General features: G+C 37.0%; 441 protein-coding genes, 16 tRNA genes, 3 rRNA genes, 20 pseudogenes and 5 riboswitches (2 of these 485 running past the window's edge). Of the genes and pseudogenes, 136 read left to right on the plus strand and 344 right to left on the minus strand.

Annotated features, from left to right (window positions below; translation table 11 throughout):
- Window positions 1–759, plus strand: the end of a protein-coding gene (locus tag JFV29_RS07225) for an ABC1 kinase family protein (RefSeq protein WP_201182076.1). 912 nt of this gene lie to the left of the window's left edge; only the last 759 of its 1671 coding nucleotides appear in the window; its start codon lies beyond the left edge, outside the window; its stop codon occupies window positions 757–759.
- Window positions 760–817: 58 nt separating this feature from the next.
- Here the strand turns inward: JFV29_RS07225 and JFV29_RS07230 are convergent, their stop codons facing one another.
- The 3 genes and pseudogenes from JFV29_RS07230 to JFV29_RS07240 all read right to left on the minus strand — a co-directional run bounded on the left by JFV29_RS07230 (window position 818) and on the right by JFV29_RS07240 (window position 2746).
- Window positions 818–1750: a catalase family peroxidase gene (locus JFV29_RS07230; protein ID WP_201182078.1), complete on the minus strand. Its 933-nt coding sequence runs from the start codon at window positions 1748–1750 to the stop codon at window positions 818–820.
- 306 nt (window positions 1751–2056) lie between these two features.
- Window positions 2057–2209 (minus strand): annotated as a pseudogene (locus JFV29_RS07235) (DUF4279 domain-containing protein); the annotation flags it as partial.
- Window positions 2210–2383: 174 nt separating this feature from the next.
- Window positions 2384–2746 carry a hypothetical protein gene (locus tag JFV29_RS07240; RefSeq protein ID WP_201182080.1) on the minus strand — a complete coding sequence of 121 codons (363 nt, stop codon included), beginning with the start codon at window positions 2744–2746 and terminating at the stop codon, window positions 2384–2386.
- Window positions 2747–3665: 919 nt separating this feature from the next.
- Between JFV29_RS07240 and JFV29_RS07245 the strand changes: the two are divergent.
- Window positions 3666–3782, plus strand: a pseudogene (locus JFV29_RS07245) (YjcZ family sporulation protein); the annotation flags it as partial.
- A 199-nt stretch (window positions 3783–3981) separates the two neighbouring features.
- Here the strand turns inward: JFV29_RS07245 and JFV29_RS07250 are convergent.
- From JFV29_RS07250 to JFV29_RS07310, 13 genes and pseudogenes are all read right to left on the minus strand, one after another.
- The gene (locus tag JFV29_RS07250) at window positions 3982–4398 is read right to left on the minus strand and encodes an NUDIX domain-containing protein (RefSeq protein WP_201182082.1); all 417 of its coding nucleotides are present in this window, start codon (window positions 4396–4398) and stop codon (window positions 3982–3984) included.
- A gap of 498 nt (window positions 4399–4896) precedes the next feature.
- Complete coding sequence (locus JFV29_RS07255) at window positions 4897–5532, minus strand: DUF3885 domain-containing protein (RefSeq protein ID WP_201182084.1); 636 nt, start codon at window positions 5530–5532, stop codon at window positions 4897–4899.
- 232 nt (window positions 5533–5764) lie between these two features.
- Window positions 5765–6334 (minus strand): annotated as a pseudogene (locus tag JFV29_RS07260) (dihydrofolate reductase family protein).
- 480 nt (window positions 6335–6814) lie between these two features.
- Window positions 6815–7198 (minus strand): VOC family protein, encoded by a 384-nt coding sequence (locus tag JFV29_RS07265; RefSeq protein ID WP_201182086.1) that lies wholly within the window; start codon window positions 7196–7198, stop codon window positions 6815–6817.
- A gap of 98 nt (window positions 7199–7296) precedes the next feature.
- Entirely contained in the window at window positions 7297–7575 is a 279-nt protein-coding gene (locus tag JFV29_RS07270; protein WP_201183430.1) for an ArsR/SmtB family transcription factor, read from the minus strand.
- Window positions 7576–7818: 243 nt separating this feature from the next.
- Window positions 7819–8511, minus strand: a complete 693-nt coding sequence (locus tag JFV29_RS07275) for an aspartate/glutamate racemase family protein (RefSeq protein WP_201182088.1) — start codon at window positions 8509–8511, stop codon at window positions 7819–7821.
- Window positions 8512–8710: 199 nt separating this feature from the next.
- Window positions 8711–9016, minus strand: a complete 306-nt coding sequence (locus JFV29_RS07280) for an NIPSNAP family protein (RefSeq protein WP_201182090.1) — start codon at window positions 9014–9016, stop codon at window positions 8711–8713.
- 138 nt (window positions 9017–9154) lie between these two features.
- Complete coding sequence (locus tag JFV29_RS07285) at window positions 9155–9712, minus strand: cysteine hydrolase family protein (RefSeq protein ID WP_201182092.1); 558 nt, start codon at window positions 9710–9712, stop codon at window positions 9155–9157.
- 222 nt (window positions 9713–9934) lie between these two features.
- Complete coding sequence (locus JFV29_RS07290) at window positions 9935–10726, minus strand: phosphotransferase (RefSeq protein WP_201182093.1); 792 nt, start codon at window positions 10724–10726, stop codon at window positions 9935–9937.
- 164 nt (window positions 10727–10890) lie between these two features.
- The gene (locus tag JFV29_RS07295) at window positions 10891–11472 is read right to left on the minus strand and encodes a hypothetical protein (protein WP_201182096.1); all 582 of its coding nucleotides are present in this window, start codon (window positions 11470–11472) and stop codon (window positions 10891–10893) included.
- A gap of 372 nt (window positions 11473–11844) precedes the next feature.
- On the minus strand, window positions 11845–12810 hold the full coding sequence (locus JFV29_RS07300; protein ID WP_201182099.1) for an alpha/beta hydrolase: 966 nt from the start codon (window positions 12808–12810) through the stop codon (window positions 11845–11847).
- 672 nt (window positions 12811–13482) lie between these two features.
- Window positions 13483–14241: a class I SAM-dependent methyltransferase gene (locus JFV29_RS07305; protein ID WP_201182101.1), complete on the minus strand. Its 759-nt coding sequence runs from the start codon at window positions 14239–14241 to the stop codon at window positions 13483–13485.
- 273 nt (window positions 14242–14514) lie between these two features.
- A complete protein-coding gene (locus JFV29_RS07310; RefSeq protein WP_201182103.1) occupies window positions 14515–14991 on the minus strand; it encodes a GNAT family N-acetyltransferase in 477 nt (158 codons plus the stop codon).
- 167 nt (window positions 14992–15158) lie between these two features.
- Here JFV29_RS07310 and JFV29_RS07315 point away from each other — a divergent pair.
- Window positions 15159–16507 (plus strand): IS3 family transposase gene (locus JFV29_RS07315; protein WP_201182105.1). Its coding sequence is split into 2 segments (ribosomal slippage): window positions 15159–15603 and window positions 15603–16507, totalling 1350 coding nucleotides; the frame shifts between segments, so codons are not numbered across the junction.
- Between the two features lie 136 nt (window positions 16508–16643).
- Here the strand turns inward: JFV29_RS07315 and JFV29_RS07320 are convergent.
- The 7 genes from JFV29_RS07320 to JFV29_RS07345 form a co-directional block, all read right to left on the minus strand.
- Window positions 16644–17168: a leucine-rich repeat domain-containing protein gene (locus tag JFV29_RS07320; RefSeq protein ID WP_342366541.1), complete on the minus strand. Its 525-nt coding sequence runs from the start codon at window positions 17166–17168 to the stop codon at window positions 16644–16646.
- A complete protein-coding gene (locus JFV29_RS30240; protein WP_242486109.1) occupies window positions 17147–17494 on the minus strand; it encodes a leucine-rich repeat domain-containing protein in 348 nt (115 codons plus the stop codon). Before JFV29_RS30240 ends, JFV29_RS07320 begins: the two co-directional genes overlap by 22 nt.
- Window positions 17495–18236: 742 nt before the next feature.
- Window positions 18237–18704 (minus strand): GNAT family N-acetyltransferase, encoded by a 468-nt coding sequence (locus JFV29_RS07325; protein ID WP_201182107.1) that lies wholly within the window; start codon window positions 18702–18704, stop codon window positions 18237–18239.
- Window positions 18705–19179: 475 nt separating this feature from the next.
- Window positions 19180–19671 (minus strand): DinB family protein, encoded by a 492-nt coding sequence (locus JFV29_RS07330; protein ID WP_098372726.1) that lies wholly within the window; start codon window positions 19669–19671, stop codon window positions 19180–19182.
- Between the two features lie 278 nt (window positions 19672–19949).
- On the minus strand, window positions 19950–20288 hold the full coding sequence (locus tag JFV29_RS30005) for a hypothetical protein (protein ID WP_207196277.1): 339 nt from the start codon (window positions 20286–20288) through the stop codon (window positions 19950–19952).
- Window positions 20289–20595: 307 nt separating this feature from the next.
- On the minus strand, window positions 20596–21093 hold the full coding sequence (locus tag JFV29_RS07340) for an LURP-one-related/scramblase family protein (protein WP_201182109.1): 498 nt from the start codon (window positions 21091–21093) through the stop codon (window positions 20596–20598).
- A 400-nt stretch (window positions 21094–21493) separates the two neighbouring features.
- Window positions 21494–21919: an Lrp/AsnC family transcriptional regulator gene (locus JFV29_RS07345; protein WP_201182111.1), complete on the minus strand. Its 426-nt coding sequence runs from the start codon at window positions 21917–21919 to the stop codon at window positions 21494–21496.
- Between the two features lie 118 nt (window positions 21920–22037).
- Between JFV29_RS07345 and JFV29_RS07350 the strand changes: the two genes are divergently transcribed.
- The gene (locus JFV29_RS07350; RefSeq protein WP_201182115.1) at window positions 22038–22436 is read left to right on the plus strand and encodes a carboxymuconolactone decarboxylase family protein; all 399 of its coding nucleotides are present in this window, start codon (window positions 22038–22040) and stop codon (window positions 22434–22436) included.
- Between the two features lie 186 nt (window positions 22437–22622).
- Here the strand turns inward: JFV29_RS07350 and JFV29_RS07355 are convergent, their stop codons facing one another.
- On the minus strand, window positions 22623–23090 hold the full coding sequence (locus tag JFV29_RS07355) for an Lrp/AsnC family transcriptional regulator (RefSeq protein ID WP_201182119.1): 468 nt from the start codon (window positions 23088–23090) through the stop codon (window positions 22623–22625).
- Window positions 23091–23262: 172 nt separating this feature from the next.
- Here JFV29_RS07355 and hisC point away from each other — a divergent pair, with 172 nt between their 5' ends.
- Window positions 23263–24375: a histidinol-phosphate transaminase gene (hisC, locus tag JFV29_RS07360; RefSeq protein WP_201182121.1), complete on the plus strand. Its 1113-nt coding sequence runs from the start codon at window positions 23263–23265 to the stop codon at window positions 24373–24375.
- A 95-nt stretch (window positions 24376–24470) separates the two neighbouring features.
- Here hisC and JFV29_RS07365 read toward each other — a convergent pair whose 3' ends face one another.
- The 6 genes from JFV29_RS07365 to iadA form a co-directional block, all read right to left on the minus strand.
- Window positions 24471–25850: an amino acid permease gene (locus JFV29_RS07365; protein WP_201182124.1), complete on the minus strand. Its 1380-nt coding sequence runs from the start codon at window positions 25848–25850 to the stop codon at window positions 24471–24473.
- A 417-nt stretch (window positions 25851–26267) separates the two neighbouring features.
- Window positions 26268–27692: a dihydrolipoyl dehydrogenase gene (gene lpdA / locus JFV29_RS07370; protein WP_201182128.1), complete on the minus strand. Its 1425-nt coding sequence runs from the start codon at window positions 27690–27692 to the stop codon at window positions 26268–26270.
- Complete coding sequence (locus JFV29_RS07375; protein ID WP_201182131.1) at window positions 27693–28973, minus strand: dihydrolipoamide acetyltransferase family protein; 1281 nt, start codon at window positions 28971–28973, stop codon at window positions 27693–27695. It lies immediately after the preceding gene.
- Between the two features lie 30 nt (window positions 28974–29003).
- A complete protein-coding gene (locus JFV29_RS07380; protein WP_056520441.1) occupies window positions 29004–29987 on the minus strand; it encodes an alpha-ketoacid dehydrogenase subunit beta in 984 nt (327 codons plus the stop codon).
- Window positions 29987–31099, minus strand: a complete 1113-nt coding sequence (gene pdhA / locus JFV29_RS07385) for a pyruvate dehydrogenase (acetyl-transferring) E1 component subunit alpha (RefSeq protein WP_201182133.1) — start codon at window positions 31097–31099, stop codon at window positions 29987–29989. The genes JFV29_RS07380 and pdhA overlap by 1 nt, the downstream gene beginning before the upstream one ends.
- A gap of 851 nt (window positions 31100–31950) precedes the next feature.
- Entirely contained in the window at window positions 31951–33126 is a 1176-nt protein-coding gene (iadA, locus tag JFV29_RS07390; protein WP_201182137.1) for a beta-aspartyl-peptidase, read from the minus strand.
- 195 nt (window positions 33127–33321) lie between these two features.
- Here iadA and JFV29_RS07395 point away from each other — a divergent pair, with 195 nt between their 5' ends.
- A complete protein-coding gene (locus tag JFV29_RS07395) occupies window positions 33322–33630 on the plus strand; it encodes a hypothetical protein (protein ID WP_056520436.1) in 309 nt (102 codons plus the stop codon).
- Window positions 33631–33826: 196 nt separating this feature from the next.
- Here the strand turns inward: JFV29_RS07395 and JFV29_RS07400 are convergent, their stop codons facing one another.
- Window positions 33827–35824: a transglycosylase domain-containing protein gene (locus JFV29_RS07400; RefSeq protein WP_242486795.1), complete on the minus strand. Its 1998-nt coding sequence runs from the start codon at window positions 35822–35824 to the stop codon at window positions 33827–33829.
- A gap of 351 nt (window positions 35825–36175) precedes the next feature.
- Here JFV29_RS07400 and JFV29_RS07405 point away from each other — a divergent pair, with 351 nt between their 5' ends.
- From JFV29_RS07405 to JFV29_RS07420, 4 genes are all read left to right on the plus strand, one after another.
- Window positions 36176–36700 (plus strand): universal stress protein, encoded by a 525-nt coding sequence (locus JFV29_RS07405; protein WP_201182141.1) that lies wholly within the window; start codon window positions 36176–36178, stop codon window positions 36698–36700.
- Window positions 36701–37220: 520 nt separating this feature from the next.
- On the plus strand, window positions 37221–38099 hold the full coding sequence (locus JFV29_RS07410) for a cation diffusion facilitator family transporter (RefSeq protein WP_201182143.1): 879 nt from the start codon (window positions 37221–37223) through the stop codon (window positions 38097–38099).
- A 245-nt stretch (window positions 38100–38344) separates the two neighbouring features.
- Window positions 38345–39454: a histidine kinase N-terminal domain-containing protein gene (locus JFV29_RS07415; protein WP_201182145.1), complete on the plus strand. Its 1110-nt coding sequence runs from the start codon at window positions 38345–38347 to the stop codon at window positions 39452–39454.
- 284 nt (window positions 39455–39738) lie between these two features.
- A complete protein-coding gene (locus JFV29_RS07420) occupies window positions 39739–41070 on the plus strand; it encodes a hemolysin family protein (RefSeq protein WP_201182147.1) in 1332 nt (443 codons plus the stop codon).
- Between the two features lie 55 nt (window positions 41071–41125).
- On the opposite strand, the gene JFV29_RS07425 is transcribed toward JFV29_RS07420, so the two are convergent.
- The 4 genes from JFV29_RS07425 to JFV29_RS07440 all read right to left on the minus strand — a co-directional run bounded on the left by JFV29_RS07425 (window position 41126) and on the right by JFV29_RS07440 (window position 43585).
- Entirely contained in the window at window positions 41126–41755 is a 630-nt protein-coding gene (locus JFV29_RS07425) for a DedA family protein (protein ID WP_201183434.1), read from the minus strand.
- A 173-nt stretch (window positions 41756–41928) separates the two neighbouring features.
- Window positions 41929–42093: an Lmo0850 family protein gene (locus JFV29_RS07430; RefSeq protein ID WP_157443799.1), complete on the minus strand. Its 165-nt coding sequence runs from the start codon at window positions 42091–42093 to the stop codon at window positions 41929–41931.
- Between the two features lie 113 nt (window positions 42094–42206).
- Window positions 42207–42920 carry a FixH family protein gene (locus JFV29_RS07435; RefSeq protein WP_201182149.1) on the minus strand — a complete coding sequence of 238 codons (714 nt, stop codon included), beginning with the start codon at window positions 42918–42920 and terminating at the stop codon, window positions 42207–42209.
- A gap of 92 nt (window positions 42921–43012) precedes the next feature.
- Window positions 43013–43585 carry a YitT family protein gene (locus tag JFV29_RS07440; protein ID WP_207196268.1) on the minus strand — a complete coding sequence of 191 codons (573 nt, stop codon included), beginning with the start codon at window positions 43583–43585 and terminating at the stop codon, window positions 43013–43015.
- 618 nt (window positions 43586–44203) lie between these two features.
- On the opposite strand from JFV29_RS07440, the gene JFV29_RS07445 reads away from it, so the two are divergent.
- A complete protein-coding gene (locus JFV29_RS07445; RefSeq protein WP_201182151.1) occupies window positions 44204–45556 on the plus strand; it encodes a hemolysin family protein in 1353 nt (450 codons plus the stop codon).
- A gap of 363 nt (window positions 45557–45919) precedes the next feature.
- Here JFV29_RS07445 and ytvI read toward each other — a convergent pair whose 3' ends face one another.
- Entirely contained in the window at window positions 45920–46963 is a 1044-nt protein-coding gene (gene ytvI / locus JFV29_RS07450) for a sporulation integral membrane protein YtvI (RefSeq protein WP_309558681.1), read from the minus strand.
- Between the two features lie 129 nt (window positions 46964–47092).
- Here ytvI and JFV29_RS07455 point away from each other — a divergent pair, with 129 nt between their 5' ends.
- On the plus strand, window positions 47093–47296 hold the full coding sequence (locus JFV29_RS07455) for a hypothetical protein (RefSeq protein WP_053344821.1): 204 nt from the start codon (window positions 47093–47095) through the stop codon (window positions 47294–47296).
- Between the two features lie 461 nt (window positions 47297–47757).
- Complete coding sequence (locus tag JFV29_RS07460) at window positions 47758–48177, plus strand: MarR family winged helix-turn-helix transcriptional regulator (protein WP_201182153.1); 420 nt, start codon at window positions 47758–47760, stop codon at window positions 48175–48177.
- 76 nt (window positions 48178–48253) lie between these two features.
- Here JFV29_RS07460 and pdxR read toward each other — a convergent pair whose 3' ends face one another.
- Window positions 48254–49645, minus strand: a complete 1392-nt coding sequence (gene pdxR, locus JFV29_RS07465; protein ID WP_201182155.1) for a MocR-like pyridoxine biosynthesis transcription factor PdxR — start codon at window positions 49643–49645, stop codon at window positions 48254–48256.
- 105 nt (window positions 49646–49750) lie between these two features.
- Between pdxR and JFV29_RS07470 the strand changes: the two genes are divergently transcribed.
- Window positions 49751–50329, plus strand: a complete 579-nt coding sequence (locus JFV29_RS07470; RefSeq protein WP_201182157.1) for a GNAT family N-acetyltransferase — start codon at window positions 49751–49753, stop codon at window positions 50327–50329.
- Window positions 50330–50380: 51 nt separating this feature from the next.
- Here JFV29_RS07470 and JFV29_RS07475 read toward each other — a convergent pair whose 3' ends face one another.
- From JFV29_RS07475 to JFV29_RS07485, 3 genes are all read right to left on the minus strand, one after another.
- Window positions 50381–50533, minus strand: coding sequence for a hypothetical protein (locus JFV29_RS07475; RefSeq protein WP_162258201.1), 153 nt, complete (start codon window positions 50531–50533; stop codon window positions 50381–50383).
- Between the two features lie 164 nt (window positions 50534–50697).
- Complete coding sequence (locus tag JFV29_RS07480; protein WP_201182159.1) at window positions 50698–51150, minus strand: GNAT family N-acetyltransferase; 453 nt, start codon at window positions 51148–51150, stop codon at window positions 50698–50700.
- Entirely contained in the window at window positions 51150–52175 is a 1026-nt protein-coding gene (locus JFV29_RS07485; RefSeq protein ID WP_201182161.1) for a nitronate monooxygenase, read from the minus strand. Before JFV29_RS07485 ends, JFV29_RS07480 begins: the two co-directional genes overlap by 1 nt.
- 141 nt (window positions 52176–52316) lie before the next feature.
- Between JFV29_RS07485 and trhO the strand changes: the two genes are divergently transcribed.
- Together trhO and JFV29_RS07495 are read left to right on the plus strand one after the other, a co-directional pair.
- Entirely contained in the window at window positions 52317–53282 is a 966-nt protein-coding gene (gene trhO / locus JFV29_RS07490; protein ID WP_201182163.1) for an oxygen-dependent tRNA uridine(34) hydroxylase TrhO, read from the plus strand.
- A 439-nt stretch (window positions 53283–53721) separates the two neighbouring features.
- Window positions 53722–53925 carry a hypothetical protein gene (locus JFV29_RS07495; RefSeq protein ID WP_201182165.1) on the plus strand — a complete coding sequence of 68 codons (204 nt, stop codon included), beginning with the start codon at window positions 53722–53724 and terminating at the stop codon, window positions 53923–53925.
- 458 nt (window positions 53926–54383) lie between these two features.
- Here JFV29_RS07495 and JFV29_RS07500 read toward each other — a convergent pair whose 3' ends face one another.
- Window positions 54384–55016 carry a superoxide dismutase family protein gene (locus JFV29_RS07500; RefSeq protein ID WP_201182166.1) on the minus strand — a complete coding sequence of 211 codons (633 nt, stop codon included), beginning with the start codon at window positions 55014–55016 and terminating at the stop codon, window positions 54384–54386.
- Between the two features lie 169 nt (window positions 55017–55185).
- Window positions 55186–56490 carry a CitMHS family transporter gene (locus tag JFV29_RS07505; protein WP_053344807.1) on the minus strand — a complete coding sequence of 435 codons (1305 nt, stop codon included), beginning with the start codon at window positions 56488–56490 and terminating at the stop codon, window positions 55186–55188.
- Between the two features lie 269 nt (window positions 56491–56759).
- On the opposite strand from JFV29_RS07505, the gene JFV29_RS07510 reads away from it, so the two are divergent.
- The 3 genes from JFV29_RS07510 to JFV29_RS07520 all read left to right on the plus strand — a co-directional run bounded on the left by JFV29_RS07510 (window position 56760) and on the right by JFV29_RS07520 (window position 59481).
- Window positions 56760–57971: an MFS transporter gene (locus JFV29_RS07510; protein ID WP_053344806.1), complete on the plus strand. Its 1212-nt coding sequence runs from the start codon at window positions 56760–56762 to the stop codon at window positions 57969–57971.
- 269 nt (window positions 57972–58240) lie between these two features.
- Window positions 58241–58786: a dihydrofolate reductase family protein gene (locus JFV29_RS07515; protein WP_201182168.1), complete on the plus strand. Its 546-nt coding sequence runs from the start codon at window positions 58241–58243 to the stop codon at window positions 58784–58786.
- A gap of 197 nt (window positions 58787–58983) precedes the next feature.
- Window positions 58984–59481, plus strand: a complete 498-nt coding sequence (locus JFV29_RS07520) for a DinB family protein (protein WP_201182170.1) — start codon at window positions 58984–58986, stop codon at window positions 59479–59481.
- Between the two features lie 397 nt (window positions 59482–59878).
- Here JFV29_RS07520 and JFV29_RS07525 read toward each other — a convergent pair whose 3' ends face one another.
- The 9 genes from JFV29_RS07525 to JFV29_RS07565 form a co-directional block, all read right to left on the minus strand.
- Window positions 59879–60742: a tetratricopeptide repeat protein gene (locus JFV29_RS07525; protein ID WP_201182172.1), complete on the minus strand. Its 864-nt coding sequence runs from the start codon at window positions 60740–60742 to the stop codon at window positions 59879–59881.
- Between the two features lie 417 nt (window positions 60743–61159).
- Complete coding sequence (locus JFV29_RS07530) at window positions 61160–62464, minus strand: MFS transporter (protein WP_201182174.1); 1305 nt, start codon at window positions 62462–62464, stop codon at window positions 61160–61162.
- 19 nt (window positions 62465–62483) lie between these two features.
- Window positions 62484–62921 (minus strand): acyl-CoA thioesterase, encoded by a 438-nt coding sequence (locus tag JFV29_RS07535; RefSeq protein ID WP_056531189.1) that lies wholly within the window; start codon window positions 62919–62921, stop codon window positions 62484–62486.
- Between the two features lie 19 nt (window positions 62922–62940).
- On the minus strand, window positions 62941–64530 hold the full coding sequence (locus tag JFV29_RS07540; RefSeq protein ID WP_207205092.1) for a class I adenylate-forming enzyme family protein: 1590 nt from the start codon (window positions 64528–64530) through the stop codon (window positions 62941–62943).
- Between the two features lie 34 nt (window positions 64531–64564).
- Entirely contained in the window at window positions 64565–65746 is a 1182-nt protein-coding gene (locus JFV29_RS07545; protein ID WP_201182176.1) for an acetyl-CoA C-acetyltransferase, read from the minus strand.
- A 47-nt stretch (window positions 65747–65793) separates the two neighbouring features.
- Window positions 65794–66567, minus strand: a complete 774-nt coding sequence (locus JFV29_RS07550) for an enoyl-CoA hydratase/isomerase family protein (RefSeq protein WP_446728237.1) — start codon at window positions 66565–66567, stop codon at window positions 65794–65796.
- A 13-nt stretch (window positions 66568–66580) separates the two neighbouring features.
- Window positions 66581–67441, minus strand: coding sequence for a 3-hydroxyacyl-CoA dehydrogenase family protein (locus JFV29_RS07555; RefSeq protein ID WP_201182180.1), 861 nt, complete (start codon window positions 67439–67441; stop codon window positions 66581–66583).
- A gap of 21 nt (window positions 67442–67462) precedes the next feature.
- Entirely contained in the window at window positions 67463–68599 is a 1137-nt protein-coding gene (locus tag JFV29_RS07560; RefSeq protein ID WP_201182182.1) for an acyl-CoA dehydrogenase family protein, read from the minus strand.
- Window positions 68600–69074: 475 nt separating this feature from the next.
- Window positions 69075–69165: riboswitch (cyclic di-GMP riboswitch) on the plus strand.
- Between the two features lie 603 nt (window positions 69166–69768).
- On the minus strand, window positions 69769–71982 hold the full coding sequence (locus tag JFV29_RS07565) for a helix-turn-helix domain-containing protein (protein ID WP_201182184.1): 2214 nt from the start codon (window positions 71980–71982) through the stop codon (window positions 69769–69771).
- 403 nt (window positions 71983–72385) lie between these two features.
- Here JFV29_RS07565 and JFV29_RS07570 point away from each other — a divergent pair, with 403 nt between their 5' ends.
- Both JFV29_RS07570 and JFV29_RS07575 read left to right on the plus strand, forming a co-directional pair.
- On the plus strand, window positions 72386–73843 hold the full coding sequence (locus JFV29_RS07570) for a SulP family inorganic anion transporter (protein WP_201182186.1): 1458 nt from the start codon (window positions 72386–72388) through the stop codon (window positions 73841–73843).
- A gap of 82 nt (window positions 73844–73925) precedes the next feature.
- Window positions 73926–74072, plus strand: a complete 147-nt coding sequence (locus tag JFV29_RS07575; protein WP_201182188.1) for a hypothetical protein — start codon at window positions 73926–73928, stop codon at window positions 74070–74072.
- A gap of 130 nt (window positions 74073–74202) precedes the next feature.
- Here JFV29_RS07575 and JFV29_RS07580 read toward each other — a convergent pair whose 3' ends face one another.
- Window positions 74203–75132, minus strand: a complete 930-nt coding sequence (locus JFV29_RS07580; RefSeq protein ID WP_201182190.1) for a manganese-dependent inorganic pyrophosphatase — start codon at window positions 75130–75132, stop codon at window positions 74203–74205.
- A gap of 294 nt (window positions 75133–75426) precedes the next feature.
- A riboswitch (cobalamin riboswitch) is annotated at window positions 75427–75607 on the plus strand.
- Between the two features lie 137 nt (window positions 75608–75744).
- Here JFV29_RS07580 and JFV29_RS07585 point away from each other — a divergent pair.
- The 4 genes from JFV29_RS07585 to JFV29_RS07600 all read left to right on the plus strand — a co-directional run bounded on the left by JFV29_RS07585 (window position 75745) and on the right by JFV29_RS07600 (window position 79851).
- The gene (locus JFV29_RS07585) at window positions 75745–78042 is read left to right on the plus strand and encodes a ribonucleoside-diphosphate reductase subunit alpha (RefSeq protein ID WP_201182192.1); all 2298 of its coding nucleotides are present in this window, start codon (window positions 75745–75747) and stop codon (window positions 78040–78042) included.
- A 39-nt stretch (window positions 78043–78081) separates the two neighbouring features.
- Window positions 78082–79134 carry a ribonucleotide-diphosphate reductase subunit beta gene (locus tag JFV29_RS07590; RefSeq protein ID WP_201182194.1) on the plus strand — a complete coding sequence of 351 codons (1053 nt, stop codon included), beginning with the start codon at window positions 78082–78084 and terminating at the stop codon, window positions 79132–79134.
- The gene (locus tag JFV29_RS07595) at window positions 79124–79543 is read left to right on the plus strand and encodes a flavodoxin domain-containing protein (protein WP_201183441.1); all 420 of its coding nucleotides are present in this window, start codon (window positions 79124–79126) and stop codon (window positions 79541–79543) included. Before JFV29_RS07590 ends, JFV29_RS07595 begins: the two co-directional genes overlap by 11 nt.
- A gap of 140 nt (window positions 79544–79683) precedes the next feature.
- Window positions 79684–79851 (plus strand): hypothetical protein, encoded by a 168-nt coding sequence (locus JFV29_RS07600; RefSeq protein WP_201182196.1) that lies wholly within the window; start codon window positions 79684–79686, stop codon window positions 79849–79851.
- 68 nt (window positions 79852–79919) lie between these two features.
- On the opposite strand, the gene JFV29_RS07605 is transcribed toward JFV29_RS07600, so the two are convergent.
- Together JFV29_RS07605 and JFV29_RS07610 are read right to left on the minus strand one after the other, a co-directional pair.
- Complete coding sequence (locus JFV29_RS07605; protein WP_028393295.1) at window positions 79920–80117, minus strand: cold-shock protein; 198 nt, start codon at window positions 80115–80117, stop codon at window positions 79920–79922.
- Between the two features lie 198 nt (window positions 80118–80315).
- Window positions 80316–80810, minus strand: a complete 495-nt coding sequence (locus JFV29_RS07610) for a hypothetical protein (protein WP_201182198.1) — start codon at window positions 80808–80810, stop codon at window positions 80316–80318.
- A gap of 114 nt (window positions 80811–80924) precedes the next feature.
- Between JFV29_RS07610 and JFV29_RS07615 the strand changes: the two genes are divergently transcribed.
- Complete coding sequence (locus JFV29_RS07615; protein ID WP_201182200.1) at window positions 80925–81065, plus strand: hypothetical protein; 141 nt, start codon at window positions 80925–80927, stop codon at window positions 81063–81065.
- A 101-nt stretch (window positions 81066–81166) separates the two neighbouring features.
- On the opposite strand, the gene modB is transcribed toward JFV29_RS07615, so the two are convergent.
- Together modB and JFV29_RS07625 are read right to left on the minus strand one after the other, a co-directional pair.
- Window positions 81167–81820: a molybdate ABC transporter permease subunit gene (modB, locus tag JFV29_RS07620; RefSeq protein ID WP_201182208.1), complete on the minus strand. Its 654-nt coding sequence runs from the start codon at window positions 81818–81820 to the stop codon at window positions 81167–81169.
- Window positions 81817–82191, minus strand: a complete 375-nt coding sequence (locus JFV29_RS07625; protein ID WP_201182210.1) for a hypothetical protein — start codon at window positions 82189–82191, stop codon at window positions 81817–81819. Before JFV29_RS07625 ends, modB begins: the two co-directional genes overlap by 4 nt.
- Before the next feature lie 150 nt (window positions 82192–82341).
- Between JFV29_RS07625 and spx (JFV29_RS07630) the strand changes: the two genes are divergently transcribed.
- Window positions 82342–82737 (plus strand): transcriptional regulator Spx, encoded by a 396-nt coding sequence (gene spx / locus JFV29_RS07630; RefSeq protein WP_201182212.1) that lies wholly within the window; start codon window positions 82342–82344, stop codon window positions 82735–82737.
- Window positions 82738–82807: 70 nt separating this feature from the next.
- Here spx (JFV29_RS07630) and JFV29_RS07635 read toward each other — a convergent pair whose 3' ends face one another.
- Window positions 82808–83080, minus strand: a complete 273-nt coding sequence (locus JFV29_RS07635) for an ATP-binding protein (protein WP_201182214.1) — start codon at window positions 83078–83080, stop codon at window positions 82808–82810.
- A gap of 48 nt (window positions 83081–83128) precedes the next feature.
- Here JFV29_RS07635 and spx (JFV29_RS07640) point away from each other — a divergent pair, with 48 nt between their 5' ends.
- A complete protein-coding gene (gene spx / locus JFV29_RS07640) occupies window positions 83129–83548 on the plus strand; it encodes a transcriptional regulator Spx (RefSeq protein ID WP_201182216.1) in 420 nt (139 codons plus the stop codon).
- 36 nt (window positions 83549–83584) lie between these two features.
- On the opposite strand, the gene JFV29_RS07645 is transcribed toward spx (JFV29_RS07640), so the two are convergent.
- From JFV29_RS07645 to JFV29_RS07660, 5 genes are all read right to left on the minus strand, one after another.
- On the minus strand, window positions 83585–85012 hold the full coding sequence (locus tag JFV29_RS07645; protein ID WP_207198776.1) for a HAMP domain-containing sensor histidine kinase: 1428 nt from the start codon (window positions 85010–85012) through the stop codon (window positions 83585–83587).
- Window positions 85002–85691, minus strand: a complete 690-nt coding sequence (locus JFV29_RS07650) for a response regulator transcription factor (RefSeq protein WP_201182220.1) — start codon at window positions 85689–85691, stop codon at window positions 85002–85004. The genes JFV29_RS07645 and JFV29_RS07650 overlap by 11 nt, the downstream gene beginning before the upstream one ends.
- Window positions 85692–85988: 297 nt before the next feature.
- Complete coding sequence (locus tag JFV29_RS07655; RefSeq protein ID WP_201182222.1) at window positions 85989–86912, minus strand: cation diffusion facilitator family transporter; 924 nt, start codon at window positions 86910–86912, stop codon at window positions 85989–85991.
- Window positions 86913–87128: 216 nt separating this feature from the next.
- A complete protein-coding gene (locus JFV29_RS30925) occupies window positions 87129–87263 on the minus strand; it encodes a hypothetical protein (RefSeq protein ID WP_274606912.1) in 135 nt (44 codons plus the stop codon).
- 100 nt (window positions 87264–87363) lie between these two features.
- Window positions 87364–88107, minus strand: coding sequence for a metallophosphoesterase family protein (locus tag JFV29_RS07660; protein ID WP_056531147.1), 744 nt, complete (start codon window positions 88105–88107; stop codon window positions 87364–87366).
- Window positions 88108–88324: 217 nt separating this feature from the next.
- Between JFV29_RS07660 and JFV29_RS07665 the strand changes: the two genes are divergently transcribed.
- Window positions 88325–88450 (plus strand): YjcZ family sporulation protein, encoded by a 126-nt coding sequence (locus tag JFV29_RS07665; protein WP_201182224.1) that lies wholly within the window; start codon window positions 88325–88327, stop codon window positions 88448–88450.
- Between the two features lie 230 nt (window positions 88451–88680).
- On the opposite strand, the gene JFV29_RS07670 is transcribed toward JFV29_RS07665, so the two are convergent.
- Window positions 88681–89649: an NAD(P)H-dependent flavin oxidoreductase gene (locus tag JFV29_RS07670; protein ID WP_201182226.1), complete on the minus strand. Its 969-nt coding sequence runs from the start codon at window positions 89647–89649 to the stop codon at window positions 88681–88683.
- Window positions 89650–89728: 79 nt separating this feature from the next.
- Here JFV29_RS07670 and JFV29_RS07675 point away from each other — a divergent pair, with 79 nt between their 5' ends.
- Complete coding sequence (locus JFV29_RS07675; RefSeq protein WP_201182228.1) at window positions 89729–90241, plus strand: gamma carbonic anhydrase family protein; 513 nt, start codon at window positions 89729–89731, stop codon at window positions 90239–90241.
- 146 nt (window positions 90242–90387) lie between these two features.
- Window positions 90388–91736: pseudogene (locus JFV29_RS07680) on the plus strand (IS3 family transposase).
- Between the two features lie 51 nt (window positions 91737–91787).
- On the opposite strand, the gene paaX reads toward JFV29_RS07680, so the two are convergent.
- The 15 genes from paaX to paaK form a co-directional block, all read right to left on the minus strand.
- Window positions 91788–92669, minus strand: a complete 882-nt coding sequence (gene paaX, locus JFV29_RS07685) for a phenylacetic acid degradation operon negative regulatory protein PaaX (protein ID WP_201183443.1) — start codon at window positions 92667–92669, stop codon at window positions 91788–91790.
- An 88-nt stretch (window positions 92670–92757) separates the two neighbouring features.
- The gene (locus JFV29_RS07690; RefSeq protein ID WP_201182230.1) at window positions 92758–93534 is read right to left on the minus strand and encodes an enoyl-CoA hydratase-related protein; all 777 of its coding nucleotides are present in this window, start codon (window positions 93532–93534) and stop codon (window positions 92758–92760) included.
- A 63-nt stretch (window positions 93535–93597) separates the two neighbouring features.
- Window positions 93598–94806, minus strand: a complete 1209-nt coding sequence (locus JFV29_RS07695; RefSeq protein WP_201182232.1) for an acetyl-CoA C-acyltransferase — start codon at window positions 94804–94806, stop codon at window positions 93598–93600.
- Window positions 94803–95675 (minus strand): 3-hydroxyacyl-CoA dehydrogenase, encoded by an 873-nt coding sequence (locus JFV29_RS07700; protein ID WP_201182234.1) that lies wholly within the window; start codon window positions 95673–95675, stop codon window positions 94803–94805. The genes JFV29_RS07695 and JFV29_RS07700 overlap by 4 nt, the downstream gene beginning before the upstream one ends.
- Window positions 95676–95790: 115 nt before the next feature.
- The gene (locus tag JFV29_RS07705; protein WP_201182236.1) at window positions 95791–97311 is read right to left on the minus strand and encodes an aldehyde dehydrogenase family protein; all 1521 of its coding nucleotides are present in this window, start codon (window positions 97309–97311) and stop codon (window positions 95791–95793) included.
- A 21-nt stretch (window positions 97312–97332) separates the two neighbouring features.
- Window positions 97333–98106: an enoyl-CoA hydratase-related protein gene (locus JFV29_RS07710; RefSeq protein WP_056531129.1), complete on the minus strand. Its 774-nt coding sequence runs from the start codon at window positions 98104–98106 to the stop codon at window positions 97333–97335.
- A gap of 10 nt (window positions 98107–98116) precedes the next feature.
- Entirely contained in the window at window positions 98117–98893 is a 777-nt protein-coding gene (locus tag JFV29_RS07715; RefSeq protein ID WP_098176530.1) for an enoyl-CoA hydratase/isomerase family protein, read from the minus strand.
- On the minus strand, window positions 98890–99195 hold the full coding sequence (locus tag JFV29_RS07720) for an EthD family reductase (RefSeq protein ID WP_053344772.1): 306 nt from the start codon (window positions 99193–99195) through the stop codon (window positions 98890–98892). Before JFV29_RS07720 ends, JFV29_RS07715 begins: the two co-directional genes overlap by 4 nt.
- A 16-nt stretch (window positions 99196–99211) precedes the next feature.
- Complete coding sequence (gene paaD, locus JFV29_RS07725; protein ID WP_201182238.1) at window positions 99212–99709, minus strand: 1,2-phenylacetyl-CoA epoxidase subunit PaaD; 498 nt, start codon at window positions 99707–99709, stop codon at window positions 99212–99214.
- A 26-nt stretch (window positions 99710–99735) separates the two neighbouring features.
- Window positions 99736–100539, minus strand: coding sequence for a 1,2-phenylacetyl-CoA epoxidase subunit PaaC (paaC, locus tag JFV29_RS07730; RefSeq protein ID WP_201182240.1), 804 nt, complete (start codon window positions 100537–100539; stop codon window positions 99736–99738).
- Window positions 100529–100888 (minus strand): 1,2-phenylacetyl-CoA epoxidase subunit PaaB, encoded by a 360-nt coding sequence (gene paaB / locus JFV29_RS07735; protein ID WP_201182242.1) that lies wholly within the window; start codon window positions 100886–100888, stop codon window positions 100529–100531. Before paaB ends, paaC begins: the two co-directional genes overlap by 11 nt.
- Window positions 100889–100906: 18 nt before the next feature.
- Window positions 100907–101863, minus strand: coding sequence for a 1,2-phenylacetyl-CoA epoxidase subunit PaaA (gene paaA, locus JFV29_RS07740; protein WP_053344768.1), 957 nt, complete (start codon window positions 101861–101863; stop codon window positions 100907–100909).
- Window positions 101864–101989: 126 nt separating this feature from the next.
- A complete protein-coding gene (locus JFV29_RS07745; protein WP_053344767.1) occupies window positions 101990–102229 on the minus strand; it encodes a ferredoxin in 240 nt (79 codons plus the stop codon).
- 19 nt (window positions 102230–102248) lie between these two features.
- Window positions 102249–103265, minus strand: coding sequence for an NAD(P)/FAD-dependent oxidoreductase (locus JFV29_RS07750; protein ID WP_201182244.1), 1017 nt, complete (start codon window positions 103263–103265; stop codon window positions 102249–102251).
- A gap of 23 nt (window positions 103266–103288) precedes the next feature.
- Complete coding sequence (gene paaK / locus JFV29_RS07755) at window positions 103289–104617, minus strand: phenylacetate--CoA ligase PaaK (protein WP_201182246.1); 1329 nt, start codon at window positions 104615–104617, stop codon at window positions 103289–103291.
- A 282-nt stretch (window positions 104618–104899) separates the two neighbouring features.
- Here paaK and JFV29_RS07760 point away from each other — a divergent pair, with 282 nt between their 5' ends.
- From JFV29_RS07760 to JFV29_RS07770, 3 genes are read left to right on the plus strand one after another with little or no spacing between them, the layout of a single operon-like run.
- A complete protein-coding gene (locus tag JFV29_RS07760) occupies window positions 104900–105253 on the plus strand; it encodes a DUF485 domain-containing protein (protein ID WP_056531113.1) in 354 nt (117 codons plus the stop codon).
- Window positions 105250–106800, plus strand: a complete 1551-nt coding sequence (locus JFV29_RS07765) for a solute symporter family protein (RefSeq protein ID WP_201182248.1) — start codon at window positions 105250–105252, stop codon at window positions 106798–106800. The genes JFV29_RS07760 and JFV29_RS07765 overlap by 4 nt, the downstream gene beginning before the upstream one ends.
- Window positions 106801–106817: 17 nt before the next feature.
- Window positions 106818–107267: a PaaI family thioesterase gene (locus tag JFV29_RS07770; RefSeq protein ID WP_201182250.1), complete on the plus strand. Its 450-nt coding sequence runs from the start codon at window positions 106818–106820 to the stop codon at window positions 107265–107267.
- Between the two features lie 316 nt (window positions 107268–107583).
- Here the strand turns inward: JFV29_RS07770 and JFV29_RS07775 are convergent, their stop codons facing one another.
- From JFV29_RS07775 to JFV29_RS07790, 4 genes and pseudogenes are all read right to left on the minus strand, one after another.
- Window positions 107584–107736: a hypothetical protein gene (locus JFV29_RS07775; RefSeq protein ID WP_201182252.1), complete on the minus strand. Its 153-nt coding sequence runs from the start codon at window positions 107734–107736 to the stop codon at window positions 107584–107586.
- Between the two features lie 27 nt (window positions 107737–107763).
- Complete coding sequence (locus JFV29_RS07780) at window positions 107764–109026, minus strand: pyridoxal-phosphate-dependent aminotransferase family protein (protein WP_201182254.1); 1263 nt, start codon at window positions 109024–109026, stop codon at window positions 107764–107766.
- Window positions 109027–109041: 15 nt separating this feature from the next.
- A pseudogene (locus JFV29_RS07785) lies at window positions 109042–109209 on the minus strand (M20/M25/M40 family metallo-hydrolase); the annotation flags it as partial.
- A gap of 177 nt (window positions 109210–109386) precedes the next feature.
- Entirely contained in the window at window positions 109387–109749 is a 363-nt protein-coding gene (locus tag JFV29_RS07790; protein WP_201182256.1) for a MerR family transcriptional regulator, read from the minus strand.
- 112 nt (window positions 109750–109861) lie between these two features.
- Between JFV29_RS07790 and JFV29_RS07795 the strand changes: the two genes are divergently transcribed.
- The 4 genes and pseudogenes from JFV29_RS07795 to JFV29_RS07805 all read left to right on the plus strand — a co-directional run bounded on the left by JFV29_RS07795 (window position 109862) and on the right by JFV29_RS07805 (window position 112138).
- A complete protein-coding gene (locus tag JFV29_RS07795) occupies window positions 109862–110623 on the plus strand; it encodes an SDR family NAD(P)-dependent oxidoreductase (RefSeq protein WP_201182258.1) in 762 nt (253 codons plus the stop codon).
- A gap of 36 nt (window positions 110624–110659) precedes the next feature.
- A pseudogene (locus JFV29_RS31600) lies at window positions 110660–110803 on the plus strand (Tn3 family transposase); the annotation flags it as partial.
- Window positions 110801–110968 (plus strand): hydroxyisourate hydrolase, encoded by a 168-nt coding sequence (locus JFV29_RS31605; RefSeq protein ID WP_446728238.1) that lies wholly within the window; start codon window positions 110801–110803, stop codon window positions 110966–110968. The pseudogene JFV29_RS31600 and the gene JFV29_RS31605, both read left to right, overlap by 3 nt.
- Window positions 110969–111076: 108 nt before the next feature.
- Window positions 111077–112138, plus strand: a complete 1062-nt coding sequence (locus tag JFV29_RS07805; protein ID WP_242486796.1) for a hypothetical protein — start codon at window positions 111077–111079, stop codon at window positions 112136–112138.
- Between the two features lie 177 nt (window positions 112139–112315).
- Here JFV29_RS07805 and JFV29_RS30245 read toward each other — a convergent pair.
- A pseudogene (locus JFV29_RS30245) lies at window positions 112316–112424 on the minus strand (hypothetical protein); the annotation flags it as partial.
- 279 nt (window positions 112425–112703) lie between these two features.
- Between JFV29_RS30245 and JFV29_RS07810 the strand changes: the two are divergent.
- Both JFV29_RS07810 and JFV29_RS07815 read left to right on the plus strand, forming a co-directional pair.
- Window positions 112704–113291 carry a chromate transporter gene (locus JFV29_RS07810; RefSeq protein WP_201182260.1) on the plus strand — a complete coding sequence of 196 codons (588 nt, stop codon included), beginning with the start codon at window positions 112704–112706 and terminating at the stop codon, window positions 113289–113291.
- On the plus strand, window positions 113291–113845 hold the full coding sequence (locus JFV29_RS07815; RefSeq protein ID WP_201182262.1) for a chromate transporter: 555 nt from the start codon (window positions 113291–113293) through the stop codon (window positions 113843–113845). The genes JFV29_RS07810 and JFV29_RS07815 overlap by 1 nt, the downstream gene beginning before the upstream one ends.
- 36 nt (window positions 113846–113881) lie before the next feature.
- Here JFV29_RS07815 and JFV29_RS07820 read toward each other — a convergent pair whose 3' ends face one another.
- Window positions 113882–114358 carry an Lrp/AsnC family transcriptional regulator gene (locus JFV29_RS07820; RefSeq protein WP_053344757.1) on the minus strand — a complete coding sequence of 159 codons (477 nt, stop codon included), beginning with the start codon at window positions 114356–114358 and terminating at the stop codon, window positions 113882–113884.
- Between the two features lie 899 nt (window positions 114359–115257).
- Here JFV29_RS07820 and JFV29_RS07825 point away from each other — a divergent pair.
- The 3 genes from JFV29_RS07825 to JFV29_RS07835 are packed head-to-tail and all read left to right on the plus strand — an operon-like array spanning window position 115258 to window position 117861.
- Window positions 115258–116649: a HAMP domain-containing sensor histidine kinase gene (locus tag JFV29_RS07825; protein WP_342366512.1), complete on the plus strand. Its 1392-nt coding sequence runs from the start codon at window positions 115258–115260 to the stop codon at window positions 116647–116649.
- A complete protein-coding gene (locus tag JFV29_RS07830; protein ID WP_201182264.1) occupies window positions 116627–117304 on the plus strand; it encodes a response regulator transcription factor in 678 nt (225 codons plus the stop codon). The genes JFV29_RS07825 and JFV29_RS07830 overlap by 23 nt, the downstream gene beginning before the upstream one ends.
- 5 nt (window positions 117305–117309) lie before the next feature.
- Window positions 117310–117861, plus strand: a complete 552-nt coding sequence (locus tag JFV29_RS07835) for a TVP38/TMEM64 family protein (RefSeq protein ID WP_242486837.1) — start codon at window positions 117310–117312, stop codon at window positions 117859–117861.
- A gap of 210 nt (window positions 117862–118071) precedes the next feature.
- Here JFV29_RS07835 and tnpB (JFV29_RS07840) read toward each other — a convergent pair.
- From tnpB (JFV29_RS07840) to JFV29_RS07855, 4 genes and pseudogenes are all read right to left on the minus strand, one after another.
- Window positions 118072–119213, minus strand: a pseudogene (gene tnpB / locus JFV29_RS07840) (IS200/IS605 family element RNA-guided endonuclease TnpB).
- Window positions 119214–119609: 396 nt separating this feature from the next.
- On the minus strand, window positions 119610–120815 hold the full coding sequence (locus JFV29_RS07845; RefSeq protein WP_201182268.1) for a metallophosphoesterase family protein: 1206 nt from the start codon (window positions 120813–120815) through the stop codon (window positions 119610–119612).
- Window positions 120816–121498: 683 nt separating this feature from the next.
- Window positions 121499–122509, minus strand: a complete 1011-nt coding sequence (locus JFV29_RS07850; RefSeq protein WP_201182270.1) for an HD domain-containing phosphohydrolase — start codon at window positions 122507–122509, stop codon at window positions 121499–121501.
- A gap of 19 nt (window positions 122510–122528) precedes the next feature.
- Complete coding sequence (locus JFV29_RS07855) at window positions 122529–123821, minus strand: globin-coupled sensor protein (protein ID WP_242486105.1); 1293 nt, start codon at window positions 123819–123821, stop codon at window positions 122529–122531.
- Window positions 123822–124355: 534 nt separating this feature from the next.
- Here JFV29_RS07855 and JFV29_RS07860 point away from each other — a divergent pair.
- Window positions 124356–125111, plus strand: a complete 756-nt coding sequence (locus JFV29_RS07860; protein WP_201182272.1) for a SurA N-terminal domain-containing protein — start codon at window positions 124356–124358, stop codon at window positions 125109–125111.
- A 56-nt stretch (window positions 125112–125167) separates the two neighbouring features.
- On the opposite strand, the gene JFV29_RS30930 is transcribed toward JFV29_RS07860, so the two are convergent.
- The 5 genes from JFV29_RS30930 to JFV29_RS07885 all read right to left on the minus strand — a co-directional run bounded on the left by JFV29_RS30930 (window position 125168) and on the right by JFV29_RS07885 (window position 129533).
- A complete protein-coding gene (locus JFV29_RS30930; RefSeq protein ID WP_207205127.1) occupies window positions 125168–125362 on the minus strand; it encodes an arsenic metallochaperone ArsD family protein in 195 nt (64 codons plus the stop codon).
- A gap of 91 nt (window positions 125363–125453) precedes the next feature.
- Window positions 125454–125873, minus strand: coding sequence for an arsenate reductase (thioredoxin) (gene arsC, locus JFV29_RS07870; RefSeq protein WP_201182277.1), 420 nt, complete (start codon window positions 125871–125873; stop codon window positions 125454–125456).
- A 33-nt stretch (window positions 125874–125906) separates the two neighbouring features.
- Window positions 125907–127205, minus strand: coding sequence for an arsenic transporter (locus JFV29_RS07875; RefSeq protein WP_201182279.1), 1299 nt, complete (start codon window positions 127203–127205; stop codon window positions 125907–125909).
- A gap of 18 nt (window positions 127206–127223) precedes the next feature.
- Window positions 127224–127571 carry an ArsR/SmtB family transcription factor gene (locus JFV29_RS07880; protein ID WP_201182281.1) on the minus strand — a complete coding sequence of 116 codons (348 nt, stop codon included), beginning with the start codon at window positions 127569–127571 and terminating at the stop codon, window positions 127224–127226.
- Between the two features lie 573 nt (window positions 127572–128144).
- Entirely contained in the window at window positions 128145–129533 is a 1389-nt protein-coding gene (locus JFV29_RS07885) for an aminotransferase-like domain-containing protein (protein ID WP_201182283.1), read from the minus strand.
- A 115-nt stretch (window positions 129534–129648) separates the two neighbouring features.
- Between JFV29_RS07885 and JFV29_RS07890 the strand changes: the two genes are divergently transcribed.
- Window positions 129649–130428 carry a PhzF family phenazine biosynthesis protein gene (locus JFV29_RS07890; RefSeq protein ID WP_201182284.1) on the plus strand — a complete coding sequence of 260 codons (780 nt, stop codon included), beginning with the start codon at window positions 129649–129651 and terminating at the stop codon, window positions 130426–130428.
- A 641-nt stretch (window positions 130429–131069) separates the two neighbouring features.
- Here JFV29_RS07890 and JFV29_RS07895 read toward each other — a convergent pair.
- Window positions 131070–131258 (minus strand): hypothetical protein, encoded by a 189-nt coding sequence (locus JFV29_RS07895; RefSeq protein ID WP_201182286.1) that lies wholly within the window; start codon window positions 131256–131258, stop codon window positions 131070–131072.
- 1192 nt (window positions 131259–132450) lie between these two features.
- Here JFV29_RS07895 and JFV29_RS07900 point away from each other — a divergent pair.
- A complete protein-coding gene (locus JFV29_RS07900) occupies window positions 132451–132777 on the plus strand; it encodes an antibiotic biosynthesis monooxygenase family protein (protein WP_057219446.1) in 327 nt (108 codons plus the stop codon).
- Between the two features lie 266 nt (window positions 132778–133043).
- Here JFV29_RS07900 and JFV29_RS07905 read toward each other — a convergent pair whose 3' ends face one another.
- The 9 genes from JFV29_RS07905 to JFV29_RS07945 all read right to left on the minus strand — a co-directional run bounded on the left by JFV29_RS07905 (window position 133044) and on the right by JFV29_RS07945 (window position 142764).
- Window positions 133044–134459 (minus strand): SpoVR family protein, encoded by a 1416-nt coding sequence (locus JFV29_RS07905; protein WP_201182288.1) that lies wholly within the window; start codon window positions 134457–134459, stop codon window positions 133044–133046.
- Between the two features lie 212 nt (window positions 134460–134671).
- Window positions 134672–135751 (minus strand): YkvI family membrane protein, encoded by a 1080-nt coding sequence (locus tag JFV29_RS07910; protein WP_201182290.1) that lies wholly within the window; start codon window positions 135749–135751, stop codon window positions 134672–134674.
- 169 nt (window positions 135752–135920) lie between these two features.
- Window positions 135921–137030, minus strand: coding sequence for an o-succinylbenzoate synthase (gene menC / locus JFV29_RS07915; RefSeq protein WP_201182291.1), 1110 nt, complete (start codon window positions 137028–137030; stop codon window positions 135921–135923).
- A gap of 13 nt (window positions 137031–137043) precedes the next feature.
- Window positions 137044–137838, minus strand: a complete 795-nt coding sequence (locus JFV29_RS07920; RefSeq protein WP_201182293.1) for a GNAT family N-acetyltransferase — start codon at window positions 137836–137838, stop codon at window positions 137044–137046.
- Window positions 137828–138985, minus strand: coding sequence for a M20 peptidase aminoacylase family protein (locus tag JFV29_RS07925; protein ID WP_180320452.1), 1158 nt, complete (start codon window positions 138983–138985; stop codon window positions 137828–137830). The genes JFV29_RS07920 and JFV29_RS07925 overlap by 11 nt, the downstream gene beginning before the upstream one ends.
- Before the next feature lie 21 nt (window positions 138986–139006).
- Window positions 139007–139849: a MurR/RpiR family transcriptional regulator gene (locus JFV29_RS07930; RefSeq protein ID WP_201182295.1), complete on the minus strand. Its 843-nt coding sequence runs from the start codon at window positions 139847–139849 to the stop codon at window positions 139007–139009.
- Window positions 139850–140059: 210 nt separating this feature from the next.
- Window positions 140060–140941: a radical SAM/SPASM domain-containing protein gene (locus tag JFV29_RS07935; RefSeq protein ID WP_053344729.1), complete on the minus strand. Its 882-nt coding sequence runs from the start codon at window positions 140939–140941 to the stop codon at window positions 140060–140062.
- 485 nt (window positions 140942–141426) lie between these two features.
- Complete coding sequence (locus tag JFV29_RS07940; protein ID WP_201182296.1) at window positions 141427–141747, minus strand: DUF3889 domain-containing protein; 321 nt, start codon at window positions 141745–141747, stop codon at window positions 141427–141429.
- A 48-nt stretch (window positions 141748–141795) separates the two neighbouring features.
- A complete protein-coding gene (locus JFV29_RS07945; RefSeq protein ID WP_201182298.1) occupies window positions 141796–142764 on the minus strand; it encodes a M14 family zinc carboxypeptidase in 969 nt (322 codons plus the stop codon).
- 128 nt (window positions 142765–142892) lie between these two features.
- Between JFV29_RS07945 and JFV29_RS07950 the strand changes: the two genes are divergently transcribed.
- Window positions 142893–143135, plus strand: coding sequence for a YhdB family protein (locus JFV29_RS07950; RefSeq protein ID WP_053344726.1), 243 nt, complete (start codon window positions 142893–142895; stop codon window positions 143133–143135).
- A 125-nt stretch (window positions 143136–143260) separates the two neighbouring features.
- Here JFV29_RS07950 and JFV29_RS07955 read toward each other — a convergent pair whose 3' ends face one another.
- The 3 genes from JFV29_RS07955 to JFV29_RS07965 form a co-directional block, all read right to left on the minus strand.
- On the minus strand, window positions 143261–143788 hold the full coding sequence (locus JFV29_RS07955; RefSeq protein ID WP_053344725.1) for an NADPH-dependent FMN reductase: 528 nt from the start codon (window positions 143786–143788) through the stop codon (window positions 143261–143263).
- Window positions 143789–143989: 201 nt separating this feature from the next.
- Window positions 143990–145720 (minus strand): phospho-sugar mutase, encoded by a 1731-nt coding sequence (locus JFV29_RS07960; RefSeq protein ID WP_201182300.1) that lies wholly within the window; start codon window positions 145718–145720, stop codon window positions 143990–143992.
- 156 nt (window positions 145721–145876) lie between these two features.
- A complete protein-coding gene (locus tag JFV29_RS07965) occupies window positions 145877–147424 on the minus strand; it encodes a bifunctional GNAT family N-acetyltransferase/carbon-nitrogen hydrolase family protein (protein ID WP_053344722.1) in 1548 nt (515 codons plus the stop codon).
- A gap of 391 nt (window positions 147425–147815) precedes the next feature.
- Between JFV29_RS07965 and JFV29_RS07970 the strand changes: the two genes are divergently transcribed.
- Window positions 147816–148253 carry a disulfide oxidoreductase gene (locus JFV29_RS07970; RefSeq protein ID WP_056530998.1) on the plus strand — a complete coding sequence of 146 codons (438 nt, stop codon included), beginning with the start codon at window positions 147816–147818 and terminating at the stop codon, window positions 148251–148253.
- On the plus strand, window positions 148253–148723 hold the full coding sequence (locus tag JFV29_RS07975) for a thioredoxin family protein (RefSeq protein ID WP_201182302.1): 471 nt from the start codon (window positions 148253–148255) through the stop codon (window positions 148721–148723). Before JFV29_RS07970 ends, JFV29_RS07975 begins: the two co-directional genes overlap by 1 nt.
- A 69-nt stretch (window positions 148724–148792) precedes the next feature.
- On the opposite strand, the gene JFV29_RS07980 is transcribed toward JFV29_RS07975, so the two are convergent.
- Entirely contained in the window at window positions 148793–149212 is a 420-nt protein-coding gene (locus JFV29_RS07980) for a DUF5365 family protein (protein WP_201182304.1), read from the minus strand.
- Window positions 149213–149443: 231 nt separating this feature from the next.
- Here JFV29_RS07980 and JFV29_RS07985 point away from each other — a divergent pair, with 231 nt between their 5' ends.
- Window positions 149444–150349, plus strand: coding sequence for an RluA family pseudouridine synthase (locus JFV29_RS07985; RefSeq protein WP_207205093.1), 906 nt, complete (start codon window positions 149444–149446; stop codon window positions 150347–150349).
- A 145-nt stretch (window positions 150350–150494) separates the two neighbouring features.
- Here the strand turns inward: JFV29_RS07985 and JFV29_RS07990 are convergent, their stop codons facing one another.
- Entirely contained in the window at window positions 150495–150749 is a 255-nt protein-coding gene (locus JFV29_RS07990; RefSeq protein WP_170946860.1) for a GlsB/YeaQ/YmgE family stress response membrane protein, read from the minus strand.
- A 515-nt stretch (window positions 150750–151264) separates the two neighbouring features.
- On the minus strand, window positions 151265–152095 hold the full coding sequence (locus tag JFV29_RS07995) for an aldo/keto reductase (RefSeq protein ID WP_201182306.1): 831 nt from the start codon (window positions 152093–152095) through the stop codon (window positions 151265–151267).
- A 400-nt stretch (window positions 152096–152495) separates the two neighbouring features.
- Here JFV29_RS07995 and JFV29_RS08000 point away from each other — a divergent pair, with 400 nt between their 5' ends.
- The 6 genes from JFV29_RS08000 to ald all read left to right on the plus strand — a co-directional run bounded on the left by JFV29_RS08000 (window position 152496) and on the right by ald (window position 158963).
- Window positions 152496–153494 (plus strand): inorganic phosphate transporter, encoded by a 999-nt coding sequence (locus tag JFV29_RS08000; RefSeq protein WP_056530991.1) that lies wholly within the window; start codon window positions 152496–152498, stop codon window positions 153492–153494.
- Between the two features lie 234 nt (window positions 153495–153728).
- Window positions 153729–154349, plus strand: coding sequence for a DUF47 domain-containing protein (locus tag JFV29_RS08005; RefSeq protein ID WP_053344716.1), 621 nt, complete (start codon window positions 153729–153731; stop codon window positions 154347–154349).
- Between the two features lie 15 nt (window positions 154350–154364).
- Window positions 154365–155363, plus strand: coding sequence for an inorganic phosphate transporter (locus tag JFV29_RS08010; RefSeq protein ID WP_201182308.1), 999 nt, complete (start codon window positions 154365–154367; stop codon window positions 155361–155363).
- A gap of 142 nt (window positions 155364–155505) precedes the next feature.
- Window positions 155506–156759, plus strand: coding sequence for a PucR family transcriptional regulator (locus JFV29_RS08015; RefSeq protein ID WP_201182310.1), 1254 nt, complete (start codon window positions 155506–155508; stop codon window positions 156757–156759).
- Window positions 156760–156809: 50 nt separating this feature from the next.
- A complete protein-coding gene (locus tag JFV29_RS08020) occupies window positions 156810–157631 on the plus strand; it encodes an EcsC family protein (RefSeq protein WP_201182312.1) in 822 nt (273 codons plus the stop codon).
- A 198-nt stretch (window positions 157632–157829) separates the two neighbouring features.
- Window positions 157830–158963 (plus strand): alanine dehydrogenase, encoded by a 1134-nt coding sequence (ald, locus tag JFV29_RS08025; RefSeq protein WP_201182314.1) that lies wholly within the window; start codon window positions 157830–157832, stop codon window positions 158961–158963.
- A gap of 83 nt (window positions 158964–159046) precedes the next feature.
- Here the strand turns inward: ald and JFV29_RS08030 are convergent, their stop codons facing one another.
- From JFV29_RS08030 to proC, 3 genes are all read right to left on the minus strand, one after another.
- Window positions 159047–159643: a dienelactone hydrolase family protein gene (locus tag JFV29_RS08030; protein WP_201182316.1), complete on the minus strand. Its 597-nt coding sequence runs from the start codon at window positions 159641–159643 to the stop codon at window positions 159047–159049.
- A gap of 100 nt (window positions 159644–159743) precedes the next feature.
- Window positions 159744–161114: an FAD-binding oxidoreductase gene (locus tag JFV29_RS08035; protein ID WP_201182318.1), complete on the minus strand. Its 1371-nt coding sequence runs from the start codon at window positions 161112–161114 to the stop codon at window positions 159744–159746.
- An 85-nt stretch (window positions 161115–161199) separates the two neighbouring features.
- Complete coding sequence (gene proC, locus JFV29_RS08040) at window positions 161200–162006, minus strand: pyrroline-5-carboxylate reductase (protein WP_053344709.1); 807 nt, start codon at window positions 162004–162006, stop codon at window positions 161200–161202.
- Window positions 162007–162272: 266 nt separating this feature from the next.
- Between proC and JFV29_RS08045 the strand changes: the two genes are divergently transcribed.
- Both JFV29_RS08045 and JFV29_RS08050 read left to right on the plus strand, forming a co-directional pair.
- Complete coding sequence (locus JFV29_RS08045) at window positions 162273–163838, plus strand: MDR family MFS transporter (RefSeq protein ID WP_201182319.1); 1566 nt, start codon at window positions 162273–162275, stop codon at window positions 163836–163838.
- Between the two features lie 120 nt (window positions 163839–163958).
- The gene (locus JFV29_RS08050; protein WP_201182320.1) at window positions 163959–164558 is read left to right on the plus strand and encodes a DNA-3-methyladenine glycosylase; all 600 of its coding nucleotides are present in this window, start codon (window positions 163959–163961) and stop codon (window positions 164556–164558) included.
- A gap of 174 nt (window positions 164559–164732) precedes the next feature.
- Here the strand turns inward: JFV29_RS08050 and JFV29_RS08055 are convergent, their stop codons facing one another.
- Complete coding sequence (locus JFV29_RS08055; protein WP_201182322.1) at window positions 164733–165353, minus strand: nucleotidyltransferase family protein; 621 nt, start codon at window positions 165351–165353, stop codon at window positions 164733–164735.
- A complete protein-coding gene (locus JFV29_RS08060) occupies window positions 165346–166395 on the minus strand; it encodes an XdhC family protein (protein WP_201182324.1) in 1050 nt (349 codons plus the stop codon). The genes JFV29_RS08055 and JFV29_RS08060 overlap by 8 nt, the downstream gene beginning before the upstream one ends.
- Window positions 166396–166947: 552 nt before the next feature.
- Between JFV29_RS08060 and JFV29_RS08065 the strand changes: the two genes are divergently transcribed.
- The 3 genes from JFV29_RS08065 to JFV29_RS08070 all read left to right on the plus strand — a co-directional run bounded on the left by JFV29_RS08065 (window position 166948) and on the right by JFV29_RS08070 (window position 169482).
- A complete protein-coding gene (locus JFV29_RS08065) occupies window positions 166948–168342 on the plus strand; it encodes a sigma-54 interaction domain-containing protein (protein ID WP_201182326.1) in 1395 nt (464 codons plus the stop codon).
- Between the two features lie 484 nt (window positions 168343–168826).
- A complete protein-coding gene (locus JFV29_RS30935) occupies window positions 168827–168958 on the plus strand; it encodes a hypothetical protein (protein WP_269083720.1) in 132 nt (43 codons plus the stop codon).
- A gap of 347 nt (window positions 168959–169305) precedes the next feature.
- A complete protein-coding gene (locus tag JFV29_RS08070) occupies window positions 169306–169482 on the plus strand; it encodes a zinc-binding dehydrogenase (RefSeq protein WP_446728239.1) in 177 nt (58 codons plus the stop codon).
- Here JFV29_RS08070 and JFV29_RS31610 read toward each other — a convergent pair.
- From JFV29_RS31610 to lepB, 3 genes are all read right to left on the minus strand, one after another.
- Window positions 169406–169627: a hypothetical protein gene (locus tag JFV29_RS31610; RefSeq protein ID WP_446728242.1), complete on the minus strand. Its 222-nt coding sequence runs from the start codon at window positions 169625–169627 to the stop codon at window positions 169406–169408. The genes JFV29_RS08070 and JFV29_RS31610 overlap by 77 nt on opposite strands.
- Window positions 169628–169655: 28 nt before the next feature.
- The gene (cobT, locus tag JFV29_RS08075; RefSeq protein ID WP_201182328.1) at window positions 169656–170702 is read right to left on the minus strand and encodes a nicotinate-nucleotide--dimethylbenzimidazole phosphoribosyltransferase; all 1047 of its coding nucleotides are present in this window, start codon (window positions 170700–170702) and stop codon (window positions 169656–169658) included.
- A gap of 164 nt (window positions 170703–170866) precedes the next feature.
- Window positions 170867–171415, minus strand: a complete 549-nt coding sequence (gene lepB / locus JFV29_RS08080; protein WP_201182329.1) for a signal peptidase I — start codon at window positions 171413–171415, stop codon at window positions 170867–170869.
- A gap of 201 nt (window positions 171416–171616) precedes the next feature.
- On the opposite strand from lepB, the gene JFV29_RS08085 reads away from it, so the two are divergent.
- Window positions 171617–172597 (plus strand): bile acid:sodium symporter family protein, encoded by a 981-nt coding sequence (locus JFV29_RS08085; RefSeq protein WP_201182331.1) that lies wholly within the window; start codon window positions 171617–171619, stop codon window positions 172595–172597.
- A 20-nt stretch (window positions 172598–172617) separates the two neighbouring features.
- Here JFV29_RS08085 and JFV29_RS08090 read toward each other — a convergent pair whose 3' ends face one another.
- Window positions 172618–173802, minus strand: a complete 1185-nt coding sequence (locus JFV29_RS08090) for an acyl-CoA dehydrogenase family protein (RefSeq protein WP_201182333.1) — start codon at window positions 173800–173802, stop codon at window positions 172618–172620.
- A 409-nt stretch (window positions 173803–174211) separates the two neighbouring features.
- Here JFV29_RS08090 and sfnG point away from each other — a divergent pair, with 409 nt between their 5' ends.
- Window positions 174212–175321, plus strand: coding sequence for a dimethylsulfone monooxygenase SfnG (gene sfnG / locus JFV29_RS08095; RefSeq protein WP_201182335.1), 1110 nt, complete (start codon window positions 174212–174214; stop codon window positions 175319–175321).
- Window positions 175322–175467: 146 nt separating this feature from the next.
- Window positions 175468–176013, plus strand: a complete 546-nt coding sequence (locus JFV29_RS08100; RefSeq protein ID WP_201182337.1) for an NADPH-dependent FMN reductase — start codon at window positions 175468–175470, stop codon at window positions 176011–176013.
- 315 nt (window positions 176014–176328) lie between these two features.
- Here the strand turns inward: JFV29_RS08100 and JFV29_RS08105 are convergent, their stop codons facing one another.
- From JFV29_RS08105 to JFV29_RS08115, 3 genes are all read right to left on the minus strand, one after another.
- Window positions 176329–177114: an SDR family oxidoreductase gene (locus tag JFV29_RS08105; protein ID WP_201182339.1), complete on the minus strand. Its 786-nt coding sequence runs from the start codon at window positions 177112–177114 to the stop codon at window positions 176329–176331.
- A gap of 15 nt (window positions 177115–177129) precedes the next feature.
- Window positions 177130–177984, minus strand: coding sequence for a RhaT/GlcU family sugar-proton symporter (locus JFV29_RS08110; protein WP_201182341.1), 855 nt, complete (start codon window positions 177982–177984; stop codon window positions 177130–177132).
- Between the two features lie 589 nt (window positions 177985–178573).
- Complete coding sequence (locus tag JFV29_RS08115; protein ID WP_201182343.1) at window positions 178574–180400, minus strand: APC family permease; 1827 nt, start codon at window positions 180398–180400, stop codon at window positions 178574–178576.
- 151 nt (window positions 180401–180551) lie between these two features.
- Window positions 180552–180695, minus strand: a riboswitch (cyclic di-AMP (ydaO/yuaA leader).
- Between the two features lie 156 nt (window positions 180696–180851).
- Here JFV29_RS08115 and JFV29_RS08120 point away from each other — a divergent pair.
- The 3 genes from JFV29_RS08120 to JFV29_RS08130 all read left to right on the plus strand — a co-directional run bounded on the left by JFV29_RS08120 (window position 180852) and on the right by JFV29_RS08130 (window position 183081).
- A complete protein-coding gene (locus JFV29_RS08120) occupies window positions 180852–180992 on the plus strand; it encodes a hypothetical protein (protein WP_201182345.1) in 141 nt (46 codons plus the stop codon).
- Window positions 180993–181419: 427 nt separating this feature from the next.
- Window positions 181420–182814, plus strand: a complete 1395-nt coding sequence (locus JFV29_RS08125; protein ID WP_242486797.1) for a cytochrome P450 — start codon at window positions 181420–181422, stop codon at window positions 182812–182814.
- 93 nt (window positions 182815–182907) lie between these two features.
- Window positions 182908–183081 (plus strand): hypothetical protein, encoded by a 174-nt coding sequence (locus tag JFV29_RS08130; protein WP_157444081.1) that lies wholly within the window; start codon window positions 182908–182910, stop codon window positions 183079–183081.
- A gap of 134 nt (window positions 183082–183215) precedes the next feature.
- Here the strand turns inward: JFV29_RS08130 and JFV29_RS31615 are convergent.
- The 6 genes and pseudogenes from JFV29_RS31615 to JFV29_RS08150 all read right to left on the minus strand — a co-directional run.
- Window positions 183216–183329: pseudogene (locus tag JFV29_RS31615) on the minus strand (YjcZ family sporulation protein); the annotation flags it as partial.
- Between the two features lie 481 nt (window positions 183330–183810).
- A complete protein-coding gene (locus JFV29_RS08140; RefSeq protein WP_342366516.1) occupies window positions 183811–184680 on the minus strand; it encodes a GerAB/ArcD/ProY family transporter in 870 nt (289 codons plus the stop codon).
- Window positions 184610–184915, minus strand: coding sequence for a GerAB/ArcD/ProY family transporter (locus JFV29_RS30265; RefSeq protein ID WP_242486798.1), 306 nt, complete (start codon window positions 184913–184915; stop codon window positions 184610–184612). The genes JFV29_RS08140 and JFV29_RS30265 overlap by 71 nt, the downstream gene beginning before the upstream one ends.
- A 24-nt stretch (window positions 184916–184939) precedes the next feature.
- Window positions 184940–185842 (minus strand): Ger(x)C family spore germination protein, encoded by a 903-nt coding sequence (locus tag JFV29_RS08145; RefSeq protein ID WP_242486799.1) that lies wholly within the window; start codon window positions 185840–185842, stop codon window positions 184940–184942.
- The gene (locus JFV29_RS30270; RefSeq protein WP_242486800.1) at window positions 185839–186129 is read right to left on the minus strand and encodes a Ger(x)C family spore germination protein; all 291 of its coding nucleotides are present in this window, start codon (window positions 186127–186129) and stop codon (window positions 185839–185841) included. The genes JFV29_RS08145 and JFV29_RS30270 overlap by 4 nt, the downstream gene beginning before the upstream one ends.
- A gap of 31 nt (window positions 186130–186160) precedes the next feature.
- Window positions 186161–187666: a spore germination protein gene (locus tag JFV29_RS08150; RefSeq protein ID WP_201182347.1), complete on the minus strand. Its 1506-nt coding sequence runs from the start codon at window positions 187664–187666 to the stop codon at window positions 186161–186163.
- 666 nt (window positions 187667–188332) lie between these two features.
- Here JFV29_RS08150 and JFV29_RS08155 point away from each other — a divergent pair.
- The 4 genes and pseudogenes from JFV29_RS08155 to JFV29_RS08170 form a co-directional block, all read left to right on the plus strand.
- A complete protein-coding gene (locus JFV29_RS08155) occupies window positions 188333–189676 on the plus strand; it encodes an amino acid permease (protein WP_201183454.1) in 1344 nt (447 codons plus the stop codon).
- A 468-nt stretch (window positions 189677–190144) separates the two neighbouring features.
- Window positions 190145–190822, plus strand: coding sequence for a FadR/GntR family transcriptional regulator (locus JFV29_RS08160; RefSeq protein ID WP_201182349.1), 678 nt, complete (start codon window positions 190145–190147; stop codon window positions 190820–190822).
- A gap of 16 nt (window positions 190823–190838) precedes the next feature.
- A complete protein-coding gene (locus tag JFV29_RS08165) occupies window positions 190839–192065 on the plus strand; it encodes a CynX/NimT family MFS transporter (protein ID WP_201182351.1) in 1227 nt (408 codons plus the stop codon).
- Between the two features lie 57 nt (window positions 192066–192122).
- Window positions 192123–192347, plus strand: a pseudogene (locus JFV29_RS08170) (NAD(P)H-dependent oxidoreductase); the annotation flags it as partial.
- Between the two features lie 413 nt (window positions 192348–192760).
- Here JFV29_RS08170 and yhbH read toward each other — a convergent pair.
- Both yhbH and JFV29_RS08180 read right to left on the minus strand, forming a co-directional pair.
- Window positions 192761–193930: a sporulation protein YhbH gene (yhbH, locus tag JFV29_RS08175; RefSeq protein ID WP_201182353.1), complete on the minus strand. Its 1170-nt coding sequence runs from the start codon at window positions 193928–193930 to the stop codon at window positions 192761–192763.
- Window positions 193931–194292: 362 nt separating this feature from the next.
- Entirely contained in the window at window positions 194293–194472 is a 180-nt protein-coding gene (locus JFV29_RS08180; RefSeq protein ID WP_056530917.1) for a hypothetical protein, read from the minus strand.
- 118 nt (window positions 194473–194590) lie between these two features.
- On the opposite strand from JFV29_RS08180, the gene JFV29_RS08185 reads away from it, so the two are divergent.
- Entirely contained in the window at window positions 194591–194800 is a 210-nt protein-coding gene (locus tag JFV29_RS08185) for a heavy-metal-associated domain-containing protein (RefSeq protein WP_053344681.1), read from the plus strand.
- A 172-nt stretch (window positions 194801–194972) separates the two neighbouring features.
- On the opposite strand, the gene JFV29_RS08190 is transcribed toward JFV29_RS08185, so the two are convergent.
- The 6 genes and pseudogenes from JFV29_RS08190 to JFV29_RS08210 form a co-directional block, all read right to left on the minus strand.
- A complete protein-coding gene (locus JFV29_RS08190; protein WP_207205094.1) occupies window positions 194973–195314 on the minus strand; it encodes an SCP2 sterol-binding domain-containing protein in 342 nt (113 codons plus the stop codon).
- Window positions 195315–195505: 191 nt separating this feature from the next.
- A complete protein-coding gene (locus tag JFV29_RS08195; protein ID WP_201182355.1) occupies window positions 195506–197401 on the minus strand; it encodes a PrkA family serine protein kinase in 1896 nt (631 codons plus the stop codon).
- 643 nt (window positions 197402–198044) lie between these two features.
- Window positions 198045–198141: pseudogene (locus JFV29_RS31620) on the minus strand (alanine:cation symporter family protein); the annotation flags it as partial.
- Window positions 198142–198217: 76 nt separating this feature from the next.
- A complete protein-coding gene (locus JFV29_RS08205; protein WP_201182359.1) occupies window positions 198218–199855 on the minus strand; it encodes an APC family permease in 1638 nt (545 codons plus the stop codon).
- A gap of 94 nt (window positions 199856–199949) precedes the next feature.
- Window positions 199950–200174 (minus strand): annotated as a pseudogene (locus JFV29_RS30280) (alanine:cation symporter family protein); the annotation flags it as partial.
- Window positions 200175–200316: 142 nt separating this feature from the next.
- Window positions 200317–201309, minus strand: a complete 993-nt coding sequence (locus JFV29_RS08210; protein ID WP_201182360.1) for a glutaminase — start codon at window positions 201307–201309, stop codon at window positions 200317–200319.
- Window positions 201310–201706: 397 nt separating this feature from the next.
- Here JFV29_RS08210 and JFV29_RS08215 point away from each other — a divergent pair, with 397 nt between their 5' ends.
- Both JFV29_RS08215 and JFV29_RS08220 read left to right on the plus strand, forming a co-directional pair.
- A complete protein-coding gene (locus JFV29_RS08215; RefSeq protein WP_313889313.1) occupies window positions 201707–203026 on the plus strand; it encodes an ATP-binding protein in 1320 nt (439 codons plus the stop codon).
- 4 nt (window positions 203027–203030) lie between these two features.
- Window positions 203031–203978: a response regulator gene (locus JFV29_RS08220; protein ID WP_201182362.1), complete on the plus strand. Its 948-nt coding sequence runs from the start codon at window positions 203031–203033 to the stop codon at window positions 203976–203978.
- Window positions 203979–204094: 116 nt separating this feature from the next.
- Here JFV29_RS08220 and JFV29_RS08225 read toward each other — a convergent pair whose 3' ends face one another.
- The 8 genes from JFV29_RS08225 to queG form a co-directional block, all read right to left on the minus strand.
- Window positions 204095–205102 carry a FecCD family ABC transporter permease gene (locus tag JFV29_RS08225; RefSeq protein WP_201182364.1) on the minus strand — a complete coding sequence of 336 codons (1008 nt, stop codon included), beginning with the start codon at window positions 205100–205102 and terminating at the stop codon, window positions 204095–204097.
- A complete protein-coding gene (locus JFV29_RS08230) occupies window positions 205099–206109 on the minus strand; it encodes a FecCD family ABC transporter permease (protein ID WP_201182366.1) in 1011 nt (336 codons plus the stop codon). Before JFV29_RS08230 ends, JFV29_RS08225 begins: the two co-directional genes overlap by 4 nt.
- 66 nt (window positions 206110–206175) lie before the next feature.
- Window positions 206176–207096 carry an iron-hydroxamate ABC transporter substrate-binding protein gene (locus tag JFV29_RS08235; protein WP_201182368.1) on the minus strand — a complete coding sequence of 307 codons (921 nt, stop codon included), beginning with the start codon at window positions 207094–207096 and terminating at the stop codon, window positions 206176–206178.
- A complete protein-coding gene (locus JFV29_RS08240; protein ID WP_201182370.1) occupies window positions 207047–207895 on the minus strand; it encodes an ABC transporter ATP-binding protein in 849 nt (282 codons plus the stop codon). Before JFV29_RS08240 ends, JFV29_RS08235 begins: the two co-directional genes overlap by 50 nt.
- A 337-nt stretch (window positions 207896–208232) precedes the next feature.
- Complete coding sequence (gene nfsA / locus JFV29_RS08245; protein ID WP_057217955.1) at window positions 208233–208982, minus strand: oxygen-insensitive NADPH nitroreductase; 750 nt, start codon at window positions 208980–208982, stop codon at window positions 208233–208235.
- A gap of 91 nt (window positions 208983–209073) precedes the next feature.
- On the minus strand, window positions 209074–209562 hold the full coding sequence (gene trmL / locus JFV29_RS08250) for a tRNA (uridine(34)/cytosine(34)/5-carboxymethylaminomethyluridine(34)-2'-O)-methyltransferase TrmL (protein ID WP_053344672.1): 489 nt from the start codon (window positions 209560–209562) through the stop codon (window positions 209074–209076).
- 65 nt (window positions 209563–209627) lie between these two features.
- Entirely contained in the window at window positions 209628–210485 is an 858-nt protein-coding gene (locus JFV29_RS08255) for an amidase domain-containing protein (RefSeq protein ID WP_057217886.1), read from the minus strand.
- Between the two features lie 452 nt (window positions 210486–210937).
- Window positions 210938–212077: a tRNA epoxyqueuosine(34) reductase QueG gene (queG, locus tag JFV29_RS08260; RefSeq protein ID WP_201182372.1), complete on the minus strand. Its 1140-nt coding sequence runs from the start codon at window positions 212075–212077 to the stop codon at window positions 210938–210940.
- A gap of 105 nt (window positions 212078–212182) precedes the next feature.
- Here queG and JFV29_RS08265 point away from each other — a divergent pair, with 105 nt between their 5' ends.
- Window positions 212183–212851, plus strand: coding sequence for a B3/B4 domain-containing protein (locus tag JFV29_RS08265; RefSeq protein ID WP_053344669.1), 669 nt, complete (start codon window positions 212183–212185; stop codon window positions 212849–212851).
- A gap of 330 nt (window positions 212852–213181) precedes the next feature.
- Here the strand turns inward: JFV29_RS08265 and JFV29_RS08270 are convergent.
- The 4 genes from JFV29_RS08270 to JFV29_RS08285 all read right to left on the minus strand — a co-directional run bounded on the left by JFV29_RS08270 (window position 213182) and on the right by JFV29_RS08285 (window position 217293).
- A tRNA-Gly gene (locus tag JFV29_RS08270) sits at window positions 213182–213255 on the minus strand.
- Window positions 213256–213444: 189 nt separating this feature from the next.
- Entirely contained in the window at window positions 213445–213858 is a 414-nt protein-coding gene (locus tag JFV29_RS08275) for a YbjN domain-containing protein (RefSeq protein WP_098176604.1), read from the minus strand.
- Between the two features lie 153 nt (window positions 213859–214011).
- Window positions 214012–215964, minus strand: a complete 1953-nt coding sequence (locus JFV29_RS08280) for an FUSC family protein (protein ID WP_201182374.1) — start codon at window positions 215962–215964, stop codon at window positions 214012–214014.
- 300 nt (window positions 215965–216264) lie between these two features.
- Window positions 216265–217293 carry an NADP-dependent oxidoreductase gene (locus JFV29_RS08285; protein WP_201182376.1) on the minus strand — a complete coding sequence of 343 codons (1029 nt, stop codon included), beginning with the start codon at window positions 217291–217293 and terminating at the stop codon, window positions 216265–216267.
- Between the two features lie 490 nt (window positions 217294–217783).
- Here JFV29_RS08285 and JFV29_RS08290 point away from each other — a divergent pair, with 490 nt between their 5' ends.
- The 7 genes from JFV29_RS08290 to JFV29_RS08320 all read left to right on the plus strand — a co-directional run bounded on the left by JFV29_RS08290 (window position 217784) and on the right by JFV29_RS08320 (window position 224953).
- On the plus strand, window positions 217784–219535 hold the full coding sequence (locus tag JFV29_RS08290) for an ABC transporter ATP-binding protein (protein ID WP_397443447.1): 1752 nt from the start codon (window positions 217784–217786) through the stop codon (window positions 219533–219535).
- Between the two features lie 23 nt (window positions 219536–219558).
- Window positions 219559–220233, plus strand: a complete 675-nt coding sequence (locus JFV29_RS08295; protein WP_201182380.1) for a response regulator transcription factor — start codon at window positions 219559–219561, stop codon at window positions 220231–220233.
- Window positions 220197–221267, plus strand: a complete 1071-nt coding sequence (locus JFV29_RS08300; RefSeq protein ID WP_242486801.1) for a HAMP domain-containing sensor histidine kinase — start codon at window positions 220197–220199, stop codon at window positions 221265–221267. Before JFV29_RS08295 ends, JFV29_RS08300 begins: the two co-directional genes overlap by 37 nt.
- Before the next feature lie 774 nt (window positions 221268–222041).
- On the plus strand, window positions 222042–222581 hold the full coding sequence (locus JFV29_RS08305) for a TetR/AcrR family transcriptional regulator (RefSeq protein ID WP_201182381.1): 540 nt from the start codon (window positions 222042–222044) through the stop codon (window positions 222579–222581).
- A 69-nt stretch (window positions 222582–222650) separates the two neighbouring features.
- On the plus strand, window positions 222651–222923 hold the full coding sequence (locus tag JFV29_RS08310; RefSeq protein WP_235569608.1) for a DMT family transporter: 273 nt from the start codon (window positions 222651–222653) through the stop codon (window positions 222921–222923).
- 25 nt (window positions 222924–222948) lie between these two features.
- Complete coding sequence (locus JFV29_RS08315) at window positions 222949–223296, plus strand: DMT family transporter (protein WP_053344663.1); 348 nt, start codon at window positions 222949–222951, stop codon at window positions 223294–223296.
- 298 nt (window positions 223297–223594) lie between these two features.
- Window positions 223595–224953, plus strand: coding sequence for an IS1182 family transposase (locus JFV29_RS08320; protein WP_201182383.1), 1359 nt, complete (start codon window positions 223595–223597; stop codon window positions 224951–224953).
- Between the two features lie 202 nt (window positions 224954–225155).
- Here JFV29_RS08320 and JFV29_RS08325 read toward each other — a convergent pair whose 3' ends face one another.
- Window positions 225156–225623, minus strand: a complete 468-nt coding sequence (locus tag JFV29_RS08325) for a UPF0158 family protein (protein ID WP_201182385.1) — start codon at window positions 225621–225623, stop codon at window positions 225156–225158.
- Between the two features lie 64 nt (window positions 225624–225687).
- Entirely contained in the window at window positions 225688–226128 is a 441-nt protein-coding gene (locus JFV29_RS08330) for an SRPBCC family protein (protein ID WP_201182387.1), read from the minus strand.
- Window positions 226129–226658: 530 nt separating this feature from the next.
- Between JFV29_RS08330 and JFV29_RS08335 the strand changes: the two genes are divergently transcribed.
- Window positions 226659–227882, plus strand: a complete 1224-nt coding sequence (locus tag JFV29_RS08335) for an alpha/beta hydrolase family protein (RefSeq protein ID WP_309558640.1) — start codon at window positions 226659–226661, stop codon at window positions 227880–227882.
- Window positions 227883–228289: 407 nt separating this feature from the next.
- Here JFV29_RS08335 and JFV29_RS08340 read toward each other — a convergent pair whose 3' ends face one another.
- From JFV29_RS08340 to JFV29_RS08350, 3 genes are all read right to left on the minus strand, one after another.
- The gene (locus JFV29_RS08340; RefSeq protein ID WP_201182391.1) at window positions 228290–229582 is read right to left on the minus strand and encodes an MFS transporter; all 1293 of its coding nucleotides are present in this window, start codon (window positions 229580–229582) and stop codon (window positions 228290–228292) included.
- A 689-nt stretch (window positions 229583–230271) separates the two neighbouring features.
- Window positions 230272–230979, minus strand: a complete 708-nt coding sequence (locus tag JFV29_RS08345) for a GntR family transcriptional regulator (RefSeq protein WP_201182393.1) — start codon at window positions 230977–230979, stop codon at window positions 230272–230274.
- An 88-nt stretch (window positions 230980–231067) separates the two neighbouring features.
- Window positions 231068–232477 carry a GH1 family beta-glucosidase gene (locus JFV29_RS08350; protein WP_201182395.1) on the minus strand — a complete coding sequence of 470 codons (1410 nt, stop codon included), beginning with the start codon at window positions 232475–232477 and terminating at the stop codon, window positions 231068–231070.
- A 534-nt stretch (window positions 232478–233011) separates the two neighbouring features.
- Between JFV29_RS08350 and JFV29_RS08355 the strand changes: the two genes are divergently transcribed.
- Together JFV29_RS08355 and JFV29_RS30950 are read left to right on the plus strand one after the other, a co-directional pair.
- Window positions 233012–234280: an ATP-binding protein gene (locus JFV29_RS08355; RefSeq protein WP_201182397.1), complete on the plus strand. Its 1269-nt coding sequence runs from the start codon at window positions 233012–233014 to the stop codon at window positions 234278–234280.
- Between the two features lie 637 nt (window positions 234281–234917).
- Window positions 234918–235034: pseudogene (locus JFV29_RS30950) on the plus strand (YjcZ family sporulation protein); the annotation flags it as partial.
- Between the two features lie 378 nt (window positions 235035–235412).
- Here JFV29_RS30950 and tatC read toward each other — a convergent pair.
- The 3 genes from tatC to JFV29_RS08375 form a co-directional block, all read right to left on the minus strand.
- A complete protein-coding gene (gene tatC, locus JFV29_RS08365; RefSeq protein WP_201182401.1) occupies window positions 235413–236159 on the minus strand; it encodes a twin-arginine translocase subunit TatC in 747 nt (248 codons plus the stop codon).
- 64 nt (window positions 236160–236223) lie between these two features.
- Complete coding sequence (locus JFV29_RS08370; protein WP_053344654.1) at window positions 236224–236406, minus strand: twin-arginine translocase TatA/TatE family subunit; 183 nt, start codon at window positions 236404–236406, stop codon at window positions 236224–236226.
- Between the two features lie 12 nt (window positions 236407–236418).
- Window positions 236419–238056, minus strand: coding sequence for a PhoX family protein (locus JFV29_RS08375; protein WP_201182403.1), 1638 nt, complete (start codon window positions 238054–238056; stop codon window positions 236419–236421).
- 349 nt (window positions 238057–238405) lie between these two features.
- Here JFV29_RS08375 and JFV29_RS30955 point away from each other — a divergent pair, with 349 nt between their 5' ends.
- Entirely contained in the window at window positions 238406–238534 is a 129-nt protein-coding gene (locus tag JFV29_RS30955) for a hypothetical protein (RefSeq protein WP_255264060.1), read from the plus strand.
- Window positions 238535–238873: 339 nt separating this feature from the next.
- On the opposite strand, the gene JFV29_RS08380 is transcribed toward JFV29_RS30955, so the two are convergent.
- The 4 genes from JFV29_RS08380 to JFV29_RS08395 form a co-directional block, all read right to left on the minus strand.
- Window positions 238874–240397, minus strand: coding sequence for a sodium:solute symporter family protein (locus JFV29_RS08380; protein WP_201182405.1), 1524 nt, complete (start codon window positions 240395–240397; stop codon window positions 238874–238876).
- Window positions 240394–240594 carry a DUF3311 domain-containing protein gene (locus JFV29_RS08385; RefSeq protein ID WP_053344651.1) on the minus strand — a complete coding sequence of 67 codons (201 nt, stop codon included), beginning with the start codon at window positions 240592–240594 and terminating at the stop codon, window positions 240394–240396. The genes JFV29_RS08380 and JFV29_RS08385 overlap by 4 nt, the downstream gene beginning before the upstream one ends.
- 12 nt (window positions 240595–240606) lie before the next feature.
- Window positions 240607–241794, minus strand: coding sequence for a M20 family metallopeptidase (locus tag JFV29_RS08390; RefSeq protein ID WP_201182407.1), 1188 nt, complete (start codon window positions 241792–241794; stop codon window positions 240607–240609).
- Between the two features lie 235 nt (window positions 241795–242029).
- The gene (locus JFV29_RS08395; RefSeq protein WP_201182409.1) at window positions 242030–243328 is read right to left on the minus strand and encodes a hypothetical protein; all 1299 of its coding nucleotides are present in this window, start codon (window positions 243326–243328) and stop codon (window positions 242030–242032) included.
- Window positions 243329–244156: 828 nt separating this feature from the next.
- Here JFV29_RS08395 and JFV29_RS08400 point away from each other — a divergent pair.
- From JFV29_RS08400 to JFV29_RS08410, 3 genes are all read left to right on the plus strand, one after another.
- Window positions 244157–245344, plus strand: coding sequence for a DUF2515 domain-containing protein (locus tag JFV29_RS08400; protein ID WP_201182411.1), 1188 nt, complete (start codon window positions 244157–244159; stop codon window positions 245342–245344).
- Entirely contained in the window at window positions 245337–245717 is a 381-nt protein-coding gene (locus JFV29_RS08405; RefSeq protein WP_201182413.1) for a CBO0543 family protein, read from the plus strand. The genes JFV29_RS08400 and JFV29_RS08405 overlap by 8 nt, the downstream gene beginning before the upstream one ends.
- A 407-nt stretch (window positions 245718–246124) precedes the next feature.
- Complete coding sequence (locus JFV29_RS08410) at window positions 246125–247915, plus strand: S9 family peptidase (protein ID WP_201182415.1); 1791 nt, start codon at window positions 246125–246127, stop codon at window positions 247913–247915.
- A gap of 260 nt (window positions 247916–248175) precedes the next feature.
- Here the strand turns inward: JFV29_RS08410 and JFV29_RS08415 are convergent, their stop codons facing one another.
- The 3 genes from JFV29_RS08415 to JFV29_RS08425 all read right to left on the minus strand — a co-directional run bounded on the left by JFV29_RS08415 (window position 248176) and on the right by JFV29_RS08425 (window position 251234).
- Window positions 248176–248790 carry a LysE family translocator gene (locus JFV29_RS08415; protein WP_201182417.1) on the minus strand — a complete coding sequence of 205 codons (615 nt, stop codon included), beginning with the start codon at window positions 248788–248790 and terminating at the stop codon, window positions 248176–248178.
- 174 nt (window positions 248791–248964) lie between these two features.
- Window positions 248965–249498 (minus strand): GNAT family N-acetyltransferase, encoded by a 534-nt coding sequence (locus JFV29_RS08420; RefSeq protein ID WP_201182419.1) that lies wholly within the window; start codon window positions 249496–249498, stop codon window positions 248965–248967.
- A gap of 431 nt (window positions 249499–249929) precedes the next feature.
- The gene (locus JFV29_RS08425; RefSeq protein WP_201182421.1) at window positions 249930–251234 is read right to left on the minus strand and encodes a hypothetical protein; all 1305 of its coding nucleotides are present in this window, start codon (window positions 251232–251234) and stop codon (window positions 249930–249932) included.
- Window positions 251235–251745: 511 nt separating this feature from the next.
- Here JFV29_RS08425 and JFV29_RS08430 point away from each other — a divergent pair.
- The 3 genes from JFV29_RS08430 to JFV29_RS08440 all read left to right on the plus strand — a co-directional run bounded on the left by JFV29_RS08430 (window position 251746) and on the right by JFV29_RS08440 (window position 256135).
- Window positions 251746–253275, plus strand: coding sequence for an AbgT family transporter (locus tag JFV29_RS08430; RefSeq protein ID WP_242486172.1), 1530 nt, complete (start codon window positions 251746–251748; stop codon window positions 253273–253275).
- A 126-nt stretch (window positions 253276–253401) separates the two neighbouring features.
- Window positions 253402–254661: an amidohydrolase gene (locus JFV29_RS08435; protein ID WP_201182425.1), complete on the plus strand. Its 1260-nt coding sequence runs from the start codon at window positions 253402–253404 to the stop codon at window positions 254659–254661.
- Window positions 254662–254728: 67 nt separating this feature from the next.
- A complete protein-coding gene (locus JFV29_RS08440) occupies window positions 254729–256135 on the plus strand; it encodes a M20 family metallopeptidase (RefSeq protein WP_201182426.1) in 1407 nt (468 codons plus the stop codon).
- 619 nt (window positions 256136–256754) lie between these two features.
- On the opposite strand, the gene dfr is transcribed toward JFV29_RS08440, so the two are convergent.
- The 8 genes and pseudogenes from dfr to JFV29_RS08480 all read right to left on the minus strand — a co-directional run bounded on the left by dfr (window position 256755) and on the right by JFV29_RS08480 (window position 263667).
- The gene (gene dfr, locus JFV29_RS08445) at window positions 256755–257252 is read right to left on the minus strand and encodes a DfrD/DfrG/DfrK family trimethoprim-resistant dihydrofolate reductase (protein ID WP_201182428.1); all 498 of its coding nucleotides are present in this window, start codon (window positions 257250–257252) and stop codon (window positions 256755–256757) included.
- 181 nt (window positions 257253–257433) lie between these two features.
- Window positions 257434–257592 (minus strand): GNAT family N-acetyltransferase, encoded by a 159-nt coding sequence (locus JFV29_RS30290; RefSeq protein WP_242486171.1) that lies wholly within the window; start codon window positions 257590–257592, stop codon window positions 257434–257436.
- 502 nt (window positions 257593–258094) lie between these two features.
- Window positions 258095–258703 (minus strand): DedA family protein, encoded by a 609-nt coding sequence (locus JFV29_RS08455; protein ID WP_201182430.1) that lies wholly within the window; start codon window positions 258701–258703, stop codon window positions 258095–258097.
- A 587-nt stretch (window positions 258704–259290) separates the two neighbouring features.
- Window positions 259291–259503, minus strand: coding sequence for a DUF3953 domain-containing protein (locus JFV29_RS08460; protein WP_242486838.1), 213 nt, complete (start codon window positions 259501–259503; stop codon window positions 259291–259293).
- A 338-nt stretch (window positions 259504–259841) separates the two neighbouring features.
- On the minus strand, window positions 259842–261029 hold the full coding sequence (locus JFV29_RS08465) for an amidohydrolase (protein WP_201182432.1): 1188 nt from the start codon (window positions 261027–261029) through the stop codon (window positions 259842–259844).
- An 87-nt stretch (window positions 261030–261116) separates the two neighbouring features.
- A pseudogene (locus tag JFV29_RS08470) lies at window positions 261117–261472 on the minus strand (MFS transporter); the annotation flags it as partial.
- A 261-nt stretch (window positions 261473–261733) separates the two neighbouring features.
- A pseudogene (locus JFV29_RS08475) lies at window positions 261734–262317 on the minus strand (NADPH-dependent FMN reductase); the annotation flags it as partial.
- A gap of 39 nt (window positions 262318–262356) precedes the next feature.
- Window positions 262357–263667 (minus strand): hypothetical protein, encoded by a 1311-nt coding sequence (locus JFV29_RS08480; protein ID WP_201182454.1) that lies wholly within the window; start codon window positions 263665–263667, stop codon window positions 262357–262359.
- A 199-nt stretch (window positions 263668–263866) separates the two neighbouring features.
- Here JFV29_RS08480 and JFV29_RS08485 point away from each other — a divergent pair, with 199 nt between their 5' ends.
- On the plus strand, window positions 263867–264049 hold the full coding sequence (locus tag JFV29_RS08485) for a hypothetical protein (RefSeq protein WP_201182457.1): 183 nt from the start codon (window positions 263867–263869) through the stop codon (window positions 264047–264049).
- A 457-nt stretch (window positions 264050–264506) separates the two neighbouring features.
- Here the strand turns inward: JFV29_RS08485 and JFV29_RS08490 are convergent.
- The 3 genes and pseudogenes from JFV29_RS08490 to JFV29_RS08500 all read right to left on the minus strand — a co-directional run.
- Window positions 264507–264671, minus strand: a pseudogene (locus JFV29_RS08490) (GNAT family N-acetyltransferase); the annotation flags it as partial.
- A gap of 229 nt (window positions 264672–264900) precedes the next feature.
- Window positions 264901–265512: an FMN-binding negative transcriptional regulator gene (locus JFV29_RS08495; protein ID WP_056527494.1), complete on the minus strand. Its 612-nt coding sequence runs from the start codon at window positions 265510–265512 to the stop codon at window positions 264901–264903.
- 170 nt (window positions 265513–265682) lie between these two features.
- On the minus strand, window positions 265683–266585 hold the full coding sequence (locus tag JFV29_RS08500; RefSeq protein ID WP_057218023.1) for a DMT family transporter: 903 nt from the start codon (window positions 266583–266585) through the stop codon (window positions 265683–265685).
- Between the two features lie 161 nt (window positions 266586–266746).
- Between JFV29_RS08500 and JFV29_RS08505 the strand changes: the two genes are divergently transcribed.
- Window positions 266747–268123, plus strand: coding sequence for an aminotransferase-like domain-containing protein (locus JFV29_RS08505; RefSeq protein ID WP_201182460.1), 1377 nt, complete (start codon window positions 266747–266749; stop codon window positions 268121–268123).
- Window positions 268124–268907: 784 nt separating this feature from the next.
- Here JFV29_RS08505 and JFV29_RS08510 read toward each other — a convergent pair.
- From JFV29_RS08510 to JFV29_RS08525, 4 genes and pseudogenes are all read right to left on the minus strand, one after another.
- The gene (locus JFV29_RS08510) at window positions 268908–269816 is read right to left on the minus strand and encodes a hypothetical protein (protein WP_201182463.1); all 909 of its coding nucleotides are present in this window, start codon (window positions 269814–269816) and stop codon (window positions 268908–268910) included.
- A gap of 153 nt (window positions 269817–269969) precedes the next feature.
- Window positions 269970–270218, minus strand: a complete 249-nt coding sequence (locus tag JFV29_RS08515) for a hypothetical protein (protein WP_201182465.1) — start codon at window positions 270216–270218, stop codon at window positions 269970–269972.
- A 470-nt stretch (window positions 270219–270688) separates the two neighbouring features.
- Window positions 270689–270868 (minus strand): hypothetical protein, encoded by a 180-nt coding sequence (locus JFV29_RS08520; RefSeq protein WP_201182467.1) that lies wholly within the window; start codon window positions 270866–270868, stop codon window positions 270689–270691.
- Window positions 270869–271060: 192 nt separating this feature from the next.
- A pseudogene (locus JFV29_RS08525) lies at window positions 271061–271306 on the minus strand (hypothetical protein); the annotation flags it as partial.
- A 500-nt stretch (window positions 271307–271806) separates the two neighbouring features.
- On the opposite strand from JFV29_RS08525, the gene JFV29_RS08530 reads away from it, so the two are divergent.
- Window positions 271807–272493 (plus strand): ArsR/SmtB family transcription factor, encoded by a 687-nt coding sequence (locus JFV29_RS08530; protein ID WP_201182469.1) that lies wholly within the window; start codon window positions 271807–271809, stop codon window positions 272491–272493.
- A 111-nt stretch (window positions 272494–272604) separates the two neighbouring features.
- Here the strand turns inward: JFV29_RS08530 and JFV29_RS08535 are convergent, their stop codons facing one another.
- From JFV29_RS08535 to speB, 16 genes are all read right to left on the minus strand, one after another.
- Window positions 272605–273489, minus strand: a complete 885-nt coding sequence (locus JFV29_RS08535) for a DMT family transporter (RefSeq protein ID WP_201182471.1) — start codon at window positions 273487–273489, stop codon at window positions 272605–272607.
- 432 nt (window positions 273490–273921) lie between these two features.
- On the minus strand, window positions 273922–275352 hold the full coding sequence (locus JFV29_RS08540; protein WP_116821497.1) for an MDR family MFS transporter: 1431 nt from the start codon (window positions 275350–275352) through the stop codon (window positions 273922–273924).
- 62 nt (window positions 275353–275414) lie between these two features.
- Complete coding sequence (locus tag JFV29_RS08545) at window positions 275415–275987, minus strand: TetR/AcrR family transcriptional regulator (protein ID WP_201182474.1); 573 nt, start codon at window positions 275985–275987, stop codon at window positions 275415–275417.
- 268 nt (window positions 275988–276255) lie between these two features.
- Window positions 276256–276348, minus strand: a complete 93-nt coding sequence (locus JFV29_RS31625; RefSeq protein ID WP_223305372.1) for a putative holin-like toxin — start codon at window positions 276346–276348, stop codon at window positions 276256–276258.
- Window positions 276349–276664: 316 nt separating this feature from the next.
- Window positions 276665–277642, minus strand: a complete 978-nt coding sequence (locus JFV29_RS08550; protein ID WP_201182476.1) for a 5-oxoprolinase subunit C family protein — start codon at window positions 277640–277642, stop codon at window positions 276665–276667.
- Entirely contained in the window at window positions 277643–278518 is an 876-nt protein-coding gene (locus JFV29_RS08555; protein ID WP_201182478.1) for a 5-oxoprolinase subunit B family protein, read from the minus strand.
- An 18-nt stretch (window positions 278519–278536) separates the two neighbouring features.
- Entirely contained in the window at window positions 278537–280591 is a 2055-nt protein-coding gene (locus JFV29_RS08560) for a sigma-54 interaction domain-containing protein (protein ID WP_342366519.1), read from the minus strand.
- 367 nt (window positions 280592–280958) lie between these two features.
- Window positions 280959–281723, minus strand: coding sequence for a LamB/YcsF family protein (locus tag JFV29_RS08565; protein ID WP_201182482.1), 765 nt, complete (start codon window positions 281721–281723; stop codon window positions 280959–280961).
- Between the two features lie 5 nt (window positions 281724–281728).
- Window positions 281729–283084, minus strand: coding sequence for an acetyl-CoA carboxylase biotin carboxylase subunit (locus tag JFV29_RS08570; RefSeq protein ID WP_201182484.1), 1356 nt, complete (start codon window positions 283082–283084; stop codon window positions 281729–281731).
- 31 nt (window positions 283085–283115) lie between these two features.
- A complete protein-coding gene (locus JFV29_RS08575) occupies window positions 283116–283364 on the minus strand; it encodes an acetyl-CoA carboxylase (protein ID WP_053344618.1) in 249 nt (82 codons plus the stop codon).
- Window positions 283357–284355, minus strand: a complete 999-nt coding sequence (locus tag JFV29_RS08580) for a 5-oxoprolinase subunit C family protein (protein WP_201182486.1) — start codon at window positions 284353–284355, stop codon at window positions 283357–283359. Before JFV29_RS08580 ends, JFV29_RS08575 begins: the two co-directional genes overlap by 8 nt.
- Window positions 284352–285221, minus strand: coding sequence for a 5-oxoprolinase subunit B family protein (locus tag JFV29_RS08585; RefSeq protein ID WP_201182488.1), 870 nt, complete (start codon window positions 285219–285221; stop codon window positions 284352–284354). Before JFV29_RS08585 ends, JFV29_RS08580 begins: the two co-directional genes overlap by 4 nt.
- A gap of 336 nt (window positions 285222–285557) precedes the next feature.
- Window positions 285558–286547 carry a D-2-hydroxyacid dehydrogenase gene (locus JFV29_RS08590; RefSeq protein ID WP_201182490.1) on the minus strand — a complete coding sequence of 330 codons (990 nt, stop codon included), beginning with the start codon at window positions 286545–286547 and terminating at the stop codon, window positions 285558–285560.
- 174 nt (window positions 286548–286721) lie between these two features.
- The gene (locus JFV29_RS08595; RefSeq protein WP_201182492.1) at window positions 286722–287483 is read right to left on the minus strand and encodes a class II aldolase/adducin family protein; all 762 of its coding nucleotides are present in this window, start codon (window positions 287481–287483) and stop codon (window positions 286722–286724) included.
- Between the two features lie 45 nt (window positions 287484–287528).
- Window positions 287529–288950, minus strand: coding sequence for a sodium:solute symporter (locus JFV29_RS08600; RefSeq protein ID WP_057218010.1), 1422 nt, complete (start codon window positions 288948–288950; stop codon window positions 287529–287531).
- A gap of 104 nt (window positions 288951–289054) precedes the next feature.
- A complete protein-coding gene (speB, locus tag JFV29_RS08605) occupies window positions 289055–290053 on the minus strand; it encodes an agmatinase (RefSeq protein WP_056527527.1) in 999 nt (332 codons plus the stop codon).
- Window positions 290054–290584: 531 nt separating this feature from the next.
- Between speB and JFV29_RS08610 the strand changes: the two genes are divergently transcribed.
- The 3 genes from JFV29_RS08610 to JFV29_RS08620 all read left to right on the plus strand — a co-directional run bounded on the left by JFV29_RS08610 (window position 290585) and on the right by JFV29_RS08620 (window position 293505).
- Window positions 290585–291976 (plus strand): sigma-54 interaction domain-containing protein, encoded by a 1392-nt coding sequence (locus tag JFV29_RS08610; protein WP_201183462.1) that lies wholly within the window; start codon window positions 290585–290587, stop codon window positions 291974–291976.
- Between the two features lie 491 nt (window positions 291977–292467).
- Complete coding sequence (locus JFV29_RS08615) at window positions 292468–292974, plus strand: hypothetical protein (protein WP_201182494.1); 507 nt, start codon at window positions 292468–292470, stop codon at window positions 292972–292974.
- Window positions 292975–293010: 36 nt separating this feature from the next.
- Window positions 293011–293505: a hypothetical protein gene (locus tag JFV29_RS08620; RefSeq protein WP_201183464.1), complete on the plus strand. Its 495-nt coding sequence runs from the start codon at window positions 293011–293013 to the stop codon at window positions 293503–293505.
- 180 nt (window positions 293506–293685) lie between these two features.
- On the opposite strand, the gene tnpB (JFV29_RS08625) is transcribed toward JFV29_RS08620, so the two are convergent.
- Together tnpB (JFV29_RS08625) and JFV29_RS08630 are read right to left on the minus strand one after the other, a co-directional pair.
- On the minus strand, window positions 293686–294891 hold the full coding sequence (gene tnpB, locus JFV29_RS08625; RefSeq protein WP_201182498.1) for an IS200/IS605 family element RNA-guided endonuclease TnpB: 1206 nt from the start codon (window positions 294889–294891) through the stop codon (window positions 293686–293688).
- A 305-nt stretch (window positions 294892–295196) separates the two neighbouring features.
- On the minus strand, window positions 295197–295901 hold the full coding sequence (locus tag JFV29_RS08630; RefSeq protein WP_201182509.1) for a YjjG family noncanonical pyrimidine nucleotidase: 705 nt from the start codon (window positions 295899–295901) through the stop codon (window positions 295197–295199).
- 629 nt (window positions 295902–296530) lie between these two features.
- Between JFV29_RS08630 and JFV29_RS31630 the strand changes: the two genes are divergently transcribed.
- Window positions 296531–296770, plus strand: coding sequence for a VanZ family protein (locus JFV29_RS31630; RefSeq protein ID WP_201183466.1), 240 nt, complete (start codon window positions 296531–296533; stop codon window positions 296768–296770).
- A gap of 258 nt (window positions 296771–297028) precedes the next feature.
- On the opposite strand, the gene JFV29_RS08640 is transcribed toward JFV29_RS31630, so the two are convergent.
- The 4 genes from JFV29_RS08640 to garR all read right to left on the minus strand — a co-directional run bounded on the left by JFV29_RS08640 (window position 297029) and on the right by garR (window position 301676).
- Window positions 297029–298348: a gluconate:H+ symporter gene (locus JFV29_RS08640; protein ID WP_201182512.1), complete on the minus strand. Its 1320-nt coding sequence runs from the start codon at window positions 298346–298348 to the stop codon at window positions 297029–297031.
- An 87-nt stretch (window positions 298349–298435) separates the two neighbouring features.
- Window positions 298436–299272 carry a class II fructose-bisphosphate aldolase gene (locus JFV29_RS08645; RefSeq protein WP_201182514.1) on the minus strand — a complete coding sequence of 279 codons (837 nt, stop codon included), beginning with the start codon at window positions 299270–299272 and terminating at the stop codon, window positions 298436–298438.
- 66 nt (window positions 299273–299338) lie between these two features.
- The gene (locus JFV29_RS08650; protein WP_201183468.1) at window positions 299339–300712 is read right to left on the minus strand and encodes a four-carbon acid sugar kinase family protein; all 1374 of its coding nucleotides are present in this window, start codon (window positions 300710–300712) and stop codon (window positions 299339–299341) included.
- 73 nt (window positions 300713–300785) lie between these two features.
- Entirely contained in the window at window positions 300786–301676 is an 891-nt protein-coding gene (garR, locus tag JFV29_RS08655) for a 2-hydroxy-3-oxopropionate reductase (protein WP_201182517.1), read from the minus strand.
- A 277-nt stretch (window positions 301677–301953) separates the two neighbouring features.
- Here garR and JFV29_RS08660 point away from each other — a divergent pair, with 277 nt between their 5' ends.
- Window positions 301954–302577, plus strand: coding sequence for a GntR family transcriptional regulator (locus tag JFV29_RS08660; RefSeq protein ID WP_242486802.1), 624 nt, complete (start codon window positions 301954–301956; stop codon window positions 302575–302577).
- A gap of 378 nt (window positions 302578–302955) precedes the next feature.
- Here JFV29_RS08660 and JFV29_RS08665 read toward each other — a convergent pair whose 3' ends face one another.
- The 20 genes from JFV29_RS08665 to uxaC all read right to left on the minus strand — a co-directional run bounded on the left by JFV29_RS08665 (window position 302956) and on the right by uxaC (window position 326632).
- Window positions 302956–304476: a CoA-acylating methylmalonate-semialdehyde dehydrogenase gene (locus JFV29_RS08665; protein WP_201182520.1), complete on the minus strand. Its 1521-nt coding sequence runs from the start codon at window positions 304474–304476 to the stop codon at window positions 302956–302958.
- 11 nt (window positions 304477–304487) lie between these two features.
- Window positions 304488–305408 carry an NAD(P)-dependent oxidoreductase gene (locus JFV29_RS08670; protein WP_201182523.1) on the minus strand — a complete coding sequence of 307 codons (921 nt, stop codon included), beginning with the start codon at window positions 305406–305408 and terminating at the stop codon, window positions 304488–304490.
- A 34-nt stretch (window positions 305409–305442) separates the two neighbouring features.
- Window positions 305443–306777 carry a GntP family permease gene (locus JFV29_RS08675; RefSeq protein ID WP_201182524.1) on the minus strand — a complete coding sequence of 445 codons (1335 nt, stop codon included), beginning with the start codon at window positions 306775–306777 and terminating at the stop codon, window positions 305443–305445.
- A gap of 168 nt (window positions 306778–306945) precedes the next feature.
- Window positions 306946–308787: a sigma-54-dependent Fis family transcriptional regulator gene (locus JFV29_RS08680; RefSeq protein WP_201182526.1), complete on the minus strand. Its 1842-nt coding sequence runs from the start codon at window positions 308785–308787 to the stop codon at window positions 306946–306948.
- A gap of 446 nt (window positions 308788–309233) precedes the next feature.
- Window positions 309234–309599 (minus strand): SRPBCC family protein, encoded by a 366-nt coding sequence (locus JFV29_RS08685; RefSeq protein WP_342366521.1) that lies wholly within the window; start codon window positions 309597–309599, stop codon window positions 309234–309236.
- Between the two features lie 82 nt (window positions 309600–309681).
- On the minus strand, window positions 309682–309834 hold the full coding sequence (locus JFV29_RS08690; RefSeq protein ID WP_242486803.1) for a hypothetical protein: 153 nt from the start codon (window positions 309832–309834) through the stop codon (window positions 309682–309684).
- A gap of 129 nt (window positions 309835–309963) precedes the next feature.
- Window positions 309964–311076 carry a GerAB/ArcD/ProY family transporter gene (locus JFV29_RS08695; protein WP_342366522.1) on the minus strand — a complete coding sequence of 371 codons (1113 nt, stop codon included), beginning with the start codon at window positions 311074–311076 and terminating at the stop codon, window positions 309964–309966.
- A 143-nt stretch (window positions 311077–311219) separates the two neighbouring features.
- Complete coding sequence (locus JFV29_RS08700) at window positions 311220–312317, minus strand: GerAB/ArcD/ProY family transporter (protein WP_201182528.1); 1098 nt, start codon at window positions 312315–312317, stop codon at window positions 311220–311222.
- Window positions 312318–312373: 56 nt separating this feature from the next.
- Entirely contained in the window at window positions 312374–312577 is a 204-nt protein-coding gene (locus tag JFV29_RS08705) for a hypothetical protein (protein ID WP_207205095.1), read from the minus strand.
- Between the two features lie 14 nt (window positions 312578–312591).
- Window positions 312592–313710, minus strand: coding sequence for a Ger(x)C family spore germination protein (locus tag JFV29_RS08710; protein ID WP_342366525.1), 1119 nt, complete (start codon window positions 313708–313710; stop codon window positions 312592–312594).
- Window positions 313697–313825 (minus strand): hypothetical protein, encoded by a 129-nt coding sequence (locus JFV29_RS30960; RefSeq protein ID WP_274606935.1) that lies wholly within the window; start codon window positions 313823–313825, stop codon window positions 313697–313699. Before JFV29_RS30960 ends, JFV29_RS08710 begins: the two co-directional genes overlap by 14 nt.
- A gap of 7 nt (window positions 313826–313832) precedes the next feature.
- Complete coding sequence (locus JFV29_RS08715; RefSeq protein ID WP_446728212.1) at window positions 313833–315410, minus strand: spore germination protein; 1578 nt, start codon at window positions 315408–315410, stop codon at window positions 313833–313835.
- Window positions 315411–316290: 880 nt separating this feature from the next.
- On the minus strand, window positions 316291–317061 hold the full coding sequence (locus JFV29_RS08720) for an SDR family oxidoreductase (protein WP_056523305.1): 771 nt from the start codon (window positions 317059–317061) through the stop codon (window positions 316291–316293).
- A 729-nt stretch (window positions 317062–317790) separates the two neighbouring features.
- Window positions 317791–318654 (minus strand): sugar phosphate isomerase/epimerase family protein, encoded by an 864-nt coding sequence (locus JFV29_RS08725; RefSeq protein ID WP_201182534.1) that lies wholly within the window; start codon window positions 318652–318654, stop codon window positions 317791–317793.
- Window positions 318655–318658: 4 nt separating this feature from the next.
- On the minus strand, window positions 318659–319663 hold the full coding sequence (locus JFV29_RS08730) for a Gfo/Idh/MocA family protein (RefSeq protein WP_201182536.1): 1005 nt from the start codon (window positions 319661–319663) through the stop codon (window positions 318659–318661).
- A gap of 74 nt (window positions 319664–319737) precedes the next feature.
- Entirely contained in the window at window positions 319738–320898 is a 1161-nt protein-coding gene (locus tag JFV29_RS08735; RefSeq protein WP_201182538.1) for a Gfo/Idh/MocA family protein, read from the minus strand.
- 2 nt (window positions 320899–320900) lie between these two features.
- Window positions 320901–321788, minus strand: a complete 888-nt coding sequence (locus JFV29_RS08740) for a sugar phosphate isomerase/epimerase family protein (protein ID WP_201182540.1) — start codon at window positions 321786–321788, stop codon at window positions 320901–320903.
- Window positions 321789–322724: an AraC family transcriptional regulator gene (locus JFV29_RS08745; RefSeq protein ID WP_201182542.1), complete on the minus strand. Its 936-nt coding sequence runs from the start codon at window positions 322722–322724 to the stop codon at window positions 321789–321791. It abuts the gene before it with no gap.
- A gap of 622 nt (window positions 322725–323346) precedes the next feature.
- Entirely contained in the window at window positions 323347–325137 is a 1791-nt protein-coding gene (gene uidA, locus JFV29_RS08750; RefSeq protein WP_201182544.1) for a beta-glucuronidase, read from the minus strand.
- 91 nt (window positions 325138–325228) lie between these two features.
- Window positions 325229–326632: a glucuronate isomerase gene (gene uxaC / locus JFV29_RS08755; RefSeq protein ID WP_201182547.1), complete on the minus strand. Its 1404-nt coding sequence runs from the start codon at window positions 326630–326632 to the stop codon at window positions 325229–325231.
- A gap of 250 nt (window positions 326633–326882) precedes the next feature.
- Here uxaC and JFV29_RS08760 point away from each other — a divergent pair, with 250 nt between their 5' ends.
- On the plus strand, window positions 326883–328061 hold the full coding sequence (locus tag JFV29_RS08760) for an ROK family transcriptional regulator (protein ID WP_201182550.1): 1179 nt from the start codon (window positions 326883–326885) through the stop codon (window positions 328059–328061).
- Between the two features lie 40 nt (window positions 328062–328101).
- On the opposite strand, the gene JFV29_RS08765 is transcribed toward JFV29_RS08760, so the two are convergent.
- The 4 genes from JFV29_RS08765 to JFV29_RS08780 all read right to left on the minus strand — a co-directional run bounded on the left by JFV29_RS08765 (window position 328102) and on the right by JFV29_RS08780 (window position 332974).
- Window positions 328102–329514, minus strand: a complete 1413-nt coding sequence (locus JFV29_RS08765) for an MFS transporter (RefSeq protein ID WP_201182554.1) — start codon at window positions 329512–329514, stop codon at window positions 328102–328104.
- Between the two features lie 191 nt (window positions 329515–329705).
- Window positions 329706–329936: a hypothetical protein gene (locus JFV29_RS08770; protein ID WP_201182556.1), complete on the minus strand. Its 231-nt coding sequence runs from the start codon at window positions 329934–329936 to the stop codon at window positions 329706–329708.
- A gap of 300 nt (window positions 329937–330236) precedes the next feature.
- Window positions 330237–331793, minus strand: a complete 1557-nt coding sequence (locus tag JFV29_RS08775; protein WP_201182559.1) for a BCCT family transporter — start codon at window positions 331791–331793, stop codon at window positions 330237–330239.
- A 146-nt stretch (window positions 331794–331939) separates the two neighbouring features.
- Entirely contained in the window at window positions 331940–332974 is a 1035-nt protein-coding gene (locus JFV29_RS08780) for an aromatic ring-hydroxylating oxygenase subunit alpha (RefSeq protein WP_201182568.1), read from the minus strand.
- Window positions 332975–333283: 309 nt separating this feature from the next.
- On the opposite strand from JFV29_RS08780, the gene JFV29_RS08785 reads away from it, so the two are divergent.
- Window positions 333284–334714: a sigma-54 interaction domain-containing protein gene (locus tag JFV29_RS08785; RefSeq protein ID WP_242486804.1), complete on the plus strand. Its 1431-nt coding sequence runs from the start codon at window positions 333284–333286 to the stop codon at window positions 334712–334714.
- Between the two features lie 346 nt (window positions 334715–335060).
- Here JFV29_RS08785 and JFV29_RS08790 read toward each other — a convergent pair.
- The 9 genes and pseudogenes from JFV29_RS08790 to JFV29_RS08830 all read right to left on the minus strand — a co-directional run.
- A pseudogene (locus JFV29_RS08790) lies at window positions 335061–335231 on the minus strand (lipid II flippase family protein); the annotation flags it as partial.
- 56 nt (window positions 335232–335287) lie between these two features.
- Window positions 335288–335815 carry a GNAT family N-acetyltransferase gene (locus tag JFV29_RS08795; protein WP_397444174.1) on the minus strand — a complete coding sequence of 176 codons (528 nt, stop codon included), beginning with the start codon at window positions 335813–335815 and terminating at the stop codon, window positions 335288–335290.
- Between the two features lie 154 nt (window positions 335816–335969).
- Window positions 335970–336254: a hypothetical protein gene (locus JFV29_RS08800; protein ID WP_201182570.1), complete on the minus strand. Its 285-nt coding sequence runs from the start codon at window positions 336252–336254 to the stop codon at window positions 335970–335972.
- A 168-nt stretch (window positions 336255–336422) separates the two neighbouring features.
- Complete coding sequence (locus JFV29_RS08805) at window positions 336423–337058, minus strand: Type 1 glutamine amidotransferase-like domain-containing protein (protein ID WP_201182578.1); 636 nt, start codon at window positions 337056–337058, stop codon at window positions 336423–336425.
- A gap of 182 nt (window positions 337059–337240) precedes the next feature.
- Window positions 337241–337738: a GrpB family protein gene (locus tag JFV29_RS08810; RefSeq protein ID WP_201182586.1), complete on the minus strand. Its 498-nt coding sequence runs from the start codon at window positions 337736–337738 to the stop codon at window positions 337241–337243.
- Between the two features lie 697 nt (window positions 337739–338435).
- Window positions 338436–338876 carry a CoxG family protein gene (locus tag JFV29_RS08815; protein ID WP_201182588.1) on the minus strand — a complete coding sequence of 147 codons (441 nt, stop codon included), beginning with the start codon at window positions 338874–338876 and terminating at the stop codon, window positions 338436–338438.
- Window positions 338877–339363: 487 nt separating this feature from the next.
- Window positions 339364–340266: a hypothetical protein gene (locus JFV29_RS08820; RefSeq protein WP_201182590.1), complete on the minus strand. Its 903-nt coding sequence runs from the start codon at window positions 340264–340266 to the stop codon at window positions 339364–339366.
- Window positions 340267–340536: 270 nt separating this feature from the next.
- The gene (locus JFV29_RS08825) at window positions 340537–341091 is read right to left on the minus strand and encodes a GNAT family N-acetyltransferase (protein WP_201182592.1); all 555 of its coding nucleotides are present in this window, start codon (window positions 341089–341091) and stop codon (window positions 340537–340539) included.
- A gap of 202 nt (window positions 341092–341293) precedes the next feature.
- Window positions 341294–342151, minus strand: coding sequence for a LysR family transcriptional regulator (locus tag JFV29_RS08830; RefSeq protein WP_201182594.1), 858 nt, complete (start codon window positions 342149–342151; stop codon window positions 341294–341296).
- A gap of 110 nt (window positions 342152–342261) precedes the next feature.
- On the opposite strand from JFV29_RS08830, the gene JFV29_RS08835 reads away from it, so the two are divergent.
- On the plus strand, window positions 342262–343134 hold the full coding sequence (locus JFV29_RS08835) for a DMT family transporter (protein ID WP_201182596.1): 873 nt from the start codon (window positions 342262–342264) through the stop codon (window positions 343132–343134).
- A gap of 854 nt (window positions 343135–343988) precedes the next feature.
- Here the strand turns inward: JFV29_RS08835 and JFV29_RS31635 are convergent.
- From JFV29_RS31635 to JFV29_RS08870, 6 genes are all read right to left on the minus strand, one after another.
- A complete protein-coding gene (locus JFV29_RS31635; protein WP_201183478.1) occupies window positions 343989–344345 on the minus strand; it encodes a hypothetical protein in 357 nt (118 codons plus the stop codon).
- The gene (locus tag JFV29_RS08850) at window positions 344346–344708 is read right to left on the minus strand and encodes an alanine--tRNA ligase-related protein (RefSeq protein ID WP_201182600.1); all 363 of its coding nucleotides are present in this window, start codon (window positions 344706–344708) and stop codon (window positions 344346–344348) included.
- 3 nt (window positions 344709–344711) lie between these two features.
- Entirely contained in the window at window positions 344712–345752 is a 1041-nt protein-coding gene (locus JFV29_RS08855; protein ID WP_201182602.1) for a threonine aldolase family protein, read from the minus strand.
- A 1-nt stretch (window position 345753) separates the two neighbouring features.
- On the minus strand, window positions 345754–346197 hold the full coding sequence (locus JFV29_RS08860) for a MarR family winged helix-turn-helix transcriptional regulator (RefSeq protein WP_201182604.1): 444 nt from the start codon (window positions 346195–346197) through the stop codon (window positions 345754–345756).
- A 476-nt stretch (window positions 346198–346673) separates the two neighbouring features.
- Window positions 346674–347057 carry a hypothetical protein gene (locus JFV29_RS08865; RefSeq protein ID WP_056523357.1) on the minus strand — a complete coding sequence of 128 codons (384 nt, stop codon included), beginning with the start codon at window positions 347055–347057 and terminating at the stop codon, window positions 346674–346676.
- Window positions 347058–347463: 406 nt separating this feature from the next.
- Window positions 347464–347904: a cell wall hydrolase gene (locus JFV29_RS08870; protein WP_056523359.1), complete on the minus strand. Its 441-nt coding sequence runs from the start codon at window positions 347902–347904 to the stop codon at window positions 347464–347466.
- A 306-nt stretch (window positions 347905–348210) separates the two neighbouring features.
- On the opposite strand from JFV29_RS08870, the pseudogene JFV29_RS08875 reads away from it, so the two are divergent.
- A pseudogene (locus tag JFV29_RS08875) lies at window positions 348211–348735 on the plus strand (IS110 family transposase).
- On the opposite strand, the gene hutH reads toward JFV29_RS08875, so the two are convergent.
- The 18 genes and pseudogenes from hutH to JFV29_RS08965 form a co-directional block, all read right to left on the minus strand.
- Window positions 348732–350267, minus strand: a complete 1536-nt coding sequence (gene hutH / locus JFV29_RS08880) for a histidine ammonia-lyase (RefSeq protein WP_201182606.1) — start codon at window positions 350265–350267, stop codon at window positions 348732–348734. The pseudogene JFV29_RS08875 and the gene hutH sit on opposite strands and share 4 nt — an antisense overlap.
- Window positions 350268–350396: 129 nt before the next feature.
- On the minus strand, window positions 350397–351767 hold the full coding sequence (locus tag JFV29_RS08885) for an MFS transporter (protein WP_201182608.1): 1371 nt from the start codon (window positions 351765–351767) through the stop codon (window positions 350397–350399).
- A gap of 173 nt (window positions 351768–351940) precedes the next feature.
- Complete coding sequence (locus tag JFV29_RS08890; RefSeq protein ID WP_201182611.1) at window positions 351941–353437, minus strand: helix-turn-helix domain-containing protein; 1497 nt, start codon at window positions 353435–353437, stop codon at window positions 351941–351943.
- Window positions 353438–353544: 107 nt separating this feature from the next.
- Window positions 353545–353768, minus strand: a pseudogene (locus JFV29_RS08895) (DDE-type integrase/transposase/recombinase); the annotation flags it as partial.
- A gap of 29 nt (window positions 353769–353797) precedes the next feature.
- Window positions 353798–354124, minus strand: coding sequence for an alpha/beta fold hydrolase (locus JFV29_RS30295; protein ID WP_242486098.1), 327 nt, complete (start codon window positions 354122–354124; stop codon window positions 353798–353800).
- A gap of 178 nt (window positions 354125–354302) precedes the next feature.
- Window positions 354303–354506, minus strand: a complete 204-nt coding sequence (locus JFV29_RS08905; RefSeq protein WP_201182613.1) for a zinc ribbon domain-containing protein — start codon at window positions 354504–354506, stop codon at window positions 354303–354305.
- 189 nt (window positions 354507–354695) lie between these two features.
- Window positions 354696–355091, minus strand: a complete 396-nt coding sequence (locus JFV29_RS08910) for a DUF2500 domain-containing protein (RefSeq protein ID WP_201182615.1) — start codon at window positions 355089–355091, stop codon at window positions 354696–354698.
- Window positions 355092–355667: 576 nt separating this feature from the next.
- The gene (locus JFV29_RS08915) at window positions 355668–356777 is read right to left on the minus strand and encodes a lactonase family protein (protein ID WP_201182617.1); all 1110 of its coding nucleotides are present in this window, start codon (window positions 356775–356777) and stop codon (window positions 355668–355670) included.
- A 259-nt stretch (window positions 356778–357036) separates the two neighbouring features.
- Window positions 357037–357267 (minus strand): hypothetical protein, encoded by a 231-nt coding sequence (locus tag JFV29_RS08920; protein ID WP_201182619.1) that lies wholly within the window; start codon window positions 357265–357267, stop codon window positions 357037–357039.
- Window positions 357268–357269: 2 nt separating this feature from the next.
- Window positions 357270–357593: a heavy metal-binding domain-containing protein gene (locus JFV29_RS08925; protein ID WP_201182621.1), complete on the minus strand. Its 324-nt coding sequence runs from the start codon at window positions 357591–357593 to the stop codon at window positions 357270–357272.
- A gap of 255 nt (window positions 357594–357848) precedes the next feature.
- Window positions 357849–358010 carry a GNAT family N-acetyltransferase gene (locus tag JFV29_RS30965; protein WP_242486097.1) on the minus strand — a complete coding sequence of 54 codons (162 nt, stop codon included), beginning with the start codon at window positions 358008–358010 and terminating at the stop codon, window positions 357849–357851.
- 434 nt (window positions 358011–358444) lie between these two features.
- The gene (locus tag JFV29_RS08935; RefSeq protein WP_201182623.1) at window positions 358445–358894 is read right to left on the minus strand and encodes a YrvL family regulatory protein; all 450 of its coding nucleotides are present in this window, start codon (window positions 358892–358894) and stop codon (window positions 358445–358447) included.
- 243 nt (window positions 358895–359137) lie between these two features.
- Window positions 359138–359353: a hypothetical protein gene (locus JFV29_RS08940; protein ID WP_201182625.1), complete on the minus strand. Its 216-nt coding sequence runs from the start codon at window positions 359351–359353 to the stop codon at window positions 359138–359140.
- Between the two features lie 178 nt (window positions 359354–359531).
- Entirely contained in the window at window positions 359532–360071 is a 540-nt protein-coding gene (locus JFV29_RS08945; RefSeq protein ID WP_201182627.1) for a GNAT family N-acetyltransferase, read from the minus strand.
- Window positions 360072–360305: 234 nt separating this feature from the next.
- Window positions 360306–360671 carry a hypothetical protein gene (locus tag JFV29_RS08950; RefSeq protein WP_201182629.1) on the minus strand — a complete coding sequence of 122 codons (366 nt, stop codon included), beginning with the start codon at window positions 360669–360671 and terminating at the stop codon, window positions 360306–360308.
- Window positions 360672–360688: 17 nt separating this feature from the next.
- Window positions 360689–360850 (minus strand): hypothetical protein, encoded by a 162-nt coding sequence (locus JFV29_RS08955; RefSeq protein WP_201182631.1) that lies wholly within the window; start codon window positions 360848–360850, stop codon window positions 360689–360691.
- A gap of 201 nt (window positions 360851–361051) precedes the next feature.
- Window positions 361052–361273, minus strand: coding sequence for a DUF3953 domain-containing protein (locus JFV29_RS08960; protein ID WP_201183480.1), 222 nt, complete (start codon window positions 361271–361273; stop codon window positions 361052–361054).
- Window positions 361274–361483: 210 nt separating this feature from the next.
- The gene (locus tag JFV29_RS08965; RefSeq protein ID WP_201182633.1) at window positions 361484–361966 is read right to left on the minus strand and encodes a hypothetical protein; all 483 of its coding nucleotides are present in this window, start codon (window positions 361964–361966) and stop codon (window positions 361484–361486) included.
- Window positions 361967–362269: 303 nt separating this feature from the next.
- Between JFV29_RS08965 and JFV29_RS08970 the strand changes: the two genes are divergently transcribed.
- From JFV29_RS08970 to JFV29_RS08980, 3 genes are read left to right on the plus strand one after another with little or no spacing between them, the layout of a single operon-like run.
- A complete protein-coding gene (locus JFV29_RS08970) occupies window positions 362270–362812 on the plus strand; it encodes a sigma-70 family RNA polymerase sigma factor (protein WP_274606916.1) in 543 nt (180 codons plus the stop codon).
- The gene (locus JFV29_RS08975) at window positions 362802–363221 is read left to right on the plus strand and encodes a PadR family transcriptional regulator (RefSeq protein WP_201182635.1); all 420 of its coding nucleotides are present in this window, start codon (window positions 362802–362804) and stop codon (window positions 363219–363221) included. The genes JFV29_RS08970 and JFV29_RS08975 overlap by 11 nt, the downstream gene beginning before the upstream one ends.
- Window positions 363218–364492, plus strand: a complete 1275-nt coding sequence (locus JFV29_RS08980) for an FtsW/RodA/SpoVE family cell cycle protein (RefSeq protein ID WP_201182637.1) — start codon at window positions 363218–363220, stop codon at window positions 364490–364492. Before JFV29_RS08975 ends, JFV29_RS08980 begins: the two co-directional genes overlap by 4 nt.
- 820 nt (window positions 364493–365312) lie before the next feature.
- On the opposite strand, the gene JFV29_RS08985 is transcribed toward JFV29_RS08980, so the two are convergent.
- The 4 genes from JFV29_RS08985 to JFV29_RS09000 all read right to left on the minus strand — a co-directional run bounded on the left by JFV29_RS08985 (window position 365313) and on the right by JFV29_RS09000 (window position 368583).
- Window positions 365313–365807: a GNAT family N-acetyltransferase gene (locus JFV29_RS08985; protein ID WP_201182639.1), complete on the minus strand. Its 495-nt coding sequence runs from the start codon at window positions 365805–365807 to the stop codon at window positions 365313–365315.
- A 280-nt stretch (window positions 365808–366087) separates the two neighbouring features.
- On the minus strand, window positions 366088–366756 hold the full coding sequence (locus JFV29_RS08990; RefSeq protein ID WP_242486805.1) for a hypothetical protein: 669 nt from the start codon (window positions 366754–366756) through the stop codon (window positions 366088–366090).
- A gap of 583 nt (window positions 366757–367339) precedes the next feature.
- Window positions 367340–367924 carry a hypothetical protein gene (locus JFV29_RS08995; protein ID WP_201182641.1) on the minus strand — a complete coding sequence of 195 codons (585 nt, stop codon included), beginning with the start codon at window positions 367922–367924 and terminating at the stop codon, window positions 367340–367342.
- 83 nt (window positions 367925–368007) lie between these two features.
- Entirely contained in the window at window positions 368008–368583 is a 576-nt protein-coding gene (locus JFV29_RS09000) for a recombinase family protein (RefSeq protein ID WP_201183484.1), read from the minus strand.
- 386 nt (window positions 368584–368969) lie between these two features.
- On the opposite strand from JFV29_RS09000, the gene JFV29_RS09005 reads away from it, so the two are divergent.
- The 5 genes from JFV29_RS09005 (at window position 368970) to JFV29_RS09025 (ending at window position 372570) form a co-directional block, all read left to right on the plus strand.
- The gene (locus JFV29_RS09005) at window positions 368970–369356 is read left to right on the plus strand and encodes a VOC family protein (protein ID WP_201182643.1); all 387 of its coding nucleotides are present in this window, start codon (window positions 368970–368972) and stop codon (window positions 369354–369356) included.
- 190 nt (window positions 369357–369546) lie between these two features.
- Window positions 369547–370377 (plus strand): Vgb family protein, encoded by an 831-nt coding sequence (locus JFV29_RS09010; protein ID WP_342366543.1) that lies wholly within the window; start codon window positions 369547–369549, stop codon window positions 370375–370377.
- A 25-nt stretch (window positions 370378–370402) separates the two neighbouring features.
- Window positions 370403–371056: a Vat family streptogramin A O-acetyltransferase gene (locus JFV29_RS09015; RefSeq protein ID WP_201182645.1), complete on the plus strand. Its 654-nt coding sequence runs from the start codon at window positions 370403–370405 to the stop codon at window positions 371054–371056.
- Window positions 371057–371207: 151 nt separating this feature from the next.
- A complete protein-coding gene (locus tag JFV29_RS09020; protein ID WP_201182647.1) occupies window positions 371208–371753 on the plus strand; it encodes a DUF1697 domain-containing protein in 546 nt (181 codons plus the stop codon).
- Window positions 371754–372318: 565 nt separating this feature from the next.
- Window positions 372319–372570 carry a hypothetical protein gene (locus JFV29_RS09025; RefSeq protein ID WP_201182649.1) on the plus strand — a complete coding sequence of 84 codons (252 nt, stop codon included), beginning with the start codon at window positions 372319–372321 and terminating at the stop codon, window positions 372568–372570.
- Between the two features lie 97 nt (window positions 372571–372667).
- On the opposite strand, the gene JFV29_RS09030 is transcribed toward JFV29_RS09025, so the two are convergent.
- Window positions 372668–373213 (minus strand): GrpB family protein, encoded by a 546-nt coding sequence (locus JFV29_RS09030; protein ID WP_201182651.1) that lies wholly within the window; start codon window positions 373211–373213, stop codon window positions 372668–372670.
- A 134-nt stretch (window positions 373214–373347) separates the two neighbouring features.
- Window positions 373348–374121, minus strand: a complete 774-nt coding sequence (locus JFV29_RS09035; RefSeq protein ID WP_201182653.1) for a GNAT family N-acetyltransferase — start codon at window positions 374119–374121, stop codon at window positions 373348–373350.
- Window positions 374122–374489: 368 nt separating this feature from the next.
- On the opposite strand from JFV29_RS09035, the gene JFV29_RS09040 reads away from it, so the two are divergent.
- Entirely contained in the window at window positions 374490–375410 is a 921-nt protein-coding gene (locus JFV29_RS09040; protein WP_242486806.1) for an IS110 family transposase, read from the plus strand.
- On the plus strand, window positions 375388–375720 hold the full coding sequence (locus tag JFV29_RS30300) for a hypothetical protein (RefSeq protein ID WP_231688430.1): 333 nt from the start codon (window positions 375388–375390) through the stop codon (window positions 375718–375720). Before JFV29_RS09040 ends, JFV29_RS30300 begins: the two co-directional genes overlap by 23 nt.
- A 528-nt stretch (window positions 375721–376248) precedes the next feature.
- Here the strand turns inward: JFV29_RS30300 and JFV29_RS09045 are convergent.
- Window positions 376249–376563 (minus strand): hypothetical protein, encoded by a 315-nt coding sequence (locus tag JFV29_RS09045; RefSeq protein WP_201182655.1) that lies wholly within the window; start codon window positions 376561–376563, stop codon window positions 376249–376251.
- A 181-nt stretch (window positions 376564–376744) separates the two neighbouring features.
- On the opposite strand from JFV29_RS09045, the gene JFV29_RS09050 reads away from it, so the two are divergent.
- The gene (locus tag JFV29_RS09050) at window positions 376745–377767 is read left to right on the plus strand and encodes an STAS domain-containing protein (protein WP_201182657.1); all 1023 of its coding nucleotides are present in this window, start codon (window positions 376745–376747) and stop codon (window positions 377765–377767) included.
- A 141-nt stretch (window positions 377768–377908) separates the two neighbouring features.
- Here the strand turns inward: JFV29_RS09050 and JFV29_RS09055 are convergent, their stop codons facing one another.
- The 7 genes from JFV29_RS09055 to JFV29_RS09085 form a co-directional block, all read right to left on the minus strand.
- Window positions 377909–378670, minus strand: coding sequence for a PAS domain S-box protein (locus JFV29_RS09055; protein WP_201182658.1), 762 nt, complete (start codon window positions 378668–378670; stop codon window positions 377909–377911).
- A 167-nt stretch (window positions 378671–378837) separates the two neighbouring features.
- Complete coding sequence (locus JFV29_RS09060; protein WP_157830938.1) at window positions 378838–378975, minus strand: hypothetical protein; 138 nt, start codon at window positions 378973–378975, stop codon at window positions 378838–378840.
- A gap of 240 nt (window positions 378976–379215) precedes the next feature.
- Window positions 379216–380355 carry an FtsW/RodA/SpoVE family cell cycle protein gene (locus JFV29_RS09065; protein ID WP_056523374.1) on the minus strand — a complete coding sequence of 380 codons (1140 nt, stop codon included), beginning with the start codon at window positions 380353–380355 and terminating at the stop codon, window positions 379216–379218.
- 780 nt (window positions 380356–381135) lie between these two features.
- Complete coding sequence (locus JFV29_RS09070) at window positions 381136–381738, minus strand: hypothetical protein (protein WP_201182660.1); 603 nt, start codon at window positions 381736–381738, stop codon at window positions 381136–381138.
- Between the two features lie 197 nt (window positions 381739–381935).
- Window positions 381936–382646: a VOC family protein gene (locus tag JFV29_RS09075; RefSeq protein ID WP_201182663.1), complete on the minus strand. Its 711-nt coding sequence runs from the start codon at window positions 382644–382646 to the stop codon at window positions 381936–381938.
- A gap of 249 nt (window positions 382647–382895) precedes the next feature.
- Entirely contained in the window at window positions 382896–383288 is a 393-nt protein-coding gene (locus JFV29_RS09080; protein ID WP_201250014.1) for a hypothetical protein, read from the minus strand.
- Between the two features lie 99 nt (window positions 383289–383387).
- Window positions 383388–383777 (minus strand): VOC family protein, encoded by a 390-nt coding sequence (locus JFV29_RS09085; RefSeq protein ID WP_201183486.1) that lies wholly within the window; start codon window positions 383775–383777, stop codon window positions 383388–383390.
- A 494-nt stretch (window positions 383778–384271) separates the two neighbouring features.
- On the opposite strand from JFV29_RS09085, the gene JFV29_RS09090 reads away from it, so the two are divergent.
- From JFV29_RS09090 to pcp, 3 genes are read left to right on the plus strand one after another with little or no spacing between them, the layout of a single operon-like run.
- A complete protein-coding gene (locus tag JFV29_RS09090; protein ID WP_098178254.1) occupies window positions 384272–384946 on the plus strand; it encodes a DUF969 domain-containing protein in 675 nt (224 codons plus the stop codon).
- Window positions 384947–384981: 35 nt separating this feature from the next.
- On the plus strand, window positions 384982–385944 hold the full coding sequence (locus tag JFV29_RS09095; RefSeq protein ID WP_201182668.1) for a DUF979 domain-containing protein: 963 nt from the start codon (window positions 384982–384984) through the stop codon (window positions 385942–385944).
- Window positions 385945–385955: 11 nt separating this feature from the next.
- Window positions 385956–386603 (plus strand): pyroglutamyl-peptidase I, encoded by a 648-nt coding sequence (pcp, locus tag JFV29_RS09100; protein ID WP_056523388.1) that lies wholly within the window; start codon window positions 385956–385958, stop codon window positions 386601–386603.
- A gap of 569 nt (window positions 386604–387172) precedes the next feature.
- Here the strand turns inward: pcp and JFV29_RS09105 are convergent.
- From JFV29_RS09105 to JFV29_RS09115, 3 genes are all read right to left on the minus strand, one after another.
- Window positions 387173–388429, minus strand: a complete 1257-nt coding sequence (locus JFV29_RS09105) for a glutathionylspermidine synthase family protein (RefSeq protein ID WP_201182679.1) — start codon at window positions 388427–388429, stop codon at window positions 387173–387175.
- Window positions 388430–388465: 36 nt separating this feature from the next.
- Window positions 388466–388789 (minus strand): hypothetical protein, encoded by a 324-nt coding sequence (locus JFV29_RS09110; protein ID WP_201182683.1) that lies wholly within the window; start codon window positions 388787–388789, stop codon window positions 388466–388468.
- A 962-nt stretch (window positions 388790–389751) separates the two neighbouring features.
- Window positions 389752–389961 carry a hypothetical protein gene (locus JFV29_RS09115; protein ID WP_201222070.1) on the minus strand — a complete coding sequence of 70 codons (210 nt, stop codon included), beginning with the start codon at window positions 389959–389961 and terminating at the stop codon, window positions 389752–389754.
- Window positions 389962–391028: 1067 nt separating this feature from the next.
- Between JFV29_RS09115 and JFV29_RS09120 the strand changes: the two genes are divergently transcribed.
- On the plus strand, window positions 391029–391292 hold the full coding sequence (locus JFV29_RS09120) for a hypothetical protein (RefSeq protein ID WP_201182686.1): 264 nt from the start codon (window positions 391029–391031) through the stop codon (window positions 391290–391292).
- A 33-nt stretch (window positions 391293–391325) separates the two neighbouring features.
- Here JFV29_RS09120 and JFV29_RS09125 read toward each other — a convergent pair whose 3' ends face one another.
- The 6 genes from JFV29_RS09125 to JFV29_RS09150 all read right to left on the minus strand — a co-directional run bounded on the left by JFV29_RS09125 (window position 391326) and on the right by JFV29_RS09150 (window position 397949).
- The gene (locus JFV29_RS09125) at window positions 391326–391475 is read right to left on the minus strand and encodes a hypothetical protein (protein ID WP_056529733.1); all 150 of its coding nucleotides are present in this window, start codon (window positions 391473–391475) and stop codon (window positions 391326–391328) included.
- A 239-nt stretch (window positions 391476–391714) separates the two neighbouring features.
- Entirely contained in the window at window positions 391715–391930 is a 216-nt protein-coding gene (locus JFV29_RS09130; RefSeq protein WP_201182688.1) for a hypothetical protein, read from the minus strand.
- Between the two features lie 433 nt (window positions 391931–392363).
- On the minus strand, window positions 392364–394097 hold the full coding sequence (locus JFV29_RS09135) for an amidohydrolase (RefSeq protein WP_201182698.1): 1734 nt from the start codon (window positions 394095–394097) through the stop codon (window positions 392364–392366).
- Window positions 394098–395433: 1336 nt separating this feature from the next.
- A complete protein-coding gene (locus JFV29_RS09140; protein WP_201182699.1) occupies window positions 395434–396891 on the minus strand; it encodes a S8 family serine peptidase in 1458 nt (485 codons plus the stop codon).
- Between the two features lie 194 nt (window positions 396892–397085).
- Window positions 397086–397283 (minus strand): hypothetical protein, encoded by a 198-nt coding sequence (locus JFV29_RS09145; RefSeq protein WP_056529886.1) that lies wholly within the window; start codon window positions 397281–397283, stop codon window positions 397086–397088.
- 120 nt (window positions 397284–397403) lie between these two features.
- Window positions 397404–397949, minus strand: coding sequence for a helix-turn-helix domain-containing protein (locus tag JFV29_RS09150; protein ID WP_201182701.1), 546 nt, complete (start codon window positions 397947–397949; stop codon window positions 397404–397406).
- A 151-nt stretch (window positions 397950–398100) separates the two neighbouring features.
- On the opposite strand from JFV29_RS09150, the gene JFV29_RS09155 reads away from it, so the two are divergent.
- A complete protein-coding gene (locus tag JFV29_RS09155; protein WP_201182703.1) occupies window positions 398101–399462 on the plus strand; it encodes a D-serine ammonia-lyase in 1362 nt (453 codons plus the stop codon).
- 819 nt (window positions 399463–400281) lie between these two features.
- Here JFV29_RS09155 and JFV29_RS09160 read toward each other — a convergent pair.
- The 3 genes from JFV29_RS09160 to JFV29_RS09170 all read right to left on the minus strand — a co-directional run bounded on the left by JFV29_RS09160 (window position 400282) and on the right by JFV29_RS09170 (window position 402361).
- On the minus strand, window positions 400282–400719 hold the full coding sequence (locus tag JFV29_RS09160; protein WP_201182705.1) for a bleomycin resistance protein: 438 nt from the start codon (window positions 400717–400719) through the stop codon (window positions 400282–400284).
- Window positions 400720–401375: 656 nt separating this feature from the next.
- A complete protein-coding gene (locus JFV29_RS09165; protein ID WP_201182707.1) occupies window positions 401376–401696 on the minus strand; it encodes a hypothetical protein in 321 nt (106 codons plus the stop codon).
- Window positions 401697–401920: 224 nt separating this feature from the next.
- Window positions 401921–402361 (minus strand): Lrp/AsnC family transcriptional regulator, encoded by a 441-nt coding sequence (locus JFV29_RS09170; protein WP_201182709.1) that lies wholly within the window; start codon window positions 402359–402361, stop codon window positions 401921–401923.
- Between the two features lie 126 nt (window positions 402362–402487).
- Between JFV29_RS09170 and JFV29_RS09175 the strand changes: the two genes are divergently transcribed.
- Window positions 402488–402940, plus strand: coding sequence for a VOC family protein (locus tag JFV29_RS09175; RefSeq protein ID WP_201182711.1), 453 nt, complete (start codon window positions 402488–402490; stop codon window positions 402938–402940).
- A gap of 229 nt (window positions 402941–403169) precedes the next feature.
- Here the strand turns inward: JFV29_RS09175 and JFV29_RS09180 are convergent, their stop codons facing one another.
- Both JFV29_RS09180 and JFV29_RS09185 read right to left on the minus strand, forming a co-directional pair.
- The gene (locus JFV29_RS09180; RefSeq protein ID WP_201182713.1) at window positions 403170–403697 is read right to left on the minus strand and encodes a dihydrofolate reductase family protein; all 528 of its coding nucleotides are present in this window, start codon (window positions 403695–403697) and stop codon (window positions 403170–403172) included.
- Window positions 403698–403963: 266 nt separating this feature from the next.
- Window positions 403964–404482: a GNAT family N-acetyltransferase gene (locus JFV29_RS09185; RefSeq protein WP_201182715.1), complete on the minus strand. Its 519-nt coding sequence runs from the start codon at window positions 404480–404482 to the stop codon at window positions 403964–403966.
- Between the two features lie 175 nt (window positions 404483–404657).
- Between JFV29_RS09185 and JFV29_RS31640 the strand changes: the two genes are divergently transcribed.
- On the plus strand, window positions 404658–405017 hold the full coding sequence (locus JFV29_RS31640; RefSeq protein ID WP_446728240.1) for a hypothetical protein: 360 nt from the start codon (window positions 404658–404660) through the stop codon (window positions 405015–405017).
- 263 nt (window positions 405018–405280) lie between these two features.
- Here the strand turns inward: JFV29_RS31640 and JFV29_RS09195 are convergent, their stop codons facing one another.
- The 8 genes from JFV29_RS09195 to JFV29_RS09230 form a co-directional block, all read right to left on the minus strand.
- A complete protein-coding gene (locus JFV29_RS09195) occupies window positions 405281–405826 on the minus strand; it encodes a GNAT family N-acetyltransferase (RefSeq protein WP_201182719.1) in 546 nt (181 codons plus the stop codon).
- 538 nt (window positions 405827–406364) lie between these two features.
- The gene (locus JFV29_RS09200) at window positions 406365–407162 is read right to left on the minus strand and encodes a fumarylacetoacetate hydrolase family protein (protein ID WP_053344548.1); all 798 of its coding nucleotides are present in this window, start codon (window positions 407160–407162) and stop codon (window positions 406365–406367) included.
- Between the two features lie 636 nt (window positions 407163–407798).
- The gene (locus JFV29_RS09205) at window positions 407799–408212 is read right to left on the minus strand and encodes a hypothetical protein (RefSeq protein ID WP_201182721.1); all 414 of its coding nucleotides are present in this window, start codon (window positions 408210–408212) and stop codon (window positions 407799–407801) included.
- 299 nt (window positions 408213–408511) lie between these two features.
- Complete coding sequence (locus JFV29_RS09210; protein WP_201182723.1) at window positions 408512–409036, minus strand: DUF2812 domain-containing protein; 525 nt, start codon at window positions 409034–409036, stop codon at window positions 408512–408514.
- Between the two features lies 1 nt (window position 409037).
- A complete protein-coding gene (locus JFV29_RS09215) occupies window positions 409038–409352 on the minus strand; it encodes a PadR family transcriptional regulator (RefSeq protein ID WP_201182725.1) in 315 nt (104 codons plus the stop codon).
- A 612-nt stretch (window positions 409353–409964) separates the two neighbouring features.
- Window positions 409965–410384: a DUF3021 domain-containing protein gene (locus tag JFV29_RS09220; protein WP_236694850.1), complete on the minus strand. Its 420-nt coding sequence runs from the start codon at window positions 410382–410384 to the stop codon at window positions 409965–409967.
- Complete coding sequence (locus JFV29_RS09225) at window positions 410381–410836, minus strand: LytTR family DNA-binding domain-containing protein (protein WP_098176513.1); 456 nt, start codon at window positions 410834–410836, stop codon at window positions 410381–410383. Before JFV29_RS09225 ends, JFV29_RS09220 begins: the two co-directional genes overlap by 4 nt.
- A gap of 393 nt (window positions 410837–411229) precedes the next feature.
- Complete coding sequence (locus tag JFV29_RS09230) at window positions 411230–411715, minus strand: PaaI family thioesterase (RefSeq protein WP_201182727.1); 486 nt, start codon at window positions 411713–411715, stop codon at window positions 411230–411232.
- A gap of 344 nt (window positions 411716–412059) precedes the next feature.
- Here JFV29_RS09230 and JFV29_RS09235 point away from each other — a divergent pair, with 344 nt between their 5' ends.
- Complete coding sequence (locus JFV29_RS09235) at window positions 412060–412671, plus strand: ABC transporter permease (RefSeq protein WP_242486807.1); 612 nt, start codon at window positions 412060–412062, stop codon at window positions 412669–412671.
- Between the two features lie 717 nt (window positions 412672–413388).
- Entirely contained in the window at window positions 413389–413811 is a 423-nt protein-coding gene (locus tag JFV29_RS09240) for a carboxymuconolactone decarboxylase family protein (protein WP_056529005.1), read from the plus strand.
- Window positions 413812–413988: 177 nt separating this feature from the next.
- Here the strand turns inward: JFV29_RS09240 and JFV29_RS31645 are convergent, their stop codons facing one another.
- The 10 genes from JFV29_RS31645 to JFV29_RS09290 form a co-directional block, all read right to left on the minus strand.
- Complete coding sequence (locus tag JFV29_RS31645; protein WP_446728213.1) at window positions 413989–414297, minus strand: transposase; 309 nt, start codon at window positions 414295–414297, stop codon at window positions 413989–413991.
- A 233-nt stretch (window positions 414298–414530) separates the two neighbouring features.
- Window positions 414531–416321, minus strand: coding sequence for a hypothetical protein (locus JFV29_RS09250; RefSeq protein WP_201182731.1), 1791 nt, complete (start codon window positions 416319–416321; stop codon window positions 414531–414533).
- Between the two features lie 37 nt (window positions 416322–416358).
- On the minus strand, window positions 416359–416682 hold the full coding sequence (locus JFV29_RS09255; protein WP_201182733.1) for a hypothetical protein: 324 nt from the start codon (window positions 416680–416682) through the stop codon (window positions 416359–416361).
- A gap of 20 nt (window positions 416683–416702) precedes the next feature.
- Window positions 416703–417887, minus strand: a complete 1185-nt coding sequence (locus tag JFV29_RS09260) for a glycosyltransferase family 4 protein (protein WP_057217183.1) — start codon at window positions 417885–417887, stop codon at window positions 416703–416705.
- A gap of 498 nt (window positions 417888–418385) precedes the next feature.
- Entirely contained in the window at window positions 418386–419414 is a 1029-nt protein-coding gene (locus JFV29_RS09265; RefSeq protein WP_056528993.1) for an FUSC family protein, read from the minus strand.
- Between the two features lie 406 nt (window positions 419415–419820).
- Window positions 419821–421026: an IS200/IS605 family element RNA-guided endonuclease TnpB gene (tnpB, locus tag JFV29_RS09270; protein WP_201182735.1), complete on the minus strand. Its 1206-nt coding sequence runs from the start codon at window positions 421024–421026 to the stop codon at window positions 419821–419823.
- Window positions 421027–421250: 224 nt separating this feature from the next.
- Entirely contained in the window at window positions 421251–421823 is a 573-nt protein-coding gene (locus JFV29_RS09275; protein ID WP_201182737.1) for a YdhK family protein, read from the minus strand.
- Between the two features lie 383 nt (window positions 421824–422206).
- Complete coding sequence (locus JFV29_RS09280; RefSeq protein WP_201182739.1) at window positions 422207–422833, minus strand: hypothetical protein; 627 nt, start codon at window positions 422831–422833, stop codon at window positions 422207–422209.
- Window positions 422834–422908: 75 nt separating this feature from the next.
- Complete coding sequence (locus JFV29_RS09285; protein WP_053344532.1) at window positions 422909–423145, minus strand: hypothetical protein; 237 nt, start codon at window positions 423143–423145, stop codon at window positions 422909–422911.
- Between the two features lie 220 nt (window positions 423146–423365).
- Complete coding sequence (locus JFV29_RS09290) at window positions 423366–424133, minus strand: arylamine N-acetyltransferase family protein (protein WP_201182741.1); 768 nt, start codon at window positions 424131–424133, stop codon at window positions 423366–423368.
- Between the two features lie 306 nt (window positions 424134–424439).
- Here JFV29_RS09290 and JFV29_RS09295 point away from each other — a divergent pair, with 306 nt between their 5' ends.
- Complete coding sequence (locus tag JFV29_RS09295; RefSeq protein ID WP_201182743.1) at window positions 424440–424805, plus strand: carboxymuconolactone decarboxylase family protein; 366 nt, start codon at window positions 424440–424442, stop codon at window positions 424803–424805.
- A 133-nt stretch (window positions 424806–424938) separates the two neighbouring features.
- Here JFV29_RS09295 and JFV29_RS09300 read toward each other — a convergent pair whose 3' ends face one another.
- The 5 genes from JFV29_RS09300 to JFV29_RS09320 form a co-directional block, all read right to left on the minus strand.
- A complete protein-coding gene (locus JFV29_RS09300; protein WP_201183492.1) occupies window positions 424939–425565 on the minus strand; it encodes a spore coat protein in 627 nt (208 codons plus the stop codon).
- Between the two features lie 409 nt (window positions 425566–425974).
- Window positions 425975–426145 carry a hypothetical protein gene (locus JFV29_RS09305; RefSeq protein ID WP_162878748.1) on the minus strand — a complete coding sequence of 57 codons (171 nt, stop codon included), beginning with the start codon at window positions 426143–426145 and terminating at the stop codon, window positions 425975–425977.
- Window positions 426146–426167: 22 nt separating this feature from the next.
- Window positions 426168–427949 (minus strand): phosphomethylpyrimidine synthase ThiC, encoded by a 1782-nt coding sequence (gene thiC / locus JFV29_RS09310; protein WP_342214743.1) that lies wholly within the window; start codon window positions 427947–427949, stop codon window positions 426168–426170.
- Window positions 427950–428082: 133 nt separating this feature from the next.
- Window positions 428083–428199, minus strand: a riboswitch (TPP riboswitch).
- A gap of 150 nt (window positions 428200–428349) precedes the next feature.
- Window positions 428350–429138 carry an HAD family hydrolase gene (locus JFV29_RS09315; protein WP_201182747.1) on the minus strand — a complete coding sequence of 263 codons (789 nt, stop codon included), beginning with the start codon at window positions 429136–429138 and terminating at the stop codon, window positions 428350–428352.
- Between the two features lie 180 nt (window positions 429139–429318).
- Window positions 429319–429855, minus strand: coding sequence for a histidine phosphatase family protein (locus JFV29_RS09320; protein ID WP_201182749.1), 537 nt, complete (start codon window positions 429853–429855; stop codon window positions 429319–429321).
- Between the two features lie 102 nt (window positions 429856–429957).
- Here JFV29_RS09320 and JFV29_RS09325 point away from each other — a divergent pair, with 102 nt between their 5' ends.
- A complete protein-coding gene (locus JFV29_RS09325; protein ID WP_201182751.1) occupies window positions 429958–430854 on the plus strand; it encodes a PdaC/SigV domain-containing protein in 897 nt (298 codons plus the stop codon).
- A gap of 366 nt (window positions 430855–431220) precedes the next feature.
- Here JFV29_RS09325 and JFV29_RS09330 read toward each other — a convergent pair whose 3' ends face one another.
- The gene (locus JFV29_RS09330) at window positions 431221–431679 is read right to left on the minus strand and encodes a hypothetical protein (RefSeq protein ID WP_201182754.1); all 459 of its coding nucleotides are present in this window, start codon (window positions 431677–431679) and stop codon (window positions 431221–431223) included.
- 331 nt (window positions 431680–432010) lie between these two features.
- Window positions 432011–432910, minus strand: a complete 900-nt coding sequence (locus JFV29_RS09335; RefSeq protein ID WP_201183494.1) for a glycerophosphodiester phosphodiesterase — start codon at window positions 432908–432910, stop codon at window positions 432011–432013.
- Between the two features lie 352 nt (window positions 432911–433262).
- Between JFV29_RS09335 and JFV29_RS09340 the strand changes: the two genes are divergently transcribed.
- On the plus strand, window positions 433263–434489 hold the full coding sequence (locus JFV29_RS09340; protein ID WP_201182756.1) for a sensor histidine kinase: 1227 nt from the start codon (window positions 433263–433265) through the stop codon (window positions 434487–434489).
- Between the two features lie 75 nt (window positions 434490–434564).
- On the opposite strand, the gene JFV29_RS09345 is transcribed toward JFV29_RS09340, so the two are convergent.
- Entirely contained in the window at window positions 434565–435398 is an 834-nt protein-coding gene (locus tag JFV29_RS09345) for an ABC transporter permease (protein ID WP_379161119.1), read from the minus strand.
- A 25-nt stretch (window positions 435399–435423) separates the two neighbouring features.
- Window positions 435424–436191, minus strand: coding sequence for an ABC transporter ATP-binding protein (locus tag JFV29_RS09350; RefSeq protein WP_201182759.1), 768 nt, complete (start codon window positions 436189–436191; stop codon window positions 435424–435426).
- A gap of 387 nt (window positions 436192–436578) precedes the next feature.
- Here JFV29_RS09350 and JFV29_RS09355 point away from each other — a divergent pair, with 387 nt between their 5' ends.
- Together JFV29_RS09355 and JFV29_RS09360 are read left to right on the plus strand one after the other, a co-directional pair.
- The gene (locus JFV29_RS09355; protein ID WP_201182761.1) at window positions 436579–437568 is read left to right on the plus strand and encodes an ABC transporter substrate-binding protein; all 990 of its coding nucleotides are present in this window, start codon (window positions 436579–436581) and stop codon (window positions 437566–437568) included.
- 30 nt (window positions 437569–437598) lie between these two features.
- Complete coding sequence (locus JFV29_RS09360; RefSeq protein ID WP_201182763.1) at window positions 437599–438492, plus strand: TauD/TfdA dioxygenase family protein; 894 nt, start codon at window positions 437599–437601, stop codon at window positions 438490–438492.
- 151 nt (window positions 438493–438643) lie between these two features.
- Here the strand turns inward: JFV29_RS09360 and JFV29_RS09365 are convergent, their stop codons facing one another.
- The 4 genes from JFV29_RS09365 to JFV29_RS09380 all read right to left on the minus strand — a co-directional run bounded on the left by JFV29_RS09365 (window position 438644) and on the right by JFV29_RS09380 (window position 441961).
- Entirely contained in the window at window positions 438644–440134 is a 1491-nt protein-coding gene (locus JFV29_RS09365; protein ID WP_201182765.1) for a DHA2 family efflux MFS transporter permease subunit, read from the minus strand.
- Window positions 440135–440350: 216 nt separating this feature from the next.
- Entirely contained in the window at window positions 440351–440560 is a 210-nt protein-coding gene (locus tag JFV29_RS09370; protein ID WP_201182767.1) for a hypothetical protein, read from the minus strand.
- A gap of 75 nt (window positions 440561–440635) precedes the next feature.
- A complete protein-coding gene (gene clpP, locus JFV29_RS09375; protein WP_053344522.1) occupies window positions 440636–441220 on the minus strand; it encodes an ATP-dependent Clp endopeptidase proteolytic subunit ClpP in 585 nt (194 codons plus the stop codon).
- A gap of 30 nt (window positions 441221–441250) precedes the next feature.
- Window positions 441251–441961: a sigma-70 family RNA polymerase sigma factor gene (locus tag JFV29_RS09380; protein ID WP_201182769.1), complete on the minus strand. Its 711-nt coding sequence runs from the start codon at window positions 441959–441961 to the stop codon at window positions 441251–441253.
- A 397-nt stretch (window positions 441962–442358) separates the two neighbouring features.
- Between JFV29_RS09380 and JFV29_RS09385 the strand changes: the two genes are divergently transcribed.
- Together JFV29_RS09385 and JFV29_RS09390 are read left to right on the plus strand one after the other, a co-directional pair.
- Window positions 442359–442913: a site-specific integrase gene (locus JFV29_RS09385; protein WP_242485334.1), complete on the plus strand. Its 555-nt coding sequence runs from the start codon at window positions 442359–442361 to the stop codon at window positions 442911–442913.
- A gap of 13 nt (window positions 442914–442926) precedes the next feature.
- On the plus strand, window positions 442927–443118 hold the full coding sequence (locus tag JFV29_RS09390) for a hypothetical protein (RefSeq protein WP_053344519.1): 192 nt from the start codon (window positions 442927–442929) through the stop codon (window positions 443116–443118).
- A gap of 217 nt (window positions 443119–443335) precedes the next feature.
- Here JFV29_RS09390 and glsA read toward each other — a convergent pair whose 3' ends face one another.
- Both glsA and JFV29_RS09400 read right to left on the minus strand, forming a co-directional pair.
- Window positions 443336–444277, minus strand: coding sequence for a glutaminase A (glsA, locus tag JFV29_RS09395; RefSeq protein ID WP_201183498.1), 942 nt, complete (start codon window positions 444275–444277; stop codon window positions 443336–443338).
- A 603-nt stretch (window positions 444278–444880) separates the two neighbouring features.
- The gene (locus JFV29_RS09400) at window positions 444881–445297 is read right to left on the minus strand and encodes a hypothetical protein (RefSeq protein ID WP_201182771.1); all 417 of its coding nucleotides are present in this window, start codon (window positions 445295–445297) and stop codon (window positions 444881–444883) included.
- 511 nt (window positions 445298–445808) lie between these two features.
- On the opposite strand from JFV29_RS09400, the gene JFV29_RS09405 reads away from it, so the two are divergent.
- The 3 genes from JFV29_RS09405 (at window position 445809) to JFV29_RS30010 (ending at window position 447222) form a co-directional block, all read left to right on the plus strand.
- Complete coding sequence (locus JFV29_RS09405; RefSeq protein ID WP_201182773.1) at window positions 445809–446099, plus strand: hypothetical protein; 291 nt, start codon at window positions 445809–445811, stop codon at window positions 446097–446099.
- Window positions 446100–446707: 608 nt separating this feature from the next.
- The gene (locus JFV29_RS09410; protein ID WP_201182775.1) at window positions 446708–446854 is read left to right on the plus strand and encodes a hypothetical protein; all 147 of its coding nucleotides are present in this window, start codon (window positions 446708–446710) and stop codon (window positions 446852–446854) included.
- A gap of 185 nt (window positions 446855–447039) precedes the next feature.
- Window positions 447040–447222 (plus strand): hypothetical protein, encoded by a 183-nt coding sequence (locus JFV29_RS30010; protein ID WP_141521376.1) that lies wholly within the window; start codon window positions 447040–447042, stop codon window positions 447220–447222.
- 39 nt (window positions 447223–447261) lie between these two features.
- Here JFV29_RS30010 and JFV29_RS09415 read toward each other — a convergent pair whose 3' ends face one another.
- From JFV29_RS09415 to JFV29_RS09510, 20 genes are all read right to left on the minus strand, one after another.
- The gene (locus JFV29_RS09415) at window positions 447262–447600 is read right to left on the minus strand and encodes a hypothetical protein (RefSeq protein ID WP_201182777.1); all 339 of its coding nucleotides are present in this window, start codon (window positions 447598–447600) and stop codon (window positions 447262–447264) included.
- 411 nt (window positions 447601–448011) lie between these two features.
- Window positions 448012–448092: transfer RNA gene (locus tag JFV29_RS09420), tRNA-Leu, on the minus strand.
- Between the two features lie 8 nt (window positions 448093–448100).
- Window positions 448101–448174, minus strand: a tRNA-Cys gene (locus tag JFV29_RS09425).
- A gap of 8 nt (window positions 448175–448182) precedes the next feature.
- Window positions 448183–448257, minus strand: a tRNA-Gly gene (locus JFV29_RS09430).
- 3 nt (window positions 448258–448260) lie between these two features.
- Window positions 448261–448335: transfer RNA gene (locus tag JFV29_RS09435), tRNA-Gln, on the minus strand.
- A gap of 38 nt (window positions 448336–448373) precedes the next feature.
- Window positions 448374–448449: transfer RNA gene (locus JFV29_RS09440), tRNA-His, on the minus strand.
- 17 nt (window positions 448450–448466) lie between these two features.
- Window positions 448467–448540: transfer RNA gene (locus JFV29_RS09445), tRNA-Trp, on the minus strand.
- Window positions 448541–448550: 10 nt separating this feature from the next.
- Window positions 448551–448634 (minus strand) — tRNA-Tyr (locus tag JFV29_RS09450).
- A 15-nt stretch (window positions 448635–448649) separates the two neighbouring features.
- A tRNA-Thr gene (locus tag JFV29_RS09455) sits at window positions 448650–448725 on the minus strand.
- A 7-nt stretch (window positions 448726–448732) separates the two neighbouring features.
- Window positions 448733–448808 (minus strand) — tRNA-Phe (locus JFV29_RS09460).
- A 12-nt stretch (window positions 448809–448820) separates the two neighbouring features.
- Window positions 448821–448896: transfer RNA gene (locus JFV29_RS09465), tRNA-Asp, on the minus strand.
- A gap of 5 nt (window positions 448897–448901) precedes the next feature.
- Window positions 448902–448975 (minus strand) — tRNA-Met (locus JFV29_RS09470).
- Window positions 448976–449065: 90 nt separating this feature from the next.
- Window positions 449066–449141, minus strand: a tRNA-Val gene (locus JFV29_RS09475).
- A 14-nt stretch (window positions 449142–449155) separates the two neighbouring features.
- Window positions 449156–449230, minus strand: a tRNA-Glu gene (locus JFV29_RS09480).
- A gap of 9 nt (window positions 449231–449239) precedes the next feature.
- Window positions 449240–449331, minus strand: a tRNA-Ser gene (locus JFV29_RS09485).
- Between the two features lie 5 nt (window positions 449332–449336).
- A tRNA-Asn gene (locus JFV29_RS09490) sits at window positions 449337–449411 on the minus strand.
- A gap of 9 nt (window positions 449412–449420) precedes the next feature.
- Window positions 449421–449536: ribosomal RNA gene (rrf, locus tag JFV29_RS09495) — 5S ribosomal RNA — on the minus strand.
- Window positions 449537–449652: 116 nt separating this feature from the next.
- Window positions 449653–452583: ribosomal RNA gene (locus JFV29_RS09500) — 23S ribosomal RNA — on the minus strand.
- A 175-nt stretch (window positions 452584–452758) separates the two neighbouring features.
- Window positions 452759–454310 (minus strand): 16S ribosomal RNA (locus tag JFV29_RS09505).
- The 16S, 23S and 5S rRNA genes sit together here with 15 tRNA genes alongside, the layout of an rRNA operon.
- A 282-nt stretch (window positions 454311–454592) precedes the next feature.
- Complete coding sequence (locus JFV29_RS09510; protein WP_201182779.1) at window positions 454593–455456, minus strand: nucleotidyltransferase-like protein; 864 nt, start codon at window positions 455454–455456, stop codon at window positions 454593–454595.
- A gap of 181 nt (window positions 455457–455637) precedes the next feature.
- Between JFV29_RS09510 and JFV29_RS09515 the strand changes: the two genes are divergently transcribed.
- Complete coding sequence (locus JFV29_RS09515) at window positions 455638–455991, plus strand: YgzB family protein (RefSeq protein WP_053344507.1); 354 nt, start codon at window positions 455638–455640, stop codon at window positions 455989–455991.
- Between the two features lie 105 nt (window positions 455992–456096).
- Here the strand turns inward: JFV29_RS09515 and perR are convergent, their stop codons facing one another.
- The 7 genes from perR to JFV29_RS09540 all read right to left on the minus strand — a co-directional run bounded on the left by perR (window position 456097) and on the right by JFV29_RS09540 (window position 459803).
- The gene (gene perR / locus JFV29_RS09520; protein ID WP_053344506.1) at window positions 456097–456540 is read right to left on the minus strand and encodes a peroxide-responsive transcriptional repressor PerR; all 444 of its coding nucleotides are present in this window, start codon (window positions 456538–456540) and stop codon (window positions 456097–456099) included.
- Window positions 456541–456851: 311 nt separating this feature from the next.
- The gene (locus JFV29_RS30970) at window positions 456852–456980 is read right to left on the minus strand and encodes an NAD(P)-dependent oxidoreductase (RefSeq protein ID WP_309558556.1); all 129 of its coding nucleotides are present in this window, start codon (window positions 456978–456980) and stop codon (window positions 456852–456854) included.
- Window positions 456981–457038: 58 nt separating this feature from the next.
- Window positions 457039–457224 carry an NAD(P)-dependent oxidoreductase gene (locus tag JFV29_RS31355; RefSeq protein ID WP_277950978.1) on the minus strand — a complete coding sequence of 62 codons (186 nt, stop codon included), beginning with the start codon at window positions 457222–457224 and terminating at the stop codon, window positions 457039–457041.
- Between the two features lie 138 nt (window positions 457225–457362).
- Complete coding sequence (locus JFV29_RS31360) at window positions 457363–457458, minus strand: hypothetical protein (RefSeq protein WP_342366544.1); 96 nt, start codon at window positions 457456–457458, stop codon at window positions 457363–457365.
- 271 nt (window positions 457459–457729) lie between these two features.
- On the minus strand, window positions 457730–458839 hold the full coding sequence (locus JFV29_RS09530; protein ID WP_201182781.1) for an aminopeptidase: 1110 nt from the start codon (window positions 458837–458839) through the stop codon (window positions 457730–457732).
- 11 nt (window positions 458840–458850) lie between these two features.
- Window positions 458851–459321, minus strand: a complete 471-nt coding sequence (gene bcp / locus JFV29_RS09535) for a thioredoxin-dependent thiol peroxidase (RefSeq protein WP_201182783.1) — start codon at window positions 459319–459321, stop codon at window positions 458851–458853.
- Window positions 459322–459383: 62 nt separating this feature from the next.
- A complete protein-coding gene (locus tag JFV29_RS09540) occupies window positions 459384–459803 on the minus strand; it encodes a potassium channel family protein (protein ID WP_053344503.1) in 420 nt (139 codons plus the stop codon).
- A gap of 291 nt (window positions 459804–460094) precedes the next feature.
- A riboswitch (cobalamin riboswitch) is annotated at window positions 460095–460285 on the plus strand.
- A gap of 155 nt (window positions 460286–460440) precedes the next feature.
- Here JFV29_RS09540 and metE point away from each other — a divergent pair.
- Window positions 460441–461373 carry the 5' portion of a 5-methyltetrahydropteroyltriglutamate--homocysteine S-methyltransferase gene (gene metE / locus JFV29_RS09545; protein ID WP_201182785.1) on the plus strand. Its footprint extends 1377 nt past the window's final position, so only the first 933 of its 2310 coding nucleotides appear in the window; its start codon is at window positions 460441–460443; its stop codon lies beyond the right edge, outside the window.

A 461373-nucleotide genomic window follows, 5' to 3' on the forward strand; every position in this document is an offset into this window, starting at 1 on the left:
TTCGGTATGGTAGGGCGTTTGGAGGATGAGATGAAATTTCAGTTCGCATCACTTGTCATCAATCTAAAACGGGGAAGTACCAATGGACTGATTAAGACACTCTCCGATATGGGCCTTCTTACAGACGAAACCGATATGATTGCGTTAAGATATGATATTGATGAATTGCGAATTAAATATTATGACATCCCATTGAGTCAGATTAGCTTAGGCGGAGCGGTCAATGACCTGTTTACAGTTGCTAATCAGCACCATGTCCAAATCCCTCCCGAATTCACGATGCTAGGTAAGGCTCTGCTTACCATGGAAGCCATTATCGAGGAATTAGATCCTCATTTCAGTATTATGAAGGCTGCTGAACCTTTTGGAGAGAGGTTGTTAAAAGAACGCTATAATCCAAAGAACATCGCCAAGAACACTTGGAATCAATTTGTCGAGACTGCAGAAGCCATGGCCGAACTTCCGAAGGATATTAGAGAAGTAACCGGTATTATTAAAAAAGGAAAATTGCGATTAGATATCAATATCCCCGAGCTTCAGGTATTTTTACATAAACTTGATCAAATCTCGAACCGGTTGTCTTTCAGTATTATCTTGCTCGCCTTTAGCATAATCATGGTCGGCCTCATTATCGGCTCAGCAATAGGAGGGGAAACTCTTCTTCTTTGGAAAATACCAGTTATTGAAATCGGGTTTGTCGTTGCAACCCTGATGTTCTTACTAATGCTCTATACTATTTTTAGATCAGGGAAAATGTAGACTCACGAAAAAAGAGAAAATCCCATTAGTAAGGATTTTCTCTTTTTCATGAATTCATTCATTGGTTATGTGTGCGACGATCATATGAAACGGCATATACTCTATGGCGAAAATGTAAGATCGGATCTTCCGAGCACTCAATTCCAGCGGTGATATTAGTTGGATCAAACAGTAAATTATCTGCAAGAGAATCCAATTTTTTTGTAATGGATAAATGCCCGACCGTGATTACCTGTTTATCTTCCGACCAAACTACGGTTGGATCATCAGTTGGATCATTTTCTCCTCCTAATTGGATGTTCAATTTAAAGCCTATTGGACCTTGTTGGAGCCTCTCTTCCATATCTCCATTCAAATAATCTGACGAAAGCATGGCTACTTCCTTTTTTGCCAGCATACTCAGACCGGCATCTGGTTCCCACTGATACTTGATGGCCTGACGTCTTCCATCCGCGTTAATGAAATAGAATGCATGAATAGAATAGTACTGACACGTTGAAAAACTGGCAGGTGACCGCATTTCTTTTAGCATTTGAAGACTCGCTTTGCATTCTGGGTATTTTATAAATATTGTTGCAAGCTCTTTTAGGTTTGGAAAACCATCTTTTGCAGATTTGAAAAAGTCGACAATATCAACAAACGCTTCCGGTGTTTTCGCAAAAAATAGCGGAATGGTCACAGTGATAAGATCTGTCACCTCTCCGTCCGGCAATTGAAACTTGACAGCCATTCCCTTTACAGGTGAAAGAGCATCAGGATGACTGGGGATTGGGGAGCTGTTTGAAAAACGAATAGTTACCGGCACTGCTTCATTCTGAAGGTGCGCTGCCACCGTTATTGGAGCCGCTTTTCCGTTAGGGGTAAAAACCCCCTCATAGCCATTCCCCTTTGCATGCGCGCGCCGATACCCAGGAAATGTTCCTGCTACATTTTCAATAACATCTACCGCCCTACTGCCTAGCTCGGATTTCAGTTTTTTATTTTCCTCCATAACGACACCCCATCTTTTGTAATACAAATAATTGTTCATTTGTATTACCTCTACCCATTATTCTATTTGCTTATACTATTTAAACTGGCTATAGGACATTCCGCTTAAATCCTTCTTTCACTACACAGCGATTTAATGAACAATAAAACGCCTGGAATAAAATCCAAGCGTTAAATATTATTTTCAATTTACAGTTATAGAAGTTTCTCAATATCATTGATAATAAGGTCCCTCACCTTTAAATTGCCCTAAAGAAACTTCCCAATCATTAATACGCTCTTGCTGAAAAATCATAAATGCTCACTTTTAACTAAATATATATAAATCAAAATGGATTTCTGCTTGAATTAAACTAGCAAAATCTATAATGTTTTTCTGTAAATACATTGCGGGTTTTTCGTTATTTTCCACTCGAATTACAATCATAAAAAGAAACGCTAAACCATATTTCTCTTTGAGTTGGTCTTCTTCTTGAACCAACGCCACTCGTTAGCTTAATAAGCTAGATAAAAAAATTAAAGCATAAACGCTACCCAAAAGTTTTCTTTTGGACAACATCATCTAGATATAATTCGTTAATTTAATGTTAACTGACTTTCTCAATACCCATACCCATGCCGGGTAACCAAATCCTCAAAATCCCATTCCAGGACCAAATCCCATGCCGGGGCCGAATCCCATTCCAGGGCCAAATCCCGTTCCAGGGCCGAATCCCATTCCAGGGCCGAATCCCATTCCAGGGCCCATTCCCATTCCAGGGCCCATTCCCATTCCAGGGCCGAATCCCATTCCAGGGCCCATTCCCATTCCAGGGCCCATTCCCATTCCAAGGCCCATTCCCATTCCAGGGCCCATCCCCATTCCAGGGCCCATTCCCATTCCAGGGCCCATTCCCATTCCCATTCCCATGCCGGGGCCAAATCCTCCAAATATAATTCTTTCATCATTTTCTATTTGTTGAGGTTGATTCCATTGGTATTGTAATTCTGTGTACAACATAATTCCTCCTCTATTTTATAAACACAATAATAAATAATATGTTAGGCTTCGTGTGAATTCTTGGGTATTTAACTAGATCCAGAAATAAACTCCGCAACGGCAATAAAACCACGCTGAAACAGCTTTGATAATGCCGGATCAACTTCTCTCCTGCCATGTTAGTGGAACAAGGGCGTTTTTGAGGATATTATTGAAAGTATGATTTTAGATATTATCGTACATTTAAACCCTTGATTTCATTGAATTTTTTCATTTTTTCTCATTATACGTAAAGTCGTCTCCTACATTGTACGTGGATTGAGTGCGATGGTATGTGATGGTCAATATCTTTGTGGAGATAGGTGCACTGATTGGAGTATGTGACCATATCATATCTTAACCCTTGTCCATACCTCCTATGATAAGTAGTCTTGCTGTATGCCGTATGCCGTTACGCGTAGTGCAGTTGTGCAGGCCCTAGGGTGGGTCATATGAAGGTGCGAGTATTAGGAGGTACGGAAAAGGGTATTTTATTTACGTCCTATATATGGTCCTTCTATCTTGTCCTATAGCCCATAAAGAAAAGAACTAAAAAAGACCCTATAAAAGGGTATTCTTCTTGTTTTCCCGTCTAATTAATAGGTATATCATTACTCCGTAAAAAGTTAGGATACCAATTACCTTTATTGACGTTACCACCATAGCACAAGCAATAGCTAAGCACATTTGCAATAAAACCACTTCGATAAAAAAAAACCTAAGTTTTGTCTTTCAAGAAAAAGTGACTCACAGTTTATATGCCGTGCGGCTTACATTCAATAAGAGGTACCCCCAACATTTTATCCAATAAACTTGTGTCATTTTCCTTATTAGAGCATAAGTTGATATAACCCATTTAATTAATTTCCTCCTTAAAAACAAATAAGGAGATGTCTGTATGTCAGGTTGTGAATCAAGGTGTGACGACGGTTTTGGATTTGGTGGAGGTTTCGCCTTTATAGTCGTTTTGTTTATACTTTTAATCATTGTTGGAGCTAGCTTTGTTGGTGGATACGGCGGCGGTGGCTATGGTTACGGGGGCGGTTACGGAGGTTGCTGCTAAAATAGTATGAAAAAAGCCGACCTTTATTGGTTGGTTTCTTCAATTAATCTGCCCTGATAGTTGCATAAAGAAAAGCTGCCTTAAAGACAGCTCTGATCTTCAGCTAACGCAACTGTTAGTTGATTAAGATTCTATGTTATAAATTTGTTTATTAACATTCACCCTGAAAAGTGTAAGGTGACGAGGATTTTAGTAATCTTTCTACTCCTTCTCTATGGTATGGCATTAAGTTATTAGCAGTATTTATGTCCACCCATTTAATCTCAGCAATTTCATTCTTGTCTTCAATTGTAATTTCTCCGTCAATAACTTTTGTTCCAAATGTAATCATTAAACCGTGATGTCCCTGCTTTGAAAAAAATACCTCATTAACCGCAATAATACTTCCTACTTCAATTACTAAACCTGTTTCTTCTCTTGTTTCCCGAATAACAGCTTGTTCTAAGGTTTCTCCTATTTCAACTGCCCCACCCGGTAGTGACCAAGTTGAATGCTGATTATTAACCATTAATACTTTTTCTGTTATTTCGTCATAAATTAACGCATATACAACATCTACTCTCTTCACACCATACCACCTCTTAATTTTCTAATATATATTTTAACACTTTGCTTCAATACACTGCTTTATTGAACAAACCTGCCCCGATAGTTGCATAAAGAAAAAGCTGCCTTTTAAAGACAGCTCCGATCCTAAGCTAAAGCACCCGTTAGCTGAATAAAAAACACTTTATTTAACTAAACTCAAGTTCATTATTTTTGATATTTTGTATTTTGCATTGCCCACAAAACCCAAAAAAACATAATTAAATTAATAAAAAATAAATTCAATGTAATTCTTTCATGAAAAACAATTGAAATAACATCATTAACAATTAAACTAACTAAAGTTAATAAAACACCTAGTAACAATGCATGTACAGATAGTTTTAATATCTTCACTTCTGAAAAGTTTGGTAAATTTAATATTTTATCTCACTCCTTAAACAGCATCGTAAGCATATATAATTACCAATAGCACCGATTTTCAGCTAAAGCACCCGTTAGTTCAACAAGAAGACATCCTTTATTTGAATATCTCGTCTATTTCATTTCTGTCGTAATCTAATATCCAATCGTTGTATTTGTCATAAACCTCTCTTATTGTTTCAGACGTGGTTGCCAATAAATCACAACCCCTGTCATCATAAACGTGAAATATAGTTTTCCTGTTGATGTTTATAAAATAGACGCTATTATAAATACTTGGTCTTATACCCATATCCTGATTGCAGATTGCTTTTAACATTGGAATGTATTTGAAGTCAGAAGTTTTACATTTTAAAGTAAATCTATGAGTTTTATATTTTCCTTCTTCATCATCGTCAGGAAAAATATAACGAATTGTTTTTTGGTTTAACCCATATAGGACCGATTTCTCTTTAATATAACGCGAAAAAGTTTTTGATTTATGTTTAAAACCATCTGCATAATCGTTTACGTCAACTACGATATAAATATCATCGTTATGAGAATGCAAGAACTTAAATAAAGTGATAGCCCTTTTATATACTCGTTGTAGATATGGGCTATTTTCATAAGCATATTCACTATCATAGTCCACACCTAACTCAAAACGGATACCGATTTTCCAACTATAAAACAAGGGTGGTCTAAGTTCTAAGTTTGGGAAATTCTCATTCACAAAGTCGTTTAAAAGCATTTTTGCACCTCGTTAATTTCCTTCATTATACCATTCCTTAATGAACTACCCTGCCCCGTTAGTGCCATAAGAAAAAGGCTGCCTCAGCAACCTTCCTTATTGAAATAAAGCACCTGTTAGTTCTATAAGAAAAGCGAACCTTATTCAAGAATCGCGCCCGTTTGTTGAATAAGTGACAATTACTATCGAGTATTACCTATATTGTATTTTATCTTTGGAATGAGCAATATTATTAATTCCCATTCAAATGATAGATTAGTTGCACAACGCCAGAGGAGAACGTTCTTGTATTAACCATTTTTAAATTCAACCTCTGTTTTATATCAATAAACAACGGTTTTCCTTCTCCCAAAATAACAGGGTGAACAGATAATCTAAATTCATCAACAAGCCCTAAATTGATAAAAGTTGTAATAAGACTTGCTCCACCATATAACCAGATGTCTTTACCAGGCTTATTCTTTAATTTATTTACTTCTTTAAGAATATTATCATTTATGAATATTGCTTTATTATCAGTCCCTTTTTGCGTTCTGGAAAACACATATTTTTCCTTACTATGAACTAATTACCAAATTTATTTTTCAGTATCAATATCTTCAATTTCTGGAGTAAATTGTCCCCATAAATCGTAGCTTTTTCTTCCATATAAAATAGTATCAATTTGATTTAAGAAATTAATAAACCCCATCTCAGAGTCCATGATGCACCAATCAACTTCCCCATTTTCCCCTTCAATAAAACCATCTAAAGTAATTGCTAAATCTAAAATTATTCTTCTTGGTCTTACGTTATTGGACATAATTTCTTCCTCCCTTTAATCATTTAGATATTGTTTCTCCCGCCAAGTTTTTTTATATTTTCATTATTTACAGCATTTATTTCTGAATAAAGTTACTGATGTTATTAAACTGCCTTAACTTAATAACAATCATCTCAAATTGCCATTATTTCCACAATTAGTTATTCAAGAATATGGACCAATTGTTGAACAAATCAATATGCACTCTTGAACTATCCTGCCCCGTTTGTTCAATAAGAAAAGCGATCCTTATTAAAGAATCGCTCTTCGTTAGTTTAATTGAACTTATTCACAATATTACATATCTATTGGAGAATTACAACAATGTCATTTATCTTTAAACCTTAAACATGTGTAACCCCGTCCTAAAATTAGGACAGGGTTAACATAAAGTTGTTTAATTATTGTTAAAAACACTTCACCCAACTTAAAACATAACAATAAAGCCGTTTAGAACTAGGTTACATCTACTACATAAAGTTACTTCTGCAATATCTGAATAAGGTTGCCGCATGTATCGTCGAAGACAGCTATTGTGACTTCGCCCATTTTTGTCGGCTCCATAGTAAACTTCACGCCGTTTTCCAATAATCGTTTGTACTCTTTATGAATATCTGCAACGCCAAACATTGTTGCTGGGATGCCTTCGGCAAATATCTTCTTTTGATACTCCTTTGCGGCAGGATGCTCATCCGGTTCGAGTAAAAGCTCGGTACCGTCATGATCATCGGGAGAAACAAGCGTAATCCACCTGAATTTTCCCATGGGAACGTCATGCTTTTTTACAAATCCCAGCTTTTCTGAATAAAATTCCAGTGCCCTGCCTTGGTCTTGTACGAATATACTGGTAACAATGATTTTCATAAAGTTTTGCCTCCTTTGATATTTACCACGTTAGTGCTCTGCAAATAATGGCTCCAAGCAGAAAAACCCCTACATTCGTCAGAAGTTTTTAAAATAACTTACTCTATCCATCCTTTTAGCAAATTTTTAAGTGGTTCGTTGTTAAATATAACTACTCGATATTTTCCCTCTCTTTTTGATTTTACGAGCCCTGCATCTTCCAGTACAGAAAGATGTTTAGCTATCGCCTGTCGCGTAATGGAAAGGTCGTGCTTCGTAATAAGACGTACCGTAAGTTCATACAACGTCTGCTCGTTACGTTCAGAAAGTTCGTCTAATATTAGCCGTCGAGTCGAGTCTCCAAGTGCTTTGAATATAGCGTCTTTGTCCCAATTCATATATCGAGTATAAGCAACTCTACGGTTGCTTGTCAAATATAAGCAACTGTATGGTTGCATGATAGTAGTTTGAACCATTATAGAAAAAGAAATTATTAGCACTTTTCTTCTTCAACTAACCTGACCCGTTTGTTCCATAAGAAAAGGAGCTGCTTTTCAGCTCCTGGTATTGAAGTAAAGCACCTGTTAGATGAATAAGGAAAAAGAGATTTACCTAGAATTGAAGTACAGTGTCTAATCAAATTATTTTTCTAATGCCATATTAACAGATTCAATAGCATGTATTTCTGTTGTATCAAATAATGGCACTTCTGAATCCTCAGGTTTTACTAATAATCCAATTTCTGTGCAACCTAATATTATTCCTTCAGCTCCATCATCAACTAAACTCTTGATAGCCTTTTTGTAATAATCCCTTGATGATTGTTGAATTTTCCCTAAACATAACTCTTCATAAATTACTTTATTTATAACTTTTCTATCCTCATCATTTGGTATCAAAACCTTAATACCATTAAACTCTATTCGTGTTTTATAAAAGTCTTGCTCCATCGTATATTTAGTACCAAGTAAACCAACCGTACTTATTTCGGACTTTTGAATTTGATTTGCTGTTGAATCAGCAATGTGTAAAATAGGTATGCTAACTTTTTCTTCAATATATCTAATCACTTTATGCATCGTATTTGTACAAATTACAATAATTTCTGCACCAGCCTTTTCCAAAGACTGAGCAACATCCCCTAATAGTTTACCAGAACTTTCCCAATCGCCTTCAGCTTGATAGCGTTCGATCTCTTCAAAATCTACGCTATATAAAATGCACTTGGCTGAATGCAATCCTCCCAATTTGGTTTTCACTTCTTCGTTAATAATACGATAATATTCTAACGATGACTCCCAACTCATTCCACCAATAAGACCAATAGTTTTCATAAATATTCCCCTTCCATTTGAAATATACTAAAAATTTTATATAAATTTAATAGACATAGTAAAATATCTTTCTTATTAATTAAACCTGCCCCGTTAGTTCCGTAAGAAAAAGGTTGCCGCAGCAACCTCCCTTATTGAAGTAAAGCACCTGTTAGCTTAACAAGGTATGTATAGATTATTTTTCAACTTTAATGTATGTTCATTCGAATATAGGACGCATAAAGCTTCTCTCATAACTTAAAATACATTTAGTCTCTTCTGCAAAATTATATGCTTCTTGACATTCTGCATCCAATGCCATTTTTACTCGGTACTCTTCATATGCTGCTAAACTTGGGAAAGTGAATAATGCATAAGCAATATTATTAGCACCCTCATGTGGAAGAAAATAACCCTGATGTGTACCGCCAAATTTATTAACTAATCGAATCCACATCTTACCGTATTCCTCGAACTCATTTAATTTATATGGGTCAATAACATATTTCAAATAGCATGTAACCATTTTACCCCCCCTAAAAAAAGCCATTTTTTCCATCATAACATATAATTCGACTAACCTGCCCCTATAGTTGCATAAGAAAAGGAGCTGCTGATCAGCTCCTGATAATGAAGTAAAGCACCCTTTAGTTGAAGATGATTATTATCGGTAATTATTGTGAACAGGTTTAAACAATTCTTCATTAGTATTTCTAACAAGTGAAAAATTGTCTACATTATAGTGACCGTGAAGGGTTTCATTGTGATGAAGGATTATTTGTTTTGCAGATAAGTTTTTGGAATCAGAAGTAGAATGTCCATCACCAACTAATGTTACATCAAAATGATTGATTGTTGCTGTTCTGACAGCTGTATCAATACAATGTTCCGTCTTACATCCCATTATTACAATATGGTCTACATTGTTTTTACTTAAATGTTCGTGTAATGGAGTGCCATAAAACGAATTTGTGGCAGCTTTATCAAATATAATAGCAGTTGATGGTACTCTAATATCCCTGTGTATCTGGAATCCAGGTCCTTCTCCATTTGAAACATCTAAATCTCTTATAAAAACAACGGAGATACTTTCATTTATCGCTTTTTCAATTACAGTATTAATGTTATTAACGATTTTTTCTTTCTCAAAGACTCCTTGTTCTTCTTTATTACCTTCTATTAATTCCTGTTGAGCATCGATTATCAGTAATGTTTGTTTCAATATTTTTCCCCCTAAAGTTATTAGCAGTTAGTTTTTTCCTGTTTTTTATTAAATATCAGATAGTATTTAAGCACTTCTTACTAAGCTCTTTATATTTTCGTCAAAAGATTTACTAATACCTTCTTGAACTATCCTGCCCTGTTAGTTGCATAAAGAAAAAGCTGCCTTAAGACAGCTCCGATCTTCAGCTAACGCACCCGTTAGTTCAACAAAAGCCTGCCCTTAAATCCACTCTTTTCCATGCTCTCGAATGAATTTAATATCGTTTTGATAATGTTCAAGATGCCCTTCATCTATCATCTTTTGAAAAGCAATGTCACCTTCACTGGCTTTTCTTGTAATTGTTTTACATAACCCTTCTAATCGTAGCAATACCATTTCCAAATAATCTTCTTCTATTCCCTCACCGTAAGATTCAAAAAACATTCTAACTCTTTGTTTTATACGGTTAGCATGCTGTAATAAATTATAATAAACTTTCTCACCTGTTTCAGAAAGATAAAATCTACTTAAGGGGACGCAATTATAAAGAGTATAAGCTATGTCCCAAAGTCTTGGACCAGGTCCAGCAACATCAAAATCAATAATACCTATTGGTCTTTTATGATTAAAAATAATGTTGTATATTGCAAAATCATTATGGCATAGTACCTCAAATTGTTGGGGGGTGTTATCTATCGATTGCCAGCTATCATCAAATGAAAAATCACTGACAGAATCATGATAAAGACGGAGCATTTTCGCTATTTCTATTAATACATCCTCAGACCACATGTATTCTTTTAAAGGATAATTACCAGCTTCTCCTTCAATATATGATAATATCTCTCTTCCTTTTTCATCAATACCTAACAACTTTGGTGCATAACTGAAACCTTTGTTCTCCAAATGCTTTAATAGCTTATGAATTTTGGGACTATCTGTCTTTAATTCTCGTCGCACAGTATTTCCCGAACGATAAACATTAGAAACATTCCCTCCTGTTAGCATTTCTTCGTTTTCATGGTTTGACATCTATATATTCCTCCCTGATATGACTTTCTATAACCCGTAAAACAATTCCTGTTTATTCAATTAACCTGCCCCTTTAGTTGCATAAAGAAAAAGCTGCCTTAAAGACAGCTCCCGATCTTCAGCTAACGCACCTGTTAGTTCAACAAATAAATTTAAAATGAAAGTTAGTTTTTAAGTTTATTCAAGTCAAATCTTGCTATTTCTTGATTTCCTATTGTTACAACTAAAAAAGCATTAAATGCACACTCTTTAAGTTCATCTAATTTTTCTTTTGAAGGTACAAGTAGTGGAACCTGGGAATTTTCTTCGCTTACACCTAAATCGTAGTTAAAAGTATACTTACCCTTTTCGTCAGACTTAAGAACTGATAGAAAAGATTGACCGAACCCTACACCACTCTCGTTATAATCTTCAGGATTATAAATATTGAAGCCTATTACATCTTCTGACACCGATTTTAATTTGTCTTTGGGCTCAATCTTAAGTTCAATTCCTTTATCAGCTTCTCCAATACTACCTACTGTTTTATTACCTGTATTTTTAATGGTAAATTCATAAAATAAAGCTGTCGGTATCAGCTCATCCCCCTTTCTTTCTCCTTCAGTTATCCCAATTGAACCAACTAAACTTTTATCTTTAACAATATCAACATTCGCATCTACTAGTTCCAGAGAAGGATTTGATGAACAAGCTGATAAAAAGAATAAAACAAAAAATAGGCTAATAAAAAGAAACCATTTCCTCAAGTAATCACCTCCAACCTCACACCACATTCAATGATTAAATTCTCATTTGATTTTTTAACTTTATTCCCCAACAAAATAATTCCCCCTTTTATTCTTACATCATCATACTTTTTTTGTAATTTTTAACTTTACCATCCTGTTTTTTTGCAACAAAAAGCCACCAAATTAGTGGCTTTCTTATAGAGTTGACCAAACTACGACATAAAAGGGAAAATATCAAAAAAACTGTCTGATAATAACAGCTAATTCATGGCCTCTGAAGATTAGTATTCAGCTCTAATTTTACAATTCTCCTAAGTTGTGAAAACACTTAGGCCTTCCCTGCAACAACCACTATTAGTCTGGTCTTGTCTCTAATAGGTGATCAGACTCCTAAAAGATTTTATTTGAATTATGTTTGTTATCGGCCCGAACCCAAGCGGTAAAGGCTTCAATGCCATGCACGACTGCTTCGTTACGTATGGAGTGATACAAATCAAAATTGTGCTCAGCACCAGGAAGTTCGACATAAACAACCGGATTAGATGAGGAATCACGCAGGTGCTCCGCGAAGCGTCGGGCATTTTCCACGGGCACTAACCTGTCCTGATCACCATGCGCCACGAAGAATGGCGGTGCTTCTTTTCCACTGTAAGCCATAGGAGATGAGAATAATCCAGGTTTTGTATCGATATAACCGTAATAGCCGTATAGACAAATGGCGGCAATTACCGACGTGTCCACACACTCAAAACCCGGCTGGAATGTAGGGGAATTTGGAGTTAGTGCAGCCATAGCAGTCAAATGAGCCCCAGCCGAATTACCAGCTAAAAATATCGTCGTAGGGTCAGCTCCGTACTCGGACCCGTGCTCGCGTACCCAAGCAATCACTTTCTTAATGTCAATCAAGTGGTCGGGAAATTTTACGTCAGGACTTAAGCGGTAGTTCGCACTGATGCACACCCACCCCTTGCTCGCGAGCTGGTAAATAAGAGGGAGAGATTGGCTGTTCTTTTTACCGCCTACAAATCCTCCACCGTGCAAATGCACCAACGTGGGGCAGTCCGTCGGATGAGAACGATGGCGATAAACATCTAGTTGATTTCTCATACCTGCATTACCGTAGTTGATGTTTGCAATCCTCTCTATATCGTATCGTCTTTTAAAGAATGGACCGAGTAAAGCTGTGGAACTAAATTTCTTGTGTAATCGGCGCTCAATCTTAGGATTAATAGTAGTACGCCACTTTTTCTCCAGACTATCATCCATGGCTTGACTGACTACAGGAGAAGTTTGTAATCCCCGATGGATAATCACTAAGAGTGCTCCCACTGCCAAAATTGTTATTCCAAAAGCCATCCACCCAACCGGAGAATGAACGTCGCCTTCAATAAAGGCTAACGAAGTTGAACCAGTCAACCAGAAAAGTGCAAAGAATGGTAGCTCATTTATTACGCCACAGTAAGAACCTAAAGAATTAAAAATTCGAGAAAAGTTGGGCGGTGCCACTACGAAATACGTGCACCAAGCGACAAAAAGCACAGAAATAAGGTAACCGAGTGGTATGCTCGATATGGTCATCACGCCCTTTAGGAGATATACAATAGCATTAATTTGTTTTCTCTAGGAATTTGATGTTAACTTTTAATGTCCTCTAAATTTCCAGTATCACCTGATGGTTCAATTCAACATCATAAATATTTTCTTAGGGATATCTTATAAACGTTGCACTTTATGCAATGCCACATTTTACTATATGTAAGATCCTTATATTAATTCTTCAGTATCACCTTTAAATGCTTTTTCTAATATTTGTTCGTGAGCAAGTGGAAATCCTTCTTCGAATAAAGAAAAAGCTGCCTTAAAGACAGCTCCGATCTTCAGCTAACGCACCCGTTAGTTTAAGTATAATTATTCACAAACTATTAGCGAGGTTTAGTTAAAAATGTTTTTTATATAAATAAAAGAACTGAGCGAAAAATAACGCTCAGTTCTTTTGCAAACATCCAGTTTCATAAATGTGCGATTATATTATTTTCGTACAGCTTCAAATGTAATGAGTTGGCTATCTTTTGATGGTTGCTTTTTGTAAGTATAATCAGCAGAACAAGTAATATCAGAAAAACCAACGCTTTCTAATATAAGTTTGAATTCTTCGATTCCGTACCATCTCATTGCAAACTTCTGTAATTCTGTGTCTACCAGCTTACCTTTTCTCCATTTCTCGTATTTTAAATAAGATAAAGTATATTGGTCAACCCAGTTGATTTCAATTGACTTGCTTTCTAATGAAATGCCTTCTTCGTTAGAAAGAGGAAAGGTTGCAGTAGTAATTTCTCCTGTACGCCAATTGCTTGGTAATTCCAAATCAACTATTACACGTCCTCCTGGCATTAGATGATTATAAAAGCATTTCAGAGCATCTTTTGCATCCATTAAATTTTCAATCAAGCAAAAGGAGCCTGTAGGTATAACGACAGCTTCATATTTTGATTCCAAAGAAAAACTACATAAGTTACCTTCATATAGCTTCGGATTTAAGTCTCTTTCTCTGCATCGTTTTCGACAAGAATCTAACATTTCAGTTGAATAGTCAATGCCATCAACAATAAATCCATTTTCAAGTAAGGGAATTAAGAATCGGCCTGATCCGACAGCAGCTTCAAGTACCTTCCCTTTAGTCCCTTTTAATCTTTCAAGATAATATTCAATATCACCGTCGATTGAATACCCCACTGGTTTGGTAAAATCATACACTTCCGTACTTAATGCACCATAATAACTAAACATTTCATTTCCTCCGATATTATATGCGGAAGAATTTTAATTGAAGTTTTAAAACTTCCGCACCTCAAGTTTATTAGATGTAGGTAAAGAGCTGACTATCATATTAAATCACTCACTTTCTATACAATATTGTTACATTATATACTTTCTTTAAACTTAATACAGTTATTTCAATTTGTTTTAAGTCCATAAATATCTTATTCAACTAACCTGCCCCGATAGTTCAATAATAAGAAAAGGAGCTGTTCATCAGCTCTTGGGTTAAGTAAAAACACGTTAACTTAATAATGCTACTATCCCTTTCATTCTAACTACTTTTCCATCTAATTCGGATTTCAGCACATTTAATCCATTTTTATGATAAAACGATACTGCTTGAAGATTATTTGGTGAAACACGAAGATGATACTCAGTTACTCCCTTGTTTTGAAAAAACTTTAAAGCATACTCATGTAAATTCCTACCTAAACTAGCCCCACGTTTTTCAGGAATTAGGTAATATAGATTTACATAACCAATCTCCTTCCCTTCGTACTGCCGTATTGTAAGCTCCAGTTGACCAATTGGTATGCCGTTTTCTACTACTATTACAAAACCTTCGGAATATTTTGCAATTTGATTTTCGAGCCAGGTAAGGTAATCCTCCTCGGTTCCGAAGTCTTTATCTGTTCCAAAACTAACAATAAAGGAATCTCTGCGAAAAGGAATGACATATTTACGATGCTTTTCTACTTCAATCGGTAAAAATTCCATGTAAAACTCTCCTTATCATTTAGATACTTAAATACATTATTATATATCGAAACAGTTAATACCTTCTTCAGCTAACCTGCCCTTTTAGCCCCATAAGAAAAAGAGCTGCCAAAGTGAACTGCACCCCAATTGTTAGACAACATCTAACAATTGGAGGTGCAGTTTTTTTGACTAAATATACGATAGACGAAAAATTACATGCAGTTTTAGAGTACTTGGAAGGGAAAAAATCCTATAAATCCATCGCACAAGAAAGAAATGTAGGTTTATCCCCTCTGAAGAGATGGGTCGCTCGCTATCTAGAACATGGGATGGAAGGAATTGCTTCATCCTATACAAATTACACTCTGCCCTTTAAACTAGAGGTACTTAATTATATGAACGAATATGGGGCATCGATCAGCGAGACCGCTGTACACTATAATCTTCCTTCCGATTCTACACTTTTGAAATGGTCAAATCAGTTGAAGGAAGGAGGTATAGACGCCCTTAAACCAAAGAAAAAGGGGCGTCTATCCATGAAAAAAGAAACCAAAAAAACATCACCAGCTAAAGGCTCTCAAGAAGCACTTCTTGCCGAATTAGAATACTTACGTGCAGAGAATGCCTATCTAAAAAAGTTGAATGCCTTAGTTCAAGAAAAGGAAGCCCTACAAAGAAAGACAAAGCGAAAGTAGTCCATGAACTAAGGAAACAATTTGATTTAAATCTGCTTCTATCCATTTCTAACATGGCACGGAGTACATACTATTATTGGGTAAACGCCTTCGGGCGTGAGGATAAATACACAGAAATGAAATCCCTTATCGAAGAGATTTTCCATACGCATAAAGGGCGCTATGGGTATCGGCGTATCACCCTAGAATTACGTAACAGAGGTGCTCGCATCAATCATAAAACAGTTCTCCGATTGATGAATGAACTAGGATTGAAGTCTTTAGTTCGCATGAAGAAATACCGTTCGTACAAAGGGAAAATCGGCAAGATTGCACCCAACATTCTAGCACGTGATTTCAAGGCAACAAACTCAAATGAAAAATGGGTGACAGACGTCACAGAATTCCATCTAGCTGGGGAGAAACTATACTTATCGGCCATTCTTGATCTGTTTAATGGAGAAATCATCGCCTATAATGTCGAATCTCGGCCTGTTTATCCCCTCGTTTCCAAAATGCTGGAGAAAGCCTTTGACCGCTTGGAATCGAAAGATTCACCCATTCTTCATTCAGATCAGGGCTGGCATTACCAGATGAAACAATATTCGCATGATTTGAAAAGACATAACATTACACAAAGCATGTCCCGTAAAGGAAATTGTCTCGATAATGCGGTCATAGAAAACTTCTTTGGCCTATTAAAATCAGAGTTACTTTATCTTCAAGAATTTGAAAGCATGGAGCATTTCAAACAAGAATTAGAAGAATATATCCATTACTACAATCATCAACGAATCAAGGTAAAATTAAAAGGCATGAGCCCGGTAGAATTCCGGGTTCATGCCCTCAAGGCTGCCTAATTAAATAAAGTGTCTAACTTTTTGGGTTCACTTCAAAGCAACTCCCTTATTGAAGTAAAGCACCCGTTAGTAACAACCACAATCCGACTCCTCATAATTTATTATCAATGAGTTGAATATGTTATTGAAAGCTAGCTTATAAATAAACTATACAACCTTTTTCTTCTACTTTTTCTAACCATTTCGGTATTTTCAAGTTAGGATTCCATCTTAAATCTAAACGTTCTAATCCCTCAATTCCCATTAAAGAATCCGGCAATTCAATCAATTGATTACCCCTTAAATCTAATTCTAATAAATTTACTAGCTTTCCGATTCCATAGGGTAACGTTGTCAATTGATTATTTCTCAAATTCAATCGTCTTAACTTTTCACATTGATTGAGTGAATTCGGGACTTGTTTTAATTGATTTTCTTCCAAATCCAAAACCCGTAATAACGTCAAATTTTCAAATATTTCTGGGAGAGTAGTGAGTTGATTATTTTTAAAATGCAGCTCTCTAATATTGTTTAACATGCTAAAGCTCTTAGGTATCTTATTAAGTTTGTTATTCATTAAGCGTAACTCTATCAGGTTGGTTAATTCACCAATTTCTCTTGGTAATTCACTCAATTTATTATCGCTTAGATTTAAATATTTTAATTTTTTAAGGCTTTTAATTTCGGGGGGACTGTTTGGAGTTTATTATTGTGAAGGTATAAATAATCCTCCAAATTCACAAGGTATTCTATATCTGATGGAATTATTTCAATCTGATTATGTCCTAAGTCCATCATTCTAAGTTCTTTCAAATTTTTTATATTAGCAGAGATTTTTTCAAGCTCATTAGCAGAAATATTTAACACTTTTAAATTGTTCATTATATATATTTCTTCTGGAATCCCTCTAAAATTATTATCGAAAAGGTTGATTTCCGTAATTTCATTCAGAGATAAGTTTATATTCGGCAAAGAATTTAATTTAGCATGGGGAAAGCTAATTTCCAATTAATCTCCTCCTATTAATTATTCATCAAGAAATTTACCATACGAATAAATGTATTCTATTTTTCATTTTCTGTTAAGCAAAAGTTATTCTTCTTTATCTTGTCCTTCTTGAGCTAACCTGCCCCGATAGTTCAATAAGAGAAAGTTGCCTTAAACCTACAAAGTAGAGTTCATAATGTCCATATGACTTGTATCAGAATGCTTATCGTTGTAAATACGCATTTTCCTGATGCTACCCCCTATTAGGGGTACCGCCAACATTTCGGAAATTTTGTACGCTAAGAAATTTTCAAAGTGGAAAATAGGTGATTTACGTACGTTAAGATAGTTTCATAAAGGGTGTAACTGATACTTTGATTTTGGAACACCTTTTGGTACTAATATTTACCCTGGATTGAGTTTAAATGCATCAGTACCATAAACGAACGTTAATGGAACACCCCTTTTATATCAACATTTATATCCTTAAAGTACAATTTTGCCAAAATGCTGTCTGGACCCCTATTATTGCTATCACTAGCCCTAAGTCAATCTTTTTCCAGTTCGGGTGGCGGTAGAATAAAAAATCCCCCTACGAAAGTGGGAGGATTACAATTTTGGTGGTGCAGGGAAATCCTTGCCCCACCTGCCTCGGCGAATGCCGAGAGGCTATTCTACTAAAGAGCGACCCTATTGGTGGTTTTCTACTTATACTGTCATTGGTGAGTGCAATTCTCGTTGCACCGTCGGCCCGGCACCGGATTCAGACCAGTTCCATCTTGACGATTTCCAACGAAACCGCCGCTCCCCCTTGCGAGAAAGTGCCTGTTCCCGTCTCAACAAAGCCCAATTTGCGATAGAAATCCCGCGCCGTGGTTGTGGCTTCTAAGTAGATCCGTGTCTTCCCATTTTTTCGAATGTGCCCGATGACCTTCACCATCAAGGCTTTACCGACTCCTGAACCCGCTGCCGCTCCGGAGACAAAGAGTTTGGTTACCTCGTTACCCTCCACTTCGACGAAACCAAGGATTGTCCTGTCCGACACTGCGACCCAAAGCTCCCCGCGTTCTATCGCAGGGAGGTACATGTCCGGGTCCCTCCCATCCAGCCACATGTTGATCTGCTCTTCCGTGTATTGCTCTGAGCAGAGGTTGCGGACTGAATGACGGTGAACATTGAAAATCTCTTTGCGGTTCTCGGGGGTGGCAAGGCGTATAGCGAAATCCGTCATGAAATCTCCTCCAACTTACGACTGTAATTTTTGAAAATAAACTTATATTCTTATTCCTAATTATAGGATTAAACCATTTATAAATAAAATGAAAGTTTCTTAAATTTAATTAAAAATAATTCATATGTAAGATGATATTACAGAAAGGATAGCGTTTTTTTCTCTTTTGGGGTAATGATTTGCCCTTAGCTTGATGGGCATGTGGCAGACCCCTTAGAGTAATAAAAAACGCCAAGCCGGTAATCGTTGGAGGCTTAGCGTATATTTTCGTTAAAATGTTGGCGGGACCCCTTATAGAACTAACGCACCTGTTAGTTTAAGTGAAAATCTTCACAAACTTTTTTTATCTTAGGCTTTGTTAAATAGTATTGTTGTTTTTCAGGTATAAAATATTGGAACGTCCGATTTGGACGTTCCCGTTCTTATTCCATTAAAGCCCCCATAATGGAATAACTGTAAAGCTAATGAGGCTTTTTTAAAAGCTGCGTTTCGCTGCCCAAGCACCTTGCATTTTACTAAGGAATACAATTTGCCCAATATGATATGCGTCGTGCATTGCTAAACTCTTCAGTTCAAGCACTAATGAATTATCTCCTGGAATCTGTCTATACAAATCTTCATGTTCTGATTTTGCTAGTATTTTTCCAAGTTCACGATGAACATAAAAGTATTCTTGTTTTGTTTCCTTCCAATTTTCTAACGTCTCAGTTGGTAATCGAAATGTAGAGTCATTATTTTCTGCCTGTGGTTCATTCGCTGTTTCACCAAGAAATCGCATCAGATATCTCTTTTCAAAGAAAAGTAAATGACAAACTAATTCCCAAATGGAATTCATTGCCCCATCAGCTGGTTTCCAAATTGCCTGTTCAAAAGTGATGTCCTCTAGCACTTTTTCAAGTGGTGGAAACCAGTCTTCTTCATCTAAGCAGCTTGCCCATTGTTGTAACAAAAGTGTCTTTACATCCATTTTCTATTCCCTCCAATTTAATCCTAGATTGAATTTATTATTGCTTACCTTACAATAGATTCGCATCAGTTAAAGAGTATTCCTCTAGACAGAATTTCTTTTATTACTTGTTCCATTATTTCACCTTCTAAAAGATTAGGTTATCGTATTAATTATTGTTCAACTATTCTGCCCCTTTAGTTCAATAAGAAAAAGGCTGCCGAAGCAACCTTCCTTATTGAAGTAAAGCACCCGTTACTTTAAGTACAACTCTTCACAAACTTCCAATTAAAAATCTGTTAAGATAATTCCCCTAACCACCTCTCAAACCATTCGATGGGAAGTTTTACTTTAGAAAAATCCATATGTTGTAGTTCTTTTAGTGAGTAAGTGTTTGTTAAATATAAATCCCACTGTGCAGAAATATCCTCTAATACGTCGTATAACTTTTCGTCATCTAGTTCAGTCTCATCTGTATAATGTTTATCACACCAATTACAAATTTGTTGATGAGTAAATTGACCTGTTCGATTTACGACACTCTTTAACAGTTTAACTAAGTTTTCCTTACTTAACATCCAATCAATTTCAATAAAATTTGATTCTATCCAACTGCCTTCATATTTGTTCCTGCCCACCAGTTACACCTCGGTATGTTAATATGATTGGTATTTAATTCAACGAAACTTAATTGGATTCCTTCTTAAACTATCCTGCCCCTATAGTTCCATAATAAAAAGCTGCCTTAAAGACAGCTCCGATCTTCAGCCTGTTAGTTCTATAAGAAAAGCAAACCTTATTCAAGAATCGCGCCCGATTACTGAAGAACGAATATAAAACCTTGGTACCAAATGGCCTTGTCATTTATTATGATACGGTTCATCGCACCTATTCAACGCAGTGATTTTTTAAAAACTGTCAGCCTTTTAATTTTACACTTCTACTTTAAATCGACGCTGCTGAGGATGCAGCTGCTTGATCAGCCTTCACACAATCAATTGCAACAACGAGTGCAATAATAATGGTTTCCATCTCTTCATCTATTATTTGAACCTTATAGCTATCGCCCCAAGTGAACCACTCCTTGCCCACTTTACCTACGATTTTACCATGCTGTAAAACTTGAAAATCCATATCCCACCAATTACCATGTACTTCAATGCCTGCCGCATCAATTGTATATCGTGCTTTTAAGAAGGAAAATTCCTTCTTTATTGTTAATACCTCTCGACCATTCACCTCAACCAAAAACTTTGGTAAAAAGCTGAACACCTTTTTCGTAATGAGTGCTACTTCATCTCTTGCTTTATTCATAATGGAGAAAGTCTTTGGAACTTGCATAAAACTTCCCTCCACGTAATATATATCCTTCTCCTGCTGATCCTTTACTGTAAATTTCCCGCTAAGACTGAATACCTTCTGCTTTATATAAAGCTGCCTCATACTTATGCCTCCCAACCTTAAGTCTTTTACATTACTTACGTTTGAAATGGGCATTTGTTCCAATATTATGCATTAAATTCCAAATAATAGCTCCACTCAAAAGCGCCTTCTTTTCGGTTCACCACTATTTATCCTTAACTAATTTACCTTTTGTAAAGTCAGCAATTCTTCCTTCGCAATCTGGCCCAATTGTTGAACAACTCCTTATGTACTCTTGAACTATCTTGCCCCGATAGTTGCATAAGAAAAACCGTATAATGCTTCAAATTAATTGGCTTGATTATTGTTATGTGTCTCTCACTTAAACTGTGGTACGGACTCACTCCACTCTCTTAGCCATAACATTTATACTTATATGTCGTTTAAGTGAATGAATTCGTTAACGATAAAAATATTCTTATTACTGAGTCCGCTCTACCTCGGAAAGAATCACATGTGTCACTGTTGTAGCATAAGGGATTATCTGATTGATGAACTCTTCCACTTTTGGGAGACTTTCACTATGTATTTTCAACATATAACAAGCCTGTCCGGCAATTCGAAAACAAAAATCAACATTCGGAAGCTTGGCAATATAGCTCTTGAATCGGTCATACTCCCCATTTTTCACTGTTGCTTCTACGATACATTCAATCGGAAAACCAATCTTTTTATGATCAATCTCGGCAACATACCCTTTTATTATTCCGTAAGACTCCATCTGCCGAACCCGTTCTGTAACAGTGGGGGCAGATAAATTCACTTTCTTTGCCAGTTCCCTCATAGAAACCCGACTATTTATCGTTAATTCATCAAGAATGCTACGGTCTTTTTTATCAATTTTCATATAATTAGTATTCCCTTTCTTTTTCTTTCATCTATATATTATTACTCTTAAATACTTTACAAATGCAATTAATTTACCTAGATGTTTATTATATGATTATCTCAAAGGGGAGATGCTCATGACAAGAATTAAACATTCAGCTATTGGGTCCAGTCCGTTTCAACGACTATTTCATTCGGAGGATATTTTACTTAAATGGTCGGACCTTTCAGAGTGTATATCTACAGACGGGAAACTTTCAAAGGAATTAAAGGAAAATGTCAGAAGGGTTCTTGCATATGGTAACGGATGTGCATACTGTCAAGCAAAAGGTCGTCCATTGAAACCAGACGATATTAAAGAAAGCTATGCAGTAGCTTTTGCAGAGGTATTTCTCCTAAAACGCGAAAATACGGAGCAAACATTCATTGATGTGTTAAAGGAAACATTTAGCGATGAAGAGATATCGGAACTATTAGCTTTCATTTGTTTTACAACTGCACAGCAATATTTCGGGGCTTTGCTGGATTTAAAATAATGTTAAAAAGGAACAGGCATTTGCCTTGTTCCTTTCTGTAAAAGATTCATACTAAACAGTTGAATTCCAAAACGTTATTGTTCTCAACCATCAGTATGTTCAACTGTTCAACTGGACCATTTAATATAAGTACTGTTTGACCTGAAATAGTTTTAGTATCTAATAGCTTTGAAGATTATATTCAATCTAGAATTTTGCACCTTGATCTTCTAACTGATTAATCTTTGGAAGAATGGAGCGAGAAGGTACTGGGGATGTTAAAACTATAGAAGTATTTAAATGTCCATAGGGTATTAATCGATCTATAAGAATTCTCATGCTGTCCATATCAGCTAAAGCGGCTTTTAAAAAATATCCTACTGTTCCTGTTACGCGATGACACTCAATAATGTCTAAATCACCTTTGACTAATTGCTCAAAATCAGGAACAGAAACTTTAAGTTCACTTACTTGAATAAACACAAGTACTCCTCTTCCTATTGCCGGTGGTGAAACTCTGGCACTAAACCCTTCTATAATCCCCTTTTCTTGTAAGCGATACATACGTTCAGAAATACTAGGTCGACTAAGAGCCAATTTCTTTGATAATTCACTAATCGTGATACGTCCATTTAATTGTAAAAGTTCTAGTAAACTGACATCTATTTCATCCATGAAGCAACCGCCTTTCATAATGAAGGAATATAAGCTTATATTTCTTTAAAATGGTGTATGGAAAGCAGAAAATACATTCTTTTTTGTATGTAAATTTAACAGTTATTATTCTATCATTAAAATCATTAATAGAAAAAGAAAATTCAGAATTTATCAAAGGGAGGAACTTGCATTGACTTTCACAAAAATTCTTGTTCGAAAAAACATTGAAAACCTAAGCGCATATGTTTCCGGTAAACCAATTGAAGAAGTACAACGCGAACTAGGACTTGAAAGTATCGTTAAATTGGCATCCAATGAGAATCCATATGGTTGCTCACCTCTAGCAAAAGAGTCCATGCTTATCGAAATGGAGCAAACCTCATTTTATCCTGAAGGAATGGCACCGTCATTAGCTGAAAAGTTAGCAAGGAAATTAAATATCAAACAAGATAATATTATCTTAGGTAATGGATCTGATGAAGTTATACGTTTGTTAACACGAACCTACATTCAACATAATGATGAAGTCATTATGGCTGACGTTACATTTCCACGATATGAAACGAATGTATTGATTGACGGTGGCACACCTGTAAAGATACCTCTTATTAATGGCGTACATGACCTACAGGGTATGTATGAGGCCATTACTGAAAAAACAAGAATGATTTTTGTTTGTAATCCCAATAATCCAACAGGAACGATCGTTCAAAAAGAAAAGTTAAGATCTTTTATCGAGAAGGTGCCGAAACATATTATACTAATCGTTGATGAAGCATACTATGAATATGTTGAGGATGAAGACTTTTTAGAAACCTTGCCACTTCTAAATACCCATTCAAATCTAGTCATTTTACGTACTTTTTCAAAGATATATGGATTGGCTGCATTAAGGATCGGATACGGTTTAATGGACGTTTCCATCGTACAAGAGCTAATTAAAGTGAAAGAACCATTTAATACCAATCGCTTAGCACAGGCAGCAGCCTTCGCTTCTCTGGACGACCCTGCATTTGTAGCACAATGTACTCGTAAGAATGAGGAAGGAAGAAGATATTTAGAAAACGAACTAAGCGAGATGGGATTAACATTCTTTCCTTCTCATGCCAACTTTATAATGGTCAAACTAAATCATCCTGGCAGGTACGTCTTTGAGGAGCTATTAAAACAAGGGGTCATCATCCGATCTGGTCATTTACTTGGCTATGAAAATACTATCCGCGTGACCATCGGTACTCCACTTGAAAATGAGAGGTTCATAAAATCCTTACAAAATGTAATCAATAAAACGCTTAGTACATGACAGATCGAAATATAGTTGCAAAATAATCAAGGATTGATAAGCATAAAAGATACGACATAGACGCCCTTTGCCCATGTCGTATCTTTTACGTGGATTTATTTAACCATTCTCTTTTCCTTTATAATTGTTTCCTGTTCATCCACACTTTTAAATTTAACGATTGAAATCGCGATTAATCCTACCAATACAATAAGACAAGCAATGATACTGACCCGATTCTGTTCACTAAACACAAACATGACACAAATGATGCTTAATGTAATTACTGTAAACAATGTTACGTACGGGAAGCCCCACAATTTAAAGCTCGGAGCTTTAGGATATGAATTGCGAAGTTTTAGCTGCGCTAAACAAATACTGATCCATACAAGTGATACCACAAAACCCGGAAACGCCATTAATAAGGTAAATGCTTTGTCCTGTGCAACGTAGGTAATCATGGAGCCCGCGATTAAAACAACGGCACTTAGTAGTAAACTATATAATGGAACACCATTTTTCGATACATAAGAGAAAGACTTTGGAGCTTCCCCCTCTGCAGCTAAAGAATGCAACATCCGTGTACAACCATATATTCCAGAGTTAGCTGCAGATAAGACAGCTGTAATTAAAATAAAGTTCATTATGTGGGCAGATCCCTGAAAGCCTGACATTGACAATACCTGTACAAACGGACTTGACTGGTCGCTAATTTCGTTCCAAGGAATTAAACCGCATATTACAAGTATCGGTAAGGTGAAAAATAATATAACTCTCCAAATATAGCTTTTTATAACCTTAGGTAAAATACGTTCTGCATCCTTTGCTTCTGTTACTGTTACTCCTATTAATTCTGAACCGCCGTAAGAAAACATAACAATTAGCAAAGCTGAAAATATTGACATCCAGCCATTAGGAAAAAAACCACCGTGCTCTGTAAAGTTTTGTAGATAATTAGTTCCGCCGCTTGGGATAATTCCAAATAAAATACTAGCTCCTAAGAGAATAAATACTATAATCATTGTAATTTTAATTCCAGCAAACCAAAATTCAAATTCTCCATAATTTTTAACATTCATCATGTTAATTCCAATGATTAGGGCAGCACAGCCTAAACTTAATATCCAAAGTGGAATAGCTGGAAGCCAGTATTGCAAGAAACTCCCTGCCACTACTACCTCAATAACACATACGGACAGCCACATGAAACAATACATCCAGCCTATAATGAAGGAACTACGTTTACCAAACGCTTTCTGAACAAAACCCTTCATATTTGTATTTGGATAGACGATTGCCATTTCTGCTATAGCTCCCATGACCACAAGAAGTAATAATCCTGCAAAAATATAAGTAAGGATAACTCCTGGTCCTGCTAACGATATGGTTTCAGAACTTCCTTTAAAAATCCCAGTACCTATTGCTCCGCCCATTGCCATCATGCTAATATGTCGCGGCAACAACTTCTTTTGTAGAGACCCATTATTTGATTCCATTACTTATTCCTCCTTTATTCTGTTAATTTTCTGAATAAAAAATTAATCACTCTGTTTCATCTATTGAATGGCGACTTGATAAGTTTAATACTTATCAACCGTTATGACAAAGGAGTGGAAACATGAAAAGACGGCAAGCTAAAGTTTACCGTAAATATTACAAGAAGGATAGCTTCAGACTGATAATTTTCACTTGGATAAATGCTGTATTTCAGTTTGATTATGGAAATAGGGTCATTGAACTAATAACTTAATACGGATCTAGATTTACTTTTAACGTTAAGATGGGCTCATTAAACCCACTCTATCTCTATCTCTATCTCTATCTCTATCTTTTATCTATTAACTAGAACACTATTAATTAGGGATTACATTGTTATAAGTAACCCCTAATAAATTAATTTCCTCCATTTATCCTTACTTATTTACAATGTGGATTGCATGCCCCAAAACCGCTTCTGCCGCTTCCATCCAACCTTCAGTCAAAGTTGGATGTGGATGCATGCTCAGAGCTATATCTTCTACACGAGCTGACAATTCAAGGGCCAGTACTCCTTCACCTATAAGGTTAGATGCATCAGCGCCAACCATATGCATTCCAAGTAAAATGTGGCTTTTAGCATCCACGATCACTTCTGCAAATCCCTCTGTTTCATTCGTTGCAAGCGCCCGTCCGTTGGCACTGAATGGGAATTTTCCAGCTTTAACGCTATATCCCTGTTGTTCCGCTTCTTCACGGCTGAAGCCCACCCCTGCAATTTGTGGATCTGAAAAGATTACATAGGGAACAAAAGTGGAATCAATGGCACTTGGCAAACCTCCTATTACTTCTGCTGCCACTATTCCCTGTTTAGACGCTCGGTGAGCAAGAGCTGGACCAGGTGTGATGTCACCAATAGCAAAGATATGTGGAACATTAGTACGACATTCCGTGTCTACTGCTATATAGTCTTTTTCGTCTACCGCAATGCCAGCCTGATTTAGACCAATCTCTTGAGTGTTAGGAATCCTGCCAATTGTTACTAGGGTCTTCTCGCTCACAATCACTTCTGTCCCATGCTTTTCCGAAAAAACATGAAGGTGAACTTGTCCATCTTCCACAATGGCTTTTTCTACCCTTGTAGATGTTTTAAGATTTATCCCAAGCTTCTTAGCATTACGGATTACTTCCTTGACCAAGTTGTCAGCAACCTGAGGGAGAATACGATTAGCCATCTCAATAATTGTTACTTGAGTACCTAACTTTGCAAAAGCCATACCCATTTCGATACCGATATAGCCTCCGCCGATAATCGACAAGCTAGGTGGAACTTCTTTTAGCTGTAACGATGTTGTCGAATCCAAAATATATCTTCCATCTACATTAAGGAACGAAGGAATAAACGGTCTAGACCCTGTCGCAATAATTGCATGTTCAAACTTATAGGTTTCAAAATCACCATCGGTTTCTACTCCGATGCGGTCATCAGATAAAAAGGTTGCTCGACCTTTCACCATCGTTACTCCATTTTCTTTACATAAATGGGATATACCTTGGTTCAACTGAGAAATGATGCCCTTTTTCCAATCCTGCCATACATTTAAGTCAACTGCTGTTTTCTCTTGAGGTAGTTGAATTCCCATTTTTTCAAAATCGTTAAGCCTATGAAATTGATCAGCTGTATGTATTAGAGCCTTCGAAGGTATGCATCCCCGATTGAGGCAAACACCACCCAGCTTATCCTTTTCAATTAGAACAACTGATTTCCCTAACTGTCCGAGACGAATAGCTGCAGCATATCCTCCCGGACCTCCTCCTATAATGATAACATCTGTTTCTATAGCAACTTCCCCTACTACCATTTATCTCATCTCCACAACTAAAAGAATTGGGTTTTCCAGTAGTTCCTTAATCCGATTTGTAAAACGTACCGCTGTTACGCCATCAATTAAACGATGATCGAAAGATAACGACATATTCATCATCAAGCGGATAACACCTTCCAAATCGCGAACAACCATGCGAGGTTCCATTTTATGCAACGCTAAAATTGCCGCTTCGGGATAGTTAATGATTGGAGTCGCATGCAACCCACCGATTGGTCCAACATTGCTAATGGTAAATGTACTACCAGTAATCTGCTCTAAGCTCAACTTCCCTTCTCGAGCTTGGATTGCCATTTGTCTAATTTCATCAGCTAGCTGGAAAATTGTTTTCTGATCTGCATTTTTAATAACAGGAACAATGAGACCATCGTTCGTATTCGTGGCAATCCCAATATGATAATAATTTTTCAATACCATTTCATTTGTCTTTTCATCAATTGAAGCATTTAATGTTTTAAACTCCTTTAGTGCGATAACAATAGCCTTAACGAAGAATGGTAAAAAAGTCAATTTAATATCCTTGTTGTCTGAATACGTCTTTAATTGATCTTTTAATTCCTTTAATCTATCCATTTCTAATTCATCTACATGGGTTACATGTGGAATAGTCGAAACTGACTTTACCATATGTTCAGCGATTTTTTTTCGAATACCCTTAAGGAGAATCCGCTCTTCTAACCCTTTTTCCATTACTTTTTCCTGAACAGTTTCAATAGGAGTTGCATCTTGAAGTATATTATTATCGTTGTTATTATTGTCATTGGCCTGTTTAAATTGATTATTTTCTATAAACTGTTGCAAATCACTTTCTATTATTCGTCCAGCAGGCCCAGAACCTTTAACCTGCTGGATATCAACCTTCATTTCCCTAGCCATTTGACGTACATATGGAGTAGCCAACACACGAGTTGCTTCAAGATGTGGTTTACTTGTTATATCCTCTGAATTTACTTTTACATCAGCAGGTTGCATAACCGGGGGCTCTTTTTCAATAACAAATGTTTCCGGAACAGAAATATCGTTCTCTTCTTGAATAGTAAATATAGTGGTTCCTACTTCTACAATATCCCCTTCAGTAAAGAGTATTTCCTTGACCACGCCCGTTGCTGGGGCAGTCAATTCCGCATTGACCTTATCCGTTTGTACTTCTACTATCGGTTGGTCCTGCGTTACTGATTCTCCTTCTTTAATGAGCCACTTGATAATTTCTCCTTCATGCATCCCTTCACCTACATCAGGAAGTTTAAATTCTACCATGCTTGTTCCTCCTTCTCCCTTATTCATAAATTAAAATGAAATCGTTTCCATTATTCCTTGTTTTACACGTTCAACAGTAGGTAGATAATGATCTTCTACTGAAAACTGCGGAACTGGAACATCAAATCCTGTCACACGCTTAATAGGGGCTTTAAGGTAAATAAGGGCTTCATCATTAATAATAGAGATAATCTCCGCACCTAATCCGGATGACTTATGAGCTTCATGAACGACTAATCCGCGACCTGTTTTTTTTATGGATTTTACGATCGTATCCCGATCTAACGGGTATAGTGTTCGAAGATCGACTACTTCACACTTCCAACCTTTTTCATTTTCAATCTTTTTAGCGGCATTCAATGCTTCTCTTAACATAGCTCCCCATGCAAAAATGGTTAAGTCGCTTCCCTCCTGAACCACTTTTGCTTGACCAATTGGTATTCGATACATCTCTTTAGGAACTTCTTCCTTAAAAGCTCGATACAATTTAGTCGGCTCCAAAAAGATTACCGGATCAGGATCTTCGATGGCAGAAATGAGTAGTCCTTTTGCGTCATAAGGATTACTAGGTGCAACCACCTTTAAACCCGGAGTGTGGGCAAAGAAGGTTTCGACACTTTCGGAGTGAAGCTCAGGACCTCTGATTCCAGCACCATATGGTGTACGGATAACAAGGGGCACCCCAAATTGTCCCCGAGTACGGTATCTCATACGGGCAGCATGGGAAACAATTTGCTCGAATCCTGGATAAATAAATGCAAGAAATTGAATTTCTACCACGGGAACCATTCCATTAAGAGCTAAACCAATTGCAGAGCCAATGATTCCAGCCTCAGCTAATGGTGTATCTACAACTCGATCCTTTCCGTACTTCTCAAATAGGCCTTCCGTTGAACGGAAAACTCCACCGTTTACTCCAATATCCTGACCTAAGATCATCACACGATCATCCTGACCAAGCTTTTGGTCCATTGCTTCTGTAATAGCCTGAATCATAGTTAAATGTTGGCTCATTACTTCTTCACATCCTTCTTTAAGATTTGTTTCAATTCTTGCTGCTGTTCATTTATGTGCCATGACTCTTCAGCATAAACATGGTTAAACATATCGAGCGGATCGGCTTTAGGGTACTCTTCTGCTTTTTGGAGGTGAGTGTCAATCTGTTCGCTAATTTGTTTTAACACCATTTCCTCCTGCTCCTCATTCCAGAATCCCTTTTTAATCAACAACTTTTTAAGACGTGTAATCGGATCGCGACTTTCCCTCCAGAATGTTGAAATATCCTCCTGATTACGATATATGTTTGGATTGTCTGCAGTAGTATGGGCACCATATCGAAAGGTAATAGCTTCAATCAAAGTAGGACCTTCACCTTTAAGCGCTCTTTCGACTGCTTCCTTTACAGTCAGCCAAACTGCAAAGATATCATTTCCATCTACACGAACACCATGGATATCATACGCATCAGCACGCTGAGATATAGTCTTAGAAGCAGATTGCTTTTCAAAAGGCACACTGATAGCGTAGCCATTATTTTGGCAGAAAAAGATTGTTGGGGTTTTATATACACCGGCAAAATTCAGTGCCTCATGAAAATCCCCTTCAGAAGTAGCACCATCACCAAAATAAGCAATGCTTACATTCTCTTCTCCTTTAAGCTTACTTGCCCAAGCCGTACCTACCGCGTGAACCATTTGAGTCGCAATAGGAACACAAGGAGGCATAGTTCGTTTTCCTTCCGGACAGATTGAACCCTCTACGTGCCCCATCCAGTATAGAAAAACACGATACATCTCCTGTCCATGAATAATTGCCGCTGCATGATCACGGTAAGTGGGAAACATCCAATCCCCTGCCGATAATGCTAAAGCGCTGCCAATTTGGGATGCCTCCTGCCCCTCGAAGGGTGCATAAGTCCCCATTCTTCCTTGGCGCTGAAGATTAACTGATTTACGGTCAAACATCCTAAGCAATAGCATACTTTCATACATCTTAAGCATGAGTGATTTATCAATTTTTCCATCAATTGATTCAATTATCTCTCCATTTGGAGCTAATACCTGATACATTTCCGGTAAATTCTCTTTTGAATACGCTTTCAAAATTGGGTTTTCCGTCTTTTCCATTTCATTTCTCCCCTTAAGATAGATTTGATTAGCAAACTTACCAAGGATTTGAACAGTCATAAAATAACAGCCCAAAAATTTTCTTTGGTCTTTTATGTTTTTAAATAAATGCTTCTTCATAAACTATATTTGCTTATATAAAAGGATAATACATCAAGGGTTTTAATAATATGTTAAATAGAATGAATTTTTTGTATATTACCTTTATTTAGAATGTGTTATCGTATACTTCACCTTCATTTTGAAAATTCGTAACATTAATGGAAAAATCCAAATCAAACTACTATAATTTCTTCAACTTGATGGAATTAATTTCGATTGTTTCGGGGGCGCGTACCTATAAATTGCATCCATACCGGGTGCACAAAAAAAAAGAATGGAACAAGTACAACTTGTTCCATTCTTTACTTAACCGCTTTCCTACCTTTTGCAGCATCTAATTTGAGAATCCGGCCAATCAATACTGTAAGTTTTAGGGAAGGAGAATCTGAACTCGAAGCAACAAATGATTTCAATAATGAAGAAATTTACCGTGTTAGAATTGCGGGACTTTGGAGGTATTTTTTATATCTTTAGTTGTATAAAACTATTTTCAACTTGATTGATCGAAGAGATTGATAAATCAGTTCAGCCACACCGCCAAAGGCAACTTTAAGATAAGGAGGGATAACAAAGTAAGAACTAACATCATTTAGTGAAGTATCGAGTGGCCCAGTTTGCTAAAGACCGTGGATGAACATATCAACCGTAAATCAAAGTTCATTATGTTAAGGAGCCCTACCTTAACATTTCTAACAGAACAGAAAGAAAGTTTTATTTCCTTTTCCGCTTCGAGGATACGGGAGTGATCCCTATTTTTCAAATGTACCTTTCACGACCGCTATTCCCTCTTTTACCATAATTTGTCCCCTTGCGATTACTGTATCAATTTCAAATGTTTCTTTTTTAACTATAACTAAGTCGGCGTCTCTAGCTACCTCGATCCGCCCTTTATTACCGAGCTTTAAAATATTTGCCGGATTTTCAGTCACAACACGGATTGCATCGGCTATTGTGACTCCGTCCTCGAGAATCGCATCGACTACTGCATCATATAAGGACATACACGTACCAATGTTCAAACCGCGCAGATTTCCGCTGCTATCAAAGTCAGGCAGGCTCGCTTGTCCATCTGAAGTGAGGGTGATCTGCCGAATATCAACGCCTTCATCGAGTGCTCGTTTTATTGCTGTACTTGCCTTTACTTCTCCTTCTTCTAGGAACTTCTTGATGGTACTTGTCGTAAAATCAATATAGCCGCCTTTTTTTGCAAATTCTATCCCCGCATTGAATAAATGCTGATTGCGGTTAATATGCGTCGGGTAAAACTGTGTGATCGGTATTTCAGTTGTCTCCACGACTTCTTCGATTACCCGTACATGATTCTTGCTGTCACCTACATGAATGTTGACGATACCGCTTTTCCCGGACAAAAGTCCTCCATTACGGGCCTGTGATGCTAGTTTCGCCAATTCCGCTGCAGTCGGCTGCGAGGAACGATGATCGGCAATAGCGATTTCGCCTACCCCGATAATTTTATCCACTAAAATTAAATCATCTTCAATTTTCCCTGTAAGAGTCTTGACTGGTACTTGATACGAACCAGTCTGAACATAACAGCTAATTCCTTCTTCTTCAAGAGCTCTCGCTTTAGCAAGCAACCCTGGCATCGTTCTTGTCGTTCCATCAGTTCCGATGACTCCAATTAATGTCGTTATACCAGCTAATGTTGCATCGGTTAACTGAATTTCAGGAGTCCTTGTTTTAAAGCCACCTTCTCCTCCTCCACCGATGATATGGACATGTGCATCAATAAAACCTGGAACAATAATTTTACCAGCCGCATCAATCACTTCCATTTCAACAAAATCAACAGGTACATCAATCTGATCCTCCATGTAACCAATTTGCTTTCCAACCAATAGGATATCTTTTTGACCCATAAAATCCGGTCCATAAATCTCTCCATTTTTGATAAGTTTAAGCATTGTTCCTTCTCCCTTTCATAAGTTGAAATTTTCTAATAGGTTTTAAATTCATTGACACGGGTAAATATACAGCATAACCCGCTAACAATTACATAAAAGGACAAAGATAGTTGTTCTTTTTTAAAAAAATTGTAGCTAAACTGACATTTTGATTATGCTTGCTAAAAGTATAAAAACACAAAAGGAGTAGACAACATGAATAAAGTAATTTCCTCGGACATTAAAACAAATAAACGATTATCCATGCGTCAAATTATGAACTTATATCAAGTTACAAAAGAATTTAAAGGTAATATCTATTTTATCTGCAACCATAAATTAGTCGAAGCCAAGAAACTCTCTACATTTGTCTCTTTTGTACTCATTCTTCAGGAGTGTGCAACTATGAAAGTCATACTTGAAGGCGAGAATGTACAAGCTATGCTCGAAAAAGTACAGACTATATGCAAAAAGAATGATTCAAATAAACTCGGTTTTCAATCGAACCAAACAGTTAACATTTAATAAATTCTAACTACGTATAGAAGAGGGTGTATATAATGAGAACCATTTTAATGGTAATCGGCGCAATTGTCGTTATAGGCTTTATAGCTAATCTTATTTTTTAAAGAATGATGAAAGGCTGTCAAACATCTGACAGTCTTTTATTGTGACTGAATGAACGAGAAAAGAGCATGTAATCCATGCTCCCTTTGGACTTTCACCATGGGACCTTCCAGTCTTTCCATTTATTCAATCCTTCCCGAATCTGATTACCTTTGTCAATCCAATATTGCTTTCTTTGCACCTCTTCTTTTTTTGCTTGTTGTTCCGCTATAAGTGCCTGTTGTTCCGCTATAAGCGGCCCAATGTCTTGTGTATTAAAAGATTGTGACGCCTGATTTCGTAAAGCCTGCGACATTATTTTTTGAAAAATAATCGCACTCCCCTCACTACTATGTGTCGTCAGATAATGTTTTTCATCAGTCTTATCATACCCGGCCCAGACAGCACCGACTAACGAAGGTGTATAACCGATAAACCATTGATCTTTAACCCCTGATATTCCTTCGATTGGAACTTGTGTGGATCCTGTTTTACCTGCAACTTCATAACCGGAAACAGCTGCATTTTTTGCTGTGCCATATTCTACTGTACCAAGCAGCATTGTATTCATTTTGTCGACGACGCCCTTAGAGGTTACATTGATGGCTTTTTCTTCCCAAGCCCCTACCTCTTTTCCCTCGATATTTTCTATTTTTATAATGGCATGCGACTCCAATCGTTTTCCATCGTTGGCGAAAGTGGAAAAGGCTCCTGCCATTTGCAGCGGGGAGACCCCTTTGTCCATGCCCCCTAAAGCAATTGTTAGATTTCGGTCACCTTTTTTATATGGAATCCCAAACCGCTTAAGTGAATCCAATCCCTTATCGATACCAATCTCATTTAATAGCCATACAGTAGGTACGTTTAATGAATTCATCATCGCTTCGTACATCGGTACTTCTCCTTTATAAATGCCACTTAGATTTGTTGGCTCATATTCCCCAAAACTCATTTTTTCATCCTTTAAAGGAGTGGTGATATCATAACCCTCCTCAACTGCTGGCGTGTAAACAACAAGCGGTTTAATGGCCGAGCCAGGAGATCTCGTCAATTGGGTTGCCCGGTTATATCCCATGAATTGATGTTTACCTCTGCCGCCGACTAAAGCCTTGATCCCTCCTGTTTTCGGATCAAGGAGGATTGCCCCGCTTTGAACCAATTCATCTGTACTAGTCCCAACTGGAAAATTGGCATCGTTGCCATAAACGGTTTCTGTGGCCTGCTGCATGGATTGATCTAGTGTTGTGTATATTTTGTAGCCCTTTGTAAGCAACTCCTCGAGCTCTATTCCATACCTACTGGATGCCTCCGACAGAACATGGTCGACAAAATAAGGATACTTTCCTTTTAATGGATCAGTCATTTGCTCACCCTGAAGAAGAGTCACTTCATCTTTTTTCGCCGCAGCCTCTTCATCATCCGTCAAATACCCATGTTCGGCCATTCTTGAAAGAACTAAATCACGTCGTTTCATTGCACCGTCTAAATTTTTGTATGGATCAAGTTTGGATGGAAGGTTAATGACACCCGCAAGCAATGCCCCCTCGGCAACGGTCAATTCAGAGACCTCCTTGGAAAAGTAAATATTCGCGGCCTTTTTGATTCCCCATGCCCCATGCCCGAAATAGACTTGATTCAAATACATTTCTAGAATTTCATCTTTTGTATACTTATCTTCGACTTCCTGAGCAAGAAAAAACTCTTCTACCTTCCGTTTCAGAGTTCGTTCCGATTCCAGCATCGTAATCTTCACAAGCTGCTGGGTAAGCGTACTCCCTCCTTCGACAATACTTCCTGCCTTCGCATTTTTAACTAAGGCACGCAAAATTCCTTGATAATCAATGCCATGATGTTCATAAAAACGATGATCCTCAATGGATACAACCGCTTGTTTCATATGATCTGGTATTTCCTCTATTGCAACACCTTCAGATTTATTGCCCGTAATAGTACTGGCAAGATTTCCGTCGAGATCATAGATCTCTGTCGGTTGCTGAAGATGATTTTGTAGAAGACTTATATCTGCACCCTGCTTGAAATAAAATAGTAAACCGGCACCAAAAACTACCATTGCCAATATAATAATCAGACCTATTTTCACTAACCCTCTCATTTGAACCCCCATTTTCCCATCTAAGACATGCTTCATTAAAAATATTTTACCCTTTTTATAAAAGAAAACTCGTCGTTTGACTAAAAGGCAGAGACATAATGGTCTCTTCTCTTTTTTCTTATAACGGGTTACTCCTGAAATTCACTTCCTTACTCCTTTTATTTATAAAGTGATAAAAAACAGACCACTCAACTGAAAGGGCCTGGAGATTCACCCTTGCCTGTACGCGTATGCTTACTAACTCTTCTTTACATGTGTTTGTGATCAATATACACAATCAATAGGCGTGAAGCCATTTAAAAGTGGGTATAACACTTTTAAATACATTAAAACTGGGGAGAGATGATATTAATGAAAGATTTGAAACATATTGTCGTCGCTTTTGATGGAAATGAAGACAGTAAACGGGCAGTAGAATATGGTGCAACATTGAAAAAGGCCTTTCCTGAAGCTAAGCTGACCGTTGTTCATGTCCTAAATGAAAAAGTTGAACAGCGTATCATAGGAAACGCATCCGCCCCGGGATTTGTGCCAGCTGCAGGATTTTATGTAGACCCTGTCCAAACACATCCCGTTGTGGAGGTTGAACAAACGGATCATCAAGAGACAAATGATACCCATTCTGTTGTCCAAAATAGTGTTCAAAACGCAGAAAGTAATACACTTAGATTGCTAAGTGAATGTCGAGTTGAGGGAAAATTCGAAATATTGGAAGGACATGCGCCTGATAGCGTATGTGACTATGCAGCAAGAACTGCGGCTGACCTCATCGTTGTCGGTAATAGCGCAAAAAGCGGGCTGGAAAAATTCTTTCTTGGCAGTACAAGTAGTTCCATCGCCAAAAACGCCCCCTGTTCGGTATTTATTGCAAAGTAAAAAGGAGCCGGCTCATTCTTGTGCCGGATTTGTTTGGATATTCGTCAAAAAAAACCGGATTCGATATAGAATCCGGCTTTTTTTCAATAATACCTTCGAAGCTGCCGAATAAAGCATCAGCGCGACAACTACCGATAAAATAAAACTAATTGCATATAAGTCCCAGTATAAATGGCACTGGCTGTCCTTTTGTCGCAGTGGAACCGAAAAACGTCCGAACTCTACAGGTTCACTCTCAGCCTTTTTGGCTCCCCTTCTGGAAGTATTTAATTTTTAATCCTCGGTTAAAATATACTACTAGTTTCTATCTAATGAGCAGACAAGAAAATGCAAATACTATTATAACTTTCCATCCCTAATAATGGCTATATTCTTTCTTTAAACCAACTTCTTTACATTTGTTCAATACATCTGCTATTAACCAAGTTAGATGGATTAATACGACAATTTTTCTATAGACTCACTAAGGTTTGTTTTGATATCTTTATTAAGGCTAATTTACACTGGGGAGAGAATAGACATGGATAAACATTCAATTTCAGCTGAAAAAGGCGCCTATATCAGTATTGCCGCTTACATATTCTTGTCTGCTCTTAAATTGTCATTTGGTTATTTTGGAGACTCTAAGGGACTATGGGCAGATGGTTTAAATAACACAACCGACATCATCGCTTCCATAGCCGTATTGATTGGATTAAAAATATCTAAGCGACCACCTGATGATAATCATTCATATGGTCATTTGCGAGCGGAAACTGTAGCCTCGTTAGTAGCTGCCTTCATTATGATTACAGTTGGCCTGCAGGTTATTTTTAGTGCTGTAAAATCTTTCTTCTATCAAGATTCAACGACGGTTCCCAATATGCTGACTGCTTATGTTGCTATATTCTCCGCAATTTTTATGTACGGGATTTATCGTTACAACTTAGCATTAAGCAAAAAAATTAACAGCGCCTCCATTTATGCAGTTGCACAGGATAATCGGTCTGATGCTCTGGTCAGTATTGGTGCTTCTATAGGAATTTTAGGTACTAAGATAGGGATTTTCTGGCTAGATGCAATAGCTGCATTAGTAGTTGGAATCATCATCTGTAAAACAGCTTGGGATATTTTCCGCGATGCTTCTATCTCTTTAACCGATGGTTTTGACGAGCAGCTACTACAACAAATCGGACAAACCATTTTATTAACAGAAGGTGTTAAAAACATGAGTGAAATTAAAGCTCGTATGCATGGTAGTGAAATTCTACTCGAAGCTACCGTTCATGTAAACCCACTTTTGACCGTCATCCAAAGCCACGATATTACGGTGAAAATCGAGGAAAACCTTTTAAAAGAATATAATATTCAACATGTGATTGTTCATATCGAACCATATACATTCCCCAAAAAAAGGTAACCGTCATTAATTTTACGGATGCCTTTTTTATCTTTATAATCCACTACTCACAGTAATAAAACTGTGTCAAAAAAAGGGATTTCCTACTTAATTGCCGAATATTTATCCAATTGATGCATGTTTAAAGAACGGTAATCTGTTATCATAAAAGCACAATGTAATTATTTTGATATTTTGTAATTTTATTCTAAACCATAAATCTTAAGCTCAAAGAAAATTCATTTTCCTACAGTATGGAGGGCAAAATGGTATCTAATCGAGAAATGACCATTCACTTTTTATCTTCTCAAAAAGGCAGTATCATTTCCAAATGGAATGATGAGCTGTTGCATTTACCGGATGGATATATAGGGTATTTTAAAGGAGAAGTAGAAAATATTTTTAACCTGCTAATTGATCAGATTGGAAAATCAGATACTGACATAGGAGATGTACTGAAGGTCGTAGGAGAAAAAATTGCATCTGATCGAGTTAAGAAGCAGCTAAATATGGAAATTTTCTGTGCCACTGCGGCTATCGGTAGATCCATCATCATTGATCACGTTCTAAATTCTGAGGCAACTAAAGAAGAAGTATCCGATCTAATTCATCAAATTAACGCTTACTTCGATAAACTCATTCAATATGCATTATCCTATTTTACCGAATTGAAAACGAAGGAGCTTGAAGCACGTTATCAGTTTATAAGCCCTAACCATAAGGACCGTTTGACACTCCTAGGCCAAATGACCTCAAGCTTTGTTCACGAATTCAGAAATCCACTTACTTCCATCATGGGATTTATTCAATTATTACAAGCAGAACAGCCTGAGATAAAATACCTAGATATTATTTCAAAAGAATTAGATCAGCTCAATTATCGGATTACTCAGTTTCTTAATATCTCTAAGAAAGAAACTTTTGAATCACAACCGGATCTATTTTCTATTGCCCAGCTAGTAAATGAAGTGATTGAATTTTTATATCCTAGCATTTTGGAAGTAAATGCTTCCATAACTTGTAATATCGCTGATGATGCCGTGATTTCTGGTTCTAAAGAGGAATTTCGTCAGGTTTTACTAAATATCATTTTAAATGCTCTTGATGTGGTTGCGGGAATGCCTTCACCATCCATATACATTTCCGGTTCAGAATCACCATCCGGTATTTTATCCTTAAATATTTCAAACAATGGCCCTAAGATACCTGAAGAGGTTCTACCAAATATTTTCGAACCGTTTATTACAACTAAAAAAAGGGGTACAGGATTAGGACTATTCGTTTGTAAAGAGATTGTTTTAAAACATCAAGGAACCTTAACATGCCATTCAACAGATTTCTTAACGACTTTCTCAATACAAATAAAAACAAAATAAAGTATAATATCCGTTATATCTATGGATCCATTAGTGTAAAAATTTTGACTGATTCGAGTATAGTTACTTATACTAATAGTTAGGTTCCACTACTAATCGAGGTGAATGACCCTATAGATTGAAAATAAAAAACATCATAAATTTTCATACTAGACAAAACGATATTTATTTTTCATCTAACATTTGATAAGATAACAACATTTCATTCATTATTGGTTTTGGGAGGTGACTGGGAAAATTAAATCGTTCGACATAACAAACGATTCAATTAAGTCCCACACTATTTGGACATTTTAGGTTTTATAATAGTAATTATCTTAATCGCTGTAACTGCTTTTTTTGTGGCTTCAGAATTTTCAATTATCAGGGTGCGAAGCTCAAGAATTGATCAATTGATAGAAGAAGGCAACAGAAAAGCCATTGCGGCCAAAAAGGTTACATCTGATCTTGATGAATACCTATCAGCCACACAGCTTGGAATTACCGTGACTGCTCTAGGGTTAGGGTGGCTTGGACAGGACACCATCCTTAAATTGATAGGACCTTTATTCGGGGCCTTGAATTTCCCAGGCGAAGTCACAAGCATTCTAGCTTTTGTCATTTCCTTTTCACTGATAACATTTTTGAATGTCGTTGTGGGTGAATTGGCTCCAAAGACCGTTGCCATCCAAAAGGCTGAGCAAGTGACTTTGGCTATCGCCAAACCATTGATTCTTTTCCATAAGATTGCCTTCCCTTTCATCTGGGTATTAAATCATTCTTCTCGTTTTGTTGTCGGATTGCTTGGCTTCAAGCCTGCTTCTGAAAGTGAAATTGCCCATACAGAGGAAGAATTGCGTTTCATCCTCTCTGATAGCTATAAAAGTGGAGAGATTAACCAATCAGAATTTAAATATGTAAGTAACATTTTTGATTTCGATGACCGTGTTGCCAAAGAAATCATGGTCCCAAGGACGGAGATTCTTACCATCTCAAAAGATGAAACGGTACAAGAATTCGTCGATGTGGCTAAACTAGAAAAATACACCAGGTACCCTGTTGTCGAAGGTGATAAAGACCATGTTATCGGCTTAGTCAACTTAAAGGAAGTTTTTTCAGATCTTATTAAGAATCGAGAAATCCATTCAAAAGCAATTGAAAATTATACTCGCCCAATTATTCGGGTCATGGAAAATATTCCGATTCATGATTTACTGCTGAAAATGCAAAAAGAACGCATTCATATGGCGATCTTGATGGATGAATACGGCGGTACTTCCGGTCTTGTCACGGTTGAAGATATCCTTGAGGAAATCGTTGGTGAAATTCGCGATGAATTCGACATTGATGAAGTCGCATCCATCCGAAAAATTAAGGATGGGCACTATATTTTAGACTCTAAACTTCTTGTAAAGGAAGTGAACGATTTACTCGGCATTCACTTAGAGGAAGATGATGTTGATACAATCGGTGGATGGGTTTTAACGGAGAATTATGATGTAAATGTTGGCGACATCATGGAAAAAGACGGATTTTGCTTTAAAGTGATTGAAATGGAAGATCACGCCATTCGTTATATTGAAGTGACAAAAAAGGTCGAACAGCTACCTCTTGAAGAAGACCTTCCTCAAGGATAACGAATAAAAAACAGCCTCGTAAAAGTAAATTTTACGAGGCTGTTTTTTATAGTGATCACTTTTCAGAAAACCGGCCCATTTTCTTGACCGTTACGATTGGAGGTGTACTCTTTTTTTTCCAAATAATATAAAGAATGATAAGAACAAAGGAAAAACCAGCTACAGGAATTAAATAGGGAGAAGTAATCTCACTAATCTGCTGCCAATTCTCCCCGAGAATCCTTCCTAAGGTTAGAAATAAAATGGTCCAAGGTATTAAGGCAGCAACCGTATAAAAGATGAACTTCCAAACAGACATTCTCGCAATTCCTGCAGGGATAGAAATAGCATGGCGGACGACCGGGATGAAACGAGCCGTAAAAACCACTCCAACCCCATAACGATGGAACCACTCTTCAGCCATTACAATATGTTTTTCTTTTATTAAAATATATTTCCCATACTTTAAAAGAAATGGCCGTCCTCCGAAATAACCCGCCCAATAGAGAAATAATTGCGCTATCGTCCCTCCTACTACACCTGCAAGGACAGCCCCCCAAAAGTTCATTTTACCCTGACCAACTAAATAGCCTCCGTATCCGAGAACGAGCTCACTCGGGATGATTTCGACCATCAAACCTAATAAAACACCTATATACCCCATTCCTGCAAACCAATTTAATATCGTCATAATAAGCTGTGACATCATGCAATCGGACTCCCCTTAAGGCTAATTTCAAAATGTTTGTCCTTCTATCCTATTGCAGCACATAACGTTCTATTCGATTTTTTGCATGGAGTATTCTCTTCTTCATTAAGGAATTCATTCCCGAAAGCACAAAAAAAAGACCAGTTGGAATTATCTCCGGTCTCATTGCATTAATATTCTTTTAGATCCCGTTTTTGTTGAAATTGAGAAAAAACAGCTGTGGTGAGTAAGGATGAGTCATTTTGATAAACATTAGTGAAAATCTCCTGACGAGATTTCGTTTTTTCAATATGAATCCCGAGATTTTTATACTTCTTGATTATTTCGTTAGTCATACTTACTCTCCCTTTCTGCTGTATCTTTATCCTTTAACTTCCCAAATAACGAATATATAAAACCTATTTAAAGAATTGAATTGAAAAACCATACAGTGTCATGTTAACACTTGTCAATTAACTTGAATTGTTTGCAATCGATGTTCGTGTACTTCGTCTTTTTCAACATGAACCTGAACTTTATAGGTGCCGGGTTCAACAAAAGATACCTTATTTTGGTAATTTCCTTTTTCCTCTTCTTTAGCTTTGGTGAAATGGCTTTCTTCGCTACCTTCTTTCCACACCTCAAAATTCACATCTGCATTTGTCAAAGGCTTTCCATTCAATTCTACAGTTGTTTCAAAGTTCGAACTGCTTCCTGCCTTCACAGGGTTACTTTGAAAATCAATTGAAACATCCGTACTTGGATGAGCAGATGCGCCTTCACTTTCATGATCCGTAACGACAACTTCTTTTTCCGGCATCACATGCAGCCCTTTGGCTGTTACATGGGCAACCACATAATATTTCCCTTGTTCATTAAACGTATGCATCACTTGATATGTACCACTTCCTGTATTCTTCGCCTCCAGCATTTCCCGTTTGTCCTGTCCCGACTTTCTTACTTCAAACAGAACCTCACCAGCTTCATTTACCAAATTACTTCCTTGTTTTACTGTTGTTTCAAGGATTACTTCTTTGCCAGGAACCAATTTCCCTTTAATGACGATTGATGCTTCCATTGATTCTGGAATAACAGTATTCACTTCTTTATCCTCTGGCATTTCAGACTCTTGACAGCCGGCTAACATAAATAACAACGCAGTACACACATAGAGTTTTTTCATTATAACGTTCCTTTACTATTTATTAGACCCAAAATCTGTCCTTTTCATATTGCCCATCCTTCCCTAATTTCAGATTTTTATACAATTTTTCATCATGCAGTCCGCATTACGGTCACTGAAGTCAGCAGAGCTACAGCAATAATCGTTAAAAATGAATAAATAAAGATAGAAATGTCGACCACACTTAGTCCGAAAAGAAGAACACATCCATCAATAAAGAAAATTAACAATCCAACATTTAGCCCGCTCTTTCTTGAAAGGATTTGAGCCAACATATCCGTTCCACCTGTTGATGTTCCATACCGAAGCATGAGTCCAATCCCAAGCCCAATCAATCCTCCTCCAATTATTGCACTAACATAAACAGGAAGATTCCATTCAATGACTGCCTCGGAAAAAATATCGATACATAAGGAGGAAAAAAGTAAGCCATGCAAGCTGTTAACAAATAGTTTTTTTTCAAAATACCATGCATATATATATAATGGAATACTACTCAAAATCACACCCAGCCCTGTTGGAAGCCCTATATAATAATGAAAAATCAGCCCAATTCCTATCATGCCACCATCTAATAAATGATAAGGTATCAGAAAAAAATTGATTCCCACCCCTACTAGCATGCTTCCAGCAATAATCGCTGTCATTTTTTCTATGATCTTCATGACCCCCACCTCCTTTTAAAATGCATAAACCTGTCCAGTTTCTATAGAATATGTTTATACAATCTAAAAAATAATGAAACTAACCAATTTTTGTGAGAACAGCCCTTTTGTTTTCTGAATATTCTATCATAAATGCGATAAAGCAGAGGAAATAGTCAAAAATCGCTAATTAGTAGATCAAAGTGATCCTTTACAAGGAATATACCGGATTTAAGGAGTCGTAAGCTGTTTGACTGAATGACTAACTCTTTCTATAATGAAAGTATTTAAATTTATTAAACTGAGGTGATTGGATGGGATATTAAAGAATGTTCGTTTTGACGGACGGACGCTGCTTTGCCTGACGAACAAGGGCATACTTTTGAAAAGCTTGTGCACTTCTTCAAGCAGAAATTCTTCTTTTTCCCGTCTGCGCATCGCTAATCACATACACTAGTATTCTCTTCATCATTTAAAAACGGGAATTCGAGCTGATACACATATAGCTTTTCTTAAAACTTGCAGCTCGTTAAGTGACTCCCGACAGTATTTAGCAAGCAAAAAAAATATACTTGTATATTTTAAAAATGTAGGAGGTGGACTCCTTATTCGTCTCAGAGGCGAGTTAAGGGAGACTATTTGGACATAATAAACTTGGTTCTTATTGCCATTTTAATTGCTTTAACAGCATTTTTTGTAGCTACGGAGTTTGCAATTGTTAAAGTGAGAAGCACGAGGATCGATCAACTAATTGAAGAAGGCAAGCCAAATGCTGTTTCTGCAAGGCAGGTCACATCCAACCTCGATGAATATTTATCAACATGCCAGCTCGGAATTACTATAACTGCTTTAGGGCTTGGGGTACTTGGAGAACCGACAGTTGAACACATTTTGCGGCCACTTTTAAATCAATTAAACCTTCCTGAATCAGCTTCACATGCACTCTCAGTTGCGATTGCCTTTTCTTTTATTACCTTCATACATGTAGTTATTGGAGAACTGGCACCGAAAACATTGGCGATTCAAAAAGCAGAGCAGGTAACTTTATTTGTTGCTAAACCTTTAATTGCATTCAATAAAGTCATGTATCCTTTCATCTGGGTACTAAATGGCTCTGCAAGGACGCTAACAAAAATGCTCGGATTAAAAGCAGTTTCTGAACATGATTTGGCTCATACAGAGGAAGAGCTTCGTATCATTGTTTCCGAAAGCTACAAAAGTGGCGAAATTAACCAATCAGAGTTTAAATATGTGAATAAAATTTTTGAATTCGATGATCGAATTGCAAAAGAAATCATGGTTCCACGTACAGAAATCGCTACGATATCTAAAGATGATACGATTCAACAATTTTTCACCATAATGACTGAAGAGAACTTTACTCGCTATCCTGTCATCGACGGCGATAAAGATCATGTTATTGGAATGGTGAATATCAAAGAACTATTCACTGAAATGATAGATAAAAGTAATCAGGCATCGACAACGATAAATAGATATGTTCGCCCTATTATCCGTGTCATTGACAGTATTCCGATTCATGATTTACTTTTAAAGATGCAAAAAGAACGTATTCACATGGCTATCCTCATGGATGAATACGGCGGCACATCAGGTTTGGTAACCGTTGAAGATATTCTTGAGGAAATTGTTGGTGATATTCGAGATGAATTCGATTTGGATGAAGTACCGGATGTTCGCAAATTAAAAGAAGATCATTATATTATCGATGCAAAGGTATTAGTAAGTGAAGTGAATGATTTACTGGGACTGGATATCAACGATGAAGATATTGATACCATGGGCGGATGGATTCTTACTGAGAATTACGAAGCCAAACAAGGTGATATCCTGACTTATGGTCCCTATCACTTTAAAATAAAAGAAATGGAAGACCACCATATCTGCTATATTGAAATATATAAACCAGCAAAAGTCGTGGGCGAAGTAAAAGAATTTCCGATAATATCGCAAACTGAAATTGTTTCATGATAAAATGCCCCCCCGCTCTAAATGAGCGGGGGGGTATTTTAATCCCTCAACACTTTATCCTCTAGATTTAGGTACATCAAACAAATATCTCACATATTATATAAGAAAACCCAGCTTATTATTTTGATTGACAACATTAAGTATAGTTCAACCTTTATTGTTTCATACTGTTAGATAAGCTATATTTTATGAAGGAGTGAGGACTTATGAAACTCATAACCATTTGCCAGCACTGCAAAGGGAAAGGGAAAACCCGCTATCTACAATTTTTTTCACGGAACTGCAATCAATGTAACGGACAAGGAAAAGCGGTTAAAGATATGTCTAATTTAAGAAATCATGCAAAAAACCTCTAACAATCTTTCAAATTTTAAAGTTAGGCTTGATAACACCTGATTTTTTTAAGGTGTTATAAACGATAAGGACTGCCGGCCCTAGGAAAAGCCCAATAAAACCAAGCATCTTAAACCCTAAATAAAGACTGATTAACGAGGCCAATGGAGTTAATCCCATATTCGCTGAATAGACCTTGGGTTCAATCGTTCTTCTTATGATAGTTATGACCAAGAATAAGATAATTAGGCCGATTCCAAGATGATGGTTTCCTTGTGCCCATACAATAATGGCCCAAGGAACAAGTACAGATCCTGTCCCCAGTATAGGAAGAATGTCCACTACAACTATTAGTAGTGCCAATAACATCGTATATTTCACATTTAACAACCATAGTCCCGTATAAGCCATGATAAACGTGAATAAACTTAACAAGATTTGAGCCTTAATGAAGCCTATTGCTGCCATACTTAAATCTTGATAAACTAGTGATATTTTTTGATATGTGGACGTCTTTAAATAAAGGAAAGCCTTTTTTCTTAGCTTTGGTAATTCTAGGCTGATCAAAAACAAAGCGATTAAATAAATCAAAAAATCAATGAAAAATCCAGGAACAAGTGTAACAAATTGGACCATATCCTGAACAAAATCCTTTGTAAACCCTTCAAGCGCTTTGACCCCTTTTTCCATCGTATTTTCAATCGACTGAATGAGGTTTGGCGGCAATGTTTGAGAATATTGCTCCCATTGCCTAATAACCGGCAGAATAGCCGTCAGGTACATCTCACGAATAAAACCAGGAAATTTCTCCGAATAGACAATGACTCTCTTGATTAAAACTGAAAGCAAAAAATATGTGATGCTCATGAGCCCGCCTACATACAAAATAAAAGAAATTAAAACGGCCCAAAGGCGATGTAGTTTTAATGTTTTACTAATTAGGCGAACTAATCCATCCAAAAGAATAGCTGTTAGTAACGCCAAAATTAATGCCCATGAGTAGGGAATTAAAAATAGTATAACTAATAAGAGAACACCCCTCCAAAACCAGCGAAAAAACAAAGCAACATTCACTAAATAAACCCTCCTAGCACTTTCTTGTTTCTCCTTATATTTATGAGACAATATCCCATATATTTCGCTTATACGTTTTATTTTCTCAATAAGGGGAAAAAGAGAAACAAAGAAAAGGAGGGATTGACATTGGATAACAAAGATAAAGAAAAGTTTCTTGAAGAGCGTAACAATAAATCTAAGGCATTCAAAGAGAATCAAGAAAAGCAGCTAGAGCGTGACCAAGTTGTCATGCCCATTGAAGATTTACCAATTGATGAAATTAAATATGAACGAGAAGAAGAACGAAATAAAAAGGAAACTAAACAACGTTCCACCAGCGAAAGATTTTAAAGAAAAAACCAGCCAATCTAAGGCTGGTTTTTTCTTTAAGAAATCATGTTGTAAGTCACCCCAATTGGCAGCTATCTTTTCTGGCGGCAAGATGTAGATATCATGTTTTTTCATTTCATTTCATTTCATTTCATTTCATTTCACAATTCTCATTTTTTATTACCCGAATTTTATTTTTGTCTTGATAATAAGTATATTGTCCATCAAAATTCAATCTAAAAATAACGGTATACATTTACATGGAAAAATAAAAAAAGCCATTCTTTATAAGGATTCGTCTGTCAGTTTTTATTTGCTTCTTGATTGATTTAAAATGATTTAGGGAGGCTTTACTATTATACTTCTCTTCCCTCCCCTCGCTTCCAAAAAAAAACATTGACTGAAATGAATGATTCTTTACAATAGACTTTTAAGAATTAAAGAATATAATGGATTGGTCAACCATTATAAAGGAGAATCATATGACGAACCCTACTCAATTATTTCATCAATATTTACAAGTATCCAGATCATTAGTTAGTAAAATGAATGAACAAATTACAACCCTTGAAATTTATCATAATCAGTGGACAATCTTGAATTATTTAAAGAACTGTGGATATTCCACCATCCCCGATATTTGCAATTACTTGGATGTAGATAGTGTTATCATCACACGTTCGGTCAACAGCATGGAACAGAATAATATGATTAAGCAGGTCCCTGGAAAAGATGAACAGGAAAAGCGAATCGAACTGACTCCCAAGGGCAAAGAAGTACATACAAAATGCCTTAAGATTGCAGAAAAGATTGAAGGAAAAGCCCTGGATGGCATTACTGAAGAAGAGCAGGACTTATTTTTCCAGACGGTCCTTAAAATCCTCAATAATATAAGGAACTGAATTGGTGCCTTATATTATTGTGAAAGAAGTGATAGTCATGGCCTTTTCCATTGACCTCTTTTGAGTAAGCAACGAGCTAAAGCCATGCCTTTTTTAAAAGTCGGATTCCTTCTTCGATTTCCCTTTCGGTTAAACCACCATACCCAATTAAAATAGTCGGCTCTTTTACCTTCTTTGAATGATAAACTGAAGTTGGATGGACTTTCACCCCGACACTAGCAGCCATTTGAATGAGCTCTGACTCAGTGCTGCTGTTTTTCACTTTTAACAGAACGTGTAACCCTGACTTTTCACCAATTACAGTTACACGATCATTAAAATTCTCTTCAATTGCATTCAGTAACACCTTATTTTTTTTACGATAAATCGTACGCATTTTATTCAGATGGCGTTCCCAATGTCCATTTTTCATAAAAAGACAGAGCGTTTCTTGAATCATTCTAGAAACGGTCTGTTTGTAACCTTTTAACTTTTCATGATAAATAATAGCTAACTCCTTTGGTAACACCATATAGCCCACTCTAATCGTTGGAATCAACGATTTTGAAAACGTACCTAAGTAGATAACCCTTCCATTTATGTCCAATCCTTGTAAGGAAGGAATTGGTTTGCCTGCATGACGGAATTCCCCGTCATAATCATCTTCAATAATATAGCCGTTGTTTTTCTCCGCCCAATTCAATAATTCCACCCTTCTAGTTATCGGCATGATCATGCCGGAAGGAAATTGATGGGAAGGTGTGACATAGGCAACATTCGCAGCACTCTCTTTCAAAGTGTCAACACTCATTCCACTTTCATCTAACGGAATGAATGTCATATGGGCTCCCTCCAACCTCAATACCTCCCTAACCCGATGAAAGCAAGGGTCTTCCACCCCAAAGATCCGCTCATTTCCAAGAAGTAACCGTAGTAGATGGATTAAATACTGTGTACCTGCACCGATTATGATTTGATCAGGAACACAGCGAACTCCTCTTGATTGAAAAAGATAGGCAGCAATCTCAGTTCGGAGACCAACTTCCCCTTGAGAATCACCACTGATAAACAATTCTCTTTCCTGATGATACAACGTATTATTTAAACATTTTTTCCACACGGAATGCGGGAAAGAGTCTATGTCCACCCGTCCATGGTTGAAATCTATCTTGCTCGTTTCACGTTGAGGGTATATCATTCCCTGTGAAACAGGCAACTGTTCCATTATAGGTAGTATCCGTTCTAAATCAGCTACGTAATAACCTTTCCTTAAACGACTTTCCACATATCCTTCTGCTATTAACTGCTGATAAGCTGCATCCACTGTATTCAAGCCTATTCCTAAATGAACGGCAAGCTTTCGTTTAGAAGGTAATTTAATTCCAGCATTTATTTGTCCATTCTGAATTTCCACTTTAATATATTCATACAACTGAAGATATAACGGCTCTTTTTTTGTTTTTTCTAGAGTTAGAGTGATTTCAAACATCTGGACCTCCCTTAAAACTGGTTCTATAAATTATATCAGTTTTGGTTCTTATTACAGGACCAGAATATTTTTATAATTGAGATATCAACCAATAGGAGGAAAAATATGGATTACATTGAGCTAATCGGGAAACATGTGACCCTCACCCCAATGATGGAAAATCATATCGAACCGCTTTATGCTGCATCCCTGCCATCTGAAATTTGGGAATGGAGCGCCACAAAGATTTTGTCATATGAAGAGGCTGTGTCCTATGTAAAGGAAGGGATTCGAACAAGGGAAAAAGGACTGCACTATCCATTTGTCGTTATCGATCACGCTAATGATTCGATTATCGGCAGCACTAGCCTAAGAAATATTCAATTTGACAATCAGACGCTAGAAATCGGTTCAACTTGGTATCACCCCACCAAATGGCGGACAGCCGTTAACACAGAATGTAAGTACCTCCTTTTACAGCATGCCTTTGAAAAGTTGCGAATGAATCGAGTTGAATTTAGGACTGACGAATTGAACATAAATTCACGAGCGGCCATAATTAGGCTTGGCGCAGTTGAAGAAGGCTTATTACGTATGGAGAAAAAACTGAAAGATGGACGGGTGAGAAATACCATGATTTACAGCATTCTCAAGCACGAATGGCCTATTGTGAAGCACAAGTTGGAAGCATTTTTGGAAAGATGAGAATAGATAAAAAGAGTGCCTTTTGTTATGGACACTCTTTTTATCCTGCTACTATTTTTCAGATGACTCTTTATGATTTCCCTCGATTTTCGTTAACGAATCCTTTTGCTTTTTCGTTGATCGAATGAATATGAACACGACAATCGCAAATAAAAGCGGCATTAATAAAGCAAAAAGAAGATAAATCATATCTCCAAAGAACACGTTCCTTCCCCCTAAGCAAGTGCAGTCTTTCACCCGATGAAATGGAGGCCAGCCAATCATTCCGACTAGTTTTCCAACCATCTGAATCCCTGCGTCAACCCGCACTGTTGTCTGTAAAGTTTTTCAGTCCAATTTGATGATCGTTAGAAAGTCTCCGGGTTCCTTCAAATACTTTGTGATAAACGAATCATATCCAGACATTGAATTCCATTTTCATAAATAGCCTCTGGATAGTTCATAATAAAAAAATCACGATCGACCCCAGTGATTCTAAAACCACATTTTTGATAAAGGGCAAGCTGCCCTATCCCTGAATTCCCAGTACCAATCTCAATAGTTTTGTAACCTTGTGACTTAGCATAGTGAACAGCATGCATGACTAGTTGTTTTCCAATCCCTCTTCCGTGAAGTTGTTCTACCACTGCGATGTTGACTATCTCTATTAGTTCAGGTCTTATTTCTAACAAAACATACACTCCAATTATCTGCTCATCTATTTCAGCTACAAAGCACATCCCTTTTTCCAAGTATGCATTGACCAAATCCCTTGAAGGGTCGGCTAATAGCAACAAGTGCATGGGAGGTAACTCATCTGGATATAATTTTCTTATCTCCATTAGTGCTCTCCTTTTAGTTCCTCAACAAGCAGTGATATCAATTCAGATGCTGGAAATTCCCTACTCAGTTTATATCCCTGTCCTGCCCATAAAGCCATCAATTCAGGATTGTTTTTTTGTCCTGCTGCTTTTCGCATTTGCTTGGTCATATGATGAACATAAGGATAGGCCGCCGGTGCATCATTATCATATTCAGTTAAAAAATGATTCACCAAACCGCGTGCCCGGCGTCCGCTGAAGGCTCGAGTAACCGCCGTTTGAGTAAAACGCGCATCATTAAGAGCTGCCTTATGAACGGGACTTGCACCACTCTCGGGACAGCGAAGAAAAGCAGTACCCAACTGTGCCGATGTTGCCCCTGCTGCAAGGACGGCAGCGATATCCATTCCGTGCATCAGCCCGCCTGCCGCAATAATCGGTAATTCCAGTTCATTTTTAATCATTCGTATTAACACTAAAAGACCATAATCTTCTTCTATCCGGTTTTCAAAACTAGCTCGATGCCCCCCTGCTTCAATACCTTGTACACATAGAACATCGGCACCTGCCCCAGCAGCCGTTTTTGCTTCATAAAGGTTGGTTACTGTTACGACAATAATGGAGCCTACGCTTTGGAGCTCCCTAATTACATCTGTCTTAGGGCATCCAAACGTAAAACTAACAACAGCAGCACGCAACTCTTTTAATACGGCTAATTTATTTACCCAATCATCATCATCGCTGATTCCTTCCCCAATCAAAACCCCTACACTCTCCGCCTCTTTTTCTATTTTTTCACGATAGGCAGATAGTATCTCTTCGTCAACAACCTCTTGATTTGGCACAAAGACATTCACCCCAAATGGGTGATCCGTCAATTGGCGGGTCTCCTCTAATTCTTTTTTCATGGCTTCCGCCGTCTTATAGCCAGCCGCGAGAAAGCCTAATCCCCCTGCATTAGATACCGCAGCCGCAAGCTTTGGAGTGGAAGCGCCTCCTGCCATCGGTGCTTGAATGATAGGATATCTCACTAAATCTTTGAACATTCGATACAACTCCTTTTCATTTTTCTTCATGCTCTTATCATTTTTACGTTTTCTTGGTATAATGATTGTCTGTAAGAGAAAAGTGTCTTAATGATCACCCTTTATATCTTGCAAATATAAAACATAGGTGGTAAATCAAAAATGGAAACAAAGCCCTATAGAGTTTTACTGTACTATTTATATGTACCAATCGAGAACCACGAGGAATTCGCAGCCGAGCATCTTGCGGCCTGTAAAGAGCTTGAATTAAAAGGCCGAATCCTAGTGGCATCAGAAGGAATCAACGGAACTGTTTCAGGTACGATTGAACAAACAAACCAATATATGGACATGATGAGAAGCGATTCCCGCTTTGCTGATATCGTGTTTAAAATAGATGAAGCAGATGGCCATGCCTTCAAAAAAATGCATGTTCGTCCTAAAAACGAACTTGTCACGCTTCGATTGGAAGATGACATCAATCCTAATCAGACAACAGGCAACTACTTGAGCCCGAAGGAATTTTTCGAGCAAATGCAAGATGAAAATACAGTCGTCCTTGATGCCAGAAATGACTACGAATATGAAATAGGTCATTTCAGAGGCGCAGTCAAGCCAGATATCACAAATTTCCGTGACCTTCCGGATTGGGTACGAGAAAACAAGCAGATGTTTGAAGGTAAAAAAATCCTTACGTATTGCACAGGTGGAATCCGCTGCGAGAAATTCTCCGGCTGGCTTGTCAAAGAAGGCTATGAGGATGTTAGTCAGCTTCACGGCGGCATCGCAACCTACGGGAAAGACCCGGAAGTTCAAGGCGACCTTTGGGATGGTCAAATGTATGTATTCGATGAAAGAATTGCTGTTCCGATCAATCAAAAAGAACATGTCATTGTCGGTCGCGATATTTTCTCTGGCGAACCATGTGAACGCTATGTCAATTGCGCTAACCCTGAGTGCAACAAAAAAATCCTTTGCAGTGAAGAAAACGAACACAAACATATGCGCAGCTGTACTCACGAATGCCGGGTGCATCCGCGTAACCGCTATGTAGTTGAGCATAACTTATCTAAAGAAGAAGTAGCAGAAAGACTACAGCAAATTGAAGAAGCCGTTACGGCTGAATAATCAAGCAGACCCGAATCAGTAGATGATTGTCCCTATTCGGGTTTTTTTTATCCTCCTATTTAATCTTCAGAAATTTTTTTCAAGATGTAAATCTACATCTTGAAATTCCCCCTACTGCTTTGGCATTCAATAAACTTCTAAACTAACTATCCGAAAATACAATCACTTCTTGTACTTCTATATCTAATCTTACTTCTATATCTAAATAGAAAAAACCTTTTTAAAAATCAAAAATAATAATTTAAATCAAGAAGAGCAAAAAAGACTTTTTTGTTATAGTACAATTTTCTTCTTTTCATAAACTTTTAATATTGTTTAGGACTTTTCAATCTAGAGGAATCAAGGACTATCCTAGAACTATAGAAAGAATTATCATAATTTTATAACCAATTAATGTTAACCCTGTAAATATAGTGAAAACCAAAAGAAGGAATTTTTCATGGTAGCAAGTCAACAGCAACCCGGATTACATACTAACTTGTCTGATACTCAACTTCAAAAATTCAACCAAATGCTCGTATTTGTTTCTCAAAATAATGAGTTTTATAGAGAAAAGCTAGATAATATATCTTTTCGAGCTATTTTACATTTTGAATATTCTAAAAATTTATTTCATATTGAATCACCTTGCAATAGAATTTGATAGAATTCATTCCCTTGATGACTCATATTTAGATTTAATGGATGATTCTTGTTTCAGGAAGACTTGTAGAATCCAGTGGGAAACGTAAACTACGTGTATGTTATATTTTAATAAAAGGATTAAAATGGAGGATAACCCAATGTACCAATTTCAACATGAATTTCAACGAAAAGAAAGGATATTTAAGGCCTACATCTTTTTATTTATCATAACAGCGTTAGTCAATGTCTTTCTATTTTTGGTGGATAATAATTCAAGTTACCCGATTCTTCGTGGAAGTATCAGTCTATTACTTTTCTGTACCACTCTATACTTTGGCTTGCGAAGGAACCTTTGGGCTGTGCTTATCATTAAATCTTTTGTCTGGGTGCATCTATTCTTACTAATTATCATCTCTCTTAGTTTTATCTTCATGTAAAAAGCGATTCCTCCTTAGAAGAATCGCTCATGCTAATTACTTATTTTTCCTCTTCACTTACAACAATTCCACATGCTTGTCTGTCACCTGCATCACCTGTTTTCAAGGTATCTTCATCTGGTCCCTTTTCTCCATTAGCTCCATATCGGTCAGGGATATTAGCAAAATTGTCCGGGTTTGCATGAACGATGACAGCCAACTCTTCTTTCTTGAGTTGGTCTACCGTTATGCTATCTAATGTTGCCGTATATTTTGCAGTCCCATCTGCTTTTACATAAAGAGGGGGCATATCCCCTGCATGACTGGAGTGTGTTTCTTCAGTTGGATTGAAGTGGCCTCCTGCTGTAGTAAAAGGACCTTCCTTTGCATCCGCGTCACATGCTGCGTTTTCGTGAACATGGAACCCATGATAGCCTGGCTCTAAGCCTTCCAAAGCAGTCTCAATCACTACAGAATTCTCATCAGCGGAAAAGTTGACAGTACCTAATGTTTTCCCCTCTACATCTTTGACTTCTGCCTTCACCTGCGAATCTACCTCCGTTGGCGAATCTTGACTCACTGTTTTTGCATCTTCAGCATTTTTGTCGGCACCATTTGAATTATCCTCTGAATTGCATCCATACAGCAAAAAGGCAGCACACATAGGCAGCATCAGTTTTTGTTTATAATTCATCCTACATTCCCTCTCTCTTTTATGTATATTCTTCTTACATACTTTCCACTATTATGGAAGAATAAACAGAGATTAGGATAAATAGGTAAATAGATTACACTAGTGAGAGGAAGCACCTTACTAATTTCACAGTCAAAGATTTTTTATTGTAGCTTAATAGACTCACATTTTACAATGAGATAACGCCGAAAGTAATGGCTGCTATCGTCATGACGATTGTTGTCCCAAACGCCCATTTAAAAAGAAATTTTTGATGGTCTCCAAAATCCACACCGACAAGGCCAATCAAAATGAATGTCGCAGGTACCAATGGGGATAAGGGAAATCCTGTTGTTGAATGACCTAACAAAGCTGCCCTGCCTATTTCTACAGGAGTAATTCCAAAGTTCGATGCTGTTTCACTTATAATAGGAAGAATTCCAAAGTAGTAGGCATCAGGTGAAAAAATGAAGCCCATCGGAATGCTCGTAAGTGCTACCACTAAAGGTAAATGTGCACCAAGCCAATCTGGAATAACCGTTACGATAGAAGCTGCCATCGAATCCATCATTTTTGTTTCCGTGAATACACCCGTAAAAATTCCGGCCGCGAAAATTAATGTACAAATCATGACAAAACTATTGGCATGACTTAGAATTCTTTCCTGCTGTTCTTGTGGATTTGGAAAGTTAACAAATAAAGCTATCGCAAAAGCAGCAGCAAATAAGATTTGGATTGGTAGCACTTCCATCACCAACAACACCATAAGTAAAATTGTTAAGAACCAATTAAACCAAAATAACTTGGATGTTCCATTAGAAGCTTCAACAGCCGCAGCTTGCTCGCTCATTCCAGGAGGCATAGCAGTCTCCATCGGACTAACACCTAATCTCTCTCTCTCCCTTTTGCCAAGTATATAAGCCGCAAACAGTGTCCATAACAGACCGCAAATCATAACAGGTATAAGTGGGATGAATAAATCTGATACTTCCACTTGAAGACTGGCGGCCGCTCTTACTAACGGACCTCCCCAAGGAATAATATTCATGACACCTGCAGCTAAACCAACGACACTGGCCAATACAAGCCTGTTCATCCCTAACTTCATATAAAGCGGTAGCATTGCTGAAACGGTGATCATAAATGTGGAAGAACCGTCTCCATCTAAACCTACTAACATCGTTATAATGGCAGTAGCCATGACAATTTTTAGCGGGTCGCCTTTTACAAAACTCAGTATTTTTGCGATCATAGGTTCAAATAAACCAACGTCAATCATCAAACCAAAATATAAAATAGCAAAAACAATCATGACTGCTGTTGGTGTTACCTTTAAAATACCTGCCACCATCATTTCTCCCATTTCGGAAGCAAACCCACCAATCAAGCCAAAAGCTATAGCAGTGAAGATGAAAGCGACAACTACGGATAGACGCTTTGTGATGACTAAGACAAGAAACGTTAAAATCATGCAAAACCCTAGAATTGATAACATGTGAAAATCTCCTTTAATTTGAAAAGTAAACGTACTTCTTTTTAATGCAATCTACAGACTCCTTTCATTTTTCTTATTTTTCTGAAAAATCAATATTTTCTCATTATATCATTGGTGCATTCATTAAAAAACAAGTTTTTCAAACTCGTACAACCATGTATCCCAAAAACTCATTCAAAATCAAATTCGTTTAATAAATTAGTATAATTCTGTATACTATTATTTAGGAACCCGAAGTTTATTTCGGAGGAAAGAAGTGTTGCTTGTAAATGAATGATCATAAATTAGCTAAACGGAATTTATTCATTATGTGGTTCGCCAACTTCTTCATTGGTGGAAGCATGACAATGGTTCTTCCATTCATATCTTTATACATTGGTACATTCGGCAATTATTCTACTCAATATATCCAGCATTGGTCCGGATGGACATTTGGAATTACTTTTGTGACTGCCTTTTTATTTTCACCTATTTGGGGGCGGATTGGAGACAGGTACGGGAGAAAGAAAATCTTGATTGCCTGTGCTTTTGGAATGGGGTTGTCTATTTTCTTAATGGGCTTTGTTCAAAATGTATGGCAGTTATTCCTCTTAAGAATGTTCATGGGAATATTCACTGGCTTCATTTCTATGTCGCAGGCCTTCATTTCTACCCAGACACCGAAGGAAATAGCCGGACGCGTTTTAGGAACATTGCAAACAGGGAATATAACTGGCTCACTCTTCGGGCCATTGATTGGCGGCATACTTGCTGACACTCTCGGCTATTCAACAGCCTTTAAATTCACCTCTATTACGATTTTCATATCTGGACTTCTCGTTTTTGCGACCAGAGAATACCAAGTGGAACGACAAAAAGGAACAAAGACGAGCTATACAAGCAGGGAGGTTCTCTCGCATATCTTACGGAATCCCATCCTAGTGAATGTCATGCTCATTTCGACACTTGTTCAAGTTGCCCACTTTAGCATCCAGCCTATTCTTTCTTTATACGTTGGCGAGTTGCATGGAACTTCCAATCTTGGATTTTATTCAGGTATCGCCTTTTCTGCAGCAGGCCTTGGGAATTTATTGATGGCACGGCACTGGGGCAAGATAGGTGATCGGCATGGACATGTGAAGATTCTTGTGCTGCTCCTTTTTCTGACTGCACTTGTCTACTTGCCTGGTGCCTTTATTAATCATTTTTGGCAGCTTGTTTTTGTACGTTTCATACTAGGCATGGCCATAGGTGGCATCATCCCTGTAAGAATTGCCTACATTCGCCAAGAAGCGCCCGTTGCAATGCAGGGGGAAGTACTTGGTTACAATACGAGTCTACGCTTTTTAGGCAATATCATCGGACCTGCTATGGGCGGAATGGTCGCTGGCTTCTATGGATTCTCAGCTGTTTTCATCACGACCAGCACCTTGCTTCTCATCGCCGGACTTGTCCTTTATGCCGCGATGCACCGCAATCCAGAGTTAGCCAGATCACATTAATCACATTTCCGCAAAACAGCCTGCTTCCAATTTGGAGCAGGCTGTTTTATTCTACTAGCAGAAAACACCTTTTAAATGATAGATAAATGATTAAAACGTGTCTTCATATAACATGAATAATTCAATTGAATATTTTAGAGCATATTTTGATAATGAAGGAATTGTTCTTATTAAACTAACGCTACCAGATTAGCATAATAACATTTAAAGGAAATTAAACTATTTTATAGAATTAATAAGGAAGTTTGTTTTCATGGAGGGATGTCTCAATGGCAAAATTGATTTATCATGTTGCAACTACACTTGACAACTATATTGCAGATTTAAATGGGGTAGCTGACGATACAATCTTTTTATCCGAAGGAGAGCACGTTACAGATTTCATATCCGATATACAGCAATATGATGCGGTCTTAATGGGCGGAAAAACGTACGAATACGGCTTTCAATTTGGTCTTAAGCCAGGCGAACCTAGTGCTTATAAGGGATTGAAGCATTATATTTTCTCAAACACCATACAGTTTGAATCCAACAATGAAGTGGAACTAATAAAAAGCAACGCAGTAGATTATATACATAATCTCAAAATTACTGAATCCGGTAAGTTGTGGCTATGCGGGGGTGGCCAACTAGGTGGTACGTTAATCAAGCATAAACTCATTGATCAATTAGTGTTAAAGGTCAATCCAGTAATGATTGGTGAAGGTATTCCTCTATTCGGCAGTGTTAAACCTCGTTTGACCTTGGAATTAGTTGATATGAAACAATATACGAACGGAGTAGTAAAACCAACTTATAATATTATTTATTCTTAGAAAATGTTGAATTTCTGAGAAATTTAGCTAACGGGTGCTTTACCTCAATAATGGAGGTTGCTTCGGCAGCTCTTTTTTGTATGGAACTATCCAGGTAAGCTTGTTGAAGTAACGGACCAGTATAACGAAATTAAGGAATTGTAGGGCTATTTATTAAAATAATTAATAATAACCATTTACTTCAAGGGGGCTTTAGAATGAATCTAAAAGCTGTATTATTAGAACAAATGGGTGCTTGTTATGAACAAAAGAACTGGTTTGTACCTCTTAACATCGCAATAGATGGACTCTCAGCAGAACTAGCTTCTTGGAAATCAGGGGACAGCAATTCCATCTGGCAGATAGTTAACCATTTAATTTTTTGGAATGAACGGTATCTGAACCGATTCAAAGGTCTTCCACTTTCCCAAGAAGAAGTCAACAATAACGCTACATTTGATAGTACGAATCCGAATGAAACAAATGAAGAATGGCAATCCGTAGTATTGCAGTTACTTAGAGTAATGTCTGATTGGGCTGATGCTATTAAAGACTGCGATGAAGAAAAATTTCATAGTGCTGCATATAAGGAATCTGATGCACCTTGGTCGTCAGTTATTGCTAATATAAATATTCATAATGCATATCATATCGGACAAATCGTGGAAATAAGAAAAGCACAAGGGGTATGGGATTCTAAAAATGGAGTTAATTAACTCCTTTCTTACTTAACTTATGGGTAGTATGTTAGTTCTATAAGAAGTATTGAAAATGAGCAAAGCTTTAACCGATTGGTCTCCTCAATACCTAAAAGTAAACCGAATTCATCATTTTAAATTCGGTTATAACTGCATCAAATATTTGATACGTTCATAGAAAAAAGCACTGGATTTTTGAAGAATCCAGTGCTTTTCTTTATTCAATCAGAATATTATTGCCAATCTCTATAAAAGATATAATTGCTTTATCTACACAATTTCAAATCGTCTGGTACGGTTATTGGATTAACAAACTAGGATATACTTCTCTATTAATTTTCAAGAAAAATATAACTCCCTATATAAATATCGTTCCAAATTGTGTAGTAGTTTTAACGTATTTAACATTTCTCCTCTAGACTGATCGTCCTGCTAATTCCTTAATGCGTTCGATGCGCTCCGGATCTTTTGTTGCAAGAAAGTTATCGAGTATTAAGCGGTCATAGCAAAAAGAAAAGTATTGTCGTGCTTCCTCGCTTCTTTTAAGCAAAAGAAGACACTCCGCGACCTCCTCATAAACATATCCATCGGGTTCGCTGTTTTGTTCGGTTTCAGCAAGTAATTCCATCTGTATTGCAAAAGACTCGTCAACTTGTCCCATTAACCGCAGTACCTTTGCTACGCTCCATTTTGCAATAAACACTGAATTTGGGGTGCCTTGCACCTTGCGGAATTCCAACGCTCGCTTGAACAGTTCAAGTGCTTCCTCAAGTTTTCCATTCTCAACTTGTGCCCAACCGATGTTATTATATAACGAACCTAACCAACAGCTGGCTTTAGGACTCTTTTCGGCATAGTCTAGCGCCTTCAAATTCCATTCCATACGTTTCTCCGGAGTCGATTCAGCAATTCCCAACATATGCGCTGCATCAACAGCGTAATAATCCTCACTGGACCGGATTCCTAATTCCCATGCATTGAGAAATAGCGGAATAGCGTCCATTGATCGAGATGAGGAATTAAAAACTCTGCCTCGTTCCAGAAAATATCTAATTCGCGCCACAACTAAATCCTCTTTCAATAATCTCTCTGCGCGATCCAGCGTCTCATGCGCTATTCTGCATTTTGCCTGCAATCCCTGAGAACGTGCAATTTGAGTCAAAAGTTCAGCTAAGTATCCAATGTTTCCGGAGCCCTCTGCTTGCATTAGCAAACTGATAAATTTCTGCTCGGTTTCTTCAGGTTGATTGTAATCCCACAGCGCATCGAAGTCTAACATAATTCACTCTCCAAATAGTATAATTTATTTCTGATTAGGATAATGTGATATGGTTATTATTACCACAATTACCATACCATCCGTTTTTGCTTTTGAAAACAAATTTATATTACATTTGATGCAATTTTTTATCATAAATATCATACTGTAAATCTGCTACATTATTTATGAATGCTTGATCATGGGATACAAATACAATCTTTCCTTCATATGAGGTTTTATTTAACACTTAAGAAGCTTTAAAATTGAAAGTTTTTAAATATCCTTTAAGAAGAAAAATCGAATTTTAATCAACGTTTTTATAAAAGTGAAAGTCCTATTTAAACAAAAAGAATCCATTTTGATCAAACTTTTTCAAAATGGATTCTTTATATTTTCTGTAAAATGTATATTTACACAATGTTCATACAAAACCCCTTATATAGCCGTATTGGCAGATACCTCAGAAACCGGACTCTTTTTTGGACGTATTCCGATACAGGCCGTGACTCCAAAAACGAATAAGAGCCCCGCACAGGTGAAAAAGGAATATTGAAATCCAGTCGTCGCTGACACAGAATTTTCCACAAAAAGTCCTGTAATATAAGGACCCACAATCCCACCTAATGAGGCAATCGCCATAAACCATCCTTGGATTTTACCCTGATGCCTTTTGGAGATAAGGTTTACTAACAACGTCGGTCCAAGAATAAGAGTTATACAACCAAAGGTTAATCCTAAAGAAAGCAACCCAACTGCCAGGATATCAGAAGAAACCATGGTCCCCAGGATATAGCATACAGATCCTAATATCATGACAGGACCGAGTACAAAAACTCTGGAACGGATGATACTATTCGTCTTACTGTATAACCGATCAGACAAGAAAGAGAAGAATAATTGTGAAAGAGTAATTAAGATCCATGGAACTGTAACGGCAAAGCTTAATTGGGTCTCACTGATTTGCCGGACATTAGCCAAATAATTAGGCAACCAATTAAGGCCAAATGTATAAGACCAGTATGTTGCAAATCCACAAAGTGCAATTAAAAGGAAGTTTTTCGAAAATAGGGAAGTTGTGAATTTTGTTTCCTTTTCTCTTTCCTCCATGTCCATTTCTATCGGTGTGGATATAGTTGAAGCCTTTTCTTCTGGTTGTTCTTTGCTGAATTTCAGCCAAATGAGAACCCAAATTACACCTACAACAGCTGTTGCTATAAAACCGCTTCGCCATCCAAAGCTCTGCATAATATACATCAAGATAGGAGCAGAAATGGCTACACCTAAAGGTCCTCCTATCGAAACAAGCGTCAATCCAAAACTAAGCTTTTGTTTAGGTAGCCATTTAGAAGCAGAAGTCATGGCTAACGAATAGGCAGGCCCTTCTCCAGCACCTAAAATAAGTCTTGTTGCCAATAATAATGGAAAACTATAAACAAAAAAAGTAGAAAACTGAACCACAGCCCATATGATGGCAATGATGGTAATGACCCGTTTGGTCCCAATTTTATCGGATAAAGCCCCCATTAAAATAGCTGATAAAGAATATAACCAAAAGAACACACTGCCCACTAATCCCCATTGCGTGGGTGTGATGTTTAGCTCATCCATAATTTGGACGGAAGCAAATCCAATGATGGCTTTGTCCACGTTACTAATGACAGTCAAGAAAAACAAAAGGATAATCATAATCCAACCTTGCTTTGAAATGACACCTTGCTTTTGAATAGAATTCATACCCATGATCGACCTCTTCCAACTTTTATCTACTCAACACTTCTTTCTTATTTACTACATCATCACACGTCATTAGTTCCCTTATTTCCTCTGGAATCGGCTGAGCCGCTATCCCATTTTCTCCTTTTAAAACCCATCCACGAAGTTCATACCCATAACTGACCCTCTCGCCATTCAAAAATATTTCATGTATGAATTGAATGGTTTTTGTACTCATTTTCCCAACTGTGGTCTTAATGACTATCCATTGATCCTCATGAAGCGGCTTTTCGAACGTACAGCGCACATCAATCAAAGGCAAAATAATATTCTTTTCTTTTAATTGCGCTAAGGGCAAATTCATGGACCGAAAAAAGTGATGTGTTGCATTATCAAACCACTTCAAATAATTAGGAAAATAAACAATACCCGCTCCATCTGTCTCCCCGAATTCAATCATAAACTTGTGCTCATTCTCCCTCATTTTTCCTCCCCCTTCCTTATTACCGCAATTCTCCTTTGAGCTCTGATTCTATTCGCTTTGTTAGTTCTCGTTTCAATATTTTCCCTGATGATGTCATAGGGAGTTCATCCATAAAGACAAATTTGTTTGGAACTTTATATGACACGAGTCTTTGTTCGGCAAATTTTTTAAGTTCCTGCTCGGAAGCTTGCTTACCTGGCCTCAAACGGATTACAGCACAAGTGATTTCTCCGAGTACCGTATCCGGTAAGCCAATGATAGCTGCTTCCATTACGCTCGGGTGTTGATAATAGACATCCTCTACCTCACGAGGATAGATATTGTACCCCCCGCGGATGATCAATTCCTTTTTACGGCCGACAATCCGGATATATCCTGCTCCATCCATCGTGGCCAGATCTCCAGAATAAAACCACCCATGTTCATCCGTAGCCTTTTTTGTTTCTTCTTCCATCTGGAAATACCCCTTCATCAGGCCTGCACTTTTGCAGGCAAGTTCTCCGACTACACCTGGCGGAACTGCTTCCCGGTTATCATCCACAATTTTCACTTCTGCGCCCGGCATCGCTCTGCCTACCGTTTCAGCCCTTAGATGGTCATCATCCTCGAAATTCGTCATCGATAAACTTGCAGATGTTTCCGTCATACCATAGGCCACTAGGATATTGCATTTCATCTCATTCTTAATCCGACGAAGAATTTCAATCGGACAAGGTGCTGCAGCCATTTCCCCGGTTCGTAAGCTCGATAGATCATATGTAGAAAAGTTAGGGTGATTCAATTCTAGGATAAACATGGTCGGCACTCCCGGATGAATGGTCACCTTTTCATGCTGAATTAATTCCAATGCCTTTTCCGCTTTGAATTTTTCCATTAAAACGAGTCTTCCCTGACAGGAAATGGAGCGCAACATGAACATCAAGCCCATGATATGAAATAAAGGAACAGGGATTAAAAATACATCGTTAGGACTACAATCCATTTTATAAGCTGCTGTTCTTGATATACTCACCACGTTCTCGTTGGCGAGCATGACTCCCTTTGGATTGCCTGTCGTCCCAGAAGTATAGAGGATCACACAGATATCATCATTTTCCACTTTAGGTGTCTTTAATATTTTGTGATTTCTTCCTAATTGAATTAAACGATCATAATTGTTAATGGAATCATGTTGAAAACGGACGGAGATGAGATGTATTAATGTGGAAATACTTTTTTGGGCTTCCATCAATTGTGGGAATTGATCGACTTTACCAAAAGTTTTTGAGAAAAAAACAGCTTTAGCACCCGAATTTTCTAAAATATAAATGATTTCATTTTTGCGGAAATCTATATTTAAAGGAATAAGTATCGCACCTACTTTAGATAGCGCCATAAAAATAACCATAAATTCATTCCAATTTGGTAAACAGACCGCGACCCGATCGCCTTTTTCAATACCTAGCTGAACTAATCCAGAGGCTAATAAATCAGCCTCTACATCAATTTCACCATAGGTAAGACGATTTTCCCCATCAAATATTGCTTCTTTTTCCGGTGTTGTTAAAACCGCATGTTTAAAGACCTGTGATACTGTATAAGAATTCGTCCCAGTATGATTGGCTATCAAATACCTTACCTCCTTTACTAACTAAAACGATTCATTAAATTGCTTCCCAAATTGCAGCAATCCCTTGACCTCCACCGATACAAAGCGAAGATACGCCATACTTTTTCCCGCGTCTTTGCAATTCATAAATTAAGGAAAGTGAAATACGTGCACCACTTGCGCCTAACGGATGGCCTAAAGCCACTGCGCCTCCGTTGACATTTCCAATTTCAGGATCAAAATCAAGCAGTTTTTGGCACCCAAGATATTGAGCAGCAAATGCTTCATTTATTTCAACAAGATCGAGATCCTTAATATCCATCCCTGCCCTTGAAAGCGCTTGCTGAATAGCCGTAACTGGACCTAATCCCATTAATTTTGGATCAACGCCGGAGATTCCATAGGAAACGAGACGGGCTAACGGTTTAATGTTATTTTTTTCAGCATAATCTGAAGATGTTAGAATGACCGCTGCCGCTCCATCATTGATACCACTTGCATTGGCTGCTGTAACGACCCCATTATCTTTAAACCGTGCTTTTAACTTGGAGATTTTCTCATACGTTGAAGCACGAGGATGTTCGTCCCGATCAATATTCACTTCGCCTTTTCTTGTTTTAATAGCTACCGGGGTAATTTCTTTGCCAAAGTAACCTTTTTCAATGGCGGCTAGTGCCCGCTCATTACTTCTTACTGCGAACTCATCGCAGCTTTCTCGGGTGATACCATACTCTGCGGCAATATTTTCTGCCGTGATGGACATCGTGCAATCTCCATATGGATCATATAGGGATTCCCATAGAAAATCGGCCATTGGTGCTTGCCCAAGAGGAATTCCAAAACGTGCTCCACGAATAACATGAGGGATTTGGCTCATATTTTCCGCTCCACCAGCAAGGGCAACTTGTGATTCACCAAGTCTGATGGATTGGGCTGCCGATACAATGGCCTGCAATCCAGAACCGCATAAACGATTGACGGTAAGCCCTGGTGCTGACTGCGGGATACCAGATTTCAATCCAATATGCCTACCTAGGAACACAGCGTCGCCGCTTGATTGAATAACATTCCCCATCACTACTTGATCTACTTCTTCTGGTTTTATCCCTGAACGGGTCATTGCTTCCTTAGAAGCTATTACACCGAGGTCAATAGCTGAAACATCTTTGAAAGATCCCCCGAATTCAGTAAATGCCGTTCTTGCTCCCTCTATTAAAACAATATCGTTTCCTGCCATGTTTTGTATCCTCCCTTTTATAAGGGGACGCTGGCGCCCCCATTTTGTTATTTAAAAATAGCTTTTCTTTTTTCTACGAAGGCCTGCATGCCTTCCTTACGGTCAGAAGAGGCAAACGTGTTACCAAAACAAGCCATTTCAATATCCAGTGCCGTATCTAAGTCTGTATTGGCGCCTACATTAACTGCCTTTTTCATCATCTTCATTGCCATCGAAGATTTACCTGCCAATTTTACTGCCCATTCTTTCGCTTCAGTCAACAGTTGATCTGCAGGAACGACTTTATTAACAACACCAAGTTCATAGGCTCTTTCACCTGAGAACATTTCTCCAAAATACAGAATTTCCTTAGCCGCTTTTTGGCCAACTAAACGCTGAAAACGCTGAGTTCCTCCGCCTCCTGGAATAATCCCCAGATTAATTTCCGGAAATCCGAATTTCGTGCGTTCAGAACAAATAATCAAATCACAAGCAAGGGCAAGCTCCGCACCGCCGCCTAAAGCAAGACCATTTACAGCTGCAATTATAGGTTTTGACAGCCGTTCCATTTTTTCAAAAGCTCCTCGGGAAATTTCATTATTCTGCAGAATCTCCATTTCCGTCAGGTTCATCATCTCTTTTATGTCTGCGCCGGCTGCAAATGATCGATCGCCACTGCCCGTAATGATCACTGCTCTTACCCTGCTGTCACGGTCCAATTGATCCATAAGCATAGAAAGTTCTTTAAAAGACTGCCAGTTTAATGGATTGTGAGGGGGTCTATTCAAATAAACAGTTGCTACCCCTTGCTTAATTTCATATTTCAACACTTCTAATTCCACTTTTATTGCCCCCTCATTTTTTGTCGTGGTCATAAAATCCTGCACCTGCCTTTTTACCTGTACGTCCTGCATTTACGATTTGGCGGATAAGTTGAGGAGCTGCAAAACGACCGTCTTTAAATTCATCATAAAAATAATCCATGACGTGCAAACCAATATCGACACCTGCAAAGTCCTGCAATTCAAAAGGACCCATTGGATAATTCAATCCCAATTTAACGGCTTTATCAATATCTTCATAAGAAGCTACCCCTTCTTCAGCCAATCTGATGGCTTCAATGAATTGCGGAATCATGATTCTGTTCACGATAAATCCAGGCGAGTCTTTTTTGACTTCGATTGGTTCTTTGCCAAATGCCCTTGAAAGCTCCATTAATTTTGATACGGTATCATCGCTTGTATTATAACCACGGACCACTTCCACTAATTTCATGATTTGCGCCGGGTTAAAGAAATGCATACCCGCTACCTTCTCAGGCCGCTTGGTCGCTCCTGCAATGACTGTGATCGACATCGATGAAGTATTGGTAGCAATTATCGCTTCTTCGCCAAGAACGTTATCTAACTGGGAAAATATCGCTTTCTTCGCTTCCAAGTTCTCGATGATTGCTTCGATAACAAAGTTGGCTTCCTTTAAATCTTCCAAATTAGTCGTTTTTGTGATTCTTCCCAGCACCTCAGGCTTTTGCTCTTCCTTCATCTTGCCTCTTGCTACGCTTTTATGCATGAACGTTTCCATTCTATTAATCGCATTATCTAAAAATCGATCTTCTACATCACATAAAATTACTTTGAAACCGGATAACGCTGCTTGATGAGCGATTCCTCCCCCCATTGTTCCTGATCCTACGACCCCGATAATTGTCTCTGCCATTTTCATTTCCTCCTTTTTTAGTTAACTCAATATCTCTTTTGCAATGACGACACGTTGTATTTGATTTGTACCTTCGTAAATTTGCATGATTTTAGCATCACGGAAATACTTCTCAACTGGATATTCCCGAATGAATCCGTAACCTCCGTGAATTTGCACCGCATCTTCGGCTACTTTCATTGCGGTATCAGCAGCGAAACATTTAGCGAAAGAAGCATGCTTCGCTGAAGGCGTACCCTGTTCCAAGAGAAAGACAGACTTATGAACCAATAACCTTGATGCTTCAATGGTCATCGCCATATCAGCCAGCATGAATTGGATGGATTGGAAATTAGCGATTGGCTTTTTAAATTGTTTTCTTTCCTTCGCATAATTTAAAGCGCTTTCATATGCTCCCTGTGCAATTCCTACCGCCTGTGCTCCAACCATCGGCCTCGCAAAAGAAAGTGCTTTCATAAAAATCTTAAAACCTTTTCCTTCTTCTCCAATTCGATTTTCAAGGGGTACAAAGACATCATCGAAGATAACCGAAGCTGTGTTAGAAGCTCTAAGCCCCATTTTCTTTTCCTTTTCACCAACCGTAATACCTTCAGAATCTCTTTCGACAACTAAAGCCGTAAAAGAATTTTTCCCATATTCAAGCGTCTGTTTGGCGAGTACTACATAGAAATGAGCATAACTTGCGTTGGTGATAAAACACTTTTCCCCATTTAATATGTAACCGCCATCTTTTCTTACAATAGTTGATGACATGCCAGATACATCACTGCCCGCGCCCGGTTCTGTTAAGGCAAAAGAAGCATATTGCCCTTCTTCGGTTAAACGTTTCAAATATTTTTGCTTAAGTGATTCATCCCCACCAACTAAAATTGGATAAGATGAAAGTGAATTAGCTTCCAATGAAGTTGCTATGCCAGCACAGCCTCTTGCTATTTCTTCCACGATTAAGGCATGTGATAATTTATCAATTCCAGGACCTCCGTATTCCTCAGGAATAGATAGATTGAATAGTCCACATTCCCTCAACTTGTCCATGATTTCTACAGGGAAAGCCTCTCTTTCGTCGAACTCTCTTGCTAGTGGAATGATTTCAGCATTCACTACATCCCTTGCCATCGAAACAATCGCTTGCTGATCATCTGTTAAGTTGAAATCCATAGGTGCCCTCCTAATTGACTGAATTTTTATTTTATTATCTAATAATTGTCATTATATCTCCATATATTAACCAGTTATAGGTACATAGCGTACTAAACGGATCCCTTTAATTCGTACATTTTGTACCAATCGAGATCCAGAGTGTAAACCAACTGTGTATCATATCCTCAGTTTGAATAACCCTCATTTTATATTTGAGCAGCCGCTTTCCCATTTATCCAATGATCATAATTCAGCCTGACTAATACCTTGTACTAGGAAATACTAACTCTTATTTAGAGAACCATTACCTGATAAAATTAATATATATCTATCTTTTCCTAATTAGCAGTTACATCTTGGAATAAAACCCCTTCGAGAAGAACCACACCAAAGGAAAGTTCGCTTATCACTTGTTCTTTCCCTCATTAGTTCTTCCCAATTAATAGATAAGTATTTTTTCTGCACTTCCAAAACGAGTTAATTTTTATGTTAAGATTATTTTAGGCAAATTTTATGAAAGTAAAAGACGCAAAGCCACGGGCCTAAACCAACAATTTAGTTGTCATGGCAGCCGGGTTGCCAAGATATATCTTGATTAGATTAATTAATTATTTATTTCTTGCCCCCTTTTTAATTTGCCTAAAATTAGATAAAAGAGGGTTTTATATGTTTTTTCCTACTATTTATTCAGCTAATACAGATGAGAGACACATAGTTAAAGACAAATATACTTGTGCATGCGGCGCAAGATATAATGTATTCACTATGTTAACCAGAAGGGATCTTAGAAAGATTAGCTTCAAGCATTATAAAGAAGTAACATGTCCCGAATGTAAATCAAGCATTATTTATAAAGAATAGTTTCTGGTCTTACTTTTGAGTAGACTTGCTTGCTCTTTCTTGGATCATAGACCTAAATTCTATTCACCCTATCATTTCGATACAGAAGCGCTCACACGTAGCTTTTTCCTCTGCACTGGCTTTCTTTCCTTCTTTCTTCTAAAGCTTGCTTGATCCCACCATATATCATGTAAGATGAAGAGAGAAAGCTTGTGCAAGTACACAAAAGGCTACTTGAATCTTATAAACTCTTCTATTACTAATGAATCTCAGATAAAATTTTTCACAAAAAAAAGCCCCCTTCAAGGCCTTTTATCATTGATTATGTTGAGGAGGATTTTGTCAGTCTATAACTGGCTGGATTGATATAAATCATGAAGTTTATAAGCAATCATTAGATTTAATCGCGTTTCTGCGTCTTCTAGATCCATGTCTAGAATGTCACGAATTCTTTCCAACCTGTAGCGCAGAGTACTGCGGTGTATGAAAAGTACATCCATGGTATTTTTCAGATTTCCGTTATTAAATAAATAGGCTCTTAGCGTATTCATAAGATCTGCTCCACTTCCCTTTGCATATTCCATCAACGGAGCTAAATACTTTTTCAGAAATAAATCGGCAAGTGCAGGGTCTTTCAGGTTATTTAAAAGAGAATACGAACCTAATTCATCAAATATAGCTAGACCATTTTTCGGGAAGCCATTTCGGCTAACATTATAAGCATGCATGGCCTGTTTGTAGGCATAATAATAATCCTCCAGCTTATCTGTCGCCCCTCCCACTCCCATATAAATCGTCAAGGAAAGCTTTTTGAAAATCGGTTGCTCTCTAAGATATTGATATAACTCTCCCCAATAAGAGGAAGCCAGGTCTTTTTCTCTTTCTACTGGAATCATGAGAATCATCATATCATCTCTTTTAGTCACGATGATTTCTTTGTATTTAAGATACAGCTGTTCTTTCATATGATCCCATTCCGAGGCTTTTTCTGCTTCTCTCTCGATCAGGTTCGAATGGGAAAGTAAAGATTCCTCTTCCAGTTTTAATGCAGCAATCCGGTGTGGCCGATATAAATCTATGTTCATTAGCGTCGCGTATTCCACTATTTTAGCCTTATCCTCTATCTTCTCTTCAAACAGTTTAGTTATATAACTGTCCTTCACCTGCTCTTTAGTTTCTATGATCAGTTTTTGTTTGATGAACTGAATGGCATATACATTTAGCGCATGTCCAATTGTTAAATTCGTAACCTCATCCACAGCATTCTTATTTGTGATGATCGCTAAATAGCCTAATAATTCCCCACTTCCTATTACAGGCCAAAAACCAATAGCAGTAGAATCCTTTTTAAAATCTCCGAGCCATATTCCCCGTTTTTCCTTACCAATTTTCGCTTTCTCTTTCTCAATAAGACTATATATATCGGGAAGTGAATATTCATCCTCGTTTTCTAGATGAATAGAGATGTACCTGAAGAATCTATCAAAAAGAATGATTGAACAGGACAACAACCCGCTGAGGGTATCCGTGATGACATCAAAATCTTCCCCGTACAATGTCTCTTTGACCAGTTCCTGTTGATAGCCCATAATCTTTTGTAACCGCTGCTTTAAATGAATTTCATTTAAATATAATCTAGCGTTTTCAAATAATGCGGCCACATGGTTTGATAAAAATTTTAGAAGCTCAAGGTCCCCCACTGTGAATGCGCCCATTGCCTTATTGGCTAAATGAATCATTCCCACAGTCTTAAGATTTACCACCAACGGAACCGACAACTGAAAGCCACCCGATTTTTCAAAAAATGGAAAGTATGTACTTAATTCATTCTCTCCTATAACCCTAATATTTTCTTCCAGTTTAGGAGAGCCTATCAAAGGGCTTTGCAAATAAAAACAGGTTTCCGATTCATCGAACAAATAGATGGAGGCGTCCTCTGCCATCGTACCTTGGCATGATAGCTCTAGCACCTTTTGCACTAACTCTTCCATCGATGAACCCGGGGTCACATTTTCATTGACCCATCTTATGCTGCTTAACTTTCGTTTCTCAAATTCCTTCTCCTTTGCAAGCTGCATAGCAACTGCGACATCTTTTCCAAATTCAACAAAAATTTGCTCAACTTCAGAAATTAAAGGAACGAAATTATGAAAACCAATAATACAGAACCCATAGCTGATTCCATCATCTTTTAAAGGTACAGTAAACCAGGTTGAAATTCTTTCATTTTTCATTAACTTATAAAATTTGCAATTGAGGCTGCTTTCTTCTTTCCTAATATCCCATCCTTCTTCGAGAATCTCCGGAGAGCATTCACTTAGATGAATTGGAAAGGAATCTGCAAAATGCGGCGAACCTCCTTTCCAGACTTTTGGATATAAGATATCATCTTCTCTTAAAACGATTGCCACGAAATCCCATGAAAACTCCAGTTGAAATGATTCTACCGTAAAATCTAATGTTTCTTGAATTGTATCGAATTTCACTAAATTTCTTGCAGTCAATCTTAAATGCGTTTCAATTTTTTCTACTAATTTCGTTCTCTTCTCACTTTTATTCATAGGAGCATCCCCTGTTCTTATCCATTGTTGAAGAATAACCCACAGTAAATACAGAAAAATCAGTATATTAATAGTAACATATCGCAAAAGGTAAACAGAAGTCTTTGGAAATTCAAACATTTAAACCCAATGATTCATACCTCACCAAAGTCGAAAAAATGCCCTAGATCCCCTATCAAGCATGTGACAGCTATACCCCTTATCAATACATTTCACTTAAAGTATTTCTTCCCCTTCTGTGAGACATCCAGACTTTTTGTCTCAAAAGTAAAAAGCTAATCAATGAATAGCCCATATTTAGTGGTTTCTATTATCCATAGATAGAATGAATAAGCCATGCTATAATTTATTGCGTTAATAAAGCAAATTAAAACACATATATAATGAAAAAAGGAGTGTTTCTTTGAATACATCTATATTAAAACAGGAGTGGTTCGGCAACGTTCGCGGAGATGTTCTTTCCGGTATTGTCGTGGCACTGGCACTGATTCCTGAAGCAATTGCCTTTTCCATTATTGCCGGGGTCGACCCAATGGTAGGGTTATATGCCTCTTTCTGTATCGCCATCGTCATCTCTTTTGTCGGCGGAAGACCAGGTATGATTTCAGCCGCTACTGGGGCAATGGCGCTAGTCATGGTTGATCTTGTAAAAGATCATGGCTTGAACTATTTACTTGCAGCAACAATTTTAACTGGTATACTGCAAGTTTTACTAGGGGTCTTCAAAATTGGAAAGTTAATGAAGTTTATCCCAAAGCCTGTTATGACTGGTTTTGTGAATTCTCTAGCCATTTTGATTTTCACTGCCCAACTTACTCATTTCGTGGGTGAAACGTGGATTATGTATGTCATGACGGCAGTTTCACTTGCAATCATCTATCTTTTTCCACGCATCACCAAAATCATTCCTTCACCACTGGTCGCTATCATATTCATGACTATTGTAGCAGTTACAACAGGGGCCACTGTGCGTACTGTTGGGGATATGGGGCAATTGACCGAGGCACTTCCAATGTTCATACTTCCAGATATTCCCTTTACATTTGAAACATTGGCTATCATTTTTCCTTATTCCATAGCACTTGCATTTGTCGGGTTGCTTGAATCATTATTGACGGCTCAAATTGTCGATGAGATGACCGATACAGATAGCAACAAAAATAGGGAAGCCAAAGGCCAGGGCATTGCGAATATTATCGCCGGGTGTTTCGGCGGTATGGCAGGATGCGCAATGATTGGTCAATCTGGAATTAACATTAAGTCTGGCGGCAGAGGTCGGCTTTCAACATTTGTTGCCGGGGCTTTTTTGATGGTTTTAATCGTGATACTGAATGACGTCCTTATTAAAATTCCAATGGCAGCCCTTGTTGCAGTCATGATTATGGTTTCAATAGGAACATTCGACTGGTCTTCCTTGAAGAGGCTCAGACTAGCTCCTAAGACGGATGCAGCTGTGATGATTGTAACTGTCATCATTGTTCTTTATACGCATGATTTATCAAAAGGCGTATTTGCCGGCGTTCTCTTGAGCATGATTTTCTTCTCGGCTAAAATTTCTAAAGTGTCGGTTGAAAAAGCAGAGGACATTCAGGCTAAGAAAATTATTTATCGTATAACCGGACAATTATTTTTCGCCTCGGTTCAGGACTTTGTTTCCAAGTTCGATGTAAATGAAAAGGCTGATTCTATCACCATTGATTTTTCCCATTCAAAAATATGGGATGCTTCTGCAGTCGGCGCAGTTGATAAGGTTGTCCTTAAATATCGGCTACATGGTAAATCTGTTCAGGTGCTTGGTCTCGATCATGAAAGTTCCCAATTGCTTGAAAAGCTCGCCACTTATGATAGTAAAATATCTTAAGTTTAAATTTTGCTGAATAGAAACTTTTTAAACCGACAAAATAGATAACATGAAATATATCTAGATGGAAGGAGCAAAAAGTATGATATCCGAGCAGGATTATACGGCAGCAAACCTGTCACAAGATTTACTGAATGAACTAAGAAGCTTTGAAAGCAAGCTAGGCCAAGACGCAAATAAAGAACTAATTATTATCGCCTATGAAAAAGAGAAGGAAGCTTTGAATTAAAAAAAAGACTCAAACGTCATTTAAATGGCTTGTTTGAGTCCTTTTTTATAGACATGATTGAAATTTGTTGATCCTCACAATATTACATAAAAAGGGTGCTCGAAGTATTCAGAGCACCCTTTTCACATCTTTATTTACTGAATATGTCCGTTAAAACCGGCACGATTTGTTTTTTACGTGATACAACGCCTTCTAAGACGGCAATGTTGTTGCTCAATGTAACGTTATACGCTTTTTCAACTGCTTCCGTTGATTTCCCAAGAGCCAAGGCAACAGAATCATTTGTTAAAATATCCGTTACAACGAATAAGAATAAATCTAATTCTTTCGTAGCAATAACAGCTTCAATAGCTGCTTCTAATTCAGCTTGTTTTGCAAGAACTTCGTTCGGATCCACAGCATTGACTTGAGCAATCTCCACTTTCGCAGTTCCCATAGAGAATTCTTTTGCATCAAGAGTAATTAGCTGGGCAATTGTTTTGTCGCTCAGGTCAGCGCCTGCTTTTAACATTTCTAAGCCATATGTTTCAGCATTTACTCCGGCAATCTCCGCTAATTCCATTGCTGCTGCAACATCTTGCTCTGTGCAGGTTGGAGATTTGAACAATAAAGAATCGGAAATGATGGCAGATAGCATTAGACCTGCGATTGCTTTAGGCACTTCAATACCGTTTTCTTTATAGATTTTATTTAAAATAGTTGCCGTGCAACCAACTGGTTCTGCGCGGTAATATAAAGGATCACTTGTTTCAAAGTTAGCGATACGGTGGTGGTCGATAACTTCTAAAACACGGACTTGGTCAATGTCTTCTGCACTTTGCTGGCGTTCGTTGTGATCGACTAAAATCACACCATCCGCTTCCCCTGCCACTTTTTCTACAAGACGAGGAGCTTCGAATTTGAATTGGTCTAATGCATATTGAGTTTCACCATTCACTTCACCAAGACGAACAGGTTCAGCATTGATACCTAGTTGTTTTTTCAGATCCGCATAAGCGATAGCTGAACAAATTGTGTCTGTATCTGGGTTTTTATGTCCAAAAACTAATACTTTTTCCAAGATTATTTCTCCTTTTTAATAAATATTTTTCCGGGAACCCCCATCATTACAATAAGGGAGAGCCACCTTTACTATACACTTTATTTTAACATAAAATCTCTTACATTCAGCGTTTGAATTTCCCATTTTCCTATTAATTCTTTCACTCTTTTTCCCTCTCCCCTCACTTTGTCAATAGATAAGGATTGGTTTTTATCAAATATATTAGTTGAATTATCGTCTCATATGGATTACGATAATATAAGCAGAAATACTAGATATTGATATTAAAAACAACACACATAACTATATATAGAATTATTTGTAATCCAAGGTGCCAGTGATGGCTGAAAAGGGAATCCGGTGTAAACCCGGAACTGTCCCCGCAACTGTAAATGTGACGAAATGAGAAAACCACTGTATAGCTCATTATACGGGAAGAACTCAAAGTAGGATGATCATGAGTCAGGAGACCTGCCTGGATTTTTCACGTTTCTTATTCTTCGGGGATTGAGATGATGAAACGATAGTATAACGGCTATTTTTTCATGGCTCTTTTATTCTATCGTTTGATCCGCTCAATTTATTGGGCGGATTTTTTTATTTAACGGAAGTTTACAAGGAGGATTATTCATGACTCAAACATATAACTCTACTATAGTGAAAAATGACACAGAAACAAGTTCTATCCAGCTTGAGATGTTATCCAAGGAATTCGAAGGCCGGCTAGATATGGAAAAGTTCAAAAAGCGTTTTACAAAATGGCTGGATCGTAAAAGTGACTCAACAGAAGAACAAACTTCAAAAAAACTGATCCAGCTTGCTCTCGAAAGTGTAGACATAGATGCTCCAGATTGGACGTTTGTTGCTGCGGCAGAACTTTTGAATACGATGTACAGGGATGCACAAGCGAATCGCGGTTATGAGAGCGTGAGCTACGGACCGTTCTATGAATTAATCGCAGGACTATCTCAACAGCAAGAGGGGGAACGCTACCCGATTTATAAACCCGAACTACTCGACTCTTACTCCAAAGAAGAAATTGAAGAATTAGGCTTAGTGATCGATCCGGAAAAAGATAAACTATTTTCTTATATCGGTATCTACTTATTAAACGACCGCTACCTAGCCCGTCCGAAAAAAGACAAGGTCTACGAACTGCCTCAGGAGCGCTTCATGATCATCGCTATGGAAATTATGCGAATGGAAAAAACAGAACACCGCCTGCAACTTGTCAAAGAGGCATACTGGGCGATGTCCAATCTGTATATGACCGTCGCGACACCTACCCTATCAAACGCAGGCAAAACTCACGGTCAGTTAAGTTCATGCTTTATTGACGCGATTGAAGATTCTATTGATGGCATTTATCTATCCAACTACGATGCCGCTAAAGTATCTAAATTCGGCGGTGGTGTAGGACTTTATGTCGGTAAAATCCGCTCACTTGGTTCTGATATCCGTGGTTTTTCTGGAAACAGTTCAGGCACGACCCCTTGGATCCGTTTGTTTAACCAGACTGCTGTCAGCGTCGATCAATTGGGCCAGCGTAAAGGAGCAATCGCGATTTATTTGGATGCCTGGCATAAAGATATCATGAGTTTCCTTGACTTAAAGACACAAAACGGTGATGACCGGTTGAAAGCTCATGATATTTTTACAGGTGTATGTATTCCTGATCTGTTCATGGAAGCCGTACGCGATCGGAAAGAATGGTATCTTTTCGACCCACATACCGTAAAGCAAACCCTTGGATTCTCACTCGAAGATTTTTATGACGAGAAAAAAGGCGAAGGAAGCTTCAGAAATCATTACGCTCACGCTGTGGAGGCTGCGGAAAATGGCACACTTCCTAGCTATAGCTTTGAAAAAATCAACGCGATGGACATTATGAAAAGCATTATGATTTCTCAGCTAGAAGAAGGCGTACCGTATATGTTCTACCGTGATGAAGTGAACCGTAAGAATCCTAATAAACATAAAGGAATGATTTATTGTTCCAACCTTTGCACAGAGATTGCTCAAAACTTAAGCCCTTCAACGATCACGGATGAATACGAAACTGAAGATGGCGATGTAGTTGTAGTTCGTAAAAGCGGCGATTTCGTTGTATGTAACCTCTCTTCCATTAACCTGCCTCGCGCGGTAAGTAGCGATGTATTAGAAAGATTGATTCCGATTCAGATCCGCATGCTCGATAACGTCATTGATGTGAACAGTCTTCCGGTCAAGCAAGCATCCATCTCAAACAAGCGTTACCGGGCAATTGGCTTAGGAACATTTGGATGGCATCATTTACTTGCCACCCAGAATATATATTGGGAATCAGATGAGGCCGTTCAATATGCTGATACTTTATACGAAAAAATTGCTTACTTAACAATCAAAGCGTCTAATGAATTGGCTAAGGAAAAAGGAACGTACCCATATTTTGAAGGATCTGATTGGCATACAGGCCAATATTTCGAACTTCGTGACTATACCGATGAAAAATGGATGGATTTAAAAGAAAATGTGCAGCTACACGGTACCCGTAATGGATATTTAATGGCCATTGCACCTAATTCATCAACTGCTAAAATCGGTAACTCCACTGATGGAATCGATCCCTTATATGAAATTGAATTTTATGAAGAAAAGAAAAACTTCAAATTCAAAGTGACAGCACCCGGATTGACGCCTAATACGTATGAGTATTATAAAAAAACACGATTTAACTTGGACCAACTGGAAAGCATCAGACAAAATGCAGCCCGTCAGCGTCATATTGACCAAGCTATCAGCTTTAACCTGTATGTCCACAACACAATCAAGGCTAAAGTTCTATTGGATATCCATTTAACAGCATGGGAAAGCGGATTGAAATCAACATATTATGTTCGTTCCACTTCATCTGAATATGATAATGCCTGCGAAAGTTGCTCAAGTTAACGATCAAATCAGTAATCTATTTTTAAAGGAGTTTTACGAATGACCAATCATATCAAAAAAATCCGGATGCTCGAACCTACGCATCCAACTAAAGCAACGGGCGTATTCAAAGGGGAAGCTTCAGGCTTTCTCCTTTGGAACGATATTCAGTATGAAAAATTCTATGATACGTATACACAACTCATAAATAACTTTTGGAAGCCTTCGAGCGTGAACATGATTCAGGATAAAAAGCAGTGGGGCGAATTAGATGAAGATATCCAGGATGCTTTCCTTGATATCCTTACAATGATTGCAGGAATGGACAGCCTTCAAACGCCGACTTTAGTGGAAATCCTTCGTTACATCAAAGACCCGGCAGCAAAAGCGATCCTGGCCAACATGGCCCAGCAGGAATCTATTCATAATGAATCTTATTCCTATATCCTTGCTTCCTTGATTCCGGTAGGCAAGCAAAAACAACTTTTCGACCGCATTAAAGAACACCCGGAAGTGATAAAGCGGAATCAACCGATTGTGGATGCCTATCAAACGTTTGTGGACGATCCTAGTCCTCAACACTTATTTGAAGCACTCATCCATTCCACGAACCTCGAAGGTATTTATTTCTACCTGGCATTCGCCTTCTATTACAACTTAGGGCGTCAAAACCTAATGACTGGTTCGGCTACAATGATTTCCTATATACATCGCGATGAAATGGTTCACTTCGATTTCATCGGAATGCTCGTACAAATCTTGATGTATGAATACCCGGAGTTAAATAATGAAAAAAACACGAAGTTCATCTATACAACGATTGAAAGAGCAGTTGAACTTGAAAAAGAATGGTCTGAGTATATGCTTGAGGATATCCAAACCAAAGCAGATCTCGACTTGGAAGAATTCAACGAGTACATCGAATACATCGCCAACAAACGACTGCGTATGCTAGGACTTGAAAACTTGTATCAAGAGTATAGTGAGAACCCGATGCCATGGATTAAAACATTCGACGACGAATCTATTGGCCTCACCAAAACTGATTTCTTTGAACAAAAATCAAGAACATACAGTCAAGTAAATGCTAGCAATGGGTTCGATGAGCTATAAAATTGCAATTGTCTATCATTCGGCCGGCGGCAATACAAAAGCACTAGCTGAAGCCCTTGCTTCCCTTTTGCCAGAAGCAGAACTTTTTCGAACTAGCGAATTTGATACCGGTATATTGCCAGAATATGATGCATTGATCATCGGTACCTATACATGGGGTAATGGAGAGCTTCCTGCCAAAACAGCTGCCTTTTATGCGGAACTAGAGCAATTACCGATTTCTCATCTAAAGACAGGCGTCTTCGGGACAGGAGAAACCAATTACAATCATTTTTGCGGAGCGGTCGATCATTTTCGGGACATGCTATTTGCAAAGAGCCAGTTATTGGTGACTTTAAAAATCGAACAAATGTATCAAGAATCAGACTTGCCAAGACTTCAAAAGTTCACCTCTTTATTTAGGAACTGAATGAAAGGGATATGCGATTATGCATATCCCTTTCATTCGTTAATTAGTAAAAAACAGAATCCTGATTATGAAAATCATTTAATCCCTGCATCATACTAAGGATAATAATGGTATATAATGAAGAAAAAAGGAGAAATCCTATGGCTGATACTATCGCTCAGTTACTCCCCATACTTTTTATGCTATTGTTTGCAGTAATCTTAATATTTTTAGTAATTAACCTGTCCCAGCATTTTAATCGTTCTAAACGGATCGAAGAAAAATTGGATAAATTACTTAAGGAAATAGCCAACAGAAAAGGGGATTAAAAATTTTTTCTTTTCAGAGGAAAAATAAAAAGACTCCAGAATCGGAGTCTTTTTTTATAAGCGTTCAATTATTTTTGAACGTTAGCTGCTTGTGGTCCACGAGCGCCTTGCTCGATTTCGAAAGAAACTTCTTGGCCTTCTTCAAGAGTTTTGAAGCCTTCGCCTTGGATAGCTGAGAAATGTACGAATACATCGTCTTGGCCTTCAACTTCGATGAAACCGAAACCTTTTTCTGCGTTAAACCATTTTACTTTACCTTGTACCATGATAGTTCCTCCTGTGTTTGGAAAAATCCATTTTATTACTATTTTTGGTTCTGGATAATGTTTCAAGAGGAATCCTATAACGGTAAATCCATCTATCAAACTTATTCCGAACAAAAATAATTACTTATATTATATCATGGAAAATCAAAAAAAAACAAGATTATCGCTGTAATTCCAACGACAAATTATCCTAAAATTCTACATTTTTCTCTTCTTGCTTTGGCGGAAACCTTCGTCCAGTAAATAGCGCTCTGCCTCAATCGGGCTCTCGAAACACTCCTCCAAATTCGATCCAGAGTATACGTTCCAGAGTTGATCTTCTCTTACAAGCGAAAGCTCCTGCTTTTCAAGTCCAATCCATGTTCCTTCCAACCTAGCGAACTCGTTTACTTCTTCTTCTTCGATTTCAATCGGAGGTTCGGATAGATAAGCTATGCTTTTTTGAATCAAATCTTTTAATTCCTCTTCAGTATAGTCACGTATATTGATAAATCCTTTACGGTCAGTTTCTTTCTTTCTCATATGCCCTGCGTATACGAATCCATTTCCATTTGGATGCAGGTGCTGAACGACGATCTTTTTCTCTTGGACACTTTCTAGATAGTGGAAATTCACACGGCCCAGTGAAACATCTTTCCTCTGTAATTCAGGAAAAGTTTCAATAATGCTCAATTTTTCTTCAAATGTTAACAAATTTCTTCCTCATTTCATTAGTTCATATTGTTTGTCGATTATAACATAGACTGATTAGAAACAATAATCTTCCTCGTCATCATCTATTATAATGTAACTAAAGGATGTGATTATTTGATAAAAAAAATTCAAGTCCTAGACTCTAATTATGGACAACAGCTTTTTATGCTTCAGAAAAAAGCCTATCAGATAGAAGCAGAAGAAACACTGCTGAATCATCTTGGGAAAAACTATCCGTTTCTACCGGTAAAATGAACCTGCCTGCAAGAAAACTGTACGAAAAAAACGGCTTCACGCATACAAAAGATGTAGAAGCCGCACCTCATTTTTTTATTAGCCTATATGAAAAAAATCATTCATTTAATGTACGTCACGACAAAGAGCATGATGAATGAAATAGCAATGATTACACCGACCCATAGCCAGGCTAATGTCATATTCCCGGAGTCCATGGCGATATAAATAGCGGTAGGAATTGTCTGTGTCTGTCCGGGAATATTTCCGGCAAACATAAGCGTCGCCCCGAATTCACCCAAAGCCCGTGCAGAACTCAATATGGCACCTGTGACGATTGATTTAACCGCCAATGGAAGGGATACTAGCAGAAACAACCTCCACTCGCCTGCCCCATCAACTCTTGCTGCATTCTCGATTTCTTCATCTATACCTTCAAAACCTGTTTTAGCGGATTGGTACATAAGTGGAAAAGCGACAACGGTAGATGCAATAACCGCTGCCCACCATGTGAACATTAAGGGCTGATTAAAAACCCTTTCAATGAATTCACCCAGCTTTCCGTTTTTCCCAAAAATCACAATCAATAAAAAGCCGACGACAGAAGGAGGCAAAACAAGTGGTAATAAAAATGCGGTTTCCAATAGGATTTTTCCTCTGAATTGCTTTTTAGCCATTATTCGTGCAAGGAAAATTCCTAAAATAAAAACAATGATACCTGCGAGTCCCGCTACCTGGATCGATAGTCTGACTGGTGACCAAAAATCTGCTGTCATGATACTATCCACACATCCTTAGAAAAAACGAGCGTATCTTGGACTGTGTTCGTTACTTGCATTGAATCGAACGATTCCATCACATATTGCCCGGCTTTAACAATTTTTGGTGTGTTGCTCGCAGCTGTCTTCGCTGCTTTCGACTTATTATCTTCATCCTTATGTAATGCCATTATGGTTTTATTGCCTATAAAATCAATGCAGTCGTTAATGATCCAATCATTCACTATGCAATTAAATGGAGATTCATCCGCTGAATTAAACAAATTAACCGGTGTAACATTGAAAATTTGCTGCTGTTGCCGCACTAAAGAATCAAAATTATACGGCAGCGTACTATCATTGTTTTCTTTATTAAAGGCAGATTGCATTTCATTTTCTCCCTTTCTTTTCAAAATAACTTTTAAGTTTATTTTTCTTGACATATTGCTGACACAAAGAAACGTTAAAGTAAGAGTATCACAAAAACAAAAATAATTTCATTCCATAAACTTTTAACACTTTGAAGGAGTCGATTTTAAATGGTAACAATTTATACTACTCCAAGCAGTTTAGCCTGTCGTAAAGCAAAAGCTTGGCTTAAGAAAAACGAAATTTCCTACAATGAACGTAATTTATATTCACAACCTCTTTCTATAGAAGAAATTAAAGAGATTTTACGTAAAACAGAAGGCGGTACAGATGAAATCATCTCAACCCGTTCTAAAAAATTCAATAGCTTAAATATCGATATAAATAATACACCACTTAATGATCTTTGTAAGCTTATTCAAGATAACCCGGATTTACTTCGCCGACCAATCATTTTCGACCATAAGAACTTGCATGCCGGTTATAACGAAGAAGAAATGGGGCGCTTCCTTCCTAGAAAAGTACGTCATATTCAATTATGGCGTGCAATCAGCCAATTGGCTTAATCAACCATCCTACATTCAGTTGCATAATAAGAGGGTTGTCCATTAAAGCGGACAACCCTTTTTTCTATATCTAATTTGATTTCTCTACAATAATTGTAAACGTCGTCCCTTGTTCATTACTTTCTTTCAGCACAAGATCTCCCTTTTGCGCTTTGGCAAGCATCTTGCTGAATGGCAGCCCTAAACCTAAACCACGTATCTTCAGCTTTTTGTTTTCACCTCGATAAAATGGTTCGAACACATACTGTTGTTCATGTACAGGAATTAAAATAACTTTTAAGTTTATTTTCTTGACATATTGCTGACACAAAGAAACGTTAAAGTAAGAGTATAACAAATACAAAAATAATTCATTCCATAAACTTTAACACTTTGAAGGAGTCGATTTTAAATGGTAACAATTTATACTACTCCAAGCAGTTTAGCCTGTCGTAAAGCAAAAGCTTGGCTTAAGAAAAACGAAATTCCCTACAATGAACGTAATTTATATTCACAACCGCTTTCTATAGAAGAAATTAAAGAGGTTTTACGTAAAACAGAAGGCGGTACAGATGAAATCATCTCAACCCGTTCTAAAAAATTCAGTAGCTTAAATATCGATATAAATAATACACCATTAAATGATCTTTGTAAGCTTATTCAAGATAACCCGGATTTACTTCGCCGACCAATTATTTTTGACCATAAGAATTTACATGCCGGTTATAACGAAGAAGAAATGGGACGCTTCCTTCCTAGAAATGTACGTCATGTTCAATTATGGCGCGCAATCAGCCAACTGGATTATCAACCATCCCACATCGGTGCTTAATTAGAGGGTTGTCCATTAAAGCGGACAACCCTTTTTTTATATCTGATTTGCTTTCTCTACAATAATTGTAAACGTCGTCCCTTGTTCATTACTTTCTTTCAGCACAAGATCTCCCTTTTGCGCTTTGGCAAGCATCTTGCTGAATGGCAGTCCTAATCCTAAACCACGTATCTTCAGCTTTTTGTCTTCACCTCGATAAAACGGTTCGAATACATACTGTTGTTCATGTACAGGAATTCCTCGGCCACTGTCCTGCACATCAATACATATCCTATTGTCTTCCTTCTCATAAAGATTAATCTCTAGTTTCCCTATGCCATCAAGTGAATGCCTGGCATTATTTAAAAGGTTAATGACAATTTGCTGCATCCGCAAGGAATCAATTTGGCCAAAAATAGGTTCTTCAGGAACCTTTATGTCCAGATTAAACTCTTGATCATCCTGGGTGACTTGCCAACGATAGGCGATTTCCTGGATGAATGTATTAATATTTTCTTTTTGCACTCGAATTTTAAAGGCACCTGCCGAAATAGCATTATAATTAAGCAAATCCTCTATCATTCCTTGCAAGCGTTGTGTTTCCTTTAAGGAAATATCCAAGAATTCCTTACTTTGCTCTCCGGTAACAACATCATCCTTAACTGCTTGGATTAGTCCGCTAATGGAAGTAACCGGCGTTTTCAAATCATGGGTGACACCGGCAAGCAATTCCGCCCTTAATTTTTCCATGACCTTTAAACGATTGGTCATTTCCTTAAATGACTCTATTAGTTCATAAATTTCTTCTTCCCTTATTTCCTCTTCCTCTTTGAAATGGATGTCATAGTTGCCCTCACGAACCTGAACAGCAGCGTTAGCGACGTCTTGGATTGGCCTCGAAATCTGTCTCGAAAGTAGATAAATGACTCCTGTGCCCAGCACGAGGAGGCCTCCAATCATGATTGCCAACAAGCCATGGTCCTGGTTGATTTCTTTTAATGCCCCTTCTTCCTGGGCAATGACTACCCACCCCTTAGTCTCATCATTAAAGGTAATAGGAGATTTGACGACATATACTTTGTTGTCCGAAATTTTGACCTTCTGAATTAATTCAGCATTTTTCATAATAACGTTAGGAAGCTTATTTTCATCTGCATCGATATATAATTGAGGCATCGTATAAATGATGCTGCCATCGGGATCGACGATATAGATAATCGGCTGCTGGTTCAAGTGAAGGATTTTTTCCCTTTCCTCAACGATTTCCGAAAGGATAGGCCCAACGACAATCTGGCCATTTGCCTTTATCGCACGGTCAGATGTTTCATCAGCTAAGTACTTAAGGAGGCTTAACCTATATTCTAATGCGGTTTTTTCCATCCACCACAATGAAAAAATAGATAATAATACCAATCCCGAAATCAGGGTCAATACGTATCTCTTCGTCCAATAGCGCTGCAAAGTGGTTCTTTTTCTAGTTTTCATAGACACTAAATTGATACCCCAATCCACGCAATGTTTTAATTTCCCCTTCACAAGAAGGCCATGAATCGATTGCCTTTCTTATTCGTTTGATCGCCAGGTCCACGGCGCGGTCACTTCCATCATAATCCATGCCCCATACTTGATCGAGTAGCTGCTCTCTAGTAAAAATCTGATTCGGATGCTTAGCGAAAAAAATGAGCAGCGACAAATCACGAGGCGTCAAGTTTATCTCTTCCCCTTTTAATTTCACCATATAGGATTGATCATCAATGGATAAACTACCAAACTGATGTATATGATTTTCTTCACCAACAATCGTCGAGGATCTTCTTAAAACGGCATGTACCCTGGCCACGACTTCATCGGCAACAAAAGGTTTAGAGATATAATCATCTGCGCCTGACTTAAATCCAGATAATCGGTAATCAACATCGTTCAGCGCAGTCAACATAATAACCGGGCACATATCGTTCTCCCGAATTTCCTTCAAGATGTCCCAACCTTCCTTACCAGGTAGCATTACATCAAGTAGCACAAGGTCTGGGTTCGTTTCTTCAAAAATAGGAACAGCCTTTAGCCCATCATATACTTGGACTACATCAAAACCCTCACGCTCTAAATATGCTTTCAATACCATAGAAATGGCAATTTCATCTTCAACGACAAGAATTTTCTTCATTAAGGGATTCCTCCTTCCTGAATTATAGTGGAATCATTTTGCATTCGCCAACCATTCAAGTCAGCAAGGCATTTTTTCTCCATCATACCCTTTTAATGTGTCAGGATTATGTTCGCAGTAAAATTCGCGGATGCTTTTTCTACATAGTATTTCTATTACCTCTGCTCCTCTTCCTTTTTTTTAAACGTTCTCTCTAGTCTAACACTGAGAAATAAAATTGTTGCTTGTGCTTTCTGAGGATTTCCCTTTTACTAACACCTTAAAGAGGTTGGCTCTGACACTTGAGCCAACCTCTTTTCAATTACATGTCTCGTGGGGATTTGGACAGCCCACTTCCTGTCTTTCCACTTGAATTGTACTGTGTTCAATACCAAATTGATCATGAAGAAGCTTTTGCGCTTCTGCTAAAACTGTATCGTGATTGCCGTTTTCATCAATAACAGCATGACAGCTCATCGTCAAAAACCCAGATGTAATCGTCCAGATATGGAGATCATGGACATCGGACACATGCGGCAATTCTTTCAATGAAGTTTTCACTTCTTCCATATCTACTTGATCGGGTGTCCCCTCCATCAAGATATGGAAAGAATCCCTCACTACTCTAAAGCCGCTGATAATAATTAAAATCGCTACAACAACACTTGCAATCGGGTCTGCGATTCCCCAATCGAAGAAATAAATCAAGAGTGCTGCCGCAATTGCACCCACTGAACCAAGCATATCGCCAATTACATGTAAAAAGGCACTCCGTACATTCAAGTTATCGTCTTTATCTCCGCTCATTAAAATCCATGCTGCAATGATATTCACCAGTAAGCCAATGATTGAAATCATTAACATTCCTAGACTTTGCACCTCAGGAGGATTCACAAACCTTCTAATCGCCTCGATGAAAATAAATACTGATATAACAATCAAGGTCAAACCATTCAAACATGCAGCAATGATTTCAAATCGCTTATATCCATAAGATTTAGTCTGTGTTGCTTTTTTTTCACCCAATCTTATCGCTGTATAGCTTAGGCCTAGTGCAGCCGCATCACTTAGCATATGACCTGCATCTGACAATAAAGCCAGACTATTTGTCATAAATCCTCCTATTACTTCGACGACCATAAATGTGGAAATCAGTAAAAAAGATGCCAACAAAGCTTTTTTATTTTCAGAATGATGATGGTGATGTCCATGATCATGAGAGTGACCATGCTGATGTCCCATGCTATCCCTCCTCTCGGATTTAAAGCTTATATATAGTATGGGATAAATTCAGAATGGTTTCAAATGATTCACTTTCTCATTTTCTGCTGTACAATTATGGAGATAGTGCATGAAAAAATCCGAGAGATTATTTGATTTCGAAATGCAGTTGGTCTTCGCCATTTTAAAGCTAAAATAAACGTTGCAAACTAAATTCCTTCAGCGTGTTCCGCCCCGTCATCCTTCCTCTTGCATTGTATCATCTACAATGGCTAGAAGGTCCTTATTAAACAGTTCATTATTACAGACAAGACTGTGTTGTTCTATCTCTTCTTGTCCCTGAAGATTTATATCTCGTACTTTTTCTTTCATAGCCTTACCTCCAAAAGAATCATGTTTTGCCTATTATCGTATCCCCATGCATGTACCTTTATGCTGAATATCCTCCCATTTTTTATAATTTATTAACGTCCTAAACTCTCTGATTCCCATGGAAAGCACGTATAATGAATTCATGTTCAGGAACTTGTAAGTTCTTATACGATAATAAAAACAATGAGTTATCATATGTGACTTTTTCAAGATTCACCTGAATACCGCTGTCTTCAATCGAAACAATGGCATAAGGTGCAACTGGTTCACTATTACATCCGAGTGAACCTGGGTTTAAGTATATAGTTTGGTCATTTCTAAAATGATGTATGGGATGATGATGTCCAAATCCAATTAAATGGTGAAACTGATTCTTAAATAGTCTTTCTAAGTTATTAAGATTCGGTTCAACGATTTTACTAAATGGATTTTGACTTATGTGTTCATCTAGTTTCTTCGGTTCCATATGATAATGAGTGAAGAAAAAGGAGTAATTGTTAATCATATGTTGTATGGTGCGAGGCAATTTTTCCAGTTTGGATATAAAAGTTTGATTCATTCTTTCCGCTATCCATTCATGATGCTCTTTGACATGAATGTGACCATCTGGATGCGGTTCCCCTTTAATGATGGCCAGGACTGCTTCATCATGATTTCCGGTTATCATTGATAAATCATTTCTTGAAAATAAAAGATCCAGGACTTCATTTGTATCAGGACCTATCCCAACCATATCTCCTAAACAATAGATATGATCAATCTCATCCCTTTCATCAATAACCCTAAGAACGGCTTTTAACGCTGAAGCATTACCATGTACATCCGTTATAATGGCAACTTTCATGACTAAGTTCAGCTCCCTTCTTTTAAAATCTACATGGTATATTATAACATTTTAAACGCCATCAAAAAAATATTCGGGCTTATTCCTTTCATACGCCAACGCCTATTTTCAATGAATAAGCAAACACTTCGGCCTAGAATACATAGTATGAAGTATTCCCAGTAAAGATGTTTTACTAGGTATGTAATTCATAATATGTATGAGGAGGAACAATTAAATGGGTGGACACAGAAATGAATGTTGTGACGATGGTGGCGGTTTCGATAACGGATTTGCATTACTGATTGTGTTATTTATCCTGTTAATCATCATTGGCTGCAGTTGGGGATTCGGTGGATTCTGATAATAAATAATAATAAAAAGGCGCCTGCTTACGGCGCCTTTTTTGTTATTGATTTACTTTTTGTTTCCATGTCTTCATAATGAACCAGTTGACAATCAGTGCAATTCCGCCTTGATTTTCCCCTGTGATATCAATACGTCGTTTATAGGAATCTTCTCCCCTTTACTTCTAGTTACTCGAGACATCAACCACTAGCAATGATGGTATCCATCCGCTAGATTTCTATGGCTTTACATTTGAGTAAAGGTCATGGAAAGACTATTCAACTTGTCCTCCATTTGTTTTTTCGCATCATTCATCATCCCATCAAGTAATTCCTTAACCGTGGGAATATCATCAATCAATCCTGCCACCTGTCCGCTGTTCATAAAACCATTTTTAACATCTCCGTGTATTGCACCATTAATATGATGTTCCTCTGATGTCATTTCACGATAATCCACAGGTGACAGACCTTTTTTCTCCAAATCTAAAACTTTCACTGTGTATGGGTCCTTCAATACTCTTCTAACCTGACCAACGGATCGTCCCAATATGCACGTGTCATTATCAATTGCTTTGAGTAGTTTCTGTTTATATGATGGATGAAACGGTGCTTCCTTTGTAGCAATCAATCTGGTTCCTAACTGGACGCCTGAAGCTCCAAGCATTAATGCAGCAGCTAACCCCTGTCCATTGCCAATTCCTCCTGCAGCAAAAACCGGTACCGTAACATTCTTGCTAATTTGCGGGATAAGTGTAAATGTTGTTAATTCTAGATTAGAGTTAATTCCGGCAGCTTCAAACCCCTCCGCAACTAATACATCTGCCCCTGCGGCTTGCGCTTTTTGAGCATGTTTGACCGACGCAACAATAGCAATCACTTTTATATTCTTTTTATGTAAAAGTGGTATGAAAGGAGCAGGATTTCCTGCCGATAAAGATACTATAGGTATATCATGCTTAAAAACAAGATTGATTAACTCATCTGTATATGGACTAACATTTATCGGGATGTTCAACGCAAAAGTGTTATTAGTTTTTTCTTTTGTTTCAAGAATAATAGTTTCTACCTGTTCAGGATTCATTGTACCGCACCCTATTGTGCCTAGACCCCCAGCATTAGACACAGCAGCCGCAAGACTTGCGTTGCTAATATTCCCCATACCGCCTTGTATTATTGGATATTTTATAGAAAAAAACTCACAAATATGTTTCACTTTTAACCCTCCCTATCTATTTAATGTTATACTATATTTAATAGAAAAACAATTCTGACTTTTCACAAGGAGCGATAATATGATTATTCCATACAACAATAAAAAGCCTTCATTTGACGAAACTGTTTTTGTAGCGCCTAGTGCTCATTTAATTGGTGATATTACGATTGGGAAAGAATCTACTATTTGGTTTAACTCTGTACTGCGTGGCGATGAAGATTCAATTACCATAGGAGAAAAGTGCAGTATTCAAGATAACTCCACCATTCATTTATTTGAAGGTTGTCCTGTTGTTATTGAAGACGAAGTAACAGTCGGTCATAACGTTATTTTACATGGCTGTAAAGTGGGTAGACGTTCTATTATCGGTATGGGATCTACAATTTTGGATAATGTCGAAATTGGCGAAGAATGTATTATTGGGGCAAATACATTGATTGCCGCTGGTAAAAGTATACCTCCACGTTCGCTTGTTATCGGTTCTCCAGGGAAAGTGGTTCGCAAATTGAATGATAAAGATCTAGAATTAATTCAACTTTCCATTGATACATATGTACAAAAAGGAAAGGATTTTAAAGAAATTCTTGATTAATTGTATGCGCTGCCACATTCTCTGAGATTTCTCCATTTACTTTAAAGACTATATTACAAAAAAGAGCTGCAGTAAGTTGTCATTAGTGACTTTTGAACTGCACCCCAATTGTTAGACAACATCTAACAATTGGAGGTGCAGTTTTTTTGACTAAATATACGATAGACGAAAAATTACATGCAGTTTTAGAGTACTTGGAAGGGAAAAAATCCTATAAATCCATCGCACAAGAAAGAAATGTAGGTTTATCCCCTCTGAAGTGATGGGTCGCTCGCTATCTAGAACATGGGATGGAAGGAATTGCTTCATCCTATACAAATTACACTCTGCCCTTTAAACTAGAGGTACTTAATTATATGAACGAATATGGGGCATCGATCAGCGAGACCGCTGTACACTATAATCTTCCTTCCGATTCTACACTTTTGAAATGGTCAAATCAGTTGAAGGAAGGAGGTATAGACGCCCTTAAACCAAAGAAAAAGGGGCGTCTATCCATGAAAAAAGAAACCAAAAAAACATCACCAGCTAAAGGCTCTCAAGAAGCACTTCTTGCCGAATTAGAATACTTACGTGCAGAGAATGCCTATCTAAAAAAGTTGAATGCCTTAGTTCAAGAAAAGGAAGCCCTACAAAGAAAGACAAAGCGAAAGTAGTCCATGAACTAAGGAAACAATTTGATTTAAATCTGCTTCTATCCATTTCTAACATGGCACGGAGTACATACTATTATTGGGTAAACGCCTTCGGGCGTGAGGATAAATACACAGAAATGAAATCCCTTATCGAAGAGATTTTCCATGCGCATAAAGGGCGCTATGGGTATCGGCGTATCACCCTAGAATTACGTAACAGAGGTGCTCGCATCAATCATAAAACAGTTCTCCGATTGATGAATGAACTAGGATTGAAGTCTTTAGTTCGCATGAAGAAATACCGTTCGTACAAAGGGAAAATCGGCAAGATTGCACCCAACATTCTAGCACGTGATTTCAAGGCAACAAACTCAAATGAAAAATGGGTGACAGACGTCACAGAATTCCATCTAGCTGGGGAGAAACTATACTTATCGGCCATTCTTGATCTGTTTAATGGAGAAATCATCGCCTATAATGTCGAATCTCGGCCTGTTTATCCCCTCGTTTCCAAAATGCTGGAGAAAGCCTTTGACCGCTTGGAATCGAAAGATTCACCCATTCTTCATTCAGATCAGGGCTGGCATTACCAGATGAAACAATATTCGCATGATTTGAAAAGACATAACATTACACAAAGCATGTCCCGTAAAGGAAATTTTCTCGATAATGCGGTCATAGAAAACTTCTTTGGCCTATTAAAATCAGAGTTACTTTATCTTCAAGAATTTGAAAGCATGGAGCATTTCAAACAAGAATTAGAAGAATATATCCATTACTACAATCATCAACGAATCAAGGTAAAATTAAAAGGCATGAGCCCGGTAGAATTCCGGGTTCATGCCCTCAAGGCTGCCTAATTAAATAAAGTGTCTAACTTTTTGGGTTCACTTCATTTCTGCAGCTCTTTTTCACTTAATAATAAGAGGATGATCCTTTGCATCATAGGTTTCATCTTTCCTACATAAATCATTGTTTTCCTGAAATACGCTTTCAAAGAAACGGCTTGCTGGTTCAGCCAAGACTTGATAGTACTGACTAAATAATAATGCTGCATGATTACCGTTCCACTTTGAAGGCAAAAGTTCTTTAGGAAGACCCGGATCGATAAATAAAAACTTACGATACTCATGAACTAAATTTGTTCGTTCTACAAAGCAATCCGCATCTGACATTTCTCCTCTGCTAATGATGCTTTGATGAACGATGAATTGTTTACTGTATTTCTCAATGAAATCTTCATATTTACTTTCAATCTCTGCTAATGGCCAGCTTTTCTCGACAAGCGACTGATTTTCCTGTGGACCCTTATATTCTGAAATGAAAAAATCCACATATTCACCGATGTCATATTTCTCGATTAAAAGATTTATTTCTTTCTCCAAATTATTAGGTGAAATCCAGCAACCGTTAGAAAAACTGCCAAATCCGCTCCATAATAATTCCTTACGAAGATCATCGCGTAATTGCCGTTTATCTTCAGGTATCGTATACATTAAAATACGCCATTTACCGTCCCATTCATTTGGTTTCATCTTATAAATACGATTTGCCGCTTCTTCCATTCGCTTCACGCCGCGATCAGTCAAAAAGTAATAACTTTTATTTCCTTGCTTTTCGGACTGAATCCAACCTTGCTTTACCATTCGCGAAACGGCTACACGTACACCCTGCTCATTATGACCGAATTCTTTTAATAAACGTATTAAACTACCTATCCAGATTTTACTTCCATAATTACGGATATAGTCTCCGTATATCGTAAAAATCATGGATTGTGTATTTGTACCTATATTTCTCACCTCATCCATTAAGCATTATTACCGATTTCACACGGAACACATAATTATTATTATATCTTTTTAAAATGAAACCGCAATATCATTTACCTGTAAATTGTGTTTTTCTCCGTTCGCTAAATGCTTGGAGAGCTTCCAATCTGTCTTCAGTTGGAATCGTTAATTCATATGCTTTTCCCTCGATGGCCATCCCTGTTTGTAAGTCTGTATTCATCCCTTGAGTGATAGCATACTTTGCTTGTTTGACTGCGACCGGCCCGTTCTTCATAATATCTGCTGCAAATTCTTCACAAACAGATATCAGGAGGTTACGCGGCACCACTTTCAAAAGAATCCCTAATTCATAAGCCTCTTCTGCTGTCAATTTTTTAGCAGTGAAAATTAATTCCTTCGCTTTCATTTCACCAATTAATCTCGGCAAACGCTGTGTACCACCTGCTCCAGGGATAATTGCCCAACTTGTTTCAGTAAGTCCCAACGATACACCTTCGGATGCAATGGCAAAGTCACACGACAGCAACCATTCAAACCCTCCCCCCAATGCATATCCATTTACGGCAGCTATAGTTGGCTGAGGAAGACCTGCGATACTATTAAATACATCGCGAATTGCTTTAACGTTTCTTCGTACTTCTGCTTCATTTAAAGTCTTTCTTTCTTTTAGATCCGCTCCTGCACTGAATGCTTTTTCTCCTGCACCTGTGAAAATAACGACGCGGATATCACCGTCTGCATATACCTTATTTATGACTTCCTGCAACTCAATAAGGGTCACATAGTCAAAACAATTCAATACGTCTGGACGATTCACTGTAATATAGCCGATATGATTTTCCACTTTATAAATAACATTAGACATACGTTCTCTCCCCCTTTATTTTAAAATTATCCCTTATGTAGACTAGCTAATAAGGGCTTTCTATTAATCATTCTCAATATTTTCTATAATAGCGGATATCCCCTGGCCTACACCGACACACATCGTAGCAAGCCCGAATCGGACCTTTCGCTTTTTCATCTCGTGTACCAGTGTTGTTAATATACGTGCGCCGCTCGCTCCAAGTGGATGACCAAACGCTATCGCTCCTCCGTTTACATTCACTTTTTCCTGATCCAATTTTAATTGGCGAATACATTCAACAGATTGAGAAGCGAAGGCTTCGTTTAATTCAACTAGCCCGATGTCTTCAATAGATAAATTTGCTCTATCCAACGCTTTTTTTGTTGCATAAATAGGACCAAGGCCCATAACCGACGGCTCTAAGCCCGCTACTGCACCTACAACATATTTCGCCAGAGGTTTTAACCCAAGTTCCCTAGCTTTTTCTGCACTCATTAATAGTAATGCTGAAGCTCCATCATTTACACCTGAAGCATTACCAGCCGTTACAGTACCATCTTTAAAAATTGGATTGAGTTTTTCTAGCTTTTCAATTGTCGTGTCTGGACGCGGATGTTCATCTTTATCGATGATGACCTCATTCCCTTTCCGATCCGTATATCGAACAGGTACAATTTCATTAACAAAACGCTCATTTTCCACTGCCTTTTTCGCTCTTTGCTGACTTTGAAACGCGAATTGATCTTGATCCTTCCTTGAAACCTTAAAGCGTTGGGCTACATTTTCTGCTGTTTGCGGCATGGAATCTGCGCCATACATTTCCTCAAGCTTTTTATTCGTAAAACGCCAGCCGATCGTTGTATCTTGAAGCTCCATCGACCCACGCGGGAAATCACTCTCAGGTTTGGCCATGACATACGGCGCCCTAGTCATGCTCTCAGTCCCACCTGCGACGTAAATATCCCCTTCCCCGACTGCTATCGAGCGTGCAGCATACATAACGGCATCAAGTCCGGAGCCACACAAACGATTAATGGTTGTTCCTGCTACGTTCACTGGAAGACCTGCTAAAAGTGCAGACATTCTCGCCACATCACGGTTGTCCTCTCCTGCCTGATTTGCATTTCCGAAAATGACATCTTCAATTTGTTCCGGCGGCAGACCAGGATTCCGCTCTGTTAGCGCCTTTATTACAATTGCACCAAGATCATCCGGACGTACGCTTTTTAAGGCCCCTTTATATCTACCAATAGGCGTTCTCACAGCATCTATAATCACAACTTCTCTCATTTTTCCACCGCCTCTTCATTTTTAGTATAGTCGTATACACCTTTACCAGACTTGCGACCGAGCCGGCCTGCTTTTACATACTGTTCAAGGAGCGGTGCCGGACGATATTTCTCACCAAGTTTACTATGTAAATATCTTAAATTATTTAAACGGGCATCCAGTCCCACTAAATCCCCAAGTTCAAATGGTCCCATTGGATAATTCAGTCCAAGTTTTATTGCCTTATCGATTTCTTCAGGTGTACCTAATCCTTCTTGAAGCATATAGAACGCTTCATTTCCAACCAGGCAGCTAATTCTGCTTGTTACAAAACCAGGGAATTCGTTAATGACTACTGTCTCTTTCCCCATTTTCTCAGCAACCTCTTTTATTACCGCTGCCGTTTCATCACTGGTTTCAAGTCCACGAACAATTTCTACTAATGGCATTTTTTGTACAGGATTGAAAAAATGCATCGCTATCGTTTTTTCAGGACGCTTTCCATAAGAACCAATTTCAGTCGGGCTCATAGTGGAAGTATTAGTAGCAAAATAGCAGTTTTCTTGTGCATGTTCTTCGATTGTTTCAAAAACGGATTTCTTAATTTCTGTCTGTTCTGGAACTGCCTCTATAATTAGATCAGCTTTTGCAGCCGCTTCTTCTAAATTGGAAGAATATAAAAATCTGTTTTTTGCTGCAGCCGCTTCTTCTTGGGTAATTTTCTTGTAGCGCACACCTTTTTCGAAAATCGTTTCAATCTCTTTCTTTGCACTTTCCAATGCATTTGGATTCACATCTACCAATATTACGTCAAAGCCTCCCGTTGCCCCTACATAGGCTATACCTCTGCCCATAACTCCAGAACCTACAACCACTATATTTCTAATCATTCGATCATTCTCCTTTAAAATAGATAAAGCTGGCTGCAATGAATCAGATCAGCATTCAACTATACCTGAATTACTTTTCTGACAGATTATTCAGCCAGCTTCCTATTCAATGTTTTTATTTAATACCAAAAGGATTTAATGGACGGCTTCCATGATAGGAAATGATACTTTTTGTTTCTGTATAAAGATCCAATGTCTCAATACAAAGTTCTCGGCCGAATCCTGATTGTTTATAGCCGCCGAAAGGTGTTCCTGGAAAAGCTGAGAATGGACAGTTGACCATGACAATCCCTGCTTCGATTTGATTTGCCACACGAGTTGCGCGGCCGCCATCCTTTGTCCAAAGGGCAGAGCCCAAACCAAATTCCGTATCATTCGCTAGTCTAATGGCTTCTTTTTCATCTTTGAACTTCATGATAACGACAACTGGACCAAATATTTCTTCTTTAACGACATCCATGTCATGATTAACATTCGCAATGACTGTCGGCTCATACCAATAACCACTTTCAAAGCCTTCAATAACAGCTTGTTTTCCACCCGCTAGGATTTCTGCTCCATCAGCAATAGCAGATTGAACATATTTTTCGATAACATCCAATTGTCCCTGATCAATGACTGCACCTACATGCGTTTCTTTATCTAATGGATTGCCTAATTTCAGTTTTTTCGTTTTTTCTACGAATCTAGTGACAAACTCATCGTAAATATCTTCATGTACGTATAAACGTGATCTCGCCTCACAAGATTGACCTGTATTGTAGAAAATACCATATAGGGATCCATCAATAGCTGCTTCAATGTCCGCGTCTTCAAAGACAATATTAGGAGATTTTCCGCCAAGCTCCAATGTTACCCTTTTTAATGTCTGCGAGGCTTTGCCCATAAGGTCTCTTCCGATTGGCGTAGATCCTGTGAAAGCTACTTTATTCACTTTCGGATGTTCAACAAGATAATTCCCTACATCAGATCCAGGACCAGGAATGATATTGACTACCCCAGAAGGAACGCCTGCTTCCATACAAATTTCACCTAATACAATGGCAGTAAGTGGAGTTAAAGATGCTGGCTTAACAATGACAGAACAGCCCACTGCAATGGCCGGTGCAATTTTCCAAGCTGCCATCATCATTGGATAGTTCCAAGGAATGATTTGCGCACATACTCCCACAGGTTCTTTTTCCGTATAGTTATGGAATTGACCTGGAACATTATTGACTGATCCACGATGTCCAACTAAAGCTCCCGCATAAAACTCGAAGTCTTCTATCGCCTGCATAACTTGACCTTGCGCTGCAGAAATGGATTTTCCACTGTTCAAAACCTCTAATTCTACTAATTCATTGAAGCGTGAACGCATAATAGCCGCAATTTTGTTTAATACACGAGACCGCTTATTGATCGGTGTTTTTTTCCATTTGCCATTATCAAATGCTTCACGTGCAGCTTGTACTGCCTTTTCTGCATCTTCCTTAGTAGCCTTTGCAACCTTGGCAATGATTTCACCAGTCGCAGGATTAATGGCATCAATAGTAGCTCCGTTAGAACTTTCCACTCTTTCGCCGTTAATAATTAGGTGGTAATAATCACGCTTCGTTTCTGCTTTTTCAAATACTGTTTCTTGAACTTTAACCATGTAATCCCACTCCCCTTTTTATTATTTCCCAATAAATTGAGCTTTTCTTTTCTCTGCAAAGGCTGTTACACCTTCAGAATAATCTATCGTTAAGCCAGCAATTCGCTGACCTTCTGCTTCTTCTTTTAAATACTCTTCTAATGAAAGGTGATAAGATGCCTCTAAGTATCTTTTGATTAATCCAATTGCTTTCGTAGGTTTGCTTGCGATGTTTTCTGCAAAGGCTTTCACTTGCTCGTTCCATTCTTCCACACTGATTACTTTTGTAGCTAGACCCATGTTTTTCGCCTCAGCTGCAGGTACCTTTTCTCCAAATACGGATAATTCCAATGCTTTTGCATGACCAACAATTCGCGAAAGGTAATATAGATTTCCTGAATCAGGAATCAAACCAATGTTGACAAAAGCATTTAAAAAACTGGCTTTCTCGGAAACAAGACGGAAATCACATGCCAGTGCCAGACTGAAGCCAGCCCCTGCAGCCACTCCATTTACGGCTGCAATAATTGGTTTTTCACAGCTTGCTAGTTGCTGCATCATCGGGCTGTAATCTTCCCGGAGCATTTGCCCTAAATTTACACCTTCATCCACTTCAGATAAATCTTGTCCTGAACAAAAGGCTCTGCCTTCACCAGTAATGATAATGGCACGTACTTCATCAGAGCTCGCCGATGTTTTGATCGCTTTTTGTATCTCCCTATTCATTTGGGACGTAAAGGCATTTAGTTTATCAGGACGGTTTAAAGTAAGCCATGCCACTCCGTTTTCAACCCTATATGTGATTGTTTCGTACATAGAGCACTCCTTATTCGCCTGTAAAATTAGGCTTTCTTTTTTCAACAAATGCTTTCATTCCTTCTTTTTGGTCCTCTGATGCAAAAAGAATATAGAAGTTCTTCCGTTCATATTGCATTCCCTCATATAAGGAATAATCAACGGCTTTATTTACGGATTCTTTAATCATCCTAACTGCTAGCGGGGGTTGTTTGGCTATCTTTCTAGCAAAATCAACCGTTTCCTCCATCAACAATTCTGGTGCAACAATTTTATTAATAAAGCCGTATTGTAATGCTGTTTTTGCATTGATCCTTTCGGCAGTCAATATCCATTCAAGTGCCTTCGTTTTGCCTACCAATTTCGTTAGTCTTTGTGTTCCGCCTGCACCAGGCATGACTCCAAGAGTAACTTCAGGAAAGGAAAACTGTGTGTCACTAGCGGCGATCAAAAAGTCACAGGATAAAGCAAGTTCAAAACCGCCGCCGAATACAAAACTTTTTACCGCACCAATCACGGGCTTTTTAACTAGACCCATTCGGTCCCAATCAGCAAATTGATTAGTTAACTCCATACTGATTGGATTGTCATTCACCATCTCATCAATGTCTGCTCCAGCAGAGAATGCTTTTCCATTGCCCGTCAGCAAAATCACCTTCACTTGGGAATCGCGGTCAAATGCTTCCATAGAAGAAACAATTTCGCTGACCATTTGTCGATTCAATGCATTCAATTGCTTCGGGCGATTTAAAAAGATATAGCCAATTCCGTCCTCAATTGACGTTTCAATAAATTGAAGCGCATTCATTTTACTTCTTCACCAATCATCATCGTTACAAGTTTCCCTGCAAAGCCCATTAAGTCTTTTCCTGATGCTTTTCCTTCAGGAGAACGCATTCCTTGTTGAAGTGCTTCATGGTCTTCATAATACATTTCACATAGAATGTGATATTCAGAGTCTTTGCCCATTGGAGTTCCGACTATTTTAGTGACTTCCATTTTTTGAAGACCAGGGATTTTTTCCGTGATTGGACCGTGTACATTGAAATAGTGCTCATCAAACGCTTCCTTATTTTCAGGCTGTTTGTATAGGGCTATTAACTTTACCATTTGAATACCTCCATATTTAGATAGTTTTTATCATAGGTTTCATCGCTTCGAACGGATTTTTACATGCTTTGCAATATAAAATGCTACGGCAAGCTGTTGGGCCGAATATGTTTTCCATCGTGACATAGGTAGATTCACAATACGGGCAATCTACATGCCATGATCCATCTTTTTTCATTTGTCGAGGAGGAGGGGAGATCCCAAAAACCTTTAATCCCGCTTTCCCCTTTTCCGTAATCCGGTCAGATGTCCAGGAAGGGGAACGTAGAAATTCCACACTTACATTTCCAACGGCAGTCAGCTGTTTAATGGCTGTCTCCACATTTTTCTGAATGATGGACAGTGCGGGACATCCTAGAAAAGTTGGAAGCATTTTCACTGAAACGTCCGGTCCCGAAACCGTCACATTCTCAACCATCCCTAAATCCAGAATACTGACTGTATCAATTTCGGGATCTTTAACGTCTTCCAGGAGTTTATATATTTCTTCTGTGTTTAACAATACGGTCGACATAGTACCCCTCCCCTTTTTCTAATATTTCACCAAGATGCTGTTTTATCGCTTGCGTATACTTCGCTTAACGTTTCTAGCGCTTTTTCTAAATCTTCTGTATGCTGACCAGTGCGTCCATCGCCTTTGACCATTCCGACTTCAATAGAGCACACCACCCCTACACTTTCAAAAACAGGTGTGACTTCCTGAATCCACTTATTCAATAAAACCGCTTCATCTTCTATCAAACCCTGCTTCACCATTTCAACTCGATAATGACCAAGTGAAAATACTCCTTGAAAATCCTGTAACGTTTTCTCAATAGCTGCTTTCATTCGTGAAACTGCTTCTTCGTGACCTGAACCCAGCAATTGGATGAACCATGTTTTCCAGTGCATCAAATGATAATAAAGTTCCATCTGTACCTTTTGGGCTACTTCAGCCAGCGGCTCATATGAACTTGAATGAAGGGATTGAATCTTAATCGCTTTAGCTTGGGTATATAAATAATTTCGTACTACCGCAAAAGCCCAATCATAATCCGGGTCTTCCATATAGTTTCCAGGACCATTGACCACTTCCAAAATTATCGCATTACGACGTTCTTTCGCGGGACGATCGTGGGCTAGCTGATCTGCATCCCCTTCACCAAGTTCTTCCAATAATTTGTAGAATATAGCTGCATGACCCATCGTATCTTGGGCTATCGAGGAAGATGCTACATCTTCCTCGATATGTGGAGCGAGTCCTAGCCACTCTGATCCACGATATGAATGGATAAAGTCATCGTCCGCCAATTGAAGCAACAATTCCTTAATTGCGGTGTTTTCCAATGATGAATTATTCTCCATTTTTCACGCCTCCTGCCCAAGACATTATCTCTTTTTCATCGAGCATTTCCTGCTCGTACTTCCGCCATTTTTTCTTTAGGTACCCATAACCTTTTGTTGTCCTGTAATCTTTATTATCTATACGTTGAAGTGTTTTCTTTTCTTCAACCGTCATTTTCCGTATATTCTGTCTTTTCACAACCCAGATATCATCAACCGCTTCACGTCTCATGAAATTTTCTTGTGCCATCATGATCGCGATATCCTCATTAGGGGCCAGCAGGCTAAAATGATATTGGACTGGTGAAGTCTGAGTTTTACGGCTAAATACTTCAAATTCTTCAAAGTACGTTTTTTGTCTAGTTTCCATATCGTTCTTCCCCCTCCCTTAGATGACCTTTGGGGCTAACGCTTCGCGCACCCATTTATTATTTTCATAAGAAATCCTTCTAAGATTTAAGCGCTGCTGTGAACGGGGACCTTCATTCCTTGCTATTATCTTCAATTTCCCCCAATCGGGTTGTTGATAAATCCACGTTTCAGTATCTTTATCAAATCGAAGTGTTTCATCAGGAATGGTATAGCCAAGTGAAAGGATCCGCTTCACATATTTAGAAAAAAAGGCTTGGCGAAGCTCTTCATTCGTGCTTGTTCTGATTCTGTACTTAATCGTTACATCTTGTTTGGAAGAGCCAACTTCATTCTTACTAGGAGGTCCAAAGAAAAGTAACAGCGATTCCCACCAATAATCGATGGAGTCTTGAACCATTTTTCTTTGTTCTTCCGTGCCTTCTGCCAAAGCCATGATTATTGCTTCACCATGCTGGGCATGAAAAACTTCTTCCGCGCAAATCCTGTGCAAAGCACGAGCATAAGGACCGTATGAAGCACCAAGCATGTTCGTTTGGGAAATAATAGCTGCTCCATCCACCAACCAGCCGATCAACCCTGCATCTCCCCAAGATTTAGATTCCATATGGAAGACATTATGAAACTTTAAATCTCCTGTAAACAAATCTTGCATCAAGTCATCCCTTTTTTTGTTGTACGGCTTTAACAAATCCTCGGCTACGCGAAGCAATAATTGTCCATGTCCCATTTCATCCTGCACTTTTGCCATGATTCCAAGTTTTCTATTCAAGGTAGGGGCTTTAGGTACCCATTCTTTTTCTGGAAGTGCCCCCATGATTTCACTGATTCCATGCATTGAAATTAATTTAATGAGTGTGCCCCTGTAATCTTCCGGCATCCAATCATCCGCTTCTATCTTTTCTCCTGCTTTGATTCTGGCAATAAATTGATCTAACTTTTCATGTTCTGCCATATCATTTAAAAGAACGTTCATCTAAACACCTCTTATCCAATATATAACGTTAATATAACGTTATTATATTTTATTGTTATATTAAAAGCAAGACTAATGCGTCATTTTTTCTAAATAATAGGAAATTGGTGGGATTGAACCATTCTTTTATTCAACCAAAACCTTACATGGCGACGACTCCACTTTGATAGAATCTGTTGGGCAGCCTTCCATTGCATCATCCAGATCATCATATAAATCTTCCGCAACTTCTGCAGTTCCTTCATTTTCATCCAGAAGAACAAATGCAATTCCTTCATCATTGTAATCAAAAATTTCTGGTGCTGCTGCACCACATGCACCGCATGCAATGCATGTATCTTGATCCACAATTGTATATTTAGCCATGATGCCTTCCCCCTTATTCTTATTTCGTAATTGGTTCTTTCTTCTCTTCCATTAAACTTGTACTATGAAGTGGCTGAACTTTTGAAGATGGATCAATGTATACTTTCGCATTGCTGATTGCAGTAGGAGCTTCACCAAAACCACTAGCTATTAGCTTTACTTTTCCATCGTATGTACAAATATCACCCGCGGCATAAATGCCCGGGATATTCGTTTCCATTCTTGAATTAACGACAATCGAATTTTTTTCAATTTCAAGCCCCCAGTCTTTTATCGGTCCAAGGGATGAGATAAATCCATAGTTAACCACGACTGCATCTACCTTTTGTATAGATTCTTGACCATTATTCACATTCTCAAGTACCACATATTCAATCTCTTCAGAACCACGCAATTCAACAGGGACATAAGGAGTCATAACATTAACGGTAGAGTTCGTTAAATTTTCAACGCTATGCTCATGTGCACGGAATTTTTCACGTCGGTGCGCAATGGTTACGTTATTAGCGATAGGCTCCAGCATTAAGGCCCAATCAACTGCTGAATCACCACCACCAAACACAACAACATCCTTTTCCGTAAACGAATTTAGGTTATCCACAAAATAGTGAAGGTTTTTCCCCTCAAATTTTTCTTCTGTACTAATTTTTAGTTTCCTCGGTTGAAATGCACCATTACCCGCTGTAATAATGATTGTTCTTGAAAAATGAACTTCTTTATTTGTTGTTAACTTAAAAATACCATCTTCCTGCTTTTCAATTGTTTCAACCGCTTGTTCTAAGCAGACCTCTTGTTTAAACGCTTTCATTTGTTCTTTTAAATTATTAACTAATTCCTGTGCCCGCACTTTTGGAAATCCTGCAACATCATAAATATACTTTTCTGGATATAATGCAGATAACTGACCTCCTAGCTGTGGCAAACTTTCTATGATCTTGACAGACATTTGTCTCATGCCACCATAAAATGCTGTAAAAAGCCCAACTGGTCCGCCGCCAATAATCGTGACATCGACTACATTACTTTGCTGGTTCATCTGATTTCTTCCTTTCCATCAAGTTATGCATTAATCACAGCATCTTTCCGCTTGTCAACAACACGAATGGCTTTTCCCTCTGAACGCGGAATGCTTTTTGGGATGTTAACAACAATATCCATTGTTACAAGACATGTGGATTTCATATGGTGCTGAATCGCCTTCTTTAATTTTTGTACATTTTCATGTGTTAAGTCTCCATCTATACCTTTATAGAAACCGCTTTCAATTTCAATATGCAGTTCAACACTATCCATGTTACCTTTCTTAATAAGATGAATCTGATAATGAGGAACAATCCCCTCCATTTGGAACAGCACACGCTCAATTTCAGATGGGAATACATTCACGCCTCTTACTATGATCATATCGTCCGTCCTGCCTTTAACACGGGACATTCTTGTTGTCGTACGTCCGCATCTACACTGCTCATGAGTAATGGAAGCAATATCACCTGTACGATATCGAATAATTGGTAGCGCTTCCTTTGTTAAACTAGTAAAAACAAGTTCTCCATCTTCTCCGTCCTCTACGGGTTCAAGCGTATCCGGGTTGATTACTTCAACAAGGAAATGATCTTCTGCGATATGAAGTCCATCCTGTGCTTCATGACATTCAATAGCAACACCAGGCCCCATAATCTCACTTAGACCGTAAATATCGACCGCTTTCAAGTTCAGTTTCTTTTCAAGAGTAGCTCTCATTTCCTCTGACCATGGCTCAGCTCCGAAAATTCCATACTCAAGCCCATTATCAGCTGGGTCAATCCCCATCTCTTCCATCTTTTCAGCAATATTCAAAATATAAGAGGGAGTACCACAAATGCCTCGCGGTTTAAAATCATTAATAATGGTAATTTGACGATCTGTGTTTCCACCTGAAATAGGAACCGTTGCAACGCCTAACTGCTCTGCACCATAGTGAAGACCCAGTCCGCCTGTAAACAGACCATATCCGTATGCATTATGAAAAATATCCGATTTCCGCCCTCCCGCAGCGACAATTCCTCGCGCGACGATAGTTGCCCAGTTCTCCAAATCATTTTTCGTATATCCGACAATTGTCGGCTTCCCGCTTGTTCCGGATGATCCATGTATACGTGTTACATCTTCCATAGGAACCGCGAATAAACCGAAAGGATATTGATCGCGCAGAACCTGTTTTTTTGTAAATGGAAGCTTTGTAATATCGCTTAACTGTTGAATATCTTCTGGGTTAAGACCCAGTTCTTCAAATTTCTCTCTGTAATAAGGTACATTTTCATATACATGGCTTATCGTTTTTTTAAGGCGTGTCACTTGTAATCTTTCCATTTCAGCACGCGTAGCTGTTTCAACTTCTGGATTGTACATTGTTTCAGTCCCCCTTATTTGCTCGTTCTTCATCCGACCCCTTTTTCATAACGATATAAAAACGGAATATTAATTATTGTTATGTTTCATTTTTAAGATTAATACGCCATTTATACGTTGTCAATAATGTTTTCTTTGAAATTAACAAAATTAGCAAAATTAACAAAAAATTTAATTTTAAATTTACATAACTTTCTGACTATGATACTTTTACATTGATATATATCAAATTTAGATAAACTCGTTTAAAAATCGTATTATAATTTCAAGGGGGATATTATTATGGAATCGCCAGTAAAAACAGATCATTTAATCAAAGGCAATGACAGAGAGATTCAGTATCGTAAATTAATTGAAACAGAAGATTTCAAAGATTTACTTCAAAAGAAAAAAGCATTCATTGTACCAGTCACTCTATTCTTTCTTACATTTTATTTTGTCCTGCCTGTTTTAGCTGCCTATACAGATGTATTAAAGGGCGAAGCTTTTCTCAATATTACATGGGCATGGGTGTACGCACTTCTCCAATTTGCTGTCGTATGGATCGGAGGAATTGTCTATATTAAGAAATCAGCGAAGTACGACAAGATGGCAAAGAATATTTTAACTAAATATCGGGAGGAGCTTGGCGAATGAGCACTTTATCTCTTACGCTTTTTTTAGGCATCATTTTGTTAACGCTTACAATAACATATTATTCTTCTAAAAAGACGAAAAACGCAAGTGATTTTTATACAGCAGGTGGCGGATTGACTGCCTGGCAAAATGGATTAGCCGTGGCCGGTGACTTTATGTCAGCTGCTTCTTTCCTAGGAATTACAGGAGCTATCGCACTAATCGGTTTCGATGGCTTTTATATGAGCATCGGGAACCTTGTTGCATTTCTCGTCTTATTGTATCTTGTTTCAGAACCACTGCGTAACTTGGGAAAATATACGCTGGCAGACATGATTTCAGCGCGTTTCAAATCAAAAAAAGTACGTGGGATAGCTGCCGCGAACACACTTGTCATTTCAATCTTTTACATGATTGCACAACTAGTTGGTGCTGGTGGATTAATTAAACTGTTGCTCGGCATCGATTACGGGCTATCCGTTCTTCTCGTCGGTGTATTGATGACAATTTACGTAATTTTCGGCGGGATGAGAGCGACAAGCTGGGTGCAAATCACCAAAGCGGTTCTTTTACTGTGCGGTTCCGCTGTGTTGACCTTTATTGTTTTTTCCCGCTTTAATTTTAACATCTCTGAAATGTTCCACCATGTTCAAACAGCAACACCTCTTGGAAACAATTTTTTAAATCCAGGCAATAAATACACTGATGGACTTGACATGATTTCATTTAATATGTCACTTGTCCTGGGCGCAGCTGGCCTTCCCCATCTGCTCGTCCGCTTCTTTACAGTAAAGGACGCGGCTACTGCAAGAAAATCGGTAGTATATTCCACATGGTTTATAGGCTTATTTTTTATCATGACTATTTTCCTAGGATTCGGAGCTGCTTCTTTCGTAGGATTTGACCGCATCGTTGAAGCAAACTCTGCTGGAAACATGGCAGCGCCACTCCTCGCATTAACCGTGGGCGGTGAATTTTTGTTCGCTTTCGTTTCAGCCGTCGCATTTGCCACTATTTTAGCGGTTGTATCCGGTCTTGTTTTAACGTCTGCGTCCGCTTTCGCACATGACATTTATGGTGAAATTATTAAAGACGGAAAAATAACTGAAAAGCAGCAAATTCTTGTAGCCCGTGTTGCATCAGTTAGTGTAGCTGTTATATCAATCGTGCTTGCCTTGTTTGCACAATCGTTGAACGTCGCTTTCCTTTCTGTACTTGCATTAGGAATCGCTGCAAGTGCCAACTTGCCAATTATCCTTTGTACAATTTATTGGAAACGATTTAATGCAACTGGAGCGATCACCGGCATGTTATTCGGGTTACTCAGTTCTCTTATATTAGTTATGCTCAGCCCGAATGTATGGAATCCGGAACCTGGAATTGGTATTTTCACAGGGAATCCTCTCTTCACAATGAGCAACCCGACCATTTTCACCGTGCCACTTGGTTTTATTGGTGCATATTTAGGGACAGTGTTGTCTAAAGCAAAAGAAGAGGAAAATAAATTTCCGGAAGTACTTTTCAAATCTAACACCGGATTTGGGATAAGCTCAGCGAAAGACCATTAGAAGAAAGGAGGATTTCCATGACCATTCAATTAGATGATCAGGATATTCATGAATTACATTATGATCAAATTAAGCAAGTGCTTAAAGACGAACCATTTGCATCTTTTCTCGGTATGAAACTGACAAAACTTGGGCCTGGCACAGCGGAAGCTGAATTAATCCCTGACGACCGCATGCTCAATTCACACGGAACGGTTCACGGGGCAATTATCTTTTCACTTGCGGATTACGTATTCGCAGCTGCGAGCAATTCATACGGCAAAATAGCAGTGGGCGTCACAACCAATGTTAACTTTATATCCGCTGGCAAACGTGGTGAGACTTTAACTGCAAATGCAAAAGAAATAAAGAAAAATCACAAACTCGCATGGTACAAAATCGAAGTCCTAAATGAAAAGGAACTAATCGCAACCATGGAAGCGATGGTATATCGGAAGAATCATTATTTTGTTCAACAAGATGAATAAAGCATTATTAAAACCGGACATGTCAGTCGACCTGTCCGGTTGGCTTTTTCTCCCTGATAGATAGGCCTTTAACAAGACATATATAGGAGGGTAATAGATAACTGGATTCAAAAAATAATACTTAAAATGACTATCGCTACAGTTGTACGGATTCCAAAAGTTTTCTGACTAGTTATTAACTACAATTCTGGAGTCCATCACTTTTAACCATTTCCCCCGCAGCCATCATTTGCGACCCTGTATCAAAACCTTCCCAATGAGCGCGACCAGGTTCACTAAAATGGACATGCACATCAATCATACCCGGAAAAATGTACTAACCTTTCGCCTCATACTCTACATTAGCTTTACTATCTAACTGATTCCCAACCTTAACAATCACCCCATTATGTACCGCAATATCAGCTTTCTTAACTTCATCAGGTAAAACTACGTAACCATCGCGGATAATAAGGTCGTATGTTGACATTAACATCACTCCTTCATAATAAAAAAATCAAATAGAACTCCTACCTACACCCACTTTCTCTGTCTTCCCTACATATACATCAAGTGCAGCCTGTAAAGCTTCTCCTCGATTCACTTCGAAACCCTGGCGTAAAAGAACGGCTTCTAAGGAAGCTAGCACAAAGAGAATGTTTTCTTTCCGACAGCTAAATCCCATGGTGCCGATTCTCCAGATCTTTCCGTGAAGCGGACCAAACGAGGAGGCGATCTCGATACTGAATTCATTCAACAGCATACCTCGTACCGCTTCCCCGTCGATACCTTCTGGAATTCTGATACAAGTTACACATGGAAGTTTGTTTTTCTTATCCCCAAATAACGTTAATCCCATTGCCTTGACCCCTGCAACGAGGGCGGATTCATGGAGTTTATGACGAGCGAAGCGTTTTTCCAATCCTTCTTCAAGTACAAGGCGCAACCCTTCACGTAACGCATAAATCATTGAAGTTGCCTCTGTATGGTGATTCAAGCGGCGCGGGCCCCAATAATCCTGCAGCATACTTAAATCGAAATAATTGCTGGTGATGGGACGGTGGCTCAAGACCTTTTGGCGGTCCTCTTCTGTCGCAATCCCACGTTCCACTTTTTTACGAGACTGAATGATTTTTTCAATTCTTTCATTATAGGTAATCGGCGCCATCCCTGAAGGAACAGACAAGCATTTTTGCGTCCCGCCTATTAATCCATCAATACACCATTCATCTACCTTTACGTCTGTTCCGCCGATGGAAGCAACCGCATCGACCACAAGCAAGACATCCAATTCACGGCAGGCCACCCCGATTTCCTTCAACGGCTGCATACATCCCGTAGAAGTTTCTCCATGAACAATCGCGGTTATTTTTGGGGACACTTTCTTGATTTCCTTAATGACCACTTGCGGATCAAACACTTCTCCCCATGAACATTCAATCGTATGGACTTCCGCTCCATATCGTTCACAAATTTCAACTAACAAATGACCAAATCTTCCGAAAATAGGAACCAGAACTTTATCTCCCGGTTCAATGATGCTGCAAAGGATCGCTTCATTGCCGGATCTTGATGTACCATCAATTGGAAAAGCCCACTTATTTTTCGTTTGAAAAACCAACCGAAGCATTTCCATCACTTCATTCATGATTGTAGTAAATGCGGGGTCAAATTGCCCTAATATAGGTGTGCTCATCGCTCTTAGCACACGCGGATCCACCTCGACTGGACCTGGAGTCATGATTGTCCTCATCGGTGTATGTAATTCTGAAAATGCCATTTTCCTCAGCTCCCTTTAATAGGCTAATCTATATAGTATTTCGCTTAAAACATCGATTCCCCTTTCCAAATCTGGAACACTAGTAAACTCCTTAGGTGAGTGGCTGATTCCCCCCTGACTCGGAACAAACAGCAAGCAAGTTGGGCACATTGTTCCAAATACCTGTGCATCATGCCCCGCTCCTAACCGCAGAAAATACAAAAATGGGAAACTACGAAATCGTCTTTCATATTGGCGATTACTTCCGAAACAAAACTATCCAGCTCCCGGAACCACCGTTTTTGGTATAGATTTTTAGACAAATTTGCTTAGCATATGTTTTCCGCGTTTTGCTGGTATAACACCCTATAGAGACTGCATCTAATCTCGTTTACTGATGAAATCCTTGTAAGCCACAATTTTATATTCAAGCATCTCATCTACAGCTTTTAACGTTCTGATTTGTTTCTTAATAGAGTCTTTATGTTCTTCTAAAAGGCTTAATCGCTCTAGTGTGGTATGTTCTCCTTCTAAAACTAATGAAGCATACTTCTTTATTTTCGCGATAGGCATTTGTGTTTCTCTTAACTTGATAACAAATTGCAGCCATTTAATATGTGTATCGTTATATCGCCTGTCTCCGCTGGCATCACGAACAGGAATTATAATTTTTTCTTTTTCGTAATACCGCAATGTATGTGTACTTATCCCTAAAATTTTAGCCACTTCACCAATGCTGTGCATAAGAAACCTCCACATTAATTTTTTCTTGACTTAGAGTTTACTCTAATCATTATAATCAACTCATAGTTCGCTCACAATAAAATCAATTGGATAAAATTCAGGAGGGATTTATATGAAATATACAGTTATTACGGGTGCCAGTTCAGGAATTGGGTATGAAACGGCCCTTGCTTTTGCGGCTCGTGGGAAAAACTTAATCATAGCAGCTCGCAGAACGGAGGAATTGGAAAAGCTAAAATCAAAAGTGGCTGACATTAACGCAGACCTGGATGTTGTCATTCGAATTGTTGACTTATCTGTTACTGCAAATGTTTATGAATTCTACGAAAGTCTTCAGGATTATCAGATCGAGACTTGGATCAACAATGCTGGTTTTGGAAACTTTGCTTCCGTTGGGGAACAAAATTTAAATAAAATTGAGACGATGCTTCACTTGAATATTGAAGCCTTAACCGTTCTGTCCTCTCTTTATGTACGTGACTATGGAGATGTTGATGGAACGCAAATCATTAATATTTCTTCAGGAGGAGGATACCGGATTGTTGCCGATGCTGTGACCTACTGCGCGACAAAGTTCTATGTAAGTGCCTTTACAGAAGGTCTAGCACAAGAATTGAAAGGAAAAGGAGCAGCCATGCAAGCAAAAGTCTTGGCTCCTGCTGCAACAGAGACCGAATTTGCGAAACGCTCCTATAATGTTGATAATTTTGAATATGATGGTTTTGTTCCTAAGTTCCATACAGCTGAACAAATGGCCGGTTTCTTACTAGATTTATATGACAGTGAGAGGGTGGTAGGAATTGTGAATGGAGAAACGTATGACTTCGAATTAAGAGATCCGATTTATCCGTATGTGACGCAGAAAAGAAACTAGTCTTTTAAAATCCAAACATAACAAAAAGTCGACGGTTTGCAACTTCTTATTTTAGCTAATGTATTATGGAATACGGTATATATATCACGTGCGGTAGATGCTTTGCGTGCAAAAGGCGTGGACATTCCAGAGGAATATTTACAACATATATCCCCACTTGGTTGGGAACACATTACATTGACAGGTGATTATGTGTGGAACCTAAATCAAAAAACAAATTTCAATAATTTAAGACCCTTTTTGGACCAAGTTCCCGTCCGTTTTGGACTTTCCTCCCCCGCCTCTCACTATCATGTGCCCTTACTCGTTTCCCCATGGGGTTATCAGGTATATCGGGGGAGTTAATTAAAATGCCGGAGAAGATTACATCCTTCTCCGGCATTTTAAATAGATTAATCACTTTTTAGCATTTTGAAAAAAGGGAAGCATTCCTGTTATGAACGAAAATAAGATTTGAGTCCAAAAAGACCTCTTGATTGGATAACATTTTCTAATTCAACTAACAGGTGGTTTACTTCATTTAGCGAGGATTGCTTTTTTCTTATAGAGCTAAAGGGACAGTTTAGCGAAAAAGAGGATATCCACTTTGTTTTGAAGAAAAAGACAGGGAAAAGCTTTATTAAAATCTATAGACTTGTTATTAGTGATAGATATTTAAATTTTGGGGGAATTCACTTGAAAATCATAGATACCATACCGTTTTTTGTAAATAACTATCTACCTTCTTTAAGATTTTTAAGGCACTATTACAATGAATATCCCGATGTATTTAAAGAATACTTTTTATATCATTGCAAAGACAATGAAGAAAGGCATAAACAATCAATATCAAAATATCCTCAAATTTTTTCAACCATAAAGCAAACTCACGAGAACATTGTACCTATCATAAATGAAATAGAGGAAGAATATTTTAGTATATATCAAGTATCCTTTCCAATTGAAGTAAATTTAATAGTTGGGGGCTTCGGTTCTAATGCCTATACATATCGTCAAATCATACCTAATATAACTTTTGCTTTAGAAAAATTATCACCAGAACCTAATCATTTAAAAACCATTGTTGCACACGAGTTTGGTCACGTTACACATAACATTATTTCAAATGACAAAGGAATTGACTGGACAAAAATTCAGTGGAACAGCCCTCTTACTTGGCTTTATCAGGAAGGAGCAGCTACACATTTTTCTAGGAGAACAGTACCTGATTTGCACCCTACTATTTATTTTTCTTTTAACGATGGGGGTTATGAGTGGTTGTCATTTGCAGAATCGAATAAACAAGATGTTAAACTGGGGTTTGCAAAAGATCTTGCTACTTGTACTCCCCAAGATATTTATCGTGAGTGGTTTTCTATAAATGGAGGGGAAAAATTTGGACATAGTCGACTGGGATACTTTTTAGGAGATATGTTATTCCAACATCAAATATCACAGTTAGGAGAAATGAGCGCAATTGTTGCTTGGAAGGAGCACGATTTTGAAGAGAAAATTAATAGCTGGTTATGTTATTAAAACGATTTATGAGGAATCATTCAATTGAATATATTAAGAGCATGTTTTGATCAAACTTTTTTTCAAAACATGCTCTTTCAATTTGTTCATTTATCAAGGTTCCTTGTATTAATTTGACCAATCTTTGTTTCAAAGCTACATGCTGTTCTCAACATACCGTTTATTACATTAAGAACCGACTGCCGCATCAAAAGCACTCCCTCCCGAGAATTTTATTCCCTGCCATCGATGCTAGATAATGAGGGCTTACCACCAAACTTTTCGTTCCAATTATGGATTTAGTCATGTAAGTCCCCTCTTTTTATTTATTTGAATTTTCAAAAAACAAACCGTAATTGTATATAAATTATTTCTTCTTCATACGTAATTTAAATTCGCCTTTTCTAGACAAAAAGATGATATTTTTTCGTTTATATTGTCTATTATCTTAATAAATACAAAAAAATCATTCATTTCGTAATTATTATTAAAATTATATGTACATTTTGAAACTAGTTTTGTTATTATAAATACATAATCATGGAAATTAATTCTTAATTTCAATACAAAAACAGGAGGAATCTTTGTGAAAAATCCATATACGGAATTAACTGTTGGGATGATGCGAACGGGGATTTTAGGATTCGGCGGGGGACCATCTGTAATTCCTCTCATCCGTCACGAAGCAGTTTCCCGTTATCATTGGCTCGACGATGATGAATTCGGGGACACCTTGGCGATCGCCAATACACTCCCAGGACCGATTGCCACTAAAATGGCAGCGTATCTTGGTTATAAATTAAAAGGCTGGCCGGGAGCCCTCGTTAGTGTGGCAGCTCATATATTACCTTCTTGCTTTGCGATGGTTTTCTTGATTGCGTTCATTAATGTTTTAAGTAATTCAGCCATAATCAGCAATATGATCGCTGCTGTAATGCCAGTTGTTGCCGTCATGCTTGGTCAAATGGCTTATGAGTTTGGCGAAAAGGCGGTAAAAGGTTTAGGAAAAGTACTCGGAATCACCTTTTTTGCGATTTCCTTTTTCCTTCTGCAGATCATATCCTTGCATCCGGGTATTGTCATTATGATTTTCCTTTTATATGGGGCGTTTCATTTTAAATTAAAAGATAGATTGAAAAATAAAAAGGTTGATAGGAAGGAGGAATCCGCGTAATGGGTCTTATTATCATCCCTATTGGTGTCGCTGTTTTTCTAGCGTTTTTCATAGCCAATATTCTTGGCTACGGCGGAGGTCCAGCCTCGATTCCGCTTATGTATGATCAAATTGTCACCCGTTACGGCTGGCTTGATAATACCGAGTTCTCACAAATGCTTGCATTAGGAAATTCACTCCCAGGACCGATCGCCACCAAAATAGCCGCCTATGTAGGATATGATGTATATGGCTGGCCAGGATTTTTAGCTGCATTGGCAGGCACCATCATCCCTTCAGCAGTGGCTTTGATCTATTTATTAAAAATCCTGCGAAAATACAAGCAATCACCCATCGTAAAAGGCATGTCCCTACTTGTGCAGCCCGTGATTGCGATCATGATGTTATTGCTCACATGGAATATGGCCGCTGATGCTGTCGGGTCCATCGGTTACATCCATTCCTTTATCATCGCAGGATTGGCCTTCTTAGCTTTAGGCAAGTTCAAAATTCACCCAGCATTCGTGATCATTCTTGCCTTTGCATACGGCGGTTTTATCATCCCTCTCACATAAATAATAAAATCCACCAAATGGTGGATTTTTTTTTTATTAAAGTTTCATTCCCATCCGGCTCTTATAACGTTTAATGAGAATTTGGCAATCAACGCTCACAACCCCCTTGACCGCATACAACTTTTCATTAAGAAAGCGTTCCATCTCTTGATTATCAGTAAAGATCCCATGCATATGAAGCTTGCTTGGACCAGTCATATGATACAAACTCGTCACTGCTGGTTCATTCTCTAGTTGATTGGCCACCGATTCCAAATATTTAGGCTCGACCTCAACATTAAAAAACGCAGAAACCTGAATACCGACCTTAGCTGGATTAATGACCGCAGTAAACCTTTCAATCACACCGTTTTCAACAAGATGATTAATTCTCATTTGAACCGCTACTCTAGAAAGTTCCACTTTCTTTGCTAAGTCCGTATATGAAATTCGTGCATCTTCATGTAAAATCGAAATGATTTTTTTATCGATCTCATCAACTTTTAAGCTGGGAATCTTAAAGTCCTCTGCCATCCTTTGTAACTCCTTTTCGATTCATTTATTCTATTATCGCAGAGAAAACCACCGGATCACAACAAAACTTGCCTTTTCCTCATCAATTTAAAACACCGATTTCCGATTCACAAAAAAACTGCCGATTCCTCGGCAGTTTTCTTAATAAATGATTAATAGCCTAATATCCCCATAAGGGTAATAAATAACGTTTGCACGATTAGAATAATTCCAACTTTAATGATGCAACACAAGCAACTCCTTCAAACTATTTCTTAAGAATAATAGTTTTCATACAATCAATCTACAGCAAAAAGGCTCCCAATTTTGGCGGACCCTTTTCAATAAGTATGTAATTAACATCAATGTGTGAACAAATGTGGATTTTTACAGACAGTCCCCCGCCTTATTCGAAATTTAAAGGTGGGGGTTTTACAACCTGCTCAACGTGGAATAAAAACTTATGAATACCCAATGCTCAATACTTCGTTTGAAAAGTTTTCGCGATATTTTTGTATTCCTCTTCATTGAGAATACCCATTTTTTTAAATAAAGCGGAATAAACCATTATTTTTCTTTGCGTACGGTTTGTACAACACATTTTAAATCAGCTCCTTTTTTTACATTCTATTCAATCACAATAAAATGTTTCCTTTATGCAAAACATTTTGTATAGACTAAAATATTATTTCCCGATTTCCTCGGAGTTTTATTTTCCAACCCTTTCTTGTATGGAAAGCTTATGGTCCCCCTTGCAACAATTTACACTTCAGATTATCGTTATTTAAGTAACTATGTCTCAGCGAATGTTAATTTCTACTTTATTAAACTTTGTAACGGGATAAGGTATATAAAAATCTGCATACTTTCTTCATACTTTTACGATACACTGTTCTCAATAAATAAGAAGGTGAATACACGTGAAAATCTCTTTTAAATTAGGTTTATGGATGTTTGTATGCATTTTCTTAATAGAAACTGTTTCCATGATTTATTTACACAATAAAGTAGTTCATTCTCGTATCAATCAAGAATTAGAATCACTAAAGTCACGTGGCAATAGTCATCGTGACGTGTTAGAAATCTCTTATGACAATTCAACTCTTCATCACATCGGCCTGATGGAATCACATACCGATACAGATGTTGTGATTACGAATACAAAAGGCGATATCCTATTATCGTCTGAAAAGGTCAATAGCGGAATGAAGAAAATCTTAAAAAAGGACCTCTCCCAAGTACCAAGAAAAGGTCTAATCATCCAATCAAGTTGGAAGGAAGAAAGATATATAGCCACCGTTACACCATTTAACAGCGATAAAGTAAATGAAGGCTATGTCTATATGTTCAAAAATACCGGAGATGTTGAAGATTTAATCTCTCAATTGAACAAACATTTTCTCTTTGCTACTTTATTGCTCCTTTTCTTTATGCTTATAACCATTTATTTTCTATCAAAAGCGTTGACTAGACCTCTTATTACGATGAAAGAAGCAACGACCAAATTAAGCAAAGGGAATTTTTCTGTATCTGTACCTGTACGTTCAAAAGATGAATTAGGGGAACTTGCACAGTCCATTCAAAGCTTAGCTAATGAGTTAAACTATTTAAAAAAGGAACGTAATGAATTTTTGGCAAGTATCTCTCATGAACTCCGCACACCACTAACGTATATTAAGGGCTATGCTGATATTGCACGGCGAAAAGATTTAGATATACCAGAAAGAACACAATACTTAGAGATCATCCATGAAGAGTCAAAACGACTAAACAGTTTATTAGATGAACTATTCAATATAGCAAGAATGGATGTTAATACATTTACGATTTCAAAAGAAACTGTCCCTCTCTCTTCATTCCTGCAATCCGTTTATGAAAAAGTGTTACCTGCTTTTACGAATAAAAATATACAATTAAACCTGGAGTGTAAGGATAATTTATTTATGGATATTGATCCTTCCCGTTTTGAACAAGTTCTTCTTAACCTACTGGACAATGCGCTAAAATACTCGAATGAATATACGGTCACTACTATCAAAGCCATTGAATCAATTGGCAGTATTTCCATCTCTATAATAGATCAAGGAGTAGGAATTCCGAAAGCAGACATCCCCCATGTTTTTGATCGTTTATACCGTGTTGAGAAATCACGCGCGAGAGCTACTGGCGGATTTGGTTTGGGGCTCTCTATTGTTAAGCAATTAGTGGAAGTTCAAGGAGGAACCATTTCAGTTAAAAGTAGTATAGAGCAAGGTACGTGCTTCACTATTATATTTAAGGAGAAAAAAAATGAAGACAGTAGTTCTAGTTGATGATGAAAAGAGAATGCTTGATCTTATAGAATTATATCTTTCACCTCACGGCTATACATGCATGAAGAAGAACTCTGGACATGAAGCGCTTTTGTTCTTAAGGGAAAATCAGGCTGACTTGGTCATTCTAGATGTGATGATGCCTGAAATGGATGGATGGGAAACGTGTGAAAAAATCCGAGCGTTTTCTGATGTTCCCATTATCATGCTCACCGCTCGTGATGCGGCAGAAGAAATGGTAAAAGGATTAAAAAAGGGAGCCGACGATTATGTAACTAAACCTTTTAATGAAGACGTTTTACTTGCTAGAATCGAAGCTGTGACGCGACGGGTCCGCAATCATCCAGCGGGATATGTAAAATTTAACGGAATAACTTTAAATGAATCTGCTTATGAAGCGCATTATCAATTTAAGGCCATCCCGTTAACACCAAAAGAGTTCTCTATGTTAGGGTTACTTCTAAAATACCCTAACAAAGTGTACTCTAGAGATCATCTGCTATCGACCATATGGGGATTCAAAACGGATACAGAAGATCGGACCATCGATTCTCATATCCGAAACATTCGAGAGAAATTGCGCCATGTCGGTTTTCCAGTAGACCAACATTTGAAAACAGTTTGGGGTATTGGTTATAAATGGAGTTCTGTTTGATTGATATGGAGATCATTTCTGCAGCATTATTATCAAGTGGCCCATTTTCTATTGCCGTAAGTGTATTATTAAACATTTTAATTAGTGTACTTGGGTTTATTCCAAGTGTGTTTATCACTGCCGCCAATATCACTGTGTTTGGATTTGAAAAGGGATTAATTCTATCTTACATTGGAGAAATTGCAGGAGCAGTAATTAGCCTTTGGTTATATCGAAAAGGCCTTCAATCTTTCAAACCGAAATTCTTGAAGAACCGATGGTTAAAACAACTACAAAACTCACAAGGATGGCGTGCATTTTGGATGATCCTAATGCTTAGACTCCTTCCTTTTATACCTTCCGGCTTAATTAATCTTACAGCAGCAATAAGTAAGACGAGTGTCATAATCTTCTTCATCGCTACATCTATTGGAAAACTGCCCGCCCTCCTTATCGAGGCCTATTCAGTGACACAAGTGTTGCAGGCATCGGAGGATGTAAGGAATATTTTAATATTATTGATTTTGATCATCGTAGTCTTGTCTTACTTTAAAAGAGTTAAGAATAAAGAAATGTAATGAAGGGGACCATGTAAACAGAAAAAACCTGATATTTCCATTAAAAACCAAGGTTATGATGAATTGTTTTGATAACAAAGAGGGAATAAATAATGTCACATTTTAAAAGGTAAAATAGAAGGATAGTTGAACTACCCCCCACTTATCGACCTTACGGTCTGATTGAAGTGGGGGATTCCTAAGAACATTAGCCTATCGGCCAATTTTTAATTAGGCTACTCCCGTAGTTCCTACGGTTAGAAGCCTTATGGCTTCATTCATTAGATTGAGCCCTGCGTTAATATCTCGATCGTGGTGAGTAGAACAAAAAGGACAATCCCATTCACGAAGATTCAGATCTTTAACGTCTTTATTTTGGTAACCGCAGCTAGAACACAATTGGCTAGAAGCAAACGTTTTAGATACGGTCACGATTTGTTTACCATACCATTTTGCTTTGTATTCCAACATTTTTTTGAATTGGTACCAAGATACTTCACAAATAGCTTTAGCTAGTTTGTGATTTTTCATCATATTCGACAAAGTCTTCCATTCCAATAACATCGTGGTTTTTGATGATTTTGGTAGAAACTTTATGTAAGTAATCCATTCGGGCATTTGAAATTTTTTCGTGTAGGATAGCCACTTTTCGTTTTTGTTTTTGATAGTTTTTGGCTTCAGCCAATGGTTTATTTTGATTCAAGGCTATTTCTTGTCGCCTTGAAGGAATCCGTTGTGCTTTGGCCAATTTCTTTTCGACCGTCCGGAAGAATTTTGGATTTTGATAGACCGTACCATCTGAAAGAATAGCAAAGTTCTTCAAACCAACATCTACACTGCACGAACGATTATTTTTAGGAAGTACTTGTACATTGGTTTCCGCTAAAACGGAAATGAAATATTTACCCGAAGGGTTCCGCCTGATTGTGGTATTGATGATTCGCCCTTCGACTTCGCGGCTTTTAGCAAAACGAACTAGACCGAGTTTTGGCAATTTGATTTTGTTTCCAATCATTCCGATATTTCCATTCGTATGTTTAGTCGTGTAGGACTGGATAGGAATCTGCTAAATTTTCCACCGATTTCTGTAAGGCAATACTGTCTACTTCTTTCAGGAAAGAATACTCTTTCTTTAAAGCCGGGAGTTCTTTGATTGTTGCGTATTTATCCAGAAAAGAACCTTTCCATTCATTAGAGGGTAATTGGCCGTTCTGCTTCATTTCTTCACAAATATACCAGTAGGCATCTTTCTCCTTTTGTTTGCCTAAAAAGAAGTTAGAGACAAAACGGGAGCAGCCAATCGTTGTATTGATTAGAACTAGTTGTTCTTTAGTTGGATAGATTCGAAATTTATAAGCTTTGTTTACGACCATTGGTTTCACCCCCTTATAGTTATTATTAATCATCGAACATACGTTTGTCAAAAGATTACTTTGGCTTATGCCAACCGCCATTCATCTCCCCCTTACCGTTGGGCTCTCGCCCTTCACACGCTTGAAGAGGGAGTCTTCTGGCGGGAAATGATAAAAACAGAACTTAATCAGCTTTATCTATCCTTTTTTGTAGTATTACAAGATTATGATTTGACAAAGATAAATTAATATTTTCGTTATTCTAGATAATGACCCGATTGTCTAGTAATTTTCAGCTTGATAAATATAAATTAAAGAATTACTCCTTTATTTAACGATCAATCAATTGGCAGAAGTTGTTTAATGGGACAATTCTGTCCAAAATCAAGTAAATGCAATTAACTCTTTAAAACCGCTTTACCTTTTAATTTTCTTGTTGTTTTCTAGAGGCACAGGGTCAATACTCTGATCATTAGCTGTCAAGTCAATGCCATAGTCCTTCGCGAATACCATATGCGTTTCTACTAGAACCTCAGCTGTATTTTCATCTAGATTAAATACTCTGGCGCCCCGTAGTCTGTTCCTTTCAGCTCCCGGCAGACCATAAGCACCGAACCCCGTACTGCCCGCATACCCAAGCAGGATTCCGTAATAATTACCTACGTAAGTGTTTATATGATCATGACCGCAAAAAACGCCCTTGACATCGCCTCTCTCCAGCATCGCTGAGAACAGTCCCCCGTTGATTGGTCCCATACACTCTTCTTCATTTCTTTCTCCTACTATATTATGCTTTTTAACGGCAATCTCATGATTAGAGTCAGTTCTTTGGTCTACGCTCGCATACCACATAAACCTGTGTTCCCAAAGAGGAATATGGATGAAAGCGAGTGAAGGAATTTTTTTTCGCCATTTTCTCTCTAACTTCTTAGACGTCTCATAATACCAATTTACCTGATTAAAACGAAGCCAGTCCCACGTAGGATATCCTTGGAAATCTTGACCCGCTATGGTTTTTGGTGCATATCTTCCACTATCAAGAAGCCAGAGGTTGAAAGCTGCCTTTTTTCCTTTTGAATCCTTTATAAGTAAATTCATATTACCTGTCCCAGTAATACCTTCGACAGTAGGCTTGTTCATATTGTATTTATAAGAAAGATAGATTTTGAGCATGTCTTCCTCATCAAGACCGCCCTTCGGGGTAGAATCTTCATCATGATTTCCAAAGGTAATAGCCCACTTGATTCCTCTTTGTTCCATAGGATGTGCAACATTGTTAATGGCTTGCTTCATCTCCATAGGTGTATCGCATCCACCCGTAATAATGTCTCCATTAAGCACAACAAAATCAGGTTTTTCTGTATCAAGCACTTTCTCCATAAGCTGTAATGTTCTACGATCAATACGTTCATCATCTTGTGTATCATTAAATTGAACGATTTTTAATTTTCCATTACGATTAAATTGTAGAGAAATGTCATCTTTTTCTTCAGCGAGTGCTGTGGTGCTAAATAAATCATCTGAAAGTCCAGAGAATCCAAGTGTTAAGGCAAGTGTACTCATTCCTCCTATCTTAATAAAATTCCGTCTATCCAACCCTTCATGTGGTTCTTGATTCTTCATAAAAAATCTCCCATTCTCTTCTAGTAACTGTTTTATAGGGATAAAGCTATCGATTTCAATGGTGAGCATATAAGGATTACAAAAAATACGTGAAGAAAAACTATGTAGTTCCAATTCAAAAAACCATTACTATAAACAAAGTCTCCCTGTTTTTCATCGCAAAAACTGGATTGGATATTTATAGTATTACAAACTTACATTTTATTGAAGATCACCCTATAAAGTTCAGTTCTTACTTCATAATAAGGTGAAACTATTAGTAGAGTATTAACCTTATATGAAAGGTAAGTAAAGAAAACAATAGAAGAAGGAATGTCTGAGATATCAAAGATCCTTTCTAAATCTCTACTTATTCATCGATGAATACGTTAATAGATGGTGGATTTGAAGTTCATGTTTTCTAACCATTTTCCCATTTTTCGTCTATTTTATTAAAGTTTGTACCAGTACTAGTGGCATAGTCTTTATTCTTCATCTGAAATAGTAGCTGGATTTTTATAAGAAAGAAGTTGATCTAGAGGTAACTTTGGTATCAAGCATAACTAGTATTTCTATTTCTTAAGTATAGAATCTCTACTCTTTTATAGAGCCACTACAAAAAAACTGCCGATTTCTCAGCAGCCCCCTTCCGATTAATACCTTTTCTGTTACATACAATCCCAGGTATTTCTATATGTATCTTGTTATACAATCAGATCATTGCTCTTAAAATAGTCTAAGAAAGTCTCCGCTATGGATGGATCGAAATGCTTTCCCTTTTGTTCGTGTATGTAAGATAACGCTCGCTCCACTGGCCATGAATCTTTATAAGGTCTTCTGCTGATCAATGCGTCGAACACATCCACAATGGCTACAATTCTAGCTTCTAATGGAATATCTTCCCCTTTCAAACGATAGGGATATCCCGTTCCATCCCATTTTTCATGATGGTAGGTGATGATGTTTTCAGCCACTTCCAGACTGCTGATCATCTCATGGTTTATTTCCCTTGAAATCTTATTCAAAATATCAGCTCCCATTAATGGGTGCATCTCAATGATTTTCCGTTCGTATGGAGATAAGGGACCTGGTTTATATAAAATCCCTTCAGGAATCTCCGCTTTCCCGATGTCATGTAAAATACTTGCATGAGCAATATGGTTAATATAGCTTTTAGATAGTTCTAAATGGTTTCTTCGATTATGTGCCAAAACCAGATTCTCGGTTAAGATTTGTACTCTCAATAAATGCTCTTCGATGCCAGGATCTCGGATTTCGCATGAAATAGCAAGGACCTTTAACAATTCTCTCTGGTTCTCGACTCTTTTGTTTTCCGAAAGATAAACCCCTTCTTTCAATTGCTCCAATTCGCGAAAAACCCCAACAAAATACAGATGATTCTCTATATGAATCGGAGTGATTGTAATCGAGGAATGCCAAATATCTCCTGATTTCTTTCGATTGGTGAAGACCCCTGACCAAGGATTCCCCTTCCTTAATTCTCTTTTAAGGGACGTGTAGGTACACGGAGGTGTTAACCCTGACTTTAAAAATCCAGCCTTGAATCCAATGATGTTGTCTCTTGAATACCCAGTGGTTTGCTCATAATACGCATTAATATCAACAATGCGATGATGGTGATCCGTAATGATGACGGCATCCGCCAGCTTTAAATACCCCACCAATTCAAGTGGTACACTTGATTTAACTTTCAATGTCTATACCTCCATCAAATTACTTCATTTCTTGTGTAATCATGGTAAGGCTATCGGCAGATAAAGTTACTTCTTCAAATGCTTGACTTAATTCATTCACCACATTCACAAAGGAAACTAATTCATTTTCAATCTTGTCATTTTGGAATTTCGTTTCACCCATCGTTCTTAGTATTTGTTCAAAATGATTTTCCGTTTCTTTCATGCTTTCATTACCGTCTTTTACAGCCTCCCTAATGTTTTCGAGAGAGTGTGTTAATTTTCCAGCTTGAGCGTTCGTCTCTATGATTAAAGTGGATACGTTTGTTACTGACTTTTTAGTTTCTTCGGAAAGCTTACGAACTTCTCCAGCTACAACAGCAAAACCTTTTCCAGCGTCACCCGCTCGTGCTGCTTCAATTGCCGCATTTAGAGCTAATAAATTTGTTTGTTCGGCAATGCTTGTTACTATATTCACAATGACCTGCATCCTATTCGAAATTTCGAGCAATACCTCTACATCACCTGATATATCATTGACCGATTGATGGATATTCACCATCGTGTCATTTTGTTTGCTTAGCTGATTTTTCCCTTTTCCAGCTCGTTTTTCTGCTAGCACTGATAAGGCAGTCCCTTTGTTTGCAAGTGTAACAATTTCATGGGACTGAACCCTTAATTGTTGGAAGGATGCATTAGTCTCTTCGGAAATCGCCGCGAGGTTTTCTGAAGAATTTGCCACACGTTCCTTCATCCATTTTTTTTGCTCTTCGTCTTGTTCTCTCAATCTTTCCGTTTCAGAATCATACGCTTCCAGCACTAATTGTTGTTCCAGATTTAATAGTCTAGTTACAGCCTTTACAGCTAGAAAAGCTTCCACTCGATCTTCTATGTGTTCTTCAATGATAGTGGTAAGAGAAAGGAGAAGATCCTGAAAGGCACACATATACCATTTTGTTTTAAGTCCGATTTTGACATGAATCTGGGCAATCTGTATCCTTTTTTCGAAGTAGGTCTGATCAATAACGCCATCAAACATCTCGGAAATATGTTTTTTAAGGGTTTTTCTTAATCGATCAATCGAGCTCTTATCATGGATGATGGTTAATAAGGAAGGTTCATTTTCTAAATTTTTATAAAATTCACTTACGATATCATCAATTTTCTCAATGACAATGGGTTGTAAACGGTTCATGATTCGAAGATCCTCTTTAGTTAGGCTAATCATTTGCACTTGATTTTCAATCTCCGTCCCCCTAGGTATATCCAATTTAGCATTCCCTGCTATGTTAACTATGTTTTCTTTTTGTGAATTGAATCTCTTAAAAAACAATGAACTTCCTCCTGAACTACAATCTAATTACCAGGTATATAATACCATAAATAACTCAGATACAGTAGTTACTTATATCTATATATATGACAATTCAAGGAATTTTCACAAAGTTTTCTGTTCTATCAAATAATAATTCTGAAATAGCTAATTAAAACGTTTCATTATTAAGTAGGATATGAAACTTTTTATCAACTACTTAAATACAACCCCAGGCGTTTCTATATGTATCTTGTTATACAATCAGATCTTTGCTCTTAAAATAGTCTATGAAAGTCTCTGCTATGGATGGATCGAAATACTTTCCCCTTTTGTTCGTGTATGTTTGCCTTACTATCTCTTTTCAGCTTATTGAATCTATGAAGGGTAAATTGATTCAGTTTCCTAGAAAGTTGCACCTTTTATATGAGGTAATGCCTAAACTATCTTCCTGTTTTCTGGAAAAAAGAATGATTATATTGTGTTTTAAAGGGAAATTCATTTATAATTCGCATTAGATGATTTTTTAGTTTCGAATACGAGAGGAGAACGGATATGAAGAAACTATTGTACCCTATCGTTATTGGATTATTGGCAGTTGTTTTAACAGCTTGTGGTTCGAACGATGAAGCTGATAAAAAAAATGACGAGAAAGAAACGGCTAAAACAACTGAGGATCAGCAAAAACAGATGGAAGAATTGCAGAAGAAACTAGACAAGCAAAAGGTAGATGAAAAGAAAACAGTGGCCATCGTCAATGACGAGAAAATTTCAGGTGCGGAATATAATAACATGCTGTCTACGACACAAATGCAGATGCAACAATTGGGACAAGATCCAACCTCGAAGAAAGTAGCCGAACAAATTAAAGAGCAAACGATCAATTCTTTAGTGGGGCAAAGACTGCTGCTTCAAGCTGCTGAAAAAAAGGGCTACACAGCCTCCAAGGATGAAATCGAAAAGCAACTTGCAGAAATGAAAGGCCGATACGAGAATGATGAGAAATTTAATGAAGCGATGAAACAAGCAGGGTTGAATTTGGAAAAGTTGAAAACTCAGATTGCTAAAGATATTCCGTATACGAAGTACGTTGATAAAGAGATTAAAGTAGAAGAAGCAACTGATGAAGAAATTGAAAAGTATTACGACCAGGTTAAGGAGCAAGCGAAGGCAAGTGGGCAAGAGGCACAGAAACTTGAAGAAATGAAGCCGCAAATCAAGAAGCTACTAGAGCAACAAAAGAAACAAGAAAAGCTTGTGAAACATGTGGAAGAGCTTCAAAAAGATGCTAAGGTTAAGATTAAAATTTAATTAAGAAGACAGCTGCCGAATTGAAGTGAACCAAAAAAGTTAGACAGTTTATTTAATTAGGCAGCCTCAAAGGCATGAACCCGGTAATCTACCGGGCTCATGCCTTTTAATTTTCCCTTGATTCGTTGATGATTGTAGTAATGGATAAAAGAATAAACAGCTGAAGCCACCCTTGTTAATTCAGGATCAATACTTGGCCTGCAAACACCGGTTGAACAACACATTGACGGATCAAAGTTTTCAACTTTCATCACTAGCTCATCTCCCCTCAATATATAATCATTTACTCATGCTATGGATAAAACGAAAGCCGAGAGATCACTCGCGGCTTTTCAATGTTATTTATACGCCTGTTTTAGAGAAACGTTCAATTCTTGCTCCAATTTCATCACGAACACGTTGGAAAGTAGCCCATTTTTCTTCATCTGTTCCTTCCGCTTTTGCTGGGTCATCAAAGCCCCAGTGTTCCCGTTTAACATGCGGTGGCGTCATTGGACATTTGTCTGCTGCATCACCACATAAAGTCACAACAAAATCTGCATTATTTAAAATGTCAGTGTCGATGATATCTGATGACTGATTGGAAATATCCACTCCAACTTCATTCATTGCCTTTACGGCATTTGGATTTAACCCATGGGCTTCAATTCCTGCACTAAGCACTTCCCATTCGTTTCCTAAATATTTCTTGCCCCATGCCTCTGCCATTTGGCTTCTGCAAGAGTTACCTGTACATAAAAAGTAAAGGGTTTTTTTAGCCATATTGTATCTCTCCTTTTAAAGTAAAGTAAGTGTTTAATGAATAATGAGCAACCATATATATAAGCCAACTAATGTGATGAACAATGTTGGGATGGTTAAGATGATTCCCGTTTTAAAGTAGGTTCCCCATGAGATTTTCACGCCTTTTAATGAAAGGACATGTAGCCACAATAATGTAGCCAAAGAACCAATCGGTGTAATTTTCGGGCCCAAGTCCGAACCTATGACATTTGCATAAATAAGGGCCTCCCTAATCACTACTGTTGTATTGGTGTCGGAAATGGCAAGGGCATCAATCATCACAGTTGGCATGTTATTCATAAGCGATGAGAGAATGGCGGCAATGAAGCCCATCCCAATCGTTGCTGAAAATAGCCCTTGATCGGCGGTAACTTGGATTAAATCCGTTAATACATTTGTTAATCCAACATTTCGTAGGCTGTAAACCACTACATACATGCCAATTGAGAAAAACACGATTGCCCATGGCGCGCCTTTAATAACGGTTTTCGTGTTGACCACTGGGCTCCTTCTAGCCATCATTAGAAAGAAAATAGCAACAATACCTGCAATAATGGATACAGGTACCCTAATAAATTCACTTGAAAAATAACCAATAAGTAAAATTCCTAGTACTATCCAAGACAACCGAAACATTCTTTGGTCTTTAATGGCTTCCACTGGTTTTTTAAGTTGTGATACATCATAATTTTTCGGAATGCTTTTACGGAAAAATAGATATAAAACCAAGATACTTGCTACAAGTGCAAAAAGATCTGGTACAATCATTCTTGATGCAAACTCGGCAAAACTGATATTGAAGAAATCTGCGGACACAATGTTTACAAGATTACTTACCACTAAAGGTAGTGAGGTTGTATCGGCAATAAAACCACTAGCTATGATAAATGGAAAAATCATTTTATCACTAAACTTTAAGGCACGAACCATTGCTAATACAATCGGTGTAAGAATAAGAGCTGCTCCGTCATTTGCAAAAAAAGCAGCCACAAGAGCACCCAGGACACTTACATAGACAAACATCCTTACTCCATTTCCCTTGGCCGCTCTAGCCATATGTAAAGCCGCCCATTCAAAAAAGCCTATCTCATCTAAAATAAGGGAGATAATAATAATGGCGATGAAGGCGAGCGTTGCGTTCCAGACAATTGATGTCACGTCTATGACATCTGTAAAATCCACCACACCCACAAGTAAAGCTAATACCGCTCCGCCACAAGCTGACCATCCAATCGACAATCCCTTTGGCTGCCAGATGACAAGTACGAGCGTTAATAAAAAGATGATAATTGCCAAAATAACTGAACCCACTGAAGTAGTACCTCCTAGTTAGTCACAACAAATTCGTTTTCCTTGTGCTGTTAATTCTTCTACTTTAAATGCTTGACTTGGCAAGTCCTTGATAACGGTTTGAATAAATGAGTAATACGAAGATGTTTGGTTTAACGAGTAAAATATCCATTGTCCTCTTCTCGCTTCATTCACAATTCCGCTATCTTTCAACTTACGTAAATGTTGGCTGATAGCTGGCTGGCTCATATCGAACAAGTCCACAAATTCACAGACACAACATTCATGCTCAGACATGATTTTAACCATGGTCAAACGTGTTTTATCACCTAGAAGTTTAAGAATGCTCGCAGCAATTTCTATATCCGCAGCTTCATTCGTTTGCATTTTACCCCTCCTCAACTAATTGTTAAATAATTATATACTTATATCTTAAAAACGAAAAACTTCTACCGTCTCATTTCCTGATCATTATATAAGCATATTCTTATATATTCAAGTGAAAACTATATATCTTAAAATTTTTTACTTTAATCTTCTTGAAAGACCAGCCTGGTTTCAGATTGGTCTTCTGCTTTTATTCGCTACAAGAATTTTTTTAATTTCCAATTTCGCTAGAACAGGACTGCCACAGCACTCACAACTATTTCATCGATATCACCGATCGTGAATTCTTCTTCGTTTAGTTTTCTCACAAAAGTTATTTTATCGTTTGTTGGTTAAACTCCGTTAATATGAAATGGAGTTAGAATATTTATTCGCCCAGATTCCAATAATTGCTGAATTCTAATACCTAATAGAGTTGTATGGTGGGTTAGAAAACGACTGCTTGACGGCTCGTGGAGCCCTTAAGCTTCAAATTCGGTAATTTGTCCTTTTTCTGTCATTCGAGATGATATTTAACCACTTCTAACGTGAGCCAAAACACCGCAAGTCAGTTCCTTTAAAATACATCATTTTTCATTCGATATTTAGTAAGAAATTCTTAAGTATGCAAAGCCCTTTCTCTAATTCATCAGAATCCTTGGCCGATGTCAGCGAAATACGAATAAACTGATCGGATTTATCTTTTTTGACCAAAAAACGATGGGAATGATAAACATGAATACCATGTTCCAAAGCGTTCTGTTCAAACTGTTTCAGCTGATACTTTTGGCGCAACGGAAGCCAACGAAAGAAACTCAACGGGTTTTCGTTAGAATTTTCTTTTTGAAAATATTTTTGATAGAGAAGATTACGTTCTTTTGCAATTTCTTTCTTTTGCGAAATAATCTTCTCTGCACTGCCAGTATTGATCAACTCAGTTATAACTTCTGCATTTAATGAGGAGGTTTTTATATTGATATTGAAAATTCCGTGCGTGATTTTTTCGGCAAACTGATTAGCGTAGGCCAAAAATCCAACTCGCATTCCGGAGCTTAGTGATTTAGAGATACTTAAACTATAAACAAACCGTTCCGGTACAAAATGTGAAATCGGTAAATAGCCTTGCGGTGCGAGGAAAGAAAATATGTCATCTTCCATTAGTATAAGGTTGTGTTTATTTATGACCTTTGCTATATCTTTTCTTCGATTCATATCCATAATGATAGCAGTCGGATTATTACAGGAAGGAATTAAATAGATCCCCTGCAAATGATTAGCCCTGCATATGGCGTCTAACCGTTCTGGTAACATTCCAAAGGTATCTCCTTCTACTGGAACTAAATGAATATTAAGCATATTCGCCAATTCTATAAAATTAGGATAAGTATACGTATCCACCGCAATTTTATCCCCGGGATTGAACAGGGACATTAAAATCAGTGTAAGGGAATTTTGCCCCCCTGAAGTTATCGCGATATTTTCAACAGATATATCCATGTTAAAACGCTCCATCCACTTTTTGGCTGCCATTCTATGATAAGGCATGCCTAATGGGTGTCTGTAATCCAATAATTTTTCCAAATAATTTTTAGTGACAATTCTTTTAATCGTTTCTGCTACTAATGCATTTGAGCAATCAAGTGGTTCTATAATACCCATCTCTATGAAACTCTTATTCTCTTCGCTATCTGCCATGAAAATAGCATTTCCCACATTAGGAGCGACAAAGGTTCCACTTCCGGTAACAGCGTAAATTAATCCTTTAACTTCACATATTTTAAAAGCTCTGGTTACTGTACTAAGATTAATATCAAGATAATCTGCTAGTTCTCTTTGAGGCGGAAGTTTGGTATTAGGTGATAGGTAGCCATTGAGAATATCATATTCTAATAAGCTTGCAATGGATCTATATATTGGAGAAGCAAGCTGTTTCTTATCTGGTTTCCACGTCATGGGGTAATTTTCAAATGAATTTACAGGCATATTGAGCCTCCAGATAATTGTATTGCATACAATAATATCATTGAAAGCATACAATTACGATGATAAAGTAATTTTGTAAATATGAGTTTTAGATAAAGACAAGGAGGTTATTAGAATGAAATATTACGTGGTAGACGCGTTTGCTGAAAAAGTGTTTGAAGGAAATCCTGCTGGTGTCTGCATCATGGAAGAATGGTTGTCGGATGATACTATGCAGAAAATCGCTACTGAAAACAACCTTTCTGAAACAGCATTTGCTGTGAAAGAGGGTGAAAGCTACAGATTAAGATGGTTTACGCCGGCAGACGAAATTGAACTCTGTGGCCACGCTACTTTGGCAACGGCTTATGTAATTGCCAACTATTACGAAAATAATGTGGAGGAAATCAAGTTTCAAACAATGAGTGGTGAACTTGTTGTATTAAAAAAAGATGAACTTTACGAAATGGATTTTCCAAGCAGGATGCCAGAAGAATTTCCTCTAACAGATCAAATAGTCGAAGCTCTTGGTGTTAAGCCTATAGAAACCTATCTGGGCAGAGATTTGATGTTAGTATTGGAAAAGGAAGAGGATGTTCAAAATGCCTCCCCTGACTTTTCTAAGCTAGAAAAATTGCCGGATGGTTTGGGCGTTTCAATCACGGCGAAAAGTAATAAATACGATTTTGTTTCTAGATCCTTTTTCCCGAATCTCAAGGTGAATGAAGACCCTGTTTGTGGTTCTGCACATTGTAATTTCATTCCTTACTGGGCAAAACGCCTTGGTAAGAATGAAATGGTAGCAAGACAGCTTTCCAAACGCGGAGGAACATTATACTGCAAATCTTCGGGAGATAGAGTGAAAATCAGTGGGTCTGCAGTTTTATACGCTATTGCTGATCTACAGATACGTTGAGAAATGAGGTTAACTTTTTAATAGAAATGGAACGAAAAATCGAAGAATCCGATAGCTGGGCTATTTTAACTGTTTTACTTTGGGGATTATTCGTTTTTGACCAGTTATTTAGTTTGCTAGGTTTCATAATGTCAATTTCTATATTTTACCTCTAACACTAAGCTGACCACTATAACAAATATTGTGGTTGGTAATCCTCTTAGTAGAAATCTATATATTTCATTAGTTCAGTTATTCCTTTACATAGAATGGTTAGTTGATTATTATATTTTGAAGTAGTGCTAGCTGGAACAATCATTTTTCTCAATTAGCTACTGTAAAAAGCCTATATCCCTTTTACTTTATCTCTTCTGAGTGAATTACCCCTCTTTTTCCCAATGTCTCATTGCAGAAGTATTTACTTCAGCAAGCTAATTTTCGCTTTTTTGGTGTGAAAAAACAGTAAATGAAATCTAAGGTTAGCGCAGCGCATTGGACATTGTTGTCCAGCAACCATTTCCCACAGCTCGATCATGTCATAAAAAACGCAGCTTACACCCCCCCCATCGACTTCCTGTGTCCGTAGAACTCATCATATATTCTAGCGAGGGTTCGACTAATAAGCGATCGAGGAATGTTTTTATCGGACTAAAACCCCATATCTAGTTTCTCTTAACCAATTTCTCTATTAACCGACCAACAGGTATTGAAAAGAAGTCCAATGCTCTGTAAAAAAGACCACGAACGCATATGATTACGAAACCGATTAGCCCTGCTATCAGAGTAACGGTTATTAATTCGATTAAGTTGCCCGATGATTCTTGAAACATTTTCAACATCCATTCTTTCATCCCAAAGTCCCCCTATTTTACTTTCGATTCACAAATGAATAGCGAACTGTACGGAAGCATTAACAGATTGCTTTTAAACACCGTTGCAATAATAGTCAACGTTAGTTTTATTCTTTTCGAATAACTTAGTTAAACGGGTAATATCATCCCACTTGGCACGCACATATACATCTTTTGTTATCCATAAGTGTATGTATCTCCTCTAGCTTTCCATCCAGTAGTAATGAATATCGGGCGGGCTACTCTCGACATGGCATTGCGCCAAGATCCGTACATATAGCAAGGAAGCCCCCGCACTTGCATTTGCTGTTGTATAGCGATTCTCTAAACGTTTTAATCAATCATTCATATGATTTTTGAAAACGTCTGGGAACTACTTTTACGAGCTGCTAACGATAATCAGCCCCATAGTTTATATATTTCGTTGCTGTATTGTAGAGTATGTTCTGATTATTCTTTAGATTAAAATCTTTACATCAGTGTTTCAAAATCAGGCTTACATTGTTGATGATTTCACCGTCCAATATTGTTCCAAATGGAATATTTACATGGATTAATATGAAATTTAGTTGTGACCTCGAGCTCACTTATGAAATCATCGTCCTCGAAGGATATACTCTGTTTTGTTGCAATTAACATTGGAGAAATAAACAAAGTTACCACATCTAGTCCATCTTATCACTTCAAGCTCATTGATTTTATGGTAAATGTTGTTAATTTTTCCGAAACACTATTTTATATAAAAAGAAAAACACGGAAGAGTTATTCGCCCGTGAATTCCGTCCCCCCCATGTTTGGTTGTATGAATAGCCGTTGAAGTAAATTTCCAAATCGTGAAACATTCGGTAATAATTACAACTCCACTCGTAATGTTGTTTACCGTCCTTTGTGAAACGCCTTCTTTGTTACTATTTATTCAACAATAAAGAAGATCTATTCTTAACTATCACCAAGGGTTAACATAGTAATTTGTTCTTCACACATTAAAGAGCCTTGATGGTTTCTGCTAAAGGGGGTACCATGTTGTTCATATTTCGTAGAGATCATCTGGGGGAATAGTACATTCATTAGTTGTGGCAGCCTTTTTCTTATGCCACAAACAGGGCAGGTTAATTAAACAAAAATACCAGAAATTATGTTAAAATTCAGAAGATATAAATGTCTCAATATTAATTTATTAGGAGGACAAGAAATGAGTGGGATTGCAAAAACTCTTCAACCACCGTATTATGCAGTGATCTTTTCTTCACAGCGAACGGAAGGTGACAATGGTTATGGAAAAATGTCAGACAAAATGGAAGAGTTAGCTTCTCAACAGCAGGGTTTCTTAGGCGTGGAAAGTGCTCGAGATGAGGGGCTAGGAATCACTGTGTCATACTGGGAATCTCTAGATGCAATAAAGAATTGGAAGGAACATTCAGCACATAAAGTTGCACAAGACAAAGGTAAAACAGAATGGTATAAAAATTTCGCAGTTAGAGTTTGTAAAGTGGAGCGAGATAACCTTTTCGAAATGTAATGATAAATAAATATTGTACATCTTCAGTTAACGGGGACTTTACCTCAATTAAGGAGGTTGCTGCGGCAACCTTTTCTTATTCAACAAAAAAGGAAGAATCGCCTTACAAATAACGTCTTTTTTTGCTTTGAATCATTAAGAAAAAATCAGCAGGATAATTAAGTAACTTGGACACAGAGAAATCAAGACACTTCATCAGTGTGGAAAGTATTGAATTTTGAAACTAAACCAAAAAAACTGCCGATTACTCAGCAGTTCATTCTTCCTTATAAATACTTCCGATGAATACTTTTTCCATCATAGGAAAACAGGACTTCTTTTCCTTCCATGACCGATTCCATATGCACGGAACGTCCCCAGAGCTGATGGATATACGGCATGACTTTTTCAAGATATTTCAGGTCCAATTCAATACCCTCGTACCAATGTTTTAAGTAAAGTTCACCATTCCGCATGTAGTCGCCGTCATTTACTGTGATATATGGGAATCCTCCGTTCACTCTCATACTGACGAGCTGATCGCGAACTTGCTCCCACGCTTTGTCGACAATTTTATAATCCTTGCCCTGCTTCTGGAATAAATACATATCCTCCCGCATAACCAGGTCTTTCGTCAAATAATTGCGCAGAAAGGATATATCCGATTCAATTTCTCTGACTTCGAACATCTTTTCCCTACCGGATCCAGGCTTAACGCCAAGTCTTATCATTTCTTCGGTTGGATTATCATAGCGTTCTTCAATATCTTCAAGCACCTTCAGCCCAAGGTAATAAGGGTTAATGCTGGTTCGTGATGGTTGAACAACACCTGCATTCAATTTGGCAAATTCAATTGCTTCACCTGAAGATAAATCCAATTCACGGATAATGCGCTGATGCCAGTAGGATGCCCAGCCTTCGTTCATGATTTTCGTTTCGAGCTGTGGCCAGAAATACAGCATCTCTTCCCTAATCATTGTCATGATATCCCGCTGCCAATCTGCTAAATCCCTACTGTACTGCTCAATGAAAAGCATAATATCTTTCTCAGGCCTCGGAGGAAATTTTTTCCGACCTTTCACGTTAGATTTCTTTGGCTTATCCTTATTATCAAGGTTCCATAAATCATCGTATTGAGTCGCTGCAGGCTTTATTTCCTCTTCTTCTTCCTCATCCTCCATCGTCCAGGCAAGCTTTGGTCTCATAAGTGACGGATCGATATGTTCTTCGATAGCCAAAAGAGCATCGAGGAATGTTTCTACTTCCTTTTTGCCATGCAGAATTTCATATTCTCGAATTCTTTCTGCCGTGGCCGACATACTTTCTACCATATCTCTCTTTGTGTTATTGAAACGAACATTATTTTTAAAGAAATCACAATGCGCCAAAACGTGGGCAACAATCAATTTATTTTGCACAAGTGAATTGGAGTCAAGAAGAAAAGCATAACAAGGATTAGAGTTAATAACCAGTTCATAAATCTTACTTAATCCAAAATCATACTGTAGCTTCATTTTATGAAACTGCTTTCCAAAACTCCAATGAGAATAACGAGTTGGCATCCCATATGCACCAAATGTATAAATAATTTCTGAAGGACAAATTTCATAACGCATCGGGTAAAAATCCAACCCGAACCCAGTTGCTATTTCTGTAATCTCACTAATGGCATATTCCAGAGCCTTTTGCTCCGCTTCATTCATCCGATATCCCCCTTGTCTTCCGCCTTTATCCTAATGTATGAAAAAAAGGCGGAAAAATGCCGTAATCACGTTTAAAGGTTCATCGTTAATAGAAAAAAACATCTCCATAAAGCGAAGATGTTAGGAATATATTTAGAAATAAACTCTTTTTTCATTATCAATGTTATTTAATTCAGGGAACGATATTGTAATCAGTTAAATCCCCTTCACTTTTAATACTTCACGAAGTCTGCATTTACTGCTCTTTTTTTCGATTTTGAGCGAACCCAAGAAACAATAAGCGCTGCTATAATTACAAAACCTAAATATCCTGTAACTGGGTATACGGTTCCAACCAATTTAATGAATCCTACGAAACTAGCAAGGAAAGCCAGTATCCCTACAACAATTACTGAAATTTTGAAGATTTTTGTTTCGGATGGAACAAATCTAGCAGTAAAAGCATAAAGCATTCCAACTGAAGTGTTGTAAATCATCCCCAAAAGTACAATTGATAGTATATAACCCAACCATGGAGAAATTTGATTGGCTAATATTAGAGTGGGCATTCCTGCATCTTCAATGCCTTTTAAATCAGATATCATTCCCATATTGATCAAGAATAATAATATTCCTAAACCGATTCCACCTAAAATACCGCCCATACCTGCCTCTTTCTTATTCTTAAACGTACCACCCATTACGGCTAACATTGCAATTCCAGCAGCCATATTATAGGAAACATACAGTAATGAACCCATAATCCAATTTCCAGTTGCTGCTGTTTCTTTACTAGAGGAAGAAATGATCTCATTAAAACTAAGATCAGATGTAAAGAATGAGTAACCCGAAATAATAATCATGATGATAAATAAAAACGGTGTGACTGCACTAATGATAGACATAATTTTATTAACATTAAGTAAGAGAGTTCCAATGGTAAGTACTGTCATCACTACAGCTCCTACTACACTTGGAATGCCAAATTGTTCTTCAAAAATAGTGCCAGAACCTGCAATCATAATGACAGTTACACCAAATAAGAAAAACGTGATCATAACATCAACCACTCTACCTAAATAACGACCACAAATATGATCGATTATACTTTTATGAGAGCGTGTTTGAAGGGCACAGCCCAACTGTGTAACCTGCATACCTAGAAAAGCAAATAATACAGTTGCTACTATAATTCCCAATACACTGTAGATTCCAAAGCTCGTAAAGAATTGCAATACTTCTTGTCCTGAAGCAAATCCTGCTCCGATGATAATTCCAATATATGCACCTGCAAGATTTACACTGTTTTTCATATGAATTCCACCTTAATTAAATGATTATTCTGACAATTTAGTGTACACGAAACATTTCCCCATTCAATTCTACCCGTTTTTTTCATTAATAACTTTCCAGCTTCAGCGTTTTTACGATAAGGTTATTCACATCGCTCGCGAAGCTGGAATACTAAAACTGCTTAATTACTCATTTGGTATATCTTTTACTATAAGAAGTAAATTCATCGACAGTTGCGTAATCGACTTTAAAGCCAATACCAGCCGTCTTTGGAACAATAATGACTCCCTCTTCCACTGTAACCTCGGGTTGAATGATGTCTTTATGCCAATAATTTGCCGATGCTGCCGTATCACCAGGCATTGTGAAATTATCAAGTGTTGTTAATGCGATATTATGGGCACGTCCGATACCTGATTCCAACATGCCTCCACACCAAACCGGTACATTTCGTTCTTTACATAAATCATGAATTTTCTTTGCTTCCGTTAAGCCGCCTACTCTTCCGATTTTAATATTGATGATTTTGCAACTTCCCAACTCAAGAGCTTTTCGTGCATCTTCTACGGAGTGTATGCTTTCATCCAAGCAAATCGGTGTTTTGATTTGCGCTTGTAATGTCGCATGATCCACAATATCATCAGATGACAAAGGCTGCTCGATCATCATTAAATCAAATTGATCGAGTTGTTTCAGTAACTCGATATCTTTCAAACGATAGGCTGAGTTTGCATCTGCCATAATCGGTACATCAGGATATTGCTTGCGTACTTCCCTGATTACATCTACATCCCAACCTGGTTGAATTTTGATTTTGATTCTTTTATAACCATCTTTCAAGCCGTTTTCAATTTTCTTAAGTAAATCAGCTACTGTTTCTTGTATTCCTATACTTATGCCTACATCAATTTTATCCAGTTCTCCGCCTAAAGCTGTACTTAATGGGATATTCTTTTCTTTTGCGTATAAATCCCAGATAGCTCCCTCGATTGCCGATTTTGCCATATTATTTTTACGAATATGTGAGAACATTTCCGATACCTCACTCGGATGTTCTAATTCTTTATCCAACACAAGCGGGATCAGGAAATCTTCCAGCATAATCCAATTAGTTTTAATTGTTTCTTCGTTATACCAAGGAGCTCCAAACGCGACTGATTCACCCCATCCTGAAAGTCCCTCTTCATTTTTCACTTCCACTAGGATAAACTCTTTATCTACAAATGTTCCAAAACTAGTTGTAAATGGAGCAGTCAAATCCATATTCAAATGACGTAAACGCACTTCTTTTATTTTCATCTCTATTCTCCTCTTATTCTGTTTTTTTTAATAAGTAGTTTTGGATGTTTTCACCTTGTTTTCGTTCAATTCCTACTACAACATACCCTTTGGAAAAAAGCGTTTGGAATAGTTCACTTGTTTTTACACGCCAATCAATTGCAAGGGAAAGATTTTCTTTTTTTATTTTTTGAATTTCCGTTGGAATGGGTATAGCCACGATTTCCGCAGTTGTTTCCAAACTATAATCTTCGATGAACGGAAAGCCTTGCTTATTCATTTCCGTCGTTACGATATGCGTCGCGTTATCAGTAAGTTGCTCATCGCTCCCAGTTTCTTGCTCTAAATTCCATTCCACCATGAAACGATCAGTGGACAGTCCTTCATTAAGTTCGCCTTTAAGCTCCCCATAACAATCTTCCATATATGTACGGCAAACCGCTTTTAGTTTACCGATATTCAAGTTAGCATTCACACTTTCCAATGGATCATATGTCCAGGTAATTAAATGATAGCCTTTTTTAAGCGCTTCTTCTTTTTGTGCCAATTTAAGTAATCTACCGTATCCCTTCTTTTGATGTTCGGGATGGATAGCTAGCAAATGTGAGCAAAGAAAAACCTTTCCATCCTTAAATCCAGGGAAACTGTATTGAAAACCTACTAATTGATTATCGATGTAACCACCTAAAATAATGCCACCGTTTTTGACTGCTGTAAGCATTTGATGGGTAGGGACACAATCCATGCCCCATACGAGAATTTCAAGTTGCTGCACTTCTTGTAAATCTTCTAGAGTAGATAAAGATTTAATGATTAATTCATTTGTCATATCGTCGTTCCCCCTCACCATATTTTTCAAAAGTAAGAATGATCGCTTTCGTTAGAATTTCAATTCCGGATAGCAAAGCTTCTTTATTGAATGTCATATTCGGATGATGTAGACCTGGTGTCAAATCACAGCCTAACCCAAGCATCGTCGCTTTGATTTCTGGTTTTTTTAATGTATAAAAATGAAAATCTTCTCCTCCAGTTGTAATAACTGGAGCTACTAAATTTTCTTTCCCTAGAGTATCTGCAATAGCTTCAGCCATTATTTCTTGAGCTTGGTTGTTCACAATTGCAGCAGCTACATTAGCTCCCGACTCCAGATTAATTTCAACTCCATTTGCGACGGCCAAAGCTTCTGCAACTTTTTCAACTCTTTTGGTAAGGTCTTTCATTACTTCATTATCCTGAGCTCTTAAATCCAATGAAAATGTAGCTTTCCCTGGAATGATATTGGAACTTTCGCCACCTGCAAAAAACTGTGTCATTTTTGCTGAAAAAGGTATGGATGGATTGAGATGGATATTGTTTAACAATGTAACGAATGATGCTCCTATTTCAATAGCATTTTGCCCCTGGTGCGGTCTAGCTCCATGTGCATCTGTCCCTACTATTTCTCCTTTAATAAACTGTGCAGCTCCATGAACAATTGCTGGTGCCGCCTGTCCATCTTTCACTTCCTCCGCTGGTCTTAAGTGCACACCATAAAGAAAATCAACATCATCCACTACTTTTTCGTCAATCATCTTTAATGCACCCGTACCTTTTTCTTCAGCAGGTTGAAAAATGAATTTCAGTTTTCCTTTGGGTTGAAAGTTCATTTCCTTCAATACCAGGAAAACTCCAAGAGCCAAAGTCATATGCCCATCGTGTCCACAGGAATGATTGGCCTGAAACGACCCATGCACTTCTTGCCAAAGTGCATCAATATCTGATCGTAATCCGACAGTGAAACTTCCATTCCCGATTTCTCCAATTACGCCCGTACAATCTTTAAATTTTTTCACAGAGCACTGATTTTCTTTTAAAACATTCGAAATGAATGCTGTAGTATTCACTTCATTCCAACTTGTTTCAGGATGAGAGTGTAAATGGTCAAATATTTCGATAATACGAGGTCTTAATTTTTCAATTGATTGTGTTATATCCATTTCTTTCTCCCCTTTTTTCTGTTAAAAGAAAAAATCGTCATCTTGATTGAACGCATCATACATAGCCTTTCTTTCTTTAAATCCCTGCGCGTCTTTAATCGATACACCTGCTACTAAACTATTTAATAATGAGAATAGAACAGGTGCAGTATCGATAGTGGAAGTTCTAGGTGCTGAAATGGGCAATAAAACGTCCGTAAACTCCGCAATTGGAGCCAATTCAGAATCGGTAACTCCGATTACAAATGCACCCGCTTGTTTTGCCATTTCCGTAATTTTCACAGTTTCTTTCACATAACGATGAAATGAGATTGCTACAAAAACAGAATTTTCAGTTATTTTGTTTAGTTGTAAAAAAATATCATCTGTATCCGGTCTATATAAATGGACTTCTTCCCTTACAAGTCTAAGCGTAAAAGTTAACCAATGCGCCGCTGAAAATGATAAACGATGTCCGGAAATTAATACTTGGTCGGCTGCCGCCAATTTATCGACTGATTTTGTAAAATCATCATTTGATAGATTTTTTATTGTTTTTTCGATACTGACGATATCTTTCTGCATTACTTGTGCCATGAAGTTTGGCTGATTCGCAACTTCTAGTTTAGAAGAATGATATTCATTCAGGCTACTCTCGAATATTAATTGATTACGAATAAGTTTTTGAAGTTCCGCAAATCCACTTAACCCTAAAGAATAACAAAAGCGAATGATAGTTGTTTCACTCACCCCTATATCCTTCCCTAACTTTTGAGCTGAGCTGACTGCAAATGTATGTGAATGAACTAACAAGTAATTTGCGACCTTTTTTTGGCCAGTAGATAATCCAAGGAATACCTCTTTAACTTTTTGCTGCAAATCCATAAAACCTTCCCCTTACAGACAAAATATGAATCCAAAACTTTTTTATTACTATATGAAGTTTTCACTTCATTTATAATAGAGAATATTTTATCATGGGCATTTTAATAAAACAACAATATTCAGAATTTTTAATAAAAAAACCTAAATAAATATAAAACATTAGTCAAAAAAAAAAAAACCACGAAGATTCTCCGTGGTTTTCATTACCTCTTATTTTTTATGACGCTTTGCATAGCCACATCGTTTACATAGTTCTTCTACTGCACATCTTCTCGAAAAACCATCAAACATATTTTTAGCCCGTTCACCATTTATAATTTCTTCAAGAGATGATTCAAATATATTCCCCAGTGGAATTTTCCCTTCACTATCCAAACAGCAAGGAACAACTGTACCGTCCACCAAGATACCTAACTGGTCTCTTAGAGCATAACAGAAAATATTCTCATCGATAATGTCGCGGTCCAATTCTGGCCATTCAAATTTTTCAGCCATATTTATATAAACACGGTCCTTCAGTTTAATATTATTCTTATCCTGAAGAGCTTCACTTAATCGAATATCCAACGAAAGCTTCTCCTCCAACATACTGAGAATATCATCGTTTAGACCATTACTCGCCTTAAGCTCATCCGTATCCATATTCCATAATCGAATTGCGCAGATCATTTCACTTGTTTCGTTTGCCTCATTAATAAAGTCAGCAATATTACTCACATATGAGTCTAGACTATTACTCGTATCATTCGCTTCAAAGCTATGAAGTGAAATATTCACCTGACGAAGTGCTTTTTTGGAAAGCAGTTTTTCTTTAACCTTTTGAATCAAAGTACCATTCGTTGTTATATTCACTTTCAGATCATGTTCGGCACTAATATCCAAGAAAGTTCCTAAATCTTTATTTAAAAATGGTTCACCCATCAGGTGAAAATAAATATGATCGGTGTGTGGTTTGATTTTCTCAATAACATGAGTAAAACCATCCGGATCCATAAACTTCAGTGTCCTCTGCAAGCTAGAACTAGGACAAAAATTACATTTCAAGTTACATATATTCGTAATTTCTACATAAACTTTCTTAAACTTTCTCATTATAAAATACCCCTAAAGTCATGCTATATTGTCAATCTGATTCTAACTATACGTGTTAGCGGCTCATAAATGCAATGAAAAGTTAATTGTAGCGGTACAAAGGGTGAAATTAAAATCACAATTATGTAAACTTATTATATATTTGATTTCATTTACCAATTACCCTTTCATTCAAGGTTCCAAAAATCCCCTGATTGAGTCAATCATGGCTTAATTTCCTCATTTCACTTCCTCATCACCTATAGATCTTTTGTATTTTTTATAAATCAACGGATAGATCTGATTTCATTTTCAGGCCATGATTCCACTAAGGTCATTTTCCAGATCCTTATGCTCTGCACTTTTATCCGATATTCCCTAGTCTTCTATCTTTTTCCTAATGTGGGAAGGCGGAAAAGTTCAGTGATTAATTGTTCAACGTTAATAGAAAAAACATCCTCAAAAACCGAAGATGTTAGGTAATACTAAAATATATTGGAGTAAATTTACTTTTCCTTCTGTTCTGTGACCTTTAAACTAAGTAATTTTTCATTGGTAAGATCATGTTGGACTGCCACAGTGACTTTGAATTTATTGCCTTTCTCCACGACTAAGAAACTAAAATCGTCTTCCACCTGATTTTCCCCTATTGTTTTTCTTCCCTTATATTCATAATCAGTAATCTCAACTTCAGGGTAATCGGCCTGTACGACGGCGATTGCAATCTTTCCGTATTTTTCGTAATCTGGTTTTTGGGCATGTGTTGATATGGAACCAAATTGTAAAATTACAAGAAGTCCTAAAATCATCATGATGACTTTTTTCAAAACCATTTCCTCCTCATACATCCTGTTAGTTTTATTATGTTAAATTGTTCATTTGTTATGCAGCTTGTTCGCTTCTTTTACAAGCATAATCCCAACTAACCGGTTCCGTTTCCATTCCTCAGGAAATACAGAAAATGGGGGATTGGTTTCATCCACCAAATAACTAAGTTCAATTGTCATTCCCGGGCGCTTGAACTCGGTTATGAACCAATCCGTAAATCCGCTGCCTACAGCCTCCTTTTCCGGAAAGGTCAGTTCATAACCTGTTAATTCTGCTGTTTTTTTCGCAATGCCATAATCCCTCGCCATATTCTCTCTCTTATTTTTATAATGCCAGAAAATTTCCCGGCCGGATGTATGATAGGACACCGCAATTGTGGGATCAATTTTCTTCGTAAAATCCGCAAGCGCTTTAACCTCTGTAGCTTCTAGCGGTTGTTCCCCTTTATAAAATTGATAAGTAGGTTTTTTTGCATCACTCATTACTTCTTCCCACCCAATCGGATATTGCCTGTTTAAATCAATCCCTTTTGCGTTGGCCTTCCACCGCGACCAATTCGTACTATATCGATTCATTCTCCAGACCCCTGCTTTTTCAAGGAAATTCAAATTTGATAAATCTCCTTGTTGAATGCTGACTCCATCAGGATTCAGCATCGGGATAAACCAGATGCTCACTTCATCCAATAAACTTGAAGGAAACCCGCCTATTGGTTTGCCCGCTTGATAGGCTGCTGCATAATCTTTTAGCATAGTCATCAACAGGATAGAGCTTAGCCATTCTCGCCCATGATGTGAGCCTACTAGTAAGATGGATCTTTTCCCTTTCCCTAACTTGACTGCTTTTATATATTTTCCTTTTTCCGTTTTTCCAAATTTTTTTACTTCAAATTTATACTGATTCTGAATTTCTTGTAGGTCCTTTTCCATTTGTCCAGGTGAATACACCTGTTCTGCGCGTGGTGCTTCAGGAAAAAAAAGAAGACCAATCAATACTATTAAGATTATCTTTCTCATGTTCTCACCTTTTATTTTTATTCAGGTAAAAAGCAACAACCGCGGCCCATATACATCGCCACTTATTGTAAGTAAATGTTCTACCCAATCTGAACAAAATACAAATAGCTCCTAAGGAGGAGAACTACATGAAAATTGCGGATTATGATCAGGCTTTGTTTCACACACACCGCTCTGATTGGGACAGCCTGTTAGTATTAATGGTTCGTACGAAAGATCACTTTCTTTCGAAAAAAATAGAACATTTTTTACACGCCTATCGGTTTGAGCATGATTATCAAATTATTCAATCTCAACTGTATGCACTGCTTCGTTATTTGGATCATGCGGCAGAAAAGACAAGTGATTATTTAAGTGAACTCCCAAGCTAAAATCAACAATAGTTTTTGCAAAACGGGAAAATATATACAAGAAGATTAATTTCATGGGGATTTAACTGTGGCGGGTGAAAACCTAAAAAAAAGGGTCAGGTATTTTTATACCTGACCCTCATCCATTATTTTTTCATTGTTGCATAAGCAGTTGCATACATTTTAAGTTCTTCAATTAAGGCCTCGACAAGTAACGCAGGCTCTTCAGTTAAACCGTCATTCTCATAATCGAAGCAATGCGGATCAAGCACTAATTGTTTTGAAATCACATTTGCATATAGGCTTCGGCCCACTGTTCTCATAGAATTTAACGCATTAATCCCACCTTTACCACCGCCTGATACAGCTAGTAAAGCAACTGGTTTGTGTGTAAATTGATCACTGCTTAGAAAATCCAATGCATTTTTCAAAGCGCCACTCATCGAACCATGATATTCAGGAGATGTCAAAATCACTCCATCCGCTTCTTCAATACTTTTACGAAAATCTTGAATTACATTCAATTGATATTGCTCGCCTTCACCTGAATATAAAGGAATCTCACTGTTACTTAAATCGATTAGTTCTGCTCCATATTGCTTGGAAATGAAGCGAGAGGCAATCCCTGTACGCCCTTGTTTACGTGGTGATCCATTAATGATGACTAATTTCATGTATAATACTCCTCCATTGTTTCTATTTGAATATTTCACCCATGTTACTCTCTTTTTCAGTATATCAAAACCAGCTAAAAATTTCCTTGAATTAGAGACATTTATTACACTAAACGTATTCCAACTTCATCTAAAAAACAACTTTTACGCAAAAAAACGAAGGACCTGAAGCCCTTCGTTTACATTTATCTGTTTATCACTTTAGACTAATGCTTCAATTTTACCCATAAAGTCTGCTATAACAGCTGATAATTTAGCTTCTGATTCACCCATCGTCTTGCCTTGGACACCGAAATAAAATTTAATTTTCGGTTCTGTACCTGAAGGACGAAGGCATACCCATGTTCCATCTTTAAGGAAGTATTTCAATACGTTTGATTTCGGAAGCTCAATTAGCTCTTCACTATTTGAAGTTAGTGAATGCTTTTTGCTGCTCTGATAGTCTTCCTCGACGACTACTTGGATGCCTGCGATTTGCGTTGGCGGGTTCTGACGGAATTGATCCAATATTCCTTGAATCTGTTTCGCTCCTTCAATTCCTTTTAACGTTAATGAACGCAACCCTTCCAGATAGAAGCCATATTTTTCAAAGACGTTCAATAAACCTTCATAAAGAGTCAATCCCTGCTTTTTGTAATAAGCACAGACTTCGACAGCAAGCACTGCTGCTTGAATAGCATCTTTATCACGAGCAAAATCCTTAATTAAATATCCGTAGCTTTCTTCATACCCAAACAAAAAGCTGTGTTCGCCACTTTTATTATATTGATTTATTTTCTCAGCAATGAATTTAAATCCGGTAAGTACATCCATCGTCTTTAAGCCATAGGACTCTGCAATTGTCCGCCCGATTTCTGAAGTCACAATGGTTTTTAAGACAATTCCATTTTCAGGTATCGTACCTTTTTCTTTTTTCTGAGCTAGTAAATAATCTAGAAAAAGCGCACCTGTTTGATTTCCAGTCAGAACGACATATTTGCCCGATTTGTTCTTCACGGCAATACCAAGTCGGTCGGCATCTGGGTCTGTCGCAATCAATAGGTCCGCTTCGACTTTATTTCCAAGCTCGATGGCCAATTCAAATGCTGCAGGTTCCTCCGGATTTGGAGATTTGACCGTTGAAAAGTCTGGATCCGGTAATTCCTGTTCCTTAACGATATGGACGTTTTGATACCCTAAGCTCTGCAGGGCACGTCGGACTGATTTATTTGCCGTTCCATGAAGTGGAGTAAAGACTAGTGATACATCTATTTCCTCAGCAAGCTGTGGATTTTCAGGAACTGTGAGCAACTCTTTATTATAAGCTGCATCCAGTTCTTCCCCGATTATTTCAATAAGCCCTTGCTCTTTAAGATCTTTAGCTTCTTTAATTTGTATATCAAGTTCACTTTCAATGGCATTCACGTAGCTAATCACTTGGTCAGCAGCTTCCGGAGGTAACTGTGCTCCATCTGATCCATAAACCTTGTAACCATTATATTCAGGTGGATTATGACTCGCTGTGATGACAATCCCAGCAAATGCATTTAGCTTGCGAACAGCAAATGACAATTCTGGAGTTGGGCGTAATTCATCAAATAAATAAGCCTTTACGCCAAATGTAGCCAAGGTTTTAGCTGCTTCGAGTGCAAATTCCGGAGACTTATGTCTTGAATCATAAGCAATGACAGCACCTCTCCCTTTTGCCTCTTCCCCGAACGTTGAAATATATTGAGCCAATCCAGCCGTAGCCTTTCTTACAGTGTAAATATTCATTCGGTTGGTTCCTGCTCCAATTTCTCCACGCATACCGCCTGTTCCAAATTCTAAATTCTTATAAAAGGCATCTTCGAGTTTAGCTTCATCCTGTTGCATTTCCTCAAGCAAGACACGTAATTCCCCATTTAAATTCTGATACCCTGCCCAAGTGGTGTATACTGATTTCCAGTCCATCTCTGACATCCCCTCTCAACGACCTTTTTTTAAAAACTTTTATGTATCTGTTTCTATAACAAAATTATCACATTTTTCCCAATAAATGAAGTAAAGGCTCGTAATAAAAAAAGCCACATCGAGCATGGCTTTTTCATCACGAGCTAGTTTAAATCTTTATTTTTCACCTTTTTGATAATGTAGTTTGTAAATATCATGGCGTCTATCTTTTAATTGTCTTACGGTACCCGATTGTCGCTCACGTCTTAATATCTCTAAATCAACATCGCCAATCAGAACCATCTCAAGATTCGGGCTCGTTTCCCCAACAATCCCGTCACGTGCAAATTCAAAATCCGACGGGGCGAAAATCCCTGATTGTGCATATTGGATATCCATATTTTCCGTTTGCGGCAGATTCCCGACAGTCCCAGAAATAACCGTATAAATTTGGTTTTCCACTGCACGGGCCTGAGCACAATAGCGAACACGCAGATAACCTTGTCGGTCTTCCGTACAAAATGGCGTAAAAATAATCTTGGCTCCCATATCAGTCGCAATCCGAGCAAGTTCCGGGAACTCAATATCATAACAAATTTGAATGGCGATCTTTCCACAGTCTGTATCAAAGACGCGTACACGGTCACCAGCATTGATGCCCCACCATTTTCTTTCATTCGGTGTAATATGAATTTTATATTGCTTTTCAATTGTCCCATCACGGCGGAATAAATAGGCTATATTATAGATATTATCGTCGTCTTCTTTAACGAAATGAGAACCGCCAATTATATTGACGTTATACCTTACAGCTAAAGTGGTAAACAATTCAATATACTGTTCCGTGAAATCTGACAGTTTCCGTACTGCCAAGCTTGGTGATCTTTCATTTAAGAAAGACATCAGCTGGGTCGTGAACAATTCCGGGAATACGGCGAAATCCGCATTAGCATCCGAAGCAACGTCGGTGAAATACTCGACTTGGTTAGCGAAGTCTTCGAATGAATCGATTTTACGCAGCATGTATTGCACGACGCAGATACGTACCGGTTCAGATGTTTTATAATAACGTTTTGTTTTCGGCTGATAATCAACGTTATTCCACTCCATGAGTGTAGCATATTTATTGGATTGCAAATCATCAGGCAAATAATTAGGATTTATCCTCATGAGCGTGAAGCCATTTAAAAGCTGGAACGATAGAACCGGATCATATATTTTATGTAATTGCACTTCTTTCACATATTCTCTTGGTAGCAATTCCTCCGCATGTTTATGGTAATTAGGAATCCTGCCGCCAATAATGATGCTTTTTAAGTTCAAATGGGCAACAAGTTCTTTTCTTGAATCATATAGTCTTTGACCAATTTTCATCCTGCGGAATTTAGGATGGACCATGACCTCGATTCCATATAAATTATAACCGTCCGGATTATGATTCGTGATGTATCCATTATCGGTTACATCATCCCATGTATGGCGATCATCATATTCGTCAAAATTAATAATGAGGCTAGAACATGATCCAATCACTTTTCCATCATATTCAGCTACAAATTGTCCTTCTGGAAAAATTTCCAGATGACTTTCAAGCTGATCGCGCTTCCATGGATCCATTCCAGGAAAGCAACTAGATTGTAAAGCAATTATTTCATCAATGTCCCCTAGCCTCATGTTACGTATTTCCATTATTTTTTCATATTTATGCAGGTCCAAATTAGGCATTTTCCTCAAACTCCTTTAATCTCTTCCATAAGAATTATACCCCTTATTCAAAAATTAAAACAACTGAACCTTCTCCAGCCTATTCAATACTTCCTAGATAAAACATTACTTTTCTTCCTTTCGGAGGCATATAGATAACATCTCTATTTTTTATTACCTTTCTTACTGCCAATTCGCCTACTGGGTAGCCTTATCGTACCATCATTACTTCTGTTAAATCGGGTTTAATTACCTATTATCTGTTAAGCTAACTGCCACTCTTTTAAAGTTTTCAATTCTTCCCGCGTCCAAATCTATTCTGTACCCCCATAAAAAGAATATATATTTTACAGACCGCATCCATACATACTATAATTTTCATAAGAGAAAAAAGAGATGGGGAAGAGGATCGATGAACAATACAAAACGCAGCGGGGAGAATATATTATTTGTAGCCTGGGCTGCTTCCATCATTGCTATGCTTGGAAGTTTATATTTTTCTGAGATTAAGCAATATGAACCATGTATGCTTTGTTGGTATCAGCGGATTATCATGTATCCTTTTACAATCATTTTAGGAATTGCAATCATTCGAAAAGATTATTGGATCAGCTTCTATACCATGATATTATCTGCAATTGGTGCATTTATTTCAACTTATCATTATTTAATACAAAAGGTTTCATTTTTTTCCGAACATACCCTAGCATGCGGAAGGGTTCCCTGTACAGGACAATATATTAACGTTTTTGGTTTTATTACCATCCCGTTCCTAGCTTTAACTGCATTTGTCATTATTTTCATATGCAGTTACATCGTATGGACAAGATCCAAGGAGGTTGCAGCTTAATGAAGAAAATGGTTATATTTTTAGTGATAATCGTCGCGCTTTTTGTCATACTAGGCGTTTTGACAAACTATAAAAAAGAAGAAAAATCAAAAGGAAATCCGTATGGCAAAGAGCATCTTAAATCCGCCACCGTCGATCAATTGGATGACCCAAATTATCAAAATCTGATCCTTCCCGAAGAATTAGAGAATGACCTTCAAGATAAAGAAGAAATGACTGTTTATTTTTATAGTCCTACGTGCCCTCACTGTCAAAAAACTACACCTATCGTAGCTCCGTTGGCTGAAGAGATGGGTATCGATCTCGTTCAATACAATTTATTGGAGTTTGAACAAGGCTGGAGCGATTATGGCATCAAAAGCACGCCGACAATTGTTCACTTTAAAAATGGAAAAGAACAAGAACGTATAGTTGGCTATAACGAAGAACAAACCTTCAAAAAATGGTTTGAGGACAATGATATTAATTAAGGATAGAAAAAAATGAGTCGGCTATAACGGGAAAAGTATTTCCGTTATAGCCGGCTCATTTTTAATGTTTTATACTAAATATTGATTCGCCACCTGAATATCCATCATTTGCATATCTTTACTTGCTTCATGGTTTATACGTGTAAAATGGTCATAATAAAAAGGGAAAAAGATTCCGCATTCATTCAATAGAGTAATGTTATGTTGAAACAATTCTTCAAATTTAGAATCAATTATAAAAGAATCCTCTATCTTCTTTTTGTCTAGAATGGACAAGAGGACTTGAAGGCATGCCATTACTTGAAATGCGTCTCTTAGTGTTGCAAAGTAGGTAAATGTACTTTTATTCGGCTGCAAAACGCCTATCTCCCGAAAATGAATAATTTCATTTTCTGTGAAGTATTTAGGAAATACAGATTTGTAGAAACGTGCAACGAGACTCGCAATTTCTTGCTCTTGTTCTTCGGTTGAAGAAAAGACCGTCTTCACTAAAAAAACCACCTTTTTTAGATCCATTAGACCTATCTAATAGTATGTATATTCTAGGACAAGCGATTTCTTTCCCTCTAGAATAACATAAATATTGTAAAAAAGACGTGGTAATTTTCGCCACTGAATTCTAAACAATAGGTCTAATGTTACTAATTTTACTTTTATTTGTAATCATTATATATTTTTTTCAATTAATTACAATCACATAAGTCGAAAGTAGGAATTATATTGGGACATTTTAATATAACAAACCAAATATTATCAATTGAAGTTCTTCAAAGTTGGAATGGATTAACATTAGATAAGCTTTTTAAGGACCACTGGAAGGCGCCAAAGAAATTGGTGCATGAGTGGAGAATGAGTAAAGAAGTAAAATTGAACGGAAATACTGTTTCATGGACAACTACTCTTTCCGAAGGCGATACGATTAGCATTCCTTTAATGAATGCTGAAAATGAAACCGTTAAAGCTGTAGATTTAGGGATTTCTATCTTATATGAAGATGACCTATTATTGATTGCCAATAAACCGGCAGGAATGGATACCCACCCTTCTCAACCCGGCGATACACATACGCTTATCAATGGTGTAGGGTACCACCTTCAGAACACCGGCCAAACCTGTATGATTAAGCATATTCATAGGCTTGATAAAGATACCACTGGAGCCGTTCTTTTTGCCAAAGATCGCCTCACTGGGTCTATGTTGGATAGAATGCTGGAAGAAAGAAAAATCAAACGAACATATGTCGCTTTAGTTGAAGGAATCATCCAAAAGAATGAAGGTAAAATCAACGAAAAAATTGGTAGAGACCGCCATCATGCTACTAGACGAAGGGTTTCACCTACTGGCCAGGTGGCTATTACCCATTTCCAAGTGCTTAAGCGGGATTCGAAGAAAAACTTAACGCTTGTCAGTTGCACTTTGGAAAGCGGCCGCACCCACCAAATCAGGGTGCACTTTAGCCACTTAAATCACCCCTTGGCTGGTGATACCTTGTACGGCGGAAAAAATACCTTTCCACGGCAAGCCCTTCATGCTCGAAAAATTGAATTTATCCATCCAATTTCCGAAGAAAAAATGATAATAGAAGCACCTTTCTTAGATAAGTCCGGGATATTTGAGACTCTCTAATATACAAAAAAAGCTGACTCCAAATAAGTAGGAGTCAGTTTTCTTAAAATTCTATCATTATAAGCAGCCGTTTCTAAAGCTGCATAGTAAGGATTATGAATCAAAAAAATAAGCTGGCCACTTGGGCCAGCTTTTATTGTGATATTTAAGAAGCTTTTCTCATGCCTTTTAAGATCAAGCTTAATATGAAGACAAATACAATTGCTCCAATTAATGCAGGAATAATAGCGAAATCTGCTACTGAAGGTCCCCAGTTCCCAAGAATTAATGAACCTAACCATGCACCAACAAAACCAGCGATGATGTTACCAATGATACCAAATGGAACGTCACGTCCTACTATCATACCTGCTAACCAACCGATAATACCTCCGATAATTAATGACCATAAAAATCCCATAATATATTTCCTCCTTAAGTAGTTGTATTTTTATACCAGACAGATATTTTCCTGTTCTACAGCAGACTTCAAGAAATCTCATCACTTCCAAATATTCATGTCCTGTTCAATTCATTAACCTTTTCACTCAAATGGTATGATGCCGATTATGCACAATATCTAATGAATGTGAATGCTTTAGTTAGTGGGAAAGTTAGCTAGCTATTGACCCTGAGGAACTGATTGGACACTCCTCAATGTTAGTGTGTTTTTCTTTTTGTTTGCTGCTGTACTCATTATTTTCCCCGTTAAAATAATCTAAAACCTCATTTTTTAAAAAATATTTGGCAAAGAAAAAATGATTATTAGACTTATGAAAAGGGTATACACTATGCTACATTTTTGTCACATTCATAGTATAAGCAGTATCTAGCTCAAATATGTTTATAAAGATATAACGAAAAAAGGATGCCCCGAAATTACTGGGACACCCTCATATCATTTTTAGTTCTCTTTAAAGTCTATATCATCAATCATTAAAACAAAAGTTCATCCGGATTGCTTCCAAATCGTTCATTTTTGTTTAAGGCATCAATTTGATTCATTTCGTTAAGACTCAATGAAAAGTCAAACACTTGTGCATTTTCCTCGATACGGGACGGCGTAATCGATTTAGGGATAACGACAATTTCATGTTGGAGATGCCATCTAATTAATACTTGAGCAGAGCTTTTTCCATGCTTCTTTGCAATATGATTGATAGTCGGTTCTTCTATTAAGCTCCCCCTACCTAGCGGGCTCCATGCTTCTACCTTGATATCATGCTTTTCGCAGTAATCACGAATTTCAACTTGAGTCAAAAGTGGATGTAATTCTATTTGGTTTACGACAGGTTTTATTTCACTGTTCGCTAATAATTTTTCTAAATGGTGGACATGAAAATTACTTACACCGATTGATTTCACTTTTCCTTCATTGTAAAGCTTCTCTAATGCCTTCCACGTTTCCAGGTATTTGTCTTTTCCTGGCCAGTGAATTAAGTATAAATCTAAATATTCCAAACCAAGGCGTTTCAAACTATCATCAAATGCCTGAAGGGTCGTTTCATAACCTTGATCAGTATTCCACACTTTAGATGTGATGAACAATTCTTCACGCGGTATTCCGCTTTCTCTAATAGCCTGTCCTACACCCTCTTCATTTTCATAAACGGCAGCCGTATCAATTGAACGGTATCCTACTTCGATTGCTTTCTTGACGGACTCAACCGTTTCACTGCCATTTTTCACTTTAAATACACCGAAACCTAACTGCGGCATTTTTACTCCATTATGTAAAGTAATCGTTTCCCCTATACTTGATATCATTTGCCAATCCCCCTTACCTTTTATTTACCAATTATATCATCGTCCTACCTTTTATTTCTAACCATAAGCCTCGGAATTTAAAGGTTTATTAAATGACTCAACAAACATTTTATCCAAAATTTTCTATTTAAAGTGAAAATTTATCATTTAATCCTTCATTAAGTTAAATATTTTGTAAAAAAATGACGAAATATCTATGCTTATAGATAAGAAATTAGTTACAATTGAATAGTCCGTCCGTAAACCAAGAAAAAGAAGAAGGTGCCATCTTTAAAGAATAATCAAACGTAAAACTTCCATTCTAATAATGTGGAGTTGCAAAGTTGTCCAACCGCCCATTCATTGGTCACTATCTAAATTTTCTCATTACATACTTGAATATTAAGGGAGTCTTCCATGTATGAATACTATATTCATCTTAACCGCGCTAATTATTATCTTTGCTTTAATCTTTGACTTTATCAATGGATTTCATGATACAGCCAATGCTATTGCAACAGCCGTATCAACTAAGGCGCTTAAACCACGTCATGCGATCATTTTGGCTGCGGTCATGAATTTATTAGGAGCGCTGACATTCACTGGTGTAGCACATACCATTACGAAGGATATTGTTGATCCTTTCACATTAAACAATGGCTCATATGTAATCCTCGCTGCTCTACTTTCCGCAATAACATGGAATTTAATCACTTGGTATTTTGGTATTCCAAGCAGTTCTTCCCATGCTATTATTGGTTCTATAGCGGGAGCTGCCATTGTGGCTGGAGGTTTCGATACGATTAAATGGAGTGGATTCACCAAAATCGTCCAAGCATTAATTTTATCTCCGATTCTTGCCTTTACACTTGGATTTATTGTGTACAACATCTTTAAGGTAATTTTCAAAAATAATAATTTAGGTAAGACTAACAAGCGATTTAGGAGAATACAAATTCTTACAGCGGCAATTCAGTCTTATACACACGGAACAAATGATGCTCAAAAATCCATGGGTATCATCACTATGGCTTTAATGGCTAACGGATATGCCTCTAGCTCTGATGTCCCCTTTTGGGTGCAATTATCGTGCGCAATCGCAATGGCGCTTGGTACCTCAATCGGTGGTTGGAAGATCATTAAAACGGTGGGCGGTAAGATCATGAAAATACGTCCAGTAAATGGGGTCGCTGCCGATATGACCGGTGCAGCGATAATTTTCGGTGCTACATTCCTGCATATGCCGGTCAGTACGACACATGTCATCTCTTCATCCATACTTGGGGTAGGTTCTGCACACCGTATCAAAGGTGTAAAATGGGGAACAGCTAAAAGTATGTTAATCACTTGGTTCATAACCTTGCCGATTTCAGCTTCTTTAGCCGGATTGATTTATTATCTAATTGCTTTATTTTTATAAAACCTTAAACCTTTCCATATTGGGAAGGTTTTTTTATGATTTCGCCCTTTTAAGTGTAACTGATTCCCATTTTTTACTTATCCTTGTTTTCGATTGTAAAGTTTTATTAAGATTTTGTAAATTTTCGTCGAAAAACCTTTCCTCATACTACATGAATTCGTTACAATCAACTTGTTAATACTAAGCGTATAATAATTTTATGTAAAAATTGCATGACTAATTGGGAGGCTTAACATGGCTTTTAAATCTAAAAAAGACAAATTCGCAGTAATGCTTTTTAACATCGCTCAAAACCTTAAAGAAGGTGCTGACTATTTCGCGGATTATAAACTGAAGAATATCTCCGATCTAAAAGTATTTTCAGATACTATGAAAGATTATGAGCATAAAGGCGATTCAATGGTTCATAACGTAATTAAAGAACTAAACAATGCCTTCATCACTCCTATCGAACGTGAGGATATCCTAGAATTAACCATGAGAATGGATGATGTCATAGACGGTTTGGAACACTGCGCCGCATTATTCGAAATGTACTCCATCGTCAATGCTGATGAGTATATGCTTAAATTTGTGGATGCAATTAAAGAGTGTACGTATGAGATTGAAATAGCTGTCGATACACTTTCCACAAAAAAATTACCAATGATTCGTGAAAATGCAATTAAAATTAAAGACCTTGAATCTGTTTGTGACGGAATCCAACGTCAATCGATCAAAAACTTGTTTACGGTTGAAAAGGATCCAATCAGAATCATTCAATATAAAGAAATATACGAAAGCCTTGAAGAGATCGCTGATCACTGTCAAGCTGTGGCCAATACACTTGAAACAATCATAATGAAAAACGCCTAAGGAGTACCCCCATAAATGGATACTTTATTAATTTTAACTATATTAATCGTTTTCTTTGCTTTAGCATTTGACTTCATCAATGGTTTCCATGATACAGCAAATGCAATTGCTACAGCTGTTTCAACAAAGGCCATGAAACCTCGGCATGCCATTGTCATGGCAGCCATCATGAACTTCGTCGGAGCTATGACGTTTACAGGCGTAGCGAAGACCATAACTAAGGATATTGTGGATCCGTTCACGCTTCCAAATGGTTCATATGTAATCTTGGCAGCTTTGCTTGCCGCTATTATATGGAACCTCCTTACATGGTATTACGGGATACCAAGCAGTTCATCCCACGCATTGATTGGTTCGATTGCAGGTGCCGCCATTGCAGCAGCTGGTTTCGCCGGCATTAAATGGGAAGGATTTTTGAAAATTCTTCAAGCTTTGATTTTCTCCCCTATAATTGCTTTTGTAATTGGATTTATCGTATACAGCATCTTTAAAGTTATATTTAAAAATAATAACCTGACAAAAACAAACCAGAAATTCCGTACTATACAGATTGCAACTGCAGCACTTCAATCGTATACCCACGGAACGAATGACGCCCAAAAAGCCATGGGGATCATCACGATGGCCCTTATTGCAAATGGCTATGCAACAAGTACTGACATCCCCTTCTGGGTTCAATTTTCCTGTGCGTTAGCAATGGGACTTGGAACTTCTGTTGGCGGATGGAAAATCATTAAAACAGTTGGCGGCAAGATTATGAAGATCCGCCCTGTCAATGGTGTTGCAGCGGATTTAACCGGGGCCTTCATCATTTTTGGCGCGACCGTGATACACATGCCAGTTAGTACAACACATGTTATTTCTTCTTCGATTCTTGGAGTTGGTTCAGCCCACCGTGTTAAGGGCGTAAAATGGGGAACGGCAAGAAGAATGATTGTTACCTGGTTCATTACCATTCCTATCTCAGCAACATTAGCAGGTTTGCTTTATCTTTTGATTAATTTCCTTTTCTAAAATAAAAATCCCTTCCGGTTTCCATCGGTAGGGATTTTCTGTTTCTCCCGTAAAAAACATGGATATAATCCTATGCTAAAACACTGTTAATCGTTTAAAATTTAAAGAAAAAGGAATCTTTTAAGCGAGGGGCAAAATAATAATGAAGGAATTCACAAATAGAGATATTTTTAAAGACCTTTATGGAGATATGATGGAGTTTGCGGATAGAATCAGTTCCGTCTTAGGCTGTCCCATTACAATTGAGGATGGTAACCATCGCCTGCTTGCTTATAGTACGCATGATGATACAACCGACCAAGCCCGCATCATGACTATTATCGGAAGGCGCGTTCCTGAAAAAGTCATCAACAGCTTATGGAAAGATGGGTTTATCCCGGCTTTATTGAAAGAAGACGCTCCTATTAAAATTGGGGCTATCAATGATGTCGGTCTCGGTAATCGAGCGGCAGTCTCTATTAGGAAAAATAATGAAGTCCTTGGCTTCATTTGGGCCTTGGAAGTGAATCAACCTTTCTCCGAAGAAGATATGGACTTTCTTCAATTTGCTGCAAAAGAAGCGAAAAACCAGTTGCAGCAATTACAATTAAAAAAGAAAAGGAAAGAAGCAGGTCATCAGGAGTTTCTTTGGCGTATGTTAACTGGACATTATCAAGAAGAATCAGAAATAATAGAAAATTTCACGAAGTTTTCTATCCAAGTTCCTGTTGTTTTTTCCATATTAGTATTTGAATTCCCTAAAGAGATCAATCGCGAAGTAGAACGCTACATTTCCTATATGTTAACGACTACTCAAAAGATAAACAGGTTCTTATTTGCCATTGACCATAACAAGCTCATTCTTTTTGCGGGATCGGACCAAGAAAATAGCCCTTCTTTTACCACATCCATTTATGATTTCATTCCTTTCTTCATATTAGAAATGAAACGGCGTTTTGGTGTTGAACATATCCTTGGTACTTCAGGTAATATGTATAAAAACTTAATGGATGTAAAATCAAGCTATGAAGAAGCTCAATATACCTTAAAAATGAAAAATATTTTTCCTCATGATATGAAGCTTATTTTACATTATGAAGAGCTAGGCATGTTTCAAATGATTGAAACTCTTGCAAACAACAAACAACGTCACGCTCATCCTTCTATTTTGAAGCTAAGAGCTTATGACTTGAAAAACCAGACAGAATTACTGCAAACACTTACTGTCTATTTAGAGAAAGACTGCAATCCAAATGAAGCTTCAAGAAATCTTCATATCCATGTGAATACCTTAAATTACCGTTTAAAACGGATTACAGAAGTAGGAAATATTCGTTTAAAAGATCCGATTCAAAAAATGTCTCTATTTCTAGATATTAAACTTTATGAATTTGACAAATTTCACAAGAAAAATTGAAATATTCCATCAACATATGGAAAAAATAAATAAATGGAAAGGTTGGTTAAATGAATCTAGAATCGAATGAAGAACTTGAGAAAGAATTAAAAATCATTGAAAAATGGGAAAAAGACCAGAATGGGTTATGGTTTTGGGAACGAATTGGACGTCTCCCCTTCAAACTTTTAGACAAGCTAACACCGGACTTCATACAGAAAAAGCTTGGTGTCATGCTCGATGAAATCGGTAGCTATATTCAAACCGGAGGACAATATTTAACAAAGGAATCCAATATTCTAAATCAGCTGCAGGCCAAGAATCCTGAACTGAATGTTTCCTCCATAGAAGATGTTTCAAAACTTCCCCTTCATATTATGGACAGTGTTAGTCAAGAGATTAAAAATTCCGGAAGTAAATTGGCCACAGTTCAGGGTGCTACTACTGGCATAGGTGGAATCTTCACCCTAGCCATTGACATCCCCTTTCTTCTTGGTATGTCAATCAAGACACTTCAGGAAATCGCTCTCTCTTACGGCTACAATCCACGAGACCGTCAGGAGCGTATTTTCATCGTCAAATGCCTACAATTTACTACATCAGATGTTGTCGGAAAAAAGGCACTGTTAAAGGAATTGTCGAATATGCACCTTCCCGAATCTGAATCCAAAAGAGAACTTGCTTCTGAATTGCAAGGATGGCGGGAAGTTGTTTATACATATCGTGATCAGTTTGGTTGGAAAAAGCTTCTGCAAATGGTACCTGTTGCTGGAATAATCTTTGGTGCCATTACCAATCGCTCTATGATCGCTGATATGGCCGATACGGGAATAATGCTATATAAGAAAAGAAGGATTTTGGAGCGAATGCATGAACCGGTTGCAAAAAATTAAGATTTCAGCGTAATGTTTTCTCACGTTAACTATCTAAACTAAGCTCTTAACCCTGGCAAGTCCATAATTATTGATACTGCGTTTGTGGAATTCCACAAATACACCTTTTTCCTTTTTCTGATTTCCACATACTAACTGTTTCTTTTTCCCATTATACTTGTGATACAAATAGTAAAACAAATTATTGGAGGGATTAAGATGAGAATAGGAATTCCGAAAGAGATTAAAAACAATGAAAACCGTGTAGCTATCACTCCAGCTGGGGTTGTAGCATTAGTCAATGCGGGACATGAAGTATTAATCGAAATGAACGCAGGATTAGGAAGCAGTTTTACAAATGAATCATATCAAGAAGCTGGAGCTGTTATAGTCGAGGACGCTGCTAGCGTTTGGTCAAGCACAGAAATGATCATGAAAGTAAAAGAACCTATCTCATCTGAATATAAATATTTCCGTAAAGATTTAATTCTTTTCACATATCTGCATCTTGCAGCTGAACCAGCTCTTGCACAGGCTCTAAAAGAAAGCGGTGTCTTGGCCATTGCTTATGAAACGGTTGCAATAAACCGTACACTTCCTTTATTGACACCAATGAGTGAAGTGGCTGGACGTATGGCAGCGCAAATCGGTGCTCAGTTCCTTGAAAAAAATAACGGTGGTAAAGGAATTCTATTAAGCGGAGTTCCTGGAGTTAAACGTGGTAAAGTCGCTGTCGTCGGCGGCGGTATGGTTGGAACAAATGCAGCTAAAATCGCTATTGGATTAGGCGCAGATGTTACCATTCTTGACTTAAGTCCTGATCGCCTTCGCCAATTGGATGATATTTTCGGAAATGAACTAACTACACTCATTTCAAATCCTTATAATATAGCTGAAGCAGTCAAAGAAGCTGATTTAGTGATCGGTGCAGTTCTGATTCCAGGTGCAAAAGCTCCTAAGCTCGTTACTGAAGAAATGGTTAAATCAATGTCTCCAGGTTCAGTCATTGTCGATGTTGCTATCGACCAAGGCGGTATCTTTGAAACGGTTGACCACATAACAACACATGATAACCCTACTTATGTTAAACATGGAGTAGTTCATTACGCGGTGGCAAATATGCCAGGAGCAGTGCCTCAAACATCTACAGTTGCCTTAACGAACGTAACTGTACCTTTCGCACTGCAAATTGCCAACAAAGGCGCCATCAAAGCAATCCTTGAAAACGATGCCCTTGCAAAAGGCGTCAATGTAGCCAATGGAGAAATCACGTTCGAAGCTGTTGCATCAGACCTAGGCTACAACTATGTTAGTGTTGAAAATGCTTTAAACCCAAATAATATCAACGCATAATAATAAGGAGACTCCAAAGACGTTCATCGCGTCTGGAGTCTTTTTTTATTTCACTTAAACGGGATTCTTCCCGCTACAGTTACTTATGACTTTAGTAAAAACTTAATAACTCGGCTACTGGCTTTTTCTGCTGATTCTAGATTATATTTAGGAGAAAACGGGTCACTAAAACCGTGAAAACCATTAAATGTATGTATCTCGATATTCTCTTTATCTAGATGTAAAACTAACTCGTCTACATCAACCGATCGTTCTTCTTGAGGAAAGATCAGCAATGTAGGGCATTTTGGTGCTTTTTCTAAATAATCCCTTATGCGGGAGCCATAATATCCTACTATTCCATCAACAAATATCTCCTCACTACATAACCAAGCAATTGTCGCCCCTATACTAAATCCAATGATGAATATTTTTGAGTATTCCTCATTAGCTTTCAATATTATCTTTTTTATTTTGTTCGATGCCTTAGTAAAACCTACATTATCCATAAAATTAAGATATGCTTCTTTTTCTTGCACATAAGCAAATGGTTCTTCCCGTTGCAAAAAGTTTGGACAAATGACATCAAAGTTCTGTTCTGATAATAACTCACAAAAATCCTTCATATGTTGATTAACCCCGTAAATTTCATGCAGTACAATGATTACTTTATTAGTATTTTTTGTTTGTATCTTGAACATCTTGTACCCCTGTTAAGATTTTTCTCTTCATCATACAGTTCCCCTCTTTTGTCGTTTCAGAAAGAGGGTGCCTAAAGCCCCCTCTTTCATGTTTCATCTATCAATCTACAAAAATCTTCCCTGGATTCATTATTCCATTCGGGTCCAAGGCCTGCTTGATCGTTTTCATCACCTCATACGCCGCTCCATGCTCTCTCCGCTGATATTTGGATTTTCCAAGCCCAACCCCATGTTCACCCGTACATGTACCGCCTTTCGCTAAGGCATATTCAACTATTTCTTCATTTAACCGCTTCGCTTCTTTCACTTCCTCTGGATTACTTAGATCAATCATAAATAACACATGATAATTTCCATCACCCACATGGCCCACAATCGCTCCTTCTACTTTGGATTGTTCGACTTTTTTCCTAGTTTCTAATATGGCATTCGACAATTCATGGAGGGGCACACTTACGTCCGTGACCATCAGCTTCTTACCCGGAGCACTGTGAATAAAAGCATATGCAAGATTATGGCGAGCTTCCCATAATGCATTTCGCGCTTTTGAATCCGTTTCAAACTGGATATCCTCACAGCCAAAATCACTTACGATTTCCTTAGCAAAATTGACATCCTGTTCTAGTCCGGCAAAATTCCCGTGAAACTCCAAGAATAATGTTGGTTTGACTTCATAAAGTTTGTCCATAAATTGATTTACTTTTTTAATAGACTCGGCATCGACCAATTCAATACGCGCAATTGGAATCCCAGCAAGCATGATTCCATTGACGGCAGATACTGCTTGTTCAACGGTTGGAAATGAAGCTCTCCCTGCCATTGTTACTTCAGGAATGCCGTACACCTTTAGAGTCAGTTCAGTAAATACACCTAGCGTGCCTTCCGAACCGACAAATAAGCCATTTAAATGTATCCCAGATGATGATTTTGTAGCTAAGCTACCGGTATGGATAATTTCACCGTTTGCTAGAACCACTTCCAAATCCCGAACCTGATCGCGCATTATGCCATATTTGACCGAAGTTGTGCCACTTGCATTCGTAGCTGCCATCCCTCCCAATGTCGCATCGGCTCCGGGGTCGACAGAAAAGAACAATCCGTATTTTTTCAATTCTTTATTCAACTGCGTCCGTGTCACACCTGGTTGGACCTTCACCAAAAAATCACTTTCCCTGATTTCCAACACCTGATTCATCAAGGATAAATCGAGCGAAATTCCCCCTTTAATTGGAACCACATGTCCTTCTAAACTCGAACCTAGACCAAAAGGAATGACTGGTATTTCATGTTCATTCGCATAACGCATGACTGCGCTCACTTCTACAGCACTTCTTGGATAAACGACCATATCCGGTAAGTGCGGAGTATGATACGATTCATCATGACTGTGCTGCTCTAATATAGTTTCATTCACCGTGACTTGTTCTTCCGTTAGTATCTTTCTTAAATCCTCTATATAATATATATTCATTCTGCTTCCCCCTCTTTTTTAACTAAACATTCTGATAATATTATGTAAAAAAGTAGATTGCCTGAGAATAGGCAATCTATAATTCTTACTGTCCGAGCCCCTTCGTTCTATCTGTACAGGCTTTCATCGCTTGTAAAATACTAGCTCTGAACTGATTCTCCTCTAAAGAAGCAACCGCAGATATTGTTGCCCCCCCCGGAGTGCATACATCGTCCTTTAAAGCGCCAGGATGCTTTTCTGTTTCAAGCACCATTTTAGCAGCACCCATTACAGATTGTGCGGCCATTCGATATGCTTGTTTTCGTGGAATACCGTCACGAACCGCTCCATCCGCAAGCGCCTCGATAAACATGTATACATAAGCCGGTGAGGATCCACTAATTGCTGGCACTGCGTCCATCAAATCTTCATGTATAAGCTCTGTTTTTCCAAAAGAATTCAACAGTGTAGTAACATCAGTAATATCAGCTGCTGTGATTTCACGATTAATGCTGATTGCCGTCATGCCTTCACCGACAAGGGAAGGAGTGTTTGGCATCGTTCGGACAACCTTCACTGGTTTTCCCAAACCTTCCTCAATTTGTGATGTAGTTATTCCAGCTGCCATTGTAATGATCACAGCTCCTTCTTTCACATGAATCTTAACTTCGTCGAGCACTTGCTTATGCATGGCGGGTTGAATCCCTAAAAAGAGCAAATCGGCAAAACCGGCTACCTCTTTATTATCTAAACAGCCTTCAATCTTATATTTCGAGGTGATCTTCGTCAAAGTCTCAACACTTGCTGTGCTGACCATTATATTTTCAGGTGAGATGACTTCCGAGCGCAACATGCCTTCAAGCATTGCCGCTCCCATTTTACCGCATCCAATAAACCCGATTTTTTTATTCATATCTTACACTTCCAATCATAAGTTCATCTATACTCTCTCTTATTATATCGGATATGGCAAATGGAAACACGTCGCAGATATTTAGATTAGGAAGGAATTGCATATTTCTAGTCGAATTACTAAGATGAAATAGACGAATAAACGACTTATGCAACTGATTTTTTCAGCGAAAAAAAAGGATTGACTTATAAGTCATTTTCACTATATAATTTTGACCTATTAGTCATTGAAAAAAGGAAAACAGTTTAAGGAAATGGAGAAATGAAATGCAAATCGAGAAAAGAGCAGTCAATACCAAGCTTGTCTTAACAGGATTGATCATTGGAATGTTTTTCAGTTCATTGGAACAGACAATCGTCGGGACAGCAATGCCAACGATTATTGGGGAATTGAATGGTTTCACTATCTTTGCATGGGTGACGACTGCCTATTTAATTGCCTCTACGACCGTTGTACCGATTGTTGGGAAGCTTTCAGATTTATATGGCAGACGTTCCCTTTATTTGATTGGTACAGTTATTTTTACGATTGGTTCTTTTTTATGCGCCACTGCCACTTCGATGGAGCAGCTGATTATCTATCGGGGGCTGCAAGGAATCGGGGGCGGGATGATCATGCCCTTATCCCAAACGATTATCGGCGATATTTTCACTGCTGAACAAAGAGCCAAATGGCAGGGTGTATTCGGAGCCCTTTTTGGCTTAAGTTCTGTAATTGGTCCTTTTCTGGGTGGACTGATTGTCGACCATATCAGCTGGCATTGGATCTTCCTCATTAATGTACCGACGGGATTATTATCAGCGATTTTGATTTATGTCGGGTTGAAGAACGAAGCGATTCAAAAAACAGAGAAAGTGAATATCGATTTCCTTGGTATTTTCACCTTAATTCCAGGTATTGTCCTGCTTTTATTGGGCTTAACATTCGGGGGTGATAAATTCGAATGGATATCACTTGAATCTCTCTTGATTTTCGGCAGCACCCTTGTCTTTATTGTCCTATTTATCATTTTTGAAAGAAAAGCAGTTGAACCAATTCTTGATTTATCTCTCTTTAAAAATAGAGTTTTTGCCACCACGAATATCTTAGGATTTTTGCTAGGTCTGGGTATGTTCGGGGCTATCATGTTTGTCCCACTGTTCATGCAAGGAGTTTTAGGAGTGTCACCAACAAAAGCCGGATCGACCATGACTCCGATGATGATCGGGTTGATTCTTTCTAGTGTCGTTGGCGGGCGGCTGTTGTTAAAATTTCGTTTTCGTACCGTGCTTACCTTTGGAATGGCCATTGCGACTCTCGGCTTTTTCCTAATGAGTACGATGGATGGTGAAACTACCATTCTGACCGCTTATTCCTTCATGGCTGTCTTAGGTGTGGGAATGGGTCTTGTTATGCCGACCTTGATGATTGCCGTTCAAAATGAATTTCCAAAATCACAGTTAGGATCGGTCACTGCAGCCTCGACCTTCTTTAGATCAATAGGCGGAACGATGGGCATTACGATTTTGAATGCAGTCATGAATCACAATCTACAGCAAAATATGGATGACGCGGTTGTTAGTGAAAAAAATACCCTAATACAAGAAGCATTGAAGGCACTTGCCGATAAAACAGATAATTTGTTCAATATCATGCTCTATCCTGAGAATCTGAAGTTGCCGGCTGAAGTCAGCAATATCATTATAAAAACCATTGAAAATGCCTGGATTGATGCATTTTCAAGTGTATTTGTCACTGGTATCTTTTTTGTCTCTGTCGGAATATTAGTTGCTCTTTCAGTTGGTTCCGGAAAAATCAAAAGAGATCAAGAAGCGGAAAAAGATTTAGGTTAATAAATGATTAACATAGAGACCGGCGCCTTTCCAGCCGGTCTTTTTACTTTCCTTCATCCCTAGGTTTCTTTTTCTACAATAAGGGAATTTTATCTATAAGAGACTATATGGAGTGATACTATGCTAAAGGATACAAATTTCCATTCAATATTACCACCGGAGTTTTATCAGCAGCCAACGCTCGTGCTGGCAAAATCCCTTCTCGGCTGCCTGCTGGTAAAAGAAACATCAGAAGGAATCGCTTCTGGATTTATTGTTGAAACCGAAGCCTATATGGGACCGGAAGATAGGGCTGCACATAGTTTTGGAAATAGAAGGACGAAGCGGACTGAAGTGATGTTCGGAAAGTCCGGAATGATCTATACATACGTCATGCACACCCATACGCTTGTCAATGTCGTAAGCGGTGGGCTGGATAAGCCGGAAGCCATCTTAATCCGGGCTGTGGAACCCTATTCAGGGCTTGAGTTAATGCATGAAAGACGTGGGCTTGCTGATTTTCGAAAGTTGACGAACGGACCTGGAAAGTTATCCAAAGCACTAGGCATTACTATGGCCGATTATGGTCAACCTTTCACAAAAAAGCCGCTTTATCTTGCTTCTGGAAAAAAGCCTGAGCACATATCCAGCGGACCCCGAATCGGCATTGGCAACTCCGGAGAAGCGAAGGACTATCCATGGCGTTTTTGGGTAACCGACAATCCTTTTATATCTCGCTAATAATTTATTATTTTCCTATGCTTAAAAGGAGTGACCGCAAAACACGGTCACTCTTTTCTTTTAGGTTTCAGAACAAAAGTTAGAATGGGCAACCGAAAAATTACAAAAAGCACTGCTCAACCACGATTATATAGGAGCTACTCGTGCAGTAGTCCCTTTCTAGCCAAAGCTTTTCTAAGTGTAAAGTTCTAAATCAAAATATTTTTTCATTATTAAGTAATCTTCAGGTGTATCAACATCCATTCCCCACATCTGGTTATCAAAGGAAATGATCTTTGTTAATTGTGTATATTTTTTTATAATTTCTTTGCCTCCTTGATCTCCATCTATTGAATCGAATTCATTAAATAATTCAGCATCAAACAGAACTGGATGACCTAAATCTTCCTTATATTTTGACCGGACAATACGAATCCCTTCATGCTTATGAGCTTTATAGTGGTCAATTAGTAATTGTACAATTGATTTGGAAACTAAGGGTTGATCCGCTAAGAAAACCATGACAGCATCCACATCTTTTTTTACCGCCTGAATACCGAGTTTCAGAGAAGAAGCCATACCATTTGTATAATTTTGATTATAAATAATTTCTATATCTTCTAAATCATGAGTATAATGTCGAATTTCTTCTATATAATGACCTGCGATTAAAACGATTGGCTGTAATGAAACATCGACCGTTGCTTTAAGAGCATATTTAAAAAGAGGTTGACCATTTAAAGGTAATAATAGTTTAGGTTTTCCCATACGTGTTGACATTCCAGCTGCAAGAATTACAGCTCCTACCTTAACCATGGATTTTCGTCTTTCCATGGAGTGGAACCGGATTTCTACCATTTTTGACTGTCATTAGTTCAGTAACAATACTTATGGCTACTTCCTCCATCGTTTCGGCTCCTAGATCCAAACCAATTGGTGAATGTATCGGCCCATCGGAAAAAGTTTGTCCAATATTTATAAGCATTTCTTTTGTTCTAGCCATAGGACCAAGAACACCGATGTACCGTGGATTACTTTTCAAAGCAAGTTGTAATGCCTTTTCATCAATCTCTTGGTAATGATTCATGATGATCCACCATGAATCGGTGACATTATTTGAATTAATCTCTTCAGGATTTTCGATTAAATGTATAACAGAGGGGAAAAGTCGAGGGTTGTTAAATTCCACACGTGAATCTAATACAGTAACTGAAAAACCAGCTTTAGCAGCCAAATCAGCCACAGGTACTGCATCCCTTCCGGCTCCAGCAACAATTAATTTTTCCCCAGGTTTAACTGCATCAATTAGAAATCTGCTTCCGTCACAGCTCATTATTTCTGCACGAGTTTGCGTGTCCATACTATTTCTTGCTTTTTCAACAACCTCGCAGGGGAGATTATCCAAATCCCCAATTATATTACCTTCTTTTTCAATCAATAACCTCCTCCCAGTAGGTATTTCCAGTACACAAGAGAAAGCTTGACCCTTCTGGATAATATCTTCTGTTTTTTTCCAGAATACATCATTTTGATCTATAGGTAGAATGAGCATTTCAAGAATCCCTTTGCATCCTATTCCTAAACCCCACACTTCATTTTCACTTAAATCGTATTTATGTGTTAAAGGCGTTTTCATTTCCATTGCCTTTTCTGCCCACCCAAAAAGATCGCTTTCCAAACATCCTCCGCTTATCGTACCGAACATTTGCCCATCAGAAGCCATCATCATTTTAGTACCTGGCAGTCTGTAGGCAGAACCTTTAACACTAATTTGCATGGCAATCGCCGCTTGTTCGTTACGTTCCCATGCTAATTTAATATTTTTAAATACATCTTTAAACTCTTGTAACCGTGACATATCCGTTTCTCCTCCTGCCTGCTAAGAGTTAATTATTGACCTTTATGAAGAAAGTGAAAGATAAAAAGGAAAAATCCCTTTTCTTATCCATTTTTTCACAAAAAAATTTCTCTCTATACTATCTATTTAGTATTCTTTCTTACTAAAACTATGCTAAGAAACAGTGAAAGAGCAACAAAACATAAAATAGCAATAAACCGCCTTTATAGGAAACGCTCACCTAGATTAAAATGCAAAAGAATCAGTCCTAATGCTGCGATTAGATACGAAACACAGCCTAATATTCCTCACTGTACAACTCGTTGTGAAAAGAGTTAAAAGCATAAATAAAATTATCGTCGCACCTGCTCCACAAAAAAACTGCACGCATTATAAATTTATTAGAATAAAAGCCTACCATCATTTGAACAAAAGGCTGCTAAAGCAAAGCTGACCAAAAAGATCCTGGTCACAAATGATTCACTTTCAAATCAAAATATCTGAAAATTCTTGATTTTATCCTTGTTTTTGATTTATATTTGAATCACTAGAACAATAGATAAGGAGAAAATAATGAGTGATAACAATGTGAAAAGAGTATTGGACACCATCATCAGCACATCCAATAACAATATTACCGTGACCGATGAAAAGGGTTTTATTTTATTTACGAATCCTAACCACTGGTGGATTTATGGAATTGAGCCCGACCATTATCTTGGAAAATCGGTTTACCAGCTGGAAACTGAAGGAATACTTTCTCCATCGATCACCGCTATGGTTTTGAAAGAACGGACACCTATTCAAATCATGCAACATACGAAGACGGGAAAAATCGTCATGTCGACTGCATATCCCATCTTTAATGATGATGGTGAATTGGTTCGCGTCGTTAGTTATGCCCAGGACCAAACAGAAATCAGAAACCTACAGGATCAATACGGACAATTGAAGAAAAAGGTTCAAGACTACCAAACAGAGGTCGAGGAACTTCGGGAACAGGAAGAACTTATCTATCGAAGCAAGGAAATGCGGCAAATCGCCAAAACGATACTCCGTGTTTCAAAAACGGATGCTACTGTCATGCTTCTCGGGGAATCCGGGGTTGGAAAGAGCGTCTTTGCCCGAAGGCTCCATAATCAGAGCTATCGCAGTAAAGAACCATTCATCGAAGTCAACTGCAGTACCATTCCAGAAAGTCTTTTTGAATCTGAAATGTTTGGATACGAGGCAGGATCCTTCACAGGGGCGCAAAAGCATGGGAAACAAGGATTAATTGAACTGGCACATAACGGAACCTTATTTCTAGATGAAATCGGAGAACTTCCCCTGGATATGCAGGTGAAATTATTAAATGTTCTGCAGGAGAAAAACTTTAAAAGAGTGGGTGGAAAAAAAGAGCATAAGATAGACTTTCGGCTCGTAACAGCAACAAATCAAAACCTCGAAGAAATGGTAGAAAAAGGATTATTCAGGCTCGATTTGTATTACCGCTTAAACGTGATTCCTGTCCATATCCCACCTTTACGAGAAAGAAAAGAGGATATTGCCATCTTAATCAATCATAATCTCGAGATCATTAACAAGAAATACAAGACCGACAAGAAATTGCACCCATCCACATACGAAATCCTCATCCAGCATAAATGGTCCGGGAACGTACGTGAATTAGAAAACTTAATTGAACGGCTCATTTTGACTTCCGAAGACTCCATTATTTTCCCAGGCTTCCTCCCCTCCTACTTTCATAGTCAAGAATCTTTGGAGAAAAAGGATGATACCCTAATGATCGATCAAATGATGGTTGAGGACAGCGATCTCAAGACAGCTCTTGAACAAGTGGAAAAATGGATGATGATGAAAGCACATAAACAATGTAAATCCACATATGAAATGGCTAAATTTTTAGGCATTAGCCAGCCTTCTGTCGTTCGAAAAATGAAGAAATATCAAAGTCAACGCTCCTGAGTAATGTAGCTTTGAAATAAAATTTAATCAAATTAATGCTATTGAGATTTCCTTAGTCATTTTTGTGTTCCTTAATCAACTAACGCACCTGTAGTTGAACAAGTACTTTCTCTCTAGAATTCGAACACACTTCGATCCACATATCAAAAGAAAAATACTTTCGGCTGAAACAGAAGTTCAATTCTACATGACCAATTACAACAGCAAGCAGACGCTTAAGCAACCAATGATATCATTGCCGGTAAGGAAGAATTAACTTAATTAGCTAACTTCAAATTACAAATATACAAGCAGTCTTTGATGTGTAATATCGGGAAGTGTTACCAACTTAAACAACTACATAAGACCTCTACAACCTCTCCTATTTGGAGGGGTTTATATTATGAAATCAACTTGTACACTTTTCCTAATCCTTTTTTTCTTTTTATGTTTTATCTTCTAGTTTTTGGAGACCTTAAAAATAACCACAATTAGGAGGGGTAAAGTGAAAACAGAAGATGAAAAAACCTCAGAAGGCTTAAATGAGATTTTTGAAATTATTAATGCTAAAGGTGACATAGAAGAATTAAAAGAAATCGTCCAAAAATCTGATGAACAATTAGATAAAGACAAATAAATGAGAGGATTTAATATCCTCTTTTTTAGCTGATTTACATTCTTCTTAATGAATAGTTTGAGTCAATTACGACACCAAAGATCAACTATCCTGCACCTTTATCTGCATAAGGAAAGGCGATCCTTCTTAATGAAGAATCGCACCTATTAGTGGAGCAAGGATAGTAATCTTTTTGTCTATCAAAAAACTCTCTTTTCTAAACTTTGAATACTGAATATCGGTATCCATATTCTTGAAAATTCTAACAGAGATATTACGTTTCAGTAAATAACTCTCCTTTGTTCTCGTTATTCTATCTTGCAGCTGTCGCTGGGCTGCCACAGGTTGTTCAAATGCTTTGGACTTCAATGATAGGCAGCAAGAAAGTAATAGGTGGAATAACATCCGGAAGAACTGAGGATCTAATCTTTCTCAAAGAGCTTATTGAGGCGGGAAAGATAAAATCTGTCATAGATAGGCACTCTCCGTTGGAACAAATTGCCGAGGCTCATAGCTATGTAGAAAAAAGGACACAAAAAGGGTAATGTAGTAATAACTTTGGAACATAATAACAAAACCTAATAAAGCGGATGCACCGGACCGCTCATGGTAAAAAAACAAGAAATCACGGTAAATGCATGATGTTTTTTTCTTAGCAGGTCTTTTTACATAAAAATAAGAGGCCTTCATATAGAAAGCCTCCTTCTTACTATAATTATTATTTGTTTGACACACCTGCCGACTCAAATGTTGCCATTTCCTTTATGACCAATGTCGCCGACTTAAGAATAGGAAAAGCAACTGCGGCTCCTGTTCCTTCTCCTATTCTCATTCCCAGTTGAAGAATTGGCTCTTTACCAAGCAATTCAATGGCCGTTCTATGTCCCGGCTCTGCGGATTGATGTCCGACAAACATATAATCAGATGCACGACCCGAAATCAGGTTTGCAATTACAGCAGCCGTCGTTGTAATAAAACCATCTACAAGAATGGGAATTCGGTTATTGGCTGCTGCTAGCATGGCTCCTGCCATCCCGGCAATTTCGAATCCGCCAATTTTCATCAGAATATCGATTGGATCATCAGGAATAGGTTTTCTTAATAAGATTGCTTCTTCAATAACTCTTTGTTTATGTAAAATACCTTCACTTTTTAGTCCTGTTCCCTGGCCTACAAGCGATTCTACGCTCTTCCCGCTAATAACGGAGATGATTGCAGAACTAGCTGTCGTATTTCCGATTCCCATTTCACCGAGGATTAGACATTTCGCTCCCTGTTCAATCATTTTCTGCGCGCGCTCATACCCGATTTCAAGCGCTTGGTTTACTTCTTCCCGTGTCATCGCATCTTCTTTATAGAAGTTTCTTGTTCCACGGCGGACTTTCCTTGAAGTTAATTCCGGTGCTTCAATATCAGCGTCAATCCCGATATCAACTATGTCAAAAAAAGCATGAATCGCACGGCTGAATACATTGATGGCGGCTCCGTTATTCAGGAAATTGAGAGCCATTTGTTCTGTCACTTCTTTTGGATAAGCGGAAACCCCCTCATCCGTAATCCCATGATCGGCTGCAAACACAATCACGCCCGGTCTCGATACTTCAGGAAAGGCTTCACCTGTCATCTTTGCTAATTCAATTATCAATTCTTCCAGCCGTCCCAAACTTCCCTGCGGAACTGTCAGAGAATCCACATACCTTTTTACCTGCTGTCCCATTTCTTCATCCAGCATTGGGATGGAGAGAGTGGCTAATTCATTCTTCATTATGAAAAAACCTCCAAAATTCAAAATAAAAAACCTTAACCATTGGAAAAGGTTCTTAATCTATCATCTGCTATAAATACAACTTAGTCCATATTATTACGCTATAAAATTTCTCTTCAAGTAATATGGATAATTAACACACGCGTATTCCAAGTTTATAATTTTTACTGTGGCATCCCTAGTTCGCTTAATGGATAGAAACGAAATTCCACTTTACCCACAAGTGATTCCTCGGATATAAAACCAAATCTTCTGCCATCCCAGCTATCCCTACGATTATCTCCCATGACAAATAAATAACCATTGGGTACTTTGGATTTCCCTAATAGATTTTGCAGGGTAAAATTCTCCGTCAGATTTTCTTCAGGTGGAATTTCCTCTTTATTTGTTTTCAAATATGGTTCTGCATACTTTTTCCCATTGATATATAGTACGTCTTTTTTCACTTCCACACTGTCACCTGGAAGGCCGATCACCCTTTTGATATACTTCTTATCTGCATCAGGAGCATGAAATACGACCATATCGAAATGTTCGATCTTACCGATTTTTGTAACTACAATCCTGTTATTGTTTTCATAAGTTGGCTCCATTGATTTACCTTTAACAATCACTGGGGTAAATAAAAACTGGTTGCAAATAAACACGATTATTAAAGCAAATAGGATAGATTTCACCCATGAAAATACTTCACTTTTTATATCTTTCTGCATAGATACTCCCCTCTCCTCTATTTTGAACGGCTAACATTTCTAAAATAAAAATCTCTTCATATTAATATTTTACTTAAATGGATTTATTATGTATATAGTAGAAGTCGTTAAGTCAAAAGTTCATTCTTTTAAAATACGTATTATTGAAAATGGTAAACTTACTTATGAAGAATTTCACGTAGGAGATGGATGGATGAATGAATGATGCTGAAGACTATTAATAAACAAATGGATAAAGCTATGCCGCTTATTACACCAATAAGCGTTGTTATTGGCGTCTTATTAGCCGAACATTTAACTGACTACACATTTCTAGTTCCATGGATATTTGCTTTCATCACATTTGCAGGAAGTTTAGGCTCAAACTTTAAATCACTGCAACGGGTAGTCACACACCCTTTACCTGTTTTCATCGTTTTGATCATCCTGCACGTACTTATGCCAATATGGGCCTGGGCCCTTGGCCATTTAGTTTTTCGTGGGGATGCCTTCACGATTACGGGTTTAGTTTTATCAGTAGTCATTCCAACGGGTGTCACCAGTATGATTTGGGTATCCATTTATAAAGGAAATGCCGTACTTGCTCTAACCATTATCCTCATCGACACCCTGCTCTCTCCATTCATCGTTCCTTACAGTGTTGCCCTTTTCGGTGGCGGCTCAATCGAAATGGATATGTGGTCAATGGTGAAAGGGTTAATCGGAATGGTCGTTCTTCCGTCCATGCTGGCAATGTTCTTGAATCAGACTACGAAAGGCAAGGTAAAAACAAGTCTATCCCCCCGCTTAGCCCCTTTTTCCAAACTAAGCGTAGGAATTGTCGTAATATTGAACAGTTCAAAAATTGCACCCTATTTAACTCATTTCGACAAAAAATTAATAATCATGACCTTCTTAGTTTTATTTATAGCCGCTTCAGGCTATGCTCTTTCTTGGATAATTGGTAAATTATTAAAATGGGAAAAGGAAGACGTCATTACCTTAACTTTTACCGGCGGGATGCGGAACATCAGTGCTGGAGCTGTTCTTGCGACCACCTATTTCCCGGCTGCCGTTGCGGTTCCTGTAGTACTTGGAATGCTGTTTCAACAGATGCTCGCTTCCTTTTTCGGATATTCATTAGATAAGTATTACCATCGACGTTTTTCAAAGATTAAATCGGATGGTTTTTTTAAAACTTGAAATAATTCATGCTTACTTCGTTAGGAATAAGGTGTGATTTCAGGCACCTTAGAATTGAGGGCCCAATTGCCGATATCCCGAATTTTATATTCAATCGGATCATGCAATGTATGGGTTCTTATATTCCTCCAAAATCGATCATACTGATACCTAGCCGAGGTAGCTCTTGCACCCATTACATCAAACATACGATTCGTTACCTCTAATGCCGTTTTCGCTACAGAAACCTTCGCTGTTGCAATTGTGATCCCGCACTCTCCCCGTTCCTGCTCAGTTAGTGTCCACTCTTTTCCCCATACAAACTGCAGGGCATCTGCAGCATTTTGAGCCAGTGCAGCTGAAGCTTTTAATTGAACGAATAATTCTCCATAATGGCGAATGGTATAGGGATCGCTGGTTGCATCTTCTACATTAGACGTCAACCAAGGACGGGTCACATTCTTTGTATAGTTTTTTGCTTCTTCAAAGGCTCCTTCCGCAACTCCTAGCATCACATGAACCAAAATTGTTTGGGCAATATGTGTCCTTAATGTAGGAAACAAACCTTGGAGGTCTTGTTCATAATAATTAAGCACCTCTTCATTTTTCAGTAACACTTCATTAAAAATAACAGTCCCGCTGTCTGTTTGCCGCTGTCCAAAACTATCCCAATCATCCTGTATAATAATTCCTTTTCGATTAGTTGGAATAACAGCAATAACAGGGCGATCAAAACCTGTGCTCTTAGCAGAAATCAATAAGCGGGCAGAATCCATTGCCCCTGAACAAAAGCTTTTTTTCCCACTCAATATCCATTGTGAGTTTTCTTTCTTCAATAGCAAATTTTCATCCCGCGGATTAAAGGCATTTCCCCAGAACAAATTTTTTTCGGCCGTTTCCTTATATAACTTTTCTTTCTGAAATGGAGATCCGAATAAGTGGACAGATGTCAAACATAAGAAATGATATCCGAATAAATGTGCGATCGATCCATCCACTTTTGCCAGTTCACGTGTTAATTGTAAAACTGTTTTCCAATCTTCCCCTTTCCCTCCTAGGGATTTTGGAATCATAAGCGAAAGCAAACCACTTTCACGAAGTAAGTCACGCTCAAATTTTGCCGTTCCTCCTCTTTTATCTCGCTCAATTGCTGTTTTAGCAAATTCCTTCGCGAGATTGTTAGCTATCTCAAGATAATTAGCCTTATTTTCTTTCGCTATTTTCATTAATTGAGTCCTCCTTAATTCGTCTTGATTTTTCAAAAATAATAAAGAGACTCCCCTCTCAAGATATAATCCACCTTGAATTGGGAGCCTCTAGTGACCTAGTCGGCTATTTAATTATCAGAATCTTCGTTTTAATATTAAATCTAATTAAACACATTAGTCAAGTAATGATTAAGAATGGTTTTTTATAAAGGGTACAAATCCGCCTCTCAATACTCACTTGACAGGTAGGCTTAATGTATATTAAACTTTCTCACAAAGGTGTACGTACTTAAAAAAACAAAAAATGCTGACTGGTTTACCAGAGGCTCTTGTCGAACTCTTCTTTTTTGAAGGCTGACAAGAGCCTTTCTTTATGAAAAATTGCTTTTTAGATAAGAGTATTCCCGAAAAACAGGAGGTAATTTTAATGAGTTTACAATTTGCATATTGGGCACCAAATGTAAGTGGAGGTCTGGTTATTTCGGATATTCCCCAAAGAACAGGTTGGACGTATGACGCGAATAAACGATATGCACAAATGGCCGAAAATCTTGGATTTGATTATGTTTTACTACAAACTAGATTCTTTGCAAGCTATGGGGCTGAGAATCAATTAGAAGCTGCTACGCTTGCTTCTGCATTGGCAAGTGTGACTAATAAAATTAATATCATTACAGCCGTTCTTCCTGGACTATGGCACCCAGGTGTCGTAGCCAAAATTATCTCAACAATCGATCATATCAGCAATGGACGTGCTTCCATAAATATCGTTAGTGGATGGTTTAAAGGCGAGTTTACTGGTTATGGAGAACCATGGTTAGATCATGATGAACGTTATCGGCGTTCTGAAGAGTTTATACAAGTTCTACGGAATTTATGGACAAAGGAAGCGACTACTTTTAAGGGTGATTTTTACCGAACAAATGAAGCACCCCTAAAACCCAAACCGATTAACCCTCCCAAAATATTTCAAGGTGGCAACTCTATTGCCGCAAGAGAAATGGCAGGACGAGTGTCTGATGTTTATTTTATAAACGGAAACACACTAGAGAAATTAAAAGAACAAATAGACCATGTACGATCACTGGCTCGCTCGAATGGAAGAGAAATTCAGATTGGTGTCAATGGTTTTGTGATTGTCCGTGATACAGAAGAAAAAGCAAAACAAGTTTTAACAGATATTGTTTTACATGCAGATCAAAAGGCTGTCGAAGGATTTAAAAGCCAAGTGAAATTTGCAGGTCAAGCTTCTTCACAAGGTGAAGGAATGTGGCAAAACTCAACATTCGAGGATCTCGTTCAATACAACGACGGATTTAAAACCGGGTTAATTGGGTCTGCCGAGCAAGTTGCGGACCGCATCATTAAATTGAAAAAAATCGGAGTGGATATCATCCTAACAGGATTCCTGCACTACGAAGAAGATTTACAAGTCTTCGGGGAGAAGATAATTCCTCTCGTAAGGCAAAAGGAAGCAAAGGTAAAAGAAGATACTGCTACTATATCGCTAATAGCAAAGAATGCAACACTGATTTAAAGTGGTCACAATACTCCGAAGTAGTACAAGTATTTGAGTTTTCATAAGCATCCTTTTTCCCTTTCAATAAAATAACAATTATAATATCAAAGTGGAACAAATTAACACGAATGGAAAATACAAATAAATACTCGGGGGTAATGAAGATGAAAGTTGTTGCAATTGTAGGGAGTATTCGTAAAGAATCTTATAACCTAAAGCTTGCTAAATTTATTCAAACTCAATATCAAGAACGGTTTGAACTTGAAATCTTAAACGTTCGGGATTTGCCTTTTTATGACCAAGATATCGAAAACGACCCTCCTGTAGTGGTAAAAGAATTTAAAAGCAAAGTGGCCAATGCAGATGCAGTCTTGTGGGTAACTCCTGAATACAATGGAACGATTCCAGGCGTATTAGGCAATGTTATCGATTGGTTATCACGTGTAGATAAAGTCATGATTGGTAAACCATCATGGATCATGGGTGCGTCCATGGGACATTTAGGAACGGTTAAAGCCCAATTACATTTGCGTGAAATTCTATTTGCTCTAGGTATCTCCTCTCCTTTGCTTCCTGGAAATGAAGTTTATGTTGGAGCAGTTCATGAAAAAATCGATAAAGAAGGTACTCTTACTCATGAACCGACTGTTCAGTTTTTAGATACGGTCGTTGATAACTTCATTACCTGGTTTAATCATCATAATCGTTAATTTAGTAAAAATCCCAGTAGGAATGATCCTACTGGGATTTTTTGTGCATCAAACCTATTCATTAAGCTACCTACGCCTAGTATAAGTTGTGAGACAGATTCACTCTTTTTTAGCTGAACTTGCATCTTCCCTTTTTAAAAAGTCTTAAAAAGATTGAAGAACGAGCCAACCCGGTAAAAGGCCGCTCTTTCAGTTTTATTTCATAAGAACTATGTTGAGAAAAGCCCTTATTATGTATAGAAAAGGGCTCGCCTATTATACCAGAAGTAAATTTTCATCCATTAATATTAAGATGAGTTTGTTCAAGAGATGCCTTCATCCTCTTCCCGCTTGAAATGAAGGGTATTTCGTCATGCCTCCATCAGCAAATAGGGTGATGCCCGTAACATAACTAGACTCTGAAGATGCCAGCCATACGGCAACCGCAGCGATTTCTTCAGGCTTTCCAATGTACCCCATCGGAATCATACTTTCAAGATCCTTTTTCTTTTCAGGATCTTCAAGCTTGTCGGCATTTATTGGTGTGGCTATTGCACCAGGACCAATGCTATTTACACGAATACCTTTTGGCGCATATTCTAACGCCAAAGTTTCCGTAAGCAACTTCACACCACCCTTGCTTGCCGCGTAGTGAACAAATAAAGGCCAAGGAATTTTCTCATGTACACTGGACATGTTTATCACATTTCCTTTAATGTTGTTTTCTACAAAATACTTGATGGCTTCACGGCAACCTAAAAAATTACCGGTTAAATTGGTATCAATTACCCGGTTCCAGTCGCTTAAGGGCATCTCATGTGAAGGAACTGGATTTTCTATTCCTGCATTATTAATGAAAATGTCTAGTTTTCCAAATTCCTTTATGGCTGATTGCACAAGATTAATTACGTCTTCTTCAACGGTGACATCACCTTTTACTGCAATAGCCACCCCATCAGTTTTTTTGATTTCTTCTAACACACTATCTGCTTCCTCTAATTTAGTACGGTAATTAACCACGACCTTTGCCTTTTCCTGAGCAAAGCGAATTGCCATTGCTTTTCCTAAACCAGTAGATGAACCAGTTATCACAACGACCTTGCCTTCTAAATCTGTATACATTCTATCATCCTCCAATTAGCTTTTTGCGAGGCCGAGCATAACCCCAGCTATAATAATCAAGATAATTCCAATAATGATTCCAATTAATTGGCGCTTTGTTTTCTTCTCACGTAAAATGATGATCCCGCCGAGAGTTGAGATGACTATGCCCATTTGAGATAGGGAAAAACTCGTAGCGACTCCCACACGAGGCTGTGATATAAATAAAAACATGTTTCCTGCTGCCCATATTAATCCAGGAATGATATTGCGAATTGCATACTTATTAAACGGCTTATGTTTAAACGTTAATAATAAGCCACCTACTACCATCCCGATTGCTTGAGGAAACAATGCTGACCAGCCATTAACATCAAAAAGACGTGCAACAACCACATAAACTAAATAACCAAATGTTGAGATGAGTAGAATAACGATTCCCTTTTTCAAGTTTCCCGATTTACTCGCTTTTGATTCTTTATCTTCCAGTGAGGTCAACACGATTCCAATGATAATAAATACTAAAGCCAGTACGCCTAAAATAACCGCTTTCAGTGTAGACCATTCGTGAAAAACAATGACTCCAAATAAAGTAGTAGAAATCAGCTGTAATCCCGTTGAAATCGGCATTGTTTTAGAAACACCCATTAAATCAATGCTTTTGAGCTGATTAGCTTGTCCAACAGCCCAAAAAAGTCCTGAAACAAACCCCACACCAAAAACTAGAGGTGACAACTTGATATCCGCGAAAAAATAAACCCCAATAGAAAAAATCAAAGCCCCAATCGTTGTACCGAGCGTTTGACTATAGGGACCACCACCAAGTTTCACATTAAATAAAACGATACTTCCCCAGAATAGTGCCGGTAAGAGAGCTAATAATATATCCATCTTCAACCCCCACATATGTATGTTCAAAACATTAAATCAGGAAATTTTATTTTGTCTTTTTTTAATATGTTCTCATTAAGGAAATTGATCCATGGTAATTTTATCAATGAAAACTTCTTAGATTTTGATCATCTAATAACCAATTAATCTAATGAATGATAATGATAAATTCAAAAGGATAGACAAATTCAGCTTCAGAAATATTGTCCAACATAAAAAGGATTGCCAGCGGCAACCCTCTTTTCTCAATATAGAGCGTAAATTGAAGAAAGAGCAAACCCAGTTAAGGTTTGCTCTAAGACTGACTGTAGGCAAAAGTGTTTATTTCTAATTGTTAAAACAAAGTTCATTGGAGCGGAAGGTGCAAGACTCCTGCGGGAAAAGCGTGTGCAAGGGAGACCCCACAGGCGCAAAGGCGCCGAGGAGGCTCCCTGACCGCCCGCGGAAAGCTTAGTGCCCTACGTTCCAATCAACGTTCGAATTTTTACAACCCCTCAAAAAAACTGTAGACAAACCCTGTTAAGGTTTGCTCTTTCGGTAGAGAATACAGCAAAGTAAGGCTGTCTGTGAAATCACTTGTTATATATTTTTATTTCTTCAAATGATAAGGTACTGTCGTAATAACTACATTTCTTCTATACAGTAAGTAGGCACGGATCAGTAAACTAGATTGGTTATGAAGAATATTGTGCCAGCCTTTCTTCGGAATAAATTGTGGAATGATTACAGTAACCTTATAGTTAGATTCCCTCGCTTTATGTTCAACTGTATCTACAAATTTAGTTAATGGCTGAATGATACTTCTGTAATAAGAGTTCAGTGTGACGAGTCTAACATCTGGTTGCCACTTCTTCCATTTTTCTTCGAATTTTTTTTCATCTTCTCTTTCAAAAGCAACATAAACGGCAATAACCTGATGTGCTGAAAGAGATTTAGCATAATTTAAGGAGTTCTCAACCACATGCGTTATACCAGCCACAGGTACAATAATAATATTCCCTTCTATTGGTAATATAGGCTCACAAGTTGTAATCCTAAGTTGGTCACCAACTGCTTCATAATGCTTTCTAATTCGATGAAAAATAACAATGATGATAGGTAAAAAAATCAAAACAGGCCAAACCTGAGTAAATTTGGTTAAAAAGAATATCATCGTGACGATAAAGCTAATAATGGCACCAATTGAATTAATGGTTAATTTCATCATCCATCCTTTTGGCTTTTCGCGAATCCATTTAACAATCATCCCGGACTGAGACAACGTAAATGGAATAAATACCCCTACCGCATAAAGTGGAATAAGATTTTCTGTATGTCCTCCAAATGCGATTATTAAGATGATTGATGCAAGTCCTAGTATGATAATTCCATTGGAATATCCTAATCGGTCTCCTCTAATTGTAAACGCCCTTGGTATGAATTTATCCTTTGCAAGATTTACCGCAAGCAAAGGGAAAGCAGAATAGCCAGTGTTGGCAGCAAGAATTAATATTAATGCTGTCGTTCCTTGGATAAAGAAATACATAAAGTTGCGTCCAAATATCTCTTCAGCAATTTGTGAAACAACAGTTACCTCTGCGCTAGGAACAATGCTTAAATAATAGGCTAAGAATACAATACCCGTAAATAACACAGCAAGTAAGGAACCCATTGCTATTAATGTTTTTGCAGCATTATTAGGCGCTGGATTTTTAAAATTTGGAATCGCATTGGAAATCGCTTCAACTCCTGTTAATGCAGAGCTACCTGATGCAAAAGCTCTTAGAAGTATAAATAAACTGATCCCTGCTACTGGTGTTCCGATTGATGCATGTAAGTCAGGGGAAACTTCACCAGTCAAAATTTTGTATACACCTACACCAATCAGAATGAATAACGCTAAAACGAAAAGATACACTGGATAGGCTAATACGGAAGCCGACTCTGTTACCCCTCTTAGGTTAAGGATGGTAAGAAGAATTACAAAAATTATAGCAATAACGACATTATATGAATGTAGGCTGGGAAAAGCAGATGTGATGGCATCTGTACCCGCAGAAACACTTACAGCCACAGTTAGGATATAGTCGACTAACAAAGATCCTCCAGCTATCAGCCCAGGATTTACACCCAAATTATTTTTTGAAACCACGTATGCTCCCCCGCCATGAGGATAAGCAAAGATAATTTGTCTATAGGACAAGATTAAAGCCATTAACAGAATCAATACACCAATGGCGATAGGAATGGAATACCAAAATGCTGCGGCACCCACTGTAATTAAAACAATTAAAATTTGTTCCGGGCCATATGCAACGGAAGACAAAGCATCAGAAGATAATATGGCCAAAGCTTTTGTTTTGTTAAGCTTTTGGTCACCTAATGCAGTAGATTTTAGAGGCCGACCTATTAAGAACCTCTTTATAGAAGATAACACTAGAAATCACCGCCATTTTTCAAATTAAGTTTATTTTGCCCAGTTATATGAAAAAAACTTTACGAAAAAAACAAGAATAAAATAGAAAAATGCCCACAAGTCATAGTTAAATAGACCTGCAGACATCATTTTTTTGTCTCACAAGCTCCACCTTCCTTCTCATATAACGCTTACGAGGTTAGCTGTCGGATTCGGACCTTTGAGTAGCCCTACCTAGAAAGGATTCACCCCTTGGATTGTAAAACAATCCTAATAACGGTTCCCCCGTACCATAAGGTTTCAGCGATTTAGAAATATGAAACTGTTGATATCATACTCCCGTGATTCGGAAAAGTAAATGAAAAATTTGCAAACAAAAAGAATAATTTTTTCTTAGAGAGGTTATGTTGTTAACGAATACTTCATTAGTGATTAAGACGCATGGTACCAAGAAAGGATAGAAGAGAATTACATGCCAAAAAAAAATGATAACCCAATAATATCTGATGAATTTTTAGATCAAGTGGTTAAAGAAATTAACGAACAATATGGTGGTCCTACAATGGAAAAAAATGATCAGCACCAAAATAGAGATAGGGAAGAACGAAGCTGAATACATCTCTTATTTATTAACAAAAGGAAATTCCTTTCTGATTATCCCCCCAAAAAAACTCTGGATTCCTCTCACCCAGAGTTTTTTTACACTAGACACCTTTAATTCCTCACCTGTTTATTACCAGTAAATTAGGAACTGCCATTTGTACTTCTCTCCTCTTTGTGGTTTCTTATCAGCTCAAAATACGCTCTCACGATTTGTAATTTTTCTATACTCAACTTATAGAGAAAACTTTATTTTTAGTTGAGTACGAATGGAAATCTAGTAATCTCCCCTCACCCTTTAGGACTCGTATATTCATTCATTATGATTAACTAATTAAAAATTATGTGCTCTTTCTTTTAACAACTTGTCCAAACCAATATAGCTTATTCTCATAGAATGATTACAAGAAATTATTATTACCGAAAGGAGAGAAACAACATTGAGTGAAAATGATGAAGTTTTATATGATACTCCAATGGTCCCAAATGGAAAACTAATTTCTGGCCATACAAAGGAGTTTCAAAAAGATGTACTTGGCTTTCTTACCCGTTTATCAAAAGAATATGGAGACGTTGCAAAATTTCGTTTTGGACCTTTCCAAAATGTTTACCTCATTTCAAATCCGGATTTAATAAAGCAGATACTTGTAACGAAACAAAAATCCTTCGTCAAATCAAAGGACAGCAATGCTATAAAACCACTCGTTGGTGATGGACTTCTTACTAGCGAAAAAAACGTTCACATGCGCCAGAGAAGGCTTATTCAACCCTCTTTCAAAAAGTCCCATATTAGCAATTATGCCCAGGATATGATAGATATAACAATGGACTTTATTTCAACTTGGGAAAATGAGAAAGAACGGATTATTACGAAAGATATGATGAATATCGCCCTTGGGATAATAAGCAAGACCATGTTCAGCATGGATTTCAAAGATGGGTATGATGTGGTCGGAGAACCGATGGAAGCAGCCTTGAGAATTTCCGTCAAAAGGATGAGAACACTTCTTCAATTACCCTTATGGGTTCCAACTAAAAGCAACCGTGAATATAAAAATGCGATACAAAGACTTGATAAAGTGATTTATAGCATTATCGAAAAACGTAGGGAAGATGCAGAAAGACATGAAGATATGCTTGGAATTTTAATGGAGGCTCGAGATGATGAGGACGGCTTAGGTATGTCAAACCAGCAAGTACGCGATGAACTAATGACCATCTTCATTGCCGGTCACGAAACGACGGCAAATGCGCTTTCCTGGGCCATATACTTTCTTTCACAGAATCCAGAAGTGGAAACTAAACTTTTCAATGAAATAGATAGAGTAATAGGCAACCGGACTCCTACGCCTGACGATTTCATGAAATTAACATACACACAAAATATTATCAGGGAATCACTTCGCATATACCCGCCAGTCTATATCATTTCACGGGAAGCGGAGGAGGATGTGAAAATAGGGGGGTATCATTTTAAAAAAGGCGATATGTTTTTGCTAAGTCCATATGTGGTGCAGCACAAGCCGGAGTATTTTGATAATCCAGATTCTTTTATTCCTGAGAGATTTGAAAACAACTATTTGAAAACTTTACCTACGTACGCTTACTTTCCGTTTAGCGGGGGACCAAGAGTTTGTATTGGTAATTATTTTTCATTGATGGAAGCTGTGCTTGTCCTAGCGTGTATTGCTCAACGATATAGAATTACGCTAGCACCGGACCATCATGAAGTAAAACCAATTACAACACTTACACTCAGACCAAAGCGTGGATTGCGCATGATAGTAGAAGAAAGAAATGAAGAAGGGTTCCACCCTGGAGCTTCTGAAATTTAAATGAATATAAAATGGATTACATGAACAAAACTTTCGTTTTTAAGAGCCGGACCTATTTTGGTGGACATCTGAATTACAAAAGGAGGGATGAAAATGTATATGCTTCATTCACACAAGATGGGTACCATCCACACTGAAATGCACTATCTAGGGATGGCTTCACAGGTATTTGCCGGTTATTTAGAATTTCTACAGGATAGTGAACAGGTGCAGGACACCGATTACCTACATCCACTTTCTTTCTCCACGTTATGTGAGAGTGAATAGAATAGCCTCACAGTTCTTTTTAATAATTATAGAAGAAACCGACCCTATTAAGGTCGGCTTTTTTTATTTTTTTAGCAGTAGCCGCCATATCCTTGAACCGGGGCATATCCACCGTCGTATCCACCACCGTATCCACCACCACAAAAGCTAGCTCCAACAATTATTAACAATATAAACAAAACAACTATAAAGGCGAAACCTCCACCAAATCCAAATCCGCCGTCACAACTTGACTCACAACCTGACATATAGAAACATCTCCTTATTTGTTTTTATAGAAGAACTTAAATGGGTTAGTTCATCTTATGCACTAGTCAGGAAAATGACAGCAATAATACAATTTAACTTTTTTTGGTCTTATAATTGGTTATTTCATGATCTTCACTGAATATTGAATAGGATGAAAATTATTTTGTATCAGCTTTATATTTATTTTAAAGTCTCACTTATATAGTGTATATTTTCAGATGATTAACCGCACTTTAAGTAAAGATTGAAGGTGATAGGATGGCCAAAATGCTTCCAGTTTTATTAATTTTTTTAGGTACGTATTTACTTATTATGGTCATTGACAACTTACAGGGTTTGAATATGTTCCAGTCTCTCTATAACATTAAACAATATTTTACAGTCGCTCGTGGAGAAGATTACTTTCTCCTCTTTTCATTCATTTTTTTCTTTCTATTTTTGAGTATCTTCACCGCCATAAAAAACCAACAGCCTCCCTCTTCATGAAACTGTTGGTTTTATTTTTTGCTTTATATATGCTGTAATCAATAATAGAATGGGGACTCCTATAAACAAAGGTAGATGCAGCAAGTAAGGGACAATTTTGAGTCCTTCATCTATATGAGCCTGATAGCTAGGGGCAATCATAAGCGAAGAGAAGAAAATAACACCGCCAATCACATAAATGGATATAGAAAAAGGTTTCATTTGAAATAAATCGGTTGCCCCAATCACGGCACAAAAGAAAAAGATGGATATTTTAATGAAACCTAAAATGATTAGTAGAATAAGGATGAACGGATCCAATCTTTCGATAAAATCAACGATATTAATATAACTGACAGCTGAAAGAGCAGGGAAAGTAGATCGGAATACGGCATCTGGACCTAGTACACACAAAAGAATAATCGAATTAATGGTTAAGGAAACTCCACCTATTATAATAGCTGATAGGCCAACTTTTACAGCCTGACTCTTTTTATTCAAATACGGAAGAATCATCGTAAACGTAATCAATTCTCCATAAGGTACGGTGATACCAGTAGGAAACAACTCTTTCCATACCTTTCTCCATCCGTTGCCTAATACAGGCTGTAGGTTTTCCAACTTTATATATCCGCCTAATACAAACACAACATTCAGAATCAAAAGGGTCAAAATAATAATGCCAAAACATATGCATGCAACTCGTGCGAAGGCTTCCAGTCCTAGGTGAACTCCATAAATTAAAACAAGTGTCATACATATCCCTAACGTTATTATGGATGTACGATTATAAGTTGAGCTAATTAATAATTCTTCAAAATCCCGTAATACTCTTGAAGCAAGATAAACAAAATAGATAAATATAGCAAAAACTGATGACACCACCTACATATTTACCCCAGATTTTACGGACATAGCCGGTCATTGGTATGTCAGGATATTTCTTATATAAAGAAATATACACTAAATACAGTACACATCCGATAAGGGTTGATAAAAGAGTCACAATCCAGACATCTTGCTTGGCACCCTTTCCTATATCCAGCAGTATATTACTTCCAAACATAAAAATAACCATCATACAAAATAACTGAAATCCATCAATTTTTATTTTGGCCAATGACTGCTCATCTCCTCATTCCATTTATTTCGGCTCATAAGGTTCCATTCGCATTCCGGAATTTATAACATTGACGTTGACCTTCATCGATATCTGCGCTTCTGAAAATAGGTTATCCCAATTTTTTTTATGCTGACGCCAATAATTCGGGTTTGTGCGAGACAGTGCATCACCAAAACCGAAAATGTCTGCCTTTTCTTTTTGAGCGATGCTAATGGTCTTTTTTATTTGCTTTTTTAGTTTATTTCCCATTTTTTTTTCGAACTCTTTTAACAATTTAGGATTGCTTAAATCCAGTTCACATGATGTATTTACCGTTTCAGCCATCACGTTCATGCTTGTGTGAATGACAGGTTGTTCATGATGGATTTCGGTTTTTATTTTGCTTTTTACTCCGATAGTGTTAATCGTTACATTCCCCTTATCACCGCAAGGTAACACAACTGGGGTCCTATTTATTTCCGATGTAACGAAATTAGCAGCCCGGGCGGTTTCCCCATCTAACCATCTCACCAATTTTCCTTTTCTAAATATAGCTAATCCTTTTGACTCTAAAATAGCTGGGGTTGTCGTCTCAAAATTGCTTGTTTGCTTCGCCTTCTTTGAATCATTCCTTATACTAATTCCGGGAAGTAATACGTCCTTACCTTCACTCAAAAGCGCTGAAATGGCTTCATATACTAACACTTCACTAGATGATCCATACATTTGTTGATTATTTTTAGTTGTACTTACGATATTTTTACCCGGAGTAATCTCAAGTGGTTCAATTACACTAAGCACATCCTCAGCAGTCTTCCCGCGCGCAATAAAAATGGGGATACTTGTCCTTGCACTTTTGCCTCTATCAAAAGCATCAAATAATAAATCAATACCATTTCGTGCTAACTCTTCGTCTATAACAATGAGCGAAAGATGTGAAATCATGTTTTCTCTATAATGACGGATTCCTTTCCAAATGCCTCAAGTAGCGTTTTTGCCGTTATCGTATAGTTGATAATAGCTAGCCCCTGACCTCCTGAAGAACTAGTTTGAGATACCCCGCTCGGATTAATGACTTGATACGTTACTCTGTACGGTTGTTCTGGATCGTCGTTTTGATCAATTCCCATCCCTGTAATGACCCCTAGCTGGTTTAATTCTCGATAATTCGAACATCCTGAAATCAATAAACAAATGGCTGCGATCCATAAAAGTGAACTATTAATTTTCATTTTTTTGTCCTCATTCGTCTTTAGCCGAGTTTTATTTGTTTGACGATTTTTTCAAAAGTGATGGTAAAGGGAAACGAAAAAAACCATCTTTTTGCTCCTTTAAACGAAAAGGAGCAAAAGGAGCAAAATACGGTACACCAAAAGACCTCAGACTGCTCATATGAAGCCAGATACATAAGGTGGTAAGCAAAATTCCATACAAGCCAATAAATGCTGAAATCATAATAAAGATAAAGCGAAATCCGCGAGTCACATTAACAATACTAGTATTGGGCAATGTAAAACTGCTGATAGCGGAAACGGCGACAATGATGACCACTGCTGCTGACACAAATCCCGCTTCAACAGCTGCCTGCCCTAAAATAAGTGCCCCTACAATTGATACAGCTGGTCCGATCGCTCTTGGCATTCGAATTCCTGCCTCACGCAACATCTCAAACGCCAGTTCCATCACTAACATTTCGACAATCGCCGGAAAAGGAACAATTTCTCTTTGTGCCATTAAGCTAACTATTAATGTGGTTGGAATAAGCCCCTGGTGATGGGTAATCAGTGCTAAATACATAGCAGAAGCATATATCGAAAGAATAAAGGCTCCAAATCTTAACAACCTTAAAAAGGAACTAGTATAATGATTTTGATAGTAGTCCTCAGGAGATTGGAAAAATTGTGAAAATATTACAGGGGCGATTAAAACAAAAGGTGTTCCTTGAATAATGATGGCAATTCGCCCTTCCAATAAATTCCCTACTACAGCATCAGGTCGTTCCGTATTTAAAAGAAGCGGAAAAATAGTCATTCCATCATCTTGAATAAATTCCTCAATGTAATTTGATTCAAGAACGCCATCTATATCGATACCCTTTAATCGTTCTTTAACTTCCTGCAAAATGCTTTCATCTGCAATTCCCCGAAGGTACATTATCCCTACATCAGTTTGAGTGACTTTTCCGACTTTCATGCTTTCTAAGCGTACATTAGGATTCTGAATTCTTGCCCGTATTAAAGACGTATTGGTTCTTAAATTCTCCGTAAAACTATCTTTTGGTCCTCTAATGACCGTTTGACTTGACGGTTCTGTTATCGCGCGGGACTGCATTTTTTTCGTACTGGCAATGAATGCTTTGGGACTTCCATTCAGCAATACTGCCGTATCCCCTGTCAAAACCGCTGACACGAATTCCTCCCAATTTTCTATTACTGTTAATTGAGATACAGTGAAAATATGGCTTATTTGTTCTTCTATCTCTGTGGACTTCAACACTTGATCATTTTCTTTCAACCACTGAATTAAAGGGTCCACTATGTTTTCATTTATGATGCTATCATCAGCTAACCCATCAAGATGAATAACAGCTGCTCGTAACGTTTTTTGATGTGGAGACTCAATGACTCGAACAGCCAAATCTGAACTGTGCCCAAGTTCTTTCATTAATCTCTCTACATTTTCATTCACATCGTCGTATAAGGTGCTTACTGTTATACGATTTGTTGAATGTTTTTCTTTAGACTTTATTAGAGAACGCCTGTTTCGCATTTCCCCCTCCCCCCATTTAGATGAATATGTTCGATCAGCAATGATTGATTTTATTGTTTGTATCTAATTTAGAAATATGTATAAAGAGGTTAATGAGAAAAATATTGAAAATTACTATCTTTATTTTTAGAGCTTAGAACCGATTAAGAAATGTATAGGTGTGGTTATGATACAAGTAATCTAAAATTGTGATTTTAAAACAAAGAAAAGAAACCAGTTATCAGGAGATAAGAAGAATTCCATTATCGAAATTATAAAGAGCAATGAACCCGAATTCCTCATATTGGATTTGTGTTCTTTGTTTACAAAGATGTACTTATATGAACGGGAATCTAGATATAAGTATTTTCAGTAGTTCCTCACAACATTTATTTCCTGAAAAATAGGCTCTTCAAAAGTGAGGATTCTAATAAAAAAATAAATTAACTTTAACAAATGACATTTTATAAGAATAAGTATCAAAATATGTTTAAATAATATCCACAATTCATTCTCTCGTGTTAAAGATATAATTTTTCTGTTCCCCTACATAAATTGACATTATTCTGAATTATGATATATTAATATAGTTACTTTAGTACACAAAAGCGTTTAATCACAGAAGAGTCCTTTGATTTTTATTAAAATAATATTTTATTAAAATAACGGAAGAAAGGCATGAATAACATGGAAAAGACTCATCATGATTTACAAAGGGGCTTATTGCCAAGACATGTCCAGTTTATTGCGTTAGCAGGAATGATAGGAACAGGGATCTTTAAGGGGAGCTCAGATACATTAAATATGGCTGGTCCAAGTGTTGTGATAGCCTATTTAATAGGGGGCCTATTGTTATTTATTGTAATGGCAGCTTTAGGAGAAATGGCAACCGTTTTTCCCAATTTGAACGTACAACATCTTATAAATAAAGCTTTTGGGTTTCAATTATCCTTTATTGTGGGATGGCTCTATTGGTTTAACTGGATTATCGTGATCATTGTAGAAATAGTAGCAGCCGGAAGCTTTTTACAATACTGGTTTCCTTCTGTACCATTATGGCTACTAAGTATACTATGTGCGTCAGTCGTAATAGGAATAAATTTGTTTCAAGTAAAATACTATGGAGAACTCGAGTTTTGGTTTGCAGGTATTAAAATAATAACTTTAATTGCTTTTATTATTTTAGGAGCTTTGATCCTGCTAGGAATTTTCCCTAGTTCCGCTTCATTTTCTAATTATACGGAACATGGTGGCTTTTTCCCCCAAGGAATTGGAGGCATGTTAAGTGCACTTTTAGTTGTAATGTTTTCATATGGGGGTGCTGAATTAATTGGTGTGGCTGTCACAGAAACAAAAGATAGTCAGCGAGTTATACCAAAAATCATTAAAGGAACAGTATGGCGGGTAATCCTTTTTTACGTCTTGCCAATTCTTATTATTTGCGGAGTAATACCTTGGAACCAAGTAAGTACTGAAGAGAGTCCTTTCGTTCAGGTTTTCAGCTTAACAGGACTTCCAGGAGCCGCTGATATTATGAATTTCGTTCTTTTAACTGCTGTCTTATCAGCTGCAAATTCAGGTATATACGCTACATCAAGAACATTGTTTACTCTTTCTCAGAACGGAGAAGCCCCTAAGGTATTTATAAAAACAACCAAAAAGGGTATCCCACTTAATGGAATATTTTTAACTACATTATGTATATTGGTTGGTGTGTTTTTATCCTATTTGACTCCCGATCTGATATTAAGCTATCTAATGGCTATCCCTGGCTTTACAGTTTTATTATTATGGATCAGTATATGTTCTGCGCAATTGAAGCTCCGTAAACAATACACTGACGAACCAGGTTTCCGAGTAAAATGGTACCCATATACAACTATATTTGCGATCATAGCTTTAAGCTTTATTTTTATTGCTTTTATCTTTAATAAACAAAATATAATTGGTACCACTGTATGTCTTGTAACTGTAGCAGTATTTATCCTGCTCTCTTTTTTAGTCAAACAAAAAAAATCAGCTAAGAAATAGACATACTTCTTTTGAATTACAATTAAGTCTGGGAATTTAATTCCCAGACTTTTTTATAATTCCTTATTTGTTTTAACATAAAGTACCTTATAAGAAATGAAGCCCTGAAATTTTTGATTTCAGGGCTTTTTTCTCCAATATTAAAGACTTTCTGTACAATTGAGAAAGTTCTTTTGCAATAATCCAGACTGTATTATTCGAGCCTTTTCATTTACCGGCATACGAAATTTAGCCCAGTAATGGGGGACAAGAGAAAAAACACCCCATGTCTCGTATAAGTTATGAACATTAAATAGGAAATGTTTTTTCTTATAGGAAATTGTGTCCATTATACAGCCAAGGTGGAAAATTGGATGGGGAAGGAAGTTTTGAATACCCGTACTTTAACATTATTCTTGTTTATATTTCAACATACATATGTTAAAATAACCAATGAACCAATCATCCTACAAATTTGAGGTGTATATATTGACCATATCTAAAACAAATCGTTTATCACTTGTAGAACAAGTTGTTTCCCAAATTGAATCGTTAATCGAATCTGGCGAATGGAAGATTGGAAATCAGATTCCTCCTGAAATGGATTTGATAAAACAGTTCGATGTGAGTAGAAATACATTAAGAGAAGCTGTACGATCACTTGTTTATGCAGGTCTTTTAGTAACAAAACAAGGAAAGGGAACGTTCGTCAAGTCATCAAGTGCCCTGGGAGTTGCATTTCAAAGAAGGATCCAGCAGTCAAGTTTATTAGAGACGTTAGAGGTTCGTCATGCACTTGAAAGAGAAGGAGCACAATTAGCTGCACTAAGACGTGACCAAGAAGATATAGAACAGATGAGAATTCATATAGAAGCATGTCGTAAGGCTGCTGAAGCAAAGGATAGTAAGGCTTACGAAGAAGCTGATATTCAGTTACATAAATCAATTATGGGTTCATCACATAATGATTTATTGATTGATTTGTACGAACATATGGAAGATTCTTTGCATGCTTCCATCCATCAGATAGCTGAGATGAGTTCAGGTGCGAACTTTCATTTGAACATTCATTGTAACCTTGTAGATGCCATCATCGAACAAGATGTAAATCGGGCAATTGAAACAGTGAATGAATACATTACACAATTCAAAAAATCTTTAGTCTAAGTACGGAGGACAAATTATGGGTATTCATCAAGCGGCAAATCAACTAGAACAAACAAAAATAGATCTTAAACCTAGAATTGGACTACTTATTATCGGGATCATTCTGATTGGGGCCAACCTAAGAGCTCCTTTAACTTCTGTAGGACCTCTGGTAACTTCGATTCGGGATAATTTGGGAATATCCAATACACTATCAGGTTCATTAACAACATTGCCTTTACTTGCTTTTGCACTCTTATCTCCATTTGCACCTAAGTTAGCTCGACGTTTTGGAATGGAGCTTACCCTATTCATTTCCTTAATCTTATTAACGATTGGGATTGGGATACGATCTATTGGCGGAGTGACGACATTGTTTTTAGGAACCATTTTAATTGGGTTAGCCATCGCTATTGGCAATGTATTGTTACCCAGTCTTATTAAACATAACTTTGCACGGAATATCGGTTTGATGACAGGGGTTTATGCAGTTTCCATGAATTTATGTGGTGCAATAGGATCCGGTATCAGTATTCCCATTTCCTCTTTATCAGGGTTAGGATGGGCTGGTGCACTTGGATGTTGGGGAATCTTATCTCTTATTACCGTTTTCTTTTGGATGCCACAATTAAAAAAGCCATTCAAGTCCGATAAGGATGAACAAACGGCTCAAAAGGTAAAAAACATTAACTTATGGCGTTCGGGTTTAGCATGGCAGATCACTTTATTCATGGGACTGCAATCGTTTATCTTTTATACAGTAATTACCTGGATGCCAGAAATTCTGGAGCAAAAAGGACTAAATGCTGATGAAGCTGGCTGGATGCTATCCATCATGCAGCTTGCCGTCATTCCTATAACATTCATTGTGCCAATTTTAGCTGGACGCATACAAAGTCAGCGTTTGTTAGTAGTCCCTCCTGTTATTTTTCTTATTGTAGGGATATTCGGTATTTTGTACGGAAGCACGCTGCTTATCCCAGTATGCATGATTTTGATTGGGGTTGGAGTCGGAACTATATTTAGTTTATCCATGATGTTCTTTAGTCTTCGTACACAAAGTACCCATGAGGCGACGGAACTATCCGGAATGGCTCAATCATTTGGTTATCTTTTAGCTGCTGTTGGACCAGTATTATTGGGAGGGCTACATGACATTACACACAGTTGGACGATTCCCTTATTAATGTTAATCGTAGTATCAGCTCTAATTTTCATTGTTGGAATGCGTGCAGGAAAAAACGAATATGTAACAACTCATTAATCGCTTTAATAAATAGTTTTTCTGATATGTGCACAAATATCGTGCTTTTTTAAGCGTCTAGAGGAAACCTTATTAAAACTTATTACACCTATGCTTCACCAAGGGATGATTTTTGTTGGTTTACCGAGGAATATTCCTGAAAATACGCTTTATGGTGGATCGTATTATGGTGTAGGGATTTCATGTCCAGTTGAAAGTGATGTGCTTATAACTGATCATGATAAAGAACTTGGGAAAGCGTTAGGACAACGTGTCGTTGAAGTAACGAAACGAATGATATAAGTATAGTAGATGTAAAAGTAGCCGTTGCTCCTGTTGAGCAACGGCTACTTTTATATGCAATTCCACTTTATGAATCGTAAGTAATTTCATATCGCTGTGATGTTGCAATGACCAGCCAAACTTCTTACTTTTTCAAATTAGTAGGTCAGCTCATTTGAATTTGACTTCCATACTATTAAAAACCATACATGAAATCGAGGATATTCTCCCCTATCCCTTTCTATTTCCTCTTAGTTTATGCAAACTCTCCCTCTTTAGATTAGCTGTATCTTATCTCCCTCACCTGTATAAAAAACAAAAATTTAAAAAAAGACGTACTATGTGAACCGCACGTCTTTTACCTACTATTATATTGATTTAAATATCGCTATATATAATTGAATTAAACTATTTAGATCAACAGGTTTCCTTTTTTATGCATACTTCTTACTTTCTTCGTCTTTAAAAAAGCTCTTCATCGCGTGGAAAACGTCAGCTTTTTGCTTAAGAATATAATACCGGAATTTTTCATTGTCGATATTCTTATAAGCTGTCATCAATGTCGAATGGCGATTGTATTGATTGACTTCCCCATAGCCAAACATATTGGAAACCTTCATGAGTTCTTCCACAAGCTTTACGCATCGAACGTTATCAGACGTGAGATTGTCACCATCGGAAAAATGAAATGGATAAATGTTAAACTTCACAGGGTCATATTTATGATCAATAAGTTCTAATGCTTTTCGATATACGGAAGAACAAATTGTACCGCCGCTTTCCCCTTTCGAAAAGAAATCTTCTTCCGGTACCACTTTCGCTTCTGTATGGTGGGCAATAAACTCGATTTCAACTGTTTCATATTTTGTCCGCAAGAATCGGTTCATCCAAAAGAAGAAGCTTCGGGCCATGTACTTTTCCCATAGACCCATACTTCCGGAAGTATCCATCATTGCCAATACGACTGCTTTGGAGTCCGGTTTTTGTATTTCATTCCACGTTTTGAATTTAAAATCTTCCTTATAAATTGGATGAAAACCTGGGTCGCCGCTTAAGGCATTTCGTTTGAAAGCGGATATCATGGTTTTCTTTTTATCAATATTCCCCATTAAGCCTGTCTTGCGAATATCGTTGAATTCAATATGCTCAAGCGTATGCTCCGCTTGTTCTTTTTTCTGAAGATTAGGCAGTTCTAACTGGCTGAACAGTGCTTCTTCTAGTTCCATCATTGACACTTCGGCTTCATAATAATCCTCGCCTGCCTTGTCACCTGCACCCTGCCCTTTGCCTCCTCCGGCATCGGATGGTGAGCCATCTCTTGCGACCACATCCCCTACTTTACTATCGCCATCGCCTTGACCTACATGTTTGTTTTTATCATAGTTATAACGAATTTTATATTCATCCAAGGAGCGAATAGGGATCTTAATAACATCCCGTCCATTAGACATTACAATGCTTTCTTCTGAAATTAAATCAGGTAGATTATTCTTAATTGCTTCCTGCACCTTTTCCTGATGGCGTTGTTGATCATCATAGCCTTTTCGATGGAGGGACCAATTTTCCTGTGAAATCACATATTGTTGATTATTCTCTTCCGACATTCTCTTCCCCCCTTATAAATGTTTGCACGCTTTTCATCATTCCTTCATATAATAAGTTAGTGTGAGAAAGCCCACATCATTCCGGTTTTTCACATAAATAAAATACAGTCCGGAAACAACGGACTAAAAGAAAAGTATTACTCTATCTTATGCAGCGATAAAGGATAATTTACAAAAAAATTCGATAATGGACGATTGCCTATAAAATTAGACAAGCATTGCATAATATAGGAGATCTTGTACGGTTTTTTCAAGGGTCAAACTTAAAAATTTCTGTTTTTCACTAAACAACAAAAGGGTGCCCCAGTAACTTTCTGGACACCCTTTTTACACAGATAGATTTATTCTAGTTGAGGACTTTTTCAATCTTTTTCTTCCTCTATTTCATGTTGGACTGTACCTGGGCGTTTATCCCACTCTTTCAATTCTTCATTCGTCCTTTGATTTTCCATCTGTTTGCCAAGTTCTTTCATCTCCTCATAATCCTTAGCCATAGAGCTATTTTCAGGAACATGATCTCGTTTCAATTCTTCTTTACTCATTTTCCATCACCTCTACTTATTGATACCCAATATTTCCAAATCCAAAACGTTACATAGGTATCGGAAAGATAGGGTATAGATAAGACATATGAACAAATCTCTTGGAGGTGAAAGGAGTATGCAAACAACCACACTCTATGTAAAGGAAGCAACATCTGAAGGACCAATAATAAATCTAGAGTCCATTCTATTGTCTACAGACGGGGTAGAGCGTGCGATCATCGATGTTGATGACGGGGAAATCAAAATTGATTATAGTGAAGACAAACTTTCACCCGGACAACTTGTGACACTTATTGAACAGTATGGGTTGAATGTCACCAAATAAAGAAAACTAATTGATTGGCGATCCTGTAAGGGCGATGACTAAGGCGTTGCTACACTTATACAACTTATACTGGCTTCTTACTTTGCAGTCGTTACTTCCTAGCTACCGTAAGAAATAAATTCTGATCATAAAAATACCGAACTCTTCTACTGCTGGAAGAGTTCGGTATTTTTTAATTATAACATTTTACAAATTCCTGCAGTTTCAGAGCAAGGCTGATGTTTCCATCTACCTTTAAGCCACCTGTCATGAAGGCAATAGCAGTATTTAATTCATCCTTTAATAACTTTGATAAATTTCCCTCTGATAATTTCAATGTCACTTCTGGATCATGTGATGTACCTTTGACCACTTCAACTTGTCCATCTTTGATCAACAGTTGAACGGGACCAATTTCATCAATATTGAATTGATACACACGATTTTTTTCGTTTTGAATATGCTCTGGGTTATCTTTGATTTTCTCAGCTAATTTATTCAACTCAGTGATTACACCTATATGTAATCCCTCCATCAATCTGTTTCAGATGATTGCATTTACAAAAAAAACTCCTAAATCACTGTTATAAGACGTGGTTTTCCTTCATGAAGTTGTCTCATTCCACTTCAGCTAAAAGATAACATTAGCTAGTATGAATGACATAAATTTTCATTTTTTATAATTAAAACCCCCACCCTTTTAGAGGTAGGGGCAAAATTTATGATTTACCGATTTAACAAGCTTCCCACATAGCGCAGCAAATCATTGGCAGAAGTGGTATTATAACCATGCTCATCAACAAGTCTCGTGATGACTTCGTTCACTTTCTTCAGCTGTCTTTCGTCTGGTGTCTTAGTTGAAGTAGTGATTTTGACAACATCCTTCAGGTCGGCAAACAGCTTCTTCTGGATGGCTTCACGTAAACGGTCGTGTGAATTGTAATCGAATCGCTTCCCTTTACGTGCATAGGCAGAAATACGGATTAGAATTTCTTCGCGGAATGCTTTCTTTGCATTTTCAGAAATTCCGATTTGCTCTTCAATCGACCGCATCAATTTTTCATCCGGGTTAATTTCTTCCCCCGTCAATGGATCACGCAGCCTTGATTTATTGCAGTATGCTTCGACATTATCCAGGTAATTATCCATCAGGATTTTCGCCGACTCTTCATATGAATACACAAATGCCTTTTGCACTTCATTTTTGGCAATGGAGTCGTATTCTTTACGTGCCAGTGAAATGAAATTTAAATACCGCTCTCGAAGTTCATTCGTAATCGACGGATGCTGGTCAAGACCGGCTTTTAACGACATCAGTACATCCAGTGCGTTAATCGATGGATTTTCCTTTCTAATAATCGTTGACGAAATTCGGTTAATCACATAACGCGGATCAATTCCACTCATGCCTTCATCCTGATATTCTTTTTTCAATTCATTGATGTCTGCAGAATTAAAGCCTTCCACATTTTCTCCATCATATAACCTCATCTTTTTCACTAAATCGATATCACCTTTTTTCGGGTCCTTTAGACGCGTCATGATACTGAAAATTGCCGCAACCCTTAATGTATGCGGTGCAATATGAACATCAGAAACATCACTTTCATGAATCATTTTTTCATAAATCTTTTCTTCCTCGGTCACCTTCAGATTATATGGAATCGGCATGACAATGATTCGGGAATGTAGTGCTTCATTTTTCTTGTTGGAAATAAAAGCTTTATACTCCGTTTCATTCGTATGAGCCACGATAAGTTCATCGGCACTGATCAATGCAAACCGTCCTGCTTTAAAATTCCCTTCCTGAGTCAATGAAAGCAAATGCCATAAAAACTTCTCATCACATTTCAGCATCTCCTGGAACTCCATCATCCCACGGTTGGCTTTGTTCAGCTCACCATCAAAACGGTAGGCACGAGGATCCGATTCGGACCCATATTCGGCAATTGTTGAAAAATCGATACTGCCTGTCAAATCAGCAATATCCTGTGACTTAGGATCAGATGGACTGAATGTTCCAATACCAACACGCTTATCCTCTGAAAGGAAAATACGCTCGACCATCACATCTTCAATTCTGCTTCCGTACTCCTGTTCTAACCTCATAACATTCAGCGGCGATAGGTTACCTTCAATTCGAATGCCATATTCCTCATAAAAATCTTGCCGTAAGTACTGCGGGATGAGATGCAGTGGATCTTCATGCATCGGGCATCCCTTTATTGCATAAATTGCTCCAGTATCTTTTAACGAATAATTTTCAAGTCCCCGCTTCAGTAAAGAAACTAGCGTAGACTTACCACCTGAGACTGGACCCATCAAGAGCAAGATCCGTTTACGTACATCAAGTCGCTTAGCCGCCGGATGAAAATATTCCTCGATAAGTCTTTCCAGTGAATCCTCTAGACCAAACAGCTGGCCGCTGAAAAAATTGTATTTCTTTGATCCATTTACTTCCTCTATCCCTGCATCTTTAATCATGTTGTATACACGTGAATGAGCAGATTGTGCAACCAATGGTGTTTCTTTCAAGATGTCTAAGTACTCTGCGAAGGTACCTTCCCACTTCAGCTTCTGTTCATCTTCTCTAAATTTTTCGATTTTCTTTAAAATATCCATTTCAGGAACCTCCCCCTGTCACTTTCAGAGAATACTTAAATCTATGCGCCAAGTCTGACAAACATGTCAGACTTTAAAAAGAGGTTGTGCAATTGTCTTGGATACCTCTAGACTTTCTCTGTTTAAGAAAGGCTTTAAACTTGAACAATTAATGACAAATCACCCGACAAGAAAAATTGCGTGCACTCCTGCTAAAAATTAGGGTATACTAAGCCTATACTTAAGTGGGACAATATGGGTAAAGGGAGGTCACAACATGGGCACAGTTATTATCATTGCAGTTGCTATTGCATTTTTAGCCGCTATCTTCACTGCTGGGTATGACGATAAACCAGGTGTGAAATAAAAGGAATAATAAATCCTTTCTTATAATTCCCAAAAAAGGGGACAGCAAATTAAATTTGCCGTCCCCTTTTTTGCGCCCCCTCATCAATATAAGCAAATAAAAGTACTTTCGAAGTTCTACTATATATATGAGAATGGCAGTGACTACACATACTATTTGGCCAAAAAAACAAAATTGAAAAAGCGATTTAATTTTTTAGCTTGCTTCGTTAATTTCAATTAGCCATTTTTATACATTTGGTATCATTAACGAATTGGCTCTGGCAAGAATAATTGTATTTACTGTACAGCGTTAAACACGAGACCGCAAATAATCCACCCATCCACCGCTTCTTTAAGCCTTTTTCCAAATAATAAGATGGATCACCTCGCAAGCCGTTTTTATCTTTTTTTTTTATAAAATATAAAAAAACACCTCCATTGATTCCATACATATTGGAGTATGCCAACCAAGGAAGTGTTTTTCATATTTTATACAGCGTTCTTTTTTTCCGATTGAGATGCCATGTTGTTCTCCTCTATTGATCTCAAGTCATCGTTTACTTTCTGTCCTTGTTCCAAATATTCTGTTTGGAATCCACTCTTTATTGCCCAACTATAAAACACAAGTGATATACATGTAATTAAAACCATATCCCAACCAAATGGAATTACGTTTAGTCCACCAAACTTTTCACTTCCTAAGAATGAAATCGTCATCATACATAGTAAGTAAACAACCATCCACAGCCCTGCTGAAAAGTTTTGACGGAACCCCTTCCATTTTATTTTTGCTTGATAATAGAAATAAACGGGAAGGCCCATCATAATGATAAATAATACTTGTCCTGTCAGTGGCCATCTTGCCCAATATAGAACTAAAGAAGCAAAAACAAAGCCAAGTGGTGCAATAATACTTAATCCTTTTAGACGTAATGGTCTGTACAAGTTCATACCTGTGCGTCTTAATGTCATAACAGTTACTGGACCTGTAATATAAGAGACTAAAGTCGCAACCGAAATAACCTCTGCTAGTACTCCCCAGCCTCTAAACATGAATAAAAATAAGAAAGATACACCTAGATTTAAAAACATAGCTTGACGCGGAATGCCATAGAGAGGATGTAATTTCCCAAACACGCTTGGTAAATATTTATTCTTTTCCATTCCATAAAGCATTCGTGACGTTGTCGCCGTATATGTTATCCCTGTCCCAGAAGGAGAAATAAAAGCATCGGCGTATAGTAAAATAACTAACCAGTTTAGGCCTAAAACAATTGCTAAGTCAGCAAACGGTGAATTGAAATTCAAATGTTGCCACCCGTTCACAATCATAGACGGATCAACGGCTCCAATAAACGCAATCTGTAATAAAACGTAGATAACTGTTGCAATTAAAATTGAACCGATTACTGCAATTGGGATCGAACGTCCAGGATTCTTTGCCTCACCAGCCATATTAATGGGACTTTGAAAACCGTTAAATGCGAAGATAATACCAGAAGTTGCTACAGCAGTAAGTACACTTGCCCAACCATTAGGTGCTATACTGCCTGCAGACGTAAAATTGGATCCATGAAAACCAGCAAATAAAAGTGCCCCAATCGTAAGTCCTGGTATAATAACTTTAAAGATAGTAATAAATGAGTTAGCTTTTGAAAACAAACTAACGGTCCAGTAATTTAATAAAAAGTAGACGATTAGTAATACAGAGGCAATTGCTAAGCCTCCCCCAGTAAGACTTCCATTTACTACTAAACCATGTGTCCACTCCGCCCATTTCCAAGGCCATGAGCTCATATATTGAACAGAAGCAATCGCTTCAACAGGAATTACAGAAACGATTGCAATCCAGTTTGCCCAAGCTGCAAGAAACCCTATAAACGAACCATGAGAGTACTGCGTATATTTTACCATTCCCCCAGCTTCAGGAAACATAGCCCCTAATTCACTGTAAGAAAGTGCGATAAATAAAATAACAACCATCCCAATAATCCAAGAGATAATGGCAGCTGGTCCAGCGATTTGTGCCGCTCTCCATGCTCCGAATAACCAACCTGAGCCAATAATTGACCCGAGTCCTACCATCGTTAACGAAAATGTTCCCATCTTTCTCTGCAAATTATTCATATGTTTATCACCATGCTTTCCAAAATTCATTCCTTTATATTAACTTTTTAAAGTAACTGGATTAATGATTAGTGCTAGTGTACGTTCAATAAATAATCACAATGGGGATTCCTGTAATGTTACCTGACCCCACACTAGAAGCCATATTAATACAAAACGGTTGAAAACGGTGAAACCTCATTTTTGGAACTAGTTTTATCTTTCTTAAAAACACGAACCATTTCTTTTAACAATCGAAATTGTATAATTTTCGATTTAATAAGAAGTACAAACCGAAAGAAGCAAGCATAATAATTAATAAGTTTGACCAAAAAAACATTTGATACGTCAATTTACATCTTAAAGTAATTGTTGGGTACATCACTTCTGGTTGTTTAGTAGATTGATAGGGAAATCTTAAGGATGTCCCCTTTATCGCCCTTTTATTATTAGCACCAGAACCCCCTTAACCATTAGGCTTTTTAGAAAATACTTAGATCCCATTCTTGTGCCATTTGTTTCAATAACATCCCACCTGTTACGCTATTCCCATATTCATCAATAGCTGGTCCATATATACCAATACCACATCCATCTTGAAAAGGCATTTCTCTTCTAGCACTTGGAGGAACTAGTGCCATAATCCCGCCAGATACTCCACTTTTAGCTGGCACCCCAACAAAAGCCGCAAATTTCCCCGAAGCATTGTACATTCCACAAGTTAGCATTAACGCTTTGGCTAGTTTAGCTACTTCTTTAGGAAGGACTTGTTCTTGACGAATAGGATGGTACCCATCTTGTGCGAGAATTAGTCCAATCAGGGCTATGTCTTCTGTTGTTACTACTATGGAACATTGCTTCAGGTAAACCTCTAAAGCTTCCTCTACATCCGATTCTAAATAATTCGTCTCTTTTAAATAGTGAGCTAGAGCTCTATTTCGATGAGAAGTTAGCCACTCAGATTGAAACACTTCCTTATTGATTGTCGGGCGTTTCCCTAACAAACTTTCGATTAATTCATAGAGAAATTCTAATTTTTTTTGTGAAGACTCGCCTGGGAGAAGCGAAGCTATAGTAATTGCTCCAGCATTTATCATAGGATTAAACGGTTTTCCTGGCTTATGCATTTCCAAACGAATGATTGAATTAAAAGCATCCCCAGTTGGTTCCACATCGACCCGATCTAACACATAAGAAATACCACGACCCAAGCATGCGGCTATAAAGCTGAGTACTTTTGATATACTTTGCAATGTGAAAGGGACTTCCCAATCCCCTGACGTTATCATTGTTCCACCTGGCTCTAGTATGCAAATACCTAATTGCGATAAGTGTGTATTTCTCAATGCAGGTATATAATTGGCGGTTTGTCCTTTAGTAGCATAGGATCTGTAATGTGCTACCCATTCATCTAAGCAGGTTTTCTTTTGACTACTTGCGTGAATGTTATACTCTTCCGCTAATTTTTCAACCATATTTCCCCACCTCTTTAGTTGTTGTATCATTATTTTTTCTTTATAAGCGTTTTTACCGAATCCCATTAAGCCTACTTACAATAGATTCGTTGAAAACATAATTAAGCTTATAAATATTGTTAAGCGCTTTCAAAATTTCTCTAGAGGGAACCTATTTTTAATTTTAAAGAGGGAACTACATAATCATACGAAAACCTACAAAATCAAAAAAATAAAATCTTCAAAAAAAAAAGCGTGATTGTCTCACAGGTTCCAGTACCAATTTTTGTGAATAGATAAACCAGATTGTTTTTGCCATACTTGGTACAAATCCGTTTTAGATTCGTTTTTAAGAACCAAAGTAAGCGTTGTATTGAAACCGATGAAACTGTATACTAATTTTCTAACAAATTGGGAGGTGATCGACTTGAATCTCGGTACATTAATGAAAAAAGAGGTCTATATCCTTGTTCTGATGTCGTTAACAGTGCCATTAGCAGGTGAATTGAGTTTTTATCCTTTAAATGAAACGTTTCGAATAAGTTTTGGTCCGCCGGTACTTTTCTTCTTTTTACTATTATTACAGAAAACACCTGCCATTTTATCGGGCATCTTGACAGGAACAATGGTTGTTGTATTTCGTATTCTAATAGACTTTTTCATTCAGGATAATTTTCACTGGACGTCCACTTTTCAAGAACATTATCCTAGTTTTTTCTTTTATTTTACCTATTCCTTTCTTTTTTATTTAGCGAAAATCAACCGCTTTCAAAACCGATCATTGATTATTGGATTTATTGGTCTCATTATCGAAATATTGTCCGACTCTGTAGAATTAATCTTTCAATATTTTGTATTAGATACAACAATTACGATAGGTGCATTAAATGAGATGATTATAATCGCATTCGGTCACAGTTTTATCGTTTTAAGCTTTTTTAATATGATGAAACTTTATGAAGCACAATCAAGAGAAAGGCAAATCAGAAAACAAAATGAACACATGCTGATGCTCATTTCCAATTTATATGAGGAAACGATTCATTTAAAAAAAACATTAAAAAATGCAGAGAATATTACAAAGGAATCGTATGATTTGTATCGTGATTTAAATGAACGGGAAAAGCGGGAAAAACAGCCTCATGTTCTCACACAGCAATTAAGTCAAAAAGCATTACGCATCGCAGGCGAAATGCATGAAGTTAAAAAAGATAATCAACGAATTTTTGCCGGTCTCTCTAAATTGATTTCTAATGAGAGTTTTAAAGATTATATGGATGCTGCTGAACTTTTCCAATTAATTATCCGAATTAATGAAAAATATGCCTTATCACTAGAAAAAGATATTCAATTTGAATACTCATTAGATCGAAACAACGATTCACATTATCATGTATATACCGTATTATCTCTTATCAATAATTTAGTAGCTAATGCAGTGGAAGCAATTATTGATAAGGGAATCGTTAGATTAAGTTTGTGTGAACTTTCCGACAATGTAGAATTAAAAGTTGCTGATAATGGAACTGGAATCCCTCAAAAATATCAGAAGGTGATTTTTAAACCTGGATTCACTTCGAAATATGATCATTTGGGGACACCATCAACAGGGATTGGACTCTCATATGTAAAAGAAGTGGTGAAAGAACTTGGGGGAGATATCCTGTTTGAGAATAAGCCTAACGGCGTCGTTTTTTCAATAAAGTTACCAATTCATAAGTTGATTCAGAAAGGGTGATTTCATGCGTTTTTTTATAACAGATGATGATTGCGCTATACGTTCAATCCTAAGCCAAATTATAGAGAACGAAGATTTAGGAGAAGTGGTGGAGGAAGCGGAAGATGGCAGTCTATTAGAAGGACACATTTTGAATTTAAAACAAATTGATATATTATTTATTGATTTATTAATGCCTATCCGCGATGGCATTGAGACACTTCGTCATATAAAAGATACATTTAATGGGAAAATCATAATGATTTCGCAAGTTGAATCAAAAGAACTTATTGGTGAGGCATACTCTCTCGGAATCGATTATTATATTACTAAACCAATTAACCGTATTGAAATATTAACAGTTATTCGAAAAGTAATGGAACGTATTTATTTAGAAAGATCGATCACTAATATCCAAACCTCATTAAATAGTGTATTGCATTTTGAACAGCCAAAAGTGGATAAATCAAATATTTTAAATGAAAAAAGTATAATAGAAGTGGGCGAATTTCTTTTATCGGAATTAGGGATTGTGGGAGAAAATGGATCTAAAGATTTCATTGAAATGCTTCAATATTTATTCATGTATGAACGTACTTATACTTTTGAACAGCATTTCCCAACTCTTAAAGATATTTTTGTAGAAATTACAAAAAAAAAGCTCGGACCATCAGCTGTACAGGCTGATATTAACCGGGAAATAAAAGCTACCGAACAGCGAATACGCAGGGCAATTAATCATTCGTTAATTCATTTTTCTTCGCTAGGTTTAACGGATTTTTCAAATCCAAAGTTTGAAAATTATGCTTCTAAATTTTTTGATTTCACTGTCGTTCGCCAAAAAATGAAAGAATTGCAAAATGATTCAACAATAGTTCTTACTCCTACCCGAGTAAATACAAAAAAGTTTATTCAAGTATTCTTTTTCGAAGCGAAGCGCTTGAATTCAGAGGAGATTATTAGATATAGATAATCATAAATAAAAACAAGATTGCTACGGAAATTTGTTAAATTCCACAAAGCAAAAAAACCCCTGAAATAAATATTTCAAGGGATTCTTTCAACAATCATGAGTCTGTACACATATTCTTATTTTTTTAATAACAAATACATAAAATAAGGTCCACCAATTAAAGCGACCATAATACCCGCTGGAATACCCTCGGGTTCAACTATATTACGACCGATTGTATCGGCAAGCAATAGTAGCCATCCACCAATTAATATGGCAACCGGAATAAATAATTGATTTCGAGGTCCCACTAAAGATTTTGCTATATGTGGGGCCATAAGTCCAATAAATGCAATTCCACCTGTAACTGAAACGGCAGCAGCGGCTAGGGCAACAGCTGTTATAAGTAAGACAATCCGTTCCTTTTCAATCGATACACCCACACCGATTGCAACAGGTTCGCTTAGCCCAAGAAGATTCAATCGGTTTGCTTTATATAAAGTAAATGGAATGAGTATAACCAGCCACGGAAGTATTGCCCATATGAAAGGCCAATCCGTACCCCAAATATTCCCCGCTAACCATTTCGAGATAAAATCAACTTTTGATCTTTCGGCTGATGAAATGAGTACAATCATCATACCGGAAAGTGCCATTGAAAACCCCACACCAATTAACACTAACCGTACAGGTTCAAGACCGCCCCTTCTTTTATAAGAGAGTACATATATTAAGCACGCTGTCAGTAACGCGCCGATAAAAGCGACAAGTGGAATCATATAAACAAATGAACCTGTGTCTATTGGGAAAAACAAAAAGAAAACCGCAATCGCAACACCAGCTCCAGAGTTAATACCGATAATCCCTGGATCAGCTAAGTCATTACGTGTTATTCCTTGTAAAATCGCACCAGATAGTGCAAGGGCCATTCCTGCTAAAAGAGTAATGATGATTCGTGGTAATCGGACGGAAAATAAAATGAATTCCTCTTTAAACGTCCCTTGCCCGAAAAGCGTTGGAATCAGTCGGTCATAAGATAAATTAGAGTACCCCAAACTGGTCCCAATAATGATTGTAATGATAATAAGTGCGAATAATGCACCTAGTATCCATCGCTGTTTTTTGATTAAAGCTGACTGGATCATGAAAATGCTTTACCTCCTTTTCGAACGATTAGGAGGAAGAAAGGTAAACCTATCATCGCAACAACCGCTACCACAGGTGTTTCATATGGAGAATTAATTGTACGGCCAATTGTATCGGCAAGAAGCATGAAAGTGGCTCCTAAAATTGCGGACATAGGTAGGATGAAACGATAATCCGTACCAACAATGGCTCGAACCATATGGGGAACCATTAAACCGATGAACACCATATTCCCTACAAGCGCTACGGAAGCCCCAGCAAGGAGAATGATGACAACGAAGAGAATCGCTTTTATTTGTGTTGTCTTTTGACCTAATCCAACAGCTACTTCTTCGCTTAAGCTAAGTATAGTGAGCTGTCTAGAAAAGATAAAGGAGATCAAGATACCTATTAAAATAAACGGAACGATTACTTGAAGTTGACTCCATGATGTTCCGATATTTCCCCCTGCCGTCCACATCGATACATCTTTTGATACTTTGAAATAAATACCGACCCCTTGTGAAACGGCAAATAGGAATGCAGAAACTGCAGCACCTGCTAAAACAATCCTTAATGGAGAAAATCCTCCCTTTTTCATTGCACCGATACCGAAAACCATAATTGCCCCGACAGCAGAACCAATAAAACACGCGATCATAATGCCTAAGTTATTAGCCGAAGGAATGAAGGCTAGGGTAATGGCAAGAGCTGCATTGGCACCTGCCGTCAATCCAAGCAACCCAGGATCAGCAAGAGGATTCCTCGTCATTCCCTGCATGATGGCACCAGAAACTGCAAGTGCTGCACCTACAAAGATGGCACCAACTTCACGAGGGAACCGGATTTCCCGAATGATGGAAATCTTATCACCTGTAGCATTGGACGTCAGTGCTTGCCATACATCCTTGATGGTAGCATCGGCTGCACCAAACACCATAGATATGATGAACATGCCGATAAAGGCAACGATCGCTATGATCAGTTTATATATAAATGGGATGAAACGTTGATTTTCATTAGTCATCTGTCTCTCTCATCTCTTTTTTATAGAATAAAAGGAGAGGAATCAGACTCCCTCTCCCTCGCTGTATCATTTTCCAAGAAAACTTTTTGAAAAGAAGTCTAATTGGTAATCTAATGTTATTGGATCATTGAAGTAGAATTTTTTTGCATCAGCTTCAAATAGTTGATTGTTTTTAACGGCAGGTATGTTTTTAAACGTATCTGTTTGTTGGAATGAATTGTCCTGATCTTTGTTATTGCTCAAAATGACATAATCACCGGCATAGTCTTTCAGGACTTCTAATGATAAGGCAAAGTAACCATCTTTCAATGCCACTTCTTTTACCTTTTCAGGCATGCCCAATTTCATTTCTTGATAAAGGATTTCCGTTCCACGGCCCCAATTATCGCCGTATACATAGAATTGTTTGTCAAACTTTTCCAATACGGAAACGGTAGCATCTTCACCAATTTTAGCTTTAATGTCATCACCAGTGGATTTTGCCCGTTTTTTGAAATCATCCACCCATGCTTGAGCTTCTTTTTCTTTATTCAAGAGTTTACCAATTTCTACATGTTGTGTTAAATAGTCCACTTTTCCGTATGTATACGTTACGGTTGGAGCAATTTCTTTTAGTTTATCGACATTTTTAATCGTTGATAAACCAATGATTAAATCCGGATTTAACTCGATGATTTTTTCCAAGTTTTCGTCAGTTACTTCCTCGACATCTTTTAATTTTTTAAAATTCGGGTTCATTTTAGACCAGGAATCAGCTCCTACAAGGTTAACATCCAAAGCCATGACATTACCTGCGAAAGAAGATAGTACGACTACACGCTTAGGATTCGCAGGCACTTCGACAGGCCCATTTTCAGATTGGTACGTGATGGTACCCGATTTTTCCTTTTTCGAATTCGAGCTCTCATCCTTTTCGGTTGACTCGTTACCGCAAGCACTAATAATTAACACTAACAGCAGAATAAATGGAATCATTATCTTTTTCATTTGTTGTCAATTCTCCTTTTAATAAATTGTATGTACTACACATTGGTTTGTTTGTTCGTTGATCTCTTCCGATTACCGCATCAATATGGAATACTTCCTTAAGTACTTCATGAGTGATGACTTCTTCACAATCTCCCGCTTTGACTATTTCTCCTTCTTTTAAGGCAATAATATAGTCAGCAAAACGAGCAGCTTGATTTAAGTCATGTAGGACCATGACAATCGTACGTTCCTGTTCTACATTCAGCTTCTGTAAGAGTTCTAAAACCTCTAGTTGATGTGCCATGTCCAAATAGGTGGTCGGCTCATCAAGGAAGATGATTTCTGTTTCTTGTGCAAGGGCCATTGCAATCCAAACGCGCTGGCGTTGACCTCCTGATAGTGCATCTACAGGCCGGAACTTAAAGTCTTTTGTTCCTGTTACTTCAAGTGCCCAGTCGATCACTTCATAATCTTTTTTGGTCAAGCGTCCGAAGCCTTTTTGATAAGGAAAGCGACCATAAGATACGAGTTCGCCGACTGTTAATCCACTTGCACTTTCTGGTGTTTGCGGAAGAATCGCCATCTTTCTAGCGAGTATCTTTGTGCTTTCTTTTGAGATATTTACTCCATCTAAAACGACTGACCCAGATTGATTGGGAATAATGCGAGTGATTGCTTTCAACAGTGTAGATTTCCCACAACCATTGGATCCGATAATTGTTGTAATTTTTTTATCTGGAATTTCCACACTGAGATCTTTTACAATTAAACGTTCACCATAGCCAATATTTAAATTCTCTGTATATAGGCGAACCATTATTTAACCTCCATTTACTGAAAAATAAGTAAGTAAAAACTCAAATGAAAATGATTATCATTATCCATTACTTAATTACTATAATTCTATATAAATATATTGTCAATAGTTATTTATATGGCTATAAAAGGATAATTTCATGTTGGATGTATGGGGAACAATGCTAATACTATTTATCTAGAAAGGGCTACCTGTTTATTCCAATATGAAATAAAAACAGAATGACCTCGGGGACAATACCCGAGGTCATCTTATGGCTAATTATGGATAGCCGGCTTTTAAGAATAATCCATTTATGGATAAAAATTCAGATATCCTAACAAAGTTTTTTTATCATTTAATGTTTTTTAAATCCTTGCTTTTCCACATAATCTTTCATATACATCCGGCTTTTCTTTCCAAGCATACCAGCCATTTGCTGTGTCCAGGTATCTTTTCGTTTGCCTTTTGTACGGCTTTCATAATAACTAGAAATCGTTTCATTATACTCTTTCAGTTGACCGATAAACTCCTGCTTATCCGCCTGATAGCCATTTTCATGGTATATATTAGATTGTGGCAGACGTGGCTTTTTATCGGAACGATTTTTAGGATAGCCGACTACAAGGGCGAATAACGGAATAACACGATGTGGAATATTCAAAATCTCTGACACTTCTGGAAGATTGTTACGGATTCCACCGATATAGCAAATGCCAAGATCCATTGATTCTGCAGCCAATGCCGCATTTTGAGCTGCAAGAGCTGCGTCAATGCATGCAACCATGAATTTTTCCGTACTTTCAATCGAATCGGAAAGGTCTGTATCTTCCATCTCAGCTATCCGATCATGTCGATATAAATCAGCGCAGAAAACGAATAGGTGCCCATTGTTCTCTACATAAGATTGTGGTCCGGCAAGCTCCGCTAGCTTGGCTTTCTTTTCTGGATCGGTTACCCCAATGATTGAATACGCTTGAATATAACTTGAAGTTGATGCAGCCTGAGCACATTCAACAATCGTTTGAATTTGCTCTTCCGACAATAGCTTGTCCTCGAAAGAACGAATGGAACGGTGATCTAAAATCTTCTCAATAATATTATTCAAAGCTTCCACCCCTAAAAAAGTATGTAGGTAAAACATCCACCAGGGGGGCTATATCCCCCACTGATAGTATGGTAATAAAAGCATTAATCCATCAACCTTTTGTTTTTAAATCCAAATCACGATAATTTTGCTGCCTTAAGGCCTCATAAATTAAGATCGCTGCTGTATTGGATAGGTTTAGAGAACGAACTTTATCCGTCATCGGGATTCGCAGACAACGGTCTAAATTTTCATGAATCAGGTCTTTCGGAAGGCCCGTCGTTTCACGACCGAACATGAAATAAATCTCACTGTCCTGATCACTATAATCGAAGGTTGTATGCGGCTGCTCTCCAAATTTCGTTAAGTAATAAAATTCACCGCCGGCATTCTTCTCATAAAACTCTTCCAATGAATCATAATAATGGATTTTAACATTCTCCCAATAATCGAGACCGGCCCTCTTAAGCTGTTTGTCATCTGTTGAAAAACCGAGCGGACGAATAAGGTGCAGGGACGTGTCTGTTCCTGCACACGTTCTTGCGATATTACCTGTATTTGCTGGAATCTGTGGTTGATATAAAACTACATGTATTGCCACTTCATTTTCACCTCTAGTTTAAACTTCATCTAATTATAGCATTAAACAAACAGACTAAAAACCAATCACACTCCATCCAAAATCGAGAAAAATTTATAAACGATATTCGGTGTATATCTGCTCGAATCCTCGTACGTCCAGTATCGATGGCGACTGTTCATCGTATGGGCATTCACAAGCGGCATTCCGTTCTGATCCTTCGCCGTTACAATCAAGTTATGATCAAAGCGTCCGTTTCCTTCGAAGTCAATACACATGATATCGCCTATATCCATCTCCTCAGCTGTTTCTAAACGTTTTGTCTGGATTCCCTTTCCGCCAGCGAGCAGATTATATAAGGAGTGTGCAGTCGTCCAGGTATAGCTCCAGCTTTTCCCTCTTATCCACCAGCCCTTATTTTTGTTTGGCGCCCCCCACATTGGGATTCCTCCTGCATGCAAACATTGTGAAATGAAATTCGTGCAATCATCAGTGAACTTGTGGTACGCAGGATTAAATTCATTCCACCACCGCTCGGCATACTGGACGGCCTTCATCCTGTCATACTTATAAGAAAGTCGCTCCGAACCTTCTTCCCATTTTGGAGGCACCTCTTCTGGTTCAAAGCTTGGTACAAGGTCACGTTCATCTATTAAATACCCATCTCTAAACCTCGCCTCCCTTTCTTCCATTTCCTCTTCTATATAAAAAGAATCTTCCTGCTTCAATAAATATTGTAGATGTACTTTATAGGTCAATACCGTATCCTTTTCTTCCTTTCTCTTCGAGTGAACCTTTCCTGCAGCATTTACCCGCACAATTTCCGTAGAGCGGTTCCGCATTAACTCCTTTTTCAGATGCAATTTTCTTTCATCGCGTTCTTGAGTATCAGAAGTATAACACTCCACTCTTTCTTGCAAAAGCTGTTTCAATTGTTCCCTCAAAATTATGCCCCCCTTCATACCATCTATGCTAATGTGTATGTATGAGGGCATGGACAAAAACACAACTTCATTAAAGAAGAATATATTAATGGCCTGTTTTTGTTCATTTCCTCGAAATAAACTCTTATTAACAAAAGAAACTAGCAGAAACGCTTCGAACATCACGAGCCAAGGTATCCACTTGATTAAATAATATATCTGAAAAATAAAAGGTATTATTAGCCTATCATCACAGCAGAATACAAAATCTACTCCCCTGTATTCCGGTTGAAAGGTTTTGAGCTTCTCCCGCCCTATATAAAAAATTAGCCGGCAATCAGAAAGTTGTCCAAGCATATCGAGGACTCTTTTTTACCTACATATTAAACCCTCATCCTCACATTTCTACAAAAAATAAAAAAAGCCGTCCCGTTAAATTTCTTACGAGGCGGCTATATCTGATATATTTAATATTATTGATGCTCCAAGGTAAACTGCAGTCCTTTTTCAATTTCTGCACGAACCTCTTCATCGGTTTCGTTCATTAAAGCTTCCTCTAAAATAGAAACTACTTGTTTCCGTCCAATTTTCCCAATCGCCCAGGCCGCGGTTCCCCGTAATACAGGACGTGGATCTTCCTTCATGATCTGAATCAATTCGGGTAGTGACGTTTCATCTTTAAAGTGGGCTAATGCTAAAATGGCATTTCGCTGGATTGGCTTTTTGCCTCGCCACGAACCAGATACATAGCCGTATGTTTCTTTGAAATCCCGATTTGAGATCGTAAGCAGAGGCTTCAACAACGGCTTCGCAACCTCAGGGTCAGGCTCCATCTCTTCATGAAAGTGAAAATCCATTCCTTTGTTTTTCGGACAAACAGTCTGGCACGTATCACATCCGTACAAACGATTGCCTATTTTCGTCCTGAATTCATCAGGGAGAAATCCTTTTGTCTGCGTTAAAAAAGCAATACAGCGCTTAGAATTCAGCTGGCCACCCTGCACAAGTGCACCTGTTGGACAAACATCCACACATTTATTGCAAGTCCCGCATTGATCTTCCATCGGTTGATCCGGTATAAATGGCAAGTTTGTAATCATGTCACCTAAATATACATAAGACCCAAACTCAGGAGTAATGATCATACTATTTTTAGCACTCCAGCCTATTCCTGCACGCTCAGCAACAGCACGATCCGATAATTCACCAGTATCTACCATAGACTTTACCATTGCTCCTGGCACTTTATCTTTAATAAAATCCTCAAGTAACTGCAATTTATTGCGAAGAACCGTATGATAATCCGTTCCCCAAGAGGCCCGGCAAAAAATCCCACGTCGCTCACTTTTTGTGCTTTGCGGTGCATTCTTCAATTTAGAAGGATAGGCCAGTGCAATCGAAATAATGGATTGCGGTTTATCAAAAATCATTTCAGGCCTGACCCTTTTTTCAATATCCGGTTCTTCAAATCCTGACTGATAATCTAGTTCCTGCTGACGGATCAGCCGACTTTTCAATTCCGTGAAATTAGAGGCTGATGTAAACCCAATTTTATCAATGCCAATCTCTTTACTATATATAATCACTTCTTGCTTAAGTGTATTCATATCCATATTTATCACCTTCGTTCATTCATTATTCCCATCGAAGCTTGTATTCATTTCAAACCATTGCTATCTATGATAAACTAATTGCAATCATTTTTGGAGGTGTAACGCTTGGAAATTAACATTTCCGCTAATCTTAGCAGTAAAATCCCTGATTTCAAAGTTGGGATCATTACATATGAAAACATCGAAGTTGGCCCCTCCCCGCAAATGGTCAAAGGAAGACTGCAGTTATTTCAAGAAGCTCTTTTCTTCGATCTAGATGAAAAAGAATTAACCGATTTCCCGGGTATCAAAGAGTGGCGAAAGATTTTCAAAACGACCGGAACGAATCCGTCACGCTACCGTCCTTCCGTGGAAGCTCTATACCGTCGTGTTAAAAAACAAAATTACTTAACATCTATTCATTCCGCTATCGACCTGAATAACTTCTTCTCCCTTTTATATGAAGTGCCTATTGGCATATATGATGCGGATAAATTAACAGGAGATATCTCGATTAAAATTGGCGAGAGTACAGACGAGTATAACGGCTTGAATGGCCGCTTGAATTCAATGGAAAACATGATTACTTCTGCCGATCGTGATGGAGCATTTGGAAGCCCCTACGTTGATTCAGAACGAACAAAGGTCACGGAAGAAACGAAAAAGGCAATCCAAATCATCTATTTACAACCAAAGACACCAATCAAAGAAGCCCATCAGCTAACAGAGTCCTTAATGAAAATGTTCCTCGAAATCCACGGTGGAGAAGGAACTTATTCCATTTTAGAAGTATAATAACAATCGAGCAGAACTAAACCCCCTTCCAAAATCGGAAGGGGTCTTTTTATAGGATAGGATATCAACCTGTGAATGTTTTTTCTTCTATTACAAACACATTCCCCAGTTTTGGATTCACTTGATACGCTTCCTGACATCATATCAACTAGTTTCTTAGTCACCCATGATCAGCCTCATCTCATACTACTTTCTTAAATTATAGATAGGTACATACAAATCTAGACAATAAAAAAAACCCTACTGTAAACAGTAGAATTCTCATTATAAAATATTTAAACGCAAAGCTTCGTTCTCCAGGTAACGAAACCCTGCGTTATGAGTATGTATTGGAGCGGGTGAAGGGAATCGAACCCTCATCATCAGCTTGGAAGGCTGAGGTTTTACCACTAAACTACACCCGCGTATTCTTGTAGAAATTTGTCGAATCGCTATCAACAAAATTAATTATATAGTTTATATTAAATAAATGCAATAGTTATTTTTAAAAAAATAATAAAAATTTAATGAATGTTACAATAGTATATTCATCACTCTATTAAAGATGTTAAAAAGTTCTCTAATAACAGAGAACTTTCCCTACATCTCCACTGTTAAGACCAGATGACTTCCATTAACGACGGGTATACCTGCTCCGCTGTTTCAAGTAACATGATTAACTTCCTGAAAGCTAGATCTGGTAAAAATTCTCCCTCAAGGGAATAAGAATAACGAATTGAAATAGTCCCTTTTTCTTCATACAACTTTGAATATCTAAAATTAGCATTATATTCATTTAACAGTGTATGTACATCCCGCCTTTTATCAGGATTCTTCAACTCGGCAACATTAAAGCAAAATAAATCCGCCACATTTTCATTTTGGTTGAAAGCAAAAACTAAAAGAACCTTCCAGCCATCTTTTAACTTTTGCTCTGCTCTAAAAAAGGTGGTGTCATCTTCTTTCAACTCATTCATATAGATTTTCTCGCGCGTTAAAAAATCTCGAAATTTAGCAACGTTTGACATGATCCATCACCTTTCTGTATGTATTTACATTTTATACTGAAAATTGGCATTTTTACAGACTTTTTGAATAAACCCTCTATTTTCAGCTAGTGCATTCATTCAGTTGAATTGAGGGAGCCAATAATAAGAACTCCCTTAAACAAAACTCTAAGGTTAGCTTGAAACTTCTCCCCTAAACTGAAGAGCTTCTTGGAGGTCCAAAATCTCGTGACGAATTTTTGAAAACCCTTCAATTTCTGGTACGGTTTTATTTGTTGAAGATTGATCTTTATCTGCAGCTATTGCCATGGTTTCAAAAACATAAAGCAATTGAGCGAGATCCTTCTCTGAAAGAACTGGACGTTCAGAGTATTTCAAGCTGGCATTTAGATAATACCCCAATTGTTCTATTGAGAATATTACGGGCCATAGAGACTCTAATCTGGCCTTGTTTTTGAATATCTCACCTAGAGACGTATTGTATACCGTTAATAGATTGACCATATTGGTTTGCATTTTGCTTCGTTCACTGCTCTCATCAAATGTAAGGGTCCTATTATTTTCAGAGAACGCCATTAATAAAAATTGACCCTGACTTCGAATCGTTTTCGCGATAAAATGACTCAGAAGACTGGACGCTGATCGACTTCCGACTAACAATGACCCAGCAAGGCCTATAATACTCCCTACAACGATATCAGTTATCCTTACTGTTGCAAAGAAACTGAAGTCGTAACTTTGAGTTGAATATTCTGCCATGATTAAAGCTGAAGGTGTAAAGAACATCGCAGCTAACCCATAATTCCGAACGATAAAAAGCTCTGTAATGAAAGTCAAACACAAGATGATTAGCACAATAATAAACTCGTTATGAACAGATGCAAGAATCAAACTTGCTAATAGGAGCCCAATGATTGTCCCGAAAGTCCTTTGAACAGCACGATGAAATGTGGCGATAATGGTAGCACCGGACATTACTGCAGCACAGGATAAGGGCACCCAATACGAACGATTAAAACCGGCTGAATAAGCGATGATAGCGGCGATAGTAAGGATTGTTCCATATCGTACAGAAGTGAGAAAGACTATGGAGTTTTTATCAAATGCCCCCAGAAATATGGTTTTTAGAGAAGGCTTTGAGATTAAGACTTCTTGATGAATTTTTTGAACCGGTTCATTCATGATGGCATCTGCATTATAGATTTTTATGAATAAATCTTCTACTTCTTTATCAACCTGCTCTGGCTGAAGAATCTTTGATTTATTTTTCGTTTTAGATCCAATAGAGTCAGCTAATGCCTGAACGGATTTCCCTAATTCAGGTGGAAGTACGATCTTATTGTTCAAAGAAATTTCAAGAACTCTCAAGAATATCGCGTTTGCATGTTCATTTAAAAGAAACAACCGCTTAAATATATCTGTACTTCTCTTGGCTGAATACCCGGCTAAAAGCGTATTTTCTGCTTGCTTCATTGCTAGTACCGTTCTGTGTCTTGCTGTATTAAACTTCTCTGTCCCTATTGAATCAAAGAATACCGCCAACTCTCTATACACTTTTTCCACTGCATTAGTTTCAGGTCCATGGGGATTGTAAAACCAGCCTAACATACAGATTATCCAAGATAATGCCCCACCTAATAAAACAAGCCCTCCACGTAACGGCGCAAGTGATTGATCAATAGGCATACCTGTAGCAAGCGCAAAACTCAAAACGAAAAATATTGCCGAAGGACCAGTGATATTTAAAGCACCAAAAATGAAAAATACACATGCCCCAATAATCCCCATCACTATAGCTGTCCCTAGCTGATATGGGGCCAAAAGGGTTCCTAAGACAACAGATAAAGAAAGGCCCCACATTACAAAGAAAATCTTTTTAGCTCTTTGCTCATACGGTTGGTTAAACACGTATAAATAAGAGAATCCACCAATTCCTGCCAGTAAACCGTACTCAAAATTCCCAAATAATAATCCTATGAATACAGGTAATGCAGCAGCAATTCCTGCACTCAATGCCTTTATCCACGGAAATGGATTCTTTTTTATTTCAAAAGCCTGTTTAAATGTCGTATGTATCGCTTCTAATTTCGGAGACTTTGAAGATACTCTTTGTTTATTTTTGCCCATTTCACTTTTCCTTTCATTAAATAATTCGCTCCCTATCTTCTCTTTTGACGCTATTCAACCGTTATCTTGATGGCTTAATCTAGAGCTTCTTTTAATATCCTTCATTAACAACAAAAGATACCTTAAAGGAAGAGGAATATACGTTAATCTTTCTCGTATCTAGGAAAAGGGAAACGGCCTTCCCCCGATTGAATATCGAAAAAAGGCCGCTTATTATATACCCTTAATTATTTACTCTTTTTTCAATACTGTTTTAAAGACTATGTCACACCAATGTTACCCTCTACTAGGTTCCCATGCTTAGAGCGTAGCGTATTTAGGTTCTGCAACTTTTACAAGTTGTTTACCCAGATTCGTTCCTTTAAATAAACCTAGAAATGCATCAGGGGTATTTTCAAACCCTTCAATAATGGTTTCTTCATACTTCAATTTTCCTTGCTGTAGCCATTCCCCTAAATCTGTCGCACCTTCTTGGAATCTTTCGGCATAATTACCAACTGTGAAACCTTTCATAAGTGCACTCGTTTTGATCATCGCCGATTGCAGACGCGGCCCTAAATCTTTTCCTTCTGCATTATAAGAGGAAATCGCTCCGCATAATGGAATACGAGCATTTGTATTTAAAAGTGTGAAAACAGCATCCGTTACCTCACCGCCAACATTATCGAAATAAACATCGACTCCGTTAGGAACAGCGTTTTTTAAATCTGTCGCAAAGCTATCTTTTTTATAATTAACAGCTCCATCGAAGCCAAGCTCTTTTGTTAAATACTCAAGTTTTTCATCTGAGCCAGCAATGCCTACTACCTTAGCACCTTTGATTTTAGCAATTTGTCCAACTACTGAACCAACAGCCCCAGCTGCTCCAGAAACCACGACTGTTTCACCTTCTTGAGGTTTTCCGATATCGAGCAAACCAAAGTAAGCTGTTAAACCAGTCATCCCGAGAATCCCTAAATGAGTTGTGACAGGGGCAACTTTAGGATCAATCACTCGGATTTCTTTTTCATTGACCACCGTATACTCTGCCCAGTCGATATTCCCAACAACAACATCTCCTTGTTTGAAGGAATTCGAATTGGATTCTACCACTTCGGCTACAACGCCTCCAGTGATGACCTTATTCAATTCAAATGGAGCTATATATGATTTAGTATCTTGCATTCTTCCACGCATGTATGGATCGACAGATAAATAAAGCGTCCGTAATAATATTTGATCTTCTTTTGGTGTGGGAACATCACTCTCCACAAAGTTAAAATCTTCTTTCGAAGGCATTCCTTTTGGTCGGTTTGCCAGGGTGATTTTTTGTTGTTTGGATTGTGTCATTTTGTGTTCCTCCTTGATTTTGAATACGTAATATCTAAAAGTAAGCGTATCACTGTTAAAGATCCTTGGTCAAAAATTATGCCCTCTTGATAATTCCATACTTTTCTATATGTAACCCTTACTAAAATATCTAAATCCTATGATATCTATTATGTCCTATCTATTTCATTCATATAAAGGTCATCTGGATTAGGGCAAACTCCTGTATATTTTATACAAAAGGCTTTGGTAAACATTAAAGTTGATTTATGATTTGTTCAACGGCTTCATCTAATATGAAGTATCACTTATTTAACAAATCATTCATGCACGGATTTTAGCTACGGCATCCCTATGTTTGCTTTTTTGGTAGATTAACTAGCAAAACAAAGTCATGTTACCAGTTATTTCGAAAAAACCACTAAATAGAATAATTAACTTAGAAGTTCATATTCAATTCATAACTTCTTTGTATACTTCCTCTTGTAAAAAGGATTAAGAAAGGATGTAAATAAATATGTCAGAAGTAAAAAAGCAAAAAGGATGGCGCCAGTTTATTCGATTAGTTCAACAAACAAAGCCTTCTAAACTAATGATAGGGATTGCTTTAGTATTAAGCTTAAGTACAACAGGTGTAGGATTATTAGTCCCGTTATTCACAAAGAATCTTATTAATGATTTTTCAATTAGCTCACTAAGCACTGAACGGATCACACTTCTCGTTCTTGCAATTATTGTTCAAGCATTGGCTAGTGGATTTTCCATCTATTTATTAAATCGGATCGGGCAATCTGTAGTAGCGGGTATTCGAGATCAACTATGGAGAAAATTACTTGTATTACCCGTGAATTATTTTGATGAACATCAATCAGGAGAAACAGTTAGTCGAATGACAAATGATACAACTGTAGTGAAAGGATTAATTTCGGAACACCTATCTAATTTCGTTACAGGAATCATTTCCATTGTAGGCTCCATGATTGTGTTATTTGTACTGGATTGGAAAATGACATTGTTGATGCTCATTGCAATCCCACTCTCTGTTTTAATATTAATGCCGCTTGGCAAAAAAATGCATCAAATATCAAAGGGGATGCAGGATGAGACAGCAAGTTTCACCTCAATTCTCCAACAGGTGCTAACCGAAATCCGTCTAGTTAAAGCATCCAATGCAGAAACATTTGAATATCAAAATGGAAATAAAGGGATTACCAAATTATTTCAATTCGGATTAAAAGAAGCAAAAATACAAGCTTTAATTGGCCCACTAATGAGTTTAGTCATGATGGCATTACTTGTCCTAATTTTAGGTTATGGGGGAATGCGTGTTTCTTCAGGAGCTCTGTCAGCTGGAGCTTTAGTTGCATTCATTATGTACCTTTTCCAAATTATCATGCCAATGGCTCAATTAGCAGGTTTCTTTACACAATTCCAAAAAGCTACGGGTGCAACAGAGCGTATAATTTCCATTTTGGATTCAGAAGAGGAAGAAGACGCGAATCAGCAAGTTCAAAATATCAATCAATCAATCACCGTGGATCATCTAAACTATAGTTATAATAATGGAGAACAGGTACTTAAAGATATAAGCTTTACCGTTGAAGCAGGTAAAGTCACTGCAATTGTCGGCCCAAGTGGCAGCGGAAAAACGACTCTTTTCTCATTATTTGAGCGTTTCTATAAACCACAGCAAGGCTCTATCTCCATAGGTGGGAAATCCATAAATGATTTCACACTCCTTTCATGGAGAAGCCAGATTGGTTATGTTTCGCAAGAAAGTCCTATTGTATCAGGTACAATTAGAGATAATATTTGTTATGGAATAGATCGGGATATAACAGATGAAGAATTAAATCAAGTAGCTAAAATGGCGTATGCCGATCAGTTTATTTCTGAACTTCCAAACGGATATGATACTGAGGTTGGTGAACGAGGTATGAAATTATCAGGCGGTCAAAGACAAAGAATTGCGATTGCTCGTGCATTTTTAAGAAACCCAAAAATATTAATGCTTGATGAAGCTACCTCAAGCCTAGACAGCAAATCGGAACATGTTGTTCAACAGGCGTTAAATGATTTAATGAAAGGCAGAACAACAATAGTAATTGCTCACCGCCTATCGACTGTCATTAATTCAGATCAAATCATCTTCCTAGAAAAAGGGAAAATAACAGGCAGCGGAACACATAAAGAACTATATAATACGCACTCATTATATCGCGAATTTGCTGAACAGCAGTTAAACAAACTTGAACTAGCCTAATTCATCGAAAGGAAAGAAGAAGGATGACAAAAATATTAATTGTCGATGATGATGCCCATATTCGCGAACTTATACAACTCTTGTTAAGAAAAGAAGGGTTTGATCTATATGAAGCCTCAGATGGGCTACAAGCATTGAACTTAATGGAGAAGGTAAAAATCGATTTAGCAGTTATTGATATAATGATGCCTAACATGGATGGATGGCAATTATGCAAAGAGATACGGGAATTTAGTGATATCCCCATTTTAATGCTGACGGCAAAAGGAGAAACAACACAGAAAGTAAAGGGATTTGGTCTTGGGGCAGATGATTATCTTGTAAAACCATTTGAGCCAATCGAATTAGTCCTTAGAATAAAAGCATTATTAAAACGGTATAAAATCACTATTTCTCAAACATTAAAGATAGGTGAATTAAAGATGAATCGCAACACACATGAAATGTCATTTAAAGACCTGGAATATACGATTCCTTTAAAAGAGTTTGAAGTGTTATTTAAACTAGCAAGTTATCCTGGAAAAACTTTCTCTAGGGAAGAACTTATTGAAGATATTTGGGGCTATGATTATGAAGGTGATGAACGAACTGTCGATGTTCATATTAAAAGAGTGAGAGAACGGTTTCCAGAATTGGAATTCCCATTTCGGATTCGAACGATTTGGGGATTAGGTTACCGTTTGGAGATAACAAGTTGACGGCCAATCGATTTTTCAAACCAATACTTGGCGGACTGTTTTTTCTGGCGTTTATGTCGTTTTGTTTTTCGGCTGGTTACTATATCATTCAGCTATTGCCTTTAAGACTATCCGATTTTGTTCAATATCTAGCAACAATCATGACTAGCATCGCCATTATGATATTCATTGGTTATCTTATGCATGCTATAAATCACAATAAACGCGTAAATTTTTACCTGGAGATCATTGATGCCTTAAGGAAAATTGCCAATGGCGATTATAATGTCCATTTGGATTTTAAAATGGATAAGAGAAACGGCGAAATAACCGAAATCATTAACCACTTCAATCACATGGCCAAACAATTGAAACAAATGGAAGAAATGCGGCAGGAATTCATCTCTAATGTCTCACATGAAATACAGTCGCCTCTTACTTCCATTGTAGGATTTGCCCAAGCGCTTCAATTTAATAAGCTGACAATAGAAGAACGAAATCATTACCTCCATATTATTGAGACAGAGAGCCGGAGATTATCTAAATTAAGTGATAATCTTCTGAAGCTTACATCCCTTGAATCCAAGCATCATCCGTTTGAAAAAAAAAGCTATCGACTAGATCAACAAATTCGAACAATTATTTTGGCTTGCGAACCGAATTGGATGCAAAAAGAATTAGTAATGGATGTATCATTAGAAAAGATTTCGGTCTTTATAGATGAGGATTTAATGAGCCAAGTATGGACAAATTTAATACACAATAGTATCAAATTCACCCACTATCATGGAACAATTACTATTCGATTACAACAGATTGATGATCAAGCAGTCATAAAGATTTCTGATACTGGAATTGGCATTTCAGATAAAGACCAGCTTCACATATTCGAACGATTCTATAAAGCAGACCAGGCAAGGGAACGCTCAAAAAGTGGGAGTGGTTTAGGTTTATCGATTGTGAAAAAGATTATTGATATGCATGATGGGACTATATCTGTTAAAGGTGAACTCGGAAAGGGAACGACTTTTACAATACGAGTACCAATATCATGAAGAAATTTTTCATGAGCGATTTTCTTATTTTGGGTATAATTCATGCTAGGTCTCCTGGTTTTGATAAAAGTGTCCTGAGGCTGGCCAGCCTCAGGACACTTTTACCATACCAAGGGTCTTTTTACGCTCAAATCTCATTTTTATTCATTGGAGTGCTGCCGCCTTAGCTCCATAAGAAAAAACCTGCCTAAGCATCTCCCTTATTGAAGTAAAGCACCTGTTACTTTAAGTACAATATTTCACAACCTTCTATCTATTAAGCAACCTAACTTCAGCCCAATAATTGAAAAAAATATTCAATATTATACATAATAATTACACCTAATATTAGAAAAATAAGGGTGGTGACATATTATTTTGAGTTCTTCAGGTACTTCCACTCAAGAATAGACTGAAAGCATATAATAAAAATAAATAAAGTATCAAAAGCCAATTCATATCATTTGTACTTACCGACGGAAAAGTGCATAAAAAGATGACTAAGATAACGCCTCTTCCCCATCGGTCAACAATTTTATCAGAAGTTTCCGAAATCTTTTTCTTTTCTACACCAAGTAAAAAATAGCCCAAAACTTCACAGAACCTTTGAAAATTATTTGGTATGCACAAATTAAGCATCGCATGAAATATGTTAAGTGTTTATTGGAAAATATTAACAAACTATTGGCTGGTTTAGTTGAATAAGAGTTATTGTATGTACTTGACAAAAAAACCGTTTGGACGATATTATTTAAAAAAAACCGTCTGGACGGTTTTAAAAAGGATTGATACTATTTGGAATCGAAAGCTAAAATGAAACGTAATCTTATCTTGAAATCTGCAAAAGAATTCATTATTCAAAATGATTTTAATGATTTGACTTTAGATGCTGTGGCAAAACAAGCTGGAATAAGTAAAGGTGGCTTATTATATCACTACCCAAATAAAGAAGCATTATTGCTAGGGTTAACACAATATATTTTTGAAGAATTCACTATGTTATTTGAAGAACATGCTAAGAAAGACCCATTAGAAAAAGGGAAATGGTGTCGTGCTTTAATTGAAACAACCAAAGAGGACTTGGACCACAATGCCGAGTTAAATATAGGAATAATTGCTGCTTCTATGTTGAATCCTAGTTTATCAGAAAGTATGTCCAAAAGTTATCAGTATATGCAAAACAAAGTCGAACAGGATAATATAAATCCTATAACAGCAACTATTATTCGGTTAGCAATAGATGGCCTTTATTACTCAGAACTGTTTAATATAGCACCGTTAGATGACAAAATGAATAAGGAAGTAATCCAGCAATTAATAAATATGACAAAATAGGAGGAGTTCACCTTGAATCCATATGTAATTTTGGGAATAGCCATCATTAGTGAAGTATTTGGTAGTTCAATGTTAAAAGTATCAAACGGATTTAAAAAGTTGTTCCCTTCCATTGGAGTAATAATTGGAATGGGTATAGCCTTTTATTGCTTGTCTTTATCTCTTAAAACAATTCCACTTGGTACGGCTTATGCTATTTGGTCAGGTATAGGCACAGCTTTAACCGCATTAGTGGGTGTTATCGTTTATAAAGAAAGTTTTAATCTGAAAAAATTTCTTGGTTTAGTCCTAATCATTGGTGGAGTTGTTGTTTTGAAACTCTCAAGTGGTGGCGCTCATTAACCTTTAGAGAATCGGAGGTAATTGTATGAAAGGTTATATCGCTTTAGGAATATCAATTATCAGCGAAATATTCGGCACGACAATGCTTAAATTGTCGGAAGGATTCACAAATTTATTCCCTTCAATTGGAGTTATTCTTGGTTTTGGTTTAGCATTTTATTGCTTATCATTATGTCTTAAAACAATTCCGTTAAGTTTAGCTTATGCTATTTGGTCAGGAATAGGAACAGCTATAACAGCGTTAATTGGTGTACTGTTATGGCGAGAACCATTTAGCATCATTACATTAGGTGGCTTAGTATTAATAATTGGAGGGGTAGTTTTATTAAATGCTTCTAATACTTCCGAACAAGTAAAAAAATCATCAAACTAAAGGTTTGATGATTCAGACTGTAGACAAACTCGATGAAAATCGAGTTTGTCTACAGTTTTTTTGAGGGGTTGTAAAAATTCGAAAGTTGATTTCCACTGCAGGCACTCGCTTTCCGCGGGCGGTCAGGGAGCCTCCTCGGCGCCTTTGCGCCTGTGGGGTCTCCCTTGGACACGCTTTTCCCGCAGGAGTCTCGCACCTTCCGTTCCAATCAACTTTGTTTTAACAATTAGAAATAAACACTTTTTCCTACAGTCTTTTTTGTTTTAATATAGGAGTATTAAAACTTGAGGTGATGACGATGCTTTCGAAACATAATTCTATTCAGCGAGATCAACTTGAAATGATTACTTTGGATCAACTGGTGCCAGCGAACCATTTGGTTCGTAAAATTGAGGGGGCCATTGACTTCACTTTCATTTATGACTTGGTGAAAGAGATGTATTCAGAGATAGGCCGCCCAAGTATTGATCCAGTTATTTTAGTTAAATTGACATTCATTCAATATACCTTCGGTATTCGTTCGATGCGTAAAACGATTGAAGAAGTTGAAACGAATATGGCTTACCGTTGGTTTTTAGGTTACGGTTTCCATGATAAAGTACCTCACTTCTCAACGTTCGGGAAAAATTATGAGCGTCGCTTTAAAGATACAGACCTGTTTGAACAGATTTTTTATCGTATCTTAATGACAGCATCAGAAAGAAAGTTAATTAGTGCAGAGCACGTATTCGTTGATTCAACACATGTGAAAGCCAGTGCGAATAAGCGGAAATTCGAAAAGAAAATCGTTCGTAAGGAAACACGAGCATATCAAGGACGCCTTCAAGAAGAAATAAATCAAGATCGTGAAAACAATGGAAAGAAGCCTTTTCCATTGGATAAATTTGATAAAGAAGAAACCAAAGAAATTAAAGAAAGTTCAACTGACCCTGAGAGTGGCTACTATGTAAAAGATGAACGAACAAAACAGTTTGCCTATTCATTTCATACGGCTGCAGACCGCAACGGTTTTGTACTGGGGACGATTGTAACACCAGGAAATACGCATGATAGTCATATCTTAGAGCCTCTTGTTGAACAAGTGATTGAGAAAGTTGGAAAACCTGAAGCTGTTGCCGCAGATGCAGCTTACAAAACACCAGCCATTACAAGCTACCTTTTTGGGAAAGAAATCACACCAGCTTTACCCTATACACGTCCACGAACAAAAGAAGGGTTCTTTCGCAAGCATGACTATGTCTACGATGAACATTTTAATTGTTATCTCTGCCCATCGGGCGAGATTTTAAAGTACTCAACAACAAATAAAGAGGGCTATCGCGAGTACAAATCACCCAAACACACTTGTGCGACATGCTCATTTTTATCACAGTGTACAGTAAGCAAAGACCATCAAAAAGTGGTGACACGCCATATCTGGCAAAATTATATGAAAGAAGCAGATCATCTGCGTCACCACAAGGATGTAAAACCTATATATGCGAAACGCAAAGAAACAATAGAGCGTGTATTCGCAGATGCAAAAGAAAAGCATGGTATGCGTTGGACTACTTTAAGGGGACTTAAAAAATTGTCGATGCAGGCGATGCTTACATTCGCTGCCATGAATTTAAAGAAGATTGCCAATTGGACATGGCAAGGTCCAATAATGGCTTAATAAAGTGGGCTCGTAGAGGCCCAATCTCTTAATCTTGATCAAAATTCAAAGGGAATTTCAAAAGGGGTCCAGAATTAAAACATTCTGGACCCCTTTTGTCTACAAACTGAATCATCAAACTAAAGGTTTGATGATTTTTTTTTCTTAAAATGATTCTTGCTAGTTAGTCTCATTCACGCTTATTGAAAGCACTTTGTCTTATCTATTCAATATAGTTGACGTTATTATCTTGACACCATTTTTTAGCAATTTGTTTAAAACGCTCGTCACGATATGAATACCATTGATCTTCGATTTCAAAATCTATTATTTTGTCCTTGAATTTTCTAAAGGCACCCTTTCCCTTAATTTCTAATAATAAAGAATTTTGCTTTCGTAGATCACTAACAGTTAGGCAGAAGTCTTCCATCATTTCATATTCATGGACATCATATTTAGTTGGTAACTCTATATAATTCTCAAAGTTTTCAACAACATCATTAGCAACCCTTAAATTTTCTTGTTGCCAATCAGGTAAATGATCGAATGGTTCATCATCTTCAGCAGCTCTCAAATCATTAGAAGTTACAAAAAAAATTTCACCCGTATTAATATTTAGAAATGATTGAGACTCTTCAAACTGTATTTCCATTTCTTCAATAATATCTTTAAGCTTTACTTGTACAGTCATGATATAGGATCTCCTTCTATATTTTTTTACAGTCGCACCTGTTAGTTCCACAAGAATTATTTAACTAATGGATTAATGATGCTCTCAAATTACTAATACCATTTTCCAAATAACCCTTTAAACAAGTTAACATATATACCCAACCCTCTTTTTGTCCTATCATTTTGTTTATTATCTCGGGGTCATCTTCTTTAATACCCAATTCGTTTACTTCAATAATTGTACTCGTATTAACCAACTCTTTTAGTGTAATTGTAACAACCGTTTCTTGACCATATCCTCCCCACGAGAAAACAATTTTTTTATCTTCCTCGACTTCCAATACATTGATAACTCCTTCAGCATTGTATTCATCATATCTCCAAGTAATCGTCTTGCCTTGTTCCACTCTTCCAGTTCCCGATGAAAACCAATAATTAGACATTTTTTCAGGGTCTACTATGGCTTCAAATACCTCATTAACTGGTTTGAGTATTTTAAATTTCGTAGTTACTTGAGTATCCATACAAAATCAACTCACTTTCGGAATATTTGATAATTGTTCCATTATATCTATATCATCATTAAATAAACAAATTATACTTTCTTAACTTCTAAAAAATCCCTTTTATTTATATAGTTCTTCTTCAAATAATCTGCCCCGTTACCAAACCAACTCCCTTATTGAAGTAAAGCACCAGTTATCCCATTATTCGCTACCACAACTAAAAGTTTACAGTTTAGCGGAAGAATAATTTTTATTATAAGGAAAATTATTGAAATTAAATGTTAAAATGTAGTTGTATCAACTGGAAGAAGACTAATCCGACTTGTTAAGGAATGAGTGACTGAATCAAACAATAAATTTGATCGCACAGTATTAGGCTTTATTCGAGTTATAAAGTACTGGAACACTAACTTCTAAAAAAATATCTTCTGTTCCTATTATCTATAGGCTGGAAAGGGGCTCTTATGAAAAGACTGTTTTCGATTATGTGTATCATTGTAAGTGCTTTAGTATTATTGCTAGGGTGCAGTACTAAGGAGGTAGAACAGGTGGAAAAGAATTCGTTGAAAGCTATTGAAGGTACGTGGGAAGGAGAAATAATGATTCCAAATCAGCCTCTCCCGATTATTGTTCATTTCACGAAGAAAGATGGAACGATAAGTATTCCTGTACAAGGATTGAACAAATTCCCCTTAACAAATGTAAAGTTAAATAAATCAGACTTGTTTTTTGATATGAAAATTCAAAATCAGCAAATAACGTTTGATGGGAAAGTAGATCAGGAGAAGATTTCAGGAACATTTGTTCAGCAAGGGCAAGAGTTTCCTTTTGAATTGCTCAAGAAATCTGATGAAAAAGTTGAGGAAAAAAGATCAGGTGAAGTTGTGAAGGCCGACTTGGAGAAAGGAACCATGTATGGACTTTTAGAAACACCAAAAGATGAAGGTCCTTTTCCTGTGATGATTATAATTGCGGGTTCGGGTCCAACTGATAAAGATGGGAACTCCATTGCACTTCCTGGGAAAAATAATAGTTTGAAAATGTTAGCAGAAAGTCTTGCAGAAAAAGGTATCGCAAGTATTAGGTATGATAAGCGCGGAGTCGGGGAAAATATGAATTTGGCAGGAAAAGAAGAGGAACTGAGATTCGAACAATATATTGAAGATGCAGCTGCATGGGTTCAATTTGCTAAAAAGGATAGCCGTTTTTCTAAAGTTGGCATCATCGGTCATAGTGAAGGTTCATTAATTGGAATGGCAGCTGCAAAGAAAACAGAGACAGACACATTCATTTCATTAGCTGGAGCAGGCGAACCTATTGACCAAGTACTTCTTAAACAGCTTGAAGAGCAGCTGACACCGAAGTTATTAACAGAGTCTAAAGATATATTAACAAAACTAAAACAAGGTAAACAAGTTAAGACTGTAAGTGCAGACTTGCAAAGTGTATTCCGTCCTTCTGTTCAACCTTACATGATTTCTTGGATTCAATATAATCCGATAGAATTAGTAAAAGAGCTAACTATCCCTGTTCTAATTGTAAACGGTAATAGAGATATTCAAGTGGCGTCCACTAATGCAGAAGCGCTACACAAGGCAAAAGGAGATTCTGAATTACTTATACTCGAGAAGATGAATCATGTATTGAAAGAAGCACCTGTAGATCGAGAGAGAAATCTAGCAACCTATACAAATCCTGAACTACCATTATCATCTGGGTTGGTAGATGGAATTATTGAATTTTTAAACGAATATGAAATATCCAGTAATTAAAATCAAAGTATTGATAATCACAGCAAAATGAAATTCACCTGCTGTGGCCATTTAAGCAGCCAAAGAGCCTCTTCTATATTATGCAATGTAATAGCAAAGCAAAATAATAAAATGAAAGAAATCCATACGCTACCCGCTTTCCTAAATGAGTTTCTACGGACCTTTAGGTAAATAAAAATATTCTTTCGCATTTCATTCTACATTTATATATTCCAAATAAAAACAGCTAGCTAGATTTTCAAAATCTAACAAGCTGTTTTTATCAAACTTCAATATAATTTATCAATCTTTTTTTTCCGCAAATACAAATAGAAAGAGCACGTTTTGAAAAAAGATTGGTCAAATCACATATTCAATTGAATGAATAATTTTGTGTATTTTCCATACTTCTTAACTTTAAAAGTCCATCATTCTTTACCTCTAAGGGACCAAATGACAACTGGAATCAGCAGTAGTGAAAGGATAGCTCCGGCAAATGAGAGTGTTGCATAGCTGTAATGAGCTACAACCATGCCAGATAGTGCACCGCCCGCTGCTCCTGACAAAGCGATCAAAACATCGACAGATCCTTGCGTCTTTGCGCGAGTGGAAGGGTGAGTTGAATCAACTATTAGCGCTGTACCACTAATCAAACCGAAGTTCCAGCCAAGCCCAAGTAAAACAAGTGAGGTGTTGAGCACCAGCATGGAATCAGCTGGTCCACTGGAAGCAAGTATACAAGCAGCAAGCAGAGTGGCACCAGAAGCGATAACCACTGCAGTTCGTCCAATTTTATCTACTAAGAATCCAGTTACTAAAGAAGGCAGAAACATCGCTGCTATGTGAAAACCAATTACTACCCCTACCTCTTTCAAATCATGTCCATGATGTCCCATATGTATAGGTGTCATTGTCATAATTGCAATCATTAAAAAATTAGTTAAGGTCATTACTGTAGCTCCGGCAACAATTCCTCGCTTGTTTATCGTCGGTGCATTTGAATCCTTGTTTGAAAGTACGGCATTGTGTGTTTTCTGAACATCTGCCATTGCTTTTGCAACAATGAAAGGGTCTGGACGAAGTAAAGCTAATAACACCAAACCAGCAAGGATGTAAGCTACAGCCGCAAGAATAAATGGACCAGCCAAAGAAGGAACACCGATTGACCAAGCCAATTCGCCCATTATATTTACCAAATTGGGGCCTGCAACAGCACCTAATGTGGTTGATACCATAGCAATACTGATAGCTGTTGCCCGCTGTTTAGAACTTGCCAAGTCTGTACCGGCATAGCGTGCTTGTAAGTTTGTAGCCGATCCAGCACCATAGATTAGCAGTGAAACAAATAAAAGTGGAATGCTGTTAATTAATGCGGAAATTACTACCCCGACCGCGCCAAGACCACCAGCCAAGAAACCGGTCGCGAGTCCAGAACGGCGTCCAAAACGTTGGGAGAGTTGCCCTACAATTAGCGCTGCTCCTGCAGAACCTAATGTGAACAATGCAGTCGGAACCCCTACCATACTCTCTGTACCCAGCATGTCTTGTGCAAGAAGTGCTCCGACGGTTACACCAGCTGCAAGACCTGCCCCCCCGAATATTTGTGATATAACAACAATCAGCAACGTACGTCGATATAACTGTTGTTGTTTTTCTGGAGAATCAATATATGTTTGTATCCAATCTGGTTGATTTTCTATACTTTTTAATGCTTCAGACATTATTCTGTCTTCCTTTCCGAAGAACTTTTTTTCCTAATTAAATTGTTATTTCAATTATTTTTCAAGAGGTAAAAAAAAGATAATTTACGGAATGCTATTACTTCTATCGCAGCGATTTACCTTTCATTACTGACGGACCTTATTTTATGTAATACCATGCGTAATCTACATTAGCTCTTTTCTCCATTGTTTTGCCTTGATAATTTTGCCCATTTCCGTTTAGCGATTAGTAATTAGTATAATACCTACTAATATGACCATCAATAATTTTCAAAAAATTATGTCTAATAACTTTCCTTTTGATTAACTAACCTCCCTCAATAAAAAAAAGCTGCCTTAAAGACAGCTCCGGATTTTCATCTAAGGCATCTGTTAAATTTGTTCATTGTTCAAAAATAGGACAAACTTCCTCTTTCGTAGGGAAGTCTGTCCAGAAATCATTATTAAGTAATTGGGGCCGGGTTAAATAAGACCAAATCATTGTGCAATCGTATATAAGGAGACGATACTTTGTCAAAGTATCGCCTCTTAGATTAATAATATTTTTTAATTAGATATATTATCAGTAACATCAATAACAAAAAATCACTTGGATTATTTACATAAGTCACTAACACATTTAGGAAGGGTAAAAGCTACACTGTTCAATTCCAATTAAGAACAGAAGTCTTTACCGGTTCAATCTTATTTTATTTAAAATTGGTTCGATTTAAGATTTTTGCTTTTTGATAATGGAATACTGATTTAGATAATTCAAAGATGGTTCCGTTAGATAAGCATACTGTATTTTCAATAATCAATGCTGGATCTAGCGGATTAACTTGCAGCACTATCGCACTTGCTTCATCGATTTTTTCGCAGTTAATTACTTTGTCAGCAAAACCAATGTTTAATTTTAAGTCCTCTATAAGGTAACTGTAAATAGAACTCGCTGCAATATCTTCATTTAAATATGGCACAATATCTTTTTTAAAGTAACTTATTTCAATTGAAAAAGGTTCTTTATCTACAATTCGTAGCCGCTTGATATAATAAAGTTTTGTTCCTACTTCACATCGCATTTGTTTTGCGTTTACTTCATCAGCTTCTAGCACATGTAAAGCCAGAATTTTCGTCTCAATTGTTTTTGAAGTCAAATCTTTTGTTAATCCTCTGAGACTGCCTAAATTAATATAATCTGTTACAGATTCTTCCCGTAAAAACATGCCGCTGCCTTGCACCTGATAAATATAGCCACGATTGACCAGCTGATTAATTGCTTTTCGAATCGTATTTCGGCTCACTTCAAATTTTTTTATCAGTTCTTCTTCTGTCGGCAACTTTTTTGTTTTATCAAACTTACCTTCCTGTATTTCACATTCTAATCGATCAGCAATTTCTTTATATTTTACAGCCATATTATCTCCCTATTAATCGTCCTCAATCATTTACTGCTTCTATTATACACAAAACCTCTTGATTAAAATCAAGAGGTTTTCTTTTTACTTACAGCTCTTCTCCTCTCGTCTCAATAATATGCTTATACCAATGAAACGACAGCTTTTTCTTTCGGTTTAAATGATCATGATGATCCACGTAAATAAATCCGTATTGCTTTTTATACCCATTTAACCAGCTTAATAGATCAATAACAGACCATGCGTAATACCCTTTTAAATGAATGCCTTCTTTGATTGCACGCTTTATCACTTTTAAATGTTTCTCAATATATTTAATACGAGGAACATCTACTATTTCGCCTTCAATAATCGGATCCTCATCACCAAGTCCGTTTTCTGTTACATACATTTTAATATCACCATAACGCTCTTTTAACATATGCAGCCCGTCTAAAAACCCTTGAGGTGAGATTTCCCACCCCCATTTTGTATATGTTTTATCTTCCATCTTTACGGTCCGATAAAAGCCATCGAAAGACGGGTTGCCTGGAGCTAGAGTAGATGTTTCTCTTGAATGTTCCATGGATGAGTCAGCCTCGTGATTTTTTTCTACTCGAATGGGCTGATAATAATTAAGTCCAATAAAATCATTTTTTCCAGCATTTCTTTTTAACGTATCTAATTCTTCTTCTGTCCAACTTGGCGCCCAGCCTTTCTCCTTTAATTGCTCAACCACATAAGACGGATATTCACCTTTTAAAATTGGGTCATAATACCAAAAAGTTTCATATTCATTAGCATGTCTAGCAGCTAATACATTCTCATGTTTATCATCTACGCTGTAAGCTGGTAAGAAAACATGGGTAATACCAACCTCGCCGTAAGATTTTAGTTCTTTATAGACTTCTACAGCTTTTGCATGTGCATAAAACACGTAATGTGTCGCTTGAAAGTATTTATACTCATCGTTTTGGATACCAGGCGGGTGAGCTCCTTTTAAATAGCCTAATCCGCAGAACATAATCGTTTCATTAAACGTAATCCAATGTTTGACGCGGTCTCCGAATGCCCGAAAACAAATTCCTGCATACTTGACGAAGGCCTCAGCTGTTCTCTTATTCGTCCATCCTCCATCTTCTTCAAGCGTCAGAGGCAAATCCCAATGATACAGCGTAACAAATGGAACAATACCATATTTTAAACATTCATTAATAACATTATTATAAAATTCCAAGCCTTTTTCATTGACTTCTCCATCTCCTGTTGGCAAAATACGTGCCCATGAAATGGAAAAACGGTACGATTCAAGTCCCATCTCTGCCATTAATTTTATATCTTCTTTGTATCGATGATAATGGTCTATGGCTACATCACCGTTAGTACCCCCATACGTTTTCCCTGGAGTCTTTGAAAAGACATCCCAATTCGTTATACCTTTACCATCTTCATTCCATGCTCCTTCTATTTGATAAGAAGCAGAAGCTGCTCCAAATAAAAAATCATGTGGAAACTTCATATAAACCCTCCATTTTTATACCAACCCATTAAATTTATTATCATATATAACATTTATAGGTACAAATATTAATGCGATTATATACTTTTTTTCATTATTTGACTACATAAAATTCGTAAAACATTAAAACATAGGTATAAAAGATAGTATCTACTGTAATGGAATAATTAAATCCAAGTGCCATTAATAAAACAAAAATAAAAGACGTTAATTCTACCGAATCAACGCCATGCTTTTAGTTGAAGTTGAAGATGAAAATAAACTTACCTTTTCGAATTTAAATTAATAGTAATAATAATGCCATTAGCCCTAGAAGTACAATCAGCTTAAATCATTCTTTATAGTTTGATCATTTCTGTTTTCCTTATTCCATTAAAGTGCCCTTTAATGGAGTAACTGGATAGCGTTTCTAAACAAGTCTTTCTTTATATTTAAACGTCTTTCTTGTCAATTAACAATTACCATATTAAAATCCTCCTTTTTAATGTTATTCCTGTATAATAGACCTAATTGTTAATTTTTCAGGAGAATCCAATGAATTTTATTTATATTAATCAAAACATATTAGATAATCTCTTTTATATCTTAGTAAGTATTTTGATTTATTCCATTTTATTAGATCATGGCAAAAGGTTGAATCAGTATCGCAAGGCCCTCATTACTACATGCATGAGCTTTCCTATTATATTATGTATGAAGTTTCCTATTTATATAGATGAATATTGTGTTCATGATCTTCGGCAAATCCCTTTTATAATAGGGACACTTTATGGTGGTTGGCCTGTAGGGGCTGCTCTGTTAGTCATAATATTAACTTTTAGATTTGCTTTTTATGGTTTCAATTTACTTACGTTAATTGTATATATCGTTATATTTATTATAACGGCTCTATTTTCTTCCAAATTCAAAAATTTTAATAGAAAAAATAAGCTAAATAGCTCCATACTATTAATTTTGTTTCTAGGAATACTAACCAGCTTTATTTCACTTGTTATGTCTGATTATTTTCGAATAACGGAGGCGTATGTATTTTACTTTATCATCCTCCCTCCTTTTATTATCGTTTTGGCTGTATATATCATGGAAATTTTAAAAGATGCAATTTTAATCCGAACACAAATGGTGAGACTTGAAAAGATGGAGATAGTTAGTCAACTTGCAGCTAGTATTTCACATGAAATTAGAAATCCTTTAACAGTTGTGAAAGGGTTTGTTCAACTGCTAAAGGCTTCTGATCTCTCTCAAGAAGTAAAAGAACAATATATAGAACATGTTGTTAGAGAACTTAATAGTGCAGAATCAATTATTAGTGAATACTTAGCATTTGCAAAACCTGCAATTGAAAAAGTGGATAATATTTTAATAAACCGTGAAATAGGATATGTAATTGAAATGATAAAACCATTAGCTAACATGAATTTAGTTAATATATCAGAACAGTTAACTCCAGGCATTACGCGTGGGAATATTCAACATTTCAAGCAATGCTTCATAAACCTGATTAAAAATGGTATAGAGGCTATGCCAAACGGCGGGGAACTTAGTATTGTTTCCTATAAAAATAATTTCGACATAATTATCGAAATAAGTGACAATGGAATAGGAATGAACAAAGAACAAATAAACCGTTTTGGTGAACCTTATTACAGTTGCAAAGAAAAAGGTACAGGGTTAGGATCAATGTTAGCTGTTAAGACAATCCAAACGATGAATGGTACACTTAATATAAATAGTGTTTCGAATAAGGGAACAACTATTACAGTAACACTTCCCGCTTATCATGAAGATTATTCTAAAAAATAAGTAATGAATCTATTTTTTAAGTAATATCGATTTTTATTATTCCATTTACTGTAGTGTTTTCTTGAATAGTATAAAAGGAATTATTATTAAGATAAAAGAACCCACCACGCCTCTTAACTAATGCGGACCAAGGTGGGTCATTTTTTATTCAAGAAGAAATGCTAAAGTGGATCCTGAAAAAAACGAAGTTGCATTATCAAAATAGAATTTTCATCAAACTTTTTTACAAATTATCAATCTTTATTAAAAATTATCGAACTTTATTTAGTACCTATAATTTTGGTAAAATTGATAAAGGAAGTTCTATGGTTAAGGATTTTTGGAACGCTTTGTTTAGCTTTGAAATAGAGTTTTGTCAGAAATATGTGCGTGCCTTCATTTTACGTTTAATAAAAAGAAACCATTTTGAAAAAAGACTTCTCAGAATGGTTTCTTTACTTATTAATTGGTATAGAAATTTCATTAAAAAGTTTGATTATATTCATAGGTGTTATTGAACTAACGAACCTATAATCCCAATAAGAGGTACCTTCAACATTTTATCCAATGAACTTGTGTCATTTCCCTGATTAGAGCATAAGCTGATATTACCCATTTAATTAATTTCCTCCTTAAAAACAAATAAGGAGATGTCTATATGTCAGGTTGTGAATCAAGGTGTGACGACGGTTTTGGATTTGGTGGAGGTTTCGCCTTTATAGTCGTTTTGTTTATACTCTTAATCATTGTTGGAGCTAGCTTTGTTGGTGGATACGGCGGCGGTTACGGCGGCGGTTACGGCGGCGGTTACGGCTATGGCGCCTGTTGTTAAAAATAGTATGAAAAAAGCCGACCTTTAATGGTCGGCTTCTTCATCTAATCTGCCCGTATAGTTGAAGAAGAAAAATCACATGCATTGTTTAACACAGCCTATTTTAAAGAAGTAACAATCAAAAAAATTTCGTAAAAGTATACTTTTACGAACAGGTGAATGAATATCCAGAAAAATTTTATTGATATATAATCACTCAACGGATAACATGTCCTATATTTCTCGCATAGGAATTCCTCACTTAGCTTGGTGAGCATAGGATGGTTACCCCAATTTACATAATAAAAAACGAACTCCTTACAAACAGAAGTTCGTTTTTATTTAAGACGTTTTCCTCATTTCAATGACGTTATCCGATTGCTGTTTGAGTTTTTTCCGGTAGACGATTTTTGACAATGTCACACTAAACTCGTATAAAACTAAAAGAGGCACGGTAACTAATATATCTGACATGAAATCTGGTGGTGTAATTAAAATGGCTACAACGACAAGCAAAAAGTAAGATATCTTTCGCGCTTTTGAAAGAATCATGGGATTAATGACACCAAGAGAGGTGAGGAACATGACAACCAGCGGAATTTCGAATAAAAATCCAAACGGCAGTGTCAAGTTAATCATAAATTTAAAATATTTTTCAGACGTAAACATCGTTTCAAATTGACCTTCAGACAAAGATAGTAAAAAACCCAGCACGGTTGGATACACGACAAAATATCCGAATGATAAACCGGCAATAAAAAGGATAAACAGTCCAGGAATGTACGTTAGTGTCGTTTTTCGTTCATTTTCAGAAAGTGCCGGTTTTACAAATAGCCATGTTTGATAGGCGGCAATTGGAATCGTAAGAGCAATCGCAATCACGCCAGAAATCATAAAATATACCCAGAGGATTTCACTTGGCCCCAATACAGCTAACCGATGGCCAAGATCACGAATAAGCCATGTGTAAATGTCGTTCACAAAAATGAATGATCCAATTAAAAAAACCAGAAAAGCAATCAAAGTATAGATGATCCGTTTCCTGAGTTCCTCAAGGTGCTCAACCATAAGCATTTCTTGATTAGTCATACAGTCCCTCCTTTCTTAAATGCAAGAGGAAGATGTAAGCTTATTGCTTACATCTTCTTAAAAATTACTTAGATTGCGTCTTTTCTTCTTTCTCGTCTGATGAAATTAAATCCTTAGTAGAGTTTTTAAATTCTCTCAATGTGCTACCGAAAGCACGTCCAATTTCGGGCAACTTAGATGGACCAAATATGATGAGAGCAATGACCAAAATCAAAACCAATCCAGGTATCCCAATATTTTGCAACATCGTGTTTCCTCCTTAAAATTTAAATCCTGTAATAGCCACGACTGCCGGACGAGGCATCTTTTCACCTTTACGATGCGGCCATGTACTTGTAGGATTATTGATATCTTCCGTTTCTTCACCAGGGTGCTGAACAGACAAGAATAGTGTCTTTTCATTTGGAGTGAAACAAGGTCCGGTTAATTCAGCCTCCATTGGAGCGGCTGCAAACTGCCAGGCAATCCCTTTATCTCGACCAACGGTAGGAATGACAAACATTCCGTTATTGCCAAAGCTTGTCCATGCACCTTGATTTAAGCTACTCGATGAAATATCCGTTACGGTCCATAAATTCGCGTTGCTGTCAAAAGTTAAGTTGTCTGGTGCGCTGAATCCGCTTTGACGTCCGCCAGCTGCGAAAATTTCATATTCAAACTCAGTTGCTCCATGGTCACCTTTTTTTTCGATAAAACGTGTAATGTGTCCATGTAAGTTTCCGTGCTTATCATTATTCGTATGTGCAATAAAGATCGAGCTATCAAATGGTGAAATTTCCACATCCTCCGGTCGGTCAGTCGGTGTTCCGCCAAGAAGGAGGGCTGCTTCGTGACAGTTAGTAACAACATCACCTTGCGTTTGGAACTTTTCCAATAGTTCCGGTTTGCCAGCCGCCCCCTTTTGTACGGCCTCAATTGTCAGAGCTATCCATCTTCCTTTTTTAAAGTCCGCTACATATAAATTCCCTTCCTCAAGAAGACGGGAATTTGCCTTTCCTAATGCAGGTACATATTTATCCTTACTTACAAATTTATAGACACAAGCATCTTTTTTATCGTCTCCCATATAAACGACGACACGTTGGTCTTTGGCAAGTCCCATTGAAGCATTTTCATGGTTGAAACGTCCAAGAGCGGTATGTTTGCGAACCGCAAAATTTGGATTGAACGGGTCAACTTCGATTACCCAGCCGTAATGTGTTTGGTTTAATCCGGCATTATTAGCGGTTTCTTCGAAGTTCTCTTCACAGGATAAAACCGTATTCCATAATGTTTTTCCACCAGAACAGTTAGCGAATGTTCCCTGAACACTTGTTGCGCCGTTTACCACTTTTGTTCCTTTGGCCGGCCCAGTAAGTGCAAAAGATGTTAATCCCGTTACTCGTCGGGCATAAGTGGAAGCAGCATCCATTTTCCATTTATTCACTTTCTTGTCATAGTACACTTCAATAATGGAACCGCCCTGGTTATAAAGAAGCTTTTCAATTTGTGTAGGAGCATACTTGCCATTTACTTTTTCTCCTTCCACGTAAAGAGGGTTTGTATATTCGTGGTTTACCCATAATAATCCTCTTTCATTGGAATTTTGAATAGGAAAGTAAAGGGTGAAATCATTATTAAAACCAAATGTGTCACCCTTACCATTGATTACATCGCCATAAGCGGCTACAACGTCATATTTAAATCCTTTTGGAAGAACGAGTTCGTCCTTATTTGTAGTTTCAATCGGAGTAAACTTAAAGCCCTTTTTCTTCGGTTTTACATGTAAAAGGCTGTCGGTTTCCGCATTAACTGTCTCGCTTAAAATACCTAAACCAGAAGTGGCCACTGCAAGAGCAGTAGCTCCTGTTCCAATACGTGTTAAAAAGGTGCGTCTATTTAACGGTATGTTTTCCATAATGTCCTCCTTTATTTTCCTTGAAGACTTAGTCCTCTATTTTTTAAGAATTTCTCACTCATCAGCTTCATTCTGAACTAAGTCCCATCACTTATTTTGAAGCCAAACTCACCTTCTCTGCAAAATCGAAATAGACTATGTATGTACTTCTCGATTAACTTGTTAAATAGTGCCTATCCAAGCCACAAATCAAATTTAGCAAATTAAAGTAAAGATGGTATTAATTTTTTTAAAATAATTTATTAAAAATTGTAAAGGATTAGATTCTATGGATGTTCTTTTCATGAGAAAACATAAGTTCACCAAAAACGGACAAACTGTATTTGAAATAAGAAAGGAGATGTGAGATATGACAAAAAAATTTAATAAAGGCAGCCGTAATCAAAATTCACCGCAATTACACGGACAAGTTCCTGTTAGTGGGGACAACAGTAAAGGAAATAAAAGAAATAAAGATCAGAGCGCTAAAACAGAGTAATCTAAATGTAACAAACCGGTCATATTCAGACCGGTTTATTTCCTTGTTAGATAATCTTCTTACTTATTTCAGCAGTAAGCGATCTAAAAGAACTGAAATTACCTTCTCTCATTGATGATCAATTTCTCAATGTGCCCTTTTATCTTAATCAAAAATGGAGCTTCGTTGAATAACCAAGCAATGGACCAACTTTGAATTTTTGACAATAAAAAAAGTACATTTCTTTGTCGGTCTACATAATAAAAAATGCCCTCCAGATCGTTTAACTGGAGGGCATTCGTATTTACATAATCTTTTTAGAAGTGAATTACTCTTGGATTAGTTACTATACATGTTGTGTTATCTGTTAGATTCTTTTTGTATTAGAACCTTGTGCTCTACTGTTGTTGTCTCTAAAACATCATTATCCTTATGAGTATTAGTAATGTTTTTTGTCATCACACTGACACCCACTAAAACTACGATATTAACAAATAGGGCGATAATTCCTACATTCAAGTCTTTAATTGCTTGAGGAAGATAAGGAAACAGTTGACTGATTTTGATGTTCCCTAGTTCCATAATAGAAACTAGCACGCCTCCTGTTATAATCCCGGCGAATGCTCCATGTTTGGTTACAAAATTCTTTCTCATCAAACTTGCGAAAAAGGCAGGAGCAAGTTGTGTGATAAAATTATAGGCGATTAAAGCGAGACTAAAGAGGGAATTTCCACCTTTAAAGGTTAAGTAAATCCCTACGAGAGAAATAAGGGGAACCAAGAATTTTACCAGTTTTGCAATCTGATTTTCCGTTGCTGATGGAGTGAATACGCTATATACATTTTTTGCCAGAGATGTTGATATTGACATCAACAACATCGAACTTGGTACTAAAGCGGCTAACACGCCCGTGCCACCAATTAAGCCCACAAACCATGGATCAAAATCCTGTTTAGAAAGTTGCAGCAAGATAAGATCGGCTTCCGCGCCTTTTAATCCAGGCGTCTGTAAGATAGCTGCAAATCCGACAAAAAAGGCAAACAACAAAATCAATTGGTACATTGGCATTAGGATTGCATTTTTTCGTAAAGCTTTTTCGCTAGAGGCAGCATAAATAGGAGAAAACCCGTGCGGCCACATATAAAATCCAATAGAGCTTAATATAACGGTCGATATATACCACGAAACGCTCATTCCTTGATCCGGAAGTATGGTATAGTTCGGCTTTGCATTTTCAATGGCCTCATACATAGGTTGAAGACCGCCATAATAATGAAGAGGGAAATAAACTCCCAAAAATATGACAATGCCTAGAATCAGAATATCCTTCAAGATAGCTGTCCTAGCAGAACCGTGAATACCTGAAACCATTACAAAAATGGTTACACCAATCGCTCCAACCCAAATGGCAGCTGTAGATGAAATGGCCCCATAGGATGTTGCAGAAACGATATATCCTAACCCCTTCAATTGCAGGACTAAGTAGCAAGTACAAGCTATAACACCTATTACAGCAACAAGCACACCAAGATAAGGACTTTGATATTTTTTTACAAAAAAATCTGATTGGGAAACTAATTGGTGTTTCTTTGCATACCTCCAGATAGCAGGAAATGTCCAGTAGGAGATGACTGTAGCCAGACAGCCGTATGATACGATACTAAAGATGGAGCCTCCTTCCCCATAAGCCGATCCACTTGCACCTAAAAATGTAAAGGTCGTATACATTTCACCTGCGGACAAGAGGAAAATCAATAGGGTTCCCATTCCACGTCCCCCAACTGACCATTGTTCTAAGTTCATTTCTTTCCCTTTTTTAGCCTGGATACCAATCAAAACAGAAATGACGAAAAAAAACAGGATGAAAAACACGGCAATATTCATCTTGAATCTCCCTTCTGATTAGCAGGATCTAGTAGATATATAATCCCCATAATACCTGTGGTTAGCACAGACCAGAGTACAATCCAAAAGTGAAAAAATGGCATTCCTAGAACATAGGGAGTCACTTTATTAGTAAACAAAGCGCCTACAATAAAGCCAAGAAACGGGATAATTCCAAGCCAATATATTTTTTTCATACTCTTAACCCCCTAGTATGTTAGATTTAACATTTTAAAAGTCCCGTGAACAAATAACTTCACCCCATATTGTAAAGCCTGTTCATCGAAAGTAAATTTGGGATGATGGTGAGGATATATAATCCCTTTTTCTTCATTACGAGCTCCTATTACAATATAAGATCCCGGAACTACTTTTTGAAAAGCAGAGAAGTCTTCACTTCCCATAATTGGCTTTGAAATCTCTCGACTTTCTTCACCAAATACTTCACAGACCGTTTCGTCCATCAATCGGGTAACTTCTTCATCATTAATGGTCGGAGCATAACCGAACTGATAATCGAATTCATAAGTAGCCCCATGTGCCTCAGTAATTCCTTTTACAATGCGTTCGATAAAGGTTGGAATCTTTTCCCTCAGTTCCGGATTAAAGCTTCGAACGGAACCTCCAATGCTTACACTACTTGGAATAACATTAATCGCACTTCCCGCATGGAACTGAGTCACTGAAATCACTAGAGCTTCCTGAGCATCATGATACCTCGAAACAATGTGCTGGAGATTTGATACAACCTGAGTTCCAATTGCAATGGGATCAACCGTAAGTTCAGGCTGTGAGGCGTGCCCCCCTTTACCCACCACGGTAATTGCAAAAGTATCAGCTCCAGCCATAATCGGACCGTAACCCAAACCAATTTTTCCTAAAGGTAGAGTCGACAAGAGATGGGTGCCAATGACCATATCTACTCCTTCAAGCACACCTGCTTTCACCATCTCTTGTGCTCCACCGGGCGGCAGTTCCTCAGCATGTTGAAATAAAAAGCGAACCTCCCCTTTAATTTGATTCTTTAACTGGGTAAGAATCTTTGCCGTGCCAAGCAGCATCGCCGTATGCCCGTCATGTCCGCAAGCATGCATCACGCCTGAATTCTGTGATACAAAGTCAAAATCATTCTCTTCTTCAATTGGAAGCGCATCCATATCTGCCCGCAGTGCAATAACCTTCCCAGGCTGCTGGCCAATTAAACGAGCCATTATACTCGTTTTTGTCGGACGTGAAATTTCCAAATTACCAAAAGTTTGTAGCGTTTCATAAACAAATTGTGCTGTTTTTTCTTCCTGAAAAGATAGCTCCGGATACTTATGTAAATATCTTCGCCACCCAATCACTTCATCTTTAACAGCCTCGATTAAATCATGAATCATTATCGTTTGAGACATCCACTACAACTCCTTTTTCATTCAATTTACATAACAATATCTATTTTTGGATAGTTTAAGGAAGAAATTCCTTAAATGGAGTATAATATTTCATAAGCTTTATTTCAATATTTTTTTGAAAATTCTAAACTATTTTTTCTGACTGAATCCAATAGTTAATTTTTCCCTTTCAACGCTTTAATATGCTAAATTGAGGTACAAAAAAATAAGCACCCAAATTATGGGTGCTTACAATTTATAATAATCGATAAATTTTACTCGGCCTTCCACGGGTGGCGTTAGCCTCTTCACCAACGCATTGTGCCAAGTCAACCTCGCACATATCCGCAACAATACGCCGAACATTGCGCTCTGTCATCTCAAGATATGTCGCTAAGTCCTTAGTAGTAAAATCACTCCAGCCCATTCTTTGAACGAGAGCCGATATCTTCTTATACGTTTTAACACTTATATTACCCTTTTTTAACTTTTCTATAAGGAGTTTATTGTGGGTACGGGTATCATATTGTAGTTCTTTCTTTTTGCCTGGTGATTCAATAATTTTGCCATCATCTTGAATAATCACAATTTCACGCTTCTTCATATCCTTTGAATGTTGAATAGCACGAAAAGCATTGATTTCCGCCGAATAGGCAGTCTCGCCAAAGCCAATTCCAACAGCAACTGTTGTATCTGCTTCAAAAGCCAATTTTTGAATGGTATCTTCGAGCATAATAATTTCTCGTTCAATTGCGCCGCGCGAACTAAAAATCATGTATCTTCCATTCCCTTTCTCTGAAAAGGAACCATTTATTTTTTCACCAAGTTGAATTAGCATTTCTTTTAGCCGGAGCTCCAAGTACTGTAAATGATAAGGAGTTTTCATTTCCTCTGCCACTCTGTTAAAATATTCAACTTCAATGATTTCAACTCCGATTTGTGTGTCTTTAAAGTAGGAAGCCTTTACTTTTTCAGAAAGAATCCGAAGCGTTTGTCGCACTTCCATCTTACTCATCGTCATCCGATAGGCTGGAATTCCGTATTCCCTTAAAGCTTCACACACAGACGGAAAACAAGAAAAAGCGCCTTCTGTCCTTCCCTTATTCCATAAATTTAAGTGAAAATGTACCAATTCATTCGTATCAACATCTAACTCAAACACTTTCGTATAAATCTTTTGGGTTTTTATATTCAACTGTGACAAAGCTTCTTCGCTAATATTATTTGAGGACATAGTATCAATACTTAGATGCTCAATAATTTTCCCCTGTTCGTAGATCATCTCTAAAAAAGATTTATAAAAACCTGATTCCGTAGCAGGAACATGGACCATTATTTTATCTGTACCTAGTGTTTTTGTCGCAATTTCATAGGGAAGTGGACCAGAAAAAAGCCATGCATGTACGTGAGAATTATGTTCTTTTACAATTCCCTCTACCTCTTCGGTATTTACATAGGGAAAAGAGATGAATTCCAACTCATGTTTATATTCTTCTGCCAAGTCTAATATCCGTTCTATAGAAGTTTTTAGACCGACTAGTCCGATTTTATACATCCTGTATTCGACTTCCTTTATCATCTGTAATATATTCATTGTTCTTTATAGAATATCCTAGTTTAACATAATTCACATTATCGTAAGTTCTAATTCTTCTGTTGTTTTTCCGTAATTCATTCATTTTATCTAACTTTTATTTAATTTGTATTAGAGTTCTGTTAGTTTGGTTTGTTACTCTTGATCGTATAAATGAACCAAGAGAAATGAAAAATAACAGTAGCAAAAAGAAAAGAATGATAGAAATGGTATTTATAGCTGTAAAAACATACCTAACCACACCAATATTTCCCTTTTACACCATTTTATCATGCGATATGAAAGAAAAATACCTTGTATACGTTATTCATGTGAGGTTTACAAAACATCTTCGTTTATACACCATTGATAAATCAACGTTTACGCCTCTCAAGCGCACCTAAATGGCTGCGTAAGGGGATATTTATGCAGATCTTATTCAATAAAATGGTTCAATTGTTGAACAAAGATCAAACTGCACTCTTTAACTATCCTCCCTCAATATTGAAAGAAACTTTTCACTCAATTTTGTCTTCTTAGAATACTTTAAATACTTATGATTTTCTTAGTACAGATAACATTAAAATGTGCGCGCTACCTCTTGTACGAAAAAACGATCATCATTTGTTCCTCACGTTCGTAATAAACTGATGATAGCTACACTGTTAAAATACCTTTAAAAATCCTTACTAGAAGTTTAAAAGATTGATTTCTCATAAATAGATTGAAGAATTTGATCACCTGTTGGTTATTACGATAACCTATTTGGCCTAAAAAAGAAGAACATTCAAGTTAATGGGAGGAAGAAGGATGCATCACAACGATCGGAAAAGGAAATGGAACGGATTTTCCAAGACGTTTCCGTACTCTCTTTTAGATGTAAAAGATGAATTAAAGAAAAAAGGTAAAAAACAGACTTCTGTTAAAACGGGGGAGTTAACGGGAGAAGAGACAATGTTAATACATGAAATAAAAGAACGAACAAGACAACACAACAATAATAATGTGACTCGAACGCATGCCTATTTTCAGTTTTACCTCCGTTACCCAGAAATACACTGGGCACTACTTGGACATATGGTATCGCGTAATGGCGGTTGGAATATGACGGATTTAAAAGGGGATTTATATACAAGACTATTGTCGGAAAAAGATCAACTTATCTTCTTTTCTTTTTTGGAACGAGGGAACTGGTTAATCTTCCAAGATGTGTACCCACAATTTTTGTTGTATGAACAAAGTGTCAAAAGATCAAAAAGACTGTTTCATCTTCTACCTTTTTTCAATGTATCAACGTTTATGGAAACATTATGGAACCATTTTTGGAGAACAGGCGACCAGTATATGTTAGCCATTGCCACTGTTATTAATGAACAAAGCTATTTAGAAAAAAGGGTCATTCAAAATGCCCATTTTAAAAAGACCGTACTAAATAGTATTGGATTCAAACTTTATGATTTTTTTCGCTTTAATCACATTCTTTTTCCATTCTATAAAGATGAGACCAAACAAGAAACATTACTAGTCGGGAATACAATGAAGCATTTCACCTCCCTTCATGAGCGAATATTGCTGGGCAAGCGATTATACTCACTGCTGTTTAGCCGTGAGAACATCTTATCAGGAGTAGTAGATTGGGCTCATGATCATCCACATACCGGTTCGCGAAAAGACTACTGGCCGCATTTGTTTAATGATGTAAACGAATCATTCTCCCGTGCATTTTATAAACGTCGAACAAAAAAGTGCCAATTAAGAAAAGGTGCGGATCGCTTATACAGTCCTCGATTAATATACACATGGAAAGATCTTAATCATGAAGAGGAGGAAAGCAAAGACTGGTTTGAAGACTGGCACATCATGGAGTACTTAATCGATAAGGGAGAAAATATAGATGGGGAGATTTATGATGAATACTGCACAACGCTTGAAAAAATTGAACTTGCCATTCTGGCAAAAAAAAACGTCCTACTCCGAGAAGAAGCAGAAGATGAGTAACCATCGGGCTTTTGTAGCCACAATAATTTTCTCTAGTTTCATCGGAACGTATTTAGACTTACTGTTTGTAGGTAAACAAATGTATTCCTTTCCGGCAAGACCATTCCCAGATACATTTACAATCAATGTCGCTTTTACATTATTGATATTGCCAATCTTTACTACGCTCTTTTTATGGATCGCAAAAGCGTTGACTGCATATTCAAGAATACTGTTTATCGTTTTGATTGGACTTTGTATAAGTATTTCCGAATCTTTTTCGGAGAATTTAGGATTGTTTACTCATAGCGAAGCATGGCATCATTCTTATTCCCTTTTCGGATACATGATCTTCATGCTCATTATTTGGAAATTTTATCGATGGTTTCAATAACAATCGACTGTGTTATAGGAATCTAAAAAACAAACTTGCTAAATACAAAAAAGTACATGCCAATTTCGTGTTATGGATAAAAAAACAAAGGGGGTCACAAAAATTAAAATAAAATTTTTGTGACCCCCTTTGAAATATGCTAGGAGGGTTTCCCTTCTGGATTTGATGATTAAAGACTAAAATAGCTCACTACTTTTATAGATTTACTTATGGAAAAACCTTTTAAAAACATTCCCTAAAATCTAGTTCTCAACTATTTTCGGCACTCATAGCCAAGATATAAAGTACATGATATATAATGCATCTAAATATAATGGTTGTGAGACGTAATTAGATCCTTTTGAGCTTTTTATTATTTGGGCTATCTCAATTCCTCTCTTTTCTAGCACATTTTAAGGAGTGAATGTATGAAAGAAATTGGCATCAAATCATATTTGTCTGTTGGAACTGTCAGTAACCCTGTTTATGATCCAAATTGTAATAAGTTAATCTTTATTGCTGATTATTCTGGTTTACCTCAGGTTTGGGCAAAGGATTTCGATATAAGTGAACCTACCCGAATTTCTTTTACTAATGAACGAATTACTTTTGTTAAATATTTAAACAGTTCATCACAACGCGGCCTTCTCATCGGCATGGATGTCTGCGGTAATGAGAAGCAACAACTGTTTTTACTCAAAAGTGATGGTCTACTGATTCCGCTTACCAACTCTCCTGACCATAAACATGAATATGGGGGTCACTCACCTGATGGAAAATGGATAGCCTGGTCAAGCAACCGTCGACATCCTGCCTTTTTCGATATCTATATTCAAAATATCGAAACATTAGAAATACAAATGGTTTTGTCAAAGGATGGACTCTATTCCTCCCTCATGTGGTCTCCTGATTGTAATTCGTTATTGATTCGGAAAACAAATTCCCAGTTGGATAACGATTTAGGTTTACTGAATCTTGACACAGGAGAAATGAATTGGTTAACAGATCATCAGGGTGAAGCAAGCTATAAAAACCCTCATTTCAGTAAGGATGGAGATCATCTCTATTTATTAACAAATCAAGATAGAGAATTTTTTGGGCTCTCGATCATTGATCTTTCAACAAAACATATCACTTGGCTGGAGGTAGGACAGTGGGACTTTGAAGGCCTCGCTATGAGTAAAGATCATTCAAAGTTAGCTTTTTCAATTAATGAAGGAGGTATTTCAAGAGGCATTCTTTTAGATCTAAAATCAAGTGCCCTTTATACATGGATGACACCAATGGGGATGATAACTAGCTTAACATTTTCACCCGACAATCAAAAATTAGCCTATGTATTCAATGGGCCGACCTATCCGTCTGATATATGGCAGGTTGACCTAAAGAAAATGAAGACAGAACGGCTTACTCAATCTCTTCAGACAAAGTTTTTGGAAAATAAATTAATTGAACCCATTCTTATTTCCTTTAAATCTTTTGACAATCTCCAAATACCTGCCTTTTACTTCAAGCCAAATACCCAATCAGAAAAAATTCCTGTTATTCTATATGTTCATGGGGGTCCTGAAAGCCAAATCCGTGCTGTTTTCAATCCAGTTCTGCAGTATTTCCTAAGCCTTGGCTATGCAGTAATTACTCCTAACGTACGCGGGAGTACAGGATATGGAAAAACATATACTCATCTGGATGATGTTCGCAAACGAATGGACTCCGTAAGAGATCTTGTTTCTTTAGTAGATTGGTTAAAGAAAGAAGGAAGCGCTGATCCTAATAGAGTTGCCATTATGGGAGGGAGCTACGGAGGATTTATGGTTCTTGCAGCCATCTCTCACTATCCGGAATTATGGTCTGCTGCAATTGATCTCGTTGGGATTTCAAGTTTCAGAACTTTTCTTAAAAAAACCAGTCCGTGGCGACGCAAACTTCGCGAAGTTGAATATGGAACTATTGAAAAGGACGGAAACTTTTATGATCTGATTGATCCATTGAAACTTACTGACCGGATTACCAGTCCGCTGATGGTACTTCATGGGTCTGATGACCCACGCGTCCCAATTGAAGAATCTGAACAAATCGTAAATAAATTAATGGCAAGAAATCACCCTGTAAAGTTTATCTGTTTTGAAAATGAAGGTCATTCCATCGTAAAACTAAATAATAAAATAACTGCCTATACGGCAATAGCACATTTCCTCAATCAATATATTGGTAAATAATTTCCCAATGCGTCTTTTATATTTTGAAGGGTGATTAAAAGGAATTAGCGTACCGACTATAAGGAAATGTGCTTCTTAGTTTCTTTAAGAAAACAAAAGTCTCTTTTGATATGAGTAATAAAATTTTTCCTATTTTATCATAATTTTTTAAATAACTAACCTGCTCCATTTGTTGCATAAGAAAAAGAGCTGATCATCATCACAGCTCTTTAAAGAACGATTGCACCTGTTAGTTGATTAACGAATAAAAATATATTTATCTATTCGTGTGTTTGAAGAGCTAACTTTATTCCCAAACCAATGTAGACTATACCTACGACTTTCCCAAACCAATTTGAACTGCTGTTAGATTTAACTAATAACTTGTTGCCAATTGTACTTGTTAGGAAAACTAAGAGAGTGGTATACATTATGCTCATCAGTACAAATGTTAACCCAAGCATTAAAAGCTGAATTGTCACTGGGGAACCATCACTTTTTACAAACTGTGGTAAGAAAGCTAAGAAAAATAATGAAGTCTTAGGGTTTAGTAATTCAATTAACAAAGCCTGACGAAATGATAGATTATTATTCACTTTCTTAATAATAGGTTTTTCAATTTTCTTTGATTTTTCAAGCAAAGCTCTTATTCCTAAATAAACTAAGTATGCTGAACCTAAATATTTAACAACTCCAAAAGCAAGTGTAGATGTCATTAATATCGCGGAAAGTCCAACAACTGCCGCAAGAGTATGAATTAAGTCACCAACAGCAATACCCAAGCCTGTGATAATTCCATTCTTTTTTCCACCTTTAATAGTTTGAGATATTGTCAAAAAAACAGCGGGACCTGGGATTAAAAATAACATCAGAACAACTAAAATGAAAGTCAACATTATATATTATTCCTTTCTTTTAGAGATTATACAGCCGATTTAACCAACCACTACATAGTTTATTTTAACACTTTTAACATAATAAACTAGCTCTTTAATCAACAATCCTGCCCCGTTCGTTGCATAAGAAAAAAGCTGATCGTCACAGCCTTTAAAACCGTTAGCTAAACACGTTTACTTATTATTTTTAAGTAATGAATAGACATATGTATCGTGTGCTATACCATTCTGATACATATATTTCTTCAAAACCCCCTCTTTTTGAAAACCAATATTGGTCAGTAACTTATTAGATGCTTCATTGTTTAAAAATACAACAGCACCTATACGAGTTAAATTCATAACATCAAAACCATATGTAAGAACTCTAGATACTGCTTCTGAAGCATATCCTTTTCCCCACTGCTCTGGATGGATTTCGTAACCTATTTCTGCTCTTTTATGTTTAGGTAACCAAGCATTAAAACCAATTGTTCCAATTATACCTTTGGTCTCTTTTTTTTCAATCCCCCAGCGTATGCCTCTTTTTTCATTGTAGTTATTTGAAAAGAAATCAACGAATTTCTCTGCTTCTTCTATACTCTCTAATGTTTCTTGTCCATAATAACGTGTTACATTTTCGTTAGAAAAACAAGCAAAAATTCCTTCTGCATCCTCTTTTGTTATTTCTCTTAATATTAGTCTTTCTGTCTCTAATATTGGAAACATTTCATCTCTCCCTCTGTTTATTACTATAATTAATTATTCTTTTTAAATGGTGAAAATTCCTTTATAAATTGAATTCTTTATTGCACTATCCTGACCCTTTAGTTGAACAAGGGTATTTTCTCTAATTTGAATGTAACGAACGTACATTCAAAAGTTCATATAATGAATCTTATAAGCTGCTGTTTAGAATTGGAGGATTCTTTTATATGCTTATTGAGGTAAACCACATGCCCATCAAGCTAAGAAAATAGGACAACCCCCAAAACGATAAAATGAGCTTCTTTGTTACAAGAAAGCCCAAAATTTTGTTCTGAGGGTATTATAAATTGTTAACTTGATGGCAATGTGACGCTAACTTAGGGAGAGTTAATTAAGAGAAATCCTCAAAACTTTCCTCGGAAATTAAATTGTATATCAAAAATGTCGAGGTGTTACTTCTTTAACATATAAATTTTACGAGGTCTTCCCCGAGGCGATTGAAGTTCTTCTCCTTTGTACTCCACTAAACCGCTTTCACTTAAACTACTCATAATTCTCTGGGCATTTCGAACGGTCATAGATAAATGAGAAGCTAAGTCCGAGGAAGTGAAGCCGTCCCAGCCCATACGATCAATCAATGCTTCAATCTTTTTATACGTTTTTACACTAATGTTAGCCTGATTTAATTTATCTAGCAGTTCTTTATCATTAGAACGGGAGGTATATGCCAATTGTTCTTCTTGACCTACAGATTCGATCATTAAACCATCTTCCTGGATAACAACAATGCCGGAACTTTCTTGCTTCTTCGAATGACGGATCGCCTTACGAGCATTGATTTCAGCCGATGCAGCCGTCTCACCAAAACCAATTCCAACTGCAACAGAGACATCCATCTCAAGTGACAGTTGTTGAACAGTACTTTGCAAGCTACCAATTTCTCGTTCAATTGCCTTGCGTGAACTAAATATTTGATAGCGGCCGTTTCCATTTTCGATGAGGGATCCATCTAATTTTTCGCAAAATGAAAGCAATGTTTGTTTAATTTTCAGCTCCAAATGCTGCAGATGGTAACGAATATTAACCTCGTCTACAAATTGATCAAACTGATCAATTTCAATAATCTCTACACCTATCTGACTATCCTTGAAATAAGTACTTTTTGCTTTTTCAATTAAAATCTTGACCGCTTGTCTAATTTCCATCTTTGTCATATTTATTTTGTAGACAGGAACATTTTCTTTCTTCAATGCTTCATATACAGATTGTAAAACGGTAAGGACACCTTGTACCTCCCCTTCCCTCCACAACTGAAGATGAAATTGAACAATGTCTTGAAAATTATATTGTTCATCAAATGTTTTTACATAAATATGTTCAGTGGAAATTCCTAGTTCTTGTAGCGACTCTTGCAAAAAAAAGTCTTCTAATCGAATCATATCGATGGATATCTTATCGAAAAAATACTTTTGATCCGCAGACATTTGTAAAAAACATCTATATAAACTAGATCCAACAGGAGGACAATACGTAAAATTGGCCTCTGAATCTAACATTTCTTTTGCAATTCTATAAGGAACTGGTCCAGAGAAAAACCAACCATTTACTGCATTTTGGTGATTTTTTATAATGTCCGTTACCTCTCGTGCATCTTCATATGGAAAATCAATGAAATCTATTTCATGCTCAAATTCATTAGTAACATCCCGAATTTTCTTTAAAGATGAAAGTGGACCTACAACACCAATTTTATACAAGTTTACTTCACCCCTACATCATACTATTAGATTTATTATATCAAAATAACCAATTAACCCCAACAGGGAATAATAATGAGATCCAAATATTAATAACATGTAAAGCGCCGTTTGACATAAATAAACGGTGCTACTTAATATGGTTTACTTCTCTATCGTGAGGTCAAGAGTGGTAGAACTTATACATGCAAAAGATTCAAAACCTTTTGTTTGTTTAGAAAGTATTACTAAAGCTAGAAAAAAAAGATTCCTTTTTTTCTGAAAATTTTATTGAAATAGATTATTCTTAATTATATAATACATTTAACGAAAATAACGTTAAGTATTCGTTAAATGAAAAACAAGTAATTTGAAAGGTATGTATGAAGTACACGAAGGATGAAAGACCATTTTGGGTAATTTTAGCTTAAGGAAGGTTTAGAGAAAAAGTTTATAAATTAAATGGTACAAAAAAAGCACAAACTACAAATGGAAGAAGGTTTAGGAGGAGAATGTAATGGAACAAAAAGTAATGAAAGATACAACTAATCTGCAAAATCATAAAAAAGGTGGATTTTTCAATCAAGTAGAGCGAATAGGAAACAAAATCCCCCATCCATTTATTTTATTTATTTATATGATTGCCTTTTTATTTGTTGTAACCGCTCTCTTATCCGTTTTCCATGTTTCGGCATCGGATCCCATTAGTGGAGAGAAAGTAGAAGTTCAAAATCTCTTAAGCCGTGAAGGCATTCAATGGATACTGCCGAATATGATTAAAAACTTTTCCGGCTTTTTACCACTAGGTTCTATTTTAGCCCTAATGCTAGGCGTAGGACTTGCTGAAAAAGTCGGTTTGTTAGAAGTTTTGATTCGAAAAATGTCGTTAAAGGTCTCAGGGAAATACGCGAGTTATTTAGTTGTATTCGTTGCATTTTTTAGCCATGTCTCTTCTGATGCTGCGCTTGTTATTATGCCTCCTCTTGGAGCTTTAATTTTCCTTGCTGTGGGACGGCACCCTGTTGCTGGGTTGCTCGCTGCTATTGCTGGGGTTGGTTCAGGTTTCACTGCCAATTTATTAATCGTCACAACAGATGTCTTGCTATCAGGAATTAGTTCGGAAGTAGCGAATGGTATGAAAGCAAATTTGACAGTTAATGTTACCGATAACTGGTTCTTTATGGCTACTTCAGTTCTCGTACTTACTGTTGTCATTGCCTTGATTACAGATAAATTTGTTGAGCCGCGCTTAGGAAAATATGAAGGTAGCGGTAAGCATAAAAAATTGGAACAATTAACGAAGCAACAAAACAAAGCACTCCTGGCTACAGGTATTTCAGCATTGATTTTTATAGCTGTTATGGTCGTTCTAGTCGTTCCGGAAGGAGCCCTATTACGAAATCCAGAAACTGGAGCTATTCTTCCCTCTCCATTTATGTCTGGTATTGTCGCGATCATCTTACTTTTCTTTTTTACAGTCTCTATTACTTATGGAGTTAAGGTGGGAGCAATTAAGAAACAAAATGATATTCCAGAATTATTAGTAGATCCAATTAAAGGAATGGCCGGATTTATTATTATGGTTTTTCCACTTTCCCAGTTTGTCGCTTGCTTTAACTGGAGTAATATGGGTAAATTTTTAGCTTTATCCATCACAGATCTCTTAGAACAGCTAAACATAGAAGGTGCACCCGTCCTTATTGGGTTAATGTTCTTATCTGGACTTCTATCCATGTTTATTGCTAGCGGATCCGCGATTTGGTCTATATTAGCTCCGGTTTTTGTTCCAATGTTTATGGTATTAGGCTATCATCCTGCCTTCGCCCAAATGCTTTTTAGGGTAGCAGATTCATCTGTTCTACCATTAGCACCTGTATCTCCATTTGTCCCACTATTCTTAAGTTTCCTACAAGAGTATAGAAAAGATGCAAAACTAGGAACTTATTATTCTCTTATATTGCCATATCCGATTATCATCTTTATCATTTGGACGCTATTGGTAGTGGTTTGGTATTTCCTTGGCCTCCCAATTGGTCCTGGCGTATACCCGAAATTACCGTAATTTGAAAAATCGCAAGCGCCTTGAATAGCCCCTTCAGCGACTCGAGGGGCTAGGCTGCTTGAGCTAGACGCCAAAACTCGTCGAAAATTATTAAATTTTCATCAAATAACTTTAGGAGTGAAAGAATTGGATATTATTTCTTTAAGACGTGATCTTCATCAACACCCAGAAGTTGGCTTTACCGAATTTCGAACTGCTTCAAAAGTAGTAGAAGTACTAACTTCTTTGAAATATAACGTGATATTTGGAAAAGATGCTTTAGATGGGGATTCTCGCCGTGGAGTTCCACCTACAGAAGTATTACAAGAAACATTTAATAGAGCATTACAAGACGGTGCAAATCCAGAAATTCTCCAAGAAATGGAGGGTGGATATACTGCTGTTATCGGTATATTAAAAGGAAAAACAGATGGCCCAACTGTAGCTTTCCGGTTTGATATGGATGCATTACCTGTAACGGAAAGTACTGATTCTGACCACTTCCCACAAACTAACGGTTTTCGTTCCAAATATGAAGGGAATATGCATGCCTGTGCACACGATGGCCATACAGTAATTGGATTAGGGCTTGCTGAAAAATTAGCGGACCAGAACTTTGCAGGAACGGTTAAGCTTATTTTTCAACCAGCTGAAGAGGGAGTACGCGGTGCCTATTCAATTGTACAAAAAGGAATTTTAGATGATGTGGATCATTTATATTGTCTGCACCTTGGCACAGATGTCCCTCTAGGAGAATTTCATGGTGGGTCTTCTGGCTTTTTAGCAAGTACGAAAATGGCAGCTCATTTTCACGGGGTATCTTCTCATGCAGGTGCTTCTCCTGAAAAAGGAAAAAATGCATTGTTAGGAGCAGCCACTGCATTATTAAATATTCATGCTATTCCAAGATTTAGTTCAGGTTCTACCCGCATAAATGTAGGTATTCTTAATGGTGGTACAGCCGCTAATATTATTCCAGCGCATGCAAAAATGATAATTGAAACCCGTTCCGTAACCGAAGAAACAAATGCAGAAATGGAGAAACGTGTTCGAAATATCGTGGCTCATAGTGCAGGTATGCATGAGCTTGAATATGAAATTGAAATTATAGGACAAGCAATTACGATTCATTGTGATCAAGAACTTGTCGATCTAGCTATGGAAGAAGCCCGAAATGTAGATGGTTTTTCAACAATCAAAGCATGTAGGGAATCCGGTTCTGCTGGAAGCGAGGATGCAAGTTTTATGATTCGAAGAGTACAGGATAATGGTGGTAAAGGGACATATATGATTATTGGGACCGATATTCCTGCACCACACCACCATCCTAAATTTGATATTCAAGAAGAAGTGTTACCAAGAAGTGTAGAACTTTTGAATCTTATTGCAAGACGACTTTTAAAATAATATTTCATATTAAATCGAATATACATTCATATTAAATTGATTATATATAGGAAGGAAAGCGTGTAAAATGACACATGTAAATAGACTATCAGAAATCATTGAACAAAAAAAAGAAAAATTCATTGAAGTTAGTGACTGTATATGGAATTTTGCAGAAACACGTTTTGAAGAATATCAATCTGCTGAATTGCTTTGCAGCACGTTAGAAAACGAAGGCTTTTCTGTTGAAAAAGGTGTTGGAAACATAGAGACAGCATTTATTGGTAGCTTTGGAACTGGTAAACCTGTTGTGGCAATCATGGGAGAATTTGATGCGTTGTCAGGTATGAGTCAAAAAACAGCTACAGCTAAACAAGAGCCAATTGTACAAGGTGAAAATGGCCATGGATGTGGTCACAATTTACTTGGTACTGGATCGTTAGCTGCTGCTGTTGCAGTGAAGAATTATATGGAAGAGAATCATATAAATGGGACAGTTCGTTATTATGGATGTCCTGGAGAAGAAGGCGGATCAGGCAAAACCTTCATGGTCAGAGAAGGTTTATTCGATGACGTTGATTTTGCATTTTGTTGGCATCCACTAGATGTTAACGGAATTATGTCGATGGATTCACTTTCCAATTTCCAAGTGTATTATAAGTTTAAAGGAAAAAGCTCTCATGCAGCAGCATCACCACATTTGGGACGTAGTGCTTTAGATGCCGTAGAACTTATGAATGTTGGCGTGAACTATTTAAGAGAACATATTATCCAAGACGCCAGAGTTCATTATGCGATAACGAATTCTGGTGGATTATCGCCTAATGTTGTCCAACAAGATGCAGAAGTTCTTTATTTATTACGAGCTCCAGAAGTTTCACAAGTTCAAGATATTTACTTAAGAGTTTGTAATATTGCTAGGGGAGCAGCCCTTATGACAGGAACTGAAGTAGAAATCGTTTTCGATAAAGCCTGTTCTAATGTTATCCAAAACACAGTGTTAGATTCCGTTATGTATAAGAATTTTCAAGAATTAGGTATTCCACAACACGATGATAAAGAAAAACAGCTTGCAAAAGAGATCCGTGCTACCTTAACCGAACAAGAAAGGAATAGTACAATCAATCCGTTTAATGATAGTCAAGATGATGCTATGGCAAGTTGGTTGGAACCCATTGAGGGCTGTCAATCGCCATTAACAGGTTCCTCGGATGTGGGGGATGTTAGTTGGATTGTTCCTACTGCTCAATGCACAACAGCTTGTTTTGTTCTTGGATCCCCTCTGCATAGCTGGCAGTGGGTTACACTCGGATCAACATCTATTGCCCATAAAGGTATGCTTCATGCTGGCAAGGTTATTGCGGCAACTGCAGTAGAAGTACTCCAAAATCCAGAATTAATTGACAAGGCAAAAGCAGAGCTAAAAGAACGATTAAAAGGGAAAAGCTATGTCTCCCCTATTCCGCAAGATGTAAAGCCCTTAGTTAAAAGATAATGATTAGAAAGATTGTTGTAATCGTACGTATGGAAAATTCCCTGACTTTATTGAAATGATGACCAATGTTCATAGCATATATGGTGATGAATTTATGGGTTTTTTTGAATACTCTTTCGATAATAAGGTAGAAAAAATCGCTCAAGAGGACGGAATGATCCAATAATGACTGGGTGACTTTAAGTGAAATAGCAGTATAAAAAGGGATCTTCGATTGGAAGATCCCTTTTTCATTGAGAACTTTTATCTTTGATTCCATTCTTTATTTAACAGCCTATAAACTATATGGTCAACATAATGTCATATAACCCTTCTACTTGCAATAATAAACAGCTGCTACAAAAACCTATATCATTCTATAGCACCCGATAGTTGAAAATAACTTATTTTTTTCCTTAAGTTAAAATAAATTATAGATTAAACGTATTATCATTCTTGGAATAAAAAATAAGATTCTCCAAGCTACTTCAAACAAGACTGAATCTCGAATTTCAACGAGTATACCTTTTAGAAATACTTTCTTTTTTCTTTTTTCTTTTTTCTTTATTCTTTTTTCTTTATTCTTTATTCTTTATTCACCCTATTATCTCCTAAACACAATAATGAAGAAACGCGCCTGTTAGTTTAGTATGTTTTTTCTTTCATAAACATGAAAATAGTAAATATATGGATTTTCATCATCAGTAATCCCTTTTTCTACAGATACTTCTTCCCATTCATTAAAATTAATTTCCGGAAAAAATGTATCCCCTTCGAATTCATGATGAATTTTTGTAATATACAGCCTTTCTACATAAGGTAAGAACATTTTATAAATTTGTTCCCCTCCAAAAATGAAAATCTCTTCTTCATTTTCACATAACTTAAAAACATTTTTGATTGAATGAGCAATTTCACAACCATCAAAATTAAAAGCCTTATCTCTTGTCAAAATAATATTCCTTCTGTCGGGTAAGACACTTCCAATTGACTCAAAGTTCTTTCTACCTAATATGATTGGATGTCCCTTTGTAGTTTTCTTTACATACTGCCAATCCTTTGGAATTCTCCACGGAATGGCATTCTCTTTACCAATTACTCTATTCTTGTCCATTGCAACAATTAAAAAAAATTTCATGTCTAATAACAGCCCTTTTTAAACTATATTACCATGTGATCTTGTATTTCTATTGAGATTTCTTCTTCATTTATCCTGCCACTTTAGTGGAAAAAAAGCCGCCGAAGCAGCAGGCAACCTTATACTATTGCACCCGTTAATCGATAACAAGAAAACGTATTAAAGAAACAACTCCATCTCACTATCCTTCGTCGTAAAGCACATTTTTTTGTATAGATGTTTTCCATTTAGAGGCGTGCAACCAAATCCGTTTAACACCACTATTTCTGCTTTCGTCTATACATTTTTTTAGCATTCGTTTTGCCAAACCTTTTCCACGATACTCAGGGATAGTGTACATATTAAGAATGTAGGCTTCAACCCCATGAAGATTTTCCAAATATGGTGGTCTTTGAAATTAAACCATTCCACTAATACTAATGGCTTCCCCATTCGATTCCGCAATATAGGATATAAATTCATTTTTTGAAAGTGCTTTATGTAAATACTCTCTTGTTGATGTCTCCATAAGATGTTCCTCCTGAAGAGATTTTAACTAACCTAGTTCTTTTAAAAGTGCTAACCGCAAACTAACTATCTTATCAATGTCTTCAATAGAAGCCTTGATGAAATCAAACTTATTAATACGACTCAACCAATATCACTTCCTTCCTTTTGAGGATTTGCTCAAAATATGTATATTCTTTTTAATATATTAAATTTCCTTCTTCAATTAAACTGCCCCGTTAGTTGCATAAAGAAAAAGCTGCCTTAAAGACAGCTCCGATCTAAACTAACGCACCTGTTAGTTTTATAAGCTCTAAATATAATTTTATTAAAGTCCTCCATCTTAACCGTCACTTTTATGAAATACCCCTTCTTAATCGATTTCTTCTCTTCCATAAAAAATAAATGAATATTGAAAGGACCAATAAACTCGTAATTAAATAAATACAGTATTTTGACATATATAGTTCAACATTGGTCCAATTTTCCCCTAATATTCTTCCTAGTGTGATAAAAGTAAAACTCCATATTAATGCACCAGTATAGGCGTAAATAACAAATATTCTAAAAGGGAAGCGATTGACAGCTGCTATATACGCTGTAAGATGCCGTACCCCAGGAATAAAATAACCAAATAATAAAAGAAAGGGTCCGAATTTCTTGAATAATTTCTTTGTTTTGTTAATTTTTTGTTCGGTAATGTGAATTTTTGGTCCAAACTTTTCTAATAAAGGCAACCCAAATTTATAACCAATGAAGTAGCTAAGCGAAATCCCCCCCGTTGCTCCTACAAAGGCACTTACTATTGAAATTAAGTAAGATAATTTACCCTGAAACACAATGTAACCAATATATGTAAGAATAACCTCGTCGGGTATAGGAAGTCCAACAATACCTCCGATTAAAGCAAATATAATTCCGAAGTACCCATAATGTTCTAGAAGGTAAGCAATATGATTTTCCACTTTTTCACTCCACCTTTTAGGTAATGTCTAACAATCATTTCTGATTATTTATTATCAGCAGTATTTAAATAATAATAAAAGAAAATTTACTCTTCATCGGGGATCTCCTTTTCCTTTAACAATATTAAAGGTTATTATCCCCAATTTTTGATTTTCTTATTGCACTAAACTGCCCCAATAGTTGCATAAAAAAAGCTGCCTAAAGACAGCTCCGATAGTTTGGGATTCCGTCAACCAATTTAAGAATCTATCAAATAAATATGCTATAATTCCCCAATATAGAAAGATTGGAGAGAGAAACAATGGACTGGGTAGACTTTATGGCACTTTCTGGTATACTATTTTATTTAATTCCAATAACATTTATTGTTTGGTTTTTAATCAGCTTCCTCAAAACTCAAAAGGAAAGAAACATTTTACTTAGAGACATTTCATTAAGGTTAGACAAGTATAAAATAGACAGAAAGGAAGAGTAATATGATACTCTTTCTTTCTGTCTATTTTATTTCACAATTTGTGTCTTATACGAAACAAAAGACATCCTTACTTATTGAAGTAAAGCACCCATTAGTTCATTAAGAAAGCCTTTATGGAAGCAAAGAAAAGAAAATAAATAAAGAGATAGCAATATTCATATACCCCCAAAATCCTTTTCTGTCTTTTTGAAGTTCGGCTAATCCTGTCACCAACGTAAGTGCCCCAAGGAACAACATATAATACGGCATTAACTCATAGGTTTGAGTTATTAGACTATAACCTGATAGAACAATAACCACTATTGTTAAGATAATTCTAACCATTTTCAAGAATATATTTCCCCCTACAAATTAAGTTCTGTACAATTTCTTTTTCAATCATACCATTGGACACCTTTTCATTTGTGTAAAAAATGGAAATTCCTTCTTTCACTAACCTGCCCCTTAGTTCCATAAGAAAAAGAGCTGCTGATCAGCTCCTGATAATTGATGTTCCATTTGTGGTTTCATGATACACAAACTCAATGATACTATGGATTTTTCGCTTTCTTCTTTATTAGCTTGTCTCGGTATTCGTTTTGCTTTTTATCAATAGAATTATCTAATACACCGAACCATGTGGTCATCTATGCCATACCTTACAAACAATTCTAATCTTTTTCCTAATCTAACTCATAATAACCGCAAACTACATATCCTACTGCTTTTGCTGCCACGAGAAGGGCATCTTCATCGATATCAAATTTAGGATTATGATTAAAATAAGGTTTTTCTACTCCTTTAGGTGTACATGCAATGTAAAAGAAGCAGGAAGGGAATTTTTCAGCATAGTAAGCAAAGTCTTCAGATGGTGGCATTGCTGGAAATTCCTTTACTTCTTTAATATCTTTATCATTTGCATTCTTGAGAAACTCAGCAACCTTTTCTGTTATTTCAGGATCATTATATAAAGGTGGATAATCATTCGTATATGTTAGATCACATGTTACACCAAATTCTTCTTCAAGTCCTTTTACAAGACGTTTAACTTCTTTTTCAATTGTTCCCTTTGTTTCAACAGTCATATAACGGATATCGCCTTCAAGCTCTACGCTGTCTTTAATTACATTGAATGTTCCTTTTCCATCAAAAGAACCAATCGTAATCACACCAATATCAAAAGGACTTAATCGACGGCTAATAATCGTTTGAGCGGCTGTAACAAAATGAGCACCAGCCACAATGGCATCATTCGCTAGATGTGGTGAGGAACCATGTCCACCTCTACCTTGAATTTTTAATTTCATATAAGCCCTGCCGTTAAAAGAATATCCAGCGTGATAACCAACAACTCCTGCTGGGCCCATTGGCAGCAGATGAGTTCCAAATACATTATCTAAATCGTCAAGCATGCCGGATTCTACAATACTCTTTGCCCCGCCTGGCGGAACTTCTTCCGCATGTTGATGAATAATTTTTATTGTACCTGGAATTTCATCTTTTAATTGGATTAGGCAATCCGCTAAAACTAACAAGTAGGCTGTATGACCATCATGACCACACGCATGCATAACGCCTTCATTTTTTGATGTAAAGGGCACATCCGTTTCTTCGACGATTGGGAGCGCATCAAAATCAGCGCGCAGACCAATGCTTTTTCCAGGCTTTCCACCTTTAATTGTCACGATAATTCCGTATCCATTACCTACATTAGATTGAACTTCTACGTCCTTTCCTTTATAAAAATCAATAATATATTGAGCTGTTTTTTCTTCTTTAAAAGAAAGCTCAGGATTTTGGTGTAGATGTCTGCGAATTTCAATAATTTCATCCTTACGAGATTCTAACATTTCTATTAATTCACTTCTCATAAACTCTTCCTCCTTTCATTATTTTCGAAAACGCCACTAAATGTGGCGTTTTACATTTCCAACTACTAATTATTCTACAACAGGGCTTCAAACTGGTAATTTTTCAGGAGCATTAGATGTTTTACCGGCATCTTTTGGCACCAAAAAGATAGTAGAGAATATTGAAAGTACACCGAATATAACGTTTACGATACTACCTACTGTAGCCGCTGGTTCAAGATTTCCATTTGCTGCAATTGCACCGTAAACAGCTGCAGAAATCGCGACGCCTATTGCACTGCCAAGTGAGCTTGCCATTTTATAAACTCCAGCTGCTTCACCGACTTTGTCAGCAGGAGCATTAGATACAGATGTATCTGTTGATGGGGTCGCATAAAGTCCAAATCCAAATAGCGCAATCCAATGAAGACGACAATTGTATAAGTAAGGTCCGGTAAGGCCTCCACCCCTTGGATAGGCATGACGAAGGAATGAGAGGGCATATTTTATGACCCGTTGATATGGGAGGGAAAGCCTCCAAGGGCGGCGTGGTGAAAATGTGCATTACATGGTAGAATATTGAGTTTTATTATATCTCCTTTATTTCACTTTGCCTTCACAAAGCCAAAATAATCTGAACTCATATCATTAAACCGTTATTACGCTATCACAAAAAGAGGGATAGCTATAATCCTCCTCACATTTACTAATGTTTGGAATGATTTTTATCGTAAAGTTTTTAATGCACCGCTCCAGGCGATAACTTGGTCAAGCATAGCATTTACATTTTTAGGGTGGTGTTCAGCTGGTTTAAAAACACTTCCATTTTCAAAATCTGTAAATAATGACAATGTTGGATGTACACGAACATCTGCAACTAGTAATTCTCCTAAAATTCCACGTAAATGTTCAGCTGCACGAGCACCACCAGTTGAACCATAGCTTACAATACTAGCAGCTTTATTATTCCATTCGTCACGAGCTGAATCTAATGCATTCTTTAATGCACCTGTGATGCTATGATTATATTCTGCCACAATGAATACAAACCCATCTAAATTAGTAAGCTTTTCTGACCAAGCTTTTAATCCTGGTTCTTCACCATTAGTTGTAAATACAAAAGGTAAATTGAAGTCTGCAATATCTACGATTTCATAATTCGCATCGCCACGTTTGTCAGCAATTCCTTTTACCCATTCTCCTACTTGTGGACTTACACGTCCTTGGCGTGTACTTCCTAAGATAATTCCGATATTTAATTTTGTCATTGTTTTTCCTCCTCAGTAGCTGATCTACCAAATAGTTTGTCTTAAGTCCAATAAGGACTATTATTAAGATAAATTTTTCTTTATTTTGCTGATTGTTCATATATTTTTATACCGTTTAATGGGACGATACCATTTTCAATTAATACTGCCTTCGATCCAGTTCCATTTGAGAATATTCCACCCTTGACCGTCATTGTATTTATTTCACCTTGTACGTGAAGACTTCGAACATTTTGCCCATTTGTAACGATTCTGCCGCCAATTTCGACCTTATCAATTTTACCGCCTTCTTTGACACTTAATCCGTCGGCAGATAGTTGCGTGATGACTCCCTTTACTAAGGATTCCCCTTCACCTCCAAATGTTTCAATATCTTCATGCACGACTAATGTTCCTAGAGGTCGACTGACTTGAATACCAACAGCAGCATTTGCATGAGTAACAATCCGTTTAAATTCTGCATATTTTAAGCTTCCATCATACAAATTAAACCCCCGAGCACCGATCCCGTACGTTTCGATATCACTGAGGATACGCAGCGTCCCGATTTCGCTAAAGTTTACAAAACCAATACCACTTGGCCCATGAGAAGTAATTCGCTTTTCTGCCATCCATTCGTTCACCATTCCCCAATTATCTAACACCATATCATTCACACCATACGTCGTTACAGAACCATGATTCACAACCTTTTTAACATGCGCACCATAAACGACAAAAACACCACCTGAAATGACATCTGGCGTGCCTTGTTTAATTCCACCATTTGAGTGTATCTCACCTGTTTCTAACATATCCACTTCGATTCGACCGCCTACATCGCCAGCCCCACTAACAAATATGCCACTTCCTTGTACAGGTTTTTCATTACTTCCTGCCCTCAGACCAGTAAGATGAGCTGTAATTGTCACGTTCGAATCGGTTTGTTGATTCCATAATGTAAAGGCTCCCTGCAAGACGTATACACCAAATCCTTTAGGTCGATCCTGTAGTTCCCTCGTATCCGCTTCGATTACTTCCACATTTTGTGCAATTACATGCCCCGAACGTACAGAACCAGTAGCTAATAGTTGAATTTGTCCGATTGTTTTTACATTCTTTAAGCTTAATGTTCCAAGTGAATCTACATCTGGTCTGTTTAAAATTGCTCGACAGCTAGGTTCAACTATAAATGTTAATCCTTCAATCTTATTGTCCCGACTTACCTCAATACCATCAATACCTCTCTTAAATTTGATCATTGAATCACCTTCACCCAGTAATTGTTGCCCTGGTGACAAGTTTAACGAAGGACTTTCAATTATTTTTCCTTTCACACGAATTACTTCAATCGCTTGATTGCCAACTGCGTTTACAAGTTCATCTACTGTTGAAATTGTAACCACTTTCATTTATTTCATCCTTTCAGGGGAATTTTATTTTCACCTTACAAAACTTCATAAAAGAATCCTCTCTGAATTATCCCCATATATATAGAAAAAATTACTTTAATTAATCTTGAAACCATTTCAAAAACAATTCGCTTTTTGTGTTTTTTATCGATTATGCATTGTTTTATTCGATTAAATGGCTCGATTCCGGAATAACATGATGAACATTTTTTCAATGGCTTTATTATTTCTTTTTACAACGTATTTGGGTTGGTTTAATTTCTTGGATACACTTGCTTTTGATACAGATGAACGTAGTATTCGCAAGTTTGCGATGGAAAGTTGCTTACACCCAATAAACGAAACAAAAGCAACGATTCCATTAAGAAAAATGATAGCATAACATTGCTTTCGCAAATATCTGTAGAGTAATAGCTATAATGAAATAAATAAGCTGTCTTAGTTAAGAAAAGAGAAGGTGTTTTTGAAAGTTGACTATTTTTAAGATTGTATATTTAGCATTTAATTTAATCTTTTTATCAGGAGGAATTGTTTTTTGGATTTTTTATAAGCGTTATAAAGATAAAGAAGTTTATGTTCTTACATTGCAACGTATCATTACAATTATTATAATTTTTATTATTTTGGATATGTTGTTAGGGCTAATTAATGAGTTTTTGGATTTTTCGAGGGGCAATTATTAATTATTCGCTGCCCAAAAAAAGAAGCGTATTCGATTTATATTTCGAATTCGCTTTTTTATTTGAATGAAATCAGCAATCAAGTTAAACATAGCTTTCAAATAAAAAGACTGACCAACAACCTACTTAATACAAGCACCTATTAGTTTAAGACTATTTCTAATCTCTAATTTCTTTAATACTTTTCCCAGCTAAAAATGAATGTCCATTTTTCAATTTATCAACTGTTTGAAATCCATACTTTTGATATACTTTTTCTACTGATTCATTTATCGGAAAAACCCAAAGCTTCTTTATTCCTCTATTCATTACTTCTTTTTGTATTGAAAAAGAATTCACAGCAGCTTAGGATATAAAAGTCCCAAGCCAAGAAATAAAGCTTAAGATTTAACTTTTTTGTGTCCAAAATATTGACTCAAATCCAAGACTTCTCCGTCATAAACTTTTATTACCTCATATATTCCGTCACCGAATTGATCTAAAAGAAGTTCAAAAAAAAAGAGCGTTAATCCTTATTGGATCAACACTCCTGTTAGTGCAGTAACATTCAACGTTATTTTTTTAGGTTTGCTTTCATTAATAATGAAATCTGTTGCTCATCTGTATTTGAAATTTGTTCCAGTTGATTAACAATTGACTCTTGTCTCTGCAATGGATGGTTTTGACTCAACTTTGCTTTCCCTTCTATTTTGTTAATTTTTATTTTGAATCCTTGAACTCCTTTGTTCATACCAGCGAGAAACTCAGCATCAACATCTTGCAAACTGTATGAACTGTCAGGAGCTTCGTACTTCGATACCATATCATGCAGGGAGCTCATTAACTCATGTTCATCCTCTTGCAGTTCGACTTCTCCGTAAACATGAACGGTCACATAATTCCATGTTGGTACTGCTTTATTCGTCTCATACCAAGATGGGGAGATATAACAATGCGGACCATGAAAAATAGCTAAGACGGTTTGATTTTTGATGTCTTTCCACTGAGGATTAGGACGAGCAAAATGTCCATATAAGTATGAATTATCCTTGTTCAAAATTAATGGTAAATGAGTCGCAAAAGGCATTCCATTATGTTGAGAAAATAGAGTCGCAAAACTATGTTCCTTTATAATGTCGAAGGCAAGTGTTTCGTCTTTAATTTTAAAATGTGCAGGAATATACATGTTTTTTCTCCTCTCAGAATCTTTTCTTATCATTAAATTTATAATTTCTCTATAGAATAACGGTTTGTTAACCACAATCCTCTATATTCATGACAACTTCTTCATCTAATACAATTCGGTCGTTCTATAAGCTATATGCCATACGTTAGCTATCTCAATTGAACATGCAGTTAGTTTTTCTCTGATACAGCTCCGTTTTTTGATACGTGAGCATTTTTGCCTAATATAACAGAAAAGACAACAATCACTGCTATTACAAGAGTGAAAAATGTGATGGATTCATCTAGAAATACTGTTGCAAATAGAATCATCAAAAATGGTTGTAAGTATTGAATCTGACTAACTCTTGCTATTCCGCCCATAGCCATTCCGCTATACCAAGCAACATATGCTAGAAATTGACTAACCACTGCGAGATAAATAAAACTAACCCAAGCTTGTAAAGGGGCATGTAGCATTTCAGTTGTAAAGTTTAGCCCAACTGGAATAATGAAAAATGGAGCACCGATCATAATTGCCCAAGCAATCACTTGCCAGCTACCTAATTCTTTCGCTAATTTCCCCCCTTCTGCGTAACTAAGTCCCAGTATAATCACTGCTGCTAGTAAAGCTAAATCGGCAAATTGCAATTGACCGAATCCAAGATGAAGTGCATACATAATGACAGCTAAAGAGCCGATTATACTTGAAATCCAGAACTTGAGAGAAGGGATTTCACCTGCTCTAAACATAGCAAATCCGGCTGTTGCTAACGGTAACAGGGCTAATTCCACAGCTCCATGAGAAACAGGTAAGGATTCCATTGCCCAAGAAGCGAGGAGAGGAAATCCTAAAACTGCGCCAACAGCAACAATAAGTAGACTTTTGAATTGGCCTGGAGAAGGTAGTTTTTCTTTTCGAACGATCAATACCACAGCTACTAAAATAGCAGCAACAACTGTTCTTCCTAAACCGACGATCGTAGTCCCAAAATACTCTACTGCAATACTTGTAGCAGGGAGTGTTAAGCTAAAACAAATGACACCTACTAATCCTAACAATAATCCAAGTTTCTCTCTGGTTTCTCTCTGCATCTTATCCTACCCCCATTTTTATAGTTTGTATAACCTCTGTACCATTTTCTACTTTTCTTAAAAATAGTTCTGATATAATTAAAATAATAATAGGTACACACAATGAAAATAAACCATTTTTTTACCTATCTGTCCTGGTACAGTTAAAGGAGGATCCATATATGAACTCAAAATATATTAAGATAATGGAAGAAATTAAGCTTCGACTAGCAGATGGATCGCTCATTGCAGGTAGTAAACTCCCTTCTGTTCGTCAGTTATCTGAGTATTTTTCATGTAGCAAAAATACGGTTATTAAAGCGTACATCGAACTAGAAAAAGAGCATTTAATTTATTCTGTTCCTAAAAGTGGCTACTATGTTGTGAATGAATTTCAAGATGCGACGAATGAAAATGAGGTGATTGATTTCTTATCTGCTGGTCCAGATAAAAACATTATGCCTTATGTTGAGTTTCAACATTGTATGAATCAAGCAATTGAACTATATAAAGAAGAGCTTTTTACATACTCTGATCAACAAGGGATTTACTCATTACGAGTACAGTTAGTGAAGTATATGCAGAATTTACAGGTGTTCACTCAACCTGAAAGAGTAGTCGTTGTATCTGGCTCGCAGCAAGCCCTTAATTTATTAGTTTCTATGCCATTTCCAAATGGAAAAAACAATATTCTAATTGAACAGCCTACTTATTTCGGATTCATTGAGTCCATCAATCTGCATCAAGCTACTACTTTTGGAATTGAATTATCAATGGAAGGGATTGATCTTGATCGTCTGGAATACATTTTTCGAAATAATGATATAAAATTTTTCTATATTATCCCGAGATTTCACAATCCACTTGGACATTGTTACACGAATAGCGAAAAGAAAAAAATCGTTGAGTTAGCTGAAAAATACGATGTATATATAGTGGAGGATGATATTTTAGGAGACCTTGATCCAAATCCAAAATCAGATCCTTTATTTTCTTTTGATCCTTCTGGGAGAGTGATTTATATTAAAAGCTTTTCGAAAATTTTTCTCCCAGGGTTAAGGATTGGTACTGTCGTTCTTCCTACATTAATGATTAACAATTTTTTACGTTATAAATTTAGTTCAGATTTTAATAGTTCAGCACTTTCTCAAGGTGCGCTAGAAATCTATTTAAAAAGTGGTATGTTTAATAGCCATCTCAAAAAAGTAAAAGAGGTATACCGTACTAAAATGCAAATTCTTCAAGAAGCATGTGAATTATTGCTACCGGCTAATACTCATTTTTCTAAACCGACTTCAGGATTCTATCTATCCATCAGTTTGCCCGAGAATGTGACAGCAAAACAGGTAGTTCATATGCTAAACGAGCAGCATATTTATGTTGATGATGCCTCTAGAATGTTTTTACCCGAATATAAAAAGGAAAATCTCGTTCGATTAAGCATCTCTCAAGTGAACGAGAGTCAAATTAAACTAGGGGTAGAGCGATTGGCTCACTGTATTGCTTTAATTGACAGTAGAAAAAATCATAATACTCCAAATAACTTTTTACTCATTTAGTAAGGGGAAATTTATATAGAGGTAGCTTCACAAGATTATGCGGATTTCCAACCCTAAGAAAATATATCAAAACGGTTGTTTATGAGACTTAGAATTTGAGCATTCGTTTGAGACATATTTACTCTCCAACTCTACAAACTTTTAGATAAAGTAAAACCCTCTCAAAACGATGATTTTTGGAGGGTTCTTTATTAACTTGCCTCCGAAGTATTGAAAACTGCTGCGTTAGTACTTTCTTGAACTCCCTCAGCTTATACGATTTTCTCACAAATACTCGCTTAATCGCAGGATTTCATTACCCTTGAATTAAAGTTCACGGTGAAATGGAGTGATTTCAGGACATGAAGATTTCGTGAAGTTTCAACTCCTCCTCCCCAGCCATTCTACCATATTAAACCATATATAAAGAATTCCTTATTCAACTAACGCACCCGTAAGTTGCATAACTAAACCTTGGATACTTCCCATAAACCAATAGAAACAAAAGGACCATAAGAAGGCACACTATAATATATATCGCCTTTCTTACCTTAAATGGTAGTAAAGTTACAAAAGATAAACAAAATTACCGAAGATTCCTGCTCCACTTACTACTTCACTCTGATCTTTATCTTGCTCTTTAGTATATCTAATGGACAATATTAATCCTGTTGGCGGTAACCCTTCTAGAAAAAGAACCCCACTCTTGAACATAGGGATACTTAGCGTATGTTTTCCACGTTTTGTTGGTAGGACCCCACAAAGAGAGGTTCTAAATAAATAGAACCTCTCTCGAATAATATTTTCACTTCAATTCTTCTGCAAGTTTAAGAGCTTCTTCATTCGTTTGATTTGTAACTAACGCCATGTAAATGCCGTCCTTTTCAAACTTTACAACATTCATTTTTTCATCTGCAGCATTTTTAAAATTGCCTATTTCGTATGCAACATCATCTACCACAACTTTAGAAAAGTCCTCGTCATCTACATTATTAACACTGATAGGAGTATCATTTTGTTGGGTTAGAATGATAGTATCTTTTTTTGCATTATCGAAGTGACTGACAACGACATCCTTGCCTAATGGTTCAACTTGTCCGTCAAAATCGTCTCCTATAGCCTCAGATAAGCTCTCTGTCTTTTCTGTAAATTCAGTCGGGATATCTTCGTCAGAATAAGTTTCAAAACTTGCTGCCTCATCCAAATAAGCAAGAGATGATGCGCTGCCGCCAACGTCTAAAACAACGTTTGCTTCGTTATTACAATTGATTGATGGAGTTGCCCAGCCTGATTTTGTTGTTATATCGTAGTGAGCATTTTTGTTTTTTGGACCTAAAGCCATCGTACGATTCCACGTATATTTGAATGTGCCGCTTTTTAGTTCAACACCAGAGTATTTATGATCTAGCTTGTTATTTCCTGTCCCCTCGTAGTTTCCTGTCAACGCAACACCGCCAGTCATTCTGCCCTTAAGATTGGACAGTGTAAAAGAGGAAGTATTCCACCTGAAGTTCTTCGTATCCCATTTTCCGAAATTAACAATGTGTTCGAGGTCGTATGTCACCTTGCCACATGCTGTGAAATAAAGACCAGACCTAATTTTTTGTAATTTAGAGAAAGTACCTGATGAACCGCTTTTACCAAGCTTATAAACATAATTATTTTTCTGTCCTCCCGCATACGCTTCCGTACTTAGTAGCGAAGAAAACAACATCACTGCTAAACACGAGAATAGTAGCCTTTTCAAGGCTTTCATTCCTTACATCCCCAATCAATTGTTTTTGTTATTATCAATTTCGATAATCACAAAACAACATTAACACAAAACGACAAATAAATGTTAAATTATTGTAAAAAATTAAAATATTTACATTTTATTATCTTTATCCACTCGTTTTTCTACAGCGCCCCAAGAAAAATAAATCAACAGAGTTGTTGCCAAAATTATGAACCCAGCTTGTGATAGATACATGAAGTCCCATTCTTTAATTTCTTTCTCTTTCTGACCATTATAATTTTGTATTACATAGTTTGATGTTTCATAGTCCATAAAAACGTAACAAATAATTCCCCCTATTATTACTCCACCTAATAATGATAATAAGAACTTTTTCAAAGTTGTGTCCTCCTGCCCTTTAAGATGTAAACCGTCCTATAAGTGCTCTCTATCAATTCTTTTATGAATTCCAATTCTGCTTGTTTAATTGACTCACCCATTCGTTTTCTTAGCTCTTCTTCGAAATCTTGAAATTCTTTCATTTCTGTGAACAAAAATATATAGTCCTTGTGCTCTTCTATCATTATTTCAAATTCTTTTTCCCATTGTTCATCTAAGGATTTCTGAAGCTTCCCAGATTTGTCACTTGTTCAATTTTCGGATCGCTGTTCATTTGCGCGTACTTAATGTGCGTAATTTTATCTTTCTTTTCCAGTTCCTTAACTCACCCCCAAAGTATGCTTGAACTCTGTACTTTTCCGCATTATATAGAGTTCTATCAAAAGGGTTTGAATACCTTCAAGCCTATATAAATACTCAATAACAGCACCAGCCTCTACATTTAGACAAGTCCGCTATGCTCGGACTTGTTACGATTTCTGTAGCATTCCATTGATGTAAACGTTAAGTGATTTATCGCCTACGATGAATGTTCCGAATGTGACGTCGTATCGGCTGCTGCTGATTAACGGATCTCCTGCTAAGACTTGTTTATCTTCAGCAAAGTGGCCGTAAATTGAGCCCTCTATGATACAAGTCTTATGAGACATTACGAAGTCTTAATTTAATGCTGATTTGATTATGTACCAATTAGCTTACTCTATTGAGATTATAAAGTTTTCTAAGAAGAGGTAGCTGCGGTATCGTTAGTTGACTCATTTGTTGCTACAAGATTCTCACTCGAATTTATGATTCGTAAGATAATTATTAATAAAATGAAAAAATATCTTGCCATTCTATCGTTAGTTACAGTCCTGATCAGGGCTGCAAAAATCAAAGTTTCTGTAGATTGCCACTAAACCCAAGATAAGCATTTGCATTTGCTTTTTCTTGCTCAAATGGCTTTCCATTTTCCTATTGTCGAGAAATTGAAACCACACTAAATAAAGTTGTAAATACTTCGTAGAAACACCATTAAAACGACTTATCCATTTCTTTAAACGGTAATGGTAATTATTAATATTATTGAGGTGGTAGATGCCTTTCTTTACATAATATTTCTTACTGCCGTTTATGATGACGTGCCCCACTTCGTTATTAGATTTAACATAGCCAATAAGAAAAAGAGCTGCTTCCATTTAGCAACCAGGGACTGTACATTTATTTTCAGTTGAACTAGACAACTCATTTACCCCCTATAAAAGAATAGCTCTTACTACTTTACAAATCTGCACGTTGTATTTTTCTGTACTACATTTCTTTTCCTTTTTGTTGTGCTACTGGATTCCAAATAAGGGACTGTAAAATAACCATGCCCTTCGTGATCTCTTGCGCTCTCAACACTGATAAATCCAGGTTACCTTCCAAATTCTATCACCTTATCTGCCATGCTTGCAGATCCTTTTGAAACGTGGTCTGTTCTTTGAGAAGTAAATATTTCTATATTATAGGTGTTCATCATGTTCCCCCTTGGAATTGTTATTATTCATTGAAAACGATAGACACTACAACTATAATCGAAATGTGGAATGCAGAAAGGATGGTAAAAGTGAATATAAATCCAAATGTGGCTGAAGTTGCCTTTCTCCTTGGAGAAACGTCGCGGGCAACAATTCTAACGAGTTTAATGGACGGACGTTTTCATACAGCCAGTGAATTAGCTTTTATGGCTGCGATAACACCTCAAACAGCCAGCTTTCACCTTTCTAAATTGATAGAAGGTAACCTTGTTAACGTTGAAAAACACGGACGTCATCGCTATTTCCAACTAGCAAATGGAGAAGTTGCGCGCATTTTAGAATCGTTCCTTGCGATTTCCCCACCTCCTGAAGTGCGTTCTTTAAAACAATCTAGTCAGGTAAAATTGCTTCGGGAAGCAAGAACTTGCTATGACCATTTAGCAGGAAAATTAGGAGTCGATTTAACCGAATCGATGTTGAATGCTGGTTATTTGGATAAAGAAGAAAGAGAATTTGTAGTTACACCTAAAGGAGAACAGTTTTTTACTGATTTCGGCCTTGATTTATGTATCTTAAAAAGAAAACGCCGCTCATTTTCTCACGCGTGTCTAGACTGGAGTGAGCGTCATCATCATCTTGCTGGCTCTTTAGGGCATGGACTTATGACACACTTTTTTGAATTAGGTTGGATAATACAAGTTCCATCAATTCGCGCTGTTAAAGTCACAGATAAAGGAAAAGTAGGGTTTAAACAAGCTTTTAATATAAATGTGTAATTTAACGCTGAGAAAAACCCCTCCTTAGTTCACAGATAAGGGTAACTTATTTTTTTCTGAACACTATGAGGGGTTACATTTGCGATTGAAAGCTTAGAGCAAACGATTTATTTATAAAGCTCTTTTAACTTGGTTATTTTTCTGCTGGAAATTTCTATTTACAAGATAGACACCAATTATAATAAACAAGCCACCAACTATGATTGAAGGGTATAACGTCTCCCCTAATAGTAACCAGCCAGATAATACACCAAAGAAAGGTGCCAAAAATAAAAAGGCACTCGTTTTTCCTGGATCACCCTTTTGTAAAAGATAATACCAGACGGCAAATTGAACAATAGAAGACATAATACTTAACCATAATAAAATGAACAATGAATTACCGTTCAAAATGAAGACTGGTTTTTCAAGAATAAAGCTGCTAAGTAAAAGTAGTAATCCACCAAAAAACATCTGATAAGCAGATAGAACCCACGTATCGAAAAACAATCCCCACTTTTTAACTAATAATGTTGAAATTGCCCAAAAAACAGCAGAAAGAATGCCAAAAAGAATACCAATCTTAAATTCAATTTGCGTTCCCATTGTAATGCTTACTCCTACTAATCCTAAAAGAACACCAATCCATTGATAAAGTTTATAGCGCGTTTGTAAAAATACGGTACCAAATAGAACAACAAGTAAAGGGTTAGTGAATGTTAGAATTGAGGATTCACTAGCTGTAATGGTTCGTAAACTTAAGAAAATACACCCCATAACACCAGCTGTTTGGAAAGTACCAATAATAAGCATCTTTATCCAGTTTCTTTTAGATTCTGGGTGCGGTCTTTTTAAAGCGATAACGATTACTACCATTAAGAGTCCGGCAAGTGTGAAGCGTAATGCTGCTAATAACAACGGGGATGAATAAGACAAACCTATTTTACCTACAGCAAAAGAAGAACCCATTAAAAATGTTGTTAAGAGTATTAACAGTGTAAATTTGAAAGTATTCATTTTTTATCTCCCTACATATTATAATGACCAACCTGTGCCTATTATAACTTCTGAATATTTCAGCTGTGATCGAAATATGTAATGCAATGGAGATAAAATAAAACTGGTTAAATCTAAGTTGTTCGAATTGGCTTCCCTGCTTAGGGAACCTTTACATGCTCAATACTAACTAATTTAATGAATGGGCTTTTCCTTACAGCTAGTGAATTTTGTTAAGCACAAAACGACAAAGGCGCTTCATAATCTTTTTGTTTCTATCCAGAGGGATGACAAGTGGTTGACCCTTATTCCTCTAAAATTTTATATGTTTTCTTGTTCAACTACCAAAATCAACAACATCCTTTAACAGAGCCAAACAAACAATAAAAAAGCCAGACAGAGAAACTCCATTCCCTGCTGGCTTCTTTATGTTATTACGTTAAGAGATCTTCCTTATTTATCGCGAGCTGTTTTAATAAAGAACGACACAATCAAACCGACGATTGCAAGGACTAGACCGAAAACAAAGGCATCCTGAACACCTGCAGTCAATGAACCGCTAATGGTTGATGGGTCAAATGGGTCTTCTACACTAGCCATATAGTTCTTTTGAGATGCTGACATGATGGTAATAGCAACCGTCGTACCAATGGCTCCCGATACTTGTTGTAATGTATTCATAAGAGCCGTTCCATCTGGATAAAGATTTTTCGGCAGTTGATTCAGCCCATTTGTCTGAGCAGGCATCATGACCATCGAAACACCAATCATAAGGAAAGTATGCATGACGATTACCATAATGATAGAGGTTTCAGTCGTTACGTTCGTCAAAGTCCATAACATAGCAATCATGATAATAAAGCCTGGAATCACTAGCCCTCTTGGTCCAAATTTATCAAAAATGCGCCCCGTAATTGGAGACATGAAACCATTCAGTACGCCACCTGGTAAAAGTACAAGACCTGCTGAAAACGCAGCTAACGCTAGCCCAGTTTGCAAGTATAATGGTAATAGGATCATAGATGACATGATAATCATGAAGGTAATGAAGACGGTTATTAACCCTAGCGTGAACATAGGATATTTAAAAACACGCAAGTCAATCATCGGTTTATCCATGTTGAATTGTCTTACAGCAAACAGGAATAGCGCTACAAGGCCTACAATGATCGAGGATAGAACGATCGCATTTCTCCATCCTTGATCTCCTACAATACTAAAGCCATAAACTATTCCCCCAAAACCAATGGTCGATAAAATAATGGATGGTACATCGATTTTAGGCTTGGTGATCGTTGAAACGTTTTGCATATACTTGAGACCAAATAGTAAAGCGATCACAAAGAACGGCAAAGACACCCAGAAAATAAAATGCCAAGTCAGATTTTCGATGATCAAACCTGAAACTGTCGGTCCGATGGCTGGTGCAAACATGATCACGAGCCCCATCAACCCCATGGTTGCTCCCCTTTTATGAATTGGGAAAATTACCAAAATGGTATTAAACATAAGAGGAAGTAAAAGTCCCGTTCCGACTGCCTGGATGACACGAGCTAGCATTAATAGGCCGAAACCAGGTGCTATTGCAGCAATGAGCGTTCCGATAATAGAGAACACCATTGATGCAATGAATAATTGACGAGTATTAAACCACTGAATCAAGAGCCCCGAAACTGGAACCAATATCCCCAATGTTAATAGATACCCCGTTGTCAGCCATTGCACAGTAGAAGGACTAACATTAAATTCCTGTATTAAATCGCCAAGTGCCATATTTAAAGCTGTCTCACTAAATAACCCAATGAACCCTGCAATTAAAAAAGAGATTAATATAGGGGTCGTTCTAATGACTGGGTTTTGTTGCTGTGTTGCATCTGTAGACATAAAAAAATTCCTCCAATTACTAACTGCATCGACCTAAGCTTATAATAATTTTTCCGTATGACTTATTTATTTTTCAACAATAATGGTATCTGCTCCGCAATAGCGTGGAGAGGTTCCCCACTTTTCGCCGTTAAAGCTAAAAGAATACCACCTTCTATTAAAGCGTTAATGACGATACTCAAATCCTTAGACCGCTTCTCACTGTTTCCTGCCTCATGTAATTTTTTCACATAAATAGATTGCCAATCCGTTACTGCTTCTTGACAGGCCATTCTTATAGGCTCACTTGTCGTATATGTTTCAGCCGCTATTGTTCCGATTGGCAAGCCTAAAAGATTACCATTTTCGCCAAAAACCTCGGATAATTGATAAATATGAGCCTGAATTGCTTTAATAGGGTCTTCAATTTCATCAAATTCTCGCTGAATTTCACCTACAACCATTTCTTTTGTATGATTAATCGCCTCAATAGCCAATTCTTCTTTTCCTTTAGGAAAATAATGATACAGCGAGCCTTTAGGAATACCACTTTCCTCAATAATGTCCTTAAGCCCTACACCATAATATCCACGTATTCGAAAAAGTCGAGAAGCAGCTTCAATCAGAACTTCTTTTGAGCTTCTTTTGTCTGCCATAGCTGAATCACTCCTTAAAATTATATCAACCGGTCTATTAGAACTATACTGACACATCATTTTTTTGTCAATGTAGATAGCAACAATGATAGGATTTGCTTTGATTCAGGTATACCTATCAACAACAAAAAGAACACCTCATTGGGTGTTCTCTGCAAGTAAAAAGAATCGGAAAACTTTTACCATCCTTAGGACACTGGCCTTTTTAATAAAAACATTTCCATCAATAGAATAACGGACTATCGTTTAAAAACATATATCGGTATCTTCAAGGATTCTTGTCATGATTTTTAAAATCAAGAATAGCAATTACAAACATGCCAAAGCTTAGCATTAGGGAAAGAACTTCAAAAGTACCCACTCATACATCGCCTCCTTACATCAAGCATTTCCTGATCAGAGATTGTCCTATACAGGAAAACATGAAGTACTGACATTTCAATGGCAATAGTGCATTAATAATAAAAAAAGAGCACACCCAGTAAGAGTGTGCTCTCGTAATAATCATGTTCATTGAAAAATCGAAAGTTCATATTAATAGGAAGTTGACTTCAATCTAAACTCTGACTAGAAGCTCTTGATTTCCGCTTCTGCTATCGAGTTATTTTGAGCCTCTTCATTTAATACTCATAAATCCTGCTCCAGTTATTATTTTGGTACAAAGTTTAAGTCATTACTTACCTTTTAATAAGACCGACCAGCGTTTCCATCCTTTTTCTTCTTTCTGCTCGCGCTTGGATGGCCTGGTCAATAGTAACTGTGATGAAGTGACATTTCGATAAAGGTCTAGATTGAGAAATTAAATCTAAATCTTGGCTTATGACGGTTCCTATTGTAACAAAACCCCCTCCTGTCATTGCATCATTATGTAAAACAATCAGTTCTTCCTCATTTGTAAACATAATAGATCCTATAGGATACGCAAAATCAACAACATTCGAAAAACTAGTTCCTGCACCGAATGGTGGATATTGCTCAGTGAATGACACTCTTGGGCCAGTATATCGGTAAGCAACCCGGTTGGATTCATGCGAAACGATCCATTCCGAATTGAGGAAAGTTTTTAACCCTTGATCGCTCAATAAGTAACCCGATAACCCCATCGTGACACGTAATTCTTGAAAATCATTAAAGGTTGGGACGAATTCTAGTGGAGCAGATTTACCAACCTGTTTTAAAGCCCCTGGCAATGGTTCATTAATCTGTATTCTATCGCCTACAGCTAACTTTCTGCCATCAAAGCCCCCAATCTGGCTTAGTTCGTAGGTTGATTTACTACCTAAAACATCTTGAACCTTTATGCCACCAGAGATACTTAAATAACTTTTCACCCCTTGTTGGCAAGCTTTTATCGTTAAAATGTCTCCTTCTTTTACTTGGTGGGTTTCCCAGAAAGATAATCGCTGGTGATTTAAGTATGCTTCCATTGGAGCACCTGTAAGGGCAATAATTAAATTTCTATGAAATTCAAACTCTCCCCCTAATAATGTCATCTCAAGTGATGCAAACTCAGCTGGATTTCCTACAAGTAGGTTCCCAATAATAAATGAATATTTATCAGCTGCTCCTGATGGCGGTACGCCCAGATGATACTTCCCGACGCGTCCCAAGTCCTGTACCGTTGTCCATAACCCAGGCTCCTTAATTTCTATCATTTAAAAATCCTCCATGAGCTCATCGATATACTTTTTTCCTTTTTGTACATATTCAAGTGGAGAAAGATCAATTTCTTTTACTTTATTATGATACGTTCCAGCACGTACGCTGCTTTCGATCTCATTATATTCGGATTCCTTAACAGGACGATACTTCCATATATCTCCTGGTCTTGCCAAAAAGGAAGTCTCTTCTAATGGGTTTGTTTTATCTACTAAAGGGATAGCTGATCGTCCTATTAGTTGATAGCTACCTGGTCCATTGACTGGATAAATCACATTGAATGCACCACCTATACCAATGCCTCTTTCCGGCGTTTCTGTACGGGGACTATTATATTTTGGTGCTTGAATGATCTCATTTGGCTGCAATCCAAGCGGAAAATGCCAACCCGTTCCTGGCAGAAATCCAACCATTGTAATTAAATAGGGTGTGTCTGAATGAGATTTTATAAATGATTCTTTGTCTGTAAACCCATTTACTTTCATCACATATTCAAAGTCTGTTAAGTCAGGGGCAGGGTGTCTGCTCTTAAAACGCATGGAATATTCTCTTGACACTGGATCGTCGTACCATGCTGGAATTTCTACTATTCGTACTGATAAATTTAACTTTTCAGGATTGCTTTTCGTCAAATCTATTTCTTTTAAATAGTCCAGCAAATCTCTTGCTGAGACGATGTCCGGGTTATAACGAACTAAATAGGAGGCATTGGATGAAACAATATCAATAACGCCTGGAATCTCTCTTTTTCTCAGCTCCTCCGTCACCGCAATTGCTTTAAAGTTACTCTCAATCCTCATATCACGAGAAATTTCAGCATATATGTATTCGTCTCCACCGAAATTAAAATGAGTTTCAGGCAAATTAAACAATAATTGTCGCCCCCTTTATTATTTCAACTTTTTCATCCGCCTGCTTATTGTCGCAGGACTAACACCTAGTACTTTAGATAATTTATCGGCAGTGCCGTATTTTTGCATCCCTCTTTGAATAAGTTGAGTTTCTAATTCTTCTACCGCTTCTTTAAGTGGCATTATTTCTAAAACCATTAGTTGTGTTTTCTTTTTTTGAACTTCCCCGTACAGAAATTTCAATGCATGTTCTCGTTTTATCCATTCTCCCTCGCCCAATAACGTTAATCGCTCCACTATATTTTGAAGTTCTCTTACATTTCCCGGCCATGCATATGTCTCTAAAACTTCAATAGCTTCTGGGGTGAAGCTTTTCTTGATATCATACATTTTTTTAAATTGTTCCAGAAAATAAATGGCCAAGGGAAAGATATCTTCTTTTCGCTCACGTAATGGCGGAATACTAAATGGAATAACATATAATCGGTAGTATAAATCCTCCCTGAATTCACCTTGGTTCACCAACTCTCGTAAATCCTTATTCGTTGCCGTTATAATTCGAACATTTACAGGTTTCGGCTGGGTCCCGCCAATTCTAGTCACTTCTCGTTCCTGCAACACACGTAATAGCTTCACTTGCATATTTAAAGGGAGTTCACCAATTTCATCGAGAAAAAGCGTGCTGTTATCAGCAATCTCAAACAAGCCTGCTTTCCCATTTTTATCTGCACCAGTAAATGCCCCTTTCTCATAACCGAACAATTCACTTTCTATGAGATTCTCTGGAATTGCACCGCAGTTAATCCTAACTAGCTGCTTGTTACTCCTTGGACTGGCTGAATGGATATGGTGAACAAATACTTCTTTCCCAACACCGGATTCACCTTCGAGTAAAATTGTCGAATTAAATTGGGCTACTCTCTTTATCTCTACTACTAAGCGCTCAATTGTTTTCGAACGATAAACAAGTTGTTTTTCGTTAATGTTTAAATCATCATGATCTTGTAGCGGTTGAAAACCTTCGTCCGATTGATCTAAAATTGAGGATCTTTCTTGTGTAATGTCCCTTGAAAGTACAACTACTTTTTCTAATTTCCCTTCGTGGTATACCGGGGTTGCGACCGACCAGACTCTACTTTTCCCCATGGAATCCTGAATCGATGTAACCTTTTTCATTTGTTTCTTGCATAGTTCAAAAACATTAGGCTGAAAAATGTTTTTTCTAGTAAACTCACTTATATGCTTACCAATTATGTTTTCTGGATTATCCACTTTCCAAAAATCGTGAAGAAACATACCCGCTACTCGAATGATTTCGCCGCCTTCGTCAATGACGAGTATTTGTTCCTGGGAAGAAGCATATACCGTTTGTAAATCAGAATTCAGATTTCGAACAAAGTCTAATTCTTTAACAGAATCCTCGAAAACTTCACGCGAGAAAAAAATATGTATGAGTCCTTTTATTTTATCTTCCATTCTTAAGGGGTAAAAATTTCCCACTGTATGTTTAAAGTTAATAGAGGCGTTCACATTTATAAGAGTTTCCCCAGTCATGACTCTATCAAGATTTTTATCGATAGTTAAAAGCATTTTATAGTCTCGAAACTGTAAAAATGAACGGTGAAGACCTAAAATACTTTCTGCTGTTTCATTAATGTGTTCTATTTGGTAATCGATATTCGTTCGGACAATTCCTACTCCAGCTCCATGTAAAAGGAGATTTAAATCCTTCAAATTCAACTCACTGATTTTATTCCGTGCTTGTTCAATTGTAGTGTAGCCGACAATTTCTCCATTAGCATCTTCCCCTATAATCAGAGAAACGTTATGGAAAAATTCAACAGGCGTGAACTGTGGGACTTTTAAAATATCATTTTTATAGCTAATCGGCTGTGATAAGTCTTCCTTTTGAGCAATTTGGTGCATTAGAATCTCCATTGTGCTATAGCCCACTAAAGACCCCTTATCCTTTACAAACACAATATTCGCTTTATGATCTGATAATTTTTGAATGACAGATCCAATAGTGCTCTGAATATTAACATATACTGAAATCGGTTTAAGAATATCGTTCCAAATAATCAACTTACTCACCCCTCCCGATAACTAAATCTTTATTTTATTATACTTTTTATAGATAAGGATATGAATTCAGAAGTATTTTAATATATATATTATTTTGATTATTAGGTCAATTGTATCTTTTATTAAGTATCTGAAATTTCAACGACAAGTGAAAGAACTAGGGCTTAGTTTGAGAAGTTTACAAATTAATTGAAGAGTGTCTAGAGGGATACAATTACAATACAATTCGTTATATTAGGGGCTAAACAGAATGACTCCGGCATTCAATACCGGAGTCATCTACTAGTCGACTAATCTATAAATCTTTTTAAAGAGCATAGTTCAATATTTAGAGGCCAACTACTATACCAATATACATTTTAGGACCAGTACCTTACTAGATAATCTTTTTAATAGGTACAATCTCGACGCCGCCCTCTTTTAAAGCTTCTACAACCTTTTTAGCCAGAGTCGGCGCTCCTGGTGTATCTCCATGAATACAAATGGTCTCTGCTTTAATGGAAACATCTTTTCCATCGTGTGTGATAACTCTTCCTTCTTTGACCATACGAACAACTCGCTGCGCCATTTCTTCATAATCATTGATCTGTGCGCCTGTTCTCGTTAACAAAATGGATCCGCTTTCAGTATGCTCCCGGTCAGCATAAGCTTCTTTTGCAACAGGGACACCCATTTTTATCGCTTCTTCCATCACTTCAGATTGGCTAAGTGCAAATATGACCATATTTGGATCGATAGCATGAATTGCTTCTAATATTGCTCGAGCTATAGTCTTATCTTCCATTGCTTTCATAAATAAAGCTCCGTGTGGTTTACAATGCTGGATTTTGACATCTGCTGCAGCGCTGAATTCTCTTAAAGCACCTACTTGATACATCACATAGTCTTTAATTTCTAAGGGTGTACAGGTCATGAAGCGACGACCAAAACCCAATAAATCAGGAAACCCTGGATGCGCACCAATCCCAACATCATATTTCTTTGCTAGTTCCACTGTTTTTCTCATAACATGGGGATCTCCGGCATGAAAACCGCATGCAATATTAGCCGAGGTAATAGACTGCATTAATTCTTCATCATTACCTAATTCATAAAGACCGAAGCTTTCACCCATATCACAGTTCAAATCTACCTTAAACATTGTTTTCACCCCTCAAGCACTTGAATTTTATTTTCTGCTAAAAATTGAGTCGTATAATTACCACGTATAAACTGGTTATTTTTCATGATTTGTTTTAAAAGCATGAGGTTTGTTTTAACTCCCTGTACGTCAATCTCATCAAGGACTCGCTGCATTTTTTCGATTGCTTGATCACGTGTGATGCCGTGTACAATAATTTTACCGATCATCGGATCATAAAAAGGGGTCACCGCACTGCCTTCAATGATGCCAAAATCGAACCTTACATCGTTTTCAGGTAATTTCAACCTAGAAATTACTCCAGGACTAGGAAAGAAAGTATTAGGATCCTCTGCATAAAGTCTGCATTCAATCGCGTGTCCTGTTTTGTTTATCTCTTCCTGTGTGATTGTCAGTTTTTCCTTTGCAGCAATTTTTAACTGTAGTTCAACTAAATCCAGTCCCGTTATTTCTTCAGTTACTGGGTGTTCTACTTGCAGACGAGTATTCATTTCAAGAAAATAGAAGTTTTGATTTTCATCAAAAATGAATTCCATTGTGCCTACATTTGTATAGTCTATTTGTTTTACACCTCGAATGGCTGCATCTAACAATTCTTTTCTAAGGGTATCATTTAGAAATGGTGAAGGGCTTTCTTCTATCACCTTTTGATTTCGGCGCTGGACTGAACATTCCCGTTCAAATAAATGTAAGACATTTCCGTATGTATCAGCGACAATTTGCACTTCAATATGGCGGGGTTTTGAAATCCATTTTTCTAAAAAGACAGTTCCATCCTTAAAAAATGAAGTAGCTTGTTGCTTCGTCGCATCAAACACTTTTATTAGCTCGGCATCATTTTGAACAAGCTGCATCCCAATACCACCACCACCGGCGCTAGCTTTTAACATGAGCGGGTAACCAAGATCGTTCGCAATCAGCAATGCTTCGTCAACTGACTCAATGCTTTTATCCGTACCTGGCACAACCCTTACGCCCGCCTTTTGCATTTGGGTACGAGCTTCAAGCTTACTGCCCATAATATGTATTGTTTCCGCAGAGGGACCGATAAAGACAATGTTTTCTTCCTCACATCTGCGTACAAATTCCGGATTTTCAGATAAGAATCCATACCCAGGATGAATAGCATCGGCATTTGTTTCTTTTGCTACCTGAATCACTTTTTCAATATCAAGATAACTCTTTTTCGCTTGAGCCGGACCTATGCATACAGCTTCAGTCGCTTCACTGACATAAGGAGCCTCTGCATCGGCTTCGGAATAGACAGCGACTGTTTGAATGCCTTCCTTATTACATGTACGAATAATTCTCCTAGCAATTTCCCCTCTGTTTGCAATCAGCACCTTTTTAAAATAGCCCATTTACTTTTCCTCCTTCCTTCCACAAAAATGATTACTGTTCAATGATTACCGCTATTTCCTGTCCAGCGTCTAGAAGGTCCTCGTCCTCAACAAAGAATTGCGCAAGAACCCCATCTGTTTCTGCTTTAATTTCATAGAAGTTTTTCATAACTTCCACCATAGCAAGAACATCGCCTGTCTTAACTGTATTTCCTTCTTTTACGTACACGTCTTTATCAGGAGCTGGTTTGCGATAAAATACTCCTGGGATTGGTGATAGAACTGTTTTTTGTTCAGCCATGATTGATTCCCCCTATTTGTCCTAATACTTGTTTTTTCATTTGATTGATTTTATCTTTGTATAATTTTCTCGCCTCAAGGGCTTCATTAATATCAACAGCAACAAACCGAACCTTCTCATTTGTTTTAATTTGAGCCATTTTGTCTAAATCCGTACTAATAATTGTACAAATCGTCGCATAGCCTCCACCTGTCACAGCATCGTTTAACAAAGCAATCGGTTCGACACCATCTGGTACTTGAATGGATCCGATTGGATACCCTAGATCAACCACATTTGAAGGGTTGCTACCGGCACCAAATGGTTGTTCACGCTCTACGAAATTCAAACGCTCCCCTTTAAAACGGTAGCCAACACGGTTTGCTTCCGTTGTAACCGTCCAATCGATGGAGAAAAAGCGTTTTTTACTTTCTTCAGTCAGGCGATAACTGCACAATCCTACAACAACACGAATCTCATTCGTTTTTGAGAAGACCGGAATCAATTCATCACTTATCCGTGTTCCAATCGCAATCTTTGATTGGTTAGCATTACCGATTTTCAAATGGTCCCCACCTTGGAGTGGCCTTCCTTCGAAACCTCCAATTCCGCACAAAGTATATGTGGACCGTGATTCCATAATAAGCGGCACTTCAATTCCGCCAGCTACCGCTAAATACACCCGGGCTCCTTGTTTAACAAAATCAAATGACAGCACATCTCCAGCCTTAACTTCTAAAGTTTCCCACATTGGAACATACTGATCATTAATCTTTGGCGGTATTTCCCCTCCTGCAATAGCAACGGTTACATCTTGTTGAAATTCTAAGACTGGCCCCATATAAGTAATCTCGAGAACAGCTGCATTTTCATCATTCCCAACAAGTAAGTTGCTTGCTCTGTATGAGTATTTATCCATTGCTCCCGATGGTGGCATCCCCACTTCATAAAAGCCAATTCTTCCATAATCTTGAATAGTCGTTTGAAGTCCAGGATTAATAACTTTAATCATGCATATAACCTCCTTATCACAGATTCTGAAAACGCATTTGGATTTTCGAGAACATCTTTCGGTTTAAAGGTGATATCCTTCGTCAAATATCGGAATTCCCCATTTTCAACTTGTTTTCGAATATCTTCGTATTCCTCCATCGAAATGCTTCGATATCTAAAAACATCCCCTTGTCTAGGGAAGGTCATTGACTCTTTAAAATCATGTAAACGCTGCTCTTTTTCAAAAATCGGTGCTGCAGCAGTTCCAAACAATTGATAACCACCTGCACCTTGAACCGGATAAATAACAGCAAATGAACCGCCGAATCCGAATGCTCTCTCTGGCGTATATGTTCGAGGACGGACATATTTAGGTGCTTCGATTTGCTTCTCGTTTGGAACCATTTGATAGCACCATGGCAACCCCGGTACAAAACCTATCATCGACACAAGATAAGGGGCATCCGTAATTGATTTAATTAAATCTTCTTTTGATTGAAAGCCATTTGTATGTGCCACATATTCTATATCTGTTGATGTCGAATCCTGATGTCGATCTCTAAAACGCATTAATGCCTCATGTGTCCAAGGGTCTTCAAATAAAATGGGTACATCAACTGCACGTGCAGTTATTTCAAAGTTCTCCAACGTAACATCTTGTTCAAGTTCTTTCAATTTTGAAATTAAATCATCTGGATGAATGAGATCTGGATTAAACCGAATCATATAAGAAGCATTGGAAGGACAAATATCCAGTATTCCTGATACCTTTTTTTCTCGTAACGCCTTAGTAATTGCCATTGCTTTAAAATTCGTTTCAAGACTCATTGCCTCAGCTAATTCAACAAAAATAAACTCATCGCCGCCATATTCGTAACGGGTCAATGGACTTCACCTCATTTATTGGATTTATACTAGAACGTTGCAATATTCATGCCAAAACTGATAATCATATTATTTATCGATTTTCCAGACTATTAGACTAATAAAACGTCTAAACACCTTTAGTAATATTTCAATATTGAAATATTATCTTTCATAAATGCAATATATTAATAAATTACTAGATCATAAGGTCTAAAATATAAAAAAGACCACAAAGCGTTCTAGGCTTTTGCAGTCTCTCACATTTATGACTCTTGTTTCACATGTAAAATTTGAATTTTTCATATCCTCAAAATAATATCTATAAGGTATTTTTTTTCAACGAGCCCATTACTACTAATAACCCAGTTGTTTATGAACGACGTTTATCAGTGGCTTCCCCTCAGAAAAAAGCTTTAAATTTTGCAAAAATAACTCCATCACACGATCTAGATGTTTTGAAGAGTTGTATGCGTTATGTGGAGAGACTATTACATTTTCAAGCTGCCAAAAAGGATGATCTTTAGGTAAAGGCTCTACTTCAAACACATCAAGTGCTGCACCAGCTATGTGCCCATTGCTCAAACATTCAATTAAATCTCCATCGACAATGGTATTTCCGCGACCAACATTAACTAAGTAACTACCTTTTTTCATTTTATTTAACCGTTCTTTATTAAAAAAATAAGAGGTCTCTTTGGTAAATGGGAGAGCTAATACAATAAAATCTGATAGTGAAAGTACTTCATCCACTTGATCCATGCCCATAATCAAATCAGCAGGTTCATATTCTTTGTTCCTTTTGTCGGGGTTCCGACGACATCCTATCACTTTCATTCCAAGTACTTTACATCTTTTTGCAATTTCAAAGCCAATGTCACCATACCCGATTATGCCCACTGTTGCATTTTCAAGGTCCGTCACAGGAATTTCAACCCAATTTTTATTTATTTGATTTCGGATTATTGTATGCACACCTCTCGCTAACGAAGATAACATGGCAATTGTATGCTCGGCAATCGGAACAGACGTGCAGCCTTTTACATTGGTGATGATGATATCGCTGTTTTGAATGTCTTCATTCAGCATGGCCTCCATTCCCGCACTATCTGAATGGATCCATTTAATCTTTGGAGCCTTTTTAAGTATGTTAAGATTATCGTGAAGTCCCGACGTATAGAGGATATCGAACTTTGATAAATCTACAGTTGCCTGTGGTTCAGGTTCGCCGAATTCCCATGGTTCGACAACAACTTCAGAACAAATCTCTTTAAACTTGTTTATGTATTTTTCCGGTATATCGACCCTTACATAAAGTGAAGGAGCTGCTTTCTTAGAACTGGGCATTATTAAACCTCCTCAAGAACCTATTGATTCCTTTTTTATTCATTGCAGGGGCGGCAATCTGTGAATTTGAATTCTTCTTCTAATTCATTCCATCTTCATTACAATAGGTGAAGCCCAACCAAGGACTTCACCGTTAGATTCTTTTTATCTTCTTTCTGGAATTACTTTTTATGTTCACTTCAAGAAATCTGGTTGCTCTTTTCTAATTCTATCCCAAAGAGGTTGAAAACTCAGCCATCCCTCATATTCAGTTCCCGTTTGTTCTGCTGTTAATTTGGCATACTCCTCTTCTATAAAAATGGGCTTACCTACAGATTCAGCCATAATCTGTGCTTGACATGAACGTTCCATGGTTATGAACCACCAAGCAGCTGAGTCTACAGATTGGCCCACTGTTAACAGCCCATGGTTGCGGAGAATGACAGCTTTGTATTGACCTAGAGCCCTAGCGATGCGTTTCCCTTCTTCAGATGCATACACCACACCAGTAAAATCATCAAATAATGCATGGTCATTATAGAATTGGCAGGCGTCTTGCGTAATCGGATCTAGTAATCTCCCTAAAGAAGACCATGTCTTTCCATAGACCGAATGAGCATGTGCCGCTGCAATGGCATCCGGTCGAGCTTTATGAATTTCTGAATGAATGGCAAAGGCAGCACCATTCACTGAATGTTCACCCTCTACAATATCACCTTTATGATTAACCAATATAAGATCTGAAACGGAAATTTGACTAAAATGCATCCCAAACGGATTGACCCAGAAATGGTCTGTATATTTAGGATCACGAACCGTAATATGTCCAGCTATCCCCTCGTCGAAACCAAATTTTGAAAAAAGACGGAATGAAGCTGCCAATCTTTCTTTCCGATGATTACGTTCTTCTACCAATGTATTGAATGTTGCTGGTTCCAAGGAAATTGTCTTTGTCATTTTTCTTTCCCCCTTAAATCATTTTTTGCTCGTTTGGGTGTATCATCAATTAGCTATGGTATCCACGTCGTCATTACCTTTTACATCTTGATTTATTTCATTCTTGGAACTCATTAAAGTAAGTATTGTAATAACCACAAAACTAGTAGCGAGCCCGTACAGAATTGGTTGAGTGGAGGACGGCCCATTAATCACCAATCCCACAATAATAACGATCATACTAGCTAGAATGGAGTAAAATGCAGCTGTAGCCGTGACTCTCTTCCAAAAGAATCCAAGAATGATCGGAAAGAACACAGCACCGGATAAAATTGCGTAAGCTACATCTAATGCAACTAAAATGTCTTGAATCCATATCGAAACGATTATGGTCAATACACCAATCGTTAAAGTTGTAATCCGAGATGTTTTTAAAAATTGACGTTCACTCATTCCTGGACCGATATATTTTTTAATGATGTCATTAACAACTAAAGTAGATGAAGCAAGCAATGTTCCTGAAGCAGTGGACATAAGAGCGGAGACCACACTTGCAATGACAACACCTAATAGACCCGCAGGTAAAGTTTCCATTGCTATACTAGTAAAAGCATTTTGTGGATCGCCTAAATTAGGAAGGATAATAAAAGCGCACATTCCAATGATACTGATTGCAATCGCGTAAAAAACACTATATATTCCTGCTCCAACCGTTCCGCCACGAGAAATAGCTTTGGTTCGTGCGGTAAAAAGACGCTGCCAAATATCTTGACCCACAACTACCCCTAAGGTAAATAGTAAAAAATATTGAAAAATTGTCTCTCCGCCAATGTTGCCTAACTCGAAATGTGATGCAGGGAGATTCTCTTTAAGTGAGCCCCACCCTCCTGCCTTAGAGATGCTCATTGGAAGCATGATAAAGAAAATACCGATCGTCATAATGACGAATTGCACTACATCAGTCATAGTGACTGACCACATTCCTCCTAATATTGTATAAAATAAAACGATTCCACCCCCGACTATCATGGAAATTGTTAAATTCCAACCAGCCAAAACATGTAAAATCGTCCCCATTCCAATCACTTGCGTTACAGTCAACATAAATGTATAGATAACCGAGACTAAGGCACTGATCAATCGTGTTTGTGAATTGTAACGCTTCTCCAACATTTCACTAATCGTCAAAACTTTTAAATCAAATATCTTATTTGTTAAAAATAACCCTATTGCGATAATGCCTAGCCCGATCATTACCACTAGCCAAATACCGGATATTCCAAACTGATAACCTAACTTTGCTGTTCCTAAAGTAGAAGCGCCCCCTAATATTACAGCAGCTAAACATGATAAATACATAAAATGCCCTAGATTACGCCCAGCTACAATGAAATCATCTGCTGTTTTTGCCCGTTTAGATCCAATTACTCCTACAATGATTAAAACAGAAAAATATAGAATCATGATCGTTATATCCAAAATATGCATTTACACATCTCCTTTTGCGGTTGTTTGGTTTAATATATCGCTGTGTTTTAAAGATGGAAGGAATGGCATTTCCACTGATTCCTTCCATCCATTTGAAAAGGAAATCATTTGTTAAGCTGTGTTTCCAAATCTTCCACTCTCTCTTTTTTCTCCAGTTTTTCTTTTTTTGCAAGAGCAATAAGTGTGATGAACTCATAGACAATATTAGCGGCGGCGGCAGCGGTGATTTGTCCGTGATCGTATGCAGGTAAAACCTCAACAAGGTCAAATCCTACAAAATCTATATTCGTCAATCCTCTTACAAAGGTTAAAGCATCATCAATGTTGGCCCCTGAAACTTCCGGTGTCCCCGTTCCAGGTGCATAAACAGGATCTAGAAAATCAATATCAAAGGATAAAAAGACAGGGCCATTTGCTACTCGCTCATGAATGACCTCTAGCATTTTCTCAACACCCATTCGTTTATAATCGTTCGTCGTATAAACGCCTAAGCCTAAATCCCGAGCATCCTGAAGATCCTCCGGTCCGTACAGACCGCCCCTCATTCCAATTTGAAGAGATCTAGATACATCTATGAGACCTTCTTCTATTGCGCGGCGAAAAACGGTTCCATGATTATATTTTTGATCAAAATAGCTATCCCATGTATCGGAGTGGGCATCGAATTGAAGCAGGGCAACTGGCCCATGTTTTTTTACGATTGCGCGTAACTCTCCTAGAGTAATAGAATGATCGCCTCCTAATGAAATAGGAATGATCCCTTTTTCAATAACAGGAGTAAGTTCTTCTTCAATCTTTTTATATGTTTCAGAAATATAGCCCGGAATGATTGGAATATCCCCATAATCAATCCCTGAAATATAATCAAAAATGTTAATATCCTGTTCAGGGTTATAAGGACGCAAAAGAATCGAAAAATCGCGAATAGCTTCTGGGCCAAATCTTGCCCCCGTTCTAAATGATTGCCCTGAATCAAATGGAATACCCGTAATGACAAAATCCATATGTTCATCTAGCTGTTCAACAAATGGAAGCCGCATAAATGTGCGCACTCCACAAAAACGGGGTGATTTGAATGAGTCCTTCGGTTGATACTTCATCATGTAATATCCTCCTAAATTCCTACTATATTTGTATAATTACAAATTCCATTCCTGCCACAACCTTGGCATATATTCTAATGTGATTTTTAAAATATACTTTACGGTTAGCTAGGAAGGAACACTCTCAGATTGTCATAGTAAATCTATCGATTAAAAGTATTACCATGTGCTCAAGCACCTGTTTTTTCTATTGCAACTATTTTTGTAGACTTAATTAGAACGCCGTATTTGAGACCCTCACGTGTGAAAACTATTGTAGACGCACTGGCAATATGTACTGGATATTTGCTACAGCATAGTAAACACCCCCATGTTTTTCATAATTTTCATCTTACCTATTACTTAAGCAAGATTCGCGCCAACTTTTTTCAGATAATTACGACGATTTTAGCTATTTTTTTATAAGCATTTGATTTAAAATTAAATCAAATCCTAATTCCCTGATTTAATTTTTGATTATTCGCTCTTTTCGATTAATATTTTAATCAACACCTATAAAAATAAAAGGAGGCGAACGTATTGGATGATAGAATGCTTGAGCAGGAGTTAAAAAAAATTATCGAAACATCGAATAATAACATTACAATTACAGACGAAAAAGGTATCATTTTATACTCCAATCCAAAACTCTGGGAGATTTATGGTATGGAACCTGCCTCATACATCGGTACATCTGTATATCAATTAGAAAAAGAGGGACTTCTCACACCATCTATCAATGCACTCGTTTTAAAAGAAAAAAAAGCGATGCGTATTATGCAGCATACACAAACAGGGCATGTTGTCATGTCAACAGGCTATCCCATTTTTAATAAAGAAGGCCTTCTCGTTAGGGTAATTAGCTATGGCCAGGATCAAACCGAGATATTGCAATTGCAGGAACAATACGAGCAATTACAACGAATAGTAAAAGGCTATCAAACAGAAGTCGAGGATTTAAGGGAAAAAGAACTAGATTACCACGATATGATTGCTAGAAGTAATGCAACCAAGCAGATTTTAAAAACGATCCACAATGTTGCTAAAACAGATGCCACGATTCTTTTATTAGGACCATCAGGGGTAGGGAAAAGTACATTTGCACGCTCTGTTCATAATCAAAGCAATCGAAGGAAAGAACCCTTTATTGAGGTGAATTGCAGCACAATACCGGAAAGTTTGTTTGAATCAGAGATATTTGGCTATGAACCAGGTTCTTTTACAGGAGCCAACAAACAAGGAAGGCAGGGTCTGATTGAACAAGCTGACAGTGGTACTCTTTTTTTAGATGAAATCGGGGAACTTCCACTTGCCATGCAGGCTAAATTATTGAAAGTGTTACAAGAAAAAAAAATAAAGCGCATCGGTGGAAAAAAAGAAAGCCTTATTAACTTCCGGCTAATCGCAGCAACAAATCAGGATTTGAAGGGGATGGTAAGTGAGGGAAAGTTTAGATTAGACTTGTTTTATCGTTTGAATGTGATACCTATCCAAATTCCTGCATTACATGAACGTAAAGAAGATATACCGCTCTTAATTCAACATTACTTACAGAAAACAAATGATAAATACCAGAAATTAAAAAAATTCCATCCAACGACTTATGAAGTATTGACTCATTATCAATGGCCAGGAAATATACGCGAATTAGAAAATTTAATTGAACAGTTAATTCTGATCATTGAGGAACCCATTATATTTCCCAAACACCTTCCCCAAGCCATCACAGGACAAATAGAACAAACAGAAAATTCCTCTTCCCAAACAATCGAGCAGGAATCAGACGAGAATCACGATCTAAAGAAGACTTTAGAAAAGGTTGAATTACAACTGATTACTAAAGCATACAAACAATGTAAAACCACTTACGAAATGGCAGAATATTTGGGAGTTAGCCAGCCTACAGTCATCTATAAATTAAAGAAATATAAGAAGTACTTTTGAATGATATCTTGTTACAAATCTTCTTAATTCAGCCCTATAAAAATTAATTTTTTCAAGCAACTACTCCCTGTCTCCGAGCTTGCGTGTGTGGTAATTCGGATTAGAATAAGAGTGACCATGAACTTGTTATCATTCTGATATGACACATAAAGAATGAATAGCAAAGAAGAATACTGAATGTAAATTGATATAAAAAATTTACATTCACATACATATTTTGAGTAAAAGAAAAGCCTTGCAGGCGGGTAACCAATCCAGAACTTCTGCAAGGCTTTTTTCTTTTTGGGTAGTGCTGAAAAAAGGGCATGGTCTGCTATTTTGTTTTAAATCTAGTCCAGTTGACTCAAAAACTTCCGACTAATTATTTTTGAATACATTGAAATATAATCTTATTCAAGGGAGTATATTTCTTAACAGTAGAGCAAGATCATTAGTTTCAAAATTTAGGATTTAAAATCCTATTCATATAATGCTAAGGAGGAAACAAATGAATGACATCTACTTTTACGGGGATGAATTCCAATCAAAGGGATTTTTATCTTGAAGCCATTGATAATACCTTAGAAAAAGGTCTAGCTGCTAAAGAAGTTGTCTGTTCCATTACCACAGGATTTCGAGATATTCCATCCATCCGGACTGCACCAGGGCTTAATCCTTACCACGCTTCAGTAGCTGATATTGGCTACGGATTTGATGCAGTACGTGGAACAATCATGAGGATACATCAAGGAGAATCCATTTCTCTTGCAAAGGATATGCTTGTGTTTGAACTGGATACACTACGTATTAGCGAAAAACAATTAAACCCTAATTTTGAACTAGCAGTAAAAGGTGCGAAGCCGGACACTTTTTATTTGATTGAACAAAGTAGATATTTAAACCGCCAAATCGCAGAATCAATCAAAGAAGCGATACGTCTCGGCAAAGCCTTTCTTGGACCTGAATGGAAGATCAGTCGTGCAAGAATCCAGAATATTCAAGCAATCCCACGTCTATAGGAAGGAGAGAAGAGCATATTGCCTAATTCACAACCCATGGAAATAAGTATGGAAGATCACCAACATTTGATGGAATGGTGGAAAACAACGGAGTCAGCTAAAATAGTGGTTCAACATTTAATTTCGTTGATAAGTGAACTTCGGTTGCACCCAGAATCCAGTCACGCGGATGGAATGGTTCTTTTTTATCGGGCCGCTTCCGAGATTTCATACGGTTACGCCGGGACACGAGGATGCATCCGAAGGGCTTTTACAAGTGAATATTCTTATGCACTTCGGAAAAATATGGTGATGTGTCACAGCTTCGCACAAAAATATTCAGTTGATACGAAAGTTCTCCTTGAGCGTGTAGCAAAGCAAGTCACAGGACCAAACGCCCTACAATTGATAGACCGTATAAGGGGGGAATTAATTGAAAATGACGTGATGTTAAATGAAATGGCTAAAAGAGCTCAAGCTTTCTTTGGAAAAGAACCCTTCCAGTCCATTCAAATGGAAGTGAAGCAATCTAATACCTTGCCAAGAGAATAGCCTGACGCTACGCAACCCTATCTAAAAAAATAGGAGCCGATGATTCTTAAACTTAAGGAAATCGGCTTATATATAAATCGACACAGGAATTCCTATTTGAACTACCCACCACTTATCGACCTTACGGTCTGATTGAAGTGGGGGATTCCTAAGAACATTAGCCTATCGGCCAATTTTTAATTAGGCTACTCCCGTAGTTCCTACGGTTAGAAGCCTTATGGCTTCATTCATTAGATTGAGTCCTGCGTTAATATCTCGATCGTGGTGAGTAGAACAAAAAGGACAATCCCATTCACGAAGATTCAGATGTTTAACGTCTTTATTTTGGTAACCGCAGCTAGAACACAATTGGCTAGAAGCAAACGTTTTAGATACGGTCACGATTTGTTTACCATACCAGTTTGCTTTGTATTCCAACATTTTTTTGAATTGGTACCAAGATACTTCACTAATAGCTTTAGCTAGTTTGTGATTTTTCATCATATTCGACACTTGCAAGTCTTCCATTCCAATAACATCGTGGTTTTTGATGATTTCGGTAGAAACTTTTTGTAAGTAATCCATTCGGGCATTTGAAATTTTTTCGTGTAGGATAGCCACTTTTCGTTTTTGTTTTTGATAGTTTTTGGCTTCAGCCAATGGTTTATTTTGATTCAAGGCTATTTCTTGTCGCCTTGAAAGAATCCGTTGTGCATTGGCCAATTTCTTTTCGACCGTCCGGAAGAATTTTGGGTTTTGATAGACCGTACCATCTGAAAGAATAGCAAAGTTTTTCAAACCAACATCTACACCGCACGAACGATTCGTTTTAGGAAGTACTTGTACATTGGTTTCGGCTAAAACGGAAATGAAATATTTACCCGAAGGGTTCCGCCTGATTGTGGCATTGATTATTCGCCCTTCGACTTCGCGGCTTTTAGCAAAACGAACTAGACCGAGTTTTGGCAATTTGATTTTGTTTCCAACAATTCCAATATTCACATTCGTATGTTTAGTCGTATAGGACTGGATAGGATTCTTTTTCGATTTGAAGCGTGGTGACTTATTTTGCTTTTTATAATATCGACTATAGGAATCTGCTAAATTTTCCACCGATTTCTGTAAGGCAATACTGTCTACTTCTTTCAGGAAAGAATACTCTTTCTTTAAAGCTGGAAGTTCTTTGATTGTTGCGTATTTATCCAGAAAAGAACCTTCCCATTCATTAGAGGGTAATTGGCCGTTCTGCTTCATTTCTTCACAAATATACCAGTAGGCATCTTTCTCCTTTTGTTTGCCTAAAAAGAAGTTAAAGACAAAACGGGAGCAGCCGATCGTTTTATTGATTAGAGCTAGTTGTTCTTTAGTTGGATAGATTCGAAATTTATAAGCTTTGTTTACGACCATTGGTTTCACCCCCTTATAGTTATTATTAACCACCGAACGTACGTTTGTAAAAAGATTACTTTGGCTTATGCCAACCGCCATTCATCTCCCCCTTACCGTTGTGCTCTCGCCCTTCACACGCTTGAAGAGGGAGTCTTCTGGCGGGAAATGATAAAAAGCTAACACACCCATACTTGTTTTAGTCATTTCTTATCTTGCTTATAATTAGAAAAACAGGTAATCAATCTTTCCTGTTATACTCCCAAAAATCTAACATTCTACTGTCAGAATAAACTCTTCCAATCAACTCTTTTTAAAAGGTTCACTTAAAATCTCTCCACTACTTTACTTTCTACAACCTGCATAATATCTATCAGCTTCCAGATTTCATATGTTGGCTTAATTCCTAGATTATTTTCCTTTCGGTGCGGATTGAACCAACAGGTGTCAATCCCGTAATCTATTCCTCCTTGAATATCGGAGGTCAAAGAGTCGCCCACAATTAAAACTTTAGCTTTGTCTGTAATCTGTAACTTAGAGAACGCGTAATCGAAAATACCCTTTGCAGGTTTCTGGAATCCCGCCTCTTGAGAAATTATAATATGCTCAAAAGTATCGCTAAGAGGAGAACCGCCAATTCTTGATGTCTGCACATCGGTGAATCCATTAGTAATAATAGCTAGACGACAATCTGCTAGATTCTCGCAAACTTCCACAGCTCCCTGTATAAGATGGATTTCCTTACTCAAATAGTTAAGATACACACGGCTGAACATCTCTGCCTCGATGTCAAGCTCATGCTTGAGGAACAACCTCTTAAATCTCTCCACTCCTAGATCTGATAGATTAGTAAGTCCCTGTTCCAATTCTCTCCATAATACCCTACTAATCTCTTGATAACAGGCTTCATAATCCTTGACTCCTGTAGGTAAACCGAACTCAAGGAAGGCTCCATTTAGTGCCCTTTTTTCCGATATACTAAAGTCTAATAATGTATCATCAACATCGAACAATATAACCTCGTATTTCATTAGTACCTCCATTATTCATTACCGACATGTTTGAACAACTATCTCAATTACTTTTCATAAAAATAACATGAATTAGCTACCTTTTTTATTAATTCCATCCATTGAACAAAATTAGGGAAAATGACCAAGAAACAAATTTCAAATGGTAACTTATAAACAGAAAATATTCTAGTGGCTATTTCATCTCCTAGTGATTTTAGCTGCTAGGAAAAATAATGACAAAGTAGCTCCTGTTTTTTGGAGCTACTTTTTTCTCTATATATTGTAAATACAATATTTAGTGTACAATAGTTCCATCTAAATTTTCACATATTCCGTTAGATTGTGGTAAACAACTTATATTCATTGATTTAGGTTAAGTGGGGAACTATGTGCTTAGTAATTATGTATATAAAGCACATGATAGGATATATGATTGTCGCACTACCTTTTTTTAATAGATAGATTAATTTTTATTAAAAAACACAAAAACAAATAAAAGTTTAAAATGAGGTAGTTTTAACAATTTTCGTCTTATATATTGTTGGTTTAACCTCACAAACAGTCATTCCTAGATGGGATATGGGGATTATTAGTAATACAGGTGAACTCTATTTTGATTTATCAAGTGATATTTCAAAAAGAATTTAATACCTTTTCACACTCTCTATCAATATTTTTTTGAATTAAATGCGAATGTAGACGATTGGGGCAGTATATCACTTTTGAATATTTCTGCAAATATGCTTTTATTTTCACCAAAGGGTTTTTTCGTGCCGTTAATCTGGGAAAGATGGGTTTCTTTTAAAAAAATATTTTTGTTAGGTCTAAGTGTCACTTGTATAGCTGAAGTTTTTCAATTTTTTGTAGCACAGATATTGACGATGTAATTTTAAATACAGTGGGTGTGATAATAGGCTATTGGGGTATTTTATTTCTTAAAAAACTTAAAGTAAGGGATAAGAAAAAAAGACTAGCTGGACATTGTAATATCCAACGAAAAGTAAATACTTAAAGGATTCATATAGTAACCTGGTGGATTCTTTGTCGAAATTATGGATGAGAATAAAGGAATTCTTGTTGAACCATAAAAAAATCCCTATCCTTTCTATAACTTTATAGAAAGAATAGGGTTTTTCTATTTTCTATTATAAGAACATATTGATGATGAGTACACCAGCCAGTCCTACTAGGGAAATAATGGTGACCATAACGGACCAGGTTTTAATGGTTTTACCTATTGAAAGGTTAAAGTATTCCTTGTAAATCCAAAAACCTGCATCATTCACATGAGAGAAAGTTATACTTCCTGCACCAGCAGCTAAAACCATAAGTTCTGGACTCACACCTGTGGCCCCGACAAGCGGTGCTGCAATCCCAGCCGCAGTCATACCAGCTACGGTGGCAGACCCAATTGCTACCCTTAGGATAGCAGCTATTAGCCAAGTAAGGATTAATGGAGAAAGCGTTGATTCAGCCATGATACCTGCGATATATTGATCAATATGACTGTCTATCAGTACTTGTTTGAACGCACCGCCACCAGCTATGATTAATAGAATCATAGCTATTCCGCTGACCGAGTCTGTAAGGGATTTCATGATTTCATTCATTTTTTTACCTCGATTAAGACCAAAGGTAAAAATGGCAAGAATAACAGAGATTAAAAGAGCCACAGCCGGATTACCTATAAAATCAACAACTGGCATAATCGATGATTTAGGCATAAAGATTTCTACAAACACTTTAATTGCTATCAGAATCACCGGCATGAGGGATGTAAGAAGACTGGTTACAAACCCTGGCATTTCTTCCTCTTTAAATTCTTTAGGATTAAATAGCTCTTTTGGAATATCCGCTTCCAAATCTTCTTTCTTAAACAATTTCGTAAATAACGGCCCACCAATAATAATGGCAGGGATCGCAATGATGATCCCGTATATTAAGGTCTTACCCAAATTTGCCTCAAATACACTGGCTACCGCTGTTGGTCCTGGATGTGGAGGAACAAATCCATGCATCGTGATAAGAGCAGCTATAACAGGCATACCGATATACAATACAGGTACTCCTGCTGCAATAGCAATCGTAAATACTAATGGAATTAAAACGACGACTCCTGTTTCAAAGAAAAGGGCGATCCCAACAACAGAAGCTGTAAGAACAGCAGCTAGTTGAACTCTCTTTTTCCCAAATGCTTTGATGAGTGTCATCGCTATTCGTTGGGCCCCACCAGAATCGGTCATCAACTTACCGAGTATCGCCCCAAAGACGATGATTATAGTGAGATTACCCAGCGTTCCACCCAAACCACTTTGGATGGATGCCATTGCAGCATTCGGTGTCATTCCTTCCATGATCCCCACTACTAAGGAAACAATAAGCAAGGATATGAAAGCGTTTAATTTAAAAGCAAGCATTAATACTAGCAATAGGGCAACCCCTATACAGATAGATAATATCGGCATTTTTTATCCCCCTTGTCTTTTAAGTGAGAGTTGGCTGCTGCTGCTCCAGCATCAACCAACTCTTTCACTTCTCTTCTATATCACGTCTTAATTTTGAAGCAAACGAACAAATTTCGTCATGACCGGTTCCATCGCTTCTTGCATACCCGCCATAATAGCCGATAGATGAGCCGCCTTCTGTTCCTGTTCAAAAGCCTGATTTAAATACGAGGTGGCCGCCAACGATACCTCTGTATTTACATTTACTTTGCATATCCCTCTTGCAACAGCCTGCTTGATAATCTCATCTGGTGTACCAGATCCTCCATGAAGAACGAGAGGGATACCAACTAGCTGGCGAATCTCCTCTAATAGATCTAGGTCAATATTCGGTTTTCCCGTGTACATCCCGTGTACTGTTCCGATTGAGGCAGCCAGAAAATCGACGTCTGTTTCCTCGACAAACTCTTTAGCAGACTTTGGATCTGTCAATGTGCCGTCTCCTTCTTCTTCATCTGAAAAAGCGCCGCGGGCAACCGATCCAATTTCAGCTTCTACACTGACACCCGCCATATGTGCAATCTCCGTGATTTCTTTTGTAAGGCGGATATTTTCCGTAAGCTCATATTTTGAACCATCATACATGACCGATGTAAAACCGCACCTGATTGCCCGAATAATCGATTCCTTTTCATACGCATGATCAAGGTGAAGAGAAACTGGAACGGAAGATTTCCCTGCGAGTGTTTTTACTAATGCTGCAAAGCCTTCCACATCGACCGTATCAAAATATCGCTCTCCTAGAGCAATGATAACCGGATGATTTTCTTTTTCTGCAACAGTAATCGCTGCCTGTACGGTTTCGAGATTATATACATTAAACGCAGCAACACCATATTTCCCATTTTGTGCTGCAGAAAGAATTTCTTTCGTATTGACAAGCATGCCTATGCCGCCTTTCTATTTGTATTCGCTTACAATCACCCTTGTAAGCGGCAAATGCCGCTCAACTTACTGATGCAGCAGTTCTGCCACTTCTTTTAAGGTTGTTCTTGACCCAACATTTCCAGGAAAAATCACATAAGCTATCCCAGGAAATTTGCTTTCGCTCCCAGTCAACCAGACCGGAATACCAGGCTTTATTTGACCAGCTACCGTTGCTCGCTTAACGCTAAGGCCATTCGTCCCTATATCACTTGAAGTAATGCCGCCTTTGGCAATAATAAAACTTGGACGTACTTCAAGATGCTTGACGATGCTTGTCACAGCATCGGAAATCTTCACTGACAGCTTCAATTCTTCTTCTTTTTTGTTTTCACCAAGATCAAGACGCTCCCGCTTCGTATATACTGCAACCGTTTGGCCTTTACGAATAAGTTGCTCGCTCGTCTCTATAATCCGTTGAATTTCCGCTTCAAACTTATCCGGATACAGCACGAGGTGGACATCGAATTCGATGAACTCAATGAAATTACATGTTTGAAGAGCTTCAAATTGCTCCGTTGTTTTTTTCACATGTGAGCCAATCATAATCAGACCGCCATGATCAGAATGGTCTTTCATAAGTTCTTCTTTCGTTAAAAGTGCTTTGTCACTCACGCCTCCGATGATTTTTGTTAAAGCCGCTGCACTCCGGAACATGAAATGCTTGCCTGCTTTTAGGGCTCGGATTAATGCAATCACCACGACTTTTGCATCAACATATTCAACCGCATTAACAATGATCTTATTAAAATCTTTAACTGCCATCAGTTGACTAACTAATCCATCAATATCAAGATCCCGAATGCTTTCTAGCGACAGATACACAGCATCTTCCGCTTTAAATGCTCCGTTTGACTTTTCTTCTGCCCATTCACCGAGATGCGACGATTTGTAACCAAAAGTCCTGTCTTTCGCAAATTCAGTTTCACCAGCCGGCACTAAGTCATGTTCATCCTGCACGTAATGAATGTTATTAATCGTAAAGCGACCGCCTTCTTTAAAGAAGGGCATGATGACTTCTCCATCAAACTGCATATCTGATTGTGCTTCGACCGTCTCTTTCAACACCTCTGTTTCAAGAGGATAATGACCACGCAGCGTTGAGTCCCCACGACTGATAATGATGAATTCTTTGTTTTGCTTTTCAGCTGTGTGCTGGATGACACTTGCGATTTCCTTATGTGCTTGTTCAGTTTCAGCAGCTGTAAAGCCTCTCGAATTTGTCAAAATGAAAAACATTGAATTCTCTTCAGCGAATCCCGCTTCGATACTTTCAGCCGACCAATCTGTATAAACGGAAATACCGTGAACGGTTTGAACTCCCGTTGGATCATCATCAAGAACGATGATTTTTTTATTGAAATCTTGCAGTTCCTTTGCGAGTAGTTCATTTACAACCATTTCATCCGGAACTGTCGGCAGATTGGCAAATGTATTCTTTACGTTTAAATTGTTTGAATAAGTCACTGTCAATTTACACCCTCCTTACTTCCACGTTTGCCAGTTTTTCATAATACTGCACGATACCGCCATGGTCATCGCCCGCTTTGCCGTCTACTTTAAGCGCATGAAAAATTTCTAGAAGCTGGCTTGATAGTGGAAGTGGAACTCCGATTTCATGAGCTGTTTCCATTACGTTTGTGATGTCTTTTAAATTAATATCAATTCGTCCTCCGGCTACGAAGTTCCTGTCAAGAATAAGAGGTACCTTTGCATCGAGTACAGCGCTTCCAGCAAGACCGCCGCGAATTGCATGGTACATTTTTTCCACATCAATACCCGCTTTTGCTGCAAGAACAAGTGCTTCGGACATAGCCGCGATGTTTAGGTTAACGATAATTTGATTCGCCAATTTTGCTGTGACACCGCTGCCATTCTTGCCAACTAATGTAACATCCGTCCCTACAGAGTGGAGAACATCTTTAACAGATTCGAATACGCTTTCTTTTCCACCAACCATAATCGCCAGCGTCCCGTCGACCGCTTTCGGTTCACCGCCGCTTACCGGAGCATCCATCATTTCAACACCCTGTTTAGCTGCTTCATTTGCAATTTCAACCGATACGACCGGTGAAATAGAGCTCATATCAATGATTACCGTTCCTTCTGTAGCCGTTTCCAAAATACCATTTTCACCAAGCACGACTTGTTTCACATGATGAGAAGCAGGCAGCATCGTAATAATGACATCACATGTCTCACCCATTTCAGTTGGTGTACCTGCTTTTGCCCCTGCTTCTACAAGCGCCTCCACAGTTTGCGTATTAATATCGTAAACAGTTAATTCGTAACCTGCTTTAAGTAAATTAAATGACATTGGTTTTCCCATGATACCCAATCCAATAAATCCAATTTTTTTAGTCAATTCCAATTCCCCCTTCTTCTAATAACACTTTTAATGTGTTTTTTAGACAAAACTGCTTAAGTGCAGCTACTTTTATATGAGAGGACCTTTTCCCAATTCTCAGTCCAAAACTTGATTTATAAAGCGTTTTCAAAACCTTATAATCGATTGTACACATTTTTTATAATTTTGTATACATTTTTTAAAAAAATGTATACAAAAAATTATACTTTTAAATAACCCTACTTAAACTTATACTTTAAGGTAAGAACAAATCATGATTCGGGAGACGATTGTATTGGTAAAAAAAGATAACGTTCATGCCTATGTACAGGCTTATGAATATATAAGAGATCGGATATTGAACGGAGAATTAGAACGTGGAACGAAGCTGGTCGAGGAAAGGCTAGCAGAAGAAATTGGTATTAGCCGGACGCCAGTGCGTGAATCCATTCGTAAACTCGAACAGGAAGGGCTTATTAAACAAAAACGCGTTGTGAACCCAAGCGATATGGATCTTCGTCATATTTTTCAGGTGCGAATATTACTGGAAGGATTTGCAGCACGCCATTGTGCTAGTTTCATGACGGAAGAAGCGCTTGTAAAGCTCAAAGAGTGCGTGGAAATTGGCAGCACAGGTAATACGGAAGAAGTAATGTCAGCGAATAATGAATTTCATGATATTATTGTAGGCGCAACTAACAATCCTATGATGATCGATATAATTGACCGAATGCAGTCCATTATTTATTTGTTCCGGAAAACAGTTGTCTATCATAAACGGCCGTTTTTGATTGAGGAACATCATGATATTTACAAGGCCATCCTTCTTCATAACGGAGACGAAGCGGAGCGATTAATGAAAGAACACCTGCAGAATGATTTAGAATTTTGTTTAAACCGAATGGAGACACAGCAATAAAAAGACATTTTCCTACCTCATTTAAAAATGTTTTTCCCTTGTAAAACTAAAAATAATAACTAAGCAGAATTTTTATTTTTTATCAGTAAGCCATTCATCTTTTAATAAACCGAATACAGTTCTATCAAGGTATTCATTATTCACTTTATCCCTTCATTCTGAATTTTATTAGGATAGCCATACTTTCAAATTAGTGGTCGCAACATTTTCCGACTTAATTCAGTTGTAAATCATTAAATCTGGAAACTTCTAAATCAAAAAGCATCTGCTTAAACAGATGCTTTTTTTGCTAGTTTCTTCTATTATATTTAGAAAATATTTCATACAAAAAATCCCCGTTCGAAAAAGGGTGCTTTTTCAAACGGGGCATTACTTTAATTAATTACTAGGAAAAGAAAAATCCGTTTTATTTTCGATTTCTTTAGATTCTGGCCATCTTTCTGAAACGGTTTTGGTTTTTGTGAAAAAGCGGACGGTGTCTGGGCCAAACATGTGGCCTTCTCCAAATTTTGAACGTTTCCATCCACCAAAGTTGTGATATCCTACTGGGATTGGAATAGGTACGTTTACTCCTACCATCCCTACTTCAATTTGTTCAGAAAATTTTCTAGCAGCAGCACCGCTTTCTGTAAAGATCGTGACACCATTCCCAAATTCGTGATTATTAACTAATGCAATAGCTTCATCTAAGTTATTAACACGTACTACAATACGAGCTGGGCCAAACACTTCATCACGATAAATTTTCATTTCAGGAGTAACATGATCCAACAGTGTTGCTCCTAAATAAAAACCTTTGTTTGTTTCGCAAATTTCTGGATTTCGACCATCCACACATAATTCTGCGCCTTCTTCAAGACTTTCATCTATATACTTGATGATTGTATTTTTCGATTCTTGAGTAATAACGGCTCCGAAGTCTGCATTCTCGTCGTTATATGCTCCCACTTTTAATTCTTCAACACGAGTTTTTAATTTTGCCACGAATGCTTCAGCTGTTTTTTCGCCAATTGGCATTGCTGCTGAAATTGCCATACAACGTTGGGAAGCCGATCCATACGCAGCACCTAGGAAGGCATTAACCGCTTGATCTAAATCAGCATCAGGCATAATGATCATATGATTCTTTCCGCCACCAAAAGCAGCGACTCGTTTATTATTTCGGCATCCCTCGTGATAAATATATTCAGCTACCCTGGTGGAACCTACAAAAGAGATAGCATGTACTTTTTGATTTTTAAGTATGGCATCAACTGCTTCTTTATCACCATTAATAATGCTCCAAATCCCATCTGGCAAACCAGCTTTTTTCCATAATTCTGAGATGAATAAAGCTGCATTCGGAACACGTTCAGATGGTTTCAAAATCACTGCATTACCACATGCAACCGCCATCGTCGTCATCGCAAGCGGCACCATTGCCGGGAAATTAAATGGAGAGATCGCTGCAACCACACCTAAAGGTTGTTTCATGGAGAAAGCATTGATATTTCCCCCAACATTGACCGAATATTCACCTTTTAACATATGCGGAGCGTTAATAGCGAAATCAACAGATTCAATCCCTCTACTAATTTCCCCTTTTGCATCATCGATCGTTTTCCCATTTTCCAAACCTATTATATTGGCAAGTCTTTCTGTTTCTTCTACTAAAAGACTTCTGAAACGGTGGATGACCTCCACTCTTTTTCCGACAGAGGTATTTTTCCATGCTGTAAATGCCGCATGTGCCACATCAACTGTCTCATTCACATCTTCTACAGAAGCATATGGACACAAATTAATTACTTCACCCGTTGAAGGGCTATACACATTACCAAAGCGTTCACTTTTCCCCGCTTTCATTTCTCCGCCAATAAAATGTGTTAATTTCTTTATATCATTTTTAATTGTAGTCATTTTTATTCCTCCTAATTTTTATTAGATACTAAACCATCATTTTTACTTGCTATTATTTCTTTGACCATTAGATATACAGATGCCATATCCTGCTCGCCATATCCTTTTTCCACAGCCTCGGAATATAAATCAATTAACTTATCCCCAATTGGCAATGGAGTCTGGTTTTCGTCTGCCATTTGTTTTGCCAGCTTTAAATCTTTTAATAAGAGATTTGTTGAAAAACCTGGATTAAAGTTGTTTTGTGCAATATGCCCTTTATAGTTTCTTTCATATATTCTGCTTTGACCGAAACTAACACTTAAAACATCATAAATCGTATCTGCTTTCACGCCCATTTGTTCTCCAAGGGCAACAGCCTCTGCGACAGCTTGTGTATAAAAACCAATCATTAAGTTATTTAATAGTTTAATAACGGTCCCCACACCCACACTTTCACCTAAATGAAATGGATTGTCACCCAATACTCTCAGTAATGGCAGAGCTTGTTCATAAACCTTTTTGTCTCCACCCACCATGATCGTTAGGGTGCCATTTACTGCCCCAGAAACGCTTCCACTTACTGGTGCTCCAAGATAGTCGATTCCTTTTTCCTTGGTAATGGCATATATCTTTTCATTTAATTGAGGAGAAATGGTACTAAAATCAATAATAGTTAGAGCAGAATCTGCGTTTTCAACGATTCCACCATCTCCTAAGTAGACTTTCTCAACAATTTGTGGAGTAGGAAGACTTGTCATGACAATGTCTACTTGCTTAGCCAAAAGCTCAGTAGGGACACCTATTTTTCCACCATCTTGTGAAAACTTCTTTTCTGCATCAGAATTTGTATCCACACCGTAAACGGTATATCCAGCTTTCACAAGATTAGTAGCCATGGGCAGTCCCATATTTCCTAAACCAATAAAAGCTATTGTTTGAAATTCCTTCATATAGTTCCCTCCATATTTATTAATTGTTTTCATGTTAATAAAAAATTGTATATAACAAGACCGCTAAAACCAATGCGATCATTGGAACAACAACACTCAGAATAAAAATTGGCTTATAAGCCCGTTTATGTGTCTCATTACTTACTACTCTAATGGTTGTGACCACATAACCGTTATGCGGAAGCGAATCAAGTCCACCAGAAGCAAGTGACGAAATACGGTGCATTGCCCCTGGATCTAACCCTTGTGCATTATAAAGAGGAGCCAAAATTGGAAGTGCGATTCCCAGTCCACCTGATGCTGAGCCTGTAACACCAGCAATAATCGTCACAGCAGCCGCTAATCCTGCGTATGCCATTCCAGGCATACCAACAAGCGAATCTACTATATATGTAAATGCTTGTGACTCTTTTGCAACTGCACCGAAACCAACAACTCCACAGATATTCGCAGTTGCAATGATAGCGTTTTCACTTCCTTTACCAAAAATCATCCCATATTTCCGGGTATATTTATTCATCAGTACTAGCCCAACGATAACCCCTAAAAATAAAGCCACTAACGCTGCACCAGTTGGAGAAAGAAACTTTGACACGATATTCAAAACAATGACTACTACAACCAAGGGTAAAATAGAAATCAGAATATTCGGTAATTTTTCATCCTTTTTCATTTCTACCGTAGCTGCTGTTTCTGCTAATGCTGCTCCACCCGTTTCCGAATTCGGCAAATTGAAAAACTCTCCATCTTTCACTGCTTTAGAGACCATGCTCTTAAGCCAAAAACCACCTAGAATCATGATAAATACAGCAATGATAACACCAATCAAACCACCTGCTGTTGGCTGAGTATTAAAGAATTCCATAGGTATCAAATTCTGAACTTCTGGTGATCCTGGTGAAGTCATTGAGAATGAGATAGATCCAAATACAATAGCACCTGGAATAAATCGATGAGGCAGATTTGCTGCTTTAAATAAAGAGACTGCAATTGGATATACCGAAAATGCGACGATGGCAATACTTACTCCACCATAGGTCATCAAAGCACAAGCTGTAACAACAGCAAACACCGCTCGGTTAGCGCCTACTTTGATTTTTATCCATTCTGCAATTGCGTCTGCAGCTTTCGTTTCTTCCATCACCTTTCCAAACACAGCTCCAAGTAAATATACTAGAAACCATGAAGCAAAATATCCGGTGAACCCATCCATGTAATTAACTGTAAGCGCTTTCTCTAAAGGCAACCGGCTTGTTAATGCTAGGATTGCTGAAGATACTAATGCAGCAATGATGATATTAACTCCTCGCATAGTAAAAATAATTAATAAAATTAAGGCGGCAAAAAATCCTATAAAGCTAATGACCATTTAGCACCTCCACCATTATTTAGTTTTTTTGATTCGACTCTTACCTATAAACAATGCAATAACTGTGCCACATTTGATTTATGTGAAAACACACAATTATTTTAAATTCCTAATAAAAAACTGTATAACTTATTATACAGTTGTAAAATATTTTGTTCAGTTGTCTAATCAAGTAGACAATTCTATGTTATATTCCTTCAATTTATTGTATAAAGTAGCTCTTGAGATCCCTAATTTTTTTGCTGCACGTGTTTTATTTCCCTTTTCTTCTTTAATAATTAGAAGTAATAATTCTTTTTCCTTATTTAATCCTGCATTTTTAAGGCTTTCAAATGAGTTAAAACTTTCAAGTTTCGTTTTTTCCATTGTTGTGAATTCTGGAATCTGCCTTTTTTGTTCTAAAAAATAGCGCTGAAAATCATCAAAATAAATATCATGGCCTTCTACCAATGTAACTAGCCTTTCTATTACATTCACCAGCTCCCTGATATTTCCTGGCCAATCATACTCCATCATAGCTGCTACCGTTTCTCTACTAATCTCTTTAGATGGTATCTTATATTTTTTACAAATTAATTTAATAAAGTGACCAATAAGAAGTGGAATATCATTTTTCCTTTCCCTTAAAGGTGGAATATAGATGGGAATGACATTCAAACGATAATAAAGATCTTCTCGGAATTTATTTTCTTTTATCATATCCTCGATTGGACGGTTGGTCGCAGCAATAAGTCGGAAATCGACAGAAATAGGCTTTGATCCACCAACTGGTTCTACTTCTCTTTCTTGCAGGACACGTAATATCTTTGATTGCATATGTAAAGGCATATCACCAATCTCATCGAGAAAAAGGGTCCCTTTGTGCGCTAAAAGAAACTTCCCTGGTTTCCCTTTTTTCTTTGAACCAGTAAAAGCCCCTTCTTCGTAACCAAATAGCTCCGATTCTAATAATTGTTCAGGTATAGAAGCACAGTTAACACTGATAAAAGGACCTCCGCTGTAATTACTAAGGGAGTGAATTGCCTGGGTAAATATCTCTTTTCCTACTCCACTTTCACCCGTTATCAATATGGATGCAGGTGACTTTGCTGCACGACGAGCAATGTTTTTTGCATGTGCAAAGCTTTCACTCTCACCAATGACTTGAGCAAAGGTTATTGGATCCTCTTTTGGAGGCTGTTGTTCAATATTAATGTTAGAAAGTGAAGGATTTTTTGTGACTTGTAAGTCCTGGATTCTATCAAATATCCTATATAATTCAGATACCCCTTGAAAAACGAGTATCCCTATCCCACCGATTATTTCATTATTCCTCCAAATAGGAATACGATGAGCAACCACTTCCTGTCCTTGCAAAAATTGAACTTGATTCCGTTCTGGAATTCCGGTTTGAAGAACAATATGTAAGCGGGTTCCTTCTATTACACTTACTACATGTTGACCAATAGCTGCGCCTTGTTCCACCCCAAGATAACTACTATATGCTTTATTAATCATTTTGACGAAACCATTTTTATCAACTACAATAATACCTTCATAAATATTATCAAAACAAACATTGAACCATTCTACCTTAGTTTCTAGCAAGTTCATTTTGTGATAGGTTTGGGCAAGAACTTCTAAAATTTCATGCTGAGTCAACACACCTATCAAAATATTTTGATTATTAACAACAGGAACACTAGCTTTAGTCAGTGGCGAAATGTCTGATAATATTTCTTGAAAGGAAAGCGGTTTAATCCTCCGGTCATAATGTATTTCGATTGACTCATCTAGGGAAGTGTCTTTTAACAAGGATTGCATAATCATAGATAAAGATAATACACCAAGAAAATGTTGATGTTTATCAACAACCGGTACCTCATTCAATTGATTCTTTATAAGAAGCTCCGCTGCATCTTTTAACGTAGTGGTATTACGCAAAAAAACAAAATCTGTTTTCATCCAGCGCGCAACTTCTAATTCGTCTCGCTGAAAATGCTCTTTATGTTCTACTAAATTATGTCTCATTGTTTCCCCTCCCCCAAAAATATAATATTTGGTAGATACATTCTATCTTTTTGTAAAATAATCACATATATCCAAATTATATCATCCCTTCTTGCCCAAGTGAGTTTTAACTCTAGACGTATTTTGATAGTCGAAGCATAAGCATATATGCACTAAAAATGAGGGGTCTAGGTTAATCTAGATCTGATCCAGGAGGGATGAAAAATCGGCTCCATCATTGGATTAGACATTACATAAGGAGAAAGTAAGACAAGCTTAAAGGAAGCCTTAGGAAAATCACTATTGATTACTTACGCTTGAAGAGATTTCAACAGGTAACATTATCAGGGGCCAGTCGTTCAGTTCTTAGAGGAGATAGACTACAGTATCCGTTTTACTGCTAACATCGAATGTATGAAAAAGCTCATTCGTTGTATTAACATAGAGTAATAATTTCGCTCCATACGCTAAGCTTTTAGCGCTTCTTGTTCAACCTTTTGCATAAATTCCTGTACTACCTTATTGTTGCTTTTCTCGCTACCTAGTTTCAACATTGCTCTACCTACAAAATTAACTCCTTTGTTTTGCCCCTCATAAATAAATTTCGTGTGTGTATCATCGATCTTAAGCAACGTAAACGTTAGAGTAATTTCAAAGGCCTTTCCTAAAACAAAACTAATTTGCTTCTGCTTTTTATCCTCAAGGTCTTCATACTTTAATGTTTCAACGATATAGGTTTCCAATCCCTTTCCTTCACGATAACTTTGCCTATGCTTTGCGCCCACTTCCTCTTCCTTCTTTTCAATTAGTGTATGCTCCTCCACTTTATCCATAATTTTCTTAATATTTTATCAAAAAATAAACTCCACACATTTTCAATATTACTCTCGATTATCCTTTCTTCTTTCCATTGGATCATTCATTTTCCTCCTTCCCTGATGCAAGAAACTCATCAATCTCATCCGCCTGAAGCCATAGGTCTTTTATTTGGATTTGTATTTTCTTTCTTTTCTTTATCAACAATTGTTCTAAATTTGCAAATGACTCATCCTCCATTACAGTAATCATTTCCTGAATCGTAAAACGTTATTGAGAACGATATTTTGCGACCCGCTAACCTGTTATTTCTAGGAAGAATCACCATTCCCTTTCAATGCCTAAAAAAATTAAAAAATAAAACGGCAACAATCTGAAATATTAGCCTGAATTGATTCCCTTACTATTTCGTTTGCTTTTTCTTTTACGTATAACAGCTATCACCAATAAAGACAGCGGAATAATAGTTTGTATTAATACTGCATAAATAGGAAAAGTTTCGAGGTTAAAACGCTCCAAGTCCATTGAGTTAGGCATTGACCAAAAGCCGAAAACTATCATTAAGATTCCTAACGGCCATATAATGGGCCGATAATCCGAAAGATTTAACCACTGTGCGGTACCTAAAACAGTGGCATAATAAAACACAGAAATTTTCACAAAAGCCCCTACTACCCAAATGGCCATGACGATGGACTCCATATGTTCAAAAAATTCGCCAAAACTGATGTAACGAGCTACGTTCATCAGAGGATAAACCTTAGTGTGTGTCGTTGTTCCGAGTACAAAAAGAACGACAAGATTTACCACAACTAACGTGATCATCACAGCAAAGACCGTCAACATTCCATACTTCATTCCTTTTTTCTTATCCGCTAAAAAAGGAAGGAAAAAAGTCATAAGAAAAAACTCCGTGAACCATCCACCCGGAACAATTGAACCCTTGATTGGAGGCATAATCCCATTCCCTAATATAGGGAATATATTCTTAAATTCAAAATCGGGGAACACCAAAATAATTGCAATAAGCAGTGGAAATATAAAAAGAGGGACAAATAATTGGGCAGCTCTCCCTATTCCTTCTAAACCACCTTGTACGACGAAGGCACAGAGGACTGTCATTGTTCCCATGATCACGATTATTGGTGTATTAATTAGAAAGGAGTCCACTACAAATTCTGCATACTCTTTGATAATGATTCCCGTGATCTGGATATAAAAAAACAAGAATATAAAACCGATGATTTTCCCCGCTAATCGGCCAATGATATGTTCACTGAATTGGATAACTGTTTGTTCCGGATAAAGTTTGTGCAGTTTATAAGCGATATACACCGTCACATACCCCATGAGGGACGCAAAAATAGGGGAAAGCCAAAAATCCGTTTTGGCAAATTTCGCTGTGACGCTTGGAATCCCAAGAATAGCGGTAGCCACGATAGTAGGATACAACATGACTGCCATTTGTAGTGATGAAATTTTGCCTTTCTCCATCATCTTTCTCCTTTCTGTGATAGTATGGAAAATCGAAATCACGCAGCCCAAAGATCGATTCACTTTGCATAAACTCTCTTAACGGTTTTATAAGTGCTCCCGCCCATATAACGAGCCCCACCAATATCAAGAGAAAATCTAATTCAGCGGGTTTTCGTTCCCTTATTTCGCTTCCTTACAAAAGCAATCACCAACAAAAGCAGAGGAATAATCGTTTGCATCAAAATTCCATGAAAAGGGAAGGCGGTGATATCATAACGACTAACTTCCATAGAGCTAGGAAACGACCAAAAGCTGAATTCTACAATTAATATCCCTATCGGCCATACAACAGGCCGATAGTCGGAAAGATTCAGCCACTGGGCGGTACTTAAAGCAGCCGCATAATAAAACACAGAAATTTTGACAAACGCTCCTACTACCCAAATGGCCATAACGGCGGATTCCAAATGTTCAAAAAAGTCGGCAAAGCTGATATATCGAGATACGCTCATCAGAGGATAAACCTTATAGGGTGTCGTTGACCCGAGTACAAAAAGAACGATTAGGTTTACCACAACTAACGTCATCATCACGGCAAAAACAGTCATCATCCCGTATTTCATTCCTTTTTTCATATCCGCTAAAAAAGGGAGGAGAAAAATAATCAGAAAAAACTCGCTGAACCATCCACCCGGTATAATAGCACCCTTTAGTGGAGGCATAATCCCATCCCCCAATATCGGGAATATATTCTTAAAATCAAGATCTGCACTCAGTAGGATGATTAAGAAACAGATCGGAAAGATAAAAACAGGTAAAAACAATTCGGCAGCTCTCCCCAACACCTCTATACCTCCGCGTACGATAAGTGCACAAAGGATTACCATCGATGCCATGATCACGATAATCGGGGTATTGACCATAAAAGAGTCGACAATAAAGTCTCCGTAACCTCTTAGGATTTCCCCCGTGATAGGGATATAAAAAAACAAGTATAACAAACCGAGAATTTTCCCCGGAATCCGACCAATAATTTGTTCACTGAATTGGATAACCGTTTGTTTCGGATAAAGTTTGTGCAGTTTATAAGCGATATACACCGTCGCGTACCCGATGAGGGCAGCTAAAATGGGGGACAGCCATAAATCATTTAGAGCATATTTTGCTGTGATGCTTGGAGCCCCGAGTATAGCTGTAGCCACAATCGTAGGATACAACATGATCGCCATCTGCAGGGATGAAATTTTACCTCTCTCCATCATCCTCCTCCTTTCCTCTGCATAAGGTAAACGATATCCGCCTCAATCATGGGCCTTTACTTTTCCATAAACTCTCCAAACGGCTTAAAAAAAGTTACAATCCATGCAGAAGGTCCTGACATTTGTTGAATATTGAACATGGACAGAACCAAACCCATGAGGAGCAATGAAAAAAAAGCCATTTTGTCTTTTTTAGGATTTTGTTTTATTTTCGGCCACTCATACAAAATGATTAGAGCTACAATTACGGTTGTACACAAAAATGTCCCCCATCTCACTTGTCCTTCACCTCTTTCTCAGGCAGCCCCGCCGGTTTGTCTATATAGCCCTGTCTGCGAATATGGGCCACAACATCAATTTCCACTTCAATCTCCTCAAATATCTCATTCCAGTGGTTTTCGATTTTATTAAACTGCTTAGGATATTTCCGATAGAAATCTCTACCTAACCCTATAATGTCAGCTTTCTTATTCTGAGTGTGCAGAAAAGCCATCTCGATACGCTTTTCTATCTCTTTTTGATAAGATCTTTCTGCATCCTTTAGTGCTTTTGGACTTGAAAGAATCATATTCGTTCCATTCTGAATAACAGATCCTTCTGTATTAACCTTCACTAGCAATTTCCATTTCTTATTTTGAATTTGTGGAACCAGCTTGACTTGTGCCGACACAGGATTTAAAGATATCTCCCCTTTCTCACCTTTGGGTTTTAGGGTCACTGTGTAGGATTCTATTTCATCTCTTAACCACAATATCCCTCTTGTTTCTTTTTCCGTCATCGTGCCAGTCATTTTATCTTTATTTAACACGGCTGCTCCGACAATGTATGGAATCCCCTGTAATTTCTTTTCACCTTTCCCAGGCGGTAAAATGTCAATTAACGGAAGTGCAGCAGCGTGAGATTTACCTGTTAACATTTCATCTAAATTCTGTAATGTGACCCGCATCCCTATATGTAAATCAGTTAGTTCCCTCATCACCTCCCCTGAATAGGTTTCTAGAGGAGGCAATGATTCAAGGATAGGCTTAGCTTTTCCTTTGCTGACATACACATATGCTCTCTCCCTTGGCTGCGGATGGCGCAGCAAGAAATCCAGATGCTCTTGTATTCCTTCCTTCGCTACCTTTTCGCCGAATACAAATACTTTACATTGTCCCCAAAAAATTTTGCGTGGAAGCTTGCTTTGAAGCTTAGACAATGCATCTGAAATATTGGATCCTTTTTCGGATCTAACCAATGTTGTAGGTACTCCACCGCCTCCACCTGGCCCGCCTTGACCGCCTCCGCTGCTTAATGACTTAGGGATAAATACTTGGATGGATAGCTCGATTTGATTATCTTCCTTTTTTTCGATGGCTGCTGCTGTGACAATCGCCAAATCATTGATTTCCACTCGATCCCAACACCCGCTTACTAAAGGGATTGTTCCACAAAAGCCCAGAAAAAGCAGGACGCTTTTCCTGAAGTGACGCCTCTTTACCTTCTCCAATATCCTTGATCGCCTCCAACCAGTATTCACTCCGTTTCACTTCCCCTTTTGGGTTTTGGCCCCTGATCTGGAGACTGACGGTATACGTTAGATTTCCCTGTAAAGCTCGGGCGTGTATCCATCATCCACATAGGAGATCTCCATAGTACATCTTTCAGTTCTTTACCTTTTAAAGGTGCAAGTGGTGCTAAATAGGGAACACCGAAGGAGCGCAAGTTGCACAAATGAATGACTATAGCAATAACTCCCATTATTATGCCAAGCAGTCCTAAGGTACCAGCAAGCAGCATTATTGGAAAACGCAGCATCCTTATCGCAATTCCAGCAATATAACGAGGCATCATAAAAGAAGAAATCCCCGTAATCGCAACCACAATCACCATTGGTGCTGAAACCAACCCTGCTTGTACGGAAGCTTGACCAATCACTAGCGCTCCAACAATGCTGACAGCGGAGCCTACCTGCTTTGGCAATCGAACCCCTGCCTCTCTTAGTGCTTCAAACGTAATTTCCATGATCAATGCCTCGATAATAGCAGGAAAAGGGACCGCCTCCCGGGATGCAGCCATGCTTAGCAGCAGTGCAGTTGGGACCGCTTCATGATGGAACGTCAAAATAGCAATATAAAAGGAAGGAAGCAATAGAGATAACACCATAAAAATATAACGTAACCAACGGATGAGAGTTCCTATCATAAAACGTTGATAATAATCCTCTTGTGATTGAATCAAAGAAAAGAAAGATACTGGAGCAATTAAAGTAAAAGGGGTTCCTTCTACAAGAATGACTGCCCGTCCCTCCAGCAAGCACGAACAGGCTACATCCGGCCGTTCTGTTGACAAGATCTGAGGAAAAGGTGAATACGGATTGTCCTCAATCATTTCCTCGATATATCCACTTTCTAAAATACCGTCCATCTCAATTCGTTCCAGCCGAATCGTAATCTCTTCAATCAGTGCTTTATCCACAAGTCCATCAATATATGCAATCGCAACAGTCGTCTGAGTATACTTCCCGATTTTCATCGATTGCATTTTAAGAGCAGGACTTTTAATAATACGTCTCAATTGAGATGTATTTACCTCTAGAGATTCATTAAATCCCTCTCGCGACCCCCTAATTCCTCCCTCTGCAACAGGTTCTTCAATCGCCCGTTTTTCCCATTTCGACAACCCTAAAGAAAATCCATCACGCTCCCCTTCATATAGAAGGATCGGATTTCCAATGGAGATTGATTCAATGCAATCCGCTATCATTTTCACTCTTTTCACTTTTGAAATGGGCATTTTATGTACTAGAAAGTCATTTAATGGTTGTGGCACATTTACTGATTCCTGCATGAGTGGAGAAAGCACATATTCTTCTATCCCCTCGATGTCTGAAAGACCCTCAATGTAAATAAGCATTGCTCTCGTTTTACCGAAAAGTAAGAACGAACGGAACATGACATCTGAACAATTATCATAAATCAAGCGAAGCGTTTCTACATTTTGACTAAACTCTCCATTAAGAGGGTCCTCCGGTTTAGAATCCTGGTAATTATTTTGTATTTGAGGTTTTTTTTCTTTCGTCTTTCTTAACAATTTACTCACATTACGAATCAAGCTGGTTACCCCCATTTTTTTGCAGGTCGCTCTAACTCCATTTTTCTATGTTTCTTCATCCAGGATATTTTATACAGAAAATCCTAAAACTCACATAACATAATTTTCATATTAAAAAGATTTATCATGATGAAAAATAAAGAGAAATGGTAGTAAAATTAATATACTTGTTAGCGGCAGGGGATTAAAATGATAGCCAGCAAACTTAAAACTATAGAAGAAACTCGTCAAAAATAACTCTTTTACTCAAACTGAGTATTGGCTGTAATTCCCTCACCTCATTTTCAAAACTACGTTCCATTATGACCTGATTTATCCCCAGTTCCTTAGCATTTATAATCATTTCCTCCAACTTCATTTTTTTAACTCATCTTTCAATAACATTCGTAAATATATAAATAAAGTTCGTAAAAGTATAACTTTTACGAACTAGGTAGATAGAATATTTTAATGCTTCATATGCTAAGCCTAAAAATAATGACCTTTGATGTTACATTAAAAGTTGGATACAAGATTTATACTTAGAAAAAAATGATAATGAATAATGTGTCTGTTCTTCATCCTCACAGTTTGAATGATACATTAAGATGTTAGTTTTATAGATTCTTCATTGATAGTTATTTCTATGCTACTGTTATCAGCTGATCCTCTTTTATCCATTTAATGAGCGATATTGATGCCATCGCCATTATTAATCATCGAGCTGGCTCTTGGAACCATGATTAAGCTTTACTTTGGTGGAAATACTCTGTGGACGGTACACGAGGAACAGTGGAAGAGCCGGTTATGATTGTTAAAGAAGTACTTCTCCTAAAAATACCACCGCAGCCGATGCAATGCATCGTTGCGTGATTTTCAAGTCTGTAGGGTTACTGATATCTTAGATTGTCATGCTGCCAAATCCACCGTCCACTCGAATTAGTGTTCCTGTGACAAAGCTTGATGCTCTTTCAGAGGCAAGCCACACAGCAGCGCCTTGCAATTCCTCCGGTGTACCAAATCGATTCATTGGCGTATGATTCATAATGGACTCGATTCGTTCAGCGCTTAAGATTTTGCTATTTTGTTCAGCTGGGAAAAAACCTGGAATTATAGCATTGACACGAATGCCGTTCGGAGCGAATTCACGTGCCAAAAACTGTGTCACGCTGTTAAGCCCTGCTTTTGAAACAGAATATGTAAACACCTTGGATAATGGCGTGGTCGATGAAACAGAAGAAATATTAATTATACTGCCTGTTCTTTCCTGTTCAATCATCTTCTTCGCAAAGATCTGGCAGGTTAACACGATGCCTTTTAAATTGACATCCATAATGTCATCCCATTCATCCATTCCGAGTTCAAAGAACATTGTTGAACTATTTTTTCCCGGTGCATTCAGAAGAATGTCCCAACCGCCGGACCATTGTTCAATTTCATCTGCCGCTTTCAATAAAGAATCACGTGAGCATACATCAGCCTGAAAAGCCTTTGCACTTCCACCGCTGCTTTCAATTTCCTTAACGACTTCTTCCGCTTTCTCAAGGTTTCTTCCGACAATCGCTACATTAGCGCCTTGTGCGGCAAATCCTTTGGAGATGGAAGAACCTAATACGCTGTTTCCGCCAATTGCAACGGCTGTTTTTCCAGTTAAATCAAATAAATTTGTCATTCTACTATTCCTCCTATTCAGCCAATGCTGTCCTCTGTAACTCCAAGTTGTCCTTCTCCCGTAGCTTCCAATACTCGGAACTATGAACGGCTTTTTCTTGTTAAGATTCAACAGTCATTCGAGTCCGTTCCACAAGGCGGTCAAGCCCGCTCCATTACGTCTTTTTATTTGTTGGTCAATAACGTTTGTGTAAACCCTTTAAAATCACTTTAAAAAAAGCCTTTATTAATTTGTTTACCAGACAAATTAATAAAGTGAATAATATCATTATCGTTCTTCCGTAAATCCATTTGGAGCATTACTTCCTATCAATTTATGTTTACATATTGAAGAACAGCTCCCAAAACAAAGCTTATGAAAGAGAAAGAATAATAGAGCATGATAGCGTAAATAGTGAATGATGTACGTTTTCTTAACTATTGTTATCGCTTTCATCGATGTTGACTCAAAATTATCCATTAGTTGATAATAAAGGCAACAACACAACAGGAGGCGATAAAATGAAAAATCTCATTCTTTCCTTAATTAACAAGTTGGAAGAGTATGGTGAATTTATACCGTTTGATCTTTCTGAACCAGTCCGAAACAATTCACAAAAATAAATCGTGAATTGTTTTTTTGTCTTCCGATATCTTCTTTGCTTGATGCCAATTAAAATAACCTCTCAACAAAACCCCAGTTGCTGTTTAGGTTCCTTAATTCTGCTTTTTCCAATTTATTATTTTATTATTAGAACCAATCAGAATACCCTAGTTTTCGTAAGTGATCCGCAGAAGTTTTGAGGCAATCAAATGGATCACGGCCATATAGTTCATCTTGCTCAATGAGGAAGTACTGTGAGCCACTTTTTATACCGGCTTCAATAATAGCTTTGAGATCAAGGCTTCCTTCACCAAGCTCTGCGAATTGAATCACATTGTTAAATGCTTGAAAAAACTTACCTTGGTCAAATTCATTTTCAAAACCGCTCATATCAATTTGTCCAATACGATAATCTTTTAAATGGATCAATGAGATGCGGCCTTCAAATTTATTGATTACCTCAACAGGATCTAATCCGCCTCTCTGAATCCAGTGTACATCCAATTCAAATCCAATCTTGGCAGTGTTATTCTTGATAATATCTAATAAATATTCACCATCATATTTTTGGAATTCAATATGGTGATTATGGTAGTACAATTCAATGCCGTGCTCTGCTAATTTCTCTGCCGCTTCGTCTGCTTTTTTTACAAAACTCATGATTTTATCTTTATCCCCGATTGTCGTAAAGGGCAGCATGCCGATTCGTAAAAAATTGCAATCCAATGTTTTGCAATCGTTTATAATCTTTTCAAAATCATTCGTTAATGTCTCCCCTCCCATTCCTGGCAGCATGGGTTCTAAAGCTGCAGATAGAGCGGCGATTTTTATATTGAAATCTTGGCTGGCTCTCTTTAACTCTGCAACATTTTCTGCAGTCATCGGAATTTGTGAAACCTCAACAGCATGAAAACCAAGCTCCTCAATTTTTCTCATTGTTTCATAGACACCTAATTCTTCTACTTTCCCTTTAAGCATCATCATTTGAACACCAATTTTAGCTTTTCCCATTATTTTATCCCTCCATGAATATTGCTTGTTTCGTTTCTGATGATTTTCGAATAGCTTCAATCATTTTTATCGATTGAACGGCTTCTCTAGCATGAATATAATCTTGAGTGTCAGATAGAATACTTTCATAGAATATATCAATTAATTTGGCATGGCTGGCACCATAATAGAATTTTGAGCCGGGCATCTTCGCATCTTCTGCTAATCTTTTTACCTTTCCCTCTTCATTTACGCTAAATAGAATACTGTCTTTAATCGTAAATTTCCCCTTCTCCAAAAGTACTTGTAACTCCACGCTGTCGTTTTCTGCATTGGCAATTGTAGCAAAAAACAGCCCCTGTGCTCCGTTTTCAAACGTAATATGTGCAGTGGCTGTATCCTCCACTTCAATTTCATAATCCAGCAGCTGAGCAACTTCCCCTTTTATCGAAGCCATTTCTCCACCGATCAGCTGCATTAAATCCAATGTGTGAAGAGCTTGATTGATCATCACTCCACCGCCGGCACATGCCATTTTGCCGCGCCATGGCTTCACTTCATAATAGGATGACGGTCTATTCCACGATACTAACCCCTTTACACCAAGTACCTTGCCATATTCTCTGCTTTCTATAATCCGTTGAAGCTTTTCAAAAGATTCATTGAAACGATTCTGTAAACACACACACAACCTTATATTCTTGTTTTCTTCCTCTAGTTTTACTAGTGCTAGTCCCTCTTCCGTGTTCAAGCCCAAAGGTTTTTCCTGAAATACATGTATCCTTTGTTCCATACAATATTTCGTTACAGGATAGTGCAGGTCGTGAGGCAGACAAATATGGACACAATCGACTGCCTCTTTTTCAATCATGATTTGATAATCATTGTAAAATTTAACACCAGGTACAGAATCTTTTAATGTTTCATCGATATCACAGACAGCACTCAACTCAACATTCGGGTTAGCTTGTATTGCAAGAATGTGTATGTAAGAAATATCTCCAAGCCCGATAACTGCTGTTTTCAACATAAGCTAATCTCCTTCTCTAACAAACTCTTGGCCAGTAAGACTGAGAATTTGTCTGTTTCTATTATTAATTCACATTAAGATGTAACAAGAGTATTTTTTTCTTCATCGATCCTTTTATTCAATTCTTCTAAGTAAAGTTCTTCATCAAATGGGATTTCGACTTCTTTATCCAACCAGCTTGATAGATGGATCGCATTCGCTAAGGTAACTCCATATATCCCGTCGCTGCCAGGTGCTAGTAGAGGAGTCCCTTCCACAATAGCTGCAGCAAAGTTTTCCAATACGGCTGTGTGCTGTGCACCCCAGACACTTTCGAATTCCAGTACTTCTTCACTGTATATATCAGATTGATTGCCGCCCATGAAAATTTTCATAACATCCTGCATGTTCATGCTGTCGCTCAATTCCGATTCAGGTTTCGAGAGTCTTTTGATAGTCACTTTTTTGCTGTCATCGACAACGATTTTGCCTTTGTCACCTAAAATTTCAAACCGATCTGTACCGATAATATCATGTGTGCATGTAATAAAAACCCCAGTGGCTCCATTCCCATAGTCAAGTACAGCGGTTACTTCATCTTCCACTGCAATATTTCGCTGATAACCGTATTTCACATTAGAATATACCTTTTTAGGCATACCACATATCCATTGAAGCAAGTCGAGCTGGTGCGGGGCCTGATTCACAAGGACACCGCCGCCCTCTTCCCCCCACGTTGCTCTCCATGCGCTTGAATCGTAGTATCCCTGCGGTCTCCACCAGGTTGTGATCATCCAGTTTGTTCGACGAATTTGACCAATTTCACCATTGTCGATGAGTTCTTTCACTTTTTGATAGAGTGGATTTGTCCGTTGGTTGAACATAATACCGAATGTCAACTCTGGTTTCTTGGCTGCATATTCATTCAGCTCCTTTACCTGCTTTGTATAAACGCCCGCAGGCTTTTCAACTAAAGCATGAATCTCTCTCTTTAATGTTTCCATTCCTATTTCGGGATGCAGATAATGTGGTACACAGGTAACAACAGCATCTACATTTCCGCTTTCAAGCATGTCAATATAATTATCGTAAAAAGGGATGTCCGGATATTTGTCTGCGGCCAATTCTTTTTTAGCAGAATCGATGTCGCAAATGGCTCCTATCACCATATTTTTCACTTTTCCCTCCGCCAGAAATCCTGCATATAATCCGCCTTGTGCTCCCAGACCAATAATTCCCAATCTCACTGCTTTCATGATCATCTCTCCTCATTATCAATTTTTTCAAGAATCTTTAGGAGTGCCTCGTATTGAAGTTTGTATCCGCTTTTTCCATCAAGTCCTTTATTATTCTCGATAACCATTGCAGCATCTTCCAGCTCTAGATCCTTTAATGAATCAAACTGAACCAGATGCGGCTCAAGCGTTAAGAATCCTTTGTAACCGCTTTCTATCAATTGAGAAAGAATTTCAGGTATTCTGCCTTCTCCTGTTCCGCACAAAACATTTTGATTACTAGTTGTTATAGCATCCTTGATATGAATATAGATCACTTCATCTTTCAACAAGTTGTAACAATCCTGTGTGTTTTCACCACACTGTACAAAGTTGGCAAAATCAAAAATCGCTTTAAAATACGGTGAAGCAACTTTCCTCAAAATTCCTGTACATCTTCTGCCAACGTCACCATAGATATCCTTTTCGTTTTCGTGCAATAAAATAACATCGTATTTTTCCGCTATCGCAGCAAATTCCGTTAACTTCCTGATCACATCTTCTCCGAATTGGTCCGGATCTTCGTCCTTAGGAATATAAAAACTGAATATTCTGATATATCTACAGTCAAGCAGTCTGCTTATTTGGCATAGGACTTCCAGCATACGTTTTTGTTTTACAAAACCTGCTTCATCATTTATGAAAACCTTCCCGATTGGGGAACCGATAGAAGAAACACCGATTCCTGCGTTTTGAAGTTTTGGAAGTACGGTCTCTTTTATCTCTTCCACTGTGAAATCCCCAATATTCTTCCCATCAATGCCTCGCAAAGAAATAAACTTCATTCCAAGCTGTGAGACAGTGTCAAGTTGGATATCAAAATCCGATGAAATTTCATCAGAAAAACCTGAAATCATTAGATTTGGATTCATTTAAACTTGTTCCTCCTTCCTTCCCGTGATGTCCATTTTCAGTCTGCTTTTACGGTACTGAGATGGGGTGATGCCAGCTTTTTCTTTAAAAAACCGGCTGAAGTGGGCGATACTCTCAAAACCTGTTGCACGAGATATATTCCCCAGCGTTTGATCAGGTTCCATTTCCAGCAGATACTTCACCTGGTTAAACCGGCAGCCCATCACATATTCCATGACAGTAAATCCTGTTACTTCTTTAAAAACGTGAGAAGCATAATACTTACTCAGTTTCATATCATTGGCCAGTCGATCCAAAGTTACTTTTTCGGTATAGTGGTTATTAATCCATGAAGCAATACCTTCAGCATGATGTTCCTTTTCTGTCCTTTTGTTAGAGTGCTGGGCTAATTCTTTTTGGCTCATTTTATAGATTCCCACCAGCAATTGAACAAGCTCAAGCCTTATTTCTGCTTCAATGGTTTCGTTTTTTTTGCCTTTTTGCTGTAGCTCTGCCTCTAGATGCGCCATCAAACTGGTTATCCTTTTCATTCCTTCATCCACAAAAATCCCCGATTCATTATACCCTGTCCGAAACAAGCAATTGTTAAGCTTTTGAAATGGGTCTAGTAAATTTGGGATGCCTAGGATAATCAACAACTCTTGCAGCCATATTGGTGAAAAGTGAATCATACTTCTAATGTAAGTACTGCCTGGCTGTGGATTGGGCTTATGTAATGTCATACCATCCAAAAGAATGATATCGCCCGGTTGTAAATCATAGATTCGATTGTTGATTAAATACCTGCAATCTCCTGAATGAAAGAAATAGATCTCATACTCTTGATGTGAGTGAAAATTAAATAGATGCGACTCAACGCCCCTCACTCGGTAAAAAGAGGTAATCCATTCATCCATAGGCTGCTTTGGATACGAAAATATTTTATGCTCATTCATTACTCTCACACCTCATCAAGTAAGCGCTATCAATATGTTGATTCTATTGATATACTTCTATTTTATCGGAGCCAGAAACAAAAAGCATTCTCCTAAAAAGCTGAATTGTTCCATATTTTTGACTGATATTGCTTTTTGCACAATACTATCAGATAAACAATGTAATTAAAACAAGAGACAAAACCAGCTTTTTCCTGTGTGCTGATTTTGTCTCCTACTGAAGTTTAAAGGATAATTGGTTGCTAGGTTAGTAAGTTCACTTCTTGCCCCATCCAGTTCTTAAAGAAGATCTCTTCTTTATCTACTCATTGTTGCGAATGAGCCCCACTGTCATGCATATAAGTAGACAAACACTTATGCTGTAATGATCGGCAGTTGCACCCTAAAACCATTGCATTTGGCTTGTCCATTTATCTACACCTTTCTAACCTTCTGTATCCAGGATAACGACCTTAGAGGATTCCTTGTTTCATCGTCTTTTTTTGTAAAGATATCGGAAAGTGATTTCAATAAAGCAACTGTTCAATTCCGCTTTATCCATACACCTAAAACATCGTACGTTCTTCCTTTCTACATCACGTTAAATGATTCTAATCATTTCTTTTTTTATTAACTAACACATTTATTTCTTGTAGAAGTAATCAGGAATTTCCGTCCACCGTCTTCGTAACTCATGGGCAGAATGTTTCGGTTTTCGCTCACGGGTAAAGATGCCTTTTTTATTTCCTTGGACCCGCATAACTCCTTGGCTAGTAGCAAAGTCTGCGAAATTCCATACTTGTTCGCCGACAAAGTTATCAAATTCATCAAATACCTCATGATTGGCTTTTAAATATTCCACTTGGTATTCTTCGGTGAACATGACTGGATCAACATCATGGAGGCCTGCAACTGTATCAGCTCCATACTCCGTCATGATGATTGGCTTTCCTGGACAACGTTCATTCCAGCCGGTAAATTCCTCACGTAGTTTTGCTTTTGCGGAATCAAGGTCACCACCGTCAATATACCAGCCATAGTAGCGGTTTAGAGCAAGGACATCAATCAGTTCTGCAACTTTATCGGTTTTATGTGTCGCACCTAAATGTGTAACAATTGTAACGGGCCTTTTTTGCGGGTCTAGCTCCTTCGTCAGGTCCACTAACGGTTTAAAATATTCATAGGCACCCTCTTCCTCTGAAGCAGGTTCGTTCGCAATGCTCCACATCACAACTGAAGGATGGTTTTTATCACGGGCAATCAGTTCTCTCATGACCTCTTGATGATGCTCAAACGTTTTCACTTCTTGCCATGTGGTTTTTTTTGTTGTTTGTCCATTTAAAACTGACATAAAGTTTAAATGAACACCGACAGCAGTTGATTCATCAATGACAACAAGGCCTTCACGATCTGCAAGACGCATCATTTCTTCAGAATAAGGATAATGAGAAGTGCGAAATGAATTGGCACCCATCCATTTCATAAGTTTGAAATCCATTACATTGCCTGCTTCATTAAAGCCTCTTCCATGAATTGGTGTATCTTCATGTTTACCAAAGCCTTTAAAATAAAAAGGCTTATTGTTTATGAGGAATTTACCATCTTGTACATCTACGGTTCTGATACCAAAGGGCTGTTCGTATTGATCAACCGTTTCTCCATTTTCTGAAAGCTCTATATTCATCGTATATAAATATGCATTTAATGGCTCCCAAAGCTTCGCACCATTGAGCATGATTGTACCGGAGACTCCATTAGCTGTGGCAACTACTTCACCTGACTCATCTACTACACTGACATGAACCTCTGATTTCCCTACTGTCTCTACGGTGTAGCTTACCTTTCCATTCAATTCTGTCACTATCGTTACATCTTTAATGTAAGTACGGGGTGTTGTATAGATTTTTACCGGACGCTGTAATCCAGCGTAGTTGAAAAAATCAAAGTTCGGAATGTTGCGAATTACTTCTCCAATACCAGCTACCTCTTTTTCCACATAGGTTCCAACTGGCAGTGTTGAATGATCGACAACATTGTTTACTGCTACCGTCAACCGATTTTTTCCTGCTTTTAAAAAGGAATTAATTTCTGCTTCAAATGGGAGGAATCCACCTCTATGTTCAACTGCAAGCTCTCCATTCACATATACTTTTGCAGCATGTGTTGCAGAACCGAATCTTAATACAACACGTTCTGAAGCAAGAATGGCCGGCACTGTAAATTCACGTTCATACCAGACCCAGCCAACATGATTGCGGATTTCACCCGTAACTCCTACATCATTGAAAGAGGATGGGACCGCCATCGTCATAGTGCCAGCCAATTTTTCGTCTTTCCAATTTTCATGAAACCCTTCACCTGCATCCAGTTTAAAGTTCCAAATTCCATTCAAGTCTATAAGGTTTCGAGTTTCAGTTACGATGGGATATAACATGTCCAACACTCCTTAAAAAAATAAAATGATTTATTCCTTTTAACTCCATTAACATTTAAATAATCAAGCAAAAAAAGACAACAATTATTTTTTATCGTTTCGCAAAATATTTTTCAGCATTGTAATAGCCAATATTCCTGACCATTTGCTCACGTAGCTCTTTATCATTAGGCATTAATCCTTGTTCAGTCCAATCGCCTAGGATGTTGCAAAGAATCCTACGGAAATAATCATGGCGAGCATACGAAAGGAAGCTTCGGGAATCTGTCAGCATACCAACAAAGTGGCTCAGAAGTCCGACATTCGCAAGTTCCTTCATTTGTTTTTCCATTCCATCAATATGGTCATTAAACCACCAGCCTGAACCAAATTGAACTTTTCCCGGGATCCCTTCTTCAAAGAAATTTCCGATCATTCCCGCAAGAATCGCATTATCTTTTGGATTTAAATTGAATAATACAGTTCTGGGTAAGGATCCATCTTGATCAAGCGCATCAAGAAAACTAGATAATCCTTCTGCTAAATTGGTCTCTCCAATAGAATCGAATCCAATATCTGTACCAATTAGTTCTTTCATCTTAGTGTTGTTATTACGCATAGCTCCCATATGCAGCTGCATAACCCACTGCTTTTCTGCATACATTTTCCCCAATTCCTTCAATAAGAATGATCGGTAAGCAGTCAATTCTTCAGTTGATAGCTGTTCGTCATTCATCCGTTTCTTGAAGATGATATCCGCTTCTTCTATAGTGGTGTCTACATATACCATTTTCTGAATATCATGATCCGAACCCCTACCACCGTTTTCATGAAAGTAATTGACTCGTTGTTTAAGGGCCTTTATTAGGCTTTCAATTGAATCCACTTTAATTTTTGATACTTTTTCTAATTTTTGAAGCCAGCTTTTAAAATCAGGACGTTCGACGAATAAGGCGCCATCGGGACGGAAAGTCGGAGCAATGGTTATTTGAAAGGATTCATCCTGCTTCAGTAACTGATGGAATTCGAGCTCAGAAATAGGATCATCCGTCGTTCCAATAAATTTAACGTTTGATTTTTCAATAAATGATCTTGGTTTGAATTCGTGCCTGGAAAGCTTTTCGTTGCACTCATCGTAAATTTCTTGCGCAGTTTCAGGGCTCAGGATTTTTTCAATACCAAAAAACAATTTCAGCTCCATGTGTGCCCAATGATATAGAGGGTTTCCAATTAAGTGAGGCATCGTTTCCGCCCATGCAGCAAACTTATCCCAATCCTCTGCATCACCTGTTATATATCGCTCGCCAATTCCGTGCATACGCATGGCTCTCCATTTATAATGGTCGCCTCCAAGCCACAATTGTGTAATATTTTCATAGGGTTTGTTTTCCCATACCTCTTGTGGGGATAAGTGGCAATGAAAATCAAAAATCGGCAGGTTTCCACCAACATTTTCGTATAATTCGATTGCTGTGTCCGTGTTTAACAAAAAATGATCATCCAAAAAGACTTTCATAAATTTCCCTCCTGATAAAAGTTTATATGGGTACCAGCATCTGTTCCACTGTAAGCCCTTTCATTTTTAATTAGCTAATCCTATTAATTCGTTTACTAAACTAATTAATTATATAAATAATTTATCATTTTTTCACTTTTCCGTCAATTAACTCTATCTGAATACACTATAATCTAATAGTATTTGACATACGAGAAACTGTTATAATAAAAATATATCTAAAAGTTGTTGCCAAAATGGGAGGATATTAATGATTACCGGTGATGCAGCATATATCAAAAAAATTAATCGTGGGTTAATTATTAAAGAAATAATAAAAGAAGGCATGATTTCAAGGGCAGATTTGTCCAAAGCTACGGATTTAACAAGAGCAACTATCTCAGCGCAGGTTGCAGATTTATTGGACGAAGATCTAATAGTAGAAACACAACTAGAGCATAACAGTGTCGGTAGGAAGCCTATCATGCTCTCCTTAAACGGCCAAGCAGGATATGCGCTCGGGATTGACATTGATTACGGACGGATTTCCTTCACTCTAAGCAATCTTCTCGGCTGTAGTGTCACCTCCTCTATCAAAGAAATAAATACTACAGACTACTCGGAGATTCTCAAACTGCTGAATAAAACGATCAAAAAGTACAAAGCCAAATACGCTGACAGTCGCTATGGAATTGTTGGTATAGTCATTGCAATCCATGGTCTGGTAGGAAAAGACGAACTCATTCACTTTGTACCACGATTTAAATGGAAAGATATCAATTTAAAAAACGACATAGAAAAGGAATTTGAAATTGATGTTCATCTTGAAAACAATGCTAATCTAAGTGCTTTTGCTGAGCGTATTTTTGTGCATCATGAAGCAGATAACCTTTTAAGCGCAACCTTTCATTCTGGAATAGGCCTTGGAATGATGATGAAGAATGAGTTTTTTCGGGGACATGATGGATTTGCAGGAGAAATTGGCCATATGATTGTTGTTCCGGACGGAAAGCAGTGTAATTGTGGTAATAAAGGCTGCTGGGAGAAATACGCTTCAGAATCGAGTATTTTTGAATTTCTTTCAGAAGAAAAACAAATCCCAAATTTGACATATGAGAATATTCAACGGTGGATTGATGAAGGTGATGAAGCGGTACATAAGATTATGGAACGATTTATTTACTACTTATCCATTGGCCTAAACAATATGATTAACATGTATAATCCGGACGTACTGGTATTAGACAGTGAATTGCTTCGTATATATCCTGATTCCATTAACAAAATCAGGAATAATCTGACCTCCTCCATTAGTCATTACCGTGAACTTACTCTATCGGCAATTGGAAAAAAATCATGTGTAATGGGAGCATGTGCCCTTGCAATCAAAAATTTCCTTGATGTTCCTATTCTGAATCTTTCTTATGAAAATAGCTATCCCAAGAAATAACGAAAAACTCCCCTTTCTGTGTTTCAGGGGAGTTTTTTCACTAATCCTTAATATTTCTTCTCTCAGCCAAGTCTTCAGCCAGTTGAATGGTCCTTTTCTTATTTAATGGATAAAGGAAGGCCAAAATTAAGAAAACAACTATATAGATGACTGCGGGTACTAAGGTTGCCAGTGCATGAATTCCATCAAGCGCTTGTTGTGTTTGTGCTTCTCGTGTTGCATCGTATCCAACCATTGCAATCGCAAAACCGCCGATTCCTCCTGCAATTGCTTGTCCTACTTTACGAGCAAATGAATAGATTGAATACACAGTTCCATCTTCACGAAGGCCAGTTAAATATTCGTGATAATCTATTACATCTGTTACAAATGCCCACACCACAATATTAAAGAATCCAAATCCAAACATCCCTATTGCTGAAATGATGATGAATTGTATCGCAGATAGGTTCGGCATGAAGTACAGTAGCCCATATACTCCCCCCGCAAGCAGCATCCCTATTGACGCCGTTTCTTTTTTACCAAATTTAGCAACGCATGGTTTTGCTATTGGCATAGCAACGAAAACTGCGGCAGTTTGTACCAATCCTATTAAACTTAGGGCTGACGCATTGCTGAAATAATCCTTAAACAAATACACATTAATTGCTCCTATCAGCATCGTACACATCATGAAAATTAAGGATGCTGCAAGGATAGACAATAAAGGCTTGTTTTTGACAATTCCTTTTACAGACTTTTTTAAAGAAGATTTTTGATTTTCATTTATAGGGGCAATAATTCGTTCGGTCGATAATTTATAACATGCTATATAACAAGAGATAGAAAGAAGTCCAAAAATGATAGCTCCTACCAGAAAATGGTTTGGATCTGCCTTATTATCCACAAATAGAATTAATGGACCCACTACGTTAATAATTAAACTAGCCAACATAGCTCCCATTGTCCTGAATGTGGATAGTGATGTACGTTCGACAGGATCGCTTGTTATAACTGAAGCCATCGAGCCGTATGGAATATTTACTGTGCTGTACAAAGTTCCCCAAACAATGTAAGTGACAAAGGCCCAGGCCATATAAAAGCCATCAGACATACCTGGAATCTTCACAAACATTAATATACCTGACAGTACCAATGGAAAGGACATCCTGAAAATCCAAGGTTTAAATTTTCCATGTTTGCCTGGCTTTCTTGTATCAATGAAACGTCCCCAAGTAACATCCGCAACAGCATCCCATAAACGCGCAATTAAAAAAAGTATTCCAACTGTAGCTGCACTGATATGAAAAATATCCGTATAGTAAACCATTAAGAAAGAACTTACTAAAATAAAGAAAAAGTCGTTCCCAAAATCCCCAAATAAGTAACCTAGTTTATCTCTAATACCAAATTTTCTGACTTTAACGTATACAACAGCTTCTTCAACGGATTCCAACCTTTCTAATTGACTCATTTTCATCCCTCCATAGCATTAGAAATCCACTGATTCATCAGGTTTTTATCCTAGAAGAAATAACGCTGTATGGTTTTAACCAGATAAATCTCATTGCATTCTTGCTTACTTGTGTTGAAAGCCCTTACAAAATGATACAAACAATAATTACTTACATTTAATACCTAAATATTTTTAATTAGTTTAGTAAACTAACCAAATATTTCTATAAATAGAATATCACTCATGCCCTTTCTTTCGTCAATAATTTTTGTAAGCGTTATCATATAAATAATTATGAATATTGAAAATATATTTTTTTTTACTCCGCTCGAGTGCTTTCCAACAGAAACCCGATCTTCTGGTGTTGGACTGGCAACAGCAATAAGTAGATTAGGATCAGCAATCGGTACGTTCCTACTTTCAATTGGTATTACAAGCATTAGAATTCAATTTACATTGCTTTGTCTCACAATTGTACTTATTATTTGGGCAATTGTATCAATAGCTTGGGCACCTTTAAGCTAAATCACTTACACTTAGTGAAACAAGTAATAGCGGAAAGATGAATAAAAGGAATGTAAATAATTTAAGGTTTTTTTACACAACTCCCAGAAAAGTTTTATACGGTTGGATCAGCAAACGCCAAACAGGCACCAGCTGTTCTTTTAGCTGGTGCCTGTTTGGCGTTTATCCCTTAAGCTTTTGCACCTTTCCTGTATCCTCCCAGTTTGGATGATACATCAAGATGTTAGTTTTGTAGGTTCTTCATTGATAGTTTTTTCTATGCTACTGCTTTCTGCCTGATCCTCTTTTATCCATTTAATGAGCGATATTGATGCCATCGCCATTATTAATATGAGTGGAACGGAGGTAATGACTACTACTGATTGAAGAGCATGTAGTCCTCCACCGAACATCATGGAAAACGCTACAAGCTCTATGACCAAAGCCCAAAATATTTTATGCCATCGAGCTGGCTCTTGATCTAATGACAACTTTTTTGAAGCTGCACTTGCTAATGTGAATGACGAAGAGTCTAATGTAGCAGAAAGAAAAATAAGGGTGATAATGATAATGACAAACAAGGCAATACTGCCGCCGGGAAGGCCCTGGTAAATGGCAGCAATCGCTGCTTCTCCACCTTTCTTCTCTAAAATGTCAATGACAGGAACAAGTTTATTAAGTTCAAAGTAAAGACCTGTATTACCCATTATAGAAAACGCTGCCCAACATCCTACCGTTCCTCCAATGCATTCAGCAAAAATGACTTGTCTTATCGTTCTTCCTTTTGAGATTTTCGCTACAAATATGCCCATATAAGGAGCACAAGCAAACCACCAGGCCCAGTAGAATATCGTCCAGGCTTCCGGAAAGCCAGAATTGGCAACGGAGTCGGTATAGAAACTCATACGAAAGAAATTCTGTAACAAAACCCCAACGCTATCCGTAAATCTGGATATAATAAACAAAGTTGGACCAGCTAAAAGAACGAATGCAGAAAGTGCTAAAAAGAGATACGTATTGATGTTAGCTAATCTTTTCAGGCCCTTTTTCAGACCAAAATACGTGCTAACACAGAAGATTAATGTCAAGATTACTATAAGCGCCATATCTAACATAAAGCTTCGTGGTATATTAAATAATTCAGAAATACCTTCAGAAATCATCGGAAGTCCCAAGCCTAGAGCAGCCCCTATACCTCCAACTAGTCCAACCATGAAAAAAACGTCAATCGCTTTTCCTACCCAGCTATTTGCTCCCTTTTTGAGAACACCTTCACACGCTGAACTCAATTTCACACTCGGATTTTTCCTCACATATAAGTTATAGGCAATCGGCAAAGCAGGTAGACAATATAGTACCCATGCGCTAAATCCCCAATGAAATAATCCATACGTAGACGCCCAATCTGCCGCCGCCGTAGTTTTTGGTTCGGCCCCAAAAGGAGGAGCTGTGTAATAATACGCCCATTCAATGGCACTCCAGTATGTGATACTTGCACCAATTCCGGCCGTAAATAACATAGCTAACCAGCTAAATGTTGAAAATTCCGGATTGGTATCAGGCGCACCAAATTTTATCTTTCCATATTTACTAAATGCCAGCCAAATCAAGAAACCTAAAGCCGCTACCACAGCCCATAAATATAATGAACTCAAACTCTCGGCAATTAAATGATGAAGATCTCCGAGGATAGCAGTCCCTTGTTTAGGATTTAATAGTACAGGAATTGATAAAGCAGCAAGAATAGCTAGAGCCGGCCAAAAGATTGCTTTATCTACATTTGATTGTTTCATAAAATAAAAAACCCTCTTTCATTGCTTTTTGATAGTATGCAAACTACACTTTCAGCTCTAGCTTTTATATAATTCACTAACAAATGAACAACACATATAAAACGCTTTCATTTTTAATAAACTATAGACCATTTATAGATTACAGACTAGCTTTGCATCGCCTTTGTGACTAATTGATGAAAATGTTTCAAACCGTGCTCGGTCGGAGAATATACTCCTCTTCCACAAGCCTTAGAATGTAATCCACTTTGTAATAACTCAACTAGTTCGAAGTCTTCTTCTCGCACTTGATCGACAAATTTAATTAAATCTTCCTCGTCTTCAGTTAACTTTTCATCAGCAAAATAATAACGATAAATAGCCAATGAACTTTTTTCATCAACCGGGATAATATGGCTCGTTGTCATATTTCCAGTACCTGGGTAAATACTAATCATGGTATTCGGCCATACCCAGTAAAAACGTGCACCAGAACCTTCTTCTTCATCGCTTGCTGTTGTACACTGATAGGAAAAATTATCACAAGGAGTAATACTATATTTAGTTAAATCGAATGCCTTCGAGAAGCTAGGATGTGCAATTTGACAATGATCACATTCCAAATAATTGTCAATGATTGATTTCCAGTTAGCAAGAACAATTCGCCGGTTTTCCCTGACCTTTTTTAAGGAACTAAGAAAAGTATATTCTTTTATGTTATTTAAAAAAGATTGATAATCTGTTTCGAAAGAAGGGGCATCCTGATCTAGATTTACAAATATCATCGATTGATGTACTTCTAATCGAATTGAAGTCATGCAGCTAGGCTTTTCTATATCATTTGTTTTGAAATTTGGAGTCCTGTTCACCTTACCATCTAAATGGAATGTCCATCCATGATAAATACACTGGAGAATTTTTTTATTGCCCTGTTCAGTACGCTCGACCATCGCACCGCGGTGAGGGCAAATATTATAAAAAGCCCGTAACTCTTCATCCTTTCCCCGTGTTACAATAATCGGCTCCCCAACCAAATCAAATGTAAAGAAGTCTCCAACCTTCTCTACCTGGCTTGTATGCCCAACCATAATCCAGTTTTTATAGAAAATATTTTCCCTTTCCCCCTTCATGACTTCAGGATCCACATACTGATTATAAGGTAGTGTGTATTCCAACTTTTTCATATCTTCTTTTGTAGACATAATGGCAGTTCCTCCTTTTAATTATGCATAAGATTAAAGACTTGCTCTGAATAAGGATACAGGTATTACTTTTAAATCTCCTCTACCTATTGGCATCATATTTCCTTATATCTGTAGCATGCTTTACTTAACTCTTATGCAAGGATAATGCCAATTCGAAAGCTCTCTATTATTACCGATATTTTACTATTTCCCCCTTCTTTAATGTATAAATATGATTTATAATTGACTCAATTTAACCATAATAGACTCATTTTAGTTATTAAAGACTCATTTGACATCTTAAAAGGAGATGAAGGGAGCTAACTCATGCAAAACTTAATGAATAATGAAGAAAAAATTGAAATGAGTACTGAGATATTGAAAAAAATTTTAGATCATTCACCTAATGAGATTTATGTTCTTAACAAAGATGCCTGCATTATTTACGCAAATAAAGCTTATGAAAGGCATTATGGAAAGCAGTTAAGCGAAATAGTTGGAAAACATAATAATGAAATATTCTCCAAAGGATATTGGAAACCTAGTATTTTACCCTTTGTTCTGAAGGAAAAGAAATCGGTTACAATAAAGCAAGTTTCATATATTGGAAAGGAAATGATTACAACAGCTATTCCTTTACTCAACGATGAACAGGAAATTGAACTTATTATTACAACAGCACAAGAACCAAACTATAAAGGGTTATACATTTCAGAGGAAAAGGAACCAGAAGAAATAAGTGAAAAGAATTCTTATAAAGAAAACGTAATTACGAACAATGAACAGATGAACAATGTAATGGAAATATGCGATAAGATTTCTATGGTTGATGCAACCATTTTGATTCAAGGGGAGTCTGGTACAGGGAAAGGAGTGTTGGCTAAATACATTCATAATAGAGGACTTCGAAAGAACTCGCCTTTCTTATCAATTAACTGTGCTACCATACCGGAACAATTAATAGAATCAGAACTTTTCGGATACACGGAGGGGTCTTTTACCGGGGCAACCAAAGGCGGAAAAAAAGGACTACTTGAAATGGCAAACGGTGGTACCGTGTTTTTAGATGAAATAGGAGAAATCCCGTTTAATATTCAAGCTAAGCTTTTACAGGTTATTCAAGACCTTGAATTTCTTCCTGTTGGGGGCAGAGAACTAAAGAAAGTGGATATTCGAATTATTTCCGCTACCAATCGAGACTTATTTGAGATGGTGCAGAAAAAACGATTTAGGGAAGATTTATATTATCGACTTAATGTGGTTAATTTACAAATACCGCCATTAAGGGAAAGAAAAGAAGATATCATCCCGCTATCTTACTATTTTCTTTCAGTATTCAATAAAAAGTATCAAGTTAATCGTATTATATCGAAGGAAGTCCTCGATATTTTTTATGACTATCCATGGTCCGGAAATATACGTCAATTAGAGAATTTGGTTGAAAGCTTAGTTGTAACGAGTGATGCTATCATTCAGGTATCTGATTTACCGATCATACTACAACAAAAAAATGCTCGAGTAACCCCAAGTCAAGAGACACCACTTAGTCGAAACAGCACACCCCAAGACCTATCGAGTCAGATGCTCCAAGATTATTCATTAGATAAAGCGTTAGAAGAACTTGAAAGAAACCTGATCGTTAACTCCTATACAAAATTCAGGAATACAAGAAAAGTCGCTAATCAATTATCCATTAGCCAATCAAAAGCGTCACGGTTAGTGCGGAAATACTGCAAAGATTTAGACTTTTATAAGTGATTTCATTAAAGAAATGAATCATAAATATTAGGGAGCTTAATCATTTGTTTTTTACGGTTTATTGCACGTTCTACGCGGCACTTACTGAATGTAAAAACAGTTTTTATTCCCTTACTTACATTTCCGCAGTGCTGCCTCAGATCTTTTTGAACGGAATAAGATGGCCATGAATCTTCTAGTATCCAGATCATGGTACAGCACACAGATTTAGTAGCCGATAAATACATCAAAGATATTTATTTCATACATTATTATTAAACAGGCTTTGTTAAACATTAATAAAAGAGACCACTTATTGTGGTCTCCTTTATTGCATCCTATTAAACTATAAGAAATCAGATAATTATTAGACAATAAATTTAGTAAACCACGCAATATATCCTGCCCCTGGAATAAAAAATACTTGAGCTAGTAAGGTTCCTAATAAACGAGAAGTAACCATCATAAGAGATAAGCCCTTGAGATTAAGGTAACTTCCCTTTTGATTTATTACGTCATCCGCAAGAATAGATTCTTTGGTACTGTCTTTTTTCGAAGTTACAGAAATTTATTTTCATAGTAGTTCAAGAAGGATTAAACCAATTTATACATAAGAATGTCATCTACATATAAGTCCTCGCTAAACTTTACTTCTTTAATTTTACGTCCTTCCTCTACAAATCCCACACTTTTGTATAAGGCTATTGCCCTCTGATTTGTTGATAAAACTCCTAAACTTACTTTCTCAATTAAAGGGTTTTGTTCTGCCCAGTTTAAAAGTTCTTTAATAAGGAGTTTACCAATACCCATATCTCGATAATCTTTCTTTATCATAGTCGTAAAATAACCAGTATGAGCAAGCCTTTTGGTATTTTTTGACCGAAATACAATCAAACCAATAACTTTTCCTTTAATTTCAGCCACAATTATTGTTTCTCTTTCATTTTCTAAAATTTTCTGTATCCAACTTCTTTGTTGCTCCGTTGTCTCTTCAAATTCTTCTAAAACGGAAATCATAAATTCGTTTTCTGAAACAACTTCCCTTTGAATTTCTAACAAGGCTTCTGCATCATCTAAATTTCCTGTTCTTAGGGAAACTTGGAAATTATTTTTTGTCATCATTATTAGCCCCTTTACCTTACATATTTCAATAATAATTCCACAAATATGGTAGATACCCTCTTTCACTAACCTGCCCCTTTAATTCTATAAGAAAAAGGCTGCCATATCTGACAGCCCACACTCAATGATCTCACCTTTGTTAGTCCATGATAAATCAATTATTCTTGTGCAGTGCTTTCTGGGCTTTTTGTTCATCTTCTTTTTTAACAAAAACATCATATTGAGTAGAATCCATACGATTTGGGAGATTTTCGGAACCTATATTTATTGGAGTTTTAGTTTTGTATGTTATTCCTTCGCTTTTCAGTTTGGAAACCACCTTAAAATAATTCTCATATCCAAATGTAGTATAGATACATTTCCAATACCTATTTGAAATTAGTTGGGTAGTTGCAATAAACACTATCACAAAAACTAGAAATGCAATTATTATATACACCTTTTTAGCTCCTTTTCTTTTCGGATTCTCTTAAAAAAAATGTAAATAAATGATATATATTACATTATATTCTTTCCCGTGTGTACTATTTCCTTTTAGAACCATAAGAAAAAGGCTGCCGCAGCAACCCCTATTATTGAAGTAAAGCACCCGTAAGTTCATTAAGAATTAGGAATTTACTATTTCCTTTTTCATATTTTGAAAGGAATAGATATCATTTGCCACTTTAAATAGTTTCCCGTTCTTGGAGAAAATTGCACTTCCATTTGGTATTGCATATACCTTTCGTTCATTTGATAGGGGAATTAATTCTCCATCTATATTATCCTCGTAATGGACCTCAACGCTAAACCCAACTAATCCTAAGCCCTTGATCACTATCGTTTCTGGATAGTCTTTATCTTTTGTTATTATGCAATCATTGCAGAAAGCTAATGAACCCGCACTATATCCAATGATTAAACCTTGAAAGTCTTTGATAATTGGGGTAAGTCCTTTTTCTTCTATTACATGGATTAACCTTTCTGGCTTTCCACCAATAAAATAAAGAACATCATGTTCTTTTATAGACTTTTTCATTTCTTTTTCTGAAAGGTCTTCGTTTAATAATTCAACACTCACATTCTCCATTATTGAAAAGGCTTGTTTGATACTTTCCATCCAGCTTTCATACCTGGAGTTGTCGGTTGCAAAAGGGATTATTAAAATCTTAGCATCAGGTTTAATCATTTTTGAAAGTTCCAGGAACACTTCACCTAATTCGTTATTCAAGTGATTTCCGCCACCTATAAAACAAATTTCCATATGTCTACCCCCATTTATTTACAAGCTATTCTTAAAATATTCTACGTAAAAAAGGACAATACCTTTATATGTCACTGCTCTTCAGCTACCTGCCCCGTTAGTTCATTAAGAAAAAGGTTGCCGCAGCAACCTCCCTTTTTGAAGTAAAGCACCCGTTAGTTGAAGATGAAAAAAGCAATTTATCACAGATTATTAAATTCAGGAGTCTTCATTAATCTTTGGAAAAATTCGTTTTTGGCTTCCCTGTATTCATCCATATTTTTGCCTTCATACTTCCTCTTTAGCTCATCATATTCCATCCTGTAAGCATCACTTCGTAATAAAACATCTCGGAACTTCCAAAAATAATCATATTCAGAATCAATGACACTTAATTGTACTCCTAAAGGAGGAATTTTTGTATCGTCTTTAAATGACCTGAAGAATGAAGTTTTTACACTGCCATCATTAAGTTCATATAATTGTGAAAGTGCTTGTACGGCTTTAGAGAAGTGTTCAGGAATAACACGCACTTGTATATCTAAATCACCCTTTGTAAGGCAATTAGGTATAGCTGTACTTCCTATGTGCTGGATATCAGCTTCTTCCAGAAGTTCTTTAATTATTTTTTTATGCACTAAGAAAGCTTTCTCCACATTTTCATAAGACTGACTATTATCTAAGAAATTTACTTGTTCCATATGTCTCTCTCTCTCCCTTAATAAATTCTTTATAGTTAACTTTACCATTCTTCAGCTAAACTGCCCTGTTAGTTCAACAAGGAAGTATTTATACGAAAATTGTAAAAGGGAAAAATATATAATAGTCATCTACATTATGAACTAAAAGATACCAAATGACATATGAAACAACACAGATTACAATGGAAATACCTATTAAAATGAATATATTCATTTCTTGAAGTTTAAAAGATATCACCAACCCAAATAGTAAAAGTAAAATTGCTCCAAATAATACATATAACCCAACTGAAAAGGAAGAAATAAAACTTAAAAAATAAACAAACACAGCTCCCAAATAGAACCAAAAAGAAAGCTTCATTTCTTTTCAACCTCCCTTCTGAATTACACAAATTATACATCTTGTTTTACCATAAATTACAAACCTTTTTTAAATTAACCTGCTCCAATAGTTGCATAAAGAAAGAGCTGCCTTAAAGACAGCTCTGACCCTAAGCTAAAGCACCTGTTAGTTCATTAAGAAAAGCGATTCTGGAATATTGAAAAAAAGAGGCCATCCTTTTTGGACAGCCCCCTTTCCGCTAATTATAAAATTTCTAGTAGAGCTCGATATCATTATTTTGGTCACTTCAGAATGTTACCATCTATACTTCAGAGAAGGTATCTCCAAAATGAATTGGCTTTCAATCTTTGAAAACTATGAGAATACTGCAATTTTACGTGCGATAGATTCTGTTAAACGAGATGCTACTTTTGGAACAGCCCATTTAATAATTGGTGTTAACACCGCACCAGATAATCCGCCTGCATGGATTTCCACCTTACAAGTCATTATTGTTTTACCATTAACATCTTCTGCAGTAAAGTGACCGCTTCCTGTAAAATTATCTGATAAACCTTTTAATTCAAACTTAATATTTGAAGGTTCATTCCATTCGGTAATATCTACCTGCGCTTGTATTGTTTTTTTAATACCTTTCACACTACCTTCAAATGTCCAAATAGATTGCTTGTCATTTATGATTTCATGTTCTTTATAGGCTGGTACTGTCGTTGCCCATTTTTCGAGATCACTGACATAATCCCAAACTGCTTGTACATCTACTGGAACTTCTACAGTATGCGTTCCCGTTGCCATTATGATCCCCACCTTCACTATGTATGAATTGTAACTTTACATTTCTACAAAATAATTATTACATAAAAAGCATAAACTTACATCACTAATTATACATAGCTTTCCTTCTTCCAATCCCCCAATTATTTGTAGAATCAAAATTCTCCAATCCTCCACAATCCGGCCCTTTAATGGAATAACAGGACTGACGTTTTTAAACGACTTTAATGTCACTTAACAGTATCCCTTATGGAACTATCCTGCCCCTTTAGTTCCATAAGAAAAAGCTGCCTTAAAGACAGCTCCGATCTTAAGCTAACGCACCCTTTAGCTGAAGTAGTTTTTTTCATAAAGTCAGTTATATTTTAACATATTTTCCTATTCCAGTTTAAAGATTCATAAAAGACGAATCTTTAGTAGGATTCGCCTTGATTACGGAAGAAACTTTTAGATAGACACCTTCCGTTAGATGAAATTTAGCTTGCTAGATATTCAACAATAATTTCTATCATTCCTCATCAAAATTTACATCAAATAGATAATCAGACAATTCAGTACCTTCGAAGCTTTCTTGTGTGATATTTCCTTGATCATCTCTTTCTTCTGCCGTTTTCTTCATTGCAAATGTTGAAATATAATAACCTTCAACTGGTAACTGCTCATCATCTAATAATTGTATTTCTCCATTTGATACGACATGAGTTCGATTTTCTAATGCATAATTGATAAGTTCCCCTGTACTTTGTATAACATAGGAAGAAAAGTCACCCTTAGCATGAGTAATATTTTTAATATCAAGCACATTAAGATTTTCAAAAAAATGTTCAGCATCAATTAATCGATTGTATTGGAGCCATGTTTCAAGCTGACTATTCATAACTTGATACCTATTCTTATCAATATCATATCGAATTTGATAGAGATTATAGCTATTGCCATTTTGACCAAGTAGTTGCCAGCTTAAGTCTGTAATTCTTCCATCTTCAGTATAGTCTACTTCAAAATCCTCAAGCCTCAAACTGTTGTTCTCTAGATTTAAATCTTGCTTAACCAGTTCATATTCTTCTTGAAAGTTCATCGTATATACTGAACCAAGTTCATGCTCAATGAATATTGGGCGACTTTCCCATTCATCCATTGCATATGGTATGGTCCAATGGACGAATATAAATGCAAGAAAACCAAAGACCGCAGCTATTCGTTTAACCTGTACATTTAACTTAGGTCGAAAAAATATCAGATACACTACAAACCCAAGTGGAAGTGAAATTTGATTGAAATTAAAGGCAAATGAACCTAATATAAAATATCCAATTATTTTTAACGGAAAATAAGATTCTTTATCGTCATTTTTCCACACTAAAAATAAAAAACTAACAATTAATATCACTGTGTAAACAATAGATGCCATTTTTAAGTCCCCCTATCTGGTAGGAAATCGCCTTGATTGTATATCCAGAATCACCCAATAAATATGGGTATTTTACCTTTATTATAGTTAATCGAAAAGACATTAAGACTATTACTTAATAACTAGACAAATTCCAAAAAAGAATGGCTTTATCATAACCAGGATTATCCTTATTAAATTAACCTGCCCCTTTAGTTCCGTAAGAAAAAGGTTGCCGCAGCAACCTCCCATATTGAAGTAAAGCACCCGTTAGCTATATAACATCTGTGATTAATTCGTAAAATAAGCCATTAAGATTAAGTCATAGTATGTTTCATTATCAATCTTTATAGCTTTCAATTTACGGCCTTCCTCAACAAACCCAAAATTTTCGTATAAACAAATTGCATTCGTATTATCAGCAAATACTTCAAGGCAAACTTTTTCAATTAAAGGGTTGTCTTTTGCCCAATCCAACAATACAGTTAGCAATGCTTTACCAACTCCTTGATTTCTATATTCGTTGGCAACACTCATTCCAAAGGCACCTTGATGTAGAATTCGCTTTTTATGACCATTATGAAAATCTAAAAAACCTATTATTTCTTCTTGATATTCAGCTATAATTGCTAACTTCCCATTGTCATCAACTATATGTTTTAAAAATTGTTTTTCTTGATCATAAGATACTTTGAATTCAGTCTCGGTAGTAAGTAAATAAGGGGCTTCACTAATAATAGCCTTATTAAATCTTAGCACCTTCTCCGTGTCTTCGGGTAAAGCTGTTCTCAATAAAAATGATTCACCGTTCTTTTTTATGAAATGCTTTGGTTGAAACTGTCCCATAGAAACCACCTTCATATTTATTTCTTATATAATTTCTACAATTTACAGGTAATACCTCTTAAACTAAACTGCCCCTTAAGTTCTACAAGAGAAATGCACAAAAAAAGAACCCCTTTGCAATAAAGAAGTCCTTTTTCATTCAATTTCAGTTGCAAATTGAACCAATTCAGGGTGATCTGCCATGGCTCGCATCGCTTTTTCTTTATCCTTTCGCTACAATAAAGTCAATGAAATATCGACTTGTAATCGGTAAAATACTTTTCTCTTTATAAGCTATACTAATAGTCCGCATTACTTGTGGTTCAATCGATTTTGTCACAATATTATATTGTAAACGTTCTAATATTAATGAAGGCAAAATTGAAAGACCTAGTCCCTGCTCAATCATTGACATAATGGCATAATCATCTTGTACACGATATTCGATTTTCGGTTCAAATTGGTGTCGATGAAATACATTAAGAGGTTCACTAACAGCTCCTTCATCTAATAAGATATAAGGCTCCTCTAATAATTCCTGTAATAGTACTTTATCACGCATTTCCAAATGATGATTTGGTGGTAAACACGCAAGCATTTCATCTTGTTGAATAGGAATCATTTCGAGTTGTGTCACTGCATCTGGATTCACAAAGCCAAAATCTACTACCCCTTCTTTAATTAAATTTTCAATATCCGTATAATCACCTAAATGAATTTCAAATCGGACATTAGGATACAGTATTTTAAATTCCTTCATCCATTGTGGTAACCAGTGACATGCCACACTCGAAAATGTTCCAATTCGAATAGTCCCTCGTTCTAACCCTTGCATTTCCTTTTTCTTTTCATGTAATTCTCTAATTGCATTACAAATACTTCTAATAAACGGTAAATATTGCTCTCCATCTGGTGTCAGTGTTACTCCTGTCCGTGAACGAATGATAAGCTGCGTTTCCAAGTCAGCTTCTACTGTATGAACAAGCTGACTGACAGCTGATTGCGTATAACCAAGTTGTTTTGCTGCACTTGTAAAACTACCCGTTTCAAGTACCGCAAGAAGTGCGAAATATGCATTCATGTTAATCACCTCTATATTAGTAAATCTAATAGTTTTATTAAAAACATTCGTTTCCCTAATAACAAAAGGGATGCTACGATTATATCACTTATATAGAGAGGGAGATTAACATGACACAAAAACAAGCTAATATTCTATTAGTCTTCGTTACAATGGGATGGGGTTCATCTTATATATTTACGAAGTTCAGTATAGGTGAAGTGCAGCCATTTATGCTTGTTGCATTTCGATTTATTATTGCATTCATTGTAATGGCTCTATTGTTTTTTCAAAAAATACGTCACGTGCATCGGCAAACGATCCAAGCGAGTGCGATTTTAGGTACTATATTATGTGGTGTGTTTGCTACATTCGGCTTTGCAATGCAAACTACCAGTGCCTCAACAGCTGGCTTTTTAATTACGACAACTGTTATTTTTGTTCCTTTGATTATGGTTGTAATTAAAAGGAAATTACCAGTACGCAAAGTTATGTTGGGCACTCTAATTACGTTCACAGGACTCACTTTGCTTTCATTGAAAGATTCATTCACTTTTGAAATCGGGATAATTTATTGTTTATTAACAGCCCTATTATATGCCATCCATATTGTAGCAAATAATTATTTTGCACGAACTGTTGATGCCTTTCAGCTTGGAATTTTTCAGCTTGGGTTTACGGGGATACTGGGGCTAATTGCATCATTACTTTTTGAGCCATTTTCATGGCCAATAGGTGCTGTTAGTTGGGCAGCCATTGTCAGTTTAGCAATCATTTGCTCTGCTTTTGGATTTGTCGTTCAATCAATAGCGCAAAACTACACAACACCTGAAAATACTGGCTTTATCTTTTCCTTAGAACCAATTACCGCTGCAATTTTTGCCTTTCTATTCCTTGGTGAAAAGATGGTCATGCAAGAATATATTGGTGCAACGATAATTTTAATCGGTATTTTTGTTGCCAATCATACTCCGAAGAAAAGGATAGAATATGGTATGAATTGAACGTCGTAAATATATAAAAGATAGTTGAATACGGTTAGTAAACTTATTCTGTGCTAAAAATAAAGTAACCTTCAATCAGATTTTTTAGAATGAAGAATCGCACCTGTTAGTTGAACAAGAACCTTGCTATCCATTATTCAGGAGCTTAAGTTCAAACAGACTATCTTCCTTTTAAATGCAAAAAATAATCAAAAAGTTACTCCTTATTATTTAACGAAAAGTTTTCAACCTTTCCATTCCACGTCACTTCTATATCGATAACATCAGTTTTTGACGTAGAAAATTCACCCGTTTCAGTTTTATGTGTTTTGTATACACCAGTACTATTCAATTCAATATCGCCCATACCCCAAGCATAATTAGGAGTATTAATCTTAAATTCAAGGTTTTCAACAGATTTATAATCTTTTCCTTTATCAGTTTTTACTACATTAAGTTTTGCTGATCAATTTTCACTATCACCCTTAAAATTCAAATTTTCTGATGATTGTTGGCAAGCCACTAATAATAGCAATAATATTAAATTAAGGGCATAAAGGCTTTTCTTTTTAATAGTAATCCCCACTTTTAATTTTTCTTTATTGTACCAAAGATAGAAAAATTAACATCTGAAATTGACTACTCAAGTCTTATACTACAGTCCTGCTACTTTAGCTCCATAAGAAAAGAGCTGATTATCACAGCTCTTTAAAGAACGAACGCACCTGTTAATTGCATAACAAACTGCAGCTGCAAATTGGAACATGAAAATAATAATCAATATTGATGCTACCGTTTATTGAACTATTCCCGTATAAATTTTCTACTGTCCAATTGATTATCCCCTCATTGCTAAAAAGAAGGGATAGTAGAACTTAATCCAGTAGTTGAATTTTAATCCTTTTTTTCATGGGACCTTTATTTTGAATTTTCATAATGGAGAAGTCTTTAATTTCAGTTGTGTTGTTGACGTGGGTTCCGCCACATGCTTGCGCATCAATATCATTTATTTGAACAATTCGAATTTCGTTAAGAGAAGCTGGAAGTAAATTAATTACCGTCTTAATAGTCCCTTCTTTTTGCTCGGCTTCATCTCTACTTAATATTTTCGTGTAAACATTATGGGGTTGTGCCAGTAACTTCTTTATTGATTGTTCTAATTGATCAAATGGTATTTCTTGTATTATTCCAGGAGAAAAAGACAGCTCTAATCTCGCATGTTCTTTTTCAATTTAACTACTTGTAGCTAAAGCATTGTAATGTTGATATAAATAACCTGAAATGACATGCAATAATGTGTGGTACTGCATATTCTGAAACCGCCAAGACCAGTCAATCTGCATCTCTACTGTTTGATTAATGTGCTGTAATGGACGTTCAAGTTCATGAATAATTTCTCCATCTATTTTTTTTACTGTTAAAATATTATAGGTTTTATCACCTTGTTTAATAATCCCTCGGTCACAAGGCTGTCCACCGCCACCTGGATAAAAAATCGTTTGATTAAACACAACAAATTGTTCTTTTATTGAAACAATATTCGCCGTACATTCTTTTAAATAACTATTCTCTGCGTATAACTCTATCGTTGCCATTTTTTATCCTTTAGTCGCCTTAATATCTTCTACTAGCATTTCAACATGTTCTTTTTTCGTAGACCAACTAGTACAAAATCTCATAGCACTGTGTGAGGCATCGACTTTTTCCCAGAAGGAAAATGAATACTTTTTGCCTAATTCCAAAATTACATCATCCGGCAAAATGGGAAACTGCTGATTTGATGTAGAATCATATCGTAATGAAAATCCATTTTCAACAAATGCATCTCGAATCATGATTGCCATTTCCACGGCATGATTAGAAATTTCATAGTATAATCCATCTTCGAATAAGGTTTCAAACTGGATCCCCAAAAGTCTTCCCTTTGCCAATAATCCTCCCTTTTGCTTGATAATATATCGGAAATCCTTTTTCAGGGCATCATTTATGATGACTACTGCTTCACCAAACATCGCACCAACTTTAGTTCCGCCAATATAGAATACATCACATAGACTTGCAATATCTGCCAAGGTTAAATCGCTATCCATTGAAGCCAAACCATATCCTAATCTAGCGCCATCCATTACCAATGGCAAACGACATTCCCGGCAAACTTTACTTAATGCTTCCAATTCGACTTTACTATAAGTCGTTCCATTTTCTGTAGGATTAGAAATGTAAACCAAGCCTGGCTGTACCATATGCTCATGAGTGACATCATTCCAATGAGCATCATATAAATTTTTCACCTGTGCTGCTTGGATTTTCCCATCATCACTCGGTAAAGTAAGTATTTTATGTCCCGTTGCTTCAATTGCGCCAGATTCATGTGCTGCTATATGACCAGTAATTGCTGAAACTGCACCTTGATGCGGGCGCAAAATGGAAGCGATAATAGTGGTATTCGTTTGTGTTCCTCCTACTAAAAAGTGTATATCTGCATTCGGAGCATCACACTCTTTTCTAATGTAAGCCCTCGCTTTTTCACAGTGTTCATCCACTCCATATCCGGGTGTTTGTTCTTCATTGGTTTCTATTAATCGTTTTAGAATTTGCTTATGAGCACCTTCTGTATAATCATTTTCAAAACGTATCATCCTATATTCTCCCCAAACTATCCAGTTTCTTCTGAATGAACATCATAGAAGCATGGATTTCTTTTATTTCATTTTGTGATAATCCTTGGAATAACCTCACTAATTGTTCATCGGATCTTTCATTAAGCTGGTTAAAAAGAGTCATCCCTTTAGGAGTCAACCGAATCAGACTAGTTCTGTTATCCAAAGTCGAGTTTTCCTTAATAACCAGTCCATCTTTACTTAACTTGTTAATTATTCTACTCATATAACTGCGATCAATTTCCAGTTTATCAACTAAATTGTTTGCTATACACTGCTCCATCATACCGATTTCTAAAACGACTCGTGCCTCAGTTAAAGAATATCCTGTATCAAATATATGCTTATCTAATACACCAAGTATATTCGTATAAAATCTATTGAATTGCCGTATATCAGCAATGGTATTATTATTAATTTTCATTGTAGCCTTCCTTTTTAGTGGACTTCATCCACTAATACTTTAGTATTATTAGTGGACTTTGTCAACTTTTTTTAAATCAATGAAGGATGAAGGATAAAACGTAATCCCAAATACGCTTTCCAATTGATTTGATACCACTAGTTTGGCCAATTTCAAAAATAAAAAATAACCCCGAAAGATCGAGGTTATTTTTTTCAATATTGAACAAAAACACCATTCTTAATAATTATTTTTTATGCAACTAACCTGCCCCGATAGTTGCATAAAGAAAAAGCTGCCTTAAAGACAGCTCTGATTCTTCAGCTAACGCACCCGTTAGTTAAAAAAGAAGGAAAAATCCACTCACTTCATTATCCAGCTATTTTGCAAACAATAATAGCGTTAACCCTTTTGGTTAACGCTCTAAAATCGATTTAAAATACATTAATAACGAATACATGGAACCTATTCGACTATGCCAAGCATAAATTTCAATATCAATCTTCATTCTCTACTTCTTCTTCATATAAATCATGTTCACCAATATAAATAGGGCTGTTTGCATGATCAATTCTGATTGGCCATTCATAAGGAACAGATAAACGGCTGGATACACCTCTCCAAAATTTACTCGAATCGGTTTCAAAATCTTGAAACTCTTTTAATAGTTCTTTATAAGATGCACCGTCAAACTGTATATTCATTTCCTGCAACCTCATGAAAGCCATATGTCTAATTTCAAGCTCTGCTGCCTTTTCCATTTCTTCTTCCGTTGCCTCTCCGATAATGGTTCCTGGAGGGGGTAAGATAGCGTAGATATTATCTACTTCTTCTCCCGTTACTTGTGTGGGAATCAATTTATTCTTGATCCGATTAAGCATAAAGTCAACTCCTAATGGTTTTCATCTATTATATCGAGCTGCGTAAACTAAATACTCTTCATGTTCAACTAAAGCACCCTTTAGTTTGAGTATAATATCTCACAATCTTGCTTTCTTGGATAAATTACTAATACTTAATGTTTGATATATATAAAAAGGGAACACCTGCTAACCAGGAAGTTCCCTTTTTATTTCGTGAGATAAAAGTACATCAAAACAACGATTGAAAAAATAGGCTTCGGTTAGGGTCTCAAGCGTTTTTTTCAACCGACAACTGTTACATTACCTACAGGAGTTGCATTGAATGAATATGGTTGGCTACCAACACCTAAAAATTTTGTATTCGTAGCACCAAAAAGGCAAAATTACAATAAAATTCAAGAATTAATAATAGCTCCTAGACAACCTAACCGGTATAAACACTTTCACATGTTCCAGGTTTTGGTTCATAATAACAATGATTTTTATATTGTCCAGCAAAGGGTTGATCGTACCATGTAGGCGGGCATGGAGCATATGGATTAAAATACCAAAGGGCATATTTCCCTGGGTGTTGTCTCCAGTATTCCAAATTCTGTTTTGCTAATCGTTTTTCAGCAGTCCTCGCTCTTTGATAAAATACATTACCTTTTTGAACAGCTTCAAAAGAATAATTTCCTCCTTGTACGTGATAAATGACTTGTGGAATTGTTCTTAAATCTATAAAGTCTAAACAATCAGCTTTAAGACGATTAACAATTACATTTCCAACATATAACATTCCTTGTAACCCTTCACCTTCGGCTTCAGCTCTCATCATCCTTGCCATTAAGTCAACGTCTGAACTTTTGTAATTTACTCTTGGCATTTTTTCACCCCAGAAATATAGTATGAAAAAAAGCCTACATTGATGTCATTGTTTATAAAATAAGAATGCTTAGTTTTTAAAGCTTACAGTTTTTAAGTAAGATGAAAACTATGGCATTCTTTTTTATACCTTTATTCAACTAAACTGTCCCGATAGCTCCATAAGAAACTTCTATATAAGAAACTGGTTGTGACAGTATTGAAGAACCATTTAGTGTACTACAAGTACGTATACAAAAATTTTTGTAACAAATCTCCTGTCATATGTATTGTTAATTTTTTTTGAGGTGATTCTCCTATGGAAGCAATGATTGAACGGTGTGCTGGCCTAGATGTACACCAAGAAACAGTAGTAGCCTGTGTATTATTTAGTCCATTAGATAAAAAGCCAAAAACCTCTATTAAAACGTTTCCAACTACAACAACGGGACTCTTGGCTTTAAGTGATTGGCTAGCTCCCCTTCAGGTATCCGATATTGTGATGGAAAGTACCGGAGTCTATTGGAAACCAATATGGAATATACTTGAAGGTTCTTTTCACCTTGTTCTTGCCAATGCCAGACATGTCAAAAATGTTCCAGGGCGTTAAACTGATGTGAAAGATGCCGAATGGCTTGCCAAGCTTCTAAGATGTGGACTTATTGAAAGCAATTTTGTCCCACCGGAGGATATTCGTGATTTACGAGATCTTACTCGTTATCGAAAAAAATTGATTCATCATCGCACTTCAGAGCAGAATCGCATTCACAAAATTCTTCAAGATGCTAATATCAAGCTAACATATTCTTTTATTGATTCAAACTGCAACTTCAGCTATGAATCATATCTTTAAAATTGCAAAGGACCGATTTTTGCTTCTACATGCTTTACAATTTCTGCTGAATGAACCAGTTCCGCAGCTGTACGCATGTCTTTGTATAAAATTCTGTCCTGCTCAAGGCGAGGCACATATTTTCTAAACAAATCGCAGGCTGCAGTCGTTCCTGTTCCAGGCTGTAACGGCTGATGGAATTCAATCCCCTGGCAGCTGCACATCCATTCGATCCCAATCACTTTTTCAGTATTGGCGATTACTTTCAGTGCCTTTAAAGCTGCAGATGTCCCCATGCTTACATGATCTTCCTGTCCCCCTGTTGTCGGAATGGAATCCACAGACGACGGATGTGAATAAACCTTATTGTTAGAAACCAATGACGCCGCGACATATTGCGGAATCATATAGCCCGAGTTAAGCCCACTTTGCTCGATCAAATACGGGGGCAGCTCGCTATACTGAGGCGAGACGAGTCTAAAAATCCTTCGTTCAGAAATATTGGCCAATTCAGATAGAGAGATTGCCAGAAAGTCCATGGCTAAGGCTATCGCTTCTCCATGACAATTGGAAGAGGATATCGCTCTTGCACCCTCTTGATCATCAAACACCAACGGATTATCTGAGGCTGAATTCATTTCTCTCTCCACAATCGTCCTAACGTAATCAACAGCGTCCTTACATGCTCCATGCACTTGTGGAATGGACCTAATACTAAGAGCATCTTGTGTGCGGTAATCTTTAAATTTTTCCGTGATCTCACTGTTTTCTATCAGCTTATGAATATTATCAGTTGTCTTTTTTTGTCCAGGATGACGTTTTACTTTACTAATTTTGGGATCAAAGGCATAGTATGTTCCTTTCAGCGCCTCAAAACTGATTATCGAAACAATGTCTGCCGCCTTAAGAACATTAATGGCATCATAAACGGCCAGAGCGCCAATAGCAGTCATATCTACCGTGCCATTAATCAAAGAAAGCCCTTCCTTTTCATGCAGTTCGATTGGCTTGATTCCGGCCTTCTTCAAAGCCGTCTCGCCATCTGTTAGTACGCCCTGATTATAGGCCTCACCCATCCCCAAAAGGACCAAACTGATATGTGCCTGATGATTTAAGTAACCTAGGGAACCTTCTCGAGGGACGAATGGTATGACATCTTTATTCACCATCTCTGCTAATCTCTCTACCGTTTCAAGTCTTACTCCAGAATAACCAAGGGATAAATTTTTGATCATCATCACCATAATTGCCCTTACTATTTCCTTCTCCAACGGATCGCCCATACCGCAAGCATGACTCATAATTATATTTTTTTGCAATTCTCTCGAATCAGAGGCTGAAATTTTTATTTTTGAATTCTCTCCTACTCCGGTCGTAATTCCGTATATGACTCGCTCCTCCTCGACAAAACGCTCGACTATATCCCTTCCTTGGCTAATCCTTTTCTTTACACTCATAGACAGCTCCAAAGGGGCATGATGCCTTGCTACTGAAATCAAATCCCCGATACTAAAATCATCTTCAGTTATCATTACTTTTTCTTCTGTTTTCATAATAAACTCATCTCCTATATTGTGCAGTTTGACAAAACATTAACTTTTATGATGTTTAAGCCATTGAATTAGTAAAATTTCGCAACGAGACCTCTCTTTCGATAAATGGAAAGGTCTCCTTTTTTCATGTCAATTAATCTTCTTATGGTTCAAGGGGTTTAAGTTTGAATTTGAATTACTTGCTTCATTAAAAGGATTACTTGCCTCGCTTAAAGAGAGTGACTTTGTCTCCGGTGCCCAGGCAATCGAAATGATAGTACCAATTAACAGAATAGCCGTCATTCCAATCATCGAGGCATCCAACCCTATAGTGTTCATACTAAGGGGCAGGAGGAATGTCCCGATAGCAGAACCAATTCGGCTGAACGCTGTCACAAAACCAACCCCAGATGCGCGAATTTCGGTAGGGAAAAGTTCGGCCGGATATGTTAGCGTAAGATTTGAATTTGCTGATAATATAAAAGTAAAAGCCAGAAAAATCGGAATTACTAAAAGTTTAGGTTCGTGAAAAATGCTAAGCATAAGCAAGCAGACGGTCAGGATTGCAAACGTACTAATAGTGAAACCTCTGCGAGAAAATTTCTCCATAAGCCAAAGACCAGCAATCGAACCCAAGATTAGGAATATGTTTAACCACAAGTCTACAGTGAAGTTTTCTGCTAAACCCATACTATTTAAGATAGACGGTAGGAATGTGTAGATGGCAAAGTACGGAATGACAATACAGACATAAAATAGACTTCCAAAAGCTGTTCGCTTCCGGAATTTTTTGTTAAAAAGAGCACGAAAGCCATTTTTATATTGAGTCTCAATAACAGTTTCGTCGATTTCCGCATTAGGCCCGATATACTTCTTTACGATATGGCGTGCTTCATCAATACGTCCCATGCTGATGAGCCATTGTGGGGATTCAGGTGTTCCGATTCGCAGTATCAGCACAATGAATGCAGGGATTGCGGCACTAGCAAGCATCCAACGCCATGATTCCGGACCAGCTTGACCTAAATAATATCCGACAATGGTTGCAGAGACGTAACCTACCGTCCAGAGCACATTTAGAGAAGCCAGTAAGAATCCCCTATACTTTCTAGGCGCGAACTCGGCAAGTAAAGTCGATCCGACTGCATAATCGCCTCCGAGAGCAAAACCTATCAGTAAACGCAAAATTAACAACTCTACGGGCCCATCCACAAATAGTTGCAGCAACGAAGCTATAGTGACCAATAAGAAGTTAAGCAGGTATATTTTCTGTCTGCCTATGCGGTCAGATAACCCTCCAAGTACTAGACTACCGAAAAAGAGCCCGACCAAAGCAGAACTTCCAATTAGTCCTACCCACATCGAATTGAGTTCCATTTGTGGGCTAAGGAGTGTAAGAGCCACTCCAATAATCCCAAGAGCATACCCATCAGAGAAATTAGAGCCAAAAGTAAGCGCTGTAATTTTCATATGGAACTTGTTAAGTGGAGCGTCATCCATCTTAAATTTTTGTTCGGTCATAAGCGTCTTTCCCCTTTTCAATATTTAATTTTTGGGACACTTCCTACATCTCTAGTTTAGAGAAGGAAAGCGATTGAAAACAGACGTCTATTTTTTGAATTTTTCTAATTTTTTTCGAATTTAAAGTGTAATGTAAAACGCTTACATTTGAAAACTATAATTATTTTAGATTTCTATACTTTTTTACGATTTCTAAATGAACGAGGGGTTGTACCGGTTTTTTCCTTGAAAATTTTGCTAAAGTAATTTGCATTTATAAATCCTGTTTTATCTGCTACATCTTGAATCGAGAGTTTTGTATCTATCAATAGACGCTGTGCTTCGTTTATCCGTGTCTTTGTTAATAGCTGTCGGAACGAGCTTCCTTGTTTTTTTGTTAAGAGCGAGCTAAAATACGCTGCGCTTCTGTTTACTTGGTTCGCAACGTCCTCAAGCCTTAGCTTAGGGTTAGTAAAATTCTCCTCAATGTACCGGATGGCCTGCTCAATCACATTTGTACGAGCATTTTCTTGATTGTTATTTGCCCGATCAAGAACTTCATATAAGAACAGCAATAACTCCTGGACGATCCGATATAGAATCGGATTGTATAGGATGGATTCAAATACTTGATGATAACGTCTCTCAAGCATCCCTTCATCAAGGTAAAATGACTTCATGAAGCGTCGGACTTGGGCTAATAAGCTTGTTAACCGGGTTCGCAATAAACCTGGCTCGGGATAGGGGTCTTCCTTATTCAAAAATTCTTTATACATCCACTGCTTAATTTTGTCCCTGTCACCTTCGTTCAGCATGTCAATCCATTCGCGCTGTTCAGACGGGGTTAAAAACGGATCGATCATAACCCAGTTCACCTTATCCTCAATGACCGAAAGCTGCCGATACCCTTTGAAAAAACGAATTTCTAGCGCTTGCTTCGCATGAAGATATTTTTCATTTAACGAAAGCAACGGGTCATTAGTATCATATAAAACTAGTGACATGGGCTCCGAAAACTGCTCTTCCCATTCGGTTAGAATCCGATTGCCTATGTGCTTTAATTGTTTGAGTGGCTGTGGCTGCTGGTTATCGAATGAAAAAACAGAAACGATCATGTCGCTTAGCGGCAATACAACCGGCCGATTCTTAAATGGATATTCTTGTAAAAAAGATAGCAATATAGGTTGTTTCTTCGAATTTTCCAACTGCATCAGCATTAATCGGAAATTGGCGCCTAACGTTTCTTGATGCACGAATAGAGAACTGTAAGATACGGCAGGCACCTCAATTTGGGCCGATGGCTCTTGTTTCTCCTCAGTTTGGGAAACGGCCTTGCAGCACTGGGTTAATACTCGTTTGATATGGTCAGGCGACTGAGGTTTTACCCATAGATCATAGGCATGAAGCTCGATGCCTTGAAGCGCACGTTCAAATGTGGCTTCAGCCGTCATGACGATGACCTTTTGTATGTACCGTTTGGTCAGCTCCTTAAAGCTGTCCCACGTATCCTTTGGAATCATATCGAGTTCAATGCAAACAACATCTGGTACTTCGGCCTCTATTAGATGAAATACATCAGATACTGAGCCTGCTAATAGAATGTGATCAAATGGAATCGAAAACGAAGAAACTAGCCAGCCAATCCCTGTTCGTTCATTTTGATCGCGATCAGCAATTAACAATTTGACCATACAGGTACTCCCTTATGATAGATTTTTTCTTATTAATTATCTCCGAACCAAGCTTATTTTCATCACTACAGTGACTATCAGATTAAGGGTTCTAGTGTAAAAACTGATTATGATGCAATTCCAAACAACTTATGTATGAATTTTACATCTTTTTTGACAGATTTCACATGTTGGTGAAGTTGTCCTTTTTTCATCGCATGCATCGCTTTAATACCACTCAATATAGAAGTGGGTGTTCCATACGACTTGAATCCCAACATTAACGCACACGCTTCTTAATGAAACGATGTTCTAGTTCCACTATATTGTTAATGTACCGTAATCGTCTGATTTTGACGCTATCATCTTGTCCTCTTTTAACTATTCAACTAAACAAACTAATAGGACGTCAATATCTTTCTCTAAAATTTTTATTTCTGATATATATTTTTGGCCATGCCAAATAACCCTCCAAAACCCTATTGATATCGGGGGCAGTTCATGAATCGTCTTCATATTCTTTTCAAATTCCTTTGAATAGCTAAACCCAGATAATCCAGGCGCAAGCAAAACAAGTTTTGAAACCCTTTCAGGATAATTCAGAGCGAATTCAGTAGCAATTTGACCACCCATTGAGTGACCGATGAGTGTCGCCTGATTGATTTCTAGATGATCAAGCAGCGACAGCAAATCTTTCATGGTTGACATCTTCTAAAGGAGACGGTGATTTCCCGGTCCCAAGTCCGTCATGACACCAATAAAGTAGAAACCCTTGAGATTCAAAGTCTTATAGTATAGGAATTTTGAAGAAGTAATGTACGTCATGCATAATGAAAAAAACAAGAATCTCCTTTTTTTAAAAAAGGAGATTCTTCTCGTGCCGTGATCAACCAAAGAATAGATCCAGCAGATTACTGCCTGCTGATGATTGCCTATTATAAAACTCCGAATATCCGCACTTCTTGCAATACACAACCGTAAATTGATTACTTTGGACATCAAACATTTTCGACAATCCTGTTCCAGTCATTGCCACGTCTTTCTTAGCAGCATCATTGCTTCCACATTTCATACATCCTTTTTCACTCATTATTCTTCATCCCCCAATTTATGTAGGTTTAATTAAAATAGCTTATCTATTAAATCCTATAGTTTCATCTTGGCAGGACTAACAGATACTGAACAAAGCCAATTATTTCAGTGTGTTCTATGTTAAGTGAAAATAAAATTATGTAATTTTATTACCTTAAAGCGTAAGCGTTATCCATTATCAGTCAGTCTAATTTTTCCTAGAAAAATTAATATATCTTGTTCCTTGAAAAGTTAAAGTGCCGATATCTCCTTCTGCAAGAATACCAAATTCCTTGCCTGAAATACGAAATTCTGATCGATCGCCACTCTCAAATTCAAATGTAGTAAAATAAGTCGTAGATGAGCCATGCGAGTGGACATTGTTATTATGTTCGTGAAGATGACTATTCCTTGTGACATTCGTTCGTTTAATTTTTACAATTGCAGGAACAGATAAGCAAGGAGATTCCTCATTTTTCTTCCATTGGCTAAGACCACTGAATAAATTAACTATTATTACTATAAAAATGATAACGAAAATAATTCCTATAAATATCGGAGCAACTGTGAAAAGCCAATCTCCGCTTCCACCAACATCGTACATTAGATATTCCTCCTTGTTATGATAATAAAATATACGGATAAAATGAAATAAAGTTTCAGACTGCCTTCAAAAAAATGGCATATACATTTTGGACTTATCCTACTCTTTTCTCTTCGAATGGCTCCCCTTCATAATGAAGAGTAGCACTTGTTAGTTGAAGAAGACTTTTTACTTTACGAAGGTAGAGTGATAGATTTTCAATGGAAGGGATGCTGGTGAAAATAGGACATGTATTAGTTGTTGGCGGTACGGGAATGTAAGCGGATGTTTCTAAATGGCATGCAAAACGTTATCATAAGGTATCGATAATCGCTCGGGATAAATTGAAGATGCAAAAATAGAAAGGGAGAGTTCTTTTTATTCCCCCTTTTTAAAACCAAGGTATGTGTCTATAAAAACATTTATGAACGTTCGTCGATTTTGAATTGACTTTTGCGAATGTTTTTTAATAGAAAGGAAGAAAAAAGGAGTCGCTGCAGCAACTCACCCTCTTGAACTCAAGCCCCCGTTAGTTGAAGATGACTCATTCACTAAGAGAAACTTTCTACTCCATCAAATGTGATGGACCAAATAGAATCAAAGAACAGCCAACCCTTGTGATCCTAAATATGGAAAGTTGGTCCAAGCAGCAACCTGCAATCTAACCAGACTTCCATCATCTTGAATAGTAAATACGGAGACTGTGCCCTGATTTCCGTTAAGAGTGTAAAAATGCCGTCCATCTTTACTCACTCCAACATCCATGGGCAGTCCTGGAGCTGTACCTGGCGGTGTACTGGTAATATGCCTTACAACTGAAAGTGCTCCATTGCGATCGATTCGGTAGGTGGAGATGGTGCCGCTTAAGGTATTGGTAATATATGCAAAACGTTCATTCCTAGTTGTTACAACCCAGCATGCGGTTTTATATCCAGTTGGTACAGAGCCACTGATCACATGAAGGATCCCGTCGGTACTCATTGAATAGGATGACAGGGCATTTGAATCTGCTTCAGTAACTAAGAGGATTCCAGAGGATAGAAAATAAGCACCCAATGGTCCTTGACCATAAGAATCATTAACGATTGGTTCTGTAACCGTACCATTTTGATTTACATGGAATACACTGAGATGGTTTGAAGTAAGCTCGGATACAAGGATTTTACTACCATCACGAGTGAAGAGAACCTGAGCGGGCTGAGCATTGAAAGTACTGAGAGAATGGGTGGATCCAGGAATAGGAGTAAGGCGTCCGTTATTATCTATGCGAAAACCAGTGATATTGGAGGCGAAATTGTTAGCCACATTCCCTACATTGGCAACATAGACAAGATTACCAAACACATCTACGGTATTGGGCTGAGTACCTCCTGATGGCTTCACATCTACGAGAACGGGTGCACCGCTGTCAGTAATGATAAAACTGCTGATACTATGGCTGCCTGCGTTCACTGCAAGAAGGAAACGTCCATCACGGGACAAAGTTAGGGCTCCTTGTGACGTAAGCGGATCGACACCATCGTTTGCCGTTGCAGTGGAGACTTCCTTTGTACCAGTACCTCTACCATAAGTTGGGTAGGAATCCACAAAAGTAAGCATTCCATTCATGTCCCTGTAAAAGGAAATGATTTGATTCATTACTTCATTATTGGTCATAATGTAAACCATACTCGCATTCGCACGGAAATATTCGTTCATTATCTGCATTTTATACCTTCCTCCTTTCATTGTTTTATATGGTGCTTTTCCCATTTAAATTCCCCAAATTGATGCAAATTGGTTAAAAGGATTATCATCCACTTATCCCACAGCCTATCTTTAGTTATAACAACAAATGAAAAAGGACTGCCGAAGCAGTCCATTTATTGTTAAACTAAACTGCCCCGTTAGTGCCATAAGAAAAAGGCTGCCTCAGCAACCTTCCTTATTGAAGTAAAGCACCTGTTTGTTGAACAGGCGCAGCCTTCTATTCTTCACCTTTTTCTTCAATATATCTACGTTCACCGTTTTTGCGATTAACATAGACTCTTATTAAAACCTTTGAAATTGGGTCAATAAACACTTCTTGCGTGGGCTCAAAATCTTTTGAAAGGTTATCATTATTTGCTTTATAACGCCTATCTTTACGTTTGGAAAAAATCCAAAAGAGAAGTATTAGACAAATTTGAAATAGAAAATAACACCAAATCCATTTCATATTTACTCAACCTTTTCAATTACAACTGCTGTTCCGTATGCTACAATTTCACTCATGTTTTGTCCAATTTCACCTGAATCAAATCGAAACATGACTATTGCATTAGCCCCCATTGCATGAGCATTCTGTGTTAATCGGTCTATTGCTTGTTTTCTTGCATCCTCAAGCATTTCTGTATATTCATGAATTTCTCCGCCTACAAGAGACCTTAACGCCGCAGTAACTTGACCAGCAAAACCACGACTTCTTACAACCAGGCCAAAACAAGCCCCTTTTATTTCTTTAATTTTATACCCCTCAATCTGTTCCTTCGTTACAATTAGCATAAATACTCCCCCTTGTATATATTAAGATAAATATGTTCTTTTGTGCCAATCATTTACTAATGAAATAAGTGTACTATTCAATGGTTTATCCAGGTTCTTCATATATATTTTTTTCAAATTAAGAAACGATACATCTTCTTCTTGGTTCTAAGCAACCCTGCTATTGAAGTAAAGCACCTGTTAGTTCAGTAAGAATTAAAGTTCTTTATAAACAAATTCTCTGTACTTTATAAAATTTTGCTTTTTATAGAAGTTCTATGCAACAATGTTCTCAATCCAATAATCTAATTCTATTAAATCTATTCCTCGATCGTTCGCAATTTCATATATACATTCCATAAGACTTGAACCATACCCCTTATTCCTCTTTGTTCCTACTATGCTAATCTGGTGTATATATTCTCTATCTCTATCCAAGCATAGCCAAGAGCTTCTTCGTTATCTTCTAACAAAAGGAAAATGAAACTTTCGTTAATAACCAGACTTTTGAAAACTTCCTTCACATTTTTCCTTAAAGTATTTAGGATATAAATTTGAATGTAAATCGTGCACATATTTATTTAATTTAGCGACCAAATTGAAATTCCTGATTTGACTAATTTTCATAACAAATCCCTCATCTATCTTTCACTAATTTTAGGGAATTTTTCAATATTCCCCTTATTGAACTATCCTGCCCCGATAGTTCAATAAGAAAAAGGCTGCCGAAGCCCCCCCTTGTTATAGAACTAACGCACCCGATAGTTGAACAAGACTTCTCTTTTTTATTTTTGAACTGTTCACTTCCCAATTCCATTATTCTCTACCCGAGGTACAAAAAATCCCCAATTATACTTAGGTAAATTTTTTTATTAGGAGATTTCCTTATCATCATCGAAAACAATTTCTATTATGGCAAGTAGCAATGCAATAATAATCTCTGTTTTCAAGGAAAGTGTAATACTTTTCATAAACTCATCCACTGCGAACAGGACTAGCCAGTTCGATGTGCCTTCAAAACTGATTCGGATAAAAAACACCTTTATTTTCCCTGTTATATTTCGGACAGACAGCTTGAAAATTGCTTTGGAAAACAATTCGACAATGATGCCTAAAATAAAGAAACTGACAACAAAAACAATCAATGACCAGATAGATTCATATTGAACGCCGAGCAGTTCAAAAACCCCTGCCAGTCCAAAGAAATAAAGCCCCAATACAAAGCCCACTACCAGGATAATGAGAAATGCTAATCCGGTAACTGTTGCCATCTTTTCTTTTAAATTCATATCACGAAATGAATCATTTTTATTTTCTGGCATATGTCTGTTTCTCCTCTGTTAGATCTCTTTACTTCTGAAACTCTAACTTATTTTACCGATAACTAATCTTTTTAGAAATATCTCGTACCGTTCGACTACACCACGCTTATTGAACTAACCTGCCCCGATAGTTGCATAAGAATAAGCTGTCTTAAAGACAGCTCCGATCTTCAGCTAACGCACCCGTTAGTTCTATAACATATTGTTGAGTTGACACAAACTGTGCAGCAAATTGTTTTATTTTTAAAGCTCCAACTTATTGAAAGTGGCCTTTTGTAAATTATAATTTTTCTTGAGTAATTCAACAATCCTAACTAAAAAAGAAATAATTATAGATAACAACAAAAGAAAAATACATGAGAATGAAATCATTACATCTTCAAAGACAGGAAGTAATGCCAATAACAAGATAAAGCAGCCAATAAATATTAATAAAGAAATCGAAATATATTTCGCCATAAAAATCCTCCTGGTAGTATTAGTACCATTTTTTAATAATTTTATAGGAATACTCTATTAATATCAAAAATGTCACAGTCCGAAGACACTACGCTTGTTGAACTAAACTGCCCCGTTAGCTGCATATAAAAAGACTGTCACATGACAGTCCTGCAATTCTTCTATTGCACCTGATAGTTTAAGTGTTTTTTTTAAAACTTAGATATTCTTCATAAAGCATACTCATAATAATTTCGTCAGAATATTGATCCTTCACAAATAGAGATTGCCTTAATATTCCTTCTCTCTTAAACCCAGATTTCTCGTAAGATTTCATTCCACGCATATTATGTGAAAAAACCTGTAACTCTAATCGATTTAGTTTAAGCTGTTCAAATGTGAATTTTTGTGCAAGACTAGTCGCTTCAGTACCATACCCTTTCCCAAAATACTCTTTATTATGTATAGCTATTCGGAACATAGCTTTATTATTTTCTAAATCTATTTCTGTAATAGATAAATCACCAATAATTTTATTGGTATCTATTAGACAAATAGCAAAGTCATTTCGTGTAGAATCTTTACTAAATTGTTTCAAATCTATTCCTATTTCTTCTTTAGTTAATCGCTTTTTAGTACCAGTCATATATAGGATCTCTTCATCCTGAAAACACATATGAATACTCTCTATATCTTTTTCGTTAATTGGTCGTAAGTATACAGAATTTCCTTTAATCATAAAAACTCCCTCAATTGTTATTTATGTATTTGTTTAAAATATATATCTTTACCTTCTATTTTACATACAGCTCCTAAAGATTTGATATATCTAAAACAGTTAAGAAAAGTTCTATACATAACATAAAGCATTACTAAATTTCTTATCTCCTATATTTTCTCATAATTCTTATTGAACTAATCTGCCCCTTTACTTCAATAAAAGACCAGGAAATGATTTCTGGTCTTTTTTCGTTTAATCCTCATCACTTGTAATCGGAACTTTATTGTACGGATAATCAGAAAAATTCGAAACGAAGTCAAAACCTATTCCGTCATGGCCTACCCAAAGATAATATCTATCTTTTGATGTCGTTTTTGTATAATCCAAAATAAATCTCGCTAAACCAATGTCACTCGTAAAATCCATTTCTATTGTTTTCTCAGTAGAAAACAAAATACTATCATTGTTAAAAGCGTCCAAATAGGCTTTAGGAAAATAATTGACTAGCTCTTCAATATTATTTATTTCTACTAAATGATGATAATTTCTAGGCGCAACTTTCGATGTTTTTGCTCCTTTCGATATATTAATTTCCTTCGAACCACTAATTCCATGCAAATAAATCGGATACTTATTTATTTTTTTAAAAATTCTTTTAAGCTTTGGCTATAACTCGTAGTTAAATCCTCTTCAACTGAATCAATAAAAAAATAAAAATTAATCATCCCTCTCTTCCCAGATTTAAAAATATATGAAAAACCGTCTCCAACTAAAAAATCATTTAATGATATTTCCATTATCATACCACCTTATGTAGCTTTGAAATAAAGATTGATCAAAAGGTCCTCTTGAACCCCCATATTAGCGTAAATAAAAAGATTCCATTTTGAAAAAAGATTGTTCAAAATGGATTCTTTTCTTGTGATTTAGTATACAGTTTTTATCAAATAGTTTAATTATTTTTAGTGATCCTTAATGAACTAACGCACCCGTTAGTTCTATATGAAATACGGTATGTAAAAAAAGAAAATAAATAAAGAGATAACAATATTCATATACCCCCAAAATCCTTTTCTGTCTTTTTGAAGTTCGACAAATCCTGACACCAACATAAATGCCCCAAGGAAAAACATATAATACGGCAATAACTCAAAGGTTTGAGTTATTAGACTATAACCTGATAGAACAATAACCACTATCGCTAAAATAATTCTAACCATTTTCAAAAATATATTTCCCCCTAAAAATTAAGTTCAGCACTATTTCTTTTTAATCATACCATTTAACACCTTTTCATTTGTATGAAAAATGGAAATTACTTCTTTCACTAAACTGCCCCTTTAGTTGAAGAAGAAAAAAGAGCCGTCTGAACAGCTCCATAATCTTAAACTCAAGCACCCGTTAGTTAATAAAGTTTATATTCGTCTCCTTTATTGATTTTTTATTACTTCGTCTACATAGTTTAAAAGAGTTTTATATTTAGACTCTCCATTAAGATATTGTATAGCTTCATAAATCGGACATATCACTTTGTCTAATTTTTTTGAGTAAAGAACACTTTCGCTTTCTACACTCACCATATAGTTATCTAAATGAATCGTATTTTCTTGGATAGACTTAAACTCAAACCAATTATATTGCCCGTTTGTATGGTTTTTAATAACTTCTCCTAGATAGACTCCGATTCGTACGGGAAAATTATCTGGATGTTCTTTTAAAAGCTGCTGTCCAAAGTCTGTATGCATTAACCTATCAGCATACTCATCAACCAAGCGAACACTTTCTATTGAAAGATTCAAATTATCTTTTGTAAGGTTTGCTTGGTCCCATTTTTCAGATGATACATCTTCATATAACAATTCCGCCATAAACTTTATGTCATTTTTAATTAATTTTCTCTTTTTAAAAAACATCTATCGCTCCTCTTTCTACAAACCGTATTTAGAATACAGCTTATTCAACTAAACTGCCCCTTTAGTTCTATAAGAAAAAACCAAAATCAGTAATGATTTCGGTTTTTCATGTTTATAAACGGTTTAACTTTTCCGATTGAATGTTGTCAGGCAAGGATTTTCTACTATTGCTGTACTAATTCTTAACATGTTTTCTATATTTTCAGCTGTACTCCACAATAACAAAGGGATAATTTTTAAAAATAGAAAACCTTCTTATAAGTACTATCGTCTATATATCTAGGGAAGGAAGTGTGAACTGTTTTGGAGGAGTTTGTGTTTAAATGGTCTCAAATGAAAGATGACGAATCCTTACTGGATGAAATCATGTCCCTTTATGGCCAGGATATTCTGCAATTGGTCTATTCCTATGTAAAAGATGTAGTTGTGGCAGAGGACCTGACACAGGAGATTTTCATCAAATGCTATAAGGCGCTGCCCACGTATAACCAACAATCAAATATAAGGACGTGGCTTTGGAGAATTGCTATTAACCATTGTAAGGATTATAGGAAAAGCTGGTACTTCCGAAAAGTTTCGACTGCAGAAGAGGAGCAGGAATGGACTTCTACCGATAATGTGGAAGAAGAGATCATTCAGCAGGATGAAGACAGGCAGCTTGCTGGTGCAGTCATGGAACTGCCAATCCAGTATCGCGAGCTCATTTATCTCCATTATTTTCAGGAAATGAAGCTCAAGGAGATTTCTGAAATTACCGGGGTCAAACTTGGAACGGTGAAGACCCGGATGCGCCAGGCGAAAAGAAGGTTAAAAACCTATTGGGAGGAATCCACCGATGGAAGATAAATTAACACGCTTGAAATCGGCTATGAAAAAGCATACATTTCTTGATTTGAAATTCACGGAAAACCATAGAAACTCCATCCATACTGCTATCGAAAAGCAGGATGTAAGTAGGGAAGACATCTTAATTGGTATTTTCAGATCATTGGATAAGGAGAAAAGTGGTTATCAAATTAATGAATCTCTTTACCAGAAAGGCATCCGGAAATTTGAAAATAACGAAGGCTCCTTGTATGCTGCCTTGCATGAGCTTGAGAAGGAAGGCTGGCTCCAGTCTTTTTGGGAAACTGAAGAAAGGAAGCTCTATTCCTTGGATGAACGTGCGAAAAAGTGGCTAAAGAAAAAGGAATCTAAAAGTGGTTCCGCCTCTGCTAGTTGGCGGACAGCGTTTGAAGGAGGAAGAACCGATTGAGAAGCAATCATTTTTTAGATGAGGTTTCGTCGTATATCCGATCAAAAGAAGCAAAAAAATATATAGAAGCTGAATTAAAAGCCCATTTGCATCAAGCTAAAACTGAACTGGTCAAAAAAGGATATAAAGAGGAAGAAGCAGAGGAACTGGCTGTCCGGAATATGGGAAGCCCCTCTGACATTGGGCAGAAGATGGACAAGCTGCACAGGCCGAAGATTGATTGGAAGCTAATGAGTATGTTTCTGTTCATGTCAGCTGCGGGCCTGTTTTTGTTTTGGTTCTTATTTAAGGATGGTAATTCATTTTCAGTGCTGAAGCAGGCATATTCTGTCACAGGAAGTGTAATTTTGGCCTGTGTCCTTCTTTTTTTCGATTATCGGAAATTTCAGAGATGGGGCTGGGTTTTCTTTACGATGGGATGTCTGATTCTTGTTCAGTTCCAATTTTCCAATGTATTAGTAAACGGCAATCCTCGAATTAATATTATGGGTTTATTGTCGGTCGATTCTATTGTGGTTCTGCCACTTTTTCTGCTTGCCTGGGCCGGAATGCTGCAATCAAAAAAGATGAATGTTTATTTGGCTGCCATTTTATACGTTTGTTCTGCCTTCTTGTTTCTGAATACAGCCAACGAGCAGGCGGTGGCGATTTATTCATTGATGGTTGCTGTAATGGTCTGGAGGAGTAGCCTAAATAAAAGGAAAATCCTTATCACTGCAGCAGTCCTACTTACTACATGTGTTTCACTTCTGCTTATATCCTTGAAAGATATAAGGGCCTATCAATTAGAAAGACTTTATGCGTTTGTTACGCCTGAAAAATTCAGTGAGACCTCGGGGTATATGCCTTTGAAACTAGAAAAGCTAATTGAGGATGCCGGATGGATTGGCCATTTTGGTTCCCTCGGAGCGATTGATTTTTCTAATGAAATGATGACGGATTTTATCTTTGTAACAATTACCTATACGCTTGGCTGGGCCGGGGCATTGCTCATTGGTCTGCTGTTTTTATGGATGATCTGGCGAATTTCCCGTATATTCCAAACTGTGAAAGACCCATTTGGGAAAATGCTTGTTTCCGGCAGTTTTGCCATATTCACTGCACAGGTTACTGTCAGCATCGGAATGTCTCTCGGCTTATTACCACTAATAAGTCTATCCCTGCCATTTATGAGTTATGGTGCTTTATCAGCGATGATTAACGCCTTCTTGTTTGGTCTGGTTTTAAGTGTGTATCACAAAAAAAATATTATGCTGATGAAGAAAATATGAGAGTATGGTATTGTAGCTCATACTCTCTTTTCTGAAGAAACTAGGAATGGGGAAAGGCATGAAGCTTTGAAAGATGCAATTAATCATGAGGATAATTATCAGGTGGAAAATTCCCTAAAAGTTGAATATATAGGAACTGATAAATGATCAGTAAGTCGATTTATCAAAATATAGAACTAATTAAGATCTATGTGTATTTTTGGAATCAAGATTGATCAAAATTTTCTCCTGAACCCCCATATTAGCGTAAATAAAAAGAATCCATTTTGAAAAAAGATTGATCGAGATGGATTCTTTTCTTGTGATTCAGTATACAGTTATTATAAAATAGTTTGATTATTTTTAGTAATCCATAATGAACTAACGCACCTGTTTGTTTAAGTGTATTTATTCACAATTAAAAAGTTGGTAAAACAAGAAACGAAGTTCTTAATATTATTAAAAACTCCGTCTATTATGTAAAAATTTATTTGATTCTTTAGTATCTCTTTTAAATTTCCTATATTCCCAAAAGAACCTTATTAAATATGCGATTATTACACCAACAGGACCTCCCCAGGATGCGGGTCCATTAATAAGTATATAACTTGAAATCCATCCTAAAATCATTACGAATGCAAAAATAATTAAATCTATTTTTTTCTTTTTTAAAAATGCCTTAAAATACACTGTTTTCACCTACCAATAAGTATTGATTCTATATTAATTGTTTTAATATTTTTATTTCACTAACCTGCCCCTTTAGTTCAATAAGAAAAAGGCTGCCGAAGCAACCCCTGTTATAGAACTAACGCACCTGTTAGTTCCATAAGAATATCTTTTAAAAGTAGTCGGGAATATCAAAAGATATGGAGTCAATATCATTTTCTTTTGAATAATACATACAAATACTATCCTTATATTTTTGCTTAGAAGAAGGTATTTCAATAAAATTAAATCTTCTATAAAAGTCTGACCCAATATCGCTATATAAGAAAAAATTATTACAATCTATATTTTGCTCTAATTTGTTTATCACTTCTTCAATTAATATAGAAGCATACCCTTTTTGTCTTAAATGTAAAGGAGTAGCAATTGACCCAATCCCTCTAACAAGTAAGTCTTCTGTAAGATTTAGTTCATATACTATTAGGGAACTTAATAACTCTTTTGTATCAGTTTCCTCCAGAACATACCATTTCCCCTTTTTGTACTTACTGGAACCCTGACACATCGTTACATATTCTTGAGAAAGCATTCTGTCTCCCCAAACATCATAGCCCATCATATAAACTACTTTCATATCCTTGTCTGTTGCTTCTCTAATTTTTTTCAATATATCTCTCCTTATGACTGTATTTTCTTATTGATTCACTTCGCCTTTCAAAGTTTAAGTCCTTTTTTTATTGAGCTAACCTGCCCCGATAGTGCCATAAGAAAAAAGCAGCCTCAGCAACCTGCCTTATTGAAGTAAAGCACCTGTGTTAGCTCATTAAGAAAACCTATCAAAAAAGATAGTTCATTTGATTTTATAATTGCTTACAAGCGTATAGTCTAGCTCTTTCCAAGATAGTAATGTATATGGCGTATTAGGCTCTTGAATTGTTTGAACATTTTCAGCAATTAATGTTACTTTTTCTTTTGGATAATCTTTCTTTCTTTCTTTGTGGAAAAATTGCCAGTTTTATTAATTTTCCGTTTTCCCAAGGTTCTCTTAATAAAGACAGTGCTTCTATTTCATTTTTATCAAATGAAGGTTCGTCGCCTATCCAGTCGCAAATTTCAAACAATGGATATTTACTACCATCCCATTCTCCTTCAATTCCTAACACTTTTAAAATAATATATTTTCCTGATTGGAGACGATAACTAATTACATCTTTGGCTCTTAAACTTGTTTGTGGAATAAACCTTTTGGAAACCTTTTTTGGTAAAGGTTGTGGCGAAATTAGTTGTTCTTTTAGTTTTAATAAAACTCTTTCCCTTTTCTTTATAAGGGAAGGTTCATCATCCCAGCGTTTTAAGTCACTACCATTATCTATTATTTCTACTGCTTTTTTTTTCACATTTTCCTCAAGCCTACCCAATTTCCATTGAATAGCTGCTAATGAAAGCCAAAACACGGTAGTATCTTCTTCATCAAACTCTTCGGCTTTTAAAGATTGCTCAACTAAAATCTTTGTCGCCTCTTCAGAAGAATATCCCTCTGCGATTAAATCCTTATAATGTAACTGAACATCTTCAGCTACATCATCTGAAAAAATTGCCGTACCCCAGGCTGCCATAATATCCCCTCCAAACCTATAACATTAATTAAATAATTCTATTCCAACTATTTTATTCCTTCTTCAACTATCCTGCCCCGTTTGTTGCATAAAGAAAAAGCTGCCTTAAAGACAGCTCCGATCTTCAGCTAACGCACCCGTTAGCTGAATAACTAAAACTAGTGAATCTTAATTTTTGTTCTTTAAAAACATCATTTCAAAGACGAAAGCAATTGCGCATAACCCCATTACTGAATCAATTATATTTTGAACTAACATTGAATCAATTTTTAGAATATGAGTGATAATATCAGTAAATAAAATAAGAAAGAAAAACAACCGCACTATTTTTTGCTTTTTTGAAAGATTGGAAACAGGTTCAAAAAAAGTATTTAACTTCATAAAAATTCTCCAATTTCCCTTTTAATTATATATTTCATTATACCTAAAATATGGTGATAATCTGTCTTTTTTTGACCAATTATTGGTGTTTCCTCATCAACTAACCTCGCTCCGTTTGTGCCATAAGAAAAAGGCTGCCTCAGCAACCTTCCTTATTGAAGTAAAGCACCCGTTAGTTCTATAAGCTCTAAATAAACTTTTATTAAAGTCCACCATCTAAACCGTCAATTTTTACTCCTCTACTCCAATCACGATCGATTTTTAATTCATTATTTGTGGTGGATATGGTTAGTTCTCCTACTTTCTCATAAATTTTAGATGAGTTCTCGTCATAAACTTTAAATTTCGTTGTATATAAGTAATCTATTGTGCCATCATCATTTTTGCTTTGTTCTTCAAGTTTCACATCTTGTACTTCAATACTTTTATTAATTTGTTTGGATACCAATTCTGGTATTTGAAATTTACGGTTAGCGATTTCTGCATTATATTGTTCTTCTGTTAAATAAACTTTAATTTTTTCTGCGATTTCATCAAAAGTTGGAGGATTGGATGAATCTTTAATGGTATATAGTTCTGTACTATAGTCTTTAAATAATTTTTCTGCCTTTTCTATATTGACCACTTTTTCCTCTTTAACAGGTTTCCCCTCTTTTTCCACACCGTTTTCTTTGACCACATCCTTGTTACAAGCAACTACACCAATAAACAATACAAACAAAAAAAATAAACTAAAAATTTTCTTTATGATAGCCACCTCATTTCCTTCAAATGTTCCTACACTCAACATCTTCTATACAAATTGTGCATTATCCTTGTTCAACTATCCTGCCCCTTTAGCTCCATAAGAAAAGGGCTGCCATAGCAACCCTATTCCCTAATTTTTGCATATAACGTGGAACGAGGGACACCTGTAGTTTTTACAATGTCATTTACACTCATTCCATTTGTTTTACGTTCATGAAAGAGCTTGATAGCTCGTTTTATTGTTTTTTCATCTTGCCCTGGTCTCCCCATATGTTTTCCTTGCCTTTTTGCTCTCTCCCGACCTTCTGTCGTTCTTTCAACAATAAGATCACGTTCAAATTGTGCGAAAGAACCTAAAATATTAAAAAGAAGTGTTTGTAAGCTATTTGCCTCGTTTGAACCATCAAACTTCATATCTTCTTTTACAAATCTTACATTCACGCCTTTTTCTGCTAATTCATGAACGATCTTATTTAAGTCCATAATGGAACGAGCCAAACGATCTATTTTAGTTACTACTAATGTATCTCCTTCTCGTGCAAATTCAATAGCTTCATAAAGTTGGGCTCTTTGTTTTGTACTTGTTCCGGTTACTTTTTCAACAAAAAGCTTTTTACACCCTTCATTTTCCAAAATTTCCTTTTGTGTTTCTAAATCTTGGCCAGTAGTTGAAACCCTCGCATAACCAATTAACAATATGTATCATCCTCTGTCTATAAGTCTTAAATCTTTTACACATTTAATTATAGACTAACTTTTAGACAGGAAACAAGAAAATAATTAACAAATAATATGTTTGATTTTAAGAGTGTCTTAAAGTTTTGAGTTTTGGAACAAATTCTATTAAAAATAAAATTTTATTTATGGAATACAATAAAAGATAGCAAGTGTGTGTTTTTATTAATTTTGTTCAGCAATCGGGCCTTTTCTTGAATTAGAGAAGGGATTATTCGTAAGTAAATCGAAGTTAAATCAGAAGATGTTATATAGTTTATGGTAACTAGAAATGTAGATGGTCTACAGGTTTAGTTTACATAAAGGTTTTTTGTAAATGAAGAGAATTATATTATTAGGAGGAGATTGAATTGAAGTTATTACAAATCAGACTGTTGGTTAAGGATTTTAAAAAAAGCTCCAATTTTTACAAAGATATATTAGGACTTTCAATAAGTTGGTACGAGGAAGAAATGGAATATGCACTTTTCAATAATGGAGAAACGAAAATCGAGCTTTTATCCCGAAAAGCCATGGCAGAAGTGGTCGGAGAGGAAAATAAATTTTTAGAAGGGGAATCTCAATCAAAATTTTTACTTCAATTTGAAGTAGAAGATGTTGATAAGACTTATAACCGTTTAAGAGAAAATGGGATTGAATTTATTACTAAACCACACGATCGTAAAGAATGGAGATCACGTATTGCACATTTTCGAGACCCAGATAGGAACCTTATTGAAATATATAAAATGCTGTAATTGATTAGGATTTTTTCAACACAAATAACTCCGCTTCAATTTATTCGAACGGAGTTATTTGTGTTAACTGAAAATGCACCGTATTCAAAACGAATTACTAGAATAATTTTATACAAAAAAAGGAGGAATTAACGTGAAAATAAAAATTGAAGAATTTGAACTTCCTCATATAGATTCAGGTCCTTATTGAATTACTAGGGGAAAAGATGGTGCCCTATGGTTTACACAACATAAAGCGAATCAAATAGGTCGAATGACTGTTGATGGTAAAGTGACTCATATTGATCTTCCTACTTTCAATGCAGGTGTGCTATCTATCACTTCTACAGATCAGGGTGATATATGGTTTACTGAAAATAGGACAAATAAAATTGGTAAACTAACAGTAACAGGTGAAATTACTGAATATACGCTACCAAACAGCGATTCAGGACCTTTTGGAATCACGCAAGGACATAATGGAGACATTTGGTTTACAGAAATGAACGGAAATAGAATAGGAAGAATCTTATCATCAGGTGAAATTATTGAGTATAGTTTGCCTGTTCCTGATTCTTATCCCTCTTTTATTGTAGCTGGATCTGATTATGCTCTATGGTTTACTCAGAATCAGAGTAATCAAATAGGTCGGATTACGATAGACGGGGAAGTGACTACATATAAGTTACCCACAAAACAGGCTGGTCCTGTGGGAATTACAAATGGACCGGATGGTGCACTTTGGTTTGTAGAAATTAACGGAAATAAAATTGGAAGAATTACTACTTCTGGAATAATAAGTGAGTTTACCATTCCTACTCCGAATGCTCGTCCACACGCAATTGTAACCGGCCCTGATCGTGCTTTATGGTTCACTGAATGGGGAAGTAATCAAATAGGTCGGATTACAATAAACGGTGAAATTACGGAATATCCTATTCCTACGAAAAATGCGGAGCCACATGGTATGGTAGTAGGACCTGACAAGGCCTTGTGGTTCGCTGAGGAATGCAATAAGTTAGGCCGGTTAAGCTTTGGATAAAAACTTTGAAAGGTAGTGACTACCTATGGAATCAAATAAGCAGCATGGACCGAATCCTACAGATAAATATCCGATTAAAGGAAATAATATTTTACAATTTATTAAAAATACAATTACTAGACCAAATATTATTGCAGGTGAATATTCTTATTACGATGCAAAAAATGGAGAATCCTTTGAAGATCAAGTGTTGTATCATTACGAATTTTTTGGTGATCGACTTGTTATAGGGAAATTTTGTGCCATAGCACCCGGTGTAACGTTTATTATGAATGGAGCTAATCATAGGATGGATGGCTTCTCCACTTATCCGTTCAATATTTTTGGACAAGGTTGGGAGAAATACACACCAGCGCTAGATCAATTGCCGTTTAAAGGGGACACGATAATTGGAAATGACGTCTGGATTGGGATGGATACGGTCATTATGCCTGGAATCAACATAGGTGATGGTGCTATTATAGCAGCAAAATCAGTTATTACTAAAGATGTAGAACCATATACAATTGTTGGAGGAAATCCTGCAAAGAAAATTAAAACCCGTTTCTCAGCAGAAATCATTAGCAAATTGCTAGAAATAAAATGGTGGGATTTAGATATTGAAGTTATTTCTGATCATATTGGTTTGATAGTAAATGGAGATATAGATAATCTAGAAAACCTGAAAAATAAAATATGACAAATTAACAACTGCCTATAGCACTCGTTATGGTAACAAAAAAGGTTAGGTACTTTTTTAGATATCCAACCTTTTTTGCCGATAAGACACTTTATGAAAGTTCTGCAATAAACACCAGTTGAATTAAATTAATCGATCTAGGAGGATTATCATGGTCTATGTCGCACTGCTTAGGGGAATCAATGTTGGTGGGAAAAATAAAATTGACATGAAGTTGCTTAAAAAAATTTTTGAACGAGTAGGTATGAGCTCTGTAGTTACATATATCAATTCAGGTAATATTATTTTCACAGTGAATGGCCAATCAAAAACAACAATATCCCATATTTTAGAAGAGGCTATACATACAAACTTCGGATTACAAATCAAAGTTTTAGTCCGTAGTTTTGATGATTTAAAAAAAGTCATACACTCCCTTCCAGAGTCATGGACGAACGACCAACAAATGAGAAGCGATGTGCTGTTTTTATGGGACGAAATTGATGATGAGTCAGTGCTTAATAAGCTGGTCATCAAACCAGAAATTGATACGGTAAAATACGTTCCTGGAGCCATTCTATGGTCGGGTGAAAAAAAGAATATTAGCAAATCCGGTATGACTAAACTCGTTGATTCAAAGCCATATCAACAAATAACAATTAGGAATGTAAATACAACTCGCAAAATATACGAACTTATGCAAGCAGCAGAGGCGTGAATTACATGATACTAGCAAGAACTATTTTCCGGAAATCGGAAAATATCTGACAGATTAGAGCCAGAACCCTGTCACTGGGCCTACTAGGCGAATCCGAGTAGTTCTATAAATGATTGGATGTACATAATTAAGAAACCCAGCTAATCTTCTCATGTGAAGGTAGCTGGGTTTTATAGTTGGATGTGCAAATTAACACTTAAAATATACGTAAATATCGATCAACTTGACATCCTTAACGTAGGAAACTTCGGCTTTCTTTATGTCGAAATTTGCTTAGCGTATGTTTTCCGCGTTTTGTTGGTGGGACCCCCGTAAGAAAAAAGGTTGCCGCAGCAACCTTCCTTATTGAAATAAAGCACCTGTTAGTTCAAAACATATTCCATTCTATTTTGGGCAAAGTAACTGTGGTGAATTACCAACCAAACAAACATCGAAACAATGGTCAGTTCAAGTAGCCGAAGCTGAACAAGGTAAGGGATTAGGAAAGCCCGAAAAGGGAAAATTTCATACTTACTCTTTAGAGGTTGATAACATTGGTAAGAATGTATTGTCTGCGGAAATTTATATGTTTAGCAATGAACCTAATTCTACGACGAAGTTTGCACTTTTTGGTTGTCCTGGTGAAGAGGATTGCAATAAAGACCACTTTGAAGAAGCGATTTCTTTAGCAAAACAAATGAATGATGGATATCCTTATAAATTTAGCAATTTCATTTTGGCTGAAAAAGCAACGGAATTGGAAGTGGAAATCGTTTGGACTCAAAAGGGTAGCGAAGGCAGACCTTTAAAAGAAACATTTACATTCACTGCTGAATAACAAGAAAACAAAAAGGCCGAAATAATCGGTCTTTTTGTTGAACTAACGCACCCGTTAGTTTAAGTACATTTCTTCACAAACTTATATTAGTTCACAACTAAGATTTAAGAACATAATTAATAAATTCTGTTTTTGCTTTAGTGTACGCTTCACGATCATTGCTATATTTTTTTGCTAAATTTCTTTTAAGAATAGCGTATTCATCAATAAACTGCTGATTAGTCCGTAATAAATCACGAAAAAGTAGCTGATTATCCCACCGTTCTTCTCCCTCAAGTAAAATATGTAAATGTACTACTCGTTTGTCGTTAATTACTTTCACAAAAAACCTTTGCCAAGGTCGATTGTCTAAGTTAGGTGGTACATAATTCCAGTCGTGATTAGCTAACAATGAAGATATTTCTTTTATTTTTTGAAATGAATCAATTTTAGCCATTAAATCAATGATTGGTTTAGCTGGTAAATTTGGAATAGATGTACTTCCATAATGTTGAATTTCCGTTATGCCGAAAGTTGAAAGAAGATTAAGAAGAAGTGCTTTTTCCTGATTACCTTTTTCTACCCACTTGGGATTTGGTTCGACAATGTCTATTGTCTCATTAGCCCAAACGGGCCATGTGCTTTCATCATGAATATCTTTCATTTTACTCTCCCTCAAGATTTTAATTTTTTCAGATTCAGAAAAATCTTTGTACCTGCATTCTTTTACAAACCTGCGCTGCCTTAAAGAAAGCTCCGATCTTCAGCTAACGCACCCGTTAGCGAAATAAGAACTTTTTACCTTCTAACGAATAATGAGTATTCTATTGGATTTTCGAATCCTAATCTTTCAGCCAGCTTTATCGACGCAAAATTGTTAACATCACAATCCCAGTTGGGTTTCAAATTTCTTTCAATACAATGTTCAATGAATATTTCTGCAACATTTTGAGCTAAGCCCATTCCTCTATACTTATTTTGAGTTGCAATATCAATTTCAGCAAATTGTAATGAACTAAATATAGATGTACACTCACTTACAACGGTATCATTATGTACCAAACAATACCCAAAACCATTCTCAAGAAAATTTGATACTGAACCCCAATATTCATTATAATAAGATTCATTAAATTCTAGACTATCAGTAATTATTTTTTCATCTATTCTCTTTACTTTAAAATCTTTAGGGAGTTTTTCTTTTTTTATTGTTGAGTATGTATCCTTATTAAAATGAAAAGAATATCTATGCATTTGTCTTAACTCTTTTTCAAACAACTTATTTATAACTTGATCCCATTCTTTTGATGGAGAAAACAAAGTGAATCGCTTTTTATCATTTTTTCTGCTTCTATAAATTTCTAAAAATATGCTGTCAAAACCATTGTTCATTTCGTCTCCACCAATAACAAAAATACCTGAATCAGTTCCAATTAAAACTGTTTTCTTCAATTCATCCATATAGACCTGTCCAGGAATATAATTATTTAATACAGAGTAAGCAAATGTAGGATAAGTTTCTTTATCCTTATTTTCCAGTAAATTCATGGCCTTTTTAAATTCATTATTCATACACTGGTTCCCCCTTTGTTTTTTGATTATTCATCATACATGTCGTACTTTCCTTCTTCCACTAACCTGCCCCTTTAGTTCCATAAGAAACTCCTATGGCGGCGCTCCTCGCCGCCACCATCTACCACGAAAACCTGCTCTTTACCCAAAATAAAGTCTAACCCATTAAACCCTTGACAATAATGGATGATAACAATACAACCAGGCTGAACTTTTTTTGGTGGATCTTAAGGAAGATACCCTGTATAAGAAACTGGTTGTGACAGTATTGAAGAACCATTTAGTGTACTACAAGTACGTATACAAAAATTTTTGTAACAAATCTCCTGTCATATGTATTGTTAATCTTTTATTGAGGTGATTCTCCTATGGAAGCAATGATTGAACGGTGTGCTGGCCTAGATGTACACCAAGAAACAGTAGTAGCCTGTGTATTATTTGGTCCATTAGATAAAAAGCCAAAAACCTCTATTGAAACGTTTTCAACTACAACAACGGGACTCTTGGCTTTAAGTGATTGGTTAACTACCCTTCAGGTATCCGATGTTGTGATGGAAAGTACCGGAGTCTACTGGAAACCAATATGGAATATTCTCGAAGATTCTTTTCACCTTGTTCTTGCCAATGCCAGGCATGTCAAAAATGTTCCAGGGCGTAAAACTGATGTGAAAGATGCCGAATGGCTTGCCAAGCTTCTAAGATGCGGACTTATTGAAAGCAATTTTGTTCCACCGGAGGATATTCGTGATTTACGGGATCTTACTCGTTATCGAAAAAAATTGATTCATCATCGCACATCCGAGCAGAATCGCATTCACAAAATTCTTCAAGATGCTAATATCAAGCTAACATCCGTACTATCAGACATTTTTGGTGTATCGGGACGCCGTATCCTTGAAGCGATTCTAAACGGTGAAAAAATAGAGACCGATGGTCTTCGAAAAATGGTGGATTGGCGAACAAAAGCTAGTATTACGGACATTGCCAGTGCAATTAATGGACGTATTCGCCGTCATCATCGTGATATGTTGCGTTACCATTGGGAGCATATGAGTTATTTAGAAAAAGCCATAGAAGAATTGGAAAAACAAATCGATCAACTCCTGTCCCCCTATCGTAAGGAAGTAGAATTATTGGATGGAATACCTGGTGTGAACAAAGCTGCCGCAGCTACTTTTATTGCAGAGATGGGCGTGGATATGTCCGTATTTAAGTCAGCTAAACATCTTGCCTCTTGGGCTGGTGTGAGTCCTGGAAATTACGAAAGTGCTGGTAAAAAAAACGAGTAAAACCACACAAGGTAACAAAGCTTTGAAAACGATGGCTGTAGAATGTGTACTAGCGACATCAAGACAAAATAATCGAATTGCTTCACATCGAAAAAGGATTACCAAACGGCAGGGAAAAATGAAGGGACGAATCGCTTCTGCTCATTTACTACTAACGATTGCTTACAACATCTTAAAAACAGGGGAACCCTATCAAGAACTAGGCTCAAATTATCTTGAAGAAAAACAAAATAACAAAGAATTAAAAATGATCGAATACCTAAAAAAGAAAGGCTATACAATCGATCCATCTGAACAACAAACTGCATAACCAGTTAAAATAACGACATAGTACATTTACGTCCTTCAAAAAAATTAGAATATGGTGGGCTTATTTAAGTATGGCCTTTCACTAAAGTGTTTTCATACAAAAAAGGCTGCCTCAGCAACCCCTGTTATTGAAGTAAAGCACCCTTTAGTTCAATAAAGGCTATTAAATTTTTTCTAAATTTTTAGTGAGTCTGATAATCCAATACAATACTATCCACGGAAGTATGAACTTTGTAGCCCATTCAATTACATTAGGAATTAAATATGATGAGTTTATATTAAATAACGGAAGTATTAGCCAAAGTACCAATAAAACTATGATACCAATAATTAAATTTTTCATTTAGATAGCCCCCCTATAATCTCATATTACCATAATAACCCATTATCCTTCTTCAACTAAACTGCCCCGATAGTTGCATAAAGAAAAAGCTGCCTTAAAGACAGCCCCGATCTTCAGCTAACGCACCCGTTAGTTCATTAAGAAAGGAGTTGCCTTAACAACTTCTTTAAGAACAAAATTTATTTATTAGGCACTAATAATACTGTTTTTATTTTTAAAGTAAATAAACAAATTAAATATGCTTAACCCTAAAATTATAATAAACAAATATGAGGAAATAACGTCTCCTCCTAAATTTAATTCATCAGCTATGTATCCCATAATAATAAGATTAATACCAGAAACAATTATTGAAATTATTGAAGTAATACTAACTGTGAATCCATTAACGAGGTTGCTTCGTTTCTTTTGAACCAATAAAATAATGGATATAACAATTAAACTAATTATAAAAGTAATAAAAACTAATCTTAAAAAATCGTATATTTCCAACCCATCCATAGTCATCCCCCTTATTATCCTTTTCCTATTAATTTTACCACAAAAAACCATTATCCTTAATGAACTATACTGCCCCGATAGTTGCATAAAGAAAAAGCTGCCTTAAAGACAGCTAAGAAAGTAGAAAATCTTTTGTTATTCCTATAAAATAAAGATAATTCATAATATATAGGTGAAATTAATGGCTAAAACTAATTTAAAGGTCCAAGTAAACAAAAATGAAATTATCTGGAATGAAGAAAAAGGGTTATTTACTTTTGACGATGCACCTGCACTCTTATTATGGGACTCTGCAATAGAATTGTTTTTAAATACAATTGAAGAGGTTTCCGGAACTGACGTGTCCAAGACTGTATATGAGGCAACCTTTTATCGGATGGGACATTTAGTAAGTTCATATTACCAAGAACGTCAAGACATTGAACAACTTTTTACCGAATACAGTGATATTTATAAAACTGCTGGTTGGGGGAACTTTAAGATTACTTATTACTCATTTGAGGAAAAAAGAGCAGTTATTCAATTAAAAAATAGCTGGGAAGATAGAATCTTTAAAAATTCCAATAAAGAAAACGCGGGAGTTTTATTACCAAGTCATTGGGCAGGTGTCTTTGGAGGACTATTTCAACAAGATATGTGGTATAAGATTAATAAGAGTCAAGCGGAAGGTGAAGAATTTAATGAAATTGAGGTATTCCCTTCTAACATTACTCCAACAAAAAATATTCACGACTTAGCGAGGCAAAAGGAACAACAAAGTATTAAGGAATTAGAGGAAAAGGTAAAAGACCGCACCGAAGAGTTATCCTTATTGGTTAAGGAGTTATCTTCTCCTATTATACCTGTTTTAAAAGGAATTCTTGTTATACCATTAATTGGAAAGTTTAACCAAGAACGACTTTCAGATTTGGTTGAAAACGCTTTAATTGAAATATCTCGTCAAAAGGCAAATTACCTACTAATTGATGTAACTGGTATTACTAGTGTTGATGACTTTACTATATTTGGCATTCGAAAATTAATTGAATCTGTTCGTTTGCTAGGAGCTGAGTGTTTCATAGTAGGAATTTCTTCAAAGCTCGCCATCGAAATTTCCATTTTGAACCTCAATATGAGTAGAGTTCGCACTTTTTCAACCCTCCAACAAGGAGTAGAGTTTGCAATTGGATTAAATGGTTTTGAATTAGTCGAGAAGGAAAAATAAAAGGTAGGTTCTAAAAAATAAAGCTGTCTTTTTGACAGCTTTCGAGTGTTTCTCGACAGCCTGAGCTGCCTTAAAGACAGCTCTGATCATTAGCTAACGCATCCGTTACTAGAATAAGGAGTTACCTTTTTACTTACGAAGCTATCCTTTAACACAATCACGTACTGCCTGCTGTAAAGTTCCAAATATCTGTATTAGGGATAAATCGGCTCCGAGCTGAACAACACTTTGGGCAATTTCGGGTCTTATTCCCGTTACAATAGAACGAACACCAAGCAAACCAAGTACGGCACTAGTTTCAAACAGACATTGGATTACCATTGCATCAAGTTCATAGATGCCTGAAAAATCGCTAATCAAAGTATGGACACTCTGTTCCTGTATTTTTAAAGGCACATGTTCTAAAATATAATTCGCTCTTTCAGAATTGATAGAACCTACTAGGGGTAACACAGCGACCCCTTCCAATATAGGGACGACTGGAGCTGATAGTGTGTTAATTTCTTTGGACACTTTTTCGAGTGATCTTTCGATTTCTTTACGCTTTGTTATATCTCTGACGACAGATTGAATCGCTTTTTTATCCTTATACAAAACAGGAGTACAGTTTGTTTCTACATCAACTAGTGAACCATCAAACCGTCTTAATTGTTTTTCGATAGTTCCAGTTGGTTTATTTTCATCAAGGATCGATTTTGTGTGCCTTACTGTCAGCTCTCTATACTCCTCGGGTACGATATCGAATACAGATTTACCTATAACTTCCTCACTGGAAGCTGCCCGTAAAAAGTCTACTCCTGAAGGGTTTATATACTTAAATTTCCCATCTTGTTGAATAATAATTGCCTCCGTGGTCGATTCCACGATTTGACGATACAATTTTTCATCCGTATTATTTCCCATGAAAATCCACTACTCCTTACCAAAAGCTATAAGTTTTCAACTAAAAACATTATACAATAAGTGAATAATTATTGTATTTTACGCCCCATATCTGTGCTTATTAGTTTAAAAATCCTTCTTCAACTCCCTCAGTTTAATGCGAATATCTCTCGAAGGAAAGAAAAGAATTAGCCATTTCCTGATAACATAACTAAGTCATACAAGTAATTTACAACCTTCCCCATTCTCCAAGCTATTATTGCTGAACTAATTGCAATTACAGCTAAACTCACAACTTTTATTAACTCTAATTTGCCTTTATCCACCTATATCTCTCCTCAACCTGTACTATTTATGAGTATATATTCTTCAACGATAATAAATAATCCCTGTGCAACTAACCTGCCCTGTTAGTTGCATAAGACTTATTTTTGAGTTGACACATACTGTGACATAAAAAAAAGACGGTTTTTACCGTCTAATAAATTGCACTAGTTTTCTTAGTAAAAACAAACCTAATATTACGAAAAGAGAAAATTGAATTAATCCTGGAATACTAAGCCACCTTAGTCAAACATATATGCTCTTTTTCGATAGCTTATTGAAAAAATTAATCCCATTGCTAACATATTCCCCATTAATGAGCTGCCTCCGTAGCTTATAAAAGGTAAAGGTATCCCTGTTATCGGCAATAAACCTATATTCATTCCAATATTTTCGAAAATATGGAAAAAAATCATAGAAACCGCACCTGCACATAGGTAAGATTCAAAACTATTTTTGACATCTATGGCTAACTTCACCATGCTCGAAATAAGGAGAAAATAAATTGTTATTAAAATACTAGATCCTAAGAAACCAAATTTAGAAGCAATAACGCTAAAAATAAAATCTGTATGTGCTTCAGGAACGTATACACCGTCTCCTCTATAACCATAAAATGCACCTGATCCTATGGCAAGTAAGGCTTTGGTTAGGTTATAGCCTTCTCCTGATTGATAAGACTCTGGGTCAATCCAAGCATAAATCCTTCCTAATTGAAATGTTTTTATTCCCATTAATTGAAGAAGTTCAGGGTTAAGAAAAACTAAGTAAAAAATTCCACTGGCAATTAATACGCAAATAATAAAAATAACACCAATTATTCTCCATGATATTCCTGAAACAAATAATATCCCTATAAAAATACACATTAATACTAAAGATGTTCCTAAATCTGGTTGTTTCATAATTAAAAGTATAGGAAGAAGTGTTGCGGCCCCCATCTTAATTAATAGAATAAAATCCGTTTTCAAAGTTTTGTCTACATATTTATTATGATGTTTTTGTATTAAGTAACTTAAACAAATTATTAAAGATATTTTAGTAAATTCAGCTGGCTGTATAGACCCAATCCCAGGAATTTGAAACCAACTTTTGGCACCATTTATTTCTCGTGCTATTGACTCAGGTGACAAAATTAATGCAATTAATAGAAATAAACTAAGCGAGTAAATAAACCAATTCAAGCGAAATATTTGTTCAGAATCTAAATACATAACTCCTAAAATCATACCGAAACCTATAAAATACCAAGATACTTGTCTAAATAAAAAATTCCCTTCGTATTGACCAAATTCTTGAGCAGTATATATGGCTATACAACTAGTTATAAATAGCAAAAGTAAAAGTGTAATTAGGTTGTAATCCAACTTTGAATTTTTCATTTTTTCCCCTTGTAAATATTTTCTTATGTTATAATTTTACTTCATTATACTAAAAATGTAATTTTTTTTAAATAGATGCACTTTTATTATTCATACATTCTAGGTATACAATTGAATAAAAATATGTATGGAGGATAACCAATTAAAAAAAGGCTTAAAATGAAATCATTTTTTTGTTATACGCTTTTATTTTTTCTTTTTATTTGTTCAGTGATTAAATTTTGGTAGTAACATAGCCTCATTTAAATATTATTTCACAAAAAGTATTTTAAGGTATACCATTAATACCAGTAACAGATATAAACTAATAACAATCCTTTAGACTTTTTCAAATTCCCCCAAGCGTTGAGCATATCCCCCGATATAAAAATCAGTAGCCTTTAAGGCTACCAAATTCGTCTGTAAGAAGTTACCTATCCATTTCCCATACATGTTGACGACTTTTTGTATTATTCTTGCCCCTTATTTTCTGCTGCTGGCGATTTTGTTCCCTTTGCATTTCTTTCCTGCCTGTTCAATGCCATTTATTATTACTTCAAGTATGCAGATCCCTTTTTCTTCGGCTTGAATCTGATCTATAATTTGAGGAGTTCGCGGAGTCTTTATGGCTTGAATCCCAATCTTCATATTAGGATCTGTAGTTTTGTACAATTGGTAATTAACCAACATTTATTTTTATTGTTGTTTGTTAACTTTAAACCCCATGTACTTCCACCTTTTTTAGAGTAACAGTTGAATTGGTTCCAATTGAACCAACTGCTGTGGAAACTAATTATTCATTTATTTTTCTTCTATTTTAATTTTTAGTAAAAATACAATTTTATCATCACTTATCATTTTCTTCACTTCATTTTCGTCTTGTAAATTGTATGTCCTTATGGAGTTTCCATTGGATTCCCTGTATGCACCTAATAAATACGTTTCTCCTAATTTTAATTCCACTTTATCTTCCCCTATGGCATAATCCCATCTACTAAACACACCAACAGAATGTATTTTGTCTATTTTTTGTGGGGTTGCAGTTACATTGGGTGCATAAAGAAAACCTAAACGAGTATCATTAGTATTTATTATTCCAAATCCTAAATTTCCTTCCTCCACTTTGTTAGGGCTTTTCCCATAAGATAGTTCAGCTAACGGTTGAGGTTCTTGTTTTCCATCTTTGTAACTTTCTATCCAAACATTTACCCAAGTTATATCTGCATTATTTAATTTGAAATCAAAATCATACAGTTCCCCTAAATTTAATTTTTTAAAAGTATTCGTATGTTCAGAATCGGAATTAACTGAAATTGTAGCTATGCTGTCTTTATTAGTGCAACCAGAAATTATTATCAAGGATAAAATTGATATTAAGCTAAAAATGAAATAGTTTTTTTTCAAAAGATTTCCCCCAGTATTATATTGATTTTACTAAATCTATATTAATTTTACCAAATTACCCCAACCACTTGTTGAACTATCCTGCCCCGATAGTTCCATAACAAAAAGAGTTGCCAAAGCAACTCTCTTATTGAAGTAAAGCACCCTTTAGTTGAAGAAGGATAGATATCTACCAAAAATTGGTATTCTAATAGATGTTACGTTTCAGAAAATAACTCTCCTTTGTGCTCGTCCCGATATATCTGAAATTCATTATCGGAATTGATGATTATTTTATTGTTATTTATTAATGTAATCTCAAGAGGAAATATGGCAGATGTTTTATCAGAAAATATCCATCTTCTCCCTGGTTGGGCTAATATAATAAATATTCCATTCCTTCTTTCACCCATGAAATTAAGGGATTTTCTACTTATTGTATTATTGTCACGCTCGGTCACACCAATTTCATTTAATTTTCCGCTTACACTTATAGTGTTTTCTACAATTAAACCTATTTCACTAATGTTTAAAATACTTTTAACCGAAAAAGGCTCAATACTATCTTTAGCAATTTCATATCTTGAAATAAATTCTACTAAATTACCAGAAGGGTCATAGAAATAAAGAGCATGGGCAGGTAAATGAGCAAAATTAGCTTCATCTACCCCATCTTCAATAAGTAAACTTACTCTTTCTTTTGCCCATGATTTTGCTTCAAAAAATTTGTTAGCTGGTATGTTAAAAGCAAAGTGGTAATAGGGGTTATCTACCACGTCTTTCGTTGTAAACTCAAATTCACCTGTACCCACAGCAATTCGAAAGCGATTCTTATCCTCATTAATTAGAGAAAAACCTAACGTATCAATATAGAATTTTTTCATTTGCTTTAAACTTTTAGTCTGTAAAACAATCGATTTAATTTCCAATGATAATAACACCTTCCTTGTATATCTAATAATGTAAGTAAGTCTATGTATAAATCGTATCCACATCCTTTTTATACCATAATTATCCATTAAGGTAAAATTCATCTATTTTTATATATATATTAATTCATCTTATTGTTGCAGTTGTAACCTCGCCTATTAATTGTTTGTAACTATCCTGCTCCGGTTGTTGCATAAAGAAAAAGCTGCCTTAAAGACAGCTCCGATCTTCAGCTAACGCCCCTGTTACTACCCATTTATGAATTTCCCTAATGAATAAACCAATAAAATTAATAATTGATAAAGAGTAAAGGGGACTAATGTAATGAGTGGGATGTACTTTATCTTATTTTTTTCTTTCCTTTTTACAGCTATAATCGTACAAACAATAGAAACACCATACAGGGTCAAACTACTAATTAGTAATATATCACTTAACTTGTAATCAATTATTTCAATTGCAGCAAATAAAAGTAATGGAGCCATAACTCCAACTATGGCTGACGTAAAACTAAACATATTTTTCTTCATTTCAATTTCCAACCTAAATTCATTTGATAATGGTGGTGGCAGCCCCACATCTTGAACTATAGCACAAGTTAGCTTAATAAAATTATCTCTGTTAATCACTCTTTTTTTCAATAATAGATTTGTTTAATCCTACTTGTCTTATTTCAACTAATCTGCCCCGTTACTTCAATAAGAAAAGAGCCAGTAATGGCAGCCTTTATCTTTGCCTACTTATAGATCTTTTTGATTAACATTTAGTTCAATCAAATTACCATCTGGGTCGGCACAAAAAATTTGTGCAAATCCACTTTTCCCGTATGGTTTTTCAAGTATTTCAACTTTATTCTGTTTTAACCATTTAAGAGTGTCATAGTGGTTCTCGACTCTAAGGGCAAAGTGACCTTCTCTGCTGGATAAGCTTTTATCCTTACGAATTGTCTGTGAAGAGGGATCGACTATCAAGTGAAGTTGATGTCCCTCTATTTCATACCAGGCACCTGGAAAATCAAAATCAGGACGCTGTATTTCTTTTAAACATAAAGTTTTACCATAGAATTCTTTTGCTCTTTCCAAATCTGTCACAGTAAGACTTACATGATGGAGGCATTTATATTTAATCAAAACCTTCACTTCTTTCATTTCAACTATTTTTTTTACCTTAGTCATTTTGTGGCTAAGATGACCCCTTACACCGTATCTGGAGCTGGATCGGTTAATTTAAACTATTCGGCAGCTAGAATCCATAATCCTTCTTCAACTAAACTGCGCTCGATAGATGAATAAAGAAAAAGCTAACTTAAAGTCAGCTTAGATCTTCGCACCCGTTAGTTAAATAGACTATATAACAATCCTATTTCTGGTGATATTATTCTTGAATCTCTTTAATGCTTCTTCCACAGAAATAGTCGTGTCCCATTTTTAGTTTTTCTACTGTTGTAAATAAGTATTTTTTTGATGCATTTTTTCTATTCTTTCATTATAAAAGACTTTAATTTTTACATAATTAGTCACTTGGATTAATAAAAAATTTATTTCAAAAATTCTTACTTTAATGTACAATAACATGTAGTTTATATTTTTGCAGAATAGTTTTAATAATAAGAAAGGGGATATGTATGGTTCTAATTGGTGTTCTTTTAATCATGATTGGCTTCGTACTTAGATTTAATTCAGCAGTTGTGGTAACTATTTCAGCACTCGTTACGGGGATGATTGCAGGTATTCCCATTACCAGTATTATTACGCAATTTGGCGAAGCATTTACAACTAACAGGTACATGTCTATTCTCATAGTCACGCTTCCCGTTATTGGGCTGCTTGAAAAAAATGGTCTCCAGCAGCAAGCTTCAAAGGTTGTATCAAAAATTAAAGCCATCACTGTTGGCCGGGTATTGACCATGTATTTATTGATCAGGGAAGTCGGAGCTGCTCTTGGTTTAAACAGCCTTGGTGGTCATCCGCAGACTGTACGTCCGCTGATTGCCCCAATGGCAGAAGGGGCTGCTCTAACAAAATATGGTAAGCTACCTGAGAAAGAGCAACAGGAAATCCGTGCACACGCAGCCGCTACCGATAATATTGGCTTGTTTTTCGGAGAAGATATTTTCGTGGCGGTTGGTGCAATTCTATTGATGAACGGATTTTTTGAACAGAACAATATCCCTGCTGACCCAATATCAATGGCGTTATGGGGAATTCCTACTGCCATCTTTGCTTTTATTGTACACGCCATTCGCCTCCGTATGTTTGATAAAAAGCTGGATAAACGTTTGGGCAGTCGTGGCCAATAATGATAAACACTCCAAAGAGAAAGTGAGCATCTATTATGATATTCTCAGTTGAAATGATTTACGTATTGATGGGCATCATTGTTCTAGGCTGCTCCCTATATATTTTCACTGATCGGACGAACAGCCGCCGGTTGACTACGGGAAGCTTTTACTTGATTTATTCAATTACATTAATGTTCGGCCAAATTATTCCGCCATTTTACATTGGACTTATGGTTATTATTATGGTTTTAATCATTGCAGGTGGCGGGTTAAAGAAAAGCGAACATGTTGAAGAAAGCATTACTGTAAAGGAAGAGCGAAGAAAACGGCTTGGCGGCCGTCTTTTCCTACCCGCCATCTTGATTCCTATTTTAACCTTAGCTGGTTCTAAGCTGCTAGACGGTGTTAAAATTGGCGGAAAGGCTTTGCTGGATCCATCTAATGTAACGATGGTTGCTTTAGGTCTGGCGTGTTTGACTGCCATTATTTTTGCGATGGTGATGACACGCGGAACACCTACAGGAGCTGTGAAAGAATCACGTCGCCTGCTAGAATCTATTGGTTGGGCTGTATTGCTGCCACAGCTACTTGCAACATTGGGAACCATTTACACAAATGCAGGGGTTGGTACAGTCGTTTCCAAAGCTGTGACAGCAATCATTCCCGATGGTTCGCTATTTTGGGTTGTGGTCATTTTCTGTCTCGGCATGGCTATATTCACTATGATCATGGGGAACGCCTTTGCTGCCTTCCCAGTTATGGCTGCAGGTATCGCCATTCCTTTTCTGATTAACCAATTTGACGCTAATCCAAATCATATAGCTGCCATATCTATGTTTGCGGGTTATTGTGGAACATTAATGACGCCAATGGCTGCCAACTTTAATATTGTGCCGGCAGCCTTGCTGGACTTGAAAGATAAAAACCATGTCATAAAAGTTCAAGTTCCAACAGCTTTGGCAGTATTAGCTTTCAATATCGTACTTATGTACTTACTTGTTTCATTAGGAGTATAGGAGGGATCTTCATGAAGCAAAAAGTGTTATTAACCGGGTTTGAGCCCTTTGGCGGAGAAAGAGTAAACCCTTCCTGGGAAGCAGTAAAACAGTTACATGGAGAAGTTATTGATGATGTGACTCTAGTTGCTGAACAAATCCCAACTGTATTCGGGAAATCAGTTGCAGTAATGGAGCAGCTTATCCAGCAGCATAATCCTGACATCGTTATCTGTGTAGGACAAGCTGGGGGTCGGCTTCACATCACACCTGAACGGGTGGCAATCAATATGGATGATGCTAGAATCCCAGACAATCAGGGAAACCAGCCTATTGATGAGCCTATTGCAGACAAAGGGCCAGTAGCCTATTGGTCTACGATCCCCATCAAAAGAATTGTCGAAAACATGAAGGAAAGCAACATTCCTGCATCGGTATCCCATACCGCCGGAACATTTGTATGCAACCATATCTTCTATGGATTAATGGACTATATCACCCGAACCTCATCAAGCATCCGGGGTGGATTTATCCATATTCCTTTCATTCCGGAGCAAACTATTAATAAAGAAGCGCCTAGTTTAAGCCTTGAGACAATTGTTAAGGGCATAAAAATAGCTGCTGTCACAGCTGCTAAATATGAATCGGATATTCATACAGTAGGCGGGACGACCCATTAATTGTACCGTTTTTTAAAAATTCGACCGATTTACTTGTTTTGGTTATAATTCATGTTTGGCCTCATGTTTATGATGAAAGTGTCCTTTTCGCTTGCGAGCTTGGGACACTTTCATCATATCAAGAGGTCTTTTTGATTCATTACAATAATCCCCATAACAAAAGGAGCTGCTGATCAGCTCCTGATAATGAAGTAAAGCACCTGTTAGCCAACCATGCAGCGCACGACCAGCGCTGCACCACAGTTACTGTTTTTTCCATACCCCACCTGAACAGGGAGTAAAGCCACAAGTTTCATAAAATAATACTTATGACCATTTTTCATCATCATCAATCCACTGATTACTCTTTAAATTAAATGATTCGTCCTCATCGTGAAAAACAAAGTATGAAGGCAAGTGTAATGCTTGTCCACCTGCTTTTTCCCAACATTCCCTAAACCCCTTCTATTCTTTTTTTATGTGTTTACGATTCTTTACTAAAAAGGAATTACTTAGAATTCTGTGTCTTTATTTTCTTGATATGCGCTCTTCTGCGAAAAGTGTGTCTATGATTTTCTCAGTGACACTACCTACCATTTCTCAATGGCCACTGGACAAAACATAGAAAGGTTGCCGGTTATTTTTTCTCCTACACGAAGGAATAAGCCACTAGCTTCTCCACCAATTAAGAAAGACCCTACAAGCATTTTTCCAGTATATTCTCCGTCCCAAGTATTTACCGTTTTAGTTGGCATCTCAACATATTGTTGATATACCTTTTGCCATTCTGTGTAATAATCTTCTTCATCTTTCTCTACTAACTTTGAAAAGTTGTCAAAAATCTCAACACTTCCGCCTTCGCGTCCGTAAATTGGCTTTGCTACATATGCTTTATTCTCAAAAGGAAAACCACTTTTTAAATAAGTAGGTAAGAAGTATCGACGGATGCTCTCTCGTTCTTCAAAGCTGAAGATCCCGCTGTCATCTCGTAGCGTCCATATAAGAGCTAAAACCGCTTTAGACTGCATAAGAAAGGATCCGGGCGGATTTATTAATTTTACTTTACCATCAGCAATATGTTGCAAAAAAGAAAGGCCAATTTCATTTCCGGTAGAATCTTTATCATCAACTAAATATTCAAGCGGATAAAGTCGATATAAGAGGTTAATCTTATCTCCTTCTTGATCGAACAGCCCCTCATCCGATACGATAATATCTTCAATAGCTATAAATTTAGTTTTATGTAGACAACTCTTATTTAAATTGAATAAAACAGTTTCACGATCTTCATCGTGCCAACCGTAGGAAGTAAAATGAACGGTGTCATTATCTGTTATATTATATTCTTTGCTAATCATTGCCCAAGTTCTTTTGATATTTTCTTCAAGTTTATTTGGAGATACAAATTCATATTCTTCACAAATGATTTGATTAACAATAGATGATTCTATATATCCTGTAGGTGTATCACAATTCACTTCAATTAGCTTGATTTCATCTCCATTAACAATGAAATCCATTCTAGTAAAGTAGCTAAATAAATCACTAGGAACATTGGCAGCATCCCAGGTTTGAACAGGCAATCCTAGTTCAGACTTCCAGACGTTACTTTCTTGAGAACCGTCCAACAGTTTGTGATACATCTTGTTGTATACGTTCCCTATTTTTTTGGTAGCAATATTAATGCTATCTATTTCTCTTTGAGAATATGTATGTATACCATAAGACATATATTGGTGCCAATCTTCATCTTCTTCTAAACTTCCCCAGGTAAAGCCTTTCTCGACCATTTTGTCGTTTAATTCAATCCACTTTAAAAGATATTGTGCTTCATTCTTATTATCCATATTAGTCTCTCCTTAGATGCTTTTTGAAATTTCGATTTAACTACTTGCCCCGCCTTTTCCGCTTCCAATACCAGTGGAACCTTTATTAGTAGAAGCTTTGCTAGAACCACTGACGACACCATTTTTAGTTGTTTTAGAACCGGTTACCGGAGGAACAACTGTATGACTGTTGGAATTTGTATTGGTATTAGAGCTAGAACCTGAACCTGAACCTGAACTAGAATCATTTTGTTCTTCGTCTTCTTTGTACGTTTCATCACTTTTATTAACAGACGGAGTAGATCCGCAACCTACTAAAACAGAGCTTGTTAACCCTAAAGAGGCTATTAAAGAAGCTAATTTTCTCTTATTCATTTTCATTAAATAATTCACCTTATTTTCATTTGTATTTTTTATGAAAAATTTTAATTCTTTCTTAAACTAATTTATATTACATATTTTTTTTATTATTTTCCGAGAATCAGAGAGAAAGCGAATTAAGTATTTAAATGCTGATAAAACGATCGTTTTGATTTTTTATTATGGCTCTGTTAAACATTGTTTTTTGAACAAAAAAAAGACAACTCTGTGGTCTTGTACGACTTAATGAACTAACACACCTTTAGTTCTATAAGATTCAAAATGAATTTTAGTTAAGGTTAAATAAAAAAAATAGTTACAAAGAGCACTAATACTGTCCATATAAATGATGATTTAATCTTTTTCGCATTTGAAATTGTATTCTTTTTTATTTTATTTATTAAGGTTAAAACTAAAATATTTATTAAAAATAGAAAATAATAAATGGTTATGAATAAGATCCACCTACTACTCTGAATTACTTCACTGAGGGGACTTATAAAAAACGCACTAATAAATACAACTATTGATATAACCAATAGGAAAGATACTATTATGTGCATTTTTTTCCAAATAGGATGCAATAAAAAAGTATTACTTTTCTTAGATTGAAAAAACATAAGTAAGCTAAATAAACCAATAACAGCAATAATAAATAATAGTGTCATTAACATCTGTACTGTATTTACAGTGTTTGATGGATTTAACGTTGCCATATCTTTCTTAAAATAATCAGTTATAAATGCGAGAATTCCTAAAATTATTACTATAATCCCTTGGAGAAACGTCCACCGTGAAAACATCAATACATACACACCCTCTCTCTATATTCTACGGATAGAAAGTCCCAATAGTTTCATAATTTTTCCTTATTGAACTAACCTCGCCCCTATAGTTCCATAAGAAAAAAGTTGCTTCAGCAACCTCCCTTATTGAAGTATTTAATCCATCAATCTATAAAACAAAAAAAGATTAGCTCATAACTAATCTTTTTTGTTCTTAATAATAAATTCTCCTAATTTTCCTAATAAATGTAATGTGTAAATAATCATTAAGGCTCTGGCTACTACAAAACCATCTATAGCTAAGTCATATCCGCCTCGTAATAAGGCTGAATCCGAAAACCAAAAATAAATTGATATTGCCAGAGGTATTAATAGAAAAATCAAAGCTAGTTGAGTTTTTTCATCCATCAGATCCCGCCTTATTATATGTATTTTACAAATAATAGCATTATTTCTGGAAATAAAAAACTAAAAAGTGGAAATTATTTACTGCTTAAATGGCTCTGTAAGGCATTTTAGTAAGAGGTAATATAAATACGTCAGAGGATATAATTCCGCCCACCAATGCACATCGTTTTTGGCATTTTACGATAGGTCTTATAATAGCACTCCTTATGGAAAGTTCCGTAAGGAAAAGCTGCCTTAAGACAGCTCCGATCTTCAACTAACGCATGCGTTAGTTGCATAAGTAAGAGGTTTGAAAAAATAGCCTGTATATATTTGAACGATGAATAACTTACCTATTTTCTTGTGTTTGTTTGCACCATATACAGAAAATTGGGAAAAACGTAATCAAAAGCGTAACTAAGTTTATAAATTCATCAAAAAATACGTTAGAAACATTGATATATCAACAATTTAATAGATTGCAGTTTATTTAATTGAGGTATATTTTTTCAATTATTTTAAATTATTCTATATTAGTTCTTACGATGAATACAATGTTTCTTAACTATCGCAATTGACTAGAATTGATTTACAACCATTTAGAAACGTAACCAAAACCGTAACCATTTTTATAAAAAACTCGTCAAGCGTAAAATTGAAAGTATGAATTAAAGCAGCCGTTTCTATATTGGAATGCGTTGCTTTATTTTTTATTGGAGCATATCAGAAATGTTTAGCTGTGGTAAGAAAACTACTAGCAATAAAAGCTATTAAGCTAAACGCTGGTAGCTTGCTACATTCCATCTATGCTTATTAATCAGCTTTGTGTGTTCAGAAAACCATTCTAAGCGATTTTCAAACTTTCTAATGATGATTGATAAGCTAATTTTGTCTAAGGCTAACTCTAACTCATCATCTATCTATTTTTTTATATAAAGAATTCCATAATTGCGTAAACCTGTAAACCTTTTAACCTATAAACGTTGATATAGTAGGTTTTTTATAGGTTTACTCATTGGTTTACCTTTAAGTTATTAGAAGTAAATTCAGCGCATTGGTATTCCCTGACTTTCTTTGAGTGTGGGGTGTTGAGAAAGTATCTTGCTGAAAAGATCGAGACTTATCTTTTTATTCAGCTACCTAAGCCAAGTGAGTATCCAAATGTTTTAAAAATTTCTGCTGGAGATTACTGGTGTATCCAAAATAACGGCTGGTCTATTGATTCTGCTACTGAAATTTTTAGTGAGGAATGGATATCTGATGACGATTTTTTTGTCACCGAATCTGAAATTTATGGGAATAATAAACTCAATCGTCAATTGAAAAAAGAACTTCGAATAAGAAAAACATAGGGAGATTTTAGTCTTCCTATGTTTTCATTCATATTATTTATCTGTTTGTTTTTGCTTCTTTTTCAAATACTCCGCACGTATTTTTTCAAGTTGCTGCTTTTTATCAAATTTGGCAGGCGTCTGTTTTTCATGAAACTTTGTCACAGCTACCTGACCTTTGTAATCCAATTGATATTTTCCCACTTTGTTCACCTACTTTTCATGTCTTTAAAGAGAATCTATTCAACAAATATAATATACCTTATTTTACTGAAGTAAACCTTATTACTTTATTAGTGTACTGCTAACTTTGCATATATCAGTAAAAACATTAAAAACTTAGTAAAATAATCATCGCCAAATGGTATTCATTTCATCGCTATAATCAAAATAAAATGCCTTGACACTCTGCATAAGCCTCAATAATTCTATTTCTTGTTTGTTCAGCTCTCTTCTAAAGGTCCAATTGTTCGGTAAATAAGGTTTAAAATATTAAAACAATCTAAGTCTACTCCATCTTTTAAATGGTTCTTAATGCTAATAACCATTACGTTCTCGATGATTTCAAATTTAGGTTTCTGAGGGGAAATATCGTTTTTTTTGCAAAGTCTTTTTACTACTTGTTTAAAAAAATCTACATCCCCAATATTTTTCTCCAAAAAATCACCCCTTGTTATTAACTTTTCTACTTATATCTATCTTAATCCAAATATTACCTTATTCAACTAACCTGCCCCTAAGTTGCATAACAAAAAGGTTGCTGCAGCAACCTCCCTTATTGAAGTAAAGCACCCGTTAGTTCATTAAGATAAGCGATTCTTATTAAAGAATCGCGCCCTTTTCTTGAATAAGCACATAACTTTGTATTAGCTGGTATTCCCCCCCTTAAAGATTGTCACAGGGCTTCAACCTTAGGATTTCTCCACCAGTTGCCTGTCAGCTACCGAGCGTCTTGGCACTTACTCGGGTTGGACTTTCGCCAACTAGCAATTAATGGCTTGCTGGGCACGCAGGAAGTAAAGAGACGGTTCTTGTGCTTCACCAGCAAGTGAATGAAGCAGTAGAACCGTCCCCGTGCATCCTATCCTTAATTTAATTTTCGTAGATAACCTTATCGTTCACAATTGTCTTAAGTACTTTGATTTCTTTAATTTTTATAGGGTCAATTGTTAACGGATTTTCTTCCAGAACAACAAAGTCCGCAAATTTCCCTTTTTCGATTGAGCCTTTTTCATTTTCCTCGAAGTTTTGCCATGCTGCATCACTTGTTACTGCGCGAAGTGCCTCTAATGGTGTGATTCTTTGCTCCGGACCAATCACCTTGCCGCTTCTTGAAATCCGGTTAACAGCAGACCATACTGCCTGCAGCGGGTCCATTGGGGTAATGTGAGAATCAAGATGAATGCTAAATTTAATACCACGATCAATGGACGATTTAAGAGGGCTCATCATAGCGGCACGTTCAGGCCCCATGAATATATCCCTGTGCTGATCGCCCCAAAAGAAGGTATGGGAAACAAAATATGATGGTGTAACACCCAGTTTCTTCATTTCATCCAATTGATCTAATCTAGCCATTTGAGCATGCTCAATACGATGACGGGCATCCTTATGCGGATACTTCTCCTGGGCAGTACGGAAGGCGTAAAGAATATCATCAATTGCTGCGTCTCCGTTACCATGAATCGCAATTTGGTATCCAGCCTTATGCAATTCCACTACTCGCTTCGTTAATTCCTCACGACTTGTCGCCGGATATCCCCGATAATTTGGATCATCTCCCGGCGGCACGTGGTACGGTTTACTTAAATAGCCGGTGTACCCTTGAATGGATCCATCATGAGACAGCTTCACAGGGCCAAGCTTCAACATATCACTACCGAAACCTGTTACAAAACCGCCTAATTCACCAGGGGTTATAACTCCACCAAACCCGGCACCCATGGCTGTAACCCTTAACGGCAGCAAACCTTGCTTCTGATATCTTTGTAAATCAATAAGACCCTGTTTATTTGCCCCAGCTATAATCGAGGTCGTTACACCTTTTGAGATATAATCCTGGACAGCCTTTTTAAACGCTGCAAGATTTTCCTCTTCTGTAACAACAGGAATATGCTTGCTTACAAGACCTTTAGCAGATTCCTCTAATACCCCAGTCGGTTCTCCTGTCTTAGGGTCTCTTACGATTACCCCACCAGGTGGATCAGGAGTATCTTTTGTAATTCCTGCCAATTTAAGTGCAACACTATTAGCTACTGCTAAATGTCCGGAAGTATGTCCGATATAGATTGGATGCTCCGTTGATACCTTATCCAGATCTTCACGTGTCGGGTGACGTCCTTCCGCTAAAAGTGTCTGATCGTACCCTCGCCCGAGTATCCATTCACCTTCGTGGGTTTCCATAGCTCGATCTTTTAAGGCAATGATCAGATCATCAATATTTTTAATAGGACCTACCGGTGGACTATTTAAATTAACTTGAACAGTCCCATCCATTCCGGAGCTCGGAAAATGACTGTGGGCATCATAGAATCCCGGCAATAACACTTTATTCTTTAAATCAACGACTTTCGTGTGCTGTCCCTTTAACTTGCTAATTTCCTTATTTGAACCAACAGCAATGATTTTTCCGTCCTTGACTGCTACGGCTTCGGCAATAGTAGTATCTTTGTCCATGGTGATAACTTTTCCGTTAAAGTAAACAGTGTCAGGTGCAAGAGGGTCAAGATGGTCTGGAAGTGTACCTGAAGAAAAGCCTACTAATGCAAGCACAAAAACAAGGGAGAAGATAAACAAATTTCTTTTACTTAAAAAATTTCTTTTCAAGAAAAAACCCCTTTTCTGATTTAAGATCTATCCATAACACCTCTTGATTTATGCCATATACACCGATGATGTTCTAAGAAATATTTCATTTAAACAACTAGAAAGAGCCCCCCCCCTACTAAATGCTGTTGAAAAAGCTTCATAAACATCATGATGTCCGTACCAAATATAAATATATTATACGAAATATTCTGAATTTTACATAGGGGTATATTTATTTTTCTCCAAAAATCATTAGGATGGCCCAATTGTTGAACAAAGATCAAACAGCACTGTTGAACTATCCTGACTTTAGCTCCATAAGAAAAAGAGCTGCCGAAGCAACTCCCTTATTGAAGTAAAACACAGGATAGTTCGTTCAGAAAAGCCATTCTTGAATAAAAAATCGCTACGCTGAAAAATGATTATTTTGGTTATTGCTCTCATAAATTCTTGAACTACTTCTCCAAGGATGGTATCCGTCACCTATATAAGTGAATCCATATTTTTCATAGTATCCAATGTGGTCAGTACAAAGGAAAACTTTATTGAATCCTGCTTTTTCGGCATCTGCTTTAGCACGTAAAAATAGCTCTTTATCTAAAGACCTACCACGATAGCTAAATACATGATTTCCACCCGGTTACGATATCTTGAGGCTGTAAGGAACATAATTCAGCTGGGGTAGGAAAGAGGCGTAGGGCCCGTGTCCTAGTAGGAATTGCTCGTAATGGCTCTGCCTATAAACCGGAAATGGTCTTCCCTCTTGAACAACTAGCAGCGTAAATTAAAATTCACATTGTTTTTTACGAAAGTTAGCTTATTCGTAGAATTTCAAAGAAAGCACGAAGTACTGGATTTATAGAACAAAAGGGCATTGATCCGTTCCGTTAGCAAAACCGGCCTCCCCCCTTGGATAGGCATGACGAAGGAATGAAAGGGCATATGATTATGACCCGTTGAGACATGGGAGGGAAGCCTCCAGGGGCAGCGTGGAGAATGTGCGCATTATATTTAATAATATTGGATTTTCAATAGATCCTCTATTTCAATCTGCTCTCATCTTATCAAAACGGTCCTATCTCTTTCGTTCATCTAAAGCAACCTATACCATGTGGTTTGAAATCCTGCGAATAAGCGAGTATTCGTGAGCATTATCTATTATACTGAGGTAGTACTATAAAACTTATAGTAAAGTTGACACAAACTGTGCAATAAGTTAAAAAGATGAAAGAAAAAAGACCTTATTCAGTTTATATGGAGGCCACTCACCTAATCAGTAGCCTCTATATTTATTTTGAAAAGATGATTTACTTTCCTTGTACTTTTAATATTTCATCTTATTTAGAAACATAAGCTACTTCTTTATATTTTCTAATGCTCTATAAGCATTTGCTTCTCCTGAACCAAATAAAGCATCTTGTCCATTCTTTCCATAGTCAAGAGCTGTTTGCTTAATACGTGCTGTTACTTGGGCAGGTTTATACTCCGGATGAGCTGCCTTAATAACTCCTGCAATTCCAGCTACTTGAGGAGTGGCCATAGAAGTACCAGCATTAAACTCATATGAAGTACCTAAATAGGTAGGCCAAGTACTTAGGATTAAGTTACTTGGATCAGCCGCCGCAGGATCATTGGTTTCTGCATATTTAGACCCATAATCTCCTCCAGGAGCTGCCACGTCAATAGCACTGTTTCCATAATTAGAGTAGAAAGCAAGCTGTTGAGTTGACCATTTTGTGGAGGCAGACACATTAATAACTCCTGGCATTTGTGCTGGTACTACAGTTGCAGGCCCTTTCACGCTCATTCCATATGGTTCATACATTTTATTTAAAAATTCGTTTACTTCCTTCTTGTCATCTAAATTTAAACTTTCATTACCACTACCGGCTACTACAGTTACTCCATTCTTTACTGCATATTGAATTGCTCTCTTCCAAAGTAACGTTTCAGCGACTGATTTATAACTTTCTCCCTCAATTGTCATTTTGGTATTATTATAGAAGCGAAGAGACATATTAATAACATCTACCTTGTCATTTGTTGCTGCAATAATTCCATCTATAATCCAAGCTGGTAATCCAAGGGCTTGCTCTGAGTATAATACGCGATAGGATCGGATTCCTAAATCTGGTCCTACACCGTTTACTTTACCATTTGCTCCAATGATCCCGGCAACGTGAGTACCGTGCCCATTGCGATCTTTTATATCAGTAGGATCACCTGTTTCAGATTCATCCATTCCAGCAGGAACAAGATTACGTCCACCTATTATATTATTCTTTAAGTCAGGATGAGACTCATCAATTCCAGTATCAATCACTCCCACCACTGCTTTATGAGTAATACTACCATCTTTATTTTTATATCCGCCTGTTTCTAAATCATATGATTTCCCGCCGTTGGTCACCCTTTGAATATCCCATTGGGAGTCCCAATAACTCTCTGAATTTTGCTGGCTGATGATACTAGACTCATAGTTATAAGGGCTGACTGCTGTTTTGTCTAAGGTTAGGGGAATTTCTCTGTTAGCAGCTTCTATTGAAGAATTACTTTTTAGGTTTTTAAGAAAAGAAGGCTCGTCAGATTGAGCTTCTAATCCTCCAACTTCGGGAAGAACTTTAGTTACTTTACCACCAGCTTTCCGTATTACCTCTTGATAATTCTCTGGTAATCCACTTTTAAAAGCTATTGCGTATGTGTCATTCATCTCCTGATTTTGACTCTTAGCTTGGGTAGGAACACCACCAACGGACAGTATCCCTGCTCCTACTGCAATCGAAAGTACCGTATGTAAAATTTTCTTTTTCATATGTCTCCTCCTATATATGGAAAATATTCATCATATACTATCTTAATATACAACAACTTAAATTCCAAGTTTTCCTAATAAATCTCATATTATTGAAATAAAGAATAAATATTTTTTAATAAATAAAAGAGCAGCGTCCCGTGATAAAGCTCGGAATACTCCTCTCATTATTATTGTGATGAACGCAGTATTATTTAGATAATATTAAATAAGCTCTGTAGTCGAGATTTTATGGTCTCAACAGTATCCTCTACTTTTTCTACGTAATCAAGCCATCCAAGCCATTCTTTGAGATAAGGTTTTGAACTAATGATCAAATTGAAAAACTCTTCAGCGTCACCCACATTGAATAACCTCAAAGATACTTCGTCATCGATTTTATGTATTAACAAAAATTCTCCTCCTCTGTGTTGATCAATTATCTGGCCCTATAATGGAAATAAGCGCTGTTCCTTGTTACAGAAAAGCGCCTGATTGTGGAAGAAGAACATTATATGTAACATTTTTCTACATTAAAACACAGGTGGGGTAACTGAAAATAATACAACTGCATTTCGACTAAAATTATTTTCCCATTTATGTTTTAAATTTGCTGGTATTTTCACACTATCACCAGCTTCTAATAGATATTCTTCTTCACCTAAATACACCTTAATTTTCCCTTCCAAAATAAATGCTACTTCCTCTCCTCTATGTTCTAGAAGATTTTCTGACGAAGAAGTATTCGAAGGAACTTTCATAATCGCTGTTGCTAAATTACCCGTAAAATTAGGTGACAATAACTCATAAGACAAATTATCAATGATCATTTTCTTACGATTACTAGACCTAACGATTAAATCCTCCGTAATTGTTTCTTCAAGTAAAAAACTAAAAGTTGGAACATTCAGGGTTTTAGCTAAGACCTTTAGGGTTTGAATAGAAGGATTCGCCAAACCTCGTTCAATTTGGCTTAACATTGAAGGTGTAATTTCAGCTAATTTTGCTAACTCTCTACTACTCAATCCTTTAGCTTTTCTATATTTTTCAACTTTCTTACCAATATCTATATTTTCCATAATCGATACTCCTTAACAAAATGTTAAATTTAATTTAAATGAATTAAATTTAAATTAACATAAAGATAATTGTGTGTTAAACTGTATTAAAATTTATTTAATTATAATTTATAACACAACTCGTTACAAGAAAATTAGGAGGTTCAAACAAATGAAAGAGATTGAAAGCAAAGAAATACAAACATGGAAAGACCAATATCCTTTACTAAACAATCTCATTTCGATGGATGAAGTATTTTGGCTCAATCCAAATGTCGAAAAATTTCAAACGGGCATTAAAAAATCCCCCCTTACTCAAGAAGATGTAAGAGATGCAGATGAAAGGTTGAAACGTTTTGCTCCATATATCGCCAAGGTTTTCCCTGAAACAAAAGGAACGAATGGTATCATAGAATCTCCTTTAGTGAGAATTCCTGCCATGAAACAATCCTTAGAACAGGATTATCAACAACCTATATTAGGAGAATTATTACTAAAATGTGATAGTCACCTTCCTATATCAGGATCTATTAAAGCAAGAGGCGGGATTTATGAAATTCTCAAACATGCAGAAGAATTAGCTTTTCAACATCAATTGTTAACGATTCAAGATGATTATTCGATTATTGATAGTGATAGGTTTCGAACCTTTTTCTCACAATATTCAATCGCAGTAGGGTCGACTGGAAATTTAGGACTTAGTATTGGCATCATCAGTGCAAAGTTAGGTTTTAATGTTTCTGTTCATATGTCAGCTGATGCAAAACAGTGGAAAAAAGACTTGCTTAGAAGCAAAAATGTCAAAGTTATTGAATATAAAGCTGATTATAGTAAAGCTGTAGAGGAAGGTCGAATCCAAGCAGATAGTGACCCATCTTGTTATTTTGTGGATGATGAAAATTCTCACGACCTATTTTTAGGATATGCAGTGGCTGCATCTCGATTGAAGAAACAATTAGAAGAGCTAGAGATAATAATAGATGAAAATCATCCTTTGTTTGTTTACCTTCCATGTGGAGTAGGTGGAGGTCCTGGAGGCGTAGCTTTTGGTTTGAAATTATTGTATCAAGACTATGTTCACTGTTTCTTTGCAGAACCTACCCACTCACCGTGTATGTTACTCGGTTTAATGACTGGACTTCATGATAATGTTTCTGTACTTGATGTTGGTATCGATAATGTAACAGACGCGGATGGACTTGCTGTAGGAAAACCATCTGGGTTTGTGGGTAAAACTATGGAACCTTTTTTAAGTGGTAATTATACGGTTAGCGATGAACAGTTGTATAAGTTGCTAAAAGAGCTAGTCGATACAGAGGGGATCCATTTAGAACCCTCTGCACTAGCAGGCATGATAGGACCAAGTAAATTATGTAAAGAGGGCATCGATTATTTACAGAAGCATAGTTTAACGGAAAAGATGAGTAAGGGTACACATATTATTTGGGGGACTGGTGGAAGCATGGTTCCTGAAGAGATGAAGACACAATATTATCAAAAAGGGTTGAAATTATCGTTAGAGAAACAGAAGTAATTTAACAAGGGGTAGTTTAACCCTGTGTTTTTATATTTAAAATTTCAGTTCTTGTTAAACTAACCTCCCGATAGTATAAGTACAAACCCTCACAAAATCTTCTAAACTTTGATTTAGATATCAAATTTTCTATGAAGGTGTTGTTCCACAATCTGGCCCGATTGTGGAACAACACAATCCTGCATATCGATACTTTTTAAATCTACAGTAGGCTTTTTTTATTTTTCTTGCTTATTAGCTAACTGTTTTTATATAACTTTGAATATAATTGTTTATTTTTGTGTTTGTTCATGAACTAACGCACTCGTTAGTTGAATAAGGAACCTCATTCTCCTGTTAAAATCCCTATAATAATAATGGTAATAACAAATGCTAACAAAGAAAGTATAACCCTATTAAATAAATGAATAGGCATTAGACGTTTTTCAGCTTAAAATTTCCATTTAGCACGACGATTAGTATAGCAAAATAAATAATTATTGCTATTAAATCAGTGTAAGTAAATGGCTTGCTTATGAAACTATCTGAGTAAACCCCTGTTAGGATTATTACAGTAAATAGAATAAACTGGATTCCAAAATATTTAATAAGATTCAAAAAGTATAAGCTCCTTCTCAGTTTCCCATTGTATTTCACCATTATTGTAGCTGTAAGAAACAACTTTGGGAAACAGTAAATATCGAGAAAGCTTCTTCAACTAACCTGCCCCGTTTGTGCCATAAGAAAAAGGCTGCCTCAGCAACCTTCCTTATTGAAGTAAAGCACCCGTTAGTTCATTAACGAGATACAATTGTGCATGCAGTTTTCCATGAAAACAAGTTAATCACCAACAGCTGGATCTCCTTCATTTTCTCTTTCCCCCAAGGTTTGGACGAACCTTAATAAATATCCGTCTGGGTCCATGATTAAAAATTCCTTCTGTCCTACTAATTTAGTATCTGCTCTATACCAATTCTCCTGAATTTCTATCTTAATCGGATACTGATACATTCTTAGACTTTTATATATTTCGTTAATATCACTTACCGTTATTTGAAAGTTAATTCCCCTCCCAAAAGGATATGATAACTCCCCAGTCTGCCAATACCCATTTATCTCTTCAATCATAATTTGACAGTCATTTAGTGATAACATAGCGAACTTATCTTCTGGACGTTGATACTCTAACTTAAACGAGAGAATGTTTAAATAAAAATTAAGACTTTTATTTATATCTGAAACTGATAACTCTGGTACTAATGAATTTAGTCTAAACATCATATCTATCTCCATTTCCAATGTTGTTAGCACCCTTTATTCTATATCATTCCTTATTGAACTATCCTGCCCCCTTAGTTGCATAAGAACAGCTTAAGCACGATATAGTAGAAAGTGTTTAAAGATTGAAGAAAAGCACCTGTTAGTTTAATTTTCAAAAGTATTCTACCGTATTAAATGACCTTAAAGTAATGTAACCAAGCAAAGATAAATGGAATGGAGAGATAATAAATGTTTATTAAGCATCCCAAAATCATTACATACTTTATGACTCTTTTCTTAATAAGAATTGACAAAAATAGTCCAATAACCGGTAATAGAATAACTGCTATTTGTATCGTTATATTAACAAAATTGTGCATCCCCCAAGGACTAACATTCATCGCCCCCTTATTATGAATGAACAAAAATATTCCTGATAATAACCAAATTAAACTAGTAATAAATATATAAAATACATTTCTCATCTTTATCTCCCTTTAAATTCGAGTCTCAAATCTTCTTAGTGAAACTTTAACACATAATTCCATATATTGGGTTGCATATTAAAAATTACTTTTGAACTAACCTGCCCCGATAGTTGCATAAAGAAAAAGCTGCCTTAAAGACAGCTCCGATTTTCAGCTAACGCACCCTTTAGCTTAACAAGAGAGGTTTTAATTATCGTCTATCACAAGAGTTATCATATGAAGGTTTGGAATATAAATTTCACAGCCATCCATAGTGTTTGAAGCTAAAAATTCGTTGGGAAGTTCCAGCCATTTAGATGCAATATTATTTAGCATAGGTTTTACATTAGATTCAGATGATTCATCTATATCAAGAAAAACCTTGTACATACCTTTAATTTTCCAATACTCCCCAATTTCAGAAACAGACATGAAAACTTTATAATTAACAGCAAATTTCTTAAAATCATCTAAGTGTTTGTTAGTTTCTTCTGAATTACTTGCCTCAAGAAATAATGTAAATTTCATAAGCAAAACTCCTTAAATATAGCAAAAGTTCGTCTTATTAAAGTAAAATCCTTCTTCAACAATACTGCCCCGTTAGTGAAAAAATGAAATTACCTTTTTCTTCTAATCAAATTGATTAAATAGTAAATCTGTGAAATCAAAAATGAAAGAAGAATGACAATTTGTATGTTCCCTAAGAATGAAGTTGTTTCCTGATAAAATAGAAATTTTTTGAAAGGTACACACTAAAACACCAATCTACTCTCAATATGATTTTTCATACTAATAAGAGACTTGGAACTTCCATATTCGGTAAGAGAATCTTGAAAATCTGCTAGCGCTTCAATAGATATCGTTTGAACTTTAATTAAATAATTGAAATCCCCACTAATTCTATGTAACTCAGAAACTTCTTTAGAATCTTTACAGAATTCAATGAAAGATTGGCATTTCTCAGTTTTGAATAAAATAAATGCTGTTACTCCTTTGTCCAACTTATCTGGATTAAGTACAGTGTTGTAGCTTAAAATTATTTTTTGTTCCTCTAATTTAGAAATGCGTTCTTTCACAGAAGGTTGTGACATAGCAACCTTTTGGCTAATTTTCGAAATAGGAATGCGCGCATTTTTTTGTAAAATCTCCATTATTTTATAGTCAACCGCATCTAAATCACTGTAATTTTTCACACTTACAACTCCTTAGGTATTTATTTAAAAATACCATTATTTATAAGGTTTTATATCAAATTTAGCTTATTAATCATATGTATTCATCACATAGAATAAAGTACACTAAAAAAGGGAGGCGTTTTTATGTCTAATATAAAAGGAATTGCACATATTGCAATCCAAGCAAAGGATTTCGATGAAGTCATTAGATTTTATGCTAATGCATTGAATTTTAAAATTGCACATACTTGGGCACTACCTGAGTTTAATTTAGAGAAAGCTGCTATGCTCGTTTCATCCGATGGTAATACATTTATAGAAGTCTTTGATTACGAGGCACAAATAGCTGCTCAAGGAAGAAAGGCTTTGGAGCATGAAGAAATAAAACATGGTGCATTATTACACTTTGCCTTAACAGTAGAGAATGCAAGTGAAGCTTATAAAACAGCTATTCACTTTGGGGCAAAAAACTGTGTTCCACCAGCTACAATGGAATTAGGATATCCAGTAATTAAAGTTAATAATGCACTTGTATACAGCCCAAATGGGGAAGTCATTGAGTTTATTGAAAAGGTAAATTTCCAACAATTCAATTGATAATATTTACTGTTACTCATTCCTAAGAGGTGTTTCAATGAAATTTTTTTACAAACCGTTTAACTTTGTTTTAAACGGTTTAGCTTTATTTTATATTTAAACTCTGATCTTCAGCTAATACACCCGTTAGTTATATAAACATCTATTAATTTTCGAACGGTTTTCAGTAAAAAATGTAGTTGAAAAGGTAAAAATCTTCCCCTACTAAAAAAGGGAAAGATGATGAAAATTATTTTTTTATATAATGAAGCATAGCAAGTTGACCTAATTTTTCTACTTTGGTTAACGTGTATTTTAGAGTAATATCATCTCCGTTATAAAGGGAGATTCCTTTCCCTAAAATAATAGGTGCAATGGCTAGGTGAAATTCATCAATTAAATTTTCTTTAAAAAATTCACGAGCTAAGTTTCCTCCACCAATTAACCATATATCTTTACCAGGCCTTTGTTTTATATTTTTAATGAAATTTTTGACATCTTCATCAATAAATGAAGCATATTCATCTGATCCACTAACAGATTTAGAAAATACATAATTTTTATAATCACTATACGGATAATTCATATCAAATCCACGAATGACATCATAAGTTCCTTTTCCCATAACAACAGTGTCAATTCTTTCCAGGAGTGAATTGTAGCCAGAATCTCCTTCTACTTCTGTTGATTCTAACCACTCTAATGTACCATCATCATTTGCAATATAGCCATCAATTGAAGTACCAATGTATAAAATAATGTTACGCTGTTTTTTCATGTAAATCTCCATTCCTTTGTTTCAGATGATAAAATTAGTATACCTATTAAACTATATAAATTCTTCTGTTTCTTAACTTTCAACTATTGAACTATTCTGCCCCGATAGTTCAATAAGAAAAGGAAAGTAGTTCGTATATTAGCCGCCAAATTGGCGGCCTTCTTATGGCGCTAAAGCACCCGTTAGTTCATTAAGAAAAGCGAATCTTATTCAAGAATCGCGTCCGTTAATTAAACAAGTTACACGCTTGTAAATCTTTATTACACTTACTCAATACATAATTCTGAGATATCCTTCCAGCAATAAGCAATATCCTCTACTATGGTTCCTCCAAACGTACTGGTCCTATGAATGTATTCTTTTCCTCCCATACGTTCATAAAATCCAAGTCCAGAATTATTCTGTTTCATTACCCAAACCATCATAGAATAAATACCTTTTTCTTTAAAATGTTTAGCAATAGCTGAAATAAGCTGCCTACCAACACCAAATCCTCTACATTCCTGTAAGAGATAAAGCGAATATAGTTCTCCATCGTAATTCTTCTCATCTATACTTTTACCGGATGCAAAACCTATAATTTTCCCTGTTTCATTAATTGCAACATATATAAAAGGTTCATTTTCGTTATATAAAAAATCATTCCATCTTTTTTCAGCATCTTCATACGATAATTCGTCCAGATAATCGTCAGGTACTAGATCACGATAAGTAGTCCTCCAACTATCAACATAAACTCTTGATATGCCTTTTATATCTTCTTTCCTTGCTTTTCTAATTTCCAAGTTAAGTACCTCCAATGCAAAACAGTAAAATAATAAAATGTATTATAACATTCTTTCTTCAACCCTCAGTTAGCTCAATAAGTGTTATTCCATAAAATGAACCAATTGTTGAACAAATCAATATGCACTCTTGAACTATCCTGCCCCGATAGTTCTATAAGAATAGGCTGCCATTATCAATACAGCTGCTGATAATATCGTTAAAGACTATGAGGAAAACATTCAGTTTGCAAAAACAAATGAAAGTTATTGGAAAGGAACAGCGTTAGGGACTCGAATCAATCTTGGGAATATTAAATTATCTAAAGAAAATGAACAATATCGAGTGGAAATTCCAGTAGAATTTCATAATAAACAAAAAAGATACAATGGATTTAATGACAGTGAACCAATAGTAGAAACATTTGAGGAATATTGGTTAGCTTTAACTTATAATGAAAAATTCAAAGGCTGGATTATAGTTGATGTAAAAGATTACTATGCATTGAATAAAGAATTTATCGAAGGAAATGACGTGGTGAAAAGTGAATTTTAATAATAAAAAAGCCTACGATCCTTGCTATTCAAGGAAGTTGGGCGGTTGTTAAACATTCGACTTCCGAAATATTTGTTGAAATCAAGCATCAGTAAAAGTGTACAGTGCGTTATACTGATGCTGTAAAGTTACAATAAACTTATTTAATTCTGAGGCCTTAAACACGCTATTTGGACGCTCTCTATAACAAAGGCGCCTGATTGTGGAGATCATTTATGCTGTCTAATTGAATAAAAGCATACAACGAACGAGTGCAAAATATCCTATTTTAATAAATCATTGACCTTGATTCTCCAAACCATATGATCATACCCTTCATCCCAATAATCCTTTAACAAATAATCAGGATCTCCAAATTTCTTTTTCCAGATTTTTTGTGCACGAATATATCCACTATCTAAACAAAATTCTTCTATGCCCCTATGCTGCAAAGTATGATACATTGTCTTCAATAGTAAATTACCTACCCCATTCCTCTGGTAGTCAGGATGAACAAATACTGTACCTACCTCAATTAGCTTATTTAAAGCATTTTTTGTACAATTGCATATCAGCTCGCTTGATGGACCGTATTCGATTGAACCAATAATTTTATCATCATCTAAAGCAATCAAGAAATATCGTTTTTCCCCATTGCTTTCAAGATCACTTTCTAAGTATTTTTTCTTAGCTTCGATTTCATCTTCTATATCATCCAACTTCTCTCCGATACCTTCTTTAGTAAACGTGTCTGTAATCACTACCCTAAAAAAATGATTTAACTCTTTAATGTTCTCAGTTCTTGGCCTTCCAATCTCAACATTAAGCACTCCGAACCCCCTCCCTCTCAGCTCTTAAATTCTATAAAGTTTTCAATAATCCTTTTTGAAGTATCTGCTTCTTTAGTTTAAGTGAAAACCTACAAAATTTTCATATCATATTTCTGTAGCTTTGAACAAAGTTTTATCAAATTAATACAAGAAACCTATATATGAATAAATAGAAAGGGCATGTTTTGAAAAAAGATTAATCAAAACATGCCCTTATACTATTTAATTTGATTATTCTTTTATAAAAAAGATTGATCATTTTTGTGTTCCTTAATGAACTAACGCACCGTTAGTTCATTAAGGAATGATTCAATACTCAACTATATTTAGCCATTGACCATCAGGTTTATCATTTATCTCAAATAAATTGACACCAAGCTCTTTTAATACTGCCGTTTCTCTAGCAGTACCACATGCGAATGCAAGTACAAAGAAACTCTTCTTTCTTTTTATTGCGATGTCCCCTGTAACATTTTAAAAAGTCGGCTCATCTATTTATGAACATTTTCATATTTGGGATTAAGAATACTGGCAAATCCTACTGAACCTCATTACATAACCGACCGATATTCTCGACTTCAACAACGACCTCATCCCCTGACTTGATCGGGCAGCTGCCAGATGGTGAACCCGTGGCCAAAATGTCACCTGGCTCAAGTGTCATTACCTGCGAAAGCCAGCTGATTAGATACGGAATGCTTAAAGACATTTCATTGGTATTCCCGTCCTGGACAACGCGGCCATTTAAAGTGGTCACAATCCGTAAATTTGTAGGATCTACCCCGGTAACGATGCACGGCCCCAAAGGTCCGAACGTATCAAATCCTTTGCCCCGCGTAAACTGTGGATCTTTTTTTGTAAGATCTCTTGCTGTGACGTCATTAAATATTGTGCAACCAAACACATAATCAAGCGCATCTTCTTCTTTAATGTTTTTTCCGCGCTTTCCAATCACCAAGGCTACTTCCCCTTCAAGTTCTACTTGGTTGGATAGATCGTTTGGAGGAAGGATAATTTTCTCCTTGTCTGGAATAAGCGCAGATAATGGCTTTAAAAATAGAAATGGTTCTACAAGGTTTGCCTCTCCCCCTGTTTCCTTCGCATGACCTGCATAGGTCCAGCCGAAATTAACCACTTTAGAAGGTTTTACAGGTTCCAAAATTTTAACGTCACTATATTTCAGCTCTACCCCGTCATACTTTATTTCCTTGTTGACAAGTTCAGCAAAACTGCTAGACAGTTGTAATATCATCTCATCCTCAACAATACCGTAATGTATTTTGCCCTGTTGATTCTGATAGCGAACTATTTTTTGTGTTTTTTGTAGCACATTCATGATGAATAAACTCCTTTGATAAGTAAGGTATACTACCTCAGATAATATAAAATTCGGGTCTCCACATAATCGCAAACGAAGACTTCCAACTTCATTATAACCGAAAAGCCCAATGAAAATGAAGTTAGTGGTAATATCGAAGGCGCTCTAGACATAATAGTAGGGAAATGGAAGCCTGTAAGTAACACCTCAATGACATTTGGAACATAATTAAACGCTTCTTCGGGAGACATTCCTTTAGTAATTGATTCGAACGAATTACAGGATAATCTCCTACTTCGTAAGTTTTAGGAATTAATATTTTAATGCTTTAACTACTTCTTTTTTATCCCTTATTGATATTTCTACTAACTCATTTAACTCTGGGCATTCTTTGAGTGCATACACTCCAACTGAATCTAAAGTAAATAGAGATATAATCAAAATCAGTACAATAAGTTTTTTTATATAAAAACACACATCTTTTCTAATCTTTCCTAATTAGAAAAAAGTTATCAATCCTTCTTCAACTATTCTGCCCCGATAGAGGCATAAAGAAAAAGCTGCCTTAAAGACAGCTCTGATCTTCAGCTAACGCACCCGTTCATTAAGACTTATTGTAGAATGGACACAAACTGCGAAATTATGAAATCTAATTTAATCTGCAACATATTTAGTTAGCTCATTCAATTCTTTGTCATTAATATACCGATGTTTGTATGAAATCACACTATATTTAGTATATTTTTTTCCTGGTATACGAATAGTCATTTGAATTAACTTAAAAGGCGGGTTGATGGGTCCCTCATATCCAATTACATGTAATGACACTTCATATGTATCATTTTGAATATCTCTTGAAATTTTTTCAATTCTATTAAATGTGAATAATTGACTATCACCGTGTTTTTCCATAACTTCAAGAATGGTTCCACCAAGATATCTTAGAAAAGCTAATTCCATAATGGAAGGTGGCTTGTTTTGAGGAATTGTTTCAATTGTGTTTTTTGCTTCAGTAGCACTACTAGACGAAATGAAAAAGATAAGAAAGAGTATGGCTATTTTTTTCATTATTAAGTCTCCTTGTAGATTATTATCTTATTTTTTACAAGAAGTTAGGTTTTATCCATAAAATTCTTTATTGCACAGTTCAAATACACTACTGTTGGCTTAAAATAAAGTTCGATTAAAAAGTTGCTGAAAACATTCATTTCATCATAAAAAGAATCCCCTACGTTTTGAACAAAGATTGATCAAAATGTAAGGGATTTAGCTCTCGAAAATGTTATAAAAAAGATTAATAATTTTGGTAAGCGAATAAGTTATAATAACCACCATTTCTTTATAAACTCACAAATTCACTTTCCATATTATTTTGTTCGAAACGAATGGTAGTAGGTCGCCATTAATGTCATTAACATTGGAATAGTAATGACAAGTGATAATAAAAAAAGTTTTGAAAATATTGTACTTAATAATCCTGAACTTACTGAAAAAACTATATAGCTTACAATGAGCATAGCCATACTGATGGCAACTGCTAATATAACTGGTTTTCTAAGGTTTTTTATCTTTTCCTGTTTTGTTTCCTTATCTGTATAAATTGGCTTTGTATCAGGTCTCGCTTTAAATAGGTGCATATTATAACTTGAACAAATATACTCCCACCCTGCCAATTCAAACATTTCAATATATTCTTCTAGTTCATTTTCTGCTAATTCTCTTACATCAAGACTAAAAATAACATCTTCAGCAACACCCTTTTCTAATTCATATCCCATTTTTTTAAAGCGTTTCACAATCCATCCTTTTGCAGCATACTTTCTTAGCATTTTTAAATCTTTTTTTTCTGAAAAAGCAATCCCGTTTGAAACTATAAATTTTGTTTCCCCCACTTTAGTTCTCCCCTTTTAATCCATTTTCAGCGAAATCAAGCATCGTTTTACGTCTCAAAATATCTTGTTCCAACACATATCTACCTTTATTTGTCAATTTATATACTTTTCTACGTGAATCTGAATCATCAAATAGCTCAATATAGGATTCGGTTATTAACTTTTTAATAATTGTGTATAGCGATGCAGGTCCAATTACTACTTGCCCATTCGTTAATTCTTCAATCAAACTCATCACCGCATAGCCATGTCTTGGTTTTGTAAATCCTGCCATAATATAAAATACAGAATCGGTTAACTGTTCTAATGATTTCATTTTCACCCTACCTTTTTATATCACTTTATGATACATCTAAAAACAATATATCATAAAGCGATATAGTTAACAATAAATATATGGAATAAATATTCAATTTTATTCCATATTTAAAGGAAGTTCTTATCAAATCATAAAAAAATAATCAATCTTTTTTAGAAACAATCAAACTTTATTATAAATCTACAACTACGCTTATCGTAACCTGCCCCGATAGTTCCATAAAAAAAAGAGCTGCCAAAGCAACTCTCTTATTGAAGTAAAGCACCTGTCAATATGGACTATTCTTAGGAGACATTAAATACGCTTTACCTTTGACGTAACATGTGTCAGATATACCAAAAAACTGTATAAGATATTCGTATTTTCTTTGTGGGGATAGCTCTTGGAAAAGGCAAAATATTAGGAAATGAGGGGGCCTTTCAGACAATTTGTCAGGTAGCGATTGATCCACCATTTACGAAAAGTATTTGTCCTGATATGTAAGAAGAATCATCAGAAGGCAGGAGCCAATAAACAAAGAGCTGCTAAAAAAGCAACTCAATCAGGTAAAAACATTATTACTGAAACTACTTATCTCTCTTACCTTAAAAAATTACTGTCCATCCTCTCTCAATTCCCTCTCTTATCTAACCCATCATTCAAAATTTTCACTTGGTAGCGGAAATAGAGATAGAAAATAATCCAGATGATCGCATAGAATGGTAGGAAAATACCAATTCCTGTTACTAACCCTTTTAAACTAAATGGAATCCATCCAACAAAGAAAGAAAGAAGAAAGTATAGTATACTAACAGTCAAAAAATGTAGAATAGTCTGAGATAATAAACTCCATTTCTCTATTTCAAATAATATAGTTGCTGTGCTGAAAAACCAGCCACATAATAGGCAGCCTATCGCATTTTTCACGAAAATCCCACTGTCTAATGAGGTCACATCACCAAAACCTATTACTCCAAAACACGTCAATACCATCACGAGTGCTCCAAAACAAATCCCTACAAAACTACGAAACAAAAGTGTTTTCATCATAATCCCTTCCTTCTCCATTGAAATGCTTTCTTAATTCCTTGAACATAGTGTCGAGAAACATATTCTTTTTCCCCTGACTTAAAATAAACGCATAAAGTTCCATTGAAAGATGCCTCAAATCTGCTTAACTCATTTAGATTTGCGATCACCGATTTGGATAATCGAACGAACTGATTACCTGGAAGGTCCTTTTCCAGTTCATATAATCTTTCTTTCATTTCAAAAGTCCCTTGTTTCGTCCGCACCATTATGGAATCTTGCTCTGTAAACAAACAGATTATTTCTTCTGCCCTGAAAACATGCTGCATATCTTCTTTCCTGCCAACAAAATATGGTCGTTTTCTCTCCTTCAAGCGCTCCATTAATTCTTGCACTTCCTCATTCCATTCATGATTTCGGATAAGTACCTCTATCGCTTGGACCTCCTCATCTATCTCTACCTGTATTTTCATCTTTGCGACCTCCCTTTGCTTATATTTTAAGTATATTGATAAACTGAAATTTCGCTTGTGATTTCCAGCCACATGTAACTAAATAGCTCTAACTTGCAAAAAATGCGCTGTCAGTTACATCGGTATTTTGGTACAAAAAGCGCAACCGCCTTGGAATCACCCACTTGGATGGACTTTCTCCATCAAGCTAAGGTGAATATGTATGTTAAAACATTCTGCCCTGCACTGTCTTTCATTTTTTGATTTTGAAGATACTTGCTAGGTGCACTAAATAACCGTCCAAATGCTTGGACGGTCACATACTCTTTTTCTTATAAAGCTTTTATTAGGCCTTACTTCTTCTCAACTGAAGGATCCGTTGTATTGATGACTTATGACTCATCATGCTAGGGATTATTCTTTGCTTGTAAAAGTGCTTGGCATCACCACTGCTACAACTTCTCCACGAGCACAAAGTGTTTCATTTGCAAATACTTCTGTATCAATTTTCCACTTCTTAGGATGAATCTCTTGTATCCTCCCAACCGCTATTAATGGAACATCATTTGGAGTTGGCCTTACAAATTCCACTTTTAATGAAGCTGTTACAAACCGAGGAGGCTCTATTCCATCCCCAACTTCATGCCCATTTTTTCGATGCAATGCCAATGCAGCCGAACCTGTTCCATGACAATCAATTAACGATGCAATTAAGCCGCCATAAACGAAGCCTGGAATTGCAATATGTTCTGAGCGTGGTGTATAAATTGTCCTAGTTTGTTCTCCTTGCCAACCCGTTCGAAAATGATGACCATCTTTATTTAACCGACCACATCCATAACACCATGCAAATGCATCTGGATAATCATCTTGAATCGCTTTTAGCACTTTCTCCTCCATCATTTCTCCCCCTACATTTTTCAGAATATTATAATATCAAGGATACTGTAGAAGCTTCACTAATTCAATATTGTGATGATCGCTCTTAATTTAGTAATACAAGTTTTGAGAATTAATTGGCATTTGCTGTTGTATTCACCAATAGAATTTCTGCTAGAATGGTTTCCACATTTTTTCACGTTCAATAGATCTTGGAGTATAATCAAAAGTGTTAATATATGTAAAAGTTGGGAGCGGTAAGAAATGCAATCTAATATTTTGCTAGTGGAAGATGATTTATCGATTCAAGAAATGGTAGAAAGCTATTTAACAAAATAAAAGGTGCGATTATCGCAAACATAATCATGACACCTATACTGTGTTTCGTTATGTATTTAGAACAGCAGGAAAGAGATTCAATGATTACAATGTATCAAGAAGCCTTTGTAATGATCGGCGCAATGGTGAGAGCTACATTTATTGTGTTTGCCGTAGTATTGATTGCGAAAATAGTCATTGAGGAATATAAAAACAAAACCATTTTGATTATGTTCTCATATCCCATTAATCGAAAGAAAATGATTGCTAGCAAACTGTTATTTATAGCTGCGCTGACATTTATCACCATGTTGGTGACTAATATCATTGTTGCGGGATCATTTACTATCATAAATAGCTATTTTCCCATTGTTCCATTTTCAATAACTGCAAATCAGTATTTTGGAGAGGCCTTAAAAATGATTCCATTTTCCATTGCCACAGCAGGAATCAGCTTAATTCCATTGTATTTTGGGATGCGTAAACATTCTGTTCCGGCCACAATAAGTTCATCCCTTATAGTAGTGATGATTGCTTGTGCTTCTAATCCAGCATTCTCAATGGTGACTTTCATTCCTCTTCAATTAGCGCTCGCGGCAGTCGGAGTAACAATTGCTTACTCGGCGATTCGAAATATTGAGAAAGAGGATGCGATTTAACTTGAAGAACGGGCAAGCAAAGAGGGTATGTCAACACTAAATTGAACGACTTTTATAAGTACTATCGCTGAAATTCCACTGGTGTCAAATAATCAAGTGTTCCATGAATGTCAATGTTGTTAAACCAATATACAATTATCTAGTTCAAGAACCAGCTGTTCAAACGAAGCGACATGTGCCCCGTTTGCGAATTCATTTCTAAACACGTTGTACATCGCTTCGGCCACGGTGTTATCATACGGACATACTTTTGCACACTAAGTGATAGTTGATTTCCAAATGTCTCTAGTGCATCTGAAATCAACTTATTATCTTTGTCACGATCTATAAAACAGTTGAATATGATGTAAAATCCTTTTTATACTGAAATAAAGTTTGATTAACTTAACGTCATCTTAAAATGGACAACATACATAAAAAGTTTCAAGATGGTCAATTATCATAATCATTTCCCCTGCTCCTTTTCTCGATATAAATGACAAAAGCCCCTGTACGCTAGGTAGCGTTCAGGGGCTTTTAGTTCACCTCACTTACTTTATAGAAGTAGCCCAATACACCTGCAGTTCGTGAATTTATCCAGTATATTTCAGCTGAATTACCTTTTTAATCATGAAAAAAACGAATGAATCGCATGAGTTATATGTATTTTACGAATAAAAAAAACTGCGTTATAGTTATTTCTGTCAAATACAAATGATTTTTTAGGAGGAAAATAACATGGAAAAAACTCGTTACCAACAAGGTGTAGATATTATAAAGGAGTATACTTTAACAGATAACAAGGAAATTGGAACACACATGAATATTGTAGACGAATTTAAAGAACTTGCACCTGATTTAGAGAGTTATATTGTCGAATTTGCTTTTGGAGATATTTATTCACGAGAGGGCTTAACTAATCATCAACGTACGATTGCCACAATCTCTTCTCTTGTAACTCTAGGTACGGAGCCGCAATTGGAATTGCATATCAACACAGGACTTACAATTGGATTAACTCCAAATGAAATTGTTGGAACTGTCATGCACTTGATTCCCTATACAGGCTTCCCGCGTGTCTTGAATGCTCTAAAGGTGGTAAAAAAAGTTTTTGCTCAAAGAAATGTAAAAATTAAGGATTTAGAAATGCAGCCAAATTAATAAAACCGCTAACACGCCTTAAACGACCACATGCTAAAGCAGGTGGATTTGGACATATATGTCGACGACTAAAGTCATCCCAAAGTCCTTAAGCATAATAAATTTTTTCGACATATTCAGTCTTCAATCCTGAATATGCCGTTCTTTTCTTCAGTGACTTGATTAGCTATATGATTTCTAATTGTTTCTTCTGTCATCGTTCCTACTGTGGCTCAGAAATAGCCTCTTACCCATAAATGTTGTCCCCCAATACTTCTTTTTCAGCTCAGGGAATTGATCCTGCAGAATTCTTGAGGATCTTCCTTTTAGGTACTGCATGATTTTACTGGGTGCTAAACTTGACGAACAAGATAATAATAAGTGTATATGATCCTTACCTACACCTACCAAATATGGATGTAACGAATAAAGAAGAAATAGATCAAGTCTTACCTTCGTCAACGGATGTACCTTCCATATGCAAGGTACCTGTAAAAAGGGAAGCAAACAAAAAGCAGCCCCGAAAACACAATTTTCATCGTGTATTTAGGGCTACTTGACGTTTACATTGGAAAGGAGTCTTGAGTCTGATTTTGACTTTAATCTCTCAGGGGACAACATAGCTTTCTGAAATAACAGCAACAAGGAAGCCGTTATTCTTTCACAATTTAATGATTTTCTATTTTGAGTCTTTCCATTGCATTGTCTACTTAATCAGCTTCAAAAAAACCTTCCCCTTCTTAAAAGTTAAGCCTTTTTCTTAAATCCCAATATTTAAATGTTATCTTACCCATTTTCGACTTCGAAAGTGAATCGTATTTACGTCCAAGTGCTAGGTTTTGTTTTTCTAGCTTAGTAATTTGTTTAAGTTGAACCGCGTTCAGTTTTTTTAATTTCTTTACTTCTTTAACAAATTCTTTGTTTTTCACTCTCACATCATTGTTTTTATTTTCTACAATTATCCGTTCTTTTTTTGAAATTTCCATGTCTTTTGGTTTTAATTTTGGAGTGCTATTGGTTTCAAATCCTATAGTTTTTAGATATGGCAAATTATTTTGAAAGTTTTCCTCAAAGCCGCTATAACTTTTATGAATTTGAAGGAAGGTAAAACATCCTGCTTTTTCCGCTTGAATGATTTGACCAAACCCAGACAGCTTAACAAGTTTTTCTACTTTTTTTAATTCTTCTGGAATGCTTTTGAAAATATAGGTGAAAACTTCTTCAACATTTATATCTGCAGGCAATTTTTTTACCTGATGGGATGGTACATGCTTATTTAGTTCATCAAAGTCATCTTTATCAATATAATATGCATTTCCACTTTTATATAAATAATCAGTAATACGTCTACTCCATAATAGCCCTTGCAGTTTTTTTAATGCTTCCGAAAACAAAAACTGCCTGCTAACTTGATACATTCGTTTGGCTGCAAACTCATAAATATCCTTATTACATAAAGCTAATTTGACTGTGTCACGGAAATCCTTCTCTGTAACAGCATATAACGGGTAATCTTCCCCAAAAAGCTTTAAATGCATTTTGGTTGGATTCATTATTACAGCCTTCCTTAAAATTCCGTATTCCAATAACTTCGTAGACAGTTCCAGACTGCTGTCCATTTCCTCACTTCTCCAGGTTATCCCAATGTCACTGTTCACTATTAATTGTTGAGCATTCTCCCTCGTCACTGCCCCGTACCATGTAAGCCCTTCTGTATGTTCCAGGAGATATGTTGCTTCTTCCTTAAACTGAGAATCGCCTTTAACCCATTTGAATTTATCCCCTGCTATATCAAGTGAAAGATTCGGAATCTCACGCTTTAATTCTTTAAAAGCAGTAATGATAGGAATCGTCTTCCAATCAGGGTCAAATTTCCCGGTATATACAAGTTTGTGTTTTAACCGATCTTCCCCTCCTGCTGATTCAACGTTTGGTATCATCGGGGTAAGCAGGGAAACTTTGTTTTTTTCTTTATTCAAATTAAGAATCTCAATTACAAATTCGCACATCTCTTCTGTTTGACATAAGAAATAAGCACATTGATTGTATATATTTTTGATGCTCTCAAATTTTTCTTCATTAACATCCTGACCTATGTGAGTTAAGCCTGTAGCATAAACCAATGTATTCTTTATGATATGCTTATGCCTTGCTATTTTTTCAACAGTCTCAATGCTTCTTACAAATAGCCAATCATATTCCTTTTGACTCCAATAATGAGAAATGAGCATTTCAGCAATATCAAAATTAATGACACCTTTTTTTACCCATTCTTCATCGGTGGCATTAAAAAAAGGATCAACAAAAGGATTAAGAATCGTTATATTGTCAAATTTCTCAAGTGGCTGAATTAATATATCGCGTTTGACTGGGCTAGCTAAAAGTAAATCTACCTCGATGTTAGAATCTAACGCAATAGTCGAAGCTAGGGAAGATAAAAATACTGCAGATCCATCCATTGAATTCATGTCAATAAAGCCAAATAGAAGTACCTTCATTTTTCTGTTACGCACTAATTCATGTGAACTCAAAGTTTTCACTCCAATGACTGAAATGTGATATGAATTTCTATTTTTTTATTTGTTCTTTCATAGATGATTTGAGTGCAAGGTATTTCAACGTGAATTTCCCTATATATGTAACGTTGAATTTGTGTTCTAATAACTTAAGTCTACGTATCTCTTTGTTTAGCTTAATGTTTTCTTGTTGGGCTAACTTACTTTTTTCTAATTCTTCTCGCAACCTATTATTTTCTTTTGTAACGTTCTCAATAATGTTTTGTTTTTCAGTGCTATCGTTCTCTATGAGCTCTAATGTCATGGACATCATGTCTTTCATTTGTAATTCTAGTTCCTCATACATAGTTTTCCAATATTCGTTTCGTTCGTCCATATTGAAAAAACTCCCCTCCATTAACCTTGGATAATCTCTAATTCTCTTTTAATAACAACATCTACGGCGCATTTATCTCGAATAGACTGCGATGCTTGTTTTGACACTCTTAAGAATACGTCCGAATTGTAATATAAGCGTTCTATTGCATCCGCAATTTCGATAGGAGACTCAGGTTTTGTAAGAAGGCCAGAAACGTCGTGTTTAACGAATTCGGGGATTGCCGTGATATCTGTTGAAATCGGCACTAGCCCACTAGACATGGCCTCACACATTGAAACCCCTTGAGAGTCCAAACGGGTTGGACAAAGAAAAATTCCATACTCCTTATGCAATGCAGCGATTTGCTCTTGAGATATAAAGCCTTTATGAATAGTTACATTCTCAAAATTACGGATTGGCTCAACTGTTTGATCGAACAACTTTCCATCACCATAAAAAGCAAATTCTAATTTATTGAAATATGGTCTCTTTGAAAGCTCTAGCACTGCTTTCACCGATAAATCATTGGCATATTTCCGAGAAGCGTACGGCCTGATTGAAAGGACTTTTGTCCGCATATCTACTGGCTTTTCTATAAAAGTAAACAGATTGTCATCTATTACATTGGGAATGATTACTGAATTTTTCGATTCTGCTCTCGCGTCACATTCCGCTATATGTTCTTTGAACCATTTGGAAATATGAACAAAAGTTGTATCCAATTCATTCGTTTGATAAAACCAATTCATAAAAGAAAGCTGTGCTACATAATAGTCGTCCGCCATTTCAAGAATCTTCCGTAAGCTTTCAGGGCTTTCAAGAAAATTAAACCATCTTCTATGCCAAGCCTCCGTTTCAAAACCATGTATCCACGTAATAATTGGTAAATCTGTGCTTGTTTCTTTTATCGCTTGTACCATTTTTGAATTAACAAAATGAATGAGCGCTTTTTTATGTACTTTATGATTTAAGAACATGCGTAGATGCTGTTCAGTTCCTCGATAAACAGGCACATCTTCATACGAATACTTTTCTGCTTTTTTATAGGCAGGATGTAAAACAAAGACATCGACCTTCAAACCCTCTGCCAAATAAGCCTTGACTCTTCGGTGGATAAACCCATTACGATATAATTGCTTTTCGTGTGGATAAGCATTCGTAATGATTACATATCTATCTTTATCGTTAAATGTAAGTTCATTTAGATTTATAGATTGCTCCATTTTTGTTCACTCCTACTTTTCAGTCATCTTCAATCAGCCTGCTTACTCATCTGTAAATGAAAGATTTTTAGAAGACCCTTATCCCAAGTCAATTCTACTTTTAAAACTGTGAATCGATTATAACAAACATGTATTACTGAATATTGACATCAATACGAGAAGTATGTAAATAAAAGTAAAGTTTTCATGAATTTTTATATATTTTAGTAAAGGGAATAGGAATTCTAGAACATATTTTTAAAATTATTACAGAGATAGGGTGATTACCAGTATTCACATGAAGAGTTGATGACAATGTTAACTAGCAAAAATAAAGAGAGAACGATTCATTTACCAGAATCGTCCTCTTACATTGAAACTATTGTATTTTTTGTGTACTGGAAAATTAAGGCGAAATATCAAAACTGTTAAGTGAAATAGTCAAACGATGATGAAGATCCTTTAATACTATGGTACAGTGAGCATCCTTTTCTCCTGATTATAATCAGATGACTCCCATTACCTTTTTGCCGTTTGGTACTGATCGATTAATCGACTTAATCGTCGCAATTGAAGGCTATATTCTACGATGGAAGAAGCAATAATCATTGTGCGTAATTTCTGTTCTTTATTTTGACTGTATATTTCGAGAGCACGCTCGAAAAATATTTGGCTTTTTTCCGCCATATCATTTTCAATATGATAATCTTCCCCTTTTATTTTCCCTTCGTATTTTAGCAACAAGTATTCATGACCTTTGATTAACTCTTCAAGATGATGGTCGAAGAGATGGTTTTCCTCCTCATTCGTCTTACTCTGGAAATAATGTTCATCAATGTTTTCTACTACTTGTTCTGCCTGCTTGAGGGTCTTCAGCATTTGTTTAAATACTACGATTTCCCTAACATCCAGCTGGTTTAGTTTTACAAGGTTCCCTCTTTCTTCATCAAAAATCTTATATTGTTCTTCTAGTTTTGGAATGTCTTTAATTAATTTTGCATAGTGTTCTTGAAAAGATTTTGCCTTCATTTCCTTGGAAAATGCCGTACGTAATAATAAAGAAAGATTGTTAAAAATCAATTGAACTTTATCAAGGTAATTTCGTTTATATTTTGGTGGGAAGATGGCAATATTTACGATCATTGCACACACAATGCCAACTAAAATGATTAAACAACGATTTAATATAAAGTGTAGACTTTCATTACCTGGAGCACTCATGATGGCTAATACCGTAACGAGTGTAAGCGGTATTGTGCTTTCCATTTTCAATTTCAAACATAGCGAAATTACCAATATCATGACAAGTCCAATCATAATTGGACTATCCCCCAAGAAATGAATAGAAAAAAGCGCAGTCAGTGCACCAATTACATTGGTAATGATTTGGTCAAACAAATGCCTCCATGTACGATAAATAGAAGGCTGTATCGTGAAAACAGCTGCCACCCCTGCAAACACTGCAGGCTGCAAATTTAAGATCGAGCAAATTAACAATGCCAATGTAACAGCAATTCCTGTTTTAAGGACACGCGGGCCTAGAGTCATGGATTTGTATCTCCCATTCTGTAATCTTTATTAATAATCAACATAACAAATAAATAGGATCTCACAAAATTCACCACCAACAATTGCCTGTTTATGTATTACTAACTTTATAGCAACTGTAAGGGAAAAACCTGTCATTGTAAGATTAACTATGTAATATGGATTACAGTATCATAAAAACAAATGAACTTTAACTTTTATTTCTTAGATCTTCACAATAAAAATTCTGAAAGGAAAAATATAATAAAAAATGGCACAAAAACATGACAAGCCCTTTGTCGACTAATAGGTGTGAGTGAAATCATAAACAGTCTAGAAAAGTTTGAACTACCCACCACTTATCGACCTTACGGTCTGATTGAAGTGGGGGATTCCTAAGAACATTAGCCTATCGGCCAATTTTTAATTAGGCTACTCCCGTAGTTCCTACGGTTAGAAGCCTTATGGCTTCATTCATTAGATTGAGTCCTGCGTTAATATCTCGATCGTGGTGAGTAGAACAAAAAGGACAATCCCATTCACGAAGATTCAGATGTTTAACGTCTTTATTTTGGTAACCGCAGCTAGAACACAATTGGCTAGAAGCAAACGTTTTAGAAACGGTCACGATTTGTTTACCATACCATTTTGCTTTGTATTCCAACATTTTTTTGAATTGGTACCAAGATACTTCACTAATAGCTTTAGCTAGTTTGTGATTTTTCATCATATTCGACACTTGCAAGTCTTCCATTCCAATAACATCGTGGTTTTTGATGATTTCGGTAGAAACTTTATGTAAGTAATCCATTCGGGCATTTGAAATTTTTTCGTGTAGGATAGCCACTTTTCGTTTTTGTTTTTGATAGTTTTTAGCTTCAGCCAATGGTTTATTTTGATTCAAGGCTATTTCTTGTCGCCTTGAAAGAATCCGTTGTGCTTTGGTCAATTTCTTTTCAACCGTCCGGAAGAATTTTGGATTTTGATAGACCGTACCATCTGAAAGAATAGCAAAGTTCTTCAAACCAACATCTACACCGCACGAACGATTCGTTTTAGGAAGTACTTGTACATGGGTTTCGGCTAAAACGGAAATGAAATATTTACCCGAAGGGTTCCGCCTGATTGTGGCATTGATGATTCGCCCTTCGACTTCGCGGCTTTTAGCAAAACGAACTAGACCGAGTTTTGGCAATTTGATTTTGTTTCCAACAATTCCAATATTCCCATTCGTATGTTTAGTCGTATAGGACTGGATAGGATTCTTTTTCGATTTGAAGCGTGGTGACTTGTTTTGCTTTTTATAATATCGGCTATAGGAATCTGCTAAATTTTCCACCGATTTCTGTAAGGCAATACTGTCTACTTCTTTCAGGAAAGAATACTCTTTCTTTAAAGCTGGAAGTTCTTTGATTGTTGCGTATTTATTCAGAAAAGAACCTTTCCTTTCATTAGAGGGTAATTGGCCGTTCTGCTTCATTTCTTCACAAATATACCAGTAGGCATCTTTCTCCTTTTGTTTGCCTAAAAAGAAGTTAAAGACAAAACGGGAACAGCCGATCGTTTTATTGATTAGAACTAGTTGTTCTTTAGTTGGATAGATTCGAAATTTATAAGCTTTGTTTACGACCATTGGTTTCACCCCCTTATAGTTATTATTAACAACCGAACGTATGTTTGTCAAAAGATTACTTTGGCTTATGCCAAACCGCCATTCATCTCCCCCTTATCGTTGGGCTCTCGCCCTTCACATGCTTGAAGAGGGAGTCTTCCGGCGGGAAATGATAAAAAAGGTTAACCAGTAAGAACTGGCTAACCTTTGATTTGAACGTAAAAATTTTTTCATTTGTTTCAACATTATTCAGCCGATGTTAATTCACTTTCTGTTACCCATTTATGGTTTTTAACTTCTTCTCCACCATTAGTCGGAGTGAAATCAACCATATACACAGTCGTTTCTTCAGCAAAATCAATTTCAGCGGTTGCACCATCCATCCCCTCCATATGGGATGCATCTACTGTAACTTCTGCTCCAGGTTCTAACGTTTTCTCGCCAGCATCTTTAAGCTCTTCTTGAATAACCCATTTATGATTTTCCACTTTGTCTCCACCATTTGAAGGAGTATACGAAATAGCATAAGCTGTAGTATCATAGGCACCAACAATTGTTGCTTTCGCACCCTTCATACTTTCCATGTGATCTGATTCTATAATCGCTTGACTTCCGAATTCATAGGTTGGACTTTCAGCTACTTTTAAACCTTTAGGAACATCACCTGAACTAGAATGGTTCATGTCCATATTACTATGATCCTTGTCTTCCTTATTTTCTTTACTTTCATCATTAGTGTTGGAGCATGCACCCAATACTAAGAAAAGGGCTGCACATAATGATAAAATGATGGGCATTTTTATTCTTTTTTTCAGCATGTAATAAATCCTCCTTTAACATTTGAATACATCGTACCAATTAAATATGCAGAAATTGTGGAGTACGCTCAGGACAAAAAAATAGTGCCTTTCATACTGTTTTTTCATTTAGTGGGTTTATTCCGGTTTATCTCCTGACCTATAAACAAATAAAAAGACGACTTTTCCTACTCTAGGTGGAAAAATCGTCTTTTATTGTTATCCTAACCTGCTACAATTGAAGACTTAATTGGATAATTTCTTCTACTCATTACATAAAGAACTTACCTTTACTCAGCCTTCTGTTATATCTTCCCCTAAATGCTTTTTACTCAATCTTCAGGCAATGTGATTTTCATGTCATGAAGTAAGGGTAAATCCCCCCCTTTTTTACAATAAAGAAACTATTCGGAGGCTTTTGATTCTTCAATTTTCTTTATTATATGTGTAAGGTTCATAGAAGAATGTTCTTCAAAATCTCTACCAATAGACCTAAATAATCCTCTTGCTATACACCTTAAAATACTTTCGGCATGCTCGTCCACCATAAAAGACTTTTCAGGAAGACTTGATTCCACGTGAGCACCACCACTCTTTTGAGCAGACTCCTTAATAAAATCTAAGATTGTAATTTCCTGGAGAATGCCCCCTAAACTACTTTTATAGATTACTTGATTTCGCCAAATATTTAAATCAATCCTCGGCTTAGTGTAATCGAAAAGTTCTTCGGGTATTTCTGTATTGCCTTCTTTGCTTATTTCAATGAAATCTTTAACGGGATACAATTTCGGGTTAGGATTGATTTTCTTTATTAAGGAGTTATCAATGGTGACTTTTTCCCTCTTTATTCGTGTATATTTGTTCTCACATAGAATTAGTCTTAACTGCCCGGCAATAACATTATTAAATTCTTTTAAGTCGAAGAGTTCAACAAGCATTACGCTATATTCCAGAATTGTAATAGCCTCATCGAATTTCCGTTTAGTACCAGCGTTTGATCTAGTAAAAACTAATCGATTTTTCTTCTCCATTTTGAATCCCTCCCTTTTCACCTATTCAATTAAAACTATAACAAATGATAAAAAAAAACACCCGTATTGGGTGCTTTATTTATTAGGCCTAAACTTAATTTGCTCTAATTTACGTTTATCTTGGTCTCCTGCAAATTCGATACTAATTACATTAGCTAAGTTGATATGCTTCCCACCTGCTTGTAACCATGTCGCATTTTGAATTAACTGCAGATTCAGAATACTATTGGCTTCATCAGTATAGGGTTCATTCGTCTCTAACTCCTCTGTTTCCCCATTCACATAATAAAATTTGTATTTTGCATTACTCATTTTCATCAGCCTCTTCTCTTGTACTTAGTTCGACAAGGAAGGGTGATTGTCCTGCATTTAATAAGGATAACAAAATCAGATTGTCTCCTTCCTTCAAGGTCGTACAGTAATGGTTCCCGTATGCACCCTAACAAATTCAATGTCTAGGTTAAGGAACATAAAAAAGGCTGTCAAAGGTTTCTCGACAGCCTGAGGGAGGGCAACTTTCTTTCGTTATCTCTTATCTATCAAAATACTGTTTCATTATCTCTTTGAATCGTGTGCTATCTATTTCTTCTTTTGTCACTTTCCCGTCGTCCCACTGCGTAAAGGATGTATCGGTTAAAGTGATGTTCCCGCTATTTGTAAGTCGAGTGATTAAAGGATGTTTGTTAAAAGGTGATTTTGGGTTTTCCCTGATGATAGTTTGAATCTCATTCAGTTCCACAACATTTTCTACGGTATTTGAAGAATCGAAAGCATACCCAATTTTCCAATCGGGATCTTTATGTTTCAGCTTTAATTCAAAAATATAATCTCCATGTTCGTTACATTCCTTTTTAATTCGAAATTCACCATTTTGAGAAATAACGGTTTCTCCGTTAAACGGTACTGGTTTTAAAGGTAAATTCCCTCCAAATCCCGTATCGACTAAATAAGTTTGACCTTCATGATTTAATAGAATGGCGACATGGGTTCTACCTATGGTCATCCACCCTTGATTGTAAATTACGCCGCGAACTAAGAAAACGTCAAAGTCATTTTCCACTAGGAAAAAATAAAGCGCCGTATTCAATTCATAACAAAGTCCCCCCTCGTTTCTCACAAGAACTTTGTTCATGATATTTTCTTTGTTGATGTCACTAAGATGAGATGCCATGATGGATAAGTTTTCAAAGGGAATTGTTTTCGCTGTCTTTTCAAGAATTTCATCTAATTTTTCAAAAGTCACTTTTTCATGTTCCAGCAGCCCTATTCTTTTTCGGAATAATGCGTTCAGTTCATTCATTACGATTTCCCCCCTTAAGTTAGACACTGCAAAAAGGTATCTTAACTCTTTACATATTTCATTATACTTTGTCCATATTTTAGTCTTCAACTATTCTGGAGTGCCTTGCGGTCTATGGATGCTCTATACAAATGAGCTGTATGTGGCGATGCAACAGAATATCCTTATGTATATGTATTAGTGCATCTACACGTGATCTAACGGGCTATTCATTCACAATAACTCCATCGTTTTTGATTAATCATTTCTTGTTTAGTTCATACTAATTTTTGATGAAAGATTATTATGGATGGAGTTGAATGGGATATGGAATTTGAAGCAAAAAACACTACAGAAATTACTCTTCACGATTATAAAGCTGGTATTGGTATTTTTACGGATAAAATGCCTGAGCTCGCTGAGAAATTCAATTCCTTTACGGAAGAATGCTTTAAAGAAGGTCTATTATCTAAGAAAGAGAAACAGCTTATCGCTTTAGGCATAAGCTTATATTCTCAAGATGAATACTGTATTATCTACCATACTAAAGGATGCCTTGATCAAGGGTGTTCAGAACAAGAAATCCTGGAAGCAATCGGAGTGACGGCAGCATTTGGTGGAGGAGCAACTATGAGCCAGGCTGTAACTCTTGTCCAAAATTGTGTTAAGGAAATAAATCAGATGAAACAATAATAAGGAAACAACACTGGTTAATATTATTGAAGGGATAGGACTTACGGTGCTTAGTCCTATCCCTTAATAAATTGCTATAGTTATCTAACTGGTCGGAATAAATTTGCTAGTTTTTTTAGATTTTGTTTGTTTTTTAATTAATGCTTACGTTGTTATTTCCTTGTGCGGGTGAATATGAATTCAACATTTGTTGCATATCCTGCTGTGCAAGCTGTGGAACTTGGTAGTAATGATGTTTGTTTTGATATATCGAAATCTCATATGCCATTTCAATGCAGTTCGGAACAGAAGCTGCAAATACGCGACGCACAACTGGGTTTGTAATTTCAAGTGCAGACATTGCTTTTAAAGAAGCAGCAGACTTCACTGCCCCAAGCATCAAGCCTGAAATGCATTCATCCGTAATTTCCGATACGGATTGCAAAGGTTTCTTTGGCTGAGTTGGTGTCAATCCATATATAAAATCGTTACCTTGATTCATGTTGTAACTCTGTGTTCGTTTGGATGGGTCCTGGCCAGATTGAAAGCACTCTAATGAAAGGTTATATTCATCTTGGATGAACTGATATTGACGATCCAGAATGTCCAGTAATTCCTGATCCTGTACATGCTGACGCAAAAGCATATAAGTGTTTAAAGTACCAATCGTTCCCGACAACACTTCATGTACATCGAATACTTCGTGACCACCGTGATTCATTTGTGGGGGTATAGCACCTGTTTGCATATTCTCGTGTGTTTGACCTTGTTGATTTTGCATCATGTAAATTCCCTCCTTGTTTTATGATGTGGACAAGCTTAGTATGTTAAAACAAAACAAGAATATCCGTGCAAAACCCTCCCATGAAAACCTAATAAAGCCACGTTCCTTTATACACTGGTTTTTATGACTAACATGATCCGAAGAAATGAGGGACATATAGGATAAAGAAAAATACCTGGGGTAACTTATACTTATAAAAGAGAAAGGTAATGCCGAGGGTATCTATGGAACTTTCTCAAAGTCTGATTCGGTGCTTATGAAAAATAAGGAAAAAGGATGGTTAGTCCTTTTTCTCCTTAATACTTATAAAACTGAATAATCCCAAGGAGCATTAAAGTCTTATTGATTTGCAATTTTTCTACTTACTAGAATACCAAGAATCCAAAGTTATTTAATCGAGAAATCCCTACCATTGCAGACTCTCAATTAAGTGGCACTTTGTGCATTCTTGTAAATAATCATTTTTTACAAATTCATGATTACAATTTTCCCGAAAAATACTCAGCTCTTTTTTAAGCTGATCCAGCTGATTTTCCAACTGTTTTATTTCAACTTTAATCTGGATTACTCGATTCATCGAATTCTCCTTTTCGTCCATATTATTGATAGATTTTTCCGTCTGTGTTTCTAAATTCATTCGCTTTTTCTTTCAAGCCTTCATCAATTACAGACTCAAAACCAAGCCCTTTTTCTTTAGCTAAATCACGAATATCTTGTGAGATTCTCATGCTGCAGAATTTAGGACCGCACATTGAACAAAAGTGAGCTGTTTTGGCACCCTCAGCAGGCAGAGTTTCATCGTGATATTCAACGGCTCTTTCAGGATCGAGCGATAGATTAAACTGATCTCTCCAACGAAATTCGAATCTTGCTTTTGAAAGGGCATCATCTCGTTTTTGAGCATTTGGATGGCCTTTTGCTAGGTCAGCGGCATGGGCTGCAATTTTATACGTAATAACCCCTATTCGAACATCCTCTTTATTTGGAAGACCAAGGTGCTCTTTCGGTGTCACATAACAAAGCATCGCAGTTCCAAACCAGCCAATCATGGCAGCCCCAATCGCAGAAGTAATATGATCGTAGCCAGGAGCTATATCAGTTGTTAGGGGTCCCAATGTATAGAATGGGGCTTCTTGACAAACTTCCAGTTGCTTATCCATATTTTCTTTAATTAAATGCATTGGAACGTGACCGGGCCCCTCAACCATAACTTGTACATCATGTTTCCAAGCAATCTTTGTTAGTTCACCCAATGTTTCCAATTCCGCAAATTGCGCCTCGTCGTTTGCATCTGCAATAGATCCAGGACGAAGTCCATCTCCTAATGAGAAAGATACATCATATGCTTTCATGATTTCACAGATTTCTTCAAAATGAGTATAGAGGAAGCTTTCTTCATGATGAGCCAGACACCATTGAGCCATAATAGAACCCCCACGGGAAACAATTCCCGTCATCCGCTTTGCTGTTAATGGGATATATCGCAGAAGCACACCAGCATGTATGGTAAAGTAATCAACACCTTGCTCAGCCTGCTCAATTAAAGTATCCCGAAAAACCTCCCATGTTAAATTTTCAGCGACTCCATCTACTTTTTCAAGCGCTTGATAAATCGGTACTGTTCCAACAGGTACAGGCGAATTTCTAATAATCCATTCACGGGTTGTGTGTATATTTTTTCCGGTAGAGAGATCCATGATGTTATCGGCTCCCCAGCGAGTGGCCCAAGTCATTTTTTCTACTTCATTTTCGATGGATGAACTAACCGCTGAATTCCCAATATTCGCATTTATTTTCACATGAAAATTACGTCCGATAATCATCGGCTCACTTTCAGGATGGTTAATATTAGCCGGTATAATGGCCCGCCCGCTAGCTACTTCATCTCGTACAAACTCAGCGGAAACACTTTCTCTAATCGAAATAAACTCCATTTCTGGGGTAATGATACCTTTACGAGCATAATGGAGTTGGGTTATGTTTCTCCCCTTCTTTGCACGCAAAGGATTTCTTATCAATCCCGGAAAAACTTCTGCTTTGGAATGAGACTCAACTTTTTTATACCCATTATCTTCTGGTTTTATTTTACGCCCCACATACTCTTCAACGTCTTCCCGTTCAAGAACCCAGTTGCGTCTAATAGGGTCAAGACCTTTACGAATATCAATAGAATACTCAGAATCCGTATAGAAACCGCTAGTATCATATACGCGTAGAGGTAAATTTTCCTCTTCACCAAATGCTCCTGTTGTGGGACTTAGTTTAATTTCACGCATAGGAACTTTTATATCAGGTCTAGACCCCTCTACATAAACTTTTTTACTTCCTGCAAAATTGGACATAATTGAAACGTTCATGTCATTTACTGAATTACTCATGATTTCATTTCTCCTTTTTAAGTTAGATTAAAAAGGACAAAATCCAATCCATTTTCGCACGAAAAAGCCAGGTCTCATATTTAAGACCCGGCTAAAGTTAGTATGACTACAGAAATGACCAAATTACATGTCATTGAATAGTAGATTCTAACTTCCCCACGCTGGTATGAACCAGATCAGGTCCTGAGGGTTAAGAAGCTTTAACGCGCTTCTCTCTCAGCCCAACTTTTATTGGACACCCCTAGTCTGAATAATATTAATTATTACATGGTAACTATATACCATCCATTTTGGTTTGTAAATAAATTCAAAGACCTATTATTTTAATGCCATGTTTTGAATTAAATAAAATCCCCTCCAAGTTAAGTTTTTTTGAACTTACTACTTGAAGGGGATATATCCGTTATTTATTTAGACTCTCAAGGATAGGAAAAAGCTCCTCTAAATGCGTAATTTCATAATTAGGGATGACTTCATTCCGTTCCTTATCATGACGGTTTATCCAAACCGATTTAATGCCTGCACGTGATGCACCAAGGATATCCGTCATTAAATTGTCGCCGACCATTAATACTTCATGCTTATCAAGCTCCATGATTTCTAATGCATGCTCGAAAATAGAAGCATCCGGTTTCCCACGTCCAAACGCGCCGGAAATAACGATTTGATCGAAATAAGGAACTAACTCAGGCGTGATTTCAAGCTTCGTATTTTGAAGCTCAGGCGAACCATTCGTCAGCAATAACAATTTGTACTTCCCTTTTAACTCATCTAACACCTGGAATGTTTCTTCATAAATAAATGGTTTTTTCCGTCTCTCAGCAGGGAAACGTTCTGCTAGCTCAAGACCAAATGCCGGGTCATCTATCCCTAATGCCTTCAAGCCTCTTGTCCATGCCTCTTTCCGATAAGCTGGTACAATCTCGGCCATCTTACGGAATTCATCATGATCATCTTGAAAATTACCCCAAAGTCCTTCAAACGGGTTGATACCGATCATTTGCGTAAATTCATATGTATCATAAGAAGAATAAAGCTCACGTGCTTCTTTCCGTACCGCTTCCTCAAACTCGTCAACATTCAAATCATATTTCGCCTTTGCCAATTCGCATGTCGCTATAAAAGCCTCTTTCACACTCTTCTGATCCCAAAGTAACGTATCATCTAAATCAAAAAAAACTGCCTTTACCAAAATGCTCACCCTCTTTTCCCTACCATTGAATTCGAAAAAATTACACTATTACAATAATAAACCACAACCATTAGAAAAAGAATAACTATCGGTAAAATGCCTTCATCTTTCTTTGAAATATCAAAAGGCTTACCCTATTTGCTCATGAAAACTTAAAAAAGTTCACATGCGAGTTTTTCCTTATTTTCTTTCGAACACATACAACTTTCCATTACTAGCAATCTTAAACTTTGGACCTGCGAATCCCCGTCGGATCAGCTCTTTCCTCATATATACCATGAGAGCAGCATGACTCACAATCAAAACATCCTGCTCTCCTTTTGCGAGAAGCTCGTCCAATACTTTATTGATCCGTTTCTCAGCAATCTTAATCTCCGCTCTCGTCTGCTTGTTAACTACCGAGCAACAGCGAATCCAAATGGCCCAAAGTATGAATGGCAGCTTCACCTTCCCGTTAAGAGGTGGAGATGGTATTTCCCGAAGTTCCTCCATCTGATTAACCTCACCAGGATAGATATGCTCAGCCGTCTTCACTGCTCTCGACATATCGCTGCAATAACATCTCTTCCATTCCACATCGTCCAATAAAGTTGTCCCATAAATAATATCTGCTGCATCATAATCCTTAAACCATTGATTCATATCATCCGCCGTCACATATTTTCCAGTTGGGAATTCATGTGCCACCTTAAAGTGTCGTACTAAACCAATTTTCATTTTTTTCTCCTCTTTAACTTTTGAAATAAAAAATTCACTTTCTAATTGATCCACCTACTTATATAATAGATAATGTAAAAATTATACAAAGGTGGTAATTGAATGCTATTCAAGAATTTCACTAAGATTGTCCTTGCTGTCGCATTAACTTTTACATGCATCTCTTTTTTACTGATAAAAATCGACTCAGTCTCAGCAGCCACTACAGAAAATGCCACGGTAAATACGAAGGGTTCCCCTTTAACTGTTAGAAGTGGCCCCAGCACCAGCTATAAAAAAGTAGGATCGTTGGAGAAAGGGAAAGCCGTAACCGTTTATTCGAAAACAAAATCCGGCTGGTCGGAAATTCGGTACAATGGAAAAAAAGCCTATGTATCTACAAAATATTTAAAATTCAGCAATGTGAAGATAACCAAGAAAAAATATAAAAATATCAGTGACTTGTCGTATCCGCAAGTATCAGGACTTAAAAGTAAAGCAGCTCAGGATAAAATTAATCAGGTGTTAACTAAGCATGCCAAGGACGCCTATTCCTCTTATCTGCAAGCCAAAAAGGATAGGGAAAAAGATAAAAATGAGGAATGGTGCAAAGAATCCCCATACTCTTGTCAGTATAGTTACAGTATTTCGTATAAAGTGAAATTCAACCAAGATGGAAAGCTAAGCATTCTTATTGACGATTACTACTATAGCGGTGGAGCTCATGGAATGGGATACACAACATCCTATAATTTCAAAGAATCTTCCGGTAAACAGGTGAAAATCAGTGAAATCCTCACATCCAAAGTGAAATATACGAAGGTGCAGAAATATGCTTATGACTACATGAGGAAAAGAGATAGTTTTTATGTGAAAAAACAGAGCGATGTTCCCGTCAATAAGGATTCACAGTTCTATTATACAAACGGGGGGATCTATCTCGTATTCCAAGAATATGAAGTGGCTCCTTATGCCGCTGGCCATCCTGCCGTAAAAATCCCAAGTAAGGTTTATAAATAATTTCGTTGCACAGGGGCTAACTCCTGTGCTTTTTTAGTACCCTTTAATTCAATATATCTAACAAATGATGAAAAATATAGAACCATATTTCACAATCCGATGCGATTTCATGCATACTTACCATCGCATTCAAAAAAGTGGATTTTTTAATAATAGATATTTGATGGGAATATGTTTTTAACCAATGCCGAACTTACTTTTGTCTGATTTAAACATAATTCGAAGAAGCTCTTAGTTAAAGGACGAGAATAAGGAGTGAATAGGGTTAGATGAGGCCGAATACGAAGAAAAGCTAACCAGAACAGATTTAAAATGATCCAAGAATAATAATGAAAATAGAGAAGGCTTTTACCTTCTCTATTTTTTTCACTTCAAAAATTGGAGTTCCGTAATCGTACATATTTTTCTAAATTTATATTTACCGCTCATATCACTAAATTGGTAATTATTCAGTACCTTTTCCAGCTGTCCTTTTAGCTTTTCTTCCGCGATAAATGAATCGACAGTCACTTTCCAATTTTCTTTTCCGATTAGATCATCTAACGGAATAATGTCTAGAACTTCATCATAAATTTGGATGCTCTGATCAATTCCAAAGCTTCCGTATATGCTGCCATTTTCATCAGCAAAAATATGCTCCGATTCCAGATCCTCCACCAACACCTCTAAAAACCCCTTTGACTCAACAGGCTTGATGGCAATCTCTGCTTCAGCCTTTACAGGCCCTAATCTCTTATCAACAATCTCAATCGTTAATTGAACTTGAATAGGCTGATATACTGCCTCAAACCCTTCACAAAGTTCAGCCGCCGAATTATATACCATCAGACCTACCTCCCTTTATCAATATTATTATATAATAAATTGTATCATTTTCTTATCAAACACTCTTATTCAAGATCATTTATCGGCCTTTCTTTTTTTAAAACACATATTATACTTCTCTATATCATAATACTATGAAGATCTGACGCGCAAATTGCCGTCGATGTCACACGTACGATAATATCATCCTTCTTCTGAAGTTTCGGATTAGGTTTAAATTCTAAAAAACGAGATACAAAAAAAAGCCCCGAAGAATCGAAGCTTACTTATGGATACCTTTATTTAGTTGATGATTCCTAATAAGCTTATATAGATCTTCTCAATCTATTCTTCATTTACTCATAATCTGATTGTGTTTTTCTTTTTTATACTCTTTTATTACCTCATTAAATACATCAGGGTAATTTGTAAACAATCCCGTTGCTCCCCATTCTAAAGCTTTTTTCATATCAGCTCTTTCATTTACTGTATACGGATGAAATTGAAGACCATGATTTCTGACCATTTTCACGTATTGTCCATCTATCTTAGTGAAGTTCGGACCAACTCCAATGGCATATTCCTTAATAGATTCCAATTCTTTATCAGAAATAGTTGCCTGATTCTTATAAGAGAAAAGTTGAACCAGTGGCAACTTTGGATTCATGTCATGAACCTTCAACAGACTTTCTTTGCTGAACGATTGTATAAGTACATTTTTGGTACGTCCCTTTGAATCTACCATCTTATAATCTTTCAGAACCTCTAGAAGTTCTTTTTCCATTCCTGGATATACCTCTGGAGACTTAGTCTCAATATAATAATTTGCCTGTCTGCCAAATTTTTTAAAGACCTCTTCAAGAGTTGGAACCACTAACCCTTTATATTTCGTTTTTGCAAATTGCGGATATTTTTCATTGAACCAAGAGCCGGCATCCAGTTTTTTTATTTCTGCTAGTGTTAAATCTTTCACCAGACCTGTACCATTTGTTGTGCGATCCACCTTTTCATCATGCATCGCTATTAATCTTCCGTCCTTAGTCATCTGGAGATCGATTTCTATGTAGTCACCCTTCATTTGTTCTCCCAATTGATAAGCGGGAATGGTATGTTCAGGAGCATAACCAGAAGCACCGCGATGCGCGATATTCACAATTTTCTTCTCATAAATTGATGAGTTTGAGTGATTTTCTTTTGCTGAAGCAGCTGAAGCATCCAACGATGTAGCCTGTAATATAAATCCTACGCTCATAATACATAGACCTAATTTCTTTATACTAGTTTTCAATTTCCCTCTCTCCCTTCTATTCTTACTTTCATTTTAGAAGGGAAATGTAAAGCTACAACTAATATAGTGTAAAGAAACTACACCTCTATAAAAATAAGGAAAGAAACCCATAAAACAGCATACTGATAAAAATCACTTAGTTCGTTTCACCTATTTTGAATGCACTATCCAGTTCCTTTAGACTTATTTTACTTAATTTGCTTCCCAATTTAAAGCTTTGTAAAATGAGATATCAAAATCTATGTTTTTTTGATTTACAAAAAACTAGTAAAAGATTACTATTAAAAAAAACAGAATATTAAAATCAAGGGGAATTATGTTAAAAAACTATCAGTATTATCAAAACAAACACCGATTTATACTTAAGGCATTTATGGCAATGATATCCTTTTTACTATTAGTTGGCATTTCTGTATCTCCAATAAGTTGGAAAGCTAATCCTTACGATATGTCTTTACAGGTCATTTTGATATCTGGAATCATTCTTTCTTTGTTATTTTTCGTAAAAAAAGAAACTAATTTATATAAAACCCTGTTCATTTTCTTAATTACTGTTTATTTATATATTAAATTTTGGGTATTCCCAGATACTGCAATTATGTTGTCTTTATTCGCAATAGCACCCTTAATCCCCATTTTTCTCTTTGATAAAATAGGGTTTTATATTGTCGCTTCTTTAAATATCATACTTGGACCTACTTTTATCTTAGTTATTTCGCATACAAATCTTCAGTATACGTACGAGTATGTCGCATTAGATAGTTTTGGTAATACATTGAATTTTATAGCTATACAAATAATATTAGTATTTGTATTTATAGGAACAAACAATAGAATGCAATCCACAAATGCATTTCATAAAGAAATTCAACAAGCTAAACAATTAAATTCAGTCGGTCAGCTAGCCGCTACCATTGCGCATGAAATAAGGAACCCCATTACAGTCGTAAAAGGATTTGCCCAATTATTAGATCAAGAAAAAGAACTGAACGAAACAGAAAAATTTTATGTACAAACCATGCTTACAGAACTTGAATATACACAGGTAATAATTAATGACTATTTATCATTAGCAAAACCACAATCAGGAAATATCCAGGTTATTCATTTGAATCATGAAATTCAGAAAATCTCTGATCTATTAACTAGTTTTGCTAATAATTGTAATGTAGGCTTTCTACTTAAATTTAGCGGAGAACTATACATCAAAATGAATCCGATTGAACTTAAACAAGTATTAGTAAATATTATTAAAAACGGGATTGAATCAATGAACAATCCCGGATTTATCACTGTAGAAACAGAACAAGAACGAAATATGGCAAAAATAAAAATCACGGATACAGGTATAGGACTTTCTAAGGAACAGCTTGAAATACTAGGCACGCCGTTTTATTCACTTAAAGAAAGAGGTACCGGTATCGGCTTAACTGTTTGCTATAATATCGCCCAAAAATACAAGGGAGAAATTATAGTTAAAAGCCAATTGAATAAAGGAACATCCTTCACTATTTTTTTACCTTTATATAAAGAAAAAGAATAAAAAACAACACCTTCCAGTAACTCCAACAAAACAAAAAAAGGATGACCTCCCATCACGGGCGGTCATCCTTTTCAATTAAGCTTTAAAGCTATCTTGCCATTTAAGTAAATGATTTTCCAAAAAGCGGACAAAAGAGTCTGAGATTTTACCAGCGAGAGCAAAAATGATGATACCTACGAATACGACGTCAGTTTGCATAAATGAACGGGCATCTTGGATCATGAAGCCTACCCCTTTATCTGCCCCTAATAATTCAGCGACGACCAAGCACATCCATGCGGAACTTAATGCTAAACGGATACCGAGTAATATGTTTGGTAAAGCTGCAGGAATCATGAGCTTCGTTATTTGTTCCAGACGGCTATATTCTAAGATTTGAGCAACATCATATAGTTTTTTATCCACATTCCGAAGTCCTAAAAAGGTTTGTAAATATAAAGGAAAAAAAGCACCTAACGCAATAAGCAGTACTTTAGATAATTCACCAAATCCGAACCACATAATGAATAAAGGTGTAATGGCAAGTAAAGGAACTGTTCGTAACATTTGAATGCTTGGGTTTAAATACTCCTCGGATTTTTTTTGCATACCAACAATGACTCCGATCAATAAACCTAAAAAACCACCTAATGCAAAGCCAAGAAGCGCCCGCGTTAAACTAATTTGTAAATGTATGGCCATTTCACCTGACTGAACGAGATCAATAAAAGTAGTAACGATCAATAAAGGTGATGAGAATAATTGGGCAGGCAGGATTCCAACTGAACCTAATGATTGCCATGCAATCAACACTACAACAGGAAGGAATAATCCTCGAAATGCTGATTTGGCCATTTTGGATTGTTTTGTCGTTTTCCTAATGACAATCGTCTTGTTTTGAGCAACGGTCTGTGTAGACATTTTCTTCATCCTTTCTTTCTTTTTAAAAATTTTATTAGATGCTCCAATCTTCCTTTTCTTCAGGATGATGATCTAGTTGATTTAAAATAACGGACCTAAATTCTTGGAACGCTTTGCTTGTTCGAGTTCTTGGATAAGGTAAATCAATTGGAACGATACCTTTAATCCGTCCAGGCTTTGCATCCATGACGACCACTTTCTTCGATAAATAGATCGATTCATCAATATCATGGGTGACAAGCACCATCGTTGTCTTATTCCTCTCCCATATTTCCAATAATGCTTCTTGAAGATGTGTTCGCGTGAAAGCATCCAATGCACCAAATGGTTCATCTAACAATAAAACTTCAGGGTTACGTAATAAGGCTCTGGCAATCGCGACCCGCTGAGACATTCCACCGGATAATTGGCGTGGATATGCCTTTTCAAATCCTTTAAGTTTAACAAGTGAAATCAAATCATCCACCCTTTTTCTTATTTCTGGCTTTTTTAATGGAAGGTTACCTGAAATATTCTTCTCCACGTTTAACCATGGAAATAAACGGTGCTCTTGAAAAATGAAACCACGGTCTTTGGAAGGGCCACTAACCTCCTGATTGCCTACAATAATCGCGCCTTCAAAGTCTAAATCAAGTCCTGCGATCAACTTTAATAAAGTGCTTTTCCCGCAACCACTCGGACCAATGATGGTAACGAATTCACCATTGTTTACGGTTAGATCCAAGTTATCCAAAACATGGACTCTTTCATTATCATTCTTAAATGTCTTGCTTACGTGATTAATTTCTAACGTCGATACCAATACTCATCACCCTTTCTCAAATAAAAAAAATAGAGATCCAGCAAGAAGACACATAATGTCCCTTTGCTGAATCTCTAGTTAACTAGTCGATTCAATATTTCATTTTATATTAACTTATCGATTATTTAATATCAACACCTAATACCAATTTATTTTATCGGATTAATTATAAAAAATAATTGACAGATTATTCTAACAGCTGTTAAGATGCATTCATACACCAATCCGCTTCACAAAGGAGCCAATTCAATAAAAGTCATGTGAATCAACTGGACTACCGGAGATTCAATGAAGAGTAACCCCGGCATACTCTTCGTTGAATCTCTTTTTTGTCATTAATCTGACTATCCAGATGTGGTAAGTGTAATAAAAAAAGGGAGGGAATTCATGAAGAAATATCGTAGCCAGTTAACCGCAGTACTACTTGCCATCATCAGTATCGCAGTATTAGCAGGCTGTAATTCCGATGCCGGCAAAGCTTCCGGAAAAAGTGATCCACTAAAAGTGCATATTGCCCTAAATGGCAAGATGGGGCCATTAGTCATTGCAAAGGAAAAGGGATTGTTCGACGAAGAGTTTTCTAAACTGGATGCCCAAATCGAGTGGAGTGAATTCCCGAGTGGTCCCCCGCTGTTGGAATCCCTTGCTTCCAACAGGGTTGACCTATCTTTTTTAGGGGATGGTGCACTAATTGCCGGAATTGATAAGAATCTACCATTCGAAGTGATTGCACAAACAGGTCAGGGTGAGTCTTCTGTCCGGATCCTAGCTCAAGCAGATAGTAGCATAAAGCAGATTGAAGACTTAAAGGGAAAAACGGTTGGTGTTGCCTCGGGGACAACGGGCCATGTGTATTTAATTAAGGCATTGAAAGCTCATGGTTTAACGACTGATGATATTAAACTCATCAATTTACAACCGGATGATGCCCAGGCCGCCTTTGAAACCAAACAATTGGACGCTTGGGCCATATGGAACCCTTATTATCTTAATAATATTGAAAAAGGAAATGCAGTCGCACTTAAAGTAAAAGGAAAAATATTAGCTCCTGGTGCAATCATTGCACGTAAGGGTTTTGCCGAAGAACATCCTGAAATTGTAGAGGCCTATTTAAAGGTTTATAAAAAAGCAGCCGATTGGCAAATTGAAAATCCAGATGAAGCATCTGAAATTTATTCTAAAGAAACTAAATTGCCTGTGGACACAGTCAAGAAAATAATAACGGCTGAAGAGCCAAATATCTTCTTTACTGAAGAGGCCATCAAAGCACAACAAGAATCAATCGATACTTTAGCTGGTGTGGGTTATATCAAGAAATCGTTTAATTTTAAAAACCAGATCCACAATGAATACATTGATGAAGCCTTTAAAAAATAAAAAAACATACCATTCAGGAGGAGATTGATTATGACGGAAACTAAAACACAACAATTAAAAGTGGTACCAGTAGCAGGAAGAATTGGAGCGGAAATTCAAGGAGTCCAATTAAGCGGAGACTTGGATTTAGCTATTTTCAGTGAAATCAAACAAGCGCTAAACGATTATAAAGTCGTATTCTTCAAAGGTCAAAATCATTTGGACGATGCTAGTCAAGAAGCATTTGCCAAACTACTAGGTGAGCCTTATGCACATCCTACAGTACCGGTCAAAGACAATACAAACTATATCTTCGAACTTGATTCTGAACAAGGTGCTAAAGCAAACCATTGGCACACTGATGTTACTTTCGTTCCAGAAGTTCCTAAATACTCTGTTTTAAGAGGCGTAACCATTCCTAAAGTGGGTGGAGATACAGTTTGGGCAAATACGAATAAAGCATATGAAGATCTTCCAGAAGGATTGAAAAAATTAGCAGACGAACTATGGGCCATCCATACAAATGAATACGATTACGCTCAATTCAAACCAACCGAAAATATCAATGATGAGATTAAAAAGAAATATCGTGATGTATTTGAATCGACAATTTATAAAACGAGACATCCAGTCGTTCATGTGCACTCAGAAACTGGGAAAAAGCATTTGTTATTAGGTGGCTTTGCGGGAAGAGTTGAAGGATATACAACAAGTGAATCTGAACGATTATTGAGTATCTTCGATTCATACGTTACCCGCTTAGAAAATACCGTACGTTGGCAATGGAGCGAAGGGGATGTTGTTATTTGGGATAACTTAGCCACGCAGCATTATGCTATTGCAGACTATGAGAGCCAACATCGCGTTGTTCGCCGTGTCACAGTAGGAAAAGATGTTCCTGTAAATAAAGACAACGAATCCAGTAGACTACTTATTAAGAAATAAAACTTTCTGTCTGAAATGAAAAGGGACACTCATAAAAAGTGTCCCTTATTCTGGTATTTATATGTCATCTTAAGGCAAGTCCGTTTATAATGAAAGGATTTATTGTACCTAGGGAACTAGATGTGATACTCACTAACTTTGCCTTGTTTATTCAAACTTGTTTTTTTGATAATCGATTGGTGATGGTATCTTCTTGTGGTGAAGTTCGCCGTATGTAAAAGGCCAGTATGAACGCAACTATGGTTAACCATGTAGCTATCATAAATGCATCATCTACCCCCATTACACTTCCTTGTTTAATGGCCATTGCCATTTGGGTTTTATTTTCTGGTGAGATATGATTTTGTGTTAAAATTCCCTGTACATGTTTCGTTCCCTGATTTGTCATAACTGACACAAAGAATGCCATGCCGACAGCACCTGCAACCATTCTCAACGTATTAACCATTGCTGTTCCGTATTTATTTAAGCTAAGTGCCAATTCATTTAATCCAGCTGTAAAGATAGGCATCATCAGTATCGACATACCAAACATTCTAATAGTATATACCCATACCACATAAGAATAAGACGTATCTGTTTCAAGCCGTGTTAAAAGATAGGTTGTAATAATAGTAATAGCAAGTCCGCTTACCGCTAGCCATCTCGCCCCAAACCGATCAAACAGCTTACCTGTGATAGGAGACATAATCCCCATTACAATACCTCCAGGCAATAGCATGAGGCCAGATTCCAAGGGAGTAAAGCCACGGATATTCTGCATATAGATTGGCATTAATATCATTCCAGAGAACATACCCATAGTCGCGATGACGTTGATAATCGTAGTTAATGTGAACATCCGATAACGAAAAATTCGAAATTCCAAAATAGGATGCCTTACGGTAAATTGTCTCCAGACAAATAATACTATACTGATTCCGCCAACAAGGAACATTATAAGGACTTCTAAACTGCCCCACCCCTTAGTACCGCCTGTAGCAAATCCGTATAGAACTCCTCCAAATCCGATAGTGGATAGAATTACACCCATTTTATCGAGTTTGGGTCGGCTAGTTTCCCCTACATTTTTAATGATAAAAATTGCAAAAAGAAAGTCAAGAAGTGCAAATGGGAAAATGATAAAAAACAGAACTCTCCAGGAATAGTTTTGTACAATCCATCCTGATAACGTTGGTCCTACGGCTGGGGCGAAATTCATCGCAATTCCAAATATCCCCATCGCAAAACCACGTCTATTAGGAGGAAATAAAGTGAAAATCACATTTGTAATCAAAGGGAATAAAATCCCTGCACCTGCAGCTTGAACCACACGTCCGATCAATAAGACGGAGAAGCTAGGTGCAATTCCACATAAAAAAGTTCCTAAAGCAAAGAGTCCCATCGAAGTTAGATATAATTGTCTTGTGTTAAACCTTTCCATCAAGAAAGCTGTGATCGGGATGACAATCCCATTGACCAACAAAAAGATAGTTGTCAGCCAATTAGCTGTTGCAGCCGATATTTCAAAATGATTCATCAATTGAGGCAATGCGATATTGATTAGAGTCTGATTCAAGAAAGCGACGAGAGCACCAGCCAACATCACCGCAAACATGGGACCTGTACGAATTTTAGTGATTGCTGTTTTATCGAGATTCATTCTTACGGCACTTCCTTTGGTTGAGTTATTACATATCGTTACTTCCTACTATATTTTTCAAGTCTTAATATTCTAATTCGACTTTACTAAGTTAATATGCCTCCCTATCATAAAGGAAATCAACCTATCTTATCCAATAATACAGTCAGCTAAATTCGTTTAACCTCAATTTACGACTTTTAGATGGTGTTTTTCTCAACTCATATTGGCACTATATTAAAGATATTTCTTTGTTGTTCCCATCTTAATAACCATACAACCAGACCTTAATTCGTATAATTGTATTTTGTTTACCACTATGAATGTAATCACATCAGTGAATAGATAAAAAAAAGAGAAACAGCCGATAAATTTATATCGATTGTTTCTCTTCATTCCATATTTCAGCTTATTTTTGTCTGCAACCTCATCCATTACTGATGTCATTTTTTAATTAGGTCTTTTTACAAAACTCTCCACTTAATGGGAGAAAGTTCAAAATTCAAGTAGCCTTTTTATGAATTAATTCCCCTGAACGATTATCTCATCAATAATACCGTATTCCTTCGCCTCATTTGCGCTTAAAAAATAATCACGATCAGTATCCTTCGCCACCTTTTCGATAGGCTGCCCAGTCCTTTCCGAGATGATCTGATTGATATGATCCTTCAGTTTCAAAATCCTTCGGGCAGAAATTTCAATTTCCGTAGCTTGCCCCCTTGCCCCTCCAAGAGGTTGATGAAGCATAATTTCACTATTCGGCAAAGCGCACCTTTTTCCTTTCGTACCCGCCAATAAAAGCATTGCCCCGAATGATGCAGCCATACCCGTACATACAGTCCGGATATCAGGTTTAATATATTGCATCGTATCATAAATAGCAAAACCGGCACTAGTCGATCCCCCAGGACTATTTATGAAGATGGTAATTTCTTTATCAGGGGCATCTGCTGCCAAGAATAACAATTGAGCAACCACACTATTGGCTAAATGATCGGTGATTTCTTCCCCAATCATGATGATTCTGTCTTTTAGAAGTCTGGAATAAATATCGTATGAGCGCTCACCCTTGCTGGATTGCTCAATTACATATGGAATGGTAGTCATATCTCTTCTTCCTCCTAACAAAATGATTGGCTATGCAGCCATTGAGAGAGTGTTTGAAGGAGTGAAGCATGCTTTGGAGTGCATCGAACGATTCATCAGTTTAGGAATCATTGATTCACTGTTCAGGGATTTGAAAGATGGAATACTTCTAATGAGGATATCAGGATTTCGGACCTTCAAAGCCTGCGTCATCAGAGACATCAGCCTCTGTTCCTCATCATCTTGCCAATCTTCCGCACAGGACAACTTACGCTCATCAATGCCATCTTTGTCAAAACGCTTTTTCACACGATTCAAGATGGCCTTTACAGCCGTTTCCGTCGTGTTCAAATAATCTGAGATTTCTTTAGATCGATAGAGGAACCCTTCCTTTAATATGAACACCACAGCTTGTTTTGGGGTAAGGGATTTTATAATATATTCAACCGTTTCAAAGGCATTTTCCCCAATTGCCCCCTGCTGTTCGGTGTCCTTCAGATCCTCTACGGATTCTTTTTTTCTTTTACGTATCGTATCAATCCAGGAATGACGGGCTATCGTCTTCAATAAAGCCGTTGTTACCTCCGTTTTATTCCCATAGCCCTGCATTACCTTCAGTATCGTATCCTGTGCTAAATCATCGCCATCCCAATTATTTTGGGTAAGGAATCGGCAAAACCGAAGCAATTCAGGATAGACTTCACGCAAAATCATGTCGTTATCTTTTCCTTCAGAAATATCTTCTTTCAACTTATTTATCATTTTTCTCACTCCTTCAACACCCTCTATCCTATAAACGTTTTAGAAAGAGAAAAAGATATGGGGGTGAAAATTTTTTCCTTTATTTTATTCTATTCCATTTTTTCCTGTGGATTTCCTTTCATACTAAAAACCTGTTTGGTTATGACCCAAACAAGCTAATCTCAGTGTTCTGTATGCAGCAAATAGACTATACTAGGGCTTCCCCTCTTTGTGCACCGGATTCGTCACCAATAATTTAATCAAGGCACACCCAATGTAAACAAATAGTTAAAAGTTTACTTTCAAAACGGTAATTTTTTTGACTTCTTGCCTGTTCAAGTGTTATTCTTTAACTATCAGATAAAAGTATACATTCAAATCATTGATTCTACTAGCAGGATGAAAGAGCTGATGCAAAATGGCGAAAGAACATTTAATTGACGTTCAACCAATCAGATCATTGGAAAAATTAGATGATATGAAATGGTCATTGAAAAGACATTGCAGCGAAAGAGATTACATATTGTTCCTTTTAGGAATAAATACTGGCTTACGTGTGTCTGATCTATTATCGTTGAAGGTAAAGGATATTAAAGGCCAGATGAAAATTATCATTAAGGAAGGCAAGACAAAGAAGCCTAGAACAATACAGCTTAACAATGTATTTAATGAGTTAGCAACTTATATAGATACCATTGATAGCGAATGGCTATTCCCTTCACGCAAAGGTGATAAGCCGATAAGCAAGATACAAGCATACAGACAGCTTAATAAAGCCGCAGATATGGTAGACATTGAAAGTGTAGGAACTCATACCATGCGGAAAACATTCGGATACTGGTACTATAAACAGAGTAAAGACGTGGCTAAATTACAATTGATTCTTAACCATTCACACCCTGAAATAACTTTGAAGTACATAGGAATTGCTGATGAAGAAATAGAGGACAGCTTAAATGGCTTTGTACTATAGGAGGACGGATTAAATGACACTAACTGAATACAATGCAAAGTACGAATATATCATTCGCAGTAATATTTCTGACAGACAAAAGGCACTGAAATTAGCTGATTTAATGACCGATATGGAAGGACATCTAAATGAGGCGGGGGAACATCAGAATAAAGAGGCAAATGCTTTGTATAGAAAAGTATCCCTTCTATCCAACTTGTTATAATCGAGCTTAAGACCTTGCCTTATGTGCAGAGGTCCTTTTTTGTGCTTTGAAAGTAACGATTACAATTGCAGCTTGAAGTAAATGCTTTGTTTCTGTAAGGCTTTGGAGTGAACCACATTTACTAATGCCACTGCACTAATTGCACCTGGCAGGCCTTTTCCTCTTGTAAGGCCATACATGTCATCAGGTTCATTTTGATAAATACGGACAACCTTGTTTACATATTAAACATACTTAAGGAATACTTTTTCGCCATCATTTCCAAGATCTTTATCCCGGCAACACTGTTCCCCTTCTCATCAAGCGCAGCGCCATAAATTCCAATCCCACATTTTCCGGGGACGGCCCCCATGATTCCCCCTGACACACCGCTTTTAGCCGGAATTCCAACATTAATGGCAAATTCACCTGATGCGTTATACATGCCGCAGGTAACCATGAATGTCTTGCAAATACGGGCAATGTCCCCGGGGATGATTTGCTTTCCCGTCAACAGATCTTTCCCATTCATGGCCAGCACACAGCCGATCCTCGCCAAATCCTGACTGTCCATTTCAATGGCACACTGCTTCGAATACAATTCGATTAAGTCCTCCACATCCTCATTTATTACATTATGCTGCTTTAAAAAATAGCTTAGCGACCTATTTAAGTCTGCTGTATTGTATTCTGAACGTGCAACATCTTCATTAAAACCGATAGTAGGATTTTGCGTCAATTCCCGGATAAAATGTAAAATACGATTGAATCGCTCATTTACACTGTCACCTGCAACCATGTGGGTCACAGTCAATGCTCCTGCATTGATCATCGGGTTTAACGGCTTGGATGCCTTGTTTGTCTCTAACTTGGCAATCGAATTAAAAGGATCACCGGTGGGTTCTTTTCCTACATAGGAAAAGACATATTCCTCACCTTTTTCCATTAATACCAGAGCAAGTGTCAAAACTTTTGATATGCTTTGCAGAGTCACTTTACCACTTACATCCCCCGCACAATACCCTTTACCGTCAGGATAGTAAATAGCCACAGATAAGCCCTCAGGATTCGCCTTTTCAAGAGCCGGTATATAGTCCGCCACTTTTCCCTTATTTGTATATTTTTTTGCCTGATCAACCAGTTGCTGTAATTCTTCATTGGACCTGCATTGACATCCCATATTGTTCACAATTTGCCGCCCCTTTGAAAATTTGTCTTGTGAAGTGTTGTTATTATTTATTACCATATTTCATAGTTATTATTTGCAAAACTAGGAAGCAGATAATAAAAGAAGTAAAGTTACAGGAGCTACTATCTTCATTGTGGGAGGAGGCTATTCACTCTCTTTGCATTGCTTCTGATATAGAGGAACGGTTACATAGTTCTGATTGACTTATAATGACAAAGGAGAGGACCGTATAGAGAGCTATGTAATCTCAAAAACCCCATTTTTCATTTTCTATTTATTTATTAGTCAAGCTTTCTCAGACAACTCCTCTTTCTCTTGGTCTTGTCTTATTGGATATCAGTTTAATTTCTCACTCAAAAAAGCCAGCTCCAGAGCGAATCTCCAAAGAGTATTCTACCAGTTGCCCCTCCAAGGAGGCTTCCTTATAAGTGTTCCTGTTCCATTACTACCTTACTAGGTTGCCTTGAAAATGGGAAATCCAGAGTGAACAAGGGAGGAAAAGCTCTTTTGACTCTTCACGTTTGCTGGAACTAATATTACATACTTAAAAATGATGTGGCTTTCAGTTTAAAGTCGGGTCTCAATTTAATTACATTAATTTATTAGCATTTTATCTAACTCACGGACTTTATCATATGACTCCAATAGTTGTTCAGGTATTAATGTTCTCCCATAATCCCAAGCATTAGTTTCTATTTCAGATTTCAGCTTTTCTTTTTCCTCTTCGTGACCATACATCATAATCCTTAAATCATGTTTATTTTTCTTAAAATCTAAATAATAACCAATAATACGATAAAGAATAATTTTAACAAAGTCTTCCTCTGTCTCTTTAATTCTAACTTTTCCTTTATAACCGTTAACTTGAAGATAATTAAACTTTATAGTATTGGTCGATACGTTATAACTCATAGGTGCACTTAGATTATTGTCAAATTCACAAATAATATCCAAATTGTGCTCATTTAATGTGTTATTAATTATTTTTTCGATATCGCTTATATAAAGCATTTAACTATCACTTCCCTTTTAAAGACTTATTTCATTATAGTATTAGCTTAAGTTATTCTTCCTTTATCAATATAATAAACTGTTTAGATATTAAAATCATACAGTTAGAAAACAAAGGAAATATTTACTATGTAATAATGAAGTGGTGTGTACGTCCTACGAGAAGATTGTTAATAATCCCCTATAGACCCCCTAAAAGGGAAGAGATTGCTTTTAATTACTCTTCCATACTTTCCTCCTTCTATTTATTTCAATTTAAAACTTTCTATCATTGGTTGTATTTCTTCTTGATATTGTTCCACCATCATTTCAAGTGAAAGCATTGTAAATCGGTTCTTTGCCTTTGGCAAAGGCGTCTATCGACATTTTCTAGTTACTCAATTTGAGTACAGATGTACATTCATCTGGTGAGTAAAAGTGCTCAACAGATAAAGATTGACAACATTTTTATGGTGACTCATACTTGTAGTGATTAATATAACAGAATATTGAGAATATTGGAGGGGTAATTATGAATAAGATTTTCGTTCCTAACGCAATCGCTACTTTAACAAGACTTTTCTACAGTTCAACTACACTGAATGAGTATTTAGCGATGCGAACCGCTCAATTCTACATTGAAGACCTGAAGTTACTACAAGACGTGGAAGCTGTTGCCTTGGCAATTGAAGATCAAAATGCTTTCGCTTTAATGTCTAAATTTAAATTATTTGATTATAAGGCTGCTGAAGAAATTGAAATAGCACTATCCGCTTCTGGCTATACGGAAGCAGAACTCAATGCTATGAATATAGAAATCTGAAATCATCGGGCCACTACCATTAACTGGTTCTAATATCAATAATGATTTTTAGGGTACGAATAGTTTTCTTAACCTATTGTTCCGCTAGTTCACTGAGCCTCTCAAATTGACCGCTATAATGTAGCGGTGTAAATCTGAATGAAGTAATTGTTCATGAAGGTCAAGAAGGCATATATGCAATGTATAAAGTGGGTAAAAAGCTGATGTGCGTAATATACACCTCAGGCCCTAACGTCAAAAAGCTAGTAGCACTAATAAAGTTACCCCCGTTGAAATAGCCTGTAATTATTGCAATGATATGTAGGTGCCTCGATAGCCACGAGGTACCTGCATATTTAATATGCACGTAAAATCCCCAAGAATATTTAAAATAATGTTGAAATGGAGGTGAATGCACCGTCATGACCGAATATTATATTATGGAGAAGGTCGCCCCAAAGGAGTTTGTACTCAAAGAAGTTTTAAACTTCCACCGAATGTATAGAACTGCATCTCAAAGCAAGCATCACCCTTACAAATTTACCGATTTAACCCAAATGTTAATTGCATAAGAAATGAAGGTGAATGCTTTCACACGGATGCACACTTGATGGAAAGTAGGAGAAGCCATGGAGAAATCGAAGAGTTTACAAGAAATCTATAATGCCAACCGACCAGAAAATAATGAGCTTTTCCGAGCGATACAACAACATCTTCAAATGAAGCATCCAGACAAGCGAATGACAGCTGTGTTCGGTAATTTCAGAACTGCATAACTCACAAGACTGGATGAGTTGATAAGAAACTTTTTCGTATCAACTCAACTGTATAAAAGCCGACTTTCCACGTTACGCAGCTCTCCAGATGAAACACTATCGGCAACAATTATTTGCAAGGTTCTCATATATTCACTTTCGGAATTATACTTTTCAACAAAGCTTTCACAGAGCCAGAAGTAGATATGAAGTATTACAAGATGGGGCATGTCGAACACAGGCCAAATATTTGGGAGGGCATGAGTAAAGAAGAATACCAAAAAATAAAATATTTAGAGGAACAGAAAACATTCAATTATGATCTCTACGAACCAGAGCTGCTTGACGCAGAAGGAAATCCGATTATTGAAGAAAATGTTGAATACTAAAAAAAATGTGCACGATTTGGACACATCTTTTTTGTTTACTTATAAATGCAATGCTCCGAAATTAGGCTTCGTTTTCTCAGTGGTAGAAATCCATTCTCCTAATTCATCGAAATATTTTTGAACTTCTTCTTTAGTTTTGGTTTCTGAAGCATCCCAAATATGTGATAAGAAATATCCTAAATCGTTTGGATATGAAAATGATTCTCTGTCAAATGCTTTTTCAATAGCAGGACTGCCGAGTTTATCGCCTTCGTCACCATGAATTTTCATAGTAATAACAGTCCATCCATTTTCTTTTTTTATAAGAGTGTAATTGTCATAATGGCCCCAACGATTGCTATGAACACGTAATTTAAAATCTTCACCGATATTATTCAAATTTTCCCCTATCTTCCCATAATACTACAACTGTATTTTACCACCAGAACGCGGTAAATGACGAACTTCACGGTATTTAATATCAGCAATTTAATATCCTTTTCTGTCATTGTTACCAATGGTCGTTTAATCGCATTAAATTGTTCTCGATAATATTTCAAAGTATGAGGACAAAGATTCCTTAATTGGCAGTCTTCAAAGAATAATTTAAACTCCAATTCATCAGATTTAACGTAAGTAGTTTTTGTAACAATTCTTAATTCATCTTCCTATAGTAAATTTCCTCCTTTACTCATCGCACACTACCCCGCACAATATTTGTACATATTCTGTAGTGCGTGATAAACACAAAAAAGCTTCACACAATTAAGTGTGAAGCTTGAAGTAATAGCTTTTCTTCGCTATTGGTGATACCGGTGGCCGGGGTCGAACCGGCACTCCAGAGGAACACGATTTTGAGTCGTGCGCGTCTGCCAATTCCGCCACACCGGCATTTTTGTTGGAGGCGGCAACCGGAATCGAACCGGTGGTAAAGGTTTTGCAGACCTCTGCCTTACCGCTTGGCTATGCCGCCAACGTTTTTGGAGCGAAAGACGGGATTCGAACCCGCGACCCCAACCTTGGCAAGGTTGTATTCTACCACTGAACTACTTTCGCGAATGGCTGGGCTAGAAGGGATCGAACCTTCGCATGACGGAATCAAAATCCGTTGCCTTACCGCTTGGCTATAGCCCATTAACGTTATACTTATTATACCATTATTTATTAAAAAATGGGGCGACTGATGGGAATCGAACCCACGAATGCCTGAACCACAATCAGGTGCGTTAACCACTTCGCCACAATCGCCATTATAAAATTAAAATTGGCAGGGGTAGTAGGACTCGAACCCACACTGGAGGTTTTGGAGACCTCTGTTCTACCTTTAAACTATACCCCTATAAATAAAATGGTGGAGGGGGGCAGATTCGAACTGCCGAACCCGAAGGAGCGGATTTACAGTCCGCCGCGTTTAGCCACTTCGCTACCCCTCCGCATATGGATGTTACTGGTGCCGGCAAGAGGACTTGAACCCCCAACCTACTGATTACAAGTCAGTTGCTCTACCAGTTGAGCTACACCGGCACTACAATGGTGGCTCAGGACGGAATCGAACCGCCGACACAAGGATTTTCAGTCCTTTGCTCTACCGACTGAGCTACTGAGCCAAACAATAAAAATGGCGGTCCCGACGGGAATCGAACCCGCGATCTCCTGCGTGACAGGCAGGCATGTTAACCGCTACACCACGGGACCATAGATTGCGGGGACAGGATTTGAACCTGCGACCTTCGGGTTATGAGCCCGACGAGCTACCGGACTGCTCCACCCCGCGACGTTAATAATGCTGCTATTGCATCAAGTTTTCGTGTTAACTGTTTCATTATACATGATATATAGAAACAACTTGTTGCTTTTTAAAAAATGGTGGAGGATGACGGGATCGAACCGCCGACCCTCTGCTTGTAAGGCAGATGCTCTCCCAGCTGAGCTAATCCTCCATATGTTTTCGAAATGGTGACCCGTACGGGATTCGAACCCGTGTTACCGCCGTGAAAGGGCGGTGTCTTAACCGCTTGACCAACGGGCCAGTTGTAAATGGCGGAGAGCAAGGGATTTGAACCCTTGAGACAGGGTTACCCGTCTACACGATTTCCAATCGTGCTCCTTCGGCCACTCGGACAGCTCTCCAATAATGGCTCCGCAGGTAGGACTCGAACCTACGACCGTTCGGTTAACAGCCGAATGCTCTACCACTGAGCTACTGCGGAACGATATAAGCTTGGCGACGTCCTACTCTCACAGGGGGAAACCCCCAACTACCATCGGCGCTGAAGAGCTTAACTGCCGTGTTCGGAATGGGAACGGGTGTGACCTCTTCGCTATCGTCACCAAACATTATTAACATTTTTTCAAGACATATATTATTATAACGTCTTTTTGAGAAAATGCAAGAAGAAATTTTCATTCCTTCAAAACTAGATAATAAGAAGGTATTTCATTTTTAAAAGCGTGGTTAAGTCCTCGATCTATTAGTATCAGTCAGCTCCACATGTCGCCACGCTTCCACCTCTGACCTATCAACCTGATCATCTTTCAGGGATCTTACTAGCTTGCGCTATGGGAAATCTCATCTCGAGGGGGGCTTCATGCTTAGATGCTTTCAGCACTTATCCCGTCCGCACGTAGCTACCCAGCTATGCCTTTGGCAAGACAACTGGTACACCAGCGGTGCGTCCATCCCGGTCCTCTCGTACTAAGGACAGCTCCTCTCAAATTTCCTGCGCCCGCGACGGATAGGGACCGAACTGTCTCACGACGTTCTGAACCCAGCTCGCGTACCGCTTTAATGGGCGAACAGCCCAACCCTTGGGACCGACTACAGCCCCAGGATGCGATGAGCCGACATCGAGGTGCCAAACCTCCCCGTCGATGTGGACTCTTGGGGGAGATAAGCCTGTTATCCCCGGGGTAGCTTTTATCCGTTGAGCGATGGCCCTTCCATGCGGAACCACCGGATCACTAAGCCCGACTTTCGTCCCTGCTCGACTTGTAGGTCTCGCAGTCAAGCTCCCTTGTGCCTTTACACTCTACGAATGATTTCCAACCATTCTGAGGGAACCTTTGGGCGCCTCCGTTACTCTTTAGGAGGCGACCGCCCCAGTCAAACTGCCCACCTGACACTGTCTCCCACCCCGATAAGGGGCGCGGGTTAGAATTTCAATACAGCCAGGGTAGTATCCCACCAACGCCTCCACCGAAGCTAGCGCTCCGGCTTCTCAGGCTCCTACCTATCCTGTACAAGCTGTACCAAAATTCAATATCAGGCTGCAGTAAAGCTCCACGGGGTCTTTCCGTCCTGTCGCGGGTAACCTGCATCTTCACAGGTACTATAATTTCACCGAGTCTCTCGTTGAGACAGTGCCCAGATCGTTACACCTTTCGTGCGGGTCGGAACTTACCCGACAAGGAATTTCGCTACCTTAGGACCGTTATAGTTACGGCCGCCGTTTACTGGGGCTTCGGTTCAAAGCTTCGCTTGCGCTAACCTCTCCCCTTAACCTTCCAGCACCGGGCGGTGTCAGCCCCTATACTTCGCCTTGCGGCTTCGCAGAGACCTGTGTTTTTGCTAAACAGTCGCCTGGGCCTATTCACTGCGGCTTTTCCGGGCTATTCACCCTAAAAGCACCCCTTCTCCCGAAGTTACGGGGTCATTTTGCCGAGTTCCTTAACGAGAGTTCTCTCGCACACCTTAGGATTCTCTCCTCGCCTACCTGTGTCGGTTTGCGGTACGGGCACCTTACATCTCACTAGAGGCTTTTCTTGGCAGCGTGGAATCAGGAACTTCGGTACTATATTTCCCTCGCCATCACAGCTCCGCCTTAATGGAAACGGGATTTGCCTCGTTTCCGGCCTAACTGCTTGGACGCGCATATCCAACAGCGCGCTTACCCTATCCTTCTGCGTCCCCCCATCGTTCAAACGATGTATAGGTGGTACAGGAATATCAACCTGTTGTCCATCGCCTACGCCTTTCGGCCTCGGCTTAGGTCCCGACTAACCCTGAGCGGACGAGCCTTCCTCAGGAAACCTTAGGCATTCGGTGGAAGGGATTCTCACCCTTCTTTCGCTACTCATACCGGCATTCTCACTTCTAAGCGCTCCACCAGTCCTTCCGGTCTGACTTCAACGCCCTTAGAACGCTCTCCTACCATCGACACCATACGGTGTCAATCCACAGCTTCGGTGATACGTTTAGCCCCGGTACATTTTCGGCGCGGAGTCACTCGACCAGTGAGCTATTACGCACTCTTTAAATGATGGCTGCTTCTGAGCCAACATCCTGGTTGTCTAAGCAACTCCACATCCTTTTCCACTTAACGTATACTTTGGGACCTTAGCTGGTGGTCTGGGCTGTTTCCCTTTCGACTACGGATCTTATCACTCGCAGTCTGACTCCCAAGAATAAGTATTTGGCATTCGGAGTTTGACTGAATTCGGTAACCCGTTGGGGGCCCCTAGTCCAATCAGTGCTCTACCTCCAATACTCTCATCTTGAGGCTAGCCCTAAAGCTATTTCGGAGAGAACCAGCTATCTCCAGGTTCGATTGGAATTTCTCCGCTACCCACACCTCATCCCCGCACTTTTCAACGTGCGTGGGTTCGGGCCTCCATTCAGTGTTACCTGAACTTCACCCTGGACATGGGTAGATCACCTGGTTTCGGGTCTACGACCTCATACTCATTCGCCCTATTCAGACTCGCTTTCGCTGCGGCTCCGTCTTATCAACTTAACCTCGCATGAAATCGTAACTCGCCGGTTCATTCTACAAAAGGCACGCCATTACCCATTAACGGGCTTTGACTACTTGTAGGCACACGGTTTCAGGATCTATTTCACTCCCCTTCCGGGGTGCTTTTCACCTTTCCCTCACGGTACTGGTTCACTATCGGTCACTAGGTAGTATTTAGCCTTGGGAGATGGTCCTCCCTGCTTCCGACGGGATTTCTCGTGTCCCGCCGTACTCAGGATCCACTCAGGAGGGAACGAAGTTTCAACTACAGGGTTTTTACCTTCTTTGACGGACCTTTCCAGATCACTTCATTTACCCCGTTCCTTTGTAACTCCATGTTGAGTGTCCTACAACCCCAAGAGGCAAGCCTCTTGGTTTGGGCTAATTCCGTTTCGCTCGCCGCTACTCAGGAAATCGCATTTGCTTTCTCTTCCTCCGGGTACTTAGATGTTTCAGTTCCCCGGGTCTGCCTTCAGTACCCTATGTATTCAGGTAAAGATACTGTTCCATTACGAACAGTGGGTTTCCCCATTCGGAAATCTCCGGATCAAAGCTTACTTACAGCTCCCCGAAGCATATCGGTGTTAGTCCCGTCCTTCATCGGCTCCTAGTGCCAAGGCATCCACCGTGCGCCCTTTCTAACTTAACCGTTAAAAAAGATCTTACTGATGCTTTGAAAAAATTAATTGCCTTCTATCTATTATCTAGTTTTCAAGGAACAAAGTAGAAAGAATCCCATCACAACGTGATGATGTCTTTCGTATCTGAATGAATTACTCATTCAAAACTGAACAAAACAAAAGCGCTCTCGTATTTATCCTTAGAAAGGAGGTGATCCAGCCGCACCTTCCGATACGGCTACCTTGTTACGACTTCACCCCAATCATCTGTCCCACCTTAGGCGGCTGGCTCCATAAAGGTTACCTCACCGACTTCGGGTGTTACAAACTCTCGTGGTGTGACGGGCGGTGTGTACAAGGCCCGGGAACGTATTCACCGCGGCATGCTGATCCGCGATTACTAGCGATTCCGGCTTCATGTAGGCGAGTTGCAGCCTACAATCCGAACTGAGAATGGCTTTATGGGATTCGCTTACCTTCGCGAGGTTTGCAGCCCTTTGTACCATCCATTGTAGCACGTGTGTAGCCCAGGTCATAAGGGGCATGATGATTTGACGTCATCCCCACCTTCCTCCGGTTTGTCACCGGCAGTCACCTTAGAGTGCCCAACTGAATGCTGGCAACTAAGATCAAGGGTTGCGCTCGTTGCGGGACTTAACCCAACATCTCACGACACGAGCTGACGACAACCATGCACCACCTGTCACTCTGTCCCCCGAAGGGGAACGCCCTATCTCTAGGGTTGTCAGAGGATGTCAAGACCTGGTAAGGTTCTTCGCGTTGCTTCGAATTAAACCACATGCTCCACCGCTTGTGCGGGCCCCCGTCAATTCCTTTGAGTTTCAGCCTTGCGGCCGTACTCCCCAGGCGGAGTGCTTAATGCGTTAGCTGCAGCACTAAAGGGCGGAAACCCTCTAACACTTAGCACTCATCGTTTACGGCGTGGACTACCAGGGTATCTAATCCTGTTTGCTCCCCACGCTTTCGCGCCTCAGTGTCAGTTACAGACCAGAAAGTCGCCTTCGCCACTGGTGTTCCTCCAAATCTCTACGCATTTCACCGCTACACTTGGAATTCCACTTTCCTCTTCTGCACTCAAGTTCCCCAGTTTCCAATGACCCTCCACGGTTGAGCCGTGGGCTTTCACATCAGACTTAAGGAACCACTATGCGCGCGCTTTACGCCCAATAATTCCGGACAACGCTTGCCACCTACGTATTACCGCGGCTGCTGGCACGTAGTTAGCCGTGGCTTTCTGGTTAGGTACCGTCAAGGTACCAGCAGTTACTCTGGTACTTGTTCTTCCCTAACAACAGAACTTTACGACCCGAAGGCCTTCTTCGTTCACGCGGCGTTGCTCCGTCAGACTTTCGTCCATTGCGGAAGATTCCCTACTGCTGCCTCCCGTAGGAGTCTGGGCCGTGTCTCAGTCCCAGTGTGGCCGATCACCCTCTCAGGTCGGCTACGCATCGTCGCCTTGGTGAGCCATTACCTCACCAACTAGCTAATGCGCCGCGGGCCCATCTATAAGTGACAGCAGAACCGTCTTTCCATCTTCTCTCATGCGAGAAAAGAACATATCCGGTATTAGCTCCGGTTTCCCGAAGTTATCCCAGTCTTATAGGCAGGTTGCCCACGTGTTACTCACCCGTCCGCCGCTAATCTCAGGGAGCAAGCTCCCATTGATTCGCTCGACTTGCATGTATTAGGCACGCCGCCAGCGTTCGTCCTGAGCCAGGATCAAACTCTCCGAAGAAATGTTTGACTTGCTCATTTTGCTTTTTGATAGTGTGTGCTCACTTAAAAAATTAACGTTGGCGCTTTGTTTTGTTCAGTTTTCAAAGAGCAATTTCTTTGTCGTTTACTTTGTAAGCGACTTTTACATCTTATCATGTCGTTGACTATTTTGTCAACATGTTTTTTGATGTTTTTTGTTTTGTTGAAGCTGCGAAAGCTGATGTCCCGCAGCGACATGTATTAATATAACACCTAGATTATTATTGGTCAACACTAAAAATGATTTTTTTGAAATATTTTTTTATACTCTATAAAATCGATGATAAACGTCTTGTCCTTTTGTTTCCACTTTGATGACATCAATTACTTTCTTCTCTATTAAGTATTCTAACAGAACACCTAGATCTACTGAATAATAATTAAGTTCCGGATGATCCATTAACTCTGCAATTGTCCAAGGATCTTCTTTTGTACTCATTATTTCAACTAAATGCTGTGAACCCGTATTCGTCCTAGAGTAAATAAGAAATTCACTCGCAAGGAAAAGAAGCTCCAATCTTTTTTCAAGCGTTTCCTCACTACTAATCAATTCTTTATACAACTTATAGATTTCAGGTTCCATATGTTTCACTTGGTTCCAGACTGTAACTTCTGGATAAAAACCTTGTTCTATTACTTCCAAACGAGCTAAGTGATGCAGGGAATGAACAATATGATTATATGCATCAAGATAATGACCTTTTTCAAAGAAGCCTTTTCCATCCATATATCTGCGAATTAACTTCGCAAACTCCATCCCTATCTTCAACTTTCTTCCATAAAAAGGGAACTCTCGAATTTCGGTTTTCAAATGATCCAAATATTCATTTCGGTCAAAGAGGACCTTTCCGTTATAAATCCAGTCAACTACTTTTCGGTTTGTACCTAATAGAAGCCATTCTTTTAGTTGTTCTTCCTTTACGATATGTAAAGCTGCCTTTTTGTCCTGATATGTGTAGTGTTTTAAAAACACTGCCTCTTCTGCTTCATCTACAATAACAAAAAGAATGTAGTCAAATGTATCGGTAATCGGGCTATTATTTTCTCTTTTTTCTATTAACAAGATTCCAAGTGTAGATTTTAAACTTGCTCGCTCTTGATAAATCGGGCGAAGGATATCTTCCATTATAAATTCCTCCAAAACCTTTTTTTTTTTACATTCGACAAAACTCTTCAAAATCCTGTATTTCACCTAGATGATATTTACAAAAACAACATATTCAAAAGTAATATGTATCCTTTATTTCTTTTTTGTTCCATCCGTAGTTTATGTTATAGTTAAAGTTATATTTTAGGAGGGACAATCCATGGCTAAATATTCTAGCAAAATCAATAAAATCCGTACATTTGCTTTAAGTTTGATTTTCATCGGCTTTATTGTGATGTATCTTGGACTTTTCTTTAAAACACACCCTATTGTTATGACACTTTTTATGGGTCTAGGTCTTTTATTCATAATTGCAAGTACCGGCGTTTATTTTTGGATTGGAATGCTTTCTACAAAATCGATCCAGGTTGTATGTCCTAACTGTAGTAAACCTACAAAAATATTAGGGCGTGTGGATATTTGCATGCATTGTGAAGAACCATTGACCCTTGATAAAAAGTTAGAAGGCGAAGAATTTAACGAAAAATATAATCGCAAAAGCCTGCAAGACTAAATAACCCCTTAAGAGAGCTTATTTATCCCAGGCAGATGGTCCAAGATTAATTGTATCATTTTTTTGCAACAAAAAAAAAGTTCCAACCAAGTGGCGGAACTTTTTTTAATGTGCTTCTTTTTTTGAGCACTCTGTACAGTCTCCATAGATTTCCATCCGATGGTGACTAACATTGAAACCGGTGACCTGTGCTGCAAAATGTTCGACTTCGTCCAATGCCGGATAATCAAAATCTACAATTTTTCCGCAGGTTTGGCAGATTACATGATAATGATTCGTCGTTACAAAATCAAATCTTGCTGAAGAATCACCATAGGTAAGTTCTTTAACCAATCCTACTTCTCGGAACACACGCAAGTTGTTATAAACCGTAGCCACACTCATATTGGGAAACTTACCTTCTAGCGCTTTATATATATCATCTGCGGTAGGGTGGGACATAGAGCTTATCAAATATTCAAGTATCGCATGGCGTTGAGGAGTTATTCTTACACCGGTATCTTTAAGGGAATCCAACGCTTCTTTTAACTGAACTTCAGACACCGCCATCCACCTCTTTTTTCTCATTAAGTATGAATTATTAAATTATAATATTTATAAATAGTGTACCTTTTATACGTTGATTTTGTCAATATTTCATCTGTTTATCGATTCATTTTTAGTTTATTCATTACCCCTTTAATTCTTTCCCATTTTCTAATTGTGCCTAGTATCCTTTTGATTGATCAATGACGTTGATAAAGTCTTTTCAATCTATTCAGGAATTCATGCATGTTTTTTTCGAAAATTGAAAAGGTTCTAGGTAAATATTCACTGCTTTTACTCGAAAGATGCGGTGTGACCGTTACATTTTCCATACGCTAAAATGGATGCTCCTTATCTAAAGGTTCTGGATCGAATAAATCTAAAATGGCATGAGCAATTTCCCTGTTTTGTAAAACCTCTATCAACACTTCCTCTTTAACCAGATCACCTCGTCCAATATTCACGAAGACAGCAGAACCTTTCATAGCTTTAAAGTGTTCTTTTTGCTACAGATTTTGTCTTTCAATCGTACTTGGCAGAACAGATACGATGTAACTTACTCAGAGAGCCCATAAAGACGATCAAGTGCTGCACAGGATTTCCGCTACGATTGACCCCAATTGTGGTCATCCTAAAGGCTTTCCCAAGACGCGCTACCTCTCCGCCAATTGCACCAGCACCAAGAATGAGTATCGATTTCCCATTCAATTCTCATACTTCTATCTTTCTATCCCACAGCTCGTCTGCTTCATTCATGATAAGCTGTTTCAATTTCTTTTCGTACTGTAAAAGCATCCCAATCGTGTACTACCAAAATCCCGCGCTTCTCAATGACTTTAAAAGGCATTAATCCATACCTGCACTCATAACCATAACCCACTTTAAATTCGGTGCTTTCTCAATTGTCTCATCTGTTAAATCTTCGCCGTATGGAATTAAGATTTTTGCTTCACGAAGTGGTTCATCCTCTCAATCCCCTCGATAAATGAAATTCAAAGCAGGAAAGGTATCCTCCATCTGCTTTTGGATGTCTTCTTTTGGAATAATTATTGAAAGTACTAACATGTTTATCTCACCTTTTAATTAACATAAAAAAAACACGGGCTCTGTAAGTCCCGTGCAACTTTCTCTGAGGAGGTATTCCCTTAATAAAGCATATTCAGGTGTCCTCTTTTTGAGTTGGACAAAAGCCTTACCCCTGTTAAAAAAGGCTTTATTTTAATAAATTTGGATTTAAAGCACTTAGTTCCGGCAACATAAAAATGCCATCCCTTCGGATCAGAATGTCATCAAAGTAGATATCACCACCGCCATATTCAGGACGCTGGATCAAAACCATATCCCAATGTGTTGAAGAACGGTTACCATTATCAGCCTCTTGATAGGCTTGGCCAGGAGTTAGATGCAGACTGCCACATATTTTCTCATCAAACAAAATATCGTCCATTGGCTCCAAAATGTAAGGATTGATTCCAAGCGCGAATTCCCCAATAAAACGGGACCCTTCATCTACATCGAGAATCTCATTCATTTTAGAATTTTGATTAGAAACTGCTTTCGTGATTTTCCCCTTTTGTATGGTTAAAACTATGTCACGAAAGGTGATTCCTTGATATGTTGAAGGTGTGTTGAAGGCTACCCTACCATGAACACTCTCTTTTACGGGTGCCGTGAACACTTCCCCGTCAGGGAGATTATTTTTCCCAGCGCATATGACAGCCGGCATTCCTTTAATGGAAAAGGTGAGATTTGTCCCAGGTGAAACAATCCGGACTTTTTCAGTACGCTCCATCAATTGCTTAAGCGGTTTCAGTGCCACTTCCATTTTCCCGTAATCCATTGTGCACACGTTTAATAGAAAGTCTTCGTACTTTCTAAAACTCATACCGGCTTTTTGTGCTAATCTGACAGTCGGGTAATTAAGTAAAACCCAACGCCGGTTGTTTACATAGAAAAGAGTCGACGACTTCATCGCTTCCCCATGAAGACGATGCCTCTCTGCAGGAACTTCTGCCAATTCAGCATCGTTTTCTTCACTGGAGATGATTATTATCGCATCAATATCAGTATATTTCCTCAAAGTCCATTGTGATAAGGTATCAAGTTGTTCCTTCACATTCCCTTTTAACAAGTGTCGGCTTATTTCATCGTCTTCCAGTTCGACATATGGATATGCACCGATTCTGTATGTTTCATCAATCAGCTCTTTCAATAGCGGTTTCATGTTGATATGACCCCGTATCAAGATTCTCTCTTTTGGCTGTAATTGTACGGAATGATGAATCAGCCTTTCAGCAAGCTTGGTTATTCGCTTATCCTTCATCTGGCTGTACCTTATTTTTCTAGATCACGAAGAGTTTCAAGCGCTTCTTCGACATGGCCTTTGACTTTTACCTTACGCCATTCTTTAACTATCGTTCCTTCCTTATCAATCAGAAAAGTTGAACGTTCAATGCCCATATATTCCTTGCCGAAGTTCTTTTTTAATTTCCATACATCATATAATTCAGCAGCTTCTTGATTTTCGTCAGCTAGTAGCAGAAAAGGTAACCCATATTTTTCAATAAATTTTTCATGACGCGCCGCCGGATCTGGACTGATCCCTATGATGACAGCATTCAATTTCTCAAACTGCTCATTGTGGTCACGGAAATCACAGGCCTCCGTTGTGCAACCAGGCGTCATGTCTTTCGGATAAAAATATAAAACAACGTGTTTACCCTTAAAATCCGATAGGGAAACTTTTTCACCGTTGTTTGCAGGAAGTTGAAAATCCGGTGCTTTTTCTCCAATTTTAACAGTCATTCTTACCCCTCCATTTCTTTCATTATGGTAAGCGTACCCAATAATTGAAAGAAACACAACTTTCATTTATTCTTCCTTTCCTTCTGTTCTAAGTCAATCACTGTCCGGATCACAAACGCAGCCGGGAGAGTGTATCCAATGAACGCCTGGATTGTCGCAATCATCCTGCCCATGCCTATCGGGGCTATATCTCCATACCCTACTGAAAACATTGTCATTGCACTAAAATAAAAAGAAGTCTTCAGTTGCTCGTAAAAACTGCCGTCTAAACGATTGCCCATATCAAGAATCACCGAATGATTCTGAAGCTCGTATAATAAATAAATCAGTGCAAAACCTACTAATATCGTCGCATATAAATTGCCGAGCCATAGCATATCCTCTAGAGAAAACTTTTTTCCTCCCGACTCAACAAGAAATAACGTTCGAATGCTCATCACCATGCAAAAAATAATCCCTGCAATCAAGATGTAAAAAGTCATCCCCCACGCCTCATTTCAAAACAACCCACTCCCCCTATACATACTCCCCGTCCAAACAATATATTCTTTATTTAGGGGTCAGACCCCATTTCCCAACATTCACATCCTTAAACAAACCTAGGTGCACCAATAGTTTTGTCGATATAGGGCGGGGTCAGACCCCATTTCCCGAGACTTTTTTCCTTGTTGACCATTTTAGCCGGGATATGATAAGCTTGTCTAAATTTTTATAATAGTTTTTATTTTATAAATATTTGTTGCCTGCAGTTTAATTTACAGCGGGTTTGTGAAATTTCATATGTGGAAATAGGTTCCTAATTTTTTTAGGATTAAAAGGGAAGTCCGGTGTAATTCCGGCACGGTCCCGCCACTGTAATAGGAATGTTAGCGCTATGCAATATGCCACTGATTTTCGGATTGGGAAGGCCTGCCGCTAATAAGATTCCTAAAGTCAGGAGACCTGCCTGTTTCGACAACACTGTTTTAACCTACGGAGAATAGGGAAGTGTTAGGGACCTTATAATTTTAAGGGGTTTTTGTATACCCCTTTATTTTAAGCATTTCTAACTTTCTCTTTTGACGGTTAGGGGTGCTTTTTTTGTTGTTATTATATTTTTTAAAAAAAGAATGTAGGAGGATGGGAATATTGAAAAGTAGTAGTTTAGGGTACCCGCGAATTGGGGAAGATCGTGAATGGAAACGCACATTAGAAGCTTACTGGTCGGGAAAAATCGATGAATCGGAGTTTACGGCACAGCTAGAAGCCATCCGTTTAGGCAACTTACAAAAGCAAAAGGGCCAAGGTATAGATATTATTCCTGTCAATGACTTTACTTTATATGATCAAATGCTCGATATGTCTGTAATGTTCGGTCTTGTTCCTGAGCGTTATTCAGCCTATAAAGGCGGCACTGTTCCCCTTTCTGTATATTACTCTATGGCTCGCGGAAACAAGGATGAAGTTGCTTCTGAAATGACGAAATGGTTCAATACAAACTATCACTATATCGTTCCCGAATTAAAACCGTCGAAGCTGACTTTGACAGAAAATAAACCACTTGCTGCTTATCGCGAAGCCAAAGAAAAACTAGGAATTGAAGCTAAGCCCGTTTTAGTCGGACCTTATACTTTTATTACTCTGTCTAAAGGCTACAATAAGCAAGATGTACCTGGAATCATCCTTAGTCTCCTGCCTTTATACACACAAATTCTGCAAGAGTTAGAACAAGAAGGCGTGAAGTGGGTGCAAATGGATGAACCCTCCCTTGTTTCATCCATTTCTAAAGATGATATGCAAACTGTTACTTACTTATATGAAAAATTGAATGAAGCAGCTCCAAACTTGAACATCATGCTACAAACATACTTTGATGCGGTAGAGCACTACCAAGAAGTTATTGAATTACACGTTCAAGGGATCGGTCTTGATTTTGTCCATGATAAAGGGAAAAACCTTAGTAATCTTCAAGAATTCGGCTTCCCGAAAGACAAAGTGCTCGGTGCAGGTGTGATTGATGGGAAAAACATATGGCTTTCCGATTTATCGAAAAAGAAGCAGTTGATCAATACC

It is taken from the genome of Peribacillus sp. TH16 (genome assembly GCF_016651095.1).
GTDB lineage: Bacteria > Bacillota > Bacilli > Bacillales > DSM-1321 > Peribacillus > Peribacillus butanolivorans.

Bases quoted from the DNA above. Each gene is read 5' to 3' on its own strand.
- JFV29_RS07230 (WP_201182078.1), bottom strand. From the start codon at position 1,750: ATGGAGGAAAATAAAAAACTGAAATCCGAGCTAGGCAGTAGGGCGGTA.
- JFV29_RS07255 (WP_201182084.1), bottom strand. From the start codon at position 5,532: ATGCTTTTAAACGACTTTGTGAATGAGAATTTCCCAAACTTAGAACTT.
- JFV29_RS07265 (WP_201182086.1), bottom strand. From the start codon at position 7,198: ATGAAAATCATTGTTACCAGTATATTCGTACAAGACCAAGGCAGGGCA.
- JFV29_RS07270 (WP_201183430.1), bottom strand. From the start codon at position 7,575: ATGAATTGGGACAAAGACGCTATATTCAAAGCACTTGGAGACTCGACT.
- JFV29_RS07275 (WP_201182088.1), bottom strand. From the start codon at position 8,511: ATGAAAACTATTGGTCTTATTGGTGGAATGAGTTGGGAGTCATCGTTA.
- JFV29_RS07280 (WP_201182090.1), bottom strand. From the start codon at position 9,016: ATGGTTACATGCTATTTGAAATATGTTATTGACCCATATAAATTAAAT.
- JFV29_RS07290 (WP_201182093.1), bottom strand. From the start codon at position 10,726: ATGTCAAACCATGAAAACGAAGAAATGCTAACAGGAGGGAATGTTTCT.
- JFV29_RS07300 (WP_201182099.1), bottom strand. From the start codon at position 12,810: ATGGCTTTTGGAATAACAATTTTGGCAGTGGGAGCACTCTTAGTGATT.
- JFV29_RS07305 (WP_201182101.1), bottom strand. From the start codon at position 14,241: ATGTTTAGTTATTATGGTGCATTAAGTACGGAAGTGTATGATTTTACC.
- JFV29_RS07310 (WP_201182103.1), bottom strand. From the start codon at position 14,991: ATGGAATTTTTACCGATTGAAGTAGAAAAGCATCGTAAATATGTCATT.
- JFV29_RS07325 (WP_201182107.1), bottom strand. From the start codon at position 18,704: ATGACGGATTTCGCTATACGCCTTGCCACCCCCGAGAACCGCAAAGAG.
- JFV29_RS07330 (WP_098372726.1), bottom strand. From the start codon at position 19,671: ATGGATGTAAAGACACTTTTGTTACAACAATGGGCAAGCTGCTTAGAT.
- JFV29_RS07340 (WP_201182109.1), bottom strand. From the start codon at position 21,093: ATGAGGCAGCTTTATATAAAGCAGAAGGTATTCAGTCTTAGCGGGAAA.
- JFV29_RS07345 (WP_201182111.1), bottom strand. From the start codon at position 21,919: ATGAAAATTGATAAAAAAGACCGTAGCATTCTTGATGAATTAACGATA.
- JFV29_RS07350 (WP_201182115.1), top strand. From the start codon at position 22,038: ATGACAAGAATTAAACATTCAGCTATTGGGTCCAGTCCGTTTCAACGA.
- JFV29_RS07355 (WP_201182119.1), bottom strand. From the start codon at position 23,090: ATGGATGAAATAGATGTCAGTTTACTAGAACTTTTACAATTAAATGGA.
- JFV29_RS07365 (WP_201182124.1), bottom strand. From the start codon at position 25,850: ATGGAATCAAATAATGGGTCTCTACAAAAGAAGTTGTTGCCGCGACAT.
- lpdA (WP_201182128.1), bottom strand. From the start codon at position 27,692: ATGGTAGTAGGGGAAGTTGCTATAGAAACAGATGTTATCATTATAGGA.
- JFV29_RS07375 (WP_201182131.1), bottom strand. From the start codon at position 28,973: ATGGTAGAATTTAAACTTCCTGATGTAGGTGAAGGGATGCATGAAGGA.
- JFV29_RS07380 (WP_056520441.1), bottom strand. From the start codon at position 29,987: ATGAGCCAACATTTAACTATGATTCAGGCTATTACAGAAGCAATGGAC.
- pdhA (WP_201182133.1), bottom strand. From the start codon at position 31,099: ATGGAAAAGACGGAAAACCCAATTTTGAAAGCGTATTCAAAAGAGAAT.
- iadA (WP_201182137.1), bottom strand. From the start codon at position 33,126: ATGCTTAAACTTATCAAAAATGGAGAGATTTATGGACCGGATTTTATG.
- JFV29_RS07395 (WP_056520436.1), top strand. From the start codon at position 33,322: ATGAATAAAGTAATTTCCTCGGACATTAAAACAAATAAACGATTATCC.
- JFV29_RS07400 (WP_242486795.1), bottom strand. From the start codon at position 35,824: ATGAGAGGGTTAGTGAAAATAGGTCTGATTATTATATTGGCAATGGTA.
- JFV29_RS07405 (WP_201182141.1), top strand. From the start codon at position 36,176: ATGAAAGATTTGAAACATATTGTCGTCGCTTTTGATGGAAATGAAGAC.
- JFV29_RS07410 (WP_201182143.1), top strand. From the start codon at position 37,221: ATGGATAAACATTCAATTTCAGCTGAAAAAGGCGCCTATATCAGTATT.
- JFV29_RS07415 (WP_201182145.1), top strand. From the start codon at position 38,345: ATGGTATCTAATCGAGAAATGACCATTCACTTTTTATCTTCTCAAAAA.
- JFV29_RS07425 (WP_201183434.1), bottom strand. From the start codon at position 41,755: ATGTCACAGCTTATTATGACGATATTAAATTGGTTTGCAGGAATGGGG.
- JFV29_RS07430 (WP_157443799.1), bottom strand. From the start codon at position 42,093: ATGACTAACGAAATAATCAAGAAGTATAAAAATCTCGGGATTCATATT.
- JFV29_RS07435 (WP_201182149.1), bottom strand. From the start codon at position 42,920: ATGAAAAAACTCTATGTGTGTACTGCGTTGTTATTTATGTTAGCCGGC.
- JFV29_RS07440 (WP_207196268.1), bottom strand. From the start codon at position 43,585: ATGAAGATCATAGAAAAAATGACAGCGATTATTGCTGGAAGCATGCTA.
- JFV29_RS07460 (WP_201182153.1), top strand. From the start codon at position 47,758: ATGACGAACCCTACTCAATTATTTCATCAATATTTACAAGTATCCAGA.
- pdxR (WP_201182155.1), bottom strand. From the start codon at position 49,645: ATGTTTGAAATCACTCTAACTCTAGAAAAAACAAAAAAAGAGCCGTTA.
- JFV29_RS07470 (WP_201182157.1), top strand. From the start codon at position 49,751: ATGGATTACATTGAGCTAATCGGGAAACATGTGACCCTCACCCCAATG.
- JFV29_RS07480 (WP_201182159.1), bottom strand. From the start codon at position 51,150: ATGGAGATAAGAAAATTATATCCAGATGAGTTACCTCCCATGCACTTG.
- JFV29_RS07485 (WP_201182161.1), bottom strand. From the start codon at position 52,175: ATGTTCAAAGATTTAGTGAGATATCCTATCATTCAAGCACCGATGGCA.
- trhO (WP_201182163.1), top strand. From the start codon at position 52,317: ATGGAAACAAAGCCCTATAGAGTTTTACTGTACTATTTATATGTACCA.
- JFV29_RS07495 (WP_201182165.1), top strand. From the start codon at position 53,722: ATGGTAGCAAGTCAACAGCAACCCGGATTACATACTAACTTGTCTGAT.
- JFV29_RS07500 (WP_201182166.1), bottom strand. From the start codon at position 55,016: ATGAATTATAAACAAAAACTGATGCTGCCTATGTGTGCTGCCTTTTTG.
- JFV29_RS07505 (WP_053344807.1), bottom strand. From the start codon at position 56,490: ATGTTATCAATTCTAGGGTTTTGCATGATTTTAACGTTTCTTGTCTTA.
- JFV29_RS07510 (WP_053344806.1), top strand. From the start codon at position 56,760: ATGAATGATCATAAATTAGCTAAACGGAATTTATTCATTATGTGGTTC.
- JFV29_RS07515 (WP_201182168.1), top strand. From the start codon at position 58,241: ATGGCAAAATTGATTTATCATGTTGCAACTACACTTGACAACTATATT.
- JFV29_RS07520 (WP_201182170.1), top strand. From the start codon at position 58,984: ATGAATCTAAAAGCTGTATTATTAGAACAAATGGGTGCTTGTTATGAA.
- JFV29_RS07525 (WP_201182172.1), bottom strand. From the start codon at position 60,742: ATGTTAGACTTCGATGCGCTGTGGGATTACAATCAACCTGAAGAAACC.
- JFV29_RS07530 (WP_201182174.1), bottom strand. From the start codon at position 62,464: ATGGGTATGAATTCTATTCAAAAGCAAGGTGTCATTTCAAAGCAAGGT.
- JFV29_RS07535 (WP_056531189.1), bottom strand. From the start codon at position 62,921: ATGAGGGAGAATGAGCACAAGTTTATGATTGAATTCGGGGAGACAGAT.
- JFV29_RS07545 (WP_201182176.1), bottom strand. From the start codon at position 65,746: ATGGCAGGAAACGATATTGTTTTAATAGAGGGAGCAAGAACGGCATTT.
- JFV29_RS07555 (WP_201182180.1), bottom strand. From the start codon at position 67,441: ATGGCAGAGACAATTATCGGGGTCGTAGGATCAGGAACAATGGGGGGA.
- JFV29_RS07560 (WP_201182182.1), bottom strand. From the start codon at position 68,599: ATGGATTTCAACTTAACAGATGATCAGCAAGCGATTGTTTCGATGGCA.
- JFV29_RS07565 (WP_201182184.1), bottom strand. From the start codon at position 71,982: ATGAATAAAAGTGAGAAGAGAACGAAATTAGTAGAAAAAATTGAAACG.
- JFV29_RS07575 (WP_201182188.1), top strand. From the start codon at position 73,926: ATGATATCCGAGCAGGATTATACGGCAGCAAACCTGTCACAAGATTTA.
- JFV29_RS07585 (WP_201182192.1), top strand. From the start codon at position 75,745: ATGACTCAAACATATAACTCTACTATAGTGAAAAATGACACAGAAACA.
- JFV29_RS07590 (WP_201182194.1), top strand. From the start codon at position 78,082: ATGACCAATCATATCAAAAAAATCCGGATGCTCGAACCTACGCATCCA.
- JFV29_RS07595 (WP_201183441.1), top strand. From the start codon at position 79,124: ATGAGCTATAAAATTGCAATTGTCTATCATTCGGCCGGCGGCAATACA.
- JFV29_RS07600 (WP_201182196.1), top strand. From the start codon at position 79,684: ATGGCTGATACTATCGCTCAGTTACTCCCCATACTTTTTATGCTATTG.
- JFV29_RS07605 (WP_028393295.1), bottom strand. From the start codon at position 80,117: ATGGTACAAGGTAAAGTAAAATGGTTTAACGCAGAAAAAGGTTTCGGT.
- modB (WP_201182208.1), bottom strand. From the start codon at position 81,820: ATGACAGCAGATTTTTGGTCACCAGTCAGACTATCGATCCAGGTAGCG.
- JFV29_RS07625 (WP_201182210.1), bottom strand. From the start codon at position 82,191: ATGCAATCTGCCTTTAATAAAGAAAACAATGATAGTACGCTGCCGTAT.
- spx (WP_201182212.1), top strand. From the start codon at position 82,342: ATGGTAACAATTTATACTACTCCAAGCAGTTTAGCCTGTCGTAAAGCA.
- spx (WP_201182216.1), top strand. From the start codon at position 83,129: ATGGTAACAATTTATACTACTCCAAGCAGTTTAGCCTGTCGTAAAGCA.
- JFV29_RS07645 (WP_207198776.1), bottom strand. From the start codon at position 85,012: ATGAAAACTAGAAAAAGAACCACTTTGCAGCGCTATTGGACGAAGAGA.
- JFV29_RS07650 (WP_201182220.1), bottom strand. From the start codon at position 85,691: ATGAAGAAAATTCTTGTCGTTGAAGATGAAATTGCCATTTCTATGGTA.
- JFV29_RS07655 (WP_201182222.1), bottom strand. From the start codon at position 86,912: ATGGGACATCAGCATGGTCACTCTCATGATCATGGACATCACCATCAT.
- JFV29_RS30925 (WP_274606912.1), bottom strand. From the start codon at position 87,263: ATGAAAGAAAAAGTACGAGATATAAATCTTCAGGGACAAGAAGAGATA.
- JFV29_RS07660 (WP_056531147.1), bottom strand. From the start codon at position 88,107: ATGAAAGTTGCCATTATAACGGATGTACATGGTAATGCTTCAGCGTTA.
- JFV29_RS07665 (WP_201182224.1), top strand. From the start codon at position 88,325: ATGGGTGGACACAGAAATGAATGTTGTGACGATGGTGGCGGTTTCGAT.
- JFV29_RS07675 (WP_201182228.1), top strand. From the start codon at position 89,729: ATGATTATTCCATACAACAATAAAAAGCCTTCATTTGACGAAACTGTT.
- JFV29_RS07690 (WP_201182230.1), bottom strand. From the start codon at position 93,534: ATGTCTAATGTTATTTATAAAGTGGAAAATCATATCGGCTATATTACA.
- JFV29_RS07695 (WP_201182232.1), bottom strand. From the start codon at position 94,806: ATGAGAGAAGTTGTGATTATAGATGCTGTGAGAACGCCTATTGGTAGA.
- JFV29_RS07700 (WP_201182234.1), bottom strand. From the start codon at position 95,675: ATGATTAGAAATATAGTGGTTGTAGGTTCTGGAGTTATGGGCAGAGGT.
- JFV29_RS07705 (WP_201182236.1), bottom strand. From the start codon at position 97,311: ATGGTTAAAGTTCAAGAAACAGTATTTGAAAAAGCAGAAACGAAGCGT.
- JFV29_RS07710 (WP_056531129.1), bottom strand. From the start codon at position 98,106: ATGTACGAAACAATCACATATAGGGTTGAAAACGGAGTGGCATGGCTT.
- JFV29_RS07715 (WP_098176530.1), bottom strand. From the start codon at position 98,893: ATGAATGCGCTTCAATTTATTGAAACGTCAATTGAGGACGGAATTGGC.
- JFV29_RS07720 (WP_053344772.1), bottom strand. From the start codon at position 99,195: ATGGTAAAGTTAATAGCCCTATACAAACAGCCTGAAAATAAGGAAGCG.
- paaD (WP_201182238.1), bottom strand. From the start codon at position 99,709: ATGTCGACCGTATTGTTAAACACAGAAGAAATATATAAACTCCTGGAA.
- paaC (WP_201182240.1), bottom strand. From the start codon at position 100,539: ATGGAGAATAATTCATCATTGGAAAACACCGCAATTAAGGAATTGTTG.
- paaB (WP_201182242.1), bottom strand. From the start codon at position 100,888: ATGGAAACTAGACAAAAAACGTACTTTGAAGAATTTGAAGTATTTAGC.
- paaA (WP_053344768.1), bottom strand. From the start codon at position 101,863: ATGAACGTTCTTTTAAATGATATGGCAGAACATGAAAAGTTAGATCAA.
- JFV29_RS07745 (WP_053344767.1), bottom strand. From the start codon at position 102,229: ATGGCTAAATATACAATTGTGGATCAAGATACATGCATTGCATGCGGT.
- JFV29_RS07750 (WP_201182244.1), bottom strand. From the start codon at position 103,265: ATGAACCAGCAAAGTAATGTAGTCGATGTCACGATTATTGGCGGCGGA.
- paaK (WP_201182246.1), bottom strand. From the start codon at position 104,617: ATGTACAATCCAGAAGTTGAAACAGCTACGCGTGCTGAAATGGAAAGA.
- JFV29_RS07760 (WP_056531113.1), top strand. From the start codon at position 104,900: ATGGAATCGCCAGTAAAAACAGATCATTTAATCAAAGGCAATGACAGA.
- JFV29_RS07765 (WP_201182248.1), top strand. From the start codon at position 105,250: ATGAGCACTTTATCTCTTACGCTTTTTTTAGGCATCATTTTGTTAACG.
- JFV29_RS07770 (WP_201182250.1), top strand. From the start codon at position 106,818: ATGACCATTCAATTAGATGATCAGGATATTCATGAATTACATTATGAT.
- JFV29_RS07775 (WP_201182252.1), bottom strand. From the start codon at position 107,736: ATGTCAACATACGACCTTATTATCCGCGATGGTTACGTAGTTTTACCT.
- JFV29_RS07780 (WP_201182254.1), bottom strand. From the start codon at position 109,026: ATGGCATTTTCAGAATTACATACACCGATGAGGACAATCATGACTCCA.
- JFV29_RS07790 (WP_201182256.1), bottom strand. From the start codon at position 109,749: ATGCACAGCATTGGTGAAGTGGCTAAAATTTTAGGGATAAGTACACAT.
- JFV29_RS07795 (WP_201182258.1), top strand. From the start codon at position 109,862: ATGAAATATACAGTTATTACGGGTGCCAGTTCAGGAATTGGGTATGAA.
- JFV29_RS07815 (WP_201182262.1), top strand. From the start codon at position 113,291: ATGGGTCTTATTATCATCCCTATTGGTGTCGCTGTTTTTCTAGCGTTT.
- JFV29_RS07820 (WP_053344757.1), bottom strand. From the start codon at position 114,358: ATGGCAGAGGACTTTAAGATTCCCAGCTTAAAAGTTGATGAGATCGAT.
- JFV29_RS07830 (WP_201182264.1), top strand. From the start codon at position 116,627: ATGAAGACAGTAGTTCTAGTTGATGATGAAAAGAGAATGCTTGATCTT.
- JFV29_RS07835 (WP_242486837.1), top strand. From the start codon at position 117,310: ATGGAGATCATTTCTGCAGCATTATTATCAAGTGGCCCATTTTCTATT.
- JFV29_RS07845 (WP_201182268.1), bottom strand. From the start codon at position 120,815: ATGAAGAATCAAGAACCACATGAAGGGTTGGATAGACGGAATTTTATT.
- JFV29_RS07860 (WP_201182272.1), top strand. From the start codon at position 124,356: ATGAAGAAACTATTGTACCCTATCGTTATTGGATTATTGGCAGTTGTT.
- JFV29_RS30930 (WP_207205127.1), bottom strand. From the start codon at position 125,362: ATGAAAGTTGAAAACTTTGATCCGTCAATGTGTTGTTCAACCGGTGTT.
- arsC (WP_201182277.1), bottom strand. From the start codon at position 125,873: ATGGCTAAAAAAACCCTTTACTTTTTATGTACAGGTAACTCTTGCAGA.
- JFV29_RS07880 (WP_201182281.1), bottom strand. From the start codon at position 127,571: ATGCAAACGAATGAAGCTGCGGATATAGAAATTGCTGCGAGCATTCTT.
- JFV29_RS07885 (WP_201182283.1), bottom strand. From the start codon at position 129,533: ATGCCTGTAAATTCATTTGAAAATTACCCCATGACGTGGAAACCAGAT.
- JFV29_RS07890 (WP_201182284.1), top strand. From the start codon at position 129,649: ATGAAATATTACGTGGTAGACGCGTTTGCTGAAAAAGTGTTTGAAGGA.
- JFV29_RS07895 (WP_201182286.1), bottom strand. From the start codon at position 131,258: ATGAAAGAATGGATGTTGAAAATGTTTCAAGAATCATCGGGCAACTTA.
- JFV29_RS07900 (WP_057219446.1), top strand. From the start codon at position 132,451: ATGAGTGGGATTGCAAAAACTCTTCAACCACCGTATTATGCAGTGATC.
- JFV29_RS07905 (WP_201182288.1), bottom strand. From the start codon at position 134,459: ATGAATGAAGCGGAGCAAAAGGCTCTGGAATATGCCATTAGTGAGATT.
- JFV29_RS07910 (WP_201182290.1), bottom strand. From the start codon at position 135,751: ATGAAAAACAGTGTAAATCTTGCAGGTGCATATATTGGAATTATCATC.
- menC (WP_201182291.1), bottom strand. From the start codon at position 137,030: ATGAAAATAAAAGAAGTGCGTTTACGTCATTTGAATATGGATTTGACT.
- JFV29_RS07920 (WP_201182293.1), bottom strand. From the start codon at position 137,838: ATGACAAATGAATTAATCATTAAATCTTTATCTACTCTAGAAGATTTA.
- JFV29_RS07925 (WP_180320452.1), bottom strand. From the start codon at position 138,985: ATGGATATAACACAATCAATTGAAAAATTAAGACCTCGTATTATCGAA.
- JFV29_RS07930 (WP_201182295.1), bottom strand. From the start codon at position 139,849: ATGGATTTGCAGCAAAAAGTTAAAGAGGTATTCCTTGGATTATCTACT.
- JFV29_RS07935 (WP_053344729.1), bottom strand. From the start codon at position 140,941: ATGAGAAAGTTTAAGAAAGTTTATGTAGAAATTACGAATATATGTAAC.
- JFV29_RS07945 (WP_201182298.1), bottom strand. From the start codon at position 142,764: ATGAGAAAGATAATCTTAATAGTATTGATTGGTCTTCTTTTTTTTCCT.
- JFV29_RS07950 (WP_053344726.1), top strand. From the start codon at position 142,893: ATGAAAATTGCGGATTATGATCAGGCTTTGTTTCACACACACCGCTCT.
- JFV29_RS07955 (WP_053344725.1), bottom strand. From the start codon at position 143,788: ATGAAATTAGTCATCATTAATGGATCACCACGTAAACAAGGGCGTACA.
- JFV29_RS07960 (WP_201182300.1), bottom strand. From the start codon at position 145,720: ATGGACTGGAAATCAGTATACACCACTTGGGCAGGGTATCAGAATTTA.
- JFV29_RS07965 (WP_053344722.1), bottom strand. From the start codon at position 147,424: ATGCCTAATTTGGACCTGCATAAATATGAAAAAATAATGGAAATACGT.
- JFV29_RS07970 (WP_056530998.1), top strand. From the start codon at position 147,816: ATGAACAATACAAAACGCAGCGGGGAGAATATATTATTTGTAGCCTGG.
- JFV29_RS07975 (WP_201182302.1), top strand. From the start codon at position 148,253: ATGAAGAAAATGGTTATATTTTTAGTGATAATCGTCGCGCTTTTTGTC.
- JFV29_RS07990 (WP_170946860.1), bottom strand. From the start codon at position 150,749: ATGGGATTTTTATGGTCATTAATTATCGGAGGTATTATCGGTTGGTTA.
- JFV29_RS07995 (WP_201182306.1), bottom strand. From the start codon at position 152,095: ATGATATCAAGTATAGGGGAAACGATTACTTTACATAATGGAGTAAAA.
- JFV29_RS08000 (WP_056530991.1), top strand. From the start codon at position 152,496: ATGAATACTATATTCATCTTAACCGCGCTAATTATTATCTTTGCTTTA.
- JFV29_RS08005 (WP_053344716.1), top strand. From the start codon at position 153,729: ATGGCTTTTAAATCTAAAAAAGACAAATTCGCAGTAATGCTTTTTAAC.
- JFV29_RS08010 (WP_201182308.1), top strand. From the start codon at position 154,365: ATGGATACTTTATTAATTTTAACTATATTAATCGTTTTCTTTGCTTTA.
- JFV29_RS08015 (WP_201182310.1), top strand. From the start codon at position 155,506: ATGAAGGAATTCACAAATAGAGATATTTTTAAAGACCTTTATGGAGAT.
- JFV29_RS08020 (WP_201182312.1), top strand. From the start codon at position 156,810: ATGAATCTAGAATCGAATGAAGAACTTGAGAAAGAATTAAAAATCATT.
- ald (WP_201182314.1), top strand. From the start codon at position 157,830: ATGAGAATAGGAATTCCGAAAGAGATTAAAAACAATGAAAACCGTGTA.
- JFV29_RS08030 (WP_201182316.1), bottom strand. From the start codon at position 159,643: ATGTTCAAGATACAAACAAAAAATACTAATAAAGTAATCATTGTACTG.
- JFV29_RS08035 (WP_201182318.1), bottom strand. From the start codon at position 161,114: ATGAATATATATTATATAGAGGATTTAAGAAAGATACTAACGGAAGAA.
- proC (WP_053344709.1), bottom strand. From the start codon at position 162,006: ATGAATAAAAAAATCGGGTTTATTGGATGCGGTAAAATGGGAGCGGCA.
- JFV29_RS08045 (WP_201182319.1), top strand. From the start codon at position 162,273: ATGCAAATCGAGAAAAGAGCAGTCAATACCAAGCTTGTCTTAACAGGA.
- JFV29_RS08050 (WP_201182320.1), top strand. From the start codon at position 163,959: ATGCTAAAGGATACAAATTTCCATTCAATATTACCACCGGAGTTTTAT.
- JFV29_RS08055 (WP_201182322.1), bottom strand. From the start codon at position 165,353: ATGGTTAAGGTAGGAGCTGTAATTCTTGCAGCTGGAATGTCAACACGT.
- JFV29_RS08060 (WP_201182324.1), bottom strand. From the start codon at position 166,395: ATGTCACGGTTACAAGAGTTTAAAGATGTATTTAAAAATATTAAATTA.
- JFV29_RS08065 (WP_201182326.1), top strand. From the start codon at position 166,948: ATGAGTGATAACAATGTGAAAAGAGTATTGGACACCATCATCAGCACA.
- JFV29_RS08070 (WP_446728239.1), top strand. From the start codon at position 169,306: ATGATAGGCAGCAAGAAAGTAATAGGTGGAATAACATCCGGAAGAACT.
- JFV29_RS31610 (WP_446728242.1), bottom strand. From the start codon at position 169,627: ATGAAGGCCTCTTATTTTTATGTAAAAAGACCTGCTAAGAAAAAAACA.
- cobT (WP_201182328.1), bottom strand. From the start codon at position 170,702: ATGAAGAATGAATTAGCCACTCTCTCCATCCCAATGCTGGATGAAGAA.
- lepB (WP_201182329.1), bottom strand. From the start codon at position 171,415: ATGCAGAAAGATATAAAAAGTGAAGTATTTTCATGGGTGAAATCTATC.
- JFV29_RS08085 (WP_201182331.1), top strand. From the start codon at position 171,617: ATGATGCTGAAGACTATTAATAAACAAATGGATAAAGCTATGCCGCTT.
- JFV29_RS08090 (WP_201182333.1), bottom strand. From the start codon at position 173,802: ATGAAAATAGCGAAAGAAAATAAGGCTAATTATCTTGAGATAGCTAAC.
- sfnG (WP_201182335.1), top strand. From the start codon at position 174,212: ATGAGTTTACAATTTGCATATTGGGCACCAAATGTAAGTGGAGGTCTG.
- JFV29_RS08100 (WP_201182337.1), top strand. From the start codon at position 175,468: ATGAAAGTTGTTGCAATTGTAGGGAGTATTCGTAAAGAATCTTATAAC.
- JFV29_RS08105 (WP_201182339.1), bottom strand. From the start codon at position 177,114: ATGTATACAGATTTAGAAGGCAAGGTCGTTGTGATAACTGGTTCATCT.
- JFV29_RS08110 (WP_201182341.1), bottom strand. From the start codon at position 177,984: ATGGATATATTATTAGCTCTCTTACCGGCACTATTCTGGGGAAGTATC.
- JFV29_RS08120 (WP_201182345.1), top strand. From the start codon at position 180,852: ATGCCAAAAAAAAATGATAACCCAATAATATCTGATGAATTTTTAGAT.
- JFV29_RS08130 (WP_157444081.1), top strand. From the start codon at position 182,908: ATGTATATGCTTCATTCACACAAGATGGGTACCATCCACACTGAAATG.
- JFV29_RS08145 (WP_242486799.1), bottom strand. From the start codon at position 185,842: ATGATTTCACATCTTTCGCTCATTGTTATAGACGAAGAGTTAGCACGA.
- JFV29_RS30270 (WP_242486800.1), bottom strand. From the start codon at position 186,129: ATGAAAATTAATAGTTCACTTTTATGGATCGCAGCCATTTGTTTATTG.
- JFV29_RS08150 (WP_201182347.1), bottom strand. From the start codon at position 187,666: ATGCGAAACAGGCGTTCTCTAATAAAGTCTAAAGAAAAACATTCAACA.
- JFV29_RS08155 (WP_201183454.1), top strand. From the start codon at position 188,333: ATGGAAAAGACTCATCATGATTTACAAAGGGGCTTATTGCCAAGACAT.
- JFV29_RS08165 (WP_201182351.1), top strand. From the start codon at position 190,839: ATGGGTATTCATCAAGCGGCAAATCAACTAGAACAAACAAAAATAGAT.
- yhbH (WP_201182353.1), bottom strand. From the start codon at position 193,930: ATGTCGGAAGAGAATAATCAACAATATGTGATTTCACAGGAAAATTGG.
- JFV29_RS08180 (WP_056530917.1), bottom strand. From the start codon at position 194,472: ATGAGTAAAGAAGAATTGAAACGAGATCATGTTCCTGAAAATAGCTCT.
- JFV29_RS08185 (WP_053344681.1), top strand. From the start codon at position 194,591: ATGCAAACAACCACACTCTATGTAAAGGAAGCAACATCTGAAGGACCA.
- JFV29_RS08190 (WP_207205094.1), bottom strand. From the start codon at position 195,314: ATGGAGGGATTACATATAGGTGTAATCACTGAGTTGAATAAATTAGCT.
- JFV29_RS08195 (WP_201182355.1), bottom strand. From the start codon at position 197,401: ATGGATATTTTAAAGAAAATCGAAAAATTTAGAGAAGATGAACAGAAG.
- JFV29_RS08205 (WP_201182359.1), bottom strand. From the start codon at position 199,855: ATGAATAATTTGCAGAGAAAGATGGGAACATTTTCGTTAACGATGGTA.
- JFV29_RS08210 (WP_201182360.1), bottom strand. From the start codon at position 201,309: ATGGTTGAAAAATTAGCGGAAGAGTATAACATTCACGCAAGTAGTCAA.
- JFV29_RS08220 (WP_201182362.1), top strand. From the start codon at position 203,031: ATGCGTTTTTTTATAACAGATGATGATTGCGCTATACGTTCAATCCTA.
- JFV29_RS08225 (WP_201182364.1), bottom strand. From the start codon at position 205,102: ATGATCCAGTCAGCTTTAATCAAAAAACAGCGATGGATACTAGGTGCA.
- JFV29_RS08230 (WP_201182366.1), bottom strand. From the start codon at position 206,109: ATGACTAATGAAAATCAACGTTTCATCCCATTTATATATAAACTGATC.
- JFV29_RS08235 (WP_201182368.1), bottom strand. From the start codon at position 207,096: ATGAAAAAGATAATGATTCCATTTATTCTGCTGTTAGTGTTAATTATT.
- JFV29_RS08240 (WP_201182370.1), bottom strand. From the start codon at position 207,895: ATGGTTCGCCTATATACAGAGAATTTAAATATTGGCTATGGTGAACGT.
- queG (WP_201182372.1), bottom strand. From the start codon at position 212,077: ATGGATATGAATACACTTAAGCAAGAAGTGATTATATATAGTAAAGAG.
- JFV29_RS08275 (WP_098176604.1), bottom strand. From the start codon at position 213,858: ATGTCAAACGTTGCTAAATTTCGAGATTTTTTAACGCGCGAGAAAATC.
- JFV29_RS08280 (WP_201182374.1), bottom strand. From the start codon at position 215,964: ATGGGCAAAAATAAACAAAGAGTATCTTCAAAGTCTCCGAAATTAGAA.
- JFV29_RS08285 (WP_201182376.1), bottom strand. From the start codon at position 217,293: ATGACACAATCCAAACAACAAAAAATCACCCTGGCAAACCGACCAAAA.
- JFV29_RS08295 (WP_201182380.1), top strand. From the start codon at position 219,559: ATGACAAAAATATTAATTGTCGATGATGATGCCCATATTCGCGAACTT.
- JFV29_RS08310 (WP_235569608.1), top strand. From the start codon at position 222,651: ATGTTAAAAGTATCAAACGGATTTAAAAAGTTGTTCCCTTCCATTGGA.
- JFV29_RS08315 (WP_053344663.1), top strand. From the start codon at position 222,949: ATGAAAGGTTATATCGCTTTAGGAATATCAATTATCAGCGAAATATTC.
- JFV29_RS08320 (WP_201182383.1), top strand. From the start codon at position 223,595: ATGCTTTCGAAACATAATTCTATTCAGCGAGATCAACTTGAAATGATT.
- JFV29_RS08325 (WP_201182385.1), bottom strand. From the start codon at position 225,623: ATGACTGTACAAGTAAAGCTTAAAGATATTATTGAAGAAATGGAAATA.
- JFV29_RS08330 (WP_201182387.1), bottom strand. From the start codon at position 226,128: ATGGATACTCAAGTAACTACGAAATTTAAAATACTCAAACCAGTTAAT.
- JFV29_RS08340 (WP_201182391.1), bottom strand. From the start codon at position 229,582: ATGTCTGAAGCATTAAAAAGTATAGAAAATCAACCAGATTGGATACAA.
- JFV29_RS08345 (WP_201182393.1), bottom strand. From the start codon at position 230,979: ATGGCTGTAAAATATAAAGAAATTGCTGATCGATTAGAATGTGAAATA.
- JFV29_RS08350 (WP_201182395.1), bottom strand. From the start codon at position 232,477: ATGAAGTTTCCACATGATTTTTTATTTGGAGCAGCTTCTGCTTCTTAT.
- JFV29_RS08355 (WP_201182397.1), top strand. From the start codon at position 233,012: ATGAATTTTATTTATATTAATCAAAACATATTAGATAATCTCTTTTAT.
- tatC (WP_201182401.1), bottom strand. From the start codon at position 236,159: ATGACTAATCAAGAAATGCTTATGGTTGAGCACCTTGAGGAACTCAGG.
- JFV29_RS08370 (WP_053344654.1), bottom strand. From the start codon at position 236,406: ATGTTGCAAAATATTGGGATACCTGGATTGGTTTTGATTTTGGTCATT.
- JFV29_RS08375 (WP_201182403.1), bottom strand. From the start codon at position 238,056: ATGGAAAACATACCGTTAAATAGACGCACCTTTTTAACACGTATTGGA.
- JFV29_RS30955 (WP_255264060.1), top strand. From the start codon at position 238,406: ATGACAAAAAAATTTAATAAAGGCAGCCGTAATCAAAATTCACCGCAA.
- JFV29_RS08380 (WP_201182405.1), bottom strand. From the start codon at position 240,397: ATGAATATTGCCGTGTTTTTCATCCTGTTTTTTTTCGTCATTTCTGTT.
- JFV29_RS08385 (WP_053344651.1), bottom strand. From the start codon at position 240,594: ATGAAAAAAATATATTGGCTTGGAATTATCCCGTTTCTTGGCTTTATT.
- JFV29_RS08390 (WP_201182407.1), bottom strand. From the start codon at position 241,794: ATGTCTCAAACGATAATGATTCATGATTTAATCGAGGCTGTTAAAGAT.
- JFV29_RS08395 (WP_201182409.1), bottom strand. From the start codon at position 243,328: ATGTATAAAATCGGACTAGTCGGTCTAAAAACTTCTATAGAACGGATA.
- JFV29_RS08400 (WP_201182411.1), top strand. From the start codon at position 244,157: ATGCATCACAACGATCGGAAAAGGAAATGGAACGGATTTTCCAAGACG.
- JFV29_RS08405 (WP_201182413.1), top strand. From the start codon at position 245,337: ATGAGTAACCATCGGGCTTTTGTAGCCACAATAATTTTCTCTAGTTTC.
- JFV29_RS08410 (WP_201182415.1), top strand. From the start codon at position 246,125: ATGAAAGAAATTGGCATCAAATCATATTTGTCTGTTGGAACTGTCAGT.
- JFV29_RS08415 (WP_201182417.1), bottom strand. From the start codon at position 248,790: ATGTTGACTTTCATTTTAGTTGTTCTGATGTTATTTTTAATCCCAGGT.
- JFV29_RS08420 (WP_201182419.1), bottom strand. From the start codon at position 249,498: ATGTTTCCAATATTAGAGACAGAAAGACTAATATTAAGAGAAATAACA.
- JFV29_RS08430 (WP_242486172.1), top strand. From the start codon at position 251,746: ATGAAAGATACAACTAATCTGCAAAATCATAAAAAAGGTGGATTTTTC.
- JFV29_RS08440 (WP_201182426.1), top strand. From the start codon at position 254,729: ATGACACATGTAAATAGACTATCAGAAATCATTGAACAAAAAAAAGAA.
- dfr (WP_201182428.1), bottom strand. From the start codon at position 257,252: ATGAAATTTTTTTTAATTGTTGCAATGGACAAGAATAGAGTAATTGGT.
- JFV29_RS30290 (WP_242486171.1), bottom strand. From the start codon at position 257,592: ATGTACACTATCCCTGAGTATCGTGGAAAAGGTTTGGCAAAACGAATG.
- JFV29_RS08460 (WP_242486838.1), bottom strand. From the start codon at position 259,503: ATGGTTAGAATTATCTTAACAATAGTGGTTATTGTTCTATCAGGTTAT.
- JFV29_RS08465 (WP_201182432.1), bottom strand. From the start codon at position 261,029: ATGAGAAGTGAATTAATAGAAATGTTAGAATCTCGTAAGGATGAAATT.
- JFV29_RS08480 (WP_201182454.1), bottom strand. From the start codon at position 263,667: ATGAAAGTGGTTACAATTTCAACAGTAGATGAACTTGTAAACGCAGTT.
- JFV29_RS08485 (WP_201182457.1), top strand. From the start codon at position 263,867: ATGAACATTTTTTCAATGGCTTTATTATTTCTTTTTACAACGTATTTG.
- JFV29_RS08495 (WP_056527494.1), bottom strand. From the start codon at position 265,512: ATGTATATTCCTGCACATTTTAAAATTAAAGACGAAACACTTGCCTTC.
- JFV29_RS08500 (WP_057218023.1), bottom strand. From the start codon at position 266,585: ATGCAGAGAGAAACCAGAGAGAAACTTGGATTATTGTTAGGATTAGTA.
- JFV29_RS08505 (WP_201182460.1), top strand. From the start codon at position 266,747: ATGAACTCAAAATATATTAAGATAATGGAAGAAATTAAGCTTCGACTA.
- JFV29_RS08510 (WP_201182463.1), bottom strand. From the start codon at position 269,816: ATGTTGTTTTCTTCGCTACTAAGTACGGAAGCGTATGCGGGAGGACAG.
- JFV29_RS08520 (WP_201182467.1), bottom strand. From the start codon at position 270,868: ATGTCTCATAAGACTTGTATCATAGAGGGCTCAATTTACGGCCACTTT.
- JFV29_RS08535 (WP_201182471.1), bottom strand. From the start codon at position 273,489: ATGAATACTTTCAAATTTACACTGTTAATACTCTTAACAACATTTTTA.
- JFV29_RS08540 (WP_116821497.1), bottom strand. From the start codon at position 275,352: ATGTCTACAGATGCAACACAGCAACAAAACCCAGTCATTAGAACGACC.
- JFV29_RS08545 (WP_201182474.1), bottom strand. From the start codon at position 275,987: ATGGCAGACAAAAGAAGCTCAAAAGAAGTTCTGATTGAAGCTGCTTCT.
- JFV29_RS08550 (WP_201182476.1), bottom strand. From the start codon at position 277,642: ATGATAGAAATTAAGGAGCCTGGGTTATGGACAACGGTACAGGACTTG.
- JFV29_RS08565 (WP_201182482.1), bottom strand. From the start codon at position 281,723: ATGTTTAAGGTAGATTTGAACTGTGATATGGGTGAAAGCTTCGGTCTT.
- JFV29_RS08570 (WP_201182484.1), bottom strand. From the start codon at position 283,084: ATGGGCTATTTTAAAAAGGTGCTGATTGCAAACAGAGGGGAAATTGCT.
- JFV29_RS08575 (WP_053344618.1), bottom strand. From the start codon at position 283,364: ATGGCTGAACAAAAAACAGTTCTATCACCAATCCCAGGAGTATTTTAT.
- JFV29_RS08580 (WP_201182486.1), bottom strand. From the start codon at position 284,355: ATGATTAAAGTTATTAATCCTGGACTTCAAACGACTATTCAAGATTAT.
- JFV29_RS08590 (WP_201182490.1), bottom strand. From the start codon at position 286,547: ATGCCCAGTTCTAAGAAAGCAGCTCCTTCACTTTATGTAAGGGTCGAT.
- JFV29_RS08595 (WP_201182492.1), bottom strand. From the start codon at position 287,483: ATGACAAAGACAATTTCCTTGGAACCAGCAACATTCAATACATTGGTA.
- JFV29_RS08600 (WP_057218010.1), bottom strand. From the start codon at position 288,950: ATGCATATTTTGGATATAACGATCATGATTCTATATTTTTCTGTTTTA.
- speB (WP_056527527.1), bottom strand. From the start codon at position 290,053: ATGATGAAGTATCAACCGAAGGACTCATTCAAATCACCCCGTTTTTGT.
- JFV29_RS08610 (WP_201183462.1), top strand. From the start codon at position 290,585: ATGCTTGAGCAGGAGTTAAAAAAAATTATCGAAACATCGAATAATAAC.
- JFV29_RS08615 (WP_201182494.1), top strand. From the start codon at position 292,468: ATGACATCTACTTTTACGGGGATGAATTCCAATCAAAGGGATTTTTAT.
- JFV29_RS08620 (WP_201183464.1), top strand. From the start codon at position 293,011: ATGGAAATAAGTATGGAAGATCACCAACATTTGATGGAATGGTGGAAA.
- tnpB (WP_201182498.1), bottom strand. From the start codon at position 294,891: ATGGTCGTAAACAAAGCTTATAAATTTCGAATCTATCCAACTAAAGAA.
- JFV29_RS08630 (WP_201182509.1), bottom strand. From the start codon at position 295,901: ATGAAATACGAGGTTATATTGTTCGATGTTGATGATACATTATTAGAC.
- JFV29_RS08640 (WP_201182512.1), bottom strand. From the start codon at position 298,348: ATGCCGATATTATCTATCTGTATAGGGGTTGCCCTATTGCTAGTATTA.
- JFV29_RS08645 (WP_201182514.1), bottom strand. From the start codon at position 299,272: ATGCTTGTCAATACGAAAGAAATTCTTTCTGCAGCACAAAATGGGAAA.
- JFV29_RS08650 (WP_201183468.1), bottom strand. From the start codon at position 300,712: ATGGTTGTAAATGAACTACTCGCAAAGGAACTGCAAGATTTCAATAAA.
- JFV29_RS08665 (WP_201182520.1), bottom strand. From the start codon at position 304,476: ATGACTACAATTAAAAATGATATAAAGAAATTAACACATTTTATTGGC.
- JFV29_RS08670 (WP_201182523.1), bottom strand. From the start codon at position 305,408: ATGAAGGAATTTCAAACAATAGCTTTTATTGGTTTAGGAAATATGGGA.
- JFV29_RS08675 (WP_201182524.1), bottom strand. From the start codon at position 306,777: ATGGTCATTAGCTTTATAGGATTTTTTGCCGCCTTAATTTTATTAATT.
- JFV29_RS08680 (WP_201182526.1), bottom strand. From the start codon at position 308,787: ATGAGACATAATTTAGTAGAACATAAAGAGCATTTTCAGCGAGACGAA.
- JFV29_RS08685 (WP_342366521.1), bottom strand. From the start codon at position 309,599: ATGGATAAAGTGGAGGAGCATACACTAATTGAAAAGAAGGAAGAGGAA.
- JFV29_RS08690 (WP_242486803.1), bottom strand. From the start codon at position 309,834: ATGATTACTGTAATGGAGGATGAGTCATTTGCAAATTTAGAACAATTG.
- JFV29_RS08695 (WP_342366522.1), bottom strand. From the start codon at position 311,076: ATGGAGAAAGGCAAAATTTCATCACTACAAATGGCAGTCATGTTGTAT.
- JFV29_RS08700 (WP_201182528.1), bottom strand. From the start codon at position 312,317: ATGGAGAGAGGTAAAATTTCATCCCTGCAGATGGCGATCATGTTGTAT.
- JFV29_RS08720 (WP_056523305.1), bottom strand. From the start codon at position 317,061: ATGACAAATTTATTTGATTTAACTGGAAAAACAGCCGTTGCAATTGGC.
- JFV29_RS08725 (WP_201182534.1), bottom strand. From the start codon at position 318,654: ATGGGAAAAGCTAAAATTGGTGTTCAAATGATGATGCTTAAAGGGAAA.
- JFV29_RS08730 (WP_201182536.1), bottom strand. From the start codon at position 319,663: ATGTTGAAAACAGCAGTTATCGGGCTTGGAGATATTTCTTACATACAC.
- JFV29_RS08735 (WP_201182538.1), bottom strand. From the start codon at position 320,898: ATGAAAGCAGTGAGATTGGGAATTATTGGTCTGGGAGCACAAGGCGGA.
- JFV29_RS08740 (WP_201182540.1), bottom strand. From the start codon at position 321,788: ATGAATCCAAATCTAATGATTTCAGGTTTTTCTGATGAAATTTCATCG.
- JFV29_RS08745 (WP_201182542.1), bottom strand. From the start codon at position 322,724: ATGAATGAGCATAAAATATTTTCGTATCCAAAGCAGCCTATGGATGAA.
- uidA (WP_201182544.1), bottom strand. From the start codon at position 325,137: ATGTTATATCCCATCGTAACTGAAACTCGAAACCTTATAGACTTGAAT.
- uxaC (WP_201182547.1), bottom strand. From the start codon at position 326,632: ATGAAAGTCTTTTTGGATGATCATTTTTTGTTAAACACGGACACAGCA.
- JFV29_RS08760 (WP_201182550.1), top strand. From the start codon at position 326,883: ATGATTACCGGTGATGCAGCATATATCAAAAAAATTAATCGTGGGTTA.
- JFV29_RS08765 (WP_201182554.1), bottom strand. From the start codon at position 329,514: ATGAGTCAATTAGAAAGGTTGGAATCCGTTGAAGAAGCTGTTGTATAC.
- JFV29_RS08770 (WP_201182556.1), bottom strand. From the start codon at position 329,936: ATGCTTGTAATACCAATTGAAAGTAGGAACGTACCGATTGCTGATCCT.
- JFV29_RS08775 (WP_201182559.1), bottom strand. From the start codon at position 331,793: ATGAAACAATCAAATGTAGATAAAGCAATCTTTTGGCCGGCTCTAGCT.
- JFV29_RS08780 (WP_201182568.1), bottom strand. From the start codon at position 332,974: ATGTCTACAAAAGAAGATATGAAAAAGTTGGAATACACACTACCTTAT.
- JFV29_RS08785 (WP_242486804.1), top strand. From the start codon at position 333,284: ATGCAAAACTTAATGAATAATGAAGAAAAAATTGAAATGAGTACTGAG.
- JFV29_RS08795 (WP_397444174.1), bottom strand. From the start codon at position 335,815: ATGATGACAAAAAATAATTTCCAAGTTTCCCTAAGAACAGGAAATTTA.
- JFV29_RS08805 (WP_201182578.1), bottom strand. From the start codon at position 337,058: ATGGAAATTTGTTTTATAGGTGGCGGAAATCACTTGAATAACGAATTA.
- JFV29_RS08810 (WP_201182586.1), bottom strand. From the start codon at position 337,738: ATGGAACAAGTAAATTTCTTAGATAATAGTCAGTCTTATGAAAATGTG.
- JFV29_RS08815 (WP_201182588.1), bottom strand. From the start codon at position 338,876: ATGGCAACGGGAACGCATACTGTAGAAGTTCCAGTAGATGTACAAGCA.
- JFV29_RS08820 (WP_201182590.1), bottom strand. From the start codon at position 340,266: ATGGCATCTATTGTTTACACAGTGATATTAATTGTTAGTTTTTTATTT.
- JFV29_RS08825 (WP_201182592.1), bottom strand. From the start codon at position 341,091: ATGGGACAGTTTCAACCAAAGCATTTCATAAAAAAGAACGGTGAATCA.
- JFV29_RS08830 (WP_201182594.1), bottom strand. From the start codon at position 342,151: ATGAATGCATATTTCGCACTTCTTGCGGTACTTGAAACGGGTAGTTTT.
- JFV29_RS08835 (WP_201182596.1), top strand. From the start codon at position 342,262: ATGACACAAAAACAAGCTAATATTCTATTAGTCTTCGTTACAATGGGA.
- JFV29_RS08850 (WP_201182600.1), bottom strand. From the start codon at position 344,708: ATGGCAACGATAGAGTTATACGCAGAGAATAGTTATTTAAAAGAATGT.
- JFV29_RS08855 (WP_201182602.1), bottom strand. From the start codon at position 345,752: ATGATACGTTTTGAAAATGATTATACAGAAGGTGCTCATAAGCAAATT.
- JFV29_RS08860 (WP_201182604.1), bottom strand. From the start codon at position 346,197: ATGAAAATTAATAATAATACCATTGCTGATATACGGCAATTCAATAGA.
- JFV29_RS08865 (WP_056523357.1), bottom strand. From the start codon at position 347,057: ATGCTTAATCGGATCAAGAATAAATTGATTCCCACACAAGTAACGGGA.
- JFV29_RS08870 (WP_056523359.1), bottom strand. From the start codon at position 347,904: ATGCCAAGAGTAAATTACAAAAGTTCAGACGTTGACTTAATGGCAAGG.
- hutH (WP_201182606.1), bottom strand. From the start codon at position 350,267: ATGAAAACAGAAGAAAAAGTAATGATAACTGAAGATGATTTTAGTATC.
- JFV29_RS08885 (WP_201182608.1), bottom strand. From the start codon at position 351,767: ATGACCGAACAAAAATTTAAGATGGATGACGCTCCACTTAACAAGTTC.
- JFV29_RS08890 (WP_201182611.1), bottom strand. From the start codon at position 353,437: ATGGTCAAATTGTTAATTGCTGATCGCGATCAAAATGAACGAACAGGG.
- JFV29_RS30295 (WP_242486098.1), bottom strand. From the start codon at position 354,124: ATGTCAACCATGAAAGATTTGCTGTCGCTGCTTGATCATCTAGAAATC.
- JFV29_RS08905 (WP_201182613.1), bottom strand. From the start codon at position 354,506: ATGAGTGAAAAAGGATGTATGAAATGTGGAAGCAATGATGCTGCTAAG.
- JFV29_RS08910 (WP_201182615.1), bottom strand. From the start codon at position 355,091: ATGTACGATGTTGGTGGAAGCGGAGATTGGCTTTTCACAGTTGCTCCG.
- JFV29_RS08915 (WP_201182617.1), bottom strand. From the start codon at position 356,777: ATGCAGATAATGAACGAATATTTCCGTGCGAATGCGAGTATGGTTTAC.
- JFV29_RS08920 (WP_201182619.1), bottom strand. From the start codon at position 357,267: ATGAAATGGATTTGGTGTTATTTTCTATTTCAAATTTGTCTAATACTT.
- JFV29_RS08925 (WP_201182621.1), bottom strand. From the start codon at position 357,593: ATGCTAATTGTAACGAAGGAACAGATTGAGGGGTATAAAATTAAAGAA.
- JFV29_RS08935 (WP_201182623.1), bottom strand. From the start codon at position 358,894: ATGCCAGAAAATAAAAATGATTCATTTCGTGATATGAATTTAAAAGAA.
- JFV29_RS08940 (WP_201182625.1), bottom strand. From the start codon at position 359,353: ATGGCGAAATATATTTCGATTTCTTTATTAATATTTATTGGCTGCTTT.
- JFV29_RS08945 (WP_201182627.1), bottom strand. From the start codon at position 360,071: ATGATTAAAGGAAATTCTGTATACTTACGACCAATTAACGAAAAAGAT.
- JFV29_RS08955 (WP_201182631.1), bottom strand. From the start codon at position 360,850: ATGGAAATATCATTAAATGATTTTTTAGTTGGAGACGGTTTTTCATAT.
- JFV29_RS08960 (WP_201183480.1), bottom strand. From the start codon at position 361,273: ATGGTTAGAATTATTTTAGCGATAGTGGTTATTGTTCTATCAGGTTAT.
- JFV29_RS08965 (WP_201182633.1), bottom strand. From the start codon at position 361,966: ATGTTTTTTAAAAAGAGAAAATTAATTAAAAATGACATAAAGTTTATG.
- JFV29_RS08975 (WP_201182635.1), top strand. From the start codon at position 362,802: ATGGAAGATAAATTAACACGCTTGAAATCGGCTATGAAAAAGCATACA.
- JFV29_RS08990 (WP_242486805.1), bottom strand. From the start codon at position 366,756: ATGGCAGCCTGGGGTACGGCAATTTTTTCAGATGATGTAGCTGAAGAT.
- JFV29_RS09015 (WP_201182645.1), top strand. From the start codon at position 370,403: ATGGAATCAAATAAGCAGCATGGACCGAATCCTACAGATAAATATCCG.
- JFV29_RS09020 (WP_201182647.1), top strand. From the start codon at position 371,208: ATGGTCTATGTCGCACTGCTTAGGGGAATCAATGTTGGTGGGAAAAAT.
- JFV29_RS09025 (WP_201182649.1), top strand. From the start codon at position 372,319: ATGTTTAGCAATGAACCTAATTCTACGACGAAGTTTGCACTTTTTGGT.
- JFV29_RS09030 (WP_201182651.1), bottom strand. From the start codon at position 373,213: ATGAAAGATATTCATGATGAAAGCACATGGCCCGTTTGGGCTAATGAG.
- JFV29_RS09035 (WP_201182653.1), bottom strand. From the start codon at position 374,121: ATGAATAATGAATTTAAAAAGGCCATGAATTTACTGGAAAATAAGGAT.
- JFV29_RS09040 (WP_242486806.1), top strand. From the start codon at position 374,490: ATGGAAGCAATGATTGAACGGTGTGCTGGCCTAGATGTACACCAAGAA.
- JFV29_RS09045 (WP_201182655.1), bottom strand. From the start codon at position 376,563: ATGGATGGGTTGGAAATATACGATTTTTTAAGATTAGTTTTTATTACT.
- JFV29_RS09050 (WP_201182657.1), top strand. From the start codon at position 376,745: ATGGCTAAAACTAATTTAAAGGTCCAAGTAAACAAAAATGAAATTATC.
- JFV29_RS09055 (WP_201182658.1), bottom strand. From the start codon at position 378,670: ATGGGAAATAATACGGATGAAAAATTGTATCGTCAAATCGTGGAATCG.
- JFV29_RS09065 (WP_056523374.1), bottom strand. From the start codon at position 380,355: ATGAAAAATTCAAAGTTGGATTACAACCTAATTACACTTTTACTTTTG.
- JFV29_RS09090 (WP_098178254.1), top strand. From the start codon at position 384,272: ATGGTTCTAATTGGTGTTCTTTTAATCATGATTGGCTTCGTACTTAGA.
- JFV29_RS09095 (WP_201182668.1), top strand. From the start codon at position 384,982: ATGATATTCTCAGTTGAAATGATTTACGTATTGATGGGCATCATTGTT.
- pcp (WP_056523388.1), top strand. From the start codon at position 385,956: ATGAAGCAAAAAGTGTTATTAACCGGGTTTGAGCCCTTTGGCGGAGAA.
- JFV29_RS09105 (WP_201182679.1), bottom strand. From the start codon at position 388,429: ATGGATAATAAGAATGAAGCACAATATCTTTTAAAGTGGATTGAATTA.
- JFV29_RS09110 (WP_201182683.1), bottom strand. From the start codon at position 388,789: ATGAAAATGAATAAGAGAAAATTAGCTTCTTTAATAGCCTCTTTAGGG.
- JFV29_RS09115 (WP_201222070.1), bottom strand. From the start codon at position 389,961: ATGGATGAAAAAACTCAACTAGCTTTGATTTTTCTATTAATACCTCTG.
- JFV29_RS09140 (WP_201182699.1), bottom strand. From the start codon at position 396,891: ATGAAAAAGAAAATTTTACATACGGTACTTTCGATTGCAGTAGGAGCA.
- JFV29_RS09150 (WP_201182701.1), bottom strand. From the start codon at position 397,949: ATGGAAAATATAGATATTGGTAAGAAAGTTGAAAAATATAGAAAAGCT.
- JFV29_RS09155 (WP_201182703.1), top strand. From the start codon at position 398,101: ATGAAAGAGATTGAAAGCAAAGAAATACAAACATGGAAAGACCAATAT.
- JFV29_RS09160 (WP_201182705.1), bottom strand. From the start codon at position 400,719: ATGTTTAGACTAAATTCATTAGTACCAGAGTTATCAGTTTCAGATATA.
- JFV29_RS09165 (WP_201182707.1), bottom strand. From the start codon at position 401,696: ATGAAATTTACATTATTTCTTGAGGCAAGTAATTCAGAAGAAACTAAC.
- JFV29_RS09175 (WP_201182711.1), top strand. From the start codon at position 402,488: ATGTCTAATATAAAAGGAATTGCACATATTGCAATCCAAGCAAAGGAT.
- JFV29_RS09180 (WP_201182713.1), bottom strand. From the start codon at position 403,697: ATGAAAAAACAGCGTAACATTATTTTATACATTGGTACTTCAATTGAT.
- JFV29_RS09200 (WP_053344548.1), bottom strand. From the start codon at position 407,162: ATGAATGTGCTACAAAAAACACAAAAAATAGTTCGCTATCAGAATCAA.
- JFV29_RS09205 (WP_201182721.1), bottom strand. From the start codon at position 408,212: ATGAAAAAAATAGCCATACTCTTTCTTATCTTTTTCATTTCGTCTAGT.
- JFV29_RS09215 (WP_201182725.1), bottom strand. From the start codon at position 409,352: ATGAAATCATTAGAACAGTTAACCGATTCTGTATTTTATATTATGGCA.
- JFV29_RS09220 (WP_236694850.1), bottom strand. From the start codon at position 410,384: ATGATGAAAACACTTTTGTTTCGTAGTTTTGTAGGGATTTGTTTTGGA.
- JFV29_RS09225 (WP_098176513.1), bottom strand. From the start codon at position 410,836: ATGAAAATACAGGTAGAGATAGATGAGGAGGTCCAAGCGATAGAGGTA.
- JFV29_RS09230 (WP_201182727.1), bottom strand. From the start codon at position 411,715: ATGGAGGAGAAAGTGCTAAAAGCGATTCAAGATGATTATCCAGATGCA.
- JFV29_RS09235 (WP_242486807.1), top strand. From the start codon at position 412,060: ATGACACCTATACTGTGTTTCGTTATGTATTTAGAACAGCAGGAAAGA.
- JFV29_RS09240 (WP_056529005.1), top strand. From the start codon at position 413,389: ATGGAAAAAACTCGTTACCAACAAGGTGTAGATATTATAAAGGAGTAT.
- JFV29_RS09255 (WP_201182733.1), bottom strand. From the start codon at position 416,682: ATGGACGAACGAAACGAATATTGGAAAACTATGTATGAGGAACTAGAA.
- JFV29_RS09260 (WP_057217183.1), bottom strand. From the start codon at position 417,887: ATGGAGCAATCTATAAATCTAAATGAACTTACATTTAACGATAAAGAT.
- JFV29_RS09265 (WP_056528993.1), bottom strand. From the start codon at position 419,414: ATGACTCTAGGCCCGCGTGTCCTTAAAACAGGAATTGCTGTTACATTG.
- tnpB (WP_201182735.1), bottom strand. From the start codon at position 421,026: ATGGTCGTAAACAAAGCTTATAAATTTCGAATCTATCCAACTAAAGAA.
- JFV29_RS09275 (WP_201182737.1), bottom strand. From the start codon at position 421,823: ATGCTGAAAAAAAGAATAAAAATGCCCATCATTTTATCATTATGTGCA.
- JFV29_RS09280 (WP_201182739.1), bottom strand. From the start codon at position 422,833: ATGGAGAAGAAAAATCGATTAGTTTTTACTAGATCAAACGCTGGTACT.
- JFV29_RS09285 (WP_053344532.1), bottom strand. From the start codon at position 423,145: ATGAGTAATGCAAAATACAAATTTTATTATGTGAATGGGGAAACAGAG.
- JFV29_RS09290 (WP_201182741.1), bottom strand. From the start codon at position 424,133: ATGAATGAACTGAACGCATTATTCCGAAAAAGAATAGGGCTGCTGGAA.
- JFV29_RS09295 (WP_201182743.1), top strand. From the start codon at position 424,440: ATGGAATTTGAAGCAAAAAACACTACAGAAATTACTCTTCACGATTAT.
- JFV29_RS09300 (WP_201183492.1), bottom strand. From the start codon at position 425,565: ATGCAAAATCAACAAGGTCAAACACACGAGAATATGCAAACAGGTGCT.
- JFV29_RS09305 (WP_162878748.1), bottom strand. From the start codon at position 426,145: ATGAATCGAGTAATCCAGATTAAAGTTGAAATAAAACAGTTGGAAAAT.
- JFV29_RS09320 (WP_201182749.1), bottom strand. From the start codon at position 429,855: ATGAAAATTGGTTTAGTACGACACTTTAAGGTGGCACATGAATTCCCA.
- JFV29_RS09325 (WP_201182751.1), top strand. From the start codon at position 429,958: ATGCTATTCAAGAATTTCACTAAGATTGTCCTTGCTGTCGCATTAACT.
- JFV29_RS09330 (WP_201182754.1), bottom strand. From the start codon at position 431,679: ATGGTATATAATTCGGCGGCTGAACTTTGTGAAGGGTTTGAGGCAGTA.
- JFV29_RS09335 (WP_201183494.1), bottom strand. From the start codon at position 432,910: ATGAGCGTAGGATTTATATTACAGGCTACATCGTTGGATGCTTCAGCT.
- JFV29_RS09340 (WP_201182756.1), top strand. From the start codon at position 433,263: ATGTTAAAAAACTATCAGTATTATCAAAACAAACACCGATTTATACTT.
- JFV29_RS09345 (WP_379161119.1), bottom strand. From the start codon at position 435,398: ATGAAGAAAATGTCTACACAGACCGTTGCTCAAAACAAGACGATTGTC.
- JFV29_RS09355 (WP_201182761.1), top strand. From the start codon at position 436,579: ATGAAGAAATATCGTAGCCAGTTAACCGCAGTACTACTTGCCATCATC.
- JFV29_RS09360 (WP_201182763.1), top strand. From the start codon at position 437,599: ATGACGGAAACTAAAACACAACAATTAAAAGTGGTACCAGTAGCAGGA.
- JFV29_RS09365 (WP_201182765.1), bottom strand. From the start codon at position 440,134: ATGAATCTCGATAAAACAGCAATCACTAAAATTCGTACAGGTCCCATG.
- JFV29_RS09370 (WP_201182767.1), bottom strand. From the start codon at position 440,560: ATGACATCAGTAATGGATGAGGTTGCAGACAAAAATAAGCTGAAATAT.
- clpP (WP_053344522.1), bottom strand. From the start codon at position 441,220: ATGACTACCATTCCATATGTAATTGAGCAATCCAGCAAGGGTGAGCGC.
- JFV29_RS09380 (WP_201182769.1), bottom strand. From the start codon at position 441,961: ATGATAAATAAGTTGAAAGAAGATATTTCTGAAGGAAAAGATAACGAC.
- JFV29_RS09385 (WP_242485334.1), top strand. From the start codon at position 442,359: ATGGCGAAAGAACATTTAATTGACGTTCAACCAATCAGATCATTGGAA.
- JFV29_RS09390 (WP_053344519.1), top strand. From the start codon at position 442,927: ATGACACTAACTGAATACAATGCAAAGTACGAATATATCATTCGCAGT.
- glsA (WP_201183498.1), bottom strand. From the start codon at position 444,277: ATGGGATGTCAATGCAGGTCCAATGAAGAATTACAGCAACTGGTTGAT.
- JFV29_RS09400 (WP_201182771.1), bottom strand. From the start codon at position 445,297: ATGCTTTATATAAGCGATATCGAAAAAATAATTAATAACACATTAAAT.
- JFV29_RS09405 (WP_201182773.1), top strand. From the start codon at position 445,809: ATGAATAAGATTTTCGTTCCTAACGCAATCGCTACTTTAACAAGACTT.
- JFV29_RS09410 (WP_201182775.1), top strand. From the start codon at position 446,708: ATGGAGAAATCGAAGAGTTTACAAGAAATCTATAATGCCAACCGACCA.
- JFV29_RS30010 (WP_141521376.1), top strand. From the start codon at position 447,040: ATGAAGTATTACAAGATGGGGCATGTCGAACACAGGCCAAATATTTGG.
- JFV29_RS09510 (WP_201182779.1), bottom strand. From the start codon at position 455,456: ATGGAAGATATCCTTCGCCCGATTTATCAAGAGCGAGCAAGTTTAAAA.
- JFV29_RS09515 (WP_053344507.1), top strand. From the start codon at position 455,638: ATGGCTAAATATTCTAGCAAAATCAATAAAATCCGTACATTTGCTTTA.
- perR (WP_053344506.1), bottom strand. From the start codon at position 456,540: ATGGCGGTGTCTGAAGTTCAGTTAAAAGAAGCGTTGGATTCCCTTAAA.
- JFV29_RS09530 (WP_201182781.1), bottom strand. From the start codon at position 458,839: ATGAAGGATAAGCGAATAACCAAGCTTGCTGAAAGGCTGATTCATCAT.
- bcp (WP_201182783.1), bottom strand. From the start codon at position 459,321: ATGACTGTTAAAATTGGAGAAAAAGCACCGGATTTTCAACTTCCTGCA.
- JFV29_RS09540 (WP_053344503.1), bottom strand. From the start codon at position 459,803: ATGACTTTTTACATCTTGATTGCAGGGATTATTTTTTGCATGGTGATG.